Raw genomic sequence first — 427,895 nt, 5'->3', positions numbered from 1 at the left:
TTTGTTTCTGTTCTTTCCCATCCCGCGTCAAACGCACGATGTGCATTTGACGATGACACGCTTTTGTTAGCCGCTCTAAGAAAGAAACGCCATGGCGATCCTGATCACCGACGTCAAAGTCATCCTCACCGCGCCCGAAGGCATCAACCTGCTGGTGGTGAAGATCGAGACCAACCAGCCGGGCCTGTACGGCCTGGGCTGCGCCACCTTTGCCTACCGCCAGCTGGCGGTGCAATGCCTGCTGGAGCAGTATCTGAAGCCGCTGCTGCTGGGCCGCGACGCCACGGCCATCGAAGAGTTGTGGCAGCTGATGCACCAGAACGCTTACTGGCGCAACGGGCCTATCGAGAACAACGCCATCTCGGGCGTGGACATGGCGTTGTGGGACATCAAGGGCAAGATGGCCCAGATGCCGCTGTACCAGCTGTTCGGCGGCAAGTGCCGCGAGGGCGTGCCGATCTACCGCCATGCCGACGGCCGCGACCTGGCCGAGCTGTGCGACAACATCCAGAAGTACCGTGAGCAGGGCATCACCCACATCCGCTGCCAGAACGGTGGCTATGGCGGCGGTGGCTTCGGTGCGGCACCGGCCACGGCGCCGCAGGGCGCGCTGGACGGCATCTACCTGGACAGCAAGCAGTACATGCGCGACACGCTGAAGCTGTTCGAGGGCATACGCAGCCAGGTGGGCTTTGACGTGGCGCTGTGCCACGACGTGCACGAGCGCCTCAAGCCCAGCGAGGCCATCCAGTTCGCCTGCGCGCTGGAGCCTTTCGACCTGTTCTTTCTGGAAGATGCGATTGCGCTGGAGGAGGGCGAGTGGCTGCGCCAGCTGCGCGCCAAGACCACCACCCCGCTGGCGCAGGGCGAGCTTTTCAACCACCCGATGGAGTGGAAGTACCTGATCGTCGAGCGCTTGATCGACTACATCCGCGTGCACCTCAGCCAGATCGGCGGCATCACCGCCGGCCGCAAGCTGCAGATCTTTGCCGAGCAGTTTGGCGTGCGTACCGCCTGGCACGGCCCGGGCGATATGTCGCCTCTGGGCCATGCGGCGAATATCCATATCGACCTGGCGGCGCGCAATTTCGGGGTGCAGGAATGGTCGGGCACCGAGCCACCCAACTTCGTGATCCAGGAGCTCAAAGGCCCGCGCGATGCGCTGTTGGACGTGTTCCCCGGCCTGCCCGAATACCGCAACGGCTACGTCTACGCCAACGACAAGCCCGGTTTGGGCGTCGATATCGACGAGGCCGAGGCCCGCAAGTATCCCTGCGACAACGCCACCACGCTGTGGACCCAGACCCGGCTGCGCGACGGCACGCTGCAGACGCCATAAACATTTTGCTATTGAAAGCGTAGCTGTCTGCGCAGATATTACCTGCGCTGCAGCCTTAAAAGGCTTGTATTTTCAGGGGCTAAAATCGGGCCTGCCCATGGCCAAAATCGTCCTCTTCAACAAGCCTTTCAACGTGCTCACCCAGTTCCGCCCCGACGGCGACCGGCCGACGCTGGCGCAGTACATCCAGGACCCCAGCCTGCGCGTGGCCGGCCGGTTGGACCGCGATTCGGAAGGCCTGTTGCTGCTGACCGACGACGGCGCCTTGAATGCGCGCATCACCCAGCCCCGGCGCAAGCAGTTCAAAACCTACTGGGTGCAGGTGGACGGCCTGCCTACCGAGGCCGCGCTGCAGGCACTGCGCCAGGGCGTGCTGCTGAACGACGGTATGACGCTGCCGGCCAGCGCCCAGGCCATGGAGGCGCCCGCCGTCTGGGAGCGTACGCCGCCGGTGCGCTTTCGCGCGCAGCTGCCAACCTCCTGGCTGGAGATACGCATCTGCGAAGGGCGCAACCGCCAGGTGCGGCGCATGACGGCGGCGGTGGGCCTGCCCACCCTGCGCTTGATACGCGTGCAAATAGGCGACTACCAACTAGGGGATCTACCGCAGGGAGCCTGGCGACTTGCAGCTCCATAGGGCTGTAGCGCAAGTAATATCTGCGCAGGCAGCTATATTTTTGAGAGCGAAAGAGGTTCTTCTGTAAACCTGGCTTTACCCTGCCACCCTATACTGCAACGCAGCATTTTCTGCGTCTGAAAGGTGTTTGCATGAGCGCTTCTCCCATACCCTATCCCGAACAATGCACGCTGGTGCTGCAAGGCGGCGGCGCCCTGGGCGCCTACCAGGCGGGGGTGTATGAGGCCCTGCATACGCATGGTATTGCCCCGCATTGGGTCGCTGGTGTGTCTATCGGCGCCATTAACGCAGCCATCATTGCCGGCAACCCCCCGGAGCTGCGCGTGGCGCGCCTGCGCGAGTTCTGGGAGGGAGTGTCTGCCAACCTGCTGGCTCCCCCGCTGCCCAGCAATTTTGGTGTTGAGGCGCGCGAGTTTTTCAACGAGTCCAGCGCGGCCTGGGTGTCGCTGTTTGGTGTGCCAGGTTTCTTCAGCCCGCGCATGCCGCCCGCGCCCTTCCAGCCGCATGGCACGCCGGCGGCGCTGAGCTACTACGACACGTCTCCGTTGTACAAGACTCTGCAGCGCTTGGTGGACTTTGACCTTATCAATGCCAAGCAGGCCCGGGACAAGGTACGCCTCTCGGTGGGGGCGGTGCATGTCACCACCGGCAACTCCACGTATTTCGATTCTGTGGACAGTAAGTGCCACCGGGTCATCGGACCCGAGCACATCATGGCCAGCGGCGCTTTACCACCAGGTTTTGAACCGGTGGAGATCGGCGGCCATTTCTACTGGGACGGTGGGTTGGTGTCCAACACCCCTCTGCAGTATGTGATCGACCAGCCGGCGGACCATGACATGCTGGTGTTCCAGGTAGATCTGTTCAGTGCCAGGGGCCGGCTGCCGCGCAACCTGAGTGAGGTGGCCGAGCGCGGCAAGGACATCCAGTTTGCCAGCCGCACCCGCTTCAATACCGACCTGGTCGCAATGCAGCAAAAGATATCCAGTACGGCCGCAAACCTGGCTACCAAACTTCCACCAGAATTTGCCAGCGACCCGGACTTACAGCAATTGCTGAATGCCGGTACTGCCGCCGCTTTGACCATCGTGCACCTGATCCACCGCAGCAAGCACTACGAAACCCAATCCAAGGACTACGAGTTCTCGCGTGCCACGGTGCGTGAACACTGGGATGCCGGTCGCAAGGATGTGGAGCGCAGCCTGGCCGATCCGCGTTGGGCCGAGCGTTGCCGCTCGCAGGTCGGCATCACGGTGCTGGACTTGACCCGGCCCGACGAAGCTTAGGCGCCAAAGCCCTGTGCCAGCCGCCGGGTGATCTCCGCCGCCGGCAAGGCCAGGCACCCACTGGCGTTCTGCCCCGACCACAGTGGCGAAAAGTCGCCGCTGTCCAGGCGCTCCGCATGGGCGCGCAGCGGTGCCATGGCGGCCGTGGCCATGGGGAATGCGGGGGCTGCATCGTTCAGCGCGCCCAGCTCGCGTATCACCCGGTTGACGATGCCGCGCGCGGGCCGCCCGGTGAACAAATGGGTCAGCACCGTATGCCGTGCCGCAGGCGATTGCAGCACCGCGCGGTGTGCCTTGCTGGTGGTGGCTTCATCGCTCAGCAGGTAGGCCGTACCCACCAGCACCCCGGCCGCGCCCAGCGCCATGGCGGCGGCCACGCCCTGTGCATCGGCAATGCCGCCGGCAGCTATCACCGGCACCGAGACCGCGCGCACGATCTGCGGCAGCAGGGTGAAGCTGCCCATTTGCAATGACAGGTCGTGCGACAAGAAGTGGCCCCGGTGGCCGCCGGCCTCCAGCCCCTGGGCGATGATGGCGTCCACACCACGTGCCTGCAGCCACAGCGCCTCCTCCACCGTGGTGGCCGAGGCCAGTATCTTGCTGCCCCAGCTGCGCACCCGCTGCAGCAGCGCAGGCGTGGGCAGGCCGAAGTGGAAGCTCACCACCGGCGGGCGAAAGGCCTGCAGCACATCGGCCGCCGCATCGCTGAACGGCGCGCGTCCCGGGCCCGAGGCAATCTGCGCCATGTCCAGCCCCATCTCTGCGTAATAGGGTGCCAGCGCCGCATGCCAGCGTGCCGGCTGCCCGTCTTGCGGCGCGGGCAGTGTGTGGCAAAAGAAGTTGACGCAATAGGGCTTGCGGGTCTGCGCGTGGATGCGTTCCAGCTCGTCGCGCAAGGCATCCAGCCCCAGCAGCGCAGCAGGTAGTGAACCCAGGCCACCGGCCTCGCTCACCGCGACCGCCATGGCACTGCCTTGTACGCCGGCCATGGGGGCCTGGACCAGGGGCAGGGCGGTACCTAAGAGTTGGGTGAGTGACATGGCGTGTCCTGTCTGAAAAAAAATATGAAAAAACTATACAGAGCTTGTAAGAACCCTGGCGCTGCTGCGACTACTTCACAGCAAGCTTGCATACCGCACAGCGTGCTGAAGACACAACCCTTATTCACTTTTATTGACTGGAGATCACCATGACCGCTACCAACACCCGCTTCGCTTCCACCGCTGTTCTGGCCCTGGCTTTGGGTTCTGCCCTGGCCATGGCATCGGCCCCCGCATCGGCAGCCGACGACGCCAAGGAAAAGTGCTTCGGCGTGGCCATGGCCGGCAAGAACGACTGCGCTGCAGGCGCCGGCACCACCTGCGCAGGCACCTCCAAGATGGACTACCAGGCCAACTCCTGGAAGTTCGTGCCCGCCGGCACCTGCGAGACCATGAAGTCCACCACATCGCCCACGGGCATGGGCCAAAAAATGGCTTTCACTGCAAAGATGTAAGCACACCCCCAGGCTACACGCTGCGCGTTTCCGCCAACCCCCTTGCAGGGGGCGATACCAGCGGCCCGGCAAAGCCGGTTCCGCGGTATCCCTGGGGCACTGTTGCTCTCCATCCGGTGCGTAGTGCTGTTCGGCATTTCATCCAACTTCACGACCCAAGAAGCCATGTTTGATTCCGCATTTACGCTGCCTGCCCGCTCCGGCATAGGGCTCAAATCCACACATGTGGGCGAGATTTTGCAGACCTTGCCCGCGCTCGGTTTCTTCGAGGTGCATGCCGAAAACTATATGGTGGACGGCGGCCCTTTCCACCAGCACCTGGCCCGCGTTTGCGAGCACTACCCGCTGTCCATGCACGGAGTTGGCTTGTCCATAGGTGCCGAAGGCCCGCTGGACGCCTGCCATCTTGACGCTTTGGCGGCCCTGCTGGACCGCTACCAACCCGCATCCTTTTCTGAACATCTGGCCTGGTCCAGCCATGGCGGCGTGTTCCTGAACGACTTGCTGCCCATGCCCTATACGGGCCGCACCCTGCAGCGCGTGTGCGAGCATATCGACCAGGTGCAGACCCGTCTGCACCGGCGCATGCTGCTGGAGAACCCCGCCACCTATTTGCAGTTTGCCGAGTCCACCTGGGACGAACCGGCCTTCATCGCCGAGGTGCTGCGACGTACCGGTTGCGGCCTGCTGCTGGACGTAAACAATGTGTTTGTTAGCAGCGTCAACCACAACTTCGACGCCCATGCCTATGTGCGCGCATTGCCGCTGGACCAGGTGGGCGAGATCCATCTGGCCGGTTTTGCCGAACAATGTGACACCGCCGGCGACCCGCTGCTGATCGACCACCACGGCGCGCCGGTGGACGCGGCGGTCTGGCGGCTGTACGACTACACCCTGGGCTTGACCGGCCCGGTCGCCACGCTGATAGAGCGCGACAACGATTTGCCCGCCTTGCCTGTGCTGCTGGCCGAGGCCGGCATGGCCGAGCACCGGCTGCACACCATCCAGGTGACCGCATGAGCGCGCAAGCCCTATTCGCCCAGGCTCTGCTGCAGCCCGCACAGCCTTGCCCTGACGGCCTGCGCGTTTGGAATGGCTCCGACCCGGCGCTGCGTTTCGCGGTGTACCGCAACAACGTGCTGGTGTCGCTGGTCGAAGCGCTGGCCACCACTTTTCCCGTGGTGCAAGCCCTGGTGGGCGAGGAATTTTTCCGCGCCATGGCAGCGCTATTCGTGCGCGCCCATCCGCCGCAGTCGCGCATCCTGGCCTGGTATGGCGCGGACCTGGCCGATTTCATTGAGCACTTCGAGCCTGCTGGCAGCCTGCCCTATCTTGCCGATGTCGCGCGCTTGGAAATGGCCCGCGTGCGGGCCTACCACGCAGCCGATGTGGCCGCTGTGCCATCCGAGGCCCTGCAGGCTGCCCTGGCGCAGCCCGAGCGGTTGGCCAGCTTGCGGCTGGGCGTGCACCCGTCCCTGCAGGTACTGGCCTCGCGCTACGCGGTGTTCTCGCTTTGGGCCGCGCACCAGGGCCCGCTGGACTTGGCCAGCGTGGATCCGTGCCAGGCTGAGACCGTGCTGGTCTACCGCAATGGCATGCAGGTGGAGACCACGGCGGCCAGCCCGGCCAGCGGCCACTTCATCCGCGCTGTATTGCAAGGCGAAAGCCTGCTGGCCGCCGCCAGCGCCGACACCGATCTCAATCTACCGGCCACGCTGGCCCACCTGGTGCGCCAGCAGCTGATCACCCACCTCGATTTTGGAGACTGAACCATGGACACCGTACACACCCTATCGACCGCATCGCCCCCAGTTGCCGCACTGCGCAAGCTCATCGCCCTGTGCGCGCAGATACCGCACACGCTGATCGCCTTTCTGGCGCGCTTTTCCATCGCCGCGGTGTTCTGGAAGTCGGGCCAGACCAAGGTGCAGGGCCTGGCCGTCGACCTGGTGGGCGGCGAGTTCCACCTGGGCTGGCCGCATCTGTCGGACTCGGCGGTGGCCCTGTTCCGCGAGGAATACAAGCTGCCCCTGGTGCCGCCGGAGCTGGCCGCGCCCATGGCCGCCTGTGCTGAGCATTTCTTTCCACTGCTGATATTGCTGGGCCTGGGCACGCGCCTGTCGGCACTGGCTTTGCTGGGCATGACGCTGACCATCCAGCTTTTCGTCTACCCCGAGGCCTACCCCACCCACGGCACCTGGGCCGCCCTACTGCTGTACCTGGTGGCGCAAGGGCCAGGCAAGTTGTCGCTGGACCACGCCATCGCCCGCCGCTACGGTTAGTTAGGTTTGCTATGGTTTAAATAGCTGCTAGCGCAGGTAAATTCTGCGCTAGCGAGCCATTTGTTTAAATTTCTGCGGCGTGCTTGGTCTATGCCAACATGTAATAAATGCGGTTGCGCGATGGCCAACCTCTACGCAGCAGTGGCGTTCTCGGCAAGAATGGATGTGCTTTACTTTTCGTAACATGGACCGTGCTACACGGTCTCTGCCCGCACACCTCACTAGCGCCTGGAGCACCTATGCTTGCAATGTTTACCTCTCTTCGCGGCAAGATCGTCGCCATCACCGCCGCTGTACTGCTGGTGGGGCTGGTTGGCCTGTCGATCAACAACGTCTGGACCGCGCGCCAGTACGCGCTGGAGGCCTTGGACAGCCAGACCCGATCCTTGGCCAACTCGCACGCCGAAGGCGTGGCCGAATGGATCGCGCAGAACCACCGGGTGGTGGCGTCCATCGCGGCCGCGGTGCCCGAGGAAGACCCGCTCAAAGCCCTGGTACAGGCCAAGGTGGCGGGTGGTGTGGACTCGGCCTACATCGGCTATGCCGACAAGAAGGCCATCTTCTCCGAGGTGCGTACGCGGGCCCCGGACTACGACCCCACCGTACGCCCCTGGTACCAAAAGGCCTCGGCGGCAGACGGTCCGGTGGTCACCGACCCTTACATTGGCGCTGCCTCCAAGAAGTTGCTCATTACTTTTGCCGCCGCCGTGAAGGAGGGAGGCCAGGTCAAGGCCGTGACCGCCGCCGATGTGCTGATGGACACCGTGTCGCGCAACGTGGCTTCCATCCGCCCAACGCCCGGTAGTTACGGCTTTATCGTGTCCAAGGCCGGCAAAATCGTGGTGCACGAAGATGCCAACTTGCTGCTCAAGCCGGTGGCCGATATTGCACCTGACCTGGGCCAAGGCGGCTTTGCCGACCTGAAAGGTCTGACCGACATCAAGATCAATGGCGAGTCCCGCCTGGTCTATGCCGCACCCATCACCGGCACTGACTGGTCGCTGGTGGTGGCCCTGCAACGCGACGAGGCCACGGCCGGCATCCGCGCCATGGTCTGGTCATCGGTCGTCGGCGCCCTGGTGGTGGCGGTGGCAGTGCTGTTCATCATCGCAACGGTACTCAGCAAAACCCTGCGTCGTCTCACCGTGCTGCGCGATGCCATGCAAGAGGTGGGCTCGGGCGACGGCGACCTGACCCTGCGCGTGGCCACCAGTGGCAACGACGAGCTGGCCACCATTGCCTCCAGCTTCAATCAGTTCGTTGAGAAGATCCACGCCGTGATGCAGCAGGTACGCACCAGCGCCGATGGCGTGGCCATGGCCAGTGTGGAAATCTCGCAGGGCAATAACGACCTGAGCGCGCGCACCGAGAACCAGGCCAGCGCGCTGGAGCAGACCTCTGCCTCCATGGAAGAGCTGGGCGCCACCGTCAAACAAAACGCCGACAGCGCGCGCCAGGCCAACCAGCTGGCGATGACCGCGTCCTCGGTGGCCATCCAGGGCGGTGAGGTGGTGGGCCAGGTGGTCGAAACCATGAAGGGCATCAACGAGTCCTCGCGCAAGATCAGCGACATCATTGGTGTGATCGACGGCATAGCCTTCCAGACCAATATCCTGGCGCTGAACGCTGCCGTGGAAGCGGCCCGTGCGGGCGAGCAGGGCCGGGGCTTTGCCGTGGTGGCCAGCGAGGTGCGCAGCCTGGCCGGGCGTAGCGCCGATGCGGCCAAGGAAATCAAGCAACTCATTTCCACCAGTGTGCAGCGGGTGGAGCAGGGCACGGCCCTGGTGGACCAGGCCGGCGCCACCATGACCGAGGTGGTGGGCTCCATCCAACGCGTGACGCAGATCATGGGCGAGATCAGCGTCGCCAGTGCCGAGCAAAGCTCGGGCGTGTCGCAGATCGGAGAGGCCGTCACCCAGATGGACCAGGTGACCCAGCAGAACGCCGCGCTGGTGGAGCAGATGGCCGCAGCGGCCAGCAGCCTCAAGTCCCAGGCTGGTGATCTGGTGGACGTGGTGGGTGTGTTCAAGCTGGCATCGCATACAACCCAAACGTCCCACAAACCGCAGCGCAGTGCCTTGGCTCCGGTGGCCGCTCCGCACCGGACCAGCGTGGCGCCAGAGCCACGACCCGCAGCCAAGGCACCAGCCGCCAAACCTCTGGCCTCGGCGGCTAAGACCGCTGCGCCTGCACCTGCGCGGCCCGCGGCGGCCAAGCTGCCGGCGCCTTCGGCCCGCAAGCCCGTGCCGGCCAAACCCGCCAAGCCCGCGGGTGGAGAGGACGACTGGGAAACCTTTTAAGCACGCAGCCAGGCGCGCGCGCAGCAAGGGTGAAAGGGCCCGGCGCCGGTTAGCGTGCCGATTGGAATCGGCGCCTTTAGCGTCTTTAATGCGGGTGTTTTATGTCTGCGGCGCAGATATTCTCTGCGCAGGCAGCTATCAAAATAGAAGCAAGCGCGGCAATGTGCTTGCTTACCTCGTGTAGCCGCTAGGCGGTGGTGGCCTGTACCAGCTGGGCCAGTTTGGCCTTGGCCGCGCCGGATTCAATCGCGGTCCGTGCCAGCTGCAAGCCTGCTGCCAGCGAGTCGGCCACATTGGCGGCGTAGAGCGCGGCGCCGGCATTGAGGATCACGATGTCGCGCGGGGCACCATGGTCGTTGTTCAGCACGCCCATCAGCATGGCCTTGGATTGTTCGGGTGTGTCCACGCGCAGATTGCGGTGGCTGGTCATGGTCATGCCGAAGTCCTCAGGGTGGATTTCGTACTCGGTGATCTCGCCATTTTTTAGTTCGCCCACCAGGGTGGCCGCGCCCAGGCTGACTTCGTCCATGCCGTCCTTGCCGTAGACCACCAGCGCGTGCTCGGCGCCCAGGCGCTGTAGCGCCCGCACCTGGATGCCCACCAGGTCCTGGTGGAACACGCCCATCAGGATGTTGGGGGCTCCGGCGGGATTGGTCAGCGGGCCCAGGATGTTGAAGATGGTGCGCACGCCCAGCTCCTTGCGCACCGGTGCCACGTTCTTCATGGCCGGGTGGTGGTTGGGGGCGAACATAAAGCCTATGCCCACGTCGGCAATGCACTGCGCGATGGCCGGGGAGGCGAGGTTGATGTTTACGCCCAGGCTCTCCAGCACATCGGCGCTGCCGCTGCTGCTGCTGACGCTGCGCCCGCCGTGTTTGCTGACCTTGGCGCCGGCTGCTGCTGCTACGAACATGCTGCAGGTGGAGATGTTGAAGGTGTGGGCGCCATCGCCGCCGGTGCCCACGATGTCTACCATATGGGTGGTGTCGGCCACATGCACCTTGTTGGAGAACTCGCGCATCACCTGGGCGGCGGCGGTGATCTCGCCTATGGTTTCCTTCTTCACGCGCAGGCCGGTGATCAGCGCGGCCATCATCACCGGCGACATCTCGCCGTTCATGATCAGGCGCATCAGGTGCAGCATCTCGTCGTGGAAGATTTCGCGGTGTTCGATGGTGCGCTGCAGGGCTTCTTGGGGGGTGATCATGGGAGGCTCCGGTTCAATTGCTAGGGGTGCTGGACAAGGCCAGCTTCAGGCCAAAGCCGACAAACAGCGCACCGGCGCCGCGTTCCAGCCAGTGCATGCCGCGCCGCACCGCGCCCATGCGGCGGGCGGCCCAGGCGGCCAGCAAGGCATAGCCGAGGTTGATCGGCACCGCGTTCAGGTTGAACAGCAGGCCGAGCAGCACGAAGGACAGCGTGGGATGCGCGCTGCCCGGGGTGATGAACTGCGGTAGAAAGGCCAGAAAGAACAGCGCCACCTTGGGGTTCAGCGCATTGGTCCAGAAGCCTTGCAGAAATACTTTCTTTAAGCTTTTTGTGCCGCTGGCGCTGGTGGAATCTGCGGGAGCAGCTATCGAATCGGTAGCAATGGGCGGTTTCGGCGCGCGCAGCATCTGCACGCCAACCCACATCAGGTAGGCCGCGCCCACCCACTTCAGCACCGTGAAGGCGGTGGCCGAGGCGGTGATCAGCGCGCTGACGCCGACGGCGGCCGCGAAGATGTGGACGAAGCAGCCGGCGGTGATGCCAAAGGCCGCCACCACGCCGGCCCGCCAGCCGCCGCGCAGGCCGTTGCTGAGGATGTAGAACACGTCCGGGCCGGGTGTCAGGTTCAGCAGCCAGCCGGCGGCGATGAACAGCGGCAGGTGGACGATGCCCAGCGCGTCCAGGCTCATCGCGCCCCCTGGTCCAGGAAGTTCTTCAGCATCGCGTGGCCATGCTCGGTGAGGATGGACTCGGGGTGGAACTGCACGCCCTCGATGGCCAGCGTCTTGTGGCGCACGCCCATGATTTCGCCGTCATCGGTCCAGGCGGTGATTTCCAGTTCCGCCGGGCAGCTGCTGCGCTCGATGGACAGCGAGTGGTAGCGGTTGACGGTGAACTGCTCCGGCAGGCCTGCGAACACGCCTTGCTGGGTAGTGGTGATGACGCTGGTCTTGCCGTGCATCAGCTGCTGCGCCCGGATGATGGTTCCGCCAAAGGCTGCGCCAATCGCCTGGTGGCCCAGGCAGACGCCGAGGATGGGTAGCTTGCCGGCGAAGTGCTGGATCGCGGCGACGGAGATGCCGGCCTCTTTGGGCGAGCAGGGGCCGGGGGAGATCACCAGCCGGTCCGGTTTGCGCGCGGTGATTTCCTCGAGGGTGATTTCGTCGTTGCGCACCACCTCTACATCGGCGCCCAGTTCACCAAAGTACTGGACGATGTTGTAGGTGAAGCTGTCGTAGTTGTCGATCATCAGCAGTTTCATGCGGACTCTCCTGCGTGGATTTTGTCAAACGTGCGCTGCTCGTAGGCGATGGACGCGTCGATCATGGCGCGGTAAGTGGCTTCCAGAATCTCCGGCGGCGCACCCAGGCGGGCGGCCTGGGCTTTGACGCGGGCGACGATGAACTCGACCCGCTCCAGGTCGACGATCTGGTCGGCACGCTGCTTGATGCGCGCGGCCTGGGTCATGTAGTCGCTGCGCTCGGCCACCAAGGCCGTGATGCGTTCGTCCAGCGCGTCGATGTGCTGGCGCACTTCGGCCATGTTGTTGCAGTGCTGGGCTTTGATGGGCGTGCTCATTCCAGTCCTTCCTCTACCAATTCGCTGGCGCGCAGCAGGGCGCGGGCCTTGGCCTCGGTTTCTTTCCATTCCAGCTCGGGTACCGAGTCGGCCACGACGCCGGCTGCGGCCTGCACGAACAGGGTCTGGTTCTTGATGATGCCGGTGCGGATGGTGATGGCCACGTCCATGTCACCGGCGTAGCTGATGTAGCCGCAGGCGCCGCCGTACAGGCCGCGCTTGGTGGGCTCCAACTGGTCGATCAGCTCCATGGCATGCACCTTGGGCGCGCCGGTCAGCGTGCCGGCGGGGAAGGTGGCCTTGAGCACATCGATGGCACTCATGCCGTCGAGCAGCGTGCCTTCGACATTGCTGACGATGTGCATCACATGGCTGTAGCGCTCCACTGCAAAGGCCTCGGTGACCTTCACGCTGCCGATCTTGGCGATGCGGCCGATGTCGTTGCGTGCCAGGTCGATCAGCATCACGTGTTCGGCGCGTTCCTTGGGGTCGGCGATGAGTTCGGCTTCTGCCGCTTTGTCGGCCTCGGGCGAGGATCCGCGCGGGCGGGTGCCGGCCAGTGGGCGGATGGTGACTTTTTGTTCGCCACCGGGCATGGATTCCTGGCGCACCAGGATTTCCGGCGAGGCGGCGACTACGTGGAAGTCACCCATGTGGTAGAAAAACATATAGGGCGAGGGGTTCAGCGCCCGCAGTGCGCGGTACAGCGACAGCGGCGATTCGGTATAGCGCTTCTTGATGCGTTGGCCGATCTGCACCTGCATGAAGTCGCCGCCAGCGATCAGCTCCTTGGCGCGTTCGACGGCCGCAATGTAGTCGGCCTTGGCGAATTCGCGCTCGGTGGGGTGGCTTTGCGTGGGCTTGACGATGGGCGCGCTGACCGAATATTTGAGCTGTTCCTTGAGTTCGCGTAGACGCTTCTTGGCCGTGGCATAGGCCTCGGGCTGACTGGGGTCGGCATAGACGATCAGGTATAGCTTGCCCGACAGGTTGTCGATCACCGCCAGCTCTTCGCACTGCAGCAGCATGATGTCGGGGCAGCCCAGGGTGTCGGGTGGGCAAGTGGCTTCGAGTTTTTTCTCGATGTAGCGCACTGCGTCGTAGCCGAAGTAGCCAGCCAGGCCGCCGCAGAAGCGTGGCAGGCCGGGGCGCAGCGCGACCTTGAAGCGCTTCTGGTAGATTTCGATGAAGTCCAGCGGATTGCCCTTGTGGGTCTCTACCACCACGCCGTCACGCACGACTTCGGTTTGGGCTTCAGCACCAAAGCCGCTGGCGCGCAGGAAGCTGCGTGCCGGCAGGCCAATGAAGCTGTAGCGGCCAAAACGCTCGCCACCAACTACGGATTCCAGTAAAAAGCTGTAGGCGCCACCGTTACGTGTGTAGGCCAGTTTGAGGTAGAGAGAGAGCGGGGTTTCCAGGTCGGCGAAGGCTTCCAGCATCAAGGGGATGCGGTTGTACCCGTCCTGGGCTAGGCTTTTGAATTCAAGTTCGGTAATCACGAAATTCACCTTATGTGAAATGCCAAGCCGCTGGGGGCTGGGCGTCAGCACGGTGTGCTGGGTCTATCAGGCATTGCCTCTGGGCGAGGCGCGGGGCGCACGGCAGGGCCGTGCAGATCAGGTGCGCGCAGAAGTTGGCTTACGCCAAGACCAGGCTCCCTGGCCGAGGCAACCTGCAGTGATCGTGCATGGGATAGACATGGCTAAAGTGTAGCAAACCGTTGGCCACCGGTCGCCTAGGTGACCCGAGTTCAGGGTTTGTCAGGAGCCGCGCGGGCTGGGCTGGCCGTTGCAGGGGTGAGAATGCAGGTGTCGCGGCCCAGGCTGCTTACACAGGGTGATTGCATATGCATGCGAGGCGTTTCTTGGGCACGATTTTGCTGGGCTTGTGGGCGGCAGGGGCGGCCTACGGTGTGACCGTGGCCGGCGTGGCTTACCCGGATAGCGTGGAGCAGCGCGGCGTGGCGCTGCAACTGAATGGGGCGGGAGTGCGCTACAAGGCTGTTTTCAAGGTCTATAGCGCAGGCTTGTACCTGGGCAAGAAGGCCGGTACACCCGAGGACGTGCTCGCCATGCCGGGGCCCAAACGCGTCAGTATCACCATGCTGCGCGAGATCGATGCTAACGAGCTGGGCAAGCTGTTCACCCGTGGCGTGGAGGACAACACTAGCCGCAGCGAATTGTCCAAGCTGGTGCCCAGCTTGTTCCGCATGGGTCAGGTGTTTGCAGAGCAAAAGAAGCTGCTGCCGGGCGACAATTTTGTGCTGGAGTGGACGCCGGGCGAGGGTACGCTGTTGTTCGTCAAAGGTAAGCAACAGGGTGAGGTTTTTCCTGAGCCCGAGTTTTTCAATGCTTTGCTGCGTATCTGGCTGGGAAACAGCCCGGCGGACTGGAAGCTCAAGGACGCCCTGCTCGGCAAGCCAGGCTGATGTTTTTCAGGCTCTAATGGCTATCGACAAGCCTCCGAGCATGTTGTTACAGTCTTCTGCTTCGAAAAAATATTGAACAGGTATGTAGGGGTTCGCACTGTATTTTGGGCGATCATGTTAAAACTTGTAAAAAATCCAAATCCAGTTCTAATGGCACGCATTAAAGGGGAAAACTATGGCGACCGTACAGCAAGAGATTGACGAACGTACCAACCTGACCAGCAGCAACAAATTTGAGCTTTTGCTGTTCCGCCTCGGTGAAGCACCGCATTCGACCAATCGCGAGCTGTTTGGCATCAACGTGTTCAAGGTGCGTGAAATCATGGTGATGCCGACGATTACCGCCGTGGCGGGCTCGTCCAAGCACCTGCTGGGCATGACCAATATCCGGGGCCAGGTGATTCCGGTGATCGACTTGGCCGGTGCTGTGGGCTGCCTGCCCAAGAATGGCCTGAACATCCTGATGGTGACCGAATACGCCCGCTCGACCCAGGCGTTTGCAGTGGAAGAGGTGGACCAGATTGTGCGCCTGGACTGGGGCCAGGTGCTGTCGGCCGAGTCCAATACCGCGGGCGGCATGATCACCAGTATTGCCCGTCTCGACGGCGATATTGACAACACCCGTCTGGCCCAGGTGCTGGACGTGGAGCAGATTCTGCGCAACGTGATGCCTCCCAAAGAGCCGGATGTGGACCCCGCCAGCGTGGGGCCCAAGATCAATCTGCGCCCTGGCTCGGTGGTCATCGCCGCCGACGATTCTCCACTGGCGCGCACCTTGGTCGAGCAAGGTCTGACCGCTGTGGGCGTGCCCTACATCATGTGCAAGACCGGCAAGGAGGCCTGGGAGAAGGTCCAGGCTTTGTCCGAGGCGGCGCAGGCAGAAGGCAAGTCCATCCAGGACAAGATTGCTCTTGTGCTGACCGACCTGGAAATGCCCGAGATGGACGGCTTTACCTTGACCCGCAACATCAAAAAGGATTCGCGGCTCAAATCGATTCCGGTCATCATCCATTCGTCCCTGTCTGGCTCGGCCAACGAGGTGCATGTGAAGAGCGTGGGGGCAGACGCCTACGTCGGCAAGTTTGTGGCCGAGGAGCTGGCCGCGACCATCCGCAAAATTCTGGCCGCCGCGGGCTAAAGGCCCATGGGTTGGTGGCTGTCGCCAGCCATCACCCCAGGTAGCCCACCAGCTCCAAAATCAGCAAAACCGCATACGGAAAAGCCACTGTAGGCCGCAGCGCATGGCTGGCATATTCGGCCAGTAGCCCTGTGGTGCCGGGGCGGCTTGCCTGCCATTCGGTATGCAGCTGGCAGGCGTTGCTGGCCGGAGCCTCGCTCTGCACCAATTGCTCCACCCGCACCAGGCGGGCACCCAGGCGCGCCTGGGATGTGCGGTAGATGCTTTCCTGTATCCAGACCAGCAAGGCCAGGCCGGCCGTCAGTTCATACGGCAGCGCCAGCACATAGCCCGTGGCAAAAGCCACCAGGGCCGCCAGCTTCAGCAGCATGGCGCCTCGCTCGTATTGCTCATGGTTGTTCTGCAGCGTGCGCCATTCTTCGACCAGGGCGGAGTGGGGGGCAATAGGCATGGGTGGAGGTACCGGAGAGTTGCTTAGTCTTGCGGGGGCAGGGGGCGTGGTTCGCCATCTTCGGTAATGGCGACGTAGGTGAGCGAGGCTTCGGTGACCTTGGTGTAGCGGCCCTGGCGGTGCAGGCGCTCCGAATACACCTCGACCCGCACGGTGACCGAGGTGCGCCCGATGTGGGTGGCGGCCGCATACAGCGACAGGATGTCGCCCAGATGTACCGGCTGCTTGAATACGAATTCCTTCACGGCCACGGTTGCGACCCGTCCCTGCGCGACGCGCGCGGGGATGACCGATCCCGCCAGGTCTACTTGCGACATGACCCAGCCGCCAAAAATGTCGCCGCTGGCATTGCAGTTGTTCGGCATGGGAACTACTTTCAGTACCAGTTCCATATCGGAGGGTAAAGCCACATGCGTGTCGGAATGTGCGGACATCAGGGACAATCGGTTGGTAATAACACGTGAGATTCTCCCCGATGCGCCGCTCTGGCGAAATTGCCCCTCTTCCCGTCATGTCTGGCCATTCCGCTGCTGCGCCCACGCAGTCCGATTGGCATACCCTGCGTCGCCTGTTTCCCTATCTGTGGCAATACAAATGGCGCGTGGTGGCCGCGCTGAGCTTCATGGTTGCCGCCAAGGCCGCCAGCGTCAGCGTGCCCTTGTTGCTGAAAAAGCTTGTCGATGCCATGAGCCCCGCCGGGGGGCATGTGGCGGGGATGCCGACCCAGGCGCTGGTTCCCACCTTGGTACTGGCGGTGCCGGCTGCACTGCTGGTGGGCTATGGCTTGTTGCGCCTGTCTACCTCCTTGTTTACCGAGCTGCGCGAACTGGTGTTTGCCAAGGCCACGGCAGGCGCGGCGCGGCGCATTTCGCTGGAGGTGTTCCAGCACCTGCACGCTCTGAGCTTGCGCTTCCATCTGGAGCGCCAGACCGGCGGCATGACGCGCGACATCGAACGCGGGACGCGGGCGGTGAACTCGCTGATCTCATACTCGCTCTACAGCATCATTCCCACGCTGATCGAAGTCGGCTTTGTGCTGACCCTGCTGGCCGTGAAGTTCGATGTGTGGTTCGCCTGGATCACCTTGATTGCCCTGGTGGTGTACATCGCGTTTACCGTGACGGTGACCGAGTGGCGCACCCAGTTTCGCAAGACCATGAACGAGCTGGATTCGCATGCGCAAAGCCGCGCTATTGATTCGCTGCTGAACTTCGAGACCGTCAAGTACTTCAACAACGAAGCCTTTGAGGCCAAGCGCTACGACGAAAACCTGGAGCGCTACCGCCGCGCCTCGGTGAAGAGCCAGACCACGCTGAGCCTGCTCAATACCGGCCAGCAGCTCATCATCGCGGCCAGCCTGGTGGCCATGCTCTGGCGCGCAACCCAGGGCGTGGTGGACGGTCGCATGACGCTGGGCGACCTGGTGATGGTCAACGCCTTCATGATCCAGCTCTACATCCCGCTGGGCTTTCTGGGCGTGATCTACCGTGAGATCAAGCAAAGCCTGACCGACCTGGAAAAGATGTTCGCCCTGCTGGAGAAAGAGCGTGAAATTGCCGATCGCCCGGACGCTCAGCCGCTACAGCTGGACGCAAACGACGGCCATCCCGATGTGCGGTTTGAGCATGTGTTCTTTGCCTACGAGCCGGCGCGACCGATTCTGCAGGACGTGAGCCTGCATATTCCAGCGGGCAAGACGGTGGCGGTGGTTGGGCCCTCGGGCTCGGGCAAGTCCACCCTGGCACGCCTGTTGTTCCGCTTCTACGACGTGCAGCAAGGCGAGATCCTGATTGCCGGGCAGAACATCCAGAACGTGACCCAGGCCAGCGTGCGTCAGGCCATAGGCATCGTGCCGCAAGACACGGTGCTGTTCAACGACACGGTGGAATACAACATCGCCTACGGCCGCCCCGGCGCCAGCCGTGCCGAGGTGGAAGCGGCCGCCCAGGCCGCGCGCATCCATGGCTTCATCAGCGCGACGCCCAAGGGTTACGACACCATGGTGGGTGAACGTGGGCTGAAACTTTCGGGAGGCGAGAAGCAGCGCGTGGCCATTGCCCGCACCCTGCTGAAGAACCCGCCCATCCTGATCTTCGACGAAGCCACCTCGGCCTTGGATTCGGCCAACGAGCGTGCCATCCAGGCCGAGCTGCAAACCGCCGCACGCAACAAGACCACGCTGGTGATCGCCCACCGCCTGTCCACTGTTGTGGACGCGCACGAGATCCTGGTGATGGACGCGGGCCGCATCATCGAGCGTGGAACGCACAGCCAGCTGTTGCTGGCCAATGGCCGCTATGCAGCCATGTGGGCGCTGCAGCAAAGCGCTGAGTAGGGTTTGAGGAAATATGCCGCTAGCGCATATATTACCTGCGCTGGTAGCTATGAATTTAATAGTAAATGGTGGAGCCCACCAATTGGATAGACCGTTCTGACCATGCCATCACTACGTCCCAAACTGCTTGTCTTGAACTACATGGCCGATGTCCACCAGGCCATGATCACGCCATTCTTTGACCTGATTTACGCGCCCACGGCGGATTTGCGGGCCGCCCATGTAGCGGCCGATGGCCCGGCCATCCAGGTGGTGCTGACCATTGGCAGCGTAGGGCTGACGGCAGCCGAAATGGACGCCATGCCCGCGCTGCAACTGGTCTGCGCCCTGGGTGTGGGGTTTGAAAATATCGACCTGGCCCACGCCAGGGCGCGTGGCTTGGTGCTGGCCAACGGCGCCGGCACCAATGACGACTGCGTGGCCGACCACGCCATGGCCCTGCTGCTGGCCGTGGTGCGCAATGTACCCAAGCTGGACCAACAATGCCGCCAGGGCCTGTGGCGCGATGCCTTGCCGTTGCCGGCCAGCGTTTCATACCGCCGCCTGGGTATCGTCGGCCTGGGCGGCATTGGCCACAAGGTGGCCCAACGGGCGCTGGGCTTCGGCATGCAGATTGGCTACCACGGCCGCAAGCAGCAAGAGCAGGTACCGCACCGCTACTTTGCTGATCTGCTGTCTTTGGCTGCATGGGCCGACTTTCTGGTGGTGGCCACGCCCGGTGGGCCGGCGACGCGCCATCTGGTGAATGCCGAGGTGCTGGCTGCACTGGGGGCTGGAGGCTATCTGGTGAACGTGGCACGCGGTAGCGTGGTGGATACCGCTGCGCTGGCCGAAGCCTTGCGCAGCGGCCAGATCGCCGGTGCCGGCCTGGATGTGTACGAGAGCGAGCCCCTGCCGCCCGCAGAGCTGCTGGGCTTCGACAATCTGGTGCTGACGCCGCACCTGGGGGGCTGGTCGCCCCAGGCCATTGAGGCATCGGTGCAGCGCTTCATTGAGAACGCGACCCGGCACTTCGCGGGGCAGGCCGTGGTTTCCCCGATTTAGGATTGGCGTGTGGGTTTCGGGGCTGCGGCCATAATCTGGCCATGGAAACCAAATGGCTAGAAGATTTCATCAGCTTGGCTGAAACCCGCAGCTTCAGCCGCTCCGCCCAGTTGCGGCACGTGACCCAGCCGGCGTTCTCGCGCCGCATCCAGGCGCTGGAGGGCTGGGCCGGTACCGACCTGGTGGACCGCAGCTCGTACCCGACGCGGCTCACGCCCGCCGGCGAAACCCTTTACGCGCAATCGCTGGAGATGTTGCAGGCGCTGCAAAGTACACGCGCCATGCTGCGGGGCCACCATTCGGCCGGGCAGGACGTGATCGAGTTTGCCGTGCCGCATACCCTGGCGTTCACCTTCTTCCCGGCCTGGGTGTCTTTGCTGCGCGAAAAGTTTGGACCGATCAAAAGCCGTCTGATTGCCCTGAATGTGCACGACGCGGTGATGCGTCTGGTGGAAGGTAGCTGCGACCTGTTGATTGCCTACCACCACAGTTCCCAGCCCTTTCAGCTGGCCGCCGATCGCTATGAGATGGTGAGCCTGGGGCAGGAGGTGATTGCGCCCTACGTCAAGGCGGATTCCGAGGGCGCGCCGTTGTTCCAGCTGCCGGGTCGCCCAGGGCAACTGCTGCCCTACCTGGGCTACGCGCCGGGCGCCTATCTGGGCCAGACGGTGGACATGATTTTGAAGCAGTCGGCCACGCCCATCCACTTGGACCGGGTGTATGAGACCGACATGGCAGAGGGCCTGAAGGCCATGGCCCTGGAGGGCCACGGCATTGCGTTTTTGCCCTACAGTGCTGTCAAGAAAGAGTTGCGAACACGCAAACTGGTGAGTGCTGCGCCACCCGGTTTGACCGGGCTGGAGATGACCATGGATGTGCGGGCCTACCGCGAAAAGCCCAGTGGCCCCACGGCGGCCAAGGGTACCGCCCAGGCCTTGTGGACCTACCTGGCATCCCAAAAAACTGCGAAGTAAGCCGGCCGTTGGCGTTCATGCGTCGGTGGTCCAAATGCTGGAATCAGCGCACTCGGCGGACTATGAAAAGTTTGCATATGGCGGCGCGCAATCAGCATTGGTGTTTGGCGAAACAGACATTTACAGTTCGCCACCTTCATGAAGCCTGGAGACTTGCACACTGCGGATAGCCGCATTGCATGGAGGTTTTTGGGCGGTATGGCGCTTGGACGGGCGGTGTGCTTGTGCCGGGGGGCGGCGGATGTTAGCCCTGGACTTGCTGGCCATCCGCGCCATGGATCACCACGGCCCGTGCGGGGCATGAGCTTCCGCCGCGGGTCCGATGTACAGAAATAGGAAGACATATGAAACGCAAAATGCCTCCGGCAGTCACCATACTTTTAGCCATGCTGCTGGGCATCCTGATCGGCTACGTGGTGTTTCTCAACTTCCCCGACAAGAAGGCCGCCAGCGAGATTGCAGGCTACATCTCCATCATGTCGGACATCTTTCTGCGTCTGATCAAGATGCTGATTGCGCCGCTGGTGTTTTCTACGCTGGTGGTGGGCATCGCCCACATGGGCGATGCGTCGGCGGTAGGCCGGGTGTTCGGCAAGGCCCTGGGCTGGTTTGTGACCGCGTCGTTGATTTCGCTGGTGCTGGGATTGGTGATGGCCAATCTGCTGGAGCCCGGCAAAAACCTGGGTCTGCCCTTGCCCGACATTGGTGCGTCTGCCGGCTTGGCTACCTCCAAATTTACCCTCAAGGACTTTGTCAGCCATCTGGTGCCCAAGTCTTTTGCCGAAGCCATGGCGAATAACGAAATTCTGCAGATCGTGGTGTTCTCGATGTTCTTCGGCGTGGCCATGGCCGCATTGGGCGACAAGGCCAAGGTGCTGGTGACGGCCATCGACGAGCTTTCGCACGTCATGCTGAAGATTACCGGTTATGTGATGAAACTGGCGCCACTGGCCGTGCTGGCTGCGATGGCTGCTACAGTTTCTGTGAACGGGCTGGAGATTTTGCTGAAGTTCGCGGTCTTCATGGGCGACTTCTATCTGGGCCTGTTCCTGCTGTGGGGCGTGTTGATACTGGCAGGCTTTGCCTTTCTGGGGCCGCGCGTGTTCAAGCTGTTGGTGCTGATCAAGGAGGCGTTTTTGCTGTCGTTTGCTACCGCCAGTTCGGAAGCCGCCTACCCCAAGATTCTGGATGCGCTGGACCGTTTCGGCGTGAAGCGCAAGATTTCCAGCTTTGTGATGCCCATGGGATATTCGTTCAACCTGGACGGCTCCATGATGTACTGCACCTTTGCCACGCTATTCATTGCCCAGGCCTATGACATCCATCTGCCGCTGTCCACGCAGATCACCATGCTGCTGATTTTGATGATGACCTCCAAGGGCATGGCTGGCGTGCCACGTGCCTCCCTGGTGGTGATTGCGGCTACGCTGAACCAGTTCCATATTCCTGAGGCAGGTTTATTGCTGATTCTGGGCGTGGATACCTTCCTGGACATGGGGCGTTCGGCCACCAATGCGGTGGGCAATTCCATCGCCACTGCCGTCGTTGCAAAGTGGGAAAAAGAGTTGCTGCCAGAGGAGGCGGCTGAAATGAATGCCCGCGCCATGGATGCAGCGACCGTCCGGGTCGTCAGCCAGTAAAGGTGCACAGCATGCCGTTTAAGTGGACTCAATGCCTGCTGACCGGCGCAGTGGCAGTCCTGATGGCCAGCGCCGGCCATGCCCAGGCGCTGACCGGGACCTTGAAAAAGGCCTGGGATACCGGGGCTGTGACCATAGGCTACCGGGCTTCGTCGGTGCCTTTTTCCTATCTGTCAGTCCGGGGGGAGCCCATAGGCTACGCCATCGATATCTGCCGTGCCCTGGTGGCCTCCATGGAGGATGAGCTGGGCCGCGAGCTGGTACTGCGCTGGCAGCCGGTGACGGCCGAGTCGCGCATGCAGGCGGTGAGCTCGGGGCAGGTGGATTTGGAGTGCGGCTCCACCACCCATAACGTGGAGCGCGAAAAGCAGGTGGCGTTCTCTCCCGTCACCTTTGTGTCCGGCACCAAGTTGATGGTCCGCAAAGAGTCTGCGTTGCGTTCGTTCCGTGACCTGGTCGGTAAGCGCGTCGTGGTGTCCGAGGGCACCACGAATGAGAAAACCATGCGCGCCCTGTCGGACAAGTTCAAGCTTGGGCTGCAACTGGTGGTGGCGCGTGACCATGCTGAGTCGTTTGCCGAGCTCAAGGCGGGCAAGGTGGATGCGTTCGCTACCGATGATGTCCTGCTTTACGGCCTGCTGGCGCAGAACAAGGCCCAGGCCGAGTTTGCGGTGGTGGGCGAGTTTTTATCCTATGACCCCTACGGCATCATGTTCCGCAAGGACGACGCTGCGTTGGCGCAGCTGGTGGAGCAAAGTTTTCGCCGCCAGGCGGAAGAGGGAGATCTGGAGCGGCTGTATACCCGCTGGTTTCTGCGTCCTTTGCCATCTGGGCCCGGCATCAATCTACCCATGAGTCCTCAGTTGGCCACCATTTTCCAGTCCTTGGTGTCCAAACCGGAGTAAGTTATGCGGTAGTTGCATGATGGCAGGCACAGAGTCTGCATAGTGTGAAATGTGTATTTGTGCGCACATGATGTGCACCAAATGCGGGCGCAAGGGTTATCCCGCGGAGCGTAGTCCCTAAAATTTGCGTTGTGTAGTTCTTACTTTTATCCAGGAGTTTTTCATGAAGAAGCATTTGTTGGCTTTGGCTGTATCCGCTTTGGCAGTAGGCGGCGCTTTTGCGCAAGCCTCGGACACCATTGGCAAGGTCAAGGCATCGGGCGTGGTGACGATGGGTGTGCGTGATTCGTCTGGCGCGCTGTCCTACACCCTGGGTGATGGTAAGTTTGCCGGCTTCCACGTCGAAGTGTGCCAGCACATCATCGCCAATCTGGAAAAGGCAGCAGGCAAGAAGCTGGAAACCAAGTACCAGCTGGTGACTTCGCAAAACCGTATTCCACTGGTGCAAAACGGCACGGTGGATATTGAGTGCGGCTCCACCACCAACAACGCCACACGCCAAAAAGACGTGTCGTTTGCCAATACCGTGTATGTGGAAGAAGTGCGTATTGCCACCAAGGCCAATTCCGGCATTACCTCGATCGCCCAGTTGAATGGCAAGAGCGTAGCGACTACCACCGGAACAACTTCGGTTCAGCTGCTGCGCAAGCATGAGCGCGCCAATGGTGTGGACTTCAAGGAAGTTTTTGGCAAGGACCACGCCGACAGCTTCTTGCTGCTGGAATCCGGCCGTGCCGACGCGTTCGTGATGGACGGCCAGATTCTGGCCGGTAACATCGCCACCTCCAAGTCGCCTGCGGATTACAAGATTGTTGGCGAAGTGCTGAGCGTTGAGCCTATTGGCATCATGCTGCGCAAGGATGACCCTGCGTTCAAGAAGCTGGCAGACGACACGATTGCTGGCATGGTCAAGTCGGGCGAAATGGCAAAACTGTATGACAAGTGGTTCATGCAGCCCATTCCTCCGAAGAACACCAAGGTGGGGCTGCCTGCCAGCGATGCGACCAAGGCTGCCTGGGCAAATCTGAACGATAAGCCTGCCGAAGACTACGCAAAAAAATAAGTAAGTAGGTAAACCAAACCCCGCCCCCCTTTTTTATAGGGGCGGGGTTTTTGTTTGCCAAAGGGCTGCGCCATGGCCGCAACCCATCTGAGCGGCATATTTTTGGAGGAGAGCGTTATGGGTTTGGATTGGCAGATATTTCTCAACGATGACGGCAGTGGGCGTACCTATCTGCAGTGGATGATGGAGGCTTGGCGCTGGACCTTGGCCGTGGCCGGTTGTTCCTGGGTAGTGTCCATGGTGGTCGGGGCCTTGATGGGAACTCTGCGGACCTTGCCCAACAGTCCTTGGCTCGTGCGTTTCGCCAATCTGTGGGTGGAGCTGTTCCGCAATATTCCGCTGCTGGTGCAAATTTTTATTTGGTACTTTGTGGTGCCCAAGATTTTTCCTGCGATGCAAAAGGTACCGGGCTTTGCGCTGGTCGTTGTGTCGCTGGGCTTCTTTACCTCGGCGCGTATTGCCGAGCAGGTCCGTGCGGGCATCCAGGCTCTGCCCAAGGGGCAGCGCTATGCGGGCATGGCCATGGGTTTTTCTACTTTCCAGACCTATCGCTATGTGATTTTGCCGATGGCGTTTCGCATCATCTTCCCGCCGCTGACCAGCGAGTCCATGAACCTGTTGAAAAACTCGTCCGTGGCGTTTGCGGTATCGATTTCTGAGCTCACCATGTTTGCCATGCAAGCCCAGGAAGAAACCTCTCGCGGTATTGAGGTGTATCTGGGCGTGACCTTGTTGTATGCGGTTTCGGCCTTTGCCGTGAATCGCGTGATGGGTTTTGTTGAGAAAAAAATGGCGATCCCCGGCTTTATCGTAGCCGGCGGTACCGGAGGGGGACATTGATATGGGCGGACTAGACCTTTCGTTTTTCAGCTGGGAGATCATCAGCAAGTTCGTCCAGAAGGGGTTTCTCTTCAGTATTGAATTGACGGTGATTGCCACGATCGGCGGCATTTTGCTGGGCACGGTGCTGGCTTTGATGCGGCTGTCGGGCGCCAAGTTGCTGATGTGGCCGGCCACTGTCTACGTCAACGTGATGCGCTCCATCCCGCTGGTGATGGTGATTCTGTGGTTCTTCCTGCTGGTGCCTAGCAGCTTTTATTCGTATCTGCCCGACGGGGCTAACTACCGGTCGGAATATTCTGCCGCCATCACTTTCATTGCATTTGAAGCGGCCTACTTTAGCGAGATCATGCGCGCCGGTATCCAGTCCATCCCGCGTGGCCAGGTGCATGCCGGCCAGGCCTTGGGCATGACCTACGGGCAGAACATGAAGCTGGTGATACTGCCCCAGGCATTTCGCAACATGCTGCCGGTGCTGCTGACGCAGACCATCATCCTGTTCCAGGACACATCCTTGGTCTATGCCATTGGTGCCTACGATTTGCTTAAGGGCTTCACGACCGCCGGCAAGCTCTATGGACGCCCGGAAGAAGCCTACTTGCTGGCTGCGGTGGTGTATTTCCTGCTTTGCTTTGGCCTGTCCTATATCGTTAAAAAGCTGCAGCTCAAGATTGCGATCATTCGCTGATACAGATTCGTGGAGTAAAACATGATTGAAATTAAAAACGTTTCCAAATGGTATGGCCCGGTTCAGGTGCTGAACAACTGCAATGTCAGTATCAAAAAGGGCGATGTGGTGGTGGTGTGCGGTCCGTCAGGCTCGGGCAAATCGACGCTGATCAAAACCGTCAACGCGCTGGAGCCCTTCCAGAAGGGCGAGATTTTTGTGGACGGCATTGCGTTGCACGACCCCAAGACAGATTTGCCCAAGCTGCGCAGCCGCGTTGGCATGGTGTTCCAGCATTTCGAACTGTTCCCGCATCTGTCGGTAACCGAAAACCTGACCCTCGCGCAAATCAAGGTGTTGGGCCGCTCTGCCGACGACGCCAAGGTCCGTGGCCTGAAGATGCTGGACCGCGTGGGCCTGATGGCGCATAAGGACAAGTTCCCTGGTCAGCTCTCTGGCGGCCAGCAGCAGCGCGTGGCGATTGCCCGTGCGCTGAGCATGGACCCGATGGTCATGTTGTTTGATGAACCCACTTCTGCGCTTGACCCCGAAATGGTCGGCGAGGTGCTGGACGTGATGGTGACCTTGGCCAAGGAAGGCATGACCATGATGTGCGTAACCCATGAAATGGGCTTTGCACGCAAGGTCGCCAGCCGCGTGATCTTTATCGACGTGGGTGGCAAGATCCTGGAAGACTGCTCTAAAGACGAGTTCTTCAGCCATCCGGAAAACCGCCAGCCGCGCACCAAGGACTTTTTGAACAAGATCCTGGCGCACTAAGTCAGACCACCACACCTCCAGGGTACACAATGGCATTCCACCTCTCCCGCTCCCTCTCGATTGCCCGCCGTCTTACCCTGGGGTTTGTGAACATACTGGCTTTGCTGGTGGCCGTGGCCGCCACCAGCATGTATGCCATGCACCTCTTGGGAGCCCATGTGGACAGGATCGTCCACACCAATAACCGCAAGAGCGAGTTGGCCAACCAGCTGATGGGTTCGATCAGCAGTATGGCTATACAGAGCCGCTCGGTGGCCTTGTTCACCGAGCTGGACCCCAAGCAACTGGATGTCGAGTTCAAGGCCGCCCAGACTGCCGAAGCCACCTATCTGAAGACCGAGCAAGAGCTGAATGCGTTGCTGTCACAGCCAGGTGCGTCCGAGCAGGAGCGGGCTTTGATCGCCGATATTTCCCAGATCAGCAAAAAAGCTTTTCCAGAAGTCAGGGATGCGTTGAAGCAGGCCATGGATGGCGACAACGTGGCTGCAGTGATGACCTTGATGAAGCGGGTGCGCCCGGCCGAAGCCGATCTGCGGGCTAAGGTGTCCGAGCTGATCGAGCTGCAGCGTAAGCAGACCGAGGTTGCCGCCGCCGAGGTGCAGGATTTGGAGAAGCAGGCCTTCCTCGTGGAGGGCGTGCTGGTGGCGATTGCGCTGGTGGCCGGAGGTGTCATTACCTGGCACATCACAACGACTTTGACCGCTCCCATGAACCGCGCAGTGGTGCTGGCTGAACGCATTGCCACTGGTGACTTGTCGTCCCAGGTCGAGGTACGTATTTTTGACGAGACTGGCCGGGTGTTGCAGGCCATTTCCGCCATGCAGGAAAAACTCAAATCCCTGGTCGGTGGCATCCGCCTGGCGGCGGACTCCATTCAGGTGGCCAGCAGCGAGGTGGCTGCCGGCAACCAGGACCTAAGCCAGCGTACCGAGCAAACCGCATCCAATCTGCAGCAGACCGCGCATGCCATGGACAACCTGACCGGTATCGTTTCGCACAGCGCAGACGCTGCCCAGCAAGCTAACCAGCTGGCAATGTCGGCCGCGCAGGTGGCTGCGCGCGGCGGCGCGGTAGTGTCGGAAGTGGTGACCACCATGGACGACATCAACGGCAGCTCCAAGAAGATTGCAGACATCATCACCGTCATCGACGGCATAGCTTTCCAGACCAATATCCTGGCCTTGAACGCTGCAGTGGAAGCTGCACGTGCCGGCGAGCAGGGCCGTGGCTTTGCCGTGGTGGCCAGCGAGGTACGTAGCCTGGCCGGCCGGTCGGCCCAGGCCGCCAAGGAGATCAAGATCTTGATCGGCGCCAGCGTCGAGCGGGTCGAAAAAGGCACGCGTCTGGTCGCCGATGCGGGCGCCACCATGGGTGAAATCGTTAGCTCGGTGCAGCGTGTGACTGATACCCTCAGCGAAATCACGGCTGCGGCCACCGAGCAAAGCCGGGGCATTGGCCAGATCAACTCCGCCATTGCCGCGCTGGACCAGATGACGCAGCAGAACTCGGCCTTGGTTGAGCAAAGCGCTGCTGCCGCAGACACCATGAATGGCCATGCGGTGCAGCTGGCCGCAGCCGTCAGCACCTTCAAGCTGGAGCGCAATGGCAAGGTACCGGTCGCCGGTGGCTATGGCGGCAGCACCGGCCTCAGCCTGTCGGGGCCCAGCCAGGGCTGATACCGGCGGGGGCGGCTTCAGCGACAATCTGGGGCATGACCACCGCCTCCACCATTACCCTGACCCGGCCAGACGACTGGCATTTGCATGTGCGCGACGGCGCCGCGCTGCACACCGTTGTGCCGCACGCAGCCGCCCAGTTTGGCCGCGCCCTGATCATGCCGAACCTGCGCCCGCCGGTCACCAGTACCGCCCAGGCGCTGGCCTACAAAGAGCGCATTCTGGCCGCCGTGCCTGCAGGCGTAAGTTTCGAGCCCCTGATGTCGCTGTACCTGACGGACAGCCTGTCACCCGACGAGATTGCCCGCGCCAAAGACGCTGGTGTGGTCGCCGCCAAGCTGTACCCCGCTGGCGCCACCACCAATAGCGACGCCGGCGTGACCGACTTGCGCAAGATCTACAAGACGCTGGAAGCCATGCAGCGCGCCGGCATGCTGCTGCTGGTGCATGGCGAAGTGACCAACGCCGACATCGACCTGTTTGACCGCGAGGCCGTGTTCATCGACCGCCAAATGATCCCGCTGCGCCGCGACTTCCCCGAGCTGAAGATCGTCTTCGAGCACATCACGACCAAAGAGGCTGCGCAGTACGTGCAAGCTGCCGACCAGTTCACGGCTGCCACCATCACGGCCCACCACCTGCTGTACAACCGCAATGCCATCTTCATCGGTGGCATCCGCCCTCACTACTACTGCCTGCCGGTGCTGAAGCGCGAAACCCACCGTGTGGCATTGGTCGAGGCGGCTACCTGCGGCAGCCACAAGTTCTTCCTGGGAACGGACAGCGCACCACACGCCGCGCACCTGAAAGAGCATGCCAGCGGCTGCGCCGGCTGCTATACCTCCCATGCGGCGATGGAGCTGTATGCCGAAGCCTTCGACAACGCCGGTGCGCTGGACAAGTTGGAAGCCTTTGCCAGCTTCAACGGTCCGGACTTCTACAGCCTGCCGCGTAACCAGGGCACCATTACCTTGGTGAAGGAAAGCTGGACCCCGCCCGAGAGCTTCCCCTTCGGTGAAGCCCAGCTCAAGCCGCTGCGTTCGGGTGAAGCGCTGCCCTGGCGTCTGCTCTAAGTCGGCTTAAATTACCTTGCCTGGATTCAGAATGTTCTTCGGGTCCAGTGCGGCTTTGAGCGTGCGCATCAGGGCAATCTGCTCGGGCGAGCGCGCATGGGCTAGCCAGCGGCGCTTCATGGTACCAATGCCGTGCTCGGCCGACACCGTGCCGCCGTATTCGCGCACCAGGCCGTAGATGATTTCATCTGCTGCGTCCTTGGGCTGGGCGGCCACGCCGCTTTGGTAGGCCACGATGTGCACATTGCCGTCGCCGATGTGGCCGTAGAACACGGCCTCGCAGCCCGGTAGCTGGGCGCTGAGGGCGGCCTTGCAACGCACGGCGTATTCGTCCATGTTCACCACCGGCAGGCCGATGTCGTAAGCCAGGTGGCCGGGCCAGAGCTGGTGGAATTCGGCACAGGCGTCGCGCACGCCCCAGAAGGCTTTTTCATCGGCCAGCGACTGCGACACCACGGCGTTGGGAACGGTACCGTCTTCCAGCAACTGGGCCAGCCAGGCTTCGAAGTTGGGGCCGTCGCGCGCCGGATCGGTGCCCAGGGCCTCCACCAGCACATAAGCGCCGTAGCGGCGGCCATCGGCGGCGAAGGGGTTGCGCACGCCGCGCACTTTTTGCGTGGCCATATCCCAGTAGTCGGGCCACATCACCTCGAAGGCCGACAGCATCGGGCCCAGGCCGTTGCGCGCCGCGGTCAGCAGCTTCAGCACTGTGCCGTAGTCCTCGGCCGCACACAGCGCCACCATGGTGGAGGAGGGCTTGGGAAACAGGCGTAACACCACGCGCGTGATGATGCCCAGCGTGCCTTCGCTGCCGATGAAGATGTGCTTCAGGTCAAAACCCGCGTTGTTCTTGATCATTTTGTTCAGGCTGCTGACCACTGTGCCGTCGGCCAGCACTGCCTCCAGTCCCAGCACCATGTCGCGCGCCATGCCATAGCGGATGACGCGGTTGCCGCCGGCATTGGTGGACAGGTTGCCGCCAATCGCACACGAGCCGCGCGCGCCCAAGTCCAGCGGGCAGAAGAAGCCGGCTGCTGCTGCTGCCTGCTGCACCACCTCCAGCGGCGTGCCGGCCAGCACGGTCATGGTGGCCGAGGCGGAGTCAATTTCTTCAATCCCCACCAGGCGCTCCAGCGACAAGGCGATCTCGTCGTCCAGCGCGCGGGCGCCGCCGCACAGGCCGGTCAGGCCACCCTGGGGTACCACGGCAATACTGTGCGCGTGGCAGATGCGCAGGGCCGTGGCTACGCCTTCGGTATCGGCCGGGCGTACCATGGCCAACGGCGTGGTGGGCGGCAGGCCGCTGTAGTCATTGCGGTTACGGGCGGGCACCTCGTCGGCCAGAAAAACGGCGGAACCCAGCTGTTGGCGCAGGTCCTGAAGGGCAAGTTCGGCGGCGGTAGAGGAGGTCATAGGAGTGCAAAAAAACTGATGTATGTAAGGTTCTGGATACTGTACATTAATATTCAGGCGCAGAAAATAGCCGGTTACCACGGCAGCTGCATATAGTCCTCAGCAGGACATTGACCGATCCAGGAGACAAAAAATGAGCATTCAGCGCAGAACCCTCATTACCGCCGTTGGCGCCAGCGCCTTGTGCAGCAGCGCGCCGCTGTGGGCCCAGGGCGAGGCCATCAAAATCTTCAATGTGGTGGAGTTGTCCGGGGCTGGGGCCACGGCGGGCACCATGTTCAAGTCGGGCATAGAGCTGGCTGTGAAGGACATCAATGCCGCAGGCGGCATCCTGGGCCGCAAGATCGAGGTCACGAATATGGACACCCAGACCAACCCTGGCGTGGCCAAGGGCCTGGTGGTGCGGGCGATTGATGACGGCGCGTTTGCCATCTTCGGCCCGGTGTTCACCGGTTCTATCCTGGTCAGCCAGACCGAGACGCGGCGCGCTGAGGTGCCCAATTTCACTGCGGCCGCCGGAGCCCTGGTAACCCAGCAAGGCAGCCCCTACATCTTCCGCACCGGCCTGACGCAGACCAACTCCATGCCCAAGGCGGCGCGCTACATTGCGCAGAACCTGAAGGTGAAGAAGGTGGCGGTGATTTTTGTGAACAGCGACTTCGGCAAACCCGGCCGCGACGCCATCACCAGCGCGCTCAAAACCTACGGCGTGGACGTGGTGGCCGATGTTTCCACTGAAGCCGGCCAGGTGGACTTCTCTGCCGCCGTGGTGCGCACCAAGCAGGCCAATGCCGACGCGGTGTTCGTCTACCTGAACGAAGAAGAGTCGGCCCGCGCGGTGCGCGAGTTGCGTAAGCAGGGCTGGGACAAGCCCATCGTCGGTGATGTCACCCTGCTGGGCCAGAAGGTGATCGACTTGGCCGGTGACGCCGCCAATGGCGTGGTGGGCCATACCGAGATGTCGGCCGATGCGCCGATTGCCGGGATCAAGATGGTGCGCGACAAGTTCGTCAAGGCCTATAACTTCGTGCCCGACCACAACGGCATCAAAGGCTACCAGGGCGTCTACATGCTCAAGGCCGCGATCCAGAAGGTCGGCAAGTTCGACCGCGTGGCCGTGGCCAAACAGCTGCACGGCATGACCATCAAGGTGGCGGACGAGCCCGGCGTGCTGATGGACGTGACCTTTGACGACAAGGGCGACATCGACCGCGAAAGCTTCATCATCGAAATCAAGGGTGGTAAGCCCGTGGTGAAGGACGTCTTGCCGCCGCTGGGCAAGGGTTAAATCGGCCGCTAACGCAGGTATTTACTGCAGTAGCAGCTGCAGTTTTTGTAGCGTGGCCTGGAAGTCGGCGTCGGGCAGTGCTACCGGTCTGTCTTGCGTCAGCACAAAGGCCTGGCCCCAGTTGGGCCCGTTGCGGGTCTTGGGCACCAGGTGCATGTGGATGTGTTCGTTCAGGTCACCGTAAATGGCGTAGTTCACCTTGTCGCAGTGGCCTAGCTGGGTGATGGCGGCGGCCACCTGCGCCACCTCCTGCATGAAGCCGCCCAAAACCTGGGGCGCGAGCTCGAACAATTCCCGCGCATGCTGTTTCAGCAGCACGATGCAGCGGCCCCGGTGCGTCTGGTCGCGTAGCAGGAACACGCGTGAATGCTCCAGGTCGCGGATATGGACCATCAGGCTGTCTAGTTCCGCCAGGGTGGCGGTGCAGTAGCGGCAGGCGGGTGTGGTCATGTCAGGCTCCAAAGCGGTCATCTAAGTCTTTGTGGAAATCCAGGTCTACCAGGCTGCTGAATTCGGCGTAGCTGACCATGCCGCCTGCGCTGCCGCGTGGTGTGCCGGCACGCTGTAGCTCGGCCAGCGCATCGGACACGGCTTTCACTGCGGTGAATAGAGCTGTTACTGCGTAGAACACCACGGAGAAGCCCATGTCCTGCAGGTCCCGCGCGGTTAGCGCTGTGGTCTCATTGCCATCGACGATGGACACCACCTTGGGCCCCGGCACAGCCTTGGCAATCGCTTCTACCTCGGCGATCTTCTTGATGCCATCGACGAACACCAGGTCCACGCCTGCGGCCTGGTACAGATGGGCGCGGCGTATGGCTTCCTCCAGGCCCATGGCGGGCAGGGCGTCGGTGCGGCCGATCATCAGCAGCGGGTCGCTGCCCCGGGCTTCGATGGCGCACTGCAAGCGCAGCGCGTTTTCCTGCGCATCCATCAGGCGGATGCCGGCCATCTGGCCGCAGCGCTTGGGTGCCACCTGGTCTTCCAGATGGATGGCGGCCACGCCGGCCTGGATGTATTCGCGCACCGTACGCTGGATGTTGGACGGACCGCCGTAGCCAGTGTCGGCGTCGGCAATGATGGGGATGTCGACCACCCGCGCCATGTCGCGCGCGTGGCTGGTCATCTCGGTCTGGCTCAGCAGGCCGATGTCCGGCGTGCCGAGGCGGCTGGCGGTGGCGCCAAAGCCGGTCATGTAGACGGCGGGGAAGCCGGCCTTTTGCACCAGCCGGGCAGTGATGGCGTCGGGCGCGCCGGGCGCCATGACGATCTTGCCGCTCTGTAGCAACTGCTGAAGTCGGAGGGTGGGATGCATGGGGGCGCTTCTGGTGACGCGGTGGTTCAGGCGCTGGGGCGCAGCTTGGGCAATAGCGCACTGGCTTCCAACAGCGCGCTGGCACTGGCCAGGCGGAAGGCGTCCACTGTGCGGCCCACGTGCAGATTCAGCAATTGCTTCAATTGCTCGAAGTCGCCTGCGTCTACGCAGCGGATGATCTGCGCGTGCTCGTCCATGGACACGCTGCGGGCGTCTGAATACTGCTTGGACATATGCGTGCGCAGCGCCGCGATCTTGCCCGACACCAGGGCGTAGGAGTTCACCACATAGGGGTTGCCGCAGTGGGCAAACAGCGCTTCGTGGAAGGCCGAGTCGCAATGCCCATAAGTCACATCGTCGTCCGCGGCAATCGCGTCCTGCATCTGCTGGTAAATGCCTTGCAGCGTGGTCAACGTGGCCTCGCGACGCAGCGCGCGCGACAGCATGGCGCCGTGCAGCTCCAGCATGGCGCGGAAGTCGCAGATCGCCTGCACATCGGCCTCGTCTGGCTGGAATACAAAGCTGCCGCGCTTGGAGCGGATCACCACCAGGCCGGTGCTTTGCAGTAGCGTCAGAGCATCGCGCACCGGTGTACGGCTCACGCCAAATGACTCGGCCAGTGTTTCCTCCGAGATCATCTGGCCCAGTGCAAATTCACCGTCAATAATCGCCTGCCGCACACGCTGGGCCACGATTTCCGTGAGCGACTTGGGCATCTCGATGTCAAATTTTTGGGCCATGGTTCGGGTTCCTTCTGGCGTGCGGATGGCACAAGAATGCATTGTAGTTTTTATGAGGGACTAAGGTTCTGTATGCAAGATACAAACAGTGAAACGGAGGGGGTGGATTGGGCTCAGCCCTGGCTGCAGCCTCTGCGCGCGCTGGGCGAACCTGCTGGCCAAGCCTGGCAGCAGGGGGCGAGCGTGGCCGCTGCCTTGCACGCGGCCGGCCCGGCGCCGGTAGGCTTTGTGCCGCAAAGCGCCTTGCCGCCCGGCGAGGCCTATGAGGCCTTTATCTTCCGCACCCGCACCGTGCCCACGCGCGACAACCTGCACGATTTCTTCAACGGCTTATGCTGGCTGCATTTCCCGCAGACCAAGACCCGGCTGAACCAGCTGCAGGCGGCCGAGATTGCCGCGGCAGGCGTCAAGCCCTTGCGCGGCCCGGTGCGCGACGCGTTGACGGTGCTGGACGAGAACGGCGCCTTCCTCATCGCGCCGCCCGCGCTATGGGAGGCGCTGCGGACCCGCGATTGGCAGCGCTTGTTCGTCACCCTGCGTCCGCTGTGGGGTCAGGCCCAACTGCTGATGTTCGGCCATGCCCTCATGGAGAAGCTGGTTAAGCCTAGAAAACCCATGGTGGCGCACATATACTGCGCGCCGGTAGCTATACATTCAATAGCGGACGTGGACGCGCAGGTGGCGGCCCAACTGAGTGCCTCGGGTCTGGCCTGCAAGCCGTTCCTGCCCTTGCCAGTCCTGGGCGTGCCGGGTTGGTGGTCTGAAAACACCCAGTCGGAGTTTTATGACGATGCCCAGGTGTTCCGTCCTCCGCGCTGTGTGGCTTGAACTTCTTTCACGAAACCCCATCTAAACCCCAGTCATTCCACGGGAAAAACTATGAAACGCATTCTTCTGTTCATTCTTACCAATGTCTTGGTGGTCACGGTGCTGGGCATCGTGGCCAGCCTGCTGGGGGTGAACCGTTACCTGACGGCCAACGGCCTGAACCTGGGCTCCTTGCTCGGCTTCGCGCTGGTAATGGGCTTTGGCGGCGCCATCATTTCGCTGCTGATGAGCAAGCCCATGGCTAAGTGGAGCTCGGGCGTGCATGTGATCGAGCAGCCACAGAACGCCGACGAGGCCTGGATTGTGGACACTGTGCGCCGCCTGGCCGACAAGGCCCAGATTGGCATGCCCGAGGTCGGTATTTTTGAAGGCGCGCCGAATGCCTTCGCCACCGGCGCGTTCAAGAACTCGGCCCTGGTGGCCGTCTCCACCGGCCTGCTGCAAAGCATGACGCACGAAGAAATCGAAGCCGTGCTGGGCCACGAGATCGCCCACGTGGCGAATGGCGACATGGTCACCATGACCCTGATCCAGGGCGTGATGAACACCTTTGTGGTGTTCCTGAGCCGCGTCATCGGCTACGCGGTAGACAGCTTCCTGCGCAAGGGTGACGACCGCAACAGCGGCCCCGGCATTGGCTACTACATCAGCACCATCGTGCTGGACATCGTGCTCGGCTTTGCCGCCTCCATGGTGGTGGCCTGGTTCTCGCGCCACCGCGAATTCCGCGCCGATGCCGGTGCCGCCCAGCTGATGGGGCGCCGCCAGCCCATGATCAACGCCCTGGCGCGCCTGGGCGGCCTGCACACGGCAGAACTGCCCAAGAGCGTGGCCGCCTTCGGTATTGCCGGCAGCATAGGCCAGCTGTTTTCCACCCACCCGCCGATTGAGGCGCGTATCGCCGCTCTGCAAAACGCACAGGCATGACGCCTCTGCGCTTCCAGTGGGCGCGCATGGACGACCTGCGCGCCCGCGACTTCCACGCCGCCAAGCTGCTGCGTGATGCGGTGTTTGTGGTGGAGCAGAACTGCGTCTACCAGGACACCGATGCCTACGACCTGCAGTGCTGGCACCTGCTGGCCTGGGCGGGCGACGATCTGGCGGCTTATCTGCGCGTGACCGACCCTGGCAGCAAATACCCCGAACCTTCGCTGGGCCGGGTGCTTACCGCGCCGGCCTTTCGCGGCCAGGGCCTAGGCCAGCAGTTGCTGAGCGAGGCCTTGCGGCGCTGCGACCAGACCTGGCCTGGGCAAGCCAATCGCATCAGCGCCCAGCAGTACCTGCTGAAGTTCTACCAAAGCTTTGGATTTGAGGCTGTGGGCGAGATGTACCTGGAAGACGACATTCCGCACGTGGAAATGCTGCGCCCCGGCGTGCTGCAAAAATAATAGCTGACAGCGCAGGTAGTACCTGCGCCAGCGGCTCATTTCTTATAGATCGCTCTGCTCCGTCAGCAGCCGCACCCGCACACTCTTGCCCTTGATCTTGCCGGCGTTCAGCTTGCGCTCGGCCTCATGGGCGATGCGGCGGTCTACCGCCACGTAGGTGGAGTATTCGTTCACATTGATCTTGCCGATCTGTTCACGGGTGTAGCCGGCGTCACCGGTCAGCGCGCCCAGCACGTCGCCAGCGCGGATCTTTTCCTTGCGGCCGCCAGTGATCTGCAGCGTCATCATCGGCGGGCGCAGCGGTTCCTTGCTGGTGGGTGTCAGCTCGTCCAGCTTGTGCCACTCGGATTCGCGGCCCTGCAGCACTTCGATCTTGCCGACGAAGCCCATCTCGTTCATCGACGCCAGGTTCAGCGCCAAACCTTCCGCACCCGCGCGGCCGGTGCGGCCGATGCGGTGGATGTGCACCTCGGAGTCGGGTGTTACGTCCACGTTGATGACGGCAGCCAGGTCGGCGATGTCCAACCCGCGCGCGGCCACGTCGGTGGCCACCAGCACGCTGCAGCTGCGGTTGGCAAACTGCACCAGCACCTGGTCGCGCTCACGTTGCTCCAGCTCGCCGTACAGCGCCAGCGCGCTGAAGCCCTCGGCCTGCAGCGCGTCCACCAGTTCGCGGCACCGGGCCTTGGTGTTGCAGAAGGCCAGCGCACTCTCGGGGCGGAAGTGGTTTAGCAACTTGCCCACCGTAGTTAGGCGCTCGGACTTTTCCACCTGGTACCAGCGCTGCGAAATTTTGGTCGTGGCGTGCTGCGCCTGCACGGTGATGCTCTTGGGCGTGCGCATGAACTGCTGGCTCAGCTTCTCGATGCCCTCGGGGTAGGTGGCCGAGAACAGCAGGGTTTGGCGTTCTTTCGGGCACTGCTTGATGACGGTCACCATGTCTTCGAAGAAGCCCATGTCCAGCATGCGGTCGGCCTCGTCCAGCACCAGGGTGTTCAGTGCCGACAGGTCCAGATTGCCGCGCTCCAGGTGGTCCATGATGCGGCCCGGTGTGCCGACCACGATGTGGGCGCCGTGCTCCAGGCTGGCGTTCTGGCCGCGCAGGGCTACGCCGCCACACAGGGTGACGACCTTGATGTTCTCCTCGGCGCGCGCCAGGCGGCGGATTTCGGTGGTCACCTGGTCGGCCAGTTCGCGTGTGGGGCACAGCACCATGCTTTGGATGGCGAAGCGGCGTGGGTTCAGGTTGGCCAGCAGGGTCAGGGCAAAGGCGGCGGTCTTGCCGCTGCCAGTCATGGCCTGGGCGATCAAATCTTGCCCCAGCAAGGCCAGCGGCAGGCTGGCGGCCTGGATGGGCGTCATTTGCAAATAACCCAGTTGCTCCAGGTTGGCCAGCATGGCCGGTGCCAGGGGCAGGCTGCTGAAATCGGACGAGGAGGTGCCAGAAGTGGCGAGCGTGTGCGGTGTAGTCATGCCCCGATTATCGTTGGGGGGGCGGCCGGGGCGATTGGCGGCGCTTGGGCTTCGGGTATGCTCGTAATACTTATTTGGGCGTCGCCAAAATTCGTCCACAATGAGGCCCTCCCTCCGCCGTAAACCCTATGGATTTGCAATACCAACTCAAAGGTGGCAGCTACTACCTGTACGACATGTCCACGCCTCCCAGCGCGGTCACGGGTGAGCGTCGCTTTCGGTTGAAGACGGACACGGTGGCCATTGCCTTTGACGCCAGCACTGGCGAGCTGCACCAGCATGGCGACCCCACGCGCATCCAGTCCTGGGCCATGGGCGCGCGGCGCCGTCTGCGGGCGGCGGGGGCGCAAGACAGCGCCAACGACATCGTGGTGGTGTCCGGCCCGCTGCCGGTGGACGAGCTGAACAAATGCCTGGGCATACAGGGCTACTGCCGTTGGATGCTCAAGCGCCTGGCTACCTTGCCGCACGGCAAGTTCAATACCAAACCTTTCAAACCCGCCAGCAAGGCCAGCTCTACGGTTTAGCCACCTGGGTGTGGCGCCCGTTCGCCCTGAGCTTGTTGAAGGAGCCTGTCCTGGGCCTGCCGAAGGGCTTCGACAGGCTCAGTCCGAACGGGCGGTGGGTGAATCCTCGTCAGTTCTAAAAATCCACCAGGCTCAGGCCCACGCTCAGCACGGTGCGGCGGCGGTTGTAGTCGATCAGGCTGTCGCCGTAGCCGCTGAACAGCTGGGTGTGGAAGCGCAGGTCGCTCTTGTGGCTGTCGCTGCCGCCCAGGGCTTGCAGCCATTCCAGCCGCACCGAGCCGCGCGCGTCCTGCCGCATGGAGTGGCGCAGCGTTACGCCAAATGTGCTGTCTTTGCTGGCGTGCCACATGGCACTCAACTCGCCCCGGCCGATGTAGTCGCTGATGCCGGGGTTGTCGTCGTTGCCATTGCTTTCGTTGATGCGTTGCCAGATGCGGCCCTGCACATTCCACTGGCCGGCTTTTTCCAGTCCGGCCATCAGGTAGACGCGGTTCCAGCTGCGCGACAGCGGCAGGCTTTGGCCGTTGGACTGGTGCACCAGGCCTAGGCCGCTGTAGCGCAGTTTCCAGCCTTCCAGCAGGGAGCCGGGCAGCGCCATGGTGGTGGGGTAGACGTAGACCAGCTCGGGCTCGTGGTCGGTGCTGCGGAAGGGGCGCGACAGGTCGGCGCTGAACAGCTGCCAGTACGACTGCTGGGTGTAGCCAAACCATAGCGAGTCGCGCAGGCTGGGCTCGCCCTGGGTCAGCAGGCCCTGGGCCACCTTGGTCCGCACCGACAGCTGGATGCGCGTCTCGGTGCGCTTGTAGTCGATGGCGGTGGTGGCGGTGTGGCCGGCGGCGGGCGAACTGGGCAGGTCGTTTACGCTGTCGCTACCGATCACCGACAGGCTGATCGGCCGGTAACCGCGGATGCCAAAGGTGCCGCAGTCGCTGCCGGCCTCCAGCTCCCAGAAGCGCGAGGCTTCCGAATAGCGATTGTCTTCGCAGCCCTTGTCGGCGGCGATGGCCAGGGCCACGGCGACGGGTTGTGGTGGTAGCTCCGGCAGTGCGGCGGTGGACGTGGCCAGGGCAGGAGCGGGAGGTGCCACGGCCGCAGTCTGTTGCTCTGCCAGCTCGTCATAGCAAGCCAGCCGTGCCTCTTTGTCATTTACCAGGCGCGCGCAAGACAACCAGGGTGCCGACGGCACCGGGCCAGACGACGTAGCGCTGGCAGGAGCCACATTGGTGGTTGAGGCAATGGTGGGCACGGTGTTGGACGTCTGGGCCTGTGCGGCGGTGGTCCCTACGGCCAGCGCCAGCCCGGCGCAGAGGCGTGCCAGCGGGTTCATTCCCAGCCGCTTGATTTGCGCAGCACGAAGGCGAGCGGGGTGGCGTTGTCCTGCAGTGTGTTGGTCCATAGTCCCTTGATTTCTTTACCGCACGAGCCCTCGCTCACCTGGCCTGCCCAGGTGGCGCTGATGCGCGTGCCGTCGTCTGACTCTTCGAGGTTGAAGTTGCCCTGCTCGATTTCGCCCGCCACCTGGGCCAGCTTGCCTGCGCGGTTGATGCTGCCGACCAGGCTGTCGGGTTGCTCGGGGTCTTTTTCCAGGCGCAGGCTGGCAGGGCCGGGCTGGCCGGCGATTTGCACCTGCCATTGGCCGTAGAGCTGCAGCGGGCCCAGGTCCTGGGCAGCCGGGCAGGCCGTGGCCGCTGGATTTATAAGATTTTGGCCGCTGGCGCAGGTAACACCTGCGCAGGCAGCTATCAAAAGTAGAGCATTGCGAAACTTCATGGTTCTTGTGCTGCGCGGGCAGCGGCGCTGTCCTGCGACTTCTTGGCGAATTCGGCGCGCAGTGCACGCAGCTTTTCGCGCGGGTCTTCCTTGGCGGTATTGGCGTCCAGTGCCATTTCCTTGATGAATCGGCTGGGCTGGGCGGCCACCATCTCGCGGCCCTTTTTCTTCCTGCGCGTCCAGCTGACAGCCAGGCTGCGTTGCGCGCGGGTAATGCCCACGTACATCAGGCGGCGCTCTTCCTGCAGCTTCTGGGTGATGTCCTCGCTGACCACCTGTTGGCGGCCTTCGTCGTCGTCCAGCTTGAAGGGCAGCATGCCCTCGGTCACGCCGGCCATGATCACGTGCGGCCACTCCAGCCCCTTGGACGCGTGCAGGGTGGACAGGGTGACCACATCGGCTTCTTTCTCGCGCTGGCTGATGGTGGACAGCAGGGCGATGGTCTGCGCCACTTCCAGCAGGCTCTTGGTTTCGCGCTGGGTGGTGGTGCCCGCGTCTTCGTCGGTCTGGCCGCCGGCGCGCGCGGACATCCAGTCGCAAAACTCCAGCACATTGGTCCAGCGCGCGGCGGCGGCTTTTTCGCTGTCCTCGTTGTCGTACAGATGCTGCTCGTACTCGATGTCCTTCAGCCACTGCAACATGAAGGCCAGCGAGTCTTCGGCGCCTATGGTGCGCCGCGCCTGGTACTCCAGGTCGTTCACATAGCGGCCGAATTCGTGCAGGCCCTCCAGCCCACGTGCCGGCACCACGGCGCCCAGCGAGGCGGCGAACAGCGACTCGAACAGGCTCAGCTTGTACTGCGTAGCAAACTCACCCAACTTGGCCAGTGTGGTGTGGCCTATGCCGCGCTTGGGCGTGGTGATGCAGCGCAGAAAAGCCGGGTCGTCGTCGTTGTTGATCCACAGGCGGAACCAGGCGCACAGGTCCTTGATCTCAGCCCGGTCAAAAAATCCGGTGCCGCCCGACACCTTGTACGGAATACCCGCCTTGCGCAGCGCTTTTTCAAACGGCTTGGCCTGGTGGTTGGCGCGGTACAGGATGGCAAAGTGCTTGAAGTCCTGGAACTGCGGCCCCTGCGTCACCACCGTGCCCGCGCGCAGGCTCTGGATGCGGGCCACGGCGCGCTCGGCTTCGTGCTCTTCGTTGTCGGCGTCGATCACCCGCACCGGCTCGCCCTCGCCCAGTTCGCTGAACAGGGTCTTGGGGAACAGCTTGGGGTTGGGGCCGATCACGTTGTTGGCCGCACGCAGGATGGCGCTGGTGGAGCGGTAGTTCTGCTCCAGCTTGATCACCTTGAGCTGCGGAAAGTCCAGCGGCAGCTTGCGCAAATTGTCCAGCGTGGCGCCGCGCCAGCCGTAGATGGACTGGTCGTCGTCGCCCACGGCGGTGAAGCGCGCGTTCTCGCCCACCAGGTACTTCAGCACCTCGTACTGGGTGGCGTTGGTGTCCTGGTATTCATCCACCAGCACATGGCCCAGCACGGTCTGCCATTTGGCGCGCACTTCTTCAAAGTCGCGCAGCAGGCGCAGAGGCAGGCTGATCAGGTCGTCAAAGTCCACGCTCTGGTAGGCGGTCAGGCGCTCTTCGTACAGCGCCATCACGCGGGCGGTGATGGCCTCGTTGTCGTCCACTGCCTGGGCTGCGGCCTGCTCGGCGTTCAGGCCCATGTTCTTCCACTTGCTGATGGTCCACTGCCAGGTGCGTGCCGTGGCGACATCGGTGCTGCCGCCGGCGTCTTTCAGGATGCTGGTCACGTCGTCGGCGTCCAGGATGCTGAACTGCGGCTTCAGTCCGACGCGGAAGCCGTCCTCGCGCACCATGCGCACGCCCAGGGCGTGGAAGGTGCAGATCACCACGTCCTTCGCCTCGCGGCCAATCAGCGCCTTGGCCCGCTCGCGCATTTCCATCGCCGCCTTGTTGGTAAAGGTGATGGCGGCAATCTTCTTGGGCGCCATGCCGGACTGGATAAGCCGGCCAATCTTGTGCGTGATGACCCGCGTTTTGCCCGAGCCCGCGCCCGCCAGCACCAGGCAGGGTCCGTGCATGTAGTTCACTGCCTCCTGCTGGGCAGGGTTCATTCCGGCGGACATGGTGTGGGGGGATGCTTTAGACAAAGCTTTGGATGATAGCGGCTGAGGGGGATGGCGCAGCTGGGCGCGTAGAAAGCCCGTATTTGACAACCGTTAGTCGTCCGCTGGGCGCCGGTGGTCGGATTTTACACAACGTTAATAAATGGGAAATAATCCCACTTACAATGTGAAACATGTTAAATCCACCTCGTCCCACTCCTGTTTTGCATTCGGTGCAGCGGTCCCCAGGCGCGCCGGGCCGTCCCGCAGCCCGAGGCTTTACCTTGATCGAGCTGATGATCACAGTGGCCGTGGTGGCGATCCTCGCGGCGGTGGCCTTGCCCTCGTACCGGGACTACATCCTGCGCGGGCATCTGGTGACCATGGCGAACGACGTGCTGGCCACCCGCGCCAAGATGGAGCAGTTCTACCAAGACAACCGCACGTACGTGACGTCCACAGCCGCGCCTGCGCCATGCACCGCCACGGCGGTCACCTATACCAAGCCGACGCCGTATTCGCTGGTGTGTAGCGGCATTACATCTACGGCCTACACCGTCACCGCGACGGGTACCTCGGGCACGGCGACGGACGGCTTCAGCTACACCATCACCCAGACCGGCGTGCAGGGCAGCACCATGTCCACCGCCTGGGGTGGTGCCACCTATGCCTGCTGGATCCTGCGCAAGGGGGATACATGCTGACCCAGCGTCGATCCAGCGGCTTCACGCTGATCGAGCTGATGGTGACGCTGACCGTGGCCGCGTTGTTGCTGCTGGCGGTGGTGCCCTCGTTCAGCCAGTGGATCGCCAATGCCAAGGTGCGCAGCGTGGCGGAAGAAATCCAGAACGGCCTGCGCCAGGCCCAGGCCGAGGCCATCCGCCGCAACCGCCAGACCGTGTTCGCATTGACCAACGCCACGCCGGCATTGGCGGCCACCCCTGTGGCCAATGGCAAGAACTGGTACGTCCAGACCGTGGTGCTGACCGGCAGCGCAGAAACCAGCGCCGAGTTCGTACAAGGCAGCAATTACGGAACGCAGGCCGGTGTGGCCGTGACCGGCCCGGCAGCCGTCTGCTTCGGCTCCCTGGGCGGGCTGGTGACGCTGGCCTCCACCGCCACCGGGCTGAGCACCGCCTGCAGCTCCACGGCCACCAGCTACACCCTGGTCAGCTCCAGTGCGGTCACCGGCAACAACGCCTACCGGACCCTGAAAGTACTGCTCACTGCGGGTGGGCAGGTGCGCATGTGCGACCCCACACGCACCTTGTCTTCCACCGTGCCTGATGGCTGCCCCGCATCATGAAGCCGCCCCGCAAATTGCTGTCGCATCCCGCGCGCCCCGTACATACAGCGGGCCCGGCGCAGGTTGGCTTCGCCCTCATCGAGGTGCTGGTGTCCTTGCTGGTGTTTTCCTTGGGCGTGCTGGGCTTGGTGGCCATGCAGACCAAGGCGACTGGCTACGCCGTGGCCGCCGAGGACCGCACCCGTGCGGCCATGCTGGCCAATGAAATCATTGCCTGCATGTGGGCCGAGCAAAGCACCTCGCCGTCCACCCTCACGGCCTGGGCCGCGCGGGTAGCCGACCCTACGGTCTCGGGCCTGCCGAATGCAACGTCCAGCGTCAGCACGGACAGCAGCACGGGCATCACCACCGTCGCCATCAGTTGGAAGTCGCCGTCCAAGCTCAGTACCGAGACGAACAGCAAGTACTTTACCTACGTGGTCATACCGTGATGCGGGCCGGGCGACTTGCACGCCAGCGCGGCGTCACGCTGCTGGAGCTGATGGTGGCGCTGTTGATCGGCATGATCCTCTCGTTGGCCATGATGGTGGTGCTGACCACGGCCGAGGGGCGTAAGCGCACGCTCACCTCCACCAACGACATCAACCAGGCCGGCAACTACGCCGTCTATCTGCTTGACCAATGGGTGCGTAGCGCAGGCAGCGGCTTCACACAGGCAGCGGCCTACAACTACGGCTGCAAGCTGTATGCGAACCAGGCATCGCAAACCAATACACAGATATTGCCCACCTATAACGCGACCGCGTTGCCCGCACCATTTGCCAGCGTCACCGAGGCCACCGACAGCACCTTGGGCGTCTTCCGTCTGGCGCCGGTGGTGATACTGCCTGGCGCCACGACCCCAAGTGTCAGCGGCAAGACCTCGGATGTGCTGGTCGTCATGGGCGGCGCAGCCGGGCAGGGCGAAATCCCTACCGAGTTCTCTGGCTTCGCCTCGGCCGCGCAGCTGAACTTGACCAACACCGCCGCATTCTCCAACAGCGACCTGGTGCTGGTGGCCTCGGTGGAGCCCGATGCCAGCACATCAGGCATTACCAACTGTCTGCTGGACCAGGTGAGCGCCAGCGCGTTTTCCTCCACCGATGGGCGCGGTGGCGCGGCCTCGGCCATGCCGCTGGCGGGGGACTACCACGTGGCCGGCACCCGCTTGGCGGCACTGTCCGACAACAGCACCGCTATGCCGATGGGCAATGTGACGCTGGGCCGGCCCCCGCAGTTCCAGGTCCTAGGCGTAGGCGACAACAACACCTTGTATTCCTACGATTTGTTCAACACGGCGGCCGCCAGTACGCGCACCGTGCAAGCCCGGGCAGATGGCGTGTTTGAAATGCATGCCCTGTACGGCATAGACGCGGATTGCGACGGCAAGATCAGCAGCAGCGAGTGGTTCAAGCCCGTGACGACGGCAACCACCAGCAACCCCTATACGGTTGCCGCGTTGATGGCAGGCACCGTACAGGAAGTGCAGAACCGTCCGACCAGCGCAAGCGTACGCCTATCCAACTGCTCCAGCCTCACCACCGCCAACGACTATCTGCAGAAGATTCTGGCGATCCGCGTCGGCCTGATCCTGCGCACCAGCCTGCCAGAAAAAGACACTGTCACCACCGCCAGCAGCCTGACCCTATTCTCCGACCTGGGCAGCGGCGTGGCGTATACCCGCACGCTGACGGACGCAGAAAAGCTGTACCGCTACCGCACCGTTGAGACGACGATCCCGGTGCGCAACCCCATGATGTTGCCATGAGGCCCAGCATGCACAAATGCCGGCATACGCGCCCGCCGCACCAGGCCCAGCGCGGCATGGTGATGGTCATGACGCTGATCTGCCTGGTGCTGATGCTGGTGGCCTCGGTGGCCCTGATGCGATCGTCCACCAACAGCCTGTTGCTGGCCGGCAACTTTGCCTTCAAGCGCGACCTGCTGAACCAGGGCGAGCGTGGCATGGCCGCAGCCGTGGCCTTGCTCAACAGCGGCTCGTTGTCCACAGAATCCACGCGCATCGCCAACCAGCTGACGCTGAACTACTCAGCCTCCGCCCTGGCCTCGAATGCGCAAGGCATACCGTTGGTGCTGGTGAATGACAGCACCTTCACCTCGGCCGGAATGACCGACACCACGGCCATCAGCGACAGCACTGCGGGCGTCACCATCCGCACGGTGATAGACCGGCAGTGCGTGGCCGCCGGTGCCTACAGCTCTACCAGCTGCGTATCCAGCGCGACCAAGACCAACGCAGCCCAGGCGGGCACGATCTGGATCAAGCGCGCCAAGGCCCCCGGCAATGCCAGCTACCGCATCAGCGTGCGCGTGCGAGGTCCGCGCGGCACGGAAACCTACCACCAAATGATCGTGTCGCAGTGAGCGACATCGCCATACCCCGCCCTCGGCCGCAGGAGTTCGCCATGTTGATTTCTATCCTTCGCTCATATCTGGCCCGGGGGCTGACGGCCGCCTTGCTGGCCGTAGCCTGTGCCGCGTTGAGCTTGCCGGCATGCGCTATTGACCTGGCCGACTACCCCTTGTTCTCCACCGTCAAGGTGCCAGGTAATCTGGCCCTGGCCTTGTCGGTGGAGTGGCCCACGGCCACCACCCCAGCCTATTTGAGCACCACGGCCTATGCGACGGGCAGCACGTACATTGGCTACTTCGATTCCGAGAAGTGCTACAAGTACGTTTACAACTCCACCACGCCGTCCAGCAGCTACTTCTTGCCCATCAGTGCGGCCAGCAGCCATTCATGCGCCAGTGCCACCCAGCCCGCATGGAGTGGCAACTATATGAATTGGGCGTCCATGCAAACCTTGGACGAATTTCGCTGGATCATGACCGGAGGGTACCGAAGCACCGATACCAACACAGGCTCCACCACCGACACAATTCTGACCAAAACCTATGCAGTCAACAACGACACCAGCGTGGCCCCCGACAAAGCCACTACAACGGCGACCCTGACCGCGTCAGGCACACCATTTACTGGCTGGACCGTCGCGAAGTCCCGCATCCGCGGTTTGGGCAACAGCATGTGGATTACTGGCGGTGGTGAGCTGAGCAGTGCATCGACTTCAGGCTCCGGCACCACACTCTTGGTGGACTATTCCGGCCAGGGTAGCAGTGCCAGCAGCACCAGTGTTTACCAGCTCTATATCAACGTGGCCGTGTGCGTGTCGGCCGCATTGAAGGAAGATAACTGCGTGCTGTACGGCAGCACCTACAAGCCCGAGGGCTTGATGCAGACCTACGCCATGCAGCTGCGCTTCTCGGCCTTCAGCTACCTCAACCATAGCGGCGATAGCAGTGTGACCGGGCAGCAGCGAAACGGCGGGGTACTGCGCGCACGTATGAACTACATTGGCCCTTACCAGCCGGTGCCCGGCTCTGCAAATATCACCAACGCCGGTACCGTCACGATCGATGGCACTGCGCTCAACGGTGGCTATCCCGAGTGGAGCGCCACGACCGGCATCATGGCCACCAACCCGGACTACAACGACGCCTCAGATACGGTCAGCACCTTTGGTCTATCGTCTACCGCCGTAGTCCAAAGCGGAGTGATGAATTACCTGAACAAGTTTGGCAATTACTCGCATACCTATAAATCCAAAGACCCGGTTTCCGAGTTGTACAACACGGTGCTGCGCTACTACAAAGGTCTGGCGAACTGGGCGCCATACACATCCGCCACCTCTCAATCTAGTACCACCGCGACTACCACAGCGACTGCTTCGACCTATGCCACCTACGCAGATGGCTTTCCCGTCATCACCAAGTGGCGGGTGAGCGATAGCAGCAGCATGGGGGCCGACCCTATCCTCTATTCCTGCCAGAAAAACTTTATTTTGGGGATGGGCGACGTGAACACCCATCGCGATGCCAATCTGTATGGCAGTACTCTGCGCTCGGGCAGCACCCTCGATGCCACCCCCACCTATCCCACAGACGATACCTCCGTGAACGTGGCTACAGCCACCAATATGGTGGGCACGCTGGAGGGGAACTCGTCTTTGGGCAGTCTCTATTTCGATACGGGCACCAGCACCTGCAGCACGTCAACCTACCAATGGTGCGACACATACTACATCGCAGGCCTGGCCTACGACGCCCACACCGTGGATCTGCGGTCCGACTGGACCGGTACCCAAACCATCAATACCTATTGGCTGGATGTGATGGAAGACCAAACCTACCGGCATAAGAACCAGTACTGGCTGGCCGCCAAGTACGGGGGGTTCACCGTACCCAGCAGTTTTTCCCCTTACTCCAGTAGCAACAGTACCAGTACCTTGTCCGACAGTACCTGGTACACCAATTCGGACACCAACTCCGGTTTGACGACGATCACTAAATCCAAAGAATCGGGCAGTACCAGTGTGACGTTCTCGACAGACGCCACCTACGACTATCGTCCCGACAACTATTACTTCGGCAGTTCCCCTGCCACCATGAAGTCTGGCCTGACGGCGGCCTTCAACAAGATTTCCAGTGAACTGAGTGAGGCCAATAGCACCACCTACGCCATGGCCTCGCCCAACGTGGTGACCGGTAGCGCCAGCTATTCCGCCAGTTACGATCCTTCCAACTGGACGGGCAGCGTGATCGGCGCCACCGTGGCCTACGACACCAGCGGCAGCGCCACCATGACCGCGCAATGGAATGCCCGCGACCTGCTGGAGGCCACGACCAGCCCCGCCAGCACGCGCAAGATCATCACCTACTGCGACAGCGCCACCACGCCTGCCGGCATCGCTTTCACCGCCACGGCCATGGCCGCATGCCCCACCACCGGGCGGCTGTACTACCCCTCGTTTGCCAGCATCACCGGCACCACGTCCACCTCCAGCACGGCAGCGGCAGACTACCTGGCCTATTTGCGCGGCGACCGCACCAACGAACTCAGTGCCACCGTTACCGCCACCAACCGCATCTACCGCAAGCGCAGCTATCTGCTGGGCGACTTTGTGGGCTCCAAAACCACCGCCGTGGGCGCGCCCAGCATGCCCTATTACGAGATGTACAACCTGGGCTACACCGCCTTCAAGCAAAGCTACGCCAGCCGTAAAACCGTGGTGTTCGCAGGCTCGAACGACGGCATGCTGCACGCGTTTGACGGCACCATGCCCGGCACCACCAGCACGTCCAGCACCGCCAGCTGCAGTACCTGTGGGCAGGAGCTGTTTGGCTTCATCCCCAGCTTTGTGTACGGCACATCGTCCACCGCCGCCACCTCGGGCCTGGCGTCTTTTGGCAGCCCCACACGATCGCACTACTACCTGGTGGACGCCACGCCGTTGGACTTCGATGTGGACGTCAGCAAGGTCTGCAGTAGCGGCACCAGCACCACCACGGCGGTGTGCAGCAAGGTCAACAGCACGCCAGACTGGCGCACCCTGTTGATCGGCGGCCTGGGCAAAGGCGGCAAGGGCTACTACGCGATGGACATCACCAACCCCGGCACGCCCGAGATCACCAGCAGCGGCGTCACCACCAGCGCCACCTACGGCGACTGGACCAGCGAGGCCAACCTGGCCGCCCGCGTGCTGTGGGAGTTCCCCAAGACTAGCGACACCACCACCATTGCCCGCATGGGCTACAGCTTCGGCGCGCCCTCGGTCATGAAGACCGCCAAGTACGGCTGGGTGGTTGTTTTTACCTCTGGCTATAACAACAGCGACGGCAAAGGCTACTTCTTCTTCGTCAACCCACGCACCGGCGCCTTGCTGGAAACCGTGGTCACGCCCGAGGGCAGCACCACCACGCCGCTGAACATGGCGCACGCATCGGCCTACACCTATAACCAGACCGACTACACCGCCGACGCCATCTACGCCGGCGACCTGCAGGGCAATCTGTGGCGCGTGGACCTGACCGGCACCACCGCCGCCTATTCCATCGTCAAGATGGCCACCTTGTACAAGACCTCCGGCACGCCCCAGCCCGTGACCACCCGCCCCCTGATCGAGGTAGACCCCTCCACCAACAAGCGCTATGTGCTGGTAGGTACCGGCCGCCTGCTGGCCGATAGCGATATCAGCAGCACGGCCATCCAAAGCATCTATTCCATCTACGACGGTACCGTGGGCAACGGCGCCTTCCAGGCCGCCAGCGTCTACGCCACGCCGCTGACCCGCAGCAGCCTGGAGGCCAATACCAGCCTGCTCACCGGCATTGGCAGCGCGCCCACCTCTACCAGCGGCTGGTACTTCGACCTGTCGGCATCCACCACCAGCCCCTATGTGGCCGAGCGCGTCAACGTAACCCCCACGGCCTACAGCGGCTCGGCATTCTTTGGCGTGAACTTGCCCAATGGCAGCGTGTGCAGCCCTTCGGGCACGGGCTATGTGCTGGGCTTCAGCATCTCCACCGGCAAGAGCGTGCTGACCGACAGCGCGGGCACCTTGATCGCCAAGTCCAGCACCATGTCTGGCGTCATCACCGATTTGGTGGTGCAAAACGTGAACGGCAAGCTGCGTGTATTGGCCGGCGACAGCACCGGCACCACCGCCACCACGCCCGCCACCTTGACCACCGCCACAGGCGTCCGACGCTTGAACTGGCGCGAAGTCTCTGCGCAGTAGGTGTTTGCTATGGCGTGGGTGAAGAAGCGGTGCGTGCTGGTCGGCGCCATCCTGCTGTCCCTGTTGGGGCATCTGGCCGCATGGTGGGGCCTGCAGTCGGCCATACCCCCGGCACCGCCCGTGTCTGCGCTGCCGGCCACCCCTGTGCTGCAGGTGCAGCTGCTGGCATCTCCATCCGCCGTGGCTTCGATCACACAAGCTTCCAGCGCACGGGCACCGTCGGGTGCGGCTGCTGCGTATTCGTATCCAGCGCCTCCAGCGACCGCTGCGCAGGCCGAGCCAGACCCGTTCATTCCCGCCGAGTTGCTTGACCACCCCCTGGTCCCCCGGTCCGCACCCGACATGGCGCTGCTGGACGGCCTGAGCTTCACGGGCCTGCCTGTGCGTCTGCGCCTATACGTGGACGCCCTGGGCCGCGTGGTCGATGTGGTGGTACTGCAGGCCGACGCGGGCGACGAAGAGGCCGTGACCCACATGAAAGCCATGTTCCTGGCCACGGCCTACATCCCCGGCCAGCTGCAGGGGGCGGTCGTGCCGGCTCGGCAGGATATTGAGCTGAGCCTGGGCGACGCGTCTTAACGCCTCGTACCCCATCTCTCTGGTAGCCGGTGGGTTCAAGTAACCCGTGGGGCCAAACCACACGCTCAAGGCCTGCAGCGCCACCGACTCCTTCCGCGTTATATGGGACTACGGCGATGCGAGCACTTGACCTACAGCTCTTCTGGCGCCGTCTCCCTACACTGAATTGCTGGTCTTGGTGCCTGCTCAAGGGAGCGCCCTGGCACACCAGTTGAAGGAGTATGCGATGTCTCACGGAACGTATAGCGCGTGCATGCAAGCTTGCATTAGCTGCGCGACAGTTTGCAACCATTGCGCTGCGGCATGCCTGAAGGAATTCGACGTCCAGGCCATGACCAAGTGCATTGCGCTGGATACGGACTGCGCTCAGATCTGCACCGTAGCGGCCGCAATGATGGCGCGAGGCAGTGGCCATCTGCAGGAAATCTGCAAAGCGTGCGCCGTTATCTGCCAGTCGTGCGGTGACGAATGTGCGCAGCACGACATGGAGCACTGCCAGGCATGCGCGAAGGCCTGCCATCGCTGCGCTGAAGAGTGCCGCAACATAGCCGCAACGGCCTGAACCCGAACCCATGGAACCGAAATAGCCGTGAAATTCCGGCTGGATGCGGTGGCAAGCGCCGTCCTGGCTTATTGACTGCAGCGGCTTATGGAGAAAACATGCCCCTGGCGCAGGAAATTCCTGCGCAAGCAGCTATCAATTAAATAGCGTCAACGTGGTTTGGCAAAGCCGCCATCGGCCCAGGCCACGGCGCTGCTGCGGTTCAGCTTGAAGCTGGGCGCCACGCGCACTTCGGCCAGGGTGTCGCCGTTATCGTCTTCGGCGCGCAGGGTGGCGCTGGGGTTGTCTTCGTCGGGCGTGATGTCCAGGTAGACGGTGACGCGGCCTGCGTTGGCCGTGACGGTGATGCTCTGGTGCAGGCTGGCGTGCAGCTGCTGTTCATGCCGGCGCACGAACTCGTTGGCCGTCTTCACCAGGGTGCTGAAGGCGCTGCTGTCCAGCGGCTTGGGGTTCTTTTTGTCGCGGCCCATGGTCCAGGGGCCTACCAGTGCGGGCTCGGGCTCGCCGTCTTTCAGCATGGCCACGGCCCAGCCGTCGTCGTCTTCGTTCTTGATGACCTGGGCGGTCCAGCCGTCGCCGGTCCAGAGGCGGGGTTCTTGTATCTTGGGGGAGGCTTCGTTCAGTGGGGCGTTAGGCATGGGAAATTTTAAACGCCCGGTTTTTGCACCCTGGGCTGCCAGGCCAGCCCCAGCAGCGCCACGCCGCAAAAGCCCGCCCCCGCATAAAACGTGGCCGCCGCGCCCAGCCCGTCCCACAGCAGGCCGGCCAGCACGCTGGCCACCAGCATCGCCAGGCCGCTGACCAGGTTGAACAGGCCGTAGGCCGTGCCGCGCAGCGTGGCCGGCGCGGTGTCGGCCACCATGGTGGCCAGCAGGCCCTGGGTCATGCCCATGTGCACGCCCCACAGCGTTACGCCGGCCAGCACCACGCCCCAGTGGCTGCTGTGCGCCAGCACCAGGTCGGCGGCCACCAGCACCAGCAGGCCGATGGCCAGCAACTGCCTGTGCCCCACGCGGTCCGACAGCTTGCCAAACGGGTAGGCCGACGCGGCGTACACCAGGTTCATCGCCACCATCACCAGCGGCACCAGGGCCACAGGCATGCCGCCCTGCTGGGCGCGCAGCACCAGAAACGCCTCGCTGAAGCGCGCCAGCGTGAACACCGCGCCTATGGCCACCACCCACCAGTAGGCCGGGCTTAGCTGGTGCAGGTTCTCGCGGCTGATGGGGTTGCTGCGCTTGGCGCCGGGCTGGGGTGCGGGCTCCTGCAGGCCAAAGAACAGCAGGGCCACGGCCAGCGCACCCGGCACTACCGCCACCCAGAACACCGCGCGGAAGTCGTTGGCCCACAGCAGCATCAGCCCCACCGCCACCAGCGGCCCGGTGAAGGCGCCCACCGTGTCCAGCGACTGGCGCAGGCCAAACGCCGCGCCGCGCAGATGGGGCGGCGTGATGTCGGCCACCAGCGCGTCGCGTGGCGCACCGCGTATGCCCTTGCCCACCCGGTCCAGCAGGCGCGCCGTCAGCACCAGGCCTATGCCGGGGGCGATGGCAAACAGTGGCTTGGTCAGCGCGCCCAGGCCGTAGCCCAGCAGGGCCAGGCTCTTGCGCTTGCCCAGGTAGTCGCTCAGCGTGCCCGAAAACACCTTCACGATCAGCGCGGTGGATTCGGCCAGCCCTTCGATGATGCCCACCGTTAACGTGCTGGTGCCCAGCACCGTCACCATGAACAGCGGCAGCAGGCTGTGCACCATCTCTGAAGAAATATCCATCAGCATGCTGACGAAGCCCAGTACCCAGATGCCGCGCGGTATCTGGCCCAGCGTGCCGGGGGCGTGTGGTGCGGCCATGGGCTCAGCCCGCGCGCTGGGCTTGCGTGGCGGCGCGGCGCAGGTCGCGCGCCATGCCGGTGGCCAGCGCCAGGCGGCGCAGCAGCCAGGGCGTCAGGTCGTCCTGCTGCAGCGGGTCGGGCCGGGGCTGAAAGGGCTTGTCTATCAGCGCCTCGGGGCTTTCTTCGCCACTATCCACCTCGCCATCCAGGCCGGGTATGGCGGTGTCGGGCGCGTCCTTGGGCGGCGCGGTCAACGCGTCGCTGATCTGCTGTGCGGCTTTTTGCAAGGCCGGCGCGGCTACCGCCATGTCCAGCTGCGGGCGGCGCAGCAATAGCAGCGATTTGATGGCCGTCAGCTGCGCCAGCAGCCGGTAGCTGCGGCCCTGCACGGCCTCCAGTGGCTCCAGCGCCGGGCGCACCTGGCTGGGTTCGGCCAGGCTGCGCTGGGTGGCTTGTGTCAGGGCAGACAGGCTGTCATACGCCTCGCGCCGCGCCAGCCGCCAGGGCAGGTCAGACGCCTGTGCCGGCTCGCTCAGCGCCAGGGCCAGCTTGGCGTGCTGGCTCTGTGCCTGCAGGCTGCGCCGCACCAGGCCGGGCAGCTGGTTGCGTTCCCAGGCCGGCAGCACGTAGCTGAAGATCCAGGCCAGCGCTGCGCCCAGCAGCGTGTCGCCCACGCGCTCGGCCACTGCAAAGCTGGGCGCCACACCCACCAGCAGCATGTGCGCCTGCAGCAGCCCGGCCAGCGTGGCAAAGATGGTGGTGTACAGGTAGCGCCGCAGCGCAAACGCATGCGCCAGCCCCATGGACAGCGCGGTAATGGCCAGCAGCGTGCGTGCGCCCGGGTGCGTGGCCAGCACGCCCATCACCATCAGGCAGCCCAGCACCGTGCCTGCCACCCGCGCGTCACGCCGCTGCAGGGTCTGCGCCAGGTTGCCGCGCATCACCACCACGATGGTGGTCAATATCCAGTACTTGTGCGCCGCCCAGGGCAGGTGTTGTGACACCAGGTAGCCCACACCCACCGCCAGCGTGGCGCGCAGCGCATAACGCAGCGTGGGCGCGCGCCAGGTCAGCTGGCCCAGCAGCGGCGCCCAGGCCCAGCGCGTGGGGCTTACAAACAGCTGCCACTGCGTGCGCACCGCTGCCAGCTCGGGCGGCAGGTCGCCGCGCGCCAGGGCGGCTATGCGCACCGCCTCGTCGTTGATGTGGCTGATGCGGTCGGCCATGCTGTGCAGCAGGGCCACGGCGCGCCGCTCGGCCGGCAGCACCGCCTCGTCCATGAAGCTGTGGCGCGGCGGCAGCGACTTGACCAGGTCGCCGCGCAGCGGGGCGATGGGCGCCAGGGCCTGCAGGCGCTTGCCCAGCAGCAGCGACAGGCTCAGCTGCTCCAGCTGCAGCGCGGTGGTGTTCAGCACCTGCTGCAGCGCGGGCAGGCGCACGGCGCTGCTCTCTACCAGCAGCAGCATGTCCAGGTCCAGGTCGCAGGCCAGCTGGTGGTCGCGCGCCTCCAGCAGGCCCAGCAGCACCGCCGCCATGCGCATGCGCGCCGGGTTGGTGGGCGACTCCAGCACCACGTCGCGCGTGTTCTGCAGGTGGTCGGCAAAGGTGGCCTGCTGCTCCAGCATTTTGGCCAGCAGCGCCTGCGGGTCGGCACTGGGCGTGAAGCGCTGCGCCTGGGTGCGCAAAATCTGCGCAAAGCTGTGCATGCACTCGGCCAGCAGCTGCACGCGGTAGCGCCGGTTCAGCCAGTGCGTGGTGCACACGCCCCACACCAGGTACAGCCCCGCGCCCAGCGCAAACCAGCCGCCGTGCACCGCTATCTGGTCCAACTCGCCCACCGGCGGCGCAGCCATGGAAAACAGCATGGAGAACAGCAGCGAAAACGTCAGCGGCCCGCCGCGCTTGCCCCAGGCCATCACCATCACCGCCAGAAAGGTGCCCGCCACCAGCACCACGCCCAGCAGCAGCACGTCTTCACGCACCAGCTGCACCAGCATGAACAGCGGCGTGCCCAGCAGCGGCGCCGGCAGCATCTGCATGATCTTGCGCCGGCGCGGCGCGGGCACGTCCGGCAGGCTGGTGATCAGCACCCCCACCGCCGCGCTGGACGCACCCGCCAAGCCAGCCGATTCAAAGATCAGCAACATGATGGCGATCAGCCCCAGCGTCACGCTCAGCCCGTTGACCACGTAGTGGCTCAGCGCCACGCGCAAGAAGTTTTCGCCTCGGGAGAGGAGGCGGGTGGAGAAGTTGTTACGCGGGGGGCTAGACGGTGCAGCCATGGGCGGGGAGGGCAGTCATGGCGGGCAATTTAGCAGAGATGGGGGCGGGTCGGGCGCGGTGTGTGGGCTGGCAAACGTCCTCTACTTTGAGGATGCCGCTCCCCAGCGTGCGAGAGCCGGTGGGGCAACATGTAACAACGTTGCAATTAGAAACATAGAGAGGGCGCACCTGCGCCAATTGGTATGGTCGTTCTGTTCCCCTCACTCAGCTCTTGCGTGTCGCGCATGACTTCTGGCGAAAAGCGTTTAGCCGAGCGGCTGGAGCAAAAGCTGGCGGACGACTACCCCACCATAGACCTGTGCGTCCGCGCGCTGGAGCAACGCAGGCTGCCCTTCAACGTGCGCAAGCGGGCGGGCGACTTCAGACCCGGCGCGAACGCCATCCAGATCATGACCATGAAGGTCAGCAAGGGCCTGGAGTTTCCGTTGGTGGCGCTACCTGGTGTGGGGCATATGTCTGTGGCGGGGGAGGATGAGCAGGAGGCGGCGCGGGTGTTTTATGTGGCGGCCACGCGGGCGACGCAGAGGTTGGTGATTTGGGTGGGTGGGGATGGGGGCTTGGGGGTGCAGTTGAGAGTGTGAGGATTTGTACAAGTAGCGTGCGAGCAAATGTGTCCTAGGGTGGCCCCCCTAACTGTCAATTCTGACCACAAAGCAATGAAATCAATGATTTCGCCAAAGCATAAGAAGCACTAAATAAATGAAGCTTTCGGCGTGACGATTTACGGCAATTACTCTATTAGGGAGATCAATTTTTTCTCATGTCAACTACTCGCATTACATCCGTACACTTCAAGCGATATAAGGCCTTTGCGAATTTCAATATATCGCTTCAGGATTTCAACGTTCTTGTAGGCCCAAACAACGCGGGGAAATCGACAATTATTGGAGTGTTTCGCATACTTGCAGAGGGACTGCGCAGAGCACGTACTCGCAAAGCGGAACAAGTTCTGGCGAATGGTATTCGGAGATGGGGGCATCGTTTCAACATCGCAGATTTGCCAATATCTTCGGAAAATATATTTCACGACTATGATGAATCGGAGCCTGCAGAGGTTACGTTTAGGCTCTCAAACGGCAATAAATTGATTCTTCATTTCCCAGAACCAGGTTCATGTTTTCTCCTACCCGATTCATCGAGTGGAAAAGTTGATTCGCCAACCATCTTTAAACAAAAATTTGATATCAGTGTTGGCTTTGTGCCAATTCTCGGCCCTGTCGAGCAACATGAACTTCTATACCAAGAAGAGGCAGCACGGCGAGCATTAATGACCAGTGGCGCATCCCGAAATTTTCGAAATATTTGGCAACATTATCCCGAGGGGTTTGATCGTTTTAGAAGCCTGATCCAGAGCACATGGCCAGGCATGGATATCGAACGCCCTGAAATTCAGCAGGGAAACACTCCGCAGGCGAGAGTTTTGAAAATGTTTTGCCCTGAAGAACGTTTTCCACGAGAAATCTGTTGGGCAGGATACGGCTTTCAAGTTTGGTGTCAAATGCTTACGCACATTGTGAAATCGGTGGACGTTGATCTACTGGTCATTGATGAACCAGATATCTATTTACATGCTGATCTCCAAAGACAACTAGTCGCGTTGCTTCGTGACTTGGGGCCTGATATATTGATTGCCACGCACTCGACAGAAATAATCTCAGAGACCGAGCCAAGTAGTTTGCTGAGCATAAATAAGAAGAAGAGGTCCGCGTCTAGAGTGAAAGACGTTAGTCAGATAAAACGGGTCTTCTTTGCCTTGGGTTCAAATCTCAATCCAACACTTACTCAAATAACAAAAACACGCCGCGTGATATTTGTCGAAGGATTGGACTTCGATATATTGGCCCGCTTTGCGCGAACAATGTTATTTGATCGTTTAGCAAATCGAACTGATTTTGCATTGGTAAAGCTTGACGGATTCAATCCCAAAAGAATGGAAGACTTGGCAGCTGGCATTGAACTGACGGTGGGTTCAAAAATGAAAAGAGCCGTAGTGCTTGACAGAGACTATCGTACTAAAGAAGACGTTCAACAAATAGCAGGCGAACTAAAGAAGCACGCAACTCTCATCTACATACATAAATGCAAAGAAATTGAAAACTATCTTCTAAGTCCAAATGTATTGACTAGGGCGGTGAAATCACGACTCGCTGAACGGGTGCGTCGTGCGGGCGGTGAATTACCTCCGTGCCCCGACGTTGCATTGCTACTTGAAGAGATCACGGCAGAGTTAAAGAGTGAAGTGTTATCGCAAATCGTAGCGCGACAACTAGATATGGCGAGGAAAAATCATCCCAATTTGGATGCAGCTACAGTCACCCAAAAAGCATTTGAAGATTTCGAAGAAATTTGGAAAGATCCAAAATCACGGTTAACAATTGTTCCAGGCAAAGAGGTTTTGGCGCGTCTAAATACACGTTTGCAGGCAAGCATTTCAATTTCGGTCAGCGATGTCCAAGTGGCATCGCATTTTTTAGTTGCTGACATTCCTGAAGATCTTCGCAACTTGATCAATGCCCTCGAAGTATTCAGAAGCACCGCCATTGATGGCGATTGATCCTACTAAGGATGCGAGGGGGGCTTTGCTAAGCAACTACTACGAGCAACTTTTCCAGCGACGCACTTTCGCGGGCGAAGAACGGTTATTCGCTGTGGAACATACGACGGAGGCATACCTCGACAGCAAGCCAACCCGCAACGGCAAACCACTCATCCGCCCCGAGCGCCACGCCGCCTTCTGGTCCAGTAGTTTCCTGACCGACTTGTCCGCGCAAGCGTGGCGTGTGGTGCGCTGGTTTGCTCATTATTTGATAGCTGGTTGCGCATATTCCACGGAGGCTACAGGCACGGTTGGTATCAATACTGCGGCAAATATTTGTCCAACAAGGTTTGCACGGTATCCGCCTGAAGCACATCCCGGCGTCGTTTGAGAGCTTCTCGATCGGCCTGGTTGGCCATCCACCGTTTGAACGCGACAAACGTGGCGGGGTGCACGGTGTTCATGCGCGCCATGGTGCCGTTGGTGGCCACAATGACGGCAGAAAAGGCGGGGGAGTCCAGCAGCACATTGGCGCGGCGCGCCTGCACTACCCAGAAGTCTTCGTCTTCATCGCTCAGTTTGATGGGGTGCGGGTCGTCGCCTGCACGTTCGCGGCGGATGATGTCGACTTCAAAGCCGTCTTTGTTGACGGCGGTGTATTTTTGACCCTTGCGGATACGAAAGCTGCTGTCCACTTTTTTCAGCACGCCCAGCATGGAGCTGTCTACCTTGGCAAGCTGGGTCTGGAAGAGGATGCGCTTGCGGGTGTCCCACAGCAGGTCCATGTCGCGGGTGGCCAGCGCGTCCGAGTCCAGCCGCACCCCGGCAGTGGCCTCATAAGCGTAGAGCGCGTGGGTGCCCACCACCCGGAAGTGCGGGCTTAATTGGGTGCTGGCTAAACGACCCAGCAGCGCCACCACCAAAGGGTCCACCCGGCCCACGCGTAAGGCGCGGTTGAGGCGCTGGTGTTGTTCCAGGGCAGCTTTGAGGCCAGATACGCGCTCTGCGCTTTCTTGCTTGCGCTTGGTAAAGCGCTCATAAATGGCTTCAGTCTCGGTTGTGCGGGCTCCGAGGCTGGTTTCGGCTCCGGCAGGTGTGGTGCGCACCAGATATTTGGCTTCGGGGGTGGCAGGTGGCCCGGCATGCCAGTACATGCCGCCGCGCACGTGGGCAGCTTCCTCTTGGGCTTCTTCCAAAGCCTCGAAGGTGGAGACGGCATCAATGTATTGGCGTGCAATGGTGGCGCTGGTTTCTAGCATTTCGGTATGTTAGCGTTTTTCTATATTTCATACCGTAAACTATTTAAATTCATGCACTTATGGGTTTTTATTTGGTTTTTAATAGGTTGGGCTAGACCATTCGCTAGCGAGACATTTCAAGGGCTTTCGTCGCGCGCCAACTTTGCCAGCAGCTCCGCCATGCGCTTCTGCCGCGTTTCGGGGCGCTTGGCGCTGTGCAGTCGGTGGTAGATGGTGAACAGGCTCTGGCGTTTGAGCGTGGCGTAGAAGGCGTGGGCTGCGGGGTCTTGTTGCAGCGCCGCCAAAAAGTCCTCGGGCATCACCATGGTGGCGCTGCCGGCGTAGGCGGTGGCCCAGCGCCCGTCACTGCGCGCGGCTTCTACCTGCGCCAGGCCGGTGGGCTGCATATGCCCTTGTGCGATGAGCCGCTCGGCGTGCTGCACGTTTTTCTGCGACCAGCCTGAGCGCGCGCGGCGCGGCGTCAGGCGTTGCAGGAATGAGGTGTCGTCCAAGCCCTTGCGCAGCCCGTCGATCCAGCCCCATGTGATGGCGGCCACCACGCAGTCGTCCCACGTCACGCTGGGCTGGCCGGTGGCCTTTTTGAAGATGCGCACCCACAGCTCGGTCTCGCTGGCGTGGTTTGCCTGCAGCCAGGCGTGGAGCTGCTCGGGCGCCTCGAACGTGTAGTGTGCTGGTTTGCTCATGATTTGATAGCTGCTGGAGCATATTCCACCTGCGTCAGTGGCCTGTTTGGCATCTAGGTCACGGCGTCGGTGGCGCGCGGCGGCGGGCTAGCTACCCTGCTGCTGTGCAGCCGCTTTCTGCACTTCTTCCCATTGGTGTTTGGGAATATGGCCTGTCAGGCGTTCGAGCACCAGGTCCATGACTTCGTCAGTAATTTCATGTGCCAGAAAGGGGATGACGTCTGCCGTAAGGTCGCCGCCCAGTCCCACCAGGCGCTCTGCGGCGGCTACGCAGTGGCCGTAGTGGATGACGGGGTCCGCCTTGCCGTGGATGAAATGCAGCGTGGTCTTCTCGGGCGCGCTGCTGGGCAGCTGCGCATAGCGGCTGGATAGCACGATGATGCGGGCAGCCAACGCGGGTTCGACCTGCGCGGCTTCCAGCGCCATGGTGGCGCCCTGCGCAAAGCCAAAGAGGGCCGTGGCACCGGGCTCTACGCCACTCTGGGTTTGCCAGTAGCGCAGGTTGTGCACAAAGGCGGGCACGGCCTGTGCCACGTGTGCGGCGCGCTGCTCGTCATCGATGTCTTGCGTTGGGTACCACTGGCCACCCACTTCTGCGTCGGCAGGTTGGGACTCCGCCCCGTCGTAGGGGTACGGCGCCTGCACGCTGACGATGAAGGCATGGGGGAAATGCGCGGCCAGGCGCTGCCCCAGGGGCTCCATGTGCCGCGCACTGCCGCCCTCGCCGTGGTGCAGCACCATGAGTTGCTGGGCCGGCAGGGCGGGTTGCTGGATGACGATGGAGTCTGACACGAAGAGTCCTTTTAAAACATGCCGTGCATTTTCTGCGGGAATGGCGCTGCAGAGGGATGGGGGGCTTCTCCAGGTCTACGACTGACCCATGGCCTTATGCGCCGGCTCTGCCCAAGTGCTTGCCAAAGAACAGTGCAGCGCCCGGTCCCAGGCCGGCTGGGCCCACACGGGGAGTACTGAGCAGCCTTGCGTGGCCCATTGGCAGCCACAGGGTATGTGCTCGCCAGCAGCAGGCAGCGACCAACGCTGGCATTTACCCCGTCAGCAGGGCCTTGAGTCGCGCCAAGTCCACCGTCTCACGCTGGGTCATATCGACAAAGTACCGCAGTTGCCATGCCTGTGTGCGCTGCGCCTGGCGGCTGGTGGTGGTGTCCCACGGCGGGTACACGCGCAGAGCACGCTTGCCGCCTTGGTCGCTGCTGGCCACCACGCCCTGCGCTGCCAGCACGGCTGTGGTGAAGATGAATTGCCCAAAGTGCGGGCCGCTTCGGCTGCTGACCACAAACACGTCCACCGGGTCGCCCAGGTCAAACGGCTGTATGGGGCCGCCACCTATGCGCTTCCACAGGGTGACGAATTGGCCCACCTTGGTGGGCGTGGTTTTGGCCACGCGAAAGCAGCAGCGCAAGCCGTTGAGCCGCAGCGTGCAGGCCGCGTAGTCGGCGCTTTCTGCCTCGGGCTGCAGCTGTGTGAAGTGGTAGCCGCAGGGCCCATAGGCCAGGTCTTGCGCGGCCAGTAGGTCGGGGTGGGGGTTATGCATGTGGCCGGTACGGGGTGCGGGTGAGGTGTGAACGGCGGCGTGGGTTCCGATGGGCGATCAGCCGGTGCTGGTTTGGTGCCGGGGCGAAGTGGCGATGGGGCGATGGGGCGATTGTGCCAAGCGCGCATTGGTCGCTGCTGCTTTGGTGCCCATGCATTGCTCTGCGCAGCCAACACCTAGCGAGTGCCGGCACGGAGGTTGTCTGTAGGACGCGGTGCTTCTCTTTTTGTAGCTGCTGGCGCTTATTTTATCTGCGCCAGAGGCCATTTTGGCATGTAAGCCGCAGCGGCCCACATGCCAGCCTGGTCAACCCAGATGTTTGCCAAAGAAGTGCAGCGCCCGGTCCCAGGCCTGCTGGGCCCACACCGGGTCGTACTGCGTGGCCGGGATGCGGCCGGGGCCGACGGCTTCTTCGTTGGCAAACGCGTGGTGGGCCAGGTAGCGGTGGAACTCGAAGCTGACGTCTGCGGCCTTGAGCTTTTCTTCCAGCGCGGCCACGGTGTCGATCTTGAAGAACTCGTCTTGCGTGGCCCAGTGGCCTTGCAGGGGGATCTTGATTTTGCTGGCGTCTATGTATTCCAGCGGCGGGCAGCCGTACCAGACGACGGCGGCATCCAGCTCGGGGGCCTGGGCGGCCAGCAGGGTGAGTGCGCCGCCCATACAGAAGCCGGTGAGGCCCAGCTTGGGTGAGCGGGCCTTCATGAACTGCAGCGCCCCGCGGATGTCCTGGCTGGCGGCGTCGCCGAAGTCCAGGCCGGTCATCAGGTGGTGGGCTTCTTCCTGCTCCACAGTGGCTTTGCCACGGTACAGGTCGGGCACCAGGGCCTGGAAGCCGGCGGTGGCCAGGCGGTCGGCCACGCCCTTGATCTGGTCGTTCAGGCCCCACCATTCCTGGATGACCACAATGGCCGGGGCATTGCTGGCGGCTGGCTCGGCCAGGTAGCCCTGCACGGTTTTGCCGTCGGGGCGTGCGAAGTTGACTAGGGTTCCCATCGTTGCTCCTTGTTGGTTGAGAGGGTCAGCGCGGTATTGTGGTCAGAACGCGTGGCCTAGGGTGGTGTGGGGGGATTGGGTGTGGGCTGGATGGCGGTCGTGCCGGCGCACCGCACGGGCTTGCAAAGTGGCGCGCTAGTTTTTTGATAGCTGCTTGCGCAAGTGCTATCTGCGCTGGAGGCCGATTTTCTTCGAATATTTTGAGCGGGCTGCTGAGCCGTATGGTTGGGGGGCGTGCGCGTGCGACTGGCCCCATCGAGCCAGCTTTGCACCCGGCCGGTACAGGGCGCCGTAGCCCCGACAATGCAAGCCCCACCGCGCTACCCATCATGCCCATGCCACTCTCCTTGCCCCGCTCCTTCGCCACCTTGTGCTCCTGGGCTGCACTGTCCACCGCTCTGGCGGCCAAGCCTGTCGATTCGTACCCCCGGCTGTCCGACAACACCGCCGGTTCGCAGAGCCTGGAGGTGCGCAAGGTCTTGCATGGCGATGTGGATGGGGTGTTTGCCGTGCCGCGCACGCGGCAGGTGGTGGCTGCGGCGGGAGGGTATTTGTGGAAGTTCAGCGCCCAGGGCGAGCTGCTGGATTCGCTGCGCGAGCCTTCCAACCTGTACACCTCGGGTGTGGCGTTTACGCCGCTGTACTACATCGACTGGGTGTTCACCGGCGAGCGGCAGCGCAAGGCCTATGGCCCGCCGTTGAATGGCAATGCGCTGAGCCCTGCCGAGCTGTGGGCTACGCTGGACAAGGCCGACCTGGTGGAGTTTGGCGAAACCGACACCACGGCCTGGGCCTATATCTGGAAGGCGGGCAAGGCGCAGATCATGGACATCACCGCCCACCACAACCAGGTGGATGACTACTGCCACCCGCGTACCCACTCGGCCGAGGCGCTGCGCTGGAACGCCACCTGCCTGGACGGCTACCGCACCCGCCCCCAGGCCTGGAAAGAGGTGGAGCCCGAGCAGTTTGACGGCTACAGCGACAGCCCGCCCCCGCGCGCGACGGTGGTGGACTTTGACCGCCGCAAATACCACATGGAAGAGGGCCTGGGTGGCCAACTGTTTGGCGCCACCATTGGCCGGGCGCTGAAGGCCTGGGGCGTGCCCGGCGGGCTGCCCGAGCGCTATTGGTTTGGCGATGCGCACACGCAGCTGCACGTGGGCAGCGAGGTGATCCAGTTCAAAACCTTTGTGGCCCATGCGCGGGGCGATTACCGCTTCTCCGACATGCGCTGGTGGGACCCGGCGCCGGTGGTGCCCGGTGCCAGCCCCTGGTTCACCCAGCATATGCGGACCTATATGGAACGCTCGGGCGAAGAGGCGCTGCTGCCCTATTACGAAAAAGACATTGGCCTGTATGTGGTGCGCCCCAAGGGCACGGGCCAGCCCGCCGCAGCGCAAGGCCCGCTGCCCGAATGGCGGCCTGTGTTTGAAGGCCCAGATACGCGCAACGCGGCGGTGACCGGCATGGTGGAGTTTGCAGCCCAGCCGTCCGCACACTATTGGCTGCGCAGCCCGCCCCCGGCCAAGCGCTTGGGGGGCATGGGCCCCAAGGTGGACGTACGTGCGCTGTGGCCCACGTTGCGCCAGCTGCCCGCCGCGCTGCAAGTGCAGTGGAACACCGCGTACGACCAGGACGCCACCGTGCTGCGCGTGACACTGGATGCCGAGGAAACCGCCTCCGCCTTCCAGCAGCTGCGCAGCAACAAGGCCCAGGCCGTACCGCTGGAGCTGGTGGTGCGGGTGCCCGACTTGCGCGGCAGCATGGACGGCATGCAGGTGCAACTGCGCAGTGGCAGCACGCTGCTGCCCTTGACGCAGGCGCGCTTCAGCTATGTGCTGAAGCCACCGGTGGAAAAGGTGTCTGACCACGCCTTGCGCGGCGTGCTGCAGACTGCCACGGCCGCCGCCAAGCTGCCGGGTGCCGCGGGCCTGCCCGCCTTCCTGAAGCAGGCGCAGACCTTGGCGCAAGACAAGGAGCGTGCCGAAGCCCTGGCACCCAACGTCACAGCCGCCTACGCCGAGCTGATCAACGCCTACAACGGGCAGAAGGATTTCAAGGCCGCGGCCACGCTGGTCCGGCACTACCTGCAAGAGGTACACCCGCTCATAGGCCACTACAGCAAAGACCCTGGCCAACCCTACAACATCACCGTGATCGCCAGCCAGACGCTGGCCATCTACAGCCAGCTGGCGCCGCAAGACAAGGACCTGGTCCCCGCAGTGATGGCCACGCTGATCGGCCCCAACTTCAACCCGCAAAAGCAAACCAACGGCACGCTGATGTACAACCTGGCCTGCCACTACGCCGTGACCGGCGATAAAGCCCGCATGCTGGAAGCCCTGGCCGTAGCCCGCCGCCTGGGCAAGCGCCCAGAACAGTTCATGGCCGACTCAGACTTTGCGCCGTACCAGAAGGACGCGGAGTTTTTGCAGGCATTGGCGGCCGCACAGCCGTGATGCCTGGGTGGGGCAGGGGGGCATCCAGTCGCCTTTGAGTCCCGCGTATTTGCTGCAGTTTTTGTAGCTGCTGGCGCAGGTATTGCCTGCGCTAGATGCTGATTTTCCTGATTGGATACATGCCTCAGATGGCGACCCCGCACATCAAAGCCCCCGTTCGCCCTGAGCTTGTCGAAGGGCCTGCGAATGGAGCCCTTCGACACCTCAGGGCGAACGGTTGTGGTGGTGCGTCTGAGGTATGAACCAGGTGGTTTTCTCTAAACTTGGCTTGTCAGCGGCCGCGCTATAGCGTCCTTGGTCGTGAGGTTGCGTCGTGGGTGGCTACATCCAGTCCACGCCGTAGTGGTTGTACACCTTGCGTCCATACGCGTCCGAGTATTCCGGGGTTTCGTCGGAAGCGTAGTGGGGTGCACCTTCGAGCTGCGTTTTGTCCACAGGGACAACATAGCCCTCGCGCTGGGTGTCGTACTTGAGCATGCTCCACGGAAGCGGGAACCGGTCTGTGCCCATGCCCAGAAAGCCACCAAACTCCATGACGGCATAGCGCACCACGCCAGATTGTCGGTCGATCATCAGGTCGTCGATGGACCCCAGCTTGTCGCCATTGCCGTTGTAGACAGCACTGCCTTCAACCTTGTCCGAAGAAATAATTTGGCTATCAATCATCTTGAATCTCCTTCAGGTACAGCCAGCCAACAAGATGTTGGCGGGTCTGAAGAATGGTTATCCGCCGTTCGGCTTGAAGCGGCCAGCGGTGTGCAGGCTGAACCCGCGTAGGACCATGCGCCTTGCGCCCGGCGGCACCACTTTTGCGGAGGGGCCGGGCTTTACGCAAACAAGCGCTGCACGGCCGGGTCCAGGCTCAGGTCTTGGGGCGTCAGCTCGCCGGTGCTGCACTGCTGCAACCAGGCCAGCGCAATGCGGCACAGCAGGGTTTGCTTGTCTGCTTGCAGCGGGGTGCCGGTGGTGACGGAGACCACGGCGTCTATCTTTTCCAGACCCGATCCGCCCATCGCCGTACCCTAACTGTCCACGTGCACTGCATTGGCGGCGGCGATGGCCCTGAAGTCTGCGGACACCCGTGTGTCGCTGGCGGCGGTGTGCCAGAACGTGGTGGCCAGGGCGCGGGCCTGTTCCCATTCGGGCAGGGTGGCGGCGGTGGGCTGCAGCGGGCGGGCTGCAAAGTCGCGGGGCACCAGCTCGCCGCCCACGGGGGCGTACAGCATGGGCAGCATGTCGTAGGTGGGGGACAGCACCCAGTCGTCGTCTTGCAGCAGTAGCGAGATGTTGCCGTAGTGGCGGTCGGTGTTGGCGATGAGGGTGCCAAACGCCTCCAGCAGGCGTAGCGTGTGGGCGTCGGTGGCGGTAAGCAGATGGCGGGCGGCCATGCGGTTGGCGGTGGCGGCCCAGTTGTCCATGTCGCCGACGTACTGCGCGTCGTATACCTGCAGCGACACCATGCCGATGCGGCCTACTTGCCCCTGTGGCGTGCCAGGTGCCACGCGGTCAAACCGCTCTGACTCCAGAAACACGCGCCCCGCCTCCAGGAACACCTGGGAGCGCGCCGCAGGCAGGCCGGCAGCTTGCAGGGTTTGCAGCGCCAGGTGTTCGCACACCAGCAGGTCGCGCAGGCGTTGGTCCACCGGTGCGTCGCCAGCGGGCGAGAACTTCACCAACACCGGGCGTCCAGCGGTGATGGTGCAAAACTTGGGCTGCTCGCCCCCGGCGGACGAGCCGCCGTGCGTGCCTTGCATGGCCTGGTCGGCCAGGCGGGGGTAGTCGGCGGCGGAGTCCACCCGCGAGGCGCGCTGGGGCAGGGTGTGAAAGCGCTGGAATGCCGTTTCGCCCAGCACCAGGTTGCCGGGCAGGTCGTCGCCAAACAGGGTGAGGGCACGCAGCACGTCGTCGTCGCTCCACTGGCGCGGGTCGCTGCCGAGTTGCAGCTCGGGGTGGGCGTGGGCGAAGGTGCGGCCCATGAAGCCCTGGGGCCGCATATCGTCCAGAAACCAGGGCAGGCCGCCGTGCAGGGCGCTGACGCCATCGGCTTCGTCCACCCAAAAGGCTCCGCCCACCAGCGGCACCAGGCGCGCAAATGGCGAGGCCTGGCCCTGGGTGTCGATGCGCATGATGGGCACTTCGTGGCCCACACCAGGCACGGTGCGTGGCAGCACGTAACGCTGCGAGCGCGCGGCCCCCACTTTTTGCACCTGTCCCGACTGGATGAGCGGCGCCAGCGCGCGCGACACCGTGGGCTGGCTCACGCCCAGCAGGGCTTGCAGCTCGGCGCTGGTCAGCACGCCGCCTTGGCGGCGCAGGGCTTGCAGGGCGGTTTGGGTCAGGTTGGGGGATGCCGGCATGGATGGATTTGTGAATATATTATTTTTACATAAAACCCATTTAAATCAAATAATTAGAGTCTACTGTGAATAGATAAATTAAATTCAATGCGGGTTGTGCAGGCAGTGTGGCCGCACGCTGCGAATTTGCTGCGGTTTTGATAGCTGGTAGCGTAGGTATTTACTGCGCTACCAGCTATTTTTGCGTGGATTTTCTTTACGCAAACAAGCGCTGCACGGCCGGGTCCAGGCTCAGGTCTTGGGGCGCCAGCTCGCCGGTGCTGCACTGTTGCAGCCAGGCTAGCGCAATGCGGCACAGCAGGGTTTGTTTGTCTGCTTGCAGCGGGGTGCTGGTGGTGACGGAGACCACGGCGTCTATCAGCGATACGGCGTTGGGGTCGGTGGTGGTGCGCAGGGCTTGCAGGGTGCGGGTGTCGATATCGATCATGCCGCCCAGGGCGTCGACGCGCAGCGCGAATTCACGCTGTCTGCCGTCTTCCATCGGTATCTGCAGCACCAGCATCTGGCGCGTGGGGTCGGGCTCGCGCGAGGGGGGCGTGCCGTGGGCGCCGATGACGCCGTGCAGGTCCAGCACCTGGTAAACCTTGCCTTCAATTTGCGCGAAGCCCAGCATCGGTGGGCGGGCACTGCCGGCGCTCATCACGGCGGTGTCAGCCGCCGCGTTCAGGATGTAGCGCACGTCCAGGCCCAGCCAGTGACCGGCGATGCCAAAGGTGCCCATCTGCAGGTGGTGCTCGGCGGGAATGCGTGGCGTCTGGCGCACCACGGGCAGGTCGGCGTTGTCCTTGCCGCTGCGCGGGCAAAGGTGCCGCAGCGCCTGGCAGCGCAGGCCGTGCGTGTAGTGGTCCACAGTGCCGAACTCGCGGTAGCCGCGCCCGGGGGCGTCGCCCACGCCGTACAGCTGGCCTTGCATGTCGATCACCGGCTGGCCAGACATGGCCTCTTGCAGCGGTGCGTTGCTGGGCCGCTGCATGCTGTTCGGGCTGGTGTGCAGCAGTTGGCCGCTGGGGTCTACAAAAGCCAGCAGGTCTTGCGTGCCCATGCCTTCGGAGCAGTCTTGCAGTATGGATTGCATTTGCGCATGCGCATCCCAGACGATGGCGATGCCACCCAGCGCTGCCGCCTGGCGGGCCTGCGGGTTGTGAATGGCCGCGGCATAGACATAGGTGGGGCCATCGGCATAGAAGCGGCTGGGTGCAAAGGGGCTGACGGTGTAGTCCTGCTCGCCACCCAGGCGCAACGTGGTGGCTACCCAGGTCTCATCCAGCACCGTGCCCACGTGGTGGGACTGGCTGGGTTGGGACAAGGCCAGCACCTGGCCTTGGCGGTCAAACAGCACCAGGCAGGCATAGACGGTGTACAGCCCGTTGATCTGCTGCAGCACGGCGGTGGATTGGCCGCAGCCGATGGTGCCGGCCTGCAGCGTGGCCGCGAACTGCGGCGTCAGCGCCCACCAGCGGCAGTCGTTGGCGCGCTCGTACAGGTTGCGGTCCAAGATCTGCATGGCCAGGTCGGCGCGGTGCTGTACATCGCGCAGCATGGCGCGCATGACCACCTCGTGCAGATCGCGCAGGGCGCTGGCAAAAGCCTGGGCGGTCTTGTGGGCCGTGGCGCCGATTTCAGACAGCAGGGTTTTGGCGAACAAGGTGTCGCGGGCCTGCGACTCGGAGCCGTTGGCGGCCAGATGGTTCAGCTCCAGCAGCCCGTTCCAGACCGAGCGCTCCAGGGCCGACTGGATGGCGGCCGAGCGCTTGGGGATGTGGCTGAGCTCGCCAGCCAGAAAGTCCGGGTTGGCACAGACTTCGTCCATCAGCGCGAAGGTGCTGTCGTTGTCGTCCGCGTCAAAGGCGCCGTCCAGCGGGCGCATGGCCAGGCCGCGCCAGCCCGGGCCGGTATAGCCCTGGAAGCCCACGCTGTCGCGCACCACGGCCAGGTATTTGCGGCCCAGATGGCGCAGCATGAACGTGCCTGGGCTGGCGGCCTGGGGCAGTTGCCAGCCCTGTGGGAGTTGCAGGGCGTCGCTGGAATGCAGCACCTGGCCCTGGGGGCTGACCAGGGCCAGCACGGCGTCGTGGCCCTGCGGGTTGTCGCCCTGTACCTGGGCAAAGATGGCGGCGGCCTCGTCGGCCAGCTTGAACTGCAGGCACAGCACGCCCGACGGCCGGCCGGCCACGGCGACTGGTTGGGCGTAGAGCAGCGTGGGGGCTGTGCCCTCGCAAAAGCCGTGCACGGCATAGTGCTCGGTATAGGCGGCCTGGCTGCTGCGCACCTCCTGCAAAAAGGCTGCGTCTTGCGCACTGACTGGGGGGCTGTGTGTTGCTGCCGCAGGCAGGGAGGCCTGCAACTCCGACTGCGCGTCAAACAGAAAAATATTGCCGTACACCGTGTACTTGCTGGCATAGCTGCGCAGGCGGGCTTCCATGGCCGGGCGCTGGCTGGCATCGGCCTGCGCCAGGTAGTCGGCAATGGCCACGTCGGTGGCAAAGAAGCCGATGTCGGCCGTGCGCTCGAACAGGTTGCGCACCAGGATGTCGATGCTGACCTGGGCCTGCGCGCCCAGGTCGTCCAGCGCGGTCTTCAGCGCTTCGCTGGACAGGCCAAGCATCATCTCTTCGGACAGCGCGGCAAAGTCCTGCCGGGCACGGGCCAGATCGCCACCGGACGAGGCTTTGGCCGATAGTGGCGAGAGCGAGGACAGCAGCGACAGGCTGTCCCACGCAGCCTCTATGAGTCGTAATTCTTGGCGTTGTTGCTGAACGCTGGGCATGTGGCTCAGCAGTTGTTTGGGGTGTAGGAGTGGATGGGGCTGCTGCATGGTCACTGTTGGAAATAACGGGGCAGGCACAATTCTTTGTGTTTGTGTTCCTGCGTATCAAATGTAAGCAACTGTTATGCCCATGGGGCCAATGGTAGATCACTCAGGCGACACCCGACCACGCCCGACGACACCCGACGACACCCGACAATAGGGCCTCTGCCCACGCCATTCCCAAGACTCCCCATGCCCCACGCCACGCCCTTCGCGCACCATGCACCCCACGCGGTGTCCCGCCTGCGCTCTGCCCGTTTGGCGCGCAGCGCCAAGCCTTTTCTGGCGCGGGGCGGCTCCAAGGTAGAGCGCTGCACAGGTTGTCGGCTGGCACCCAGCCACTGCATGTGCGCGCTGCGTCCGGCGGTACCTACGCGGGCCGGGGTGTGCCTGTTGATGGCCGATATCGAGCCGCTCAAGCCCAGCAACACCGGCTGGCTGATCGCCGACGTGGTGGCCGACACCTGGGCCTTTGGCTGGGCCCGCACCGAGGTGGACCCGGCCCTGCTGACCCTGCTGGCCGACCCGCAGTGGCAGCCCTACCTGGTGTTCCCCGGTGAGTTCGTGGCCCCCGGGCGCGTGGTGACGGACCTGCTGCCGGTGGCTGACACTGCCCCTGCCCCTGCCCCGGCCAAGCGCCCGCTGTTCGTGCTGCTGGACGCCACCTGGCCCGAGGCGCGCAAGATGTTCCGCAAAAGCCCGTATCTGGACCGGTTGCCGGTGCTGAGCCTGCAGGCCGAACGCATCTCGCGCTACAAGCTGCGCCGGTCCCGCCGCGACGACCACTTTTGCACCTCCGAGGTAGCCGGCCTGTGCCTGGAACTGGCTGGCGAACTGCACGCCGCACAGACCCTGGAGGCCTATCTGGACGTCTTCACCCACCGCTATCTGCAAGCCAAGCAGCAGCAGCCCGTTGACGCGGACAACGCGGCGCACCAGCAGCTGCGGGGGCTGCGGTTGGTGTGAGTTTGCTATTTTTATGATAGCTGATGGCGCAGTATTTATATGCGCTAGGGGCTTGCTGGGTATGGATTTTGGATGCCCCTAAAGTCCCGCCTGTGCTCTGAATAGCCCTGCACACCGCAGGTTCACAGGGCGTCTATAAACTTTGCGGCTTTCCTCTTTTGGAGCCGTTCCATGTTGTTGATGACACGCCGCACTGCGGCCTTTGCTCTGTGTATGGCTGCCAACCTGGCGTTTGCCCAAGCCGCCCCTGCCCCTACCGTGCGCGTGCGCGGCACGGTGCAGAGCGTGGCGCCCGGCCTGCTGACGGTGAAAGACCGCAGCGGCGAGGTGGTTGACCTGGTGCTGCCCGAGAAGACGCCGGTGTCCGAGGTGTTCCCCATGGCCATGTCGGACATTAAGCCCGGCAGCTTCATCGGCACGGCGGCCATGCCGCAGGCCGACGGCACCGAGCGCGCCATCGCGGTGATGGTGTTCCCTGAATCGGCGCGCGGCGTGGGTGAAGGCCACCGGCCCTTCGACATGCTGCCGCAAAGCACCATGACCAACGCCACCGTGGCCGATGTGGTGGCCGCGCCCAAGGGCCGCACCATGCAGCTGAAATACAAGGACGGCGCCCGCGACATCGTGGTGCCGGAAGACGCGCCGGTGGTCAGCTTCAAGCCCGGCGACAGCAGCCTGCTGGTGCCCGGCGCCAGCGTGTCGTTGTCGGCCCAGGTGCTGAACGACAAGCCCACCGTCACGCGCATCAGCGCCGGGCGCAACGGCTTCCAACTGCCGTATTGATTTGCTCTTGATTCCGTAGCTGCTGGCATAGGTACTGCCTGCGTCAGAGGCATTTTTTATCTATACCCCGGATTTGCCCATGACCGATCTCTCCGCCTTCCCCATCACCCGCAAATGGCCCGCCCAGCACCCGGAGCGGCTGCAGTTGTATTCGCTGCCCACGCCCAACGGCGTGAAGGTGTCCATTGCGCTGGAGGAAATCGGCCTGCCGTACGAGGTGCACCTGGTGAGCTTCGAGAAGAACGACCAGATGTCGCCAGAATTTTTGTCGCTGAACCCGAACAACAAGATCCCCGCCATCCTGGACCCGAATGGGCCCGGCGGCCAGCCGCTGGCGCTGTTTGAGTCCGGCGCCATCCTGATTTACCTGGCCGACAAGACCGGCCAGCTGGTCCCGCAAGACGCGGCACGGCGCTACGAATGCATCCAATGGCTGATGTTCCAGATGGGCGGCATCGGCCCCATGTTTGGCCAGGTTGGCTTCTTCCACAAGTTCGCCGGCAAGGACTATGAAGACAAGCGCCCGCGCGACCGCTACCTGGCCGAGAGCAAGCGCCTGCTGGCCGTGCTGGACCAGCGGCTGCAGGGCCGCAGCTGGATCATGGGCGACGACTACAGCATTGCCGACATCGCCATCCTGCCCTGGGTGCGAAACCTGGTGGGCTTTTATGGCGCGGGCGACCTGGTGGGTTTCTCCGACTTTGCCAACGTGCAGCGCGTGCTGGCCGCCTTTGTGGACCGCCCCGCCGTGGTCAAGGGCTTGAACATTCCCCCGCGCGGTTAAGGCCGCCGTTTTTTTTGCTCCTGTTTGTATAGCTGCTGGCGCAGGTATTGCCTGCGCTGGAGGCTTTTCTTGCGGGTTCATAGCCCAGTCGCTTGCCGGCCCCGGCCGCCCGCGTTATGGTTGCCGCCATGTCCGATTTGCTGTTGCCTACCCCTGGTCCGCGTTCTGCCGTCGCCCGTGCCGGACGCGATGCCGCGCGGTTGTGGCGTAGCCCTTTGCTGCCGAATATCGAGTTGCTGACCGCCGAGTACTACGCCCAGAAATTCGCGCCACACTGGCACGAGGGCTTCTCCATCCCGGTGATACAGACCGGTGCCCAGAGCTACCGCTACCGTGGTGCACTGTGCGTGGCCGGCGTGGGTAGCATTGCGGCCATCAACCCCGGCGAGATCCATACCGGCGAGCGGGCCACCGCCAACGGCTGGACCTATCGAGCGTTCTACCCATCGCTTGACTGGATGCAAGGCCTGGCCAACGACGTGGCGGGGCGTCCGGTCGGCGTGCCCTGGCTGCCGGACGGTGCTATTCACGATGCCGGCTTGGCCGGCCTGCTCAGCCAAGCCCATCGGCTGCTGGACGCCGGCAGCGACGCGCTGGCCGCAGAGTCGGCGCTGACCAATGCCTTTGCCCTGATGCTGGTACGCCATGCGCGCAACCGGGTCTCGGTGCAGACCCTGCACGCCGATGCGCAACGGGTGGCGCGCATGAAGGCCAGACTGGTGGAAGACCTGGCCGAGGCCCTGCCTTTATCGGCGCTGGCTGCCGAGGTGGGTTTGTCGCCGTTCTACGCCAGCCGTCTGTTCTCGCGCACCGTCGGCATGCCGCCGCACGCATGGCGCAACCAGATGCGGCTGAACCGCGCCCAGGGCCTGCTGCGCCAGGGCCTGTCGGTTACCGAAGTGGCGGCGGCCCAGGGCTTTAGCGACCAAAGCCATTTCACCCGGCATTTCAAACGCGCCTTCGGCGTCGCGCCAGGACGCTGGCAGTACAGCTAGCGCAAGAACGTACAAGCGCCGCGCCGGCGTCCTGCCTAGGATGTTGTTCTGCCCAAACAACAGGAACCCTTATGGCTTTGACTTCCGCGCGCGCCAGCTGGCTGGCCGGTGCCCGCGACACCTTTCCCATGCTGGTCGGCGCCGCGCCGTTTGGCGTTATTTTTGGTGCGCTGGTGGCCAGCGCGCCGCTGGCGTCCTGGCAGGGGCAGTTGATGTCGCTCAGCGTGTTTGCCGGCTCCAGCCAGTTCATCGCGGTGGGGCTGATGGGCGGTGCGGCCGGAGCCCTGGTGGTCTGGCTGGCCACGGCCATCGTCAACCTGCGCCACCTGCTGTACGCAGCGGCGCTGCTGCCGTATGTGCGTCATCTGCCGGTGCGCTGGCGCTGGCTGCTGGGCTTTTTGCTGACCGACGAGAGCTTTGCGGTGGTGGAGCGCTATTACCGCCAGCATCCGCAGGCGCCCAACGGACATTGGTACTTTCTGGGCTCGGGCCTGGCCATGTATGCCAACTGGCAGGCCTGGACGCTGCTGGGCCTGGTGTTCGGCGCGGCGTTTCCGCAGTTGCAACGCCTGGGACTGGACTTTGCAATGGTGGTCACCTTCATCGCCATCGTGGTTCCGCAGCTGCGCCGCTGGCCGCATCTGCTGGCGGCTGGGGCGGCGGGCGGCGTGGCCTATCTGCTGAAAGACCTGCCGTTCAAGCTGGGCCTGCTGGTGGCGGTACTGGTAGGTGTAGCCGTGGGCCTGCTGCTGAGTCAGACGGGGGCTGAAGCCCCGGCCGAAGGGCGGGCCGCATGAGTGCCAGCCTTACCATACTCGGCATGGCGCTGATTACTTTGCTGATCAAGGCGCTGGTCTTTGTGTTGGGCGACCGGGTGGCCTTTTCGCCACGGCTGCGACAGGCCCTGGGCTTTGTGCCGGTGACGGTGCTTACCGCCATCGTCGTGCCTATGGTGCTGGCGCCGCACGGCCAGGGCCTGGAGCTGTACTGGCGTAACCCGCAGCTGGTGGCTGCCGGCTTTGCGACGGCGTTGTGCGTCTGGACGCAGCGCCCGCTGCTGACCATCATGGCCGGTTTGGCGTTGTTTTTTGCTTGGCAGTACGGCTTGAGCGCTTGAGTTCGTAGCTCGTTGCTCTTGAAAGATAACTCTCAATGCGGGTGTTTACTGCGTCAGTAACTGATGTGGCTTGGGTGGTGTAGGACATGTCCCACGTGGCTGCGGGCGTCTGGCTGCTGGGGGCCGGCGGCATGTGGGCGCACACTGGTCGCTGGCGAGTTCGAACGGGTCGAGGTCGTGCACACGCTCTTTATGACCAGGCAGTCCCATGCATATCCAGATCGGGTTCGACATCGAACTCTCCATCACCTCGCCCATGGCGTTCATTTACCTGCTGCACGTGCACCCCTCGCGCAGCGGCGATTTGTGGGCTCCGGAGCAGATCCAGGTGGGGCCTGGCCTGGTGCCGGAAGAGTATTTCGACGCCTTTGGCAATTTGTGCGGCCGGGTGAATGCGCCGGCTGGCATGGGCCAGGTGCGCTTCAGCAGCCGGGCCGTGGTGCGCGACCATGGCCTGCCCGACGAGATCAACCTGGGCGTCTGGCAGCACGACCCTACCGAGCTGCCCACCGCCACCCTGCAGTTCCTGCTGCCCAGCCGCTACTGCGAGGTGGACAGCGAGCTGCTGCAGTTCGCCTGGAACCAGTTTGGCCAGACGCCGCTGGGCTGGGCCCGGGTGCAGGCGATTTGCGACTTTGTGCACAACCACATCCGCTTTGACTACATGGCTGCCCGCGCCACCCGCACCGCGGTGGAGGGCTTCCGCGAAGGTACCGGCGTGTGCCGCGACTACACGCATCTGGCCATCACCCTGTGCCGCTGCATGAACATTCCGGCGCGCTACTGCACTGGCTACCTGGGCGATATCGGCATACCACCGGTGCCGTACCCGATGGACTTCAGCGCCTGGTTCGAGGTCTACCTGGGCGACCGCTGGTACACCTTCGACGCACGCCACAACACGCCGCGCATCGGCCGCGTGGTCATGGCGCGTGGCCGCGACGCTGGCGACGTGCCCATCACCATGGCTTTCGGCGAGAACACCCTGAGCCGTTTCGACGTGACCACCTATGAGGTGGATGAGTGGGGCAACCCGGTAGAGAACATACTGTAACCTGGCCTTTGGAACTTTGGTCTGCCGTGCGGACCAGAGTGAGACTAGGAGGCATATGCAACGTAGACATTGCTTGATAGCCAGCGCTAGATGGGCGCTTCTGGGGATGGGCGTGCTGGCCATGGACACAGCACGGGCGCAGCCCAGCTACACCGTGTCTGCCCAGGTGCTGCAGCAAACGCTGGCCCAGCGCTTTCCGCTGCGCTATCCGGTGCAGGGCCTACTGAACCTGGACGTGCAAACCCCGCGCCTGCGCCTGCTGCCCGCGCAGAACCGGCTGAGCGCCGCTATGCAGCTGGAGGCCGCCGGCCCGGTGTTGGGCCGCAGCTATAGCGGCAGCTTCGATGTGGACTTTGCGCTGCGCTACGAGGCCAGCGACCAGACCATACGCGCCTACCAGTTGCACTTTCAGAACCTGCAGTTTCCCGAGCTGCCGCCGGAGTTGCAGGTGATGCTCAGCAGCATGGGGCCGGCGCTGGCCAAGCAGTCCCTGCAGGAGGTGGTGCTGCATACCCTGCGCCCGCAAGATCTGGCCTTGGCCGACACCATGGGCCTGCAGCCGGGCAGCATTACCGTGACGGACAAGGGGCTGGTGATCGGCTTTGTGAACAAGCCGGCCTGATCTTTAAACTAGAGCCGGAGCGGCCAGGCGCTGCGCCAGCGCGGAGGGGCGCTGGCTTAAAAACCGGCGTAGCAGCTCGGGGTAGTTACCGCCCACGGCACCTATGACAGATGGTCGGGCGGCCAGGGCCTGGCGCCAGGCGCGCAGCTTGGGTGTAGCGGCAAAAAAGCCGAAGTCGCCCAGGCCGTCGAACACATCGAAGTAGCGGAATACCGGGCCGAAGACCGCATCCACCATCGAAAAGCGTTGGCCCGCAAAGTAGGGGCCGTCCTGTAAGGCAGCTTCCAGCTGTGCCGACTGGGTGCGCAGCTCGGCGGCCTTGCGCCCCAGTGCGGCGTCGTCGGGCGCGTTGTAGAAGCCGGCGATGGTGTTCAGCATGGCCGAGCCAAACTCCATCCAGGCGCGGTGGCGTGCGCGCTGCAGCGCGTCTTCGGGGTGCAGCCGGGGCGTGAGCGTGTCCTCCAGGTATTCGCAGATCACGGCCGACTCGAAGATGGCTTGGCCGTCCACCTGCAGCACCGGCGTCTTGCCCAGCGGCGAGATCTGCAAAAACCAGTCGGGCTTGTGGGCCAGGTCGATGTGGATGCGTTCAAAGGGCAGGTTCTTTTCTGCCAGCACGATGGCGGCGCGTTGCACATAGGGGCAGAGTGGGTGGCTGATAAGTGTGGGCATGGCGTGGGTCTGTTGCGTGGAGATGCCCAGACTGTAGGATTGCAGAAACACAATGAAAATAGGTAATTCTGCAAATCATGCATGCAAAAACGCAATACAAGCTGAGTGCTGCCGATGTGGAAACCGTGCTGGCCCTGGTGCGTGCCGGCACCCTGGCGGGGGCCGGTGAACGGCTGGCGCTGGATGCGTCCACCGTGTTCCGCAGCATCCAGCGCCTGGAGAAGGGCCTGGGCCAGCGCCTGTTTGCGCGCTCGCGCACCGGCTATTTGCCGTTGGAACTGGCGCAGGAGCTGGCCAGCCGTGGCGAGCAGATGGAGGCCCAGCTGGAGGCCGCCCGCTCGGCTGCACAGGCCTTGCCCGAGCAGGTCGCGGGCACGGTGCGCATCACCAGCACCGACACCATCTTGCATGCGCTGGTGGCGCCGGCTTTGCAGGCTTTGCACGCCCAGCACCCGCTGCTGGCCTATGAGCTGCATGCGGGCAATGAACTGGCCAGCCTGACGCGGCGTGACGCCGATATCGCGGTGCGCGCCACCCAGCGGCCGCCGCCGCACCTGGTGGGCAAGCACATAGGTCCGATCCGCGTGGCGCTGTTCGCAGGTTTGCAGAGCGGTATTGAACGGTTCGATGCAGAGACGGCCGCCCAGGCCCGTTGGGTGGCACCCGACGAAGGGCTGCCCGAGCACCCGTCTGTGGTTTGGCGCAAAAAGCATTACCCCAAGGTGGTGCCCGCGTACCGGGTCAACAGCATCCTGACCGTGGCCGAGCTGGTCGCCCAAGGCCTGGGTATAGGTGTGCTGCCGCTATTTCTGGCGCAGCGCCGCAATGACCTGCGCCAGCTAAGCGATCCGCTGGACGAAGCCCAGACTGAACTCTGGCTACTAACGCACACCGAGTCCCGCCACCTGCGGCGGGTGCATGCGGTGTACAGCCATTTGGCACAGCACCTGGCGCTGGTGTAGCGCTGCGGCGCTAAGGGCTCGGGTTTACTTCTTCATGGCATCGGTTGCCATGCCGTCCTTCATCATGGTGTCGTCTTTCTTCATCATGTCGTCCTTCTTCATGGTGTCCTTTTTCGCCATGGCGTGCTTCTTGGTCATGGGCTTCTTCATGTGATCTTTCTGCATCATGCTGTCCTGGGCCATGCCGTCCTTTTTCATCATGTCGTCTTTTTTCATGGTGTCTTCGGCCATGGCGCCGGCGGTGGCCATCAGCAGGCAGGCGGAGATCAGGGTGGCGGAGAATTTGTTCATGGTGGTTCCTGTTGTGGGCTAAGGCAGGCGCTGCAGCGGAGTGCGGCAGCTGTCTGTAAGCTTTAGTCCGGTGGGGGCCGCAAACCTTACACACCGGCAAGATTTATTTGTGCGCCAGGGCCGGGTGTAAGGATCTGGCACCTGGGCCGACCAAGAGGCAATGAACCTTGTGAACCTTGCACTCCGCAGCGACTCAGACCGCCACAAAGGACTTGCCATGCCACGTACCGCCCCCGCCCCATCCCGCCCCGCCATCCCCAAGACGCTGCTGCTGTTGATCGCCGGCGCGCTGCTGCTGGCCATCGTCTACCTGAGCCCGAACGCTGCGGCCGAAAAGGCGGTCAGCATTCCACCGCCCTCGGCCCAGGCGCTGGCGGGCGTGCCGCCGGCCAGCCAGGCCAGCGAGACCGTGGTGTTCGCCGGTGGTTGTTTCTGGGGTATCCAGGCGGTGTTCCAGCACACCAACGGCGTGCTGGAGGCGGTGTCCGGTTATGCCGGCGGCAAGCAGTCGGATGCGCACTACGAGACCGTCAGCGGTGGTGGCACCGGCCATGCGGAAGCGGTGCAGGTGCGCTTCGACCCCAAGCAGGTCAGCTACGCTCAGCTGCTGCAAATCTACTTCTCGGTGGCCCATGACCCCACGCAAATGAACCGGCAGTACCCCGACGTCGGCACGCAGTACCGCTCGGCGCTGTTCTACACCAGCCCCGCCCAGAAGGCCGTGGCCGAGCGCTACATCGCCGAGCTGGATGCCGCTAAGGTCTTCCCCAGCAAGATAGTGACCCAGCTCAGCCCGCTGCAGGGTTTTTACCCGGCAGAGAAGTACCACCAGAATTACGCCACCCTGCACCCCACGGCGTCCTATATCGCGCAGTTCGATCTGCCCAAGATTGCCAACCTGAAGAGCCTGCTGCCAGCGGTGTACCGCGAGCAGCCTGTGCTGGTGGCGAATTGACGCCTGCGCAGGCGCTCAGCCGGCCCGCCGCCGTGGCTTTTTGGCCGGGATCAGCTCGTGTGGCTGCAGCACGAACTGCGGGTTGCCCACCAGCCGCTCCACCGCCAGGTCGATGAAGGCGCGCACCCGTGCCGGTTGGGCCGTGCGGCTGCCGTAGTACACGTACAGGCCCAGATGGTCGGTCACGTGTTCGGTGAGTAAGGGCACTAGTTGCCCGGCGCGTACTAGCGGCGTGGCCGTTGTGCCCACCAGCTGGCCAATCGCGTGGCCGGCCAGCACGGCGCGGGCTTCCAGCTCCACATCGTTGCAGATCAGGGTCGAGGCGATGTTGCGGGCCACGATCTCTTCGCCCACCTTGAATTCCCAGGGCATGGGTTTGCCTGTGCTGGCATGGCGAAAGCCGCTGCAACGGTGCTGTGCCAGCGCGTCGATGCTGGTGGGCGCGCCATGCTGGGCGATGTAGGCGGGGGCTGCGCAGACCACCAACTGCAAGGACAGCAGCCGCCGAGAGATGCTGCCCTCGGGTGGCGAGCCGGCCCTGAAGCCGACGTCGACCCGGTCTTCCACCCAGTTGCTGAGGCGGTCGTCCATCTGCACATCGGGTTCGATCTGCGGATGGCGGCGGCAATATTCTTCCAGCACCGGCCACAGCACCTCCAGCATGATGGAGCGCGGCGCCACGATGCGCAGCGGCCCGGCGATCTCTTCGCGGCCCCGGCGCGCCCCGTGCAGCGCGCGCTGCAGGGTCGACAGGCCTGGCTGCGCGGCGTGGAGGAATTGTTCGCCTTCTTCCGTCAGGCTCAGGCTGCGGGTGGTGCGGTGGAACAGGCGCACGCCCAGGTGCTGCTCCAGCTGCACCAGCGCCTGGCTGGCGGCCTGCGGGCTGATGCCTTGCGCCGCGGCCGCCTTGCGCAGGCTGCCGAGTTCGGCGGCTTTGACGAAGGTGGCAACTGCGCGCAGTTCGTTGATAGCCATGGGTTTCTACATTGTCATGAATTTCTTGATTATGAAGCCAGCGATTGCTGGCTATTCAAATGCGGATGCAAAAACTACATTGCCTTACCGCAACATTGATTCAAGGACTTCAGCATGACAAGCAACACTTCTTTTCCCCGCATCTGGATGGTCACCGGCGCATCGCGTGGCATAGGCGCGCGCATCACCGAGGCCGCGCTGGCCCAGGGCGACGCCGTGGTCGCCACAGCCCGCGACGCGGCGGCGCTGCAGCAGCGCTTCGGCCACAGCGAGGCCTTGCTGGCCCTGCCGCTGGACGTGACCGACGAAGCCCAGGCCGCGCGCGCCGTGGCAGCCGCGCTGGACCGCTTTGGCCGCATCGACGTGCTGGTCAACAACGCTGGCTACGGCCTGCTGGGCGCGGTGGAAGAAGCCAGTGCCGACGAAGTGCGCCGCTTGTATGAGACCAATGTGTTCGGCCTGCTGAACGTGACCCGCGCCGTGCTGCCCGCCATGCGCGTACGCCGCCAGGGCCATGTCATCAACATCTCGTCGCTGGGCGGCTACCAGTCGGCGGCGGGCTTTGGCCTGTACTGCTCGACCAAGTTCGCGGTCGAAGGCCTGACCGAAGCCCTGCACGCCGAGCTGGCGCCGCTGGGCATCCACGTGACGGCGGTGCAACCGGGCTACTTCCGCACCGACTTTCTGGATGCCGCATCGCTGGCCGTGTCGCCGCGCATCCTGGACGACTACGCCGCCAGCGCCGGCCAGGTGCGCGTGGCCGCCACGCAGATCAACCACCAGCAGCCCGGCGACCCGCTGCGGTTGGCCCAGGCGCTGTTGGCCTTGGTGGCATCGCCGACGCCGCCGCTGCGCCTGCCACTGGGTACCGACACGCTGCAAACCATTGCCGACAAGCATGCGTTTGTAGAGCGCGAAACCGCGCAGTGGCGTGGATTGGCTGCGTCGACGGATTTCCCTAAACAGGTTGCAGCGGTGGTTGTCTGATTTGCTATAAAAATAGCAGCTGCTTGCGCTTGTTCTTCCTACGCTAGCGCTTGGTTTTGCGTGAAGTTTTGGCGGCCTGCGCATCTGATACCACCCCCCGCTGCGCATGCCATTCGGCCAGCGAAAAGTCGGGGTAGCCGCCAAAGCGTGGGTCGCCCTTGTGGCCTTCTACCCGTACCCACGAGGCCTTGGAGTCCAGCAGGCAGTGCACGTTCTCGGGCGGCGTCGGCAGCGGTGTGTCGATGGCGCCGGCATGCGGGTGCACCAGGTCGGGCCAGGCCGGGTCCCACAGCCAGAGCGCCGTGCCGCAGCGGCTACAGAAGTGGCGCTGGCCGCTGCTGTGGCGCACCGCGTCGCCCTGCTGGATGGTGGCTTGGTAGATTCTCAGATAGCGCTTGCCGGTGAAGCGCAGCGTGCGGTGGTCGGCGCCCAGGTTGATGGCGTAGCCGCCGGTGCCGGCGGTCTTGCGGCAGATGCTGCAGTAGCAGCGCATGAAGGGCACCGGCTCGTGGGATTCGACCGAAAACTTGACCTTGCCGCAGTGGCAGGAGCCTTCCAGATGCATGCTGTGTCCTAGGGTTTCAATTCGCCCAGCAAGGCGGGGATCAGCTCCACCACCGTGGGGTGGTTGTGCATGGTGTGCATGGCCTGCTGCAGTACCGGGTAGTGCGCCTCGGCGACCATCATGTTCATCGCTAGCCGCCGCCCAGGCTGGGGTCTGAAAGTCAGTGTATCGTTGGATATGTCTCCCTGCCGTCGGCCGGGTCTTGGCCTGCATGCCGGAGCTGGCGGTTGAAGTGGCGGCCTGCGCCTCCATGTATAGCTTTTGAAGAAGGAACGTCTGCCATGTCCGCCCCCTCCGCTGTCTTGAGCGTTCAGCCCCTCGGTTTTCCGTGGCCGACGATGGATCCGTTTCTGTTCTGCGTCTACCACGATGACGCTTATCCGCAGGCGAATGGCGAACTAGGCCCGGCTGCATCGCTGGCGGGTCGCGCTATCGGCCAGGACTTCAGCCGCAAGGACGGCTGGAGCATGTACCACGGTGAGTCCGTACCTGGCTTTCCGCCACACCCGCACCGCGGTTTCGAGACCGTGACCATTGTGCGCAAAGGTCTGGTGGACCACGCGGATTCGTTGGGTGCCAGTGCCCGTTATGGCGCGGGGGATGTCCAGTGGCTGACCACCGGTCGCGGCATCGTGCATGCCGAGATGTTTCCGCTGCTCGACCAGAGCCAGCCGAATCCGCTGGAGCTGTTCCAGATCTGGCTGAACCTGCCCGCGCGCAACAAAATGGTGGAGCCCCACTTCACCATGTTCTGGCAGCATGAAGTGCCGCGGCAGACCTTTTCCGATGCGCAAGGGTTGGCCACCGATGTGCGTGTCACCGCCGGCCAGTTGGGCGATGTGACGCCCCTGGCGCCGCCCCCAGGGTCCTTCGCTGCGCAGACGGATGCGGATGTAGCCATCTGGACCATCACCATGGCGCCCGGCGCGCGCTGGACGCTGCCCGCCGCCAGCGGCGCGCAGACCCAGCGCAGACTGTATTTCTTCAAGGGTGCATCGGTGCAACTGGCCGGCCAGGCCGTATCCGGCCAAACCGCCGTCACGCTGGATGCCTCGCAGCCAGTGAAGCTGGTCAACGGCCCCGAGCTGGCTGAATTTCTGCTGCTGCAAGGCCGACCGCTGGGCGAGCCGGTGGCGCAGTACGGCCCCTTCGTGATGAACACCCATGCCGAGATCGAGCAGGCCATGGCCGACTACCGCCGCACCCAGTTTGGCGGCTGGCCCTGGGGCGATGCGGAGCCGGTACATGGGCAGGACCCGGCGCGTTTCACCCAGATGCTGGGCGGCGAGAAGCAGTTGCCACCCACTGCCTAGCGACCGCCCCCGGGGGATGTGGCATGGAAATCGCTCTGTGTCCAGGCCACTAACCCAAGGAGCCCTATGCAGGCGAACGTCCCCCAGAAGACCATCTACAAAGTCATTGCTGCCGCATCTATCGGCAATTTTGTAGAGTGGTTTGATTTCGCGGTCTATGGCTTTTTGGCCACCGCCATTTCCCAGCAGTTTTTCCCGGGGGACGATCCGCAGGCCGGCTTGCTCAAGACCTTCGTGGTGTTCGCCGTGGCGTTTGCCTTCCGCCCCCTGGGCGGCGTGGTGTTCGGCATGCTGGGCGACCGCATAGGCCGCAAGCGTACGTTGGCCTTGACCATTTTGCTCATGGCCGCCGCCACCACGGCGATTGGCTTCCTGCCCAACTACGCGGCCATTGGCGTGGCCGCGCCTCTGGCCCTGACGCTGGCGCGTTGCGTGCAGGGCTTTTCCGCCGGCGGCGAATACGCCGGTGCCTGTGCCTATGTGATGGAGCACGCACCGCGCGGCCAGCGTGCCCGTTATGCCAGCTTCTTGCCGGTGTCCACCTTCTCGGCCTTCGCCAGCGCGGCGGTGGTGGCCTATGCCCTGGGTGTGTGGCTGGGGCCACAGGCCATGGCCGACTGGGGCTGGCGGCTGCCGTTCATCCTGTCCGCGCCGCTGGGCTTGATCGGCCTGTACCTGCGCACCAAGCTGGCGGAAACGCCGGCCTTCCAGGCGGTGGAGGAGGAAGACCATGGCGCGCAGCATGCCTCGCTGCGCGAGACCTTTGGCAGCCATGGCCTGCGCATTCTGTGGTTGAGCTTGTTTATCGCCGTCACAGCGCTGTCCTTCTACACCTTCACGACCTATTTCTCGACCTATGTGCAGGTGGTGGGCCAACTGAGCCGCAACCAGGCGCTGCTGGTGGGCGTATGTGGCTTGCTGGTGGCGATTGCGCTGTGCCCGCTGGCGGGGCGTTACAGCGACCATGTGGGGCGCAAGCGCACGATGTACACCGTGTGTGTGTTGGCGATTGTGTGTGCCTACCCTTCGTTCCAGCTGGCCAAGTCGGGCAGTGTGCCGCTGGCTCTGCTGGGCGCGGCTTTGCAGGCCTTGGCGGCCGTGCTGTCGGGCGTGGTGACGGCGGTGCTGCTGTCCGAGCTGTTCCCCACGCGCATCCGCTACACCGCCTCGGCCATCAGCTACAACCTGGCCTACACCGTGTTTGGCGGGACTGCGCCGCTGATGGCCACCTATCTGATCGAGCGCACCGGCAACCACCTGGCACCGGCCTTCTATCTGATGCTGATCGCCGTACTGGCGCTGCTGGGCGCCTCGCGCCTGCCCGAGACGGCGCAGGTAGATCTGGCCGACGTGCGCTCCTGAATCGATAGCTGCCAGCGTAGGTATTGATTGCGCTGGCGGCTGTTTTTGCGTGTGTAGAAACAGCTGGCTGCAGCCTGCGCGAAAATAGGCTGCACCTGTCCTATTTCCGCCCCTGGCGGCTTCCAGCATGAAAATCGAAAAAAACACCGCCGTCACCCTGCGCTACAAGGTAGCCGACGCCAAGGGCAAGCTCATCGAAGCACCCAAGAACCCCATGGTCTACCTGCACGGCGGCTACAACAACACCCTGCCCAAGATCGAAGAAGCCCTGGAAGGCCGCGTGGCCGGCTACCAGGTCACCTTGAACCTGCAACCGGAAGACGCCTTCGGTGTGCGCGACGAGTCGCTGGTGCGCAGCATCCCCAAGAGTGAATTCCCACCCGGCGTGAAGGTCGGCGGCCAGCTCAAGGGGCGCACCGACGACGGCCGCGAGCACATCTACAACGTGGTCAAGATCAAGGGCCCCGAGGTGCTGCTGGACGGCAACCACGCCCTGGCCGGCCAGGCCCTGCAGTTCACCGTGACGGTGGTCAGCGTGCGTGCCGCGTCGGACGAAGAGGTGGCGCACCAGCACGTACACGGCGAGCACGGCCACCATCATTGATTTCGCTCCCAGTTCAACCCGAGATGTCGTTACTTCGCCCTCGTCCAGCCCCAGAGGGGATGGGCGACATGCCGTGGCAAGCCACTGTCTGCGGCTTCGCGCCTAATCTCGGATTGAACTGGAAACGAAATAGCGCCTATCCCTGCCGCGGGGATAGGTGGATGCCTGCAATCATGCAGCGCACCGATCCCCCTGCCATCTCTATCGTCGGCACGGCCAGCGGCAGCAGGTGGGCCGACTTTTCGATAACCGCTTTCTGCGCGGTTGTCAGGCTGTTGCAGGCACGCTGCGATAGCGCCAGCACCCGGCCGTTGCGGCCTGAGAGTTCGATGGCATTGCCGGCAAATTCGGCAATCTGCGCTGCGCTCAGCACAATGACCTCGCGCCCCGACTCCTCCAGCCGCGTCCGCACCTGGGCTGCCCGCTGCGCATCCGGGATCATGTCCATGCCCACCAGCGCGAATTCCGTGGCCACGCACATCAGCACATTGGTGTGGTAAATCGGCTTGCCCGTCGCATCGGTGGTGTCGAACAGCATGGGCTCGAAGTTGAAATGGGTGCTGAAGCGCTCCAGCAGCACCGGGTCGGCCCGGTGCGAACGGGCGGTGTAGGCCACGCGGGCCAGGTGGTCGAACACCATGGCGCCCGTGCCTTCCAGGAATAGGTTGTCCTGCTCCAGGCCGGAATAGTCGATCACGTCCTGCACGCGGTACTGCGTTTTCAGCATCTCGATCACGTCGCTGCGTCGTTCGCGGCGGCGGCTGGGCGAGTACATGGCATAGATGGCGATGTGCCCGCCGGGGTGGGTGGAGAACCAGTTGTTGGGGAACACCGCGTCCGGTGTGTCGCGTTCGCCCGTGTCTTCGAACAGGTGCACGCGCACACCCGCTGCCTCCAGCTGGGCCACCGCGTCGGTGACTTCGCGGTAGGCAGCAGCGGCAATGCTGTGCGCGGCCTCCTGGGCGGCCGGGCTCTGGAAGGCGTTGTCGGCGGCGGTTTCGGGGTTGGGGGTGAAGCGGTGCGGCCGGACCATGACGACGGCGCTGGGCGCCTGGATGGAGGCCGCGCGGGAAGGGGTGGTAGGTGTGTGCATGGCGGTATTTTTCCGCCCGGGGGCGCCAAAATGAAGCATGCAACTTGGCAGGTCTTACGGTAAACCTTACATTTGGCCCATTAATATGGGCACTATGGCTAATTTATGATGGACGATACCGACCGCCAACTGATCGCGCTGCTGCGCGACGACGCCCGCATGCCGGTGGTGGCCATCGCCAAAAAGCTGCGCCTGGCGCGTGCCACGGTGCAAAACCGCATCGCCAAGCTGGAGGCCGATGGCACCATCGTCGGCTATTCGGTGCGGCTGCGGCCCGAGGTAGAGGCGCACCGCATCCGCGCCAGCATGGGCATCGCAGTGGACGGCCCGCATGGCGAGGAGGTGCGCCGCACCCTGCGCGGCCACCCCAACGTGGTGACCCTGCACACCACCAACGGCCGCTGGGACCTGATCGCCGAGCTGCGCGCCGACACGCTGGAGGCGTTTGACAAGGTGCTCAACACCATACGTACCATTCCCGGCATTTCCAACACTGAGACCAGCATCCTGCTGTCGACCCACAAGCTGTAAAACTGCCACGGCAGCCTTATATGATTCAGCCTTAGCCTTTATTTGGGAACCCCGCTCCATGTCTACCCCGATTGCCCCCCGCGACAAAGCCGAAATCCTGGCCCAGGCCCTGCCATACATACGCAAGTACCACGGCAAGACCATGGTCATCAAATACGGCGGCAACGCCATGACCGAGCCGGCGCTGCAAAAAGCCTTTGCCGAAGACGTGGTGCTGCTCAAGCTGGTGGGCATCAATCCGGTGGTGGTGCACGGCGGTGGCCCGCAGATCGAGTCGGCGCTGGGCCGCTTGGGCAAGAAGGGCCAGTTCATCCAGGGCATGCGCGTCACCGACGAAGAAACCATGGAAGTGGTCGAATGGGTGCTGGCCGGCCAGGTGCAGCAGGACATCGTGGGCCTGATCAACCAGGCCGGCGGCAAGGCCGTGGGCCTGACCGGCCGCGACGGCGCCATGATCCGTGCCAAGAAGCTGCGCATGGCCGACAACGCCGACCCCAGCATCGAGCATGACATCGGCCAGGTCGGCGATATCGAGAGCATCGACGCCAGCGTGGTCAAGTCGCTGCAAGACGACGCCTTCATCCCCGTGGTCAGCCCCATCGGTTTTGGTGTGGACAACGAAAGCTACAACATCAACGCTGACGTGGTGGCCGGCAAGCTGGCCATCCAACTGCAGGCTGAAAAGCTGCTGATGCTGAGCAACATCCCTGGCGTGCTGAACAAGGCCGGCGCGCTGCTGACCGACCTGACCGCTACCGACATCGACGGCCTGTTCGCTGACGGCACCCTGTCGGGCGGCATGTTGCCCAAGATTGCCGGCGCGCTGGACGCGGCCAAGAGCGGCGTGAAGGCCGTGCACATCATCGACGGCCGTGTGCCGCATGCGCTGTTGCTAGAGATCCTGGGCGACCAGGCCTTTGGCACCATGATTCGCTCCAACTAAAGCGCCCGCATGGCCGAAGACACCGAGCTGGTAGAGACCAGCGCACCGCGCAAGCGCCCCAAGCCGGGTGAGCGCAGGGTGCAGATTCTGCAGACCCTGGCCAGCATGCTGCAGCAGCCGGGTGCCGAGCGCATCACCACCGCAGCGCTGGCTGCTCGGCTGGAGGTGAGCGAAGCGGCGCTGTACCGGCATTTCGCCAGCAAGGCGCAGATGTTCGAGGGCCTGATTGAGTTCATCGAGCAGTCGGTGTTCTCGCTGGTCAACCAGATCATGGCGAACGACGACGGCAACGGCCTGCGCCAAGCCAGCCGCATTGTCTCGGTGCTGCTGCAGTTCGGCGAGAAGAACCCCGGCATGACCCGGGTGATGGTGGGCGACGCTCTGGTGTTCGAGAATGACCGTCTGCAGCAGCGCATGAACCTGTTCTTCGACAAGATAGAAGCTACCTTGCGCCAGTGCCTGCGCACGGCCAGCGCCGGCAGCGACACTCCCACGGTGGACGCCCAGGTGCGGGCATCGGTGCTGACCTCTTTTGCCGCCGGGCGGCTGCAGCGCTTTGCGCGGTCTGGGTTTACCAGGCTGCCGACCGAACACCTGGAAGGCAGTTTGCGGAGTTTGCTGGCGGCTGCGGGCTAGACCGCGATGGGCGCCTAGTTCAAGTATTTGGTGTAAATGGCATCGAAGGACTTGTCCTTCTTCATGGATGCCAGTGCCTTGTCAAATTCGGCGCTGATTTTCGCGTAGTCACGCTTCTTGTTGAAAGCCAGGTAACTGGGAATGGACTCAACGGCGGGGCTTAACTCCTTGATTTTGCCGATGGAGCCCGCCTGTTTTGCGGCATCCAGAAATACCGCCCGGTAACTGGGTGCAAAATCAATTCTCTTGGCGGCAAGCATGGCAACGAGGCTGTCAACGCTGCTGGTATAGGTGATGTTCTGCCAGGCTCCATTCTTGACTAGCTTATCGATATCCAGACCGTAGCTTGTGTCGCGAATGATGCCCGCTCTGAGGTGCGATAACTCGGCTAAATTGCCAGTAAATCGAATATCCGAATCTGCATGGATAAAAAGGACTTCGATTTGCGTGATGACCGGGTTCTCGGTGTAGGCAAGAAACGCCTCTCGCTCAGGCAGTCTGAAAACCGAGAATATGCCATCTACATTGCCCTCGCGTACTTCGGCCAAGCAACGTGCCCATGGCATTAACTGGATTTTTACGGAGTGGCCAGAGCGTCGGAAGGCCTCGGTCACCACGTCCACCAGAATACCCGTCGGCTTGCCGTCCACGATGTAGGCTGTGGGACGGCTGTCGGCTGCAACCAGAACCAGGTTTTCAGCATTGGCCACATTGAACGCCATGGTGACGGTGAACGCAGCCCATAACCAAAGTTTCAATGTATGCAACAACGGAACCCTCTTGTTGATTGCCATCTTGAGTTCCTCGGTGGTATGCGTTGTGGCATTTGCCAGGGCAGCAAATACTAAACGCTGATATTTATACCCCGACTTTGTAGCCGCAAAGGGGTTAAATTTCAGTGGCTAGTGTTACCTGCAGCTGTACTGCTGCACGTACACTGTGAATGGGTGGATACCAGCATGTGCGAAGAGATGCATGTGTTTGGCAAGACGCATGCGGACCCGGCTTTCAAGGTCACTCAGGTGCTTGGTGGCCTTTACGGGAAGAGGAGCGACAGGCGCATCTTTGATCCAACGCCCAACAGCTGGAGAGCTGATGACACTTGCCGACGTTTTTAAATGGAATTTTTTCAATAAGGCGCTGATTCGTAACAACGGCATCGCGCGCAGGATCATGTTGGCCGTGGTCTTGTTCAGCTCCGCCGTCACCGCAGTCATCACCGCGGTGGAGCTCTACCTGGACTATCGGGGGGACATACGCGGTATCCACGAGCGGGTGGAGTCGATCCGCAAGGTGTATTTGCCCTCCCTGGTGGAAAGCGTCTGGGTAGTGGAGCCTATCCAGATCCAGAACCATCTGAACGGCCTGATGAATCTGGGCGATATCGAGTACCTGGGTATTGTTTCCGATGGCAAGACCCAGTGGTCGGCTGGCAAGCGGTCCTCCAAACGTCAGATCGAAACCGTTTTTCCCCTGAACCATGACAGTCCTGGAGAAAGCGTATCCATTGGTGAGCTGCATGTGGTCGCCAGCGTGGACAACGTGGTGTCGCGGCTGTGGTCCAAATTCATGGTCATGTTGGTGAGCAATGCCATCAAAACCTTTTTGGTCACCGCCTTCGTTTTGCTGATCTTCCAGGCCTTGGTGGGCCAGCACCTAGAGCATATTGCCGGCTATCTGCGGCAGTTTTCAAAGAACGCATCCAGTGAGCAGCCCCTGCGGCTCAACCGCCGCGAGGAGGGGCGCTGGCGTCCCGATGCGCTGGACCACGTGGCGAACGCCGTCAACCACATGCGGGAAGAAATCATGCGTTCGGACGCCGAGCTCAAAGCCAGCAACGAACGGTTGGAGTCGATGGTGAAGAACTCGCCGCTGGCCATCTACACCAGCGATATCAACTACATCGTAAGCAGCTGGAACCCGGCTGCACAGAAGATGTTTGGCTGGAGTGCTGAGGAGGCCATTGGCCATAAGGTACGGTTCATTCCAAAAGACAAGGAGCAGGAGTACGACAGCATTGTTTCCAGGTTGCGGAACGGGGAATCGCTCAACCAGGTCGAGCTGGTCCGCCAACGCCGTGACGGCTCCGTCATCCACATCAGCTTGTCTACCGCGCCCTTGTTCACTGCGGACGGGCAACCCGATGCCCACATATTCCTTGTGGCCGACATTACCCAGCGCAAGCTGGCCGAGCAGCAAATCCAGTTCCAGGCTTTCCATGACGCGCTCACCGGTCTGCCCAACCGTCTGCTGCTGCAAGATCGTTTCGAGCAGGCCAAGGCCCGAGCGAGCCGGACAAACTGGCGCGTGATGCTGCTGTTTTTGGATCTGGACAACTTCAAAAGCATTAACGATACGCTGGGCCACGATAGCGGTGATGCCTTCCTCAAACAGATCGCCGTCCGCCTGAGCGCCTGCATGCGCGAAACCGACACCATCAGCCGGTTGGGCGGTGATGAGTTCCTCATTCTTTTGCCGGACCTGACCCAGGCGGAAGATGCGGCGCCGATTCTGACCAAGCTCATGGAGCAGATGCAGCTGCCCTTCTTTGCTGAAGGCCAGGAAATTTCGACTTCGGTGTCCATGGGGGTGACCATCTTTCCCGAAGATGGCACGAGTTTTGAGAGCCTGCTCAAGAAAGCCGACATGGCCATGTACAAAGCCAAGGGTGATGGGCGCAACACTTACCGTTATTTCGACGATGCGATGGACGTGGAGGCGATCGAGCACCAGTTCATCCGCAATGGCCTACGTCGCGCGCTGGAGCGCAATGAATTCGTTTTGCATTACCAGCCCCAGATTGACCTCGCCAGCGGCGCCATCATTGGAGTCGAGGCCCTGATCCGGTGGAACCACCCCCAGCTCGGCATGGTGTCGCCTGCGCGGTTCATACCGGTGTCCGAAGAGAGCGGACTGATCGTGCCCATCGGCGACTGGGTCCTGCGTGAAGCCTGCCTCCAGGCCATGGCTTGGCGGCGCGACGGACTGCCTGAACTGTGCATGGCGGTGAACCTCTCGGCCGTGCAGTTCAAACGCGGTAGCGTGGAACAGTCGGTGATCCATGCGCTGGAAGAAAGCCAACTGAACCCCGCGCTGCTGGAGCTTGAGCTGACCGAGTCGATCCTGATCCAGAACGTGGAGCGCGCGCTGGACTGCGTCAAGCGCTTGAAGCTGCTGGGTGTGAAGCTGTCCATCGACGATTTTGGTACCGGCTATTCCAGCCTGTCGTATTTGAAGCGTTTTGACATCGACAAGCTCAAGATCGACCAGTCCTTCGTGCGCGATCTGGGCTCTGACCCCGATGACGCCGCCATCGTGCGCGCCATCATCCAGATGGCCCGCAGCCTGAATTTGCACACCATCGCCGAAGGCGTTGAAACCGCCGACATGCTGCACCAGCTACGCGTCTTCGGTTGCGATGAGGCACAGGGCTACTATTTTGCGCGGCCAATGTCGGCGGATGCCGTTGCCAGTTACATCCGCCAGGCGATGACCGCTGCGCTGGGGGCGGCGATCTAGAGCCACACAAGGAATCGATACTCTTCTTATGCGCTTCTAGTTGTCAAAGTTTGCCAATTCTCATCCTCAGGAGAACCCACATGACTACCTTCCAAACGTTCAGAATCTTCACGGCATCCCCAGAGGCTGTATTCGCGGCATTTGCTGCGCCCGAGCGTTTGGCCAGGTGGTGGGGGCCGGACGGTTTTCACAACAGCTTTGACGTCTTCGAGTTCAAGCCCGGCGGTCAGTGGCGCTTCACCATGCACGGGCCGGACGGCTCTAGCTACCCCAACGAATCCACCTTCGGGCAGATTGAGCCGGCACGCAAGATCGTCGTGCAGCATCTGTCGCAGCCGCATTTTGTGCTCACCATCGGCCTGGAGCCCACGGCGGCGGGTACGCGGGTGACTTGGGAGCAGGCTTTCGAGAGCGCGGAAGTCGCGGCCGCTGTGCGTCACATCGTGGAGCCGGCCAACGAGCAGAACCTGGACCGCTGGCAGGCCGAACTGGCGACGGGAGCTTGATTTACATTTGCTATTAAAAAGGTAGCTTCTTGCGCAGGTTTTACCTGCGTCAGAGCCTGTTTTTATGCATGCTGTTCGGCATACTGTGGCTGGAGCCTACATCACCGCGCCGACCTGCCAGGGCACGAACTCGTTCTGCCCGTAGCCGTGGCGCTCGCTCTTGCTTTGCTCGCCCGAGGCGGTGGCCAGAACCAGCTCGAAGATGCGCTGGCCCATCTCCTGTACCGAGCTGCTGCCGTCGATGATCTCGCCGCAGTTGATGTCCATGTCCTCCTCTTGCCGCTGCCATAGCGCCGAGTTGGTGGCCAGCTTCAGCGAGGGCGAGGGGGCGCAGCCGTAGGCGCTGCCGCGGCCGGTGGTGAAGCAGATCACGTTGGCGCCGCCCGCGACCTGGCCAGTAGCGCTGACCGGGTCGTAGCCCGGCGTGTCCATGAAGACGAAGCCGTGGGCTGTCACCGGCTCGGCGTATTCATACACGCCCTCCAGGTTCGTTGTGCCTCCTTTGGCAACTGCGCCAAGTGACTTCTCCAGGATGGTCGTCAGGCCGCCGGCCTTGTTGCCGGGCGAGGGGTTGTTGTTCATCTCGCCGCCGTTGATCTCGGTGTAGTTCTCCCACCATTTGATGCGGCCGATCAGCTTCTCGGCGATCTCCGGTTTGACCGCACGGCGCGTCAGCAAATGCTCGGCGCCATAGACTTCGGGGGTTTCGCTGAGGATGGCGGTGCCGCCGTGGGCCACCAGCAGATCCACCGCTGCGCCCAGCGCCGGGTTGGCGCTGACACCCGAGTAGCCATCCGATCCACCGCATTGCAGGCCGATGGTGATGTGGGAGACGCTGCAGGGCTCGCGCTGCACATTGTTAGCGCTGGCGAGCATATTGCTCACCAAGGCAATGCCTTTTTCGACGGCATGGCGGGTGCCACCTGCGTCCTGGATGTTGTAGGTCTGCAGGGTGTCGCCTTCGCGCAGGCTGCTGCGGGCCAGCCAGGCGCTGGTCTGGTTGACTTCGCAGCCCAGGCCGATGACCACCACGGCGCCGAAGTTGGGGTGGGTGGCGTAGCCGGCCAGCGTGCGTTCCAGCAGTTGCAGGCCCAGGCCCTCACCATCCATGCCACAGCCGGTGCCGTGGGTCAACGCGACCACACCGTCGATGTTCGGGTAGCCAGCCAGCGCGGCGGGATTGGTCTGGCGCGAAAAATGGGCTGCGATGGCGCGGGCCACGGTGGCCGAGCAGTTCACGCTGCTGAGGATGCCGATGTAGTTGCGCGTGGCGACCCGGCCGTCGGCGCGTTTGATGCCCATGAACGTGGCCTCACGGCGTGGCGCGGCGGGTTTCACATCGGCGCCAAACGCGTAGTCGCGGGCAAAGTCGCCCTTGTCCGGGCCCATATTCAGGTTGTGGGTGTGCACATGTTCGCCCGGACCAATGGCGCGGGATGCAAAGCCGATGATCTGGTTGTAGCGCCGTACGGGCTCGCCAGCAGCAATCGCGTGGGTGGCGATCTTGTGGCCGGGGGGAATCATGCCTTTGACGGAAATGCCCTCGACGCTGGCGCCGCTGAGCAGCTGGGCGCGGGCGATGAGCACGTCATCGGCAGGGTGGAGGCGGATGAAAGGGGCGGAAGTGGTGGTCATGGTGGCGGTGCGGTTCAGGCGGGGTTGGCTTTTTGCCAGCTGGCGTTCAGCCGGTGGTGGGATTTGTCCATGTGGGCATGCATGGCGGCACGGGCGGCATCAGCGTCCTGGACCTGGATGGCGGCCAGGATGGCCTGGTGCTCCTTCAGCGCCATGCGCCAGGAACGCGGGCTTTCAAAGTAGCCGCCCAGCCGGGTGAACAGGTGGCCGCGCCGCGCGTCCCAGAAGCCGTGGATGGTTTCCACCAGCACGGCGTTGCCACTGGCCTGCACGATGGCGGAATGGAAGTCTCGGTCGCCGTCCAGCGGCGCCTTGCCTTGTGCGGCTTCGTCCTGCATGGTCTGCAGGGCCCGCTGCATGGCGGCGATGTGTTCGGGTAGGGCCAGGGTGGCGGCCAGAGCCGCGGTTTCACCCTCGATGACGCGGCGGGCGCGGATCAGCTCCAGCGGGCCCCATTCGGCGGCGGCCACGGCGGCGTCCGGGCTGCGTGGCCCGCGCTCCAGCACGTACACGCCAGAGCCAGTACGCACCTCCACCCAGCCTTCTACCTCCAGCGCAATCAGCGCCTCGCGCACCGAGGGCCGGCTCACACCGAGCTGCAGGGCCAGCTCGCGCTCCGCCGGCAGCCGCGTGCCCACCGGGAACTCGCCGGACAGCATGCCCTTGCGCATCTGCTCGGCGATCTGGCGGTACAGGCGTTGGGGTTCCAGGGGGTGTAGCGGCATGGATCAGAAAGGTTCAGGCAGGGTAGAGAATAGAGTTAAGGGTTAGCCTTAATTGGCCAAGTGGTAAGGCCAATTAATAATCGCATACATCATGCCAGGTGGCATCCGGCAAAACCCAGGGGCCTGTGCCGCGGCAGACCCCTGCGGCCCATAGGCCTGGTTGGGGCTTTGAATCGCTTTTTTTACACACAAAGGAAATCCATGAAACTCGTTCGTTATGGCAACCCCGGCAAGGAAAAGCCCGGCCTGATCGATGCCGAAGGCAAGCTGCGCGACCTCAGTGCGGTAGTCAAGGACATCGGCCCGGCACAGCTCGGCGACGCCGCGCTGGCCAAGATCGCCAAGCTGAATCCGGCCAAGCTGCCGTTGGTCAAGGGCAAGCCGCGCATGGGCAGCCCGGTGGCGAACGTGGGCAAGTTCATCGCCATTGGCCTGAACTACGCCGACCACGCGGCCGAGTCCGGTCTGCCGATCCCGGCCGAACCCGTGGTGTTCATGAAGGCCACTTCCTGCATCCAGGGCCCGAACGACCCGGTGATGCTGCCCAAGGGTTCGAAGAAGACCGACTGGGAAGTCGAACTGGGTGTGGTGATCGGCACGCAAGCCCGCTACGTGTCGCAAAAGGACGCGCTGAATTTCGTCGCCGGCTACTGCACCATCAACGATGTGAGCGAGCGCGAATACCAGATCGAGCGCGGCGGTACCTGGGACAAGGGCAAAGGCTGTGACACCTTCGGCCCGCTAGGCCCCTGGCTGGTGACGCGCGACGAAGTGCCGAACCCGCAAAAGCTCAGCATGTGGCTGGACGTGAACGGCAAGCGCGTGCAGACCGGCAACACCAAGACCATGATCTTCAGTGTGGCCAAGATCGTCAGCTACGTCAGCCAGTTCATGACCTTGATGCCGGGTGACGTGATCACCACCGGCACCCCGCCCGGCGTGGGCCTGGGCATGAAGCCGCCGGTGTTCCTGAAGAAGGGCGACACCATGGCCCTGGGCATTGAAGGCCTGGGCGAGCAGCACCAAGTAGTGGTGCCGTTCAAACTTTAGAACACCCCCAGGCTACGCACTGCCCCGGGATCGGCCCTTTGGGCCGATAACGCAAGTCGCCGCCAACCCCCTTGCAGGGGGCGATTCCAGCGGCCTGGCGAAGCCAGTTCCGCGGAATCTTTGGAAGGGGTGTCTGTACGCAGTTTGCAAGACTTTTAGGGCTGCAGCGCTGATGGAATAAGCGCGAGTAGCTACTGAATCTGTAGCGCCTGCTTATTGGCGCCGGCCGCGCAGCCACTCCAGCGCCAGCAGCAGGCTGGTGGTGAAGATGATCAGCAGCGTGGCCACGGCCGCAATGGTGGGGCTGATGTTCTCGCGGATGCCATTGAACATCTGGCGCGGCAGCGTGGACTGCGAAGGGCCGGCCAGGAACAGGGTCACCACCACTTCGTCGAAGGATGTCGCAAAGGCGAACAGTGCACCTGAAAATACGCCGGGAGCGATGATCGGCAAGGTCACGCGCCAGAAGGTCAGCCACGGCGAGGCGCCCAGCGACTGGCTGGCGCGTACCAGGTTCTGGTTGAAGCCCTGCAGCGTAGCCAGCACGGTGGTCAGCACAAACGGTGCACCAAGTGCGGCGTGCACCATGATCAAACCGGCGTACGAATCGGTCAGACCGACCTTGGCAAAGCTCAGGTACGAGGCCACGCCGACCACCACGATGGGCACCACCATCGGCGAGATCAGCACGCCCATCAGCAGCCCTTTGCCAGGAAAGTTTTCGCGCGCCAGGCCGACCGCTGCTAGCGTACCGAGGATGGTTGCCAATACCGTGGCGGCGGGTGCCACGATGAAACTGTTCTGCGCGGCACGCTTCCATTCGTCCGAACCAAACAGGTTCTGGTACCACTGCATGGACCAGCCGGGAATCGGGTACGACAAGAAGGAGCTGGACGAGAACGACAGGGGAATGATCACCACGATGGGCAGCAGCAGGAACACCAGCATGCCGACGCCGAACGCGCGCAGCGCCCACCAGCCGAGCTTGTCGAGCCAGGTGCTGTACGCGGGGAAGACGGGGAGGAACTTGCTCATATCAGGTCATGCTCAGTTCGGTTTTTAGCAAACGGCGGTACAGCGCGTACAGCACCAGCGTAGTGGCCAGCAGCACGGTGGACAGCGCGGCGGCCACACCCCAGTTCACATCCACGTTGATGTACTGGGCCACGTAATACGACAGCATCTGGTCGTCGGCACCACCGAGCAGCGCCGGGGTTACGTAATAGCCGATGGACAGGATGAACACCATCAGCGCACCGGCGCCGATGCCGGCATAGGTCTGTGGCACATACACGCGCCAGAAGGCGGCGATGGGTGTGCTGCCCAGCGACACGGCAGCGCGCTGGAAGGTTGAGGGCACGGACTTCATCACGCTGTACAACGGTAGGATCATGAAGGGCAGCAGCACGTGCACCATGGCAATGACCACGCCAGTACGGTTGAACAACAGGGCCAGCGGGTCGTTGATGAGGCCCAGGTTTTGCAGGCCGTGGTTGATCAGGCCTTCACGCTGCAGCAGCACGATCCAGGCGGCGATGCGCACCAGGATCGAGGTCCAGAAAGGCACCAGCACCAGAATCATCAGCAGATTGGCTTTGCGGGCCGGCAGGCTGCTCAGCCAGTAGGCTAGTGGGTAGGCCAGCAGCAGGCACCAGAGGGTGACGATGAAGCTGGTGGAGCAAGTGCGCCAAAGTATCTTGGTGAACACCGCACGCGATGGGTCTACAGCAACTATGTGGCCGGCTTCGCGCTGCAGGTCTAGCGCCGTCAGCAGGTAGTCGGGTGTCCAGCGCGAGCCGTTCTTGGCGATGGCGATCCAGTATTTACCTTCGTTCCAGCGCGGGTCGATTTCCAGAATACGGCTGCGGTATTCCTCGTCGGACAGGCCTGGCGGCAGGGGCATGGCGCGGAAGGTGTTCATCACCAGCGAGCGTGCGCCAGGGGTTTCGGTATTCAGCCGTCGGGCCAGGCCGCCGGCTTGGCCGCCACCGCCGGGCAGCTGGGACAGGTCCAGCGCCAGGGCGGTGAAGGCGCGGGGCGGGGCCGTCATGGCCTCGTCCCAGCCGTCCAGCGCACGCGCGGTGCGCGGCAGGGCAGACACGACCTCGGGGTTCTCTACCCCGCGCACCAGCAGCACCGCAATCGGCGCCAGCAGGATGACCAGCAGGTAGGCCAGCAAAGGCGTGGCCAAAGCAAAGGCCCAGAGCCGGGCGCGGCGCTTGGCCTTGGCCAGTTGGCGCATCAGCAGGTCGCGGTCCTCTATGCCGGGTGCATCTGCAGAGGTCAAGGTAGCGTCTCCCATGGTCATGACAGCCTGGCGGTGTTTACTGGGTGGCCCAGGCGGCGAAGCGCTTTTCCAGCTCTTCGCCCTGGTCGGCCCAGAACTTCACGTTGAACTGCAGCGAGTCCTTGGCGTTGGCGGGAGAGGTGGGCAGATTCGCCAGCACTTCCTTGCTCAGCTGTGGCAAGGCCTTGTTGTTCACCGGACCGTAGGCGATGTTGCGGGCGTATTCGGCCTGGGCGGCGGGGGCCGTGGCGTAGGCGATGAACTTCATGGCCGCGTCCTTGTTCGGCGTGCCCTTGGGGATGACCCAGTAGTCCAGGTCGTAGATGCCGCCGGTCCAGCCTATGCCCAGGTTCTTGCCTTCGCGGTTGGCGGCGTCGATGCGGCCGTTGTAGACCGTGCTCATGACCACATCGCCGGCGACCAGGAATTGGGGTGGTTGCGCACCGGCTTCCCACCACTGGATGTTGGGCTTGAGCTGGGTCAGCTTGGCGAAGGCGCGGTCGGCGCCGGCCTTGGTGGCCAGTACCTTGTAGACGTCGGCGGTGGCGACACCGTCGGCCATCAGCGCGAATTCCAGGTTGTAGCGCGCGCCCTTGCGCATGCCGCGCTTGCCGGCGACCTTCTTGACGTCCCAGAAATCGGCCCAGGTTTTGGGTGGGGTCTTGAGTTTGTCGGCGTTGTAGGCCATGACGGTGGACCAGACGAACACGCCGACGCCGCATTCGTGCACGGCGGCGGGCACGAAGTCGGACTTGTTGCCGACCTTGGCCCAGTCCATCTTCTCGAACAGGCCCTCATCACAGCCGCGGCTGACGTCGGGGGACTCCACTTCGACCACGTCCCAAGTGACCTTGCCGGCTTCGACCATGGCTTTGATCTTGGCTTGCTCGCCGTTGTATTCGACGGCAACGATCTTGGCGGCACCCGTTTTCTCATAGGGCTCGTAAAACGCCTTCTTTTGTGCGTTGGCGTTGGCACCGCCAAAGTTGATCACATTGAGTTGCGTCTGGGCCAGGGCGGGCAGGGTGGCGACAGCCGCCAGCAGGGACAGGTATTTCAGCTTCATCACGGAAAACTCCATTTAAAAAAGAGGCAAACAAGGAAAGTGAACAGACTTACAGGTACACACGCAGGTGTTCGGGGGGGACGTGCAGCCACAGGGTGTCGCCGCGCTCAGGTGGGCGGGCGACGGACAGGGGCAGCTTCACGGTGGCCAGGCCCTGGCCTTCGATGGCGCAGCGCAGGCGCAGGTGGTCACCGAAATACATGGTGTCGGCCAGTTGGGCCTTGAACACATTCAACTCGGGCAGCGCACTTTCCGTATGCACGGCGATGCGCTCTGGGCGCACGCTGGCGACGATGTTGGCGCCGACGTGGGCGGTGTTGACGTTCACGCCCAGGCAGCGGGTCACGGCACCGGGGATGTTCAGTTCGCACAGGCCGCCTTCGCTGCTGCCGCAGGTGCCTTTGAGCGGAGTGTTGTCGCCCACAAAGCCTGCTACAAAGCGGTTCGCCGGGGTCTCGTACAGTGACAGCACTGGGGCCAGTTGCTGCACCACGCCGTCGTTGAACACGGCGACTCGGTCACTCATGGTCAGGGCTTCGCTTTGGTCATGGGTCACGTAGACAAAGGTCACCCCCAGCTTCTTGTGCAGGTCTTTCAGCTCGATCTGCATGTGTTCGCGCAGCTGTTTGTCCAGTGCACCCAGCGGCTCGTCCATCAGCACCAGCTGGGGCTCAAACACCATGGCCCGGGCCAGTGCCACGCGCTGCTGCTGGCCACCGGAAAGCTGGGTGGGGTAGCGGTCCTGCTTGCCGCGCAGCTGCACCATGTCCAGCGCCCGGGCCACGCGCTCGGCGCGCTGGTCCTTGGGCACGTTGCGCACGCTCAAGGGGTAGGCCACGTTGTCGCCCACCGTCATGTGCGGGAACAGTGCGTAGTTCTGGAACACCATGCCGAAGTTGCGCTTGTGCGGTGGCGTGCGGGTGATGGATTTTTCGTTCAGGAAGATTTCGCCCGAGGTGGGTGATTCGAATCCGGCCAGCATCATCAGCGTGGTGGTCTTGCCGGAACCGGACGGGCCGAGCAGCGTCAGAAACTCGCCGCTCTGGATTTGCAGGTCCAGGTTCTGCACAACCAGCTGGCTGCCGTCGTAGGTTTTCTGGACGGCTGAAAACCGGACCAAAGGCTGGCTGGTGGTTTGCGCGTGGGTTGCCATGGATGTTGTTCGCCGCTTGTCGTTGCAATGCCGTTATTTTTGGGCGAAGCTTGATCTGGCACCATGTACACCCGCGCTGTGTGTGGCACGGTACGTGTAGGTCCGCAGACCGGTACACACAAACCCTACGCAAAATACACGTCGCTAGCGCTTCCAATACCGCCATGTTTAAGTTTGAATTTCGCCAAGGCACGCCGTTGGTGGCGCAGATCGTTGCGCGTATAGGAGAGATGGTCGATACGGGGCGGCTGCGGGCAGGCGCCAAGCTGCCATCCATACGCCAGTTCGCCCATCAAAACGGGGTCAGCATCTTTACCGTGGTGGAGGCGTATGACCGTTTGGTGGCTTCGGGCTATGTAGTGTCCCGGTTGAATGCGGGGTTTTTCGTCTGTGCTCGCACTGCTTCGGTGCACTCACCGGTCTCAGAGGCTCCGTCGGCCTTGTCCGCCGGTAGTTTTGACAACAGCTGGTATCTGCAGCGCATCTTTGAAAACCACCACCTGCCGCACAAGCCCGGTTGTGGCTGGTTGCCGCCAAGCTGGTTGTTTGAAGATGGCGTGCGCCGCGCCATGCGTTCGCTCACGGCTGCGGACCCCATGCCGCTGGGCGACTATGGTGACCCTCTGGGCTACCCGCCTTTACGGGCCTGGATCTGCGAGAGCATGCGCCAGCATGCCATCCACATCCAGCCGCAGCAGGTCTTACTGACCCAGGGCGCGAGCCAGGCCTTGGACCTGGCAGTGCGCTGGCTGGTGGGGCCGGGTGACGTGGTGCTGGTGGATGAGCCGGGCTACCCGAACCTCATCAACGCGCTGCGCTTTGTGGGTGTGCGCCCACACGGTGTACCCCGAACGCCTGATGGCTGGGATCTTGCCGCGCTGGAGGACCTGATTGTGCGGCTGCGGCCCAAGGTTTTCTTTACCCAGCCGCGCTTCCATAGCCCTACCGGGTCGGTGGCCACGCTGCAGCAGTTGCACAAGGTGTTGCGACTGGCCGAGAAGTACGACGTGCTGCTGGTGGAGAACGATATTTACTGCGACCTGGATACCGAGGCCCGCCCTTCGCTGGCCAGCCTGGATAACCTTTCACGCGTGGTGTACGTGGGCAGTTTTTCGAAGTCGATTGCCCCGAGCCTGCGTTGTGGCTACCTGCTGGCCCACGCCGACATCATGGGGGATTTTTCTCGTCTCAAGATGTTCTCCGGGTTGACCAGCTCGGAGCTGATCGAGCGCATCGTGCATGTGGCTTTGAGCGACTCGCACCGTCCACGCTATCTGCGCAGTCTGCGCACCCGTATGACCCAGGCCCACGAGCGCTGCGCCCAAAGGCTGCGGCAAATGGGTTTTGAGTTGTTCTGCGAACCCCGGGGCGGCCTGTTTTTATGGGCCTGGCATCCGCGTATCCAGAACGTGGTGGACTTGGCCGCGCGGGCCAGTGTGCACGGCATCATGCTGGCACCAGGACATTTGTTCAGCACGGTGGCTGCGACGCAGAACTGGATGCGCTTCAACGTGGCCCAGTGCGAGAGCGATGCCGATGCCTTTGTGTACCAGTGGCTGGAGAAAGAGTTGGCTGCCTGATTTCCGGCCATTGTCGGTACGGCAAGGCTTGCGCTGGGCTGTTGTGCTGCAGCTGAACTGAGGTAATGCATTGCCTTGCAGTCAAAGATGGGCGTGTTTTATAGCCAACCTAGGGTTAGTACTTGGGCTTATTGCATGGGCCTTCCCAAAAAATGCATTGCTAAAAGCATTGGCTTCGAATATCCTTAAATAGCACGATCGTTCGTTTTATTTTTGCGTAAGGAATGCCATGTCTGCCAAAGGAGACCCTGTGGATGCCACCCGCGCCCCTGCGGTAGAGGGCGTGCGGGATGGTCGCGCCCTGATCAAGGGCCGGCAGACCAAGGCATCCATCATCGAGGCGGCGCTGCGTCTGGCCAGCCATATCGGGCTGGAGGGCTTGAGCATCGGCGCCCTGGCCGAAGTCACGCGCATGAGCAAGTCCGGTGTGTTCGCGCATTTCGGTTCACGCGAAGAGTTGCAGATCTCGGTGATCCGCGAGTACCACCGCCAGTTCGAGGCCGAGGTGTTCTACCCCGCCATGCAGGCTCCGCGTGGCATGCCACGGGTGAAGGCGCTGTTCGCCAACTGGATGCAGCGCGTGTCCATCGAGCTGCAGTCGGGTTGCATCTTCATTAGCGGCGCGGTTGAGTTTGACGACCGGCCCGGCCCGGTGCGTGACGCCCTGGCCAGCTCGGTCCAGGCCTGGCTGTCGGCATTTTGTCGGGCGCTGGAGCAGGCCAAGGAAGAGGGCGATTTGCGCCCCGATGCGGACGAGCGTCAGGCCGCGTTCGAGATCCATGGCCTGATCCTGTCGCTGCACTACGAAGCCCGATTTTTGAAAACCCCCGGTGCCGTGGCCCGCGCCAACACCGGGTTTGACAACATCCTGGCGCGCTACGGTGTTACCGCGCCAGTCTCTACTTCCAACCCTTCCCGTATTTCCAAGGACTAACCATGCCCACTTACACGCCCCCCCTGCGCGACATGCAATTTGTGATGCACGAAGTGCTCAAGGTTACCGACGATCTGAAGCTGTGCCCGCAGCATGTGGACACCGATGCCGACACCATCAACGCCGTGCTGGAAGAAGGCGGCAAGTTCGCCGCCGAGGTCGCCTTCCCGCTGAACATTAGCGGCGATGCCGAAGGCTGCACACTGGACAAAACCACGCACGAAGTCACTGCCCCCAAGGGCTTCAAGCAAGCTTATGCGCAGTACGTCGAAGGCGGCTGGGCCGCGCTCAGTTGCGACCCGGCCTACGGCGGCCAGGGCCTGCCGTTTGTGGTGAACCAGTGCTTCTATGAAATGCTGAACTCGGCCAACCAGGCCTGGACCATGTACCCCGGCCTGTCACATGGCGCTTACGAAGCCCTGCTGGCCCACGGTACCGATGCGCAAAAGGCGCTGTATCTGCCCAAGCTGGTCAGCGGCCAATGGACCGGCTCCATGTGCCTGACCGAGCCGCATTGCGGTACCGACCTGGGCTTGCTGCGTACCAAGGCCGAGCCTCTGGCCGATGGTAGCTACGCCATCACCGGCAACAAGATTTTCATCAGCGCGGGTGAGCACGATCTGGCCGAGAACATCGTCCACCTGGTGCTGGCCCGCCTGCCCGATGCGCCCCAAGGCAGCAAGGGCATCAGCCTGTTTGCCGTGCCCAAGTTCCATGCCAACGCCGACGGTAATGGCAATGTGACCATGGGTGAGCGCAACGGCATCTATTGCGGCGGCCTGGAACACAAGATGGGCATCCACGGCAACTCCACTTGCCAGATGGTGCTGGACGGCGCCATCGGCACTATCGTGGGCCAGCCCAACAAGGGCTTGGCGGCGATGTTCGTGATGATGAACGCAGCCCGCCTGGGTGTGGGCAACCAGTCGCTGGGCTTGACCGAGGTGGCCTACCAGAACGCCCTGGCCTACGCCAAGGACCGCATCCAGATGCGCTCGCTGACCGGTAACAAGGCCAAGGACAAACCGGCCGACCCCATCATCGTGCACCCCGATGTGCGCAAGATGCTGCTCACCGCCAAGGCCTACGCCGAAGGCGGCCGCGCGCTGGGCATCTTCTGTGGTGTGCTGCTGGACAAGGAACACAGCCACCCCGACGAGAAGGTACGTGCCGACTCCGGCGACATGCTGGCTCTGTTGACGCCTATCGTCAAAGCCTTCCTGACCGACAACGGCCATATCTCCACCAACGCCTGCATGCAGGTGTTTGGCGGCCATGGCTTCATCAAGGAATGGGGCATGGAGCAGTATGTGCGCGACAACCGCATCAACATGATCTACGAAGGCACCAACACCATCCAGAGCCTGGATCTGCTGGGCCGCAAGATCCTGGGCAACAACGGCGCCACCCTGAAGAAGTTCGGCAAGCTGGTCGCCGCGCTGGTAGAAGAAGAGGGCGTGAACGAGAAGATGGGCGAGTTCATCACCCCCATCGCCATCCTGGGTGACCAGGTCACCAAGTTGACCACCGAGCTGGGCTTCAAGGGCTTCCAGAACGCCGATGAGGTGGGCGCGGCCGCCGTGGACTATCTGCGCGTGGTGGGCCATCTGGTATTTGGCTATTTCTGGGCCCGCATGGCGCAGGTGGCTTTGCGCGAGATCGCAGCTGGCAACACCGACCCGTTCTACCAGGCCAAGCTGCAGACCGCGCGCTTCTATTTCGCCAAGCTGTTCCCTGAAACCGCTACGCTGATGCGCACCATCCGCAGCGGCAGCAAGGCGCTGATGGACACCGACGCAGCTCTTGCTTAAAACCGCATCGGAGACATGCCATGAAAAAATTGATAGCACTCTGCGCAGGATTCGTCTGCGCTAGCGGCGTATTTGCCCAAATGACACCCGAAGGGCTGTGGCGTAATATCGACGACAAGACCGGTGAGCCCAAGGCAGAGATCCGCATCACCGCCAATAACGGCGTGCTCTCCGGTGTGGTGGAAAAAGCCTTGGTCACCAGCGGTGAGCCCAACTGCACGCAGTGCACGGACGATCGCAAAGACAAGCCCAAGGTCGGCATGGAAATCATCCGCGGCGCCAAGAAGGCCGAGGGCAAGGACCTGTGGGAAGACGGCAAGATCCTAGACCCCGACAACGGCAAGAACTACACCCTGCGCATGGTGCCGCTGGAAGATGGCAAGAAGCTGCAGGTGCGTGGCTACATCGGCCCGTTCTACCGCACCCAGATCTGGCTGCGCGTGCAATAAATCGAAAGAATGTGATGTCTAAATTTCCCATCAAAAAAGTCGCCGTGCTAGGCGCAGGCGTGATGGGTGCGCAGATTGCTGCGCACCTGGTCAACGTCAAAGTGCAGGTCGTGCTGTTCGACCTGAAGGCCAAAGAAGGCCCGGCCAACGGCATCACCGCCAAGGCCATCGCCAACCTGAAGAAGCTCAAGCCTGCACCTCTCGGCGTGGCCGAAGATGCGGACCTGATCCAGCAGGCCAACTACGACGACCACCTGGAGCAGTTGAAAGACTGCGACCTAGTCATTGAAGCCATCGCCGAGCGCATGGACTGGAAGCTCGATCTGTACAAGAAGATCGCGCCCTTTGTGGCCCCGCATGCGCTGGTGGCGTCCAACACCTCCGGCCTGTCGATCACCAAGCTCAGCGAAGCCTTGCCTGAAGAAATCAAGCCGCGCTTCTGCGGCATCCACTTCTTCAACCCGCCGCGCTACATGTACCTGGTGGAGCTGATCAACACGCCCACCACCCGGCCTGAAGCGCTGGACCAGCTCGAAGCCTTTGTCACCACCAGCCTGGGCAAGGGCGTGGTGCGCGCCAAGGACACGCCGAACTTCATCGCCAACCGCGTCGGCATTGCCGGCATGCTGGGCATCATCGGCGAGACCGCCAAGTTCGGCCTGACCTATGACGTGGTCGACGACCTGACCGGCAAGCGCCTGGGCCGGGCCAGCTCGGGCACCTTCCGCACCGCCGACGTGGTGGGCCTGGACACCATGGCCCATGTGGTCAAGACCTTGCAAGACAATTTGAGCCTGGAAACCGATCCGTTCTACGGCAGCTACGGCACGCCGCCGGTGCTGGCCAAGCTGCTGGAGATGGGCAACCTGGGTCAGAAGGCCAAGGCCGGTTTCTTCAAGAAAGTGGGCCGCGACATCCTGCGCTTCGACATGGCTTCGGGCAACTACGTGGCCGGTGGCGAGAAGGCCGACGAGGTCTACGGCCGCATGCTGAAAAAGCCCGCCGCCGAGCGCCTGGCCCTGCTGCGCAACAGCGAAGGACCGCAAGGCCAGTTCCTGTGGGCCGTTCTGCGCAACAGCTTCCACTACGCCGCCGTGCACCTGCAAACCATTGCCGAAACCGCGCGCGACGTGGATCTGGCGATGCGCTGGGGCTTCGGCATGCAGCAAGGCCCGTTCGAGCTCTGGCAGGAAGCCGGTTGGCTGACCGTGGCGAATTGGATCAAGGAAGACATCGCCGCCGGCAAGGCGCTGAGCAACGCGCCGCTGCCCGACTGGGTGTTCAACGGCCCGGTAGCGGAGGCCGGCGGCGTCCACACGGCCGAAGGCTCATGGAATCCATCCACTTCCAAATTTGTAGCGCGCCACGCACTGCCTGTCTACGCCCGGCAGCTATTTCCCGAAAAAATCTCCGGCCACACCCAGGGCCTGGGCTTGGGCGGCGGTTTCGAGACCGCTGGCAAGACCTTGCATGAAGACAAGGCGATCCGCCTCTGGACCTTGGATGGAGATGAGTGCCCCTCCGGTAGCGGAATCATCATCGCCAGCATCAAGACCAAGATGCACGCCATCAGCCCCGAAGTCTCAGAAGGCCTGGCCCGCGCGGTCGATCTGGCCGAGAAGGACTACGCCGGCGTGGTGATCTGGTCGGGCGACGAGCCCTTCAGCGCCGGTGCCGATCTGCAGGCCATGCTGCCCGGCTTCATGATGGGCGGCGCCGGTGCCATCAACAAGATGGAAAAAGCGTTGCAGCAAGTGATGCTGAAAATCCGTTACGCCAACGTGCCCGTCGTCTCGGCCGTGCGCGGCCTGGCGCTGGGCGGCGGCTGCGAGTTGGCCGTGCACTCGGCCCGCCGCGTGGTGGCGATGGAAAGCTATATCGGCTTGGTGGAAGTCGGCGTGGGCCTGGTGCCGGGTGCAGGCGGCCTGACCTATATCGCCCGCCGGGCTGCGGAGAATGCCGCGCTGTCGACGCACAAGGACTTGCTGCCCTTCCTGACCGAAGGCTTCACCGCCGCGGCCATGGCCAAGGTCGGCACCAGTGCGCTGGAAAGCCGCAAGCTCGGCTATTTGCTGGACAGCGACGTGATCGTGCCGAACAAGGACGAGCTGCTGTTTGTGGCGCTGAATGAGGCTAAGGCCATGGCCGCTGGCGGCTACCGCGCGCCGCACAAGCGCCAGTTCCTGGTGGCAGGCCGCAATGGCAAGGCCACCATCCAGGGACAGTTGGTCAATATGCGCGACGGCGGCTTCATCAGCCAGCACGACTTCCACATCGCCAGCCTGATCGCCGGTGTGGTGACCGGCGGCGACGTTGACAGCGGCACGCTGGTGACCGAGGAATACCTGATGAGCCTGGAACGCAAAGCCTTCTGCAGCCTGCTGGACAACGCAAAAACGCAGGAACGCATCATGGGCATGCTGAACACCGGCAAGCCCGTGCGCAACTAAGGAACGAATATGAGCAAGCAAATCCAAGACGCCTACATCGTCGCCGCCACCCGCACGCCGATCGGCCGTTCGCACAAAGGCTATCTGCGCAACACCCGGCCCGACGAACTGCTGGCCACCACGCTGCGCGCGGCCCTTGCCCAGGTGCCGGGCCTCGACCCGGCGACCATTGAAGACGTGATCTGCGGCTGCGCGATTCCCGAAGCCCAACAGGGCCTGAACGTGGCGCGCATCGGCGCGGTGCTGGCCGGCCTGCCGAATTCGGTGGGCGGCATCACCGTCAACCGCTTCTGCGCCTCCGGCATCAGCGCGGTGCAGATGGCGGCCGACCGCATCCGCGTCGGCGAAGCCGATGTGATGTTTGCCGCCGGCGTCGAGAGCATGAGCATGGTGCCAATGATGGGCAACGGGCCCAGCCTGTCGCCGAACATCTTCAGCAACACCGACGACGTGGACAACTACGGCATCGCCTACGGCATGGGCCTGACCGCCGAGAAGGTGGCGCAGCAGTGGAAGATCAGCCGCAGCGCGCAAGACGAGTTCGCCTACGCATCGCACATGAAGGCACTGGCGGCGATGAAGGCCGGCGCCTTTACCGACGAGATCACGCCGATCACCGTGGACGACCGCAGCGTCGATCTGGACAGCGCCAAGGTCACGGTGACCCAGCGTACCGTCAATCTGGACGAAGGCGTGCGCCCCGAAACCACGGTGGAAGGACTCGGCAAGCTGAAGACGGTGTTCTCGGCCCGCGGTTCGGTCACGGCCGGCAATAGCTCGCAGACCTCCGACGGCGCCGGCGCGTTGATCCTGGCCAGCGAATCGGCCATCAAGCGTTTCGGCCTGACGCCGCTGGCCCGTTTCGTCAGCTTTGCCAGCAAGGGCGTGCCGCCGCACATCATGGGCATAGGCCCGATCGAGGCGATTCCCGCTGCGCTGCGCTACGCCGGCCTGCAACACCAGGACATCGACTGGTTTGAGCTGAACGAAGCCTTCGCGGCCCAGTCGCTGGCCGTCATCAACACGCTGGGCCTGGACCCGTCCAAGGTGAACCCGATGGGCGGCGCGATTGCGCTCGGCCACCCGTTGGGCGCCACCGGTGCCATCCGCGCGGCGACCGTGATCCACGCACTGCGCCGCAACAACCTGAAGTACGGCATGGTGACCATGTGCGTAGGCATGGGCCAGGGCGCGGCCGGAATCTTCGAACGCGTTTAATAGGCTCACCCCCAGGCTAAGTGCTGCGCACTTTCCGCCAACCCCCCTCGCATCGGTTTGAAAAACCGATGCGACACGCAGGGGGCGAACTCTGTGGCTTGGCGGAGCCAGTTCCACGGGTTCTCTGGAAGGGGCGGCTACTGTGCGGGTTTAAGTCTTTTAGGCCGCTGGCGCTTATTCCAATTGCGCAAGCAGCTATTTAAATGATAGTGACATTGCGGTTGTTAACATCCGCATTTTTCTACCGAGTGACCCCATGACTGACATCCTGACCCACACCGAAGACGGCATCCTGACCATCACGCTGAATCGCGTGGCCAAGAAGAATTCGCTGACCTCGGTGATGTACGCCGCCATTGCCGATGCGCTGGAAGGCGCTGCGGCCGACGCCAGTGTGCGTGTGGCCGTCATCCAGGGCCACGAAACCATCTTCTCGGCCGGTAACGACATTGGTGATTTTTTGAATGCGCCAGCGCCTACGGCAGAGTCGCCGGTGATCCGCTTCCTGCGCGTTATCAGCACATTCCCCAAGCCGCTGGTGGCCGCTGTGTGCGGCGCAGCGGTGGGCGTGGGCACCACCATGCTGTTGCATTGCGACCTGGTCTATGCAGGGGATAACGCTGCGTTTTCGCTACCGTTCGTCAATCTGGGCCTGTGCCCCGAAGCCGGCTCCAGCTACCTGCTGCCGCGTCTCATGGGCCACCAGCGTGCCGCAGAGGCATTGCTGCTGGGCGACCCGTTCACTGCAGAGACGGCGCTGGAGGTGGGCTTGATCAACCGCATCGTGCCGCCCGCCGAGGTACATGCGCTGGCACATCGGCAGGCCTTGCGCCTGGCAGCCAAGCCGCTGGCGTCCTTGGTCACCAGCAAGCGCTTAATGAAGCAGGAATTGGCCGCACCGGTAGCCGAGCGCATGGCCGAGGAAATCGGCCTTTTCGGCAAGATGCTGCGTGAGCCGGCGGCCAAGGAGGCGTTGACGGCTTTCATGGAGAACCGCAAGCCTGATTTCAGCAACTGCTGAGCTGCGAATGTATAAGAAATACGACTCTGGCGCAGGCAATGCCTGTGCTGGTAGCTATAAATAAAATAGCATTTAGGGTTTGTTAAGCTTCCGTTGCCCGGTTGACGCGGGCTTTGATGTCGCCTGCGGTCCACCAAGGCCGTGCCGTATTGACTAGCAACGAGAGCCAACTATGCTGAACCAGGGTATGGGTCGTAGAGGTGTTTTGTCCAAGCTGTCGGGCGCAGCCCTGGCCGCCATCGCTCCAGCGCTGTACGCGCAAACCAAAGTAGTCGCCAAAGATGCCAGCAAGCCGCTGGCTCAGCGTCTGCGTATCGTTATTCCTGCCAACGAGGGTGGCGGTTGGGACCAGACCGGCCGGGCCATAGGCGCAGCGATGGTGGCGGCAGGCGCCTGCGAGCAGGTGGACTACGAGAACTTGGGTGGCAAGGGCGGCACCATCGGCTTGGCCACGTTTGTCCAGCGCTACAGCCAGGACCCGAATGCATTGATGGTGGGCGGTGCCGTGATGGTGGGCGCCGTAGCCCTGCAGCGGCCTGCGGTAACGTTGGCCCAGGTCCAGCCGCTGGCCCGCTTGACTGGCGACTACTTGGTGCTGGTGGTCAAGGCAGACTCTCCGATACGCTCGGTGACCGACCTGGTTGCCATGGTGAAGGCCGACCCCAAGCAGGTACCGTTTACCGGCGGGTCCGCTGGCGGCATCGACCATATTTTTGCCGGTTTGTTTGCGCGGGCCGCCGGGGCGCCGGTGGTCGATATGGTGTACCTGCCGTTCACCAGTGGAGTGCAGTCGGCCGAGGCTGTGTTGTCGGGTAAGGCGGTGGCTGGCGTGTCGGGGTATAGCGAGTTCGCCGACCTGCTGGCCAGCGGCAAGCTGCGGGCGATCGGCGTGTCGGCGCGCAAGCCGATGTTTGGCATTCCCGCTATCCGCGACCAAAAGGTGGATGCCGTCATGTCCAACTGGCGTGGCCTGTTCGTGGGCAGCGGCGTGCTGCCAGCACGGGTGGCGGAGTTGCTGGCGGGGGTTAAAAATGCGACTGCACATGCAAGCTGGCAGAAAGCACTGAAGCAGAACCGCTGGGAGTCCAGCTGGCTGGATGGGGCCGATCTGCGCAGCTTCATAGAGATCGACCAGACTACCGCCTCGGCCATCATCTACATGCTGAAGCTCAAGGCCTGAGCATGGCGGGCGCTGACGCTACAGCGTGAGCTCGGCGAGCGAGTCCAGCAGGCCGTCACAGTCCACTGCCTCTACCGGCTCGCCGTGGTTGTAGCCGTAGCGCACCAGCAGCACCGGGCAGCCGGCGGCGCGCGCGGCCTGCGCATCGTTTTGCGAGTCACCCAGCATCAGCGTGTGCTGGGGCAGCGTGCCCAGGGCTTCGCAGGTTTTTTGCAGGGGCAGCGGGTCGGGCTTTTTGCGCTCAAACGCATCGCCGCCAAATACGTGGCTGAAGAAGCCGTCCAGGCCCTTGGCCTGCAGCAGGGGCAGGGCGAAAGCGGTGGGCTTGTTGGTCAGGCAGGCCAGCTTCCAGCCCCTGCCTTGCAGGGCCCGCAAGCCCTCCAGGACACCGGGGTAAACCTGCGAAAACTGCCCGTTGATGGCCAGGTAATGGTGTTGGTAGCGTGTCCAGGCCTGCGCGTAGAGTGCTTCTATATTGATAGCTTCGGGTGTAGGCGGTGTCTGCGCTAGGGCATGATTGAGTACGGAGTGCAACAGATGTTCCGTACCCTTGCCTACCATGGTTTCTATGGTCTGCGGCGTGATGGCGGGCAGGTCCAGATCGGCCAGCATGCCGTTCAGGGCCGCAGCGAAGTCAGCCAGGGTGTCCACCATGGTGCCGTCCAGGTCCACGATGGCTGCCTGTATCAAAGTTTGCTTTGACTGGATGGCGTTTAGAAGCATGTCATGGGGTCCGAAAAATACAGCGATTTTCGACCATTCAACGCCTCAAAGTTCCGCCTTTCGGCTAGGGCTGGACGGTATACGGCAGCAACCGGGCCTGTGATGCCGACAGCAGCGCCGTCATGGCGGCGGCTGCGGCGTCTGGTTCGTGGGCCAGGATGTGGCGATGTACGTCGGCGTGCAGTGCCAGGTCTTCGCTGGGACGGGTGGCATGGCGCAGCAGCATTTCGGACGACACCCGCAGCGCGGTTTTGATGCCGTTGCCGATGGTAATGAACATGCCGTTGCGCGACACCTCAATGATGGTCATGTGGAAGGCCAGGTCGGCCTCGGCTGCGGCGCGCACCTCGTTGCTGGTGTAGGCCTCGGCCAGCTCGCGGTAGCGGCGGTCCAGCAACTGCATGTCGGCGGCATTGCCTGCGCGGGCGGCGAGAAAGCAGGCGCGCGGCTCGAAGCACAGCCGCATCTCGTAGATGTCTTCGATGATCTTGCTGTCGAACTGGGCGTGCAGGCGCCAGGCCAGCACGTCGCGGTCCAGCAGGTTCCAGTCGGCAAAGGGCAGCACGCGGGTGCCGATCTTGGGCGACACGTCGATCAGCCGCTTGCTGGACAGCTGCTTGATGGCTTCGCGCACGGTGGTGCGGCTGACGCCGTAGGCACTGCACAGCTCGCTTTCCACCGGCAGTGCGTCGCCCGGTAAGAACTCTCCGCCGACGACGCGCATGCCAATGATTTTTGCGACCTGTGCGGTCATCGTGCCCACCAGTGGTTCACGTTCGAACATGCGTTTTCCTTGTGCGGCAAGGGGCACGGGGGCCCCTGCCTCTTTAAATACGACCGATGGCGGTGGTGACGATCACGTTCCACGAGCCGGGTTGCAGCTCCGCCAGAATGGTTTCACCGTCTACCTGTACGTTCGGATTATTCTCCGGCACCACGGTGTTCGGCGCATCCTTGGTGTTGGTGGCCTTCATATTGCTGTGGTGCAGGGCCAGCGCATGGTCCAGCGTGCGCGACGTGCCCAGACCGCGCAGCTCGACGCGCAGCTGCATGGTTTCGGTCAGATGGCGGTTCAGCGCGAACACGGTGGTGGTGCCGGTGCTCTCGTCGTCCACCACGCAGGCGCAGAGGTAGGGGATTTCCGGGTGGCTCTTGGCTTCGTAGCTGGGCGACTCGATCACCGGGCGCAGCACCTTGCCATGCGCAAAGCGGGTGGCCTGGGCGAAGGGGTAGAAGATGGTCTGGCGCCAGGCCGGGCCACCGGGCTCGGTCATGATGGGGCCGATCACGTTCACCAGCTGCGCCAGGCAGGCCGCTTTTACGCGGTCGGCGTTGTTCATCATCACGATCAGCGCGCCGCCGACCACCAGGGCGTCTTCGGTGTTGTAGATTTCTTCCAGCAGGCGCGGGGCTTGCGGCCAGCCGGGCTTGCGCAGGTCGTTGATGGAGCGGGCCTTGTACCAGACGTTCCACTCGTCGAAGGACAGCATGATGCGCTTGGTTGAATGCTTGCGCGCCGCCACGCCATCGGCCACGGCGACGATCTCCTTGATCGATACGTCCATTTGCTCGATGCAACCAAAGAACTCGGGCGTGGAGTCGCCGCGGTTTTCGAAATAGGTGTGCAGCGAGATGAAGTCCACGTCGTCGAAGCAGTGCTCGAGCACCGTGTCTTCCCAGCTGCCGTAGGTCGGCATATTGTGTTGCGACGAACCGCAGGCGGCGAGCTGGATGGTCGGGTCGACCAGGCGCATCAGCTTGGCGGTTTCATGGGCGATGCGGCCATATTCGTCGGCGGTTTTGGAGCAGATCTGCCAGGGGCCGTCCATCTCGTTGCCTAGGCACCAGAACTTGATGTCGTGCGGGGCCTCTACGCCGTGCGACTTGCGCAGCTCCGACAAGGCCGTGCCACCGGGGTGGTTGCAGTATTCGAGGAACTCGCGGGCTTCGTCCGGGCCGCGCGTGCCCAGGTTGACGGCCCACATCGGTTCGATGTCGGTGGCCTTGCACCACTCCATGAATTCATTGGTGCCGAACTGGTTGGTCTCGGTGGAAGCCCAGGCCAGGTCCAGCCGTACCGGGCGGTCGGCGGCGGGGCCTACGCCGTCTTCCCAGTTGTAGCCTGAGACAAAGTTGCCGCCGGGGTAGCGCACGATGGTGGGGCCAAGCTCGCGGGTCAGCTCCATCACGTCGCCGCGGAAGCCGCGTTCGTCGGCCGTGGGGTGGCCGGGTTCGTAAATGCCGGTGTAGACCGCGCGGCCGAGGTGTTCGACGAAGGAGCCGAAGATGCGTCGGTCGAGATCGGAGACGACGAAGTCGCGGTCTACGACCAGGCGGGTGGAGATCATGGTGTGCTTCCTGTAAAAAAGTGGGTGGGCTGGGGCGGTGCGCCCCAGCAAAATGGTGGTGTGAACTAGCGAACGCCTGCCAGCAGCTTGTTGACGCGTTCTTCGGCCGACTTCTGCACTGTATCGATCGGCTTTTTGGCGACCATCATGTTGACCATCTCTTCGCCAACGATGGACTCGATCGCGCGCTGGCGTGGCACGCTGTTGGGCAGGGATACGCCGATGGAGCTGATCTCCAGGATGTTGTTGCGGAACGGCAGCTTCTTGAAGTCATCGCGCTCGGCAGCGGTTTTGTTGGCTGGCAAGTGGCCGGTGCGGGCCCACTCGTAGTCGCGGTCCCACAGGAACTTCATGAAGGTCAGCGCAGCCTTGCGGGTCTTGTCGTCCTTGGCGCCGCCCTTGAGCATTACCCAGCTATGGCCATCGGCAAATGCGGCTTTCTTGGCGTAGAGCTTGGCAAATGGCACGACCGAGTAGCCGCCTTTGAGGGGCGAGTCGGCTTTTTCTGCGGCAGCGACAAAGTCGCCAATCGTCCAGGTGCCGACGATGTGCACGCCCACGTCGCCGTTCACAAAGGCCTGGTTGCCGGCGCTGTAGTCCAGATTCGGCTTGATCAGGCCTTCGCTGTACAGCGTGTTGGCCAGTTCCAGTGCGTTGCGCACGGCTTTGGAATGCATGTCGATCTGCTTGCCGCTGGTCGGGAACAGGCTGGCGTTTTGCTGGGCTACCAGGGTCACCAGGCTGCGGAAGTTGCCGGCCACATCGGCGGCCGGCCAGCTCAGATAGGGCTTGCCGGTGGCTTCCTTGAACTTGCGCGCCTGGGTCAGCAGCTCTTCGGGGCTTTGCGGCAGGATCACCGTGCCGTCGGCCTTGGCTAAGCCGGCCTTCTTCATCAGATTGCCGTTGATGTGCCACAGCCAGGACCAGGTGTCGAAGGGCAGGGCGTAGGCCTTGCCGCCGATGATGGCGCCGGTCTTGGCCTGCTCGCTGAACTGGTCGGTGCTGATGCCGACCGACTTGAAGCCATCGTCCAGCGGCTCCACCAGTTTGCGCGCCACGTAGTCGCCCAGCACCGACTCATGCATCACGCTGATGGTCGGCACGTCTTTGGAGACGATGCGGGCGCTCAGCTGGTCGTAGAACGGCTGCCATTCGGCGATCTGCGGCTTGACCACAATGCCCTGTTTGTTGGTGGCGTTGAATTCATTCACCAGCGTGGTGATGATGCCGCACTCGCCCTGGGCCTTGCTGGCATCCGTCGCCTTGCCGTAGTCGGCCTCGCAGGCGCCGAAGAAGCGGGCCAGGGTGATTTCCGTTTCCTCCTGGGCGGCGCAGAGCGCGGCGCTGCTGGCCAGAGTGACCGCCAGCAGGCGGATGGTGAGCTTTCTGAAATGCATGCTTGTCTCCTTTTTATCCAGGCCCCACCGCAGCGGCTGGCCGTTTTCCATGTGCAGCGGATCGGCGCTGCCCCGTTTGGGGTGTGTCAGCGCACGGCGGTGCCAGCGACTGCGGTGACGATGTATTTCTGGAAGAACAGGTACAGGATGAACAGCGGCAACCCGGCAAACACTGCCTGCGACATCAGGTAGCCAATGCCTTCGCTTTGGGCAAAGTTCGATTGCGTCGAGGCCAGGCCCAGGGTGATGGTGTACATCTCGGACTTGGATGCCGACACCAGTGGCCACAGGTAGTCGTTCCACGAGTTCAGGAAGGTGAAGATGCCCAGCGTGGCCTGCGCCGGTACCGATAGCGGCAGGATGATGCGCCAGAAGATCTTCAGACGTGAGGCGTTGTCCAGCAGCGCGGCCTCTTCCAGCTCCATCGGTATGCCCTTGAAATACTGGGCCATCAGGTACACGCCAAACGGTGCTGCCAGCCGCGGCAGGATCAGCGCGCTGTAGGTGTTGTGCAGCTCCAGGTCGGCAAACATGCGGTGCAGCGGCACGATGATGGCCTGCTCGGGCACAGCCAGCCCGGCCAGCACGAAGGCAAACAATATGCGCCTGCCCGGAAACGTTGTGCGGGCAAAGCCATAGCCGGCCAGCGAGGCGATCACCAGCGTCAAGAAGGTTTGGCCCAGCGAAACGATGGCGCTGTTCATCAGCCAGCGGAATACCGACGAGGTGCCCAAAATATCGCTGTAGTTCTTCAAGGTGAACGGCGGTGCAAACAGCACATCGGTGCGCGCCGCCAGCACGTCATTGGGTTTGAACGACAGCATCAGAACCCATAGCAAGGGTGCAACCCACAGGCAGGCCAGCGCGATCGCCGCACCCAGCACCAGCCGGTCGCCCCAGCCTTTTCCAACCATATTTGACATTGCGGGGATCCTTTAACCTAGATGCCGTGGTTGGACACGTCCGAGTGTGCCGCTGGGGACGTGGCTGGATAGGCGCGACAACGCAGCGGGCTCATGCCCGCTAGGCGGAGCAACGAAGCCAGACGCGGCGCCAGTGGTGCAATCGGAGGTGTAGCGTGGTCCACCCAAGAGGTGCACAACTAGAGAGTCACAAAATTCAATAGCCATAGGGTGTTCCATGTGATAACGAGCGGTCAACTGCGGCATCTAGGTTTAAGCGTTGCGGCGGTTCAGCCAGGCTTGCAGGCTGACGCCGAGCAGCATCAGCATGAACAGCACCTGGGCGGCGGCGGCCGAGTAGCCCAGCGCCCACTGCCGGAAGCCGGTCTCATAAATGAACTGGACGATGGGGCGCGAGGTGTTGTTCGGCCCGCCGGCCGTCATCAGATAGGACTGGCCGAACAGCTGGAACTGCTGGATGACTTCGATCACCGCCACCAGCGCCACCGTGCGCTTGATCGACGGCAGGGTGATGGACACAAAGGTGCGCCAGCGGCCGGCGTTGTCCAGCGCCGCGGCTTCGTACATCTCTTGCGGTATCTGCTGCAGTGCGGCCAGGAACAGCATCATGGGCAGGCCAATAATCCACCACACGGTGACCAGTGCCACCGACGGCAGGGCCAGGCTCTCGCTGACCAAGGGGGCAATCGGTGCCAGGCCCATGCCCTGCATCAGGTTCGACAGCAGGCCCCGGTCGGGCATCAGCACCAGCCGCCAGACCAGGGTGACGATGGTCACCGACAGCACCGATGATCCAAAAAAGATAGCGCGTAACGCAGCGCCGGTACGCCCAGGGCGGTTTAAAGCCAAGGCAAGCGCCAGGCCTAGTGCGACGAATACCGGCGTCGTCATGCCCACAAAGTAAAAGGTGTTGCGCACCGCGCCCATGAAGATGTCGTCGTGCAGCAGGTCGGCGTAGTTCTTCAGGCCGATGAAGTCGCTGGTGTCGGCCAGCATGTCCACATCGCGCAGGCTCAGCCACCAGCCGGTGGCCAGCGGCAGTACCAGCAGCAGGACGTAGACCACCAGAAAGGGCAGCACGAACAAGGCGTTGCCCCAGTGCTTGGGTTGTTTGCGGGGTTTTTGCATGGCAGGCCTTATAGCGGCGCGTGGTGGGCCAGGCCCGCCGCGTCGAATACATGCAGGCGCGCGCTGTTGATGCGCAGCGCCACGGCCTCGCCGGGAGCGGCCGCACTGTCGCGATGGGCTTCGGCCACCACGCTGCTGCCATCGGCCAGGCCTACGTGCACCAGCGTGCGGTCACCCAGGCGCTCCACGATGTCGATGCGGCCGGGCAACTCCCCCTGTGGGTCCACGGTGATGGATTCGGCGCGGATGCCCAGGGTCAGCGGACCGGTGTGCGGCACGTCGGCATCCATCAGCGTGGTGCGCAGCACACTGCCGTGGGCCAGTTGCAGGCACAGCCGGCCGTCTTGCGGGGTCATGCGCTCGGTGTTTAAGAAGTTCATCGCCGGCTGGCCAATGAAGCCCGCCACAAAGCGCGTGGCTGGGCGGCGGTAGATGTCCATGGGCGCGCCGATCTGTTCGATCTGGCCTTTGTTCATCACCACGATGCGGGTCGCCAGCGTCATGGCTTCGACCTGGTCGTGGGTGACGAACACCATGGTCGATTGCAGCCGTTGATGCAGCCGCGCCAGCTCGACCCGGGTGCGGGTGCGCAGGGCGGCGTCCAGATTCGACAGGGGTTCGTCAAACAAAAACGCGCTGGGGTTCTTCACGATGGAGCGGCCAATCGCCACGCGCTGGCGCTGCCCGCCCGACAGCTGGCCGGGCTTGCGTTGCAGCAGCGGCTCCAGTTCCAGCATGCGGGCGGCGTCGGTGATGCGGGTGCCGATCTCGGCCTCGGCCAGGCCGATGTTGCGCATGCCGAAGGCCATGTTGTCGTACACGCTCATGTGCGGGTACAGCGCGTAGTGCTGGAACACCATGGCCACGCCGCGCTGGCCGGGAGGCAGGTCGGTCACGTCCTTGCCTGCAATGGTGATGCTGCCGCTGGTGACAGGCTCCAGGCCGGCCATCATGCGCAGCAGTGTCGATTTGCCGCAGCCCGAGGGGCCGAGGAAGACCAGGAACTCGCCTTGCGCGATGTCCAGGCTCAGATCGTTCATCACCGCTACGTTGCCGTAGTGCTTGCTGACCCGGTTCAGTTGAATGCCTGCCACGTCTTGTCTCCAATATGTCTTTGGTATTATGAAAGACAATCATAGAGGCGGCAAAGTTGGACTGTCAACCGCATTCGATGTTGCATCGCAGCATGGCTGCCGGCTTCGTGTGATTTTGTTTGCTATAAATTAAATAGCTTCTTCCGCAGGTACTACCTGCGTTGTAGCCGTATTTCGTCTATGCCACCAGTGGCGGTGGGTCAGCCCGCTTTGCGCAGGGTCAAGTTGATGCGCTGCGCGCCCAGCAGCGGGTGTTCTGCTTGCGCCACGGGCAGCACGCCGTGGTAGCGCAGGCGGTCGGCGCCGCCCCAGACCACTACGTCGCCGTGCACCAGCGGTACGCGCAGGGTCTTGCCGACGCGGTCAAAGCCGCCCAGCAGAAAGGTGGCCGGTATACCCAGTGATACCGAGACGATGGGCGCGCTGTAGTCGCGCTCGTCCTTGTCCTGGTGCAGCGACAGGCGCGCGCCCGGCAGGTAGCGGTTGACCAGGCAGGCGTCCGGCACAAAGCCGGCGAAGCCCGCGCGCGCCGCGGCTTCTTGTGCCAGTTGCAGCAGCACCTCGGGCAGGGGCGGCCAGGGTTGGCCGGTATCGGGGTCGCGCGGGCTGTAGCGGTAGCCGTGGCGGTCGCTGGTCCAGCCCAGCGCAACCGACATGGGCTGGCCGCCCGGCGTGACCATGTGGCGGAAGGGTGCGGTGTGCTGGATCTGCTCCAGCGCTGCCAGCAGGCGGGGCACATAGGGCAGAGCCAGTCCCTGCAGCAGCTTGGCCTGCGGGGCCAGCACCAGCTCGGCTGGCGTGCCGCCAAAAAGATCGGCTTGCATGGGGAGGGCTTAGTTGCGACAGGCCAGCGCGCTGGCTGCGGGGCTGTCACCCATGCTGGACAGCAAGGTGGGCGCCAGCGACTTCAGTAGCTGGGCCGAGAGTGCGCTGGTGAAGCGGTAGTTGGCCGCATAGGGCTCGTGCACATAAGCCGTCATGGTGCCAAAGAAGCGGTCGCCCAGCAGAAACACAAAGGTGGCCGAGCGGTTCACCGCGCGCGAGGACACCAGCCGCCCGCCGGGCCCATAGGTTTCAAAGCGGTGGTCGCCGGTGCCGGTTTTGCCGCCGATGTCGATGCTGCTGCCATTGGCCAGCTTGAAGCCGTCGCGCAGCCGGCTGGCGGTGCCGCCGTTCACCACGTCCAGCAGCGAGCGGCGCACCACCTCGGTCAGCTCCTCGGGCAGCAGCCGCTCGGCGACGGGTGGGGCGCTTTCAAAGCGGGTGGCATAGGGTGTGCCGCTGGCGAAATCCAGGCTGTGCAGCTTGCGCAACGGCAGGCGCATACCCTTGTTGACGATGATGCCCATCAGTTCGGCCAGGGCTGCCGGGCGGTCGCCCGAAGCGCCCAGGGCGGTGGCCAGCGACGGGGTCAGCGACTCAAAAGGGTAGCCCAACCGGCGCCAGTCCTGGGCAATTTCCTGAAAGGCCTCCAGCTCCAGCATCTGGCGTATGCGCTTATCCTGCGCCACCTTGCGGTTGCTTTTGAACAGCCAGCTGTAGACATCCTGGCGCACGCTGCTGCTGGCCTGCAGGGTCTGCGCCAGCGTGGCGGCGGGTTGCTGGTGCATATAGCTGACCACCCATAGCTCCAGCGGGTGGATGCCGGCGATGTAGCCCCGGTCGGCCAGCGAAAATTTGTCCACCGCGTACTTGGCGTACAGCTCCTGCAGCTGGGCATCGGACAAGGCCATGCCGGGCAGGCGTTGGCGCAGGAAGGCCGTGAACTGCGCCAGATCCGCATCGGGCTGCAGGCTGCGGAACACCGTGGCCAGCCGTGCCGGCACCGGGCGCATGGTTTGCAGCAGCAGGTCCTGGGCGGCGTCGGGCGCCAGCCCCTGGTATTTGCGGTAGAAGCGGGCCATGAACTGGCGGCCCTCCTTGTCGGCAAAGCGGGCCAGAATTTCCTGCCGCGCCGGCGAGTCTACGGCTGGCAGCGCGGCGCTGCTGGCACCCGAGCGCTGGAACTGGTAGTACTGCACCACGTCACGCATCAGCCGCACAAACACCAGGTTCACCGAGTGCTGGAAGCTCTCGCGCACCGTCATCACCTTGTAGTTTTCTTCGGGCTCGAAGTTCTCAAAGCTTTGCACGCCGCCGCCGGTGACGAAGCTCTCGCCCGGGTTGCCGGAGTAGCTGCGCTCCATGGCGGCCTCCAGCATGGGGTGCAGGCTTTTGTCCTGCGCCTGGACGATGTAGGCGCGGGCCCAGCGGCTCAGAGTGTCGGCGTCGTCGCCCTTGGCGGCGGCCAGCTCCTGTGGGCCCATATCTGCATAGCGCTGGTGCAGCTCGGTGATGATTTCCAGGTAGGTGATCAGCGTGCGCAGTTTGGCGGTGGAGCCCAGGTTGAGCCGTGCGCCTTCGTTGATGTCAAAGGGCTGGTCGAAGTTGTCGGTCTGCACGCGCAGCAGGTTGGCGCCGTCGCGCTGCTCAAACAGCGTGAAGCTGAACACCAGCTTGCTCGGGTCGTCGCCGGGGCTGAGCATATTGTGGCCATACAGGCCGGCAGCCTTGGCGCTGGCGGGCTCGCTCAACTGGCGCAGCACGGTGCTGACCTCGCGCTGCACCTCGCCGTTCAAGGTGGCGCTGGCCGCCATATCAAAGCGGTCCAGGTCGTACAGGTGTTTCACCTGCAACAGGCTGGACAGGTGGCTGCGCAATGCGGTCACCGCCTTGCGTGAAACAAAGGACACCGGTGGTTCAGCGCCGGTGTCTTGCTGCAGCTTGAGCTGGATGGGCAAGGCCGCGTCCCGCAGCGCGGGCGAGATGATGCCGGCGCTGGCCAGCACGCGCAAATGGCTATCGGCCAGCTGCTGCAGCGCGGCCCGGCCCTCGCGCAGATAGTATGAGGGCCGGCGCTGCGCAATCATCAGCGACATTGCCTGTTTGAAGGCCTCGGCCCGGCTTTGCAGCGCGGTACCCGTTTCAGCCGCGTTGTCTTGCAGCAGCTGGTTGGCCTCATTGAAATCGCGCCCGTACCAGGCCCACAGGCCGTCGCCCATGCCGTTGACTTCGCCGTAGCCGGGCTTGGCGGCCAGCGGCACGGTGTTCAGGTAGTCGACCACGGTTTGCTGGCGGAAGGCCAGGGTGTTTTCGCCGTCCAGATAGGTCTTGATGGAGGCGCTGGCCATTTGCCGCAGCTTCTCGCGTGGCGAGGCGGTGCGGCCCTCGGGCGAGTGGCGGTATTTGTCGATCTGCGTGACCAGCGTGCTGGCGCCGGGGGCTTCGTGCGACTTGTCCACCGCGTGCACGACCTGGTCGGTCAGGGCCTTGCTGAAGCGCCCCCAGTTGATGGCGGGGTTGTGCTTGGGCTGGCTGTCGTCCAGCAGGTCGCGGTCTTCGATGAACAGCAAGGTGTTCACCAGCAGCGAGGGCACGGAGCGGAAGTCCGCATAGCCGCGCTCAGGGAAGCGTTCGGCATACAGCGTTTGGGCATTGCAGTCGCGCAGGTTCAGCCCGGCTTGGTTCTTTTCTGCGTAGGGCAGCGGCAGCCCGTTGTCGGCCAGTTCGGCCATGCGTGGCGAGATACGCGCTTGCTGGGTGACGGTATAGCCGTGTGCGCTCAGGGACTGGGTGAAGGACGGAATCTGGCTATAGCCCAGGCGTTCGTCGTAGGGCCCGCTGTGTGGAAAGCGGATGGAGTCTTCGGGGCTGGGCCCCGGTTCCGGCGCAAAGCGCAACTCTTGCCCCAGCCGTGACAGATAGCGCGCCTGCAGCCGGGAGGTGTTCAGCTCATCCGCGACCAGCCAAGCCAATAGCGCCATCAATCCCAGCAGGATGGCCAGTAAGAGCAGTTTCCACCATGAACGGAGCAACAATTTTTAGACGTGGGAAATGCAACTTGGAAGCCCTATGGTAGAGGCAAATTCGGCCGCATCCCGCGTCTTTTTCATGCTGTTTATGCAGGTAGAAACCCGTCTACCGACAGGTAGCGTTCACCGGTGTCGTAATTGAAGCCCAGCACGCGTGCGCCTGCGCCCAGTTCGGGCAGCTTTTGCGCGATCGCCGCCAGCGTGGCTCCGCTGGAAATGCCCACCAGCATGCCTTCTTCGCGCGCGCTGCGACGGGCCATTTCGCGGGCTGGCTCGGCGTCTACCTGGATGGTGCCGTCCAGCAGGGCTACGTCCAGGTTTTTGGGGATGAAGCCCGCGCCTATGCCCTGGATGGGGTGGGGGGCAGGGGCGCCGCCGGAGATCACGGGCGAGGCCGTGGGCTCCACCGCAAACACCTTCAGGTTGGGCCATTTTTCCTTCAGGACACGGGCGCAGCCGCTGATGTGGCCGCCAGTGCCCACGCCGGTGATGAGGGCATCCAGCCCTTCGGGGAAGTCGGCCAGGATTTCCTGCGCCGTGGTGCGTACATGCACGTCGATGTTGGCGGGATTTTCAAACTGCTGCGGCATCCAGCTGCCGGGCGTAGCGGCGACCAGCTCCTGGGCGCGGGCGATGGCGCCCTTCATGCCTTTTTCGCGCGGCGTCAGGTCAAAGCTGGCGCCGTAGGCCAGCATCAGGCGGCGGCGTTCAACCGACATGCTGTCAGGCATCACCAGCACCAGCTTGTAGCCCTTGACCGCAGCCACCATGGCCAGGCCCACGCCGGTGTTGCCGGATGTGGGTTCGATGATGGTGCCGCCGGGTCGCAGCACGCCGGATTTCTCCGCGTCTTCCACCATGCTGAGCGCAATGCGGTCCTTGATCGAGCCGCCGGGGTTGCTGCGCTCGGACTTGATCCACACATTGGCAGCCGGGCCAAACAGGCGCTGGATGCGTACGTGCGGGGTGTTGCCAATGGTGTGCAGGATGGTGTCGGCGCGCATGGAATGTCTTTCGATAACGTGAAAGTTGAAGCTGCAGAAAAAGAAATGCATTGTGGCACTGCGATAATGCACCCCGTGAAGCCCGCCAGACCGCCGCTGGTGCAATCTGGGAAACCAGGCACTGGAGGAACGTCCGGACTGCATAGGGCAGCGTAGCAGCTAACGGCTGTCCACCGTGAGGTGAGGATTAGAGCAACAGAGACGAGTCAAGTCAGGTCAGCCTAGCAAGGGTGGTCTGTGCGATGCCAGCGCAAGCTGGCAAAGGGCGGCGTAAGCCGACCGGTCCCGGCGCAAGCCGGGAAAGCACAGCACCCAAGTCGGGCAAAGCCCGACTTGGGTGAAACGGGCAATCTCTACGCGCAGCAATACCAAGTAGGCCAACGTTGACGGGGCCCCCGGAGTTGGCGGGTAGGTAGCATTGAGCCGGTGGGGCGACCCCCGGCCCAGATTAATGGCGGTCACGCCGAGGGCAACCTCGGTGCACAGAATCCGGCTTATCGGTGGGCTTCACACTTTTATATGAAAAATAGGCCGTTGGCGCTTATTTCACCAGCGCGAGAAGCTATTGATTCAATAGCGTATGCGCTCTAGCGCAGGGGGCTGGGCTTGAATCGCCCTGCTGCTTAAAAATACGTGCGCCACAGCGGATAATTCGGCCATGCACATCCCATTTACCAAAATGCAGGGCGCGGGCAACGACTTTGTGGTGCTCGATGAAACCCAGGGGCGCCTGGGGCTGAGCGCCGCCCAGTACCGCTTCCTGGCCGACCGCCACTTTGGCGTCGGCGCCGATCAAATTCTGTCCGTGCGCCGCGCCAGCGCACCGGGCATCGATTTCGAATACGCCATCCACAACGCCGACGGCGGCGAGGTGGAGCACTGCGGCAATGGCGCGCGCTGCTTTATGCGCTTCGTCCACAGCCGCGGACTCACCACGCAAAGCAGCGTGCGCGTGCAAACCATGGAGCGCGTGCTGCAACTGAACATGCAGGATGACGGCCGCGTCACCGTGGACATGGGCCTGCCGGTGTTCGATCTGCCGCAGATTCCGTTTGACCCGCAAGGCCTGCAGCCCGTGGCCGTGAATGATTGGCAAATATGGCCGCTGGCGCAGGTGGAATCTGCGCAGGGTGCTACATTTAGCGTAGCGGTTGTGTCCATGGGCAACCCGCATGCCGTGCACCTGGTGGACGACGCCGAGGCCACGCCGGTCGCCAGTCTGGGCCCGCTGGTGCAGGCCCAGTCCTGCTTCCCGAATGGCGTGAACGTCGGCTTCCTGCAGGTGGTCAGTCGCAGCCAGGTGCGTCTGCGTGTCTATGAGCGCGGCGCCGGCGAAACCCTGGCCTGCGGCACCGGCGCCTGCGCGGCGGTGGTAGCGGGCATACGCCTGGGCTTGCTGGACGCGCGGGTGGACGTGGACACCCATGGCGGCCGCCTGACCATCGAATGGGCCGGCATGGGCCAGCCAGTGCGGATGACTGGCCCGGCCACTACGGTTTTTGACGGCTCGATCACGATTCCAGACTAATTGATTGCACCCCCTATGAACACCACCAATCCGATCACCGAAGACGACATCGCCAACTTCCTGGCCAACACGCCCGAGTTTTTCGAGCGCCATTCCCAGGTGCTGGCCTCGGTGCAGCTGTCCAGCCCGCACGGCAACCGCGCCGTTAGCCTGCAGGAGCGCCAGGCCGAGATGCTGCGCGAGAAGATCAAGGGCCTGGAGCACCGCATCATGGACATGGTGCGCCACGGCAACGAGAACGTCATCATTGCCGACAAGCTGCAGCGCTGGGCGCGCAGCCTGTTGCTGACGCGTTCGCCCGCCGATCTGCCCGAACGCATCGCGCGCGAGATCGAGGTCCAGTTTTCCGTGCCGCAGGCAGCCATCAAGGTCTGGGGCGTGGCCGATGAATACGCGCACGCCGCCTGGGCGCGCGGTGTCAGCGATGACGCGAAGATTTTTGCCTCCTCGCTGACCGCGCCGTTCTGCGGCGTGAACTCGGGTTTCGAGGCGGTCAGCTGGCTGGCCGAGCCGTCGGCTGCCATGTCGCTGGCGCTGATGCCGCTGCGTACCGGCGTGTTGAACAGCCCTAGCCCGGCTTTTGGCATGCTGGTGCTGGCCTCGCCCGACGCCCACCGTTTCGAGTCGGCCATGGGCACCGACTTCCTGGAGCGCATCGCCGAACTGGCTGGCGCCGCTTTGTCGCGCTTGCGCGCTTAATCAATATGGCAGAGGCCAGCGTACCGCCGCCATTGGTCGTGCAGTACCTGGACCATGTGCGCTTTGAAAAGCGTCTGGCCGAGCGTACCGTGGCGCTGTACACGCTGGACCTGCAGAGGCTGGCGCAGGAGGCTGACAAGGCCGGCGTGGCGTTGACTGCCGTGGCCCACCACCACATTCGCCGCTGGGTGGCGCAAATGCACAGCCAGGGCCGCACCGGGCGTGGCATCGCGCTCATTCTGTCGGGCTGGCGCGGTTTCTATACCTGGCTGGGCCGCCAAGGCCTGGTGGCCAGCAACCCGGTGCAGGACGTGCGCGCACCTAAAGCCGCCAAGCCCCTGCCTAAAGCCCTCGGCTTGAATGAGGCCGTGGGTCTGGCCGACTTTGAAAACGAGGCCGACGATCCCTGGCTTGAGGCGCGCGACGCCGCCATGGTCGAGCTGCTGTACGGCGGCGGCCTGCGCGTGGGCGAGTTGACCGGACTGGACGCCAAGCCCAGCCCACAGGCGCGTGGCTGGATCGACCTGGATGCCGGCGAAGCCCATGTGCTGGGCAAGGGCAGCAAGCGGCGCAGCGTGCCGATTGGCCGAAAGGCCGTCGAAGCACTGGAGCACTGGCTGGCCCTGCGTGCCGAAGGGCAGGGCGCACAGTTCTCGCCGGCTTTGTTTCTGGGCCGCTATGGCACGCGGCTGACCGCCCAGTCGGTCTGGCAGCGCTTGCGCCGACGCAGCCAATTGGCCGGCACCGCCACCCCGGTGCATCCGCACATGCTGCGCCATTCGTTCGCCAGCCACGTGCTGCAAAGCAGCGGCGACCTGCGCGCGGTGCAGGAGCTGCTGGGCCACGCCAATATCAGCACCACCCAGGTCTACACCCGGCTGGACTTCCAGCATCTGGCCAAGGTGTATGACGCTGCCCATCCCCGGGCCAAGCTGCCGCCGGGCAAGTAGTCGGGAGGTCTGGGCAAATAGGCCCGACAATCCCGTCCATGAAAGTTATTCGTTTACGTGAAGGCAAGGAACGCTCGCTGCAGCGCCGCCACCCCTGGATTTTTGACTCCGCCATCGCCAAAGGCGGCGGTGACGCGGGCGAAACCGTGCGCGTGGAGTCGCATGAGGGCAAGTTTCTGGGCTGGGCGGCGTTCAGCCCCACGTCCAAGATCCGCGCCCGGGTCTGGAGCTTTGACGAAACCCAGCGTATTGATGCTGCGTTTTTTGTAGCTGCTGTCGCAGCTGCTATCAGCGCCAGAGCCCGATTTGATGTCAATAGTGACGGCGTACGTCTGATCCATGGCGAGTCCGACGGCCTGCCGGGCCTGATCGTTGACCGCTATGGCGACACCCTGGTGGCGCAGTTCCTGTTTGCCGGTGTGGAGCGCTGGAAGGCCGTGCTGGTCGACGCGATCCTGGCCGCCACCGGCCTGACCAAGCTGTACGAACGTTCCGACACCAATACCCGTTCGCTGGAAGGCCTGGAGCCCACCACCGGCTGGCTGCGTGGCGACAGCGCCACCGGCCTGACCATCCAGGAGCACCAGTGGCGCCTCGGCCTGGACATCGCTGAGGGCCACAAGACCGGCTTCTATCTGGACCAGCGCGACAGCCGCAAGAAAATGGCCGATTACGCCCAGCGCCTGCAGCTCCAGCGCGTGCTGAACTGCTATTGCTATACAGGGGGCTTTACCGTGGCGGCCCTGGCCGGCATGCGGGCCGGCGGCAGCCAGGGGCATGTCACGTCCATCGACTCGTCCGGCCCGGCGCTGGAGCAGGCAGCGGCGAATGTGGCGCTGAACGGCTTTGCGGCGGACCGCGTCACCTTTATGGATGCCGACGTGAACGCCTCGCTGCGCCAGTTTGCGGCCCAGGGCCAGACTTTCGACTGCATCGTACTGGACCCGCCCAAGTTCGCCCCCACGGCAGTCCACGCCGACCGCGCGGCCCGCGCTTATAAAGATATCAACCGGCTGGCCTTCAAGATCCTGGAGCCGGGCGGCGTGCTGTTTACCTATTCGTGTTCGGGCGGCATCAACGCCGACCTGTTCCACAAGATCGTGGCCTCGGCCGGCATTGACGCGGGTGTCGACGGCTATATCAGCGAGCGCCTGGGCGGCGCCCCCGACCACCCCATGACCATCAATTTCCCCGAAGGCGAGTACCTCAAAGGCCTTGTAATTCTGAGGAAATAGCCCCATCTAAAGCCCGCCTGAATTGGCCGCTACACTCCCCACCTGTTAATTTCCACGAAATCGCGGGAGCGGCGCTGTTCCCAGTGACAAATTAGCAATGAAAGAACCCATGGCACTCATTCCCGTCACCATCCTGACCGGCTTTCTGGGCTCGGGCAAGACCACGCTGCTCAAGCGCGTGCTGACCGAGGCCCACGGCCAGAAAATCGCCGTCGTCGAGAACGAATTCGGTGAAGAGAACATCGACAACGAGATCCTGGTCTCCGAGCCGGGTGAGCAAATCATCCAGCTGAACAACGGCTGCATCTGCTGCTCGATCCGCGAAGACCTGCGCGCCACCCTGAGCCTACTGGCCGCCAAAAAGCGCAAGGGCCTGCTGGATTTTGAACGCGTGGTCATCGAAACCACCGGCCTGGCCGATCCTGGCCCGGTAGCCCAGACCTTTTTCATGGACGACGAGATCGCCGAAAGCTATCTGCTGGACTCGATCCTGACCCTGGTGGACGCGAAACACGCCGCGACCCAGCTGAATGACCGCCAGGAAGCCCGCCGCCAGGTGGGTTTTGCCGACCAGATTTTCATCAGCAAGACTGACTTGGTGGAGCCCGCCGAGGTCGATGCGCTGATGCACCGCCTCAAGCACATGAACCCGCGGGCGCCGCAAAAGGCCGTGCACTTCGGCGAAGTGCCCTTGAGCGAGGTGTTTGACCTGCGCGGCTTCAACCTGAATGCGAAACTGGACATCGACCCCGACTTCCTCAAGGAAGACGACCACGACCACCATGACCATGCCGAGGGCGAGCACTGCGACCACCCCTCGCACCAGCATGACCATGGTCACGGCCATGAGGGGCACCACCATCACCATGACGACGACGTGAAAAGCTTTGTGTTCAAAGCCGATCGCCCGTTTGATCCGGCCAAGCTGGAAGATTTTCTCGGCGCTGTTGTTAATATTTACGGCCCGCGCATGTTGCGCTACAAAGGCGTCTTGAATATGCAAGGCACCGAGCGTAAAGTCATTTTCCAGGGCGTGCACCAGTTGATGGGCAGCGACCTGGGCCCAGCTTGGGCCGAAGATGAGAAGCGCAGCAGCAAAATGGTGTTTATTGGCATTGATCTGCCGAAAGACATCTTTTTGCAAGGCATGGAGCAGTGTTTGGTGTAAGGTCAATGTTGGTGAAAGGGCCCCGCTGCAGCGGGTGAATACATGATGGCTTCGTTCTTGCATGGAAATACGGCTGGCGGCTTCAAGTCTGCGGGTCAGTGCATGCGTGCGAAGCTGTATGCTCGCTTCACCACGTACCCACCCACAAAATCTAAGAAGTCAGCGGCGGTAGCAATTGCCCCGCGCCAACCGTGAGTACCCCCCCAAAGTGACAACCGCACCCAAGCCGGCGACCCCGGAAGCTACGACCGAAACGACCCAGACCGGGCCGCGGTACATGGCCATCCCAGCAAAAAGTACCCGCCCGTCCTCGCGGTTGGCCCAGCTGACCGTGCCTTCCATGGCGCCCACCGTGGCCTCCACGGCCGCCAAGTCCAGCTATATGCAGAACGCGCCAGAGCCCATGATTGCGCCGCCACCGCACGTTGCCGCCAAGAAGGACCCCAAGCTGGCCAACAACTGGAAGACAACGCCGGCCGACAAATTGACCGATGCCGAAGTCATGGCCATGCCTGACAGCGAGTACATGAACGAAAAGCAGACGGCTTTCTTCCGTCTCAAGCTGGTGGCGCTGAAGCAGGATATGCTGAACAACGCCGGTGAAACCACCGAACATTTGCGTGAAGACACGGTGGTCGTGCCCGATCCAGCCGACCGCGCCACGATCGAGGAAGAGCATGCCCTGGAGTTGCGTACCCGTGACCGTGAGCGCAAGCTGCTCAAGAAGATCGAGCAGTCCATCAACCGCATCGATGCGGGCGACTATGGCTACTGCGACGAAACCGGGGAGCCTATCGGCGTCGGTCGCTTGCTGGCGCGTCCTACCGCCACGCTGTCGCTGGAAGCCCAGCAGCGTCGCGAGCTCAAGCAGAAGATGTTCGGCGATTGAGCATATTGCTGTTTCACTCTGATTCCCCGGTCGTACCAGGTTAGCCATGCCCCCTAACGAACCTTCTGGTTTGCTGTCCAAGGTCGTCAAGTTCGTTCGTAACCCGACGACGAACTGGTCCGACCTTGACCAGCCGGAGACGGACAAGGAAAGCCAGTACAGCAAGCAGATGCTCAAGGAAATGATTGAGCGCAAGCGCCGCAATGACTTTGTGCGGCGCCGTGAGTTTGACCAGCTGCGTAAGTTGCGCCAGAACGAAGCCCAGCCGCAGGCGGCGGATGCGGCGGAGCGGCCTTCTTTCTTTCAGAGCAGCATGCAGTCCATCCAGTCCAAGCTGGATGACCGCGCGGGTACGATCAAGAAGATCGATGAGATTGAAGAGCAGATGTCGCGCCAATGGTGGAAAGCCAAGGATGCAACGGGCGGCAAGTCTGCCGTGCCCCTGTCGTCTCGGGCGGGGCTGCTGCCAGCCGAGTCTGTGCCGGCAGCGGGTACTGCCACTTCTTTTGCTCCGACGGTGCCATCTCCCTTGTCCCCCACGGTGGCCTCCACGGCGTTTGCACCGACCGAGGTTGCTCCGCTGCGGGAAAATACGCCATCGAGCGAGCCCATGGTGGATATGTTGGCGGCGCTGGATACCCAGATCAATTTTTCCGCTGACGCACAGGGTGCTGGCGGGTTGGACGACGTGGATTTTGTGCATATCCCCGAGCTGGACGAGGCGGCGATCCGTTTCGCCAACGGAGATGTGGATGCGGTAGAGGCCCTCATCCAGGCTTTGCTGCGGGCCGAGCATGGCGCGGACGGCAATTCCGAACTCTGGGCCACCTTGTTTGACTTTTACCGCGCGACCGATCGGGCTGATCGGTTTGACGTTGCGGGCATTGATTACGCGACCCGGTTTGGCCGCTCTGCGCCCAACTGGTTTTCCATTCCAGAGCAGGCGGGGCGCTGGGGAACTGCCAGTACACCGGCGGCGCAGGCGGACAATGATTTCAACTGGACCAGCCCCAGTGTGCTGGGTGCTACCACGGTGGCGAATCTGCGGCTCGCGCTGCAGCGCGGTGCGCCGTCCAGGTTGCAGATCGATTGGTCCCATTTGGTTTCTATCGATGGAGCGGCGCTGGAGGGGCTGAATGCCCTGCTGGACGGTTGGACGCACCAGGCCGTGCGCCTGAGTTTTTTGCGTATCGATCGCCTGGAAGCCGTGGTGCAGAGCCAAGCCCGAACGGGGGATGCGGGCGTCAACCAGGCCTGGTGGCGTTTGCGGCTGGATTTGCTGCGTATTTTGCGCAACCACGATGCATTTGACATGGTTGCGCTGGAGTACTGCATCACCTACGAGGTGTCCCCGCCCTCATGGCAGGATGTGCAATGTTCCTGCGTGGTCTTGTCCGCGCCCGATGAGGAGGCAGTACCCGGTGCGCCGTTATCCCGTCAACCAGCTGACTCCATGTTCAAACATACCGATATGGGGGTATCCGACTCCATCCAGGGTATGCAGCACACGGGCTTAAGCGGCGTGGTGGAGGGCGATGCAGCAGATATATTGGCCAGGGTAGACGTTTGGGCGGATGGCGCCGCCACTGTGGTCGTGCCTTGTGACTACCTGGTTCGCATTGATTTTTCGGCGGCCGGTTCTGTACTGAACTGGGCTGCGCTTCACCATGCTGCAGGGCGCAGCGTGCGTTTTACCGGCCTGCACAGACTGGCTGCGATTTTCTTCAACATTGTCGGCATCAATGAACATGCCAAGGTGATTCCGCGCAGGAATTGAGCCTTGGCTGCCGGCACAGTCGGGCCGGCTGCATGGATGGCGCTCACCTCTTATTTGGATCCTATGGAGCAGTTTCACGGTACCACCATCCTCAGTGTGCGGCGCAAAACCCCGACCGGTATGCAGGTTGCGATTGGCGGGGATGGCCAGGTCACGCTGGGCAATATCGTGGTCAAGGGTACGGCGCGCAAGGTGCGTAAATTGCACCATGACCGGGTGCTGGCTGGTTTTGCCGGTGCTACGGCAGATGCATTCACGCTGTTTGAACGGTTTGAGGGCAAGCTGGAAAAGCACCAGGGCCACTTGGTGCGTGCGGCCATCGAGCTGACCAAGGATTGGCGTACCGACCGCGTGCTGCGCCGCCTGGAGGCCATGCTGGCGGTGGCAGATAGTACGGCTTCGCTGATCATCACGGGCAATGGCGATGTGCTGGAGCCGGAAAATGGCATTGTGGCTATCGGGTCGGGCGGTGCCTTTGCACAGTCTGCCGCCAAGGCCTTGCTGGACAACACCGATTTGTCTGCCCAGGAGATAGTCAAAAAGTCGCTGGAAATCGCCGGCGAACTGTGCATCTACACCAATATGCACCACACCATTGAAGTCCTTTGAGTTTGCGCGTCAGCCGCAGCCATTGCCCAGAAAATAGAGTAAGCACCATGTCCTCGATGACACCCCAAGAAATCGTTTCTGAACTCGACCGCCATATCGTTGGCCAGCACCAGGCCAAGCGTGCGGTTGCGATCGCACTGCGCAATCGTTGGCGCCGCCAGCAGGTGCCAGAGGCCCTGCGCTTTGAGATCACGCCCAAGAACATTCTCATGATTGGCCCCACCGGTGTGGGTAAAACCGAAATCGCCCGTCGTTTGGCTCGCCTGGCGGATGCGCCTTTCATCAAGGTCGAAGCCACCAAGTTCACTGAGGTGGGTTATGTGGGCAAGGATGTGGATGCCATCATCCGTGACCTGGCCGATATTGCCGTCAAACAAACCCGCGAAACTGAAATGCGTAAGGTGCGCACCCGCGCTGAGGATGCTGCCGAAGAGCGTATTTTGGATATTCTGATTCCCCCTGCCCGCAGTGCTGCCAGCGGAGCGGATTTCGGTTTTACGCCGACCACGCCTGCCGTGGCGGACAGTGCTGCGCGCCAGGCGTTCCGCAAGAAGCTGCGCGAGCACCAGCTGGACGACAAGGAAATCGAGCTGGAGCTTGCGGATGCCAAGGCTCAGCTGGAGATCATGGGGCCGCCAGGCATGGAGGAAATGACCGAGCAGCTGCGCGGCATGTTCAGTCAGATTGGGCAACCCAAGCGCAAGACCCGCAAGCTGCGTATTGACGAGGCCATGAAGCTCCTGGTCGAGGAAGAGGCCGCCAAGCTGGTGAATGAAGAAGATATCAGAACCCAGGCCATCCATAATGCAGAGCAAAACGGCATAGTCTTTATCGATGAAATCGACAAGGTGACATCTCGTTCCGAAGGTTCTGGAGCCGAGGTTTCGCGCCAGGGTGTGCAGCGTGATTTGCTACCCTTGGTTGAAGGTACCACGGTATCGACCAAATATGGCACGGTGAAAACCGACCACATCCTGTTCATCGCCTCGGGGGCTTTTCATTTGAGCAAACCCAGCGACCTGATCCCCGAGCTGCAAGGCCGCTTCCCGATACGGGTGGAGCTGCAGTCCTTGTCTGTGCAGGACTTCGAGGCCATCCTCACCCAAACCCATGCATCTTTGGTCAAGCAGTACCAGGCTTTGCTGGCGACGGAGAGTGTGACTCTGGAGTTCACGTCTGAGGGGATCACCCGGCTGGCCCACATTGCGTTTGACGTGAACGAGCGTACAGAGAACATTGGTGCGCGGCGGCTGTCCACGGTGTTGGAGCGCCTGCTGGATGAGGTTAGCTTTGCGGCTGCCGAGTTGACTGGACAGACGGTTGTTGTGGACGCTGCATATGTGGACGTGCGCCTGCAAGAGCTGAGCAAAAACGAAGATTTATCCCGCTATATCCTCTGAGCACCGAAGTCTGGCCCCCTGCCGGACTTTTTTGTTACCGCCTGTCGTGTCGCCCATCTGAGTTGGCACATTCAGAATGTGCGCTAAGTGCTTAATTTAGAACGTATTTTGCACTTCCCTACTTGCAAGGCAGCGTCTAAGTCCTTGATTTGATTACAAAAAATACCAGTTGCGGAATGGGCGCAGCCTTTTTTTCCTGCTACAGTGCAAAAAAGTGCAATTAAGTGGTGAAAAGTGCCTTCGCACGCTCCATCGGATTGCAACTCTCAAGCAAGGTGGGCAGTAGTTGTGTTTCAAGGGGCTTCGTCTCTCAGTCTGGATGCCAAGGGGCGTTTATCGGTGCCGACCCGGCACCGGGACGTGCTGAGCGCGACTGCGGGCGGTCAGCTGACCATCACCAAGCACCCGCACGGCTGCTTGATGCTGTTCCCCCGCCCGGAGTGGGAGAAGTTCCGCGAACGTATTGCCGAGCTACCTATGTCGGCCCAGTGGTGGAAGCGCATCTTCCTGGGTAACGCTATGGATGTGGATATGGACGCCACCGGCCGGGTGCTGGTGTCGCCTGAGTTGCGTGAAGCGGCGGGTATTGCCAAAGACACCATGCTGCTGGGCATGGGGCGGCATTTTGAACTCTGGGACAAGGCCACCTACGATGCCCAGGAGGCCAAGGCCATGCAGGGTGAGATGCCCGAGGTTTTTCAGGATTTTTCTTTCTAAGGCCCTACGGTGGATACGTTGTGGAAACATACCACCGTCTTGTTGGATGAAGCGATTGACGCGCTTCTCGACAAGCCGGATTCCCCTTCCCACAGCGCCGATGGCGCTGTGGCTACTTACGTCGATGCTACTTTCGGTCGGGGTGGCCATTCGCGTCTGTTGTTATCCAAAATGGCGGAAGGCGATCGCTTGATCGCCTTTGACCACGATCCCGAGGCGATTGCCGAAGCCGCCACCATTGCCGACCCGCGCTTTTCCATCCGCCACCAGGGCTTTCGCCATCTGTCTGAGCTGCCCGACGCCAGTGTGGCCGGCGTGTTGATGGACCTGGGCATCAGCTCGCCCCAAATTGACAACCCGGCCCGGGGGTTCAGTTTCCGCTCCGATGGCCCGCTGGATATGCGCATGGACCCCACGCGCGGTGAAAGTGTGGCCGAATGGCTGGCAACAGCCGAAGTTCAACAGATCGCAGAGGTGGTACGTGACTACGGTGAAGAACGGTTTGCTGGCCCCATTGCAAAGGCGATTGTCGCGCGCCGACAAGAGCGCGGCCCGATCACCACTACCTCCGAACTGGCCGACCTCGTGGCTGGCGCGGTCAAGACCCGCGAAGCGGGGCAAAACCCGGCAACGCGCACATTTCAGGCTTTTCGGATTTTCATCAATGCCGAGCTGGAAGAGTTGCAGCTTGCGCTGAACGCCAGCCTGCGCGTGCTGCAGCCCGGTGGGCGGCTGGTGGTGATCAGCTTCCATTCGCTGGAAGACCGTATTGTTAAGCAATTCATCGCCAAACATGCCCGTGAGGTGGTGGACCGCCGCGCACCCGACTGGATGTTGGGCGGCTCTAGCCCTATGCCGTTGGAGTCCTTGGGCCGCGTCAAGCCCAGCGCTCAAGAGGTGGCCGGCAATAAGCGTTCGCGTAGCGCGGTGATGCGCGTGGCACGCAGGACGGCGGCGCCATGACCCGGCTGAACTTGGTGTTGCTGCTCGCCGTACTGGCCAGCGCCTTGTATCTGGTGCGCATCCAGTACGAGTCACGCAGCCTGTTTGTTGAGGTGGACCGTGCGGTCGCCTTATCGCAAAAGCTGGAAATTGAAAACGAACGCTTGCAGGTGGAAAAGCGCGCCCAGGCCACGCCTTTGCGGGTGGAGAAGCTGGCCAAAGAACAGTTGCAGATGCGCACCAGCTCACCCGCCATCACCCAGTACGTGACGGTGGCTCCCTTGGCATCCGCCGCGGGAGGGACGCCATGAGCCGCAGCGTTCGCTATACCTCCAGCCCTTTGCTGGCCAGTAAAACACCGGTATGGCGTAGCAAGCTGGTGGTGGCCGCGATTGCCGTTGGCTTTCTGGGGCTGACGGCGCGTGCTGCCTATATCCAGGTGATTGGCAATGCCTTCTACCAGCACCAGGGCGAGGTGCGCTTTGCCCGTACCCTGGAACTGCCGGCCAATCGGGGCCGCATTCTAGATCGCAACGGCTTGATCCTGGCCTCCAGCGTGATTGCGCCCAGCGTCTGGGCGATCCCGGAGGACGTGGACCACGATCCGGCCAAACTCAAGCAATTGGCCAAGCTGCTGGAAATGCCGCTGGCTGACCTGAACAAGAAGCTGGACGAAGACAAGAGCTTTGTCTGGATCAAGCGCCAGGTGGATGAGCCGATTACCCAACAGATCACAGCCCTGGGTATCAAGGGTATTTATCTGCGCAAAGAATACAAGCGCCAGTACCCTGAGGGCGAGGCGATTGCCCACGTGGTTGGTTTTACCAACGTGGAAGACAACGGCCAGGATGGCATCGAACTGGCTTTCAACAAGGAATTGGGCGGTAAGCCCGGTTCGCGCCGCGTCATCAAGGACCGCATGGGGCGCGTGGTGGAAGACATCGGCGACCAGGTGCCGCCGGTCGATGGCCGCGAGATCCAGCTCAGCATCGACAGCAAGGTGCAGTTCTTCGCCTACCAGAAGCTGCGCGATGCCGTGATCGCCAACAAGGCCAAGGCCGGCAGCGTGGTGGTGTTGGACACCATCACCGGTGAAGTGCTGGCACTAGCCAACTATCCCAGCTATTCGCCGGACAACCGCAAGAACCTGACTGGTGAACAGCTGCGCAACCGCGCCCTGACCGATACCTTCGAGCCCGGCTCCACCATGAAGCCCATCACCGTGGCGACAGCCCTGGAGTTGGGCCGCATCACGCCGCAAACGCCGATCGACACCTCGCCGGGGCGTTACACCGTAACCGGCTCCACCATCACCGACACGCACAACTATGGTTTGCTGACGGTGGAGGGCGTGATCCAGAAGTCCAGCAACGTGGGCGCCACCAAGATATCGCAGCGCATGAGTCCGCACGAAATGTGGGACTCGTTTACCGCGGTGGGCTTCGGCCAGAAGCCGCAGCTGACCTTCCCGGGTGCCGTGACCGGGCGTTTGCGTCCCTGGAAGTCATGGCGCCCTATCGAGCAGGCCACCATGTCCTACGGCTACGGCCTCTCGGCCTCGCTGTTCCAGATGGCGCATTCCTATACGGCTTTTGCCCACGACGGAAAAATCATTCCAGCCACCATGCTCAAGTCGGATGAACCGGCTGTGGGCGTGCAGGTGTTCTCGGCGCAGAACGCGGCCGCTGTGCGCAAGATGCTGCAACTGGCCGCCGGCCCGGGGGGCACAGGCCCTTTGGCACAGACCGTGGGTTATTCGGTGGGCGGCAAGTCCGGCACGGCGCACAAGCAGGTTGGCAAGGGCTATGCCAGCAACAAATACCGCGCCTGGTTTACCGGCATGGCACCCATTGAAAAGCCGCGCATCATCGTTGCCGTGATGGTGGACGAACCCAGCGCGGGCTCGTACTACGGCGGCATCGTGGCCGCGCCGGTGTTCAGCGAAGTGGTGCAGCAAACCTTGCGCATGATGGGCGTGCAGCCCGATCTGGACGTCAAGGCCCAGGTGGTGTCCAAGGCCGTGGAGGAGTCGTTCTGATGCTGGAACTACACACGCCTGCCGAAGCGGTAGCCTGGCTGCAAAGCCGGGTAACGGGTGCGCTGCGCGTTGATAGCCGCGCCATCCAGCGCGGTGATGGTTTCATCGCCTGGCCGGGGGCTGCCACCGATGGCCGTAATTTCGTCCAGGCCGCACTGGCCCAGGGCGCAAGTGCCTGCCTGGTCGAGCACGAAGGCAGTGCTGCCTTCGGCTTCACCAGCGACGCGGTGGCCAGCTATGCCGGCTTGAAGGCCAGCACCGGGCCGATTGCTGCCGCGTATTTCAAGCACCCCAGCCAGCAGCTCGATGTATTGGCGGTGACCGGCACCAACGGCAAAACCTCTACCACCTGGTGGCTAGCCCAGGCGCTATCAAAAGTGCAGCGCTATGCGCAGGCGCCTTGCGCGGTAGTGGGCACTTTGGGTGTGGGAATTCCGCCCGATGTGCTGGCCACCGGCCTGACCACGCCCGATCCGGTTTTGTTGCAAAACGCCTTCCGCGGCTTTGTGGACCTGGGCCTGGGCGCTTGCGCCATCGAAGCTTCCAGCATCGGCGTCGTAGAGCGTCGGCTGGACGGCACGAAGATCCGCGTGGCGGTCTTCACCAATTTCACCCAGGACCATCTGGACTACCACGGCAGTACCGAAGCGTATTGGCAGGCCAAGGAAGCCTTGTTCCGTTGGCCCGGCCTGCAAGCGGCCGTGGTGAATGTGGACGATCCACAGGGCTCTGTGCTGGCTGCCTCCCTGAGCGGGCTGGACGTGTGGACCCTATCGTGTGCCCACAGCGCCCGTCTGCAGGCGCGCGATATCCGCTACGAGGCCGCAGGTCTGAGTTTTGAGGTGGTGGAAGGCGCGCAGTCCTGCCGCCTGCAATCTTCCGTGATTGGCCAGTACAACGTGGCCAATCTGCTGGGCGTGATCGGCACCATGCGGGCGCTGGGCGTGCCGCTGGACGAAGCAGTGCGTGCCTGCGATGGACTGCTGCCGGTGCCTGGCCGCATGGACTGCCTGAACCCGCCCGGCCAGCCCCTGGTGGCGATTGACTATGCCCACACGCCCGATGCCCTGGACAAGGCGTTGCTGGCGCTACGGCCCTTGGCCGAGGCGCGTGGCGGCAAGCTGTGGTGCGTGTTTGGCTGCGGTGGCGACCGCGACAACTCCAAGCGCCCGCTAATGGCTGCAGTGGCCGAGAAGAATGCGGACTTTGTACTGGTGACCAGCGACAACCCGCGCAGCGAGCGCCCCGAGGCCATCATCAGCCAGATTTTGCTGGGCCTGAGCCACAACGCCTGCGTGCGGGTCCAGTCAGACCGTGCCGAGGCCATCGCCGAAGCCATTGCCCAGGCCGCGCCGAAGGACGTTGTCCTGTTGGCAGGCAAGGGCCACGAGGCTACCCAGGAAGTGGCCGGGGTCAAGCATCCTTTTTCCGACAAAACACATGCAGAAGCAGCACTGTCCCAGCGTGCCCAGGGAGGCCAGGTATGAGCGCCATGATGACGCTGCAGCAGGCGGCTGCCTGGATTCCCGGCGCACGCATCAGCGGCGATGCGACGGTGGCTATCCACCGTGTGCACTCCGATACCCGCAGCCTGCAGTCCGGTGATCTCTTCGTGGCGCTGAAGGGCGACAACTTCGACGCCAATCTGCTGCTGGAGCGTGCCCGTGTGCAGGGTGCCGCAGCCGCAATCTGCCACCACGGCCATGCGCTGCCTGGCCTGCCGTGCATCGAAGTGGATGACAGTCTGGCGGCGCTGGGGGCCTTGGCGACCGGCTGGCGCGCCCAATACAGTTTGCCGCTGATCGCGGTGACCGGCAGCAATGGCAAGACCACGGTGACGCAAATGCTGGCGTCCATACTGCGGGCCGCGCAGCCGGACGCCATGTTGGCCACCCAGGGCAATTACAACAACGCCATCGGCGTGCCGCTGACCCTGTTGCGTCTGCGCGCCCACCACCGCCTGGCGGTGGTTGAGTTGGGTATGAACCACCCCGGCGAAATTGCCGCTCTGGCCGCCATGGCACAGCCCACGGTAGCCCTGGTGAACAACGCCCAGCGCGAGCACCTGGAGTTCATGGCCACGGTAGAGGCTGTCGCCCAGGAAAACGGCAGCGTGCTGGCCGCACTGCCTGCGGATGGCGTCGCCGTCTTCCCGGCAGACGATGACTACACGCCGGTATGGCGGGGCCTGGCGGGCGTACACCGCTGCCTGCAGTTTTCACTGGCCGATGCCGACGTGTATGCCGAAACCCCAGTCTGGGCCGATGGCGCCTGGCAGGTCCGAGCCCACACCCCGGCGGGAACGCTGTCCTACCGCTTGCGTATTGCCGGCTTGCACAACGTCAAGAATTCATTGGCCGCCGCCGCGTGCGCCTTGGCGGCCGGCGTGCCGTTGACAGCCGTGGTCCAGGGTTTGTCTGTGTTCGAGCCCGTCAAGGGCCGCTCGCGTGCGCTGGCCGTGCCCATGGGCGGGCGCAGCCTGACCGTGGTGGACGACACCTATAACGCCAACCCTGATTCCGTCAAAGCGGCCGTACAGGTGCTGGCCGCGCTGCCCGGGCCGCGCATGCTGGTGCTGGGCGATATGGGTGAGGTGGGTGACCAGGGGCCGCAGTTCCACGCCGAGGCAGGCACCCAGGCCCAGGACAGCGGCATCGACAGCCTGCTGACGCTGGGAAGCTTGTCGGCCCACGCCAGTGCGCAGTTTGCCGGTGCCGTGCATTTCGAAGACATCGACACGCTGCTGGCCGCCGTGCAGCAGCAATTACCCCACATGGCCAGCGTGCTGGTCAAAGGCTCGCGCTTCATGCAGATGGAGCGCGTGGTCGCTTTCATTGCAGCCCAGGCTGAACCACAAGAACAACATCCAAAGGAACCGTCCCGTGCTGCTTAGTCTTGCCCAGTGGCTGCAAACCCTGGCGCCCGAGTTCGGGTTTTTTCGCGTTTTCCAGTACCTCACCTTCCGTGCGGTGATGGCGGCCATGACGGCCTTGTTGATCGGCATTGCTGCCGGTCCGGCAGTGATCCGCCGCCTGACCGCGCTGAAGATCGGCCAGCCCATCCGCGGCTATGGCATGGAAAGCCACCTGGTCAAACAGGGCACGCCCACCATGGGCGGCGTGCTGATCCTGCTGTCCATTGCCATCTCCACCCTGCTGTGGGTGGATCTGTCGAACCGTTTTGTCTGGATCGTGCTGCTGGTGACCCTGGGCTTTGGTGGCATAGGGTGGGTGGACGACTGGCGCAAGGTGGTCAACAAAGACCCAGAAGGCATGCGTTCACGTGAGAAATACATGTGGCAGTCGCTGATCGGCCTGGTGGCCGCTTTGTATTTGGTGTTCAGCATTTCTGAAAACTCCAATTTGCGGGTGCTGGAGCTGTTCCTGAGCTGGGTGCAGTCTGGCTTTGATTTGAACCTGCCGCCCAAGGCCGGCTTGATGCTGCCCTTCTTCAAAGAGGTGAGCTACCCCCTGGGCGTGCTGGGCTTTGTGGTGCTGACCTATCTGGTGATCGTGGGCTCCAGCAATGCGGTGAACCTGACCGACGGCTTGGACGGCCTAGCCATCATGCCGGTGGTGCTGGTGGGCTCGGCGCTGGGCGTGTTTGCCTATGTGACGGGCAGCTCGGTGTTTTCACGTTATCTGTTTCTGCCGCACATCACGGGTGCGGGCGAGCTGCTGGTGTTCTGTACCGCCATGGCCGGCGCAGGCCTGGCCTTTCTGTGGTTCAACGCCTATCCGGCCCAGGTGTTCATGGGCGATGTGGGGGCGCTGGCCCTGGGTGGCGCTTTAGGCACCATTGCCGTCATCGTGCGCCAGGAAGTGGTGCTGTCCATCATGGGCGGCATCTTCGTGGTCGAGGCCTTGTCCGTGATGCTGCAGGTCAGCTGGTTCAAGTTCACCAAGAAAAAATACGGTACCGGTCGGCGCATCCTGAAGATGGCGCCACTGCACCACCATTTCGAGAAAAGCGGCTGGAAGGAAACGCAGGTCGTCGTGCGTTTCTGGATCATCACCATGTTGCTATGCCTGGTGGGCTTGTCCACCCTGAAGCTGCGTTAAGCCCATGCGCCACCTGCAAGACCTTCCTGTCGTGATCCTGGGCCTGGGTGCGTCCGGCCTGGCCATGGCGCGCTGGTGCGCCCGCCACGGCGCGCAGGTCACGGTGGCGGACACGCGCGAGGCGCCGCCGCAGCTGGCCACTTTGCAGCAGGAAGTACCTGGCGCCGTGTTTATCGGTGGCCCGTTTACGGCGGCACTGGCGAACGGCATGCAGGCGATCTACCGCTCGCCGGGCCTGGCTCCCGAGGTGTTGGCCCCGGTGCTGGACGAGGCGCAGCGCGCCGGCCTGCGTGTGGGCGGCGAGCTGGACCTGTTTGCCCAGGCGCTGGCCGATTTGCGCCAGACCGCCGCCGCGCCAGAGAGCGAAGTCCAGCCCGAGCCCGAGGAAGAAGCGGCTCCCGTAGAGCTGTCGGATGAAGGCGAGGCCCCGGTGATTGCGGCCCCGGCTGAAGTCCTGGGTTACCAACCCGCCGTGTTGGCTATTACCGGCACCAATGGCAAGACCACGGTGACCTCGCTGACCGGCCAACTGGTGGCGCGTGCGGGCAAGACCGTGGCCGTGGCCGGCAATATCGGCCCCACGCTGCTGGACACCCTGGCCGGCCATATGGATGCCGCTACCTTGCCCGAGGTCTGGGTGCTGGAGCTGTCCAGTTTCCAACTGGATGCGGCAAGGGGCTTCGAGCCCACGGCGGCGGCGGTATTGAACCTGACGCAGGATCACCTGGACTGGCACGGCAGCATGCAGGCCTATGCCGCAGCCAAGGCCCGTATCTTCGGCCAACATGGCCTGATGCTGCTGAACCGCGAAGACCCGGGCGTGATGGCCATGTTGCCCGCGCCCATCAAGTTGCGCTTGCAGAAACCGCAGCTGCGTCGTCACATCACCTTTGGTGCAGATATGCCGCAGCGGCCCGGCGACTTTGGTATCGAAATCGTCAACGGCATGGCCTGGCTGGTGCGCGCGCTGGAGGCAGACGAGACCAAGCGCAAACGTAGCGAAGCTGCCGACGACTTGTACATCCAGCGCCTGATGCCGGCCGATGCCCTGCGCATCCGCGGTCGGCACAACGCGGTGAACGCATTGGCCGCCCTGGCACTGGCCAGTGCCGCTGGTTGCGCGCTGGCGCCCATGCTGTACGGCCTGCGCGAATACCAGGGCGAGCCGCACCGCGTGGAGTCGGTGAACACGGTGCGCGAAGTCGAGTATTTCGACGACAGCAAGGGCACCAATGTCGGGGCCACCGTGGCGGCCCTGGTCGGCCTGGGCGCCGATCGTCGCATTGTTTTGATTCTGGGCGGCGAGGGCAAGGGCCAGGACTTCACGCCGCTGGCAGCGCCCGTCGCCCGCTATGCGCGTGCTGTGGTGCTGATCGGCCGCGACGCGCCGCTGATCCGCAGTGCGCTGGAAGGTGCTGGCGTGGCATTGGTGGATGCAGCCAGCATGGCAGATGCCGTGCAACTGGCGGCGCAGCGCGCCCACCCGGGCGACGCGGTGCTGATGTCACCCGCCTGCGCCAGTTTTGACATGTTCAAGAACTACGAACACCGGGCCCAGGTGTTCGTTGAGGCCGTGCAGGCGCTGGCCAATGGCGACATCGGGGACGCGGCATGAGCGGCCTGTCCCTGCGCTTCAGCGACTGGTTCAAGGGCCTGCCCAAGGCAGCGGCCGATGCCCTGCCTGTGCGTTTGGGTGCCAGTGGCTTTTCGCGCACGCCCAGCCAGCCAGCACGCGTGCATGGCTTTGACCAGGCCCTGGTATGGGTCACCGTGGCGCTGCTGGCCTGGGGGCTGGTGATGGTGTATTCCGCCTCCATCGCCATGCCGGACAACCCGCGCTTCGCCAAGTACGACCACAACTTCTTTTTGGTGCGCCACGCGGCCTTTCTGTGTGTGGCCTTTGTGGCTGCCTTGATCTCCTTCCAGGTGCCGATGCGCACCTGGGAGCGCTGGGCACCCTGGCTATTCATCGTTTCGCTGCTGCTGTTGGTGGCGGTGCTGATTCCCGGGGTGGGTCGGGTGGTGTACGGCGCGCGGCGCTGGCTGCCCCTGGGCATCATGAATTTTCAGCCGTCGGAGATGGCCAAGTTCGCCATCGTGGTGTACGCGGCCGACTACATGGTGCGCAAGATGGACGTGAAGGAAAACTTCTTGCGCGCCGTGCTGCCGATGGGCGCGGCCGTGGCCGTGATTGGCGTGCTGCTGCTGGCCGAGCCGGACATGGGCGCCTTCATGGTGATCGCCGTGATCGCCATGGGCATTCTGTTTCTGGGCGGCGTGAATGCACGCATGTTCTTTCTGATCGCCACCATCCTGGTCACCGCGTTTGGCCTGATGATCGCCTTCAGCGAGTGGCGGCGCGAGCGCATCTTTGCCTACCTCGACCCGTGGAGCGAGAAGCATGCCTTGGGCAAGGGCTACCAGCTGTCGCACTCGCTGATCGCCTTTGGGCGCGGCGAGATTTTTGGCGTGGGCCTGGGTGGCAGCGTAGAGAAGCTGAGCTGGTTGCCCGAGGCGCACACCGACTTTTTGCTGGCCGTGATCGGCGAAGAATTTGGCTTGGTTGGCGTGATTTGCGTGATCGGCCTGTTCTTCTGGTTGATACGCCGCATCATGCACATAGGCCGCCAATCCATCGCCCTGGACCGTCTGTTCGCCGGCTTGGTTGCGCAGGGTGTGGGTCTGTGGATGGGCTTCCAGACCTTCATCAATATGGGCGTGAACCTGGGCGCCTTGCCGACCAAGGGCCTGACTCTGCCGCTGATGAGCTTCGGCGGTTCGGCTATTTTGTGGAATTTGATTGCGCTGGCCGTGGTGCTGCGCGTGGATTTTGAAAACAGGCAACTGATGCACGGAGTGCGCGTATGACCCAGAAGTGCGCACTGGTGATGGCCGGCGGAACCGGGGGGCATATCTTCCCCGGCCTGGCTGTGGCCGAGGCCCTGCGCGAACGCGGCTGGCGCGTGCATTGGCTGGGCGTGCCTGGCAGCATGGAGCAGCAGCTGGTGCCGCCGCGTGGCTTTGCCTTTGAATCGGTGGAGTTTGGCGGTGTGCGTGGCAAGGGCCTGGGCACGCTGCTGCGCCTGCCGTTGCGCCTGAGCAAGGCCTGCTGGCAAAGCCTGCAGGTGCTGCGCCGGGTGCGCCCGGACGTGGTACTGGGCCTGGGGGGCTACATCACCTTCCCTGGCGGCGTGATGGCTGCGCTGATGGGCAAACCTTTGGTGCTGCACGAGCAAAACTCTGTGGCCGGTACGGCCAATAAGCTGCTGGCGCGGCTGGCCAAGCGGGTGTTCACTGCCTTCCCGGATGTGCTGCCGCGTGGCCGCTGGGTGGGCAATCCGCTGCGTACAGCCTTCCTGCACCAGGCCGATCCGGCCAGCCGGTTCGCGCAGCGCAGCGGGCCTTTGCGCCTGCTGGTGGTGGGCGGCAGCCTGGGGGCCAAGGCCTTGAACGACGCCGTTCCCCAGGCACTGGCCATGATTCCCGCTGTGCAGCGCCCCAGTGTGCTGCACCAGAGCGGCGCCAAGCAGATAGACGCCTTGCGCGCCAGCTACGCCGCAGCCGGCGTGGAGGCCGAGTTGACGCCTTTTATCGACGACACGGCCCAAGCCTATGCGGATGCGGATCTGGTGATTTGCCGTGCTGGTGCCAGCACGGTGACCGAGCTGGCCGCTGTGGGCGCGGCAGCGCTGTTCGTGCCGTTCCCGGCGGCCGTGGACGACCACCAGACAGTGAACGCCCGGTTCCTGGTGCAGGCCGGCGCAGGCTGGCTGCTGCCGCAGCGCGAACTGACGCCCCAGGGATTGGCAGAAATGCTACAGAAATTAGAGCGATCCACGCTGGTGGAATCTGCGCAAAAGGCAAAAATGATGCAAAAAATAGGGGCTACCGAAGCCGTAGTCGCCGCCTGTGAGGAGCTCGCCGCATGAAACACGCTGTAAGACATTTGCACTTTGTCGGCATTGGCGGCTCGGGCATGTCGGCGATTGCCGAGGTGCTGCACAAGCTGGGCTATGTGGTGTCGGGCTCGGACCAGTCCGACAGCGCCACGCTGCGCCGTCTGGGCGGCCTGGGCATCCACACCTTTATCGGCCACGACCCGGCGAACGTGTCAGGGGCGGATGCCATCGTCACCTCCACGGCGGTCAAGGCCGACAACCCCGAGGTGTTGGCGGCGCGCGAGAACCATGTGCCCATCGTGCCGCGCGCCCTGATGCTTGCCGAGCTGATGCGCCTCAAGCAAGGCATTGCCATCGCCGGCACGCACGGCAAGACCACCACTACCAGCCTGGTGTCCAGTGTGCTGATGGAAGCCGGTCTGGACCCGACCTTTGTGATCGGCGGCCGGCTGAACAGCGCGGGTGCCAACGCCAAGCTGGGCAATGGCGACTACATCGTGGTCGAGGCCGACGAGTCCGACGCGTCCTTTCTGCACCTGCTGCCGGTGATGGCCGTGGTGACGAATATCGACGCCGACCACATGGAAACCTATGGCCATGACCTGGGCCGCCTGAAGCAGGCCTTTGTGGACTTTCTGCACCGCATGCCGTTCTACGGCACGGCCATTCTGTGCACCGATGACCCCGGCGTGCGCTCCATCCTGGAGGATGTGACCTGCCCCATTACCAGCTACGGCTTCGACGAGGGCGCCCAGGTGCGCGCCATCGATGTGCGCGCCGTGGGCGGGCAAATGCACTTCACGGTGGAGCGGCGCAACGGCGTCACCTTGCCCGATCTGCCAGTGGTTTTGAATCTGGCCGGCCGGCACAACGTGCTGAATGCGCTGTCGGCAATCGCCGTGGCGGTGGAGCTGAATATTCCGGACGAAGCCGTGCAGCGTGCCCTGGCCAGCTTCCAGGGCGTGGGCCGGCGCTTCCAGCCTTATGGCGATCTGCCAGCGCAGGGTGGCGGGCAGTTCAGCGTGGTGGACGACTACGGCCACCACCCGGTGGAAATGGCGGCCACCCTGGCTGCAGCGCGCGGCGCCTTCCCCGGGCGGCGTCTGGTGCTGGCCTTCCAGCCGCACCGTTACAGCCGCACCCGCGACTGCTTCGAGGACTTCGTCAAGGTGATTGGCGAGGCTGACGTGGTGCTGTTGTCTGAAATCTATGCCGCAGGCGAGGCGCCCATCGTGGCGGCAGACGGCCGTGCGCTGGCACGCGCGCTGCGCGTGGCGGGCAAGGTGGAGCCGGTGTTTGTGGACGACATCGCCACCATGCCGCAGGCCATTTACGACAACGCCCGCGATGGTGACGTGGTGCTGTGCATGGGGGCGGGCTCCATCGGCACCGTGCCGGCCAAGGTGGTCGAAATGCTATCGAAAAAAGAGCATGCAGTGGAGGCAGCGTCTGCGCTATGACCGCAAATAACTTAAACCTCGGAAAAGTCGCCGTGCTGATGGGCGGCGCATCGGCGGAGCGCGAGGTCTCGCTAATGTCGGGCACCGGCGTGCTGGTCGCACTGCGCAGCCAGGGCGTGGACGCCCATGCCTTCGACACCGGCGAGCGTGATCTGTCGGAACTTAAACGGGATGGCTTTGCACGTTGCTTCATCGCCTTGCATGGCCGCTTCGGTGAAGACGGCACGGTCCAGGGCGCGCTGGAGTTGTTGAGCATTCCTTACACCGGCTCTGGCGTGATGGCCTCCAGCATCGGTATCGACAAGGTCATGACTAAGCGCATCTGGCGCGCCGAAGGCCTGCCTACCCCTGGTTGGTTTGTGGTGGACAGCGCCGAGGCTGCGCGCACCGCCTTCGCCCAGCTGGGCGCACCCATGATCGTCAAGCCTGCGCGCGAAGGCTCCACCATCGGCCTGACCAAGGTCATGAGCCTGGAGCAGTGCGATGCTGCTTATGCCTTGGCTGCACAGCTGGACCCCAGCGTGCTGTGCGAACAATTCGTCAGCGGTGACGAGGTGACCGTACCCGTGCTGGGCAGCGGCGCACAGGCCGAGGTGCTGCCGGTGATACGCATCGTGGCGCCCGAAGGCAATTACGACTACCAGAACAAATACTTTACCGACGTGACCCAGTACCTGGTGCCCTGCGGCCTGCCCGACGGCGAAGAGGCCGCCATCCAGGCCATGGTGCGCCAGGCTTATCTGACGCTGGGCTGCCGCGGCTGGGCCCGTGCTGACGTGATGATTGACGCCAAGACGCGCAAGCCCTATCTGCTGGAAATCAACACCTCGCCCGGCATGACCGGCCATTCCCTGGTACCCATGTCGGCGCGCGCGGCAGGCCTGTCGTATGAGGCGCTGTGCCTGCGCCTGCTGCAGTCGGCGGCCCTGGATTACGGAAGCTAGGCCACCTGAGTATGCAAAAGCTGCCCACCCCCATGGACGTGAAACTCATGAACGCCACCGCCTCGGTGCTGTTCCTGGGCGCGCTCGTCCTGGGCGTGGCCGGCCTGGTGAAATGGGCCGCGCGCCAGCCCATGTTTGCCATCCAGTCGATCTCGGTGGTGGGCGACGTGGCGCACAACAACGAAGTCACGTTGCGCGCCAACCTGGGCGGCAAGATCAAGGGCACGTTCTTCACCGTGGACCTGGCTGCGACCCGTGCCGCCTTCGAGGCCGTGCCCTGGGTGCGCCGGGCCGTTGTGCGCCGTGAGTTTCCCAATCGTTTGAAGGTGGTGCTGCAGGAGCACCAGGTGGCGGCTTATTGGGGGGATGAGGATTCGTCCCGCCTGCTGAACAACTTCGGCGAAGTCTTCGAGGCCAACGTGGACGAGGTGGAGCGCGATGACCTGCCTCACCTCAACGGTCCCGACGGGCAGTCCAGCCAGGTGCTGGGCATGTACCACACGCTGGAGCCCATGTTTACCCCGTTGGATGTGTCGCTGGACGAGTTGGAGCTGACCAACCGGGGCGGCTGGCGCGCCCAACTGGATTCCGGCGGTGTGATCGAGCTGGGTCGCGGCACCAGCGACGAGATCACGCAGCGCCTGCAGCGTTTTCTGGGCACGGTGACCCAGGTGGCGCGCCAATACGGACGTGGAGCGAATGCGGTGGAGCAAGCAGATTTGCGTTACGGCGAGGGTTATGCGCTGCGCTTGCGTGGCGTGACGACAGTGGCTGCACCCGCAGTGCGCAAAGCGCTGCCGGTGGACCACTGAATCCATTTCCCACAGCGCCCTGGCGGCCCGCAAGCCGGCCAGGGTGCTTTGGAAAATAGACTGATACAGGACGAACTATGGCAAAAGAGTACAAAGACTTGGTCGTCGGCGTAGACATTGGCACGGCCAAGGTGATGGTCGTGGTGGCGGAAGTCATGCCCGGTGGCGAGCTGAAGCTGGCCGGCTTTGGCGTGGCCCCGAGCAACGGGCTGAAGCGCGGCGTGGTGGTGAATATCGACGCCACGGTGCAAAGCATCCAGCTGGCACTGAAAGAGGCCGAACTAATGGCCGATTGCAAGATCTCGCACGTTTATACCGGCATCACCGGCAGCCATATCCGCGGCATCAATTCCAGCGGCATGGTGGCGGTGAAAGACCGCGAAGTCACGGCCGCCGACGTGGCCCGGGTGGTGGAAACCGCCAAGGCGATCAACATCAGTACCGACCAGCGCCTGCTGCTGGTCGAGCCGCAGGAGTTCGTGATCGACGGCCAGGACGTGAAAGAGCCCATCGGCATGAGCGGCATCCGCCTGGAGGCCAAGGTGCATATCGTGACCGGTGCCCAGAGCGCGGCAGAGAACATCATCAAATGCGTGCGCCGCTGCGGTCTGGATGTGGACCAGCTGATGCTGAACCCCTTGGCCAGCAGCCTGTCGGTACTGACCGAAGACGAACGCGAGCTCGGTGTGGCATTGGTGGACATTGGCGCGGGCACGACTGATGTGGCTATCTTCACCAACGGCGCGATCCGTCACACGGCGGTGATTCCGATCGCCGGCGACCTGATCACCAGCGACATCGCCATGGCCTTGCGCACGCCGACCAAGGACGCGGAAGACATCAAGGTCGAAAGCGGCTACGCCAAGCAACTGTTGGCCGACCCGGAAGCCCAGGTGGAAGTGCCTGGCTTGGGCGACCGTGGCCCGCGCATGCTGAGCCGCCAGGCACTGGCTGGTGTGATCGAGCCGCGTGTCGAAGAAATTTATTCGTTGGTGGCCCAGGTCATCCGTGAATCAGGTTTTGAAGAAGTGCTGTCCAGCGGCATCGTCTTGACAGGCGGTAGCGTGGTCATGCCCGGCATGGTCGAGCTGGGTGAAGACATCTTTTTGAAACCGGTGCGCCGTGGCGTGCCCAAGTACCGCGGTGCCTTGTCCGATATGGTGGCCCAGCCGCGTGCGGCCACCGTCATGGGCTTGCTGGAAGAGGCGCGTATCGGCCGTCTGCGCGGCTTCAAGGTAGCGCAGAAAAACGGCTCGATGAAGACTGCGGTGGGCCGCGTCAAAGACTGGTTCGTGGGGAATTTCTGACCATGCAAACCAAGATCTGGCTGGCGCGGGGAAGTCCCCCTTTAAACGGGCGATGGCGAAGTTGCCATCCGCCCTGGAGGTGAAATGCCTCTTAGAAAAACAACAAACACATTCATACACGCAACTGCATTTAATTGGAATATCAGGAGAAACACATGCCTATCGAAATGATTGAAGTCGAAGAATTTAACCTGGGCACCCAGATCAAAGTGATCGGTGTCGGCGGCGGCGGCGGCAATGCTGTCGAGCACATGATTGGTTGCTCGGTGCAAGGCGTGGAGTTCATCAGCGCCAACACCGACGCGCAGGCCTTGGGCCGCAGCGTGGCGCACAAGACCATCCAGCTGGGCCAGAGCGGCCTGGGCGCTGGGAGTAAGCCCGACAAGGGGCGTGAAGCAGCCGAAATGGCGGTGGACGATATCCGCGCTGCGATCGATGGTGCACACATGCTGTTCATCACTGCCGGCATGGGCGGCGGTACCGGCACCGGCGCAGCACCCGTGATCGCGCGCGTGGCCAAGGAAATGGGCATTCTGACCGTGGGCGTGATCACCAAGCCTTTCGACTTTGAAGGCCCGAAGCGCATGGCCAATGCTGACAACGGCCTGGCCGAGCTGGAAGCCAATGTGGACTCGCTGATCGTGGTACTGAACGAGAAGCTGCTGGAAGTGCTGGGCGACGACGTCACCCAGGACGAGGCCTTTGCCCATGCCAACGACGTGTTGAAGAACGCGGTGGGCGGTATTGCCGAAATCATCAATGTGCCCGGCCACGTGAACGTCGACTTTGAAGACGTGCGCACCGTCATGGGCGAGCCTGGCAAGGCCATGATGGGTACCGCCGTATCCGACGGCCCGGACCGTGCCCGTATCGCTGCCGAGCAGGCTGTGGCCTGCCCGCTGCTGGAAGGCATCGACCTGTCGGGCGCCAAGGGCGTGCTGGTGTTGATCACCGCCGCCAAGGGCTCGCTGAAACTGAGCGAATCCAAGCTGGCCATGAATACCATCCGCGCCTACGCTTCGCCTGACGCGCATGTGATTTACGGTACGGCTTATGACGACAGCCTGGGCGAGAAGATCCGCGTGACTGTGGTGGCCACCGGCTTGAGCAAGCGCCGCGCAGCGGCCCCGCTGCAGGTGGTGGTGCAACGCACAGGTACCGACAACGTCGGCTTCACCTTGCCTGCGACCAGCATGGGTGCTGGCGCCGCTGCCGTGGGTGGCATTGCCCAACCTGATTACGAAGCCCTGCGTGGCCCAGCTGTGTGGCGTACGCCCAACCGTACCCAGGCCAGCGCCCGCGTGGATGCCTTGTCTTCGGGCGGCATGGACGACTACGAGATCCCAGCGTTTCTACGCAAGCAAGCCGACTGATGAAGCCCTCTTGGGTGGGCCAGGCCTGCCCGGGAGGCGCTGCAAAAGCAGTTCGGGGATGAATTTCGCCAATCTCCGCCATCAACCATGCTGATCGTGGATGGCGGGGCGGGCAACTAAAATCGCAGCATGCTCAAGCAAAGAACTCTCAAGTCCCTGACCAGTGCCGTCGGTGTGGGCGTGCATACCGGTCAGCGGGTCGAGCTGACCTTGCGGCCGGCACCGCCGGATACTGGCATTGTGTTTCGGCGCATCGACCTGGCTGTGCCTGTCGAGATCCCCATGACGGTGACGGCCGTGACCGATACCCGTATGGCCACTACCGTGTCCGTCGGTTCGGCCAAGGTGTCTACTGTCGAGCATCTGATGTCGGCTTGCTCCGGCCTGGGTATCGACAATATGTATGTGGATATCACTGCCGAAGAAGTGCCTATCCTGGACGGTTCGGCGGCGGCTTTTGTGTATCTGCTGCAAACGGCGGGCATCGAGCTGCAAAACGCGCCACGCCGCTTCCTGCGCGTGACCCAGCCAGTGGAAGTGCGCGAAGGCACGGGCAGCGCCGAGAAATGGGCGCGGCTGGAGCCCTACTACGGCTACAAGCTCAGCTTCGACATCATCTTTGACCACCCGGCGGTGGATTCCACTGGCCAGCATGTGGAGTTCGACCTAGGTTCTGGCTCCTATACCCGCGACATCGCCCGCGCCCGTACCTTTGGCTTCACCCGCGATGCCGAGATGCTGCGTGCCAACGGCCTGGGCCTGGGCGGCGGCATGGACAACGCCATTCTGATGGATGACTACAAGGTGCTAAATGCCGGCGGCCTGCGCTATGACGACGAGTTCGTGAAGCACAAGGTGCTGGATGCCATGGGCGACCTGTACATGCTGGGCAAGCCGCTGCTGGCCAGCTATACCGCCATGAAGTCCGGCCATGCCTTGAATAACAAATTGGTTCGTGAACTAATGTTGCGCCCGGATGCCTGGGAGATCGTGACCTTCGAAGACGCCGCCAAGGCGCCTAGCGGCTTCGCCCAGCTCGCGCGGGCCTGGTAGCCCTCAGCCATGCTGCTGTTTCGTTGGGCCGTGCTGTTCCTGTTGCTGGGGGCCGGTGTGTGCTTTGCGTTCTATGTCGGCACGGGGCAGCAGCGCTTTCGACTCTGGGGGCTGCGCATCTTGAAGTGGACCGTGCTGGCGGCACTGGGGTTTTTCGGTGTTCTGATACTCGAACGTATTGCATAGCGCCGTCGCTGGAGGTGGTCCGGTATTCGCTGCGCTAATGCCCAGCAAAGTTTTTGACATTCCGGTAGTTGCCTGGATTACCCTCTTAGGCTGGAACGAAAGTTGCGTTATCGTAACCTTTTGATACACAAGGGGTGCCCTGTGCTTGCTATGAAAATGTTGTCCATCCGCGCCAGGCTGTACTTCAGCATGGCATTTTCATTGGCTGTGCTTCTCTTGGTCGGCGTGGTCGGCACCTGGGCACTGAACGACACCCGTTCCACCATGGATGCCATGGTGGACGACCAGGTGCAGGTGCTGGTGGACGTGGGCGAGCTGCGCTTCTCGCTGGCACAGGTGCGGCGTATTGAAAAAGACGCCATCGTCAACGCCAATAACGCGGTTGAGGTGGCCACTCTGCGAACCTCCTGGGGGCAGTCCCTGGCCTCGCTGCGCAAGCAGATGGGCCAGCTGTTGCAAGGCAAATACGCGGCCACCGGCCCAGTGCAGACACTCAGCAAGGCGCCGGCCCTGCTCAAGGAATACGAAGATGCGATCACCCCGGTGCTGGGGCAGATCGAGGCTGCTCAGATCGATGGATCGGTGGCAGCCGCTTATGCCGGGCGTGTGGCTCCGCAAATGGATACGGTAGACAAGTTATTGGGTGAATTGTCGGTCAACTCGCACGCCCAGATGCGTGCGGCGGTGCACGACATCGATACACGCACCAATATGCTGCTGCGTTTGCAGATTGGCATCGTAGTGCTGGCGTTGTTGGTTTTGGTGCCTGTGACAGTCATAACGGTACGCTCCATTACCGGTTCGCTGTCCCGTGCTCAGGAGTTGGCCAACCGTATCGCCCAGGGTGATTTGTCGGACGAGGTCAGTGCGACACGCCAGGACGAGGTAGGCCAATTGGTGCAGGCCATGGGCTTGATGCAGGACGCGTTGCGCGGCCTGGTCCGTCAGGTGATGGAGGCCGGCGAGCGTATTGCCTTGGCTAGCGGCGAAATGGCGTCCGGCAACCAGGACTTGAGCAACCGCACCGAACAAACCGCAGCCAGCCTGGAAGAGGCCTCCGCCTCCATGGAGCAGCTGCATGAAACCACCCAGAAGAACAGCGACTCGTCTGCCCACGCCAATCGCCTGGCTGCGAGTGCTGCCGAGGTGGCCGAGCGCGGCGGCGCTGCGGTGTCCAAGGTGGTGCGCACTATGGACGACATCAATGCCAGCTCCAAGAAAATCGCTGACATCATTGGTGTGATCGATGGCATCGCTTTCCAGACCAATATCCTGGCGCTGAATGCCGCCGTGGAAGCCGCGCGGGCGGGCGAGCAGGGCCGTGGTTTTGCCGTGGTGGCCAGCGAAGTGCGCAGTTTGGCCCAGCGCTCGGCCCAGGCCGCGGGAGAGATCAAATCCCTGATCGGCGCCTCGGTGGTCAGCGTCAATAGCGGTGCCCAGCAGGTGCGCGATGCAGGGCAGACCATGGGTGAAATCGTGGGTAGCGTGCGCGGCGTGGCAGACATCATTCGGGAGATCGCCACTTCGGCCGCTGAGCAGGGCCGTGGCATCGGCGAGATGGGTGCCACGGTGCAGCATCTGGACACCATGACGCAGCAAAACGCCGCGCTGGTGGAAGAGTCTGCTGCCGCTTCGGAATCGCTGCGTGAGCAGTGCGCGCATCTGAACAGCGCGGTGCGCCGCTTCAAGCTCAACGACGAACCGGCCAGTTCACACCTCGCCATTGGCCACAGCTGATCTAGTGCGTGCGCCCGTCGCGGTACATGCCGCTGGTCTTGCGCGCCAGCGGTGTGGCCTGGGCCAGCCGGGCCATGGCGTGGCCTACGTGGGCGTGGGTGATGGCCATGCCCAGCGCATCGGCGGCGTCCTTGCCCGGCAGCACGGGAAGCTTCAGCAGGCGCTTGACCATTTCCTGCACCTGCGATTTGTCAGCCCGGCCGTGGCCGACCACGGCTTTCTTCATCTGCAGCGCGGTGTACTCGGATACCGGCAGGTTGCTGTGGCCTAGTGCCGCCAGGCTGGCGCCACGCGCCTGGCCCAGCAGCAGGGTGGACTGCGGGTTCACGTTGACGAAGATGATTTCCACCGAGGCTGCGTCCGGCTGGTAGCGCGCACAGACCTCGCAGATGCCGTCGAACAAGATCTTGATGCGCGCCGGCAGCTGGCCCAGGTCCAGGTGCGTGGTCTTGATGGTGCCGCTGGCCACATAGCCGAGATTGGAGCCATCCACGTCGATGATGCCGAAGCCGGTGGTCTGCAGGCCGGGGTCTATGCCAAGAAGTCGCATGCTATTTAATTCGTAGCGGGTAGTGCAGGTGGGGTCTGCGTAGAAGGCTTATCGACTCAATCAAGTGTGCATGTTCGGGGAGTCTGGATGGACGCGTATCCGGGTGTGGACAACTAGCCTCGGATCGTATTTCGTCTGCGCATGCAGTGTATATAAACAAAGCCAAGGTGGGGTGCGAGGAGGGTACTCATTCAATGGCCTTGCCCATGTCTTCCACCACCTTCTTGGCATCGCCAAACACCATCATGGTCTTGTCCATGTAGAACAGCTCATTGTCCAGCCCCGCGTAGCCGGCGGCCATACTGCGCTTGTTGACGATGATGGTCTTGGCCTTGTAGGCCTCCAGGATGGGCATGCCGTAGATCGGGCTGCCCTTCACATGCGCGGCCGGGTTCACCACGTCGTTGGCACCCAGGATGATGGCCACGTCGACCTGGCCGAACTCGCCGTTGATGTCTTCCATCTCAAACACCTGGTCGTAAGGGACCTCGGCCTCGGCCAGCAACACGTTCATGTGGCCTGGCATACGGCCGGCCACTGGGTGGATGGCGTATTTGACGTTGACGCCCTTCGCTGTGAGCTTTTGCGCCAACTCTTTGACTGCGTGCTGGGCCCGTGCCACGGCCAGGCCGTAGCCGGGCACGATGACCACGGTTTCGGCATTGCCCAGCACAAAGGCCGCATCGTCGGCGCTACCGCTCTTCACCGCGCGCTGCACAGCCGCGCCGGACGCTGCAGCCGCCGCATCGCCACCAAAGCCACCGCCGATCACATTGAAGAACGAGCGGTTCATGGCCTTGCACATGATGTAGCTCAGGATGGCGCCACTGGAGCCCACCAGGCTGCCGGCAATGATCAGCATGCTGTTGTTCAGGCTGAAGCCGATGCCGGCCGCGGCCCAGCCGGAGTAGCTGTTCAGCATCGATACCACCACCGGCATGTCGGCGCCACCGATAGGGATGATCAGCAGCACACCCATCACGAAGGCCAGTGCCAGCATGGCGAAGAAGGCCGGCCAGCTCTCGGTGGCCGCAAACACCAGGCCCAGAGCTATGGTGGCCAGGCCCAGCACCAGGTTCAGCTTGTGCTGGCCGGGGAACACCACCGGCGCGCCCTTGAACAGGCGGAACTTGTAGGTACCCGAGAGCTTGCCGAAGGCGATCACCGAGCCGCTGAAGGTCACCGCACCGATGGCCGCGCCCAGGAACAGCTCGAGTCGGTTGCCCACCGGGATCGGCAAGCCCTTGGCCACGATGCCAAAGGCATAGGGCTCGGCCACGGCCGCCACGGCGATGAACACCGCGGCCAGGCCGATCATGCTGTGGAAGAAGGCTACCAGCTCGGGCATCTTGGTCATCTCCACCGTCTTGGCGCGCCAGGCGCCGTAGGCGGCGCCGGCCAGCAGGCCGACCAGCACATACAGCATGCCGCCCAGGTTGCCCTGCGCCAGCTTGACGATCAGTGCCGCCGTGGTCAGCACGGCAATCGCCATGCCGACCATGCCGAACAGATTGCCGCGGATGGAGGTGGTGGGATGGCTCAGGCCCTTGAGCGCCTGGATGAAGCAGACACTGGCCACCAGGTACAGCAGCGTGACGAGATTCATGCTCATTTGGCTGCTCCTGGCTCAGCCGCAGGTGCCTTCTTGTCTTTCTTCTTGAACATCTCCAGCATGCGCCGGGTCACCATGAAGCCGCCGAACACATTGACCGCCGCCAGGGCCACGGCCAGCACGCCCATGGTCTTGCCCAAGGTGGTTTCGGTCAGTGCAGCCGCCAGCATGGCGCCGACGATGACGATGGCCGAGATGGCGTTGGTCACCGCCATCAGCGGCGTGTGCAGGGCCGGGGTGACGGTCCAGACCACGTGGTAGCCCACGTAGATGGCCAGCACGAAGATGATCAGGTTGGTGATCGTCGGGGAAAAAATGTCCATGTCTTGCTCCTTGTTCTTGTCTTTGTGGCTTGTCGTTGTTATTTGCGGGTTACCGCGCCGGCCTGGGTCACCAGGCAAGCCGCGACGATGTCGTCGGCCATGTCGACGTTCAGCGTGCCTTCCTTGGTCAGCACCAGCTTGAGGAAGTCGAGCAGGTTGCGCGCGTACAGGGCCGAGGCGTCGGCCGCCACCAGGGCTGGCAGGTTGGTTTCGCCGATCAGGGTCACGCCGTGTTTGACCACGGTCTTGTCGGCTTCGGACAGCGGGCAGTTGCCGCCACCGTTGGCGCCTTTGCCGGCGGCGATGTCGACGATCACCGAGCCGGGCTTCATGCTTTTGACCATGTCCTCGGTGATCAGCGTGGGCGCGGCGCGGCCGGGGATCAGCGCGGTGGAGATCACCACGTCGGCCAGGGCCACACGCTTGGCGACTTCGATCTGCTGGCGCGCCAGCCAGCTGGGCGGCATGGGCTTGGCGTAGCCGCCGACGCCGACGGCGGCTTCTTTCTCTTCCGGCGTGTCGTAGGACACTTCGATGAACTTGCCGCCCAGGGATTCGACCTGTTCCTTGACGCTGGGGCGCACGTCGCTGGCTTCGATGACGGCGCCGAGGCGCTTGGCGGTGGCGATGGCCTGCAGGCCGGCCACGCCGACGCCGAGGATCACCACGCGGGCGGCCTTGACGGTGCCGGCGGCGGTCATCAGCATGGGGAAGAAGCGCTGGTATGTGTCGGCGGCCATCATGACGGCCTTGTAGCCGGCGATGTTGGCCTGGCTGGATAGCACGTCCATGCTCTGGGCCCGGCTGCTGCGGGGGGCGGCTTCCAGCGCGAAGCTGGTCAGGCCGGCGGCGGCCAGGCGCTCCAGGCCAGGGGCGTCAAAGGGGTTGAGCATGCCGACCAGGGTGGTGCCGGGGCGCATCAGCGCGGCTTCGGCGTCCGAGGGGCTGCGTACCTTGAGCACCAGATCGCAGTCGAAGGCGCCGGCGGCGTCTACGATCTCGGCCCCAGCGGCTGCATAGGCGGCATCGGTCACGCTGGCGGCGATGCCAGCACCGCTTTGTACGCGTACCGTATGGCCAAGCGCTGCGAGCTTCTTGGCGGTTTCGGGGGTCAGGGCAACTCGGGTTTCTCCGGTCGCCGTCTCTTGCGGCACGCCTATCAGCATTCATGTCTCCTTGAAGAATTTGAAAACCATGGCGTATGGATTCGCCACGAAGTCAATCGAAGTTCAGCAACACTTTCATCGCCTGCGAGCGGTCGGCCGCGAGGGCGAACGCACGGGCGGAGTCGCGGTACGACAGCGTGGCCGAGATCAGCGGCTTCACATCCACCAGGCCCTTGTTCAAAAACTCCACTGCCATGGCGAATTCCTCGTGGAAGCGGAAGGCGCCGCGCAGGTCGAATTCCTTGGCCACAATGACGTTCATCGGCAGGTTCATGTCTCCGCCCAGGCCCACCTGCAGGATGATGCCGCGCGGGCGCAGCGTATCCAGGGCGCCGCGCAGCGCGCGTTCGTTGCCGCTGGCTTCGAACAGCACGTCAAACGTACCCTTGTCGGCGGTGAAATGCTTCAGGCCGTCCGGTTCTTCGGCTATGTTGATGATTTCGTCGGCGCCCACTTTCTGCGCCTTGCCCAGGGGATGGTGGCTCATGTCGGTGGCCACGATGTGGGCGGCGCCGGCGCGGCGTGCGGCGATGATGATCAGCGCGCCGATCGGACCACAGCCAGTGACCAGCACCTTCTTGCCCAGCAGCGGGCCGGCGCGGCGCACAGCGTGTAGCGCCACGGACAGCGGTTCGGCCATGGCGCCTTCGCCGTCGCTCACGCGGTCGGCCAGCTTGTGCGCCTGGTGGGTCTCGACCACGATCTCTTGGCGGAACGCGCCCTGCACGTGCGGATTGCGCATGGCGCTGCCGTAGTAGCGCATGTCCAGGCAATGGTTTTGAAGGCCTTCCTGGCAGTAGCGGCATAGGCCGCAGGGGCGGCTCGGACTTACAGCGATGCGTTCGCCGACGGAAAAGCCGACCACGCCTTCACCCACGGCGTCGATGACGCCGGCGACCTCATGGCCGAGCACCATAGGCTCCTGGATACGGATAGTGCCAAAACCGCCGTGGTTGTAGTAATGCAGGTCCGAGCCGCAGATGCCGCCGCAGCGCACGCGCACGCGCAGCTGGCCGGGGCCGAGTTCGGCGGTGGGAAAAGTTTCGACGCGCAGGTCGCCTGGTGCGTGGATGACGAGTGCTTCCATAGGAGTTTCTTTCAGAGCGTCGCGGTCACGCCGCCATCCACGTACAGGATGTGGCCATTGACAAAGTCGGAGGCCGCGCTGCTGAGGAAGACCGCCGCGCCGCAGAGGTCTTCCACATCGCCCCAGCGGCGCGAAGGTGTGCGGTTGACCAGCCACTGGGTGAACTCGGCGTTCTTCACCAACGCATCGGTGAGTTCGGTCTTGAAGTAGCCCGGGCCGAGGCCGTTGACCTGGATGCCGTGCTGCCCCCAGTCGATGGCCATGCCCTTGGTCAGCATCTTCACCGCGCCTTTGCTGGCGGTGTAGGGCGCGATGCCGGGGCGGCCCATTTCGCTCTGTACCGAGCAGATGTTGACGATCTTGCCGCGCCCGCGTGGAATCATGCACCGGGCCACGGCCTGTCCGACCAGGAAGACGCTGTCTACATTGGTCTTCATCAGTTCGTGCCACTGCGCTTCCTCGAACTGATCAAGCGGGCCGCGGCGCTGCATGCCGGCGTTGTTGACCAAGATGTCGATGGGTGCGATATCACGCTCGATCTGGGCCACCGCCTTTGCTACGGCCGCACCGTCGGTCACATCGAAAGCTGCTGTATGGACAGTCGCGCCCTCGGCACGCAGCGTAGCGGCCGCGGCCTCCAGCTTCTCGGTGCTGCGCGCGTTGAGCACAACGGCGGCGCCCGCCTGTGCCAGGCCGCGCGCCAGCGCGAATCCGATGCCCGCACTGGAACCGGTGATGAGGGCGGTGCGCCCGGTCAGGTCGAATTTTTGAATGAATGTATTCACGGATAAGCCCGGTCGGAGTGTGAAGAAGCCATGGATAGGCCCGCTTGCGCGGTCGGCAGCAGCCAGTTCGAGACCGCCTCCATCTGCTTCGGCAAAGGTAGCATGGATGCAATCCGGAAGACGCCGGGCTCGCCGACCGGCGGCTCCAGCGCCATAAACTGGCTGGCAACCAGTTGAGGATGGAAAAAATGGCCCTGGCGTGCGCCGAGTCGCCGCGTCGCTTCTTCCATGTCGAGCTCCATGAAGACGATGCGTAAACCCGGCACCGCGGCGCGCAGGCGTTCTCGGTAGCTGCGTTTGAGCGCGGAGCAGGTGAGCACGGCGGGGCCGCTCGAGGCCGCCAGACGCGTCCCTAGCAGGTCGAGCCAGGGCAGGCGGTCGGCGTCGTCGAGCGCGATGCCGCGCCGCATTTTGTCCACGTTCGTAGCCGGGTGGTAGTCGTCGCCTTCGATCAGCTGGCCACCGAGCCCTTGCGCCAACTGGGCGGCCAGTGTGGACTTGCCGCAGCCGGCAACCCCCATCACCAGCAACCGGCAGGTCGGTCCGTCCGCCAAATGCGCGGCCACGTCAGCTCCGCACATGCGGCCTTACCGCGTTCACCGGTGTCAGCGGCGCACCGGCCTGAGGGCCGTAGCCGAGCGATGCGATCAGGTTGTCGATGGCCAATGCGGCCATGGCGCGCCGGGTGCGCACCGAGGCGCTCCCGATATGGGCTGTGAGCACCGTGTTGGGTGCGGCCAGCAAGTCGGCGTGCACCTTGGGTTCGCCTTCGAAAACGTCCAGGCCGGCTGCCGCGATGGTGCCCGCGCGCAGGGCCGCCGCCAGTGCCGCGTCGTCGACGATGCCGCCGCGCGCGATATTGGTGAGTGTGGCCGTGGGCTTCATCAGTGCAATTTCGGCTGCGCCGATGGTGTGGTGGGCAGCTGGCGAATAAGGCAGCACCAGCACCAGGTGGTCGGCCTCCTTGAGTAGCGTCTGCTTGTCTACATACTGTGCGCCGGCTTCGGCCTCCTGCGCCGCGTCGAGTTTCGAGCGGTTGTGGTAGATCACCCGCATGCCGAAGCCGAGTGCGCCACGGCGTGCGATGCCGCGGCCGATGCGGCCCATGCCCAGGATGCCGAGCGTCGCGCCCTGGATGTCGCCGCCGACGAAGTGGTCGTGGATGCCGGTCTTGGTCCATGCGCCGGTACGCACGAAGCGGTCGGATTCGGCGATGCGGCGGGCCGTGGCCATCATCAGCCCGAAGCCATAGTCGGCGGTGGTCTCGGTCAGCACGTCGGGCGTGTTGGTAACGACCACGCCGTGCGCGGTGCAGGCCGCCACGTCGATGTTGTTGTAGCCGACGCCGACGTTGCACACCGCCTTGAGGTCGGGACAGGCGTCGAGCAGGGCTGCGTCGATGCGTTCGCTGCCGGTGCTCATCACGCCGGATTTTCCCTGTAGGCGTTCGATGAGTTCAGTCGGGCTCCAGATAGTGTCGGAAGGGTTGTCGGTGACATCGAAATACTGGCGCAGGCGGTCGGCGATGTCTGGGAAGGTGGCACGGGTGGCCAGGACGGAAGGTCGCATGGTGTTTTGGGGTCAGTTGTTGCAGCGTGCTTCGAGTGCATCGATGAAGCTGCGGTCCCAGCGGCCTTCACGCATGGCTGCCATGGTTTTCTCTTCGGCCACCAGCACCGCACGAGCCTTCTCGATGATCTGTTCGGCACCTTGGGGAGGGATCGCCAGCAAGCCATCCTGGTCGCCGACCAGGATGTCGCCGGGGTTGACCACCATGCCGCCTACACTGATCGGCACGTTGATCTCGCCAGGGCCGTCTTTGTACGGGCCACGGTGGGTCACGCCACGCGCGTACACCGGGAAGTCGCGCTCGCGGATCTCGGCCACATCGCGGATCGCACCGTCGATGACCACGCCCGACAGTCCGATCCTGGCTGCATAGAAGGACAAGATGCCGCCGACGACGGCGTTGTTCAGGTCTCCGCCGGCGTCAACCACCAGCACGTCGCCAGGGCGGCAGAACTCCAGGGCGCGCAGGTAGGTCAGGTTGTCGCCGCCGCGCGAACGCGCCGTGACCGCCGTGCCGGCCATGGTTTCCTTGCCGGGACGGTGGTAGGGGCTCAGACCCGAGGTGCCGATATTGCGGTGCATGCTGTCGCTGAGCGCAGCCAGTGGGAGTGAGCGCAGGGTTTCGAGGATTTTGGTATCCGCTTGGTCGGCAGACGCATTCTTGCGCAGGGCTTTGTATTCCATGGGTGGGCTTTCGGAGCGGGTTTCAACTGGAAAGATTCAATGCAAGGCGGCCACGGCACGCCCGATGCGGGCGCAACCTTCTTCGATGACTTCGATGCTGGTGGCGATCGACATGCGGAAATACGGTGCTACGCCATAGGACGAGCCCGGGATCATTGCCACGCCTTCTGCGTCGAGCAGGTACAGGGCCACGTCCACATCGCTGTCGATCTGTTTGCCGCCCGGAGTGGTGCGGCCGATGAGACCGCTGCAATTGACGAACAGGTAGAAGGCACCGCCCGGCGTGCGGCAGCCCAGGCCCGGGATGGCGTTGATCAGCGCCAGCGCGCGGTCCCGGCGCTGGCGGTAGGTCTCGACGAAATCTTTGAGGAAACCGTGGTCACCCTGCAGCGCCGCCAGCGCCGCGGCCTGGCTGATGGTGCAGGCATTGCTGGTGGACTGGGACTGCAGCGTTTCCATCGCACCGATCAGGTCCGCCGGGCCGGCCGCGTAGCCGATGCGCCAGCCGGTCATGGCATAGGTCTTCGACACGCCGTTGATGACCACGCTGCGCTCGTGCAGTTGCGGCTCTATGGCCACGATGTGCGGGAGGGCCTCGCCGTCGAAACGGATGTGTTCATAGATGTCGTCGGTCATGAGAAGCACCTGGGGATGGCGCAACAGCACATCGGCCAGGGCACGCAAGTCCGCCGCGCTATAGGCTGCGCCCGTCGGGTTGGTGGGTGAATTGAGCAGCAGCCAGCGCGTGTTGGGTGTGATGGCGGCTTCCAGTGCGGCAGCGGTCAAGCGAAAGCCATCGGCCTCATCGCAGGCCACTACCACCGGCGTGCCGTCGCAGGCCAGGACCATGTCCGGATAGGACACCCAGTACGGCGCGGGAATGATGACCTCATCGCCGGGCTCCAGCGTGGCCGATAAGGCGTTGAAGATCGCGTGCTTGGCACCGCAGGTCACGACCACGTTGCCAGGCTTGTAGCCCAGGCCGTTTTCGCGCAGCAGCTTGTCGCAGATGGCTTGGCGCAGGGCCGGCGTACCCGCCGACATGGTGTAGCGCGTCTCGCCGCGCTCGATGGCCGCGCAGGCCGCCTGGCGGATGTGCGCCGGCGTGTCGAAGTCGGGCTCACCGACCACCAGGTTGACGATGTCGCGGCCCTGGCGGCGCAGCTCGTTGGCGCGGTCTGCTGCTGCACTGCTGGGCGATGGTTTGATACGGCGCACTCGCGCGGCAATGCGGGAGTCGGAGGGGGAACGGGACACGGCTTTTCCTTTGGGCTGTGAGATCGGCGTAGCCATGGCGATGGCTGGATGGACAGGCCTGAACGTTACGCGCAGTCGTTTTGGAAAGCCAAGACAAGTTCGCTCTGGCGATATAGGTAGAGCTTATGACCGGCGTTGCCCATAGTTTTCCCGCCAGAGCCCACCGGGTTAGCACTCTGGCCGCCACGGGTGGGTCGATGCTAGGCTCGCCTTTTGCTTGCTCTCCTCTGAATGAACCTGCGTCGACTCAAATATTTCGTCAAGATCGTGGACATCGGCAGCCTCACACAGGCCGCCCAGGTCTTGTTCATCGCCCAGCCGGCGCTGAGCCAGCAACTCGCCACGCTTGAGGCCGAGGTCGGCCAGCAACTGCTGGTGCGAACCCAGCGCGGCGTCACCCCCACCGAGGCTGGCAAGGCCCTGTACCGCCATGCACAGATCATCCTTCGCCAATGTGATCAGGCGATGAGCGATATGGCCGCCGCCGGCCAGGGGCTTTCGGGCCAGGTGTCGGTGGGCATGGCGCCTGGTACCGCCGCCGCCACGCTGGCCTTGCCGCTGCTGCGCCGGGTGCGCGCGCGCCACCCGGGCATCCTGCTCTACCTGAACGAGAGCTACGGTACGACGCTGAGCGAACTCATCATGAACGGCCGCATGGACCTGGCCGTGCTCTACGGCGACAAGGCCATCCACGGCCTGAAGTTCCTGCCCCTGGTGAAAGAAGCGCTGTACCTGGTCGGCCCTTCCACCGAGCCCCAGCCCGGCGAGAACATCCGCCTCGAAGACCTGCGCGAGGTGCAGCTGCTGATGCCGCGGCCCTACAACATCGTGCGCAAGCTGGTGAACGAGGCCTTCATGCGCGCCGGCATGACGCCGCGCGTGGTGGCCGAGGTGGAGTCGGCCATCACCTTGACTGCGGCCATTGCCGATGGCCTGGGCTCGACCATCCTGCCGGCCTCCATGGCGCGTGGCTTCGTGGCGTCGGGCATGGCCTGGCAGAGCCGCATCGTCGAGCCGGTCATCGAGGCGCCGCTGGCCTTGTGCCAGTCGGACCACTTGCCCCTGTCGGAACCGGCGCAGGCGGTGCGCGAGATCTTGCTCGAGCTGGTGAGTGATCTCCATGTCGATACGGACCCGGGCTTCCCGTCCGAGAAAGCCATGGCGCTGGCGTCCGCGTCCTGATCGCGCCAAGCAGGCGCGCCAAGCGTCATAAGACGTCCTTATCCCGGCAAAGCCAAACGGTCTTGGCGTCGCGGCCCATCTCTGGGTAACTTAACGGCATTCGAACACGCTGATGCACAGCGCGTGAACGCCGCCCGCGAGGGCAGGAAACCCGAGATGAACCTACAGGAAATCAAGGCACTGATCGATGCGATGGCCGCGTCGGACCTCAGCGAGATGGCGCTGACCCGCGACGGTACGCAGCTGCGTCTGGTGCGCAGGAAAACGGCGTCCGGTGCCCCCGCGCCGCAGCAGACGCCAGACCCGCAGGCGGCAACACCCGTGTCAACACCTGCACCAGTACGTGCCCGGCGCCAGAGTCCACAGCCAGCCGTTGCAGCCACGCCAGCGCCTAGTGCCATCACCACGCCCTTGTATGGCGTCGTGCACTGGCGTCCATCGCCTGATGCGCCGCCCTTCGTCGCGCCGGGGCAGGCCATCCAGGCGGGCCAGGTGGTGTGCGTGGTCGAAGCCATGAAAGTCTTCAACGAAATCCGCACTGACGTCGATGCCACGGTGCTGGCGCTGCTGGTCGAGTCGGGTGCCGAGGTCGAAGCCGGTCAACCGCTGTTGAGTCTGGGTTGAGCATGTTCGACACCGTTTTGATCGCCAACCGGGGGGAGATCGCCTTGCGCATCCAGCGCGCTTGCCGCAGCCTGGGGTTGCGCACTGTGGCAGTCTATTCCGAGGCCGACCGCGATGCGGTCTACGTCACCCAGGCCGACCAGGCCCTGTGCATAGGCCCAGCCTCACCCGCGCAGAGCTACCTGAACCAGGCCGCGCTGCTGTATGCCGCCAAGCTCAGCGGCGCGCAGGCCATCCATCCGGGCTACGGCTTCCTGTCCGAGAACGCCGGTTTCGCCGCGCGTGTGGAAGCGGCCGGCCTGAGCTTCATCGGTCCGCCGTCGTCATGCATCCGCACCATGGGCGACAAGGTGGCCGCCAAGCGCGCGATGCGGGCGGCCGGCGTGCCCTGCGTGCCCGGGCCCGACGGCTCGCTGCCCGACGACAACGCGGCCATCCTGGAGATCGCACGCGAGATCGGCTACCCGGTGATGGTCAAGGCCGCTGGCGGTGGCGGCGGGCGCGGCATGCGCATCGTGCAAGCCGAGGCCGAGCTGCTGGACGCCATGGCGCTGACCCGCGAGGAAGCCCGCCGGGCCTTCGGCAACCCCGAGGTCTACATCGAGAAATTCCTGGGCCATCCGCGCCACGTGGAAATCCAGGTGCTGTGTGATCGCCATGGCCATGCTCTGTGGCTCGGCAGCCGCGACTGCTCGCTGCAGCGGCGCCACCAGAAGGTGCTGGAGGAAGCCCCGGCACCAGGCATTGACCGCATTCTGCTGGCCAAGGTGGGCGCGCGCTGCGCCGATGCCTGCCGGCAGATCGGCTACGTGGGCGTGGGCACATTCGAGTTTTTGTTCGAAGACGGCGAGTTCTTCTTCATCGAGATGAACACCCGGCTACAGGTCGAGCACACGGTCACCGAGATGACCACCGGCATCGACATCGTGCAGCAGCAGATCCGCATGGCGCGCGGCGAACAACTGGCGCTGACGCAAGACCAGGTCGGCTGTTTCGGCCACGCGCTGGAATGCCGCATTAACGCCGAGAACCCCGAAACCTTCGCCCCGGCACCGGGCCGCATCACCGCCTGGCAGCCCCCGGGCGGCTTTGGCGTGCGCGTGGATTCCCACGTGAGCGCGGGCTACCGCGTGCCGCCCTATTACGACTCAATGATCGCCAAGCTGATCGTGCACGGTAGCTCGCGCGCCGACGCCCTGGCCCGCATGCGCCTGGCGCTGGCCGAGATGCATGTCGAGGGCATAGCCACCAATCTGCCGCTGCACCGCGAGATCATCGAAGACCCCGGCTTCCAGCAAGGCGGCGTCGACATCCACCACCTTGAACGCTGGCTGCAGCGGCGCTCATCCGAACGAGCCACCGAGCGTGCAACCGAAAAAGAGCGTCCATGAACCGCGCCAAGACCAAGACCCACTCTCCGAACCTGACTCTGCTCGGCACCACGGCGCTGCTGTTCGAGGCGCCCGGCCCGCTGGCCCTGGCGCCGCAGCAGCGCATCTGGGCCATGGCAGGCCGGCTGCAGGCCCTACCCGAAGTGCGCGAAGCCGTGCCCGGCATGAACAACCTGATGCTGACCTTCGCCCGGCCGCCGCGCACACTGGCCGCGCTGCAGGCGCTCGAGGCCAGCGTGCTGCAGGCCTGGGAGGAAACCGAACCCTTGCCGCTGCAGGGGCGCATCATCGAGCTGCCCGTGGTCTATGGCGGCGCGGGCGGTCCGCACCTGGCCGACGTGGTGGCGCACACTGGGCTCAGCATCGACGAAGTGGTGGCGCTGCACTGCGCGCCACTCTATCCGGTGTATGCGCTGGGCAGCCATCCCGGCTACTGCTACCTGGGCGGCATGGACGAGCGCATCGCCACGCCGCGCCGCGCCGTGCCCATCGTGAACCTGCCCGGCGGCTCGGTGTCGATCGGCGGGGTGCAGACCGGCGTGTCGGCCTCGGCCGGCCCGAGCGGCTGGAACACCATCGGCAGCACCACCATGGACTTCTTCCACCCGGAGCAGGACCCACCGGCCGTGCTGCAGCCGGGCGACTGCGTGCGCTTCCGTGTTCAGGATATCGTTCGATGATTGAAATACTTTCCTCCACCGCACTCGCCACCGTGCAGGACGCGGGCCGCCTGGGCAGTCTGCGCTTCGGCGTTGGCGGCGCAGGCGCGATGGACCAGCTGGCACTGGCCGTCGGCAACCTGCTGCTGGGCAATCCTGCAGGTGCTGCCGCGCTGGAAATTCCCGTCTATCCGTTCCAGGTTCGCTTCACCGAGGATTGCGCCTTTGCGCTCACCGGCGCCGATTGTCAGGCGCGGCTAGACCAACGCGCGCTCGCACCCTGGTGGGGCCACCAGGCGCGCCAAGGGCAGGTGCTGACGCTGGGCCTGCCGCTGGTGGGCTCGGGCAGCCGGGCCTACCTGGCGCTGGCCGGCGGCATCGACGTGCCCGAAGTCCTGGCCTCGCGCAGCACCCAGCTGCGCGGCGCCTTCGGTGGCTTGAATGGCCGCTCCGTGCGGCAAGGCGACGTGCTGCGTGCGGCCAGACCGGGGGGGGAACCTGCGGTGGACTTCGGCGTCGTGCCCCCGGCCATCACCCTGCCGCTGACGCGCGATGGCCTGCCCGCCGTGCGGGTGCTGCCCGCGGCGGAATACGCCTGCTTCAAGGAAGATTCGCGCGCCGCCTTCTGGGCCGGTGCATGGAAGATCACCGCGCAAAGCGACCGCTACGGCTACCGCATGCAGGGCACGCCGCTGGTGCCGATCGAGACGATGGAGATCCGCTCGCACGGCATCGTGCCCGGCGTGATCCAGGTGCCTTCGGGCGGCCAGCCCATCGTGCAGATGCGCGACGCCCAACCTTCGGGCGGTTACCCCAAGTTCGGTACCGTGATCGAGGCCGACCTCTGGCGGCTCGGTCAGGCCGCGATTGGCAGCCGCATGCGTTTCGTCGAGGTCGACTACGAGGCGGCCGTGGTCGCCCTCGACGAAGTGCAGGCCTGGCTGGACGAGGTCGGCCGGATGATCGATCTGCAGCGCTGGGCGCTGCAAAGGAATTGACAATGCAGACCCAAGACATACGCCAACTGGCCGCATGGCTGGCCGAAACCGACATCGACTTCCTGGAGCTGCGTGGCCCGGACGTGCAGATCGAGATCCACCGGGATGGCAGCGCCAACGCGGCCATCGTGCAGCCGATGCCACCCGAGCCAATACCTGCTCACAGGACGGCCCACACGCCGGTCCGCGCCACATCTGTCGGCGTGCTGCTGGACCGCATTCCCAGCCGCGCCACGCCACTGTGGTTGCCCGGCAGCGCTGTCCAGGCCGGCAGCCTGCTCGGCCTGCTGCAGGTCGGGCCGCTGCTGCTGCCGGTGCACGCCCCCTGCGACGGCTGGCCGGGCGAATGGCAGGTGCCACCGGGCAGCACTGTCGGTTATGGCACAACGCTTTTGGATATCGACACCGAGTCTGTGGCCGACGCAATTTAAGGAGAAGTTTGCAATGGACATCGACTTGAACGCGGACCTCGGCGAAGGCTTCGGCCCTTGGCGCATGGGCGACGACGAAGCTTTGCTGAAGATCATCTCCTCGGCCAATATCGCCTGCGGCTTTCACGCGGGCGACCCGGTCATCATGGAGCGCACGGTACGACTGGCTGCGACCCGCGGCATCGACATCGACATCGGCGCGCATGTTGGCTTCCCCGATCTCATGGGTTTCGGGCGCCGGCAGATGCAGATCGACCCGACCGAGCTGGCCAGCCATGTGATCTACCAACTGGGTGCACTGGCCGGCATCACCCAGGCCTGCGGCCGGCGCATGACACACATGAGTTTCCATGGCGCGCTCGGCAACATGGCTGCAGCCGATCCGGCGCTGGCGATGGTGCTGGTCGAAGCCGTGGCCCGCTTCGATGCGGGACTGATCATCAGCTCGTCGGCCAGCGTGGCCATCGAACGCGCGGGCGACCACCACGGGCTGCGCGTGGCCAGCAGCTTCCTGGCAGACCGCGCCTGCGACGACAACGGCCTGCTGGTGCCACGCAAGCTGCCCGATTCGGTGATCCACAACAGCGAAAAAGTGCTTGAGCGGGTGACGCAACTGCTGGAAGAAGGTACGGTCACCAGCTACAGCGGACGCAAGATCCCCATGCGGGCCAGCTCCATCCTGCTGCATGGCGACACCCCTGGCTCGGTGGCCCTGGCCGAGGCCGTGCGGGCCAAGATCGAAGCCACTGGCGGGCGCATTGTGCCGATCTCGCGGCAGTCGCCATGAAGACCCGCACTCCACCCCATAGGGCACCAATGTGGCGTTTTTCTGCCTGGCCGTGCACTGTAGCGGAGCAACATAAGGGCAGCTTATCGCCTCACAGTCAATCCGTCTTGGCGCGATCGACACCGCGTCGATAAAGTCAGTCCATTCGTGGTCACGCCGCCTGCACGACGCAGGTATCCAGGCCTCGGCCCCCCACAAGAAAGAAACCCGACATGCCTTTTTCTGACTACAAAACTGCCTTCGTGACCGGAGCCTCCTCGGGCATCGGCGCGGCCACCGTCGAACGCCTTTGCGCCGAAGGCCTGCAGGTCCACGCGCTGGCGCGCAGCGCCGGCAAGCTGGCCGAACTCGCCGCGCGCACCGGCTGCATTCCACACGCCATCGACGTCAGCGACCTGGCCAGCGTGACGCGCCTGGCCCAGGAAATCGAATTCGACGTGGTTGTCAACAATGCCGGCGTGGACCGGCCAGGCTCGATCCTGAAGGCCGACGCGGAAGGCATCGACTTGCTCATCGATGTGAACCTGCGTGCTGTGCTGCACATCTGCCGGCTGACCTTGCCTGGCATGGTGGCGCGCGACCGCGGCCACATCATCAACATCAGCTCCATTGCCGGGGCCTACAACTTCGGCGGTAACAGCACCTACCACGCAACCAAGGCCGCGGTCAGCATGTTGTCGCGCCAGTTGCGCATCGATGCTTTTGGCAAACGCGTGCGTGTCACCGAAATCTGCCCCGGCCGCGTGGCCACCGACATCTTTGCCCATGTGCACGGCGACAGCGCCGAGATACACGAACGCTTTGTTGAAGGCTTCGAGCTACCGCAGGCCGAAGACATCGCCAACGCCATCGCCTTCGCCATTGCTGCACCGATTGCCGTCAACGTCGGCCACATGGAAATCACCCCGACGCTACAGGTGCCCGGCGGGCTGTCGACGACACGCCCCGAACGCCCGCAAGTCTGAGGCCGCAGCTGCACCACCAGCCTGGTAGAAGCCACGCATGAAAAACTTCGATCTGATGGCCATATTGCTGAACGCTGAGTTCAGTGCCATGCTCCTCAAAGGCGTGCGGATGACTCTGCAAATCGCCGCGGGCTCCTGGCTTCTGGCGATGGCCTTGGCGGTGGTGCTGCTGGTCGTGCGCCTGATGCCCGTTCGCGTCACGGAGCGTGCCGTGGAGGCCTATGTGTCCTACCACCGCAACGTGCCCACGCTGGTGCAGCTGATGCTGTGGTACTTCGGCATCTCCAGCCTCTTGCCCGACGAACTGCAGAGCTGGCTGTCGGAACACAACGGCGAGGCTTTGTTCGCCATCGTCGCGCTCGGCCTGTGCCAGGCTGCTTACTTCAGCGAAGACCTGCGCTCCGGACTTCGTTCCATACCCGACGGGCAGACCGAGGCCGCTCGCGCCCTGGGGCACAGCTATCTCAGCGCGATGCGCTACGTGATCCTGCCGCAAGCGGTGCGCAATGCAGTCCCGGCCCTGGTGAATCACAGCGTCTCTTTGTTCAAGAACAGCAGCCTGGCCATGGCCATCGGTGTGGCCGAGTTGACCCACGCAGTGAAGGAAATTGAAAGCCAGAGCTTTCGCACCTTTGAGGCCTACCTCGTCGCCACGGTGGTCTACCTGGGCTTCTCGCTGCTGATCATGGCCGCCGGAGCCTGGTTGTCCAAGCGCTACAGCATTGCCGGGGCGAGGTAAGCATGATCGATCTGTTCAACATCTTGCGCGACAACTGGCTGCTGCTGCTGGTTGGCCAGTACCCGAACGGCCCCATGGGCGGCATCGTCTGCACGCTGGTGCTGTCGGTACTGGGCATTGTGCTGGCCTTCCCGCTGAGCGTGCTGCTGGCGCTGGCCCGGCTCTCGCCCTGGCGCGTGCTGCGCTGGCCCACCACCGGCCTGATCTATGTGGTGCGCGGCGTGCCGCTATTGATGGTCATCCTGTGGGTGTATTTCCTGGTGCCGCTGCTGATCGGTCGCAACGTCTCCGGCTTCACCACCATGCTGTGCACGCTGGTGATCTACGAAGGCGCCTATCTGTCGGAAGTGGTGCGCGCCGGCATCCAGGCGCTGCCGCGCGGCCAGTTGGAAGCTGCCCGGGCCCTGGGCAATAGCTACCTCGGCGCGATGTGGAGCGTCATCCTGCCGCAGGCGCTCTACAACATGCTGCCCAGCCTGCTGAGCCAGTTCGTGTCGGCGATCAAAGAGACCACGCTGGGTTATGTGATCAACGTGCAGGAGCTGACATTCGCGGCCAACCAGATCAACAACCAGCTGCTGACCAAGCCCTTCCACGTGTTCTTCATCCTGGCGGTGACTTACTACGTGGTCTGCTACAGCCTTACCCAGTTGGCGCACTGGTTGGAGCGGCGCGTGGCGCGCAAGCGCCGGGGCCTGCTGGGCACCGCACCTGCCGCGTTGCAGCCCGCGGGCGCAACGGTTGAATCCTGAACTTTCCGTCCAAAGAGACCACCATGATCTGTTTCAACGAAATCAACAAATGGTACGGCAGCTACCATGCTCTGATCGACATCAATGCCGAGGTCAAGAAGGGTGAGGTGGTGGTGGTGTGCGGCCCCTCGGGGTCGGGCAAGTCCACGCTGATCCGCACAGTCAACCGGCTGGAAGAAATCAAGTCGGGTCAGCTGCTTTTTGATGGCAGCGACATCCACGCGCCGATGAGCAGCCAGGCGTTGAACCGCCTGCGTAGCCGAATCGGCTTCGTCTTCCAGAGCTTCAATCTGTTCCCGCATCTATCGGTGCTGGAGAACATCATGATGTCGCCTATGCGGGTGCGCGGCGTGGGCCGCAGCGACGCCAAGGCCAAGGCGCAGCAACTGCTGGACCGTGTGGGCTTGTCGAGCAAGGCCGGCGCCTACCCTGCGCAGCTGTCGGGCGGCCAGCAGCAGCGTGTGGCGATCGCACGGGCGCTGGCCATGGAGCCGCCGGCAATGCTGTTCGATGAGCCTACCAGCGCTCTCGACCCGGAAATGGTGGGTGAGGTGCTGTCGGTGATGCGCAGCCTGGCCAACGACGGCATGACCATGATGTGCGTGACCCACGAGATGAACTTCGCCCGCGAAGTGGCCGATCAGATCTGGTTCATGGATGCCGGCCGCATTCTGGAGACTGCAACGCCGAAGGAGTTTTTCAGCAGCCCGCAGCACCCGCGTGCCAAGCGTTTTCTGTCCGACCTGCGGGCGCACTAGCCACCTCGGTTTTCGAGTTTCCTCCACGTTTTTCTATTCCAGGAGTTCACCATGTTCCATACCTATCGTCTCCCCCGCATGACGGCGATCGCCGCTCTGCTTGCTCTCAGCTTTGCCGCCCAGGCCGACCAGTGGCAGGACATGGTCCAGCGCAAGGAGCTCAAGTGCGGCACCTTCGCCGATGTGCCTCCTTTTGCTGCCCCCGATCCCAAGACCCGCGAGATGGTGGGCTTCGATGTCGATATGTGCAATGCCATCGCCAAGCAGTTGGGTCTCACGGCCAAGATCACGCCCTTGTCGGTTGAGGCCCGCGTGCCCGAGGTCAAGATGGGCCGGGTCGACCTGACCGTGGCCAACCTGGCCTACACCAAGAGCCGCGGTGAGCAGATCCAGTTCAGCGACCCCTACTACATCGCCAAGGAAATGCTGGCGGTGAAGGCGTCCGACCCGGGTACCACCAAGGCTGACTTCAAGGGCAAGCGGCTGAGCTCCACCAAGGGTTCGACCTCGGAGCTGTCGATCAAGATGAACGGCTCCGACCCCGTCACCTTCCAGGACACTGGCTCCGCCTACATGGCCGTGCAGCAGAACAAGTCGGTGGGCGTTGTCGCCAACACCATGACCATCACCAAGCTGGTCAATCAGTCCAAGACCACCGGCGTCGAGCTGAAGATGATCAAGGACCCGATGGTGTTCCAGCCTATCGGCGTCGGCATGAAGAAGGACGAACCCGTGCTGCTGGCCAAGGTCAATGCTGCGCTGCTGGCCATGGACAAGGCCGGCGAGATCGACCAGATCTGGGCCAAGTGGATCGGCCCGAACACCGAGTTCAAGCTGGTGCGTGAAGAAAAAGTGACGCCGCTGGCCGACCTGAAATTTGAACTATTGCCTTGAGTGAAAGTCTGTCGCCACCCATGGCGCATCCTGGCGAACCAAGGCAGCTACACCCGGAAATACCATCGGACCGAGTGGAAGAAGATGGGGGCGGCAAAGCATAGTGCATCCACCCGGTCCAGCAGGCCGCTGGCGCCGGTGATGGACTGGCCCTCGCTGCCCCAGTTGGTGATGCCGCGGTCGCGCTTCAACGCCTTCATCACCAGGTGGCCCAGCGAGCCGGCCACGCAGGCAATCAGCGCCATGGCCAGGGCCTGGCCGGGTTTGAACGGGGTGATGCCGGCCAGCAGCCCACCCAGCAGGCCGCCTGCGGCCACGCCTATGCCCCAGCTGGTCCAGTTGAAGCTTTGGCTGATGTGGGGCGCGCGTGGCGCGCGCTTGAGCTTGCGGGTGGCCAGGTGCTGTACCAGCATGCAGGTCTGCACCACCAGCACCAGGAAGAACACCATGAAGGCACCCTTGTCCTGGTAGCCCGGGAAGTCCAGCCGCACCAGCGCCGGCACGTGGCTGGTGCCGTAGACGCAGACCATGATGCCCCACTGCATCTTGGCATTGCGTTCCAGAAAACGGTGCGGGTCGTCGGCCAGGGCTCCCACGATGGGCAGGGCCAGAAAGACGTAGACCGGCACGAACACCGTGAACAGGTCGAAGTGCTTGCCGCCCACCAGCCAGAACTGCACCGGCAACACCACAAAGAAGGCCAGGATCAGACTGCGGTGGTCGCCCCGGTGGGTGGGCGACAGGGTGATGAATTCGCGCAGCGCGAAGAAGGCCACCAGGGCGAACAGCGTAATCGCCACCCAGCCGCCCACGGCCCAGCACAGCCAGAACACACCGGCCATGAACCAGGTGTTCTTCAGCACCCGGCGCACATTGTCCAGCTCGGCTCCGAAGGCCGCACCAAACGCGTTGTCGTCGCGCTCGCGCAGCGACAACAGCAGCAGCGCGCCGCTGGCCAGCAAGAGCACGCCAAACACCAGGACGAACATCGCCCCCACCTGTTGCGTACCGCTGAGGCTGCGCAGGAACTGGTTCATATCTCTCTCAGCGCGATGACGTTGGCGCGTGCCCGGTCCAGAAAGGCGTGGCGGTCTTCATCGGGCGCCAGCTGCATCGGCGTGCCGAAGGTGACCGAGCACAGCACCGGCACCGGAATCACCTCGCCCTTGGGCATGACACGCTGCACGTTGTGTATCCAGGTCGGCACCAGCACCACCTGCGGGAATTTCTGCGCCAGCTTGTACAGCCCGGCCTTGAAGGCCTGGGGCTCGGGGGCATGGCCGCGTGTGCCCTCGGGGAATAGGATGATGGAGTCGCCGCTCTCCAGTGCCTCGACCAAGGGCTCCAGCGGATCTTGCTCCACACCGCTGGCATCCTTGGTGCGGCTGCGGTCTACGTAAACGGCATTGAATACGGCCGTGGTCAGCCACAGCTTGAAGCGCGAGGCGGTCCAATAGTCCTTGGCGGCAATGGGGCGGGTGATGCTGCGCAGCTCGGAGGGCAGGGCGGCCCAGATCAGCACCAGGTCGGCATGGCTTTGGTGGTTGGCAAAATAAATGCGCTGCTCAGCCTTGGGCGGGCAGCCGTACCAGCGGGCTTGGGCGCCTGTCAGCACCCGCACCAGGCCTAGTAAAACAAACCCCATGATCTTTGCAAGCATGGCGGCGATCATAAACGCCGGGCTATTCCGCTTATTTTTTACTGAACGAAAATGGCCTCTGGCGCATATTTTGTCTGCGCAGGGCGCTATCAATTTTGATTTTCGAGGAGAAGTCTTTACGCAGTCCCAGGGAAATCCCTAGTGTTCATTTTTCATTAATTAATGAAAAATTAATGAATCAGCGGGGCGCGGTGCCCGGTTGAGCCAACCCTTTGCCGTACCAATCCGCCTAAAGTCGGGGGCGGCAAATCCAGGAGACATAGATGTTGAAGCTTTCCAAATTGGCGCTCGCCATGGTTGCAGTGGTGTCCGCAGGTGCTATCCAGGCCGGCGAGGTCGAAGTACTGCACTACTGGACCTCCGGTGGCGAAGCCAAGTCGGTGGCTGAGCTGAAGAAGATCATGCAGGCCAAGGGCCATGTGTGGAAGGACTTCGCTGTGGCTGGCGGCGGTGGCGACAATGCCGCCACCGTGCTGAAGAGCCGCGTGGTCTCGGGCAACCCCCCTGCCGCAGCCCAGATCAAGGGCCCAGCGATCCAGGAATGGGCTGCCGAAGGTGTATTGGCCAACCTGGACGCTACCGCCAAGGCCGAAAAATGGGACAGCCTGCTGCCCAAGGCCGTGGCCGATGGCATGAAGTACAAGGGCAATTACGTTGCAGCTCCGGTCAACGTGCACCGCGTGAACTGGGTCTGGGCCAACCCCGAAGTGCTGAAGAAGGCTGGCGTCACCGGCATGCCCAAGACCTACGCTGAATTCTTCGCTGCCGCCGACAAGATCAAGGCTGCCGGCTTCATCGCCGTGGCCCACGGTGGCCAAAACTGGCAAGACTTCACCACCTTTGAAACCGTGGTGCTGGGTGTGGGCGGTGCCAAGTTCTACAGCGACGCACTGGTCAAGCTGGACAACAAGGCGTTGACCAGCGACACCATGAAGAAGTCGCTGGAAACCTTCCGCAAGATCAAGGGCTACACCGACGCAGCCTCCGCAGGCCGCGACTGGAACCTGACCACCGCTCTGGTGATGCAAGGCAAGGCCGGCTTCCAGTTCATGGGTGACTGGGCCAAGGGCGAGTTCCTGGCTGCTGGCAAGGTGCCAGGCAAGGACTTCCTGTGCGCAGCTGCTCCCGGCACCGCTACCTCCTACACCTACAACGTGGACTCGTTTGCCATGTTCAAGCTGAAGGACAAGGACGCGCAAAAGGCCCAGGGCGACCTGGCTGCCGCCATCATGGGCACCGAGTTCCAGGAAATCTTCAACCTGAACAAGGGTTCCATCCCGGTTCGTCTGAACATGAAGATGGACAAGTTTGACGACTGCGCCAAGCTGTCCGCCAAGGACTTCGTGGACACCGCCAAGACCGGCAGCCTGGTGCCTTCGATTGCCCACGGCATGGCTGTGAGCCCTGCAGCTGAAGGCGCCATCAAGGACGCGGTCAGCCAGTTCTGGAACGATGACAAGATCAGCATCGACGCTGCTGTGAAGAACATCGCTTCCGCCGCTGCTACCAAGTAACACCCCCAGGCTTGCCCGCTGCGCGTGGCCGCCACCCCCCTTGCAGGGGGCGAACCCTAGGGCCCGGCAAAGCCGGTTCCCTGGAATAGGTCCGGCACATCCTTGGGCATTCTTCCCCCATCCGCCACGGCGGAGTGGGGCCTTATTTTTTGAGAGCCACTCCCATGAAACCGAATTTTGAGCAGGCACTGCCCAAGCTGGTGATTGCGCCCGGCTTCGTGCTGGGCTTTGCCTTCATCTACGGGCTGATGATCTGGAACGGGGTTTTGTCCCTGACCGCATCGCGCATGCTGCCCAACTACGACGAGTTCGTCGGCCTGGCCCAATACGCCAAATTGTGGGAGATGGACCGCTGGTGGCTGGCCCTGAAGAACCTGGGCATCTTCAGCGTTTTGTATGTCGGCGGCGCGATGCTGATCGGCATGGCGCTGGCCATCGTGCTGGACCAGAAGGTCCGAGCCGAAGGCCTGCTGCGCACCATCTACCTGTACCCCATGGCGCTGTCCTTCATCGTCACCGGTACCGCCTGGAAGTGGATGCTGAACCCCAGCCTCGGCCTGGAAAAACTGATGCATGACATCGGCTGGACAAGCTTCAGCTTCGACTGGCTGGTGCAGAGCGACACCGCCATTTACTGCGTGGTGATTGCCGGCATCTGGCAGTCTGCCGGCTTTGCGATGGCCTTGTTCCTGGCCGGCCTGCGCGGCATCGACGACAGCATCATCAAGGCCGCGCAGATTGACGGCGCCAGCCTGCCGCGCATCTACTGGCGCATCATCTTGCCCATCCTGCGCCCGGTGGTGTTCTCCACCATCATGGTCTTGTCGCACCTGTCGATCAAGAGCTTCGACCTGGTGATGGCCTTGACCGGCGGCGGCCCCGGCTATGCCACCGATGTACCCGCCACCTTCATGTATGTGATGAGCTTTACCCGCGGCCAGATCGGCCTGGGTGCTGCCAGCGCGACCATGATGCTGGCGACTGTTGCCGCGATCGTGGTGCCCTATTTGTACAGTGAACTGCGGAGCAAGCCCCATGATCGCTAAGAACTTTTCCCGTGTCTTGATTTACGGCGTGCTGCTGCTGGCAGCCTTCTTCTTCCTGGCACCCATGTATGTGATGCTGGCGACCTCGTTCAAGGACGCTGAGGAAATCCGCAGCGGCAACCTGCTGAGCCTACCGCACGCGCTGAACTTCGAGGCCTGGCAACTGGCCTGGTCCACCGCCTGTACCGGCACCGACTGCCGTGGCCTGCAGCCCTTCTTCTGGAACTCGGTGCTGATCGTGTTCCCGGCGGTGATCATCTCCACGCTGTGGGGCGCCATCAACGGCTATGTGCTGAGCCTGTGGAAGTTCAAGGGCAGCGAGCTGCTGTTTGGCTTCATGCTGTTTGGCGTGTTCATGCCCTTCCAGGTGGTGCTGCTGCCGATGAGCCAGATCCTGGGTTGGCTGGGCATCTCCAGCTCGGTCTACGGTCTGATCCTGGTGCACTGCCTGGCCGGTCTGGCGGGCACCACGCTGTTCTTCCGCAACTACTACGCGTCCATTCCGAAAGAGCTGGTGAATGCGGCGCGGATTGACGGTGCCGGTTTCTGGCGCATTTTCTTCCGCATCATCGTGCCGCTGTCCACGCCCATCGTGATGGTCACGCTGATTTGGCAGTTCACGAATATCTGGAACGACTTTCTGTTCGGCGTGGCCTTCAGCGGCGCCGACAGCAAGCCCATCACCGTGGGCCTGAACAACATGGTCAACACCACCAGCAGCGTGAAAAACTACAACGTGGACATGGCGGCTGCCGTGATCGCGGGCCTGCCCACCATCCTGATCTACGTGTTGGCAGGCAAATTCTTCGTTAAAGGACTCACAGCCGGCGCTGTGAAGGGTTGATCCTAGAAAAAGCAGTTGACCGCTTGCGTATTTCAAAGAGCGACTTATGTGTCTTACCCCTTTCCAGCGCCTAGTCCAGCTGTCGTTGCGTTGCGACGCTACACACCCGATGGCACTACTGGAGCCGCGCCTGAGTGCGTTGCTCCACCTGGCGGGCATGAGCCCGCTGCGTTGTCTCGCCTTCTCAGTCACGTCCCCAGCAGCACCCTCGGGCGTGTCCAACTACTTTCTCTAGGATAAAAGTTATGGCATCCGCACTCCACATCCAAGGTATACGTAAAACTTTCGGCAACGGCGACAAGATGGTCGAGGTGCTCAAGCGCATCGACATCGACGTCGCGCCGGGTGAATTCCTGATCCTGGTCGGCCCGTCCGGCTGCGGCAAGTCCACCCTGCTGAACATCATCGCCGGCCTCGAAGAGCCGACCGAAGGCGCGATTCGTATCGGCGACCGCAATGTGGTCGGCGTGCCGCCGGCCCAGCGCGACATCGCCATGGTGTTCCAGAGTTATGCGCTGTACCCCACCATGAGCGTGGCCGAGAACATCGGCTTCGCGCTGGAAATGCGCAAGGTGCCCAAGGCCGAGCGTGAAAAGCGCATCAACGAAGTGGCTGCTATGCTGCAGATCACCCACCTGCTGGACCGCCGCCCTGCGCAGCTGTCCGGTGGCCAGCGCCAGCGTGTGGCCATGGGCCGCGCCCTGGCACGCCAGCCGCAGCTGTTCCTGTTCGACGAACCGCTGTCCAACCTGGACGCCAAGCTGCGCGTCGAAATGCGTGCCGAAATCAAGCGCCTGCACCAGGTGTCGGGCATTACCAGCGTCTACGTGACCCACGACCAGATCGAGGCCATGACACTGGGCAGCCGCATCGCGGTGATGAAGGACGGCGTGCTGCAGCAACTGGGCACCCCAGACGACATCTACAGCCGCCCAGCCAATACCTATGTGGCCGGCTTCATCGGCTCGCCGACTATGAATTTGATAGCTGGCAGCGCAGGCAATGCGGGCGCTGGCGGCCAATTTTCCTTCAAGGGCGGCAGCCTGCCCCTGGCCTGCCCGGCGGTGGGCAAGGACGCGTTGCTGGGCCTGCGCCCCGAGCACATCGAGCTGGTGGACAACGCCGCCTGGCGCGGCGAAGTCAGCGTGGTGGAACCCACCGGCGCCGACACCTATGTGGTGGTGAAGACCGAGGCCGGCAACGTTACCGTGCGCACCTCGCCGCAGGCGCGCTTCCAGCCGGGCGAGCAGGTCGGCCTGCAGGTCTCGGCCGCCCAGGTCAGCTGGTTCGACGAGAAGACCGGCGTGCGCCTCTAAGCACTGCGCTTCTTTTTTGCGCATCTTCGTGGCCACCGCCGGTGGCCTGCGTACGCCCCTTGAGGCAGACCCTTCGTCAGACCGACTTGCTATGAAATTGCGTAACCAGGTACTTTCTATTGCTTTGGCGGGCGCGGTGTGGGTTTGCTCAGCGCCGCTGCACCACCCGCCTGCACTATCGATTCAATAGCTGCTGGCGCAGCTACCATCTGCGCTAGAGCCTGATTTGGCTTAAACGGTTTTCAGGGAAAACGCCTCCTCCAAAATACAAGAATCTGGAGGCTCTGCCAGTCGGTTCGCCCGCAGGCAGCGAGACAGGAGACAAGCGATGGGGCAACGAGACTGGCAACAAGACTATGCCGACCCGGCCATGGACGGTGCGGCGCCCGCCTGGGACTGCGGCGTCGCCTTGGACGCCTGGCGCATGCCGGAGCAGCGCTCGGTCACCAGCACCCTGGTGCGCTTGTGCATGGACGGAGCCGAGCAGCACGGCATAGGCCCGCAGGAGTTCCAGCGCCTGACCGGCATCGCCGCCTGGGAGCTGGAGTCGCCCCAGGCCCGCATCTGCGCCGCCAAACACCTGGCCGCCATGCGCTTGGTGCAGTACATGCCCGTGCCCAGCGACTACTGGCAGTTCGACATCCAGGCCTGCCTGCAGCCCTTTCCCACGCTGTACGCGGTGGTGGCGAATGCGCCGAATCTGGCGGCCGGGCTGGGGGCCTACTTCCACCACCGCAGCCTGATCGGCAATGTGGACGTGATCCGCTGCCTGCGCCAGGGCACGCAGTTTGAATTTGACTACCAGCTGGACGACCAGGGCGGCAACGCCTTCAGCGCCTTTGGCAACTTCTTTCTGCTGCACGGCATCGTGCGCCACTATGACCCGGAGGGCGGCCGCGCCTGCGTGCTGGAGCTGACCGGCGAGGCCTTCGCCCCGGTCGCCCAACTGCGCGCCGCCATGGGCTGCGAGGTGCGTTTCGGCCAGGCGCGCAACCGCCTGCTGCTGCAGGCCCCGGCCTGCGACCAACCCTATGCGCAGCACAACCCGAACCTGTATGCCTTCTTCCTCGGCCAGGCGCGGGCCGAGCAGGCCCGGCTGGAGCCGGCGCAGACTTTTGCCCTGGGCTTGCAGCGCTTTCTGGCGCAGGCGATTGCAGCCGGCGACGCCATCGGCAGTGGCAGCCAGCTGCTGGCCCAGGCCTGTGCGCATTTCAATACTTCACGCTGGGGGCTGAACCGGCGGCTGCAGCTGGAGGCCACGCATTTCCAGGAGGTGCTGGGCAGCGTGCGTGCGGCTCAGGCCCGGCGTATGCTGCTGCAGGCGCAGAGCCCGATCTCCGAGATCAGCGACCTACTGGGTTTCTCGTCGCTGAGCGCGTTCTCGCGGTTTTTTTCGGGCGCGTTTGGCGTGTCGCCATCGCAGTTTCGCAAGCAGGCGGCGGATGCCACCGTCCATTAGCTTCATCTTGTTTCACTTTTCTTTGCAATCCTGCACCTCTGGGTAAAGTGCTGCTCCCGCAGGTCAAGCCCGTGTGAAGTCCCCTGGCTAAAGTGCTTTTTCCCCCTTTCAAAGCGGGGAAGCACTACACCATAAGGAGACAAAACCGTGCACCTCAAACGCCCCCTCGTCATTGCCCTTGTTACCGCCGGACTACTCTACGGCTGCGGCGGCGACGATGCCCCCACCGTAGACCAACAAGCCGCTGCGCTGCTGGCCAAGATGACGCTAGACGAAAAAATCCAGCTGGTCCACGGCGAGGGTTATGGCGTGCCGGACGCTCTCGGCGGCGCAGGCGTGGTGAAAGGTATTCCCCGCCTGGGCATACCCAATCTGACCAATGCCGACTCGGCCGGCGGGGTCAACGTGGTGGGCTCGAACGCTACGCCATACCCGGCCCCCATCGCCCTTGCCGCCAGCTGGGACCCAACGCTGGCCCACAGCTACGGCAGCGCCATCGCCACCGAACTGCGGGCCCTGGGCTTTGCCGAAGGCCTGGGCGGCGGTGTGAATTTGGCACGTGAGCCGCGCAATGGCCGCACATTTGAGTACATGGGCGAAGACCCGGTGCTGGCGGGCAACATGATTACGCAGCGCACGTTGGGCACGCAGTCGCAAAAAGTGATTGCCACCATCAAGCACTTCGCAGGCAACGAGCAGGAAACCAACCGTTTCACTTCCAATTCGGTGATTGACGAACGCACCTTGCGCGAGCTGTACCTGCTGCCCTTCGAGATGGGTGTCAAAGATGGCGCGCCCGGTAACGTGATGTGCGCATACAACTTGCTCAACGGCGTCAAAGCCTGCGAAAGCGCGTATCTGCTGACTGATGTGCTCAAGACCGAGTGGGGCTTCAAAGGCATCGTCCAGTCCGACTGGTTCTTTGCGGTGACCGATACCGTGCGTGCCGCCAACGCCGGGCTGGACGAAGAAGAAGCTGGCAGTGCCGACGACTACACCCCTACCTCCTTTGGCAGTTTCGCTTTGCCTGCCACGAGCTTCAACCAGAAGCTCAAGGCCGCCGTCCAAGCCGGTACCGTGCCGCTGGCCCGCCTGGACGATATGGTTCTGCGCAAGCTGCGCACCCTGTACGCCAGCGGTGTAATGGCATCGCCCCCCAAGGCCGGCGGTACCGTTGACCAGGCCGCAGGCAATGCCGTGGCCCAGAAGGTCGCCGAACAGTCCATGGTGCTGCTGAAGAACGCAGTCGCCAGCGGCGACACGGCCAATGTGCTGCCGCTGAGTACCACGGCGGCGCAAACCATTGTGGTCATTGGCGGCCATGCGGATGCGGGCGTGATCTCGGGCGGCGGCTCCGGCGCGGTGCCCGCCCGCGATGGCAATGCCGTCACTTGCCTGGTGCCCAACACCAGCACGTTCGGCTCGTGTGCCGTCTGGTACAAGTCCGCACCGCTGGCCGCCATCCGGGCCATGGCTCCCAACGCCACAGTCACCTACCTGGACGGCAGCGACCCCGCCGCTGCGGCCAGCGCAGCCGCAGCGGCTGACGTGGCCATCGTTTTTGCTACCCAGTGGCAAACTGAAGGAGCGGACCTACCGAACCTGAGCCTGCCCAACAACGCCGCCGACCCGGCCAACCAGGCCTATGACCAGAACGCCCTGATCACCGCCGTGGCCGCCGCCGCCAAGCGCAGCGTGGTGGTGCTGGAGACCGGCACCGCCGTCACCATGCCCTGGCTGGCGAATGTGAACGCGGTGGTCGAGGCCTGGTACCCCGGCGTGCAGGGCGGCCCGGCGATTGCCAACGTGTTGTTCGGCGCCGTCAACCCCTCGGGCAAGCTGCCGCTGACCTTCCCGCAAAGCGAAAGCGACCTGCTGCAGGCGGCCATCTCGGCGACCGACCTGACGGTGAACTACAGCGAGGGCCTGAAGATGGGTTACCGCTGGTACGACGCGCAGAACATCACGCCGCTGTTCCCCTTCGGCCATGGCCTGTCGTACACCAGCTTCAGCTACAGCGGCATCAGCACCCGCGCCAACAGCGATGGCTCGGTGACGGTAGGCTTCACGCTGAAGAACACCGGCGCGCGTGCCGGCGCCGAGGTGGCCCAGGTGTACGCCGGCCTGCCGGCAACGGCCGGCGAGCCGCCCAAACGCCTGGTGGCCTGGGAAAAGGTGCAACTGGCGGCCGGCGAGAGCAAGGCCGTCAGCATCACCGTGAAGCCCGAGCGCCTGAGCATCTGGAACGCCACCACCCACCGCTGGCAAACGCCTAGTGGCAGCTATAGCTTCGTGGTGGGTAGTTCCTCACGCGACAGCGCACAGTCCGCAGTGTTGGTGCGCAACTGATCTTCTGTTGCTATGGTTTGAATAGCTGCTAGCGTAGGTATTACCTGCGCGGAGGGCTATTTCATAAGTCCTCAAGAGCCGGCCTCTGGTCGGCTCAGCTGTTTCCAGATGTGACGCGGGGTTCAGGGAAAACACCCGCAGTGCCGGGTGTTAATTAATGAACAATGAATGAGTTCGGCGCTGCACGGCATGCCCGGATCTACCGGGCGCTGCCTGCGCTGTGCCCACACCATAACGAGACAGGAGACACAAGCATGAAGAAGACTCTCATTGGGCTGGCGGTCACCGCTGCCTTTGCCGTTCCGGCCATGGCGCAACAAAGCGTGGAGGTGCTGCACTGGTGGACCTCGGGTGGCGAGGCTGCGGCGCTGGGCGTGCTCAAGGGCAATCTGGAAAAGCAGGGCATCAAGTGGAACGACATGCCGGTTGCCGGCGGCGGCGGCGAGCAGGCCATGACGGCGGTGCGGGCCCGTGTCACCGCCGGCAATCCGCCCACCGCCGTGCAGATGCTGGGCTTCGATATCCAGGACTGGGCCAAGCAAGGCGTGCTGGCCGACCTGAACGACGTGGCCGCCAAAGAAGGCTGGGACAAGACCGTGCCCGCCGCGCTGCAACGCTTCTCCAAATTCAATGGCAAGTGGGTGGCCGCACCGGTGAACGTGCACTCCACCAACTGGGTCTGGGCCAACAAGGAAGTGCTGGCCAAGGCCGGCATCACCGCCGACCCCAAGACCTGGGACGAATTCATTGCCGACGGCGAAAAGCTGCAGAAGGCCGGCTTCATCGCCCTGGCCCACGGTGGCCAGCCTTGGCAAGAGGCCACCATGTTCGACGGCGTGGTCATCTCCACCGGCGGCGTGGACTTCTACCGCAAGGCCTTCATCGACCTGGACCCCAAATCGCTGAATTCGCCGACCATGCTGAAGGCCTTTGACCGCATGGCGCAGCTGCGCAAGCTGGTCGACAAAGACTTCTCCGGCCGCGACTGGAACGTGGCTGCCGGCATGGTGATCAGCGGCAAGGCCGGTTTCCAGATCATGGGCGACTGGGCCAAGGGCGAATTCATCGGCGCGAAGAAGGTGCCGGGCAAAGACTTCTCCTGCTTCCGCGTACCCGGCACGCAGGGCGTGGTGTCGTTCAACTCTGACCAGTTTGCGATGTTCAAGGTCGGCGCCGACAAGGTGGCGGCCCAGACCAAGCTGGCCTCGGCCATCATGGACCCGGGCTTTCAGTCGGCCTTCAACGTGGTCAAGGGCTCGGTGCCCGCGCGTACCGATGTGTCCGACAAGGACTTTGACGACTGCGGCAAGAAGGGCATGAAAGACTTCGCCGAAGCCAATACCAAGAACACCTTGGTCGGCTCCATGGCCCACGGCCACGCCGTGCCGGCTTCCATCAAGAACGCCTTCTACGACGTGATCACGCGCCACTTCAACGGCCAGATCGACTCGAAAAAAGCCGTTGTTGAATTGGCTGCGGCTGCCAAGTCCTAAGCGCTGACAGGGCGGGTTTTCGCCCTGTGCTTGTGCGGGCCGACGCGCTAGCGTCGGCCTTTCCATTTCCTTCGTAAGGTTCGGAATGAAAGCTGGTTTTTTACCCAAGCTGCTGATCACGCCCAGTGCCCTGCTGGTGCTGGTCTGCGTCTATGGCTACATCATGTTCACGGTGTATCTGTCGTTCACCGCCTCAACGCTGATGCCGCAGTACGACTGGGTGGGCACGGCCAATTACGTCCGCCTGATGGGGTTGGAGAACTGGTCTGTCGCCTTGTCCAACCTGTGGGTGTTCGCGTCTTTGTACATCGTGATCGCCATGGCATTGGGGCTGACGCTGGCGATTCTGATCGACCAGAAGGTGCGTGCCGAAAGCGGCCTGCGCTCGGTGTTTTTGTACCCGATGGCGCTGTCCTTCATCGTCACCGGCACCGCCTGGAAATGGCTGCTCGATCCCGGCGTCGGCCTGGAGCACACCATGCAGACCCTGGGCTGGAGCAACTTCACTTTCGGCTGGATCAAGGATTCGGAGATGGCGATCTACTGCGTGGTGATTGCCGCCGTCTGGCAGACCACCGGCTTTGTGATGGCCATGTTTCTGGCCGGTTTGCGCGGGGTCGATTCTGAGCAGATCAACGCTGCCCGCCTGGACGGCGCCAAGAGCTGGCAGATCTACCAGCGCATCATCATTCCGCAGCTCGGACCTGTGTTCATCTCGGCCTTTGTGATCCTGGCACACATGGCCATCAAGTCCTACGACCTGGTAATCGCGCTGACCAATGGCGGCCCCGGCCGCTCGACCTGGCTGCCCTCGGTATTCATGTACCAGTACACCTTTACCCGCAACGAAATGGCCGTCGGTGCGGCTAGCTCGGTGCTGATGCTGATCGCCATCGGCGTGGTCGTGCTGCCGTACTTGTACGGCGAAATGCGGAAGGTCAAAAATGGATAAAACCTTGTCGCGCTTTCTGCGCATTGCGCTGTATGCGGTGCTGGTGGGTACGGCGCTGCTGTTCATCCTGCCGGTGTATGTGATGGTGGTGAATTCGCTGAAACCACTGGATGAAATCCGCAGCGGCAATCTGATGTCCTTGCCGCTGGACTGGACCCTGGCCCCCTGGCGCAGCGCCTGGAGCACGGCGCAGATCGGCGTGCAGGCCACGGGTTTGAAGCCGTATTTCATCAACTCGTTTCTGCTGGTGATTCCGGCAGTGGTGATTTCGACGCTGATCGGCGCGTTGAACGGCTACATCCTGACCCAGTTCAAAATGCGCTTTGCCCATGCCCTGTTTGCGGCCATGCTGTTCTCGGTGTTCATCCCGTTCCAGATCGTGCTGATCCCGATGGCCAAGACCCTGGGCTTTCTGGGCCTCGCGGGCACGGTGAAGGGCCTGATCTTCGTCAACGTGGTCTACGGCATAGGCTTCACCACGCTGTTCTTCCGCAACTACTACGCGGCCTTTCCGGCCGAGCTGATCCGTTCGGCGCGCATGGACGGCGCCAACTTCTTTGGCGTGCTGTGGCGCATCCTGCTGCCGAACAGCGCGCCCATCATCGTGGTGACAGTGATCTGGCAGTTCACCAATATCTGGAACGAGTTCTTGTTCGGCGCCTCGTTCAGCGACTACACCTCGTTCCCGCTGACGGTGGCCTTGAACAATCTGGTGAGCAGCTCCACCGGGGTGAAGGAATACAACGTGCACTTCGCCGGCGCCTTCATCGCTGCGATTCCCACGCTCATCGTCTACCTGGTGTCGGGTAAATATTTCGTCCGCGGCCTGATGGCCGGGTCTGTCAAGGGTTAATCACATGGCTTCGTTAGATCTCGTTCACATCAAAAAGAGTTTCGACAGCGTTCAGATTCTCCATGACATCAATATCTCGCTGGCCGATGGCGAGTTCCTGGTGCTGGTCGGCCCCAGCGGCTGCGGCAAGAGCACGCTGATGAATGTCATCGCCGGCCTCGAAGACCCGACCGCCGGCAGCCTGCGCCTGGACGGCCAGGACATCACCCAGGTGGCGCCGGCCGAACGGAATATCTCCATGGTGTTCCAGTCGTATGCGCTGTACCCGAACATGACGGTGGCGAAGAACATCGAGTTCCCGTTGGAGATGCGCAAGGTGGCGAAGAGCGTGCGCGTCGAGCGGGTCGCCAGCGTGGCCAAGCTGCTGCAGATCGAACACCTGCTGGAGCGCAAGCCACGCCAGCTCTCCGGCGGCCAACGCCAGCGCGTGGCCATAGGCCGGGCCCTGGCGCGCGAGCCCAAGCTGTATCTGTTCGATGAGCCCTTGTCGAACCTGGATGCCCAGCTGCGGCTGGACATGCGTACCGAAATCAAGAAGTTGCACCAGCGGCTGAAAGCCACCATCGTCTACGTGACGCACGACCAGATCGAGGCCATGACCCTGGCCACGCGCATTGCGGTGATGAAAGGCGGCGTGGTCCAGCAGCTGGGCACGCCGCACGAGGTCTACAACCGCCCGGCGAATACCTTTGTCGCCAGCTTCATGGGCTCGCCGCGCATGAACCTGGCTAAGGCCCGCGTGATTGAAGACGGCACCGGCCTGGCGCTGGAAATGCAGCAGGGCGACCGGCCCGCAGTGCGTATTTCCTTGCCATCAGTGCCGGCCGGTCTTAATGCCTACCGTGGCAAGGAAGTGATTGCCGGCATCCGCGCCGAGGCGATTGACCTGGTGCGCGATGGGGCGACCCAGAACGCCATGCACCGCCTGGTACAGGCCCGGGTCGAAGTGATCGAGCCCACCGGCGCCGACACCCTGGTGGTGCTGAACCTGGGTGGACATGAGTTCACCGCCCGGGTCGAGCCCGACGCGCCGCTGACACCGGGCCAGGAGACGCAGTTCATGGTGGATCTGGCCAAGCTGGTCTGCTTCGATGTGCAGACCGAGCAGCTGATTGCGTGAAGAAATTGCGAACTAAATAGGCTGCCAGCGCGGGTAGTACCTGCGCTAGCAGCTATCAATTCAGTAGTATTTCAGCTTCCGTACCCCATCTGGCTGCGGCCCAGCGGCGTCAAATCGGCTGGCGTAAAGCGGCCTTCAAAATCCACCTCGTAGTCTTCGGGCGCAAAGTCCGGCGACGATTTGCCTGCCTCGAAAGCCGGCCGTTGCTTGGCCAGGAATGCCTGGTTCTTGGCGCAGTCGGGCGCCGCGCCGATGTAGATCACGTTGCTGTAGCCCTGGCCCAGGTGCTTGTCTTCCACGCCGTGGATGACGTCGGGGTGCCACCACACGGTGTCGCCAGCTTCCACCTTGGGGATGGGGCCGTAGGCGCGCAGCAGCAGTGCGTGGTGTTCGGGCGAGGCGACCAGGGCGCGGCCGGCGCGGGCGCCGCAGAGCTGATCTTCAGCGATGTCGTCCTGCAGCGCGCGCAGCAGCATCCAGGCCATGGCGTTGGCGATGGGCACCAGGTTCAGCGTGCCGTCGCCCGGGCCTTGCGGCGTCAGCGCAGTCCAGCCCTGGAAGGTGCGGAACATGCTGCACACGGCGGGCGAGGGGATCTCGTGGGTTTCGGTGCGGTAGGCCGCGGCAAACGGGTCGTACTGGCTAATGTCGCCACCAAACACGTGGCGGAAGACGTTCTGGTAGCCGGGGTCGATCCAGCGCTCGATGGAGCCGCCGTCCATGTGGGGTGACAAGCCCAGCGAGGCATCGCCCGGTTCGCGCTGGCGTACGCGGTCGGAGTAGGTGCATTCCTGGTCCGGGTTGAACACCGGTTGGCCGTCATGCAGGTTGTTCCACAGCCGGTTCAGCCAGCGCCGGGTCTGGGCCAGCTCGACCGACTGGCGTGCATCCATTTGCGGCTTGGACCAGTAGATGCCGTAGATCTGCGGCTTGGAGCTGGCCAGGGCGCTGAAGTACTTGTCGATGCCGCGCTTGCTGACCTGTTTGTCCAGGTAGTGGTTGTCGCTGATGTAGCTGGCCAGGTCTGCGTTCCATTGGGCCACGCGGGCCGGATCGAACACGCCGCGTATCACCACGCAACCGCGCTGCTTGATGCGGGCGATCTGCGCCGCGTCCAGCGTGTCGAGCTGGCTGAACTGCACCTCGGGTACGGGCTGCAGGCCCTGGGCGCGCTCGCGCTCTATCGCTTCCACCTGGGCTTCGATGTTGCGCGTCAGCGCTTCGAAGCGTTCTTTCAGGTCGGGAATCTGGGCGCGCAGCTGGCGCTTGGCGGCAATGATCTGGCTTTGGAAGTCGAGGTTGGGGTCAGCTTGTTGCATGGAATAGCTCCAGAGGTGGCGGGGTGAAAAGTTGCTGGCGGGGCGCCAGATCGGGCTGGGCAAAGCGTGCCAGCATGCGGCTGCCCAGCGCGTGGCCGGCGCGGTGCATGTCTTCAAAACAGGCCCAGAACGGTTGGCGTATGTACTGCGGCAGCGGGCTGCTGTAGCGCAGGACCAGCTCCATTTGCTGGCTGGCGCCCGGGCCGACCTGCAGGCCGCTGTCGGCCAGGGCGCTGAGCAAGGGCAGGATGGGCGCCTCGCGTGTCAGCACCAGGCCGTCGAATGCGCTGGCGTGGGCGCGGGTCCATTGGTAGATGGCATCCGGCGGATCGTCCAGGCTGATGGCCTCAATGCAAGCGCCGGCTACGCCCAGGCGCACGCAGGCCTGTGCGAAACCATCGGCCAGATGCTGGTGGAAACTGGCGTCTGCCGCCGGCAGCAGGATGCCCAGGCGCTTGCGGCCCTGCGCCACCAAGGTTTCCACCGCCATGTCGGCAAAGCGCTCGTTGGCAAAGTCCACGCTGTCGTGCGCCGGCAGTTGGGTACGGCCATAGCTGATGAAAGGGAAGTCCATGCGCTGCAGCCAGCGCACACGCGCATCCTGCGGCGCGGTATAGGACAGCACCAGGCCGTCGGCCAGGCCGCGCTCGATCACGTACTGCACGCTGTCCAGCGCGTCGTGGCCAGCCAGCTGCGGCAGCACGATCAGGTGGTAGTCGGTGTCTTGCAGCGCGTCGCCCAGGCCCAGCAGAAAATCCTTGAAGCCCAGCTGGGTGGCGTCCTGCCGGTCCTGGATGAAGGCCAGGGTATGGGTCTTGCCGGTTTTCAGCCGCACCGCTGCGCGGTCCCGTACATAGTGCAGTTCGCGGGCGGCCTGCAGCACCTTGTCGCGGGTTTCGGGCAGCACGCTGGGCAGGCCGGCCAGGGCGCGCGACACCGTGGCCGACGACAGGCCTGTGGCCTTGGCCAAGGTGGTAATACTGGCTTTTCTGGCTTGCATCTTGTCTCCTGGTGCAAATTATGTAAACGTGTACATGGCTTGTCAAGCTTTGACTTGGCTAAATGTAAACGTTATCATTTTGATTTTAAAAAATACAGGAGACCTTATGCGTTGGGCATTTATCGGAGCTAGCACGATTGCTGGCGAGTGGATGGTGGCCGCCGTACGTTCGGTCGGCGACGAGGTGGTGGTCGTGGTCTCCGGCGACCTGGCGCGGGCCCGGGCTTTTGCCAACAGCCACGGCATCGCCCACGCCACCGACGACGAAGCCGCGCTGGCCAGCCTGGGCGTGGACGCGGTCTACATCTCCAGCACCAACGAAAAGCACGAGGCCTCGGTGCTGCACGCCGCCAGCCTGGGGCTGCACGTGCTGTGCGAGAAGCCGCTGGCAACCTCGCTGGGCGCAGCCCAGCGCATGGCGCAGGCCTGCGCCCAAGCCGGCGTGGTGATGGGCACCAACCACCATCTGCGCCACAACAGCGCGCACCGCCAGATGCGCGAGAAGATCCAGCAGGGCGCGCTGGGCCGGCTGGTGTCGGCGCGCGTTAACCATTCGGTGTACCTGCCGGCGCATCTACAGGGCTGGCGCTTGAAGGACAAGGGCGCGGGCGGCGGCGTGGTGCTGGACATCGCGGTGCACAACGCCGACTCGCTGGCCTTTCTGCTGGGCGAGTACCCGACCGAGGTGGTCGCCATGACCAGCAACAGCGGCATGGCCGAGGGCCTGGAAGACAACGCCATGTCGGTCTGGCGCTTCCCCAGTGGGCTGACGGCTTTCACCCACCAGGGCTTCAATACGCCATTCGCCGATGTAGGGCTGGAAGTCCACGGCACCCAGGGTTCGCTGAAAGGCGTGGGCATACTGCACCAGGGGCCGGACGGCCGGCTCGACTTCAAGAACGCCCAGGGCGAGCAGGCCTTGCCGCTGGACCAGGTCGACCTGTACAGCCGTGGCGTGCAGAACTTCCATCGTGCCATCCAGGGCCTGCCCCACGATATGGCCGACGGCCAGGCCGGCGTGCGCTCGCTGGCCGTGGCGCTGGCGGTGCTGGAGAGTGCGCAGACCGGCCGCAGCGTGGCCGTGCAATACCCAGGAGCCGCAGCATGATCCACCACTGCGTTTTCATCCGCTTTCGGCCCGAGATCAGCGCCGTCGCCAAGCAGGCGCTATGGGCCGAGCTGCAGGCGCTGGTGGGTGAAATACCTGGTCTGCACGAGGTGCGGGCGGGCGTGAATGCCCGCTATGAAGACCTGGACCACGGTTTTGCCGACGGCTTCATCGCGGTGTTCGAAGACCGGCAGGCGCTGGCGGCCTACCAGGCCCATCCGGCCCACCAGGCCACCGGCGCCAAACTGGTCCAGGCTGCGCTGGGCGGTTTGCAGGGCCTGATGGTGTTTGACCTGGATACTTGATTGCTGCGTATTTGATAGCTGCTAGCGCACGTTCTATCAGCGCTGGGGGCTGTTTCTCTATAAATTCAAGAGCATGCCCATGGCGGTCTAGGCCGCACCGGCGTCGCCTTGCGGCAGGGGCCGCGTTCCCCAGTCTAGGCTTTCCCACGGCACCGGGCGACCAAACCAATAGCCTTGCGCGTGGCTGCAGCCCATGTGCCGCAGGCGTTGTGCCTGGGCCTCGGTTTCCACGCCTTCGGCCACGACGGTGACGTCAAAGCCCTCGGCCATGTGCAGCACGGCGGCCACGATGGCCGCGTCCTGGCTGGAGTTGCACAGGTTGCGTACAAAGCTTCGGTCGATCTTCAGGCAGTCGAATGGCAGCAGGCCCAGGTAGGCCAGCGAGGAGTAGCCGGTGCCGAAATCGTCGATGGCGATCTTCACGCCCTGGGCGCGGATTTCGCGCAGCCGCTCTTCGGTCTGGCCGTCTTGTTCGATCAGCACCGATTCGGTCAGCTCCAGCGTCAGGTGGTGTGGCGGCAGGCCGCTGTCGCGCAAGGCCTGTTGCAATGTGGCGCTGAAGTCGGACTGGATCAGCTGGCGCGCCGATACGTTCACGTGCAGCTCGAAGTTGGCTGGCAATTGCGTCAGGTGTTGGGCGATGTCGCGGGTGGCTGTGCGCAGCACCCAGTCTCCCAGCGCCAGGATCAGGTCGGAGGTCTCGGCGATCGGGATAAAGATGCCGGGGGGCACCATACCGCGTGTCGGGCTCTGCCAGCGCACCAAGGCTTCGACGCCGCTGACGCTACCCGTGGCCATATGGATCACGGGTTGGTAGTGCACCAGAAACTGGCCGCGCTCCAGTGCCTGGCGCAGCTCATTGGCCAGCCGCGCCTGCTCCAGCGATTGCTCCATCATGCCGGGCTCGAACACCACGCAGGCGCCGCGGCTGCGGCGCTTGACCTCGCCCAGCGCCACGCTCGCATTGCGCAGCCATTCGGGCAGGTCAGCCGCCAGCAAGCGCCCCTGGACCACGCCCACCGAGGCGGTGACTCTGACCTCGTCGCCGCCCGAGGCGAACGGGGTGGTGAACAAATGTCCTATCTGTGCGCCCATCTCGGCCGCGGAGTGAACGGTGCCCCAGTGCAGCAAGGCGAACTCGTCGCCGCCCACGCGCGCCAGCAGCACTGGGGCGGGGAAGCGGGTCCGCATGCGCTCGGCGATGGCTTGCAGCAAGTGGTCGCCAGTGGCATGCCCCACGTTGTCGTTGATTGCCCGGAAACCATCCAGCCCGACCAGGCACAGCACCGCAGGCCGGGCATCGCTCCAGTCCACTTCTTCCAGCAAGCCCTGGCGCGTCAGCAGCTGCGTCAGGTGGTCGTAGCGCAACTGCTTGCGCATATCGTTGAAGGAGTGTTGCAGGCGCTGGGCCATGGCATTGAAGGCCTGCACCAAGGTGTCGGTTTCCTGGACCGCGCTGCCTTTGTCGATCTTGGTTTCCCATTGGCCTAGCGCGAGCTGGTTGGCTGCCTGCGCGGTGCGGTGGATGGGGCGGGTAATCCAGTTGATCGCCCATAGTCCGAGCAGGAAGCCCAGGGTGGCGAAGCCCGCAATCCCTACCAGGCTGCGCTGGCTCGAAGCGCGGATGTCGCCCAGCAGATCGGACTCCGGCACCAGGGTCACGATGCGCCAGTTCAGCCCGCGGATGTCCGAATACGGCGCCACCCGGCAGATGTACAGCTGGCCGTTGACCGTTAGCTGAAAGCCTGTGGCGCTTCCCGTGGGGGCTTGCGCAACGGCCGGTGCGGCGGCGCGCAGCACCGGGTTGTCGGCCTCCTGGAGACGCATGCGTTCGCCGCGGGGTGTGCCGTTGTTGCCATCCGCCAGCACCGAGCCGGGTTCTGAATGCGCCACCAGGCGCCCCCCAACATCGGTAATGGCGATGATGCCGGTGCCGCGCAGAGGCTCTTCGTGTAGAAAATGGTTCAGACCGTCCAACTTGACATCGGCTTCCATGACGCCGATCAGCTTCGTGCCGACCTTGACGGGGCTTGCCGCCGAGATGGTGATTTCGGCCCGCTCGTCGTAGTTGGCATAGATGTCGGACCAGCCGGCCTTGCCGGACTGGGCAAACGGCGCGTACCAGGGACGCACGCGGGGATCGTATTTGTCGTAGGACGCGATGACTTCGCTGTCCGGGTGGTCGCCTTTGTAAATGAGCAGCTTGTTCTGGGTCGAGGCGTCTTTGAGCATCAGCGCGAAATTGGCTCCGGCGCCTTCGCGGCGCATGCCGGCGAGCTCACCCGCCTCGCTGCCAAAGTCCAACACGCTCATCTGCGTCTGGTCCATGTAGCGGTCTTGGTATACGCCGCGCAAATGGCGGTAGATGGGGCCCATGTCATTGGGGGTGTAGAGCCCGTGGCGGCTGATCGCGTCGGCAATATCGGCTTGGATGCGAAACGGCTCGTCCAAAAAGCTGGCCAGCCGATTGCTTGCGGCCACCATCAGGGCATCCAGTATGCGGGTGCTGGTCTTGTCGATTAGCCTGGCGGTGTTTTCTTGTTGCGTCAGCGCCTGCAGGGCCACGGTCACCACCAGGATCAGCGCAAACGGCACGGTGATCGCGACTCTGAGGGATGGGCGAAAAATACGCATGTACAAATCTAGGGGAACGGGCTTGCGTCGATAGGTTTGCTGTGGCCGTCGGTTGCAGGTCGGGATGTGTGGGGCCACCGTCCGCCGACGGTTCCGTCAAAATTCAGTATCCCACACGCAGGTCGCTCATGAGGTCATAAATTGCGCTGCCGGGCCGCCTGAGAACCTATTCCAGGTCCTATGTCGGAGCTGGCTCAGCCAGCGGCAGGCTTAGGCGTACGCACAACCCCCGGGGTAGTACGTTCAAGGCCTGTGCCGAGCCGCCATGGCGCAGGGCGATTTCTGCCACGATGGACAAGCCCAGGCCGCAGCCACCGGGTATCTCACTGGCACGCCAGAAACGCTCGAATACGCGGGGCAGGTCGGCTTCTGCCAGCTCCGGCAGGCCAGGGCCGTTGTCCTCCACTTCCACCACCGCCTGGTTGTGCAACTGTTGCACCCGCAAGGTGACGGTGGCGCCACGGCCTGCATAGTGCAGTGCGTTGTCTATCAGGTTGCTCAGGGCTTCGCGTAGCAACAGTTTCTCGCCTTGGGTGAGCAGTTTGTCGTCCCCTTCAAATCCCAGGTCGATACCGGCCGCGATGGCGCGTGGCGTCCATTCGCGGGCCACCTCGCGCGCCAGGGCGGCAACGTCCAGTGGCCGCTGCTGGATGTCGGCCTCGGTCCGGGCCAGCGACAGCAGCTGGTGTACCAGGTGGGCGCTGCGCAAGGCGCCGGCGTGCACCTTGGTCAGGCGGTCCTGCAGGGCTTGCGGGTCACGCTCGGTCAGAGCCAGCTCGGTCTGGCTGATCAGGCCGGCCAGCGGCGTGCGCAACTGGTGGGCGGCGTCGTTGATGAAGCGCTTTTCCTGGCCCAGGCTGCGGCGTACGGCGGCCAGCATATGGTTCACGGCCTCGGCCAGGGAGTGGACCTCTTGCGGCGCCTGGGTGAGTTCGATCGGCGACAGGGTGGTGAAGCTGCGCTGGGTGCGGTCGCCCAGCAGAGCCTCCAGTCGATTCAGGGGCTGCAGGCCGCGGCCCACGCCGATGTACACCACGATGCCCAGCAGCGCCCCCAGCAGCAGCAGGGGGAGCAGCATATCGGCTACCAGCTCACGCGCGATGCGCTGCTGCACGGCCAGGCTTTTGGCCACTTGCACACGCAGGCGCTGCGGGGCGTCGGCGTCGCCGTAGTTGACTTCCAGCAGGGCTACCCGCACCGGCTTTTTGTCCAAAAGAGCTTCGTAGATCAGCGGTTCGCCTGGCTCCACATGCACGTCCAGCAGCGGGTCGGGCAGTTGGCTGTTGCCCAGCACGAACTGGCCCGGCGGTGAGGACACCATATAGCTGACCCGGTCGTTCGGGTCCTGTTCAATTATGTCGCGCGCGGCCCGCGGGAAGTCCACCAGCAGGCCCGAGCCCATAGGTTTGACCTGGCGCGCCAGCGAGCGCACCGATTGGGTGAGCGACTGGTCTATACCTTTTTCGGCGTAGTTCAGCGCAATGCGGTAGGCCAGCAGCCCGCCCACCAGCCAGAGCACCAGCTGGGGCAGCAGCAGCCACAGTAGGAGCTGGCGTTTCAGCGATAGACCAGGGGCTTTGTCTTTTTGCAGACCTGGGGGTAAACCCAGCAGGCTCATGGTGCCGTGGTTTCCAGCATGTAGCCCAGGCCGCGTACGTTGCGTATGTTCAGGCCCGAATCGGCCAGCTTGCGGCGCAGGCGGTGCACGTATACCTCCAGCGCGTTGGACCCGGTGTTGGTGCCGTCGTTGGGGTCGGACTGCCACACGGCCAGCACCTCCTCGCGGCCCACCACCTGGCCGGCATTGGCGACCAGCAGCGATAGCAGGGACCATTCGCGCTGGGTCAGCTCCAGCGGTTCGTCGTCCAGCCAGGCCAGAGGCTGGGTGGCGTCCAGGCGCAGGCGCCCGGTGGGCATTTCCAGCGAGCCACCGAATGCCGGCAGGCGAGAGCGCCGCAGCATGGCGCCCAGGCGGGCTTCCAACTCGGCCATGCTGAAGGGTTTGGTCAGGTAGTCGTCGGCGCCGGCGTTCAGGCCCTCCACCCGGTCTTCCACACCGTCGCGCGCGGTCAGTATCAGCACTGGCAGGGCCAGTTGGCGTTGCCGTATCCAGCGCAGCAGGTGCATGCCGTCCATCACCGGCAGCCCCAGGTCCAACACGACGCCGTCAAAGCGTGTGCTTTCCAGCAGGGTTTGTCCGAGAGCGCCGTTGGCGGCCGTGGCCACCTGGTGGCCAGCCTGCCCCAATTGGGCGGCCAGGCCGTCACGCAGCAAATCGTCGTCTTCCACAATCAATAAATGGGCCATGTCCCGAGCATAAATGAATGTGGATGGAATTCCCCCCAGGCTTGCCCGTGGCAACGGTCGGCCACGCCTGCGGGCTGGCACGTTTACCATCGACCGCAAGGAGCGAAGTCATGAAATTTGAAGCGGTGTTGTTTGACTGTGATGGTGTGCTGGTGGATTCCGAGCCACTGACCAATGGCGTTCTGCGTGACATGCTGGCGGCCCAGGGCTGGGAGATGACGGCGGCGGAGTGCATGCGCTTCTTTGTCGGCAAGGCGGTAATGGACGAGGCCGCCGCCATCGAGGCCCGCACCGGGCGGCCTGTGACCGAGGACTGGATGGCAGAGTTCCGCGCCCGGCGCAACCAGGCTTTGCAAGACCAGCTGGAGGCGGTGCCCCATATCCATACAGCGGTGCGTGCCATCCACACAGGCTACGCCGGCCGTATCGCCTGTGCGTCCGGGGCGGATCGTATCAAGGTGGAGTTGCAGCTGCGCAAGGTGGGTTTGATTGAATACTTCGAGGGCCGCGTCTTCAGCGGCCATGAAATGCCCCGTTCCAAGCCATGGCCCGATGTCTACCTGGCGGCGGCCGCAGCCCTGCAAGCCAGGCCCGCGCACTGTGCGGTGGTGGAAGACACGGTGACCGGTGTGCGTGCCGGGGTGGCGGCTGGGGCCACGGTGTTCGGCTACGCGCCAGACACCTCTGGCCATGTGGATGCCCAGGCCTTGCGTGAGGCGGGCGCCTCGGTCACTTTTACAGGCATGGACCAGCTGGCGGAGCTGCTGGTTTGAGGCGCAAAAACAGCCAGGCCCGGCGCGCCTGAGCGGGCCGGGCCTGGATAGAGCTTGCGCTGACCTTACTGGTCTACGCTGATCTGGAAGGCATTGAAGTTGGGTACCGACTGCACCGACACCCCCATGCCGCGCAGGTTCAGGCTGGTGCGCTCACGTACCGTCACGCTGGCATTGGCCGCGCTGGTGGCCGTGGTGGCGGCGCGGAAGTTGTAGCCATCGCGCGGGTTGTTCTGCACGATGGTTTGCTGGAAGGTGTCGGTGCCACTGGCGCTGACCAGCAGGGTCCGCGTGACGCTGCTGGTGGCGCTATCGACGGCGGTGACGGTGTAGCCCACGTCGGAGGACAAGGTGTTCGCCACCAGGGTGTTGCTGGCGCGCGCCGACCAGCCGGCAGGGCCTACGGAGTTCACGGCCGGCAGGCTCAGAGTGCGCTTGTGCGTCCAGGTCGATACGCTGCCGTCGCCGGCGATTTGCACCAGCATCAGGTCACCATTGCCGGCACGGTAGGCGAACGCACGATCGGTCCATGTATCGTTCGCCGCCGTGCTGGCCAGGTCGAACCCGCCTGCGCTATTGCTGCTGAAGTGTATGGACGGGCTGGCGTTGCTGGTGCAGGTGGCGCTGCTATTGGCGCCGTCGCAGGCCAGGACCGAGCTGAATACACCGCTGCTGTCGACGGTGGCAGTGAAAGTGTCAGTGGCGTAGGCTGTTCCCCCGCTGTTGAGTTCAAAACCCAGGCCGTTCCAGTTGCCGGCCAGGTCGGACACGGCAATGGTCTGCTTGGGGATGGCGAAGCGCAGGCGGTAAACGCCATTGTTCAGCACCCTGGCCATCAGCACGCCGGCCTGGGACACGACCACGTCGCTGACGCCGTCGGCCGCCAGATAGCGGCAGCTGGCACCATTGGCGCTGAGCACGGTCGAGCTGCCGACCAGATTGGTCATGGTCTGGCTGGTGGCGTCAAAACTGCCGCTGGCAATCTGGTCGCTGATACTGCCATTCATGGTTGGGCTGAAGACCCAGTAGTCGCCGCTGCGCAATGCCGAGCAGTTGCTATCTGCAGCCTTCAGCAGTAGGGCGGCAGGCAGGCTGGCAATGTTGTTGCTGGCGTTTGTCGTGGGGCTGGCAGACGGCGAGGCCGCGGCCACGGTGGTGGTCAGTGTGTCCAGGGTGGTGCCGCTGGCGGCGAGCTGGGTCTTCAGCGCGTCCAGTACCTGGTCGTAGGCATTGCCGCTGGTGCTGGAGGTCGCTGCCACTAAGGTGCCGGTCAGCAGATCCGTCAGGCTGGAGACATCCAGGCCGGCGTTGCTCAGCGTGGTCAGTACCGCGGTCTGGGCGGCGCTGACGCTGCTGGTTGTCACTGTGCTGGCGTTGGCGCTGAAGTTGGTGAAGAAGGTGGCGGGGTCAGTGCCGGCCAGGCTGGCGACCAGCAGTTGCGTCAGCGGCGTGATATTGGCCGCCTGGCTGGTGCTGGTGCCGGGCGCGACAACCGAGTACAGCACCGTGTTGCCATCGCTGCTGGTGGCTTTGATTGCGCAGGGTAGCGTTACGCCCGTGAGGCTGGCGGTATAGCTGCCAGTGGTGGAGGTGGTCGCGGTGCCGGAGCCGGCAGCACAGCTGATGGAAACCGTGGCGCCAGCCATGGCGGCGCCGGTGGCGGCGGTGCCGCTGAAGGTTGTTGTGGTCGCTGCAGCCGTGGTAGGGCTGCTGCCACCGTCGCCACAGGCGGCCAGGCCCAGCAGCGCTGAGGAGGCCAGGGCCAGACCGAGTTGCTTGCGAGAAAGATGCATCGTGTGTCCTTTTTAGATAGATATCCGGGCGCGCTATGCCCTCTTGGAACGGGCGGTTGCAGTCGCCCGATGGAGCTATTCCCAGGGGGATGGCTCACATGTAACCAAGTGTGTATCAGCGGGCGCGAACGCGCTATCACCCGAACGGGTGAGTGGCCCTTAAAAAGATGGATCTAGAACCCGGCCGCCAAGATGGCTTGCGCGGGAAGCGCGGGGTACTCGGTCGCCAGAAAATAGGCGGGGCTGGACAGCAGAAGGGCGACCAGTTCCGACTGGCGTTTGGTGCCGGTTTTGAGAAAAATGTTCTTGAGCTGGCTCTTCACCGTGTTGATGGAGGTGCCGCGGTCCTCCACCACATCGTCCAGCGCCTTGCCGCTGCACAGGGCGACGGCCAGTTCCGCCTCGGCGTTGGAGAGCGTGAACAGCCGCCGTACCAGGTCCAGCGTGGCGCGGGGCGTGGCCTCGGGGTTGAAGGCAAACATCAGTGCCGCACCGCGCACGGTGGAGGGTTCCGGCAGCGGTAGCGGGGTAATCATGAGCATCAGCGGCTGGTGGCCGCTGCGGGGCATCAATACCACGCCATTCATTTCATTGCGGTGGTCCAGGCGCGTGCGTACGGCCTGGGCAATTTCCCAGTTGAGCTTGCGGTTGGTGGCCCGGTCGTTGGTTTGCAGGTGTCCCTGGTCTATACGTATGTCCGGCAGCGTCGCCAGCATCGTGGTCGCGCTGCGGTTGTGGTGCACCACCAGGCCGTCTTCCGCCAGCAAAAAGGTGGGCATGGCCAGCACGTCCAGGCCTGCGATCAGGAAGTTCTGACCCAGCTGCAGCTCGGTGAAGCGCTGGCGCATCTGGATGGCGCGCTGCAGATGCGGTATCAGCAGGTTGAGTTCCTCCATTTCCGCACGGACGAAAGGCGGGTGCGATGGCGCTTTTTGCACAAATAGCAGGGTGGACCAGGGACCCTCTTGCAACACAATCGCCCCAGCAGCATAGGCCATGCCTTGCGGGATCACCCACTCTTTGTAGAAGCGGCTTTCCGGAATGCGTTCGGGGTGGGGTACATCCAGGTTGCTGGCGTAGAAGTGGGCCACGGGCGAGCGCATGATGTGTTGCGCCAGCATGTCTTCGTCCGCATATTCCAGGACGTAGCTTTCTATCTCCGACTGGGAGATACCGCAAAGCCATATGCCCCGAATTTCCTGCGTTTCTGCATGCCGCACCATCAGCGATACGCCCTTGAGCTGGAAAAGCTCCCGCAGCGCTTCGATGAAGGACTGGAAGCCCTCGGATGTCATGACGCCGTCATACAGGCGGCCCAGCAAATCGTTAAGTAGTGCAAGCGAGCGTGCAGTCATCTGGCTTCCATAGGCAAAGACGCTGGGAATTGTAATGAGTCTGTTACGAATCAGATATGTTTTCGTACATGCTGCGGGCCAGGGCCAGGGCCAGGGCCAGGGCTGGGGCTGGGGCTGGGGCTGGGGATGGGGATGGGGATGGGGATGGGGATGGGGATGGGGATGGGGATGGGGATGGGGATGTCTAAATAGTTCCTATCAATCGATTTTGTTTTACTAATTGTCATTTTTGTCGTGTGACCCGTAAGATTGCTCCTGTTCGCATTACCAACCTACAGGAGCCCACGATGACCACGCCCGCCCAACGCCCCGAAATCAAGACCCTCGCCAACCTCGAAGCCGCCTTTGCTGGCGAATCCATGGCCCATATCAAGTACCGCTACTTCGCCAAGCTGTCGCGCGAAGCCGGTGACGAGGCTACGGCCCGCGCCTTTGAAGCCACGGCCGACCAGGAAGTGATGCACGCCTTCGGCCACCTGGACTTGCTTTACCCCAAGGCCAGCATGACGCCCGCCAAGGCGTTGCAGATCGCCATCGACGGTGAAACCTATGAGTACAGCGAGATGTACCCCGGCTTCCGCGCGACCGCCGAAGCCGAGGGCAACGCCGCTGCCGTGGCCGAGATGGACGAGCAGATCGAAGAGTCCAAGGTCCATGCCGCCCAGTTCAAGGCCGTGCTGGAAAAAGCCCAGAAACGCTTTGCCGCCCTGGCCAAGGTGGAAGAGCGCCACGCCAACCACTACAAGGCGCAGCTGGCCACGCTGGCGGCATAATTGCTGCATTTTTAATAGCTGCTAGCGCTGGATATATCTGCGCTAGAGGCACTTTTATATATAAAACAAGGACCCCACCATGAAAACCTATATCTGTATCGTTTGCGGCTTCATCTATGACGAGGCCACCGGCCGCCCCGAAGACGGCATTGCCGCCGGCACTCTGTGGGCCGATGTGCCTGCCAGCTGGGAATGCCCGGAATGCGGCGTGGCCAAGGCCGACTTTGAAGCGGTAGAGATTTAAGAATCCAGCTTCCGCAAGCGAAAATGGCTGCTGGTGGTGCTTACCCCTGCAGCCATTTTTTATTCCCCCGCTCTGCGCCGTGTGTTTCGCCGGCAGTCGCGGCAGCAAGCCTTTTCCATATCCAAGCCCTATGTCCCATCCCGTTTTGATCATTGGCGCCGGCCTGGCCGGCTGGCAAACCGCGCGCGAGTTCCGCAAGCTCGACACCACCACGCCCATCACCCTGGTGACCGCCAATGCCGGTGATTTCTATGCCAAGCCCACTCTGTCCAATGCCTTCGGCCAGAAGCGCGGCCCGGCGCAGCTGGTGACTACGCCTGCCGCCACCATCGCGCAGACGCTGAACGTCACGCTGCTGCCGCACACCCAGGTCACGGCCATCGACACCGCCACCCAGACGCTGCACACCAGCGCCGGCCCCTTGCCCTACCGCGACCTGGTGTTGGCCACCGGCGCCCAGCCCATCCGCGTGCCGCTGCAGGGCGATGCAGCCGATGGTGTGCTGTCGGTCAACTCGCTGGACGACTTTGCGGTCTTCCACCAGCGCCTGACCGCCTTGGGCGAGGGCGCGCGTGTGGCGATCATGGGCGCCGGTCTGATCGGCTGCGAATTTGCCAACGACCTGGCCGGCGCGGGCTACCGGGTGACGGTGATCGACCCGTCCGACCGGCCCCTGGCCGCCTTGCTGCCGCCCACGGCCAGCACGCAGCTGCAGGCAGCCCTATCCGAGCTGGCCGTGCAATGGCAGCTAGGCGCCACGGTACAGAGCGTGAATACGGCTACCGATGGACTCAGCCTGGGCCTGTCGAACGGCCAGACGCTCAGCGCGGACATCGTGCTCAGCGCCGTCGGCCTGCGCGCCGACACGGCGCTGGCCCAGGCCAGCGGCATTGCGGTGGAGCGCGGCATTCTGGTGGACAAGCAGCTGTGCACCAGCGCCGCCCATGTCTGGGCCCTGGGCGACGCCGCCCAGTACGCCAGCGCCGCCAGCCCTGGCGCGCCCACCGGCCGCACCTTGCCTTATGTGATGCCTATCATGGCGGCCGCCAAGGCACTGGCCGCCAACCTCCATGGCACCGACACCGCGCTGGCATTCCAGGCCATGCCTGTCGCCATCAAAACCCCGGCCCTGCCCATCGTGGCGCATCCGCCCGCACCCGGCCAGCTGGGCCAGTGGGTGGAGCAGGTACTGGGCGAATGGTGGTTCGCCTCGGCCGAGGCGGCGGACACGCACCACGGCTTTGTGCTTACCGGCAGCCACACCAGCAAGCGCATGGCGTTGGTGAAGCAGATGGTGGCATGATGCGCGGGCTTGCCGACTGGGCCCTTTGGTTCGGCGTTGCGGCCACTACCGCATTCGCGCAGACAGAGCCTGCGCTCAATGCCGCTTTGCGGGAACAAGTGCTGATGGTGCGCAAGCCGGGTCTTTTGGGCACGGAGCTGCAAACTACCATCTACCGACCACCTGGTGCCGGCCCGTTCCCCGTGGTGCTTATTAACCATGGCAAGTCGCCAGGGAACCCGCACTTTCAGCCGCGCCAGCGTTACGAGCGGCAGGCGCGCGAATTTCTGCAGCGGGGCTATATGGTGCTGGTGCCTATGCGCCAGGGTTTTGCGCAATCGACGGGCTCCTATATCGGCAGTGGCTGCAATGTGGAGGGCAACGGTCTGGCACAGGCGGAAGACGTGCGTGCGGTGCTCGAATACCTGAAAACCCAACCCGATGCGGACCTGGGCCGCATACTTGTGGTGGGGCAGTCGCATGGCGGCTTGACGACGCTGGCGTTTGGCACCTTTCACTATCCGGGCGTCAGGGGGCTGGTCAATTTTGCCGGGGGGTTGCGGTAAGACGGTTGCCCAGGGTGGCAGAACGCGCTGTCCCGCGCGTTCGAAAGCTACGCTTCTGAAACGGATGTACCTTCGCTGTGGTTCTATGGCGACAACGACTCGTTTTGGCAGCCCTGGCATTACAAAGACATGTACCAGCATTACCGCGACGGCGGCGGCAAAGCCCGCCTCGTCGCGTTTGGTACTTTTGGAAGTGACTCGCATGCCATGTTTGGCTCTGCTGCGGGCTTGCCGATCTGGGTGCCAGAGGTGGATGCTTTCCTGGCCGAGTTGGGTCTGCCCCACAGCCAGCTGTTCAAGCTGGCGCTGATTCAGCATGAAAACCCGCCCCCCACCGGCACCGGATTTGCCCGCCTGGAGGACGAAAAAGCCTTGCCTGGCGGCAAAGAGACCCGCCAGCGTGGCTATCTGCAGTATCTGGCGGCCGAGCCGCCTAAAGCTTTTGCGTTGTCGACCACGGGGGCTGCCTGGGCCTGGTCAAGTGCGCGTTCCAATGCCATGGCGGCGGCGCTGGAGCGCTGCAATGCGCTTGCCAAAGACAAGAGCTGCCAGCTGTATGCGGTGGACGACACCGTCGTATGGAAAGTGCCTGCAGGCGACTGATAGCTGTCAACCCATCGGTCCATGGCGTGACGGTGGGATACTCGCCCTCCAGAATATCTGGAGACACCATGGACATTGTGAGAAACATCCCGCGCTGGCTGTGCGCGCTGGGGCTGGCGGCGCTGGCCGTGCCCGCGTTTGCCATCGACGTGACCGCCGGACCGCCCGCGCAGCCGGTGGCCGACAAGCAGCTCAGCATAGGCGCCCGTACCTTGCAACTGCCCGACGGCAACTGGACCTACGTAGCCCAGGCCCAGTGGAGCGTGAAGCGCGGCCCGCCGCCACGGCTGGCGGTGTTTGCCGCCTATGCGCTGGATGTGCAGGCCGGCCACATGCGTGCCGGTGTGGTGCTGGAGATGCCGGCCCGTAGCGTGGCCGGTGCCGACTGGGATGCCGAGACCTGCAAGCTGCGCAACCCCTTGTTCAGCGACAGCTTTGGCAGCAACTGGAAGGAGTCGGAATGCCTGCAGGTGTTCCAGCGGGCCGGCCATTTGCTGGGCACGCAGGGTGAGTTCTACATCCAGGCACAGCAATGGCTGCAGGCGCAGTCCATCTCGCCGCCCGGCGCGGCCTACGAAGTGGTCTACACCAAGTACGGCCGCAATGACTACGGCCGGGTGCGGGTGTTCGTGCCCGCCCAGGCCGTGGAGAACGACGAAGAAATGATCGCCTGGGCCAAGCAGCTGCCCGACCTGCTGCGCGGCTTCATGGAGAAGCGCAGCACCGAGGTCAAGCTGCCGCCCATTCCGGCGCGTGCCGTGGTGGCGGAGCCTACCCAGGCGATTGCCCCGGTGCCAGCCGCGTCTGCCGATGACAGCCGGGTCGTCGTGCCCTACCGTGCATCCGGCTATGCCAAGCTGGACGATCTGGACGCCTTGCCCTACAACGCCGAGCACGTGCGCAAGGCCTACCGCGACTGGCTGGGCCAACCCCTGCCGCGCGCGTTCGTCTTGTCCAGCCAGAAAGTGATTTACAGCGTGGGCCGCGACCCCGACGATGCCTCCGAGCCGCACGACCCGGCCGAGCGCGCCCTGGCCCGCTGCCGCCGTGCCAGCCAGACGCCGTGCCAGCTGTACGCCGTGGACAACGTGGTGGTCTGGGTGCCACCCGCCAAGCCTGCGACACCCGCGAAAGCCCCCTGAACCTCGACCCGGTCTGTCCGCATACACAATAGGTTTTTCAGACAAGAGGGGACGTGGATGCGGATTGCCTTGTACCAGCCGGATGGGCCGCTGGAGTTTTGGATAAATGGTTTGCACGCCGTGTGGCCGCAGGCCGAAGTGGCACTGTGGCAGCCCGGCTGCCCGCCGGCAGATTACGCCCTGGCGTGGGCGCCGCCGCAGGCTTTTTTTGACGAGCAGCCGGGGCTGAAAGCCGTGTTCAACCTGGGCGCCGGTGTGGACGCGCTGATGCGCCTGCGCATTCCGCCGCAGACCCTGGTGGTGCGGCTGGACGATGCCGGCATGGCCGCGCAGATGGTGGAGTTCGTGTGCCACGCGCTGCTGCGCCTGTTCCGCGACATGGATGGCTACCAGGCCGATGCCCGCGCCGGCCGCTGGGCCCGGCGCGACCCGGCACGGCGCAGCGATTTCCCGGTGGGCATCATGGGCCTGGGCGTGCTGGGCACGCGCGTGGCCCAGGCGGTGCGCAGCTTTGGCTTTCCGGTGCAGGGCTGGAGCCGCCAGCCCAAGGCGGTGGGCGGTGTGCAATGCTTTGCCGGCAGCGCGCAGCTGGACGCGTTTCTGGCCGCCAGCCGGGTGCTGGTATGCCTGCTGCCGCTCACGCAGGATACCGAGAACATCCTCAACCGGCACACCCTGTCGCAGCTGAAGCCCGGCGGCTATCTGATCAACGTGGCGCGCGGCGCCCACCTGGTGGATGCCGACCTGCTGGCCCTGCTGGACAGCGGCCATCTGGCCGGCGCCACGCTGGATGTGTTCCGCACCGAGCCGCTGCCGTCCCAACACCCGTTCTGGACGCGCCCCCAGATCCACATCACCCCGCACATCTCGGCCCGCACCTTGATGGAAGACAGCCTGGCCCAGATCATCACCAAGCTGCAGGCCCTGCAGCAGGGGCAGGCTGTGGCCGGTGTGGTGGAACGTGAAAGAGGTTATTGAAGCCGCCATGTTCCGCGTGTACGACATGTGGAATATGGCCACAACGCCACAATAGAGTCCTGGAATCGGCCACGCCTGGTCCATGCTCGTCACTAGAACTTACGGCGCGGCCTACCACCAACCGACTACTTACAAGCAATGAACAAAGAGCAGTCTCGCCTCTACCTATTGATGGCCTTGTTGGTAGGTCTTCTGTGTGTGGGCGCGTTCAAGTCGTATGACTTGGGGCGTAGCGCATTTGCGGCTGGCAATTACAAGTCGGCCCGCCTGTGGTATCGGATTGCTGCGAACATGGGCAACGTGAATGCCCAGAATAATCTGGCGGGCATGTATGCCGAGGGCCGTGGCGGCAAGCAAGACGACTCGGCTGCCGTAATCTGGTTCCAGAAGGCTGCCGATCAAGGGGTGGTGGCTGCGCAGTTCAATTTGTCCAACTTCTACGAAGAGGGGCGTGGCGTGCCACGTGATTCACACAAAGCAGTGGCCTTGCTGGAGGCGGCCGCCTCTGCGGGAGACACGGTTGCTGCTTTCAATTTGGGAAGTATTTATGCTTCGGGGAGAGATGACTTTCCAAAGAGTGTGCCGCGTGCAATCTCCTGGTACGAGAAGGCTGCAGGCAATGGTTATGCATCAGCCCAGTACAACCTGGGAAGCATTTACGCGCAGGGAGTCGATGTACCGAAAGATGTCGCGCGTGCCAAGTCTTTATATCTCCAAGCTGCGCAGCAAGGCCATGCCAAGGCCCAGATGGATCTGGGCACCATTTACGCGTATGGATTGGCGGGGGAGCGTGATCTTGTCCAGGGCCTGCAATGGTTAGGCAAGGCAGCGGCGCAGCCCGTGACAGCTGACGAAGCCCTGCAGCGCATGAAGATTGTGTGTAGCGTGCAATCTGATCTGCGCGTCGTTTCGGCGTGCGCTAAAACCTGAAGCCAACTTATGCCCTTACCCTCCCGCGTCAAACTCGTCGATGTCGGCCCACGTGATGGGCTGCAGAATGAAAAGCAGCCGGTGCCGGCGGCTGTCAAGATCGAACTGGTGCAGCGCCTGCAGCAGGCCGGTCTGACCGAGATCGAAGTCACCAGCTTTGTCAGCCCCAAGTGGGTGCCGCAGATGGCCGACAACGCCGAGGTCATGGCCGGCATCGTGCGCCAGCCCGGTGTGCGCTACAGTGTGCTGGTGCCCAATCTGCGTGGCCTGGAGGCGGCCCTGCCGACCCGGCCGGACGAGGTGGTGGTGTTTGCCGCCGCCAGCGAGGCCTTCAGCCAGCGCAACATCAACTGCAGCATCGCGGAGAGCATAGAGCGCTTCCGCCCGGTGGTGCAGGCGGCGCTGGCGCAGAACGTGGCGGTGCGCGGCGCCATCTCTTGTGCGGTAGGCTGCCCTTACGAGGGCGAGGTGGCGCCCGAGCGCGTGACCATGGTGGCGCGGCTGATGCGCGAGATCGGCGTGCAGCACGTGGGTGTGGCCGACACGATTGGCGTGGGCACGCCGCTGAAGGTGCAGCGAGCGCTGGAGGCAGCCTTGCAGCATTTCGCGTTGGACGCTGTGTCTGGCCACTTCCACGACACCTACGGCCAGGCGCTGGCGAATACGCTGGCCGCGCTGCAGCTGGGTGTGTGGCAGTTTGACGCGTCGGTGGCTGGCCTGGGCGGCTGCCCCTATGCCAAGGGCGCCACCGGCAACGTGGCTACCGAGGACGTGGTCTATATGTTGCATGGCATGGGCATTGATACCGGTATTGACCTGGATGGCTTGGTCGATGCGGGTGTTTACATCAGTGATTTTTTGGGCCGCAAATCGCAGTCGCGCGCGGCCACGGCTTTATGGAATAAAAGGACGGCGTGATGTGTGGAGCTGAACTCAAACCCCTGCCCGAGGGCGTGCAACGGGTGGCCGCCGCGCTGCAGGCCCAGGGCCACTTGCATATGCCGCGCATGCTGGAGGACGCGGCGCGTACCGCCCAGCAGGCGGCGGATGCGCTGGGCATTGCCCTGGGGCAGATCGCCAAGAGCATCATCTTCCGCCGCCTGTCGGACGACGCGGCGGTGCTGGTCGTCACCTCGGGCGACCGCCGTGTGGACGAGGCCAAGGTGGTGGCCCTCGTGGGGGCAGTGGGCCGGGCCGATGCGGCATTTGTGAAGTCGCGCACGGGCTTCAGCATCGGCGGTGTAGCGCCGCTGGGCCATGCCACGCCCCCTGTGACGCTGATAGACCAGGACCTGTTCCGCTTCGCCGAGATCTGGGCCGCTGCCGGCCACCCGCACGCGGTGTTCGCGCTGACCCCTGCCGACCTGCGCCAGCTGACCGGCGCGCCGGTGGCCGATGTGGCCCTGGCCGGGGAGGCGGCATGATTGCTTCTAATTTAATAGCTACTCGCGCAGGTAATACCTGCGCTGCGGACCTATTGGACGTAAAGTCACCCTGCGTGTCGATTTGCAAGATGGACAGCCGTACTGAACTGTGCAGCGGCTGCCTGCGCACGCTGGAGGAGATTTCCGGCTGGGGCTTCATGGATGCGGCGGAGCGGCGCGCGGTCTGGGCCCGGCTGGCGCAGCGCGCCGAGGCTGCTTTGTAAAGTCTGCCGGACCCGGTCAAAGTAGGCGTACGGGGTTGGGGCTGCGCTCGTATGATGCGCGTCTTCAACACACTGCTACGGGCTCGCCATGTATCTCCGCCGGTTGTTCCACGTGTTCGGTATCTTGTGCCTGCTGCTGCTTGGACAGGCAGTCTATGCACAAGCTAGCAAGCTGGTGATAGAGGAAGACCGGCAAACCTGGCGCTTTCTGGCGGATGACACCAGTGTGCTGGAGCAGCGCCTGGTGTACCGGGTGCTGTCGCCCGAGGGCGCGCAAAGTATCAGCAGCGTTCCACTGAGTTACCAGGACGGTTGGCAGGCCCTGGAGCTGGTGGAGGCATACACCCTCAAGCCTGATGGTCGGCGCCTGCCGGTGTCACCAGATGCCATTCAGAAGCAAAGTGGCGCTTTGGGAGGCAGCACAGGCATGACCTGGCCCGAGTTGCGGGTCTGGCAGCTGAAATTCCCCGATGTGCAAGTGGGCGACCGCGTTGTGCTGCACCACAAGCAGACGCAGCTGAAGCCCCTGTTACCTGGCTGGCGCAGCTTCAGCTGGTTTGCCAACTACAACGTCAACACGGAAAAGCTGCTGGTCGAAGTGCAGGCCCCCAAGGACCTGGCCTTGGCGGTAGAGACGCAAGGCGTTGAAGTCAGCCGCAGCGAGGTGGATGGTTTGCAAATCCAGCGCTTTACCGGTCAGGTAGCCGCCAGGGCCTACGATCCGGGCACCAGCAATGCGTCTACCACCGTGGCGCGGGTGCTGGTGTCTTCCTTGGTGAGCAATGAGGCGCTGGCGGATCGCTTTGCCCGGGTGGTGCAGCCCAAGCTGGCACCCCATTCCGCACTGCGCGACATCGCCGAGCGCGAGACGAAAGGGCTGACCGAGCCCGCGGAGAAGGCCAAGGCACTGTACGACTGGGTGCGCAAGAACATCCGTTACAACGCCGTCTACCTGGGGGCCGGTGGCTGGGAGCCCAACGACATGGCGCATATTCTGGATACCCGCTACGGCGACTGCAAAGACCATATGCTGTTGTTGATCGGCCTGCTGAAGGCGGTGGGCGTGGAGGCCGTTCCCGCATTGATCAATACGGGGGGCGACTACACGCTGAACTCGGTCGCGGCGGGTTTCAACCATGTCATTGTGTACGTGCCTGCGCAGGATCTTTATCTAGACCCCACGGGCACCTCGGTGCCTTTCGGCTCCTTGCCCAGGGGCGTGTACGGCAAACCGGTGCTGCTGGCGCGCGTACAGGGCAGCAGCGTGGGGCAGACACCGGTTTTGACCCCCGAGCGCAACCGGATGGAAAGCCGCAGCGACTTTCAGATCAGTGCGGAGGGCGCGCTCCAGGGCTCTGTGCATATTGCCGCAAGCGGGCAGGCCGCACTATGGTTGCAAGACCGTTTGGCGCAGATACCTGCGGGCAAGGAGGGTGAGGCGGTGCGAGGCTGGCTGGAGGCGGCAAAGATCACCGGCACCGGCACGCTGCGATACCCGCCATTGGACCGGGACCGCGCCGAGCAGACATTGGAGCTGGACATTTTGATTCCGCACTACGTGTCGAACCCGGAAGCGGGCAGTCTGCGCGCCAACCCGAGCATCCCGAATCTGCAGGTGTATATCCTGGACAACCTGGGGAATTTCAGCACGGAGCAGCGGCGCTTTGCCATGCCTTGTCAGCCCAAGTGGGTGCGCGAAGAATTCAAGCTGCAGTTTGATCCCTTGTTTACCTTGCAGCATCCACCCAAGGATCTGGCCTTCGAGGGAGAGGGACTGCGCTTTAACGCCCACTACAGTTTGGACAAGCAGGTGCTGCAAGGCGACCGCGAGTTTGTGGATCGCAATCCGTCCATGGTGTGCGATGTTGCTCTGTATGCCCAGCGCAAGCCCTCCATGCAGGCGATTGCGAAAAACCTGCGTCAACAGCTGATCTACCAGCAATAGGCCCCCACTGGCGGTCTCGGGATGCGATGAAGCACATTACCTTTTATTTCGATGTCGTCTCTCCCTATGCGTACCTGGCGTTTCACAAGCTGCCACGGGCGCTGCAGGGCCTGAGCTATTCCGTCGCCTACCAGCCGGTGTTTCTGGGCGGGTTGCTGCAGTACCACGGCGTGCGCGGCCCGGCCGAGGTGCCGGCCAAGCGTGACTGGCTGTACCGCCATGTGCAGTGGCTGGCGCATGCCGAGGGCATTGCGCTGGACCTGCCGGTGGTGCACCCATTCAACCCGCTGCCGCTGCTGCGCCTGGCTCTGGCCTGCGACCCGCAGGGGCTGCCTAGCCGCCATCTGACCGAGGCTGTGTTCCAGCACGTGTGGTGCGGTGGTGCGGATGCGGCCGATCCAGTCCGGTTTGCCGCATTGCAGCAGCAATGGCCGCTGCTGCGCGACCCGATGGGGGGCGAGGTCAAGACTGCATTGAAACAGGCCACCGATGCGGCACTGCAAAAAGGGGTGTTTGGTGTACCCACTTTTGAAGTGGATGACAAGCTGTTCTGGGGCATGGACGCCTTGCCCATGCTGCGCGCTTACTGTGCGGGGGACGCCTGGTTCGACGGCCCCGCGTGGGAGGCTGCCAGCCGCGTGGCGCAGGCGGCTGGCAAAGGTTAACGCAGTTGCTTAGTGGCCAGATGCGCCGGATGCGCCCAGGCCGGTTTCCGAGCGTACTTGCTGCGCCTTGAACGCGTCGCGCTCCTTGTCTGCTTGCGGGCTGCGGTCCAGTATCGAGAACAGCCAGATACCGATGAAGCCGATGGTCATGGAGAACAGTGCCGGCGATGTGTAGGGGAACAGCGCCGAGCCCTTGGCGTGGCCCAAGGTGGCTTCCCAGACCGATGGCGACACCACGGTCAGGCCCACCGATGAGATCAGACCCATGAAACCACCGATCACCGCGCCACGCGTGGTGCAGTCTTTCCAGAGCACCGACATGAAGAGCACCGGGAAGTTGGCCGAGGCCGCAATGGCGAATGCCAGCGAGACCATGAAGGCGATGTTCTGCTTCTCGAAGGCGATGCCCAGGGCCACTGCCACGATGCCCAGGGCGACGGTGGTGATACGCGATACCTTCAGCTCGGAGGCGCTGTCGGCTTTGCCCTTTTTGAATACCGTGGCGTACAAGTCGTGCGACACGGCGGAGGCACCTGACAGCGTCAGGCCCGCGACCACGGCCAGGATGGTGGCAAACGCCACGGCCGAGATGAAGCCGAAGAAGATGTTGCCGCCCACCGCCTTGGCGACCAGCACCGCAGCCATGTTGGAGGACCCGCCACCGCCTTTGATGACGCCTTTGATGGTGTCGGCGAACTCGGGGTTGGTCAGCACCAGGGTGATCGCGCCAAAGCCGATGATGAAGATCAGCAGGTAGAAGTAGCCGATCCAGGTGGTGGCCCATAGCACGGATTTACGGGCTTCCTTGGCGTTGGGCACGGTGAAGAAGCGCATCAGGATGTGCGGCAGGCCGGCAGTACCGAACATCAGCGCCATGCCGAAGGAGATGGCCGAGATCGGGTCTTTCACGAAGCCACCCGGGCCCATGATGGCCAGGCCGATCTTGGCGGCCTCCTCAGGCATCTTGCCGTCGTTGGCGGCAATCTGTGTTTTCACCTCTACTGCTTTGGCAAACAGCGCTTCGGGGCTGAAGCCGAATTGCGCCAGCACGGCCACGGCCATGAAGGTCACGCCGGCCAGCAGCATGCAGGCCTTGATGATCTGCACCCAGGTGGTGGCCGTCATGCCGCCGAACAGCACGTAAACCATCATCAGCGCGCCGACGATTACCACCGCCAGCCAATAGTCCAGACCGAATAGCAGCTTGATCAGTGCGCCAGCACCCACCATTTGCGCGATCAGGTAGAACGCCACCACCACCAGCGTGCCGGAGGCGGCAAACATGCGGATCGGCGTTTGCTGGAAGCGGTAGGCCGCCACGTCGGCAAAGGTGAATTTGCCCAGGTTACGCAGGCGCTCGGCCATCAGGAAGGTGATGACCGGCCAGCCCACCAGAAAGCCGATGGAGTAGATCAGTCCGTCATAGCCTGATGCCATCACGGCGGCAGAAATACCGAGGAAGGAAGCGGCCGACATATAGTCACCCGCAATCGCCAAGCCGTTCTGGAAGCCAGTGATGCCGCCGCCGGCGGTATAGAAATCAGAGGCGGATTTGGTCTTGGCGGCAGCCCATTTGGTGATGAACAACGTGCCCACCACAAAGATGCCAAACATGGTAATGGCCACCCAGTTGGTGGGTTGTTTGTCCACCTGACCCAGGTCTGCGCCAGCTGCCAGTACCGCAGCGGTTGCTGCCATGAGCGCCAAGGCGCAGAAGGTTTTGAGCAGGGATTTCATTGGGCTGCATCCTTCAGGATTTCGGCGGTCAGGCGGTCGTATTCGCTGTTGGCTCGGCGCACGTACAAGCCAGTGATAAGAATGGTGAAGACAATCACGCCCAGCCCGATGGGAATGCCCAGGGTGGTGACGCCGTTGCCTATCGGCTGTGCGAGGAAAGGCTTGTCGAAAGCAATCAGGGCGATGTAGCCGTAGTACACCAACATCATTAGTGCAGTGAGTGTCCAGCCGAAGCTGCCGCGCTTGCGCCGCAGTTCGTGGTACTTGGGATTGGCCTCGATACGGGCCACGACGGGGTCTGTCATGCTGGTCTCCAGTGGTTCTTTGTGGCCCGCACCAGGGTGAGGGGATATATGTCAGCGCTGCGGAGTGTGGGCAGAGGGGCTGACCGGGAACTGACTTTTTCGGCTGCGCAGCTTCGCTCAGGGTTTATCCTCGGATGTGTGCTTTTGTAAGGAAATGGTCAGGTGGTATTCGAAAAATGCTTCGAGACCACCCTTGGAGGAGGTCCGCACAACAAAGGAGACAAGCTATGGCAACAATCGCGGGAGCAACACCCAGGCCCATGACAGGTGAAGAGAAGAAGGTCATCTTCGCCTCGTCGCTAGGTACCGTGTTCGAGTGGTACGACTTTTATCTATACGGTTCTTTGGCGGCCATCATCGCCAAGCAATTCTTCGGTGGGCTGGACCCCACCTCTGGCTACATCTTTGCGCTGCTGGCGTTTGCCGCGGGCTTTCTAGTGCGGCCTTTCGGGGCGATTGTGTTCGGCCGTCTGGGCGACATGATCGGACGCAAATACACCTTCCTAGTCACCATTTTGATCATGGGCTTGTCCACCTTCATTGTGGGGCTGCTGCCCAGCTATGCATCCATCGGCATTGCCGCTCCCATCGTGTTGGTAGCCTTGCGCATGCTGCAGGGCCTGGCGCTGGGCGGTGAGTATGGAGGTGCTGCAACTTATGTAGCCGAGCATGCGCCGCACGGTAAACGCGGTGCCTATACCTCGTGGATCCAGACCACGGCGACCTTGGGTCTGTTTCTGTCGTTGATTGTGATCCTGGGCTGCCGGGAAGCCCTGGGTGCGGACTTTGATACCTGGGGCTGGCGCGTGCCCTTCCTGGTTTCCATTTTGCTGCTGGGTGTGTCGGTGTGGATCCGATTGAGCATGAATGAATCACCCGCCTTCCAGAAGATGAAGTCCGAGGGCAAGACCTCCAAGGCGCCGTTGACCGAATCCTTTGGCCAGTGGAAGAACCTGAGGATCGTGATCCTCGCCCTGGTTGGCCTGACTGCTGGCCAGGCCGTGGTCTGGTACACCGGGCAGTTCTATGCGTTGTTCTTCCTGACGACCATCGCCAAGGTGGATGCGACCACGGCCAACCTGTTCATCGCCGTGGCTCTGCTGATTGGCACGCCGTTCTTCATCTTCTTCGGTGCGTTGTCGGACAAAGTGGGCCGTAAACCCATCATCATGGGTGGCTGCCTGTTGGCTGCGGTGACGTATTTCTCGGTGTTCCCGGCCCTGCTGCAGTACGCCAACCCCGCGCTGGTGGCCGCACAGAAGTCAGTTCCGGTGGTGATTACAGCCGACCCGGCGCAGTGCTCCTTCCAGGGCAGTCCGATCGCTCGCGATATCGACTTCACCAGTTCCTGTGACATCGCCAAACGCACTTTGACGCAAAACTACATTCCCTATACGAATGTGAATGGCGCGCCAGGCAGCACGGCCAACATCAAGTTGGGTGACAAGGAAATCGCGTCAGTCACCGGTGCGTTGAACGAGAAGCGCGACGCCTTCTCAGCCGACAGCAAGAAGGAAATTGATACTTTCCGCAAGACCGTGGTGGATGCCGCCAAGGCCGCTGGGTTGACCGTCAAGGCCGACAACGCCGCGATGAACAAACCAATGATGCTGCTGATCCTGGTCTACCTGGTGATCCTGGTGACCATGGTGTATGGCCCGATCGCGGCCATGCTGGTGGAGATGTTCCCCACCCGCATCCGCTACACCTCGATGAGCCTGCCCTACCACATCGGCAATGGCTGGTTTGGCGGCCTGCTGCCGACCACGGCTTTCGCCATGGTGGCGGCCACCGGCGATATCTTCTATGGTCTGTGGTACCCCGTGGTGGTCGCAGCCGGCACCTTTGTGATCGGCATGCTGTTCGTCAAGGAAACCAAGGATGTGGATATTTACGCCAACGATTGAGACTGCGTAGCCAGCTCTGGCCGGTGCGGCTCTGTTGCTGCACCGGCCATGATTTTGAAGTAAAGGCGCTCGTAGCCGCTTTGCATTGGGGGCTTGCCTGACAGCGGTGCGTAGCCCAGGCCAAAGGCCGCATCGATGTGCTTCCAGTCCTCTGCACGTAGCAGGCGGGCGGCAGCCGGGAAGATCACGCTCTCCTCATGCTGCATATGCGCCTGGTAATAAGCGATGTACTCGTAGGCGGCTTCATTGAAAGCGGCACTGCGTGGCTCTCCCATTATTTCCCAGGCGATCAGGGTGTGCTGCAGTGAGCGCACCAGGGCGTCACCGCGAACGTGTTCTTTCTCCAGCTTTTCTACGTCCGGGAAGAGTTGCGGCGCCACGCGCAGCAGTTGCGGAAACAGAAAGTCCGACTCCTTTGGGTGGTGCAGTTTTTCCGGTAGCTCATCGATATAGAACAGCATGGCACGCAGCAGGTCGAAAAAGCGCTCGGGCTCGTCCTGCGGACCGCGGTCGAGCAGGCGCTTCATGGCACGCAGAACGCATGCCAGTTCCGCATGTTCGTTGCGCAGCATCTGCAGGCTGGGAGGCAGCCGGTATTCACCCATCTCTTGTGGCACGCGAGACTCCGTCTCAGGTGGCATCGGCGATGTGCATGACGACCCTGCCTTCGATATTGCCGCTGCGCATGCGGTCGAATACAGCGTTGATATTGTCCAGCTTGTCCTCGGAGTAAATGGTCCGGACCTTGCCGTCGCCGGCAAAGGCGAGTGCTTCCTGCAGGTCCATGCGGGTGCCGACGATGGAGCCGCGCACGGTCTTGGCGTTGAGCACCATGTCGAAAATAGGCAGGGCAAAATCTCCCGGAGGCAGGCCCACCAGGGACATGGTGCCGCGCTTGTGCAGCATGCCCAGACCCTGTGCAAAAGCGGAGCGGGACACGGCCGTGACCAGCACGCCGTGTGCGCCGCGCAGTGCGCGCTGCACCTCTTGCACTGGGTCCTGCTGTGCTGCATGGATCACCATGTCGGCGCCCAGACGCTCGGCAAGCTGCAGCTTGGCTGTGTCGATGTCCACCGCAATCACATGGAAGCCCATGGCTTTGGCGTATTGCACCGCCAGATGCCCCAGCCCGCCTATGCCGGAGATGGCGACCCAGTCGCCAGGCTTGCAATCCAGTACCTTGAGACCCTTGTAAACGGTGACTCCTGCGCACAGCACTGGTGCGATTTCTGCGAACCCTACATTGGCTGGCAGATGGCCCACGTAGCCTGGGTCGGCCAATACGTATTCGGCATAGCCGCCGTTAACCGTATAGCCGGTCATTTGCTGGCTGTCGCACAGAGTTTCCCAGCCGGTGATGCAGTGCTCGCAATGGCCGCAGGCGGTATGCAGCCACGGTACGCCCACGCGGTCGCCTTCCCGGATGTTCTTGACGCCCGCGCCCACGGCGGCGACAAAGCCCACGCCTTCGTGGCCGGGAATGAAGGGCAGGCTGGGTTTCACCGGCCAGTCACCCTCGGCGGCATGTAAATCGGTATGGCATACACCAGACGCGACGACCTTGACCAGCACCTGGCCGGCGGGCACCTCGGGAATGGCGACTTCTTCGATCTGCAGAGGCTGTCCAAAGGCATGGACTACGGCAGCTTTCATGGTGCGCATGGCGGGCTCCTGTTGCGGCAAGGGACGCCAGCCGGCGCTAGTCCGGTGGCATATGACCCACTTTAGGCCGGTCAGGCGAGCAGCGCTTTGCGCTGGATCAAGGTTTAGACCATGAAAAGACCTTGAGCAGGTTCTCAGAGCTGCGATGCGGTCGTCTGGCCTACAACCACGCCGTGCAAAAAAGCCTGCAGTACGGGGTCTGCTTGCAGCTGTTCCGCGAGCGTCGCAGCTTGCGCCACGTCGCGCGCGGCGCCCAATCGGCTTTGCAGTTGCAGGGCTCGTGCGTGCCATTGCTGCGCCCGTTTAGCTTGCAGCACGCTGCGCAATGCTTCGATGCCATAGCGCAGTCGCTTGGCCAGAATGCGCAGACGGTGCTGGCCGTCCAGCGTGGATGGGGCTTGTTGGGCTTGTTCCAGTTTCTTGTGCAGGCGCTGCATGCGCTTGCGGGCCCAGTCGGACAGGGGTGGGGCAGGTTTTGCCGTGGGCTCCACTGGATGGGAGGGGCTTTCCAACCACTCCACCATAACTAGCAGGCAGGCGCCCGTGCGCGGGTCTTCCAGCTGTTTTCGTGCGGCTTGGCGCTGCACATGGGCGGCTTGTTCCAGGTCCGACATCAGTTTGAGCCAGCCGGGTGTGCGCCGTGCGTGGCCCTGGGTGTATGTGGTGTGCAATGGCGGCAAGCTGCTGGTGCGGGCCACGTCCAGATCGCGCAGTCGCCCCAGGGTGGCCACCAGGGGCTGCAATGCTGCCCATGAGGGTACGGCTTCGGTTGGGAACTGTTTTTTGCACAACCGCCAGAAGCTGTTGAAGCGGCGCCAAGCGATCCGTGCCTGATGGACCAGCTCTGGATCATCGCTGCGGCGCAGCGCGTCCAGGTTGGCCATCCACTGGCCCAGCATTTCGCGTAGCAGTTGGCGAGCGGCTTCGCCAACGGGCTGGTTTTTTGACAGTGCCAGGGGCTTAGCACGTAGCGGGGCGTCGTGCGCGTTCTGGGCGAGCTGGTAGCCGCGTGCGGCTTTGCTGGTTTGTGACGGCAATACCGCTACCGTATGGGCAATTTTCCTTGCCAGGTCGAACAGCGCTTGTGGCGGGCCGGCAAGCAGCTCCAGCTCCAGTTCGCAAATGGGAGCTTGCTGGTCCCTGACTATGGTTTTGCCACGGTCCAGGGCTACTTCGACCACGCTGCCGTCGCGCTGGCGTACGGTCCACAGCGTGCGCTCGAAGGTCGTGGCGAAGCAGGGCTGCAGCGCAGCGAAAAGGCTGTCGTTCGGGTCCAGCTCGGGCCAGGGCGTGTTGTTCAGTGCGGCGCGTACCAGGTTTTCATCTGGCACGGGCGTTTCCCATTCGCCGCGCTGGCTCAGGGCGGAGGCGCTGTTGCCGGCAGTTTTCAGCGTTTGCAGCCATTGTGGCGTGCCGCTGCCATCTACTTTGCGAATACGCAGGGCAATGCGCTGTTGGCGCAGGCGCTGGTCGGGTGTGTCGTAGTAGACGTTGTGCAGCTGCAGTATCTGGGGTTTGCGTCGTGCCAGAGGTGGAGTGCGGGCCAGGCGCTGCGCCAGGTTTTCCGGGTCGGCGCAGGGCAGAGCGAGTTTGAGTTCGATTTCCATGGGATGCTGTGGCGGCTGTGTGGGAGCTGTATTTTGCGACTACGCCATTGCCGCCATGCGTGACGCCGGTCAGCTAAACGACTTCACCAGCGAATCCAGCAAGACCTTGGGTGAGTGGTCGTGGCGCGTGACGGGCGGCACAGCGCGTTGCACTTTCAGCAGTTGGTACACCGCCATCTGTGCCGCGCGCACCGAATACTCCACGGTAAACACCACGTCGTCGGGAATTTCGACAAACTGGCTCACAAAAGCCAGATTGTGCGAGCAAACTGGCACGGGTAAGGGGCGGTCGGACTTGGCACGAGGCATGAACATGCTGGTGATGTAGGGCATGCGGCAGGGCACGCAGTTGGCTCCGGTCAAAACCTCTGGGTCGAAGTTCAGATGGCCGCGCAACTCTTGCAGTATCTCTGCACCGCTGCACTCGCTCATGGGTTTGGCGACAAAGTCGCCGATGCGGTCGGGCTGCAGTGCGTAGCCCCAGAATACCTGCTGGCCCGCTGGCTGGTTGCGAAAGTGCGGCTGGTGGTAGAGCACGATAGACATCTGCCAACGTGAGTCCTTGAAGGTCACGAGCCCTCCCGTGCCAGCGGTATTGCCTGAAAAAGCCTCCATGCGGTCAAAGAAGGCGGGTTGTGTGCAGGTCACTGTAAACGAGGCCCAGTAGGATTCGCTGATATTGCTGTTGAAAGCCGCCGGGTTGCCAAACTCGGGCCGGCCGCGGGCAATTTTTTCCCACAATGTCCAACCATGGCTATCCGCCTTGGTGAGCCTGGGGGCTGACGCATCCATGGAGCCTGTGCTGGAGGCATCGGTCATTGATGCATTCTGGAAAAACACCAGATCATCGGGCCCGACGGCCAGCTGCTGCACGCCTTGGGTATTGCGCAGTGTCATGCCTTGCACGTGGACCTTGCCCGCTGCATCGTGCAGGTCGAAGTCGGTGACGGTCGTGCCATGCTCGAAGCGCACACCTTGTTTGCGCAGCCAGGCCACCAGCGGCTGCACGATGGAGTCGTTCTGGTTGTAGACGGTGCGCTTTACGCCGGCCAGCGATGCCATGCGCGGGAACTCGTTCATAAAGCGGTGCAGATAGCGCTTGAGTTCAACGGCGCTATGCCAGGGTTGGAAGGCGAACGTGGTTTGCCACATCCACCAGAAATTGGTTTGAAAGAAGGGCGGCGAAAGCCAATCGGTGATGCGGCTTGTGCCGAGGGTCTCCTCGGAGGTTTCGGCCAGTCGTAGCAGCTCAATGCGGTCTGCGTTGCTGAAGCCCATGGAAGACACATCTTGCTTGAAGCGGTTGTGGTCTACCAAACGCGCCCGCGAGTGGGCAGGGTGCGCCTGATTGAAGCGCACGGTTTCGCTGTAGATCGATTCGCCCGGGTGATCGAGTGACGGTATCGTCTTCAATAAATCCCACAGGCATTCATAGTGGTCGGTGGTGAGCATGCGGCCGCCGCGCAGCGAGTAGCCCGACTCGGGCCTGAGTGCGGCATCCAGGCTACCGCCCAGCAGCGGGGTGCTCTCGAAGATGGTGATGCGGGAACCAGGGACTTTCGCATCGCGGACCATGAACGCGGCCCCGGCGAGAGAGCCGATACCGCCGCCGACAAAATATGCTTGCATACGCATGCTTCCTCTTTTGACAAGGAACCATGCTAGCCAGGCTGGGCGCCAGATCCATTGAGAAAGGTCAAGCAATACGATTGCCAATCATCTGCGTATTGGCAACTGAGGGTAAGCCGCTGTTTCTACTGGCTGGCCAGGTCGAATATTTTCGCCATGGGCACCCATTTTTCGCCCACTGGCGTCCAGGGTGTGGGGGCCTGGTAGGTCCACATCAGCTCTTCCCAGCGCACGATGGCTGGGTTGGTCAGAGATGCCTGCGCCATGCGCTCTGCGTTGTAGACCGCTGGGTCCACCTCCATCACCATGAAGAGGCGGGTACCCAGGCGGTAAATCTCCATGCCCAGCACGCCCTGGGTGCGCAAGTGTGCGTGGGCTTCTGGCCAGATTTTTACGTGGGCACGTTCGTACTCGGCAATACGCTCGGCATCGTCCACCAGGTCCAGTGCCAGGGCGTAGCGCATGCTTACAGCTTGTGCGTCAGCAATGCGTACTGGCCGTCGGGCTCGGAGGAGACGACCTGGAACTGTGCAACGGTTCCCACCAGATCGCTGGCCTGGTTTTGCAGGCTACTGGCCGCTGCCGCCATCTGCTCTACCAGGGCCGCGTTTTGCTGCGTAACCTGGTCCATCTCGCGGATGGCTTCGCCGATTTGCGACACACCCTGGCTTTGCTGCGCGCTGGAGGCGCTGATTTCGGCCATGATGCCCGTGACTCTTTGGATGGCTGTCAAAACCTGCTCCATGGTGGCGCCGGCCTTGTCTGCCTGCTGGCTGCCTACTGCCACGCGCTCTACGCTGGAGCCGATCAGGCTTTTAATTTCCTTGGCGGCCTGGGCGGAGCGCCCGGCCAGCGAGCGCACTTCGGATGCCACCACGGCAAAGCCCCGGCCTTGCTCGCCGGCCCGCGCGGCTTCCACTGCCGCGTTCAGCGCCAGGATATTGGTCTGAAAGGCGATGCCATCGATCACGCCGATGATGTCCTCGATCTTGCGTGAGGCCGTGTTGATGCCGCGCATGGTCTCTACCACTTGGCCTACCACGGCACCGCCTTCCGAGGCGACAGTGGAGGCTTGCTGTGCCAGGCGATTGGCTTCGCGTGCGCCTTCGGCGTTTTGCTTGACGATGGAGTCCAGCTCTTCCATGGACGCCGAGGTTTCTTCGAGGGCGCTGGCTTGCCGCTCGGTGCGGGTACTCAGGTCCTGGTTGCCTTTGGCTATTTCTGCACTGGCCATAGCGACCGATTCTGCTCCATTGCGCACGCTGACCACCACCTGCGTCAGGCTGGCCTGCATACCGTCCATGGCCGCCATCAGGCTGCGGGTATCTGTCGCCTGGACGGGGATGGCCTGGGTCAGGTCCCCGGCACCAATACGCACCGCCACTGAAGTGGCTTCCTTGGGTTCACCGCCCAGTTGTGACGACAGCAGGCGGACGATGCCAACTGATAGCACCAGGGCAATGACGATGCTGGCCACGCACACCGACAAGGATTGGATCAGGGCGGCCTGGTAGGCGTCACTGGAGCTTTTGAATGCGGTTGCGTTTTCCTGTTGCTGGTGCAGCATGCCCGCGTCCAGCGATTGCTGCCAGGCGTCTATCGCATTCCCTACGAGATCAAGTGTCTTGATGGCTTCGGAGTCCTTGTGTTCCTGCACGCTGGCATATAGGCTGGCAAGCAGTGGCGCCGACTTCTGAAAGGCCGCGTCCACCGTCTTCCAGGAGGCATCAATGTCCGCGCCCTGGCTGGAAGCATTCAGTCGCTGACGGATGGCTTGGTAGTGGTCCAGCTCGTTCTTGTAGGCTTTGATTTCCTCGGCAATCTCGGCGTCGCTGTTGAGCAAGATGATTTTGCGCACCGACAGGCTGATTTTTGCCACCGATTTGTAGAGGTCATATGCGATGGCAATCTGCACATTGTTGTGCTTTTCCATGGTTTCCAGATTCGCCTGCATTCTGCGCATCATCGTTGCATTCAGTGCGCTGGAGAGCAGGTACACCAGCAGCATCAGGCCAAATCCGGCGAACAGGATGTGGGAGATTTTCGCATTCGACACTTTCATGGCACAGGCTCCTTTGACCGCAGGTATCAGGACAGTGCTCTGTCCAGATGTGTGTAGCCGCCATCCACGAAAATCCATTGTCCGGTGGTGTGGGATGAGGCGTCGGACAGCAGGAAGACGGTCATGCGCGCAAGTTCCTCGGATGTGGTCATGCGGTGGCCCAGCGGAATTTTGGCCGTGATGGACGCCAGCTTTTCGGCTGCATTGTCAAAGCTGCTGATCCAGCGCTCGTATAGCGGCGTCATTACCTCGGCCGGAATGACCGCATTCACCCGTACGCCGTCGTTTAGCAAAGCGGCCGCCCATTCGCGCGTCAGCGATAGCTGCGCACCTTTCGACGCACAGTAGCCGCTGGTATTGCCCTGGCCGGTAATGGCAGTTTTGGACGACACGTTCACGATGGCGCCTTTGGATGCCTTTAGGTGCGGCACACAGTAGTGGGCCATCACGTAGTAATGGATCAGGTTGCGTTCCAGCGAGCCCACAAAGGCGTCTCGCCCGGCGTCCAGTCCGATGTTGTCGTTGATGCCTGCGTTGTTCACCAGTCCATCTAGTTGACCAAAGCGCTCCAGGGTTTGCGCGACCGCGTTCTTGCAGGCTGCGTCGTCGGATAGCTCTACCTGGAAGAATGCATGCGTGTGACCCTGCAGCTGCGCTGCAAAGTCGGCCGGCATGGGGCTTTTGCCGAAGATCACCGGAATGGCGCCTTCCTGTGCCAGCGTGAGTGATATGGCTGCGCCTATGCCGCTGGCGCCACCGGTCACGATGACTACCTTGTTTTTCAGATGCAAATCCATGTGCGTTCTTTATCCAGTTGTCGTTGGGCCGCTGCCGTGGTCCCTTGCTTGTGGGCTTTGGCTGCGGCAGGCATTGCGCTGCATCAGGCCGTGGTGCGGGCCTTGGGCTTGAATTGGTACTCTTGTAACGAGGCTGCCTTCATCTCGATGGAGAAGCCTGGCGCCTGGGGTGGCATATAGGCTGCGTTCTGGATCACGCAGGGCTCCAGGAAGTGCTCGTGCAGATGGTCTACATACTCGATGACACGTCCTTCGCGGGTGCCGGCGATACACAGGTAGTCGATCATGGACAGGTGCTGCACGTATTCACACAGGCCTACGCCACCTGCGTGTGGGCACACTGGCAAGTTGTACTTGGCCGCCATCAACATCACGGCCAGGATTTCGTTCACACCGCCCAGGCGGCAGGAGTCGATCTGTACCACGTCGATGGCGCCGCGCATGATGAGCTGCTTGAAGATGACGCGGTTCTGGCACATCTCGCCGGTGGCGACCTTGACCGGGTGCACGCCTTCGCGGATCACGCGGTGGCCTTCGATGTCGTCTGGGCTGGTCGGCTCTTCAATGAACCAGGGTTTGGCAAATGCCAGTTCGCGTACCCATTCCACGGCCTGATTGACTTCCCAGACCTGGTTGGCGTCAATCATCAGGTGGCGGTCTGGTCCCAGCGCTTCGCGGGCAATACGCAGGCGGCGAATGTCGTCGGCCTTGTCGCGGCCTACTTTCAGCTTGATGTGGTTGAAGCCTGCGTCGGTGGCCTCTTTGCACAGGCGGCGCAGCTTGTCATCGTCATAGCCCAGCCAGCCGGCCGAGGTGGTGTAGCAGGGGTAACCTTCACGCTCCAGCGTGGCCCAGCGTTCTTCCTTGCCCTCAGCTTGTTTCTTCAACAGCGTCAGCGCTTCTTCGGGTGTGATGCAGTCGGTGATGTAGCGGAAGTCGATCAGTTTGACCAACTCCTCGGGACTCATGCGCGAGACCAGTTTCCATACCGGCACGCCTTCTTGCTTGGCCCACAGGTCCCAGACCGCGTTGACCACGGCACCGGTGGCCAGGTGGATGGCGCCCTTGTCCGGGCCAATCCAGCGCAGCTGGCTGTCGGAGGTGATGTAGCGCCAGAAGCGGCCCATGTCCTCGGCGACCCAGTCCATGTCCAGGCCCACCACCAGATGCCGCATGGCCTCAATGGCGGCGCAGCAGATTTCGTTACCACGGCCAATGGTGAAGGTCAGGCCGTGGCCTTCCAGGCCGGGTTGGTCGGTTTCCAGAATCACATAGGCCGCGGAATAGTCCGGGTCCGGATTCATGGCATCGGAGCCATCCAGGTGTTGCGAGGTGGGGAAGCGCACGTCCAGGACGCGCAGATTGGTGACTTTGCTCATGTCAGGCTTGTACGGTGACTTGTGTTTGGGTGCCCAGGCCATCAATGCCCAGGTGGATGGATTGCCCAGCGCGTAGATACACGGGAGGCTTCTGCCCCATGCCTACGCCGGGTGGGGTGCCCGTGGAAATCACGTCGCCGGGCTGCAGACTCATGAAGCGACTCAGGTAGGCAATCAAAAACTGCACGCCGTAGACCATGGTCGATGTGCTGCCGTTCTGGTAGCGCTTGCCGTCCACTTCCAGCCACATCTTCAGGGCCTGTGGGTCAGGTACTTCATCTGCTGTGACCAACCAGGGGCCGATGGGGCCGAAGGTGTCGCAACCTTTGCCTTTGTCCCAGGTGCCGCTGCGGTCCAGTTGGTATTCGCGCTCGGACACGTCGTTGACCACGCAATAGCCGGCCACGTGCGACAGGGCATCCGCTGCGCTGATGTAGCGACCGCCTTGGCCTATGACGACGCCCAGCTCGACTTCCCAATCTGTCTTGACCGAGCCGCGCGGAATCTCCACCTGGTCATTCGGTCCGACGATGGCGCTGGTCCATTTGTTGAATACCACGGGTTCCGGTGGTACTTGCATGCCGCTTTCGGCTGCATGGTCTGAGTAGTTCAGGCCAATGCATATGAACTTGCCTACGCTGCCCACGCAGGGGCCCAGGCGTAGGTCTTTTTGGGGCATACCCGCTACCAAGGGCAGGCTGTCCAGGTTCACGCCACGTAGACGCGCCAGGCTTTCGGGCAGCAAGGCTGCATCTGCGACATCGGCGATCACGCCCGACAGATCGCGCACACGGCCTTGGCTGTCCAATACGCCAGGCTTTTCCTGGCCTGGCAATCCGTAGCGTAAAAGTTTCACTGTGCTTCCTTTGCAGTCAAAAAAATGGGCAAGGGATGCCCCCGCATCCGCTTGCCCACAGACGAATCAATCGTAAAGAACGGCCGCGATCTTGGCGTCTTTCATATTGCTCTTGTCGTAGTAGTAGAAGCCGGTGTCGATGATCTTCGGCAGCTTCTCGCCCTTGAGCGCCTTCACGGCTGCTTCCACCGTCTTGTAGCCAATACCCACCGGGTTTTGCGTGATGGCGCCAGCGATGGTGCCGTCGTTGATCATGTCTTTCTGGGCCTTGCCCGAGTCAAAGCCGATGATGATCACGCCGGTTTTCTTGGCCTCTTTCAGGCCCTTGCCGGCACCGATGGCCGAACCTTCGTTGGTGCCGAAGATGCCCTTCAGCTGGGGATGGGCTTGCAGCAATGTCTTGGCGATTTCAGCCGACTTGAGGTGGTCGCCACCGCCGTACTGGATGTCCACTACTTTGATCTTGGGGTACTTGGCCTTGATCTGGTCCACAAAACCGTCGCGTCGGCCGGTGCCGGTGGTGCTGGTCTGGTCGTGGCCAATCACGGCGACTTCGCCTTCGCCGCCAATCTTTTCGGCCATCTTGTCGGCCGCCAGCGCCGCAGCGGCTTTGCTGTCGGTCTGTGCCGTGGTCAGCGCGATGTCGCTGTCGACTCCCGAGTCAAATGCGATCACCGGAATCTTGGCAGCCTGGGCCTTTTTCAGCAATGGAATGGCGGCCTTACTGTCCAGTGCGGCAAAACCAATGGCTGCTGGCTTCTTGGCCAGTGCGGCAGACAGCATGTCGATTTGCTTGTCCACCTGTTGCTCTGTTTCCGGGCCTTCGAAGGTGACCTTCACCTTGTAATCCTTGCCGGCCTGGTCTGCGCCCTGTTTGACTGCTTGCCAGAACTGGTGCTGGAAGCCCTTGGAGATCAGGGGGATGTAGATTTCCTGGGCCGATGCGAAGCTGCTGAAGCCAGCCAATGCCAAGCCAGCGGTCAATGCGAGCAGTTTTCTCTTTGCGTTCATGGTTTGTCTCCTGATGGAACGGTGTGGTTGTAAAAATGAATGAAGCGAAACGAAACGGTGTCCAGTACAAGCCGGGCGTAAGGTCGGTGGTGGGTGTCGGGCAATCTCCTTATTTCTTGTTGCGCCGCAGGTTATCGGTGTAGACGGCCAAAATGATGATCAGTCCAGTCAGCACCATCTGCCATTCCTGGGCGACCGACATGATGCGCAAGCCATTGATGAGCACGCTCATGATGAAGGCGCCGATGATGGTGCCCAGAATCGTGCCCACACCACCGCTGAGCGAGGTGCCGCCAATTACAACGGCAGCAATTGCATCCAGTTCATAGCCTTGGCCCAGCGCGGGTTGCGCCGAGTTGAGGCGGGATGCAATCAGCAGGCCGGCAATCCCGCAGATACCGCCACTGAACGTGTAGATGATGACCTTCCAGCGGTCCACATTCACGCCGGACAAACGTACGGCTTCTTCGTTGCTGCCCAGGGCAAAGGTGTAGCGGCCCAGGGCGGTCTTGTTCAGTATCACGGCGCACACGATTGCCACCAGAAACATGATCAACACGCCATTCGGAATCGGCAGGCTGGGGATCAGGTCGCCGATCAGCGAGCCCAGCGCGATCTGGTCAAAACCCTCCACATCATTGAAGTAGATGGGGCGGGTGTGGGTGATGATCAGCGACACGCCTTTGAGCAGCATCATCATGCCCAGCGTGGCAATAAAAGGAGGCACTTTGAGCTTGGTGATGGCCAGACCTGAAATACAGCCTGATAAGGCGCCCATGGCCAGAGCGCACAGAATGCCCAGCGGTAGGGGCATGCCCAGGTTGACCAGAAATATGCCGGCCATCACGGCGCAAAAGGTCATCAGCACGCCGACCGACAGGTCGATGCCCGAGGTAATGATGATGAACGTGCTGGCGATGGCCAGCACCCCAATGACCGTGGTGGACTGCAGAATCCCGATGATGTTGTCCTGCGTCATGAAGGCATCGGGTTTGAGGGCCGTGAAGATGGCCAGCAGTGCAATCAGGCTGGCAAACGCCAGCAGCTTTTGTTTGGCTTGTCCGCCCGTGAGGCGTGCCAACCAGGATGCAGAGGAAGTGGGTTCAGACATGGATGGACCTGGTTTTTATGAATCGGTGGTTGGTCAGTGCAATACGGCTTGGGCGCTGGCATCCGTCTCGCGTCTTGTGGCCAGTGCCATCAGGCTTTCCTGGGTGGCCTCGTCACCGCGTACTTCGCCGGTAATGCGGCCCTCGCACATCACCAGCACACGGTGGCTCAGTAGCAGCACCTCGGGTAGCTCGCTGGAGATCACCACAATCGCGCGGCCCTGGGCTGCCAGCTCGTTGAGCAGCTTGTAAATTTCGCTTTTGGCGCCTACATCGATGCCGCGCGTGGGTTCGTCAAAAATCAGTATTTCGCAGTCTTGCACCAGCCATTTGGCGATCACCACCTTCTGTTGGTTGCCGCCCGATAGCAGCTTGGCGGTTTGTGTGATGGACGGGGTTTTGATGCGCAGCTTCTCGACCATCTGCTGTGAAATGCTGCGGATGGCCGACTGGTTGAGAAATACGCCCCATTTCAGCCAGCGGCGCAGGCTGGGCAGGGTGATGTTGGCGGCTACGTCCATGCCGGTGGCCAAGCCAAAGTGCTTGCGGTCTTCGGACAAATAGCCAATGCCGGCCTGTACCCCGTCTTCCGGCGAGTTCAGGCGGATGGCTTGGCCGCGCACCCGCACCTCGCCCGAATCGATGGGGTCTGCGCCAAACACCGCGCGGGCGACCTCGGTGCGCCCGGCACCCATGAGGCCGGCGAAGCCGACGATTTCTCCGCGGCGCACGTTGAAGCTCACATCGCGTATTACCCGGCCACGGTTCAGGCCGCGCACATCCAGCAGCACCTCGTTGGCGCTGGTATCGGGGATGCTTTTTTCGGCTTGCTCGAGGTTGCGGCCGACCATCATGGCGATCACCTGCGACATGGGGGTGGCCGCGGGCACAGTGTTGATATATGTGCCGTCGCGCATCACGGTGATGCGGTCGGCGATGCGCTGGATCTCGTCCATCTTGTGCGAGATATAGACAATGCCCACGCCCTCGCTTTTGAGCTGGCGGATGATGCGGAACAGCTCGTCAATCTCCGCATTGTTCAGTGCGGCGGTGGGCTCGTCCATGATCAGCACGCGCGATTTATGGGATAGCGCCTTGGCAATCTCCACCATTTGCTGTTTGGCCACCGTCAGCTCGCCAATCGGTGTGGTCGGTGCCAGCGCCAGGTTCATACGGCTGAACAGCGCTTGCGTATCCTGGTTGAGCTTGTTCTCGTCCAGGAAAAGTCCGGCAGCCTTGCGCGGTTCGCGGCCCAGGTAGATGTTTTGTGCGGCGGTCAGGTGGCCCATCAGGTGCAGCTCCTGGTGGATGATGCCAATCGCCAGAGATTGCGCGTGTGCCGGGCTCTGTATGTCTACCGGCTTGCCGTCCAGCAGCATTTCACCGCTGTCCTTGCTGTAAACGCCGGCCAGAATTTTCATCAGCGTGGATTTGCCCGCGCCGTTTTCTCCCATCAGGGCATGCACTTCACCCGCCAGCAGGTCGAAGCGCACATTGTCCAGTGCCTTGACCCCCGGGAAGGATTTGCTGAGATTGTTGACGGAAACCAGAGGTGTCACGGTATGCCTTGCTGCGTGGCCGAGGGTGTAGACACCCGATTTAAATGGTTACGCCGCCATCTACCAGCAGGGTTTGCCCTGTGACGAAGCGCGATTCATCGCTGGCCAGGTAGACCACCGTGGGCGTGATGTCGTCCACGCTGGCCAAGCGCCCCATGGGCTGGCGGGCTACAAAGTCTTTTTCGGCCTGTACCGGGTCGGCTGCGCTGGCGATCCGACCGCGCAGCGACGGCGTGTCCACCGTGCCGGGGCAGAGTGCATTGGCGCGCAAACCGGCTTTCACATAGTCGGCTGCCAGTGATTTGGTGAGGCCGATCACTGCCGCCTTGGTGGTGCCATAGGCGCAGCGGTTGGCAAAGCCCTTGATGCTGGACGCCATGGAAGCCATGTTGATGATGGACACGCTGCCCTGTGTGGCTTCGGCCTTGGCCAGCATGGCAGGCAGAAAGGCGCGCGTCATGCGGAACATGCTCTTCACATTCAGGTCGAAGCTCAGGTCCCAGTCGGCTTCGGTGCATTCCAGCATGCTGCCATTGGCCACCATACCGGCGCAGTTGAACAGGGCGTCCAGCGGCGGTGTGCGGGCGGCCAGCGCGGTCACGGCGGCATCGCTGCGTACGTCCAGCAGTTCTATCTGGATGCTGCTGTGTTCGGCTGCCAGGCTGTCCAGCAGGGCCTGGTTGATGTCCGTGGCAATCACGCGGGCGCCCTCGGCCGCACACGCCAGAGCACTGGCACGCCCTATGCCTTGCGCTGCTGCGGTAATCAGCACGGTTTTGCCTTGCAGTCTGCCTTGACCCATTTTTCGCTCCATTTTATTTAATTCAAATATGAACAAACAATTCATATATGAAGAATAATGATAGGCATGTTACGCCTCGGCAGCCCTGGTAGTTTCCCTAGGGCTTGTGGCGTCTGCTATAAAAACCGTCAGCCCATGTAAAGATCACCCCATGTCCGCCACAGCAAGCAAACCCCGCGGCCGCCGTCCCAAAGTCGAAGAAGTCCCAGATGCAGGCCCGGGCGCCGACGAGCGCTACCGCGCGCCCGCACTGGACAAGGGCCTGGATATTCTGGAGTTGCTGGCTACCCAGCCGCATGGTCTCACGCGCGCTGAAATCGTGAAAGAAATGGACCGCAGTGCCAGTGAGATTTACCGCATGCTGGAGCGGCTGGTCGTGCGCCAGTACGTGATGCGCACGCCCTCGGGCGACCGTTACGCCCTGAGCCTGAAACTGTTTGCCCTGGCGAACATGCACCCGCCGCTAAGCCGTCTGATCAACCAGGCCTTGCCCATCATGGACGACTTCACCCGCCGCGCCGAGCAGTCTTGCCACATGGGGGTGTACGACCGGGGCAATGTGCTCATCAGCGCGCAAATCAACAGTCCCAGCGGCTGGAGCTTTGCCGTGCAGCGCGGCGCGCGCGTGGGCCTGCTGGACACGGCTTCCGGCCATTTGCTGCTGGCCTACGCGGACGAGGGACGTTTCAAGGCCATGCTGGCCGAGCATACTCCGTTGGATGGAGAGGTGCCCATCTCTGCGGACAACCTGGCGCAGACCTTGGCTGCCATCCGCGAACGGGGCTATCTGGAGCGCGAAAGCGCCCAGTCCTTCGGCGTGGTGGATATTTCTTTCCCTATCCTGGGGCCTGACCACACCGCGCTGGCCACGCTGACATGTCCGTACATCCGCCGAATCGACCGCCACGTAGGCCCTGGTCTGGATGATGTGCGCGAATATTTGCGCGAGGCCGCCCAGGCCTTGTCGTTCACCCAGGGCATGGTGCGTTAGTGGGTTTTTTAAGGCAATAACCCCTGGTCTCGCTGCGTGTCGGGCGCTCCCTACAATGGTCCGCCTTACCCATCCGAGCACCCACTTATGACCCAGGGAACCATCCGCATTCGCGGTGCGCGCCAGCACAATCTGAAGAACATCGACCTGGACATCCGCACCGGTGAACTCACGGTGGTCACGGGGCCCAGCGGGTCAGGCAAGTCCAGCCTGGTGTTCGATACCTTGTTCGCCGAGGGGCAGCGCCGCTATGTAGAGACCTTCTCGGCCTATGCGCGCCAGTTCCTGGACCGTATGGACAAGCCGGCCGTGGACAAGGTCGAGGGCGTGCCCCCGGCGATCGCCATCGACCAGACCAACCCGGTGCGTTCCAGCCGCTCCACCGTCGGCACGATGACTGAGCTGAACGACCATTTGAAGCTGTTGTTCGCCCGCGCTGGCAACCTGTTCGACCGCGTCACCGCGCTGCCGGTGCGGCATGACACGTCGGAGAGCATTTACGCCGAGCTGTGCGAGCGCGCGGCGGCGGCACAAGACCCCCGGTTGGTACTCACTTTCCCGGTGGAGCTGCCCGGCAATACAACGGCCGAAGAAGTTGCCCAATGGCTGTCGGCCAGCGGTTTCACCCGCGTGCAGGCCGAGCGTGAAGTGGCGGTGGAGGCGCCTGCCACGCCCGCCAAACCCAGCAAGAAGGCCGTGGCCCCGGCCACCCGCAAGGTGCTGGACGTGGTGGCCGACCGTTTTCGCATTGCTGGTGCCGAAAAGTCCCGTGCGCTGGAAGCGATTGAGGTGGCCATCAAGCGTGGCGGCGGCCGGCTGAATGTGTATGTGCTGCCGGCCGAGGAGGGCGCTGAACCTCAGCTGTGGAAGTTCTCCACCGGCCTGCACTGCGCCGAGAGCGATGTGCGCTACACCGACCCGATTCCGTCGATGTTCTCCTTCAACTCGCCGGTGGGCGCCTGCGAGACCTGCAAGGGCTTTGGCCGCGTGATCGGCGTGGATTACGGCCTGGTGATCCCGAACGACAAGCTGACCCTGCGCTCCGGCGCCATCAAGCCCATGCAGACCCCCGCCTGGCAGGAATGCCAGGACGACCTGATGCGCCACGCCGAGGCGGCCGGCATCCCGCGCGACACGCCGTATTACAAGCTCACGCCCGAGCACCAGCACTGGGTGATCAACGGGTCACCCAACTGGAACGGCAAGTGGAACCAGCACTGGTTCGGCGTGAAGCGCTTCTTCGAATACCTGGAAACCAAGTCCTACAAAATGCACATCCGGGTGCTGCTGTCCAAGTACCGCAGCTACACCACCTGCTCTGCCTGCGCGGGCGCCCGGCTGAAGACCGAGAGCCTGCTGTGGCGCCTGGGCAGTGTGGAGGATGCGAATGCGGTGTTAGACCCCGCCAAGCGCCATCTGCCCCAGGGCGTGTCCTGGAGCCGCGCCCAGCTGGAGGCCTTGCCCGGCCTGTGCCTGCACGACCTGATGCTGCTACCGATAGACCGGCTGCGCCGCTTCTTCGACCTGCAGGCCGAGCGCATCCTGGGAATGCATACCGAGCGCAGCAGCCAAAGTGGTGACGAGCAGGCGCTGAAGCTGTTGCTCGATGAAATCACCACCCGCCTCAAATACCTCTGCGACGTAGGCATCGGCTACCTGACGCTGGACCGGCAAAGCCGTACCCTCAGCGGCGGCGAGGTACAGCGCATCAACCTGACCACGGCGCTGGGTACCTCGCTGGTGAACACCTTGTTCGTGCTGGACGAGCCCAGCATCGGTCTGCACCCGCGCGACATGCACCGCATCATCGAGGCCATGCAGCGCCTGCGCGATGCCGGCAACACCCTGGTGGTGGTCGAGCACGACCCGGCGGTGATGCTGGCGGCCGACCGCATGATAGATATGGGCCCGGGCCCCGGCGCGCGCGGTGGGCAAATCGTCTTCGACGGTACGACAGACGACCTGCGCCACGCCAACACCTTGACCGGCGCCTACCTGGGTGGCCGCAAGACCATAGGCATGGGCTTCAAGAAGCTGGTGACCGACGCCACGCCGCGCCTGGTGCTGGAAGGCGCGCGGCAAAACAATCTGCAGAACGTGTCGGTCGAATTCCCGCTGCAGCGCCTGGTGTGTATCACCGGCGTCAGCGGCTCGGGCAAGTCCACGCTGATCCAGGACGTGCTGGCCCCGGCGCTGATGCGCCACTTTGGCAAGGCCACCGAAACCCCGGGCCTGCACGACCGCCTGCTGGGCGCCGACTACCTCAGCGAAGTGGTGTTTGTGGACCAGTCGCCCATCGGCAAGACCGCGCGCTCCAACCCCGCCAGCTATGTGGGTGCCTGGGATGCCATCCGCGAGATTTTTGCCAACGCCGCGCTGTCGCGCCAGCGCGGCTACACCGCCAGCAAGTTCAGCTTCAACAGCGGCGACGGGCGTTGCCCTACCTGCGGCGGCTCGGGCTTCGAGCATGTGGAAATGCAGTTCCTCAGCGACGTGTACCTGCGCTGCCCGGACTGCGATGGCAAGCGCTACCGGCCTGAGATTCTGGAGGTGACGATAGAGCGCCGCGCCGTGGCCGATGCCCGCCTGGTCCAGCTGAACGTGGCCGACGTCCTGGACCTGACAGTGGCCGAGGCTGCTATTATTTTTGAAGGTGACCGCGACGTCATACGTGCGCTGCAGCCGATTGTGGATGTAGGCCTGGAATACGTGAAGCTGGGCCAGCCAGTGCCCACATTGAGCGGTGGCGAGGCCCAGCGCCTGAAGCTGGCCGGCTTTTTGGCCGAGGCGGCGAAAAGCAATGGCCGGCAGCCGGTCGCCAAGAAGGGCACGCTGTTCCTGTTCGACGAGCCGACCACCGGCCTGCACTTTGACGACATCGCCAAGCTGATGCGCGCGCTGCGCAAGCTGCTGGACGCCGGGCATTCCATGGTGGTGATCGAGCACAACCTGGACGTGATCCGCGCCAGCGACTGGCTGATCGATATGGGGCCGGAGGGCGGTTACGGCGGCGGCCTGGTGGTCGCCCAGGGCATGCCCGAAGAAGTGCGCCTGCACGCCACCTCCCATACCGGTGCCGCGCTGCGCGAGTACGAGTCGACGCTGGGCACCGGTGCCCAGGTGGTGAAAGAAAAGACGCCGGCCTGGCTGGCGAAGCAGGCGGCGCGCGTAGTGCCGCCGAATGCGATCCAGATCGTCAACGCCAAGGAGCACAACCTGAAGTCGCTGAGCGTGGACATTCCGCGCGGCCAGTTCAATGTGGTCACCGGCGTCAGCGGCTCCGGCAAGTCCACGCTGGCCTTCGACATCTTGTTCAACGAAGGCCAGCGCCGCTACCTGGAGTCGCTGAACGCCTATGCGCGCAGCATCGTGCAACCCGCGGGCCGGCCCGAGGTGGACGCGGTCTACGGCATTCCGCCGACCGTGGCCATCGAGCAGCGCCTCAGCCGTGGCGGTCGCAAGTCCACCGTGGGCACAACCACCGAGGTCTGGCACTTCCTGCGCCTGCTCTACGTGAAGCTGGGCATACAGCATTGCGTGAAAGACGGTGCGGCGGTACAGCCGCAAACGCCGGACAGCATCGCCGCCCAGCTGCTGAAAACCTTCCGGGGCCAGCACATCGGCCTGCTGGCGCCGCTGGTCATCAACCGCAAGGGCGTCTACACCGAGCTGGCCGATTGGGCACGGCCGCGCGGCTACAGCCACCTGCGGGTGGACGGCGACTTTCTGCCGACCACGGGCTTCCCGCGCATCGACCGCTTCAAGGAGCACACGGTAGAGTTGCCGGTGCTGAGCCTGGACGTCGGCCCCGGCAACGAGGCCCGGCTGCGCGAAGGCCTGGCCACCGCGCTGGAACATGGCAAGGGCGTGGTCCATGTGCTGGTCGGCATCGACGGCCTGAAGGAAGCCATGGCCGACGGCCTGCCAACCGCCCATATCGGCAAAGTAATGGTGTTCTCCAGCAAGCGCGCCTGCCCGGTGTGCAGCACCAGCTACGTCGAGCTGGACCCGCGTTTGTTCAGCTACAACAGCAAGCACGGCTGGTGCCCCGACTGCGTGGGCACGGGCGTGAAGCTGACCAAGGACCAGCGTGCCGTGTTCGACGACTCGGTGCGCGCCGACGACCAGGGCGGCCGCGAGCAGACCTTTGCCGAGCCCGAAGTCGAAGACCTGCACGACGTGGCCTGCCCGACCTGCCAGGGCACGCGTCTGAACGCCACGGCCCGGGCCGTGCGCTTTGCCAACGTCGGCATCACCGACCTGGCGCGCCTCAGCGTGACCGACATCCGCCAGTGGGTGCAGTCGCTGCAGGTTGCCGGTGAAATGAGCCAGCGCGAAACCGACATCGCCCGCGACCTGGTGCCCGAGATCCAGAGCCGCCTAGAGTTTCTGGAAGAAGTGGGCCTGGGCTATCTGACGCTGGACCGTGGTGCCCCCACCCTCAGCGGCGGCGAGGCCCAGCGCATCCGCCTGGCGGCCCAGCTGGGCAGCAATCTGCAAGGCGTCTGCTACATCCTCGACGAGCCGACCATCGGCCTGCATGCGCGCGACAACCACATCCTGCTGAACGCGCTGCACAGCCTGAGCAGCAAGGGCAACACCCTGGTGGTGGTGGAACACGACGAAGACACCATCCGCCGCGCCGACCACATCATCGACATCGGCCCCAGCGCCGGCAAGCGTGGTGGTCGGCTGGTGGCGCAGGGCAAGGTGGCCGATATTTCCGATGCCAGCGAATCCGTGACCGGCCGCTACCTGCTGCACGCCATGCGCCATCCCTTGAAGGCGCGGCGCGTGGTGGAGGCGTTCGACCCGGCTGCCGTGGCGGTACCGGTGGCCGATCTGCCCTACGAAGTACCCACGGCCAAGACCAAGGCCGCAGCTAAGAAGAAGGCTGCAGCAGACGCCGCCACCGAGGCCGTGGCCATCGCCGAGCCGCTGCAGTGGCTGACCGTCAGCGGCGCCACCATGCACAACCTGCAGAACGTCAGCGTGCAGATTCCGCTCAAGCGCCTGGTGGCTGTCACCGGCGTCAGCGGCTCGGGCAAATCGACGCTGGCGCGCGACGTGCTGCTGGCCAATGTGCAGACCGCCGTGGTCCAGCGCAGTACCAAGGCCGGGCGCGACAGCTGGGCCGCCGGCCAGCGCCCCGCCTGGCTGGGTTGTGCGGATGTGGCCGGCTTTGCCGCCATCGACCGCGTGCTGGAAGTGGACCAGACGCCCATCGGCAAAACCCCGCGCAGTTGCCCGGCCACCTACATCGGCTTCTGGGACACCATCCGCAAGCTGTTCGCCGACACGCTGGAAGCCCGCGCTCGTGGCTACGGCCCAGCGCGCTTCTCGTTCAACACCGGCGACGGCCGCTGCCCGAGCTGCGAAGGCCAGGGCCTGCGCACCATCGCCATGAGCTTCATGCCGGATGTGAAGGTGAAGTGCGAAACCTGCCATGGTGCGCGCTTCAACCCCGAGACCCTGACCGTCACCTGGCGCGGCAAGAGCATTGGCGACGTGCTGCAGATGGAGGTGGACGAAGCTGTCGACTTCTTCGCGGTGATGCCCGTCATCGCCTATCCGCTGCAGCTGCTGAAGGACGTGGGCCTGGGCTACCTGACCATAGGCCAGCCATCGCCGACCTTGAGCGGCGGAGAAGCCCAGCGCATCAAGCTGGTGACCGAGCTGGCCAAGGTACGCGACGACATCACCCGCCGCGGCCAGAAGGCTCCGCACACCCTGTACGTGCTGGACGAACCCACCGTGGGCCTGCACATGGCCGATGTGGAAAAGCTGATACGCGTGCTGCACCGCCTGGTCGATGGCGGCCACAGCGTGGTGGTCATCGAGCATGACCTGGACGTGATCGCCGAGTCCGACTGGATCATCGACCTGGGCCCGGACGGCGGCAACGCCGGCGGCCGCATCGTGGCGGCTGCGCCGCCGGAAAAGGTCGTCAAGCTGGGCACGGCGACGGGCGTGGCCTTGAAGCCGGTGCTGGCGCGTTAAATTTTTACTATAAAAAATGTAGCTTATGACGTAGTTCTTACCTGCGCTCGCGGACTATTTCTCACGTGAATATAGATATGACGGCGACTCAACCCCCTAGAATCCCGCAGGTGAAAAAATAATTTAGAGGAGTGTGTTCATGATCCGAACCATCCAGATCGACGGCTTCAAATCCATTGCGTCTGAGCCTGTGGAACTGGGACGAGTTAATTGCTTTATTGGTGCTAACGGCGTTGGTAAGAGCAATATTCTTGAGGCGGTTGGCGTGCTTGGTGCAGCGGCTAGCGGCAAGGTGGACGATGAGTCCTTGATGCGTCGAGGGGTTCGTGCTGGTATGCCTCGTCTGTTTAAAACCTCGTTTGAAGCGGGTAACACCCCTCCGCAAATCGTGCTAAGCGCTGTCGAAGATGATGGGGCCAAGTTTCGGGTGTCACTGCTCAATCCGCTGGACAATCCTAATCCCGCATGGTCTTTCAAGACCGAGTCTTTGTCGGACGGTACGAACGTTATTGTGTCGCGTGGCGTGCGCAGCACGGGAACTAATCTGGCGGAAAGCGCAGGTCTTGCCGCGTTAAAAGTGGTTGAACTTGCCTCCGAAAATCCCGCAGCCCGGCTCATTGGTGTGCTTCAAAATTACGCTATTTACTGCCCCAATACGCCCACCTTGCGTGGCATTACGTCCGATGTCCAGTCGCGCGATCCTTTGGGTCTTTCGGGTGGGCGATTGGCAGAAGCTTTTGCAGACTTCCGAAAAAGCATGTCCGATAGCTCTGGAGACGTGCTCGATAGCGTGCTGGAGCTATTGGACTGGGTGGCGGATATTGATACCACGGACTCTGCTGGGTCGTTGTTGTCACCTGCGGTGCCTCGTTCTAAGCACGTGTTGCGATTCACAGATCGGTTCATGAAAAAGAGTCGCAATACATTGACGGCTTATGACGCGAGTGAAGGTGCTTTGTATGTTTTGTTTACCGCTTTGCTATGCCTGTCTCCGGCGGCGCCTAGGCTGCTTGCAATTGATAATTTGGACCAGGCACTCAACCCCCGTCTTGTCACCCGATTGACCGCCAAGTTGTCGTACTGGTTGACTCAATCAGGCGCTGATAGACAACTTTTGTTTACGGCGCATAACCCGGCTGTGCTGGATGGGCTCGATTTGAGCGACGATGAAGTGCGCTTGTTCGCTGTCGAACGTAATAGTGAGGGCAAGACGCGCATCAACCGGATCATCATTACCGACCGTTTGCGTTCTCTTAACGTGGATTTTCCCTTGTCGCGCTTATGGCTGATGGGGAATCTGGGGGCCGTGCCGAATGTCTGATTTGCGGATCGCGCTGATCGCCGAGGGGGCGACTGATCTGGTCATTATTGAGGCGGCACTGAAGGCTGTTTTGGAGCAGCCATTTCTTCTGCAACTATTGCAGCCAGAAGCAACCAAGCCCGAGGTCGGTACTGGATGGGGCGGTGTTTTCAAGTGGTGTAGCTCCTTCCGATCTGGAGGGCATGTAACTTTGATGGCGGACCCCAAATTGGAGTTGTTTGATTTGGTCGTGCTTCACCTTGATGCCGATGTTGCTCACAAACAGTACGCCGATTACGGCCCTGAGTTTGCAAGGGCTGCCGCAGGTTCGTTAGTTCTGCCTTGTGCTCGTCCATGCCCTCCGGCTGCTGATACCGTTGCGCAACTTCGCATAGTGGCGCTTAACTGGCTTGGTATTCCGGCGCCGGGGCCGCAAGCTGTTTTGTGCATTCCTTCCAAGGCCAGTGAGGCTTGGCTGGCCGCAGCATGTTTACCGGAGAACCATCCGCTTCATGCCGGCATCGAATGCAATCTGGAGATGGAGCAGGCATTGTCCATACTTCCAAAAGCCACGCGTATTCGCAAAAAACGAAGTGAATACCTTGCCTATAGCCAAGTTATTACCCAGGAATGGCCGCGAGTGCGTCTGTTGTGCGGACAGGCTGATTTGTTTCACCAGGATGTCTGTGCTGCTGTGGCTTGAATTCCGTGATGAACGCAGCGTCTAAAGCGCCCTATTTTGCTGCCGCCGGTTATGTCTTAAATCGGATCACGGTATGAAGTGGTTGATGGCATGACCCCCACCGTCATTCTCCTGGTCCTCTGCGCCGCGCTCTGCCATGCCAGCTGGAACGCGATGCTGAAAAGCAGCCCCGGTGCCGACCGCAAGGCGGTGCTGACGCTGATGATGGTGGGCGCCGGCCTGGGCGGGCTGCCGCTGGCGCTGCTGCGGCCGTTTCCGCTGCCGGCCAGCTGGGTCTACGTGGCGCTGGGCGTGGCCTTGCATGTGGGCTACAACGTGTTTCTGGTGCGGGCCTACAAGGTGGGCGACTTCGGCCAGTCCTACCCGATCGCGCGCGGCTCGTCGCCCATGCTGGTGTCCATCGGTGCGGCTTTGTTTGTGGGCGAGAACATGGGTCTGTGGGTCTGGCTGGGCGTGGTGTTGATCTCGGTGGGCATCTTCAGCCTGGCGGAGCTGCGCCGGGGCATGGCGCTGGCCGGGCCGCTGACGGCGGTGACCACCGGCGCCTTTATCGCCGCCTACACCGTGGTCGATGGGCTGGGCGCGCGGGCGGCTGGCGATGCGCTGGCCTATGCGGGCTGGCTGTTTGTGCTGGACAGCTTGGCCATGCTGCTGCTGTACTGGTGGCAGCACCGCGCCTGGCCGCGCGATCTGGGGGCGCGCGCCGTCTGGACCGGGTTGGGTGGTGGGGCGATGTCGCTGGCGTCCTACGGCATTGTGATCTGGGCCGTGGCGCGTGCGCCCATGGGCACGGTGTCGGCGCTGCGCGAAACCTCGGTGCTGTTCGCCGCGCTCATTGGCGCGCTGTTCCTGGGCGAGCCGCTGACCCTGCGGCGTGGCCTAGCCTGTGTGTTGATCACCGCCGGGGCGATGGTGCTGGGCTTTTACCACTGAGTCTGATTTGCTATTTAAAACATAGCTGCTTGCGCAGGTACTATCTGCGCTGGCGACATGTTTCTTATAAATCGACGGCGGGTACCGGCAACTGGCCCGATGCCTTGATTTCGCGTAGCGCCAGGCTGGAATGGATCAGGCTGATGCCGGGCAGGCTGCGCAGCACGGTTTCCACGAAGTCGCTGTAGGCGTCCAGGCTGGGGGCCACTACCTGCAGCAGGTAGTCGGCCTGGCCGGTCACCTTGTGGCAGGACAATACCTCGGGCCGCTGGGCGATGGTGTCTTCAAACTGCTGGATGGCGCTGCCGGTCACCACGCCGAAGGTGATTTGCACAAACGCCAGGATGTCCAGGCCCAGCTTGCGCCGGTCCAGCCGGGCTTCGTAGCCGGTGATGAAACCGGCATCCTCCAGCCGCTTCAGCCTGCGCCAGCAGGGCGTGGTGCTCAGGGCCAGCTGCTCGGCCAGCTGCGGGGTGGACAAGTTGCCGTCTTTTTGCAGTAGCCGCAAAATAGTGCGATCTGTGCTGTCTAGCGTGGCTATGGGTAATTTTGTACTCATGATGTGGCGTAAAAAGCTTGTTTCTATGCGCATGCTAGCCTGAAGCGGGGGCATAAAGCAAAGCTATTCCAGCGCTGGAGCGGCATACTTTCGGGCATTCACTTCTGCTTGGAAAGAGCTTTCGCATGATCACCGTCTACAACCACCAGCACGCCCTGCACCAGGGCAAGGTCGAGATGTACCGCGGCCAGTTGGTGCCGTGTTTCGAAGTGCCTGCGCGCGCCGACTACGTGCTGCAAGAGCTGCAGCGGCGTGGCCAGGGCGATGTGCGTGCGCCGCAGGACCATGGCCTGGAGCTCTTGCAGCGGGTGCACAGCCCGCGCTATCTGGACTTTCTGGCGAGCGCCTGGAGCGAGTGGGTGGCGCTGGACCCGGCGAACGCCGAGCGCGATGCGCTGCCGTCGGTATGGCCGGTGCGCAGTTTTCGCTCCGACATACTGCCCGCCAACTTTGCTGCGCGCATGGGCTTGTTCTCGTACGACGCTGGCACGCCGTTGACAGCAGGCACCTGGGCAGCCGCCTATGCGGGTGCGCAGTGCGCGGTGACGGCGGCGCAACTGGTCAGCACCGGTGCACGTTCGGCTTTTGCCTTGACCCGCCCGCCGGGCCACCATGCGGGGGCTGACTTTTTTGGTGGCTACTGCTTTTTGAACAATGCGGCGGTAGCGGCCCAGGCCTTGCGCGACGCAGGGGCCGAGCGGGTGGCGGTGCTGGACATCGACTACCACCACGGCAACGGTACTCAGGCCATCTTCTACGAGCGCGCCGACGTGTTTTTTGCCAGTGTGCATGGCGACCCGCACACCGAATACCCGTTCTTCCTGGGCTATGGCGACGAGACCGGTGCGGGTGCAGGGGCTGGCTACAACCTGAACCTGCCGCTGCCGCGCGGCACAGACTTTGCGCGCTGGTGCGCAGCCCTGAGCCAGGCCCTGCAGGCGATAGCCCGCAGCGGTGCCCAGGCGCTGGTGGTGTCGCTAGGGTTGGATACCTTTGAGGGCGATCCAATCTCGGGCTTCCATTTGCGCAGCGAAGACTATCTGCGCGTAGGCACCGACCTGGCTGCCGTCGGCCTGCCCACGGTGTTTGTGTTCGAGGGCGGTTATGCGGTGGATGAGGTGGGGGTGAACGCGGTGAATGTGCTGGACGGCTTTGCCCAGCACAGCGCCTGATGCAGTGCTGCGCTTGCTCCTGAATACATAGCGGCTAGCGCTGGTGTTATCTGCGTTGTAGGCCATTTTTCTTGTAAGCCTGCGCGGGTTTGCTTGGTGCCCACGCGAGGCACAGAGTGCGGAAATTCAGATACTTTAAGGTGGGTGATAAGGGTTTTTACTAGCCTTGTTCCGCAACAAAGTACAACAAGTCTCCTTTTGGGTATCGCTGGCGGCATGGGCTAACTCCTACGATCACGGCACCGATCCAGTGCAATCAATGCGCTAGCGGGATTAGTCCAAAAACCTCAGGAGACACTCCATGAAAATGAAAATTTGCGCAGCCGCCGTTGTCGCGATGCTGGGATCCGTCGGCGCATACGCTGCAACCGAACTGGTGATTGCGACCGTGAACAACGGCCACATGATCACCATGCAAAAGCTCACCAAGAACTTCGAAGCCGCCAATCCAGACATCAAGGTGAAGTGGGTTACTCTGGAAGAGGGGGTGCTGCGCCAGCGCGTCACCACCGACATCGCCACCAAGGGCGGACAGTTTGACGTGATGACCATCGGCATGTACGAAGCACCTATCTGGTCCAAGAAGGGCTGGTTGGCACCGATCGTTACCGATGCGGCCTATGACGTGGACGACATGCTGCCCGCCATCCGTAACGGCCTGACGCTGGACGGCAAGCTGTATGCCGCGCCGTTCTACGGCGAAAGCTCGATGACCATGTACCGGGCGGATCTGGTCAAGGCCGCCGGCCTGACCATGCCTGCCAATCCTACCTGGACCGAGATGGCCAATATCGTCTCCAAGATCCACGATCCAGCCAAGGGCGTGTACGGCCTGTGCCTTCGCGGCAAGCCGGGCTGGGGCGACAACATGGCTTTCTTGAGCACCATGGTCAACACCTATGGCGGCCAGTGGTTCGACATGTCGTGGAAGCCGCAGATTGACACCAAGCCTTGGCATGACGCGATCAGCCAGTACGTGGACCTGATGAAGAAGTACGGCCCTCCCGGTGCTTCCGCCAACAGCTTCAACGAAAACCTGGCTTTGATGAACGAAGGCAAGTGCGGCGTGTGGATCGACGCGACGATCGCCGCTTCTTTCGTCAGCGACCCCAAGCAATCCAAGGTGGCTGACAAGATGGCATTCACCCAGGCCCCCACCGCCGTGACCGCCAAGGGCGCCAACTGGCTGTGGTCCTGGAACCTGGCGATCCCTGCTTCTTCCAAGAAGACGGACGCTGCGCAGAAGTTCATTACTTGGGCAACTTCCAAGGACTACGTGAACCTGGTGGCCAAGGAAGAAGGCTGGAACGCCGTGCCTACCGGCACTCGCAAATCCACCTACGCCAATCCTGAGTTCCAAAAGGTGGCCAAGTTTGCGACCGAAGAGCTGAAGGCCATCAACAGCGCCAACCCCAACGACAGCACCTTGCCCAAGTCGCCGTACGTGGGCGTGCAATACGCTGCGATTCCTGAGTTCCAGGCCATCGGTATTGCTGTCGGCCAGCAAATGAGCTCTGCCTTGTCTGGCAAGGTCACGGTAGACGCCGCACTGAAGACGTCGCAAACCGCTGCTGAACGTGAAATGACCAAGGGCGGCTACTACAAGAAGTAGGCTCCATCGCCCCCCGCCCCAGCCCTCTTCCGCGCGCGGAAGAGGGCGCTTGCGCCACTGCGCCTGAGGGATGGGGATTTCATGGCCTATTTCCGCTTTTGAAAGCAACACCATGAACCGATTTATTCCCCGTGCGTTGATGGCGCCCAGCATCGTCACGCTGTTTTTGTGGATGATTGTTCCACTGGTGATGACGCTGTATTTCTCCGTCATCCACTACAACCTGATGCAGCCCGGCGAGACCGGTTTTGTGGGGCTGGAGAACTTTTCCTACTTCATCACCGATCCCGACTTCTGGCCCTCGGTGATGCATACCCTGCAGTTGCTGAGCTCCGTGATTGTCATCACCGTGGTTTTGGGCGTAGGTCTGGCCTTGCTGGTGAACGAGCCGTTTCCTGGCCAGGGCATTGTGCGAGTGCTGCTGATCTCGCCCTTCTTCGTTATGCCCACGGTGAATGCCTTGCTGTGGAAGCACATGATGATGAACCCGATTTACGGTGTGCTGGCCCACGTGTGGCAGTTCTTTGGTGGCACGCCGATTGACTGGATGACCGACTTCCCGTTGCTGTCGGTGATCATCATGCTGTCCTGGCAATGGCTGCCATTTGCCTGCCTGATTTTCATCACCTCGCTGCAGTCACTGGACCGCGAGCAAATGGACGCTGCGGGCATGGACGGTGCCAACGCCTTTGACAAGTTTTACTACCTGGTGCTACCCCATATGGGGCGCTCGATTGCAGTGGTGATCATGATCGAGATGATTTTCCTGCTGAGTGTGTTCGCTGAAATTTTCACCACCACCGGTGGCGGCCCGGGCAATGAAAGTACCAACCTGGCTTTCCTGATTTTCAAACAGGCACTGATGAACTTCGATGTGGGTGTAGCCTCGGCAGGCGCACTGTTTGCGGTGATTCTGGCCAACATCGCATCCGTATTTCTGGTGCGCCTGGTAGGCAAGAACCTGGACTGAACGGGAGCACGACCATGATGAAAACCAAACCCTTTCCCATCGTCCGCACCGTGTGTGCCTGGGGCGTGGCGCTGTTCCTGTTCTTCCCGTTGTTCTGGCTTACGCTGACGGCGTTCAAGACCGAAGGCCAGGCGATTGCGTCGCAGCTGTTCTTCTCGCCCACACTTGCCAGCTTTGTCGAAGTCCAGGTGCGCAGCGACTACCTGCTGTTCGCCAAGAACTCGCTGATCACCAGCCTGGGCTCCACCATTCTGGGTATTCTGATTGCCGTGCCGGCGGCCTACTCGATGGCCTTCTTCCCGACCAGGAAGACCCGCGACATTCTGCTGTGGATGCTGTCCACCAAGATGATGCCCGCCGTGGGAGCGTTGGTGCCGGTGTATGTGATGGCACAGACCGTGGGCATGCTGGATTCGCTGACCGCGCTGGTCATCGTGTTCACGCTGTCGAACCTGCCCATCATGGTGTGGATGCTGTACAGCGCGTTCAAGGAAGTGCCCAAGGACATCCTGGAGGCCGTGCGCCTGGACGGCGCCACGGTGTGGGAAGAGTTCCGTTGGGTGATCCTGCCTCTGTGCATGGGAGGCATCGCCTCCACCGGTCTGCTGTGCCTGGTGCTGTCATGGAACGAGGCCTTCTGGGCTTTGAATCTGACTTCTGCCAATGCGGGCACGCTGGCTTCGCTGATCGCCTCTTACTCCAGCCCTGAGGGCTTGTTCTGGGCCAAGTTGTCCGCAGCGTCTCTGATGGCCATCGCACCCATCATCGTGTTCGGCTGGTTCAGCCAGAAGCAACTCGTCCAAGGTTTGACCTTCGGCGCCGTCAAGTAAAGGAACCACCATGTCATTTTTACAACTCCGAGGCGTTGAAAAATTCTTCGCCGACCACCGCGCCATCAAGGGTATTGATCTCGATATCAACAAGAACGAGTTCATTGTTTTCGTCGGCCCCTCCGGTTGCGGCAAGTCCACCCTGCTGCGCATGATTGCCGGGCTGGAAAGCATAGACGGCGGCTCGCTGCATGTGGACGGCCGTGACATCACCCACCTGCCATCGTCACAGCGTGATCTGGCCATGGTGTTCCAAAGCTATGCGCTGTACCCGCACATGACGGTGTACGACAACATGTCGTTCGCGCTGAAGCTCGCCAAGGTGCCGGCTGCCGAAATCAAACAGAAAGTGGAGAGCGCGGCCGAGAAGCTGAACCTCACGCCGTATTTGAAGCGCACACCCAAGGAGTTGTCCGGTGGCCAGCGCCAGCGCGTCGCGATTGGCCGCGCCATCGTGCGTGCACCCAAGATCTTCTTGTTCGACGAACCCCTGTCCAACCTGGATGCGGCCCTGCGTGGCCAGACCCGGGTCGAGATCCACAAGCTGCACCGCGCGCTCGGCGTGACCACCATCTACGTGACCCACGACCAGGTCGAGGCCATGACCCTGGCCGACCGTGTGGTGGTGCTGCGCGACGGCGCTATCGAACAGGTAGGTGCCCCGCTGGAGCTGTACGACAAGCCGGCCAACCAGTTTGTGGCGCAGTTCATCGGCATGCCTTCGATGAACATCGTTAAAGCCGCGCAGCTGTCGCAGTTTGGCGCGCTGGCCGGGCAGGCCGCGGGCCGGGTACCGGTAGACGGCCTGATTGGCGTGCGGCCCGAGGGTGTGCGGGTGCTGCCCGTGGGGAGCGCCGGTGTACCGGGCAAGGTGGAACTGATCGAAGCCCTGGGTGCCGACACGTTGATCCACGTGGACGTCATGGGCACGCCCATGATCTCGCGCCAGGCCGAGCGCACCAGCTTGCACATTGGCGACCCCGTGTCCCTGGAGTTCGACCTGAACACCTTGCATTGCTTCGACAAGGCCGGCCGCATGGTCGCTCTGGCATGACAGGTTCCCCCCCGATGCGCCTGCGGCGCTTCCCCCTCAAGGGGGCGAACCCAGTGGCCCGGCAAAGCCGGTTCCACGGGTTCCCTGGAAACGGTTGCGTCCACCGTATTCACGGCAAGACGCATGGCGTGGTTTGGACAACTGAATTGGAAATGTGATGTCTTCTACCGAAAACTATGTGATGCTGCACCTGGGCGTGGGCTCGTTCCACCGCGCCCACCAGGCTTTGTATATGCACCGCCTGCGGGCCTCCGGTGACACGCGCTGGTCGCTGGCCGGTGGCAATACCCGCCCCGACATGCTGGAGACCATGGCCGCGTTGGCAGCCCAGGGTGGAGCCTATACGCTGGAGACCGTGACCCCGGCCGACGAACGCAGCTACGAGCGCATCGAGTCGATTCGGCGCATCCTGCCCTACGAGCCCAGCCTGGCGGGCCTGATCGACGTAGGGGCCACGGCCAGCACCCGCATCATTTCCTTTACCGTCACCGAGGCGGGTTACTACCTGGATGCGCATGACGCGCTGGACCTCAGCGTGGCCGACCTGGCTGCCGATCTGCAGCGCGCCAAAGTGGGCCAACCCGGTGGCAGCATTTATGCCGCGCTGACCGCCATCTTGCGCGAGCGCATGCGCCGTGGCAGCGGTGCCGTGACCCTGCTGAACTGCGACAACCTGCGCCATAACGGCGACCGGGTGCGCAAGGGCTTGCTGTCTTTCATCCAACTGGTGGGCGACAGCGCTTTGCACGCCTGGGTACAGGCCAACACCACCTGCCCGAATGCCATGGTGGACCGCATCACGCCGCGCCCGGCGCCCGAGCTGCGCCCGCGCGTGTTTGCCGCCACTGGTTGGGACGATGCCGCGCCCATCATGGGCGAATCGTTCATCCAGTGGGTGATTGAAGAAAATTTCGCCAACGGACGCCCCGCTTGGGAAACGGTGGGCGTGCAGATGGTGGCGTCCGTGGCGCCGTTTGAAGAGGCCAAGATCCGCCTGCTGAACGCCACCCACAGCTGCATTGCCTGGGCGGGTACGCTGGCCGGCTACCAGTACATCCATGAAGGTACGCATGACCCGCGTATCCGCAAGATGGCCTATGACTACGTGACCACCGACGTCATGCCCTGTCTGGACACCCCAGCACACCCCAGCCCGCTGGACCTGGCGGCCTACCGCGATACCGTGCTGGACCGTTTTGGCAACGCCGCCATTCTGGACACCAACCAGCGCGTGGCGGCCGACGGTTTCTCCAAGATTCCCGGCTTCATCGCCCCCACCGTGCGCGAGTGCCTGGTGCGTGGCGCCACGATCGACGCCGTGGCCGTGCTACCGGCGCTGTTCTTGGCCTTTTTGCAGCGCTGGCACCGTGGCGAGCTGTCTTATGTTTACCAGGACCAGGCCATGGACCCGGCCGTGGCGCACGCCATGTGCGAGGCGGCTGACCCGGTCCTCGCACTGGCGGGTAACGTCCCCTTCTGGGGCGAGCTGGCCGGTGATCCGCGCCTGGTCGCTGCCCTGCATAACGCCGCGACCCAAGTCAAGCAATTCACCAAGGACGAAAAATGAGCACCCTCCAACGTCTGGCTGGACAACATGCTTTGCTGACCGGCACCGCCGGCGGTATTGGCCTGGCTGCGACCACCGCCTTTTTGCGCGAAGGCGCGCATTGCACCGCCGTCGATCTGGCTGCCACGCCCTCGGTCGCCCTGCAAGCCCTGCAGGCGCAGTACCCCGATCAATTTCAGTACCTGAGCGCCGACGTGTCGCGCCAGGAAAGCATAGACGCCATGGTGGCCGCTGCCCGGGCCAAGTTTGGCACCATCACCACGCTGCTGAACAACGCTGCCGTGTTCAGCCTGGGTGATATTTTGCAGATCACCGAGAAGCAATACGAGGTGATCTTCAATGTGAACGTCAAAGGCATGTTCTTCGTAATGCAGGCGGTGCTCAAGCAGATGGTGGCCGATGGCTGCAAGGGCAGCGTCACCAACCTCGCATCGCAGGCCGGCCGCCGCGGCGAGGCGCTGGTCGCCCACTACTGCGCCAGCAAGGCCGCGGTCATTAGCTACACCCAGTCGGCTGCACTGGCCATGGCACCGCACGGCATCCGCGTCAACGGCATCTCGCCGGGCGTGATCGACACCCCGATGTGGAAAGACGTGGACGCCCAGTTCGCCAAGGCCGAAGGCCTGCAGATCGGCGAGAAGAAGAAGGCCGTGGGCCTGGCTGTGCCGTTGGGCTACATGGGCGCACCCGAAGACGTGGCCCGGGCCGCGGTTTTCCTCGCCAGCCCCGAGGCTTCTTACATTACCGCCCAGACCTTGAATGTGGACGGTGGTAATGTGATGAGCTAAGTCAAAGGAGATAAGCATGGTCAGCCTGCGCCAACGCGCCCGCGAACCGGAGCTGGAGCATGACATGGGCCGCGACCCGACCCTGGGTTACGAGCCGCATGAAAGCCACAGCAGCCTGCGCTATCTGGAGCACGGCATACCCACGCCGCTGGTGCGTTGGCACCAGCACGAGGAATGCGAGCTGCACCTGATCGTGCAGACCCGGGGCAAGCTGTTCGTGGGCGACTACATCGGTCACTTCGAGCCCGGCAACCTGGTGCTGACCGGGCCGCGCCTGCCGCACAACTGGATTTCGGGCGACGACCCCGATAAGGTGGTGCATCTGCGCGACATGGTGCTGCAGTTCTCCGAAGCACCACTGCGCCAGATCGGCAGCGAGGTGGGTGAGCTGCAAGCCGTGTTACCCCTGCTGGAGCGGGCCCGCCACGGCATCGAGTTCTTCGATATGAGCGAGATGGCGCGCGATGCCCTGGTCCGCATCAAGCACAGCCATGGCCTGGCCCGGTTTGGCGAGTTTCTGATGCTGCTGGACAAGCTGGCCCGCTGCACCGACTACCGGCTGCTGTCCACGGTGCAGATGCAGAGCTTTGACGACGATGCCTCGCTGGCGCAGATCAGCGGCATCGTCAGCTTCCTGACCGAACACAGCGCCGAGCAGTTCACCATGGCCGAGGTGTCGGCCCGCGTCAATATGACGGAGAGCCAGTTCTCGCGCTATTTCCGCCGCGCTACCGGCAATACTTTCACCGACTTCGTGAACCGCCTGCGCATCAACCGCGCCTGCCAGCTGTTGATGGAGACAGACCGCTACATCAACAATGTGTGCTACGACGTGGGCTTCAATAATGTCGCCAATTTCAACCGCCGTTTCATGCAGATCAAGGGTATGACGCCGAAGGAATTTCGCCGCCAGGCCGAAGCCCGATTTGGTGGTAAAAACCCCTAGTGCTATATAAAACATAGCTGCTTGCGCAGGAAGAATATGCGGTAGAGTTAGTTTGTCCTTAGAACTAAGGCGGTGCGCCAAGCCCCAGGCAGCCAGGTCACCCAATTCCTACTTTCCCCGTACTTTCTATCCATAAGGCAATGCCATGTACCTTGGACTCGATTTAGGCACCTCTGAACTCAAAGCTTTGCTGCTGGCCGACGACCACCGCGTGGTCGCAGTAGCCCATGCGCAGCTCACCATACAGCAGCCCAAGCCCCTGTGGTCGGAGCAGGACCCGCACAGCTGGTGGCTGGCGCTGGAGTCGGTGATGGACCAACTGGCCGCTGGCCACCGGGCCGACTTGTCCGCCGTGCGGGCCATCGGCCTGTCCGGCCAGATGCATGGCGCCGTGCTGCTGGATGCGCAGGACAAGGTGCTGCGCCCGGCGATTTTGTGGAACGACGGCCGTAGCGGGGCCGCCTGCGAGGCCTTGACCCGGGCCGTGCCCGACGTCGGCCAGATCACCGGCAACCTGGCCATGCCCGGTTTCACCGCCCCCAAGTTGTGGTGGCTGCGTGAACACGAGCCCGAGATCTACCGCCAGACCGCCCGCGTGTTGCTGCCCAAGGACTATCTGCGCCTGCTGCTGACCGGCGAGGCCGTGACCGATTGCTCCGACGCCTCGGGCACGCTGTGGCTGGACGTGGGCGCGCGGCGTTGGTCGCCCAAGCTGCTGGACGCCTGTGGCCTGTCCGAGTCGCATATGCCCCGCGTGGTCGAGGGTAGCGAGGTGTCTGCCGGTTTGTCTGCGGCCCTGGCCCAACGCTGGGGCCTGCGCGCCGGCCTGCCAGTGGCGGGGGGCGGCGGCGACAACGCGGCCAGCGCGGTCGGCATGGGCGTGGTGTCGCCGGGGCAGGGCTTTGTCTCGCTGGGCACCTCGGGGGTGGTGTTCCTCGCGACCGACAGTTTCCGCCCGAACCCGGCGCAGGCCGTGCACGCCTTTTGCCACGCGCTGCCAAACCGCTGGCACCAGATGTCGGTGATGCTGTCGGCCGCCAGCGCCGTGACCTGGGCCACCAAATTGCTCAAGTTCGAGAACGAAGCCGCGCTGCTGGCCGCGGCCGCCCAGCTGTCGCCCGAGGCCCGGGCCCAGGCGCCGCTGTTCTTGCCCTATCTGTCGGGCGAGCGCTCGCCACACAACAACCCGAACGCCCAGGGCGTACTGTTCGGTTTGACGCACAGCGTTGATGCCTCGGCACTCGCCTACGCCGTGGTCGAGGGCGTGAACTTTGGCCTGTGTGACGGCTGGCGCACGCTGGCCACCGACCAGCCGGTGCATGCCCTTTCTGTGGTGGGTGGTGGCGCCCGCAGCGCCTGGTGGTCGCAAGAGCTGGCGAATACCCTGGGTGTCTCTCTGGTCACGCAGGAAGGCGGCGCTACTGGCGGCGCCCTGGGCGCAGCGCGCCTGGCCTGGCTGGCGGATGGCGGCACTGAGTCCGATGTTTGCCCCAGCCCGCCCGTCGCCCAGCGCTTCGAGCCCGTGGCGCAGACCGAGGCGGCAGTGGCCCGCTACGCCCGTTTCCGGGGGCTGTACCAAACCCTGCGCAGCAGCTTCCCAGCTTGACAAAAGTTTATATGTGTTTTAGGCCTCTAGCGCAGGTATCACCTTCGCAGGTAGCTATTGAATAGATAGCAATTGCCCACATGCCCCAAGCTTCGCATTCGCGTGCCCCCACTGCCGAATGGCAGGTGTTGCACATCCATCCCGGGGCACCGGCCAAGCCGGCGCTAGGTGCGTCCTGCAATGGCTGTGGTGTGTGCTGCCTGTCAGCCCCTTGCCCTTTGGGCATTCTGCTGTCGGGGCGGCGTAAAGGTGCCTGCGCGGCCTTGCGTTGGGACGATGCGCAGGCGCGCTATCTGTGCGGCGCTATCAGCCAGCCCGCCGATGTGCTGGGTCCACGCATGCACTGGGCGGCACCCTGGCTAGGCCGCTGGGCTCGGCGCTGGATCGCCGCCGGCGTGGGCTGCGATTCCACCTTACAAGTGGAGCGTCAAGACTGACGGCGCTGCTTGAACACGAGGTGCCGTGCCGACAGATAGTTGGACACCAAGCCCGCACAGCTGCCCAGTGCGACGCCCAGCGCCGCCTGGCCTGGTATCTGGATCCAGTGCAGGGTCGCCACATAGGCCGCGTAGTTCAGCACTGCGCCCCCCAGCATCGACACCATGTAGCGCAGGTACTGCTGCCACACGGAAGCTGATGCATCGGCCTGGAAGGTAAAGCGCCGGTTCAGCCACCAGGTGGCCGTGGCCGCCGCGATAAACGACAACACCCGCGCCGCGTACCAGCCCATGGCCCAGGCCAGCGCATACAGTACGGCCAGGTCTACCCCCAGGCCAATGACGCCCACCACGCAAAAGCGCAGAAAGGGGGGCAGGGCGCGCACGGGCTTAACCCGCGGTCTGCAGCGCCAGCCCAGCGTGTTCGCGCAGGGGGTGGAAGTGGATCTTGGGGAAGCGCTCCTGCGCCAGCCGCACGTCGTAGGGCGAGGTGCACAAATAGGCCAGCGTATCGGCCGCGTCGTGGGCCATGCGCATGGGGTAGGCATCGGTGAAGCTGCGCAGTTCGGCCGGGGTGTCGGCGGTGATCCAGCGGGCGCCGGTGTATTGGCAGCTTTCCAGGCGCACGTCGGCGTCGTATTCGGCCTTCAGGCGGTGTTGCACCACTTCAAATTGCAACTGGCCCACGGCGCCCAGCAGCATGGGGCCGCCGACGTCGGGGCGGAACACCTGGATCGCTCCCTCTTCGCCCAGCTGGGCCAGGCCCTGCTGCAGCTGCTTGGTGCGCAGCGGGTTTTTCAAAATCACCGTCATGAACAGCTCAGGTGCGAAGAAGGGCAGGCCGGTGAACTGCAGGCTGGCGCCGTCGGTGATGGTGTCACCCAGCTGCACGCCGCCGTGCGTGGTGAAGCCGATGATGTCGCCCGCATAGGCCTCGTCCACGGCTTCGCGGCGTTGGCTCAGGAAGGTCACCACGCTGGTCGGGCGCAGCTCTTTGGCGGTGCGCTGCACCTTGAGCTTCATGCCGGGCGTGTATTTGCCGGATGCCATGCGTACGAAGGCAATGCGGTCGCGGTGGGCCGGGTCCATATTCGCCTGCACCTTGAAGACCACGCCGGCAAAGGCCTTGTCTTCGGGCTGGATTTCCTTGACCACCGGCTGGCGGTTCACCAGTGTGGTGCTGGTGCGCGACTGGGGCGACGGCGCCAGGTCCACCAGTGCGTCCAGCACTTCCATCACCCCAAAGTTGTTCACCCCGGAGCCAAAGAATACCGGGGTTTGCTTGCCGGCCAGGAAGGCCTCCAGGTCCCAGGCGGGGGAGGCGCCGGCGGCCAGTTCCATGCTTTGCTCGGCGGTTACGAATTCAGCGCCAAAGCGCTTGATCAGCTCGTCGCGGTTGTCCAAGGCGATGGTTTCAAACTCCTGCGGCAGGCGTTCCTTGCCGGAGTCGAACACCGTCATGGTCTGCGTGCGCATATTCATGATGCCGCCGAAGGACTTGCCCTGGCCGACGGGCCAGGTCATGGGCACGCAGGGCATGCCGAGTTCGCGCTCGATCTCGTCCAGGATGTCCAGCGGCTCGCGCACTTCGCGGTCCATCTTGTTGACGAAGGTGATGATGGGCGTGTCGCGCTGGCGGCAGACCTCGATCAGGCGGCGGGTTTGTGCTTCCACACCATTGGCCGCGTCGATCACCATCAGGGCCGAGTCCACCGCCGTCAGCACGCGGTAGGTGTCTTCCGAAAAGTCCTTATGGCCGGGGGTGTCCAGCAGGTTGATCACGTGGTCGCGGTACAGCATCTGCATCACCGACGACGCTACCGAAATACCGCGTTGCTTTTCGATTTCCATCCAGTCAGACGTGGCGTGGCGGGTGGCCTTGCGCGCCTTCACCGACCCGGCAATCTGGATCGCGCCCGAGAACAGCAGCAGCTTTTCGGTCAGCGTGGTTTTACCCGCGTCCGGGTGGGAAATGATCGCGAACGTGCGGCGGCGGCGGGTTTCAGAAGCGTAAGACAAGGTGTTTTCCAGAGCAGGTCAGGGGCGCTGCCGGTGGGGCAGGCAACCTTAGATTTTAACCAGGGCGGCCGAAAACCTGGCACATACAGGCGCGCAGGCTGCGGGCGTGGCCAAACCGCACTGTTGTGTAGCTGTATGGATCGCAGTCAAGCTGGCATATTGCTTGCATCTCATCTTGGATACAAGTTGGGATGCGTAAAAATGGTGCAAACCGAAACTCTGGAAAGTGGTGCGGCGCTTGGCGGCATGGTCAGCGCAGAATCTGGCGCCTGGGCGGGGGCTGCGGCGGCCTGGCTATCACGCCCCGGCCAGGCCGTGGCAGGGGCACCCGGCGGGCCGCTCGCCGGCTGGCAATTTGCAGTCAAAGACAACCTGGACGTGCAGGGCCTGCCCACCACGGCGGCCTGTCCGGCCTTTGCCTATACGGCCACGGCCCACGCCGCCGTGGTGCACAAGCTGCTCAAGGCTGGTGCGTCGCTGCTGGGCAAGACCAATCTGGACCAGTTCGCCTGCGGCCTGAATGGCACGCGCTCACCCTATGGTCCGGTGCCGAATGCGTTTAACCCCGCCTATGTGTCGGGTGGCTCCAGTTCCGGCTCGGCCTATGTGGTGGCCACCGGCCAGGTGGATTTCGCGCTGGGCACGGACACCGCCGGCTCGGGCCGCGTGCCAGCCGGGCTGAACAATATTGTGGGCATCAAGCCGTCCAAAGGACTCATCAGCACCCGTGGCCTGGTGCCGGCCGCGCAGAGCGTGGACTGCGTGTCCATTTTTGCCCGTACCGTCGGCACGGCTGTGCGTGTGCTGGATGCCGCCATGGGTTACGACGCGCTGGACCCGTATTCGCGCGACCTGGTTTTGGCCCGCGCAGCCTTTCCGGAGCGGTTCCGGTTTGGCGTGCCGTCGCAGTTGGAATTCTTTGGCGACGCTATGGCCGAGGCGGCGTTCCAGCAGGGCATACAGCGCCTGGTGGAGATGGGCGGCACGCCCGTGTCGATTGATTACGCGCCGCTGGCTGCTGCTGCGGCGTTGCTGTATGACAGCGCCCTGGTGGCCGAGCGCTATGCCGCCGTGCGCAGCTTTTTTGATGCCCATGCCGACCAGGTGATTGAGCCGGTGCGCAGCATTCTGGCGGCAGGGCAGGGCTATAGCGCCGCCGACGTGTTTGATGCGCAGGTGCGACTGCGCGCCTACGGGCAGCAGGCCGCGGCGATGTGGGTGGGTAGGGACAGCATCGACCTGCTGCTGGTGCCCACCGCGCCCACCCATTACACGATTGCCCAGATGCAGGCCGACCCGGTGGTGCTGAACCGCAACCTGGGGGCCTATACCAATTTCGTCAATCTGCTGGACTACGCGGCGATCTCGGTGCCCAGCAGCATCCGGCCTGATGGCTTGCCGTTTGGCATCACGCTGATCGGCCCTTGCGGCAGCGATTGGCAGTTGGCCGAGCTGGGCCAGCGTTACCACCACGCGACCGGCCTGCTGCAAGGCGCGCTGGATCTGCCTTTGCCGGCACCACAACCTGTGCCGGGCTTGCTCCCTGCAGCCGTGGTGCGCGTGGCCGTGGTCGGCGCCCACCTGTCCGGCATGCCACTGAACAGCCAGTTGACCGAACGCTACGCCACTTTGGTCGCTTGCACCACTACGGCACCGGACTACCAGCTGTACGCCTTGCCCGGCACCGTGCCGCCCAAGCCGGGTCTGCTGCGCATTGCCCCCGGCGCAGGCACGCAGATTGCGGTGGAGGTGTGGGAAATGCCGCTGGCGCACTACGGCTCGTTCGTCGCGCTGATTCCCTCGCCGCTGGGCATCGGCAGCCTGACCCTGGCCGATGGCAGCACGGTGCAGGGCTTTGTCTGCGAGCCGCAGGCTTTGCAGGGGGCGACGGATATCTCGCACTTCGGCGGCTGGCGTGCCTACATCGCCAGCGGCAGCCTTGCCGGATGATTTTTCAGCGAAAGGCGCGGTGATGACAGAGCAGCAAATCGAAACCTATGTCGACGCAGCCGCCGCCGCGCTGGGCCTGGAGCTGGGCGATGCGCGCCCCGGTGTGCTGCGCTACTACGCCCTGGCGGCGGGCATGGCCGAGCTGGTACAGGCCGTGCCCTTGGCGCCGCAGGACGAGTCGCCCATGGCCTTCATCCCCGTTTCGCCAGTTGTGCCCGGAGACGCACCATGACGGCCACTGCCGCCTGGTGGCAGCAGGACGCGGCCCGCATGGCCCAGGCCGTGGCTGCGCGCGAAGTGAGCGCGACGCAGCTGGTACAGGACTGCCTGGCCCGAATCGCGGCAACCGACGCTCGCGTCAACGCCTTCACCGACTTGGTGCAGACCCGTGCTGTGCAGCGAGCCGCACAGATAGACGCTGGCCTGGCCGACGGCAGCCAGGCCGCATTGCCCCTGCTGGGCGTGCCGTTCGCGGTCAAAAACCTGTTCGACATCGCCGGCCTGCGCACCCTGGCGGGCTCCAAGATCGAGCGCGACAGCGCGCCAGCCACGGCAGATGGCCTGCTGGTGCAGCGTATGGAGGCGGCCGGGGCCATCCTGGTGGGTGCGTTGAACATGGACGAATACGCCTACGGCTTTACCACCGAGAACAGCCACGAAGGCGCCTGCCACAACCCGCACGACCTGGGCCGTACGGCGGGGGGCTCGTCGGGTGGATGTGCCGCCGCCGTGGCGGCTGGCCAGGTGCCGCTGACCCTGGGCTCGGACACCAATGGCTCGATCCGCGTGCCGTCCTCGCTGTGCGGCATCTTCGGCCTCAAGCCGACTTTCGGTCGGCTGCCACGCACCGGCAGCTTCCCCTTCGTCACCAGCCTGGACCACCTGGGCCCGTTCGCGCGTAGCGTGCGCGATCTGGCGCTGGCCTATGACGCGATGCAGGGACCCGAAGTAAAAGGCCCGCACGTGGACGCAGGATGTGCGCAACGTGCTACAGAATTTGTAGTGGATGAGCTGGACTTGGGAATCAAGGGCCTGCGCATCGGCGTGCTGGGCGGCTATTTCTTTGATAACGCCTTGCCGGAAGCCCGTGCCGCTGTGGCCACGGTGGCGCAGGCGCTGGGCGCGACGGATACGGTGGAATTGCCCTGGGTAGAGGCCGGTCGTGCCGCCGCGTTTCTGATCACCAACTCCGAAGGCGCGTCCTTGCATCTGGACAATCTGCGTTTGCGCGCGGGCGACTTCGAGCCCCTGTCGCGCGATCGCTTCCTTGCCGGGGCTCTGCTGCCCGCCGCCTGGGTGGCGCGGGCCCAGCGCGTGCGGCGCCGCTACGCCCAGGCTGCTGCGGAGGTGCTCGGCCAGTACGACCTGCTGCTGGCACCGGCCACACCCTGCGCGGCGACACCGCTGGGGGCCGAGCGGCTGGACCTGAATGGCCGCGAGCTGCCGCTGCGCCCGAACATGGGCGTGTTGACGCAACCCATCTCCTGCATCGGCCTGCCCGTGTGCGCGGTACCGGTCTGGGGCGCGCACCCGGCCTTGCCGATTGGCGTGCAGCTGATTGCCGCCCCCTGGCGCGAAGACCTGGTGCTGCGCGCCGCCGCCGTGCTGGAGGCCGCAGGCGTATGCCGTGCGCCGCTCGCATCGTTGTAAGGAACCACCATGACCTATGCCATCAACCTTCCCAGCGTACTGGCCGAAGTACAGGCCGTGTTTGCGCGCTACGAGGACGCGCTGGTCCACAACAAAGTCGAGGTGCTGGACGAGTTGTTCTGGGACAGCCCGCACACCCTGCGTTATGGCGCGACCGAGAACCTGTATGGCTACGCGGCCATCCAGACGTTTCGCGCCGGCCGCGTGGCCCAGGGGCTGGAGCGCAGCCTGCTGAAGGTCGTCATCACCACCTACGGGCAGGACTTCGCCACCGCGAATGTGGAATTCCAGCGCCAGGGCAGCAGCAAGACCGGACGCCAGAGCCAGACCTGGCTGCGCACGCCCGCGGGTTGGCGTGTGGTGGCTGCCCACGTCAGCCTGCTGTGATGTCGGCGGTGCGCGTATGAACACCAGAGTCCAACACGTGGAGGTGCACCGGGTGCTGTGCAGCGGCCCCGGGGATCTGTCGGGCGTGCAGGCCTTGATCGCCAGCGGGGTCTTGCATCCTGTGGACATCGTGGCCGTGATGGGTAAGACCGAGGGCAACGGCTGTGTGAATGACTTCACCCGTGACTTCGCCTCTACCAGCTGGTGCTACTTTCTCAGTCCGCATCTGGCTTGCACGCCCGCCGAAGTGGGGCAGCGCGTGGCCCTGGTCATGTCGGGCGGCACCGAAGGGGTGCTGTCGCCGCACTGGACGGTTTTCTCGCGCCGCTGGGTGGATGCGGTGCCAGCCCAAGGCAAGCGCCTGGTGGTGGGGGTGGCGCATACGCGCGACTTCCTGCCCGAGGAGATAGGGCGCGCCGCCCAGATCGCGTGCACGGCTGCTGCGGTGCGCCAGGCCATGCAGGACGCCGGCATAGACGATGCGGCCGACGTGCATTTTGTGCAGATCAAATGCCCGCTGCTGACCGCCGCCAAGGTACGTGCAGCCCAGCAGCGCGGCGCCCAGACAGTTACGCAGGACAGTTATGAATCCATGGGCTATTCGCGTGGTGCCTCGGCTCTGGGCGTGGCCGTGGCCTTGGGTGAAGTGCCGCCGCAGACCGGCGTGGCCGCGGCGGTGTTGGCCGACGGGTCGTTGTATTCGGCCCGCGCCTCCGCCTCGGCCGGCATCGAGCTGGAGGGTAATGTGGTGATTGTCTTGGGCGAGGCCGAGGGGGCTGCGTCGCCCTACCGTATTGCGCACACCGTGATGCGCGATGCGGTGGATGCCGCCAGCGTACGCCAACTGCTGCGCAGCGCTTTCGGCATGGAGGGGGACGGTACATCGGCCCTGCCAGGCCTGGTCAATCTGCTGGCCAAGGCCGAGGCCAGCCCGGATGGCCTGGTGCGCGGCCTGCGCCACACCATGTTGAACGACTCCGACATTAACGCCACGCGCCATGCCCGTGCCGCCGTGGGTGCGGTGCTGGCATCGCTAGTGGGAAGCACCGCGTTGTATGTGTCCGGCGGGGCCGAGCACCAGGGGCCTGCGGGCGGTGGGCCGGTGGCGGCCATCGTGCGGGTGGGTGGGGCTTGAGCGTGGCTGGATGCGCAGGCATGCATTTTGCGTCCCATCTTGTATCCAAGATGGAATATCTTCTCGTGCACTATTTTGGTAACCACTCTTCTGGAGAAACGTATGAGCTCTGACAGCCTGAACCGCCGCAAGTCCCTCCAAACGCTGGCCGCCTTGACGGCTGCGGGCACCCTGGGTAGCTGGGCGCCGCGCGCCCTGGCGCAAAAGCCGCTCACCGTGGGCGTGATCTACGTCGGTCCGCGTGACGACTATGGCTACAACCAGGCCCATGCGCAGACCGCTGCCGAGATCAAGAAGCTACCCGGCGTGAAGGTGGTGGAAGAAGAAAACGTGCCCGAGACCTCGGCCGTGCAAAAGACCATGACCGGCATGATTGCCCAGGATGGCGCGAGCCTGCTGTTTCCCACCTCGTTCGGCTACTTCGACCCGCACATCCTGGCGCTGGCGCCCAAGTACCCCGATGTGCGCTTCTCACACTGCGGCGGCATGTGGACCGAGGGCAAGCACCCTAAGAACGTGGGCAGCTTCTTCGGTTACATCGACGAATGCCAGTTCCTCAACGGCGTGATCGCCGGCCATATGAGCAAGAGCAGCAAGATCGCCTTCGTGGCGGCCAAGCCGATTCCGCAGGTGCTGCGCAACATCAATGCCTTCACCCTGGGCGCGCGATCCGTTAAGCCCGGCATCACCTGCAGCGTGATCTTCACCGGTGACTGGTCCATGGCGGTGAAAGAGGCCGAGGCCACCAACAGCCTGGCCGACCAGGGCTGCGATGTGTTCACCATGCATGTGGACGGCCCCAAGGTGGTGGTGGAGACCGCCGCCAAGCGCGGCAAGATGGTCTGCGGCTACCACGCCAGCCAGGCCAAGTTGGCACCGAATGCCTACCTGACCGGCGCCGAGTGGAACTGGTTCACCGCCTACAAGACCATCATCGACGCCGCCCAGGCCGGCAAACCGCACCCCAACTTCCTGCGTGGCGGCCTGAAAGAGGGCTACGTGAAGATGTCGCCCTACGGCAGCATGGTTACCGACGCGGCGAAGAAGCAGGCCGATGGCATCAAGGCACAGATGGTGGCCGACACCTTCGACATCTTCAAAGGCCCGCTGAAAGACAACAAGGGCGCCACGGTGATCGCCGCCGGCAAGGTACTCAAGCAGACCGACCCGGTTTTGGAAGGAATGAATTACCTAGTGGAAGGCGTACAGGGTTCCTTCTAAACAACGCCCACAGGAGCTCGCATGCACTCCACTGCCAAAGACATCCTGCTGCCGGTCACGGCCATCCTGCTGGCGCTGCTGCTGTTCGGCGTCTTCGTCTGGTTCGCCGGCGTCAGTCCGCTGGACATGTGGCTGACGCTGTTCAAGGGAGCGTTCGGTGACTGGTTCTCCTGGCAGAACACGCTGCAGCGTTCGGCGCCGCTGATGCTGACCGCGCTGTGCGTGGCTTTGCCGGCGCGCGCTGGCTTGGTCATCATCGGTGGCGAGGGGGCTTTGGTGCTGGGCGGTCTGGCCTGTGCGGCGGTGGGCACCATGCTGCCGCTGCCGGCGAATCTGCTGGGCACGGTGATCGCCTGCGCCGCCGGTGCATTGGCCGGGGCGCTGTGGATCATGCTGGCGGGCTGGCTGCGCCAGGCGCGTGGCATCAACGAGACCATCAGCAGCCTGCTGCTGGCCTATGTGGCGATCGGCATCTTCAAGCACCTGGTCGAGGGCGCGCTGCGCGACCCGGCCAGCCTGAACAAGCCCGCCACGCATAGCCTGCCCGAGGGCCTGCTGATCACCGGCATTGCCGGATCGGATGTGCACTGGGGGCTGGTACTCGGTGTGCTGGCCTGCGTAGCACTCGGGCTGTGGCTGCGCTGGACGGCATCCGGCTTTTCGATCCGCGTGGTGGGTGGCAACCCGCGTGCCGCGCAGCTGGTCGGCCTGCCCGCCACGCAATTGATTCTGACGGCCTGCGCCCTCGGCGGGGCCAGCGCCGGCCTGGCCGGTGCGGTGGAAGTCGCCGCGGTACACACCAACGCGAATGCCTCGCTGATCGCCGGCTACGGCTATGCCGGCATCCTGGTGTCCTTCATCGCCCGGCACAACCCGGTCGCCATCGTGCCGGTGGCGATTCTGTTCGGTGGTTTTGGCGCGGCCGGCAGTCTGCTGCAGCGCCGGCTCGGCTTGCCCGATGCGTCCGTGATGGTGCTGCAGGGCATTGCTTTCGTGCTGATCCTGGCCAGTGAGGCGCTGCGCGATGTGGACTGGAAGCTGCTGTTTTCCAAGATGCGTAGACCGGCTATTGCTGGTGTGGAGGCCACATGACTGCAGACCAATGGGTGGCTTTGGTGGCCGGAATTGTCGGCGGCGCTTTGCGCGTCGGCACGCCGTTTCTATTCGTCAGCCTCGGCGAGTGTTTGACCGAAAAGTCCGGCCGCATCAACCTGGGTCTGGAAGGCGTCTTGGTGCTGTCGGCGATGAGCGCCTTTGGTGGTGCCTATCTCACCGGCTCACCCTGGTTGGGTGTGCTGGCTGGGGCTTGCGCCGGGGCCTTGCTGGCGACCTTGCACGGCGTGCTGTGCTCGTTGCCGCGGGTGAATGATGTGGCCACCGGCATTGCGCTGATGCTGCTCGGCACCGGCCTGGCTTTCTACCTGGGCAAGCCGCTGATCCAGCCGCAGGCGCCGCAGATTCCGGCCATTCCACTCGGTGGCTGGAGCGGCTCCAGCGTAGTGCAGTCGGCACTGCAGATCAATGCGCTGCTGCCCATCGGCATCGCGCTGGCGGTGGGCCTGTGGTGGGCGTTTGCGCGCACCCGTTGGGGGCTGCTGGTGCGGCTGGCGGGCGACTCGGCGAATGCCACGCGGGCGCTGGGATATTCCGTCTCCGGCATCCGCATTGCGGCGACTGCTGCGGGCGGTTTCATGGCCGGTTTGGGTGGCGCGTCGCTGACCTTGTTCTACCCCGGCAGTTGGAACGAAGGTATCTCCAGCGGCCAGGGCCTGATCGCGGTGGCGCTGGTGATTTTTGCGCGCTGGAGCCCGCTGCGCTGCGTGGGTGCCGCGATGCTGTTCGGCGGTGCCGGCGCCATCGGCCCGGCGATGCAGTCGGTGGGCATAGGCTGGGGCTACCACCTGTTTAACACCGTGCCCTATGTGCTGACGCTGGTGATCCTCGTCTTCACCTGCAAGCCCGGCAGCGTGGCCGTCGGCAGCCCGGGCGAGCTATCTTCTACAAGGTAAATACCATGGCCTATGTTGCTGCCAACCCCTACGCCTGGCCCTACAACGGCCTGCTGCGTCCTGATAACACCGCGCTGATCGTTATCGACATGCAGACCGACTTCTGCGGCGTTGGCGGCTACGTGGATGTGATGGGCTATGACATCAGCCTGACCCGCGCGCCGATTGCGCCGATTGCCCATGTGCTGGCACGGCTGCGCCCGCTGGGGTACCACATCATCCACACCCGCGAAGGGCATAGGCCCGACCTGTCGGACCTGCCGGCCAACAAGCGCTGGCGCTCGCGGCAGATTGGTGCCAACGGCGTTGGCATTGGTGACGTCGGCCCCTGCGGGCGCATCCTGGTGCGTGGCGAGCCCGGCTGGGAAATCATCCCCGAGCTGGTGCCGTTCCCGGGCGAGGTCATCATCGACAAGCCCGGTAAGGGCTCGTTCTACGCCACCGACCTGGACATGGTGCTGCGCCAGCGCGGCGTGCAGAACATCATCCTGGCCGGCATCACCACCGATGTCTGCGTGCACACCACCATGCGCGACGCCAACGACCGCGGCTACGAATGCCTGCTGCTGTCCGACTGCACGGCCGCCACCGACCCGGCCAACCACCAGGCGGCGCTGAACATGGTGACCATGCAGGGCGGTGTGTTTGGCGCGCACGCGCCGTCGGCAGCCCTGCTCGACGTTGTCTAACCCGAGGAAGCCCATGGCAACAGACTCCACCCCGATTGGCGCGCTTCCCGCAGGCACCGGCGCTTTGGCGCTGGAGACCTACCACCTGACCAAGCGCTTCGGCAGCTTTACCGCGATGGATAGCGTGTCGATGCGCGTCGAGCCCGGCACGGTGCACGCCTTGCTGGGCGAGAACGGCGCGGGCAAGAGCACGCTGGTGAAATGCGTGGCCGGCTTCCAGCGCGCGGAGGAGGGCAGCATCATGCTCGACGGCCGCGAGCAGGCCATCAGCAACCCTATCGTCGCCCGCAGCCTGGGTATCGGCATGGTCTACCAGCATTTCACGCTCGCACCCGGCATGACGGTGGCCGAAAACCTGCTTCTGGCCGGCGGTACCTTGCCGGCGGTGATTGACTGGACCGCCAAGCGCGCCGAGCTGAAAGCCTTTCTGGCCACCACGCCGTTCAGCCTGGACCTGGATGCGCGCCCGGCCGAGCTGGCGGCCGGCGAGAAGCAGAAGCTGGAGCTGCTGAAGCAGCTGTACCTGAAGCCGCGCCTGCTGATCCTGGACGAGCCGACCTCGGTGCTGACACCGCAGGAGGCCGACGAGGTGCTGGGCCATGTGCGCGCCTTCGCCCAGAGCGGCCAGTGCAGCGTGCTCATCATCACCCACAAGTTCCGCGAGGTGCTGGCCTATGCCGATGGCGTGACCGTGTTGCGCCGTGGCAAGGCGGTGCACCACGGCCGCGTGGCCGATGCTGCACCACAAGAGTTAACGCGCACCCTGGCCCAGGCGATGATGGGTGAAAGTTCAGAGTCAAATAGTGCTCTGGCGCAGGAATTACCTGCGCAGCGTGCTACACAAAGTGCAGCAAATGACGGGCCTATCGCTTTGCAGGTAGACGACCTGAAAGCCCAGGGCGACCGTGGCACCCTGGCGCTGCATGGCCTGAGCCTGGCGGTGCGCAAGGGCGAGGTGCTGGGCGTGGCCGGGGTCTCTGGCAACGGCCAGCGCGAGCTGGTGGAGGCGCTGGTCGGCCAGCGCCCCCGCCTGGGCGGCCGGGTGCAGGTGATGGGCGAAGACTACGCGGCCCGGCGCTCTGACAACCACCGCCTGAAGGTACGCAGCCTGCCCGAAGAGCCGCTGCGGAATGCCTGCGTCGGCGATCTGTCGGTGGCCGAGAACATGGCGCTGCGCGACTTTGACCAGCCGCCGCTGAACGTCAGCGGCCTGCTGCGCTTCTCCACCTGGCGCAGCCGGGCACGCGACTGGATCAAGGAATACGGCGTGAAGACGCAGGGCGAGGGTGCTCCCATCCGTAGCCTGTCGGGCGGCAATGTGCAGCGCGCGGTGCTGGCGCGCGAGCTAGCCGGCGACATCAATGTGCTGATCGCGGCGAACCCGGTGTTCGGCCTGGACTTCGCGGCCGTGGCCGAGATCCATAGCCGCATCCTCGGCGTGCGCGACCGCGGCGGCGCGGTGCTGCTGATCAGCGAAGACCTGGATGAGCTACTGGAGCTGGCCGACCGCATCGTGGTGATGAGCGAAGGCCGCATCGTGTTTGAAACCCCCGCCGCTACCGCCGAGCGCCATATCCTAGGCGCGCACATGGGTGGGGGCCACGACGACCACAAGGAGGCCGCATGAGCCTGAACATCTCCGCGCTGCCGTTCGATTACCCGCTGGATATCGCCCGTGCCGCCCTGGTCATCATCGACATGCAGCGCGACTTCATCGAGCCCGGGGGCTTTGGCGAAACCCTGGGCAACAACGTGGCCCTGCTGGAAGCTATCGTGCCGGCCAGCCAGGCCATGCTGGCGGCCTGGCGCCAGGCCGGCGGCCTGGTGGTGCACACCCGCGAGGCGCACAAGCCGGATCTGTCCGACTGCCCGCCGGCCAAGTTGAACAGGGGGAGCCCGGCGCTGCGCATCGGCGATGTGGGGAATATGGGGCGTATCCTGATTGCCGGTGAGCCGGGGAACCAGATCATTGCAGCGTTGGCGCCGGTGGACGGCGAGATCGTCATCGACAAGCCCGGCAAGGGCGCGTTCTATGCCACCGGCTTGCACGAGATGCTGCAACAGCACGGCATCCGGCAGCTGTTGTTCATGGGCGTGACCACCGAGGTCTGCGTGCAGACCAGTATGCGCGAAGCCAACGACCGGGGCTATGACGGCCTGCTGCTGGAGGACTGCACCGAGAGCTACTTTCCGCAGTTCAAGGCGGCCACGCTGGAGATGGTGCGCGCCCAGGGCGGCATCGTCGGCTGGACAGCACCCAGTACCGCGGTGCTGCGGGCATTGGCCGCGCTGTGAGCGGCTTATGTCGTGGCTTATGTGGCGCCTGCTAAAGTTTGCCCTGTGCACTCCTTGACTCCAACCCCCACTTCCTCCGCTTTCCCCGCAGAACCCGCTGTACACCGCTCGCGCGCCGAAGAGGTGTATGCCCAGCTGAAACGCGACGTGGCCGAATTCAAGCTGGTACCTGGCGACCGCTTTACCGAGAACGAAATCAGCGAACGCCTGGGCGTGTCGCGCACCCCCGTGCGCCAGGCGCTGACCCGGCTGCAGCAAGAGGGCTATGTGGAGGTGCTATTCCGCAGCGGCTGGCGCGTGCTGCCGTTCGACTTCGACCAGTTCGAGCAGCTGTACGACCTGCGCATGGTGCTGGAGACCACCGCCGCACACCGTCTGTGCGAGGGCAGCGCCGGGGCTGCGGCACCGCATATCCAGATCGACCACCAATTGCTGGACGTGCTGTTTGACATCTGGCTGGTGCCGGTGGCGCAGCGCAGCAGCGACAGCTTGCAGGTCGCGCAGTGGGACGAGGAATTCCATTCCGCGCTGGTGCGCGCGGCCGGCAATACCGAGATGGCCCGGGTGCACCGGGATGTGACCGAGCGCATACGCATCATCCGCAGGCTGGACTTCACCAAGCAGGCGCGCATCACCGCCACCTACGAAGAACACGCCAAGATTCTGAAGGCCATACGCAGCCACCGTGGCGACCAGGCAGCGATGCTGCTGCGCGCCCACATCCAGGCCAGCCAGGCCGAGGTGCGCAAGATCACGCTGCACCAGGTGCACGTGGCCCGCCAGGTGGGGCAGAGCCCCAGTTAAGCTGCCGGCAAGCGCAGCTCGCGGCGCAGTATCTTGCCTACGTTGGACTTGGGCAATGCATCGCGGAAGGCGATGGACTTGGGTTGCTTGTAGCCGGTCAGGTGCTTGTGGCAGTAGGTCAGCACGTCGGCCTCGGTCAATGCCGGGTCACTTCTGACGACAAACACCTTGATGGCCTCGCCTTGTCGTTCGTCGGGGATGCCGATGGCTGCACATTCCACCACGCCGGGGCAGAGCGAGATCACGTTCTCCAGCTCGTTGGGGAATACGTTGAAGCCGCTGACCAGAATCATGTCCTTCTTGCGGTCCACGATGCGTACATAGCCGCGTGCGTCCAGCATGCCGATGTCGCCGGTGCGCAGATAGCCGTCGGCGGTGAAGGCTCGGGCGTTTTCCTCGGGCTGGTGGTAGTAGCCCACGGTCACGTTGGGCCCCCGGATGCAGATCTCTCCCGCCGCGCCGATGGGGAGCGTGTTGCCGTCGTCGTCCTGGATGGCGATGTCCACGCTGGACAGGGGCAGGCCTATGCTGCCGCTGAAGGTTTTGCTCAGTACCGGGTTGTTGGTGCCGACGGCACAGGTTTCGCTCATGCCCCAGCCTTCAATCATGGGGCAGCCGGTGATCTCCATCCAGCGTTGCGCCGTGCCTTCCGAGGCCGCCATGCCACCAGCCTGGGACACGAACAGGCTGGAGAAATCCACGGTCTTGAAATCGGGGTGCAGCAGCAGGGCATTGAACAGTGTGTTGACGGCCGGCAGCAGATGGAATGGCCGCTTCTTCAGCACCTGGATGAAGCCGCCGATGTCGCGTGGGTTGGGCACCAGGGTCATGTGCGAGCCCAGGCGCATGCTCATGAAGCACAGCGTCAGCGCGAAGATGTGGTACAGCGGCAGCGCCATGATGCAGTTGACCTTGTGGGTCTCGCCCACCTGTTTCAAGGCCGGCGTGAACCAGGCTTCGGTTTGCAGCATGGCGGCCACGATGTTGCCGTGCGTCAGGATGGCGCCCTTGGACAGCCCGGTGGTGCCGCCGGTGTACTGCAGAAAGGCGGTGGAATCCAGGGTGCAGTTGGCCGGTTTGAAAGGCCGCTTGCGCCCATCCGCCAGGGCCTTGTTGAACGTGGTGACCCGCAGCGTGGCGCTGCTGGACAGGCTGTAGGCCGGCACCAGCTTTTTCACATGGCGCACCATGAAGTTGACCAGGCTGCCATAGGCCAGGCCCAGCAGGTCGCCCATGCGGGTCAGCACCACGTGTTTAATGGCGGTGCGGCCCACCACTTCTTCCAGCGTGCGGGCGAAGTTCTCCAGGATCACAATGGTGGTGGCGCCCGAGTCCTTCAGCTGGTGCTCCAGCTCGCGCGGGGTGTACAGCGGGTTCACGTTGACGCAGACATAGCCGGCGCGCAGCACGGCCACCATGGCGACCGAAAACTGCGGGATGTTCGGCAGCATGATGGCTACCCGGGTGCCGGGCTCCAGCCCCTGGGCTTGCAGCCAGGCGGCCATGGCGGTGGACAGCGCGTCCAGCTCGCCGTAGCGCATCCAGCGCTCCATGCAGACGGAGTAGGGCTTGTCGGCGTTCTGCTTGAAGGAGGTGTTCAGCACCTGCGCCAGCGAGGTGAACTGGTGCACGTCGATGTCATGCGCCACGCCGTCGGGGTAACTCTTCAACCAGCACTTTTCCATGCATTGCTCCTTGGGGAGATCATTCTGGAGTGCCTGGTCCATAGGTGTTACCGGGCTTGTCCTAGTGCGAGGTGGGGCCGCGTCGCCTGGGCGACATGGGCCTCGCGATAGCTTAGGGCTTGGCGGCTACGGGTTTGCCGCCGGCCTTGGGGGCGGACGGGGCCACGGCCTGTGCAGGCGCAGGTGCGGCGCCAATTACTTTGTCCTTGGGCAGGGGCGGCACAAAGTCCACCACGGTCTGCTTGCCGTTTTTCACCTGCACCATGAAGCTCATGCGGTCCAGGTCGCCCTTGTTGTCGAACTCGGTGTACATCAGCACGCCGGGGTAGCGGTCGGTGTTGATCTTCAGGCCCTTCATGGCGGCGGCGACGGCCTTGCGGTCCAGCACGCCGGCTTTCTCGATCGCGGCCTTCATCACATAGACGCCGGAGTAGCCCTTCATTCCGTTGTGGTCGGATACGTACTTGTACTCGCGCTCGAATTTGGCGTTGAACGCCCGCACGGTGGGGATGGGCGCATCCACCGCCAGCCCCACGTGGGCGATGGCGCCGTTGGCCGCTTCGCCGGCGAGTTCAATCACCTTTTGGCCGGTCAGTGTGGTTTCACCGATGACGGGCTTAGTCCAGCCCTGCTTTTGCAGCTCGCGCAATGCGCGGGCAGATTCTTCTTCATTGGTGTAGACGAACAATGCGTCGGCATTGGATTGCTTGGCGGCGATCACGGCGGCAGAGAAGTCCAGCTGGCCGGACTCGGTGGAGATTTCGGCCACGATGTTGGTGGGCGAGCCCGCCAGCGACTTCTTCAGCATGTCCAGCCCGCCCTTGCCAAAGTCGTTGTTCACATACAGCACGGCCAGGTTTTTGCTGGTCTTGGTGATGTAGGTGGCGACCTTGGGCATGGCCGTGGCTTGTGTGAAGCTGGTGCGGAAGATATACGGGTTGCCCTGCTGGGTGATGCCGGCGGCCTCGCCGCCCGTCCAGTTGGGCACCTCGGCTCGGCGGCTCTCAGCCATGCTGACCATGATGGAGCCGGAAAACACCGGCCCGAAGATGGCGAACACATTGTTGTCTATGGCTTTTTGCGTCAGTCCCTTGGCGACGCCCGGGTTGCTCTGGGTGTCAGCTGTGCTGCTTTCAATCTTTTTGCCCAGAATGCCGCCATTGGCGTTGATTTCCTTGACCGCTAGCTCCACCCCGTTCTTGAAGTTGGTGCCCGCTGTGGCGCCCGCGCCCGACAGCTCTACGATGTTGGCAATCTTGATGGTCTGCTGGGCCCGCGATGAGCCTGTTGCCAACAGAGCTGCGAGTGCCAGCGAAGCGGTGGCGCAGCGGCGTGAAACGCCGGCAATAGAGGATGGAGTTTGCATAGACAGAGGTTTCCTTGGTGCAAGAAAAATGCAGCGTATTGCAACATTTTGTGTCCAAGTCGGCAAGCCATTGCGCGCTAGATCTGCGCAGAATACGTATGGAAAGTGCTTCTGGTGCACGGGCTGCCTGCACTGGCAGCTCTGCTTTTGATAGCAATTGGCGCGCGGAGACAATAGGCCCATGGAAACCCACCAAGATACCGATCCGCAAGACCAGCGCCTGACCGACCTGGAGATCAAGCTCAGCTATACCGAGCACCTGCTGGAGCAGTTGGACCAAGTGGTGGTGCGGCAACAGCAGCAGATCGACCTGCTGGTGCGCGAGATCGCCCGCCTGCAGCAGCCGTCTACCGACGGTGGTCTGGGTGCGCCGCGCAGCCTGCGCGACGAGTTGCCGCCGCATTACTGAAGCCTGCGGCTAATTTTTAAAGAAATCGGGCGCCAGCGCAGGTATTACCTGTGCTGACAGCTACTGAAGTTGTAGCAAGCCGAGGTTTACGCCTTCCAACGCAGCACCATCGGATCGAGGCGCTTGGCGGTCTCGATCAGGCCCTTGCGCACTTCGGGGTGCATGGCCGGAAAGGGGTGGCGCGGCGCTTCGCAGTCGATGATGCCACCGGCCTTCATCAGGGCCTTGGCGGTCAGGATGCCGCCCTGGCGGTTTTCGTAGTTGATCAGCGGCAGCCAGCGGGTGTATTCGGCCACGGCATCTTCGCGGCGGCCGGCAGCATAGGCGTCCACGATGCGGCGGATGCCGTCTGGGTAGGCGCCGCCGGTCATGGCGCCCGTGGCACCGGCATCCAGGTCGGGCAGCAGGGTGATGGCTTCCTCGCCGTCCCACGGGCCTTCAATCGCATCGCCGCCCACGCGGATCAGCTCGCGCAGCTTGGAGGCTGCACCGGGCGTTTCGATCTTGAAGTAGGCCACGTTCTTGATCTCCTTGGCCATGCGCGCCAGCAGTGCCACCGACAGGGGTGTGCCGCTGACCGGTGCATCCTGGATCATGATGGGGATGTCGATCGCGTCGGACAGGCTGGCGTAGAACTCGTAAATGCGCTCCTCAGACACGCGGATGGTGGCTCCGTGGTAGGGCGGCATGACCATCACCATGGCGGCGCCGGCGTCCTGGGCGCGGCGGCTGCGCTCGGCGCACACACGGGTGCCGAAGTGGGTGGTGGTGACGATCACCGGCACGCGGCCGGCCACGTGCTTGAGGATGGTGGTGGTCAAAATTTCGCGCTCTTCGTCCGACAGCACGAACTGCTCGGAGAAGTTGGCCAGGATGCACAGGCCGGTGGAGCCCGCGTCGATCATGAAGTCCACGCAGCGCAGCTGGCTGGGCAGGTCCAGCTGGCCGTCTTCGGTGAAGGTGGTGGGAACCACCGGGAATACGCCACGGTAGCGTGCTGTGGATGCGGTGAATGTTTGGGTCATGGTCTCGCTCGGGTAGTTGTGGGCCCGAATGTAGTGCGCGGCCTGGGGGCTGTCGATAGAATTCTTTCCATAATGTGATCGCTTTTACGACTACCCCCAGGCACCTCCTCTCATGGCCACCACCACCCACTCCGTACTCAACCGCCTGCGCCTGAAACAGCTGGGCCTGGTGATCGCCCTGGACCAGCACCGCTCGCTGCGCAAGGCCGCCAGCAGCCTGTCGATGACGCAGTCCGCCGCCAGCAAGGCGCTGGTGGAAATTGAGAGCGTGATGGGTGGCAGCTTGTTCGACCGCTCGCGCTCCGGCATCGCGCCCAACGAGCTGGGCCGTTGCGTGGTGCGCTACGCCTGGCTCTTACGCTCCGATGTGGATGCCATGGTGCAGGAGGTGGCCAATCTGCGCCGGGGCCGCGGCGGGCGCCTGCAGGTGGGTGTGATCATGGGCGCCGTGCCCGACCTGCTGGCCAACGCCATCCGCCAGCTGCGCCAGGAGGAGCCGGATGTATCGATAGAGATCGTGGAAGACACCAGTGCGCGCCTGCTGCACATGCTGGACCAGGGCCAGCTGGAGGTGGTGCTGGGCCGCGTGGCAGTCAGCCCACGGCCGGACATGTACCGCTATGAGCCGCTACGTGACGAGCCGCTGTGCGTGGTGGCCGGCCTGGCGCACCCGCTGGCACGCATGCGTAGCGTGGGCCTGAAAGACCTGGCGCCCTACAACTGGATCGTCTATCCCAGCCGCATGCCGCTGCGCTCGCTGCTGGAGCGCGAAATGGGCGATGCCGGCCAGGCCCTGCCGGCGAACCTGATCGAGACCGCCTCCACCTTCACCACCGTGGTGCTGCTGCGCAACAGCTCGGACCTGGTGGCCCTGCTGCCGCGCGATGTGTGCGAGTTCTTCAAGGCGCACAAGCTGCTGAAGATATTGCCCATCACGCTCACCTCGCGCACCCAGCCTTTCGGCATCGTCACGCGTGCCAGCGGCACGCTGTCAGGCGTGGCGCAGCGCTTTACCGAGATGCTGCGTCCGGTGGCCTGATGCATCCAGGCCGTTGGCAAGCTCAGTGCAGGGCCAGGCGGTGCTGTGCCTGATGGGCCGGGTGCGGGCCGCCGTTTTCCAGCCGGAAGAAGCGTACCGACTCCAGCAGCTCGAAAGACTGCCGTTTCAGGCTGCTGGCGGCGGACGCCATTTCTTCGACCAGGGCCGCGTTCTCTTGCGTGAAAGAGTCCATGTGCCGGATCGCATCGCTGATCTGTGACACCCCGGAGGACTGGTCCGCACTGGCCGCGCTGATCTCCTTCATCAGGGTTTCGAATTGGTGTACCGAGTGGGTGATGGCCTCCATGGTGGCCCCGACGCGGTGGATCAGGTTCGAACCGATATTGACCCGCTCCACGCTGGTGTTCACCAGGTGCTTGATGTCCTTGGCTGCCGCCGCACTTTTGCTGGCAAGGTTGCGGACCTCGCTGGCGACGACCGCAAAGCCACGGCCCTGTTCGCCCGCGCGCGCGGCCTCCACTGCCGCGTTCAGGGCCAGGATATTGGTCTGGAACGCGATCGCGTCGATCAGGCCGGTGATGTCGGAGATTTTTTGCGAGGACTCGTTGATGCCCTGCATGGTCTCGATCATGTGGCTGACGGCCATGGCCCCCTCTTTGGCGTGCGTGGACGCGGTGAGCGCCAGCTGGTTGGCCTGTAGCGAGTTTTCCGCGTTCTGCCGCACGGCGCCGGACAGCTCTTCCATCGATGCGGTAGTTTGCTCCACGGTACTGGCCAGGTTTTCCGTGCGGTCGGACAGGCTCATATTGCCCTGCGCGATTTCATTGGAGGAGTGGGCCACCCCGTCGGCACCCTGCATGACCGTGGTGACGACCTGGACCAGGTTCTGCTGCATGTTTTCCAGCGACAGCAGAATTTTGCCGATCTCGTCCTGGGCCGTGACCCGGATGGGCGTGCTCAGGTCGCCTGCACCTATGCTGTCGGCCGCGGTCACGGCGGCGTGCAGCCCTCTGGATATGCCGCCCGACAAGGCCAGACAGGTAGCGACCGCCACGCACAGCGTTACCACCAGAAAGCCCGCGCCGGTCAGGTAGAGCTGCCGAAAGGCCGCGTCCACCTGCTGCTGTGAGTCCTTGGCAGCGTCGGATTGTTGCTGCACCAGCACCTGGGTGGCGGCCAGCAGCTGGTCGGTCAGCGGCAGAAATTTCTCTTGCAGAATTTCCCGCGAACCGCCGACGTCACCCTCGGAGCGCAGGCCGTTCATTTCATTGCGCACCGCGGTCCACGCGGTGAACAGGGTGTCGAATGTCTTCAGCGTGCCAGAGGCTGCGCTTGGCGTGGCCGACGCCAGCAGCGCCTGGTGGCTCTGCGCGATCTTGGCGTCCGACGCCTGGATGGCTTCGCCAAACAGCTTGCCCAGGCCGCTGCCGTCCGAGAAGCCGATGGCAATGGTGCGTACCGCGTTCTGGCGGATATGGCCGTCCAGTGCGTTGGCGGTCTGCATGGTGTCGTTTTGCTGCAGCATGTCGGCGGAGGCCAGCGAAGCGGTTTGCAGCTTCAGGAAGGCGGCGACCGCAAACAGCACAAAGATGCCCATCACAACCGAAAAACTCATCCCCAATCTTTGCGAGATGCTTAAATTTTTCATGGAGCTCTTTCAGAGGAAGAATCACGTTGGCGTGCGCGCTCCCATGCGCCCAGGGGTAAGCCCGCACTGCTGCTCGACAGCCGGCGTAGGGGGGCTAGGAGGGAAGGGTGGGGGGCAGCCGTGGCGGGTCTGCCCCCGGGGGCTTACTTGCCCCAGATCGTCTTGTACTGCGTGCGGTAGCCGTTGTCCGGATCAAAGATGTTGTTGGGTCCGCCATCCTTGCCCACGTTGTCCGGCGTCACCAGGTGCACCTTGGCAGAGTAGCCAGACCAGGGGGCCTTGGCGAATGCACGGTTCAACTCGTCCACCAGTTGCCAGCCTTGCATGTTCAGTGGTTCGGGTACGGTACCGGCCTGGTAGCGCTTGGAGCGAATGCGCTGGTAGGCGGCTTCCGATCCGTCGCCCGCGGACACGGCCTTGGGTTCGCCATCGCCCTTCTTGCCGGCCGCGCGCAACGTGGGGCCCATGAAGTCGAAGTACAGGTCGTTGATGGCCAGCGAGTGCGTCCACTTGTCGCCAAAGCGCTGCAGCAGCGAGGTGGTCAGCTGGGGCATGCGGGTGGAGCTTTCCGAGATCGGGCTGTCTTCAAAGCTCAGCACGGTGCAGCCGCCACACTTCTTGATGATGGCCTCCATGGCGCGGGCCTTGAACATGGCGATCTCGTACTGCGAGTCGGTAAAGATCACCACACCGGCCTTGCCGTTGGAGTCCGCCACCGCCCACGAGGCGGCGGTTTCCGACACGTCGGCAGGCAGGGTGGTCACGTTGGCGAACAGGCCGGCGGTCGGGTTCGGGCCGGGTTGCTCGCCAGAGTGCCAGCCCACCAGTGGAATACCGGCTTTGGCGGCGGCGGCGAAGGCCACTTTTTGTTCCGAGGTGTCAAAGCCGCCGACAACGATGCCGTCCGGTTTCAGCGCCAGCGCCTGGTTCAGCGCGGCGGTGCGTCCGCTGACCGAGCCTTGCCCGTCGATCACCCGCATATTCCAGCCAATCGCCTTGCCGGCTTCCTGCACACCTTGCCAGGTGCCGAGGTGGCCGCCGTTCTTCAAGTCACCTGCCACGTACACCACGGTCTTGCCTGCAGCCGCCTTGGGGCCGGCGGTGGGGCCGTCCCATTTGTCGACGGGCACAGTCGCGGCGGTTACGCGCTTTTTTGCCGCGTCCAGAAAATCATCGGCCAGGGCGTGGCCGGCCAGACCGAAGGCCGCGGTGGCCAGCACGATGGCGCGCAGAGGGAATGTCAGTGTCTTCATATTTGTCTCCTGTTGGTTTAGTGGGAATTGACACGGGTGGTTGCGCTGTCGGGTGACGGCGCGGCTGGGGCAACCGCCATATGCAGCTCAGCAATACGGCGTTTGATGGATTGGCCACGCTTGCGTTGTGCGTAGCCTGCGATACCGATGGAGACCAGCAAGGTCAGTCCGTTGAACAGGGGCTCGACGAAGAAGGCGCCGCCAAACTGCTGGATGCCCGAGATGCCGACGGCCAGAATCGCCACGCCCACCAGACTGCCCCAGACGTTGACGCGTCCGGGCCGGATGGTGGTGGAGCCGAGGAAGGCACCGACCAGGGCCGGTAGCAAGAATTCCAGCCCCACGCCGGCCTGGCCGATCTGCAGCCGCGAGGCCAGCACCACACCGGCAAAGGCCGACAAGGTGCCCGAGGCGACGAAGGCGCCCATCACGCATTTCTCCAGCGCAATGCCGTTCAGCACGGCGGCCTTGGGGTTCGAGCCAATCACATACAGCGCCCGGCCAATCGGGGTGTGCTCACTCACCAGCCACAGCACCACCGCAATCGCCAGCACATAGAAGGCGGTGATGGGCAGGCCCAGGAAGTCCGAACCGGCAATGTTCAAGAAGCCATCGGGCAGCTCGCCCAGCACCTGGCGGCCGCCGCTGTGCCACAGCGCCACGGCGTACAGCACGGTGCCGGTGCCCAGTGTGGCGATGAAGGAGTCGATCTGCGCCTGCTCCACCAGAATGCCGTTTAGCAGGCCGAACAGCGCGCCGCACAGCAGCACCACCAGCACCGCGGCCGGCCAGGGCAGGCCGAACTTGGTCTGCAGGCTGATCGCCAGGATGTGCCACAGCACGATGCCGTAGCCCACGGTCAGATCGATCTTGCCGGTCATCATCGGGATGGTGGCGGCCAGCGCCAGGATGGCGATCACCGATTTGTCGCTGAGGATGGAGCGCAGGTTGAACAGCGTGGGAAAGCTGTCCGGCAGCAGGATGGAAAATAGCAGGATCAGGCCGAGCGCCAGGGCCGGCAGGCCGTATACCGGGATCAACTGGCCGATGCCGGCCAGCAAGCCTTTGTGCTGGCTGTCGAAGGATGGGTCCGGCTCTAGCGCCGTGGCTTTGATGGAACTGCTCATGGTGTGGTTGTCTCCGTTAATTGGCTTGTTGTTGTGTTTTGCTGGCCCGATGCGGCGACCAGCAGCCCGGCCACGCTGAGCGCATCGCCGGTGAGTTCGGTGGCGACCTGGCCGTCGCGGAAGACCAGGGCGCGGGTGCAGACGTTGGCCACCTCTTCGAAGTCGGTGGACACCACCAGCACGCAGACGCCGGCATTGGCCTGCTCGCGCAGGATGTCGTAGATCTGGCGCTTGGCGCCCACGTCCACGCCGGCGGTGGGTTCCTCCAAAATCAATAGCGGCAACCGCAGGTTGATCCAGCGCGCCAGCACTACTTTTTGCTGGTTGCCGCCGCTGAGGTTCTGCACATCGGCCTGCGGCGCGGGCGGGTTCACGTCAAACTGCTTGATCAGTGCGCGGGCCTGTTTTTCCTCGGTGGTGCGGCGCAAGCGGGCCAGCAGCGAGCCCAGCACCAGGGCCGGGTTGGGGAACAGGTTCTCCTGCACGCTCAAGTTGGCGCCCAGGTTCTCCTCCAGCCGGTCAGCCGCCACCAGGCCCACGCCCAGCGCGATCGCGTGCGCCGGGTTGCGCGGCGCGATGGCCTTGCCGCCCAGCAGCATGCGGCCTTGCGACACCTCGGCCAGGCCGAACAGCGCGCGGCTGATCGCCTCGTGGCCGGCACCGCGCAGGCCGATCAGGCCCAGCACCTCGCCCTTGCGCGCATCCAGGCTTACCGGGCCCGCATTGGCCGAATACACCTGGTCCAGCTGCAGCACCACCTCGCGGCTGCGCGCATCGGCCTTGGCCAGGGTGCCGGAAAATTTGCGGCCCACGATCAGCTCCACCAGCTCGGTATCGGTGGTCTGGGCCGTGGTGCGGGTGCCGACCAGCTTGCCGTCGCGCATCACCGCGGCGCGGTCCGAGATGTCCATGATCTCGTCCAGCCGGTGCGATACGTAGATCATCGCCACGCCCTGGCTTTTCAGCTGGCGCAGCAGTTCGAACATGCGCTGCACATCGGCCATCGGCAGGCTGGCCGTGGGCTCGTCCAGTACCAGCACCTTGGCCTGGGTGTCCAGTGCCCGGCCGATGGCCAGCAGCGACTTTTCGGCACGGGTCAGCGTGAAGACGCGGCGTCGCGGGTCGATATCGCAACCCACATGGCCCAGCACGCGGGCGGCGTTGCGCTCGGCCTGCTTCCAGTCGATGAAGCCGCGGCGCTTGGGGAAGCCCATGCCCAGGGCTACGTTCTCGGCCACCGTCATCCACTCCACCAGGCCCAGGTCCTGGTGGATGAAGGCGATGCCCTGCTGGTCCTTGGGGCGGGCACGCCAGGTGGATTCGGCTTCGCCCTGCAGGCTGATGCTGCCTACGTCCTGCGCATAGACGCCGGCCAGGATCTTGATCAGCGTGGACTTGCCGGCTCCGTTCTCGCCCAGCAGTGCCAGGATTTCGCCCTGGAACAGGTCGATGGACACGCCATCCACCGCCTGGGTGCCGCCGAAGCGTTTGCCCAGGTTCTGGATGCTGACAACCGGCGCGTTCACAGCACCACCACCCGCGACACGTCGGGCTCGCGCTGGGTGGCGATGAAGCGGTCGAACTGCAGCGTCTCCATGTTGAAGTAGCCGAGCTTGTCGTTGTCCTGGCTCACGAATGCCAGGGGCTTGGTGGGGTGGTAGCTGAGCGCAATCGCACGGGCTTCCATGGGGATGTGGGCCAGCTCCTTCAGCGTCACCGGATCGACCACGCTGAGGGAGCGCTCGCCGTAGTTGGTCACCACGATGCGGCCATCGCGGTACAGATACAGGCGGGTGGCGTCGTCGCGGCTTGGCGCAGTGCGCGTCACCTGCATGGTCGCGGTGTCGATGGCGGCCAGCGTGTTGCTCCAGCGGCAGGTGACGTAGAGAGTTTTCTCGTCTTCACTCAACGCATAACCCTCGGGCTTATCGCCGGGTGCGCAGGCCTGCGGGGCGAAGGTCGCGTCATAGGGTTTGATCTTGGTCACGGTGTGCGACAGCAGGTTCATGGCGTAGGCGGTCTGGCCGTCGCGCGTCAGCGCGAACAGGTGGGACTTGATGCCGCCCGTGGGCACGGCGCGGCGTGGCGCGGTGTCGGTGGCCGGGTGGTCCAGCACCACCAGCTGGGCGCGGTCTTCGCTCAAGGCGTAAAGCCGGTCCTGGTCGTCGATCTGCATGCCGTGCAAGCGGTTGAACGGCGCGATGTCGATGGTGCGCGCCAGGCGCTTTTCGGCGATGTCGATCTGGAAGATGCTGGTGCCGCCTTGGCCCAGGTGGCCCGATGTCTCCACGCCGTAGTGGCCGATGTAGGCGTAGCGCTGCGCCGCGTCCACCACAAATTCATGCGGAAACTCGGGTAGCTGCACGCTGTGCAAGCGTGTGCCGCTATCAATATCGTAGTAGCTGAAGCAGTGGCTGCACTTTTCCACCAGCAGCAGGATTTCTTTGGACATGGGTTCAGTTCCCTTGGGTATGGAGGGTGATGCGGTACAGCGATGTGCTGGCCGCGATGAAGAGCTGGTTGCGCAAGGGGCCGCCAAAGCACAGGTTGCCGACTTTTTCCGGCACCGGGATCTTGCCCAGCAATGTGCCGTCGGGGTGGTAGACCTGCACGCTGTCCTCGCTGCTGGTGTAGATCCAGCCCTGCATGTCCAGGCGGAAGCCGTCCGAAAGACCAGGGCTGACTTCGGCGAAGACACGCGGGTTGTGCAAGCTGTTGTCGGCCGCCACGTCGAACACGGCGATGTGGTGGTGGCCCTGGCCGGCGGGCGCCAGTGCGGCAGATGTGTCCGACACATACAGCAGTGATTCATCGGGTGAGAAGGCCAGGCCGTTGGGTTCCTGCACCCAGTCACTGGCAGCGGTCAGTACACCGGTGGCCGGATTGAAGCAGAACACGTGGTTGGCTGCCTGCTCCGGCACCGCCTTGTGGCCTTCGCGGTCGCTCAGGATGCCGTAGGGCGGGTCGCTGAACCAGATGCTGCCATCGCTTTTGACCACGATGTCGTTCGGTGAATTCAGTCGCTTGCCCAGGTAGCGGTCGACCACCACTGCGTCGGCGGTGGTGGCGTCGATCCGGCCGTTGCGCAGCGGTGTGCGCACGATGGCGCGCTGGCCGTGCGAGCAGTGCAGCAGGTCGCCGTTCAGGTCACGGGTGTGGCCGTTGGTGAACTCTACGGCATCACGCCACACGCTCATGCCATCGGCGGCAGACCAGCGCAGCATGCGGTTGTTGGGGATGTCGCTCCACAGCACACAGTTGTCTTCATGTAGCCACACCGGGCCTTCGCTCCAGGTGGCGCCGGTGCACAGGCGCTCCAGTTGGGCATCCTGCAGAACCGCTTTCAATCGAGGATCAAAAATGGTGCTCATATCCCAGCCCGTGGAGTCTGTGGAGCCGAGCCACGCCCGGGAATGAAAGAAAGGGAACGCATATTCAATAGTGTTCGTTGATATTGCGGAAGGGGCCGAACTTGGCACGCTGGTAAGCCTGCGGCGGCTGGCCGGCAAAGTTCTCGGGAATCGCAAAGCCTTGGGGGCGTAGCGCCGCATCAGGATAGAGCTTGACCCGGTTCGGGTTCTGCCCGCGCGGCGTGGCGTCGTCGTTCACAAAGGCGGCAATGTCCAGTGCCTCGGCAGGGGTGAGCTGTGGCTTATCGGCGCTGGCGCCAAACGGCATGGACGCATGGATGTAGCGTGCCAGCAGCGGCACGGCAAACATATGGCCGGCGTTGTCGTAGGTGTCGCTGCCCGCCAGCGGTGGGAACAGGTAGCCCGCACCGTTGGCGAAGTCCGGCTTGCGCTGGCCGGTGGCGTCCACGCCATGGCAGGCCTGGCATTTGGCGACAAACAGTTTTTGGCCCCGCACCGGATCGGCGGCACGGGCGATGGCTTTCATTGGCAGCAGACCCGCGCCGTCCATGGCCGCACCGGTTTGCGTATCTTGTGCCAGCCAACGCAGGTAGGCCATGATGGATTGGAACTCCGGCGTATCCACCTGGATGGGCACGGCGCCCGCACCAAACATGCCGAGTGCACGCTGCTCCAGCGAAATCACCTTGCCAGACTTGATGTCGAACTTGGGGTAGTCATTGACCGCGTTGACCAGGGGTAGGGTGAACTTCTTGCTGCCGGGCAGGCCGGAGGGGCCGGCTTGGTGGCAGTTGACGCAGTTCAGGCTGTTCCAGTTCATGCGTTTGCTGGCATCGGGGGCCAGCTTGCCCACACGCATCGAGGTGTTGCGCAGGATATCGATGCCGTCGCGGATCTGGTCGCCTTCGGGGCCCGCTGGAATGCGCGCCTCGCTGGGTTCGCGCCAGGGTTGCTGTGGCCGTGCGGCATAGCGTGCCAGCAGAGCCTGGGCCTCGGCGGTAGGCAAGGTGTCACCCACCTTGTAGGGGGCCACGTCGAAGGCCTGGGCCAGGCCCGAGGCACACAGCAGCAGAGAGAGCAAAGCACGGCGCATGGGTTTATTCGACGATGTTGAACTGGTCGAGGAACTCGGTGTTCAGCGTCAGGCCAAGGCCCGGCGTGTCGTCGTCGAGTTGCACAAAGCCGTTCTCGGCTACCGGTTCGCCCTTGAAGATGTAGTAGAACAGTTCGTTGCCCACTTCCACGTCGAACATGGGGAAGTACTCGCTCATCGGGCTGGCGATGGTGCTCATGGTCAGGTGGTAGTTGTGCATCTGGCCGGCGTGCGGAATCACCGGCACGCTGTAGGCCTCGCACAGCGCGTTGATCTTGTGCGCGGCGGTGATGCCGCCGACGCGGTTGGTGTCGTACTGCACCACGCTCACGGCCTTGCGTTCCAGCAGCTGCTTGAAGCCGTAGAGGCTGAATTCATGCTCGCCACCGCTGATGGGCACGATGTTCATGGCGTTCAGTTCAGCATAGCCATCGATGTCGTCGGCGATCACCGGTTCTTCCAGCCAGCGCGGCTCGAACTTGGCCAGCTTGGGCAGCATGCGCTTGGCGTATTCCAGGTTCCAGCCCATGTAGCACTCAAGCATCAGGTCGTTGTCGTAGCCAATGACTTCGCGCACGGCTTCGACCGACTTCAAATTCTCGGCAACGCCCTTTTGCAGATGCGCGGGGCCGTAGCCAAAACGCATCTTGAAGGCGGTGAAACCCTGGTCCTTGAACTTCTGCGCTTCCTTCTGCATTTCATCCAGGTCGGTGCGGTACAGCTTGCTGTAGTAGCAAGGGATTTTTTCCTTGGTGCGGCCGCCCAGCAGCTTGAACACCGGCTTGTTCACCGACTTGCCGAGGATGTCCCAGATCGCCAGGTCAATCGCCGATATCGCTGCCATCGTCACGCCCTTGCGACCCCAGGCGTGGGTGGCGCGGTACATGCGCTGCCACAGGTATTCGTAATCCCAGGGGTCCTGGCCCAGCACCAGCGGCGTGAGGTATTCGTCGATGATGGCTTTGGCAATCTTCGGCGCCAGCGCCACATTGCCCAGGCCGACGATGCCGTCGTCGGTTTCGATCTCCACCACCGTCCAGGAGTGGAAGCGGAAGGTGCTCATGCTTTCGGTCTTGGAATACACCAGGTCCATGGCGTTGGAGCAGAAATTGCCTTGGGGTGGAACGGTCTTGCCCTTCCATTCGAAAACACGGGCGCGGACGGATTTGATTTTCATGCAGAGTCTCCTGTTTCAGTGGTTGTGCGTGGCCAGGCCCATGCGGGCGGCAATGCGGAAGGCGTTGTAGGTGGCGTTGACGTCGGCTTTGCCCTGGCCGGCGATGTCATAGGCCGTGCCGTGGGCCGGCGTGGTGATGGGCACGGGCAGGCCGCCCTGCACGGTCACGCCCTTGCTGAAGCCCATCAGCTTGATGGCGATCTGGCCTTGGTCGTGGTACATGGTGACGATGGCTTGGTACTCACCATCGCGGGCTTTGAGGAAGATGGTGTCGGCCGGGAACGGCCCCCCCACCGCAATACCTTCTTCGGCCAGTTCGCGCACTGCGGGCTGGATGGTGTCGATCTCTTCACGTCCGCAGGTGCCGCCGTCGCCGCCGTGCGGGTTGAATGCGGCCACGGCCACCTTGGGTTGGGTAAAGCCTGCGGCCTGCAGCGAGCGGTAGATCAGCCGCGTGGCATCCTTGATGCGGTCCTTGTTGAGGTAGCTGGCGGCGTCTTTCAGCGGGATGTGCGAAGACACGCGCGAGGTCCACAAATCGCCCAGCGTGTTGAACTCGCAGAAGTAGTTGCTCACACCCAGGTATTCGGCGAAATGGTGGAGTTCATCTTCATGCTTCAGGCCGCCTTGCTTCATGGCGAACTTGTTCAGCGGGCCGAAGCAGATGGCGTCCACCTCGCGGCGCTTGGCTGCATCCATGCAGGCATTCAGCACGGTCAGCACCGATGCGCCGCCGGCTGCCTGGGCCTGGCTGCGCTGCACTTGCGCGGCGGCGACGGTGTCCATCGTCAGCCAGGCGGCTTGTGTGGTGTCAGCCCGGTTGCGGACCTCGGCGAAGCTGTTCACCGGCTGGGTGGCGATCTGCAGGCCGGCGATCTTTTGCCCATCGGCCCAGAGCCAGGCATCGCCGACCAGCACAATGTTGGCATGGCTGGGGGCGTCGGTCTGGCCCAGCAGCCGGGCGATCAACTCAGGGCCGATGCCGGCGGGGTCGCCCAGGGTCAGGGCGACGACGGGTTTCTGTTCCATGGCGAAGGTGCTTTCTTGGTGGTGTTTCCGAGCGGAGACAACCAAGCTAAGCCCGCATGGCGGGCTGCACCTGAATTTGTCTCCGAATACTTTCTTATGGCTGCATCTTAGAAAGTCGATTGATTCCCGTATATTGAAAGTATTTGATGAATCAATTCCTTGGGGTTATCAATTGACAGCCACGACCGACACCACCAGCCAGTTGCTGAACCGCTTGCGCATGCGCCAGATCGCCTTGCTGCTGGCGATTGGCGAGCATCGCACCTTGCACGCCGCATCGCAGCAGATGGGCATGACCCAGCCGGCGGCCACCAAGATGCTGCACGAGCTGGAAGATGCCCTGGGCCAGCGCCTGTTCGATCGCGTGGGCCGTGGCCTGACCCTGAACGCGGCTGGCCTGGCGGTGATGGACACTTTCCGCGGCATGCGCGGCACCATGGAGGCCCTGAACCGCGAGCTGCAGGAGCTGCGCCTGGGCGGCGCGGGCAAGTTGTTCATCGGCTGCATCATGGCCGCGTCGCCCGGCCTGCTGACCGACACGCTGATACGCCTGCGCGAGGAGTACCCGCTGCTGTCGATAGAGATTGCCGTGGAGACCAGCGACCGCCTGGTGGAGCAGCTGCGCGAGGGCGCGCTGGATGTGGTGATTGGCCGTATGCTGGGCCCGGCCACGCAGAACCATGTGTTTCGCCCCCTGGGCGAGGAGCCGCTTTCGGTGGTGGTGGCGACCGACCATCCATTGGCCGAGCGCAGCAGCGTGTCGTTTGACGACATGCTGCAATACCCGTGGATCTTGCAGCCGCACGGCAGCCCCATGCGCGAGGTGCTGGAGCAGGAGTTCCGCGACCACCACACCAGCTTCCACCGGGGGCTGATCGAGACATCGTCCATCCTGACCACCACCAATCTGATTTTCAAGACCCAGATGATTGCGGTGATTCCCGAGTCCAGCGCCAGCCGCTACCAGACCCATGGCCTGTTGAAGATACTGCCCTACACCATCGCCCACAAGCTGGCCGCCTACGGCAGCATTGTGCGCAGCGACCGGCCTGTCAGCGCGGCGGCGGCGCGTTTTCTGGAGTTATTGCACTCTTAAGCGTTTTAGGCCGCCAGCGCAGGTAATACCTGCGCCAGCAGCTATTAAAACTGTAGTGTTAGCCCAGCGTGACCAGGCGGTCGCCAGGGGCTTGTGCATCGGCCGTGAGCTCGTCTAGCGTCTTCAGCTGGGCGTACAGCGGCGTGAAGTCGGGCGCCGTCAGGTCAAACAGCTGCTGGAAGCTGTCGATGACGAAGTAGGTCTGCTGGTAGCTGTCGATCTTGTAGCGGGTGCGCATGCAGCGCAGCACGTCCAGCAGCAGGCGCTGCGGCTCGGGGCTGCGCACGCTGTGCTGCAGTTCGCCCGATGAGCTAAGGATGCCTGCGCCGTAGGCCCGCAAGCCATCTGCCTGGCGCACCAGGCCGAACTCGATGGTGTACCAGTACAGGCGCGACAGTTGCTCGCAAGCGCCCAGACCATGGGCCTTCAGCCCGCCCGCGCCATAGGCCTGCATGTGCTCGGCAAACACTGGGTTGAACAGCAGGGGCACGTGGCCAAACATATCGTGAAACACATCCGGCTCGACGATATAGTCCATCTCCTCGGGTGTGCGTATCCAGTCCGTCACCGGGAACTTGCGGTTGGCCAGCAGGGTGAAGAACGGCACCTCGGGGATCAGCCCGGGCACGGCCACTACCTCCCAGCCGGTGGCAGGACGCAGCCGCTCGTTGATTTCCTCGAAGCGTGGAATCCGGTCTTTCACGCCCAGCAAGGGCAGGGCGGCGATGAATTCATCGCAGGCCAGGCCGGGCACCAGGGCCGACTGGCGCTCGAACAGCTGTCGGTAGGTGTCGTGGTCCTGCGCGGTATAGGCCGCGTAGTTCTGCGGGCAGGTGTAGTCGGCTAGCACCAGGCCGTCGCGGTCATAGTCGCCCCGTGGTGGACGGCTGCCTTCGCCGTAGATGACTGGCGCGGGCGGGGTGTTCAGTGCAGCCATTTGTCGGTCGTTGCCTTGTACTCGCCGGTGGCCTGGGCCAGGTGCAGCCATTGGTCCACAAAAGCCTTCATGGCCACGTCGCCACGCGGCAGCAGATAGGCCATTTCGCCGTACTGCAGCGGCTTGTCGGGGTTGACGGCACACAGGCCGGGTTTGAGTTTTTGCTGCACCAGGGCTTCGGCGGCTTCGGTGACGAACACGTCGGCGCGGCCCTGCTGCACCTCGTCAAAAATGGTCAGGTTTTCGGGATGGATGGTTAGCGTGGCCTGTTTGTAGTTGGCTTTGGCAAACTTCTCGTTGCTGCCGCCGGGGTTGGCCACGGCACGCACGCCGGGCTTGTCGATGTCGGCCAGGGTTTGGAACTTGCCCACGTCGGCGCAGCGCACGATGGGCGTCTTGCCGTTCACCATGTAGGCGGTGCTGAAGAAGGCTTTCTTTTGCCGTTCGGTGGTGACCGAGATGCCGCCTACGCCGATATCGCATTTACCAGCCACCAGGTCGGGCAAGAGATTGGCCCAGCTGGTTTTGACGAACTCGACCTTGGCACCCAGGGCCTTGGCCAGCGACTGGGCCAGGTCGGCGTCTATGCCCTCGAACACGCCATCGGCCCGCAGAAAGCTGAACGGCTTGTAGTCGCCCGGCGTGCAGGCGCGCAATACGCCGGTTTGCATCACGGTGTCCAGCGTGGAGGCGGTCTGCGCCTGTGCGCCCAGGGCACTGCCCAGGGTCAGTGCGAACAGAGTGGCGGTGCGGCGTAACGAAAGCTTCATGGTGTTCCTGTGGTGGAGTGGGGGAAGGGCGAGAACTGCGATTCACTGTAGTCCCGCGTGGACACAATTTTTATGCGAATGCAGAAACATTTGCGACATTGGCGCAGCTAAGCTGCAAAATAATCCATATGGAAGCATTGGACAAGATAGATCGCCTCATTTTGCGCAGCCTGCAAGCCGATGGTCGGGCCACTTACGAGCAGCTGGCTGAGGCCGTGAGCCTGTCGCCCAGCGCCGTGCTGCGCCGGGTCAAGCGGCTGGAGGACTCGGGCGTGATCGACCGCTACGTGGCGCTGGTCAAGCCCGAAGCCGTGGGCCTGGGCCTGACCGCCTATCTGAACGTGCGGCTGGAAAAGCACACTGAGATCCACAAGCGCAACCCCATGGACGTGTTTCGCGCGAGCGTGCAGACCTGGCCCGAGGTGGTGGAGTGCGCGTCGCTCACCGGCGAGATGGACTACCTGCTGCGCGTGGTGGTAGCCGATATGCAGGCGTACTCGCGTTTCATCATGGACACCCTGCTCAAGCACCCCAGCGTGGAAGACTGCAAGACCAGCTTTGTGCTGGACCATGTGAAAGTGACTACCGCGCTGCCGGTTTGAGAGTGTGTTTTCAGAGCCCGGCCGGCGGAACTATTCGGCATATTCCGGGGGAATTGCCCTTGGGATGCGCGGAGGCGGACAGGAGGTCTTGGGGTTTTAGGTACAAACCCTTATATTTCAGCCATGGTTGAACCTACGCATGCTTTGAAGACGACCCCAGCCGGGCGGGAGTCTCTGCTGTCCGATTTTGGGCGGACAAAGCCTGCCGATGGCAGCAGCTCGGTGCTGGTGCCCATACGCTCCCTGGGCGAGGGCCACCGTGCACGCATTGCCGCCCACTTGCTGGCGCTGGATGCACATGACCGGTTTTTGCGCTTTGGCTATCCGGCGCAGGACCACAACATCCAGGCCTATGTGGACGGCCTGAACTTCGAGCGCGACGACATCTTCGGCATCTACAACCGCCGCCTGGAGTTGATCGCCATGGCCCACCTGGCCTACACGGTGAACCCCGAGTTCAAGGCCTGTGCGGAGTTTGGCGTGTCGGTGCGTAGCAAGGCCCGTGGCCGTGGCTACGGTGCGCGTCTGTTCGAGCGCGCCACCATCCATGCGCGCAACCAGGGTGTGGAGTTGTTGTTCATCCACGCACTGAGCCAGAACACCGCGATGCTGAAGATTGCCCGCAATGCGGGCGCCGTGGTGGAGCGCGACGGCACGGAAACCGAGGCCTTTTTGCGCTTGCCGCCGGCTACGCTGGACAGCCGCATCGCCGAAATCGTGGAAGAGCAGTTCGCCCAGACCGATTACCGCTTGAAGATCCAGGCCAAGCATTTCTGGGATTTTCTGGAAAGTCTGCAGACGATGCGCCAAGGGGGCGTGAAGGGCAAAAAAACTCGCTGATGCGAGGTATTTGCCCGGTTTTACCCTTTGTTCACAGCAATCCGCTATCCTAGCGGCTTCTTAACAACCGCACGTCCTGCGCCCAAGGCTGTGTCAGACCCGTATCCCGCGCGCTCGTCCTTCTCCGCTCCTGAACGCGAAGACAAGCGCGGCTTCTTGCAAAAGTTGGCCGAATTCATCCATCCCGGCCCCGATTCGCGCGACGAATTGCTAGAAACCCTCTCCGACGCCGAAGAAAACCACATCATCGGTGCCGAGTCCCATGCCATGCTGGAGGGCGTGATCCGCATGGCCGACATGAGTGCCGGCGACGTCATGGTGGCCGCCACGCGCATGGACTTGCTGAACATCGCAGATCCGTTCGACGAACTGCTGCACGTGGTCATCGAGACCGCCCACTCCCGTTTTCCGGTGTACGAGGGCGAAAAAGAAAACATCATCGGCATCCTGATGGCCAAGGACCTGCTCAAGCTGCAGCGGGCGCCCGAGCTGAACATCCGCGCCCTGCTGCGCCCGGCGGTGTTTGTGCCGGAAACCAAGGGCCTGAACGACCTGCTGCGTGACTTTCGCGGCAACCGCAACCACCTGGCCATCGTGGTCGATGAATTTGGCCGCATTGCGGGCCTGATCACCATTGAAGATGTGCTGGAGCAGATCGTCGGCGAGATCGAGGACGAGTTCGATATCGCCGAGGACGAAGGCGACATCTTCGGTCTGGCCGACCGTACTTACCGCGTCAGCGGTGACACCTCCATCGACCGCGTCAACGAAGCCTTTGGCGTGAAGTTGGCCGGTAGCGACCCGAATGACGCGTTCGACACCATCGGCGGCCTGATCGCCCATGAAATGGGCCATGTGCCCAAGCGCGGCGAACACCACGCCATGGCGGGCCTGAACTTTCTGGTGCTGCACGCCAAAGGCGGTGCGGTGCGCTGGTTCAAGGTCTCCCCGGTGGCCGACGGCGACAACACCGGCTGATGCGCCGCCTGTGGTTGCGACCCGGCGCCAGTGTGGCGCTGGTGCTTTGCGTGCTGGCGGGATTGGCACAGGCGGTGTCCATCGCCACGCCCTGGAACGGCCAGCCACTGTGGTGGCTGCAAATCCTTTCTCTTTCTGTATTGGTCTGGCTGCTGCAAGGCAGTGCCACGCCCCGACAGGCCGGGCTGCGCGGCTGGCTGTTCGCCTGGGCCTGGCTGTCGGGCACCTTCTGGTGGCTGTTTATTTCCATGCACACCTACGGCGGCCTGCCAGCGGTGCTGGCCATGTTGGCGGTCGGTGGACTGGCGGCCGCCCTGGCCTTGCTGTATGGCTTGGTTTCTGCGGTTTTTAGGGCGCTTGCGCCCGTAAATTCTGCACTGAGTGCTATCGTTTTTGCATCATTCTGGCTGCTGGCCGAGCTGGCGCGTGGGCAATGGTTGACCGGCTTCCCTTGGGGGGCTGGCGGCTATGCGCAGCTGGATGGCCTGGCTGTGTTCGCCCGTTATGTGGGCGTGTACGGCGTGGGCTGGGTGGCGGCGTTGGTGGCGGCCTGGCTGGTGGCGCGACATTGGCGGGGTCTGGGGGGCGTGCTGCTGCTGGCTCTGGGTGCCGGTTCTTTAAGCTTGCCGCCGAGCGACCCGCAGGCCACGTTGTCGGTGAGCCTGCTGCAGGGCAATATCCCGCAGGACGAGAAGTTCCAAGCCGGCACCGGCATTCCCATCGCGCTGCAGTGGTATGCGCAGCAGCTGGGCCAGGCGCAGACCCCCTTGGTGGTGGCGCCGGAAACCGCTGTGCCCATGCTGCCGCAGGAACTGCCAGCGGGTTACTGGCAGTCTCTGCTGCAGCGCTTTGCCATGGGCGAGCAGACCGCCCTGGTCGGCTTGCCCTTGGGCAATGCTCGCGATGGCTACTTGAATGCTGTGGTCGGCTTGCAGCCCGGCCAGCCGCAGATGTACACCTATGCCAAGCACCACCTGGTACCTTTTGGTGAGTTTATCCCGCCGCTGTTCAAGTGGTTCACGCAAATGATGGACATCCCGCTGGGTGACTTCAACCGGGGGGCGGTGGGCCAGGCATCCTGGCCGGTGGCCGGCCAGCGCTTGGCGCCGAACATCTGCTACGAGGATTTGTTTGGCGAAGAGCTGGGCGCGCGTTTTATCGACCCGGCGCAGGCGCCGACCATCTTTGTCAACGTCAGCAATATCGGCTGGTTTGGCGATTCGCTGGCCATGGACCAGCACTTGAGCATCTCACGCATGCGCACGCTCGAATTCGAGCGGCCCATGCTGCGCGCCACCAATACCGGCGCCACTGCCATCATCGACCACCAGGGCCATGTGCTGCAGGCGCTGCCGCGCTTGACCCGTGACGTGCTGGTGGGCGAAGTGCAGGGCCGGGGGCTGAACGCTACCAGCGGCTGGCGCATCACGCCCTATGCCTGGTGGGTCTCGCGCTGCGGGCTGTGGCCGCTGTGGCTGCTGGGCGTGTTGACCTGGTTTGCGGCTTGGAAATGGGGCCGGCGCGCACCTAGGGAAAAACCCGGCGTATGACGTTTGTGTGACGGGTTATGCCTACAAGGCATGGCTCTTGCGTAGTGTTTTGTGGGAGCACCGATACCATCGGGCACCTCTGATTTGAGGCGTGTTTCCACAAGCAAAATTACCAGGAGCCATTTGTATGCGAGCCCATTTCCGGATCGAAAAATTCATTGCAGGTACCGCCATCGCCGCCATGTCCGCGCTGGCTACTTTGGCCCACGCCCAGACAGCCAAGCCCAACGTGGTGATTCTGGCTACCGGCGGCACGATTGCGGGCGCGGGTGCATCGGCATTGAACAGCGCTACCTATGCCGCTGCCAAGGTCGGGGTCGAAAAGCTGATCGCCGGCCTGCCCGAGTTGGCCAATGTGGCCAATGTGCGTGGCGAGCAGGTGTTCCAGGTGGCGTCTGAAAGCCTGACCAACGACAACCTGCTGACTCTGGCCAAGCGTGTTTCGGCCCTGGCCAAGCAGGCTGACGTGGACGGCATCGTCATCACCCACGGCACCGACACCGTGGAAGAAACCGCCTACTTCCTGACCCTGGTGGAGCACACCAACAAGCCCATCGTGATGGTCGCCTCCATGCGCCCTGGTACGGCCCTGTCGGCCGACGGCGCGCTGAACCTGTATGACGCAGTAGCCGTGGCCGGCAGCAAGGACGCCATGGGCAAGGGCGTGCTGCTGACCATGAACGACACCATCGACAGCGGCCGTGACGTGAGCAAGAACGTCAACGTCAAGACCAATGCTTTCTCCAGCCAATGGGGCCCGCTGGGCATGATCGTGGAAGGCAAGAACTACTGGTTCCGCGCCCCGGTCAAGCGCCACACCATGAACTCCGAATTCGACATCGACACCATCACTTCGCTGCCCCAGGTGGAAATCGCCATGGGCTATGAAGGTGTGGCGCCCACCGCGATCGAAGCCCTGGGCAAGAGCGGCATCAAGGCGCTGGTCCACGGTGGTCCGGGCAATGGTTCGGTGGCCGACCGCATCGTGCCCTACCTGCAAAAAGTGCGTGCCGATGGCGCCATCGTGATCCGCAGCTCGCGCGTGCCGGACGGTTTCGTCATCCGCAATGCCGAGCAGCCTGACGACAAGTACGACTGGGTGGTCGCCAACGACCTGCGCCCGCAAAAAGCCCGCATCCTGGCCATGGTGGCCCTGACCAAGACCTCGGACACCAAGGAACTGCAGCGCATATTCTGGGAGTATTGAACACCCCCAGGCTGCGCGCACTTCGTGTCGCTTCGCCAACCCCCTTGCAGGGGGCGATGCCTGCAGCCCGGCGTAGCCGGTTCTGCGGCATCCTTGGGATGGGGCAGGGGCGTCTTTAAACGCTTGCTCTGAAAATAATAGCTGTTACCGCACGATCTATGTGCGTTAGCGGCTATTTTTTTGGTTCAAGTGGCACTTGCTTGGAGGGGGAGGGGCGGCCTTCGCGCCAGGCTTTGGCGCGTGCCTTGGAGGCCCGTGCGGTGGCCCGCCGTTCGCGCTGGTGTTTGCGGTGCTGCAGGACCAGCGCCCACGCCACGACGGCAAGCAGCATCACGACGCCGCCGACCAGGTACGCTATAAACCACGCAAAATTGCTACCTGTCTGCTCCATTCGTCCTCCTGTTCTGCAACTTGTATGTAAATGTAAGTGATGTGTGGGCTCTCGGCCCTCCGACTTGGCAGAGTCGGTTTGCGGGCCAAGGTTCGCGGCCCCGTAAAATCAAAGATTAGTCCGCCTCCGGCGGCCTCTTCTTTTGCAGACCTCCATGAAGACATTCCAGCAAATCATTCTGACCCTGCAGTCCTATTGGGCTGACAAAGGCTGCGCCCTCCTGCAACCGTATGACATGGAAGTGGGCGCGGGCACCTCGCACACCGCTACCTTTTTGCGCGCCATCGGCCCCGAGCCGTGGAAGGCCGCCTATGTGCAGCCCAGCCGCCGCCCCAAGGACGGCCGCTATGGGGAAAACCCGAATCGTTTGCAACATTACTACCAATACCAGGTGGTGCTCAAGCCCGCACCGGCAAATATCCTGGAGCTCTACCTGGGTTCTCTGGAAGCGCTCGGCTTCGATTTGAAGAAGAACGATATCCGCTTCGTCGAAGACGATTGGGAAAACCCCACGCTGGGCGCCTGGGGCCTGGGCTGGGAAGTCTGGCTCAACGGCATGGAAGTCACCCAGTTCACCTACTTCCAGCAGGTCGGCGGCATAGACTGCAAGCCCGCCACCGGCGAGATCACCTACGGCCTGGAGCGCCTGGCCATGTACCTGCAAGGCGTGGACAACGTCTACAACCTGGTCTGGACCGAAGGCCTGAATGGCGAGAAACTGACGTATGGCGATGTGTACAAGCAGAACGAGGTCGAGCAATCCACCTACAACTTCGAGCACAGCGACACCGACTTCCTGTTCACCGCCTTCACCGCGCATGAAAAGCAGGCCAAGCATCTGGTAGCCGAACAACTGGCCCTGCCCGCCTATGAACAGGTATTGAAAGCCGCACACAGCTTCAACCTGCTGGACGCACGCGGTGCCATCAGCGTGACCGAACGTGCCGCCTACATGGGCCGCATCCGCAACCTGGCCCGCAGCGTGGCGCAAAGCTACCTGGACAGCCGTGCCCGCCTGGGCTTCCCGATGGCGCCCAAGGAGTGGGCCGCCGAAGTCCTGGCCCAGATTGAAAAGAAAGCCGCCTGATATGACCGTGAAGAATCTATTGGTGGAGCTGTTTGTTGAAGAGCTGCCCCCTAAGGCCCTGAAGAAGCTGGGCGACGCTTTTGCCGGCGTGCTACTGGAGCAGCTGCAGGCCCAGGGCCTGGCCAGCGCCGAATCGCAAGTCACCGCGTTCGCTTCGCCACGCCGCCTGGCCGCGCACATCACCGCCGTGGCCGCATTCGCTGCCGACAAGGCTGTGTCCGCCAAGCTGATGCCGGTGGCTGTGGGCCTGGGTGCCGATGGCCAAGCCACGCCTGCGCTGCTCAAAAAGCTGCAAGCCCTGGGCGCCGACGCATCCGCCGTCGCCAGCCTGAAGCGCGCCATGGACGGCAAGGCCGAGGCCTTGTTCCTGGAGCGCACCGTGGCCGGTGCCAAGCTGCAGGAAGGCCTGCAAAAAGCCTTGCTGGAAGCCATTGCCAAGCTGCCCATCCCCAAGGTCATGACCTACCAGTTGTCCAGCGGCTGCGCGCTGCCCGGCTGGAGCAGCGTCAGCTTTGTGCGCCCTGCGCACGGCCTGGTGGCGTTGCACGGTGCCGACGTGGTGCCGGTGGAGGCCCTGGGCCTGCAGTCCGGCAACACCACCCACGGCCACCGCTTTGAAGCCGCTGTGGACCCTGTGGTGTTGAAAGACGCCGACAGCTACGCCGCCACGCTGGCCAAGGACGGCGCCGTCATCGCCAGCTTTGCGGATCGCCGTGCCGACATCGTGCGTCAGCTAAATGCGGCTGCAGCGCAGATCGGTGGTGGGGTGCGTGCTATCGAAGATGAAGCATTGTTGGACGAAGTCACCGCCCTGGTCGAGCGCCCCAATGTGCTGGTCTGCAGCTTCGAGGAAGAATTCCTCGGCGTGCCGCAGGAATGCCTGATCCTGACCATGAAGGCCAACCAGAAGTACTTCCCGCTGCTCGACGCAGCCGGCAAGCTGACCAACAAGTTCCTGGTGGTCAGCAACATCAGCCCGGCCGACGCCAGTGAAGTGATCGGCGGCAACGAGCGCGTGGTCCGCCCGCGTCTGGCCGATGCCAAGTTCTTCTTCGACCAGGACCGCAAGAAGACGCTGCTGTCGCGCGTCGAAGGCCTGGGCAAGGTGGTCTACCACAACCAACTGGGTTCGCAGGGCGAGCGCGTAGAGCGCGTGCGCGCCATTGCCAAGGCAATTGCACAGCAGTTGGGCGGCGACGCGCTGGCGGCCCAGGCCGACCAGGCTGCGCAACTGGCCAAGACCGACCTGGTGACTGACATGGTGGGCGAGTTCCCCGAGCTGCAAGGCACCATGGGCCGCTACTACGCACTCAACGACGGCCTGAGCGCCGACGTGGCCGACGCGATCGAAGACCATTACAAACCCCGATTCGCTGGCGACAGCCTGCCGCGCAACCCCGTGGGTATTGCCGTGGCCCTGGCCGACAAGCTGGAAACGCTGGTGGGCATGTTCGGCATCGGCAACCTGCCGACTGGCGACAAAGACCCGTTCGCGCTGCGCCGCCACGCGCTGGGTGTGATTCGCATGCTGACCGAGCAAAACCTGTCGCTGGACGTAACTGCTCTGGTGACGGGTGCCTTTGACGTGCTGGGCGACAAGCTGACTGCGGGGCGCGATGCCTCGGTGCAGGCCTTATTGACCTTTATGTTTGACCGCCTGGGCGGTAGCCTGCGTGAAGAAGGCTATAGCGCCCAGGAAGTGGACGCCGTGCTGGCCCTGCGTCCGCAGCGCCTGGCCGAAGTGCCTAAGCGCCTGGCCGCCGTGCGCGCCTTTGCCGCGCTGCCCGAAGCCGCAGCCCTGGCAGCAGCTAACAAACGCATCGGCAACATCCTGAAAAAGGCCGCCGCGGTGGTGGACCCCCATGTCAGCCCCGTGTTGCTCAAGGAAGCCGCCGAAGTCGCTTTGTTCGAAGCCATGCAGCAGGTGGCTCCTGTGGCCCTCGCGCAGTTCGAGGCCGGCGATTACACCGCGTCCTTGCAGTCCCTGGCGGCCTTGCGCGCGCCGGTGGATGCGTTCTTCGACGGCGTCATGGTGAATGCCGAAGAGATCGACGTGCGCCTGAACCGCCTGGGCCTGCTGCAAAGCCTGCACGACGCCATGAACCGCGTGGCGGACCTTTCCAAGCTGGCCGCGTAAACCTGAAGCCCATGCCCGGAGCCCACGCCATGAAACTCGCCATCCTGGACCGCGACGGCACCATCAATGCCGACAGCAGCGATTTCGTCAAGTCGCCGGAAGAGTGGCTGCCGCTGCCGGGTGCGCTGGAGGCGATTGCCAAGCTCAACCATGCGGGTTGGCATGTGGTGGTGGCGACCAACCAGTCCGGCCTGGGCCGGGGGCTGTTCGACATGGCTGCGCTGAACGCCATGCATGCCAAGATGAACAAGCTGCTGGCGGCCGTGGGCGGCAAGGTGGACGCGGTGTTTTTCTGCCCGCATGCGCCGGATGAGGGCTGTAGCTGCCGCAAGCCCGCGCCAGGCCTGTTCGAGCAGATTGGCGATCGCTACGGCATCGAGCTGCAGGGGCTGCCGACCGTGGGCGACAGCCTGCGCGACCTGCAAGCCGGCATCGCGGCGGGCTGTGAGCCGCACCTGGTGCTGACCGGCAAGGCCGCCTGCTACCGTGGCCAGGCCAGCCTGCCGCCCGAATATCCGGTGGGCACCTGGGTGCACCAGGACTTGCTGGCCTTCGCCAACTTCGTCATCGGCCGCGAGCAACCCGCCAAGACCTGATTTCCGTTTGCTATAGTTTGTATAGCTGTATGCGCAGATGAAACCTGCGCCAACTGCCTAAAAGATACCCATGCCTTTCATCCGATCCGTGCTGCATATGCTGTTTTTGGCGGTGACCGTCGTCCCTTGGGCCCTGGCGGTGCTGTTGATGGCGCCGTTTGCCGGTGCGACCCGCATCTACTGGGCCTGCGCACGCTGGCTGAAGCTCTCGGTGGACAGCGGCACGGCGATCCTGGGCATCCAGAATCGCATCACCGGCATGGAGAACCTGCCCACCGATCCCAAGGCGTCGGTGGTGCTGCTGGTCAAGCACCAGTCCACCTGGGAGACCCTGGTGATGCCGGCCATCATGCCGCGCCCGCTGGCCTTTGTGTTCAAGAAAGAGCTGCTGTGGATACCGTTTTTTGGCTGGGCCATGGCCTGCATGGACATGATCCACATTGACCGCAGCCAGGGCAGCCAGGCTTTCAAGAAGATGGTGGCGTCCGGCAAGCGCCTGGCGGGACAGGGCACCTGGATCATCCTGTTCCCCGAAGGCACGCGTATTCCGCGCGGCCAGGTCGGCGAATACAAGACCGGTGGCACCCGCCTGGCCATCCAGTGTGGTGTGCCGGTGGTACCGATTGCCGTAACCGCCGCTAAATGCTGGCCGCGCAAGGCCTTTATCAAGACCCCGGGCATTGTGGACATTTCCATAGGCAAGCCCATTCCGAGCGTGGGCCGGCGCCCGGACGAGCTGATGGCCGAGGTGCAGGCCTGGATCGAAGCCGAGATGCGCCGCCTGGACCCGGACGCCTACCGCTAAGAACCTGTTGACGACCCCAAAGAGTTCGTTAACACGTTCTTAGCCCGACGGGGCGGTTTTCTATCCTCCATTTGGAGGGCATATTGGCAAGGCGTGCGGGTGGTCGCGTCTAGAATTTGCGCTCGCTGGTGGCTTCCTTCCACCGTCTGCTGTGCAGGCAAGGGCCTGCGCCTCGCCCCCTCTCTATTCCCAACCACACCGACTTATGAAAAAGCTTTCTGTGATCGCCATGGCGCTGCTGTTGGCGGCGTGCAATACCGTTCCCAAATCTGGCGACGCCAGTAGCAAGGCCGCGGAAACGGCGGCAGCAGCCAATGCGGCCGCGGCTGCAGAAGCGGCAGTGGAAGCCGCCGCGCCCAAGGTGGTCTCGGTGTCTGATGTCGAGCTCAAGAGCCTGGCGGTGCAGATGCAAACCCGTCTGGACAACATCAACCCGCTGGGTCCGCGCGACCGCTATGTGTTGCGCCTGGCCCGCTTGACAGCCAAGCTACAGAACGAAGACGGTCTGAGCCTGAACTTCAAGCCCTACCGCAACCCCGTACCGGACGCCACGCCCTCACCCGACGGCTCGATCCGTGTCTACAACGGGCTGATGGATACTTTGAACGATCCCGAGCTGCTGGCCATGTTGGGCCGCGAAATCAGCTTTGTGAAGAGCGGCGCGGCCATGTTGCGCCTGCGCACGGCCTACCAGGCGTTTGACGGTGCGAAGAGCGTCACCACCTTCAGCAACGCTTTGGACAATCTGTCCGACGCCGACTTGCAGGCGATTGGCGAGCAAGTGGAGAAGAACCCGTTCACTTCCAGTGCCGACCTGGATGCCGACGACTACAGCCTGGCTTTTCTGAAGAAGAACCATATCGACCCTAAGGCCCTGGAGCACGCGCTCCGCAAGCTCGCGGTCAAGGGCCAGCGCGACAAGGCGACCGCTTTGCTGTACCCCGACGCCAAGGGCCGCGCGGACCGCGTACGCGATCTGCTGGCGGTCAAGAAATAAGATTCAGCGCTTACTGCGCACATGAAAAAGGCAGCCTGGGCTGCCTTTTTTGTTGCTGCTGACAGCTCTAAAAACTGTCCCAGTCGCCTTCTGCTCCGGCGGACTGAGGGGCCTTGGGTCGGGCCAGCGCGGCGGTTTTCAGCGTGGGTGCGGGCCTTTGCGAAATGGCCGGGCGTGCCCCGCCTTGGGGTGGGCGTGGGGTCTGGACGATGCGAGGGGCGGCGGCGTTGCTTTGCGGGGGGAGCTTGAAGACCTCTACCGCACCGACCAGCTCGTCGGCCTGGGTACGTAGGCTGCTGGCGGCGGCGGCCATTTCCTCTACCAGCGCGGCGTTTTGCTGCGTGGCCTGGTCCATTTGCGTGACCGCTTCACCCACCTGCGAGACCCCCGAGCTCTGCTCTGAGCTGGCCGAGCTGATTTCACCCATGATGTCCGTCACGCGGCGGATGGAGCTGACTACCTCTGTCATGGTGACGCCGGCCTGGTCCACCAGGCTGGAGCCTTGCTCCACCCGCTGCACGCTGGCGCCTATCAGGTCCTTGATTTCCTTCGCGGCCTGGGCTGAACGTCCGGCCAGGCTGCGCACCTCGCTGGCCACCACGGCAAAGCCCCGGCCCTGTTCGCCGGCGCGCGCGGCTTCCACCGCGGCATTCAGCGCCAGGATATTGGTCTGGAAGGCAATGCCGTCGATCACACCGATGATGTCGCTGATCTTGCGGGACGAGTCGTTGATGCCCTTCATGGTCTCCACCACCTGGGCCACCACCTCGCCTCCTTTGACGGCCACGGTGCTGGCGCTTTGGGCCAACTGGTTGGCTTGGCGGGCGTTGTCGGCGTTTTGTTGCACGGTGGAGCTGAGCTCTTCCATCGAGGCTGCGGTCTGTTCCAGCGCGCTGGCCTGCTGCTCGGTACGGGCGCTCAGGTCGCTATTGCCCTGGGCGATCTGGGCGCTGGCGGCTGCCACACCCTCCGCATTGCTGCGCACGCGGCCTACTGTGCCGGTCAAGGCGTCCTGCATGCGTTTGACCAGGGCCATGGTGCTGGAGCTGTCGTTGTGACGCAGCACAATCGTGTGGCTCAGGTCGCCATCTGCGACGCGTTGCACCGCATCGTTGACTTGCGCCGGTTCGGCCCCGAGTGTGCGGGTCAGGTTGTGGGTAATGGCCCAGGTCAGCAGGCTACCTATGCCTGTGGCTGCAATCGCCAGGCCGACCATCACCATGGCATAGAAGGAGGCGCTGCCGCCTGCTGCATGGGCCAGGTCGCTGCCCACCTTGCTCTGGTACTCGGTTACGTCGTCCACGGCTTTGAAGAGCTGGTTTTGTTTGTCGCGGATGTCGCCGGTGAGCAGCGCAATGGCTTCATCGGCCTTGTTTTGCTTGGCCAGCTCGATGACACGGTCCACGCCTTGGTTGTAGGGGGCTTGTGTTTCGTTCAGCGTCTTCAGGTAGCTGCGTGCCTCGGCGCTTTTGACGGTGCGGTCCAGTACCGTCAGCAGCTGGTTGTTTTGGGCGCGTGCATCGGTAATACGTTTCAACTCCGCATTGCTGGCGGTCGCATCGGGTTTGATCACGATGTTGCGTACCGAGCGAGCCACGGTGTTCAAGTTGTCCTTGATATCGGAGAACTGGTTGATTTTCACCATGCGGTTGTTCGCAATTTCGTCCAGGCTGTTGGCCATTTGGCGCATTTGGATGGCGCCCACCAGTGCAATGGCGATGCCGATCAGGGTGGCCGAGCCAAAGCCCAGCATGAGGCGGGTGCCAATTTTGAGATCGTTGAGCTTCACGGTGCGCCTTTCAGTGTGGTCGGGCGGGGCCAGGTTTGCGCGGGGGGCTGCAAGGTGTATACCTTTGCGGCAAGGGCTGGCAATGGTTTTTAGTCCTTCGCGCCTGGGTGGTCAAGAGCCGGCATGGTTGGTACCAGCGTCCACGGTAAACTTTATCGCTATGCGCAGCCTTCTGCAGTTCACCCTGGATCTCTTTGCCCCTGCGCCGGCGCCTGAGCCTGCCCCGCGCTTGCGGTCCAAGAAAAAAGTGCCTCTGGCGCATGTACCTCCTGCGCAAGTAGCTCCTGAATTAATAGCAAATGTATTGCCAGGCGCCATGGAGGATGGGGACTTGGCGACGCCATCGTTTCGCCATCCGCGTGCCACGCGAGAGGCGCTGCTGGGTAACACCCTGGTGGCCTACGAGTTCCAGCGCGCCAAGCGGCGCAGCATCGTTTTTGTGGTTGGGCCACTGGGCCTGGCGGTGCGTGCGCCGCGCTGGGTGCCGCTGGCCGAGGTGGATGCCGCTGTGCGCGACAAGGCCGGCTGGATTGTGCAAAAGCTGGAGCAGGCGCGCGAGCGGCAGGCCGAGCAACAGGCCTCGCGCATCGTCTGGCGCCATGGTACGGAATTGCCTTATCTGGGGCAGACCCTGGTGCTGGTGCTGGACCCGCAGCGGCGTGGTAGCGCCTTGCTGGGTAACCAGCTTTGTCTGGGTCTGCCCTTGCAGGCTAGCGCGCTGCAAATTCGTGCGGCAGCCCACAAGTGGATGCTGGCCCAGGCGCGTAGTTTTTTTGTCCAACGCCTGCAGCATTACGCGCCGCAGTTGGGTGTGCAATGGAGTCGCCTTGCACTGTCTAACGCGGCGACGCGCTGGGGAAGTGCCAGCAGCAGCGGCTCCATCCGCCTGAACTGGCGCCTGATGCACCACACGCCCGCGGTGGTGGACTATGTGGTGGTGCACGAATTAAGCCACCTGCGGTACATGGACCACAGCCCGCGCTTCTGGGGCACCGTGGGCTCGGTCATGCCGGACTATCCGGCGTTGCGCGCCCAACTCAAGCAGGTGCAGATTCCCAAGTGGGAAGATGGTTGAACACCCCCAGGCTTGCCCACTGCCCCGGGATCGACCCAAGGGGTCGATAACGCAAGTGGCCGCCAACCCCCTTGCAGGGGGCAACACCTGCGGCCTGGCGGAGCCAGTTCCGCGGTGTTTCTGGACTAAGCCCGACGCGTTTGTGCGTGCGGTCAGGCGCTGATCGGTAGCTCTTCGCTTTCGCCGGGCACCAGGCCGTGCGGATAGGCCAGAGGTGTGGGGCTGAAGCGGTAGATGCCGTCTGCGCCGCGCCGGCGTTGCAGATAGCCGTCTACCCACAGCTTGTGTAAATGCGCAATCGCCTCGCCCATGGCGAAGGTGGTCTGGTGCAGGTCCAGCTGGCGTTTGAACAGCACCGGCAGGATGTCGGCGGCGCAGCAGCTGTGTTGTTCCCGCGCGAAAGCCATGACGCGGGCGAGGTGCTCGCGGTGGTGGTCATGCAGCTGCTGGATGCGGGTGTGCAGGCCCTGGAACGGGCGGCCATGCGAGGGCAGGGTCAGGGTGTCGGGTGGCAGCGTGGCGAATTTGTCTATCGAGTCCAGGAACTGCTGCAGCGGGTTCGACTCGGGCTCTATGTCGAACACGCTGACATTGGTGGAGATGCGAGGCAGCATCATGTCGCCGCCTATCAAAACTTTGGTCTCAGCGCAGTACAGCGCGATGTGCTCGGGCGCGTGGCCGTAGCCACTGATGCAGCGCCAGTCGCGCCCGCCTATGTGCAGCGTCTGACCGTCCTGCATGCGCACGAAGCTGGGCGGCAGCTCGGGCACCATGGCGCTGTAGTAGCCGCTGCGGGCGCTGATCTTGGCCATGGATTCCGGGTCGGTCAGGCCGTGCTTCTGGAAGAAGCTGGCAGCCGCCGCGCCGCCATTGCCACTGGTGGTGTGCGTGTGGTGGCAGGCAACGAAATAGTCGGTGGCGCTGATCCACAGCGGTGCGTTCCAGCGCGCGCACAGCCAGTAGGCCAGGCCAATATGGTCCGGGTGCATATGCGTCACGATGACGCGCAAGATGGGCAGGCCTTCGAGCTGGCTGGCAAAGATGCTTTCCCACTGCGCGCGCGATTCATCGCGGCTGATGCAGCAGTCCACTACCGACCATCCAGCCTGCCCATCGATCTCGTCGCGCAGCAGCCAGAGGTTGATATGGTCCAGAGCGAAGGGCAGTGCCATGCGTATCCAGCGTACGCCCGGTGCGACTGGAATGCTGTCGCCGGTGGCCGGCATGGTGTCGCTCAAAGGGTAGTGGAGTTGCTGTTCGAGGAGGTTCATGGGGCGCGTTTTCAGACCATAATTGACGTTCACGTCAACGTCATTCTAGACGGCCCCCTCATTTGCGACACCATGGCGACCATTACCTACACCATCAGCGATCTGGCCCAGGAATTCGACCTGACGACCCGCGCCATGCGCTTCTATGAAGACATGGGCCTGTTGCAACCTGAGCGTACCGGCCCGGGCGGCCGCACCCGCGTCTACAGCACCCGTGACCGTGCTCGGCTCAAGCTGACCCTGCGTGCCAAGCGCCTGGGCCTGAGCCTGACGGAGGCCAAGGACATCATCGACATGTACGACAGCCCGCGCGACACAGCGCCGCAGCTGCGCAAGTTTCTGGCTGTGCTGGCTACGCACCGCCAGCAGCTGGAAGACCAATTGGCCGAGCTGCAGGCCAATTTGCAAGAGGTCAAGGCGCATGAGGTGGATGCGCAGGCCTTGCTGGCTAAAAGCGAGAAGCGCGGCAAGTCACGCTAGCTTTCCCGGGGTTGTGCGGCGCTGCGTAGCGGCTTATGCTTTACGTTGACGTCAACGTCAAATGGCCACGAGCCAGCATGGCGTACATAAACAGGAGACACCGCATGCAACTTCCCGGACTCGACTTTCAACTCGGCGCGGATATTGATGCGCTACGCGATGCCGTACGCAGCTTCGCCCAGGACCAGATCGCCCCGCGCGCCGCCGATATCGACGCCCACGACCAGTTCCCCATGGACCTGTGGCGCAAGATGGGCGACCTGGGCGTGCTGGGCATTACCGCACCGGAGGCCTATGGAGGTGCCGACATGGGTTATCTGGCGCACATGGTGGCGATGGAGGAGGTCAGCCGCGCCAGCGCCTCGGTTGGCCTGAGCTATGGCGCGCACAGCAACCTGTGTGTGAACCAGATCAAGCGCAACGGCACGGACGCGCAGCGCGAAAAATACCTGCCCAAGCTGATCAGCGGCGAGCATGTAGGCGCGCTGGCCATGAGCGAGACCGGGGCGGGTAGTGACGTGCTGTCCATGCAGCTCAAGGCCGAGGCCCAAGGCGACCACTATCTGCTGAACGGCCACAAGATGTGGATCACCAACGGACCGGACGCCGACGTGTTGGTGGTTTATGCGCGCACCGCACCGGGGCCGCGCGGTGTTACCGCCTTCCTGGTCGAGAAGAGCATGCCTGGTTTTTCAGTGGCGCAAAAGCTCAACAAGCTGGGCATGCGCGGCAGCCATACCGGCGAGCTGGTATTCAACAACGTGGTGGTGCCGGCCAGCCACATCCTGGGTGGCCTGAACCAGGGCAGCAAGGTGCTGATGAGTGGCCTGGACTACGAGCGCGCCGTGCTGGCCGCAGGGCCCATAGGCATCATGCAGGCGGTGCTGGACAACGTGCTGCCCTATGTGCACGAACGTAAGCAGTTCGGCCAGAGCATCGGCGAGTTTCAGCTCATCCAGGCCAAGATGGCCGATATGTACACCACCTTGCAGGCGGCCCGGGCCTTCGCCTATACCGTGGGCAAGAACCTGGACGCGCTGGGCCCGGAGCATGTGCGCCAGGTGCGCAAGGACTGTGCGTCCGTCATCCTGTGGTGTGCCGAGAAAGCCACCTGGATGGCCGGCGAGGGCGTGCAGATCTTTGGTGGCAACGGCTACACGCTGGATTACCCGCTGGGCCGTTTGTGGCGCGATGCCAAGCTTTACGAGATTGGCGCCGGCACCAGCGAGATCCGCCGCATGCTGATCGGCCGCGAGTTGTTTGCCGAAACCCGCTAGCGCGGTAGTGGCAACAGCACCACGGGTGGCGGTGGAGGTGGTGGCAGCACGCAGGCGGACAGGCTGGACAGCAGGCACAGGGCTGTGACGGCACGCAGGCCCATGTGGCCTACGGAATTGCGGACGTGGGGTGTGCTCATGTTTTGGGTCCTGTTGCGCTGCTGTTGGCCGTGTTCTGCGTGGTTTCCACCCACCCGCCGCCCAGCACCTTGTAGAAGGTGATCAGATTGGTCAGCCGTGACAGCTGGGTGCTGATCAGGTTTTGCTGCGCGGTGTAGAGCGAACGCTGCGCGTCCAGCACGCCCAGGTAGCTGTCCACGCCGCGCTTGAAGCGGGCGTCCGACAGCTGCAGGCTGTCCGCCGTGGCGTCCACCAGCGACTGCTGCGCTTCCAGCTGACGGCCCAGCGTGCTGCGTTGGGCCAGCGCATCGGACACCTCCTGGAAGGCGGTTTGTATGGCCTTTTCATACTGGGCTACGTTGATGTCGCGGCTGACGGTGGCGACGTCCAGGTTGGCCTGGTTCGCGCCGGCATCAAAGATCGGCAGCGAGATCTGCGGCACGAAGCTCCAGCTGCCCGACCCACCCTTGAAAAGGCCCGATAGGCTGGAACTGGAGCTGCCCGCCGACGCCGTCAAACTGATGCTGGGGTAGAAGGCGGCGCGCGCCGCACCGATATTGGCGTTGGCAGCTTTCAGCGTGCGTTCGGCCTGCAGAATGTCCGGCCGGCGCTGCAGCAGGTCTGATGGTAGGCCGGGCGCGATGCTGGCCAGCGGGCTGGATGCAGCACTGTTGCCATCGGGCAGGGTTTGCGGTAGCAACTCGGCCGGCACATCGGCGCCTACCAGCAGCACCAGGGCATTGCGGTCCTGGGCCACCTGGGCGGTGTAGCGCTCCACGTCCACACGGGCAGAGTCCACGCTGGTTTGCGCCTGCCGCAGCGTCAGGGCCGATGCCACGCCCAGCTCGTAGCTGCGCTGGTTCAGGCGGTACGAGTCGTTCTGGCTGGCCAGGGTGTCGCGGGCCAGCTTCAGCCGGTCTTGGTCGGCTGCCAGCGTCAGGTAGCTGGTGGCCACTTCGGCAATCAGGCTGATCTGGCTGCTGCGCCGCGCATCGGCGGTGGCCAGGAACTGCTCCAGCGCCTGCGCATTCAAGCTACGCACGCGGCCGAACAGGTCCAGTTCGTAGGCGCTGAAGCCCAGCGTGGCGCTGTACTGGTGCGACACCGCGGCCTGACCGGTGGAGGACAGATCGGCTGGTGTGCGGCTGCCCGAGCCGCTGCCGCTAGCATTCACGGTGGGGAACAGGGCTGCGTTCTGCACACCGTACTGCGCGCGGGCCTTTTCAATGTTGAGCACGGCGACACGCAGATCGCGGTTATTGGCCAGGCTCAGCTCGATCACGCGGCGCAGCGCCGGGTCGGTGAACACATCGCGCCAGCCCAGGTCGGCCACGGCGCTGCTGGTGCTGCCGCCGGTGTCGCCCGCGAAGGCCGCCGGTACCGGGGCTGCGGGCTGCTGGTAGGTGGGCATCAGGCTGCAGCCCGAGAGCAGGGCGGCCAGTGCCAGTGGAGTCAATAAAAAACGGGACATATCAAACACCTTCGGTAACGGTAGTGGCATGCGGCACTGGTGTTGCCGGCTTGGCTTTGAACAGCCCAACCACCAAAACAAAGAACAGCGGCACAAAGAAGATGGCCAGGATGGTGCCGGACAGCATGCCGCCGATCACAGCCGTGCCCAGGGCATGTTGTGCGCCTGAACCGGCTCCGCTACCCAGCACCAGGGGCAACACGCCCAGAATGAAGGCCAGCGAGGTCATCAAGATGGGGCGCAAACGCATGTGTGCGGCTTGCAAGGCCGACTCCATCAGGCTCTTGCCTTGCTCGTGCAGTTCTTTGGCGAACTCCACGATCAGAATGGCGTTCTTCGATGCCAAGCCGATGGTGGTCAGCAGACCGACCTGGAAGTACACGTCGTTCATTTTCCAGGTCAGGATGGCGCCCAGCAGCGTGCCAAATACGCCCAGCGGCACCACCAGCAACACCGAGAACGGAATGGCCCAGCTCTCGTACAGTGCGGCCAGACACAGGAACACGATCAGGATGGACAGCGCGTACAGCATGCCGGTCTGGCCGCTGGATGCTTTTTCCTGCCGCGACAGCCCGGTCCATTCATAGCCTATGCCGGGTGGCAGCTGCGCCACCGCTTGCTCGACGATGGCCAGGGCCTCACCGCTGGAAGCGGCGCCTGGCATGGCCATGCCCATGATTTCCACCGAGGGAACGCCGTTGTAGCGCTCCAGGCGCGGCGACCCGGAGGTCCAGCTGGCCGTGGAAAACGCGGTGAACGGCACCATCGTGCCGGCGCTGTTGCGCACCTGCCATTTGTCGATGTCTTCGGGGCGCATGCGGTAGGGTGCGTCGGCTTGCAGCATCACCTTCTTCACGCGGCCCTTGTCGATGAAGTCATTCACATAGCTGCTGCCCCAGGCCGCAGAAAAGGTGTTGTTTACGTCGCTCATGCTCAGACCCAGCGCGCCGACCTTGTGTGGATCGATGTCGAGCCGGAATTCGGGGGTGTCTTCCATGCCATTCGGGCGCACCGCGACCAGTCGCTTGTCCTGGGACAGAATGCCCAGCAATTGGTTGCGGGCTTGCATCAGGGCTGCGTGGCCAAGGTTGGCCCGGTCTTGCAGCATCAGGTCAAAGCCAGTGGCGTTGCCGAGCTCCGATACCGCCGGCGGTGCGAAGGCGAAAACCTTGGCATCGCGGATGGTGGCAAAAAATGCACCCGCCTTGGCGGCGACGCCGTTGACGCTCAGTGCTTCACTGGCGCGCTCGTCCCAGGACTTGAGCCGCACGAAAACCAGGCCCGAGTTTTGCCCGCTGCCGGCGAAGCTGAAGCCCGCTACGGTGAACAGGCCCTGGACCGCCTCCTTTTGGTCTTCCAGGAAGTGGTGTTCCACCTGTTTCATCACTTCCAGCGTGCGCGATTGCGGGGCGCTGGGTGGCAGCTGGACCAGGCCGAACAAGGTGCCTTGGTCTTCGTCAGGCAAGAAACCTACCGGCAGTTTGAGGAAGCCAAATACCACCAGGCCCACGATTACCGCATAGGCGAGCATGTAGCGCCAGCCCTTGCTGATCATGTGGCGCACCACGCCTTGGTAGCGGCGGTTGCTGCGGTCGAAGTTGCGGTTGAACCAGCCAAAGAATCCCGTGGTGGTCAGCGCATGGCCTTTCTCTACTGGCTTGAGCAGCGTGGCACACAGCGCGGGGGTGAGCACCATCGCGGTGAGCACCGAGAGTGTCATGGCCGACACGATGGTAATGGAGAACTGGCGGTAGATCACGCCGGTGGAGCCGCTGAAAAACGCCATGGGCACAAACACGGCTGCCAGCACCAGGGCAATGCCCACCAGCGCGCCAGTAATTTGCCCCATGGATTTGCGCGTGGCTTCTTTGGGCGATAGGCCTTCTTCGGTCATCACCCGCTCCACGTTTTCCACCACCACGATGGCGTCATCGACCAGCAGGCCGATGGCCAGCACCATGGCGAACATGGTCAGTGTGTTGATGCTGTAGCCGAAGGCGGCCAGCACGCCGAAGGTGCCTAGCAGCACCACTGGTACGGCAATAGTGGGGATCAGCGTGGCACGAAAGTTCTGCAGGAACAGGTACATGACCAGAAACACCAGGGCCACGGCTTCCACCAGCGTACGCACCACTTCTTCAATGGAGATCCGCACAAAGGGCGTGGTGTCGTATGGCTTCTGGACCTTCATGCCTTGGGGGAAAAACTTTTCCAGCTCCGTCAGCCGCGCGTCGATGCCACGCACCGTGTCCAGCGCATTCGCGCCCGTGGCCAGCTTCAGGGCCAGGCCCGCGGCGGGTTTGCCGTTGTAGCGGGCCGTGACGTTGTAGCTTTCACCACCCAACTCGATACGGGCGACATCGCGCAGCCGCACCTGGGAGCCATCCGACTGCGTGCGCAGCAGGATGTCACCAAATTCATCGACGGTCTTGAGCCGTGTTTGGGCCGTGATGGTGGCGTTCAGCTGTTGGTCGCTCGTGGCTGGCAGGCCACCCAATTGGCCTGCGGATACCTGGGCGTTCTGCGCCTGGATAGCGGTTTTGACGTCCAGCGGCGTCAGGCTGAAGCTGTTCAGCTTGTTGGGGTCCAGCCAGACACGCATGGCGTATTGCGCGCCAAACAGGGTGGTGTCGCCCACGCCCTCGACGCGGCTCAGCGGCTCTTGCACATTGGCGCCCACGTAGTCCGACAGGTCGGCGCCATCCATGCTGCCGTCTTCCGACGTGAAGGCCAGGATGTTCAGAAAGTTGCTGGCCGACTTGGTCACTTGCACGCCCTGCTGCTGCACTTCTTGCGGCAGCAACGGCGTGGCCAGGGCCAGCTTGTTCTGTACCTGCACCTGTGCGGTGTCGGGGTTGGTGCCGTTCTCAAACGTCAGCGTAATGGTGACCGAGCCGGAGGATTCGCTGGTCGAGGCCATATAGCTCAGCCGGTCCAGGCCCTTCATCTTCTGTTCGATGACCTGGGTGACGGTGTCCTCCAGTGTCTTGGCCGATGCACCGGGGTAGTTGGCGGTAATCGCGACAGCCGGCGGTGCGATGCTGGGGTACTGCGCGATGGGTAGGGTGTTGATCGACAAGATGCCTGCCAGCATCACGATGATGGCAAGCACCCAGGCGAAGATGGGGCGGTCAATAAAAAAACGTGCCATGGTGGTCTCTGCTGCTATCAGTTCGAAGCCAATTTGGCGGTGGTGGATGCCGTAGCTGGCGCGCTTGCTGCCTGCTTGGCGACCCAGGGCACGCTCTTGACGGACACACCGGAGGTGACATGCAACTGGCCGTCTACGACCAGTTGGTCACCGGCCTTCAGGCCGCTGCGCACCAGCCATTGGTCGCCAATGGTGCGGTCGGTTTCCAGCACGCGGCGTTGCAGCTTTTGGTCCGAGCCCACCACGTAGGCAATGGGTTTTCCGGTGCTGTCACGCGAAACGGCGGGCTGGGGCACCAGCACGCCTTGGTCCAAAGTGCCTTCTTCCAGCACGGCGCGCACATACATGCCGGGCAGCAGCTCGGCGCGCGGGTTGGGGAACACGGCGCGCAGCGTGATGGAGCCGGTGTTCTGGTCCACCGTCACGTCGGAGAACTGCAGCTTGCCTTCGATGGGGTAGCTGCTGCCGTCTTCCAGCACCAGCTTGACCTTGGCGGCGTTGGCGCCGCTTTTTTGCAGATCGCCCCGGGCCATGGCTTGCTTCAGGCGCAACAGGGAAGCGCTGGGCTGGGTTACGTCCACATAGATCGGGTCCAGCTGCTGTACTGTGGCCAGTGCGGTGGCTTGGCTGGCGGTCACCAGGGCGCCGGCGGTCACGCTGGAGCGGCCGATACGGCCAGAGATGGGGGAGTCCACCCGCGCATAAGCCAGGTTGATGCGGCTGGTTTCCACATTCGCCTTGGCGGCGGCCACATCGGCCTCGCCTTGGGCCAGCGTGGCGGCGGCGTCGTCGTAGTCTTGTTGGCTCACTGCCTTGATGGCCACCAGTTCCTTGTAGCGCGCGGCCTTGAGGCGGGTGGTTTGCAGATTGGCCTGGGCCTTGGCCAGGGCAGCCACATTGCTGTCGTAGCTGGCCTTGTAGGTGGCGGGGTCGATCTGGTAGAGCGCCTCGCCGGCTTTTACGTCGCTGCCTTCACGGAACTTGCGCTCTTTCACGATGCCGTTCACCTGGGGCCGTACCTCGGCGATCTGGTAGGGCACGGTGCGCCCTGGCAGTTCGGTGGTCAGGGCCAGCTTTTGGGTTTGTACGGTGATGGTGCCGACTTCGGGAGTGGCCAGCGAGGGCGGTGGGCCGCCCATGGGAGGCTTTCCGCAGGCGCTGAGCAGCACGGTGCCGGCCAGGGCCACGGCATGGGGGACATAGGTGAAGCGCATGGGAAAACTCCTTGGGATTGCAGGTTTTTAATAAAACGGTACTGTACCGTATCGTTTTAATCTTATGTGGGTACAATCAAAATGTCAAAACATGTAAGTAAAGCCCCCGTAAAAAAATAGGGGCATATGGAGACATCTTTCCCATGCGAGTTCTGAGTCCTGCTAAACGCGAAGAAATATTGGCCCTGGCGTCCCAAGTGTTTGCCGAGGTGGGCTATGAGCGGGCCTCCATGGCCGAGATATCGGCCCGGGTGGGCGGCTCCAAGGCCACGCTGTACCGCTATTTCCCGTCCAAGAAAGACCTGTTCCTGGAGGTGGCGAACAATTCCTCGCGCCAGCATTTCGGGGACTCCATCTTGGCGCGCGCGCACAGCCAGGAGGAGGTCGCGCAGCGCTTGTGCGAGGTCGGCCAGGTGGTGCTGCCTTTTTTGCTGTCGTCTGACACGATTGCCCGTGAACGCATGGTGATCGCCGAGTCGGGGCAGTCGGATATCGGGCTGCACTTTTACGCCAATGGCCCTGGCAAGGGGCTGGATGTGATCTCCGAGTTCCTGCAGTACGCCATAGACGATGGCTGGCTGCGGCCGATGGATACACGGGTGGCAGCCGCCCATTTGCTGGCCTTGTGGCCCGCAGAGATCGAACCCCAGCGCCTGTTCGGCGTGCCGGTGGATGGCTCGCCTGAGTTCGCGCAGCAGGCAGTGGCACGCGCGGTAGACGTCTTTATGCGGGCCTACGCTGCCTGAGGTTGCTTCTAATTTGATAGCTGCTTGCGCAGGTATCTTCTGCGCTAGAGGCATTTTTCTTATAAATCTATGAGGTAGCTGGTTCATGCCCGGTTCACCGGTTTGTCATCTGCCGTTCATGCTGCGCAAACTGATAATGACGCATGTTTCGTAAACGTCTTACCGTGGCCCTGGGTGTGCTGGCTGTGGCCGCGCTGTTGCAGGGCGGAGTGTCTTTGTGGGCGCTGCAGGCCGCGAGTGACAAGGTCTACCGTGGCCGGGTCGCCAGCGACGTACTGGCGGGTTTTCTGGAGCTCTATGGCACCAAGCAGCGTCTGCGCGCCTGGCTGTCGCAGTCTTTGCTGGGCGCGCCGGTAGATCCGCAGCTGCGCGAAAAGCTGCAGAACGACATGGCTGCCACCCTGGCCAGCCTGGACGCCATGGCCGTGCTGGCTGCTGAGCTGGACGGCGACCGCGACGCCCTGCAGGCCGAACACCACCAGCGTCAGGAGGATTTGGTCGTACTGCACCAAAGCCTGGACGAGCTGCGCACCGCCATGGCCAGCGTGCAACCCCAGCCGCTGAATGCCAACCCAGTGGCGGTGTGGTCCGAGATCACCCGTGTGTTTGATGTGTCCCAGGGGCGCGATTTGCGCTCGCTGCTGGCGCGCAATATCGAACGTGAAAAGGCCGCCGTGGCGCGCGACCGCGCGGCGGCCGACAGCTCGCTGGCCCTGGTGCGTACCCTGGCCCTGGGCGCCGCTACCTCGCTGGCCCTGGCGGCCGCGCTGCTGGCCCTGTACTTTGCGCGGGCGCTGCGCCAGCCGCTGGAAGAGCTGAGCAACGGTGTGGAAGCGCTGCAGCGCGGCGAATTGCAGCACCGCATTCCCGACCACCGGCACGACGAGTTTTCGCGCTTTGCCCAGCGCGTTAATACCATGGCCGCCGAGATCGCCCACCACCGCGAGCGCGAGGTGCAGGCCCGCCAGCGGTTGGAGGATTTGGTGCAGGCGCGTACGGCAGAGCTGGAGGAGGCGCTGCAAACCTTGCGGCAACTCGAGGCCCGGCGCCGCCAGATGTTTGCCGACATCAGCCACGAGCTGCGTACGCCCACCACGGTCATCCGCGGCGAGGCCGATATTGCCTTGCGCGGGCAGGACAAGCCGGCAGAGTATTACCAAGGTGCCATGCAGCGGATCGTGAGCTCGGCCAAGCAACTCGGCGGTGTGATCGATGACCTGCTGACCATGGCGCGCAACGACATTGACACGCTGGCTCTGCATCGCACGCCGCTGGACGTGGCCGGGCCCTTGCAGGACGCCGTGGAGCAGGCCCGAGCCCTGGGCCGTGAACACCGCGTGCAGGTGGAGTACGCCTCGCCGGACGAGTCTTCCAGCTGGCGCCTGCTGGGCGATGCACAGCGCCTGCGCCAGCTGTTCACCCTGTTGCTGCACAACGCCGTGCGCTATTCGCATGCTGCGGGCCGGGTGCAGGTGCGGGCTAGCACCGTGGTAGACGCAAACGGCGCAGCCCAGTGGCAACTGCACGTAACCGACCATGGCATAGGCATCAGCGCCGATGACCTGCCCCGCGTGTTCGAGCGCAACTTTCGCGGTGAAAATGCCCGCCTGCACCGCGCCGATGGCAGCGGCCTGGGCCTGGGCTTGCCGATTGCGGCCATGCTGGCACATGCGCACGGCGGCCATATCGATATCGACAGCCAGCCAGGCCAGGGCACCACGGTAAGCTTGTGGCTGCCACTGTTGGCAGAACAAGCCTATGAACATACTGATCGTTGAAGACGACGCCCGCGTCGCTGATTTTCTGGACCGCGGCCTGCGCGCCGAGGGCTACCGCGTACAACTGGCGCGCAACGGCACCGACGGCTTGGCCCAGGCACGCGTGCTGGCCCAGCAGTCGCGCGACGAAGACACGCCAGCCGTGATGCTGCTGGACGTGATGCTGCCCGGCATGGGGGGGCTGGAGGTCTGCCAAACCCTGCGCGCCGCTGGCGTGGCCCTGCCCATACTGATGCTTACCGCTCTGGGCTCGCTGGATGACCGCGTCTCCGGCCTGCGCCTGGGGGCTGACGACTACCTGGTCAAACCCTTTGCGTTTGAAGAGCTGTTGGCCCGCATCGAGGCGCTGATGCGCCGATCGCGCGACGTGGCTCCCGCCAATGCGTCCCGCCTGGTGGTGGGCGACCTAGTGCTGGACCACGACGCCATGCGCGTCACCCGGGGGAATCAGCCCGTGACCTTGACGGCCCGCGAGCTGGCCGTGCTGGAGCTGCTGATGTCGGCCCCGGGCCGTTTGTTCAGCCGCGAACGCATTCTGTCCGCGGTTTGGGGCTCGCACGAGGACCCGCTGACCAATGTGGTGGACGTCTACATCCGCCGCCTGCGCAGCAAGATCGACGACGGCCAGGCCCAGCCACTGATCCACACCCAGCGTGGCCTGGGCTACCGGCTGGAGGCTTTGCCTTAAAACGGATTCATCTTCTGTTCATCTTGGCGTTAACCACGGTTCACGCAGCAAGCGACTTAGGGTTCATGCCCGCGCCAGACACTGGTTGCACTGCAGCAGATGGATTCCGCTGCAGGATTTTCCCCCCGCTGCTGTAGCGAGGGCCAACCTTTGAAAGAGTGCAAATATGTCTACCGTTTCCAACCGTCTGATTCCTGTTGTGGCCCTGGCCTCGCTGCTGGCTGCTGGCGCCGCCAGTGCCCAGACCTGCCAGACCATCAGTGAAAAAGAAGTGGCCAGCCTGTTCGACCGCTGGAACGATTCGCTGAAAACGTTGGACCCGGCCAAGGTTACGGCCAACTACGCACCCGATGGCGTACTGCTGCCCACGGTGACCAACGAGCCGCGCAGCACGCCGGCCGACATCCAGGACTACTTCGTCAAGTTCTTGAAGAGCCAGCCGCAAGGGGCGATCGACAAGCGCTTCATCAAGATAGGCTGCAATGTGGCGCAGGACGTGGGCACCTACACCTTTACCTTCAAGGACGGTGGCAAGGTACATGCCCGCTACACCTATGTGTACGAGTACACCAACGGCCAGTGGCTGATCGCCAACCACCATTCGTCCGCAATGCCTGAAAAGAAGGGTTGATAAGCAGGGCCGGCGACCCCGGGGCAGACGGGCGCGCCGGCCGTCCGGCCGCCCCTGTGCCTGGGCTGTAACCAACACACGGCAAAATGCGGGTATGACCAAGACTACCCCTGATATCCCCGACATCTTCGCCAACAACCGTGCCTGGGCCGAGCAAATGGAGCGTCAGCGCCCCGGATTTTTCACGGGACTGAAGGCCCAGCAAAAGCCCAAGTACATGTGGATCGGCTGCTCCGACAGCCGCGTACCGGCGAACGAAATCATGGGCCTGGCACCGGGCGAGGTGTTCGTGCACCGCAACGTGGCCAATGTGGTCGTGCATTCCGATCTGAACGCCTTGTCCACCGTGCAGTTCGCGGTGGACGTGATCAAGGTGGAGCACATCACCGTGGTGGGACATTACGGTTGCTCTGGCGTTGCGGCGGCGTTGTCCGGCCTGCGCGTGGGCCTGGCCGACAACTGGTTGCGCCACATCCAGGACGTGCGCGACCGCCATCGCGGCCTGCTGGACACGATTCCCGAGCCACACCGCCATGACGCGCTGGTAGAACTCAATGCCATCGAGCAGGTGGTGAATGTATGCCAGTCCACCGTTATGCTGGACGCCTGGGGCCGTGGGCAAAAAGTGGTGGTGCACGGATGGGTGTATGGCATCCACGACGGCCTGCTGCAAAACCTGCACATCAGCGTGGGTGGTGTGGACGAGCTGGAGGCCGCCTACCGCGCTGCCGTGGACCACGTTTTCCTGACGGAGCGCAAGTAATACCTGCACTTGTAGCTATTTAATCGATAGCAATCCATGTTTCCGCAACGGCTGGACTCGCCACTCGCTCACCGTATCGCCAAGGCCATCATGGATGGCTTCAACCGGCACTACCGCCTGTTCCGCACCGAGTCGGCGCGGGCCAAGCACCGGTTTGAAACGGCCGACTGGCGTGCCCAGCAGCGGGGCCAGCGCGAGCGCATCGAGTTCTACGACCTGCGCGTGCGCGAATGCAGCACCCGGCTGGAGCGCGAGTTCCAGGCGGGCGAGCAGGGCCAGGAAGTGTGGCCGCAGGTCAAGCTGCATTACATAGGCCTGCTGGTAGACCACCACCAGCCCGAGCTGGCCGAGACCTTCTTCAATTCGGTCACCACCAAGATACTGCACCGCAGCTACTTCCATAACGGCTTCATCTTCGTACGCCCTGCGGTCAGCACCGAATACATCGAAAACGACCCGGCGGAAAAGCGCCCCACCTGGCGTGCCTACTACCCGTCGCGTGACACCATGGGCGAGGTGCTGCAGCGCATGGTGCAGGACTTTGAGCTGCGCCGCCCGTTCGACGACCTGGCACGCGACACCGGCCATGTGCTGGCGGCGCTGCTGCAGCACCTGGGCGAGTTCACGCTGCGCGCCAACTTCCAGTTCCAGGTGCTGTCGGGCCTGTTCTTCCGCAACAAGGGTGCATATGTGTGCGGCAAGGTGATCAACGGCTTCAACGCGCTGCCGTTTGCCTTGCCCATTCTGCACAATGCGCAGGGCAAACTGGTGATAGATGCCGCGCTGTTCGGTGAGGACGACATGCTGCGCCTGTTCAGCTTCGCACGCGCCTACTTCATGGTGGAGATGGAAATCCCCAGCGCCTATGTGCAGTTCTTGCGCAGCATGATGCCGCGCAAGCCGCGCAATGAAATCTACAACGCGCTGGGCCTGGCCAAGCAGGGCAAGACCCTGTTCTACCGCGACCTGCTGCAGCACCAGCGCCACTCCAGCGACCAGTTCCGCATCGCGCCCGGCATCAAGGGCATGGTGATGCTGGTGTTCGATTTGCCCTCGTTCCCCTATGTGTTCAAGCTCATCAAGGACTACTACCCGCCGCAGAAGGACACCAGCCGCGAGCAGATCCAGGCCAAGTACCAGTTGGTGAAGCACCATGATCGCGTGGGCCGCATGGCCGACACGCTGGAATACAGCGGAGTGGCCTTTCCGCGCGACCGCTTCTCGGACGATCTGATCGCAGAAATCGAGAAGTTCGCCCCCAGCCAGATGGAGATCAGAGACCGGGATGGCGACGGCCAGCTGGAGGTCATCCTCAAGCACGTCTACATCGAGCGCCGCATGATCCCGCTGAACATCTATCTGCAGGAGGCGTTTGACCAAGGGCCGAACGACCCACGTGCGCGTGCGCAGATCGAGCGCGTGGTGATTGAGTATGGCAACGCCATCAAGGACCTGGTGGCCGCCAACATTTTTCCGGGCGATATGTTGTGGAAAAATTTTGGCGTGACGCGCCACGGCAAGGTGGTGTTCTACGACTACGATGAGATCGAATACCTGACCGACTGCAACTTCCGTAAAGTGCCCGAGCCGCGCAACGAGGAAGACGAGATGAGCGGTGAGGTCTGGTACAGCGTGGGCCCCAAGGATGTGTTCCCCGAGACCTTTGCCCCGTTTCTGCTGGGCAACCCCGCTGTGCGTGAAGTCTTCATGAAGCACCACGCGGACCTGCTGGACGCCGGCTTCTGGCAGTCCCACAAGGAGCGCATCCAGGCCGGCCATGTGCACGACGTGTTTCCGTATGAACAGGACAAGCGGTTTTGTTTGCCCTCGGTGCCTCCGGCGCCCAGTTCTACTACCTAAAAGGGCGCGTGGCTAAACTCTCGGTCATGCATACCCTTACTGCCTGTTTGATCGCCTTGTCCTGCCTGGCTGTTACTGGTCGCGCGGTATCTGCAACTTCGGCCACTGCTAAACATGCGCCGCCTTCGTCTGTACCAGCTGCCTGTGATGCCCCAGCTTTGGATTCCGTCGACTATGCTCGTTCTCTAAATGCGGTACGGCGTTTGCCCGAGCTGGTGCTCTGGTCTCGTAGCCACAGCTTTCCGGTTGCTTATGGCGAGTCTATGGACCACCAAGTCCGTCTGCAAGGCCGTTGCTATTGGAGCGTCTCGGTTTTCGCCAACCGTCCCGAGCGCCTGGAGCTGTGGAACGTGTTCTACGTGGAGACCCTGGCCAAGGGTAGGAGTAGCAAGCACATGCTGGTTCAAGACCCGTTATCTGGCGAAGCAGTGTCGCTGCAGCAGTGGCGCGCTCAACTAGACCGACCTTAACTTTGTCGTACACTCCGCGCTGCCCGGGGTGTGCAGTTAGCTGCGCTGAGATGGAATCCAAACCCGCGAACTTGATCTGGTTCATACCAGCGTAAGAAGAGCTTGACGACAGCGTTCTATCCGTAATTTTCGGGTGCGCTCCGTCTACACGCCCCCTCTGCCACGATGCGGGGCATCTCCTTGGGAGTTTGCGCGGTCTGGCTGCGCTTTCGGGTCCCACTTCCAAAGGAGAACCCACCATGAACGCGCCCGATAAATTCGTCCAGCTACTTAACTACGCCTGCGACCCCCTGCCAGCCTCCACCAAGCGTTACATCCAGGGCAGCCGCCCCGACCTGCGTGTACCGGTACGTGAGATTCTGCAAAGCAACGGCGAAACGGTGGCGGTGTACGACACCTCCGGCCCCTATACCGACCCGCAGGCCCAGATCGATGTGCGTGCCGGCCTGCAAGCTCTGCGCGCGGGCTGGATCGAGTCGCGCCTTGATACCGAAACCTATGCCGCACGCATCCGCAAGGCGTTGGACGATGGCCGCCAGAGTGAGGAACATGACGCCCTGCAGCTGCTGCGCGCCCAGGCCGCCGGCCTGCAGCGCACGCCGCGCCGCGCCAAGGCTGGAGCCAACGTGTCGCAAATGCATTACGCGCGCAAAGGCATCATCACCCCCGAGATGGAATTCGTCGCCCTGCGTGAGAACCAGAAGCTCGAATGGATGGAGCAGTACGCGGCGAACGCCGAGCGCGACCAGCGCCTGGCTGGCAACAGCTTCGGCGCCAGCATCCCCAAGGTGGTGACGCCCGAGTTCGTACGTTCCGAAGTGGCCCGTGGCCGCGCGGTGATTCCGCTGAACATCAACCACCCCGAAGTCGAGCCCATGGCCATAGGCCGCAACTTCCTGGTGAAGATCAACGCCAATATCGGCAACTCGGCCGTCACCTCCAGCATCGAGGAAGAAGTCGAAAAGCTGGTCTGGGCGATCCGCTGGGGCGCTGACACGGTGATGGACCTGTCCACCGGCAAGAACATTCACACCACGCGTGACTGGATCATCCGCAACTCGCCTGTGCCCATTGGCACCGTGCCGATCTACCAGGCACTGGAAAAGGTGGGCGGCATTGCCGAAGACCTGACCTGGGAAATCTTCCGCGACACCTTGATCGAGCAGGCCGAACAGGGCGTGGACTACTTCACCGTGCACGCCGGCGTGCGCCTGCCCTTCATCCACCTCACGGCCAACCGCATGACCGGCATCGTCTCGCGCGGCGGCTCCATCATGGCCAAGTGGTGCATCGCCCACCACAAAGAGAATTTCATTTACACCCACTTCGATGAGATGACCGAGATACTGAAGGCCTACGACGTCAGCTACTCGCTGGGTGACGGCCTGCGCCCTGGATCTGGTGCCGATGCCAACGACGAAGCCCAGTTTGCCGAGCTGCGCACCCTGGGCGAGTTGACGCAGAAGGCCTGGGAGCAAGACGTGCAGGTGATGATCGAAGGCCCGGGCCACGTGCCCATGCACATGGTACAGGCCAATATGACCGAGCAGCTTAAGCACTGCCACGAAGCGCCGTTCTACACCCTGGGCCCGCTGACCACCGATATCGCGCCCGGCTATGACCACATCACCAGCGGCATCGGCGCGGCCATGATCGGCTGGTTCGGCACCGCCATGTTGTGCTACGTCACGCCCAAGGAGCATCTGGGCCTGCCCGACCGCGACGACGTGAAGACCGGCATCATCACCTACAAGATCGCCGCCCACGCCGCCGACGTGGCCAAGGGCCACCCCGGTGCGCGCTACCGCGACGACGCGTTGTCCAAGGCGCGCTTCGAGTTCCGCTGGATGGACCAGTTCAACCTGTCGCTGGACCCGGAAACCGCCAAGAAATTCCACGACGAAACCCTGCCCAAGGACTCTGCCAAGGTGGCGCATTTCTGCTCGATGTGCGGCCCGAAATTCTGCTCGATGAAGATCACCCAGGAGGTGCGCGAATACGCCAAGAACCTGGGCGTGAGCGAGGAAGAGGCCGCGCTGCAAGGCATGCAGGACAAGTCGGAAGAGTTCAAGAATGGTGGCGGGGAGATCTACGTTCCCGTGAATGGTGTGATTCCCATCCAGCAGGCCTAGGCAAGAGTAGAGTGGGGCGCTAACTTGTACGCCAAGGAGCGCCACCATGACCCTTACCGCAATGGACCCCATCGTCATCCTGGGCGCGGCCCGTACGCCCATGGGCGCATTCCAGGGCAGCCTGGCGCCGCTGGCCGCGCATGACCTGGGGGGCGCCGCCATTCAGGCGGCGGTGGCCCGCGCCGGCGTGGATCCTGCGCGCATCGACCAGGTCGTTTTCGGCAACTGTCTGATGGCCGGGCAGGGCCAGGCGCCTGCCCGGCAGGCGGGCTTCAAGGGCGGGCTGCCGCAAAGCGCGGGGGCTGTCACCTTGTCCAAGATGTGCGGCTCCGGCCTGTTCGCGGCCATGCTGGCGCACGACATGCTGCGTGCGCGCAGCCTGGACCTGGTGGTGGCCGGTGGCATGGAGAGCATGAGCAACGCGCCCCACCTGCTGCCCCAGGGACGTAGCGGCATCCGCATAGGCCATGGCCGGGTGCTGGACCACATGATGCTCGACGGGCTGGAAGATGCCTACGAGCCGGGCCGCTCCATGGGCAGCTTTGGCGAGGACTGCGCGGCCCATTACGGCTTCAGCCGCGCGGCGCAGGATGCGTTCGCCACCACCAGCGTGCAGCGTGCCCAGGTCTCCATTGCGTCCGGTGCGTTTGCGGACGAGATCACGCCAGTGGCGGTGCGTGGTGTGGAGGTTCAAGTGGACGAGGCGCCAGGCCGCATCCGCCTGGACAAGATTCCCACGCTGAGGCCCGCATTCAAGCCCGACGGTAGCATCACCGCGGCCAGCAGCAGCTCCGTCAGCGACGGCGCCGCCGCCCTGGTGCTGGCCCGCGCCTCGACTGCCGCCCAATGGCCCACGCCGCCGCTGGCGCGCATCGTCGGCCACGCCAGCCACGCACAAGCGTCGGCCTGGTTCAGCACGGCCCCGGTGGGCGCGGTACAGAAGCTGCTGGACAAGATAGGCTGGCGCGTGGCGGATGTGGACCTGTGGGAGGTGAACGAAGCCTTTGCCGTGGTGCCCATGGCGCTGATGGCCGAGCTGGGCATGGAGCACGGCCGCGTCAACCTGCACGGCGGCGCCTGCGCGCTGGGCCACCCGATCGGTGCCAGCGGCGCGCGCATCCTGGTCACGCTGCTGTACGCGCTGCGCCAGCACGGCCTGCGCCGAGGCGTGGCTACCCTGTGCATAGGCGGTGGTGAGGCGGTAGCCATGGCGATTGAGTTGCTATGAAAGCAGAGGCTGCGGCGGCCAAGTTTGAATTTTTGATGAAAAGTGGCTCTGGCGCAGATAAAAGTTGCGCCATATGCTATCAAAACAATAGCAATCGCCAAGCCCCATAATCGAACGCCTGCCGTTTAGCTCCCAACCAGGGTGGTTTCGGCGTCTCAAAGGCATCTGTGAAAAAAACATTCCAACTGAATATCGAAGGCAAGCACCGTGACCGCGTGCTGGACGCCACCAAGCACGAAATCCGCAAATACATGCAGCGCCAACTGCGCAAGCCCTTGCCTGCCGGCGTGGACTACTGGGACTGGGACTGCAAATTTGGCAGCAGCGCGGACACCGCCGTCGTGGCGCATTACGCCGCCATCACCAAGCTGATAGACGAAATTGCCGCCAGCGGCGCCGCCTCGTTCTACATCGAGCTGGTGGCCAAGAACGGCGTGCGCGCCGCCAAGCCTGCACGCCAAGACGATAGCGACGACGCGGAAGACTGAAACCCGCTACGCCTTAGCTGAACATGCTGAACTACCTGGACTTCGATTACAGCGAAGACACGCAAGGCTACGGCAGCTTCGAGGCCATGGCCTCCACCCAGCCGGCGCAGGTGGCCGCCGTGCGCCAGGAGATGGCCCAGGTGCTGGACTGGGCTTTTACGGCCTTCCCCGGCCTGCGCGCCCCGTTGGACGAGGGTGGTGAGTGGGATTTTCATGTGCACGGCCAGCAGGAATGGGCCGCTTCCGAAGCGCTGGACTACGACGAGCAGACCCACCAGTTCAGCGCCCGGCTGGCGCCTGCCGGGCCACCGCGTTGCACGGTGACCCTGTCGCTGACCGGCAGCGCGCAGTTTTGCGATGCCTTTCGGCAGCGCTTTTTACCGGACTGATCAGGCCGCCAGGCGGCCCAGGCGCTTGCAGATTTCCAGCGTGGCTGCGCTCTGGTTCATGGCGTAGAAGTGCAGGCTGGGGGCGCCACCGGCCACCAGGCGTTCGCACAGCTCGGTCACCACATCCAGGCCAAAGGACTTGATGCTGGCGGTATCGTCGCCAAAGCCCTGCAGACGCAGGCGTATCCAGCGCGGGATCTCCGCACCGCAGGCATCGCTGAAGCGCATCAGCTGGTTGGAGCTGGAGATCGGCATGATGCCGGGCACCACAGGCACCGTCACACCCAGCTTGCGCGCGTCTTCCAGCAGGCGGAAGTAGGCGTCGGCGTTGTAGAAATACTGCGTTATGGCCGAGTTGGCGCCCGCATGCACCTTGATGGCGAAGGCGTTCAGGTCGGCGTCGGCCGACTTGGCTTGCGGGTGGATTTCGGGGTAGCAGGCCACCTCGATCTGGAAGGCGTCGCCGGTCTCGGCGCGGATGAAGGCCACCAGGTCGCTGGCGTACTGGAATTCACCGCCCGCACCGTAGCCGCTGGGCAGGTCGCCGCGCAAGGCCACCAGACGTTTCACGCCCATGGCTTGCAGCGTGGCCAACTGGGCCCGCACGGTGGCTTTGGTCGCGCCCACGCAGGAGAAATGGCTGGCCGCCGGCACGCCTTCGGCCAGGATCTCGGCCACGGTGGCAAACGTACCCTCCTGGGTCGAGCCGCCGGCGCCAAAGGTGACCGAGCAGAACTCGGGTTTCAGCGCGTACAGCGCCTGGCGCACGATGCGCAGCTTGGCCGCGCCTTCGTCCGTTTTGGGCGGGAAGAATTCGAGACTGATAGGGAAATTGGATGCGAGGCTCATGGGGCTCTCTTTGCAAAAATGAAGAATTCACGGTTGCCATCGCCACCGGCGACGGCGCTGTCAAACCAGTCCAGCACGTCCAGGTCGAGCTCGGCGCAGCAATCGCGCAGGCGCGCTTCCACCACGGCGTACATGGATTCGTCGCGCACGATGCCACCCTTGCCGACCTGGCCGGGCTGCAGCTCGAACTGCGGCTTGACCAGCATCAGCAAATGGCTGTCGGGCTTGAGTAGTGGCACCAGGGCTGGCAGTATCAGCGTCAGCGAGATGAAGGACACATCGCCCGTGACCAGGTCGAACTCGGGCTCGGTATCCAGCCCGTCCAGGCCGGCCTTGCGGCGGTGCTTGGTGGGCGCCGCAACTTCGGGTTCGGCGTCCAGGGCGCGGGCATTCACCTTGCCGGTGGCCTGTGCCATATGGGCTTCCACCTCGGCGTCGTCCGCATCGTCGCTGTCGTCGTAGTCGGTGACTTCGCCGTTGCCGTTCATCCAGCTGTAGGGCGAGACGGGCTCGGGGTCGGTCACGGCTGCGGGTTCCCAATGCTCGGACAAGACATGCTCGCAAGCGTCCTGCAGGGACTCGGGCGTGAGCGAGCGGGCGTTCAGCCCCTCCACACACAGCACCCGCTTGTCCTCGCGCAGCTTCTGGTGCAGCTGGCCATGGCCTACGTCCACCCCGGTGACTTGCGCCGCGCCGGCTTGCAGCAGGCAGTCGGTAAAGCCGCCGGTGGACTGGCCCACGTCGAACACTTTCAGGCCGCTGGCGTCCAGGCCGACATGCTTCAGCGCGGCTTCGAGCTTGAGCCCGCCGCGCGAGACATAGCGTGCCTCTGCAGCGTCCAGCAGTTCCAGCTGGGCGTCTTCTGGGATGTCGTCCTTGTTCTTGGCGACATCACGCCATTTGATGCCGTCAAACCAGCGCATGCCTCCGGCGATCAGGCGCACGGCCTGCGAGCGGGATGCGGCCATGCCGCGTTCTACGAGTAATTGGTCAGCGCGCATGGGGCTCCGTAAGGGGGTAAGAACTCCCCCGGGGAGCGGGGGAGCGGACGCTTTAGTAGCGGTAGGTTTCGGCTTTGTACGGGCCGTTCTTGCTGACGCCGATATAGGCGGCCTGCTCGTCGGTCAGTTCGGTCAGCATGGCGCCGACCTTCTTCAGGTGCAGGCGGGCGACCTTCTCGTCCAGGTGCTTGGGCAGTACGTACACCTTGCCGGGCTGGTAGGCGTCCTTCTTGGTGAACAGTTCGATCTGGGCGATGGTCTGATTCGCGAAACTGGCCGACATCACGAAGCTTGGGTGGCCGGTGCCGCAGCCCAGGTTCACCAGGCGGCCCTTGGCCAGCAGGATGATCTTCTTGCCGTCAGGGAACTGGATATGGTCCACCTGGGGTTTGATTTCTTCCCACTTGTACTGCTCCAGTGCGGCAACTTCGATTTCGTTGTCGAAGTGGCCGATGTTGCAGACGATGGCCTGGTCCTTCATCTTCAGCATGTGGGCGTGGGTGATGACGCTCTTGTTGCCGGTGGTGGTGACGAAGATGTCGGCGTGTTCGCAGGCGTAGTCCATGGTCACCACGCGGTAGCCTTCCATGGCGGCCTGCAGCGCGTTGATCGGGTCGATCTCGGTCACCCAGACCTGGGCCGACAGCGCGCGCAGCGCCTGGGCTGAGCCCTTGCCCACGTCGCCGTAGCCGGCCACGCAAGCCACCTTGCCAGCGATCATCACGTCGGTGGCGCGCTTGATGCCGTCCACCAGGGATTCGCGGCAGCCGTAGAGATTGTCAAACTTGCTCTTGGTCACCGAGTCGTTCACGTTGATGGCGCGGAACAGCAGCGTGCCCTTGGCCGACATTTCGTTCAGGCGGTGCACGCCGGTGGTGGTTTCTTCGGTCACGCCGATGATCTCAGCCGACTTGCGGGTGTACCAGGTGGGGTCCACGGCCAGCTTGGCCTTGATGGCGGCGAACAGCAGGGTTTCTTCTTCGCTGGTGGGGTTGCCGACCACGCTGATGTCCTTCTCGGCGCGTTGGCCTAGGTGCATCAGCAGCGTGGCGTCGCCGCCGTCGTCCAGAATCATGTTCGGGCCTTCACCGGGCGTGCCCTTGGCGCCGAAGTCGAAGATGCTGTGGGTGTAGTCCCAGTAGTCTTTCAGCGACTCGCCCTTGATGGCGAAGACCGGCGTGCCGGCGGCGGCAATCGCAGCAGCGGCGTGGTCTTGGGTCGAGAAGATGTTGCACGAAGCCCAACGCACTTGGGCGCCCAGGGCTTGCAGGGTTTCGATCAGCACGGCGGTCTGGATCGTCATGTGCAAGGAACCGGTGATGCGCGCGCCCTTCAGCGGCTGGGCTGCGGCGAACTCTTCGCGGATGGCCATCAGGCCGGGCATTTCAGTTTCAGCGATGCGGATTTCGCGCTGGCCCCAGGCGGCAAGGCTCAGGTCGGCAATGGCTTGGTCGGCGGTAGAAATTGGTTTGAGAACTGCGTTCATGGTGGGCTCCAAAACAGGTTGGTACATGTTGGTAGGGCCACTGCGCAGACGTTGAACCGGGACTCACCCGAATTTCAGCCTAGCAGGCAGTGGGTGAGCGCGGTTATCACTAAATGGATGGATTCCGAGCCTCACACCGGAGCCTGGGGTGGCCAGGCCGGGGGTTGCAGCGCTCCTCGGAATCCGGCCATTATAAGGAGAAGCCGCTGCGCCACGCATGAAAGTCGTGTAACCGGACGCGTACGGCCTTTATTTCTTCCGCTTGCTGGTGCGCACCGACCGCGCCTGCGGGGCGCTGAGGCGCTGGCTTTCCTGGTCCAGCCACAGCAGGGTTTCGGCATGTGACAAAAATCTGCGCAGGTACTCGGGCGACAGCTCGCGCATCGTGGCCAGGGAGCGCAGCACCAGCATGTGGGAGTTCAAGGGCCCCGCGTTTTCCGGGCCCCGCTTGAGCGACTGCTCCACCTGGTCCACCACCGCAAACTTGGACCAGACTTCCCGGAAGCCTTGCACGCTCTTCAGCTCGGGCCGGCCGCCCCAGCCAGTGGGCGGCCCGCTCACCTCGGTATGGGGCTGCGTGGCGGTGCGGATGTAGGCGTTCAGCGCAGCTAGCGGAGAGGTGGGCGGGGGAGGGGATTCGGAGCCGCTTGCCAGTGGCCTACGCCCGCCACGTTCGGTATAGGCCGTCAGCCCTGCTTGCAGCTTGCCCTCCACGATGCGCCGCACGGGCTCGGGCGCAGACTCCACACGGTTTTGCAGGGCTTCCAGGTAGCGAAAGCGCACGGGGTCCCAGTGCTGCGCACCTGCGCTGCGTAAGGACGCCAACGCCGCCGCTGCATCGAAAGCCTCTGGCGGCATCATGGTGCCGGCGGCTTCTCGGCTGTTGAGCGGGGCACTGGTGCCATTTCCACCCGGCGGTTTTGCGCACGGCCTTTATCGTCGTCGTTCGACGCCACGGGTTGCTCGGCACCAAACGCGGCCGCAAACACCCGTGATGAGGGCATGCCGGATTCGATCAGCGCGCGCGACACCGTGAGTGCCCGCTGGGCCGACAGCTCCAGGTTGTCGGTGAAATGCTGGTTGCGGTCGATGATGGGCTGGTTGTCGGTAAAGCCGCTGACCATCAGCATGTCGTCCCGCGCACCCAGGTAGACCTGCAGCGGTGGCACCAGGCTCTTCAGCAATTGCCGCCCTTCGGGACGCAACTGGTCCGAGTTCACCGGGAACAGCACGTTGCCACTGATGCCGATGCGGCCGTTGTTCAAGGTCACGCGGCCTGTGGCCAAGGGCACGGCCAGGGCCTTTTCCAGGGCCATGCGGCGCTGCTCTTCGCTCTGGCGCTTGGCCACCTCGGCTTGCAGATTAGTCACCAGGTCCATCTGCACCACCAGCACGCCGACCAGCACCAGCACAAAGGCTCCCAGCAAGCCCGACATCAGGTCGCCAAACACCGCCCAGACGGGCGCGGTCTGTTCGACTCCGTCGTCCCAGTCTTCCGCGCCGGTCATCCCGCAACCCCTTCCGCCAGGGCGGGCTGCGCGCTGCGCAGGCGGCGCATGTCTTCCACCACCGTCTGCTGCGCGGCGATGCTGAGGTCAATCACCTCGCGCGCCTGGGCCACGTAGTAGGCCAGTTGTTCGTCGCTACGCGTTGCCGACTGCTGGATGGCGCCCTCCACACGCTGCAGGCTGTCCGCCAGTTTTTCATTCGACGCGCTGAACAGCTGCACACCATGGCCAAAGGCTTCGCCCAAGCTGGCCAATTCCACGGCACTGCCGGTGACCTGCGCCGCCACCTGTGCGGTCTGGCTGGTGTGCGCCTCCACCGTTTGGGCAAACTGGCCGCCCGCAGAGTCCAGCACGCTGGCAGCGGATGCCACCAGCGACTCGATGGCGGTGCGCTGGTCGCCAGCAGCCTGGTTCAGTGTCTGTAGCAGCGTGTCGAGTTGCGCCACCAGCTGGGTGCGTTCTGCAAAAGCCTGGTTGTCGCGTTCGCTGAATCCGGCCATTTGCTGGCGCAGCTGGGCAATCACTTCCGCTGCAGCTTGGGGCGCCTCGGCCGCCGTGGCCATCAGCCGGGCCATGGGCTCTTCAAGGGCCGTACCCAAGTTCGCCAAATGGGTTACTACGGCGGTCTGCAATTGCGCCAGCCGGTCCACTGCGGCCTGGCCACGGGTGGATTCTTCGGCGCGCAGGGCTGCCAGCTCGGTGCGCCAGAGGCTGGCCAATTGGTCCAGGCGCTCGCCCTGTTGCTGCGTCCAGCGGCCTTCTGCCTCGGTATGGCTGGCCAGTAAAGCTTCAGACCGGTCCACCAGATCCGCCACCTGTGCCAGGGTTGTTTCGGCGCGTTGGCTGGTGTGTACCACTATTTCGCCGGCGGTCTTCTCCAGCGTTTGGCATACCGCCTGTTGCTGGGCCAGCGCCTGCTCGCCCATGGCGCGCCATTCGCCCTGCAGCGTGTGGGTGGTGGACTGCAATGCCTGTGTCCAGCCCTGCAGGTGCAGCTGATCGGCCGCCGTTTGCTCCTCGCGGGACTGGGCTGCCGCCGCTTGCACCGAAGCCAGCAGCGTGTTGGAGCGTTGTTCGAAAGTGTCGGCAAAGCCTTGCAGCGCGGTGTGCGAGAGCTTGGCCAATTGCGCCAGGCGCTCGCTCTGGTCCTGTGTCCAGCGGGCTTCTGCGGCGGTATGCGCGGCCAACAAAGCTTCAGACCGTGCTACCAAATCGGCCACCTGCGTCAGGGTCGTTTCGGCGCGTTGGCTGGTGTGCTCCACCATCGCGCCAGCGGTCTTCTCCAGCGTTTGGCACACGGCCTGTTGCTGGGCCAGCGCCTGTTCGCCCATGGCGCGCCATTCGCTCTGCAGTGTATGGGTGGTGGACTGCAATGCCTGCGTCCAGCCCTGCAGATGCAGCTGGTCCGCCACCGCCTGCTGCTCGCGGGACTGGACTGCAGCCGCCTGCACAGAGCCCAGCAGCGTGCTGGAGCGCTGTTCAAACGTCTCTGCAAAACCCTGCAGCGCCGCATCGAATCGCGCCGCCTGGGCTTCGCTGCTGCGCACATGGTTGTGTTGCGCGGCGGCCCAACCCTCGGATGTGCGCACGGCCGCAGCGTCCCAGCTCTGGGCCAGGCCATGCAGCTGGCTTTGCGTGGCGTCAAAGACGCGTTGGTGCAGCCGCGTGGATTCCTGCGCCATCTCGGCCATCGCCGCCTGGACCACCGGTTGGATGCTGTCGCCTGCCGCGCGTGCCGCAGCGGTCAGGCTGGCCTGCAGCGATGCGCTGACGGAGCGGGCTAATTCGCCATAGGCCCCCGACACCTCGCGGTGGAACTGCGCCTGCTGGCCCTGCAACTGCTCGCTCAACTGCTGGCTGCGGCGCTCCATGCCGTCCATCATGGCCTGCAGGCGCGCGGCTACCTCGGGTAGCGCATGGGCCTGGATTTGCACGGCCTTGAAAGCGTCATGGCGCTGTTGCGCCATGGAGAAGGGCCGTAAGGTGGTAGCAATGCGTGCATCCAGCAGACGCACCACGTCCAGCCGCTCGCGCCGGGCCATGGCCGACAGCAGCCCCAAGACGGCCGACGCCGCCACCCCGGCGACCGAGGTGCCAAACGACAGGCCCAGGCCCTTGATGGGCGCAGCCAAGGCGGAGCGGATGGCATGCAGATCGGTGGAGCCCTCCAGCGCAAACACCGCGCCCTTGAAGGTCACCACCATGCCCAGGAAGGTGCCCAGCATGCCCAGCATCACCAGCAAGCCCACCAGATAAGGTGTCAACGCCAGGCCAGGCAGGGCGCTGCGCTCGCCCTCGACACGCATGCGCACGGGGTTGCGCAATAGTGCTGGCACCCGCTCCAGCCAGGTGGGCAAGTCAGCGGGCGGCTGCGCCAGCTCGGCCAGCGCGGTTGCCAGCGATGCCGTGTCGGCCCTGAAGCGTCGCAGCTCCAGCGCCCCCAGCAAGTACACCCCGGCGATCACCGCGGTGACGGCCAGCGCCAACGCGCTCGTGCCCACAAACCCATAGCCCACCCAGGCTACGCCCAGCAGACCGATGGCGAAGACGGTGGCGAAAACAAACCTATTCATACTGCGTTCTCAACTTTTTCAATATTCCTGCGCGGCGCCACCGTGGGCGCACGCTCAAGCGCGGTTTCCCGCTGGAATGCCTCTACCAGGCCCATGACGGGCTCCAGGCGCAGGTCCAGCTCGGCCAACATGACGGCCTGCTGTTCCTTGTCAAACCGGTCCAGCCATCCGCCGGGTTGGCGCCACAGGGCGGGCGCCAGGCCGACGGATGGCTGCGACGGGTCCGTGCGCAATTGTTCAAACCGGTGCTTCAGCAGTGTTGGGATGGTGGCCAGCAACTTCTGCTCGCGTACTGTCAGCATTTGTTCCCATACGGCGTCCAGCGCGGCCAGTTGCCGCAAGGTGGGCGACACCGTTGCAATCGCCTCGCGCACATTTACGCGCAGGGGCGGCAGCATCAAATCCATCTGGCGCTGCAGGTCCAGATGGCGCTGGCGAAATACCGCGTAGTCGGCCACCGCTTCTTCGGGCGCGGCTGGTACCGGCAGAGGCAAGGGCTCGGGATTGCGGCCCCGCCGCCGGCTGGCACCCGCATCGGCCACCGTCACCGGCTTGGTGGTGATGGCGTGGACCAGGACCTGGCGTACCTGCTGCACCTGTGCGGCGACATCCACGCTGCGGCCTACCTGGACGGGCTTGCTGGCGGGCTGGGCGGCCGCACGCGTGGTCTGGATGGCTTGCAGCGCGCCGCGCAGCGTCACGGCGTCGAACACGCCCAGCAGCACGCTCAGTTGCTCGGCAGAGTCCACGCTGGCGCCCGCCTTGCCGACGGAGGCCGGGTCACCAAGCAGGCGAACAAGTTTGGAACTGCTGAAGTTCGTGCGCAAAAAAGATTCCTTTGCACCCAGGAGGTAGCGGCAATGGGGCTCAATGTGGCTGTATGGGGGCACCTGCCCATTCCCATAGCGATGGGCCAGTGGGCGTGGGCACGGCGGACTCGCCGCAGCCCCATGGTGAAAACACCTTGCGCGTAGCGCTTGTAGCCCGGGCATGCATTCGGCAGCAGCGTGCTGTTTCCAAATGGCCTTGGCTGGGCGCGGATTGTACCGGGTGCACTTTGAGCGCTTCCCCGGTCCGGTATGTGCTGGCAGCTCCACCGCGCGAGCTGAGCAGAAAAATATTAAAGAAAATGCACTCTGGCGCAGGTAATACCTGCGCAGGTAGCTATTTTTTTAGTAGCGAACCAGAATTCACCTAGAACGGGCTTAGATGGATGCCATCGACATGGCGTCGTCGTCATGCCGGCGGCGGTTGCTGTCGGTCTCGTTGAAGATGATCTCGTGCACTACGCGGATGCTGGCCTGGACGATGGCTTGCGCGTTGACCTCGAAATGCGCACGCAGTGCGGCACGCGAGTCGCTGCGGCCAAAGCCGTCCGTGCCCAGCGTCACATACCGGCGGCCCTCGGGCACAAAGGCGCGCACCATCTCGGGCAGGGCCCGCACATAGTCGGTGGCGGCGACGATGGGGCCGCTGCTGGTCGCCAGCTTGCGGCCAAACCAGCTATCCACCATGGGCTTGGCGCCTTGGCGCCAGAGCCGCTCCTGGGCCTGGCCTTCGCGGGCCAGCTCGATGTAGCTGGTGACGCTCCACACATCGGCTGCCACGCCGTGCTCGCGCTCCAGCAGCTCGGCGGCCTTCAGCACTTCGCCCATGATGGCGCCGCTGCCGAACAACTGCACCCTGCGCGGCAGAGGCTTGCCCTGGCGCAGCAGGTACATGCCGCGCAGCACATCGGCATGCGCTTGGGCGGGCAGGCTGGGATTCTCGACGTTTTCGTTCGTCACAGTGACGTAATAGAACTCGTCCACCTGGGCTTCCAGCATCTGGCGCGCACCGTGGTCGATGATGACGGCCAGCTCGCCCGCAAAAGCCGGGTCGTAGGCGCGGCAGTTGGGGATGGTGGACGCCACCAGATGGCTGCTGCCGTCCTGATGCTGCAGGCCCTCGCCGCCCAGCGTGGTGCGGCCCGAGGTGGCGCCAACCAGAAAGCCCCGGGCCCGCTGGTCCGCAGCGGCCCAGATCAGGTCACCCACGCGCTGGAAGCCGAACATGCTGTAGTAAATGAAGAACGGTAGCATGGCCAGCCCGTGCGTGGAGTAGCTGGTGGCGGCCGCAGTCCAGGAAGACAGGGCGCCCGCCTCGCTGATGCCTTCTTCCAGGATTTGCCCGGACACTTCTTCCTTGTAGAACAGCATGGAATCCGCATCTTCGGGCTGGTACAGCTGGCCGAAGGGCGCATAAATGCCGACCTGGCGAAACAGATTGGCCATGCCGAAGGTGCGCGCCTCGTCGGCCACGATGGGCACTACGCGCGGGCCCAGCGTCGTGTCCTTCAGCAGCGCGCCGAGCTGGCGCACAAAGGCCATGGTGGTGCTCATGGCCTTGCCGTCGGCATGCAGGGCAAAGGCGGCGGTGCTCTCCAGCGCGGGCACGGCCACGGGCGGCGCGGTTCTTTCGCGCTGTGGCAGGTAGCCGCCCAGGGTCTGGCGCCTGGCCTGTAGGTAGCGCATCTCGGGGCTGTCGGCTGCCGGTTTGAAGAACGCGGCCTGGGTGACTTCGGCGTCCGTCAGCGGCAGCTGGAAGCGTTCGCGAAACGCCATTAGGTCGTCGCGGTCCAGCTTCTTCTGCTGGTGCGTGGTCATGCGCCCCTGGCCCACGGAGCCCATGCCATAGCCCTTCATGGTTTTCGCCAGCACCACGGTGGGCTGGCCTTGGTGTTGTGCGGCCTTGGCGAAGGCGGCGTGGATCTTCACCGGGTCGTGGCCGCCACGGCGCAGCTGGTCAATCTGCTCGTCGGTCAGGTGGGCTACCAGCGCCTGCAGCGCCGGTGTTTTGTTGAAGAAGGTGCGGCGGTTGAAGGCGCCGTCGTTGGCACTGAGGGTCTGGAATTCGCCGTCTACCGTCTGCGCAAAAGCCTGGGTGATGGCATGGCCGTGGTCATGGGCCAGCAGCGCATCCCATTCCGAGCCCCAGAGGCACTTCACCACGTTCCAGCCCGCGCCGGCAAACAGGGATTCCAGCTCGTCCACGATGCGGCCGTTGCCGCGCACCGGCCCGTCCAGGCGCTGCAGATTGCAGTTGATGACGAAGACGCAGTTGTCCAGCTTCTCGCGCGCGGCCAGGGTCAGCGCGGCGATCGACTCGGGCTCGTCCATCTCGCCATCGCCAAAAAAGCCCCAGACCTTGCGGCCAGCGGTTTCCAGCAAATTGCGGTGCGCCAGATAGCGCATGAAGCGCGCCTGGTAGATGGCGTTGATCGGCCCTATGCCCATGGAGCCGGTGGGGAACTGCCAGAAGTCCGGCATCAGGTAGGGGTGCGGGTAGGAGCTCAGGCCCTGCAGGCCTTGGCCCTCGGCTACCAGCTCTTGCCGGTAGTGCTGCAGCGCGCTCTCGGGCAAGCGCCCCTCCAGGTAGGCGCGCGCATACACGCCGGGCGCCGAGTGCGGCTGGAAGTACACCAGGTCACCGCCGTGGCTGGGCGTGCGTGCATGGAAGAAATGCTGAAAGCCCACCTCGAACAGATCGGCTGCCGATGCGTAGCTGGCGATATGGCCGCCCAGCTCACCATGGGCTGCGTTGGCACGCACCACCATGGCCAGGGCATTCCAGCGCAGGATGGCAGACAGGCGGCGCTCCAGGGCCAGGTCGCCCGGGTACGGCGCCTGTTCGTCCACGCCTATGGTGTTCAGATAGGGCGTGACGGGCTCGGGGCGCCAGGCCAGCTTGCGGCTGCGGGCGTGGGCCAGCAGCGCGTCCAGCAGCTCCACGACCCGTGCCCGGCCCGCCTGCGGACCCCAGGCCTGGAGCAGGCCGTCCAGCGCGTCGCACCACTCGCGCAGTTCCTCGGGGTCATGTGCGTCGTTCGGGTCCTGCTGTTCCATGGTGCGCGCCCTCAGGTGTTAGCCGTTGCGGAACAGGAAGCTGTAGGCGTTCAAGGCCGGCACGCCGCCGAGGTGGGCGTACAGCACTTTGGAGCCTTCGGGGAATTCGCCCTTGCGCACCATGTCGATCATGCCGTGCATGGATTTGCCCTCGTACACCGGGTCGGTCAGCATGCCTTCCTGGCGTGCGCACAGGCGGATGGCTTCGAGCGTACCGGCGCTGGGCAGGCCGTATTCAGGGCCGCCGTAACGGGTGTCCAGCACCACATCCTTGCTTTCGATGGGGCGTCCCAGGTCCACGATTTCGGCGGTGTGGCGCGCGATGCGCAGGATTTGCGCATGGGTTTTTTCAGGCTTGGCCGAGGCGTCGATGCCAATCACTTTGTCGGCCCGGCCATCGGCGGCAAAGCCCACCACCATGCCGGCTTGCGTGCTGCCCGTTACCGAGCAGACCACGATGTAGTCGAACTTGAAGCCGAGTTCGGCTTCTTGCTGGCGCACTTCTTCGGCAAAGCCCACAAAGCCCAGGCCACCCAGTGGATGTTCGGAGCAACCTGCCGGAATCGGAAATGGCTTGCCGCCAGATTTGCGCACGTCTTCCATGGCCTGCTCCCAGCTGGGGCGGATGCCGATGTCGAAACCGGCGGCGTCCAGCCGCACGTCGGCACCCATGATGCGCGACATCTCGATATTGCCCACGCGGTCGTACACCGCGTCGGAATAGTTCACCCAGTTCTCCTGCACCAGCACGCACTTCATGCCCAGGTGGGCGGCGACGGCGGCGACCTGGCGGGTCTGGTTGGACTGGATGCCACCGATGGACACCAGGGTGTCGTAGCCGCCCGCGATGGCCTCGGAGATCAGGTATTCCAGCTTACGCGTCTTGTTGCCACCGAAGGCCAGGCCGCTGTTGCAGTCCTCGCGCTTGGCGTACAGATCCACCTTGCCGCCCAGGTGTGCGCTGAGCCGCTTCAGCGGGGTGATGGGCGAGGGGCCAAAGGTCAGGGCGTGGCGCGGGAATTTCTGCAGGTTCATGGTGGTAGCTCGCAAAGTTAAAGACGGTGGACGCGCAACGCGGGTGCCTTGCAACGCATAGCCAAATTCTAGGGAGCACCTTGCTTAACAGGGTTGCAAACATTCTTCCTTATTTATCTTTAAAACCTTGATTCTTTGATATGGTTGTATTTTTATGTCTTGATAAGCAATATGTGCACAACAAAAGTAAAAACCAAGACGGCATCCGCCGACAACGCCGACAACGCTGACCACGCCATAGACCGTACCGACAAAGCCATATTGCGCGCCCTGCAGCGCGATGCGTCCATGACCAACGTGGCGCTGGCCGCCAAGGTGAATCTGAGCCCGCCGGCCTGCCTGCGGCGGGTGGATAGGCTGAAGCAGCTGGGTTTTATTTCGGGCATCGTCGCGCTGCTGAACCCCAAGGCGCTGGACGCCAGCATGCTGGTGCTGATAGGCGTGGTGCTGGACCGGTCCACGCCGGAGTCATTCGCCCTGTTCGAGAAAGCGGCAGCCAAGGTGTCGGGCTGCATGGAGTGCCATGTGGTGACCGGCGAGTTTGACTATTTCATGCTGCTGCGCACGCGCGACAACGACAGCTTCAACAACCTGCACGCCACGCAGCTGCTGCACCTGCCGGGCGTGCGGCAGATTCGTTCGTTCATGGTGCTCAAGCAGGTGCTGTCCACCACGCAGTTCCCCATCTAGAGGCTGATTTACCAGCCGGTGTAGGGCCGCCCATCGTGGTGCAGATAGCGCCCACGGTCGGCCGGCGTCACCGCCGCCAGGGTGCGGCGCATGGCGGCCACGCTGGCCTCTACCGTCAGGCTGGCGCCGGGGCCGCCCATATCGGTTTGCACCCAGCCCGGGCACAGCGCCAGCAGGGTGGCGCGCGGATAGTCATGCTGGGCGGCGGCCACCGCCATGTTCAGTGCGGCCTTGCTGACGCGGTAGGTCCAGCTGGCGCTGGAGGCCACGCTGCTGATCTGCCCCATACCGCTGGTGATGAAGGCGAATACGCCTCCCCCTTTTTCCACCAAGGGCGCTACCTGGGGAATGGCCTGCATGGCGCCCAGCACATTGGTGTGCATCACGCGGTCAAAGTCCTGCTGGGTGGGCGGCGAGGTGGCGCCACCTTGTGAAAACAGGCCCGCCACGTACAGGGCCAGATGGATTTTTTCGCCGTCCAGCTGCCAGGCCAGGCCGCTGATGCTGGTTGGGTCGGCCACGTCCAGGCGCAAGGCCTCGGCCCCCACGGCCTTGAGGCGGGCCAGGCCGGCTGCGTCTCGGGCGGTGGCGATGACGCGATCGCCGGCTTCGGCGTACTGGCGCGCAAACTCCAGGCCGATGCCGCGCGACGCGCCCAGGATGAGTATGTTGGCCATGCGCAATCTCCTATATGGAAAATCCTATGCTAGCGCACATAGCACCTGCGCCAGTAGCTCCTATATGTGTAGCAAATAAAAAAGCCCCGGCATGCCGGGGCTTTTGTCGCTATGGGTGTACAGCGCGGTCAGGTCACCATGCCCAGCACCCGTGGCAGCCACAGGGTGAGGCTAGGCCAGAAGGTCACCACCAGCAGGAAGGCGATCATGGTCTTGAGCCACGGCCATACGGCCAGGGTCAGCTCACTGATACCCATCTTGGTAATGCCCGAGGCCACATACAGGTTCAAGCCCACGGGCGGGTGGCACAGGCCCACTTCCATGTTGACGGCCATCAGAATACCGAAGTGCACCGGGTGGATGCCCATCTTGACAGCCACGGGGAACAGGATGGGCGCCATGATCAGCACGATCGCGGCGGGGTCCATAAAGTTGCCGGCGGCCAGCAGAATCACGTTCACCAGCAGCAGGAATGCCACCAAGCCAAAGCCCTGGGCGCTCATCCACGCGGCCATGGCCTGTGGAATTTGCTCGGACGTCATCAGGAACGAGAACAGCACCGCGTTGGTAATGATGTACAGCAGCATGGAGCTCATGGCTGCGGCACTGCGCAACGACTTGGGTACGTCGCTCAGCTTCAGGTCTTTGTAGACAAACACCGAGATGAAGAACGCATACACCGCCGCCATGGCGGCCGCCTCGGTGGGGGTGAACTTGCCGCTGTAGATGCCGCCAATCACCACCACGATCAGCAGCAGACCCCACATGCTGTCGCGGAAGGCCTTGTAGCGTTCCTTCCAGGTGGCCTTGGGCATGCGCGGGTAGTCCAGCTTCTTGGCGCGCCACCAGGTGGTGACACCCAGCAGAAACGACAGGCACAGGCCGGGCACGATACCCGCCAGGAACAACTGGCCCACCGAGGCCGAGCTGACGGCCTCGCCATTCGGGCCCACGCCGTTCATGCCGGCGGTAGCGATGGAGTAGATCACCAGGTTGATGGACGGCGGGAACAGGATGCCCAAGGCGCCCGAGGTGGCGATCACGCCGGCCCCGAATTGCTTGGGGTAGCCCTGCTTGACCATCGCGGGCAGCATGATGGAGCCGACAGCAACCACAGTCGCCACAGACGAGCCGGAGATGGCGGCGAACAGCGCACAGGCCAGCACGCCGGCCAGGCCCATGCCGCCGTACCAGTGGCCGATCATGGAGGTGCAGAAATTGATCATCCGCTTGGCCACCCCCCCGTGCGTCAGGAAGTTGCCCGCCAGAATGAAGAACGGGATCGCCATGATCTCGAACTTCTCGATGCCGGTGAACAGCTTCAAGGCGACCGAGGCTACGGGCACATCGGTCAGCGTGAACAGAAAGGTCAGTACGGTCAGGCCCAGCGCGATCGAAATCGGCATGCCTGTGATCATCAAGAGGACCAGCAGAGAAAAAATGATGAGGGTATTCATGAGCAGTCTCCGGCGGCTTAGTGGGCTTCTTCGTCAACACCAGCCACGGTATGTGCCGCATGGGGCACCTCACCGGTCTGCCAGAACTGCCAGGCTACCTGCAGAAAGCGGAAGCACATCAGCGACGAGCCCAGCGGCACGCAGGAATAGGCAATCCAGGTGGGAAGCTCCAGGTCGGGCGAGGTGGGGCCTTCGGGCACATCACCCAGGTCCAGGCCCAGCATGTGAAACAACGCGTAGTGAAAGCCGTTTTCCCACACAAAATTCGCACCCAGCGTGGCTACCACGCCGGTAAACAACGCACCTGCCAGCAGGCCGAACAGCACCAGCCACTTGGCCTTTTCGGGGGGCAGCTGGCGCACCAGCACGTCCACGCCCACATGGGTGCCGTTGCGCACGCCATAGGCCGCGCCAAACTTGGCCATCCACACGAACATGTAGATGCACAGCTCTTGCGCCCAGCTCACGTCGATGCGCACGGCGTAGTCCTGGATATAGGGCACACCGCTCAGAAAGCGGTGCACCACCGCCATAAAAATCACCAGCGTCGCAGCCCCGATGAGGAAGGTGATAAGCCATTCCTCCAGGTGGTTGAGTATTCGGTTGAACATGGAATCTCCAAAGCGCGCCCTTGCCATGGCGAGCATGGCAAGGGCGCGCAGTTGTTATAGGAATTACTTGGGAGCGACGAAGCCTGCTGCCTTGTACGCGGCTTCAATCGTGGTCTTGCCCACGCGCGCTTCCATTTCCTTGTGCACGGGCATCAAGGCCTTTTTCCATTCGGTGATTTCAGCAGCGGTTGGGGTGTAGATGGTGGTCTTGCCGCTGGCCTTGATTTTTTCCAGAGCCTGCACGTTTTCGGTGGCGGCGATGGCGTTGGCGTAGGTGGTGGCATCCTTCACAGCGCCTTCCAGCGTGGTGCGGATGTCGGCTGGCAGGCCGTCCCAGAACTTCTTGTTCACGATCACCGCATAGGCCAGGTGGCCGTGGTTGGAGATGGTGATGTTCTTTTGCACTTCATAGATCTTCTGGGTGTAGAAGTTGGAAGGCACGCCTTCCGTTCCATCCACCACGCCGGATTGCAGCGCCTGGTACAGCTCGCTGAAGGCCATCACCTGGGGAATGGCGCCCAGTGCGCGCATTTGAGCGTCCAGCACCTTGGAGCTCTGGATGCGCATCTTCATGCCCTTGAAGTCGGCCACGGTATGCAGTGGCTTGTTGGCGCTCATGATGTGGAAGCCGTTGTCCCAGTACGCCAGGCCATGGATGCCCTTGGGTTCCAGCTTGCTGAACAGTTCAGCGCCCAGCGGGCCTTCGGTGATGCCACGGAAAGAAGCTTCGTCCTTGAACAGGAAAGGCAGGTCAAACACCTCGAATTCCTTGGCGCCCAAGGGGCCGAACTTGGCCAGCGAAGGCGCCAGCATCTGCACCGAACCGAGCTGCAGCGCTTCGAGTTCTTCCTTGTCCTTGTACAGCTGGCTGTTGGGGTACAGCTCAACCTTGACCTTGCCGTTGGTGCGTTGCTCGGCCAGTTCCTTGAAACGTTGAGCGCCCTTGCCCTTGGGGGTGTCGGGGGCCACCACGTGGCTGAATTTGATGACGATGGGGGCTTGTGCAAAAGCCACGGCGCCGGTGCACACAGTAGCGGCCGCGACGGCCAGTTGCACCAGGGTGCGGCGAGCAAAATTTGTCATGGGATGTCTCCGAATGGAAAGAGGATGGCGCGGAGTGTCTGCTGCGGCCTCGTGCCGGGCTAGTGTGGACTTCCACATTTATAGCGCCCAGCCCTTTAAATCCAAGGGTTTACCCTGAATTTCGACGCCGCAAAAGCACTTGTATTCTGCCGCCGGCGCTAGACTTCCAACATGCTGGCTAACCCCGACACCCATGCCCCGCGCAGCCACGACAGCGCGTTGCAAAGCCGCGTGCGCCGCTGGCTGTGGGCGCTGCCGCTGCTGGCCTCGTTCGCCTTCGTCGCCGGCGATCTGGCCTGGACCTGGCGGGCCGACCGCGACGACCAGGCCGAACGCCGTGCCACCATGATCGCCGACGCGCTGAGCACCGAGGCGCAGTTGCGCGCCCGCATGGACGTGGAGGCCACCTACCTGGAGGATCTGGCGAAACAATTGCCGCACTTGCCGCGCAACACCGCCGGGCTGGCCACCAACGCCGACGTGTCCAACGGCCTGCGCAGCCTGTGGCAAAGCGTGACCTGGCTGGACGCCAACAACCGGATCGTCGCCAATGTTCCCGAGCAGCAACCGATTAGTCACGGCGCGCTGCGCGAGCTGTTGGAGAGCCCCGGCATGTCGGCTCACCTGGTGCAGGCCGCGGGCGCGGACCGGCTGGTGGTGCGCTATTCGGCTGCTCTGCTGCTGCGCCGTGGCACACCGTGGTGGGTCTCGCGCAAATACGATGTGCAGCTGCTGGACACCTCCGACCAGACGATTGCCTCGGTGGATGAAGTGCCGTTGCACCTGGACCCGCAGGCCCATGAAAGCTACAAGGTGCAAGTCGGGCGCAACATGCCCGGCACCTACCTGGAGCTCACCTTGCGCGAGATACCCCGGCCGTTCTGGCGCACTCTGCCGGTGGTGCTGGTGGTGGGTTTCCTGGCATTGATGCTGGTGGCCACTGTGCTGCTGCGTCGCCAGGTGCGCCAGATCTCGCGTGCCGAGGGTGCCTGGCGCACCGAAGCCGCCTGGCGCCAGGCCATGGAAGATTCAGCCCTGGTGGGTCTGCGCGCACGCGATGCCGAGGGGCGCATCCTCTACGTCAACCGCACCCTCTGCGATATGGTGGGCTTGCCCGCGCACAAGCTGGTCGGCCTGACGCCGCCCATGCCCTACTGGCCGCCTGAGTCCATCGACGAAGTCATGCTGCGCAACCGCCGCAACCTGGCGGGCAATGCCCCGCGCGACGGCTATGAAGCCGTGTGGCGCCACCAGGACGGGCATATGTTGAACGTGATGGTGTTCGAGTCGCCGCTGATCGACGCCGATGGCACGCAGATCGGCTGGATGGGCTCCATCATCGACATCACCGCACGCAAGCACCTGGAAGAACGTGAGCGCCACCAGGCCGAGGCCATGGCCCACCAGGCCCGCCTGACCACACTGGGCGAGGTCGCCTCGGCCCTGGCGCACCAGTTGAACCAGCCGCTGACTGCCATCATCGGCTACAACGCCGGCCTACAGCGTATGCTGCACCAGGAAGGCTATGCCAACCAGCCGGTGCTGAAGGCGCTGAGGAACCAGGGCGAACAGGCCGCCGAGGCCGGGCGCATCGTGCAGCGCATACGCGAGTTCCTGACCCGCCGTGCGCCTCAGCGCGAACCCAGTGACCTGGCCGCCGTGGCACGCCGCGCGGTGGAGCTGCTGCAGCGCGATCTGAAGCGCCAGCACATCGAGATCCAGTGGGCGCTGGCCAGTAATTTGCCGCCGGTGTACGCCGACCCCATACTGATCGAACAGGTGCTGATCAACCTGGTGCGCAATGCCGCTGACGCCTTGTCCGGCCACCGCCGTGAAGGCCAGATCCGCATCACCGCCGCGCCGGCAGGCGAGCGTTTTGTGCGCCTGGACGTGGAGGACGACGGCCCCGGACTGGACGGCCGCAGCATCGAGCGACTGACCGCACCCTTCTATTCGACCAAGCTGGAAGGCATGGGCATGGGCCTGGCGATTTGCCGCTCGGTGATCGAGATCCACCACGGCAGCATGGACGCCGGCCCCAGCCTGCTGGGCGGTGCCCGCCTGTCCTTCACTCTGCCCCTGTTCGAGGCCCACGACGTCTATACCCAAGACGAGGAAATCAACGCATGACATACCCCAACCACCCCGTCGCAGTGCACCTGGTGGACGACGAGGCGCCGGTGCGCGACGCGCTGGAGTTTTTGTTCAGCTCGCATGGCTTCAGCGTCTGCAGCTATGCCAACGGCCCGACCTTTTTGGCTGCGCTGGACGGCCCCACGCCGGTACGGGGCTGCATCCTGCTGGACGTGCGTATGGAGCCGTTGTCGGGGCTACAGGTGTACGACGAGCTGGCGGCACGCGGCAACACCCTGCCGGTGATTTTTCTGACTGGCCACGGCGACATTCCCATGGCCGTGGAGGCGCTGAAAAAAGGTGCTTTCGATTTTGTGGAAAAACCGTTTGGCGACGCCGCCCTGGTGGAGCGGGTGCGCGATGCACTGGCGGTGGAAGCTGCCCAGCAGCAGCGCCTGGCCGAGGGCGATGCGCGCGGCGCCAAGCTGGCTGGCCTGACACAGCGCGAGCGCGAGGTCATGCACCGCGTGGCCGCCGGCAAGCTGAACAAGGTCATCGCCGATGAAATGCATATCTCGGTGCGAACGGTGGAGGTCTACCGCGCCCGCGTCTATGCCAAGCTGGCTGTGCGCTCTTCTGCCGAGCTGGCGACGCTGCTGGCCAAGGCCTGAGCATTCGCGGCGCCCACTTCAGCGGTGTGCGCTTGCCGACTGCTCTGCAGACCGGATGAAATTCACAACCCGCTCAACAAGTGCCTGGACCAAGGGGAGCTGCGGCATGGAATAGGTTTGCAAATTGGCTGCCCTGTCCACGGTGACCATTTTGAGGATGTGGTTCATGCCCTCTACCAGGCAAAGAGTGGCGTCTGGACGCGCGGCAGCAAGCCTATGCGCGTCTGCAACGCCCACCTGCAGGTCTGTGCTGCCTTGGACAATGAGCGCAGGGCAGCAGGTCTTGGCGAATTCGTTGGCTGGATCGAGCGGGAACCAGGACGCCAGGTAATTCATGATGCTGGGGCGGTAGAACTGTGCGAGCTCGGCGGGGACGTTGGGGGTGGTATCTCCCTCGCACAGGCATGCCGCAATGTGTTGGGACGCCTCTTGCAGTGCAGGCGGCACACCCGCCGCCGCCAGTTGGCGCGCGATGATTTTGGGAGCCGCTTCGCCGGCACCCGCGACCAGGATGAGGCCCGCTACCTGAGCGCTTTGCGCGACCATGGTCGCGACGAGGGCGCCTTCGCTGTGGCCCAACAGAAAAACCGCGGATATGCGTTCGAGAGACGCCAGAACTGCACGCCAGGCCAGAGCGTCATCGACATAGCGGGTGAAGCGTAAATCTTGTTCCCGCGTTGCGTTCACCTGGCTGGAGCCAACGCCACGTTTATCGACCCGCAGCGAAGCGATGCCTTGCGCCGCCAGAGCATGCGCCAACAGTTTCAGGCTGTCATTGGGCAGGCCCGGCAAGTTGCCATCCCGATTTACGGGGCCAGAGCCGGCCAACAGAAGAACTGCCGGTATTGCTGAAGCACCAAGGGGCAGCGTGAGGGTGCCACATAGGCCATCCGTGCTGATCTCGCTTTCGGTCCAGGTCGGTGCGAATTCAGGAGAAAGCATGGCGAGTCCCGGTACCCCGCCGGAGCGGCGTGGCGAGTGGATGGTTGGTGCTATTGAATTCGTAGCTGTTGGCGCAGGTATTTCCTGCGCCAGAGCCACTTTTTATTTAAATTTCTCAGCGGCGTACCACTGCATCGCCAGGCGCAAAGTCGGCCGCCTTCAGCGGGCTGCGGCTGGTGATATAGCCACGCAGCACGTCGGCGTCGACAAAGCCGCTGTCAACATAGTTCTTGTGGGCAATCAGCTTGGGGTAGCCGTCGCCGCCCACGGCCTGGAAGTTGTTGACGGCCATGCGGTAGGTTTTGGCGGGGTCCACGTTCCTGCCCTGGATGCGTGCGCTGGTGACGACGCCACCGGTCATGACCAGCTCGATGCCGGCAAATTGCGGGAATGCGCCGGAGCCGACGGACATTTTGGCGGTGGCGTTCAGGTAGTCCATGACCTCGGCACCGGTGAAATCCACCGTGGCGATGGTGTTGCCAAAGGGCTGGACCTTGAGCACGTCCTTGTAGGTCAAAGTACCAGCGGGCAGCGAGTCGCGTACGCCACCGGCATTCACCACGGCGAAGTCGGCCTTGGTTTTTTCCATCATCGACAGGCCGACCAGCACGCCCATGGCGGCGGGTTTGGCGCGGATCACGCTGCGGTCGCCTTCGATGCGGGCATCGCTGCTGCCGACTTCCATGCCTAGTTTTTCCTGGCCGATGTTTTGGTAGGGCGTGAGCATGGCCAGCATGGCCGGGTCTTCGGCGATTTCGCTGGTGTAGTAGGCCTTGGCGGTTTTGCCGTCGGCCAGCTTCACGGTCTTCTTGAGGTTGATGGGAATCAGCGCGTAGTGCACCAGCTTGAATTCACCGTTGCGGTATTCAAAGTCGGCGCGGCCCACGTACTTACCCCACTCGTGGGCCTGCACGATCCAGGTGCCGTTCTGGCGGTCCGGGGCGCAGGGCGTGCCGGGCACATAGGCTTCGTCGCGTACGTTTTCGGCCTTCATGCAGACCGGGTTTTGTGAGTGGCCGCCGACCACCAGGTCGATGCCCTTGACGGCGCGGGCCATCTCCACATCGCCCTCGGCCTGGCTGCCATGCTGGCCGTCCACGTAGTGGCCCATATGGGTGGCGGCGATGACCACGTCGGCCTTGGCACGCAGTTCGGGCACGACATTGCTGGCTTCTTTGATGACGCTACGGAACTCCACGCCCTTGACGTTGTCGGGGTGCACCATCTTGTAGGTGTCTTCGGTGGTCAGGCCCATCACGCCCACCCGCAAGCCACCTACGTTGAAAATCTTGTAGGGCGCGAACATGCGCTGGCCGTTGTCGTAGATATTCGCCGACAGCATGGGGAAGGTGGCCAGGTCGCGCTGCATTTTCAGTACGGCGCGGGGCTTGTCGAACTCGTGGTTGCCTACCGCCATGGCGTCAAAGCGCAGCAGGTTCATGCCGCGGAAGTCGGGCACGGCGTCCTGCAGGTCGGACTCGGGCACACCGGTGTTGATGTCGCCACCGCTGAGCAGCAGCACCTGGCCACCAGCCGCAGCCACCTCGGCACGCACCTGGTCGACTACGGTCTTCTGGGCCGACATACCGTACTCGCCATCACTGTTCTTCCAGAAACGGCCATGGTGGTCGTTGGTGTGCAGCACGGTCAGGTGGTAGGTCTTGTCCTTCTCCGGGCCAGAGGGGCCCATGGACGAGCAGCCGGCCAGAGCGGCAACGAGCAGGACAAGAGCGAAGCGGCGGGTAGGCATTTTCATAGGAACTCCAGGAATGGAAATGCAAAAAGCAAGACGGGGGCCAGGGCGCTACTTCTTTCCGCGTAGCTCTTGCATGCGTTCGTCGAAGTACTTTTGAACGGTGTAGCGGTCGGACAGCACGACTTCGCGGCGTGGGTGCAGGAACAGCGGCAGCGACACGCGTGACTTGAAGCGGCCTTCGCCCGTGGGGTTGAGTACGCGGTGTGTGGTGGACGGGTAGTAGTGGCCGCTGGCTTCTTGCAGCATGTCGCCGATGTTGACGATTAGCAGGCCGAAGTCGCAGGGCACGTCGAACCAGGCGCCGTCCTTGCCCAGCACCTGCAGGCCGGGCTCGGTAGCAGCGGGCAGGATGGTCAGCAGGTTGATGTCGCCATGCGCGGCGGCGCGCACGCTGCCGGGCTCTTCGTCACCGCGCAACGGCGGATAGTGCAGCACGCGCAGCAGGGTTTGGTCGCAGCCCTCGATCATCTTCGGCAGCGGCTCGGTATAACGGGCACGCACCTCGGGTGGCGAGTTGTCTTCCACCCATTTCAGCAGCTCGGCGGCCAGGGCGCTGCCGGCTTTGTAGTAGCGCTGCGCTGCGTCCGACACCTCGGCCGGATAGCGGCCCCAGGGGTAGATATGGTAGAACTCCTTGAGGTCGCGCTTGTCGTTGCCCTTGGCGGTTTCCGACACCGCGGGCGAGAAGTAGCCGTCAAACCTGACTGGGTCTTGCGTGTACTTGTGTTTGGCTTCGGAGCCAAAAAACGCCAGCCATTCGGCGTAAATGCCTTCCACCAGATTTTGGTCCAGCGGATGGTTGGCCAGCACACCAAAGCCGGTGTTGTGCAGGCTTTGGCAAAAGTCTTGCGCCGCGGTGGCGCTGCGGTAATCGACAACCGGGAGCTGCATGACAGGTTCCTTCTCGGGAGGGGCGTTTTAGCGGGGTAGCCAGTCGGACATCAGGGTGTCTTCAAACACGGTGTTGCACGACTCGGCCTGCACCTGCATGCAGACCTGGGTGGCCGGTTTGTCGGCCCAGCCGGCTTGCGGGTGGAAGATGTCCTTGCGCTTCATCATGGTCTGGCCGTTGGCGATGCCTTCGGTGGCAACACGGATGGCGCCGCTTTCCAGGGTGAAGAACTCGGGGTTCACCAGGTAGATGAAGGCCAGCACATCGTGGCCGAAGCATCCGTGGATCTTGGCCACATGCGGGTAGATGCCGCTGTAGAAGTCGGCATAGAAGCTCACCGCGTGGTGCAGTACATCGGTGGCAATGTGCTGGTGCTTGTCGGCAATCTTCTTGATCAGTGCCAGTGGCACGATCACGCGGTGGGTCACGTCCAGGCCGACCATGGTCAGCTTCCAGCCGGCGGTGAAGACGTGGTCGGCCGCGTGCGGGTCGTTCCATACATTGGCTTCGGCCACGGGGGAGACGTTGCCGGGCTCGGTCACTGTACCGGCCATCAGGATGACTTCCTTGAGCAGCTTGGGCAACTGGGGTTCGAGCTTCAGTGCCAGGCTCAGATTGCCCAGCGGGCCTACGGCCACCAGCGTGATTTCACCGGGGTGGGCGCGGGCCATGTCCACGATGAATTGGGCTGACGAGCGTGGGTCCAGCTGGTTGGTGGTGGCGACGCGCGATGCCAGGTTGCCCAGGCCGTCCGCGCCGTGGATGAAGGCCGGTGGCGCCTCGCCGGGCTTGACCCAGGGCGTGGCTACACCTTTGGTCACGGGAATCGTCTTGCCGGCGATGGCCGTCAGGTACAGGGCGTTGATGGCGGCCTGTTCCACGGTGACATTGCCGAAGGTGGTGGTGATGCCGACTACGTCGATAGCCGGGTGGGCCAGCGCGAAGTACAGGGCCATGGCGTCGTCTACGCCGGGGTCGGTATCAAAAATGACTTTGTATTGGGTGCTCATGGTGTTCTTTCGTTCTTTGAATAGGGTGAAAAGGGCTTAGGCCGGGAAGCCGCAGAAGGCGCGTAGCGCAGCTTCTGCACCAGCCGGCGCGCCGCTGGCGACCAGGGCCTGCACCTCAGCGTGGCTGGGGATGCTCGACTGTGCGCCGGCCCGGGTGCAGGCCAGTGCGCCGGCAGCGCTGCCGTATTGCAGGGCCTGCGCCAAGGAATGGCCTTGCGACAGCGCGGCGGTCAGGGCGCCGCAAAAGCTGTCGCCAGCGGCGGTGGTGTCCACCGGCGTGACCGGGAAGGCGGCCTGCAGCAGGATTTCGCCGTCCAGCCGGGCGCAGCAGCCGCGGTGGCCCAGGGTGACCACTACGCAGCGCACGTCCAGCCGCGCCAGGCATTCGGCCACGCTGCCTTCATGCTGGGCTACGCTGGCGAGTTCGCCTTCGTTGACCACCAGCACGTCCACGGCGGCCAGCAGGGCCGGGGGCAGCACTTGCGCGGGCGCGGCGTTCAGCACCACCTGCACGCCCTGGGCGCGCGCGGCTTGGGCGTAGGCGGTGACGGTGTCGAGTGGGGTTTCCAGCTGCAGCAGCAGGTGGCTGAAGCCTTGCAGCGGGGGCAGGTGTTCGGCCTGCAGGGCGAGGTTGGCGCCAGGGGCAACGGTGATGGCGTTTTCGGCGTCGTCGGACACGCAGATGAAGGCGGTGCCGGTGGGCTTTTCAGAGCGCACGATGTGTGGGACCACGGCGGCCTCGGCCAATGAGGTCTCCAGCGGCTGGGCAAAGGCGTCGTCACCCAGCGCCAGCAGCATATGCGTGGTGGCGCCGCCTGCCCGGGCGCAGGCGATGGCCTGGTTCGCGCCCTTGCCGCCGGGAAAGGTCTGGAACGCATGGCCCAGCACGGTTTCACCGGGGGCTGGGATGTGCGGTGCCCGCACGACAAAATCAAGATTGGCAGAGCCAGCGACAAAAATCATGGATGGTTCTAAACAGAGGTTGCGGCATGTGGGGAGGGTGGGCGCTGCATCAGGCAGGCGCCGCCCCGTGCGAGCAACATGCTACGCGAATTTACGTGCACCCAGGGGTACCCTCACCCGGGTTTGCTGATAGCGGGTATACCGATTTCCGCACGGTGTGCATCAAATCGGCCGCAGCCGCAAATGAATCCAGCACCGGCAGCTATGTTTTATATAGCAAATCGCTGAGCGATCGTGGTGGTGTTAGCCGCCGGAGTCCAGCGTGAAGGTGGCGTGTTTGTCCTGGCCCAGGTGTTCCACCATTTGCTCCAGCGCGGGCTTGAGACCGGCCTTCAGGGTGTGGGGCGGGTTGATCAGGAACATGCCGCTGGCGGGCAGGCCAGGGCGCTTGACTTCACCGGTGGCATCGGTGGTGAGCTTGCTGAACTTGACGGTCAGCGTGGCGTGCAGCCAGCTCTTGCCGGCCTTGGTGGCCAGGGTTTTGAGTTTGCGGGGCAGGTCGTGTGCCTCAGGCCGCGGGATGATGGGGTACCAGACGGCATAGGTGCCGGTGGCAAACAGCTTCAGGCAGTTGGCCACCATGGTCGACACCAGCGCGTAGTCGCTCTTGATTTCATAGCTGGGATCGCACAGCAGGAAAGCGCGGCGGCTGGGTGGGGGTAGGAATTTGCGGATACCTTCAAAGCCGTCTTCGCGGAACACGGCGACCTGGCGGCCGGCTTCCAGCTGGGCGATGTTGGCCGACAGAGTTTTGCTGTCTGTGGGGTGTAGCTCAAATAGCTTCAGCCGATCGTGGTCACGTAACAGTTGTTGCATGATGAACGGAGAGCCGGGGTAGACCTTTTTGGCGCCGCTTTTGTTGAAGCTGGCCACCATGTCCAGGTAGTCCTGCAGCAGGGGGGCGGGCTGCCATGGCGCTTCGCCGGGGGCGGGGGGCGCCAGCAGCTTGAGAATGCCGTCTGCCGCCTCACCGCTGGTTTCGGCGTAGTCGCCGTCGAGCCGGTATAGGCCGGCACCCGCATGGGTGTCCAGCACGGCCAAGGCCGGGTCTTTTTCGGTCAAATATTTAAGGGCGGCAATCAACACCGTGTGCTTGAGCACGTCGGCGTGGTTGCCCGCATGGAAGGCGTGGCGGTAACTAAACATGCCCCAATGGTAACGAGGCGGGCGCCTGCCGTGTGGTGCCGGCCACTAAACTATGGTCCCCCGACCGCCATATGTCCGATTTAGCCTACCCGCCAGTTCTCCACAAAGTGCACCACACCGATGCGCTGGCTAACGGCACGCGTCTGGGGGAGTTCGAACTGATCCGGTTGCTGGGCGTGGGCGGCTTTGGCATGGTCTACCAGGCCTACGACCATTCACTGCAGCGTTCGGTCGCCATCAAGGAATACATCCCCACGGCGCTGGCTGGGCGTACCGGTGGGCCGTCGGTGGTGATTCGGTCTTCGCTGGACGGCAACAGTTACCAGGCGGGTTTGCAGTCTTTTGTGGCCGAAGCCCGGCTGTTGGCGCAGTTTGACCACCCGTCCCTGGTCAAGGTGCTGCGTTTCTGGGAGGCGAACAACACCGCCTATATGGTGATGCCGCTGTACCACGGCCTGACGCTCAAGCAGGCGCGCAGCCAGATGCGCCGCCCGCCGTCCGAGGCCTGGTTGCGCCAGGTGCTGTGGTCGGTGCTGGAAGCGCTGAAGCTGTTGCACGCGCACCAGACCCTGCACCGGGACGTGTCGCCCGACAATATTTTTCTGCAGGATGTGGGTCCACCGGTCTTGCTGGACCTGGGCGCGGCCCGGCGCGCCATTGGCGACCTGAGCCGCAAGCACACGGCGGTGCTGAAGGTGAATTACGCGCCCATTGAGCAATACGCCGATGCGCGCGACATGGTGCAGGGCGCCTGGAGCGACCTGTATTCACTGGCGGCGGTAGTGCACGGCTATTTGGCTAACGATTTACCCCTGCCTGCTACCTTCCGCGTGTTGCGTGACCGTATGCCCAGCATGCGCGAATTGGCGCAATCGGCACACAGCCTGTACGGCTGTAATTACTCACCGGCGTTCGTTGACACGTTGGACCGCAGTCTGGCCATACGCCCCGAGGACCGGCCCCAGTCGGTGGAAGCTTTCTCCGAAGCGCTGGATTTGCAGGTGCCGTCCGATATGGCCCGCTTTGACTGGCGGGCTGCCATGGGCGAGGGCTGGCAGCTGTCCCGCGATGAGCAGGCGGCGCGCGCCAAGCCCCAGCCCGCTGATCTGGCCGAGCAACCCACCCAATTTGTCTACCGTCCTGCGGCGCCTGTGGTGGTGGATGTTGCCGCCGTCGCGCCTGTGCTGTTGGCTGGAACGGAGCCGCGGACGACGCTGTGGCGTAAGACCGTGGGGTGGGGTGGGGCTGCCGTGTTGGCGGTCGGGGCGGCTGCGGGTGTGTACTGGAGCGGTTTTTTGCCCGCTGCCCAAACCCCTGCCGTGGCGGCCATGCCTGCGGTCGCACTGAGTGCCAAACCGGCTGTTGTGACCGAGCCCGCGGCTGCTGTGGCGGCGCAGGCGGCATCCCAGGATCAAGCAGCCTCCAGTCCGAAGTCTGTGGCGAGCGCGGCCCAAGCCACGAGGCCAGTTGTGCGCAAGCCGCGCGTAGCTGCCCCCCCTGCAAGCGGCGCCTCGGCTGCTGCAACTGCACCGCAGACGCGGCCCCGGGAGGCGCGGATTTCGACCACGATCGTGGAGCTGTGCCCGGAAAGCAACTTCATTGCCCGTCCCATGTGCCTGTACCGCGAGTGCCAAAAGCCGGAATTTGCCGAGTTGCCGGTGTGCGTGGAGAACACGCAACGGCTGAATCGCAACCAGCGCAAACACTCTTAAATAACCAATTTGACGGCTGGGCTTGCAACTTTGTATAATTCAAGGCTGCCCAGCGGTTTGCTAGCCCCGCGGTGCAGTTTAAAAACCACCTAAGAGATCTCCACCAGAGAGACGCCGACCGTGGAAAAGGGCTGCTAGGACGCCAACCCCTCAGGTTGGCCAAACCATTCTTTTAAAGAGAAAACTCATGACCAAGACCTTCAGCGCGAAACCCGCTGACGTGGTGCACGAGTGGTTTGTGATTGACGCGACCGATAAGGTCCTCGGACGAGTAGCCAGCGAAGTTGCTCTCCGTTTGCGCGGCAAACACAAGGCCATTTACACGCCTCACGTCGATACCGGTGACTTCATCGTCATCATCAACGCAGCCCAGCTGCGTGTGACCGGTGCCAAATCGAACGACAAGATTTACTACAGCCACTCCGGCTACCCAGGTGGCATTTCTGCCATCTCGTTCCGCGACATGCAAGCCAAGCACCCAGGCCGCGCTTTGGAAAAAGCCGTCAAGGGCATGCTGCCCAAGGGCCCGCTCGGCTACGCCATGATCAAGAAGCTCAAGGTGTACGGTGGTGCTGAGCATCCACACACCGCCCAACAGCCTAAAGTGCTGGACATCTAAGGAGTATCCAGATGATTGGTGATTGGAACAATGGCACCGGCCGTCGCAAATCCAGCGTCGCCCGTGTGTTTATCAAGAAGGGCTCCGGCCAAATCAAGGTCAACGGTAAAGACATCACCGAGTTCTTCGGTCGTGCTACCTCGATCATGATCTGCAAGCAGCCTCTGGTGCTGACCAACCACGCCGAAACTTTCGACGTGATGGTCAACGTGCACGGTGGTGGTGAATCCGGCCAAGCCGGCGCAACCCGCCACGGCATTACCCGCGCCCTGATCGATTACGACGCAACGCTCAAGCCTGAGCTGAGCAAAGCCGGCTTCGTGACGCGTGATGCGCGTGAAGTCGAACGTAAGAAGGTCGGTCTGCACTCTGCACGCCGCCGCAAGCAGTTCTCGAAGCGTTAAGCTTTTCGCTCTGTGCGACGCAAAAACCGCCAAGCCTTCGGGCTTTGGCGGTTTTTGTTTTTGAAAAGACCGCACTGCCGATACCGGCAAATTGTTTGCCCCGCAACTTAAGTCGGGAATTGCAGTAGCATCACCTAGATTCTTTACGGAGTACCCCATGAGCGCCCTAGCCGAAAACATCCAGACCGAAATGCCCACCCCTATCGTCTTCACCGACAGCGCTGCCGCCAAAGTGGCCGACCTGATCGCCGAAGAGGGCAATCCGGATCTCAAGCTGCGGGTGTTCGTGCAGGGGGGCGGCTGCTCCGGCTTCCAATACGGTTTCACTTTTGACGAGATCACCAACGAAGACGACACCACCATGACCAAGAACGGTGTGTCTCTGCTGATCGACGCCATGAGCTACCAGTACCTGCTGGGCGCAGAGATCGACTACAAGGAAGACCTGCAAGGCGCCCAGTTCGTCATCAAGAACCCTAACGCTTCCAGCACCTGCGGCTGCGGCTCCAGCTTCTCGGCCTGATTGGCCACCCCGTCTTGAAAAGGCCGCCTGTAGGCGGCTTTTTCTTTGCTACAACCGGTTTGGACAAGGAGCGGTTACCGCATGCAAGATGAATCGACGCGCCAGCGGTTGCTCTGGCTGGTGGCTATTGGGTTTTTCATGCAGACCCTGGACGCCACCATCGTCAATACCGCCCTACCGGCCATGGCCGCCAGTCTGGGCGAAAGCCCTTTGCGCATGCAGTCGGTGGTGGTGGCCTATTCACTGACCATGGCCATGTTGATCCCGGCCTCGGGCTGGATGGCCGACCGCTTCGGCACACGCCGTCTGTTTGTTGCAGCGATTGCTCTTTTCACGCTGGGCTCCTTGTTTTGCGCGATGTCGCACAGCCTGACGCAATTGGTGGCCTCCCGTGTGTTGCAAGGGGTTGGTGGGGCTTTATTGCTGCCTGTGGGGCGCTTGGCGGTGCTGCGGGCGTTTCCACGCGAGCAGTTTTTGAAAGCCATGAGCTTCGTTGCGCTGCCGGGCTTGATTGGCCCGCTGATCGGCCCGACTCTGGGCGGCTGGCTGGTGGAGTACACCACCTGGCACTGGATCTTTCTGATCAATTTGCCGGTAGGTGTGCTGGGCGGCATGGCCACCCTGGCCTGGATGCCCGAAGGCGTGCGGGTGGAGTACAAGCGTTTCGACCTGAGCGGCTATGCACTGCTGTCGTTTGGCATGGTGGCCTTGTCCTTGGCGTTGGACGGTTTGTCCGAGCTGGGTCTACGCCAGGCCACCGTGCTGGTGTTGCTGATGTTCGGCCTGGCCAGCCTGGTGGCCTATTGGCTGCACGCGGTGCGGGAACCCGAGCCCCTGTTTTCACCCAGGTTGTTCGCCATTCCTTCGCTGGCCATTGGTCTGCTGGGCAATCTGTTTGCGCGCATAGGCAGTAGTTGCATGCCGTTCTTAATCCCATTGCTGCTGCAGGTCAGCATGGGCTACAGCCCGGCACAGGCCGGCATGATGATGCTGCCGGTGGCGGCAGCCGGCATGGTGACCAAGACCTTGGCCACGCGCCTGATCACCTGGCTGGGTTACCGCAAGGTGCTGGTGCTGAATACGGCACTGGTGGGGCTGACCATGGCCAGCTTTGCTTTTGTGACTCCGGAGCAGCCTTTGTGGCTGCGCCTGGTGCAGCTGGCTTTATTTGGGGCGGTCAACTCCATGCAGTTCACGGCCATGAATACGGTGACTTTGAAGGACCTGGATGGTCCATTGGCCAGCAGCGGCAATAGCCTGCTGTCCATGGTGCAGATGCTGGCCATGGGGATGGGGGTGGCAGCCGCAGGGGCGGTGCTGGCGGGTTACACCGGCTATTTCCAGGCTGTGGGTGCTACGCAGACCTTGCAGGCTTTCCACGCTACGTTTGCCACCATGGGGCTGATGACCTTGGCATCGGCCTGGATCTTCTGGCAGCTGGCGCCCGACGAGAAGGTGGCGGCCCCAGCAGGGGCAGCTGACCTGGAGTAGGGCTCAGGCCGGGTAGATCGCGCCCAGCACCCGGTTGCCGCGTGCGCCGGTGACGCTGGCAAGGTTGCCCGGTGCGCGCAGCAGCGTCTGGCGCGCCAGCCAGGCGAAGGCTGAGGCTTCCACCTGTAGAGGCGGCAGCCCGTGGGCGGCCGAGGATTGCACCTGCATGGTGGGCAGTGCTGCCTGGATGCGCCGCATCAGCTGGCCGTTCAAGGCGCCGCCGCCGCATACGATCAACTGGTTGCTATTTTTTCCATAGCTACTTGCGCAGGTAGCATTTGCGCTGGCGGTCAATTCGGTCAATGTAGCTTGTACGTCTACCGGGCTCAGCCCGGCAAATCCCTGGAGCTTGGTGGCCAGCCAACCGGGGTTGAACAGGTCGCGGCCCGTGCTCTTGGGCGGTGCCTTGGTCAGAAAGGGCTCGTCCAGTAAGGCGGCCAGCAAGTCCGGCTGCACGCTGCCGCTGGCAGCCCAGGCGCCGTCGGCATCGAAGGGCTGGCCGGTATGTTGTTGGCACCAGTAGTCCATCAGCGCATTGCCGGGTCCGCAGTCAAAGCCCAGGATGTGATCGCCGTCCAGCACGCTGAGGTTGGAGATGCCACCGATGTTCAGCACCGCCACCGCTTCCTGTGCACGGCCGAACACCTGGTGGTGGAAGGCCGGCACCAAGGGGGCGCCCTGGCCGCCGGCGGCGATGTCGCGACTGCGGAAGTCCGCCACGACGGTGATGCCTGTGCGCTCGGCCAGCAGGGCTGGGTTGTTCAGTTGCAGGGTGTAGCCGGTGCCATCAAATTCCTGCGGGCGGTGGCGTACGGTCTGGCCGTGAGCGCCAATGGCCTGGATGGACGCTGCAGCGGCTTGGCCGCGGTCCAGCAACAGCTGGACAACCTTGGCATAGAGTTCGGCCAAGGCATTGGCGGCCAGGGCTGCCCGGTGCAGCTCGTTGTCCCCTGGTGAATTCAAGGTTAGTAGCCCGGCCCGGTGCGCATCGACAAAGGGCAGGCTGGCGTGCTGCAGCACCTGCATGCGGCCACCCGCAAAGTCAGCAAGTACACCGTCCACGCCGTCCAGCGAGGTGCCGGACATCAGGCCGATGTAGAGCTCGGACATTTTAGTCAGCGCTGGCCTGTTGCACGGCAGAGGCTGCGGACAGCTGCTGGCGCATGGTGGCGGCGAGTTTGTCAAACATTGGCTTGGCCGCGGCGGACAGCGGTTGGCTTTCGCTTTGGCGGGCCACCGTCATCGGGTCTTGGTGGACGCCATCGACACGGAACTCGAAGTGCAGATGCGGGCCGGTGGCCCAGCCGGTGGCACCAATCGCGCCGATATGCTCGCCCTGGCTGATCTTTTGGCCCGCGCGCACATTGATCTGGCTCAGGTGGGCGTACAGGGTTTCGTTGTGGTTGTTGTGGCGGACGATGATCACGTTACCGTAACCATTTTGCACACCCGCGAACTCCACCACCCCGTCACCCACGGTGCGCACCGGCGTACCAGTGGTACCCGCGTAGTCCACACCGAGGTGGGCTTTCCACAGCTTCAGAATGGGGTGGAAGCGCATGGAGAAGCCGCTGGTGATGCGGGAGAACTCTACCGGTGCAGTCAGGAAGGCACGGCGCAGGCTTTGGCCGTCCAGCGAGTAGTAGCTGCCCTTTTGACCGGGTTCGGCAAACCACATGGCCTGGTAGGTCTTGCCATTGCTGAAAAATTCAGCACTCAAGACGCGGCCAGTGCGCAGCACCTGGCCGTCGGCTTCAACGGTTTCATAGACCACCGAGAAATGGTCGCCCTTGCGCAGCGCGCGGCGGAAGTCGATGTCGCCCGAGAAGATTTCGGCGACCTGGGTGGCGACGGCGTCGGGAATGCCGGCTTCGTCGGTGGCGGCAAACAGCGAGCTGCGAATCGTGCCGCCGGCCAGCCGGCTGGTGGTGTCCAGCTGGGCATCTTCCATGCGGGAGCGGAAGCCCTGGGCGGTCTTTTCGACCACCAGGCGCTGGATGGCGCCGTCGTTGCCCGGGCTCCACAGCGCGCTGAGAGACAGCAGGGCTTGTTTGTCGGTTGCCTCGGCTTTCACGATACGACCGGCGCGACCGAAGATGGCCTTATTGGCCAGTGCATCGCTGCGCAGAAAGGCGACCGCGTCCGCATCGGCGATGCCCAGACGCTGCAGCAGTGAAGCGGCAGTGTCGCTGGAGCGGGTGGTTTCCGTGCGGAACAGATTGAAGCTGTGCAGATCGAGTGCCGCAGCCTGCTCTTGCAAGGGCAGGGGTTGCACCAATTCCGTGATTTGCCGTACCGGCAGGTCAGCGGCGTCTGGGCCCAGGGAGGCGACGGCAAATGCGCCGCTGCCACCGCCTAAGAGTACGGCCGCCACCAGCGCGGTGATGCGCTTGGGGTGGCGTTGTACCAAAGACAAAAGCCTATCGCTGACGGTGTTGAGACCGTTGTTCAAAAGATTGAATTCCCAAAAAGAGGTTTGCTGCAGAGACGTGGAAGGCCCTGGAAGTTCAGTCAGGTCATGCGCAATGGCCGGTAGCAGGAAGCACAAAGCGGGCCTGCGAGCCGTGTATTGCGCCAGACCTGGGGTTTTGGGCGGCCTATCAGGCAACGCACCACTAAAATCAGGGGCTGCAGCGAATCCGCGAGTATAGCGGTGCCCACCCTGGGCGACAATGGATAAAGACCTGAAAAACCCTTATGAATCAAGCAGTAAGTCCCGTATCGGGCAGTAATTTCCCTGTAACCGACCGTGTTCGGGAGGCTATGGCCGTGTCATTGCGCGGCTGTGACGAGCTGATTCCGCAGGAAGACTGGCTGAAGAAGCTGGCGCGCTCCGAGGCCACCGGCACGCCGCTGCGCATCAAGCTGGGCCTGGACCCAACGGCGCCCGACATCCATATCGGCCACACCGTAGTGCTGAACAAGATGCGCCAGCTGCAGGACCTGGGCCACACGGTGATCTTTCTGATTGGCGACTTCACTTCGCTGATCGGCGACCCCAGCGGGCGCAACAGCACCCGGCCACCGCTGACCCCCGAGCAAATCAAGATCAACGCCGAAACCTATTACAAGCAGGCCAGCCTGGTGCTGGACCCGGCCAAGACCGAGATCCGCTACAACAGCGAATGGAGCGAGCCCCTGGGCGCGCGCGGCATGATCCAACTGGCCTCGCACTACACCGTGGCCCGCATGATGGAGCGCAACGACTTCCACGACCGCTTCCACGGTGGCCAGTCCATCGCGGTGCATGAGTTCCTGTACCCGCTGATGCAGGGCTATGACTCGGTGGCGCTCAAGTCCGACCTGGAACTCGGCGGAACCGACCAGAAGTTCAACCTGCTGATGGGCCGGCACCTGCAGGCCGAATACGGCCAGGAGCCGCAGTGCATCCTGACCATGCCGTTGCTGGAAGGCCTGGACGGCGTGGAGAAGATGTCCAAGTCCAAGAACAACTACATCGGCATCAGCGAAGAGCCCAACACCATGTTCGCCAAGGTGTTGAGCATCTCCGACGTGCTGATGTGGCGCTGGTACACCTTGCTGTCGTTCAAGAGCGAGGCCGAGATTGCTGCGCTCAAGGCGGAAGTGGAGGCCGGCCGTAACCCCAAGGACGCCAAGGTGGCGCTGGCCAAGGAAATCACCGCGCGCTTCCACAGCGCTGCCGCAGCCGATGCGGCCGAGCAAGACTTCAACAACCGCAGCAAGGGCGGCGTGCCGGACGACATCACCGAGCTGAGCCTGCCTCTGGGTGAAGGCGGTGCGGCCGTGGGTATTGCCGCGCTGCTGAAGCTGGCCAACCTGGCCGCTAGCAGCGGCGAGGGCAACCGCCTGATCGACGGCGGCGGCGTGCGCGTGGATTCCAGCGTGGTCAACGACAAGGGCTTGAAACTGGGTGCCGGCACCTATGTGCTGCAGGTGGGAAAACGCAAGTTTGCCCGCGTGACGCTGGGCTAATGCAAGCGTGAGGTCAAGGCGCTGGCGAGGCTAGCGGCTTGCCCTTTTCCACCACGTAGACGCCGACCAGTTGCACCGGGTTGGCGGTGTCGTTCTCGGCGGCGTGCACCACGCCTGCGGGAATGACAAAGGATTCACCCGCCTTGATACGGCGCGGCGGCTGGCCGTCCACCAGCAAAACAGTTTCGCCGGACATCACATAGCTGATTTCATCGCCGGGGTGGGTGTGGCGGGCCGCCTTGCCGCCGGGGGCAATTTCTACACGTGCGACCACCGCCTCGCGCCCCGGTACTGAAACGTCTTCCTTGCCCACGATGGTGCGTGTCAAGCCACTGGTTTGCGCCTGGGCGGCAGCTGCCAGGCCCAGCAGGCCGCCGACGAGGATGTAAATACCGTAGTTGCGCAAACGCATGGTGTGTCCTTTGAAAAATCGTGGCCTATCGTAGTGGTGTGGTCCAGGCCCATGCTCGGTGACAACCCTGAGCCTACTGACCGACAATCCCCGCATGAAAGCTGTTTTACAAAGAGTGCGGGAAGCCCGCGTGGTCATCGCGGACGAGGTGGTGGGCCAGATTGGTCCAGGCCTGCTGGTGCTGGTGTGCGCCGAGCGCGGCGATGTGCCAGCCCAGGCCGACAAGCTGCTGGCCAAGATTTTGAAGCTGCGCATCTTCAGCGATGCGGCGGGCAAGATGAACCTGAGCCTGCAGGACGTGGCGGGCGGGCTGCTGGTGGTCAGCCAGTTCACGCTGGCGGCCGATGCTTCGGCGGGCAACCGGCCCAGCTTTATCAGCGCAGCGCTACCCGAGGACGGGCGCCGGCTGTACGACTACTTTGTGGCCCAGGCCCGGCGGCTGCATGCGCCGGTACAGACCGGGCAGTTTGGCGCCGACATGTTGGTGCACCTGGTCAACGACGGGCCGGTGACGATTCCGCTGCAGTTTTAATCCGCCAGCTTAGTCGGCGTAAGGGTCGGCGATGCCCAGTTCCACCAGGATCTCGGTCTCGTAAGCTTCCATCTCGTTGGCGTCTTCTTCGCTGGTTTCGTGGTCCCAGCCCTGGGCGTGCAGGGTGCCGTGCACCAGCAGATGGGCGTAATGGTCTTTTAGCGACTTGCCGTTTTCTGCGGCTTCGCGGGCGACCACCGGGGCGCACAGCACCAGGTCGGCGGTAACCACCGGCTCCTGTGTGTAGTCGAAGGTCAGCACATTTGTGGCGTAGTCCTTCTTGCGGTATTCGCGGTTCAGGGCCTGGCCTTCTTCGGCATCGACGATGCGCACGGTGATTTCGGCGTCCAGCGCCAGTGCGTGGCGTATCCAGCGGGCCACGCTGTGGCGGGGCAGGGCGGCACGGTGCAGGGCCAGCTCTTCCTTGTTGGCCAGCTCACCAAACTGCAGCGAGAGTTGTAAGTTGTTCAGCATGTTTTTGGCTGCTAGCGCAGGTATCTTCTGCGCTAGCAGCTATCTAATTAATAGCGTAATGGATGGCGTTAAACGGTTTTGCGGGTACGCACGGCCAGGTCCGATTTGCCGCGCGTGTCGTAGGCATCGACGATGCGTGCCACCAGCGGGTGCCGCACTACGTCGGCGCTGGTGAAGCGGGTGATGGCAATGCCCTTGGTACGGCGCAGCACCTGCTCGGCGTCGATCAGGCCGCTGAGCTGGGTTTTCGGCAGGTCGATCTGGCTGACGTCGCCAGTCACCACGGCCTTGGCGCCAAAGCCGATGCGGGTCAGAAACATCTTCATCTGCTCGGGCGTGGTGTTCTGCGCCTCGTCCAGGATCACAAAGGCGTTGTTCAGCGTGCGCCCGCGCATGAAGGCCAGCGGCGCCACTTCCAGCGCGTTGCGCTCAAAGGCCTTTTGCACTTTCTCCGGCCCCATCAGTTCGTACAGCGCGTCGTACAACGGGCGCAGATAGGGGTCGATTTTCTGGTTCAGGTCGCCGGGCAGAAAGCCCAGGCGCTCGCCGGCTTCCACCGCGGGGCGGGTCAGCACAATGCGCTGCACCGCGCTGCGCTCCAGCGCGTCCACCGCGCAGGCCACGGCCAGGTAGGTCTTGCCGGTGCCGGCCGGGCCGATGCCGAAAGTGATGTCGTGCTGGGCGATGTTGTCCAGGTAGGTGGTCTGGTTCGGGGTGCGGGCGCGCAGGTCGGCGCGGCGGGTTTGCAGGCTGTGGCCATCGGCGCCCAGGTCGGCATCGCTGGCCAGCATCAGTTGCACGGTGTCAGGCTTGATCGGGCGGCCGGCCTGTTCGTACAGGGCCTGCAGCAGCTCCAGCGCCTGGTTGGCGGTGGCTTTGGGTCCGTCGATCTTGAATTGTTCGTGCCGGTGGGCGATCTTGATCTGCAGCGCATCTTCGATGGTGCGCAGATGCGCGTCCATGGGGCCGCAGAGGTTGTCGAGCCGGGTGTTGTTGGGGGGCGCGAAGGTGTGGCGAACAATCATGGCTGTATTGTCGCCTGTACGCTGTGTTCAGGCGCTTGTCCTACGCGCAGGTGCGGGGGCGGCTTGTTAGGATGCGCTGCACACCATGGCCCAAGATTCACCGCCCCATATCGACAGCATCTCCCCTGCAGACAAGCCCGATGCGCTGACCGCCAGGCTGCTGGGCCGGTGGGCGGCGGCCGATCTGGCCGTGCCGGCGCAGTGGCGGGCCGCGACTTCGGCCTTGCAGGCACAGCCGCCGTCTGCGCACTGGGACCTGCAAAGTGTGGAGCGCTTGGACCATGTGGGTGCGCAATTGCTGTGGAACCACTGGGGCCGCCAGTGGCCAGCGCAGATAGCCTTGCTGCCCGAGCAGCGCAGCCTGCTGGAGCGTGTCGCCAAATTCTCGTGTGAAGCGCCCCCCAGCCACGACGCGACCTGGGCGCAGTGTTTCGACGCGCTGGGCGCCTGGGTGCTGGCGGGCCTGGCGCAGGGGCTGGACTTGTTGCGCATGCTGGGGCAATTGGCGTTGGATCTGCTGCGCCTGGCACGCCGCCCGCAGGCCGGGCCGTGGCGGGATGTTTCGGGCCATCTGTACCAAATGGGCACCATGGCCCTGCCCATCACCGCGCTGGTGGGCTTCTTGATTGGCGTGGTGCTGGCCTACCTGACATCGCAGCAGCTGCGCCAGTTCGGGGCCGAGGCTTTTATCGTCAACATCCTGGGCATGTCGGTGGTGCGTGAGCTGGGGCCGATGTTGGCCGCCATCCTGATCGCCGGGCGCTCCGGCTCGGCCATCACCGCGCAGATCGGCGTGATGCGCGTGACCGAAGAGCTGGATGCCATGCGTGTCATGGGTATCCCCCTGAGCTACCGGTTGGTGATGCCACGCGCCATGGCGCTGGCCATCGCCATGCCGCTGATCACCGTATGGACTTCGGTCACCGCGCTAGCGGGGGGCATGCTGGCGGCGGACCTTTCGCTGGGCATCACGCCCGCATTTTTTTTGCAGGCCTTGCCCGATGCCGTTGGCGTGGCCAACCTGGGGCTGGCGGTGTTCAAGTCGGCCGTGTTCGGCCTGTTGATTGCGCTGGTGGGCTGCCACTGCGGCCTACGCGTCAAACCCAATACCCAAAGTCTGGGGCAGGGCACGACGGCTTCAGTAGTGGCCTCGATCACCGTGGTGATCCTGGTCGATGCCTTGTTCGCCATCGTCTTCAAGAACGTAGGTGTTTAGTATGGAACACCCCCAGGCTACGCGCATTGCATGTCGCTTCGCCAACCCCCTTGCAGGGGGCGACACTAGTGGCCCGGCAAAGCCGGTTCCACGGTGTCTCTGGACGAGACACGCTGGTTTTTATTCGCCTTTGATCACGTTGAGCCGTTGTGCACGTTATGGATAAGTCCGAACTGATCGTCGATATCCAGGGCCTGCAGACCGCGTTTGGCAGCGGCAAGAAGCGGGTTGTCATTCACCAGGACCTGGCGCTGACCGTGCGGCGCGGCGAGATTTTGTCCCTGGTGGGTGGCTCGGGTACGGGCAAGACGGTGCTGCTGCGCCAGATGCTGGGGCTGGAGCAGCCCGCCCAGGGCCAGGTCACGGTGCTGAGCCAGCCCGCAGCCGAGCTGGGCCGGGCGGGTGCGGCCAGCCGGGTGGGCATGCTGTTCCAGCAGGGGGCGCTGTTTTCGGCCTTTACTGTGTTGGAAAACATTGGCTTTCCGTTGCGCGAACTCAAAACCCTGCCCGAGGCCTTGGTGCGTGACGCGGCCCTGGTCAAGCTGCAAATGGTCGGCCTGAACCCGGCCGATGCCGACAAGATGCCCGCCGACCTGTCCGGCGGCATGGTCAAACGCGTGGCCCTGGCCCGTGCGCTGGTGATGGACCCGCCGTTGTTGTTGCTGGACGAACCCACCGCCGGGCTGGACCCGAATGGTGCGGACGAATTTGTGGCCCTGCTGCGCGCCCTGCACCAGGGCCTGGGCCTGACGGTGGTGATGGTTACCCACGACCTGGACACTCTGTTTGCGCTCAGCACCCGGGTGGCCGTGCTGGCTGAAAAGAGGGTGCTGGTGACGGGCACGCCCGCCGAAGTGGTGGCCTTCCCGCACCCGTTCATCGAACACTTTTTTCTGGGCGAACGCGGGCGGCGGGCTTTGGCGCCGCTACCCCTTTCACCCATTCCTTCAGGAGAGAGTCCCCATGGAAAATAAATCCCATGCGCTGGCTGCGGGCGCGTTTGTGCTGGCTGTCACCGCGCTGTTGGTGGCGCTGGCGGTGTGGCTCACGCGCGATGCGGGCAGCAGCCATCCGTATGAACTTTCGACGCGCGACCCTGTGACGGGCCTGCAGCCCCAGGCCGCCGTGCGCTACAAGGGTGTAGCCGTGGGCAAGGTGACCCATATCGGTTTCGACCCCGACGTGGTGGGCAATGTGCTGATACGTATCGCGGTGGACGACACCACGCCGCTATCACCCACCGCCTTTGCCAGCCTGAGCTACCAGGGCATCACCGGCCTGGCCTTTGTGCAGATCGACGACGCGGGCCAGGCCCAGACCCCGATTCCGCCCGGCCGCAGCGGTGTACCACGCTTGCCGCTGGAGACCTCGCAACTGGGCAAGCTGACCCAGCAGGTGCCACACATCCTGGAGCAGGTGGACCAGGCCACGCTGCGCCTGAACCAGTTGCTCAGCGATGAGAACCAAAAACTGTTCACCGGCGTGCTGACCAATGCCGACCACGCCACCACCAGTCTGGCCCAGCTCAGCGCCCGGCTGGAGCAAACCGTCACCCAGCGGCTGGACCCAGCGCTGGCGCGCATCCCGGCGATTGCCGACGACACCCACCAGGCGATGCGCGCGCTGCAGACCGCCGCCAACACGGCTGACAGCAGCTTTGTCGCCATCGGGCAGACGGCTGCGAGGCTGAATGAAAAAGGCGGCGTGATGGACCGACTGGCCGAAGGTTCGGGCGCGCTGTCGCACGCGGCGGACGCCTTGGGCAATGCCACCTTGCCGCGCATCAACCGGGTGGCCGATGACGCTTCCCGTGCGGCGCGGCAGCTGGGCCGTACTGTCAACGGCATCAGCGAGCAGCCGCAGTCGCTGATCTTTGGCGGCGGCGCGGTCGTACCCGGCCCGGGCGAGCCCGGCTTTGTGGCCCCTGCCGCACAACCATGAAAACGGCTTACAAAGGATTTGCTATGAAAATAAGAGCTTCTGGCGCAGGTGGAATGTGCGCAAAGTGCCTATTTGGCTTGGTAATGGGCTCGGTGGTTTGGGCCCTGGCTGCCTGCTCGGCCTTGCCCGACAAGCCCGTGCGTGCCACGCAGTATGACTTCGGCCCAAGCACCACCACGGCCAACAGCCCGTTGGCCACGACCAGCTTGCCACCCCTGGCGTTTGCCGAGGTAGAGGCACCTGGGTTGATTGACGGTGGCACGGCCATTCTGTACCGGTTGGGCTATGCGGACGCGCAACAACTGCGCCCTTACACCCAGGCCCGCTGGAGCGTGCCGCCCGCGCAGCTGGTGGGCCAGCGGCTGCGTGATGTGCTGGGGCAGCGCCGTGCCGTGCTGGCCGCCAGCGACAGTGCTGCACTGGCACGAACCACTGGGCCGGCGCCGCGCTTGTTGCGTTTGGAGTTGCAGGAATTTACCCAGCTGTTCCAGTCGCCCACAGCCAGTACCGGCCTGGTACGGCTGCGCGCCACGCTGGTGGAGAGTACACCGCTGGGTGACAGCTTGCTGGCCCAGCGCACGTTCAGCTTGCAGCGCCCGGCCCCCAGCGCCGACGCACCCGGCGGGGTGCGGGCGCTGGCAGCGGCCACCGATGCCCTGGCGCAGGAGCTGGATGCCTGGCTGGAGACGGTGGGGCGTTGAGCCCCAGCCGAAGTGACTCAGGCCGCGATGGCCTGCAGGTCCGCTTTCATAGGCGCGGCTTTGCTGGTGCCGAAGGCGATCTCGCCAGACAACTGGCCACCTTCTTCCACCACCAGCTTGCCGTAGCGCACGGTGCCGGTGACTTTGCCGGTGGAGTAGATCACCAGCTTGTCGCGTACTGTCAGCACGCCGTCGAAGCTGCCATGGATTTCGGCAATATCGATGTCGGCAGCGCCCTTGAAGGCGCCGTCGGCGGTGATCTGCATCAGTCGCGAGTCCATGGTGGCTTCGACGATGCCTTCCACCACCAGGGTGTCGCAGTCGGTGATCTCCACACCCTTGAGCTTGATGTTCGGGCCCACGGTCAGGGTACTGCCGCCGGTCTTGGTGGCGGAATTGGTGCTGGTGGAGGTTGCGGGTGTAGAGGCTTGCATAGTGCTTACTTCGCTGGGGAGGGGGGTGGAGCTGGCTGACGATGTGCTGGTGGTGTTCAGTGGTTTGCCCAGGGGGGCTTGCTGTGCATGCGAGGGGCTGGGGCGCAGGCCCAAAACGGCCGGTTCACGCTTGCCAAAAAACGGAGCTTGCAGAGCCATGGTGGATTCCTCCCAAAAGAGACCAATGGTAGGAGCCGATCCCGTTACATGCCGGGCGAGGATGCAAGAGCTGTAAGAACGTGTGTGTGGCGCATTGGCGGTGCTCGTCGGGGACAATCGCGCTTTCACCATTCGGAAACCCCATGATCGGACGACTCCAAGGCCTGCTGGCCGCCAAGAACCCACCCCAGGTGCTGATCGACTGCCACGGTGTGGGCTATGACGTGGATGTGCCCATGAGCACCTTCTACAACCTGCCGGGCCTGGGCGAGCAGGTCACGCTGTTGACGCATTTCGTGGTGCGTGAAGACGCGCAAATTCTGTATGGCTTTGCCACACCGGGCGAGCGCGATGCGTTTCGCCAGCTGATCAAGATCAGCGGCGTCGGGCCGCGCACGGCCTTGAGCATTTTGTCCGGCATGGGGGTGGACGACCTGGCCCAGGCCATCACATTGCAAGAAGTGGGGCGGCTCAAGAAGGTGCCCGGCATCGGCCCCAAAACCGCCGAGCGCCTGCTGCTGGAGCTCAAGGGCAAGCTGGGCCCCGATATCGGAGTGCGCACCGGTGTGACCAGCGATGCGCAGGCCGACATCCTGCAGGCCCTGGTGGCCCTGGGCTATAGCGACAAGGAAGCGGCGCTGGCGCTGAAGGCCTTGCCGGCCGGCGTGGGCGTCAGCGAAGGCATCAAGCTGGCGCTGAAAGCGCTGGCCAAGTAGGGCCAAGAGCCTGTTTACGACCTATTTGGGGCCGCGTTGGGGAGCAATCCGGATGAGTTGCTTGTCGGCGCCCGCAGCATGGGCTCCCTGCCCATGCAAGGGTGATGGCGGGCAAATCGCCCGATTTCTCCCCAACCCGCAGGGCAGTTGCCTTCTCGGGCAGTCTGGGGCGTTGCGACTCTTGCCCATAGCGGGGCTATGGGTGGCGAGCCGCGCCTACCAGCCCCTCCCGAAAAGGCAGCTGCGCGGCCCCAAATAGGTCGTAAATAGGCTCTTACATGCCTTCCCGGACCACGCGCCCGTTCAGGGGCTGTACCGGGCGGTTGTTGCGCGGGTAGAGCTGGGCGAACAGGCGCAGCTGCTCGGGGCTGATTTGTATCGGCTGCTTCAACACCATCCACAGCACGTTTTCCGAGCAGGGTGGCGTGGTCAGCGAGCCTATGAACTGGTAGTAGCGCTGGTCTTGCGGCAACAGCTCGTTCAGGTCCAGCAGGCCGGCGGGCATGCGCACGCGGTCGCCCACGTCCAGCGGCATATAGGTCCAGACCTTGTTCACCATGGTGTTGGGCTGGCCTGGGTCCATCAGCACGGCGACGATGGCAATCTGCCCGTCGATGTTGCGGTGGATCAGATGGGCCGCCATGGTGTAGGCCCGGTCGTTGATGCGCTCTTCGCTGGGGTGGTGGAACTGGATGTTGGTCAGCTTGTAGGTGGAGCCGCGCACGGTGAGGGTGTTGTCACCCACCACGTCTACTTGTATGGTGCGGCCGGTGTTGACCACCATGGCGCTACTGGGCTGGTAGTGGAACTGCAGCGGTTCGGCCGGGCCCTGCAAGGTGTTGCCGTCCTGGATGTGGATGGGCGACTGGCGCGTGCCGGTGGCGCACTGGCCGTATTCGGGCCGCAGCCGCGACCAGGCTTGTGGGCCGAATTCACCGTCGTAGGTCCAGCGGGTTTCGTCGCTGCGCGCCATGCCCAGGTTGTCACGGGACACCGTGGTGCGCGGTGGCAGGCCGGCCACTTGGGCCATGGCGGCTGCGCGGCTGTCCACCGGGTTGGGGATGGCGCCATGGGCACGGGCGTAGGCGGCCGCTATGTCGGGCGGTGCCGAGGGCGTGCCGCGTGCGCCGGATTTTTTGGGCTCGGCCTCGATGGTCAGCGTGATCTTTGGCGGGGTCTTGGCGGTCTTGCCTTTTTTGCCTTTGGCTTGCTGGTTGCTGGCGTTGGCTTGCTCGACCAGTTCGCGTACCTGGTCGCCCATGGATTCCTTGCTGACGGTTTCCTTGGTCTTGCTGGTTTCGGCTGCCTTGCCTCCTTCTTGCGATGCCGGCTTGGCGGGCAGGGTGATCTTGCCGATGGAGGGGATTTTTTCCGCCGGCGCATCGGCCGCCCAGCCGCTGGCGCTGGCACACAGCAGCAGCCCCAGGGCACTGTGGCGAACGCCTTGCCAGCCAACAGACCAGTGTGCAGAAGGGGTGGAAGCAGAGGGTGTGGACGTCATGGGCAATAGGGCTCAAAAGAAACAAGCACACGGTGTAACAGCTACCGCATTGCTATGTAAAGTGTTGCAGGGTCCACTATAGCCACAAGCAAGCCGTCTCCTCACTCAAAGCGGCGGCCCGTTTGCATACAGTCGGGCGCCAGGCGCTATAGTGGTCGCTCTGTTTTCAACCCTCTTCTGACCTGCCTGCCGTGTCCATCCAGACTGATGATTTCGCGCCGACGCCGCCCAAGCGCGTTGTCTCCGCCGTGCCCTCTTCGCCCCAGGAAGAGGCGATAGAACGCGCGCTGCGCCCCAAGCTGTTCGACGAATATGTGGGCCAGACCAAGGCGCGCGAGCAGCTGGAGATATTCATCGGCGCGGCCAAAAAACGCAGCGAGGCGCTGGACCACGTGCTGCTGTTCGGCCCGCCCGGCCTGGGCAAGACCACGCTGAGCCACATCATTGCCCACGAGCTGGGCGTGAATATGCGCCAGACCAGCGGCCCGGTGCTGGAAAAGCCCAAGGACCTGGCTGCGCTGCTGACCAACCTGGAAAAGAACGACGTCCTGTTTATCGATGAAATCCACCGCCTCAGCCCGGTGGTGGAAGAAATCCTGTACCCCGCGCTGGAGGACTACCAGATCGACATCATGATCGGCGAAGGCCCGGCGGCGCGCAGCATCAAGCTGGACCTGCAACCTTTCACCCTGGTCGGCGCCACCACCCGCGCCGGCATGCTGACCAACCCGCTGCGCGACCGCTTCGGCATCGTGGCGCGGCTGGAGTTCTATACGCCGGACGAGCTGGCGCGCATTGTGAAGCGCAGCGCCGGTCTGCTGAATGCGCCGATGGAGGCCGACGGTGGCTTTGAGATCGCACGCCGCTCGCGCGGCACACCGCGTATCGCCAACCGCCTGCTGCGCCGGGTGCGCGACTACGCCGATGTGAAGGGTAACGGCACCATCACGCTAGACATCGCCAACCGCGCGCTGGCCATGCTAGATGTGGACCCGCAAGGCTTCGACCTGATGGACCGCAAGCTGCTGGAGGCGGTGATCCACCGCTTTGATGGCGGCCCGGTGGGGCTGGACAACATCGCCGCCAGCATCGGCGAGGAGCGCGACACCATTGAAGATGTGATCGAGCCCTATCTGATACAGCAGGGCTTTCTGCAGCGCACGCCGCGTGGCCGCATCGCCACGCTGGCCGCCTACCGCCACCTGGGTGTGAACCCGCCGCAGGCCGAGGGCGGGCTGTTTGCCGCGGAGTAAGAAAAAACTTCGGGCTTGCTATTTAATTGGTAGCTGCCTGTGCAGGTGCTATCTGCGCAAACAGTTGATTTGGCTGTAAACGTGACGGCGCTGCCGGCCTACTTCGCGCCACGCAGGTTGCGCCATTGCGCCCGCACAAACCAGGCGCATACCACGGCCAGTGCCAGGAAGAACCCCTGCTGGCCCCAGTTCAGCGCCGGAAATTTCAGCAGGCCTATGAGCACAAACAGGATGCTGATGGCGCACAGCAGGCCCGACAGCAGCAGCCAGACCAGTGCCAGTGCGCGTTCCACGCCGGTTTTTACGGTGCCCAGCGCGGTTTGCGTTTGCTGCCAGGCATCGGCCGCGTCTTCCAACGGGCCTCGTTGCTGTTGGTCCAGCGCTTCGGCAATCGAGTGGTTTTGTACCAGTGCCGCAAAGTCGCCCTGGCGGGGCCGCGCAGCACGCTTGCGCCACCAAAAAAACACAAACAGCAACACAATGGCTGCAACGAAGAGGCCGGCGTACAGTAATTGCTCCTGCCACGAGTATTCGCTTGAGTGCATCAAGTAATGAAGCATGGTCTGTTCCTCAAGCGCTGGTTTCGTCCAGTGCGGTGTCGGCTTCCAGGTGCTGGGTGTCGGCCCAGCCGACCAGGTTCAAGCCTTGCGGCGTCCACAGCAGGCGGTTGATGGCGGCGTTGCCCAGGTCCCAGGTACGCGGTGCTTGCAGGCCCTGGCCGGTGGCGGCGCGGTACAGCACATCCATCACGCCGCCATGGGCCACCAGGGTGATCAGCTCGCCGGGGTGGCGCGCTGCCAGCAGGTCTACGCAGGCCAGTATCCGGTCGCGGAATCGGATCAATGATTCGCCACCTTCAGGGGGGCTGAAGTCGGGGTCGCGCTTGCGCCAGCGCAGTGCCAGTTCGGGTTGGGTGGCCTCAATCTCCGCGAAGGTGTGACCCTGGAAGGCGCCAAAGTCACGTTCCCGCAAGCCTGGCGCCTTGGCGATGTCCACGCCCAGTGCGTTGGCGACAGCTTGCGCCGTTTCATAAGCCCGCAGTAGGTCGCTGGCATAGATGGCGGTGATGGGTTCTTCGACCAGGGCCTGGGCGGCCCGCTGTGCTTGCCAGCGGCCCGTGGCGTTCAGCGGGATGTCCAGGTGGCCCTGGATGCGGGTGTCTACGTTCCAGGCGGTTTCACCATGGCGGATGGCGATGATGCGGGTGGCGTTCATAGGTGTTCTTAGTGTTGCGGTGGCTGTATGCTGACCGTGCGCAGGCCCGCTGGCGGGTTGGGGAAGCCTTGCAGGGCGGCCTGGAACATGGCCGGCAGCACGTCTTCAATGCGGCCGCCAAAACCTTCGTGCACGGCCCGGCTTTCAAAGACTACCTGGCCGCCGTCCACGGCGCGCAAGACTAGCTTGAGCTGGTGCTGGTAGCGGGTGGGTTCGGGCATCCAGAGCTGTGGGCGCCCCGGCCAGCCCCAGCGGCCCGGGCCATACCAGAGGGGACCTGGGCCCCAGCGCCCGGTATCCGGGTAGATGACCAGGGTCTGGATGCCTAGCTCCACGTTGAAGCGCGGCGTCGGGCCCGGTACCAGGCCCACCTGGGCCAGGGCGGGTGTCGCGATGGCTTCGAGTGCGTTCTGCGTTGCGGCGTCGGCCTGTTGTGAGGGCAGGCGGTCAAAGCGGATGGTGGTGCCGGGGGCGACCGCACCCAGGGTGGAGAAGCTTTGCACATCGCTGTCCACGCGCCACATGGAGGCACAGCCGGACAGCCACACGCAGCTTGCGAGCAGCAGGGTGGACCAGCGTGCCATGGCTATATCTCCTAGAGCTGTACGACCTGCAGGCCGGGTAGGCCGGCGGGCGGGAAGCTGGGTGCGTCAAATGCCTGGTCGCCGTCCTCCGAGGCCACGCCCGTGGGGCGCAGGCCCTTGAAGTCGTAACGGCTGCCGTCCATCAGATGCGAGGGCACGACGTTTTGCAGCGCGCTGAACATGCTTTCGATGCGGCCGGGGAACTTCTTTTCCCATTCCTGCAGCATCTGCGAGATCTGCTTGCGCTGCAGGTTTTCCTGGCTGCCACACAGGGTGCAGGGGATGATGGGGAATTGCTTGTGGGCGGCCCAGCGCACCAGGTCTTTTTCGGTCACGTAGGCCAGCGGGCGGATGACGATGTGCTTGCCGTCGTCGCTGACCAGCTTGGGCGGCATGCCCTTGAGCTTGCCGCCGAAGAACATGTTCAAAAAGAAGGTCTGCAGCATGTCGTCACGGTGGTGGCCCAGCGCGATCTTGGTGGCGCCCAGCTCGTCGGCCACGCGGTACAGGATGCCGCGGCGCAACCGGCTGCACAGGCCGCAGGTGGTTTTGCCCTCGGGGATCACGCGCTTGACGATGCTGTAGGTGTCCTGGTTCTCGATGTGGAAGGGCACGCCCAGCGCGGTCAGGTAGCGGGGCAGCACGTCCTCAGGGAAGCCGGGCTGCTTCTGGTCCAGGTTGACGGCGATGATGTCGAACTGGATGGGCGCGCGGGCCTTCAGTTTGAGCAGGATGTCCAGCATGGCGTAGCTGTCCTTGCCGCCGCTCACGCAGACCATGACCTTGTCGCCCTCTTCGACCATGTTGTAGTCGACGATGGCTTTGCCCATTTCGCGGCACAGGCGTTTTTCGAGCTTGTGCGTTTCGCGCTCGATCTTGAAGTCAGTGGCGGTGGGGGTGACGGGGGCGGCCTCGTCGGCGGTCCATACGGCGCTCATAAAGGGGGCAATCTTGGCTGGGAAAACCCCGATTATCCCGTGCCGCGCCTTTATGCGATCAAAACGGGGCTTTCTTACGCCGTGTTTTGCCGCGATGGGCGAATTATTTGGCGTGGGTGGCCGGGGCCTCCATGATGCGCCGCACCGTGCCGTTGGCGCGCAGTTGCTCGAACGCCGCCTGGGTTTTGCTGACCAGAGCCTCGGGAGTGGAGTTGCTGTAGGCCATGTACAGGCCGGTGGTCATTTCATCCAGGGTCAGCACTTTTTCCAGTTTTGCGCAGTCGAAATGGGCGCTGCGGCACAGGGGGGCGGTTTCCCCCTCGGTCAGTGGCACCATATCGACCTGGCGGCTCAGGAGCTTGGCGAAGTTCTCACCTGCCTGTGCCGAGACCACCAGGCGTGAAAAGCCCTGGCGTTGCAGGTATTGCTGGCGTACATCGTCGCGTATCACGCCAATCACATGGTTGCGCGCGCCGTCCAGTTGGCTGGCAGTCACATCGGCGCGCTCGCGCAGCTTGTACAGGTGGTAGCGCATCTGCATGAATTCGCCTACCCACTGGAATTGCTTTTCCCGGGCGGGCGTGCGCGCAATCAGGAAGATCAGCACATTGGGTTCATTCAGTGCCATGTCATAGGCACGGGCCCACGGATACAGGTTGACCCGGTAGTCGGCTATGCCGGCCTGCTGCAGGGTTTTTTCCAGCACCTCGGTGGCGATGCCCGCGACCTTGCCGCCCGCCATGAAGGTATAGGGCGGTGCATCTTCGGTGACCGCGCGCACCGCTTGGGCTCCGGCGTGTAGTGAAACCAGGGTGGTGGCACAAGCCAGTAGGCGGAGGAGTACTTTTTTCATGGTCTGGTGGGTGTTGCCTGAAAAGAATAGCTGTCGCTGGCCTAGGCCAGCGGCCTTCCATGTGCGACGACACGGTTGCGGCCGTTGCTTTTGGCTTGGTACAGCGCCTGGTCGGCTTGCTCAAACAAGGCGCTGAAGTTGTCGGTATGTTCGGTGTCCAGTTGGGCCAGGCCGATGCTGACTGTGACATGCGCGGCCGCCTCGGAGTCCCGGTGTGGAATCGCCAGTGCGGACACGGCATCCAGCAGGCGGCTTGCCAGTTGGGTGGCGACTTCTGCGGTGGTGCCCGGCAGCAGCACAGCAAACTCCTCGCCACCGATGCGGGCTACCAGGTCGCCGGCCCGGGCGTTGCATTTTTGAATGGCGTGGGCCACGGCGCGCAGGCAGGCGTCGCCGGCAGGGTGGCCGTAGGCGTCGTTGTAGCGTTTGAACGCGTCGATATCACACACCAGGAGCGACAGCGGAAGCCCTGAGCGCAGGGCGCGGCGAAACTCGATCTCCTTGGCCTCGTCAAAGTGGCGGCGGTTGGCCAGGCCGGTCAGTGGGTCGGTCCGGGCCAGGCTGTCCAGCAGGGCATTGGCATTCTCCAGCCGTGCGTTGGTGGATTCCAGGGCGCTGGTGCGCTCGCGCACCATGTCGGCCAGGTGGTCGCGGTGGCTGGCCAGCTCATGTTCATAGCGCTGCTGCTGCTGCAGGTAGCTGGAGAGGTTGCTCTGCAACTGGTTGACCCCTGTCTCCAGTAGCGTGAGCTCGTCTTGGCGGGCGGGATCTCGGTCCAGCCGCAGCTTGTGGTCTAGGTTGTCTGGCGTCAATTGACCCAGGTGCCGTGCGATGCGGCGCACATGCACGGTGACCAGTTTGCTGAACAGCAACATGATCAAGCTGGCCAGTAATAGTGATTGTGTAACCTGGGTCACCAGAATGGCCAGCACCTCGGTGCGTAAACGTGCCCACAGAATCCTTTCGTCGCCATAGAGCGCGAATTCGCCTACGGTTTCCTTGCTGCCAGCGAATGCCTCGTAGTCAAGTTTGACGCGCAACATGGGCGCGCGGGTAGATGCTTTCCAGCCGCTGTGCGTTCGGCGGAATATTTCCGGGGGGCGGTTGACCGACTGCAGCGCGACTTCGATCTGGCCTACCGATTCCACATTGGCCACGCTGTCGATGTTGGTCTGTAGCGATTCGCGGTCCATTTCCCAAATGGATTTGGACAGTGTGCGTTGGTAGACCTGGGCGATCAGTTCCAGCTCTGCGGACATGGTTGCGACATTGTTTTGCCAGGCCGACCAGGTACGCAGCGCGGCCACCGCCACCGTGAACAGCAAACAAAAGCCCAAGGTCGCCATCACCATACGGCTGCCCAGCGCACTGGTGCCGCGGCTAATCTCGGTGTTGAGGATGGGCGGGCTTACAGCCATTTTTTCTGTAGCGCGTCGTAAATACCGTTTTTCTTGATAATTTCCAGGCCCTTGCGGAAGCGCTCCACCAGGGCGTCTGAGGTTTTTGGTCCAAAAGCCATGTAGTTGCCGCCGCCGCTGAGCTCAGGGATGCGCAATGATTTCTGCAGCACCGTGGTCGGGTCGTCTCCGGCCTGGCGGGCGATGTAGTACGCGCTCAGTTCGTTCATGACCCACAGGTCGATCCGGCCCAGCTTGAGCTTTTCATAATTCAGTTCATATTTGCTGCTGGACTGCAGGTTGTGCCCAACGACAAAACCTTGGGATGCCAAAAACTGCTCGCCCACGTCCTGGTTCACAGTGCCGATTTGCAGGTTTTTCGCGCTGCCCAGGTCTGCCAGCTGGATGTTGCGGCTTTTCAGCGAGAACAGATAGAAATCGGTAGGGGTGATCTGACCAACCCACTTGAACAGCTTTTCGCGGTCTTTGGAACGGTTGATCGAGTAGATCAGCACGTTCTCGCTGTTCTGGGTGGTTTCATAGGCCCGGGCCCAGGGCACAGACTGGAACTGGCCTTCGATATTGATTTCTTTGAGCACCGCTTGCACCACCTCGGTTCCCAGTCCGGTGATCTTGCCTTTGTCGGTGTAGTTGTAAGGCGGGTACTCTTCCGTGAGGATCTTGATGGTTTCGCCGGCATGCGCCGGCAGCAAGCAGGCCAGCAGCGCCATCTGCAGGGCTGTGCGTCGCGCCAATGCGGTGGTGCCGGGCAAATTCATGTGGCCTTCCTTGGAGTAAGTAGGTATGCCAAAGCTTATCAAATAACAGTTGGTTGCTATCGATTTTAAATGCTCAAGGGCTTACCACTGCCCGGTCTCGATCCGGATAGCGACTTCGCAGTCCTCAAAGATTTCCAGCTTGGCTATCCGCACGCGCACACCTAGCACGCCGGGCAGCTGCATCAGCCGTTGTGCCAGCTTGCCGATCAGGCTCTCCAGCAGGTTCACGTGTTCGGCGGTGCAGTCGTCGATGATGATCTGGCGCACCTTGCGGTAGTCGAGTACGTGGTTGATGTCGTCGTCGCTGGGCTCCAGTGGCTGCGGGCCGAGGTTGAGTTCGGCATCCACCTGGATCGGCTGGGGAGTGGTCAGCTCCGACTCCAGAATGCCCAGGTTGGCATCGAAGCGCAGCCCGGTGAGTTGCAGGGTTTGGTTTCCGGAGGTGTGGTGCATGGCTTTGAAAAGAGTTACATGAGCGAAAAATCGCGTTCGAACTGCATCAGGTGCTGGCCGCCATCTACCAGCAGGGTGGTGCCGGTGATGGACGCGTTCTCCAGCGCAAACTTGACAGTGGCCGCCACATCGGCGGCTGTGCTGGAGCGGCCCAGCGGGGATACCTTGTGCAGGGCGGCAAATTGCTCATCGCTCAGCATATGGCTTTTCAACGTCAGGCCGGGTGCCACGCCCACCACCCGCAGTTGGGGCGCTAGCGCCTGGGCCAGCATGGTGTTGGCGACTTCCAGCGCGGCCTTGGACAGGGTGTAGCTCAAGAAGTCCGGGTTCAGGTTCCACAGTTTCTGGTCCAGCAAATTCACCACCGCGCCGGTGCTGCAGCCACGTGCCACGACATGCTTGTGCAGTGCCTGGGCCAGCAGAATCGGCGCGCCGGTATTGCTGCGCAGGTGCAACTCCATGGCGGCAAAGCTGAAGTCGGCGGCACTGTCGTGTTCGAAGGTACTGGCGCTGTTGACCACCGCGTCTACCGTTCCGAATTGCGCCAGCACGGTCGGCAGCAGGGCGCGTACCTGGGCTTCATCGGCCAGGTCTGCCTGGAATGCGGCATGTTTTAGGCCGCTGGCGCTTGTAATACCTGCGCAGTCAGCTACTGTTTTAATAGCGTCCTGTTCCGAGCGACGGTAGTGCACTGCCACCTGCCAACCCCCTTGGGCCAGGGTCAGGGCGATCTCGCGCCCCAGCCGTTTGCCGGCCCCGGTTACCAAAACGGTACGAGCTTGTCGAGGGTGCGGAGATACAGGCAACATTCAGCGGACAATCCGAGGGTGGAAAAAACAGCCCCCAGTTTAACGAGCGCATTGCAGACGCATATCCAGCAATTGATCCAGTCCTCCGGCGGCTGGATCGGTTTTGACCATTTCATGGCGCTGGCCCTGTACCAACCCGGCCTGGGTTATTACGCCAATGACCGCCTGAAGTTCGGCGCCATGCCCGAGGCTGACCAAGGTGCAGATGGCAGCGACTTCGTCACCGCCCCTGAGATATCGCCCTTGTTCGGCCAGACCCTGGCCGTGCAGGTCGCACAGGCGCTAGACGCCACGCAGACCTGCGAGGTCTGGGAGTTCGGTGCCGGCTCGGGTGCCTTGGCCGAGCAATTGCTGCAGGCCCTGGGTGACAAGCTGCAGCGCTACTGCATCGTGGATCTGTCTGGCAGCCTGCGCGCGCGCCAGCAACTGCGCCTGCAGCCTTTTGCCGACAAGGTGCAGTGGGTTACCGAGCTGCCCGCTAGCTTGCAGGCCGTGGTGGTTGGCAACGAGGTGCTGGACGCCATGCCGGTGCAATTATTGGTACGCAAAAGCGGCCAGTGGTTTGAACGCGGTGTGGTGTGGACTGGTGACGCCTTCGCCTGGGACGACCGCCCCACCAGCTTACGCCCGCCGACCGAGATCGATGGTCCGCACGACTACCTGACCGAAATCCATCCGCAGGGCGAGTCCTTCATCCGTACCCTGGCCGACCGCCTGACCCAGGGTGCCGCCTTCTTTTTGGACTACGGTTTCCCTGAAGCCGAGTATTACCACCCGCAGCGCAGCACAGGCACGGTGATGTGCCATTACGCCCACCGCGCCGACCCCGATCCGCTGACCTATGTGGGGCTGAAGGACATTACCGCCCATGTCAATTTCACTGGCATTGCCCTGGCCGGACAAGAGGCCGAGCCCAGCCTGAATGTGCTGGGCTATACCAGCCAGGCGCGGTTTTTGATGAATTGCGGGTTGCTCCAAAAAATGGAGCACGCTACGCATGCAGAACGTGCGAATGCATTGAAATTGATCTCCGAGCACGAGATGGGCGAGCTGTTCAAGGTGATTGCCTTTGGTGCTGGCACACCTTGGGAGCCGCTGGGTTTTGCCCAGGGTGATCGCAGCCATACGCTTTGATGTATGGCGCGCTGGCTGCTGGTTATCTTTCTCGCCCTGTTACTAATTGACTGGTTTTCCCCGTTGTTGCGCAAGTTAGGCTTTGGCAGACTGCCCGGTGATTTGCGTTTCAGACTATTTGGCCGCGAGTGGTTTATTCCATTAACCACCACTCTGGTTTTGAGCTTTCTCGCTAGCCTTGTTTCCAAACTCATTTAAGAGAATAAATCCCATGAAAGCATGTATCGATATTGGCGGCACCAAGGTCGCTGTCAGCCTGGCTGTTGGCAACGACGATTTGCCCAATTTGCAGGCGCGGCGTACCGAACCCACCGCCAAGACCGGCAATAACGATGCTCTGGCCGTGCAGATCATCCGCATGGTGGACGAGGCCTGTGCCGAGATCGGTGCCAACCCGGCAGACGTGCAGGTAGCAGGCGTGTCGTCCTGCGGTCCGTTCCTGATCCGCGACGGCCTGATTGAATTGACCGCGCCGAACATCTGCGGCGGCATGGCCGGCCCGGCACGTGGCTTGCCCAATGACTGGGATACGGCGCTGTTGGAAGCGCCCCTGGGTCACCGTTTCGCCCGGGTGCGTATCGAGAACGACTGCATTGCCGCACTGGAGGCCGAGCGTCGCTGGGGTGCCTTGGTGGGCGTGGACCACTGTGCTTATGTGACCTGGAGTACCGGTATTGGTATGGGTCTGTGCGTGGATGGCCATATCCTGCGCGGCAAGAATGGAAATGCCGGCCATGCCGGCCATATGTTTGTTTCGGATAACCTGGACGCTTTATGCGGCTGCGGGAATATCGGCGATGTAGAGGGTTTGGTTGCCGGCAATGCGATTGCCCGCCGATTTGGCCTGGATGCGGCCACATTATTCCAGGCGGCCCGCGCCGGAGATGCAGATGCGTTGACCAAGGTGGATGATCTATGCCGGGTATTGGGGCGCTCTTTGTATAACCTGGTGATCACGCTGGATTTACAGCGCATTAGCTTGGGCGGCAGTGTTTTTTGGCACAACCGCGAATTTCTGCTGCCACGCCTGCAATCCCATATTGATGGAAAATTGCCTTCATTAACCACGGGGGTGACCTTGGTGCCCGCTGGTTTGGCCGACAAAGTGGGTGACTACGCCGCCGTCGCATTGGCCTGATCGGTGTGCATATTGGCCTTGGATACTGGTATTTCTGCCTATATCCATGCCAATGTCCATGTGGAGACCAAGGGGTTCGATGATTCTGTGGCGAAGTTTTTTCTAACGTGCGGGTTATCTTTAAATTGGCTTTACACAAACCCGTATTTGTGGGTTTATAATTAAGCGTCAATAATTCATTTTCGAAGTATTCGGAATACAAAGATGCCTACCTACAAAGAACTTTTGCAACAGCGTGAACTCCTTGAGCAGCAAATCAATGCTGCACGCGCCACGGAAAATGCCGCCGCCATTGAAAAAGTCAAAACGCTGGTCGCTGATTTCGGTTTGACCGCGGAAGATATTTTTGCTGCTGGTAAGCCCCGCGTTAAAAGCGGAGCCAAGGTTGCTCCTAAATACCGCAATACAGCTACCGGTGATACCTGGACTGGCCGTGGCAAACCGCCAAAGTGGATCCAAGGCCAAGACCGCGACCAGTTTCTGATTGCTGGCTAATTTAATGCCGTTTTTTACCGTGGCTTAGTTGCGGTAATCATTTTTATCAAAAAGCCCAGTCTTCGGACTGGGCTTTTTGCATTGGGGGGCTGAAACTATAGTCCGGCATCAATCGCATGGATTCTTTGCATCAATAAACATCTGAACTTCGGGTAGGCTGTCATTCTTTGTGCCCAGGGCTGTATTTGAGAATGGAGTCTACGGGTGGGTGCATTTATTCAGTGTTGTTTTAAGAGGGATTCCATGCGCAAGCTTTATATCGGCAATAAAAACTATTCGTCTTGGTCCATGCGTCCGTGGGTGCTGTTGAGGCAGGCCGGCATCCCGTTTGAGGAAATCAAGGTCCGATTTGATTCATTTGCGGCGGAGTCGCAGTTCAAGGCGACCATGGCCAAGGTGAATCCGGTGGGCAAGGTGCCGGTGTTGGTCGAGGGCGATCTGGCCGTCTGGGATACCTTGGCGATTGCCGAAACCTTAGCCGAACAGTTCCCTGAAAAAGCCTTGTGGCCGCAAAGCCCCCAGGACCGCGCCCGTGCCCGCAGCGTATGTGCCGAGATGCATTCGGGCTTTACCGCTCTGCGCAGCCACTGCCCCATGAACATCGAGGCTTCTTTGCCCGAGGTCGGGCAATTGATCTGGCGTGACCAGGCCGGTGTGCGCGCCGATGTGGAGCGCTTGGTCTCCATGTGGAGCGCTTTGCTGGAGGCGCATGGCGGCCCCATGTTGTTTGGCACGTTCAGCATTGCGGACGCGTATTTCGCCCCGGTGTGTATGCGTCTGGTGACCTATGCCCTGCCCGTGCCGCCGGTGATTCAGGCCTATATCGAGCATGTGAGTGCCTTGCCAGGCGTGCAGGCCTGGGTGGCCGATGCGCGGGCCGAGCAGGACTTTCTGGACTTCGAAGAGCCCTACCGGGTGGCCCGCTAGCGCGCGGGCGTGACGCCGGCTGCTGCGCTGCACTCTGGATAAACTCCAACAATGGATATTTTTCTTGTCGGCGGTGCGGTACGCGACGCCTTGTTGGGGCGCCAAGGTGGAGACCGGGACTGGGTGGTGGTGGGGGCGAGTCCCGAAGCCCTGTTGGCCCAGGGCTATCTCGCGGTGGGCAAGGACTTCCCGGTGTTCCTGCACCCCCGCACCCATGAGGAATACGCCTTGGCCCGCACCGAGCGCAAGACCGCACCCGGCTACCGGGGTTTTGCCGTGCATGCGGCGCCTGACGTCACCCTGGAGCAGGACTTGGCGCGGCGCGACCTTACTATTAATTCAATAGCTGCTCCCGCAGGAAATATAAGCGCTAGCGGCAGTTTTGATCTAAATCCCCAGGCCTTGGTGGACCCCTATGGTGGCCAGCGCGACCTGCGCGACAAGGTGCTGCGCCATGTCACAGATGCCTTCCGTGAAGATCCCGTGCGCATACTGCGTGTGGCCCGTTTTGCGGCCCGCTTTGCCGATTTCCATGTGGCCCCAGAGACCCAGGCCTTGATGTGCGAAATGGTGGCGGCCGGCGAGGTGGATGCTTTGGTGCCCGAGCGTGTCTGGCAAGAGCTGGCGCGCGGCTTGATGGAGGAGCGGCCTTCCCGCATGTTCGAGGTACTGCGCGACTGCGGTGCCCTGGCACGCCTGCTGCCTGAAGTGCACGCCCTGTGGGGTGTCCCTCAGCGTGCGGACTACCACCCGGAAGTGGATACCGGTGTCCACGTGATGATGGTGCTGGATATGGCGGCCCGCCTGCAAGCGCCTTTGCCTGTGCGCTTTGCCTGCCTGGTCCATGATCTGGGCAAGGCGACTACACCGCCCGATATTTTACCTCGTCATATCGGACATGAGGCCCGCAGCGCCCAATTGCTCAAGGGCCTATGCCAACGTTTACGCGTGCCGACCGATTGCCGGGATCTGGGTGATTTAGTGGCGCGTGAGCATGGCAATATCCACCGTGGCCAGGAGTTTGGCGCCGCGGCGCTGCTGCGCTTGCTGGAGCGTTGCGATGCTTTGCGCAAGCCACAGCGCTTCATGGACGCTTTATGGGCCTGTGAATGCGATGCCCGCGGGCGCCTGGGGCTGGAAGAGCAGGCCTATGCCCAGCGCGGCTACTGGCTGGAGGTGCTGCAGGCTGCCCAATCGGTTGCCACGGACGCCATTGCCCGCGAGGCTCAGGCGCGCGGCATCGAAGGCAAAGCCATAGGGGAATTGGTGCATGCCGCCCGCGTGCTGGCTTTGCGGGCCGTGGCCAAGGCGGATTGAGAACAGGGTCTACGGCAGTACGGGCGGTCCGTCGCTGTCGCCAATTTCCAACTCGGGCATGCACAATTTTTGCAGCGTATCCAAGGGGGCGTTGCGCATGCGCGCCAGTGTCATTTCCGCCAGCGTGACGCCGGTGGCTTCGGGGGTGGGCTGCATGACTGCTGTCACACGGGCGCGCACTACCGAATCTGGGCCTACGCCGTCATAGACAATGATGGACAAGTCACGTCCCAGCATCAGCCCGGAGTGCATGGCTGCATGGACAGCGCCAATGCCCGCCAGGTTGTTGTCTACCAACACGGCGGTAGGGCGGTTCGGCAGGGCCAGCAGGTTCTGCATCGCGGCATAGCCTGAGCGGCGGTCCAAGGCCACGCGCTGCACTGCATCGGCGGCGATTGTGACGTTTTCTGCTTTCAAGGCACCGCAAAATCCATTAAATCGCTGGTCTGCAAAGTTGTATTCGGGATACGCACCGATATAACCTATACGCCGGTGGCCCAAACTCAACAGGCGTTCTGCGGCCATGCGCGCACCGGCCAGATTGTCAAAGTCGAACCAGGCGTAGGGCTCGGTCAAGGTGCTGCTGCGGCCGTAGGCCACGAACGGAACATTGCGGCTTTGCAGCAGCTGCAGGCGGCGATCCGCCACCCGTGTGCGTGGTACTACAAATACCCCGATATGCCGGCCGGTGATGGCGCGCTCATACGCCGCCAACTCATCGTCTGCCGAGGCTGACACGATCAGCAGGTCCATGCTTGCCTGGGCAAAACGGCTGCCCATCGACGAGGCAACCTGCAAAAACTGTTGGTCACCCAGGTCGCCGGTGGTGATGGGGAACACGATGCCTACTGCATCGGCCCGACCCAGGGCCAGACCTCTGGCGCGCGCGTCAGGCCGGTAATGCAGGCGCGCGGCGGCCTCCATGACCTCGCGGCGCGTTGTTGCCGCCACCTCGGGGTAGCCGTTCAGCGCGCGACTGACCGTGGTCAGCGACAAGCCGAGTTCTTCGGCAATCCGTTTCAGTGACATCTCTTTGCAATAGCGTGTAAGTGTGGGGCGTAGGGGTGGCGCGGCAATGGTAGCCCATCGATGGACGGAGGAATGTGTGCACCAATGCTGACGCATGTCTACTCTGGCATCGTTTATGTCGCAATTTTGCAACATAAAGACGATTCGGGTGTCGTGCGATTAGTTCCATGAATGAACTAATTTTTTTGCTAATTTTTTGTATTTGTGAACCTTGTGTAAACCACGCGGGATGCTCGTCTTAAAAGTACGGTTTTCATTGGGAAAAACAAGAAAAGCAAAGGGGGGTTGTGGACGGAGGTTGCGGGCTTTAAAAGTCCTACAAATAAAGCTTCGAAATCGCTGTTTTGGTAACCAATTTGTAACTTCTTCGAGGGTAATTGCTTATCACTGAGAAAACGGAGCCCACAAAGAATGCAGCCAGGTTTGCGGTCCTCTTCAGAGTCTTGGGGGAAATGAAGGCCCCCGTAGAGAGCGCAAAACCTGCACAAAACTTAAATTACTACAGGAGATTCCTTTGAGCCAGTCCATGAAATTTGCCTTCCGGGCAACCGCTGTCGCCGCCATCGCGATGGTTTCCGCTTCCGCTTTCGCAGCTGCTGACTTCGATGCCAACATCGAGTTGGATAGCAAGGTTGAAAACTTGGCACGTGGTGCATCCCAGTCCGGCCGTGTGGAATTGAACGCCAGCAAGAAGATGGGTTCTAAATACTTCATCGCCGGTCGTGCTACCTATTTGGCCCATCCAGACGGCACTGCTGGTGTGGATGACATGTGGGCGCAAATGGGTAGCGATGTGGCTGACGTCAAGTTGGGCCGCTTCGAAGCCGCTAACCTGTTCCAAACCCCTGGCGACGTGCTGGTCGAATACGCGGGTAATGCTCCTTACCAAGCTAACGTGCTGCGCGGCCGTCAAGGTGGCGTGAACGTGGTGCCTAACGATAGCAATCTTGCTGCCTATGGCGCTGGCGTGTTCCACGCAGCCGGCACCGTGCAACTGGGCGGCGGTCTGTCGCTGGAAGTCAGCGGCGTGTCCAGCAAGGGCACGGGCCAAGCCAACGGTATCCGTCCAGTGTTGAGCTACGCGAATGGTCCTCTGCATGTGGCAGCTGGCCTGGAAGGCATCCAGTACCACACCGGCCTGGCCAAGCGCACCACCGGCTTTGGCTTGACGGGTGACTACAACTTCGGCGATGTCGTGCTGACCGCCAACTTCGCCTCTGCCAAGAACGACCAAGACTTCAAGCAAAACACCTTTGCTGTGATGGTCGGTTTCGGTGGTCTGACCCTGGCGACTGTGCAAGGCAACACCAAGACGGCTGGTGAAGACTACAAGGTCTCGACCTTCTGGGCTGCATACGCCATTCCATTCTTTGACGTGAAGGGCGCGACGATCACTCCCGCAGTGTCCTTCTCCAAAGGCAGCGGCTCCAACACCACCAGGGATTCGTCCGGTTTCGCTCTGCGCGTGCACTACGACTTCTAATCCATGCAGCAGTAGCTGCATCGAGCCAATACTCTCTTTCGCGGGTTAGAGAGTGGCAAACCACTTCATGCCCACAACGGTCTTTCTGCCTGTTGTGGGCTTTTTTGTTTCTTGGATTTGGAGCTTGTCGTATGCCGACCTGAGGGCTTTTCAGGGCCTCCCCGGGTAAACCCAGTATTCTTTTCAAAGCGCTTTGAATTTATACTGCACTGGCTTTCACCGGCGACCCAAAAGCCTGCGAACGGGGCCTAGCAGCTCCAGACTTGTGCAGGTGGACCTCGAATAAACCAGGAGACTACATGACAGCAATTACAAAAACTGCGGCCGCTGTGCTGCTCAGCATCGGTGCTTTGGGCGCGCATGCCGCCGGAGTCACGCTCACCATTTCCTGCGGCTCTGTGGGGCAGGATTACGAGTTCTGCAAGAAGGCCGGCGATGAGTGGGCCAGCAAAACGGGCAATACGGTGAAGCATCTGAGCATTCCTCAGTCCACCAGCGACATCCTGGGTTTGTTCCGCCAAATGTTCGCCGCCAAATCGACCGAGGTGGATGTGATCAACGTGGACGTTGTGTGGCCTGGTCTTCTGAAAGACCATTTGCTGGATCTGACGTCGTACACCAATGGTGCTGAAAAGGCCCATTTCCCGGCCATCGTGGCCAACAACACCGTGGGCGGCAAGTTGCTGGCCATGCCGTGGTTTACCGATGCGGGCGTTCTTTATTACCGCAAAGACTTGCTGTCCAAGTACGGCGAAAAGGCTCCCACCACCTGGGCCGAGTTGACTGCCTCCGCCCAGAAAGTCATGGACGGAGAGCGCAAGGCGGGCAATGCGGACATGCAAGGTTTTGTTTTCCAAGCCAAGGCTTATGAAGGTTTGACCTGTGATGCGGTCGAATGGGTGTCCAGCTTCGGTGGTGGCAATATTGTGGACAGCACCGGCAAGATCACCATCAACAATCCTGCTGCAGCCAAGGCCTTGAACACGGCAGCCGGCTGGATCGGCACCATTGCACCCAAGGGTGTATTGAACTATGCGGAAGAAGACGCGCGCGGCGTGTTCCAAAAAGGCAATGCGGTGTACATGCGTAACTGGCCGTATGCCTGGTCGCTCAGCCAGGGGGCAGACAGCCCGGTCAAGGGCAAGGTCGGAGTTGTTGCTCTACCCAAGGGTGATGGAGGAAAGACGGCTGCAACCCTGGGTGGTTGGCAGCTGGCGGTGAGCAAATACTCCAAGAATCCCAAAGAAGCGGCTGATTTTGTGATGTACCTGACCAGTGAGGCTGTGCAGAAGGATCGTGCCATCCGTGGTTCTTACAACCCCACCATTGCCTCGTTGTACAAGGACAAGGAAGTGTTGGCCGCCAACCCGTTCTTCGGCGACCTGTATGACACTTTTGTTGGGGCCGTTCCTCGTCCGGCCACGGTCACGGGTGCCAAGTACAACGAAGTCTCCGCAGCGTTCTGGAATGCCACGCACGAAGTGCTGTCGGGCAAATCCACGGGTGAAGACAGTGTGAAAAAGCTCGAGGGCAAGCTGGATTCGATTCGCCGCGGTCCTAAGTGGTAAGCCTTTACTGTTGAGCCCAGGGGCTGCCAGGCTAAACAGCGTGGCAGCCCGTTCAGCACATCGATCCCAGGAGTCGCCATGCGCAAAAAAACATCCGAACTTACCCGCGAGCGCACACGCAGTGCCTGGATATTTCTGGCGCCAACCTTGCTGGTGCTATTGCTGGTGGCGGGCTGGCCGCTGGGCCGCACGATCTGGTTCAGCTTCACAGATGCTACGCTGGAGAACATTGGCGAGTCCTCTTACAACATGGTGGGTTTGCAGAACTATTTCGGTAAATACGGCGTGTTTAATCTGGAAGCGGTAGAGGGTTTCTGGAACACCGACTGGGGTATGGCCATTCGCAATACCTTCAAGTTCTCGATAGTTTCGGTGGTTATTGAAACCATACTGGGCATCATCTTTGCGCTGGTGCTGAACGCGAATTTCAAGGGCCGCTCCTTTGTGCGAGCGGCCGTGCTAGTGCCTTGGGCCATACCTACCATTGTGTCGGCCAAGATGTGGGCCTGGATCATGCACGACCAGTTTGGTGTCATGAATGCCATGCTCAAGGGGGCGGGCATCATCGATCACAACATCGCCTGGACCGCTGATCCCGACTACGCGCTGTGGTCGGTCATGCTGGTCGACGTGTGGAAGACCACACCCTTCATGGCCCTGCTGACCTTGGCGGCGCTGCAGATGCTGCCAACCGATTGTTATGAAGCCGCCCATGTGGACGGTATCCACCCGATACGGGTGTTCTTCAAGGTCACCCTGCCGCTGATCTGGCCGGCTCTGATGGTCGCTGTAATCTTCCGTTTGCTGGATGCGTTGCGGGTGTTCGACATCATCTATGTGATGACCTCCAACAGTGTGGACACCATCAGCATGTCGGGCTTTGTGCGGCGTGAAATCGTGGATAACAACTATGTGGGCTATGGCTCGGCCGCTTCCACTGTGTTGTTTCTCATCATTGCGGTGTGCACTCTGCTGTACCTCAAGCTGTCCCGGGTAGACCTGGGTGGCAAGAAATAAGGAGATCCAGCATGAACCACACTTTTCAAAAAATACTGGGCTCCATCGGCCTGTACGCCCTGGTGGCGATCATCTCGCTGTTTTGCCTGTTCCCGTTTTATTACGCCATCGTCACTTCATTGAAGTCGGGTACCGAGCTGTTCAGCAGTTCGCTATGGCCTGCCGCACCTTCGCTGAAGAACTACATCGCCATGTTTACGGTGGCAGAGCACCCCTTTGGGCGCCACATCCTGAACTCGGTGGCGGTATCGACCATGGTGGTCATCGCCTCGTTGTTCCTGGGCGTGACGGCGGCTTACGCGCTGGGCCGCATCCAGTTCCGCGGTCGCGGCCTGCTGCTATTGACCGTGCTGGCCGTGTCCATGTTCCCGCAGGTGGCGGTGCTGTCGGGCATGTTCGAACTGATGCAGGCTTTCGGTCTATACAACCACTGGTGGGGCCTGACCCTGCCGTACATGGTGTTCACGCTGCCGTTCACCGTGTGGGTGCTGACCACCTTTGTGCGCGACCTGCCCAAGGAGCTGGAGGAGGCCGCCATCATGGACGGCTGCACCCCTTGGGGCATCATCGTCAAGGTGTTCTTGCCGGTGATGTGGCCGGCTCTGGTGACCACCGGGCTGTTGGCTTTCATTGCCGCCTGGAACGAGTTCATGTTCGCCCTGACATTCGTCCTGAACAACAACGACCGCACCGTGCCGGTATCCATTTCCCTCATCAGCGGTGCCGACAAATATGAAATTCCGTGGGGCAAGATCATGGCGGCCTCGGTGCTGGTGACCTTGCCGTTGATTGCCCTGGTGCTGATATTCCAGCGCAAGATTGTGGGTGGTTTGACCTCTGGCGCAGTGAAAGGCTGAGCATGGCGCAGGCAAATGGGTGGTGGCGTGGCGGGGTGATCTACCAGATCTACCCGCGTAGTTTTCAAGATAGCAATGGCGACGGTATTGGCGACCTGACCGGCGTGGTGCAACGCCTGCCCTACTTGGCCGAGCTGGGTGTGGATGCAATCTGGCTGTCGCCGTTTTTCCAAAGTCCGATGAAGGACTTTGGCTACGACATTTCGGACTACCGCCAGGTGGATGGCATTTTCGGCACGCTGGCCGACTTCGATGCCGTGGTGGCCAAGGCCCATGCTTTGGGCATCAAGGTGCTGATCGACCAGGTGCTCAGCCACTGCTCCGACCAGCACCCCTGGTTTGTGGAGTCGCGCTCCAGCCGCGACAACCCGCGCGCCGACTGGTTCGTCTGGGCCGACCCCAAGGAAGACGGCACACCGCCGAACAACTGGCTGTCCATCTTTGGCGGCAGCGCCTGGCAGTGGGACACCCGCCGCTGCCAGTACTACATGCACAACTTCCTCACCAGCCAGCCTGACTTGAACTTCCACAACCCGGAAGTGCAGCAAGCGTCTCTTGACAATATGCAGTTCTGGCTGGACCGGGGCGTGGATGGTTTCCGCCTGGACGCTGTCAACTTCTGCGTGCACGACGCGCAGCTGCGCGACAACCCGGCACGCGGCATGCCTACGGACGATCCCTCCGTGAACAAGGTCAACCCCTATGGCTGGCAGCGCCATTTGTATGACAAGAGCCAGCCGGAGAACCTGGATTTTCTGCGCCGCATCCGCAAGCTGCTGGACCAGTACCCGAATCTGATGACCGTGGGTGAAATCGGCGATGACGATGCTGCCGCCCGTATTGCGGAATACACCAGCGGTGGCGACAAGCTGCACACCGCCTATGCGTTTGACCTGCTGGGCCCGCGCTGCGATGCCCGCTTTGTGCACTCCGTGTTGCGTAACCTGGAGGCCGTCAACCAAGACGGCTGGGCGTGTTGGGCACTGTCCAACCACGACTGCGTGCGTGTGGCCAGCCGGTGGAAGCAACCGGGCGACAACCATGCTTGGCAACGCCTGGTGTTTGCCATGCAGCTCAGCCTGCGTGGCTCGCCCTGTATCTACCAGGGCGACGAGCTGGGTCTGACGGAGGCGACCCTGGCCGTGGAAGATTTGCAGGACCCGTATGGCATTGCCATGTGGCCCGAATTCGTGGGGCGCGATGGTTGCCGTACGCCCATGGCCTGGGACGTTAATGCAGCCCATGCCGGCTTCAGCACGGCAGCCAAAACCTGGCTGCCGATGTGGCCCGAGCACCTGCCGCTGGCGGCGCGCAGCCAGATGGCGGACCCGGATTCGCTGTTCCATTTCTACAAGGCCATGCTGGCCTGGCGCCGTGGTTTTGAGGTGCTGCGCACCGGCAGCATCGAGCTGCTGGCGGAGCACGATGCCGTGCTGGCTTTTGTGCGTCGCAGTGGTGATGCTGCATTGCTGTGTGCTTTCAATATGGGGACAAATGCCGTGCGCTATGCCTTGCCCGCAGGCCTGCAAGTACGCAAGGTGGAGACGCCGTCTGGCTTGCCATCCGGCCGCCAGGACGGCCAAGACTTGGTGTTGCCACCGTATGGCGTGCTGTTCGCGACGCTTTAATTCAGAAATAAGTAGGAGACAACCATGTCAGAAATCCGCTTCCGTGACGTGCACAAGCGCTACAGCAGCAGCGTGCCAGACACCATCCGCAAAGTAGACCTGGATATTGAGCGCGGCGAGTTCGTGGTGTTTGTTGGCCCTTCGGGTTGTGGCAAATCCACATTGCTGCGCATGGTCGCCGGCTTGGAGGACATTACCAGCGGCGAGCTCAGCATCAAGGGCCAGCGCATGAACGAAACCCCGCCCTCGCGCCGCGGTGTGGCCATGGTGTTCCAAAGCTATGCGCTGTATCCGCACATGAGCGTGTACGACAACATGGCTTTCGGCCTGAAGCAGGCCAAGACCGACACCGCTACGGTGGAGCAGCGGGTGCGCAAGGCCTCCAAGATCCTGCAGCTGGACCCGCTGCTCAAGCGACTACCCAAAGAGTTGTCCGGCGGCCAGCGCCAGCGGGTGGCGATTGGCCGGGCCATCGTGCGCGAGCCGGATGTGTTCTTGTTCGATGAGCCGTTGTCGAACCTGGACGCTTCGCTGCGCGTGCAGACCCGGCTGGAGATCGCCAAGCTGCACAAGGACATCGGCACCGCCAGCATGATCTACGTAACCCACGACCAGGTCGAGGCCATGACTTTGGCCGACAAGATCGTGCTGCTGAACGCCGGCGAGGCGGTGCAGCGTGATGGCAGCGTGGCCCAATGCGGCGCGCCGCTGGAGCTGTACCACCGACCAGTCAACAAGTTCGTGGCCGGCTTCATCGGCAGCCCGAAGATGAACTTTGTGGAAGCCCGCTTGAGCCACGCCTCCGGCGCCGAGGCGGTTGCCAAGGTGGCCGAGGTGGATGTGCATGCTGTGGTGGATGCATCGCGCGTGGCTGCGAACAGTGCCGTGACCTTGGGCGTGCGCCCCGAGCATGTGCAGATCGTGCCGCAAGGTGGCGCCAACGTGGTGGCCGGCCTGGTGGCATTCCTGGAGCAGCTGGGCGAAGCCAGCTATATCTATGTGCGGCTGGCCGGTGGCGAGCTGGTCACGGTGCGTGAAAACGGCCAGACCCGCTGCAGCGTGGGCAACCACGTGCACCTGTACTTTCCGCCGCACTGCATGCATTTGTTCGACGCGGAGGGCGTGGCCGCCAAGCGTACGGCCGACCCGGAAATCCTGGGTCAGCCCATGGTCGCCGGTGTGTCCATTTCGCGTGCGGGTGCCAGCGCCTGAGCACCAACAGGCCCGCAGGTTTCATATAAAAATAGCTGCTAGCGCAGGTAATTCCTGCGCTAGCAGCTATTTTATTTGTAGCGACTGGTTTTAGACTTCCAGGTTATCGATCAGCCGGGTGCTGCCCAGCCGCGCGGCGGCCAGTACCACCAGGGGTTCGTCGGCTACGGGGCGTTGCAGGTCGCTGCGTCGGCGCGCCACCACATAGTCGGGCAGCCAGCCGCGCTGGCGTAGCGTGTCCATGGCCTGGGCTTCCAGGCCGGCGATGTCTGTGCCGCCCTGGCGTAGGGCTGTAGCCAGGGTGCGCAGTACGCCAGATAGTTGCACCGCCTCGGCGCGTTCGTCTGGGCTCAGGTAGCTGTTGCGGGAGGACAGGGCCAGACCGTCCGCAGCGCGGCAGGTGCCGCCGCCCAGCACCTCCACCGGCAGTGCAAACTGCTGCACCATGCGGCGTATCACTAGCAACTGCTGGTAGTCTTTCTGGCCGAATACGGCCGTGCGCCGGCCCTGGGCCTCGGAAAAAACGCACTGGAACAGCTTCATCACCACGGTGCATACGCCAATAAAAAAGCCGGGGCGGAAGTGACCTTCGAGCAGGTCGGCAATTTCAGCCGGCGGGTGGACCTTGAAGCTTTGCGGCTCGGGGTAGAGTTCTTTCTCGTTCGGCGCAAACAGCACATCACAGCCCGCAGCCTGCAGCTGGGCGCAGTCTTTGTCCCAGGTGCGCGGGTAGCTGTCGAAGTCTTCGTGCGGCAGGAACTGCAGTCGGTTCACGAAGATGCTGGCCACGGTCACATCGCCCAGGGGCTTGGCCTGGCGCACCAGGGCCAGGTGGCCTTCGTGCAGATTGCCCATGGTTGGCACAAAGGCCGGGTGCTGGAAGCCGCCCAGGTGGGCGCGCAGTTCTTCAATGGTGTGGGCGATGAACATCGGCAAGAATCAAAAATGGAGCTTATGGCTGGCGGATAGGCGGGCTGGGTGCCCGTCCGGTCCGCCCGGCCTGCGCCTTATAGCTATTACCAGGCGTGCTGGCTGTTGTCTGGAAAACTGCCGTCTTTCACGGCGCGTACATAGGCTTCCATCGCGCCGCGCACGCTGGTGTTGTCCAGCATGAAGTTGCGTACAAAGCGCGGCATCTTACCTAAATTGATACCCAGCATGTCGTGCAGCACCAGCACCTGGCCGGCCGTGTCCTTGCCCGCACCGATGCCGATGGTGGCGCAGTGCTTGAGTTCGGTGGTCAGCTCGGCCGCCAGTGCGGCAGGCACCATCTCCAGTACCACCATGGCGGCGCCGGCATCTTGCAGCGCATGGGCGTGCAGGCGCAGCGTGCTGGCCGCCGCGTCGGACCGGCCCTGTACGCGGTAGCCGCCCAAGGCGTGCACGGTTTGAGGCGTCAGGCCCAGATGGGCGCAGACGGGTATGCCACGCTCGACCAGAAACTGCACGGTGTCGCTGGTCCAGCCACCGCCTTCTAGCTTGACCATGTGCGCGCCAGCCTGCATCAGCACCGCCGCACTGCGCAGGGCTTGCTCACGGCTTTCGTGGTAGCTGCCAAACGGCAGGTCGGCAATCACCCAGGCGGTGGCCTGGGTACGTTGCAGGCCGCGCACCACGCTTTCGGTGTGGTAACGCATGGTCTCCAGGCTGACGCCCACGGTGTTGTGCAGGCCCTGGCAGACCATGCCCAGTGAGTCGCCGACCAGCAGGCATTCCACGCCGGCGGCATCGGCCACGGCGGCGAAGGTGGCGTCATAGGCCGTCAGCATGGTGATCTTTTCGCCACGGTCGTGCATTTCCGCCAGGCGGGGCAGGCTGATGGGCTTGCGCTGCGCCAGCGGGCTGGCCGGGGGCAGGGTGCCGTAGGGAGAGGCAGCGGCGACGGTGGAGGTGTTCATGGCAAGTCCTTGATGGGTTCGACCGTATTCGGGTCGAGGGGGCCGATATTACCCAGGCGGGCCTTCAACGACTGGGGCTGGCCTGTCAGGATGGCGGCGTAGTTGGTGGTGTTGGACAAGACCTTTTTCACATAGTCGCGGGTCTCGGTGAACGGCACATTCTCGGCCCATATGGCGGCTTCCAGCACCGGGCCATTGCGCCAGCTGCGGGGCCGGCCCGGTCCGGCGTTGTAGGCTGCCGCGGCCAGGGCCATGGAGCCGGTGAAGTCGTCCAGCACCAGCTTCAGGTAGCCGGTGCCGATGGTGATATTGGTGTCGCGGTCGTTCAGCTGGTCGGCGGTGAAGCCGGCCAGGCCGATCTTCTTGGCGGTCCAGCGGGCGGTGGCTGGCATCACTTGCATCAGGCCGGAGGCGCCTACGCCGGAACGCGCATCCATTACGAAGCGCGACTCCTGGCGTATCAGGCCGTAGACAAAAGCGGGGTCCAGGTTGATCTCTCGGCTGCGCCGCACCACGGTATCGCGGAAGGGCATGGGGAAGCGTTGGTCAAAATCCATCACGCCCCGGGTGCGGTCACTGGTGTTGATGCAGCGGTCCCATACTTCGCGCTGGCAAGCCAGCTCGGCGGCAGCCAGCAGCTCGCGGTCGTTCATGCCGCCGGGGCTGTGCAGATTGGTTGTGTAGTTCCATTCGCGATTGCCTTCGCTGCGCAGGCCCAACTGGATCGCTGCCAGGCTGCGTTGCAGGCCGAGGTTGGCGCGGGCCGTGTCACGTTCCTCTGCCGTGGTGCTGGCCGGGCGCGGCGGTACGCTGATTTTCTGGCCCAACTCTTCCAACGCTAGCTGTTCGTAGAAGCCGCGTACGCCAGCAATGCTTTGCAACAGGCGCTTGGGCTCTTCGCGGTCCAGGTCGGATTTGGCCAACGCCTGCAGTGCGCGTGCGCGCCAGTACACCCAGGTGGCGTCCTGTTGCCCGTCGTCGCCCATGGCTTCGGTGGCGTTCAGCACATCTTTCCAGCGGCCCATGCGCAGAGCGCTGCGGGCCTTCCAGGCCAGCATGTCATCGGTCAGGTCACTGTCTTTGCTGACCTTGGCGAAGTAGTCCGGCGCGGCCAGTGACAGGCGCATGGCGGCCTGCTTGCCGATCACACCCCAGGTCCAGTTGCGTTCCTCGGCATTGAGCTGCGAACCCCATTTGGCGTCCAGTACCGTGGCGGCCGCATCGGCATCGTTGATCGCCATCTTGATCACGGCCAGCATGATGATTTCGCGCCGCGTGCGTGACAGGGCGGTGACCTTGCTGGTCAGAAACTTGGCGGGGCTGTCGTTCAGGCTGTTCAGCAGGGGCAGCGATTCGGGTGCGACGATTTCCACAGCTTTAGCGGCCATGCGCGGGCGGTTGGCCTCTACCGCCAGCCGTGCCTTGCGCCAGATGTCCAGATCCTTGAATTTCTTGGCGGCGTAGAGCTGGCCTGCGGCCTGGGTGCAGCCGTCGTCCGCGTCGCGCTGGGCGTACCAGTTGCGGCGTACTTCGTCCGCCAGGGCGGGCGGTGAATCGGCGCCTTGCTTGATCTGCTCGATCAGCAGGGCGTAGCAGCGCACCTCTCGGTCGTCCACCATGCGGTAGCGCGCGTGTTCGTCTTCAAACGTGGTCCAGTCTCGGCGTTGGCCCAGCAGCAGCAGCCAGTCGTTGCGCAGGCGGTCTTCCTGGTAGCTGGCCGGGAAGCGGCTGCTGAAGCTCTGCATGTCCAGGGGGGTCATTTCGTCCAGGCGCAGCCGCTGGTCCCAGTAGGCGGCCCAGGGCTCCAGGATATGGCCATGCACCTGGGGCAGCAGGGCAGCTACGCGCTTGCGGTCACCACGTTTGAAGGCTTGGTTGATGTCCACCATGGCGCTGTCGGCGACAGGATCGGACTTGGGTTGGCTACAGGCCGAGCCTGCGAATACGATACCGAGGGCGAGCGTGAACGATGTCAAAATGGCTGGAACTTGCATGTGGGGATTATGGACAACTCAATGAACGACAAGGCACTGGACAAAAAAGCCCTGCGCGAGGCGCTGGTGGCACAACGCCTGGAGATGCCCGACCGCTTGGAGCGTGCCGATTTGCTGCAAAGGGTGATGCGTATCTGGCTGGTGGGCCGGCCCGACACCGTGATTGGCGCCTACTGGCCCATCAAGGGCGAGTTCGATCCCTTGCCCGCCTTGCACCGCTGGAAGGAAGACGGTGAACTGCTGGATGGTCCGCAACTCAAGCGCATTGGTCTACCCGTGGTCAACAAGCAGCACAAGACCATGACTTTCCATGCCTGGTACCCGGGCTGCCCCATGGAAGAAGATGCCTACGGCATTCTCAAGCCCCAGGCCACTGAGCTGGTGTTCCCCTCGCTGTTGTTTGTGCCCTGCGTTGGCTATGCCGCCGGGGGCTACCGCCTGGGCTATGGTGGTGGTTTCTATGACCGCATGCTGGCCAGCCTGGACCCCAAGCCTTTCACGGTAGGTTTGGGCTTTACCCAGGGGTATTTGGATGAATTCGAGCCCGAGCCGCACGACGTGCCGCTTGATGCGATCCTGAACGATAACGGCGTCGTCTGGCCAGCTGGTTGAACACCCCCCAGGCTTGCCCACTGTCCCGACATCGGCTTGAAAAGCCGAAGGCGCATGTAGCCGCCAACCCCCCTTGCATCGGTTTGTAAAACCGATGCAACATGCAGGGGGGGCACAACCAGCGGCCTGGCCAAGCCAGTTCCGCGGTTGTTCTGGAACGGGCTTCGCTGTGCTCGCCCTACTGCGAGAAGAAAACCGCGTTTTTCTAGTTACGCCGGCTTGTAGGCAATAACGTCGATTTCCACCTTGGCGTCCACCATCAAACGGGCTTCGGTGGTGGAGCGGGCGGGTTTCTTTTCTCCAAAGTAGCCCATGTACACGCGGTTGAAGGCGCCGAAATCGCGTGCGTCTTCCAGCCACACCGTGGTTTTGCACACATCGGCTAGCGTGCAGTCAGCCAAGGCTAGTACTTGCGTTAGGTTCTTCATCACCTGGCGGGTCTGCGCTTCAATGCCACCGGCCACGATTTCGCCTTTTTCATCAGCGGGCACCTGGCCGGATACATAGATGAAGTCACCTGCGCGCACAGCGGGCGAGAAGGGGCGGGGTTGCTGGTCGGACGCGACGGGTGGGTTGCCTAAATGGATCAGCGGCATGCGGGGGGCTCCTGTGGGCGGGTTGGTTCAGGCCCCATTCTGGCACGCAGCACGGTTTTTGCACCTCTTTGGTGAAAGTATTTTTCATTAAACAAGGGTGTTCACCTATTTTTTGGTGATTTTCCTTGGCATATTCTTTGCGTTGTGAAAATTACTTTCAATCCAAAGGATTCGCGATGAAGCCCTCCACCCCCGCCTTGCTCCGCCGTACGGTTCTGCTGCTGTCCATGGGCGCGGCTTTATTGCCTTGGACCGTGCACGCACAGGCACCCAAGTCTGCCCTCAATCTGGCCATGGTGGCCGAGCCGCAAACCCTGGACCCGATGGCCAGCAGCGCCGACCTGGTCGGCACCATCATGCAGCACGTCTACGAGCCGCTGTTCACTTTTGATGCTAAATGGAATGTGGTGCCTATGCTGGCTGAAGCCATGCCCAAGGTATCGGCCGATGGCAAGCAATACACCATCACGCTGCGCGCCGGCGTGCAACTGCACAACGGCCGGGCGTTGACTGCAGACGACGTGGTGGCCAGCCTGAAGCGCTGGATGGAAGTTTCGCCGCGCGGCAAAGCGTTGGCCAAAGAAGTCGATGACCTGTCTGCCAAAGGCCCGCTGACCATTACCATCAGCCTGAAAAATCCGTACGCACCGCTGCTGCCGCAGCTGGCTTTGCCATCCGGCATGGCGGCCATCATGGCCAAGGAGTCGATTGCCCAGCCCTTGAAGGAATTTGTCGGTACCGGCCCTTACAAGTTCAAAGAGCGCCACCCGGATCAATACGTGCTGTTGACGCGTTTTGACGGCTATAGCGCACGCAAAGAAGCACCGAACGGCTACGGCGGCAAAAAGACTGCGGTGGTCGAAGAGCTGCGATTCATTCCGGTGCCGAATGCCAACACCCGCGTGGAAGGTTCGCTGTCTGGCCAGTTCCAGTTTGCCGATCTGTTGCCCATCGAAGCCCTGCCGCGCCTGGAAAAAGCTACCGACAAGGTGATACCCATCATGACCCCGTCTTTTGGCTTCCCTTACCTGGTGTTCAACACCAAAGAAGGTGTGATGGCCCCGCTGGCCGTGCGTCAGGCCGTGCAAGTGGCGCTGGGCGAGGGCGAGATGCTGGCTGCCGGTTTCGGTGACACGCGCTTTTTTACCGCCGAAGGCAACCATTTCCCCAAAGGCACACCGTTCTATTCGGCTGCCGGTGTGGACCACTACAACGAACGCAATCCCGCCAAGGCCAAGGCGGCCGCCGCTGCTGCCGGCTACAAGGGCGACCCCATCCGCATCCTGACCAGCCGCCAGTACGACTTCCACTACAACATGGCCTTGATCATGGCCGAGCAGCTGAAGAAGGCCGGCTTCAAGGTGGACTTGAATGTGGTGGACTGGGCCACCCTGGTGCAGCGCCGCAACGACTCCAAGCTGTGGGACATCTATGTGACCCATTCCGGCCAGTTCCCCGAGCCCATGCTGTCGCCGCCGCAACTCGGCGATGGCGCGCCCGGCTGGTGGTCCACGCCCGCCAAGCAGGCCGCGCTGTCGGCGCTGAACCAGGAAACCAACCCCGCCAAGCGCGCCGCGCTGTGGGGCAAGGTGCAGCAGGTGGTGTACGACGAAGTGCCTTACATCAACGTGGGCAAGTTCAACAGCCTGTCGGCCAAGTCGCCAGCGCTGGAGGGCTACACACCCGCTACTTGGCCGTTCTTCTGGAACACCGGCCTGAAGAAGTAAACCGGGGCGGCCTGCTGCCGTTCTGATTCCGCCCCCCGTCCCGTCCCTTCCACCCATTCACAGGAAATGCCATGCCATCTCGTGTTACTGACCAGGAATTGCACTATGACCACACAGCTGCCAGCCGCAGACACTTTCTCAAAGCCTCGGCCGTCGTTTCTGGCCTGGGAGCTTTGGGTTTGACCGCGCTGAGCGCGCAAGCCGCTAGCTCTGGCCCGGTGTACGCCTATGTGGGTACCTACACCGATGGCGGCAAGCCCTGGCGCGGAGGCCGTGGCCTGGGCGTACACCAGTTCGCGCTGGACAGTGCAACCGGTGCTCTCATGCCCATCGCCGGTGCACCGGCGGCGGTATTGAATACCGGCGACGCGGGCAGCAAGCTGCGCAACCCGGCTTCGCTGGCACGCCATCCGTCGCTGCGCATGCTGTATGCCGGCAACGAGTTCTCTGCGGTGGCCGGTGCGGACAGCGGCGGCTCGGTATCGGCCTACCGCATCGAGGCCAATGGCGCGCTGTCGTTCGTCGCCGAGATCGCTTGCGGCGGCAAGGACCCGGCGCACATCAGCGTCCACCCGGACGGCCGCTTCTTGTTCACCGCCAACTACTCGAGTGGCGATGTCAGCGTGATCGCGCTGCGCGCCGATGGCGGCTTTGATACCGACAAGCCAGTGGCTGTCTACAAGGATGTGGATGCCTGCGGCGGCACGCAGTGCAAGCCCGGCGCCGATGTGGTGCCCAAGGCCGCACTGTCCCATGAGGGCTTTGCCACCAGCGACCACGATGGCCCGCATGCCCACATGGTGCACAGCGACCCGGGCGGCAACTTTGTGCTGGTGGCCGATCTGGGCCTGGACCGTGTGATCTCGTACAAGTTCGACCGCGGCACCGGCGTACTGAGCCAGCCCAGCAGCGTGGCGGTGTCGGAAAGCTCGGGCGCGCGGCACTTCTGCTTCCACCCGAATGGCAAGTGGCTGTATCTGGTGAACGAAGAGGCATCGACGATTGCCTTCATGCGCTACCACAGTGGCACGGGTGTGCTGACCCTGGTCAGCGAAACCTCGGCCTTGCCGCCGGGCTTCAAAGGTACCAGCTATGCGTCCGGCATCCGCATGCTGCCCGATGGCCAGCACTTTGTGTCCTTGAACCGCTTGCACGACTCGATTTCGCTGTTCAAGATCAATGCTGCTGGCGAGCCTAAGCTGGTGCGTGAAGAGTGGACGCGTGGCAACTACCCGCGCAGCTGTACCCTCGACCCGAGCGGCAAGTTCTTGTACGTGTGCCACAACAAGCAAGGCGACAACGTGACCATCTTCCGAGTAACCAAGGGCGACATTCAATTCACCGGCCAGTACGTGGCGGTGGGCAGTGCATCCTCGATAGAGTTCTCTGCGTAGGTTTTTTGAAAATATCCGCAGCGGGCTTTCGCTGCTGCGGCTGGTTTGCTTGAGGAGAGATTCTGTGTATCGCTATATTGCCTCCCGCATCGCGGGCATGCTGGTGGTGATGGCGCTGGTAGCGGTACTGGTGTTCATCCTCACGCGGGCCGCGTCCGGCGACCCGATCTCGGTGCTGCTGGGCGACCAGGCCACGGCCGAAGACATTGTCCGCGTGCAGCGCGAATACGGGCTGGACCAGCCCCTGGTCGTGCAGTTCGGCTACTGGCTGAAAGAACTGGCGCATGGCAACCTGGGCCAGTCCATCTTCTTGCAGCGCCCTGTGACCCAGGCGCTGTGGGAGCGGGCCGAGCCCACCACCTTGTTGGCACTTCTGGCGGTGGCCATTGCCGCGCTGATCGGCGTACCCAGCGGCATCGTTTCTGCTGTGTACCGCGGCAAGTGGATCGATCAGGTGGTGACCGGGCTGGCCATGCTCGGCGCCAGCATTCCCAGCTTCTGGCTGGGCCTGGTGCTGATGCAGATTTTTGCCGTGGCGCTGGGCTGGTTTCCGGTGTCCGGCTATGGCGATCCGGGCGCGACGCTGGGCGAGCGTCTGCACTATCTGGTGCTGCCGGCCACCGTGCTCGGCGTATTGAACTCGGCGCTGATCATCCGCTTCACCCGCGCGTCCATGCTCGACGTGCTGGAAGAAGACTATGTGCGCACCGCCCGCGCCAAGGGTCTGACCGAGAAGGTCGTCATCCTCAAGCATGCGCTGCGCAATGCCCTGGTGCCCATCGTCACCGTGCTCGGTCTGACCACGGCCCTGATGATCGGCGGCGCGGTGGTGACCGAGACCGTGTTCGGCCTGCCCGGCGTCGGCAACCTGGTGGTGAACGCCGTGCTGCGCCGCGACTATCCGGTCATCCAGGGCGCTCTGCTGGTGATCGCCGTGATCTACGTGGTCATCAATTTCCTGGTCGATCTGCTCTACATGCTGGTCGATCCACGCGTGAAGTATTGAGCTTGTTCCGTTATGAAAATCCCCCACGTTCTGCAAAAACTATTCCGCCGCCGCATCGTGCTGGCGGCCGCCATCTGCTTGCTGCTGGTCGTCATCGTGGCCATTTTTGCCAGCGTGCTGACGCCGTTTGACCCGAACGACACCGCGGTCAGCCAACGCCTGTCCAAGCCGACGATGGAGCACATCCTGGGTACCGACGAGCTCGGCCGCGACCTGTTCGCCCGTATCGCATTTGGCGGGCGGTATTCGCTCACCATCGCCGCACTGACTGCGGGAGGTGCTATCGCTTTTGGTACTTTGTTCGGTCTGCTGGCCGGCTTCTTCCGCAAGCTGGATGCGCCGGTGATGCGCGTCGTGGACGCGATGATGTCCTTCCCCGACATCCTGCTGGCAATCGCGCTGGTGGCGATCCTCGGCCCGTCGATGCTGAACGTGGTGCTGGCCCTGGTGCTGGTCTACACGCCGCGTGTGGCGCGGGTGGTGCGGGCATCGACCCTGGTGGTGCGCGAGCTGCTGTTTGTCGAGGCTGCGCGCGCGCTGGGCGTGTCCACCGGGCGCATTCTGTGGCGCCACATCCTGCCGAACCTGATGTCGCCGATCCTGGTGCAGACTTCGTTCATCTTCGCCTACGCCATCCTGGCCGAAGCCGCCTTGTCCTTCCTGGGTGTCGGCGTACCGCCCGAGATTCCGACCTGGGGCACGATGGTCGCAGGCAGCCAGCAGTACGCGCAGCAGGCGCTGTGGATCGTGCTGTTCCCTGGCCTGGCCATCATCCTGACGGCGCTGTCGCTGCAGTTGTTGGGCGACGGCGTGCGCGACCTGCTGGACCCCCGGCTAAAGAAGTCCCTATAAAACTATGTCTATCCCCACGACCCCCCCGACTCCCAGCCACACACGGCTGGATGTACGCCATCTCAGCACTTTCTTTGATACCGACGAAGGCCTGATCCGCTCGGTGGCCGACGTCAGCTTCCAGATCCATCCGGGTCGCACCACCGCGCTGGTAGGCGAGTCTGGTTCGGGCAAGTCCGTCACCAGCCTGACCCTGATGCGCCTGCTGTCACGCACTGCCAGCACCCAGGTCAGCGGCGAGGCGCTGTTCACCCAGCGCGACGGCCGCACGGTGGACTTGCTGCAGCTGCCCGAGTCGCAGATGCGCGCCATCCGCGGCAACGAGATTGCGATGATCTTCCAGGAGCCGATGACCAGCCTGAACCCGGTGTTCACCGTCGGCGAGCAGATAGCAGAATCGGCCCGCCTGCACCTGGGCCTGGACGCCGCCGCCGCCATGGCCCACGCCCAGCGCATGCTGGAATTGGTGGAGATCCCGGCCGCCGCCCAGCGCGTCAAGGAGTACCCGCACCAGCTCTCAGGCGGCATGCGCCAGCGTGTGATGATCGCCCTGGCCATGGCTTGCAACCCGACCCTGCTGATCGCCGACGAGCCCACCACCGCACTGGACGTGACCATCCAGGCGCAGATCCTGGCGCTGATGCGGCGCCTGCAGGCCGAGACCGGCATGGGCATTCTGTTCATCACCCACAACCTCGGCGTGGTGGCCCACCATGCCGACGAGGTGGCGGTGATGTACGCCGGGCGCATCGTCGAGGCCGCGCCAGTGGTCGAGCTGTTCGCCCAGCCGCGCCATCCCTACACCCAGGGCCTGCTGGCCTGCCTGCCCGCGCAGCAGCGCAAGCGCGCGCTGAACGCAGATGGTAAACGCCGCCTGTACGCGATCCGCGGCCAGGTCTCCAGCCCCTTATCACCGCCACCCGGCTGCGCATTCGCACCGCGCTGCGATCTGGCGCTGCCGTTGTGCCAGCAGGCCATGCCGGTGCTGAATGCCGAAGGCCCGGGCCGCTGGGCCCGCTGTGTGCTGCCGATAGAGCAGCGCAACGTGATGCAGCACAAGGAGGCCGCATGAGCGAAGCCCTGATCGAGGTGCGCGGCCTGCACAAGTATTTCGGCGCCAGCACGCGTCCGGTGCGCGCGGTGGACGACGTGTCCTTCGCCATCCAGCGCGGCGAAACCCTGGGCCTGGTGGGCGAGTCGGGTTCCGGCAAAAGCACCATAGGCCGGACCCTGCTGCGCCTGGTGGAAAGCACGCAAGGCCAGGTGCTGTACCGCGGCGAAGACCTGGGCAAGGCGTCCGACAGCCGCATGCGCGCGCTGCGTAGCAAGCTGCAGATGATCTTCCAGGACCCGTATGCCAGCCTGAACCCGAAGATGCGCATCCGCGACATTCTGGGTGAAGCGCTGCAGGTGCATGGCCTGCATGCCGGCAAGCAGGCCCGCGCCGCGCGCATCGCCGAGCTGCTGGAAACCGTGGGCCTGCGGCCCGAGCATGCGGCGCGTTATCCGCACGAGTTTTCGGGTGGCCAGCGCCAGCGCATAGGCGTAGCCCGTGCCTTGGCGGTGGAGCCGGAATTCATCGTCGCCGACGAGCCGCTGTCGGCACTGGACGTGTCCATTCAGGCCCAGGTGGTGAACCTGCTGTGTGATCTGCGCGACAAGCTGTCGCTGACCATGCTGTTCATCTCGCACGATCTGGACGTGGTCGAATACCTGTGCGACCGCGTGGTGGTTCTGTACCTGGGCCGGGTGATGGAGGTGGCGCCTACAGCCGATCTGTTCAGCCAGCCGCTGCACCCATACACCCAGGCGCTGCTGGCCGCATCGCCCAAGCCCGACCCGCGGCACAAGAGCGTGCACGTGCCGCTGCAGGGCGACATCCCCAGCCCGATCGACCCGCCGTCTGGCTGCGTCTTCCGTACCCGCTGCCCGCACGCGATGGCGCTGTGCGCCGAGCAGCGCCCTGAACTCAAAGACCTGGGGCAGGGCCGTTTCAAGGCCTGCCTGCGCGATGATCTACCCCTGGTGAACATGGAATGAATATGACTCTGCAAGATATCCTCGACCCCCAGCTCGACGCCTCGTTCAAAGGCTTTCCGCAGAACACGGCTCCGCTGCGCCGCTCTGCCGTAGCAGCGCAAGGCTGGAACGTGCTGGACGGCGACCTGCCGCTGCCGCTGGCCATCGTCAAGCGCGATGCCGTCACGCACAACCTGTCGTGGATGCAGCGCTTTGCCACCGAGCGCGGTGTCGGCATGGCGCCGCATGGCAAGACCACCATGTCGCCGCAGCTGTTCCAGCGCCAGCTGGATGCGGGTGCCTGGGGCCTGACCTTTGCCACCGTCGGCCAGGTGCGCGCCGGCGCCACCACCGGCGCGCGCCGCTGCCTGATCGCCAACCAGGTGCTGACGGCCTCCGACCTGCAAGGCATCCAGACTCTGCAACAGGAATTCACCGGCCTGCGCATCGCCTTCTTGGTGGATTCGCTGGCCCAGCTGGCATTGATTGAAGCCTGGTTCAACGCCCACCCGCAAGCCACCCCGTTCGAAGTGATGATCGAGATCGGCGTGCCCGGTGGCCGCACCGGTTGCCGTACCCATGCGGATGCGCTGGCCCTGGCCGAGCGCCTGCACCAGAGCAGCGCCACGCGGCTGGTCGGCATCGAGTGCTACGAAGGCGGCGGCGCCAGCGGCAAGACCGAGCCCGACAGCGCCTACGCGGATGCGTTGATGCAGCGCGTCGCCGCCATCGCCCTGGTCTGTGACGCGGCAGGCTGGTTTGCCGACGACGAGGTGCTGATCACGGCCGGCGGCTCGGCCATCTTTGACCTGGTGGCCGAGCAGCTGAAACCCGCGCTGTCGCGCCCGGTGCGCGGTCTGCTGCGCTCGGGCTGCTATGTGACGCACGACCACGGTTTCTACAAGCGCATGGTGAACGCGGTAAACCAGCGCCTGGGCTGCGAAGACGGCTTGCATCCGGCGATTGAGGTTTGGGCCAGCGTGCAGTCCTGCCCCGAGCCTGGCCTGGCGATCCTGGCTGTGGGGCGGCGCGACCTGTCCTATGACCTCGATCTGCCCACACCGATAGCCTACAGCCCGCGCGGTGGCCGCAGCATCCGCACGGCACCTGCCGACTGGACCGTCAGCGCCCTGAACGACCAGCATGCCTATTTGCGCTGGACGGATGCCGGCAGCGCACTGCTGCAGGTCGGCGACCGCGTGGCGCTGGGGATTTCGCATCCTTGCACCACCTTCGACAAATGGCGCTGGATGCCGGTGGTCGATGCCGACTATGGCGTCTGTGATGCGCTGGTGACCTGTTTCTGAAAGCCTGCATGTCCTCTGGCGTACTCCAAAAAATCGCGGCCCTGATGGTCAGCGCACCGGCCGGCCGGCGCAAGGTGCTGGCCCTGGTGCTGCAAGACCCCGAGCGTGTGCTCGATGAAAGTTTTGAAGCCCTGGCCCAGCGCTCCGGCAGCTCGGTGCCCACCATCATGCGCACCTGCCGTGACCTCGGTTATCCGGGCCTGCGTGAATTCAAGCTGGCGCTGGCGCAGGAGATGGCGGTTGGCGGCTCGCCGCTGCACCGCAAGGTGCGGTTGGAGGACGATGCGGCCCAGGTGATCACCAAGGTCATCAAGGGTGCGGCCTCGGCCATCAACAGCGTGCCGGCCCAGCTGAGCGTGGAGGCGGTGGAAGCCGCGGCCCGCGCCATGGCGGCGGCCACGCGGGTGGATTGCTACAGCGTCGGCGCCACATCGAGCTTCATGGCCTCCGACATGCAGGCGCGGCTGTTCCGCCTGGGGCTGGTGGCGAATGCCTATCTGGACATGCATCTGCAGCTGGTGTCTGCCGCCACGCAGATGCCCGGTGGCGTGGTGTTTGCCATCTCGCACGTGGGGCGCATGCCTTCGTTGATAGAAGCGGTGGACGTGGCGCGCAGCCAGGGCGCCACGGTGATTGCGCTGACCCAGCAAGACAGCCTGCTGGCCCAGCATGCCGACATCGTGCTCGGCATCCATGTGCCCGAAGACCCGGTGATGCATGTCGGCACCGAGGCCTACTTAGTGCACCTGACGGTGATTGAAATATTGACCGTGCTGGTGGCCCAGCGCCTGGGCGACCAGGCGGTGAAGCGCCTTGGTGGTGTGCATGAAATCCTCAGCACCCGCGGCGTGGATATGCGGCACCACCCGCAGCTCAGCTGGGGCGTAGACCCTGCCGAGCCCGGAGACGGCGCATGACGCAAGCCGCTGTGCTGCTGGAGCAGGGCCGCATCATCGACGGCACAGGCGCGCCTGCCTGGTTGGGCGACGTGCTGCTGCAGGGCGACCGCATCGCCGCCATGGGCCCCAAGCTCGCCATAGATCTTCCCGGGCTGCAGCGCATAGATTGCCGCTACCGCGTGATCGCGCCCGGCTTCATCGACGTGCACACCCACGACGACAACCTGGTGCTGCAATCGCCCGGCATGTGGCCCAAGTTGTCGCAGGGCATCACCACGGTGGTGACCGGCAACTGCGGTATTTCGCTCGCGCCCTACCAGGTGCAGCAGCCGCTGCCGCCGCTGAATCTGCTGGGCCATGACGCGTTCAAATACCCGGCTTTTGAGGCCTATACCGCGGCGGTCGACCAGGCCCAGCCGGCGGTGAATGTGGCTTCGCTGATCGGCCACACCACCTTGCGCTTTGCCTGCATGGCCGACATGGACCAGCCGGCCAGCGCGGAGGAGCTGGAGCGCATGTGCGCGCTGCTGGCCGAGTGCATGGCCCAGGGCGCCACCGGCCTCTCAAGCGGCCTGTTCTACGAGCCAGCATTTGCTGCGCCCATGGAAGAGGTGGTGCGCCTGGCCCAGGTGGTGGCGCAGTTCGACGGCGTCTACGCCACCCATTTGCGCAGCGAGATGGCGGCCATCATCGAGGCCTTGCACGAGGCCGGCGACACAGCCCACATCGCCGGCGTGCCGCTGATCATCTCGCACCACAAATGCGCGGGCCCGGCCAACTGGGGCCGCACCTTGCAGACCCTGCCGCTAATCGAGAAGCTGGCCGAACGGCAGAGAGTGGCCATGGACGTCTACCCCTACCTGGCCGGCTCCACCGTGCTGCGCGAGGACCTGGTGGACGGCGTGATCGACGTGCTGCTCAGCTGGTCGACCCCGCACCCCGAGATGGTGGGCCGCCTGCTGGCCGATATCGCGGCCGAGTGGGGCGTAGACCAGCAAACCGCCTGCCAGCGCCTGCAGCCCGGCGGCGCCTGCTACTTCCAGATGCACGAGGACGACGTGAAGCGCGTGCTGGCCCATCCCCTGAGCATGATCGGCTCCGACGGCCTGCCGCACGACCAGCATCCGCATCCGCGGCTCTGGGGAGCCTTTCCGCGCGTGCTGGGCCGTTACTGCCGCGAGCAGGAGCTGTTCACGCTGGAGCAGGCGGTCTACAAGATGACGGGGCTGTCGGCGCGCAACTTCCGCCTGCAGCAGCGCGGCCAGCTGCAACCCGGCTGGTTTGCCGATGTGGTGGTGTTCGACCCGGCACGGGTGCAGGACATGGCCAGCTACGCGAGCCCGCTGGAGCGCTCCATCGGCATCGAACAGGTCTTCGTCAACGGCCGGTTGGCCTGTGAAGCAGCAAGCGACGGCGTGCTGCAGCGCGCCGGGCGCATGCTCACGCGTCAGTCGAAGTGATCTACCGTATCCGGGTCCGGCCCATCGCCTATGGCTTTGCGGGTCGCCAGGGCCTGTAGCTGCAGCCAAGCGCAGAAGGCCTTGATCTCGGGCCGGTCTGCGCTGCGCGGGCCGACCACCATCCAGTAGGCCACGGGCGAGTCCAGCCGCATATGCGGCAGTATTTCCACCAGATCGCCACTGGCCAGGCTGTCGGCAATCAGTGGCATGCGCGCCAGCGCGATGCCTTGCCCGGTGAGCGCGGCTTGGGCGATCTGGTGGGCGTAGTTGAAGAACATCCAGCGTTTGGGTTCTATATGCTCCAGCTGGTGCACCTCGAACCAGCGCCGCCAAGACAGCCATTCCAGGTGGTTCGCACGGTGTGCGTCACCAGCCTCGATCAGTGCGAAATGCGCCAGATCTTCGCCGCGCACCAAGGGCTGGCCGGTTTTCAGTAGCCAGGGGCTGGCCACGGCGGTCAGCTGTTCGCCAAACATGCGTACCGCGCCTGGCGGCACCATGTCGGCCTTGGCGTAGCGCAGTGCCAGGTCCACATCGGCGGTTTCCAGGTCGATCAGGTTGTCGGTGGCGTCGATGCGGATGTCGATGTCCGGGAATTCGCTCTGGAAGGCCTCCAGCCGGGTGATCAGCCACATGGATGCGAACGAGGCCCAGGTGCTGACGGCCACGCTTTTGCGCCCCGCGCTGCGGCGGATCATGCGCACCGTGCTGTCCAGCTGCTCCAGCGCGTGCGTTACGCTACGCATCAATTGGGAGCCCGCGCCAGTCAGCTCGACAGCCCGGGTGTGGCGCAGGAACAGCGGTACGCCGACTTCTTCTTCCAGCGCCTGGATCTGCCGGCTGACGGCCGATTGGGTCAGCGCCAGCTCCTCGGAGGCGGCGCGGAAGTTCAGGTGCCGGGCCACGGCGGTGAAGGCGCGTAGCTGGCCCACGCTGATGGGGCGGGTACGTAAATGGGTTTGGGGTTGGAGCATGGGGGGAGTGTGCCATTCATGCGGTTTGGGAATCAATAACCCGGTCCGATTTCATTGGACCCCGTGAACGACAAGAACGATGATTCATTCCCAAAACGACATTATCTGGAGTACACCATGTCTACCACCCTTGCATTGCAATCCACTCTTTCTGCGGCCGCTCTGACGGAATGCTGGAAGCTGGATGCGGGGCACGCTACCACGTTGCAACCGCGTCAGCCTGGCGTGTTTCGTGTGGCGCAGGGGAAGATTTGGGCCACCATGGACGGCCCGCACACCGGCCACACCATGGTGCTAGGTGACCACATCCTCCATGCCGGCGATAGCCTGACGCTTCAAGCGGGCCAGAGCCTGGTGGTTGAATCCTGGTACCTGGGTGCCCAGGCTAGTCAGGCGGAGGCTGCCTACTTCAGCTGGGAGCCACAGACCGAGGCGGTCTGGGACGGCCGTCAGGAAGCCGCCAGTGCCGGTGCCCAGTGGCGCGGTGGCGTGGTCCAGCCGGGCCGCGACCTGGCATTGGCCCTGCGTTCCGCCGCCGCGGCTGTCGGACGTCTGGCCATGGGCCTGGTCGGCCTGGGCGACACCCTGGTGGCCGGGCGTGGCCGCACGGCCTGAGCTGGTTTGCTATTAAATATGTAGCTACTGGCGTAGGTTATATCTGCGCCAGCGGCCGATTTTTATAAATCTGCCAAAAGGGTGCTGCCGTGGTGCAGCGCCCTTTTTTATTTGGCGTAGGCCTTGCGCGAGCCGTCTTCAAACACCTCGTCGTCGTGCAAGAGCTTGCCGTCGTCGTCCCAGTCGCGTTCGCGGCTGATGCGGCCACGGCTGTCGTAGATGGCTTCGCCCACCAGCTTGCCTTGGGCGTTGAAGGACTGGTGGGTGCCTACAGGGGTCTGGTTGTAGCGGTCGGTCTGGATGTAGCGCCCGGTGCGGGATGGCTTGCCGCTGTCATAGAAGTCGGTTTCGTCCACGTAATTAGTGTTGCCGTCGCGGCTATACAGCATGCGGCTTTTGGGCTGGCCATTCAGGTAGAAGCTGGCGTCGCTCACCGCGCGGCGCTCGGCCCATTTCTGCTCGCGCACCAGGCTGCCTCTTTCAGAGAATTCGCGCTCCAGGGTCTTGCTGGAGGTTTTGCCGTCCAGCTGCCACAGGGTTTCGCGGCGCAGCACACCGTCTTCGGCAAAGCGGCGCTCGGAGCGGGTGCCGTCCTTGGTTTCTTCCACGCGCTCCGGCTTGCCGCTGGGGTACAGGTCCTCCAGCCGCTGGCGCTGGCCGTTGACATAGCTGGCGCGCATCTGCAGCACGCCGGTATCGTTGAACATCTCTACCTGGGCGGGTTTGCCGCCGAAGCCGCAGAGCTTGGCGTCGTCCACCAGCGGCGTCAGCAGCGGTTTGTCGCCGCAGCGCAGGGCGCGCAGCTGGCCGCGCGGCGTCAGTTCGGCATAGGCCAGTTCGCCCTGGTTACCGGTGCCGTAGTAGGTGGCGCGCATCAGAGTGCCCGTCGGGTGGTTGCGGCGCACTAGGCCGACTTCGCTGCCGTTGTCGTAGGTGGACTCGCGCAGCACCGTGCCGTCGGGGGCGAATTCGCGTACCAGGCCGTGGTTGTTGCCGCGCTCGTTGACATGGCGCTCGCGCAGCAGTTTGCCGTTTTGGTAGAAGCGGTCCAGGCCCATGGAGCGGCCGTTCTGCAGCTCTTCTTCGCGGGTCAGCTGGCCGGTGTCGCGGTCCTTGCAGCGCATGATGCCGGTCTTGCCGGCGGTGGTGCTGCCGTTGTCGGGGTTGACGGATTGGCCGTTGAGTTCGCAGTCCTGTACGGCGTGGGCCGCGCCGGCACACAGTAGGGCGGCGCAAGCTGCGGTGAAAGAACGTAAATGCATTTTGCTATTGAATATGTAGCTGCTGGCGCAGGTTTTACCTGCGTCAACGGGGTTTTTAATCCTTGGTGTCGAAGCGGAAGCTGGAGGCGGTGACGCCGCCGTACATGGCGTCTTCGTGGTAGACGCAGGTGGCCGGGTCATTGAAGGCGGCGCCCACGGCCACCATCAGCGGGATCAGATGCTCTTCGCGCGGGTGCGCCAGGCGGGCCGAGGGCGCGCTGGCCCAGGCCAGCAGGCGGGCTTCGCGCTCGGCCGGGGCGGCGGCCACGGTGTCCTGCAGCCAGTCGTCAAAGGCTTTGGACGGCGCCCGGGCCGCCGGGCCGAACATGCGCAGGTTGTGGTAGCTCAGGCCGCTGCCGACGATGAGCACGCCCTCGTCGCGCAGCGGCGCCAGGGCCCGGCCCAGCGCCAGGTGGACGGCAGGGTCCAGCCCGGTTTTCAGCGACAGCTGCAGCACCGGCACATCGGCTTGGGGGTACATCACCACCAGGGGCGAAAACGTGCCGTGGTCAAAGCCGCGATGCGGGTCGAGACGCGCGGGCAGGCCGGCGGCGGCGATGAGCTCCACTACGCGCTGGGCCACTTCCGGCGCGCCGGGCGCGGGGTAGACCACCTTGTAGGTATGGGGCGGGAAGCCGCCGTAGTCGTACAGCATGGGCGGCTGGGGGTGGGCCATGGCGGTGAAGGCGCTTTCCTCCCAGTGGGCCGAAATGCACAGCACAGCCTTGGGGGTGACGCCGATCTGGCGCGGCATGTCGGCCAGCGATTCGGCCAGGATGCGCATCATGGGGCGCATCTCTTCCATGTAGGGCCAGGGGCCGCCGCCATGGGAGATGAAATAGGTGGGCAGGGTGGTGGTCATGGGGCGGGAGCTTTCTGTGGGCGAAAGGCGTTTTATAGCGCAGCTGCTCACCAATTGCAGGAAAGCCCCACGGAGGGGGCTTTCAGATTTGTGGTTGCTACTTTATTGATAGCTTCTGGCGTAGGTACTACCTGCGTTGGCGGCCTCTTTGGCTTGCATCAGCCCGCCGGTGGCTCGGCCAGTACCCGCAGCGCCGGCAGGCTGGGGAACATCGTGTACAGCGTGCCGCGTGTGGTGACGAACGGTGTGAAGCCGGTCAGTGGCTTGTTGACGCTGCCGCCCATGGGAATGTCGTACTGGCCGCCGTCGCCTTCGTGGTTGCCGATCAGCGGGTCCTTGGCTGTGCCCTGGATGCCGGTGCCAAACGGATTTTTGTTGCCCCACTCGGACACCAGGTGCTCGAACTGGTCCTCCAGGCTGGCGCAGAAGAACAGGCCTAGCAGGCCACGGTCGCTGTCGGCCCCACCACCTGCCGGGCCGTATGGAATGCCACGGCGCAGCAGTGGACGTCGGCGGAACGGCACGACCGGATCGGCTCGCGGGTTCATACGCCTGATGTGCGCACCGAAGGGGCAGCCCAGGCCCTGCTTGTCGGCCGAGAAGTCGAAGTCGTTCAACTCGGCGTTTGTCTGCGGCGTGTGGTCTGGTCCGGGCTGGCTGGGTGAGCTTTCGTCCAGTACCCGGCCGTCGTGCCAGCGGCCCAGCAGCTTGGCGCGCACATAGTCGGCCGAGGGGGCATCGCCGGCTGCCTTGTCCACGAAGGACTCGAACGCCGCCGTGTCCTGCGCCATCTTGCGGAACACCGAGAAGCTGCCGTTGGCAAAGAACTGGCGCACCGGCTCGTCCTCGGTACTGAGCAGCCAGCGGTTATAGCCCTCGTCGTTTTCATGGCCCAGCAGGAACTCGCCGGGGGCGTGGAATTGGGGCGGAATCTTCAGCTCGGCATAGTGGGCGGCATGCGGGTGCAGGCCGTTGACCAGTGGGTTGGTGATGCCGTCCAGATAGCCGAAGTGGATGCGGCGCTTTTTGCGGTCGTGGTTCAGGTGGCCACCCTGGAAGGCCGCCGTCCAGCCCTCGGGCGCAAACGCGTCGCCGGCCAACTGCTGCAGTGTGGTCTGCGCCTGGTCCAGCTCGGCCTGGGTGTCGGCATGCAGGGTGAGGAAGATGTGCGCCGTGTTCGGCCGAAAGCTGGTATCCCACAGCTCGGCGGCGCTGGGGCCGGTGTCGGCCAGGCGGTGTGCTGCGCGCTGGTAGGCACCCTCGGCAAAGGCCGGCGCGCGGTCCTGGAAGGCGCGCAGATACACCGAGGGCAGTTGCAGCTGCTGCAAGCCTTTGAAGGTGAAGCCTATGCCGACCGGACAGCGCTGCGCCGCCTTCAGCCGCGCGGCGGCGGCGCGCGAGGCGGTGGCCGCGACGACCCAGCCACCGTCCAGCAGCGCGCGCAGAAACTGCCGTGCCGTATCGACCTGGGTGATGCTGTGCACAAAGTAGCGGCTATGGTGAAAGTCGTAGCCGTTGACCACGATGTTCTGGATGTGGGCTTTCTCAAGCCGGGCGGTGTGCGGCATTTAGCGGACCTCCGGGCTGGCGTTGATGTCGGCCACGGTGCGCATCGGGTAGGCGCTGTAGAAATAACGCCCGGCGGGCTGCTTGTTGTGCAGGCGTATCGCGTCGATGAATTCCTTGGGGAATTCCGCCACTGGGAGCGGCGGCGCGTTGTCGATGTGTTCGAACAGCAGGTCGAACAGCGGGCCGATCTGCAGCGCGAAGTGTTCGATGTAGGCGTCGAAGTCGCCGTCGAAGATGGTGTGCAGCACCAGCTTGCTGTCGTTCTCTAGAAACTCGAAAAATGCGAAGTGCACATGGCGTGCCTGCTGCAGCCGCAGCTCGATGCGCGGTGCGCCGTAGACGATGATCTGCTTCAGCGCCTCGGCGTGTACGGCCAGCGGCTTCTTGATTTCCATCACCACGTTGAGCGACTGCTGGATGACCCGTTTGTCCACAGTGAACTGCAGCGGGAAGCTGCTGCAGTTGAAGCCCCAGTGTTTTTGCAGCCGGTTCGGCTCGCCGGTGGTCGGGTCCAGCGTCTGCGCCAGGCCGGGTAGCAGCAGCACCTGCTGCACCACCTGGGCTACCAGTGGCATCGCGATGTACTTGCCCAGGCATTGGTGCAGGTGGTCGCCGGGATCGCCGCCGAAGATCAGCGGATCGTCCTTAGTGGCCGTGGCGCGGAACTCGTGCGGATGGGGCTGGCCGTTGTTGCGTGTGGCTGCGCCCACCGCCAGGATGACGAGGGAGCCGGCCGGGATGCGCACGCCGTTCACATCGCCAAATGGGTTGTCCTTCAGCACGCGGCGCGGCAAAAACGGCGCGGGTGGCTGCAGGCGCAGCGCTTCCAAAATCAGCGCGCTGAGCGCACCCGCATCGGCTGGATTTTGCGCTGCGCGCAACGCGGCGGCTTGGGCCAGCGGCATTTGGCCGAGCGTGAAGAACTGGCTGATGGCGATGCTGACGCTGGCCTGCACATTGCCGATGATGCCGGCGATGGAGCCCACCACGATGGCTGCCAGCTCGGTGCCCGAGTACTGTGCCGCCGTGCGCGCCAGCCGTGGCAGCACGGGCTCAAAATCCTTCAGCAGCAGGGCGCCCTGGGGCGGGAAGGCAAAGGTCTGCAGGTCCTTTAGCTCCTGCTGCAGGGACGCGACTTCATCCTGCTCTTTTTTGCCGATGGCTTTCTGGTACTGGTCGATCAGCTGGCCGACGCGTACCAGCAGCATGCCCATCGCGCCCGAGGCCTGGGGCACGGCGAAAGGGTTGGCGACGAAGTGGCGGGCAAACATCTGGTAGCTCATGCCGTTGTAGGCCAGGCGCATGGTCTGCTCCAGCAGGCCTATGTCGGACTGGGCAAAGCCGAACAGGAAGCCGACAAAGCGCAGCGCGGCCTGTTCGCTCAGATAGGCCAGGTCGAACTCCCGGGTTTTCAGCGGCAGTACGGCGGCGGCCTGGTAGGCCAGCGCCGATAGCGCGGCGATGGTGCGGCCGTCGTACTTGAAGGCGCTCATCGCAAACTGGCGCTGGGCCTTGTGCTCGTCGGTTGCGGGTGTGGGCTGGTCCTTGTCCAGGCCCAGCATGAAGGTACCGCTGCCCAGGGCCAGGTAGGGCGAGTTGCTGAAGCATTCGGTGTTGGTCAGCGCCTGTTCGATGTGCGTGCGTTGCGACAGCAGGTAGACCTGCTGGTGGTAGACCGAGTCGCCAGCGTCGCTGGCGTGGATCTTGGTGTCGGCGCAACTGGTGAACTGCAGCACGCGCGGGGTTTGTAGTAATTCCTGGTACAGCGCGGCACGCTGTTGATCGTCATTGAGCCAGGAGAAAAGCAGGCGGTTTTGTTGGAAAGCCGAGATCTGCACGTCGTCAAAGGCGGCGAGTAGTGGGGTCATGGGGGCTCCGTGGGTGACTGGTTGCCCATTCACCAACTGCGAGCTTCAGGCGGTGGCGAGGGGGTCGTATTCGGCTGGCAACAGAGGCTCCAGTAAAGCCCCGGCAACCTGCACGTCGCGAGTGTAGAAACCTTCCGATACGGCGTCATACTCACTTTTGAGTACGATTTTTGCCTCTGATGAGCGGCCTTGTGCTACCTGTAGTTGCGACAGGCTGGTGGCACAGCGCAGGGCTGCGGCCCGATGTTGGCGATTACGGGCAAAGTCCAGCGCGCCTTGCAGCCATTGTTCAGCTTCCTGTTGTCGGTCTTGTCCGTGCAAGGCGGCAGATTGCAGCAGCAACTCGCCCGTGAGCCGGCGGATTTCGGCCTCGTGGTAATGCTCCTGGTACTGGCAGACGATCTCGAACGCCTGGTACAGCAGGGCCAGGCCTTCATCGGGTTTGCCAGCCAGTGCCAAGCCTTCGGCCTGCATCGCAAGGTACAGCGGACGGGTGACGACGGCGCCGGTGGAGACCCACATGCGGTAGGCCTGCTGCATTTCTGCCACGCCAGCCTCGGGTTCGCCCAGCTCGGCCAGCAGGCGTCCATGCAGTAGGGTGGAATACGCGAGCCAGACGGCAAATCCGCCTTCCTGGCAGATGCTTTTGGCCTGCTTGGCGCAGTGCATGGCTTCGGTGATCTCGCCCCGGAACAGGTGTATGGACGCACAAAAAGCAAATGCTTCGCCCATGCTGAATTTGTGGCCGAGTTGTTCGGCCAGGGCCACAGCCTGCCTTGCCCGCTCCAGGGCCTGGTCGGCCAGGCCGAGTTCCCACACGGCCCAGGCGGAATAGCACAGGCTCATGATGCCGGGGTCTTGTACCACGCTGGGGTGGTGCTGCAGCTGTCGGTAGTCGGTGAGGCAGGCGTCCAGGTGCGCGAGGGAGGCCACAAAATCACCCTTGTGGAACAAGATGTTGCCTGCCGCCCATTGCACCTGGATTTTGCGCATGGGGTCGGCAGCCTCGCCGATCAGATTGGCAGCCTGTTGGGCGATCTCATGCGCGCGGTCAAAGTCGGCGCGCATGAAGTGGTAGCCCTCCAGCCCGAGCAGGGTTTTCATTTGCGCGGTTTCGTCGCCTACGCGCTGGCAAAGTTCAGCCGCACGCTCATAGGCGTGCCCTACCTGGTCGGCGCCGTAGCCGTGGGTGGCGATGAGCTGGCCGGCTAGTAGCAGCTGCAGCCGCAGTTCGGCGCGGTCACGCTCGGATACCGGCGGCAGCCGCAGTAAAACGGCCAGACCGCTGCGCAGGTGGTTGATGGCTTCCAGATGGGCGGAGCGGGTGGCGGCTCTGCGGGCGGCCCGTTCCCAGTATTCCAGTGCCTGTGCATCGTTGCCTGACTGCGCGAAGTGGTGGGCCAACAACTCGGGCTGGCTTTGCGCCAGGTCCTGGAATTGCTCGCGTACAACGTTGGCGATGGTGCGGTGAAGGCGTTTGCGGTCGCGCTCCCAGAGGGATTCATAGGCCGCATCGCGCACCAGCGCATGCTTGAAGTAATAGTGGGTGCCCGCAGCGTCGGTGGTTTCAATCACCAACCCGGAGCGCACCAGCGCTGCAAGGCGTGCGGGCAGATCATGCAGCCCGATGGGTGAGGTTTCGTGTGCCACGATGGCCTGCAGCAGCGGCAGGGAGAACTCGCGTCCTATGGTGGCACCCACCTGCGCAACTTGTTTGGCGGTGGCCAGGCGGTCCAGCCGCGCCATCAGCAGGTCATGGATGGTGGCTGGCACGGTGAAGCGCGCCGCCATGGCCGCATCGTGGCTGTGGGCTTGCACCCCCAGGTCCATTACCATGCGGGCCGATTCTTCGATGAACAGGGGGACACCATCGGCCTTGGCCGCCAAGAGCTGCACCATTTCGCCCGGCACGGCGGAGGGGCCGCAGGCGCCCAGAATCATGGCCCGGGTGGATTCGGGCGACAAGCCCTTCAGTGGGACCTCGTGCACCGCAAAGCCGGTGTCCTGTACCGGGGACTGCTCGGTGCGCAGGGTGAGCAGTACCATCAGGGGGCGCTGCTTCGCCTCGGCCATGGCGCGATGCAGAAATTCACGTGTCGAAGGGTCAACCCATTGCAGGTCTTCCATCAGCAGGCAAACCGGGCCACGCTGTGTGGCATGCAGCAGCCAGGCCACCAGCACGTCCAGCGTGCGTTCGCGTTGCTTTTCTTTGGTATAGGACAGGGCTGCCAGTCTGCCGTCCATCGGAATCGACAGCAGGGCTGCGACCAGCGCCTGGGCATCGGTCTGTAACAGGTCTTCGGGCAGCTGTGCCTGGATCTTGTGGAGCTTGCTGTCGGGTGACTCTTCATCCACGATGCGCAACTGGCGGCGCAGAAAATCGATCAAGGGATGGAATGTGCTGTGCACATGGTCCGGCGTGCAGCGGCATTCCAGCACCGCCAGTTTGCGGGCCTGCAGGGAACGACGGAACTCACTGGCCAGACGTGATTTGCCGATACCTGCCTCGCCTGACACCAGCACTGCGCGCACACCTTGGGTGCAGACTTCATTCCAGTGCTGTTCCAGCGCGCCGATTTCGGCATTACGGCCTACAAATGGGGTGCGCCGAGGCGCGGACTCCTGCGCAAGCTGGCTGCCATTGGGTACTTCGCTGACCACGCGGTAGGCCGCGGTGGCGGGGGCGAATCCTTTGAGCGGCGGCAGGCTTGTGAGCCGCTCGAAGATGAATTTTTCTTTGACGATTTGCCGCGTGGAATCGCTGGCAACCATGGTGTTGGGTTGGGCGATGGACTGAAGCCGTGCGGCCAGGTGCAAGGAAACGCCAAAAGGTTGACCGGACCGCACCACCACATTGCCGGTCACTACGCCAAGTCGTACCTGTACTCCCAACTGGGTGACGGTTTGGATGATTTCCAGCCCGGCGCGTAGTGCGCGTGCCACCGAATCTTCGTAGGCCAAAGGCACGCCAAAGTAGCACATGATGCCGTCATCGCCTTGGGGGGTGTCCGAAATGCCGCCCCAGCGCGACACCACGCCAGCGCACACCGTGTGGTAGGTGTCCAGCACTTCGCTGTAACGTTCGGCCCCCCAGGTGTCCAGCAGGTGGGTAGAGCCCACCAGATCGCAGGACACGGCCGTAACCTGGCGCAGGTTGTCGTCCAGGCCTGCGCGTTCCATGGAGGGGTGTAGAACCAATGCAGCATCGCCGTACAGCGCACAGGTCCACGGAAGGGCTTCTGTGGACGTCTGCTGGTGGTGACGGTTATGCCGTGCATGCTGCACGGCGGCCCCAAGCGTACTGCCCTGGGCCAAGGCCTGGTAGAACGCCCGCATGCCGTCGATATGCAGCGGTGCGTCGTCTACATCCTGGTGTATGAGTACGTTGGCACCATACCGCAGCATGCCAATGTGACTGCTGGCATGGTCGGATATCCAAAGTTGCGCGGCGTTGCTGGTGTCCTGGTGGTCGGGTATTGCGTGAAGGTGGTCGTCAGTGCCTATGCTGTGCACCACGTCGCTGTCGTGCACGAGCTTGAGCAAGCTGGTGGGTTCAACGGTTTGGGTGTGCACCAGGGTGGCTTCCAGGCCCTCGATAAAGAGAATGCTTTCGGCCAGCGTTGCGCAGTACGCCTCTTGTGCTGGCGAGCAGTGTGGCTTTCGTAGCAGCAGGACGCGCAGAGACTCCCTGCGTGGCGCTGCGCGGCCTGGGCGTTTGGGGGGGGCGCCTGACAGCACGCGGCGGGTAATCTGGAATTTTTCACCTAAAAACTGGCTGCCATCAAAAGCCATTTCCCATGGAATGGCTAATAGGCTTTCATCTAGTTGCAGATAGATGGCCCGTGATGCACTGTGTTGCAAGACGTTGCGGATTTTTGTCGGGAAGAGTTGTTCAAATAGCAATGCTCCCCGTGTGAATGGATGGGCTATTGGTGCCCGCAAGGCTTGTATCTGCTCATCGCTGATGGAACAACTGGCGATATGCCCCATGGCTTGTGCATCTGACAGCGCCATGGACAGTTGTGTACCGTCCACCACAACCGTCAGGGTAAGGGTGGGGGCAGCGTCTGGTACTTGCACGGGTATTCCTGCCGGGGGTATCAGGAGATATATCCGGCCCGCTCTGGCAGTACCAGAGTAACGTCGGAGGTGGGGTAGGCCACGCAAGGCAGGATGTAGCCATCACGCTTTTCTTCCGCACTCAGGCCAGGCCAAGCGATGCGGTACTGGACGCCGCCGCTGGCCAAGTGGCAGATGCAGGTTCTGCAGGTGCCATTGCGGCAGGAATTTGCCATCAGCAAGCCAGCATGTTCGGCCGCGACCAGCAGGGGCAGATCTGGCGGTGCATCGAAACCACTTTCTGCGGGTAGCAATAGGGCATTGAAACAAACGGTATCTTGCTGCATGGTGTGACCAAGTTTAGTCGTAGCTTTCCGTCAAAAGCCTGCTTGGCAGGCTTTTGCGGCGACAATCCCTGTCCCCCGAAATGTTTTCGCTCTCTGGGCTATAGGCCCATTTCTTTCTTTTCGTTCTCTTCCCATGACCAGTTCATACATTTTCGATGTGCGTCCCGCAGTTTTGCGCGAAGCCCAGGACATCGCCAATCTCCACGTTATTGCGACGGCCGCCGCCTACCGGGGTCTGGTGCCTGATGAGCATCTCAACACCATGCCCAGTGCCAAGCGCTTGAATCTGTGGCGTGAGGCCATCGAATACGGAGATCCGCAGGTGCAAGTGGCCCTGGACGGTGAGACCATCGTGGGTTTTGTAGGCTTTGACCGTTCGCGCGACAAGGGCACCAAGAACACCGTGGGTGAAGTCTGGTCCATCTATGTTGCTCCCAGCCACTGGGGCAAGGGTGTGGGCCTGGCTTTGTGGGATGCGGCCCGTGAAGCCTTGGTGGACGAGGGGTGCACCACCGTCACCATCTGGATTCCGTTGCGTAACGAACGAGCTTTGCGCTTTTTTGACTTGGCGGGCTTCAAGCGGGAACTCAATACCGCCAAGACCGTACCCATGGGCGACATCAAAATCGAGGAAATTCGTCTCAAACGCGCCTTGGATTGATGCTGCGCCATGTGATGCGCCTTGTGCCAGCAGCAGAGGGGCGCAGCACATGGTTCACCACCGTGCTGGTAGGGCTTGCAAAAGCGTGATCTGGCGCTTGTCTACCCGCACATAGCCACCGGTTTCCAGGTCTTTCAGGATGCGGCTCACCATTTCTCGGCTGCAGCCGGCCCGGCTGGCAATTTCCTGGTGCGTGATGCGTTCGGCAATCAGCAGGGTCCCGTCTACTTGTGGTGTCGCCAGGCCCTGCAGGCATTGCACCAGGCGCCCATATACGTCCACAAAAGCCAGATTGCGCGCACTATTGGTGGCCATGCGGGCTCTGCGTATCACCTTGGATAGCAGGTCCAGTGCGAATTCGGGGCGTGTAGCAATGAAGCTCAACAAGGTTTTTCGCGTCAGCAGTGCGCAGGCAGTGGCCTCCATGGTCACCACGCTGGCCGACCGGGCGCCACCATCCAGGGCCATTTCACCGAAGTAGTCGCCTGGGCCTATCACGTCAAACGTGATTTCCTTGTCGTTGTCGTCGGTACAAAAGACTTTGACCCGCCCATCCACCACGACAAACAAGGTGTCGCCGGTGTCGGCCTCATGGATCAGGATGGTCCCTTTTCGATAGCGCCGGACTTCGCCCAGAGGCACCAACTCCCGCACCAACTCCGGCATGGAGTTGTCGTTGCAGAAAGTCTCAGTCAGGGTATCAATTGCGGGTTTCATGGATAGACGGCTGCGTACTGCGTACGCGCCAGTCTATGCCATAGCTATGGTCAGAGTCACATTCGGATACACACTTGTGTATCAAAGTGTATCAAAATTTTCTGGAGTTAATGCTGCAATGCTGTCATGTGGCGCGCCATAGGCGGCAGGATGGATACGGTTTCCACCAGTTGCCGGATGGTATCGCAGCGGGTTTTTACCCGAATGCTACGCAATTGGCTGCGAACGGTAGATATCTGCACACCATGGCGTTCGGCGATTTGCGTGGGGCGCATGCCGCTGCAAACCGAGGCCAGCACATTGCTTTCGGCGCTGGTGAGCCCGCGCTCGCGTGCAAACAGTGCGATGGTGGAGCTGTCGCACAGCTGTTGCTTGGCAAATACCAGCAAGGCAAACGGGCCTGCACCGGGCGCAGTCAGCGGGACCACTGCTACGCTGGTCGTGCAGTCTTCGCCACCCAGGCTGATCAGCGCGCGTACGCCGGATTGGGCACGCAGCAGGGCGTGTTCCAGTTGGGCTTCGTCGGAGTTGAGCAAGGTAGTCAAGCGACCATCGGTAATGCACAGGCCGCTGCGTGCACTACCGGCGCCTTGCAGGCTGCTATAGGCAAGCCGGTTGGAAAAGCGGATTTGCCGCGTCACCATGTGGACCAGCGCCAGGCCATAGTCCATTTGTTCCAGTACGCATTGCATCAATACCAGTGCGTCGGGTGACGAGGCCGCTGCGCTGGACAGGGGCTCATCTACATAGCTGAGAGTGTCGGTGACGGAATCAGAAAAATCGGTGTGCAGCATGGCGTTATCCCTCAAACCTGTTGTTCCCGCGAAATGCAGGTTGGTGTAGCGTGTTGCAGCGCACAACAGGATTGGGTAGAAGGATAGGCAATCGGCTTGTTTTTAGGTGGGTACTTTGCCCGCCAAATTTTGTGATGCATGCACCAAAACTTGGTGCATGCATTCAGCTTTGGGCTGCCAACTCTCTGAGTAGTTTTGCGTAGCCGGCCAGCCAGCGGACGGCGGCGGAGCGCTGGGCGGGCGTGGTGCTGTTGTGCAAGGCGGCGATGTTCTGGCAGTCTTGCTGGCGCAAAGCTTCTGTGTACGTGCGGTCCGAGGGGGTGTTCGGATGCAGGCTGCGTGCCATCAGGTCATGGATGGCGCTACGTGCATCAGGGGTGCGGGCCGATTGGCGCAGTGTTTGCAGCATATCAGTCTGGCGGCGCAGGCGCTCGGCGTGCGTGCGCTGCGGGTCGAACAACGACTGCTCCGATTGCTGGCGCAGCAATGCTTTCTGTGCTGCATCTATGCGTCCATAGATGGTTTCGGCGCGTTCCAGTACGGTATCGAGGCGCTTGGCCCGCAGCTCGGCCGGCTCCAGTGCCAGCCATTCCTTGCGGTAGTCGGTGTTTTTGTCGGCAAACTTATGCTCCAAATGTTGGAGCTGCGCCGGGCTCAGGCTTTGGGCCAGTGTGGTTGCCGGGCCCTCGGTGCTGAATACCAGAGCTTCTACAAAGCTGCGCAGCTGCTGGCCTGTCGCGCAGACCTGCTCGGGCGTGGTGTCTTGTGCGGCTTGGTTCTGGAGTTGTTGCAGCCAGTCGGCGTAGATGGGCAGTTGCTGCTGTCGCTGGATGTGCTGCAGTGCACGCAAGTCTTCGCGCACTTGCTGCGCCTGGGCCTTGTCCAGATCCACATAGCCGTTCAGCCACCAGACGCCCAGGTGTTCGCCCTGGTTGTAGGCCAGCTTCAGGCTGGTGCAGGCGGACAGCAGAAAGCTGGCCAACAACAGGCTGATAATCCCAATCCATTTACCTTTGAAGAAGTAAGACATGGCAGAAATCGACGTAGTCATCATGGCCGCGGGCAAAGGCACCCGCATGAAAAGCAAGCTGCCCAAAGTGTTGCACTCTTTGGCCGGGCGTGCGTTGCTGGCCCATGTTGTCCACACCGCCAGCAATCTGCAGCCCCGCAATGTGGTGGTCATTACCGGTCATGGCGCTACAGAAGTTGAAGCGGCCAGCGCAGGATACACAAGCGTTGGCGATACTTTCCCTATAAATTTTGCACGCCAGGAGCCGCAGCTGGGCACGGGCCACGCGGTGCAGCAGGCACTGCCCCAGCTGGCCGATGACGGCGTGGTGGTGATTCTGTCGGGCGACGTGCCCCTGACTCAGGCCGACACCCTGCGCCAGCTGATCGCCGTGGGCGCTGGGAGCAAGCTGGCCCTGCTGACGCTGGAGCAGCCCGACCCCAGCGGCTATGGCCGCATTGTGCGCAACGGAGATGCGGTGCAGGCCATCGTCGAGCACAAGGACGCCACGGACGAACAGCGCGCCATCCGCGAGATCTACAGCGGCATCATGGCGGTGCCCGCAAAGCATCTGCGCACCTGGCTGGGCCGTTTGGACAACCGCAACGCCCAGTCCGAGTACTACCTGACCGACATCGTCAAGATGGCCGTGGCCGATGGCGTGCCGGTGGTGGCCCACAAGATCAACGACGAGCTGCAGGTCGCAGGCGTCAACAGCCCCGTGCAGCTGGCCGAACTGGAGCGCGCTTACCAGCGGCAGCAGGCGCTATCACTCATGGAGCAAGGCGTGCGCCTGGCCGACCCTGCGCGGCTGGATGTGCGCGGCAGCCTACAGTGCGGGCAGGACGTGTCGATTGACGTGAATTGCGTGTTTGAAGGCCAGGTCAGCCTGGGCGACGGTGTACGCATAGGCGCCAACTGCGTGATCGCCAACGCGCAGATCGCCGCCGGCGCGGTGATCCACCCATTTACCCACATCGATGGCGAAAAGCTGGGCGTTTCGGTGGGGCCGGGTTCCTTGATCGGCCCGTTCGCCCGTTTGCGTCCGGGTGCCCAGCTGGGTGCCGAGGTGCATATCGGCAACTTTGTGGAGGTGAAGAACTCCACCCTGGCCAACGGTGCCAAGGCCAACCATCTGGCCTACCTGGGCGACGCCACAGTGGGCGAGCGCGTCAACTACGGCGCCGGCAGCATCACCGCCAACTACGACGGCGCCAACAAGCACCGCACAGTGATCGGCGACGACGTGCATGTGGGCAGCAACTGCGTGCTGGTGGCGCCCATCACCATCGGTGCGGGCGGTACGGTGGGCGGCGGCTCCACGTTGACCAAGGACGCCGCGCCTGGTGCGCTCAGCGTGGCGCGTGCGCGCCAGGTGGCGATTGCCAACTGGAGTCGTCCGAAAAAGGCCAAACCTTGAGCGGAGCCGAAGCCACCATCGCCGATCTGCAGGCCCGCCTGCAGCGCAGCGAAGCGCACAACGCCGCGCTGCAGGCCGAGCTGGAGCGTTTTGCCTACACCGTGTCGCACGACCTGCGGGCACCGCTGCGCCATATCACCGCCTATGCGCCGCTGGTGCGCGAGATGCTGGCCGAGGGCGAAGACCCCGCGCAATGCCTGGATACGCTGGAGCAGGCGGCACGCAACATGGCCCGCATGCTGGACGCCGTGCTAGAACTGTCCCGCCTCTCGCGCGTGGCTTTGCAGCCGGTTGTGTTGCCCTTGGCCGCGCTAGTGGCTGAAGCCCAGAATGCGCTGGCACCAGCGGCGGCGGGCCGCCAGGTGGAATGGCAACTGCCTGACAACTGGCCCGAGGTGCATGGCGACCCCGCACTCATACGCCAGTTGTGGCAGCAGCTTTTGTCGAACGCACTGAAGTTCACCCGGCCGCGGGCCCAGGCACAGATTGCGCTGGGCTGGGAGCCGCAAGTCGGCGGGGTGGTGTTTTGGGTGCGCGACAACGGCGTGGGTTTCAATCCTGCGGCCAGCGGCTCCATGTTTGACCTGTTCCAGCGGCTGCACACCACGTCGGAGTTCGAGGGCGCTGGCGTGGGCCTGGCCCTGGCGCGCCAGATCGTATTGCGCCACGGCGGCAGCATCCAGGCTGAAGGCGCGCTGGATGGCGGCTGTACCCTGCGTTTCACCTTGCCTGTGTAGGGCGCGATAATGTTTGGCAGGTCGCTTCGACCCATCCCCTATTTTTCCAACTGAGAACCGACCATGAAAAAAACCATCCTCGCGGTAACTTTGCTTGCTGCAGCTGCTTTGGCGCAGGCGGAAATTAGCCCTGCCAAGCAAGAGTTGATCAACAAGGTGCTACAGCTGCAGCAACCTACGCTGGACCAGATGTCGCGCCAATTGGCCGAAGGGGATGCCTTGCGTTTGATGCAGAACGCCATGTCGGTGATCCAGTTCAAGGCACCGCCTGAAAAGCGCGAAGCCCTGGCCAAGGACGTGCAAGGTGATGTGAAGAAATATGTGGACGATGTACGCCCCATGCTGCGTGACCGCCTGACCAAGCTCGCACCCAGCGCCATTGGCCCGCTGCTGGATGCACGCTTCAGTGAAGACGAGCTGCGCCAACTGATTGCCGTGATTGACTCGCCGGTGTTGCGCAAGTTCTCTCAACTGGGCCCCGACCTGCAGAAGGCGGTGTTCGAAAAGATTTCTGCCGACAGCAAGCCCCAGATAGAAACCAAGCTGCGCGCACTGGATGCCACCATCGTCAAGCGTCTGAACGCCGCGGGCGCCATGGGCACGCCTCCCGCACCTGCTGCCAGTAAATAAGAGTTGGCCATAAAAATAGCCGCTAGCGCAGGAGCTACCTGCGCTAGCGGCTATTTATTTGATAGCACCTCAGGCCAGCGCCATTTCTTTTTTGTTCTCCCGCGCCACCGAGCCGGCATAGGCCAAGCCTGCCGCAACGCTGGAGAATCGGTCGCCCGCCACCAAGCGAGAGTGGGGGAACAAGGCCTGCATGGCCTGCTGCAGCGGTGCCAGGGCGGATGAGCCACCCGTGAGATAGACCACGTCGGGCTGGGCCAGGCCGGCCATATCCACGCAGGCTTGGGCCGTTTGCACCACGCGTGCCAGCTGGGCCTGCAGCGCCTGGGCCAGGCCTTCGGGGGTAAGCAAGGCCGTCAAACCACGCTCTATGCAATCCAGGTCCATGGTCGCCTCCGCCCCGGACAGCGAGCAGGCAATCTTGCTGGCTTCCACATTGGCCAGGATGTGGTGGCCCACGCGTTCCTGCAGCACATGCACGAGCCGCTGGTATAGCGCGCGGTCCGTGTAGTCGTCGCGCAGGTCGGTGGCCTGGGCCAGGCTTTTGCGTGAATACGACTGGTGGATCAGGTGCCAGGTGGACAGGTCAAAAAAGATGCCGGACGGCACTTCGCGCCCGCTGGGTCCGGTATGGCCCAGGCCCAGCAGGGGCATGGCGTGGCGCAGATTCAGCAACTGGTCGAAGTCGGTGCCGCCGATGTGCACGCCGGTGGTGGCCAGGATGTCGTTGGCACGGTCGGCATGCAGCTGGCGGCCTGGGCCGACGCGCACCACGGTGAAGTCCGAGGTGCCGCCGCCAATGTCCACCACCAGCACCGTGGTTTCGGTGCTGACGCGGCGCTCAAAGTCGAATGCCGCGGCGATGGGCTCCAGCTGGAACTGCACGTCTTCAAAGCCCGCCGCACGTGCGGCCTGCTCCAGCGTGGCCTGGGCCAGGGCGTCGCGCTGGGCGTCGTCGTCCACAAAATGCACCGGGCGGCCCAGCATGGCGTGCTGCACGGCGTGGCCCAGGTGGGCTTCGGAGCGCTTTTTTAGTTCCTTGAAGAACAGTACCAGGATCTCGGTGTAGCTGATGAGCTGGCCGTTGACCACGGTTTTCTCTTCCATCAGCCGGCTGCCCAGCAGGCTTTTGATGGAGCGCATCAGCCGCCCCTCGGTACCCGCCAGATAGGCCTGCATGGCGGCGCTGCCATAGCTGGTGTGCTGGTCTTCGTAGGAGAAGAACAGCGCTGTGGGCAGCGTGGGCTTACCCGCGTCCAGCGGGATGGTTTCCAGGCTGCCGTCGGCGCGCACCAGGGCCGCTACGGTGTTGGAGGTACCAAAGTCGATTCCCAGCATCATCCCTGTGCCGCTCCCTGAACAGACGGTAGAACAGACTGCAGAAAGCGGCTGATGTCCGCCACCTCCTGGGGGTGCACGCTGTGCGGCATCGGGTAGGTATGCCATTGCACTGGATGGCCTAGCGCGGTCAGCGCCTGGCGCGAGCCTTCGGCGCGGGCCAGGGGCACCACCGGGTCGGCCGTGCCGTGGGCCATGTAGATGGGGGTGTTGAAGTTGGCTGGGTGGCGCTCGGTAGCCAGGGTGTCGGCCAGCGGCAGGTAGCCCGACAAGGCCATGATGCCCGCCAGTCGCGCCGGATGGCGCAGCCCGGTGTGCAAGGCCATGGCGCAGCCCTGGGAGAAGCCCGCCAGCACGATGTGCTTGGCAGCAATGCCACGGGCGACCTCGTGGGCGATCAGGGCCTCGATGGCGCGGGCCGAGGCGTGGATGCCGGCCGCGTCTTCCTGGCGCACCAGGTCCACATTCTTGATGTCGTACCAGGCGGGCATCACGTAACCATTGTTGATGCTCACCGGCATGACCGGGGCGTGCGGAAACACGAAGCGTATGGGCGCGCAGCCGCGCAGGTCCAGCTCGGGCACGATGGCCGCAAAGTCGTCCCCGCTGGCACCCAGGCCGTGCATCCAGATCACTGCGGCGGTGGGCTGGGGTGCGCTTTCAATTTCAATGCGTTGCAACAGGGCATTAAACGAGGCATTAACGGGAGAAGTCATGGGAGTCCATACGGGTAAACCGCGGGTTTGCGGCGTCAGAAGGGGGTCGATTCTAAAGAGCTAGGCCAAAAGACGCCTGCAAGACGGGCAAAATCGCCCGGTGCCTTATCTCCGCATCCTTCTTCTGTTGTCTTTTTGCGCCAATCTGGGCCCGGCCTGGGCGCAGCCGGCAGCTAATCTGCCCGCCACCAGCAAGGACATGCAGATCGTGCAGCGCATAGACGACGTGCTGGTCGGTGTAGACGCGGTGTCGCTGCAGATCGTGGACCGCAGCCATGTCAGCGGCACCTATTTCCTGATCAATCTGCGCCAGCCCAGTCCGGTCGCCGGCAACGCCGACTTTGTGGTGGACTGCCAGGGGCCGCTGCACATTGCCACGCTGGAATCGACCCTGCCGTCGGGCTCCCTGAAGACCGAGATCCCGCCATTGCAGCGGCGCAGCGGGCCGTTGGACATGGCGCAGCTGGCGTTTGTGCCCGTGCACATGCTGGATGGCACTTGGCTGGTGGCCGAATTTGCCTGTCGTAGTACCAGCCAGCCGGGCCGGGCGCGGCAGATCGCACGCCAACTCCTGGAGCAGGGCGGGCCGCCCGACACGCGCACCCTGTACTGCGATCTGCGGGCCGACGGCAGCACCCAGGTGCGGCGCGGTGTGGAGCTGCGCTTCAGCGAGCAAGAGGACGCCGTGGCCGTGAACCGGCAGTGGCTCAGCTCGGGCTTTGTGGACGACAAAGAGGTGGTGTTTGGCAGCGGCGCCCAGTGGATCGTGGACCGCCAGGCCAGTCGCGCCCGGCTGGTGGCGCCGGGCGGTGAGCTGCTGTACGCCGGCCAGTGCGATAGCCGACCGCCTGTGCCTTGAGGGTTTAGCTCAGCAGGGCCTGCGCGAATTCGCGCGCGTTGAAGGTTTCCAGGTCTTCCAGCTTTTCGCCCACGCCGATGAAATACACCGGAATCGGCCGCTCCTGGGCGATGGCGGCCAGTACGCCGCCCTTGGCCGTGCCGTCCAGCTTGGTGACGATCAGGCCGGTGAGCTGGATGGCGTCGTCAAAAATCTTCACCTGGCTGACGGCGTTCTGGCCGGTGTTGCCGTCTATCACCAGCAGCACCTCGTGCGGGGCGGTGGGGTCGGCCTTTTGCACCACGCGGCGGATTTTCTTCAGCTCTTCCATCAGATGCAGCTGGGTTGGCAGGCGGCCGGCGGTGTCCACCAGCACCACGTCGCGACCCCGCGCCTTGCCGGCACTGACCGAGTCAAAGGCCACGGCGGCTGGGTCGCCACCGTCTTGGCTGATGATTTCCACCGTATTGCGGTCGGCCCATACGCCCAGCTGCTCGCGCGCGGCGGCGCGGAAGGTGTCTGCGGCCGCTAGCAAAACACTAGCGCCTGATGCAGACAGATGGCGCGTCAGCTTGCCAATCGACGTGGTTTTTCCGGCACCGTTGACGCCGGTGACCATGACCACGGTGGGCGTGTGCTGGCCGATCACCAGGGCTTTTTCCAGCGGTGCCAGCAGGGTGGTGATGGATTCCACCAGCAGGGCCTTCACGGCCTGTGGCTCGGTGGCCTTGGCGGCCTTGACGCGCTGCTTCAGGTCCGCCAGCAGGTGCTGGGTGGCTTTGACGCCGGTGTCGGCCATCAGCAGCGCGTCTTCCAGTTCCTCGTACAGCGCATCGTCGATCTGCGTGCCGGTAAAGACGGTGGTGATGCTGGAGCCGGTCTTGCGCAGGCCTGTCTTCAGCTTGTCCAGCCAGCCTGCGCGGGGGGCGGCGGGCTCTGCGACGGCGGCTGGTGCCGGTGTTTCCACGGGCGCGGGTTTGGCGGTAAACGGGTTGCGTAGCCAGCTGGCCGCAGGGGCTTCGGCGGCCGGGCTAGGGGGCGCCACGGGGGCGGCGGTATCGGGGGCGGGAGGTTTTTTCTTGAAAAAGCTGAACATTTGGTGCGTTCTTAGAATCAGCCATTCTATGAAACGTCCTTTACTCCTGTTGTGCTGCGGCCTGAGTGCCCTGGCCCACGCCCAAACTGCAGCGCCCGTGGTCACGCGGTGCGACCTGCCGAATGGCATGGCGGTCATCGTCCAACCCGACCACCGCGCCCCCACGGCCGTGCACATGCTATGGGTGCGTGCCGGCTCCATCGACGAGGTGGACGGCACTTCGGGTGTGGCCCACATCCTGGAGCACATGATGTTCAAGGGCACGCCCAGCCTGCCGCCGGGCGAGTTTTCGCGCCGCGTGGCGGCCCTGGGCGGGCGTGAAAACGCGTTTACCGCCAAGGACCACACCGGCTTTTACCAGCAGATCCCCGCCACCAAACTGGAAGCGGTGATGCAGCTGGAGGCCGACCGCTTTGCCCACAACCAGTGGTCGGACGATGAATTCAAGCGTGAGCTGGAGGTGGTGAAGGAAGAGCGCCGCATGCGCACCGAGGAGTCGCCAAGGGCGCTACTGAACGAGGCCTTGAATGCCACCGTCTTCATGGCCTCGCCCTACCGCCGCCCGGTGGTGGGCTGGATGAGCGACCTGGACGCCATGACGCCCGACGACGCCCGGGCCTTCTACCAGCGCTGGTACACCCCGGCGAATGCCGCCGTGGTGGTAGCCGGTGACGTGGATGTGGCCCAAGTCTGCCATCTGGCCAGCAAGTACTACGGCAGCATCCCGGCGCGTGCCGTGCCGCCGCGCAAGCCCCGGCTGGAGCCGCTGCAGGTCGGCATCAAGCGCATGGATTTCAAGGCTCCGGCCGAGCAAGCCTATGTGACCCTGGCTTACAAGATGCCCAGCCTGGCCGACGATAACGACGACGCCCTGGCGCTGACCGTGCTGGCCGCCGTGCTGGATGGCTATAGCGGTGCCCGGCTGGACCGCGCGCTGACGCAGGAGCACGGCCAGCCGGGCGGCCCGGTGGCCGACAGCGCTGGCGCCTATAGCGGGCTGGTTGGGCGTGGCCCGCAGTTGTTCATCCTGGAAGGCGTACCGGCCAGTGGCCACACCGCCGAGCAGGTCGAAGCCGCATTGCGTGCCCAGGTCGCCCTGGTGGCGCAGCAGGGCGTGACCGAGGCCGAGCTGAACCGTGTCAAGACCCAATGGGTGTCCAGCGAGGTCTACAAGCTGGACTCGGTGATGAACCAGGCGCGCGAGCTGGGCAGCCACTGGGTGCAGGGTCTGCCGCTGGACATCAACCGGCACTTGATCGAACGTCTGCGCGCCATCACCGGTGCCCAGGTGCAGGCCGTGGCCGCCCGCTATTTTGGCGACGACCTGCTGACCGTGGCGGCACTGCGGCCCCAGCCGCTGGACCCCAACCGTAAAAAGTCCCGTGCCCTGCCCACCGGAGATCTGCGCTGATGAAAACTATTAAAAAGATAGCTGCTGGCGCAGCATTTATCTGCGCTGGAGGCTTTTTTTGTCTGCAAACCGCGCAGGCCGCCATCCCCATAGAGCACTGGACGCAAGGCGGCACCCAGGTCTACCTGGTGCCCAGCCCAGGCATCCCCATGCTGGATGTGCAGATCGATTTCGACGCCGGCAGCCGCCGTGACCCCGCAGCCCAGGCCGGTCTGGCCCGCCTGACGGCCGCCACGGCGGGGCGCGGCATACGGGCCAGTGCTGGCGGGCCTGCGCTGGATGAAAACGCTCTGGGTGAGGCCTGGGCCGACCTGGGCGCATCCTTCAGCAGCAGCGCCAGCGCCGACCGCATGGGCTTTTCGTTGCGCACCCTGACCTACCCGGACCTGCTGGACAAGGCCGTGGTCCTGGCCGCCCGCCAGCTGGCCGAGCCGGCCTTTCCGGAGGCGCTATGGGAACGCGAGCGCCCGCGCATCCTGGCTTCGCTGAAAGAGGCGAACACCCGGCCGGCGACGATTTCCGGCCGCGCTTTTGCCGCCGCCGTGTACGGCGACCACCCCTATGGCCGCGAGCTGACGCCCGAGACCCTGGCCCGTATTGGCGTGGCCGATATGCGCAAGCTGTACGCTAGCAGCATCCTGCCCTGCTATGCCACGGTCAGCCTGGTGGGGGCGGTGGACCGGGCTCAGGCGGAGCAACTGGTGTCGCGTCTGCTGCAGCGCCTGCCCCAGGCGCAGACTTGTGCCGAGCTACCGGCCGTACCGGAGGTGGCACCCCTGCACCAGGCCAGCGAGCAGCACATCGCCTTTGCTGCGGCCCAGGCCCAGGTGCTGCTGGGCCAGCCCGGCTATGCGCGCGCCGACCCAGACTTCTTCCCGTTGCTGGTGGGCAACCACATCCTGGGCGGTGGGGGCTTTGGCTCGCGCCTGACCACCGAGGTGCGGGAGAAGCGCGGCCTGAGCTATAGCGTCTACAGCGCTTTTGCGCCCGGACGGCATGCCGGCGCCTTCAGCATCGGCCTGCAGACCCGGCCTGACCAGGCTGTGCAGGCGCTGCAGGTGGCCAAGGATGTGCTGGCCCGCTTCGTGGCCGAGGGCCCGACCGCAGCCGAGCTGCAGGCCGCCAAGGACAATCTGGAGGGCGGATTCGCCCTGCGCCTGGACAGCAACCGCAAATTGCTGGACAACGTGGCTAACATCGCCTGGAACCATCTGCCGCTGGACTATCTGGACCACTGGACCGAACAGATTGAACGTGTGACCCAAGCCGATATCAAGGCCGCGTTCGCCCGCGTACTGCAACCCGAAAAAATGGCCACCGTGGTGGTTGGAGAAAGCCCATGAGCACCCTGCAGCGCCCGGCCAAAGCCCCGGCCAAGAAGACCAAACCCCGCCCCTCGGACCCGCACCCGGTCGGCGGCAAGCCCGGCGAGGTGCGCATCATCGGCGGCCAGTGGAAACGCACCCGCCTGGCGGTGGCATCCAAGCCCGGCCTGCGCCCCACACCGGACCGGGTGCGCGAGACCCTGTTCAACTGGCTAGGCCAGGACCTGGGGGGCTGGCGCTGCGTGGACGCGTTTGCCGGCACTGGCGCGCTGGGCTTCGAGGCCGCGTCGCGCGGTGCGGCCAGCGTCCATTTCTACGAGCAGGACCCGGCGCTGGTAGTACAGCTCAAGGCCACCCAGATCAAGCTGCAGGCCAGTGCCACCCAGATCCAGCGTGGCGACGGCGTGGCGGCTCTGCGCCAACTGGCCCCGGCCAGCGTGGACCTGGTGCTGCTGGACCCGCCGTTCGAGTCCGACTTGTATGCCGGTGCCCTGGCGGCAGCGGCGCGGGCAGTACAGGCCCAGGGCTTTGTGTACCTGGAGGCCCCCGCCAAGTGGACCGACGAGTTGCTGCAACCGCATGGCTTGCGCACCCACCGCTACCTCAAGGCGGGCGCGGTCCACGCCCATTTGCTGCAGCTGCTGGCGGCCGGAGAGCCGTCATGAATCCGCCTATCGTTGCCGTCTACCCAGGCACCTTCGACCCCATGACCCTGGGTCACGAGGATGTGGTGCGGCGCGCCACCCAGCTGTTTGGCAGCGTCATCGTGGCCGTGGCGGCTGGCCATCACAAGAAGACCTTGTTCAGCCTGGAACAGCGCATGGAGATGGCGCGCGAAACGGTCAAGGTCTACCCCCAGGTCCAGGTGGAGAGTTTTTCCGGCCTGCTGCGCGACTTCGTGGTGGCGCGTGGCGGCAAGGCCATGGTGCGCGGCCTGCGCGCGGTGACCGACTTTGACTACGAATTCCAGCTGGCCGGCATGAACCGTACCCTGATGCCGGACGTGGAAACCGTGTTCCTGACCCCCAGCGACGGCTTTCAGTTCGTCTCCAGCACCTTTGTGCGCGAGATTGCTTTGCTGGGCGGCGAGGTGCATAAATTCGTCTCGCCGTTCGTGCTGCAACAGCTGGATGCGAAGGTGCGCAGCCAAGCGGCGTCTTAAGTTTTACCGGGCGGATAGACCGGCTTTTCGAGAGTTCAGGTGGGCTTGCAGGGCGCCTTTATTCCTAAAATGTTGCATTGCTTACAAATGGAGATTGCAGTGAAACTATCCAGCCGCCTTATGACCCTGGCTGCCTCCGCCTTGCTGGGCTTGGCAATATTGGGCGCGTTCGCCCTGTACTCACTGAAAGACGCCATGCTGAGCGACCGCAGGGCGCAGATCGTGAACATGCTGCTGATGGCCGAGAACATGGTCAAGCACTACCAGGAGCTGGAGCAGACGGGCAAGCTCAGCCACGATCAGGCACAGGATGCGGCCAAGTCAGCGCTGACTTTTCTGAACAACGATGGCAAAAGCTACTACTGGGTGCGTGATCCCAGCGGTCTGCTGTATGCCCATCCCAATGCCAAGATCGTGGGTACCATACCGTCCTCGCAGGCCAAGACCTTGGATGGCCGCCCTGACGGGGAAGCTTATGCCGAGGCTATGCAGCGCGAGCACGTGGGTTTTGTGTCGCTGCTGGTGAAACGGCCCGGCAGCGATGAACTGGTGCCTAAGCTGAACGGGGTCGTCGCGTTTCCTGCCTGGAACTGGTGGATAGGCACCGGTTTCTACAGTGACGACATCAATGCCGCCTTTTGGCGTTCCGCGTGGCAGATGCTGGCCATTTTTGTGATCACCATGGGGGTGATTGCTCTGCTGGCCTGGCGCTTGACGCGCAGCATTTTGTCGTCGCTAGGCGGAGAGCCGGCCTACGCCGCCACGGTAACCGAGCGCATTGCCAAGGGGGATCTGGTGGGCAAGGTTGAATTGCGTGCGGGTGACCAGCACAGCCTGCTGTGGGCGATTGCCCGTATGAAGGACAACCTGGCACAGACCGTGACCGAGATTCGCAGGGGCACCCATGAAATCGACGTGGGTAGCCGTGAGATTGCATCGGGCAACAACGACTTGTCGCAGCGCACCGAGCAGCAGGCGGCGGCTCTGGAGCAGACGGCTGCCAGTGTCGAGCAACTGACGGCCACGGTGCAGCACAACGCCGCCAATGCAGTCGAGGCGCGCGCGCTGGCTATGAATGCAGCCCAGGTGGCGGAATACGGCAGCGCCAACTTCGCCCGCATGGTGGAGAACATGCATGGCATCAGCGCCAGCTCCAAAAAGATCACCGACATCATTAGCGTGATCGACGGCATTGCCTTTCAGACCAATATCCTGGCACTGAACGCCGCAGTGGAGGCGGCGCGCGCGGGCGAACAGGGGCGCGGCTTTGCGGTGGTGGCGTCCGAGGTGCGTGGGCTGGCCCAACGCAGTGCGGTGGCGGCCAAGGAGATCAAAGCCTTGATCGATGATTCCACCCACCGTGTCGAGGGCGGCACGGTTCTGGTGGATGACGCCGGGCGGACCATGGGCGAGATCGTGGCTGCCGTGAAGCGGGTGGCCAGCATCATTGACGAGATTTCGGTGGCCTCTACCGAGCAGAGCGACGGCATCGCCCAGATCAGTACGGCCGTGCACGAGATGGACCAGGTCACGCAGCAGAACTCAGCCTTGGTGGAAGAGGCCGCCACGGCTGCCATGTCGCTGGAGAGCCAGGCGCGGCGCTTGTCCGAAGCCGTGTCTACGTTCCAAGTGGAGTCAACGGCGCTGGCGTGATCACCAGGCGGTTCAGCCAGTCCAGCAGCAGGCGGTTTACTGTGGCAGGTTGCTCCAGCGTCAGCATATGGCCGCACCGGGGAAGTAGATGCAGCTCCGCGGCCGGTACCAGGGCGGCGATTTCGCGGGACAGTTCGGGTGGCGTCATCAGGTCGTCGGCTCCGCACAGCACCAGCGTCGGGCAGCGGACTTGGCGCATGTGCAGGCGAGCGTCGGGGCGTTCCATCAGGGCCTGGTTCTGCCGTATCCACTGTGTCGTGTCGGCGCGCAAGACCAGCTCTTTGTAGCGCGCCGCCAGCACTTTGTTGCCGGCTTGTTCACGGGAGAAGGCCATGGTGCCGCTGGCGCGCACGAACTCTGCCACCCGCCCGTCTTTGAACATCTGGATGGCGTTTCCCCGCTGCCGCCGGTGGGCCTCGGTTTCCGGTCGCGCGCTGGTACCCAGCAGGGCCAGCCCCAGGATGCGTTCGGGTGCCTGGCGCGCGGCCTCCATGGCCACCATTCCGCCCATGGAGGCGCCGCACAGCAGTAGTTGGCCGCTATGTTCTTGCAGCAACGCCTGGGCCATGGCTTCGATCCGGGCGTGGCGGGTATGTACATCGGTCACCAGGGTACGCCAGTGCGGGGGCAGCGCGGCCAACTGGTC

The 427,895-nt window shown here is 63.3% G+C and carries 396 protein-coding genes, 1 other RNA gene and 1 riboswitch (1 of these 398 only partly in view); of the genes, 235 read left to right on the top strand and 162 right to left on the bottom strand.

The features are described from left to right. Positions 1–91 precede the first annotated feature (91 nt). The 3 genes from AC07O2_RS02780 to AC07O2_RS02770 all read left to right on the top strand — a co-directional run bounded on the left by AC07O2_RS02780 (position 92) and on the right by AC07O2_RS02770 (position 3,262). Positions 92–1,339 carry an enolase C-terminal domain-like protein gene (locus tag AC07O2_RS02780; protein WP_495074210.1) on the top strand — a complete coding sequence of 416 codons (1,248 nt, stop codon included), beginning with the start codon at positions 92–94 and terminating at the stop codon, positions 1,337–1,339. Between the two features lie 97 nt (positions 1,340–1,436). Continuing rightward, positions 1,437–1,976: a pseudouridine synthase gene (locus tag AC07O2_RS02775; protein WP_495074209.1), complete on the top strand. Its 540-nt coding sequence runs from the start codon at positions 1,437–1,439 to the stop codon at positions 1,974–1,976. A 131-nt stretch (positions 1,977–2,107) separates the two neighbouring features. Beyond that, a complete protein-coding gene (locus tag AC07O2_RS02770) occupies positions 2,108–3,262 on the top strand; it encodes a patatin-like phospholipase family protein (protein ID WP_495074208.1) in 1,155 nt (384 codons plus the stop codon). Here AC07O2_RS02770 and AC07O2_RS02765 read toward each other — a convergent pair. Further along, positions 3,259–4,302, bottom strand: coding sequence for an NAD(P)H-dependent flavin oxidoreductase (locus tag AC07O2_RS02765; protein WP_495074207.1), 1,044 nt, complete (start codon positions 4,300–4,302; stop codon positions 3,259–3,261). The genes AC07O2_RS02770 and AC07O2_RS02765 overlap by 4 nt on opposite strands. Positions 4,303–4,451: 149 nt before the next feature. Between AC07O2_RS02765 and AC07O2_RS02760 the strand changes: the two genes are divergently transcribed. From AC07O2_RS02760 to AC07O2_RS02740, 5 genes are all read left to right on the top strand, one after another. Then, positions 4,452–4,757 carry a BufA1 family periplasmic bufferin-type metallophore gene (locus AC07O2_RS02760; RefSeq protein WP_495074206.1) on the top strand — a complete coding sequence of 102 codons (306 nt, stop codon included), beginning with the start codon at positions 4,452–4,454 and terminating at the stop codon, positions 4,755–4,757. 165 nt (positions 4,758–4,922) lie between these two features. After that, positions 4,923–5,777: an MNIO family bufferin maturase gene (gene bufB, locus AC07O2_RS02755; RefSeq protein ID WP_495074205.1), complete on the top strand. Its 855-nt coding sequence runs from the start codon at positions 4,923–4,925 to the stop codon at positions 5,775–5,777. Further along, positions 5,774–6,526 (top strand): HvfC/BufC N-terminal domain-containing protein, encoded by a 753-nt coding sequence (locus tag AC07O2_RS02750; protein WP_495074204.1) that lies wholly within the window; start codon positions 5,774–5,776, stop codon positions 6,524–6,526. Before bufB ends, AC07O2_RS02750 begins: the two co-directional genes overlap by 4 nt. Positions 6,527–6,529: 3 nt before the next feature. Then, positions 6,530–7,039 carry a DoxX family protein gene (locus AC07O2_RS02745; RefSeq protein WP_495074203.1) on the top strand — a complete coding sequence of 170 codons (510 nt, stop codon included), beginning with the start codon at positions 6,530–6,532 and terminating at the stop codon, positions 7,037–7,039. 248 nt (positions 7,040–7,287) lie between these two features. Continuing rightward, positions 7,288–9,339, top strand: coding sequence for a methyl-accepting chemotaxis protein (locus tag AC07O2_RS02740; protein ID WP_495074202.1), 2,052 nt, complete (start codon positions 7,288–7,290; stop codon positions 9,337–9,339). Between the two features lie 187 nt (positions 9,340–9,526). Here the strand turns inward: AC07O2_RS02740 and trpD are convergent, their stop codons facing one another. Genes trpD through trpE form a run of 5 tightly spaced genes read right to left on the bottom strand, consistent with a single transcriptional unit; the run spans position 9,527 to position 13,625 of the window. Continuing rightward, on the bottom strand, positions 9,527–10,546 hold the full coding sequence (gene trpD, locus AC07O2_RS02735) for an anthranilate phosphoribosyltransferase (RefSeq protein WP_495074201.1): 1,020 nt from the start codon (positions 10,544–10,546) through the stop codon (positions 9,527–9,529). 13 nt (positions 10,547–10,559) lie between these two features. Next, a complete protein-coding gene (locus tag AC07O2_RS02730; protein ID WP_495074200.1) occupies positions 10,560–11,237 on the bottom strand; it encodes a LysE family translocator in 678 nt (225 codons plus the stop codon). Then, positions 11,234–11,809 carry an anthranilate synthase component II gene (locus AC07O2_RS02725; protein WP_495074199.1) on the bottom strand — a complete coding sequence of 192 codons (576 nt, stop codon included), beginning with the start codon at positions 11,807–11,809 and terminating at the stop codon, positions 11,234–11,236. Before AC07O2_RS02725 ends, AC07O2_RS02730 begins: the two co-directional genes overlap by 4 nt. Further along, complete coding sequence (locus AC07O2_RS02720; RefSeq protein WP_495074198.1) at positions 11,806–12,126, bottom strand: chorismate mutase; 321 nt, start codon at positions 12,124–12,126, stop codon at positions 11,806–11,808. Before AC07O2_RS02720 ends, AC07O2_RS02725 begins: the two co-directional genes overlap by 4 nt. Then, positions 12,123–13,625, bottom strand: a complete 1,503-nt coding sequence (gene trpE, locus AC07O2_RS02715; RefSeq protein WP_495074197.1) for an anthranilate synthase component I — start codon at positions 13,623–13,625, stop codon at positions 12,123–12,125. Before trpE ends, AC07O2_RS02720 begins: the two co-directional genes overlap by 4 nt. Before the next feature lie 347 nt (positions 13,626–13,972). Here trpE and AC07O2_RS02710 point away from each other — a divergent pair, with 347 nt between their 5' ends. Further along, entirely contained in the window at positions 13,973–14,554 is a 582-nt protein-coding gene (locus tag AC07O2_RS02710) for a chalcone isomerase family protein (RefSeq protein ID WP_495074196.1), read from the top strand. A 175-nt stretch (positions 14,555–14,729) separates the two neighbouring features. Further along, entirely contained in the window at positions 14,730–15,692 is a 963-nt protein-coding gene (locus AC07O2_RS02705) for a chemotaxis protein (protein ID WP_495074195.1), read from the top strand. 31 nt (positions 15,693–15,723) lie between these two features. On the opposite strand, the gene AC07O2_RS02700 is transcribed toward AC07O2_RS02705, so the two are convergent. Further along, positions 15,724–16,143, bottom strand: a complete 420-nt coding sequence (locus tag AC07O2_RS02700; RefSeq protein WP_495074194.1) for a hypothetical protein — start codon at positions 16,141–16,143, stop codon at positions 15,724–15,726. Positions 16,144–16,166: 23 nt separating this feature from the next. Continuing rightward, positions 16,167–16,577, bottom strand: coding sequence for an acyl-CoA thioesterase (locus tag AC07O2_RS02695; RefSeq protein ID WP_495074193.1), 411 nt, complete (start codon positions 16,575–16,577; stop codon positions 16,167–16,169). 41 nt (positions 16,578–16,618) lie between these two features. Here AC07O2_RS02695 and AC07O2_RS02690 point away from each other — a divergent pair, with 41 nt between their 5' ends. The 11 genes from AC07O2_RS02690 (at position 16,619) to pyrC (ending at position 29,140) form a co-directional block, all read left to right on the top strand. After that, positions 16,619–18,478 carry an ABCB family ABC transporter ATP-binding protein/permease gene (locus AC07O2_RS02690; protein ID WP_495074226.1) on the top strand — a complete coding sequence of 620 codons (1,860 nt, stop codon included), beginning with the start codon at positions 16,619–16,621 and terminating at the stop codon, positions 18,476–18,478. 102 nt (positions 18,479–18,580) lie between these two features. Further along, on the top strand, positions 18,581–19,522 hold the full coding sequence (locus AC07O2_RS02685; protein ID WP_495074192.1) for a 2-hydroxyacid dehydrogenase: 942 nt from the start codon (positions 18,581–18,583) through the stop codon (positions 19,520–19,522). A gap of 41 nt (positions 19,523–19,563) precedes the next feature. Then, entirely contained in the window at positions 19,564–20,496 is a 933-nt protein-coding gene (locus AC07O2_RS02680) for a LysR substrate-binding domain-containing protein (protein ID WP_495074191.1), read from the top strand. A 344-nt stretch (positions 20,497–20,840) separates the two neighbouring features. Further along, positions 20,841–22,136, top strand: a complete 1,296-nt coding sequence (locus tag AC07O2_RS02675; RefSeq protein ID WP_495074190.1) for a dicarboxylate/amino acid:cation symporter — start codon at positions 20,841–20,843, stop codon at positions 22,134–22,136. Positions 22,137–22,147: 11 nt separating this feature from the next. Then, positions 22,148–23,041, top strand: coding sequence for an amino acid ABC transporter substrate-binding protein (locus AC07O2_RS02670; RefSeq protein WP_495074189.1), 894 nt, complete (start codon positions 22,148–22,150; stop codon positions 23,039–23,041). Between the two features lie 163 nt (positions 23,042–23,204). Continuing rightward, the gene (locus tag AC07O2_RS02665; RefSeq protein ID WP_495074188.1) at positions 23,205–24,104 is read left to right on the top strand and encodes an amino acid ABC transporter substrate-binding protein; all 900 of its coding nucleotides are present in this window, start codon (positions 23,205–23,207) and stop codon (positions 24,102–24,104) included. 117 nt (positions 24,105–24,221) lie between these two features. Then, the gene (locus AC07O2_RS02660; RefSeq protein ID WP_495074187.1) at positions 24,222–24,944 is read left to right on the top strand and encodes an amino acid ABC transporter permease; all 723 of its coding nucleotides are present in this window, start codon (positions 24,222–24,224) and stop codon (positions 24,942–24,944) included. A gap of 1 nt (position 24,945) precedes the next feature. Next, a complete protein-coding gene (locus AC07O2_RS02655; protein ID WP_495074186.1) occupies positions 24,946–25,632 on the top strand; it encodes an amino acid ABC transporter permease in 687 nt (228 codons plus the stop codon). Between the two features lie 21 nt (positions 25,633–25,653). Further along, positions 25,654–26,391, top strand: coding sequence for an amino acid ABC transporter ATP-binding protein (locus tag AC07O2_RS02650; protein WP_495074185.1), 738 nt, complete (start codon positions 25,654–25,656; stop codon positions 26,389–26,391). Positions 26,392–26,420: 29 nt separating this feature from the next. Next, positions 26,421–28,067 carry a methyl-accepting chemotaxis protein gene (locus AC07O2_RS02645; protein WP_495074184.1) on the top strand — a complete coding sequence of 549 codons (1,647 nt, stop codon included), beginning with the start codon at positions 26,421–26,423 and terminating at the stop codon, positions 28,065–28,067. 35 nt (positions 28,068–28,102) lie between these two features. After that, entirely contained in the window at positions 28,103–29,140 is a 1,038-nt protein-coding gene (gene pyrC, locus AC07O2_RS02640; protein WP_495074183.1) for a dihydroorotase, read from the top strand. A 6-nt stretch (positions 29,141–29,146) separates the two neighbouring features. Here pyrC and AC07O2_RS02635 read toward each other — a convergent pair whose 3' ends face one another. Then, positions 29,147–30,553 carry an FAD-binding oxidoreductase gene (locus tag AC07O2_RS02635; protein WP_495074182.1) on the bottom strand — a complete coding sequence of 469 codons (1,407 nt, stop codon included), beginning with the start codon at positions 30,551–30,553 and terminating at the stop codon, positions 29,147–29,149. 133 nt (positions 30,554–30,686) lie between these two features. Here AC07O2_RS02635 and AC07O2_RS02630 point away from each other — a divergent pair, with 133 nt between their 5' ends. Beyond that, complete coding sequence (locus tag AC07O2_RS02630; RefSeq protein WP_495074181.1) at positions 30,687–31,841, top strand: ABC transporter substrate-binding protein; 1,155 nt, start codon at positions 30,687–30,689, stop codon at positions 31,839–31,841. A 21-nt stretch (positions 31,842–31,862) separates the two neighbouring features. Here the strand turns inward: AC07O2_RS02630 and AC07O2_RS02625 are convergent, their stop codons facing one another. From AC07O2_RS02625 to AC07O2_RS02615, 3 genes are read right to left on the bottom strand one after another with little or no spacing between them, the layout of a single operon-like run. Further along, positions 31,863–32,291 carry an HIT family protein gene (locus tag AC07O2_RS02625; protein ID WP_495074180.1) on the bottom strand — a complete coding sequence of 143 codons (429 nt, stop codon included), beginning with the start codon at positions 32,289–32,291 and terminating at the stop codon, positions 31,863–31,865. A 1-nt stretch (position 32,292) separates the two neighbouring features. Continuing rightward, positions 32,293–33,156, bottom strand: coding sequence for an isocitrate lyase/PEP mutase family protein (locus AC07O2_RS02620; RefSeq protein WP_495074179.1), 864 nt, complete (start codon positions 33,154–33,156; stop codon positions 32,293–32,295). Positions 33,157–33,182: 26 nt separating this feature from the next. Further along, positions 33,183–33,896 carry a GntR family transcriptional regulator gene (locus tag AC07O2_RS02615; RefSeq protein ID WP_495074178.1) on the bottom strand — a complete coding sequence of 238 codons (714 nt, stop codon included), beginning with the start codon at positions 33,894–33,896 and terminating at the stop codon, positions 33,183–33,185. Between the two features lie 72 nt (positions 33,897–33,968). On the opposite strand from AC07O2_RS02615, the gene AC07O2_RS02610 reads away from it, so the two are divergent. The 3 genes from AC07O2_RS02610 to AC07O2_RS02600 are packed head-to-tail and all read left to right on the top strand — an operon-like array spanning position 33,969 to position 36,112. Beyond that, positions 33,969–34,724 carry a DUF3025 domain-containing protein gene (locus tag AC07O2_RS02610; RefSeq protein ID WP_495074177.1) on the top strand — a complete coding sequence of 252 codons (756 nt, stop codon included), beginning with the start codon at positions 33,969–33,971 and terminating at the stop codon, positions 34,722–34,724. A gap of 51 nt (positions 34,725–34,775) precedes the next feature. Further along, on the top strand, positions 34,776–35,651 hold the full coding sequence (gene htpX, locus AC07O2_RS02605) for a protease HtpX (RefSeq protein ID WP_495074176.1): 876 nt from the start codon (positions 34,776–34,778) through the stop codon (positions 35,649–35,651). Next, positions 35,648–36,112, top strand: a complete 465-nt coding sequence (locus AC07O2_RS02600) for a GNAT family N-acetyltransferase (RefSeq protein ID WP_495074175.1) — start codon at positions 35,648–35,650, stop codon at positions 36,110–36,112. Before htpX ends, AC07O2_RS02600 begins: the two co-directional genes overlap by 4 nt. A 42-nt stretch (positions 36,113–36,154) precedes the next feature. Here the strand turns inward: AC07O2_RS02600 and dbpA are convergent, their stop codons facing one another. Next, positions 36,155–37,585: an ATP-dependent RNA helicase DbpA gene (gene dbpA, locus AC07O2_RS02595; protein WP_495074174.1), complete on the bottom strand. Its 1,431-nt coding sequence runs from the start codon at positions 37,583–37,585 to the stop codon at positions 36,155–36,157. Between the two features lie 128 nt (positions 37,586–37,713). Here dbpA and AC07O2_RS02590 point away from each other — a divergent pair, with 128 nt between their 5' ends. Beyond that, complete coding sequence (locus tag AC07O2_RS02590) at positions 37,714–38,112, top strand: hypothetical protein (protein ID WP_495074173.1); 399 nt, start codon at positions 37,714–37,716, stop codon at positions 38,110–38,112. A 115-nt stretch (positions 38,113–38,227) separates the two neighbouring features. Here the strand turns inward: AC07O2_RS02590 and AC07O2_RS02585 are convergent, their stop codons facing one another. The 3 genes from AC07O2_RS02585 to AC07O2_RS02575 are packed head-to-tail and all read right to left on the bottom strand — an operon-like array spanning position 38,228 to position 41,972. Further along, on the bottom strand, positions 38,228–39,439 hold the full coding sequence (locus AC07O2_RS02585; RefSeq protein ID WP_495074172.1) for a phospholipase A: 1,212 nt from the start codon (positions 39,437–39,439) through the stop codon (positions 38,228–38,230). Further along, positions 39,436–39,882 carry a hypothetical protein gene (locus AC07O2_RS02580; protein WP_495074171.1) on the bottom strand — a complete coding sequence of 149 codons (447 nt, stop codon included), beginning with the start codon at positions 39,880–39,882 and terminating at the stop codon, positions 39,436–39,438. Before AC07O2_RS02580 ends, AC07O2_RS02585 begins: the two co-directional genes overlap by 4 nt. Beyond that, entirely contained in the window at positions 39,879–41,972 is a 2,094-nt protein-coding gene (locus AC07O2_RS02575; RefSeq protein ID WP_495074170.1) for an ATP-dependent helicase, read from the bottom strand. Before AC07O2_RS02575 ends, AC07O2_RS02580 begins: the two co-directional genes overlap by 4 nt. Positions 41,973–42,184: 212 nt before the next feature. Between AC07O2_RS02575 and AC07O2_RS02570 the strand changes: the two genes are divergently transcribed. The 8 genes from AC07O2_RS02570 to AC07O2_RS02535 all read left to right on the top strand — a co-directional run bounded on the left by AC07O2_RS02570 (position 42,185) and on the right by AC07O2_RS02535 (position 50,973). After that, entirely contained in the window at positions 42,185–42,655 is a 471-nt protein-coding gene (locus tag AC07O2_RS02570) for a type IV pilin protein (protein ID WP_495074169.1), read from the top strand. Then, the gene (locus AC07O2_RS02565) at positions 42,649–43,257 is read left to right on the top strand and encodes a pilus assembly FimT family protein (protein ID WP_495074168.1); all 609 of its coding nucleotides are present in this window, start codon (positions 42,649–42,651) and stop codon (positions 43,255–43,257) included. Before AC07O2_RS02570 ends, AC07O2_RS02565 begins: the two co-directional genes overlap by 7 nt. Next, positions 43,254–43,688, top strand: coding sequence for a type IV pilus modification protein PilV (pilV, locus tag AC07O2_RS02560; RefSeq protein WP_495074167.1), 435 nt, complete (start codon positions 43,254–43,256; stop codon positions 43,686–43,688). Before AC07O2_RS02565 ends, pilV begins: the two co-directional genes overlap by 4 nt. Next, entirely contained in the window at positions 43,688–45,004 is a 1,317-nt protein-coding gene (locus tag AC07O2_RS02555) for a PilW family protein (RefSeq protein ID WP_495074166.1), read from the top strand. Before pilV ends, AC07O2_RS02555 begins: the two co-directional genes overlap by 1 nt. Further along, positions 45,001–45,621, top strand: coding sequence for a pilus assembly PilX family protein (locus AC07O2_RS02550; protein WP_495074165.1), 621 nt, complete (start codon positions 45,001–45,003; stop codon positions 45,619–45,621). The genes AC07O2_RS02555 and AC07O2_RS02550 overlap by 4 nt, the downstream gene beginning before the upstream one ends. Before the next feature lie 41 nt (positions 45,622–45,662). Beyond that, positions 45,663–49,832 (top strand): pilus assembly protein, encoded by a 4,170-nt coding sequence (locus tag AC07O2_RS02545; RefSeq protein ID WP_495074164.1) that lies wholly within the window; start codon positions 45,663–45,665, stop codon positions 49,830–49,832. A gap of 9 nt (positions 49,833–49,841) precedes the next feature. Next, a complete protein-coding gene (locus AC07O2_RS02540) occupies positions 49,842–50,411 on the top strand; it encodes a hypothetical protein (RefSeq protein WP_495074163.1) in 570 nt (189 codons plus the stop codon). Between the two features lie 226 nt (positions 50,412–50,637). Beyond that, positions 50,638–50,973 (top strand): four-helix bundle copper-binding protein, encoded by a 336-nt coding sequence (locus AC07O2_RS02535; RefSeq protein WP_495074162.1) that lies wholly within the window; start codon positions 50,638–50,640, stop codon positions 50,971–50,973. Between the two features lie 149 nt (positions 50,974–51,122). Here the strand turns inward: AC07O2_RS02535 and AC07O2_RS02530 are convergent, their stop codons facing one another. Genes AC07O2_RS02530 through AC07O2_RS02520 form a run of 3 tightly spaced genes read right to left on the bottom strand, consistent with a single transcriptional unit; the run spans position 51,123 to position 55,085 of the window. Further along, complete coding sequence (locus tag AC07O2_RS02530; RefSeq protein ID WP_495074161.1) at positions 51,123–51,611, bottom strand: hypothetical protein; 489 nt, start codon at positions 51,609–51,611, stop codon at positions 51,123–51,125. 8 nt (positions 51,612–51,619) lie between these two features. Further along, complete coding sequence (locus AC07O2_RS02525; RefSeq protein WP_495074160.1) at positions 51,620–52,822, bottom strand: MFS transporter; 1,203 nt, start codon at positions 52,820–52,822, stop codon at positions 51,620–51,622. A gap of 4 nt (positions 52,823–52,826) precedes the next feature. Further along, positions 52,827–55,085, bottom strand: a complete 2,259-nt coding sequence (locus AC07O2_RS02520) for an FUSC family protein (RefSeq protein ID WP_495074159.1) — start codon at positions 55,083–55,085, stop codon at positions 52,827–52,829. 183 nt (positions 55,086–55,268) lie between these two features. On the opposite strand from AC07O2_RS02520, the gene AC07O2_RS02515 reads away from it, so the two are divergent. Next, positions 55,269–55,667 carry a 3'-5' exonuclease gene (locus AC07O2_RS02515; RefSeq protein WP_495074158.1) on the top strand — a complete coding sequence of 133 codons (399 nt, stop codon included), beginning with the start codon at positions 55,269–55,271 and terminating at the stop codon, positions 55,665–55,667. 179 nt (positions 55,668–55,846) lie between these two features. After that, positions 55,847–57,640: an ATP-dependent nuclease gene (locus AC07O2_RS02510; RefSeq protein WP_495074157.1), complete on the top strand. Its 1,794-nt coding sequence runs from the start codon at positions 55,847–55,849 to the stop codon at positions 57,638–57,640. Between the two features lie 299 nt (positions 57,641–57,939). Here AC07O2_RS02510 and AC07O2_RS02505 read toward each other — a convergent pair whose 3' ends face one another. The 5 genes from AC07O2_RS02505 to AC07O2_RS02485 all read right to left on the bottom strand — a co-directional run bounded on the left by AC07O2_RS02505 (position 57,940) and on the right by AC07O2_RS02485 (position 62,109). Next, the gene (locus AC07O2_RS02505) at positions 57,940–58,881 is read right to left on the bottom strand and encodes a GSU2403 family nucleotidyltransferase fold protein (RefSeq protein ID WP_495074156.1); all 942 of its coding nucleotides are present in this window, start codon (positions 58,879–58,881) and stop codon (positions 57,940–57,942) included. Positions 58,882–58,997: 116 nt separating this feature from the next. Next, positions 58,998–59,564 carry a YdeI/OmpD-associated family protein gene (locus AC07O2_RS02500; RefSeq protein WP_495074155.1) on the bottom strand — a complete coding sequence of 189 codons (567 nt, stop codon included), beginning with the start codon at positions 59,562–59,564 and terminating at the stop codon, positions 58,998–59,000. A gap of 87 nt (positions 59,565–59,651) precedes the next feature. Beyond that, positions 59,652–60,356: an esterase gene (ypfH, locus tag AC07O2_RS02495; RefSeq protein WP_495074154.1), complete on the bottom strand. Its 705-nt coding sequence runs from the start codon at positions 60,354–60,356 to the stop codon at positions 59,652–59,654. Between the two features lie 253 nt (positions 60,357–60,609). Further along, positions 60,610–61,116, bottom strand: a complete 507-nt coding sequence (locus AC07O2_RS02490; protein WP_495074153.1) for a MepB family protein — start codon at positions 61,114–61,116, stop codon at positions 60,610–60,612. A 306-nt stretch (positions 61,117–61,422) separates the two neighbouring features. Beyond that, positions 61,423–62,109 carry a dienelactone hydrolase family protein gene (locus AC07O2_RS02485; protein WP_495074152.1) on the bottom strand — a complete coding sequence of 229 codons (687 nt, stop codon included), beginning with the start codon at positions 62,107–62,109 and terminating at the stop codon, positions 61,423–61,425. 335 nt (positions 62,110–62,444) lie between these two features. Between AC07O2_RS02485 and AC07O2_RS02480 the strand changes: the two genes are divergently transcribed. After that, on the top strand, positions 62,445–64,571 hold the full coding sequence (locus AC07O2_RS02480; protein ID WP_495074151.1) for a TPR end-of-group domain-containing protein: 2,127 nt from the start codon (positions 62,445–62,447) through the stop codon (positions 64,569–64,571). Between the two features lie 321 nt (positions 64,572–64,892). Here the strand turns inward: AC07O2_RS02480 and AC07O2_RS02475 are convergent, their stop codons facing one another. The 4 genes from AC07O2_RS02475 to AC07O2_RS02460 form a co-directional block, all read right to left on the bottom strand. Then, positions 64,893–65,237 (bottom strand): PRC-barrel domain-containing protein, encoded by a 345-nt coding sequence (locus AC07O2_RS02475; protein ID WP_495074150.1) that lies wholly within the window; start codon positions 65,235–65,237, stop codon positions 64,893–64,895. A gap of 161 nt (positions 65,238–65,398) precedes the next feature. Next, complete coding sequence (locus tag AC07O2_RS02470) at positions 65,399–65,584, bottom strand: hypothetical protein (RefSeq protein WP_495074149.1); 186 nt, start codon at positions 65,582–65,584, stop codon at positions 65,399–65,401. 9 nt (positions 65,585–65,593) lie between these two features. Next, a complete protein-coding gene (gene yjjJ, locus AC07O2_RS02465; RefSeq protein WP_495074148.1) occupies positions 65,594–66,928 on the bottom strand; it encodes a type II toxin-antitoxin system HipA family toxin YjjJ in 1,335 nt (444 codons plus the stop codon). Positions 66,929–67,124: 196 nt separating this feature from the next. Beyond that, positions 67,125–69,695, bottom strand: a complete 2,571-nt coding sequence (locus tag AC07O2_RS02460) for a chemotaxis protein CheW (RefSeq protein ID WP_495074147.1) — start codon at positions 69,693–69,695, stop codon at positions 67,125–67,127. A gap of 234 nt (positions 69,696–69,929) precedes the next feature. On the opposite strand from AC07O2_RS02460, the gene AC07O2_RS02455 reads away from it, so the two are divergent. The 8 genes from AC07O2_RS02455 to AC07O2_RS02420 all read left to right on the top strand — a co-directional run bounded on the left by AC07O2_RS02455 (position 69,930) and on the right by AC07O2_RS02420 (position 76,058). After that, positions 69,930–70,703, top strand: coding sequence for a tRNA-uridine aminocarboxypropyltransferase (locus AC07O2_RS02455; RefSeq protein ID WP_495074146.1), 774 nt, complete (start codon positions 69,930–69,932; stop codon positions 70,701–70,703). A gap of 171 nt (positions 70,704–70,874) precedes the next feature. Further along, positions 70,875–71,486, top strand: a complete 612-nt coding sequence (locus AC07O2_RS02450) for a hypothetical protein (RefSeq protein ID WP_495074145.1) — start codon at positions 70,875–70,877, stop codon at positions 71,484–71,486. 79 nt (positions 71,487–71,565) lie between these two features. Beyond that, a complete protein-coding gene (locus tag AC07O2_RS02445; RefSeq protein WP_495074144.1) occupies positions 71,566–72,270 on the top strand; it encodes a glutathione S-transferase N-terminal domain-containing protein in 705 nt (234 codons plus the stop codon). Between the two features lie 128 nt (positions 72,271–72,398). Continuing rightward, on the top strand, positions 72,399–73,265 hold the full coding sequence (locus tag AC07O2_RS02440) for a helix-turn-helix domain-containing protein (RefSeq protein ID WP_495074143.1): 867 nt from the start codon (positions 72,399–72,401) through the stop codon (positions 73,263–73,265). 71 nt (positions 73,266–73,336) lie between these two features. Continuing rightward, positions 73,337–74,062 carry an AzlC family ABC transporter permease gene (locus AC07O2_RS02435; protein ID WP_495074142.1) on the top strand — a complete coding sequence of 242 codons (726 nt, stop codon included), beginning with the start codon at positions 73,337–73,339 and terminating at the stop codon, positions 74,060–74,062. After that, positions 74,059–74,382, top strand: coding sequence for an AzlD domain-containing protein (locus AC07O2_RS02430; protein WP_495074141.1), 324 nt, complete (start codon positions 74,059–74,061; stop codon positions 74,380–74,382). The genes AC07O2_RS02435 and AC07O2_RS02430 overlap by 4 nt, the downstream gene beginning before the upstream one ends. Positions 74,383–74,590: 208 nt before the next feature. Beyond that, entirely contained in the window at positions 74,591–75,436 is an 846-nt protein-coding gene (locus tag AC07O2_RS02425; RefSeq protein WP_495074140.1) for a transglutaminase-like domain-containing protein, read from the top strand. A 121-nt stretch (positions 75,437–75,557) separates the two neighbouring features. Continuing rightward, positions 75,558–76,058 carry a DUF1439 domain-containing protein gene (locus AC07O2_RS02420; protein WP_495074139.1) on the top strand — a complete coding sequence of 167 codons (501 nt, stop codon included), beginning with the start codon at positions 75,558–75,560 and terminating at the stop codon, positions 76,056–76,058. A 3-nt stretch (positions 76,059–76,061) separates the two neighbouring features. Here AC07O2_RS02420 and AC07O2_RS02415 read toward each other — a convergent pair whose 3' ends face one another. Next, complete coding sequence (locus tag AC07O2_RS02415; protein ID WP_495074138.1) at positions 76,062–76,730, bottom strand: glutathione S-transferase family protein; 669 nt, start codon at positions 76,728–76,730, stop codon at positions 76,062–76,064. Between the two features lie 77 nt (positions 76,731–76,807). Between AC07O2_RS02415 and AC07O2_RS02410 the strand changes: the two genes are divergently transcribed. Then, a complete protein-coding gene (locus tag AC07O2_RS02410; protein ID WP_495074137.1) occupies positions 76,808–77,692 on the top strand; it encodes a LysR family transcriptional regulator in 885 nt (294 codons plus the stop codon). 24 nt (positions 77,693–77,716) lie between these two features. On the opposite strand, the gene AC07O2_RS02405 is transcribed toward AC07O2_RS02410, so the two are convergent. Further along, positions 77,717–77,983, bottom strand: coding sequence for a hypothetical protein (locus tag AC07O2_RS02405; RefSeq protein WP_495074136.1), 267 nt, complete (start codon positions 77,981–77,983; stop codon positions 77,717–77,719). 217 nt (positions 77,984–78,200) lie between these two features. On the opposite strand from AC07O2_RS02405, the gene msrA reads away from it, so the two are divergent. Next, complete coding sequence (gene msrA / locus AC07O2_RS02400; protein ID WP_495074135.1) at positions 78,201–78,938, top strand: peptide-methionine (S)-S-oxide reductase MsrA; 738 nt, start codon at positions 78,201–78,203, stop codon at positions 78,936–78,938. A 15-nt stretch (positions 78,939–78,953) separates the two neighbouring features. On the opposite strand, the gene AC07O2_RS02395 is transcribed toward msrA, so the two are convergent. Next, entirely contained in the window at positions 78,954–79,913 is a 960-nt protein-coding gene (locus AC07O2_RS02395) for a LysR family transcriptional regulator (RefSeq protein ID WP_495074134.1), read from the bottom strand. Between the two features lie 114 nt (positions 79,914–80,027). On the opposite strand from AC07O2_RS02395, the gene AC07O2_RS02390 reads away from it, so the two are divergent. Beyond that, complete coding sequence (locus tag AC07O2_RS02390; RefSeq protein ID WP_495074133.1) at positions 80,028–80,900, top strand: oxidoreductase; 873 nt, start codon at positions 80,028–80,030, stop codon at positions 80,898–80,900. A 43-nt stretch (positions 80,901–80,943) separates the two neighbouring features. On the opposite strand, the gene AC07O2_RS02385 is transcribed toward AC07O2_RS02390, so the two are convergent. Continuing rightward, a complete protein-coding gene (locus tag AC07O2_RS02385) occupies positions 80,944–81,465 on the bottom strand; it encodes a GFA family protein (RefSeq protein WP_495074132.1) in 522 nt (173 codons plus the stop codon). Positions 81,466–81,746: 281 nt separating this feature from the next. On the opposite strand from AC07O2_RS02385, the gene AC07O2_RS02380 reads away from it, so the two are divergent. From AC07O2_RS02380 to AC07O2_RS02370, 3 genes are all read left to right on the top strand, one after another. After that, entirely contained in the window at positions 81,747–82,778 is a 1,032-nt protein-coding gene (locus tag AC07O2_RS02380; protein WP_495074131.1) for a pirin family protein, read from the top strand. Between the two features lie 66 nt (positions 82,779–82,844). Further along, positions 82,845–84,140 (top strand): MFS transporter, encoded by a 1,296-nt coding sequence (locus AC07O2_RS02375; RefSeq protein ID WP_495074130.1) that lies wholly within the window; start codon positions 82,845–82,847, stop codon positions 84,138–84,140. A 127-nt stretch (positions 84,141–84,267) separates the two neighbouring features. Next, positions 84,268–84,744, top strand: a complete 477-nt coding sequence (locus AC07O2_RS02370) for an FKBP-type peptidyl-prolyl cis-trans isomerase (protein WP_495074129.1) — start codon at positions 84,268–84,270, stop codon at positions 84,742–84,744. 136 nt (positions 84,745–84,880) lie between these two features. Here AC07O2_RS02370 and ctlX read toward each other — a convergent pair whose 3' ends face one another. Beyond that, positions 84,881–85,837: a citrulline utilization hydrolase CtlX gene (gene ctlX, locus AC07O2_RS02365; protein WP_495074128.1), complete on the bottom strand. Its 957-nt coding sequence runs from the start codon at positions 85,835–85,837 to the stop codon at positions 84,881–84,883. A gap of 108 nt (positions 85,838–85,945) precedes the next feature. On the opposite strand from ctlX, the gene AC07O2_RS02360 reads away from it, so the two are divergent. From AC07O2_RS02360 to slmA, 3 genes are read left to right on the top strand one after another with little or no spacing between them, the layout of a single operon-like run. Next, a complete protein-coding gene (locus AC07O2_RS02360) occupies positions 85,946–86,368 on the top strand; it encodes an Lrp/AsnC family transcriptional regulator (protein WP_495074127.1) in 423 nt (140 codons plus the stop codon). A gap of 58 nt (positions 86,369–86,426) precedes the next feature. After that, the gene (gene argB, locus AC07O2_RS02355) at positions 86,427–87,311 is read left to right on the top strand and encodes an acetylglutamate kinase (RefSeq protein WP_495074126.1); all 885 of its coding nucleotides are present in this window, start codon (positions 86,427–86,429) and stop codon (positions 87,309–87,311) included. Between the two features lie 9 nt (positions 87,312–87,320). Continuing rightward, entirely contained in the window at positions 87,321–87,947 is a 627-nt protein-coding gene (slmA, locus tag AC07O2_RS02350; RefSeq protein WP_495074125.1) for a nucleoid occlusion factor SlmA, read from the top strand. Positions 87,948–87,961: 14 nt separating this feature from the next. Here the strand turns inward: slmA and AC07O2_RS02345 are convergent, their stop codons facing one another. Then, positions 87,962–88,741, bottom strand: coding sequence for a substrate-binding periplasmic protein (locus tag AC07O2_RS02345; protein WP_495074124.1), 780 nt, complete (start codon positions 88,739–88,741; stop codon positions 87,962–87,964). Positions 88,742–89,042: 301 nt separating this feature from the next. Between AC07O2_RS02345 and AC07O2_RS02340 the strand changes: the two genes are divergently transcribed. After that, positions 89,043–91,466 carry a bifunctional diguanylate cyclase/phosphodiesterase gene (locus AC07O2_RS02340; RefSeq protein WP_495074123.1) on the top strand — a complete coding sequence of 808 codons (2,424 nt, stop codon included), beginning with the start codon at positions 89,043–89,045 and terminating at the stop codon, positions 91,464–91,466. An 80-nt stretch (positions 91,467–91,546) separates the two neighbouring features. Then, positions 91,547–91,972 carry an SRPBCC family protein gene (locus AC07O2_RS02335; protein WP_495074122.1) on the top strand — a complete coding sequence of 142 codons (426 nt, stop codon included), beginning with the start codon at positions 91,547–91,549 and terminating at the stop codon, positions 91,970–91,972. Between the two features lie 96 nt (positions 91,973–92,068). Here AC07O2_RS02335 and AC07O2_RS02330 read toward each other — a convergent pair whose 3' ends face one another. Together AC07O2_RS02330 and AC07O2_RS02325 are read right to left on the bottom strand one after the other, a co-directional pair. Then, a complete protein-coding gene (locus AC07O2_RS02330) occupies positions 92,069–93,607 on the bottom strand; it encodes a UxaA family hydrolase (protein WP_495074121.1) in 1,539 nt (512 codons plus the stop codon). A gap of 14 nt (positions 93,608–93,621) precedes the next feature. Beyond that, positions 93,622–94,332: a FadR/GntR family transcriptional regulator gene (locus AC07O2_RS02325; protein WP_495074120.1), complete on the bottom strand. Its 711-nt coding sequence runs from the start codon at positions 94,330–94,332 to the stop codon at positions 93,622–93,624. Between the two features lie 201 nt (positions 94,333–94,533). Between AC07O2_RS02325 and AC07O2_RS02320 the strand changes: the two genes are divergently transcribed. Further along, a complete protein-coding gene (locus AC07O2_RS02320; protein ID WP_495074119.1) occupies positions 94,534–95,382 on the top strand; it encodes a fumarylacetoacetate hydrolase family protein in 849 nt (282 codons plus the stop codon). 213 nt (positions 95,383–95,595) lie between these two features. Here AC07O2_RS02320 and AC07O2_RS02315 read toward each other — a convergent pair whose 3' ends face one another. Genes AC07O2_RS02315 through AC07O2_RS02300 form a run of 4 tightly spaced genes read right to left on the bottom strand, consistent with a single transcriptional unit; the run spans position 95,596 to position 99,888 of the window. Continuing rightward, a complete protein-coding gene (locus tag AC07O2_RS02315; protein ID WP_495074118.1) occupies positions 95,596–96,417 on the bottom strand; it encodes an ABC transporter permease in 822 nt (273 codons plus the stop codon). Between the two features lies 1 nt (position 96,418). Further along, positions 96,419–97,684: an ABC transporter permease gene (locus AC07O2_RS02310; RefSeq protein ID WP_495074117.1), complete on the bottom strand. Its 1,266-nt coding sequence runs from the start codon at positions 97,682–97,684 to the stop codon at positions 96,419–96,421. 22 nt (positions 97,685–97,706) lie between these two features. Further along, positions 97,707–98,735 (bottom strand): ABC transporter substrate-binding protein, encoded by a 1,029-nt coding sequence (locus AC07O2_RS02305; protein ID WP_495074225.1) that lies wholly within the window; start codon positions 98,733–98,735, stop codon positions 97,707–97,709. 49 nt (positions 98,736–98,784) lie between these two features. Continuing rightward, a complete protein-coding gene (locus AC07O2_RS02300; protein ID WP_495074116.1) occupies positions 98,785–99,888 on the bottom strand; it encodes an ABC transporter ATP-binding protein in 1,104 nt (367 codons plus the stop codon). A gap of 164 nt (positions 99,889–100,052) precedes the next feature. Here AC07O2_RS02300 and AC07O2_RS02295 point away from each other — a divergent pair, with 164 nt between their 5' ends. The 8 genes from AC07O2_RS02295 (at position 100,053) to AC07O2_RS02260 (ending at position 110,531) form a co-directional block, all read left to right on the top strand. Next, complete coding sequence (locus tag AC07O2_RS02295) at positions 100,053–101,468, top strand: aminotransferase-like domain-containing protein (protein ID WP_495074115.1); 1,416 nt, start codon at positions 100,053–100,055, stop codon at positions 101,466–101,468. A gap of 229 nt (positions 101,469–101,697) precedes the next feature. Beyond that, positions 101,698–102,402, top strand: a complete 705-nt coding sequence (locus AC07O2_RS02290; RefSeq protein WP_495074114.1) for a TetR/AcrR family transcriptional regulator — start codon at positions 101,698–101,700, stop codon at positions 102,400–102,402. A gap of 2 nt (positions 102,403–102,404) precedes the next feature. After that, positions 102,405–104,213, top strand: a complete 1,809-nt coding sequence (locus AC07O2_RS02285) for an acyl-CoA dehydrogenase C-terminal domain-containing protein (protein ID WP_495074113.1) — start codon at positions 102,405–102,407, stop codon at positions 104,211–104,213. A 20-nt stretch (positions 104,214–104,233) separates the two neighbouring features. Then, positions 104,234–104,662 carry a DUF2147 domain-containing protein gene (locus AC07O2_RS02280; protein WP_495074112.1) on the top strand — a complete coding sequence of 143 codons (429 nt, stop codon included), beginning with the start codon at positions 104,234–104,236 and terminating at the stop codon, positions 104,660–104,662. A 14-nt stretch (positions 104,663–104,676) separates the two neighbouring features. Beyond that, the gene (locus AC07O2_RS02275) at positions 104,677–107,112 is read left to right on the top strand and encodes a 3-hydroxyacyl-CoA dehydrogenase/enoyl-CoA hydratase family protein (RefSeq protein WP_495074111.1); all 2,436 of its coding nucleotides are present in this window, start codon (positions 104,677–104,679) and stop codon (positions 107,110–107,112) included. 9 nt (positions 107,113–107,121) lie between these two features. Next, the gene (locus tag AC07O2_RS02270; RefSeq protein ID WP_310376440.1) at positions 107,122–108,330 is read left to right on the top strand and encodes an acetyl-CoA C-acyltransferase; all 1,209 of its coding nucleotides are present in this window, start codon (positions 107,122–107,124) and stop codon (positions 108,328–108,330) included. Positions 108,331–108,586: 256 nt separating this feature from the next. Continuing rightward, on the top strand, positions 108,587–109,351 hold the full coding sequence (locus tag AC07O2_RS02265) for an enoyl-CoA hydratase (protein ID WP_495074110.1): 765 nt from the start codon (positions 108,587–108,589) through the stop codon (positions 109,349–109,351). A gap of 172 nt (positions 109,352–109,523) precedes the next feature. Beyond that, a complete protein-coding gene (locus AC07O2_RS02260) occupies positions 109,524–110,531 on the top strand; it encodes a Bug family tripartite tricarboxylate transporter substrate binding protein (protein WP_495074109.1) in 1,008 nt (335 codons plus the stop codon). 18 nt (positions 110,532–110,549) lie between these two features. Here AC07O2_RS02260 and AC07O2_RS02255 read toward each other — a convergent pair whose 3' ends face one another. The 10 genes from AC07O2_RS02255 to cysK form a co-directional block, all read right to left on the bottom strand. Further along, positions 110,550–111,254 (bottom strand): phosphoglycolate phosphatase, encoded by a 705-nt coding sequence (locus AC07O2_RS02255; RefSeq protein WP_495074108.1) that lies wholly within the window; start codon positions 111,252–111,254, stop codon positions 110,550–110,552. Positions 111,255–111,318: 64 nt separating this feature from the next. Beyond that, positions 111,319–112,038, bottom strand: coding sequence for a FadR/GntR family transcriptional regulator (locus AC07O2_RS02250; protein ID WP_495074107.1), 720 nt, complete (start codon positions 112,036–112,038; stop codon positions 111,319–111,321). Positions 112,039–112,081: 43 nt separating this feature from the next. Next, on the bottom strand, positions 112,082–113,602 hold the full coding sequence (gene arfA / locus AC07O2_RS02245; RefSeq protein WP_495074106.1) for an arabinosylfuranosidase ArfA: 1,521 nt from the start codon (positions 113,600–113,602) through the stop codon (positions 112,082–112,084). A gap of 65 nt (positions 113,603–113,667) precedes the next feature. Continuing rightward, positions 113,668–114,999, bottom strand: a complete 1,332-nt coding sequence (locus tag AC07O2_RS02240) for an extracellular solute-binding protein (RefSeq protein WP_495074105.1) — start codon at positions 114,997–114,999, stop codon at positions 113,668–113,670. Positions 115,000–115,085: 86 nt separating this feature from the next. Continuing rightward, positions 115,086–115,922: a carbohydrate ABC transporter permease gene (locus AC07O2_RS02235; RefSeq protein WP_495074104.1), complete on the bottom strand. Its 837-nt coding sequence runs from the start codon at positions 115,920–115,922 to the stop codon at positions 115,086–115,088. Positions 115,923–116,174: 252 nt separating this feature from the next. Further along, complete coding sequence (locus AC07O2_RS02230; RefSeq protein WP_495074103.1) at positions 116,175–117,050, bottom strand: carbohydrate ABC transporter permease; 876 nt, start codon at positions 117,048–117,050, stop codon at positions 116,175–116,177. An 8-nt stretch (positions 117,051–117,058) separates the two neighbouring features. Further along, complete coding sequence (locus AC07O2_RS02225) at positions 117,059–118,144, bottom strand: ABC transporter ATP-binding protein (protein WP_495074102.1); 1,086 nt, start codon at positions 118,142–118,144, stop codon at positions 117,059–117,061. Between the two features lie 200 nt (positions 118,145–118,344). Beyond that, entirely contained in the window at positions 118,345–118,968 is a 624-nt protein-coding gene (gene alkB / locus AC07O2_RS02220) for a DNA oxidative demethylase AlkB (RefSeq protein WP_495074101.1), read from the bottom strand. A gap of 9 nt (positions 118,969–118,977) precedes the next feature. Then, the gene (locus tag AC07O2_RS02215; RefSeq protein ID WP_495074224.1) at positions 118,978–121,947 is read right to left on the bottom strand and encodes a transglycosylase domain-containing protein; all 2,970 of its coding nucleotides are present in this window, start codon (positions 121,945–121,947) and stop codon (positions 118,978–118,980) included. A gap of 134 nt (positions 121,948–122,081) precedes the next feature. Then, positions 122,082–122,999, bottom strand: coding sequence for a cysteine synthase A (gene cysK, locus AC07O2_RS02210; RefSeq protein ID WP_495074100.1), 918 nt, complete (start codon positions 122,997–122,999; stop codon positions 122,082–122,084). A gap of 77 nt (positions 123,000–123,076) precedes the next feature. On the opposite strand from cysK, the gene rnpB reads away from it, so the two are divergent. The 28 genes from rnpB (at position 123,077) to AC07O2_RS02070 (ending at position 153,783) form a co-directional block, all read left to right on the top strand. Continuing rightward, an RNA gene (gene rnpB / locus AC07O2_RS02205) (RNase P RNA component class A) lies at positions 123,077–123,512 on the top strand. Positions 123,513–123,657: 145 nt separating this feature from the next. Further along, complete coding sequence (gene dapF / locus AC07O2_RS02200) at positions 123,658–124,527, top strand: diaminopimelate epimerase (protein WP_495074099.1); 870 nt, start codon at positions 123,658–123,660, stop codon at positions 124,525–124,527. Between the two features lie 15 nt (positions 124,528–124,542). After that, positions 124,543–125,226 (top strand): DUF484 family protein, encoded by a 684-nt coding sequence (locus AC07O2_RS02195; RefSeq protein ID WP_495074098.1) that lies wholly within the window; start codon positions 124,543–124,545, stop codon positions 125,224–125,226. Positions 125,227–125,231: 5 nt separating this feature from the next. Continuing rightward, positions 125,232–126,176: a tyrosine-type recombinase/integrase gene (locus tag AC07O2_RS02190; RefSeq protein ID WP_495074097.1), complete on the top strand. Its 945-nt coding sequence runs from the start codon at positions 125,232–125,234 to the stop codon at positions 126,174–126,176. A 38-nt stretch (positions 126,177–126,214) separates the two neighbouring features. Next, positions 126,215–127,411: a class I SAM-dependent rRNA methyltransferase gene (locus AC07O2_RS02185; RefSeq protein WP_495074096.1), complete on the top strand. Its 1,197-nt coding sequence runs from the start codon at positions 126,215–126,217 to the stop codon at positions 127,409–127,411. Between the two features lie 109 nt (positions 127,412–127,520). Next, positions 127,521–128,579 (top strand): CobW family GTP-binding protein, encoded by a 1,059-nt coding sequence (locus AC07O2_RS02180; RefSeq protein ID WP_495074095.1) that lies wholly within the window; start codon positions 127,521–127,523, stop codon positions 128,577–128,579. Positions 128,580–128,856: 277 nt separating this feature from the next. Continuing rightward, positions 128,857–129,468, top strand: coding sequence for an RNA polymerase-binding protein DksA (gene dksA / locus AC07O2_RS02175; protein ID WP_495074094.1), 612 nt, complete (start codon positions 128,857–128,859; stop codon positions 129,466–129,468). Positions 129,469–129,514: 46 nt separating this feature from the next. After that, positions 129,515–131,245, top strand: coding sequence for an STAS domain-containing protein (locus tag AC07O2_RS02170; protein WP_495074093.1), 1,731 nt, complete (start codon positions 129,515–129,517; stop codon positions 131,243–131,245). Between the two features lie 63 nt (positions 131,246–131,308). Beyond that, on the top strand, positions 131,309–131,854 hold the full coding sequence (gene hslV, locus AC07O2_RS02165) for an ATP-dependent protease subunit HslV (protein ID WP_490591112.1): 546 nt from the start codon (positions 131,309–131,311) through the stop codon (positions 131,852–131,854). Positions 131,855–131,901: 47 nt separating this feature from the next. After that, positions 131,902–133,254 (top strand): ATP-dependent protease ATPase subunit HslU, encoded by a 1,353-nt coding sequence (hslU, locus tag AC07O2_RS02160; RefSeq protein WP_495074092.1) that lies wholly within the window; start codon positions 131,902–131,904, stop codon positions 133,252–133,254. Between the two features lie 288 nt (positions 133,255–133,542). After that, positions 133,543–133,971: a division/cell wall cluster transcriptional repressor MraZ gene (mraZ, locus tag AC07O2_RS02155; protein ID WP_495074091.1), complete on the top strand. Its 429-nt coding sequence runs from the start codon at positions 133,543–133,545 to the stop codon at positions 133,969–133,971. Positions 133,972–133,980: 9 nt separating this feature from the next. Next, complete coding sequence (gene rsmH / locus AC07O2_RS02150) at positions 133,981–134,934, top strand: 16S rRNA (cytosine(1402)-N(4))-methyltransferase RsmH (protein ID WP_495074090.1); 954 nt, start codon at positions 133,981–133,983, stop codon at positions 134,932–134,934. Continuing rightward, entirely contained in the window at positions 134,931–135,224 is a 294-nt protein-coding gene (gene ftsL, locus AC07O2_RS02145) for a cell division protein FtsL (protein WP_495074089.1), read from the top strand. The genes rsmH and ftsL overlap by 4 nt, the downstream gene beginning before the upstream one ends. Then, positions 135,221–136,951, top strand: coding sequence for a peptidoglycan D,D-transpeptidase FtsI family protein (locus AC07O2_RS02140; protein WP_495074088.1), 1,731 nt, complete (start codon positions 135,221–135,223; stop codon positions 136,949–136,951). Before ftsL ends, AC07O2_RS02140 begins: the two co-directional genes overlap by 4 nt. Beyond that, positions 136,951–138,438 carry a UDP-N-acetylmuramoyl-L-alanyl-D-glutamate--2,6-diaminopimelate ligase gene (locus tag AC07O2_RS02135; RefSeq protein ID WP_495074087.1) on the top strand — a complete coding sequence of 496 codons (1,488 nt, stop codon included), beginning with the start codon at positions 136,951–136,953 and terminating at the stop codon, positions 138,436–138,438. Before AC07O2_RS02140 ends, AC07O2_RS02135 begins: the two co-directional genes overlap by 1 nt. A gap of 5 nt (positions 138,439–138,443) precedes the next feature. Then, positions 138,444–139,844 carry a UDP-N-acetylmuramoyl-tripeptide--D-alanyl-D-alanine ligase gene (locus AC07O2_RS02130; protein WP_495074223.1) on the top strand — a complete coding sequence of 467 codons (1,401 nt, stop codon included), beginning with the start codon at positions 138,444–138,446 and terminating at the stop codon, positions 139,842–139,844. Next, entirely contained in the window at positions 139,834–141,012 is a 1,179-nt protein-coding gene (mraY, locus tag AC07O2_RS02125) for a phospho-N-acetylmuramoyl-pentapeptide-transferase (protein WP_495074086.1), read from the top strand. Before AC07O2_RS02130 ends, mraY begins: the two co-directional genes overlap by 11 nt. A 4-nt stretch (positions 141,013–141,016) precedes the next feature. Continuing rightward, a complete protein-coding gene (murD, locus tag AC07O2_RS02120) occupies positions 141,017–142,627 on the top strand; it encodes a UDP-N-acetylmuramoyl-L-alanine--D-glutamate ligase (protein WP_495074085.1) in 1,611 nt (536 codons plus the stop codon). Further along, on the top strand, positions 142,624–143,880 hold the full coding sequence (ftsW, locus tag AC07O2_RS02115) for a putative lipid II flippase FtsW (RefSeq protein WP_495074084.1): 1,257 nt from the start codon (positions 142,624–142,626) through the stop codon (positions 143,878–143,880). Before murD ends, ftsW begins: the two co-directional genes overlap by 4 nt. Further along, complete coding sequence (gene murG, locus AC07O2_RS02110; protein WP_495074083.1) at positions 143,877–144,941, top strand: undecaprenyldiphospho-muramoylpentapeptide beta-N-acetylglucosaminyltransferase; 1,065 nt, start codon at positions 143,877–143,879, stop codon at positions 144,939–144,941. The genes ftsW and murG overlap by 4 nt, the downstream gene beginning before the upstream one ends. Further along, positions 144,938–146,371 (top strand): UDP-N-acetylmuramate--L-alanine ligase, encoded by a 1,434-nt coding sequence (gene murC, locus AC07O2_RS02105; protein ID WP_495074082.1) that lies wholly within the window; start codon positions 144,938–144,940, stop codon positions 146,369–146,371. The genes murG and murC overlap by 4 nt, the downstream gene beginning before the upstream one ends. Beyond that, positions 146,368–147,315: a D-alanine--D-alanine ligase gene (locus tag AC07O2_RS02100; protein ID WP_495074081.1), complete on the top strand. Its 948-nt coding sequence runs from the start codon at positions 146,368–146,370 to the stop codon at positions 147,313–147,315. The genes murC and AC07O2_RS02100 overlap by 4 nt, the downstream gene beginning before the upstream one ends. An 11-nt stretch (positions 147,316–147,326) precedes the next feature. Then, positions 147,327–148,127: a cell division protein FtsQ/DivIB gene (locus tag AC07O2_RS02095; RefSeq protein WP_495074080.1), complete on the top strand. Its 801-nt coding sequence runs from the start codon at positions 147,327–147,329 to the stop codon at positions 148,125–148,127. Between the two features lie 77 nt (positions 148,128–148,204). Then, on the top strand, positions 148,205–149,434 hold the full coding sequence (ftsA, locus tag AC07O2_RS02090) for a cell division protein FtsA (protein WP_490591098.1): 1,230 nt from the start codon (positions 148,205–148,207) through the stop codon (positions 149,432–149,434). 155 nt (positions 149,435–149,589) lie between these two features. Beyond that, positions 149,590–150,807: a cell division protein FtsZ gene (gene ftsZ / locus AC07O2_RS02085; RefSeq protein WP_490591097.1), complete on the top strand. Its 1,218-nt coding sequence runs from the start codon at positions 149,590–149,592 to the stop codon at positions 150,805–150,807. 129 nt (positions 150,808–150,936) lie between these two features. Then, positions 150,937–151,860: a UDP-3-O-acyl-N-acetylglucosamine deacetylase gene (gene lpxC, locus AC07O2_RS02080; protein WP_495074079.1), complete on the top strand. Its 924-nt coding sequence runs from the start codon at positions 150,937–150,939 to the stop codon at positions 151,858–151,860. 9 nt (positions 151,861–151,869) lie between these two features. After that, on the top strand, positions 151,870–152,046 hold the full coding sequence (locus AC07O2_RS02075) for a hypothetical protein (RefSeq protein ID WP_495074078.1): 177 nt from the start codon (positions 151,870–151,872) through the stop codon (positions 152,044–152,046). Positions 152,047–152,196: 150 nt separating this feature from the next. Continuing rightward, positions 152,197–153,783 (top strand): methyl-accepting chemotaxis protein, encoded by a 1,587-nt coding sequence (locus AC07O2_RS02070; protein WP_495074222.1) that lies wholly within the window; start codon positions 152,197–152,199, stop codon positions 153,781–153,783. A 1-nt stretch (position 153,784) separates the two neighbouring features. Here AC07O2_RS02070 and ruvC read toward each other — a convergent pair whose 3' ends face one another. From ruvC to AC07O2_RS02020, 10 genes are all read right to left on the bottom strand, one after another. After that, positions 153,785–154,333, bottom strand: coding sequence for a crossover junction endodeoxyribonuclease RuvC (gene ruvC, locus AC07O2_RS02065; RefSeq protein WP_092757703.1), 549 nt, complete (start codon positions 154,331–154,333; stop codon positions 153,785–153,787). Positions 154,334–154,520: 187 nt separating this feature from the next. Further along, positions 154,521–155,945 (bottom strand): NAD(P)(+) transhydrogenase (Re/Si-specific) subunit beta, encoded by a 1,425-nt coding sequence (locus AC07O2_RS02060; protein WP_495074077.1) that lies wholly within the window; start codon positions 155,943–155,945, stop codon positions 154,521–154,523. Next, on the bottom strand, positions 155,942–156,268 hold the full coding sequence (locus AC07O2_RS02055) for an NAD(P) transhydrogenase subunit alpha part 2 (RefSeq protein ID WP_495074076.1): 327 nt from the start codon (positions 156,266–156,268) through the stop codon (positions 155,942–155,944). Before AC07O2_RS02055 ends, AC07O2_RS02060 begins: the two co-directional genes overlap by 4 nt. A 38-nt stretch (positions 156,269–156,306) precedes the next feature. After that, positions 156,307–157,434, bottom strand: a complete 1,128-nt coding sequence (locus AC07O2_RS02050) for a Re/Si-specific NAD(P)(+) transhydrogenase subunit alpha (protein WP_495074075.1) — start codon at positions 157,432–157,434, stop codon at positions 156,307–156,309. Between the two features lie 52 nt (positions 157,435–157,486). Next, positions 157,487–158,521: an L-idonate 5-dehydrogenase gene (locus tag AC07O2_RS02045; protein WP_495074074.1), complete on the bottom strand. Its 1,035-nt coding sequence runs from the start codon at positions 158,519–158,521 to the stop codon at positions 157,487–157,489. An 11-nt stretch (positions 158,522–158,532) separates the two neighbouring features. Then, the gene (locus tag AC07O2_RS02040; protein WP_116608811.1) at positions 158,533–159,306 is read right to left on the bottom strand and encodes a glucose 1-dehydrogenase; all 774 of its coding nucleotides are present in this window, start codon (positions 159,304–159,306) and stop codon (positions 158,533–158,535) included. Further along, positions 159,303–159,872, bottom strand: coding sequence for a gluconokinase (locus AC07O2_RS02035; RefSeq protein WP_495074073.1), 570 nt, complete (start codon positions 159,870–159,872; stop codon positions 159,303–159,305). The genes AC07O2_RS02040 and AC07O2_RS02035 overlap by 4 nt, the downstream gene beginning before the upstream one ends. Before the next feature lies 1 nt (position 159,873). Next, positions 159,874–160,875, bottom strand: a complete 1,002-nt coding sequence (locus AC07O2_RS02030) for a 2-hydroxyacid dehydrogenase (protein WP_495074072.1) — start codon at positions 160,873–160,875, stop codon at positions 159,874–159,876. Positions 160,876–160,887: 12 nt separating this feature from the next. Further along, complete coding sequence (locus AC07O2_RS02025; protein ID WP_495074071.1) at positions 160,888–161,559, bottom strand: RraA family protein; 672 nt, start codon at positions 161,557–161,559, stop codon at positions 160,888–160,890. A gap of 36 nt (positions 161,560–161,595) precedes the next feature. Further along, positions 161,596–162,816, bottom strand: coding sequence for an aspartate transaminase (locus tag AC07O2_RS02020; RefSeq protein ID WP_495074070.1), 1,221 nt, complete (start codon positions 162,814–162,816; stop codon positions 161,596–161,598). Between the two features lie 231 nt (positions 162,817–163,047). On the opposite strand from AC07O2_RS02020, the gene nac reads away from it, so the two are divergent. The 12 genes from nac to AC07O2_RS01960 all read left to right on the top strand — a co-directional run bounded on the left by nac (position 163,048) and on the right by AC07O2_RS01960 (position 172,996). Continuing rightward, complete coding sequence (nac, locus tag AC07O2_RS02015; protein ID WP_495074069.1) at positions 163,048–163,998, top strand: nitrogen assimilation transcriptional regulator NAC; 951 nt, start codon at positions 163,048–163,050, stop codon at positions 163,996–163,998. Positions 163,999–164,154: 156 nt separating this feature from the next. Next, the gene (gene accB / locus AC07O2_RS02010; protein ID WP_495074068.1) at positions 164,155–164,622 is read left to right on the top strand and encodes an acetyl-CoA carboxylase biotin carboxyl carrier protein; all 468 of its coding nucleotides are present in this window, start codon (positions 164,155–164,157) and stop codon (positions 164,620–164,622) included. 2 nt (positions 164,623–164,624) lie between these two features. Further along, positions 164,625–166,013, top strand: a complete 1,389-nt coding sequence (accC, locus tag AC07O2_RS02005) for an acetyl-CoA carboxylase biotin carboxylase subunit (protein ID WP_495074067.1) — start codon at positions 164,625–164,627, stop codon at positions 166,011–166,013. Then, complete coding sequence (gene pxpB, locus AC07O2_RS02000; protein WP_495074066.1) at positions 166,010–166,693, top strand: 5-oxoprolinase subunit PxpB; 684 nt, start codon at positions 166,010–166,012, stop codon at positions 166,691–166,693. Before accC ends, pxpB begins: the two co-directional genes overlap by 4 nt. Continuing rightward, complete coding sequence (locus AC07O2_RS01995; RefSeq protein WP_495074065.1) at positions 166,690–167,670, top strand: 5-oxoprolinase subunit C family protein; 981 nt, start codon at positions 166,690–166,692, stop codon at positions 167,668–167,670. Before pxpB ends, AC07O2_RS01995 begins: the two co-directional genes overlap by 4 nt. 2 nt (positions 167,671–167,672) lie before the next feature. Next, complete coding sequence (locus tag AC07O2_RS01990) at positions 167,673–168,101, top strand: acetyl-CoA carboxylase (protein WP_495074064.1); 429 nt, start codon at positions 167,673–167,675, stop codon at positions 168,099–168,101. A 13-nt stretch (positions 168,102–168,114) separates the two neighbouring features. After that, positions 168,115–168,888, top strand: coding sequence for a LamB/YcsF family protein (locus tag AC07O2_RS01985; RefSeq protein WP_495074063.1), 774 nt, complete (start codon positions 168,115–168,117; stop codon positions 168,886–168,888). Positions 168,889–169,100: 212 nt separating this feature from the next. Next, positions 169,101–169,853 carry an SDR family oxidoreductase gene (locus AC07O2_RS01980; protein ID WP_495074062.1) on the top strand — a complete coding sequence of 251 codons (753 nt, stop codon included), beginning with the start codon at positions 169,101–169,103 and terminating at the stop codon, positions 169,851–169,853. Between the two features lie 37 nt (positions 169,854–169,890). Then, entirely contained in the window at positions 169,891–170,592 is a 702-nt protein-coding gene (locus AC07O2_RS01975) for an amino acid ABC transporter permease (protein WP_495074061.1), read from the top strand. 2 nt (positions 170,593–170,594) lie between these two features. Further along, on the top strand, positions 170,595–171,344 hold the full coding sequence (locus tag AC07O2_RS01970) for an amino acid ABC transporter permease (RefSeq protein ID WP_495074060.1): 750 nt from the start codon (positions 170,595–170,597) through the stop codon (positions 171,342–171,344). A 23-nt stretch (positions 171,345–171,367) separates the two neighbouring features. Then, a complete protein-coding gene (locus AC07O2_RS01965) occupies positions 171,368–172,102 on the top strand; it encodes an amino acid ABC transporter ATP-binding protein (RefSeq protein ID WP_495074059.1) in 735 nt (244 codons plus the stop codon). 51 nt (positions 172,103–172,153) lie between these two features. Further along, positions 172,154–172,996, top strand: coding sequence for an ABC transporter substrate-binding protein (locus AC07O2_RS01960; protein WP_495074058.1), 843 nt, complete (start codon positions 172,154–172,156; stop codon positions 172,994–172,996). A gap of 47 nt (positions 172,997–173,043) precedes the next feature. Here AC07O2_RS01960 and AC07O2_RS01955 read toward each other — a convergent pair whose 3' ends face one another. Both AC07O2_RS01955 and AC07O2_RS01950 read right to left on the bottom strand, forming a co-directional pair. After that, complete coding sequence (locus AC07O2_RS01955; RefSeq protein WP_495074057.1) at positions 173,044–174,033, bottom strand: phosphatidate cytidylyltransferase; 990 nt, start codon at positions 174,031–174,033, stop codon at positions 173,044–173,046. Beyond that, positions 174,030–174,656: a lysophospholipid acyltransferase family protein gene (locus AC07O2_RS01950; RefSeq protein WP_495074056.1), complete on the bottom strand. Its 627-nt coding sequence runs from the start codon at positions 174,654–174,656 to the stop codon at positions 174,030–174,032. Before AC07O2_RS01950 ends, AC07O2_RS01955 begins: the two co-directional genes overlap by 4 nt. A 263-nt stretch (positions 174,657–174,919) precedes the next feature. Here AC07O2_RS01950 and AC07O2_RS01945 point away from each other — a divergent pair, with 263 nt between their 5' ends. The 10 genes from AC07O2_RS01945 to AC07O2_RS01900 all read left to right on the top strand — a co-directional run bounded on the left by AC07O2_RS01945 (position 174,920) and on the right by AC07O2_RS01900 (position 187,602). Beyond that, complete coding sequence (locus AC07O2_RS01945; RefSeq protein ID WP_495074055.1) at positions 174,920–176,170, top strand: ABC transporter substrate-binding protein; 1,251 nt, start codon at positions 174,920–174,922, stop codon at positions 176,168–176,170. Positions 176,171–176,334: 164 nt separating this feature from the next. Beyond that, a complete protein-coding gene (locus AC07O2_RS01940) occupies positions 176,335–177,216 on the top strand; it encodes a carbohydrate ABC transporter permease (protein WP_495074054.1) in 882 nt (293 codons plus the stop codon). Beyond that, positions 177,206–178,060: a carbohydrate ABC transporter permease gene (locus AC07O2_RS01935; protein WP_495074053.1), complete on the top strand. Its 855-nt coding sequence runs from the start codon at positions 177,206–177,208 to the stop codon at positions 178,058–178,060. The genes AC07O2_RS01940 and AC07O2_RS01935 overlap by 11 nt, the downstream gene beginning before the upstream one ends. A gap of 245 nt (positions 178,061–178,305) precedes the next feature. Continuing rightward, the gene (locus AC07O2_RS01930) at positions 178,306–179,376 is read left to right on the top strand and encodes an ABC transporter ATP-binding protein (protein WP_495074052.1); all 1,071 of its coding nucleotides are present in this window, start codon (positions 178,306–178,308) and stop codon (positions 179,374–179,376) included. A 328-nt stretch (positions 179,377–179,704) separates the two neighbouring features. Beyond that, positions 179,705–180,835, top strand: a complete 1,131-nt coding sequence (locus AC07O2_RS01925; protein WP_495074051.1) for a helix-turn-helix transcriptional regulator — start codon at positions 179,705–179,707, stop codon at positions 180,833–180,835. 147 nt (positions 180,836–180,982) lie between these two features. After that, the gene (locus tag AC07O2_RS01920) at positions 180,983–183,184 is read left to right on the top strand and encodes a beta-glucosidase (RefSeq protein WP_495074050.1); all 2,202 of its coding nucleotides are present in this window, start codon (positions 180,983–180,985) and stop codon (positions 183,182–183,184) included. 254 nt (positions 183,185–183,438) lie between these two features. Next, positions 183,439–184,677, top strand: a complete 1,239-nt coding sequence (locus tag AC07O2_RS01915; RefSeq protein ID WP_116608833.1) for an ABC transporter substrate-binding protein — start codon at positions 183,439–183,441, stop codon at positions 184,675–184,677. 85 nt (positions 184,678–184,762) lie between these two features. After that, entirely contained in the window at positions 184,763–185,629 is an 867-nt protein-coding gene (locus tag AC07O2_RS01910) for a carbohydrate ABC transporter permease (protein WP_495074049.1), read from the top strand. Continuing rightward, positions 185,622–186,482 carry a carbohydrate ABC transporter permease gene (locus tag AC07O2_RS01905; RefSeq protein WP_495074048.1) on the top strand — a complete coding sequence of 287 codons (861 nt, stop codon included), beginning with the start codon at positions 185,622–185,624 and terminating at the stop codon, positions 186,480–186,482. The genes AC07O2_RS01910 and AC07O2_RS01905 overlap by 8 nt, the downstream gene beginning before the upstream one ends. Positions 186,483–186,486: 4 nt before the next feature. Further along, the gene (locus tag AC07O2_RS01900) at positions 186,487–187,602 is read left to right on the top strand and encodes an ABC transporter ATP-binding protein (RefSeq protein WP_495074047.1); all 1,116 of its coding nucleotides are present in this window, start codon (positions 186,487–186,489) and stop codon (positions 187,600–187,602) included. Between the two features lie 71 nt (positions 187,603–187,673). Here AC07O2_RS01900 and AC07O2_RS01895 read toward each other — a convergent pair whose 3' ends face one another. After that, a complete protein-coding gene (locus AC07O2_RS01895; protein WP_495074046.1) occupies positions 187,674–188,921 on the bottom strand; it encodes a YbiU family protein in 1,248 nt (415 codons plus the stop codon). After that, entirely contained in the window at positions 188,908–189,921 is a 1,014-nt protein-coding gene (locus tag AC07O2_RS01890) for a LacI family DNA-binding transcriptional regulator (RefSeq protein ID WP_495074045.1), read from the bottom strand. Before AC07O2_RS01890 ends, AC07O2_RS01895 begins: the two co-directional genes overlap by 14 nt. Positions 189,922–190,027: 106 nt before the next feature. Here AC07O2_RS01890 and AC07O2_RS01885 point away from each other — a divergent pair, with 106 nt between their 5' ends. Beyond that, positions 190,028–191,029 carry a Gfo/Idh/MocA family protein gene (locus AC07O2_RS01885; RefSeq protein ID WP_495074044.1) on the top strand — a complete coding sequence of 334 codons (1,002 nt, stop codon included), beginning with the start codon at positions 190,028–190,030 and terminating at the stop codon, positions 191,027–191,029. Then, on the top strand, positions 191,026–191,334 hold the full coding sequence (locus AC07O2_RS01880; RefSeq protein WP_495074043.1) for a Dabb family protein: 309 nt from the start codon (positions 191,026–191,028) through the stop codon (positions 191,332–191,334). Before AC07O2_RS01885 ends, AC07O2_RS01880 begins: the two co-directional genes overlap by 4 nt. An 87-nt stretch (positions 191,335–191,421) precedes the next feature. On the opposite strand, the gene AC07O2_RS01875 is transcribed toward AC07O2_RS01880, so the two are convergent. From AC07O2_RS01875 to AC07O2_RS01865, 3 genes are all read right to left on the bottom strand, one after another. Then, positions 191,422–193,968: a bifunctional diguanylate cyclase/phosphodiesterase gene (locus tag AC07O2_RS01875; protein WP_495074042.1), complete on the bottom strand. Its 2,547-nt coding sequence runs from the start codon at positions 193,966–193,968 to the stop codon at positions 191,422–191,424. A 178-nt stretch (positions 193,969–194,146) separates the two neighbouring features. After that, positions 194,147–195,586, bottom strand: a complete 1,440-nt coding sequence (locus AC07O2_RS01870; RefSeq protein ID WP_495074041.1) for a sensor histidine kinase — start codon at positions 195,584–195,586, stop codon at positions 194,147–194,149. Beyond that, positions 195,583–196,275: a response regulator gene (locus AC07O2_RS01865; protein ID WP_495074040.1), complete on the bottom strand. Its 693-nt coding sequence runs from the start codon at positions 196,273–196,275 to the stop codon at positions 195,583–195,585. Before AC07O2_RS01865 ends, AC07O2_RS01870 begins: the two co-directional genes overlap by 4 nt. A 110-nt stretch (positions 196,276–196,385) precedes the next feature. Between AC07O2_RS01865 and AC07O2_RS01860 the strand changes: the two genes are divergently transcribed. After that, positions 196,386–197,048: an HAD family hydrolase gene (locus AC07O2_RS01860; protein WP_495074039.1), complete on the top strand. Its 663-nt coding sequence runs from the start codon at positions 196,386–196,388 to the stop codon at positions 197,046–197,048. A 65-nt stretch (positions 197,049–197,113) separates the two neighbouring features. Here the strand turns inward: AC07O2_RS01860 and AC07O2_RS01855 are convergent, their stop codons facing one another. Together AC07O2_RS01855 and AC07O2_RS01850 are read right to left on the bottom strand one after the other, a co-directional pair. Beyond that, entirely contained in the window at positions 197,114–198,841 is a 1,728-nt protein-coding gene (locus AC07O2_RS01855) for a hypothetical protein (RefSeq protein ID WP_495074038.1), read from the bottom strand. A 173-nt stretch (positions 198,842–199,014) separates the two neighbouring features. After that, positions 199,015–200,196 carry a helix-turn-helix transcriptional regulator gene (locus tag AC07O2_RS01850; RefSeq protein WP_495074037.1) on the bottom strand — a complete coding sequence of 394 codons (1,182 nt, stop codon included), beginning with the start codon at positions 200,194–200,196 and terminating at the stop codon, positions 199,015–199,017. A 287-nt stretch (positions 200,197–200,483) separates the two neighbouring features. Between AC07O2_RS01850 and AC07O2_RS01845 the strand changes: the two genes are divergently transcribed. From AC07O2_RS01845 to AC07O2_RS01785, 13 genes are all read left to right on the top strand, one after another. After that, complete coding sequence (locus AC07O2_RS01845) at positions 200,484–200,969, top strand: rubrerythrin family protein (RefSeq protein WP_495074036.1); 486 nt, start codon at positions 200,484–200,486, stop codon at positions 200,967–200,969. 79 nt (positions 200,970–201,048) lie between these two features. Next, positions 201,049–201,213, top strand: coding sequence for a rubredoxin (locus AC07O2_RS01840; RefSeq protein WP_495074035.1), 165 nt, complete (start codon positions 201,049–201,051; stop codon positions 201,211–201,213). Between the two features lie 130 nt (positions 201,214–201,343). Beyond that, positions 201,344–202,516 carry an FAD-dependent oxidoreductase gene (locus AC07O2_RS01835; RefSeq protein ID WP_495074034.1) on the top strand — a complete coding sequence of 391 codons (1,173 nt, stop codon included), beginning with the start codon at positions 201,344–201,346 and terminating at the stop codon, positions 202,514–202,516. Continuing rightward, positions 202,513–203,061, top strand: coding sequence for a dienelactone hydrolase family protein (locus AC07O2_RS01830; RefSeq protein WP_495074033.1), 549 nt, complete (start codon positions 202,513–202,515; stop codon positions 203,059–203,061). The genes AC07O2_RS01835 and AC07O2_RS01830 overlap by 4 nt, the downstream gene beginning before the upstream one ends. A gap of 129 nt (positions 203,062–203,190) precedes the next feature. Further along, positions 203,191–203,664 carry a hypothetical protein gene (locus tag AC07O2_RS01825; protein ID WP_495074032.1) on the top strand — a complete coding sequence of 158 codons (474 nt, stop codon included), beginning with the start codon at positions 203,191–203,193 and terminating at the stop codon, positions 203,662–203,664. Positions 203,665–203,732: 68 nt separating this feature from the next. Then, positions 203,733–204,806 carry a hypothetical protein gene (locus AC07O2_RS01820; protein ID WP_495074031.1) on the top strand — a complete coding sequence of 358 codons (1,074 nt, stop codon included), beginning with the start codon at positions 203,733–203,735 and terminating at the stop codon, positions 204,804–204,806. A 57-nt stretch (positions 204,807–204,863) separates the two neighbouring features. Next, the gene (locus AC07O2_RS01815) at positions 204,864–205,784 is read left to right on the top strand and encodes a 2-hydroxyacid dehydrogenase (protein WP_495074030.1); all 921 of its coding nucleotides are present in this window, start codon (positions 204,864–204,866) and stop codon (positions 205,782–205,784) included. Positions 205,785–205,922: 138 nt separating this feature from the next. Next, the gene (locus AC07O2_RS01810) at positions 205,923–206,714 is read left to right on the top strand and encodes a tetratricopeptide repeat protein (RefSeq protein ID WP_495074029.1); all 792 of its coding nucleotides are present in this window, start codon (positions 205,923–205,925) and stop codon (positions 206,712–206,714) included. A gap of 9 nt (positions 206,715–206,723) precedes the next feature. Then, the gene (locus AC07O2_RS01805; protein WP_495074028.1) at positions 206,724–207,632 is read left to right on the top strand and encodes a hydroxymethylglutaryl-CoA lyase; all 909 of its coding nucleotides are present in this window, start codon (positions 206,724–206,726) and stop codon (positions 207,630–207,632) included. Then, the gene (locus AC07O2_RS01800) at positions 207,632–208,138 is read left to right on the top strand and encodes a YbaK/EbsC family protein (RefSeq protein ID WP_495074027.1); all 507 of its coding nucleotides are present in this window, start codon (positions 207,632–207,634) and stop codon (positions 208,136–208,138) included. Before AC07O2_RS01805 ends, AC07O2_RS01800 begins: the two co-directional genes overlap by 1 nt. A gap of 89 nt (positions 208,139–208,227) precedes the next feature. Continuing rightward, the gene (locus tag AC07O2_RS01795) at positions 208,228–208,362 is read left to right on the top strand and encodes a DUF1289 domain-containing protein (protein ID WP_495074026.1); all 135 of its coding nucleotides are present in this window, start codon (positions 208,228–208,230) and stop codon (positions 208,360–208,362) included. A gap of 88 nt (positions 208,363–208,450) precedes the next feature. Then, positions 208,451–210,307, top strand: coding sequence for a DUF3857 domain-containing transglutaminase family protein (locus AC07O2_RS01790; RefSeq protein ID WP_495074025.1), 1,857 nt, complete (start codon positions 208,451–208,453; stop codon positions 210,305–210,307). A 26-nt stretch (positions 210,308–210,333) separates the two neighbouring features. After that, entirely contained in the window at positions 210,334–210,972 is a 639-nt protein-coding gene (locus AC07O2_RS01785; protein WP_495074024.1) for a 2-hydroxychromene-2-carboxylate isomerase, read from the top strand. 9 nt (positions 210,973–210,981) lie between these two features. Here AC07O2_RS01785 and AC07O2_RS01780 read toward each other — a convergent pair whose 3' ends face one another. Both AC07O2_RS01780 and AC07O2_RS01775 read right to left on the bottom strand, forming a co-directional pair. Beyond that, positions 210,982–212,709: a cation acetate symporter gene (locus AC07O2_RS01780; protein ID WP_495074023.1), complete on the bottom strand. Its 1,728-nt coding sequence runs from the start codon at positions 212,707–212,709 to the stop codon at positions 210,982–210,984. Next, positions 212,706–213,014: a DUF485 domain-containing protein gene (locus AC07O2_RS01775; RefSeq protein WP_495074022.1), complete on the bottom strand. Its 309-nt coding sequence runs from the start codon at positions 213,012–213,014 to the stop codon at positions 212,706–212,708. The genes AC07O2_RS01780 and AC07O2_RS01775 overlap by 4 nt, the downstream gene beginning before the upstream one ends. A gap of 227 nt (positions 213,015–213,241) precedes the next feature. Here AC07O2_RS01775 and AC07O2_RS01770 point away from each other — a divergent pair, with 227 nt between their 5' ends. Next, entirely contained in the window at positions 213,242–214,921 is a 1,680-nt protein-coding gene (locus AC07O2_RS01770; protein ID WP_495074021.1) for an MFS transporter, read from the top strand. Here AC07O2_RS01770 and AC07O2_RS01765 read toward each other — a convergent pair. The 13 genes from AC07O2_RS01765 to AC07O2_RS01705 all read right to left on the bottom strand — a co-directional run bounded on the left by AC07O2_RS01765 (position 214,906) and on the right by AC07O2_RS01705 (position 229,394). Continuing rightward, a complete protein-coding gene (locus AC07O2_RS01765; RefSeq protein ID WP_495074020.1) occupies positions 214,906–215,538 on the bottom strand; it encodes a hemerythrin domain-containing protein in 633 nt (210 codons plus the stop codon). The genes AC07O2_RS01770 and AC07O2_RS01765 overlap by 16 nt on opposite strands. A gap of 13 nt (positions 215,539–215,551) precedes the next feature. Next, positions 215,552–216,583: a zinc-dependent alcohol dehydrogenase gene (locus tag AC07O2_RS01760; RefSeq protein WP_495074019.1), complete on the bottom strand. Its 1,032-nt coding sequence runs from the start codon at positions 216,581–216,583 to the stop codon at positions 215,552–215,554. Between the two features lie 134 nt (positions 216,584–216,717). Then, a complete protein-coding gene (locus tag AC07O2_RS01755; protein ID WP_495074018.1) occupies positions 216,718–218,190 on the bottom strand; it encodes a CYTH and CHAD domain-containing protein in 1,473 nt (490 codons plus the stop codon). Between the two features lie 69 nt (positions 218,191–218,259). Next, complete coding sequence (locus AC07O2_RS01750; RefSeq protein WP_495074017.1) at positions 218,260–219,819, bottom strand: oleate hydratase; 1,560 nt, start codon at positions 219,817–219,819, stop codon at positions 218,260–218,262. Positions 219,820–219,944: 125 nt separating this feature from the next. Beyond that, positions 219,945–220,283 carry an L-rhamnose mutarotase gene (locus AC07O2_RS01745; protein ID WP_495074016.1) on the bottom strand — a complete coding sequence of 113 codons (339 nt, stop codon included), beginning with the start codon at positions 220,281–220,283 and terminating at the stop codon, positions 219,945–219,947. A gap of 2 nt (positions 220,284–220,285) precedes the next feature. Next, positions 220,286–221,881, bottom strand: coding sequence for a methyl-accepting chemotaxis protein (locus AC07O2_RS01740; protein ID WP_495074015.1), 1,596 nt, complete (start codon positions 221,879–221,881; stop codon positions 220,286–220,288). A 26-nt stretch (positions 221,882–221,907) separates the two neighbouring features. Beyond that, positions 221,908–222,678 (bottom strand): SDR family oxidoreductase, encoded by a 771-nt coding sequence (locus tag AC07O2_RS01735; RefSeq protein ID WP_495074014.1) that lies wholly within the window; start codon positions 222,676–222,678, stop codon positions 221,908–221,910. Positions 222,679–222,761: 83 nt separating this feature from the next. After that, on the bottom strand, positions 222,762–224,057 hold the full coding sequence (locus AC07O2_RS01730) for an L-fuconate dehydratase (protein ID WP_495074013.1): 1,296 nt from the start codon (positions 224,055–224,057) through the stop codon (positions 222,762–222,764). Position 224,058: 1 nt separating this feature from the next. Continuing rightward, positions 224,059–224,913 carry a fumarylacetoacetate hydrolase family protein gene (locus AC07O2_RS01725; RefSeq protein ID WP_495074012.1) on the bottom strand — a complete coding sequence of 285 codons (855 nt, stop codon included), beginning with the start codon at positions 224,911–224,913 and terminating at the stop codon, positions 224,059–224,061. A 66-nt stretch (positions 224,914–224,979) separates the two neighbouring features. Next, positions 224,980–225,924 carry an ABC transporter substrate-binding protein gene (locus AC07O2_RS01720; RefSeq protein WP_495074011.1) on the bottom strand — a complete coding sequence of 315 codons (945 nt, stop codon included), beginning with the start codon at positions 225,922–225,924 and terminating at the stop codon, positions 224,980–224,982. Between the two features lie 109 nt (positions 225,925–226,033). Continuing rightward, positions 226,034–227,035, bottom strand: a complete 1,002-nt coding sequence (locus tag AC07O2_RS01715) for an ABC transporter permease (RefSeq protein WP_495074010.1) — start codon at positions 227,033–227,035, stop codon at positions 226,034–226,036. Between the two features lie 33 nt (positions 227,036–227,068). After that, positions 227,069–228,592 (bottom strand): sugar ABC transporter ATP-binding protein, encoded by a 1,524-nt coding sequence (locus tag AC07O2_RS01710; protein ID WP_495074009.1) that lies wholly within the window; start codon positions 228,590–228,592, stop codon positions 227,069–227,071. A 40-nt stretch (positions 228,593–228,632) separates the two neighbouring features. Further along, positions 228,633–229,394, bottom strand: coding sequence for an SDR family oxidoreductase (locus tag AC07O2_RS01705; RefSeq protein WP_495074008.1), 762 nt, complete (start codon positions 229,392–229,394; stop codon positions 228,633–228,635). 151 nt (positions 229,395–229,545) lie between these two features. Here AC07O2_RS01705 and AC07O2_RS01700 point away from each other — a divergent pair, with 151 nt between their 5' ends. The 5 genes from AC07O2_RS01700 (at position 229,546) to AC07O2_RS01680 (ending at position 239,321) form a co-directional block, all read left to right on the top strand. Continuing rightward, positions 229,546–230,385: an IclR family transcriptional regulator gene (locus AC07O2_RS01700; RefSeq protein ID WP_495074007.1), complete on the top strand. Its 840-nt coding sequence runs from the start codon at positions 229,546–229,548 to the stop codon at positions 230,383–230,385. Between the two features lie 87 nt (positions 230,386–230,472). Continuing rightward, positions 230,473–236,385 carry an excinuclease ABC subunit UvrA gene (uvrA, locus tag AC07O2_RS01695; RefSeq protein WP_495074006.1) on the top strand — a complete coding sequence of 1,971 codons (5,913 nt, stop codon included), beginning with the start codon at positions 230,473–230,475 and terminating at the stop codon, positions 236,383–236,385. Between the two features lie 139 nt (positions 236,386–236,524). Beyond that, entirely contained in the window at positions 236,525–237,706 is a 1,182-nt protein-coding gene (locus tag AC07O2_RS01690) for an AAA family ATPase (RefSeq protein ID WP_495074005.1), read from the top strand. Further along, complete coding sequence (locus tag AC07O2_RS01685; RefSeq protein WP_495074004.1) at positions 237,699–238,388, top strand: hypothetical protein; 690 nt, start codon at positions 237,699–237,701, stop codon at positions 238,386–238,388. The genes AC07O2_RS01690 and AC07O2_RS01685 overlap by 8 nt, the downstream gene beginning before the upstream one ends. A gap of 90 nt (positions 238,389–238,478) precedes the next feature. Next, complete coding sequence (locus AC07O2_RS01680) at positions 238,479–239,321, top strand: DMT family transporter (RefSeq protein ID WP_495074003.1); 843 nt, start codon at positions 238,479–238,481, stop codon at positions 239,319–239,321. A 64-nt stretch (positions 239,322–239,385) separates the two neighbouring features. On the opposite strand, the gene AC07O2_RS01675 is transcribed toward AC07O2_RS01680, so the two are convergent. Continuing rightward, positions 239,386–239,880: an Lrp/AsnC family transcriptional regulator gene (locus AC07O2_RS01675; RefSeq protein WP_495074002.1), complete on the bottom strand. Its 495-nt coding sequence runs from the start codon at positions 239,878–239,880 to the stop codon at positions 239,386–239,388. A gap of 125 nt (positions 239,881–240,005) precedes the next feature. Between AC07O2_RS01675 and AC07O2_RS01670 the strand changes: the two genes are divergently transcribed. The 10 genes from AC07O2_RS01670 to AC07O2_RS01625 all read left to right on the top strand — a co-directional run bounded on the left by AC07O2_RS01670 (position 240,006) and on the right by AC07O2_RS01625 (position 250,862). Then, positions 240,006–241,052, top strand: coding sequence for a histone deacetylase family protein (locus AC07O2_RS01670; protein WP_495074001.1), 1,047 nt, complete (start codon positions 240,006–240,008; stop codon positions 241,050–241,052). Between the two features lie 301 nt (positions 241,053–241,353). Then, the gene (locus AC07O2_RS01665; protein WP_495074000.1) at positions 241,354–242,664 is read left to right on the top strand and encodes an ABC transporter substrate-binding protein; all 1,311 of its coding nucleotides are present in this window, start codon (positions 241,354–241,356) and stop codon (positions 242,662–242,664) included. A gap of 112 nt (positions 242,665–242,776) precedes the next feature. Then, entirely contained in the window at positions 242,777–243,634 is an 858-nt protein-coding gene (locus AC07O2_RS01660; protein WP_495073999.1) for a carbohydrate ABC transporter permease, read from the top strand. A 17-nt stretch (positions 243,635–243,651) separates the two neighbouring features. Beyond that, entirely contained in the window at positions 243,652–244,464 is an 813-nt protein-coding gene (locus AC07O2_RS01655; protein ID WP_495074221.1) for a carbohydrate ABC transporter permease, read from the top strand. Positions 244,465–244,474: 10 nt separating this feature from the next. Further along, positions 244,475–245,518 carry an ABC transporter ATP-binding protein gene (locus AC07O2_RS01650; RefSeq protein WP_495073998.1) on the top strand — a complete coding sequence of 348 codons (1,044 nt, stop codon included), beginning with the start codon at positions 244,475–244,477 and terminating at the stop codon, positions 245,516–245,518. 157 nt (positions 245,519–245,675) lie between these two features. Further along, positions 245,676–247,085 (top strand): D-arabinitol 4-dehydrogenase, encoded by a 1,410-nt coding sequence (gene dalD / locus AC07O2_RS01645; protein ID WP_495073997.1) that lies wholly within the window; start codon positions 245,676–245,678, stop codon positions 247,083–247,085. After that, positions 247,082–247,873 carry an L-iditol 2-dehydrogenase gene (locus AC07O2_RS01640; RefSeq protein ID WP_495073996.1) on the top strand — a complete coding sequence of 264 codons (792 nt, stop codon included), beginning with the start codon at positions 247,082–247,084 and terminating at the stop codon, positions 247,871–247,873. The genes dalD and AC07O2_RS01640 overlap by 4 nt, the downstream gene beginning before the upstream one ends. Positions 247,874–247,889: 16 nt before the next feature. After that, complete coding sequence (locus AC07O2_RS01635) at positions 247,890–248,819, top strand: AraC family transcriptional regulator (RefSeq protein WP_495073995.1); 930 nt, start codon at positions 247,890–247,892, stop codon at positions 248,817–248,819. Between the two features lie 145 nt (positions 248,820–248,964). Continuing rightward, positions 248,965–250,425, top strand: a complete 1,461-nt coding sequence (xylB, locus tag AC07O2_RS01630) for a xylulokinase (protein ID WP_495073994.1) — start codon at positions 248,965–248,967, stop codon at positions 250,423–250,425. Between the two features lie 80 nt (positions 250,426–250,505). Further along, on the top strand, positions 250,506–250,862 hold the full coding sequence (locus AC07O2_RS01625; protein WP_495073993.1) for a hypothetical protein: 357 nt from the start codon (positions 250,506–250,508) through the stop codon (positions 250,860–250,862). Here the strand turns inward: AC07O2_RS01625 and AC07O2_RS01620 are convergent. Beyond that, positions 250,853–251,248, bottom strand: a complete 396-nt coding sequence (locus tag AC07O2_RS01620) for a GtrA family protein (protein ID WP_495073992.1) — start codon at positions 251,246–251,248, stop codon at positions 250,853–250,855. The genes AC07O2_RS01625 and AC07O2_RS01620 overlap by 10 nt on opposite strands. A 4-nt stretch (positions 251,249–251,252) precedes the next feature. Then, on the bottom strand, positions 251,253–252,881 hold the full coding sequence (locus AC07O2_RS01615; protein WP_495073991.1) for a peptide chain release factor 3: 1,629 nt from the start codon (positions 252,879–252,881) through the stop codon (positions 251,253–251,255). Positions 252,882–253,082: 201 nt separating this feature from the next. Here AC07O2_RS01615 and atzF point away from each other — a divergent pair, with 201 nt between their 5' ends. The 12 genes from atzF to AC07O2_RS01555 all read left to right on the top strand — a co-directional run bounded on the left by atzF (position 253,083) and on the right by AC07O2_RS01555 (position 265,021). Beyond that, on the top strand, positions 253,083–254,831 hold the full coding sequence (atzF, locus tag AC07O2_RS01610) for an allophanate hydrolase (RefSeq protein ID WP_495073990.1): 1,749 nt from the start codon (positions 253,083–253,085) through the stop codon (positions 254,829–254,831). A 22-nt stretch (positions 254,832–254,853) separates the two neighbouring features. Next, positions 254,854–255,063, top strand: coding sequence for a DUF4089 domain-containing protein (locus tag AC07O2_RS01605; protein WP_495073989.1), 210 nt, complete (start codon positions 254,854–254,856; stop codon positions 255,061–255,063). Further along, positions 255,060–256,481, top strand: coding sequence for an AtzE family amidohydrolase (locus AC07O2_RS01600; RefSeq protein ID WP_495073988.1), 1,422 nt, complete (start codon positions 255,060–255,062; stop codon positions 256,479–256,481). Before AC07O2_RS01605 ends, AC07O2_RS01600 begins: the two co-directional genes overlap by 4 nt. 9 nt (positions 256,482–256,490) lie before the next feature. Further along, positions 256,491–256,868, top strand: coding sequence for an oxalurate catabolism protein HpxZ (hpxZ, locus tag AC07O2_RS01595; protein WP_495073987.1), 378 nt, complete (start codon positions 256,491–256,493; stop codon positions 256,866–256,868). Positions 256,869–256,884: 16 nt separating this feature from the next. Beyond that, positions 256,885–258,003, top strand: coding sequence for a cyanuric acid amidohydrolase (gene atzD / locus AC07O2_RS01590; protein WP_495073986.1), 1,119 nt, complete (start codon positions 256,885–256,887; stop codon positions 258,001–258,003). A gap of 102 nt (positions 258,004–258,105) precedes the next feature. Beyond that, positions 258,106–259,224: a BMP family ABC transporter substrate-binding protein gene (locus tag AC07O2_RS01585; protein ID WP_495073985.1), complete on the top strand. Its 1,119-nt coding sequence runs from the start codon at positions 258,106–258,108 to the stop codon at positions 259,222–259,224. 21 nt (positions 259,225–259,245) lie between these two features. After that, on the top strand, positions 259,246–260,316 hold the full coding sequence (locus AC07O2_RS01580; protein ID WP_495073984.1) for an ABC transporter permease: 1,071 nt from the start codon (positions 259,246–259,248) through the stop codon (positions 260,314–260,316). Continuing rightward, positions 260,313–261,233, top strand: a complete 921-nt coding sequence (locus AC07O2_RS01575) for an ABC transporter permease (RefSeq protein WP_495073983.1) — start codon at positions 260,313–260,315, stop codon at positions 261,231–261,233. The genes AC07O2_RS01580 and AC07O2_RS01575 overlap by 4 nt, the downstream gene beginning before the upstream one ends. Before the next feature lie 5 nt (positions 261,234–261,238). After that, positions 261,239–261,922 (top strand): biuret amidohydrolase, encoded by a 684-nt coding sequence (gene biuH / locus AC07O2_RS01570; RefSeq protein WP_495073982.1) that lies wholly within the window; start codon positions 261,239–261,241, stop codon positions 261,920–261,922. 13 nt (positions 261,923–261,935) lie between these two features. Beyond that, positions 261,936–263,549 carry an ABC transporter ATP-binding protein gene (locus AC07O2_RS01565; RefSeq protein ID WP_495073981.1) on the top strand — a complete coding sequence of 538 codons (1,614 nt, stop codon included), beginning with the start codon at positions 261,936–261,938 and terminating at the stop codon, positions 263,547–263,549. Then, positions 263,546–264,217, top strand: coding sequence for a cysteine hydrolase family protein (locus AC07O2_RS01560; protein WP_495073980.1), 672 nt, complete (start codon positions 263,546–263,548; stop codon positions 264,215–264,217). Before AC07O2_RS01565 ends, AC07O2_RS01560 begins: the two co-directional genes overlap by 4 nt. A 54-nt stretch (positions 264,218–264,271) precedes the next feature. After that, on the top strand, positions 264,272–265,021 hold the full coding sequence (locus tag AC07O2_RS01555) for a GntR family transcriptional regulator (protein ID WP_495074220.1): 750 nt from the start codon (positions 264,272–264,274) through the stop codon (positions 265,019–265,021). On the opposite strand, the gene AC07O2_RS01550 is transcribed toward AC07O2_RS01555, so the two are convergent. Beyond that, positions 265,018–266,706 (bottom strand): AMP-binding protein, encoded by a 1,689-nt coding sequence (locus tag AC07O2_RS01550; RefSeq protein ID WP_495073979.1) that lies wholly within the window; start codon positions 266,704–266,706, stop codon positions 265,018–265,020. The genes AC07O2_RS01555 and AC07O2_RS01550 overlap by 4 nt on opposite strands. Positions 266,707–266,818: 112 nt before the next feature. Beyond that, positions 266,819–268,072, bottom strand: a complete 1,254-nt coding sequence (locus AC07O2_RS01545; RefSeq protein WP_495073978.1) for an ABC transporter substrate-binding protein — start codon at positions 268,070–268,072, stop codon at positions 266,819–266,821. A gap of 181 nt (positions 268,073–268,253) precedes the next feature. On the opposite strand from AC07O2_RS01545, the gene AC07O2_RS01540 reads away from it, so the two are divergent. Further along, a complete protein-coding gene (locus tag AC07O2_RS01540; RefSeq protein WP_495073977.1) occupies positions 268,254–268,481 on the top strand; it encodes a SlyX family protein in 228 nt (75 codons plus the stop codon). A gap of 86 nt (positions 268,482–268,567) precedes the next feature. Here the strand turns inward: AC07O2_RS01540 and AC07O2_RS01535 are convergent, their stop codons facing one another. Next, positions 268,568–269,506, bottom strand: a complete 939-nt coding sequence (locus AC07O2_RS01535; protein WP_495073976.1) for a dihydrodipicolinate synthase family protein — start codon at positions 269,504–269,506, stop codon at positions 268,568–268,570. A gap of 112 nt (positions 269,507–269,618) precedes the next feature. Between AC07O2_RS01535 and AC07O2_RS01530 the strand changes: the two genes are divergently transcribed. Beyond that, positions 269,619–270,545, top strand: a complete 927-nt coding sequence (locus AC07O2_RS01530; RefSeq protein ID WP_495073975.1) for a LysR family transcriptional regulator — start codon at positions 269,619–269,621, stop codon at positions 270,543–270,545. 22 nt (positions 270,546–270,567) lie between these two features. Here AC07O2_RS01530 and AC07O2_RS01525 read toward each other — a convergent pair whose 3' ends face one another. The 9 genes from AC07O2_RS01525 to AC07O2_RS01485 all read right to left on the bottom strand — a co-directional run bounded on the left by AC07O2_RS01525 (position 270,568) and on the right by AC07O2_RS01485 (position 281,204). Continuing rightward, positions 270,568–272,121 carry a methyl-accepting chemotaxis protein gene (locus AC07O2_RS01525; protein WP_495073974.1) on the bottom strand — a complete coding sequence of 518 codons (1,554 nt, stop codon included), beginning with the start codon at positions 272,119–272,121 and terminating at the stop codon, positions 270,568–270,570. Between the two features lie 176 nt (positions 272,122–272,297). Next, positions 272,298–273,407, bottom strand: coding sequence for an ABC transporter substrate-binding protein (locus AC07O2_RS01520; RefSeq protein ID WP_495073973.1), 1,110 nt, complete (start codon positions 273,405–273,407; stop codon positions 272,298–272,300). A gap of 17 nt (positions 273,408–273,424) precedes the next feature. Continuing rightward, complete coding sequence (locus AC07O2_RS01515; protein WP_116608885.1) at positions 273,425–274,534, bottom strand: ABC transporter permease; 1,110 nt, start codon at positions 274,532–274,534, stop codon at positions 273,425–273,427. After that, positions 274,531–276,060: a sugar ABC transporter ATP-binding protein gene (locus tag AC07O2_RS01510; protein WP_495073972.1), complete on the bottom strand. Its 1,530-nt coding sequence runs from the start codon at positions 276,058–276,060 to the stop codon at positions 274,531–274,533. The genes AC07O2_RS01515 and AC07O2_RS01510 overlap by 4 nt, the downstream gene beginning before the upstream one ends. Next, on the bottom strand, positions 276,057–276,986 hold the full coding sequence (locus AC07O2_RS01505; RefSeq protein WP_495073971.1) for a YncE family protein: 930 nt from the start codon (positions 276,984–276,986) through the stop codon (positions 276,057–276,059). The genes AC07O2_RS01510 and AC07O2_RS01505 overlap by 4 nt, the downstream gene beginning before the upstream one ends. A gap of 4 nt (positions 276,987–276,990) precedes the next feature. Then, a complete protein-coding gene (locus AC07O2_RS01500; protein WP_495073970.1) occupies positions 276,991–277,905 on the bottom strand; it encodes an SMP-30/gluconolactonase/LRE family protein in 915 nt (304 codons plus the stop codon). Positions 277,906–277,969: 64 nt separating this feature from the next. Then, on the bottom strand, positions 277,970–278,998 hold the full coding sequence (locus AC07O2_RS01495) for a c-type cytochrome (protein WP_495073969.1): 1,029 nt from the start codon (positions 278,996–278,998) through the stop codon (positions 277,970–277,972). A 4-nt stretch (positions 278,999–279,002) separates the two neighbouring features. Further along, entirely contained in the window at positions 279,003–280,175 is a 1,173-nt protein-coding gene (locus AC07O2_RS01490) for an L-rhamnonate dehydratase (protein WP_495073968.1), read from the bottom strand. A 15-nt stretch (positions 280,176–280,190) separates the two neighbouring features. Beyond that, positions 280,191–281,204, bottom strand: a complete 1,014-nt coding sequence (locus AC07O2_RS01485; RefSeq protein WP_495073967.1) for a 4-hydroxythreonine-4-phosphate dehydrogenase PdxA — start codon at positions 281,202–281,204, stop codon at positions 280,191–280,193. 220 nt (positions 281,205–281,424) lie between these two features. On the opposite strand from AC07O2_RS01485, the gene AC07O2_RS01480 reads away from it, so the two are divergent. Beyond that, on the top strand, positions 281,425–282,300 hold the full coding sequence (locus AC07O2_RS01480; RefSeq protein WP_495074219.1) for a LysR family transcriptional regulator: 876 nt from the start codon (positions 281,425–281,427) through the stop codon (positions 282,298–282,300). A gap of 58 nt (positions 282,301–282,358) precedes the next feature. Here the strand turns inward: AC07O2_RS01480 and phhA are convergent, their stop codons facing one another. Next, complete coding sequence (gene phhA, locus AC07O2_RS01475; protein WP_495073966.1) at positions 282,359–283,237, bottom strand: phenylalanine 4-monooxygenase; 879 nt, start codon at positions 283,235–283,237, stop codon at positions 282,359–282,361. Continuing rightward, positions 283,225–284,007 carry a transporter substrate-binding domain-containing protein gene (locus tag AC07O2_RS01470; protein ID WP_495073965.1) on the bottom strand — a complete coding sequence of 261 codons (783 nt, stop codon included), beginning with the start codon at positions 284,005–284,007 and terminating at the stop codon, positions 283,225–283,227. The genes phhA and AC07O2_RS01470 overlap by 13 nt, the downstream gene beginning before the upstream one ends. A gap of 128 nt (positions 284,008–284,135) precedes the next feature. Here AC07O2_RS01470 and AC07O2_RS01465 point away from each other — a divergent pair, with 128 nt between their 5' ends. The 5 genes from AC07O2_RS01465 to AC07O2_RS01445 all read left to right on the top strand — a co-directional run bounded on the left by AC07O2_RS01465 (position 284,136) and on the right by AC07O2_RS01445 (position 289,184). Then, entirely contained in the window at positions 284,136–284,609 is a 474-nt protein-coding gene (locus AC07O2_RS01465) for an Lrp/AsnC family transcriptional regulator (protein ID WP_490591031.1), read from the top strand. Between the two features lie 123 nt (positions 284,610–284,732). Continuing rightward, the gene (locus AC07O2_RS01460; protein WP_495073964.1) at positions 284,733–285,449 is read left to right on the top strand and encodes a GNAT family N-acetyltransferase; all 717 of its coding nucleotides are present in this window, start codon (positions 284,733–284,735) and stop codon (positions 285,447–285,449) included. Positions 285,450–285,539: 90 nt separating this feature from the next. Continuing rightward, a complete protein-coding gene (locus AC07O2_RS01455) occupies positions 285,540–286,427 on the top strand; it encodes a CorC family transporter (protein WP_495073963.1) in 888 nt (295 codons plus the stop codon). After that, positions 286,427–287,977, top strand: a complete 1,551-nt coding sequence (gene lnt, locus AC07O2_RS01450) for an apolipoprotein N-acyltransferase (RefSeq protein WP_495073962.1) — start codon at positions 286,427–286,429, stop codon at positions 287,975–287,977. The genes AC07O2_RS01455 and lnt overlap by 1 nt, the downstream gene beginning before the upstream one ends. Positions 287,978–288,158: 181 nt before the next feature. Next, positions 288,159–289,184 (top strand): type II asparaginase, encoded by a 1,026-nt coding sequence (locus AC07O2_RS01445; RefSeq protein WP_495074218.1) that lies wholly within the window; start codon positions 288,159–288,161, stop codon positions 289,182–289,184. Positions 289,185–289,356: 172 nt separating this feature from the next. Here AC07O2_RS01445 and AC07O2_RS01440 read toward each other — a convergent pair whose 3' ends face one another. Continuing rightward, complete coding sequence (locus AC07O2_RS01440) at positions 289,357–289,575, bottom strand: hypothetical protein (RefSeq protein ID WP_495073961.1); 219 nt, start codon at positions 289,573–289,575, stop codon at positions 289,357–289,359. 154 nt (positions 289,576–289,729) lie between these two features. Here AC07O2_RS01440 and glyQ point away from each other — a divergent pair, with 154 nt between their 5' ends. The 5 genes from glyQ to AC07O2_RS01415 all read left to right on the top strand — a co-directional run bounded on the left by glyQ (position 289,730) and on the right by AC07O2_RS01415 (position 295,197). Next, positions 289,730–290,662 carry a glycine--tRNA ligase subunit alpha gene (glyQ, locus tag AC07O2_RS01435; protein ID WP_495073960.1) on the top strand — a complete coding sequence of 311 codons (933 nt, stop codon included), beginning with the start codon at positions 289,730–289,732 and terminating at the stop codon, positions 290,660–290,662. Between the two features lies 1 nt (position 290,663). Then, positions 290,664–292,799 (top strand): glycine--tRNA ligase subunit beta, encoded by a 2,136-nt coding sequence (glyS, locus tag AC07O2_RS01430; protein WP_495073959.1) that lies wholly within the window; start codon positions 290,664–290,666, stop codon positions 292,797–292,799. A 29-nt stretch (positions 292,800–292,828) separates the two neighbouring features. Further along, entirely contained in the window at positions 292,829–293,395 is a 567-nt protein-coding gene (gene gmhB / locus AC07O2_RS01425) for a D-glycero-beta-D-manno-heptose 1,7-bisphosphate 7-phosphatase (protein WP_495073958.1), read from the top strand. A gap of 70 nt (positions 293,396–293,465) precedes the next feature. Further along, the gene (locus AC07O2_RS01420) at positions 293,466–294,200 is read left to right on the top strand and encodes a lysophospholipid acyltransferase family protein (protein ID WP_495073957.1); all 735 of its coding nucleotides are present in this window, start codon (positions 293,466–293,468) and stop codon (positions 294,198–294,200) included. Positions 294,201–294,405: 205 nt separating this feature from the next. Continuing rightward, positions 294,406–295,197, top strand: coding sequence for a M48 family metalloprotease (locus AC07O2_RS01415; RefSeq protein ID WP_495073956.1), 792 nt, complete (start codon positions 294,406–294,408; stop codon positions 295,195–295,197). 67 nt (positions 295,198–295,264) lie between these two features. Here AC07O2_RS01415 and AC07O2_RS01410 read toward each other — a convergent pair whose 3' ends face one another. Further along, entirely contained in the window at positions 295,265–296,986 is a 1,722-nt protein-coding gene (locus AC07O2_RS01410) for a methyl-accepting chemotaxis protein (RefSeq protein WP_495073955.1), read from the bottom strand. A gap of 331 nt (positions 296,987–297,317) precedes the next feature. Here AC07O2_RS01410 and AC07O2_RS01405 point away from each other — a divergent pair, with 331 nt between their 5' ends. Then, positions 297,318–298,061 carry a M48 family metallopeptidase gene (locus tag AC07O2_RS01405; protein WP_495073954.1) on the top strand — a complete coding sequence of 248 codons (744 nt, stop codon included), beginning with the start codon at positions 297,318–297,320 and terminating at the stop codon, positions 298,059–298,061. Between the two features lie 152 nt (positions 298,062–298,213). Here AC07O2_RS01405 and AC07O2_RS01400 read toward each other — a convergent pair whose 3' ends face one another. Next, positions 298,214–299,332 (bottom strand): MBL fold metallo-hydrolase, encoded by a 1,119-nt coding sequence (locus AC07O2_RS01400; RefSeq protein WP_495073953.1) that lies wholly within the window; start codon positions 299,330–299,332, stop codon positions 298,214–298,216. A 72-nt stretch (positions 299,333–299,404) separates the two neighbouring features. Between AC07O2_RS01400 and AC07O2_RS01395 the strand changes: the two genes are divergently transcribed. Both AC07O2_RS01395 and AC07O2_RS01390 read left to right on the top strand, forming a co-directional pair. Continuing rightward, positions 299,405–299,812, top strand: coding sequence for a MerR family transcriptional regulator (locus tag AC07O2_RS01395; RefSeq protein ID WP_495073952.1), 408 nt, complete (start codon positions 299,405–299,407; stop codon positions 299,810–299,812). Between the two features lie 104 nt (positions 299,813–299,916). Further along, positions 299,917–301,089 (top strand): isovaleryl-CoA dehydrogenase, encoded by a 1,173-nt coding sequence (locus tag AC07O2_RS01390; RefSeq protein ID WP_495073951.1) that lies wholly within the window; start codon positions 299,917–299,919, stop codon positions 301,087–301,089. On the opposite strand, the gene AC07O2_RS01385 is transcribed toward AC07O2_RS01390, so the two are convergent. The 4 genes from AC07O2_RS01385 to AC07O2_RS01370 are packed head-to-tail and all read right to left on the bottom strand — an operon-like array spanning position 301,086 to position 307,045. Continuing rightward, positions 301,086–301,229 (bottom strand): hypothetical protein, encoded by a 144-nt coding sequence (locus AC07O2_RS01385; protein ID WP_495073950.1) that lies wholly within the window; start codon positions 301,227–301,229, stop codon positions 301,086–301,088. The genes AC07O2_RS01390 and AC07O2_RS01385 overlap by 4 nt on opposite strands. Continuing rightward, positions 301,226–302,680 (bottom strand): AdeC/AdeK/OprM family multidrug efflux complex outer membrane factor, encoded by a 1,455-nt coding sequence (adeC, locus tag AC07O2_RS01380; protein ID WP_495073949.1) that lies wholly within the window; start codon positions 302,678–302,680, stop codon positions 301,226–301,228. The genes AC07O2_RS01385 and adeC overlap by 4 nt, the downstream gene beginning before the upstream one ends. A 1-nt stretch (position 302,681) precedes the next feature. Continuing rightward, on the bottom strand, positions 302,682–305,831 hold the full coding sequence (locus AC07O2_RS01375) for an efflux RND transporter permease subunit (RefSeq protein WP_495073948.1): 3,150 nt from the start codon (positions 305,829–305,831) through the stop codon (positions 302,682–302,684). A gap of 17 nt (positions 305,832–305,848) precedes the next feature. Beyond that, a complete protein-coding gene (locus tag AC07O2_RS01370) occupies positions 305,849–307,045 on the bottom strand; it encodes an efflux RND transporter periplasmic adaptor subunit (RefSeq protein WP_495073947.1) in 1,197 nt (398 codons plus the stop codon). A gap of 143 nt (positions 307,046–307,188) precedes the next feature. Between AC07O2_RS01370 and AC07O2_RS01365 the strand changes: the two genes are divergently transcribed. From AC07O2_RS01365 to AC07O2_RS01315, 11 genes are all read left to right on the top strand, one after another. Further along, a complete protein-coding gene (locus tag AC07O2_RS01365; RefSeq protein ID WP_495073946.1) occupies positions 307,189–307,791 on the top strand; it encodes a TetR/AcrR family transcriptional regulator in 603 nt (200 codons plus the stop codon). A gap of 143 nt (positions 307,792–307,934) precedes the next feature. Further along, on the top strand, positions 307,935–309,569 hold the full coding sequence (locus AC07O2_RS01360) for a sensor histidine kinase (RefSeq protein WP_495073945.1): 1,635 nt from the start codon (positions 307,935–307,937) through the stop codon (positions 309,567–309,569). Then, positions 309,550–310,257: a response regulator transcription factor gene (locus AC07O2_RS01355; protein WP_495073944.1), complete on the top strand. Its 708-nt coding sequence runs from the start codon at positions 309,550–309,552 to the stop codon at positions 310,255–310,257. Before AC07O2_RS01360 ends, AC07O2_RS01355 begins: the two co-directional genes overlap by 20 nt. Before the next feature lie 166 nt (positions 310,258–310,423). Then, on the top strand, positions 310,424–310,888 hold the full coding sequence (locus tag AC07O2_RS01350) for an SgcJ/EcaC family oxidoreductase (RefSeq protein ID WP_495073943.1): 465 nt from the start codon (positions 310,424–310,426) through the stop codon (positions 310,886–310,888). Positions 310,889–310,982: 94 nt separating this feature from the next. Beyond that, the gene (gene can / locus AC07O2_RS01345) at positions 310,983–311,651 is read left to right on the top strand and encodes a carbonate dehydratase (RefSeq protein WP_495073942.1); all 669 of its coding nucleotides are present in this window, start codon (positions 310,983–310,985) and stop codon (positions 311,649–311,651) included. Between the two features lie 36 nt (positions 311,652–311,687). Continuing rightward, positions 311,688–313,511 carry a bifunctional isocitrate dehydrogenase kinase/phosphatase gene (aceK, locus tag AC07O2_RS01340; protein WP_495073941.1) on the top strand — a complete coding sequence of 608 codons (1,824 nt, stop codon included), beginning with the start codon at positions 311,688–311,690 and terminating at the stop codon, positions 313,509–313,511. Between the two features lie 263 nt (positions 313,512–313,774). Beyond that, positions 313,775–313,981, top strand: coding sequence for a hypothetical protein (locus AC07O2_RS01335; RefSeq protein ID WP_495073940.1), 207 nt, complete (start codon positions 313,775–313,777; stop codon positions 313,979–313,981). Between the two features lie 239 nt (positions 313,982–314,220). Beyond that, a complete protein-coding gene (thiC, locus tag AC07O2_RS01330) occupies positions 314,221–316,113 on the top strand; it encodes a phosphomethylpyrimidine synthase ThiC (protein WP_495073939.1) in 1,893 nt (630 codons plus the stop codon). A 46-nt stretch (positions 316,114–316,159) separates the two neighbouring features. Continuing rightward, positions 316,160–317,341, top strand: coding sequence for an acetyl-CoA C-acyltransferase (locus AC07O2_RS01325; protein WP_495073938.1), 1,182 nt, complete (start codon positions 316,160–316,162; stop codon positions 317,339–317,341). Between the two features lie 167 nt (positions 317,342–317,508). Continuing rightward, positions 317,509–317,829, top strand: coding sequence for a DUF6172 family protein (locus AC07O2_RS01320; RefSeq protein WP_495073937.1), 321 nt, complete (start codon positions 317,509–317,511; stop codon positions 317,827–317,829). A 23-nt stretch (positions 317,830–317,852) separates the two neighbouring features. After that, on the top strand, positions 317,853–318,218 hold the full coding sequence (locus AC07O2_RS01315; RefSeq protein WP_495073936.1) for a hypothetical protein: 366 nt from the start codon (positions 317,853–317,855) through the stop codon (positions 318,216–318,218). On the opposite strand, the gene metF is transcribed toward AC07O2_RS01315, so the two are convergent. From metF to AC07O2_RS01270, 9 genes are all read right to left on the bottom strand, one after another. Further along, complete coding sequence (gene metF / locus AC07O2_RS01310) at positions 318,219–319,067, bottom strand: methylenetetrahydrofolate reductase [NAD(P)H] (protein ID WP_495073935.1); 849 nt, start codon at positions 319,065–319,067, stop codon at positions 318,219–318,221. It abuts the gene before it with no gap. Continuing rightward, a complete protein-coding gene (locus tag AC07O2_RS01305) occupies positions 319,064–320,068 on the bottom strand; it encodes a TlyA family RNA methyltransferase (RefSeq protein ID WP_495073934.1) in 1,005 nt (334 codons plus the stop codon). Before AC07O2_RS01305 ends, metF begins: the two co-directional genes overlap by 4 nt. A gap of 52 nt (positions 320,069–320,120) precedes the next feature. Next, positions 320,121–321,554, bottom strand: coding sequence for an adenosylhomocysteinase (gene ahcY, locus AC07O2_RS01300; protein WP_495073933.1), 1,434 nt, complete (start codon positions 321,552–321,554; stop codon positions 320,121–320,123). Between the two features lie 88 nt (positions 321,555–321,642). Next, positions 321,643–321,738, bottom strand: a riboswitch (S-adenosyl-L-homocysteine riboswitch). 65 nt (positions 321,739–321,803) lie between these two features. Further along, complete coding sequence (locus tag AC07O2_RS01295; protein ID WP_495073932.1) at positions 321,804–322,415, bottom strand: DUF2894 domain-containing protein; 612 nt, start codon at positions 322,413–322,415, stop codon at positions 321,804–321,806. Then, entirely contained in the window at positions 322,412–323,062 is a 651-nt protein-coding gene (locus AC07O2_RS01290) for an OmpA family protein (protein WP_495073931.1), read from the bottom strand. Before AC07O2_RS01290 ends, AC07O2_RS01295 begins: the two co-directional genes overlap by 4 nt. Beyond that, a complete protein-coding gene (locus AC07O2_RS01285; protein WP_495073930.1) occupies positions 323,059–325,635 on the bottom strand; it encodes a DUF802 domain-containing protein in 2,577 nt (858 codons plus the stop codon). The genes AC07O2_RS01290 and AC07O2_RS01285 overlap by 4 nt, the downstream gene beginning before the upstream one ends. Next, positions 325,632–326,462: a DUF3348 family protein gene (locus AC07O2_RS01280; RefSeq protein ID WP_495073929.1), complete on the bottom strand. Its 831-nt coding sequence runs from the start codon at positions 326,460–326,462 to the stop codon at positions 325,632–325,634. Before AC07O2_RS01280 ends, AC07O2_RS01285 begins: the two co-directional genes overlap by 4 nt. 378 nt (positions 326,463–326,840) lie before the next feature. Further along, positions 326,841–329,519, bottom strand: a complete 2,679-nt coding sequence (gene mdeB / locus AC07O2_RS01275; RefSeq protein WP_495073928.1) for an alpha-ketoglutarate dehydrogenase — start codon at positions 329,517–329,519, stop codon at positions 326,841–326,843. Positions 329,520–329,537: 18 nt separating this feature from the next. Further along, positions 329,538–330,554, bottom strand: coding sequence for a 1-aminocyclopropane-1-carboxylate deaminase (locus AC07O2_RS01270; RefSeq protein WP_495073927.1), 1,017 nt, complete (start codon positions 330,552–330,554; stop codon positions 329,538–329,540). Between the two features lie 171 nt (positions 330,555–330,725). Between AC07O2_RS01270 and AC07O2_RS01265 the strand changes: the two genes are divergently transcribed. Continuing rightward, positions 330,726–331,244 (top strand): Lrp/AsnC family transcriptional regulator, encoded by a 519-nt coding sequence (locus tag AC07O2_RS01265; RefSeq protein ID WP_495073926.1) that lies wholly within the window; start codon positions 330,726–330,728, stop codon positions 331,242–331,244. Positions 331,245–331,252: 8 nt separating this feature from the next. Here AC07O2_RS01265 and AC07O2_RS01260 read toward each other — a convergent pair whose 3' ends face one another. The 4 genes from AC07O2_RS01260 to AC07O2_RS01245 all read right to left on the bottom strand — a co-directional run bounded on the left by AC07O2_RS01260 (position 331,253) and on the right by AC07O2_RS01245 (position 335,072). After that, positions 331,253–331,921 carry an SDR family oxidoreductase gene (locus AC07O2_RS01260; protein ID WP_495073925.1) on the bottom strand — a complete coding sequence of 223 codons (669 nt, stop codon included), beginning with the start codon at positions 331,919–331,921 and terminating at the stop codon, positions 331,253–331,255. A gap of 128 nt (positions 331,922–332,049) precedes the next feature. Then, positions 332,050–333,378: a TRAP transporter large permease gene (locus tag AC07O2_RS01255; RefSeq protein ID WP_495073924.1), complete on the bottom strand. Its 1,329-nt coding sequence runs from the start codon at positions 333,376–333,378 to the stop codon at positions 332,050–332,052. Positions 333,379–333,395: 17 nt separating this feature from the next. Continuing rightward, positions 333,396–333,989 carry a TRAP transporter small permease gene (locus tag AC07O2_RS01250; RefSeq protein ID WP_495073923.1) on the bottom strand — a complete coding sequence of 198 codons (594 nt, stop codon included), beginning with the start codon at positions 333,987–333,989 and terminating at the stop codon, positions 333,396–333,398. A 63-nt stretch (positions 333,990–334,052) separates the two neighbouring features. After that, the gene (locus AC07O2_RS01245; RefSeq protein ID WP_495073922.1) at positions 334,053–335,072 is read right to left on the bottom strand and encodes a TRAP transporter substrate-binding protein; all 1,020 of its coding nucleotides are present in this window, start codon (positions 335,070–335,072) and stop codon (positions 334,053–334,055) included. Between the two features lie 171 nt (positions 335,073–335,243). Here AC07O2_RS01245 and AC07O2_RS01240 point away from each other — a divergent pair, with 171 nt between their 5' ends. Together AC07O2_RS01240 and AC07O2_RS01235 are read left to right on the top strand one after the other, a co-directional pair. Then, a complete protein-coding gene (locus AC07O2_RS01240; protein ID WP_495073921.1) occupies positions 335,244–337,202 on the top strand; it encodes a sensor histidine kinase in 1,959 nt (652 codons plus the stop codon). Next, on the top strand, positions 337,199–337,816 hold the full coding sequence (locus tag AC07O2_RS01235) for a response regulator transcription factor (protein WP_495073920.1): 618 nt from the start codon (positions 337,199–337,201) through the stop codon (positions 337,814–337,816). Before AC07O2_RS01240 ends, AC07O2_RS01235 begins: the two co-directional genes overlap by 4 nt. A gap of 18 nt (positions 337,817–337,834) precedes the next feature. Here AC07O2_RS01235 and AC07O2_RS01230 read toward each other — a convergent pair whose 3' ends face one another. The 6 genes from AC07O2_RS01230 to AC07O2_RS01205 form a co-directional block, all read right to left on the bottom strand. Beyond that, positions 337,835–338,608 carry an alpha/beta hydrolase gene (locus AC07O2_RS01230; protein ID WP_495073919.1) on the bottom strand — a complete coding sequence of 258 codons (774 nt, stop codon included), beginning with the start codon at positions 338,606–338,608 and terminating at the stop codon, positions 337,835–337,837. 265 nt (positions 338,609–338,873) lie between these two features. After that, complete coding sequence (gene ushA, locus AC07O2_RS01225; protein ID WP_495073918.1) at positions 338,874–340,514, bottom strand: bifunctional UDP-sugar hydrolase/5'-nucleotidase UshA; 1,641 nt, start codon at positions 340,512–340,514, stop codon at positions 338,874–338,876. Positions 340,515–340,562: 48 nt separating this feature from the next. After that, the gene (locus tag AC07O2_RS01220; protein WP_495073917.1) at positions 340,563–341,405 is read right to left on the bottom strand and encodes an isopenicillin N synthase family dioxygenase; all 843 of its coding nucleotides are present in this window, start codon (positions 341,403–341,405) and stop codon (positions 340,563–340,565) included. 27 nt (positions 341,406–341,432) lie between these two features. After that, positions 341,433–342,416, bottom strand: coding sequence for a nucleoside hydrolase (locus AC07O2_RS01215; RefSeq protein WP_495073916.1), 984 nt, complete (start codon positions 342,414–342,416; stop codon positions 341,433–341,435). 36 nt (positions 342,417–342,452) lie between these two features. After that, positions 342,453–343,379 (bottom strand): ribokinase, encoded by a 927-nt coding sequence (locus AC07O2_RS01210; RefSeq protein ID WP_495073915.1) that lies wholly within the window; start codon positions 343,377–343,379, stop codon positions 342,453–342,455. A gap of 243 nt (positions 343,380–343,622) precedes the next feature. Continuing rightward, entirely contained in the window at positions 343,623–344,525 is a 903-nt protein-coding gene (locus AC07O2_RS01205) for a 23S rRNA (adenine(2030)-N(6))-methyltransferase RlmJ (protein ID WP_495073914.1), read from the bottom strand. Between the two features lie 71 nt (positions 344,526–344,596). Here AC07O2_RS01205 and AC07O2_RS01200 point away from each other — a divergent pair, with 71 nt between their 5' ends. The 5 genes from AC07O2_RS01200 (at position 344,597) to mdtD (ending at position 349,274) form a co-directional block, all read left to right on the top strand. Further along, positions 344,597–346,237: a serine/threonine protein kinase gene (locus AC07O2_RS01200; protein ID WP_495073913.1), complete on the top strand. Its 1,641-nt coding sequence runs from the start codon at positions 344,597–344,599 to the stop codon at positions 346,235–346,237. A 187-nt stretch (positions 346,238–346,424) separates the two neighbouring features. Next, a complete protein-coding gene (gene rplM, locus AC07O2_RS01195; RefSeq protein ID WP_490590971.1) occupies positions 346,425–346,856 on the top strand; it encodes a 50S ribosomal protein L13 in 432 nt (143 codons plus the stop codon). Between the two features lie 11 nt (positions 346,857–346,867). Then, positions 346,868–347,260, top strand: coding sequence for a 30S ribosomal protein S9 (rpsI, locus tag AC07O2_RS01190; RefSeq protein WP_490590970.1), 393 nt, complete (start codon positions 346,868–346,870; stop codon positions 347,258–347,260). A 157-nt stretch (positions 347,261–347,417) separates the two neighbouring features. Then, positions 347,418–347,783 (top strand): iron-sulfur cluster insertion protein ErpA, encoded by a 366-nt coding sequence (erpA, locus tag AC07O2_RS01185; protein WP_495073912.1) that lies wholly within the window; start codon positions 347,418–347,420, stop codon positions 347,781–347,783. Positions 347,784–347,864: 81 nt separating this feature from the next. Then, a complete protein-coding gene (gene mdtD / locus AC07O2_RS01180) occupies positions 347,865–349,274 on the top strand; it encodes a multidrug transporter subunit MdtD (RefSeq protein ID WP_495073911.1) in 1,410 nt (469 codons plus the stop codon). Between the two features lie 3 nt (positions 349,275–349,277). Here mdtD and AC07O2_RS01175 read toward each other — a convergent pair whose 3' ends face one another. Both AC07O2_RS01175 and AC07O2_RS01170 read right to left on the bottom strand, forming a co-directional pair. Continuing rightward, complete coding sequence (locus tag AC07O2_RS01175; protein ID WP_495073910.1) at positions 349,278–350,384, bottom strand: anhydro-N-acetylmuramic acid kinase; 1,107 nt, start codon at positions 350,382–350,384, stop codon at positions 349,278–349,280. 1 nt (position 350,385) lies between these two features. Beyond that, positions 350,386–351,726: a M23 family metallopeptidase gene (locus AC07O2_RS01170; RefSeq protein ID WP_495073909.1), complete on the bottom strand. Its 1,341-nt coding sequence runs from the start codon at positions 351,724–351,726 to the stop codon at positions 350,386–350,388. A gap of 245 nt (positions 351,727–351,971) precedes the next feature. Between AC07O2_RS01170 and tyrS the strand changes: the two genes are divergently transcribed. After that, positions 351,972–353,228: a tyrosine--tRNA ligase gene (gene tyrS, locus AC07O2_RS01165; RefSeq protein ID WP_495073908.1), complete on the top strand. Its 1,257-nt coding sequence runs from the start codon at positions 351,972–351,974 to the stop codon at positions 353,226–353,228. Positions 353,229–353,241: 13 nt separating this feature from the next. On the opposite strand, the gene AC07O2_RS01160 is transcribed toward tyrS, so the two are convergent. Further along, positions 353,242–353,640: a cupin domain-containing protein gene (locus tag AC07O2_RS01160; RefSeq protein WP_495073907.1), complete on the bottom strand. Its 399-nt coding sequence runs from the start codon at positions 353,638–353,640 to the stop codon at positions 353,242–353,244. Positions 353,641–353,734: 94 nt separating this feature from the next. Here AC07O2_RS01160 and dtd point away from each other — a divergent pair, with 94 nt between their 5' ends. Further along, a complete protein-coding gene (gene dtd / locus AC07O2_RS01155) occupies positions 353,735–354,172 on the top strand; it encodes a D-aminoacyl-tRNA deacylase (protein WP_495073906.1) in 438 nt (145 codons plus the stop codon). A 9-nt stretch (positions 354,173–354,181) separates the two neighbouring features. On the opposite strand, the gene ybeY is transcribed toward dtd, so the two are convergent. Further along, positions 354,182–354,646 (bottom strand): rRNA maturation RNase YbeY, encoded by a 465-nt coding sequence (gene ybeY / locus AC07O2_RS01150; protein ID WP_495073905.1) that lies wholly within the window; start codon positions 354,644–354,646, stop codon positions 354,182–354,184. A gap of 68 nt (positions 354,647–354,714) precedes the next feature. Further along, complete coding sequence (locus AC07O2_RS01145; RefSeq protein ID WP_495073904.1) at positions 354,715–355,671, bottom strand: PhoH family protein; 957 nt, start codon at positions 355,669–355,671, stop codon at positions 354,715–354,717. 85 nt (positions 355,672–355,756) lie between these two features. Between AC07O2_RS01145 and AC07O2_RS01140 the strand changes: the two genes are divergently transcribed. From AC07O2_RS01140 to AC07O2_RS01125, 4 genes are all read left to right on the top strand, one after another. Continuing rightward, complete coding sequence (locus tag AC07O2_RS01140; RefSeq protein ID WP_495073903.1) at positions 355,757–356,887, top strand: MlaE family ABC transporter permease; 1,131 nt, start codon at positions 355,757–355,759, stop codon at positions 356,885–356,887. Between the two features lie 158 nt (positions 356,888–357,045). Then, complete coding sequence (locus AC07O2_RS01135; RefSeq protein ID WP_495073902.1) at positions 357,046–357,861, top strand: ABC transporter ATP-binding protein; 816 nt, start codon at positions 357,046–357,048, stop codon at positions 357,859–357,861. Next, a complete protein-coding gene (locus AC07O2_RS01130) occupies positions 357,851–358,828 on the top strand; it encodes an MlaD family protein (protein ID WP_495073901.1) in 978 nt (325 codons plus the stop codon). Before AC07O2_RS01135 ends, AC07O2_RS01130 begins: the two co-directional genes overlap by 11 nt. Positions 358,829–358,911: 83 nt before the next feature. Next, positions 358,912–359,529: an ABC-type transport auxiliary lipoprotein family protein gene (locus tag AC07O2_RS01125; protein WP_495073900.1), complete on the top strand. Its 618-nt coding sequence runs from the start codon at positions 358,912–358,914 to the stop codon at positions 359,527–359,529. A gap of 17 nt (positions 359,530–359,546) precedes the next feature. Here the strand turns inward: AC07O2_RS01125 and AC07O2_RS01120 are convergent, their stop codons facing one another. After that, positions 359,547–360,122, bottom strand: a complete 576-nt coding sequence (locus AC07O2_RS01120) for a bactofilin family protein (RefSeq protein WP_495073899.1) — start codon at positions 360,120–360,122, stop codon at positions 359,547–359,549. Positions 360,123–360,265: 143 nt separating this feature from the next. Here AC07O2_RS01120 and ruvA point away from each other — a divergent pair, with 143 nt between their 5' ends. Then, complete coding sequence (gene ruvA / locus AC07O2_RS01115) at positions 360,266–360,838, top strand: Holliday junction branch migration protein RuvA (RefSeq protein WP_490590956.1); 573 nt, start codon at positions 360,266–360,268, stop codon at positions 360,836–360,838. 274 nt (positions 360,839–361,112) lie between these two features. On the opposite strand, the gene AC07O2_RS01110 is transcribed toward ruvA, so the two are convergent. After that, a complete protein-coding gene (locus AC07O2_RS01110; protein WP_495073898.1) occupies positions 361,113–362,339 on the bottom strand; it encodes a carbonic anhydrase in 1,227 nt (408 codons plus the stop codon). 191 nt (positions 362,340–362,530) lie between these two features. Here AC07O2_RS01110 and ruvB point away from each other — a divergent pair, with 191 nt between their 5' ends. Next, positions 362,531–363,592: a Holliday junction branch migration DNA helicase RuvB gene (ruvB, locus tag AC07O2_RS01105; RefSeq protein ID WP_495073897.1), complete on the top strand. Its 1,062-nt coding sequence runs from the start codon at positions 362,531–362,533 to the stop codon at positions 363,590–363,592. A 98-nt stretch (positions 363,593–363,690) separates the two neighbouring features. On the opposite strand, the gene AC07O2_RS01100 is transcribed toward ruvB, so the two are convergent. The 9 genes from AC07O2_RS01100 to AC07O2_RS01060 all read right to left on the bottom strand — a co-directional run bounded on the left by AC07O2_RS01100 (position 363,691) and on the right by AC07O2_RS01060 (position 370,620). Continuing rightward, the gene (locus AC07O2_RS01100) at positions 363,691–364,152 is read right to left on the bottom strand and encodes a hypothetical protein (RefSeq protein ID WP_495073896.1); all 462 of its coding nucleotides are present in this window, start codon (positions 364,150–364,152) and stop codon (positions 363,691–363,693) included. Between the two features lie 10 nt (positions 364,153–364,162). After that, complete coding sequence (locus AC07O2_RS01095; RefSeq protein WP_495073895.1) at positions 364,163–364,807, bottom strand: histidine phosphatase family protein; 645 nt, start codon at positions 364,805–364,807, stop codon at positions 364,163–364,165. Between the two features lie 8 nt (positions 364,808–364,815). Continuing rightward, positions 364,816–365,391 (bottom strand): DUF4136 domain-containing protein, encoded by a 576-nt coding sequence (locus AC07O2_RS01090; protein WP_495073894.1) that lies wholly within the window; start codon positions 365,389–365,391, stop codon positions 364,816–364,818. Positions 365,392–365,402: 11 nt separating this feature from the next. Beyond that, positions 365,403–366,329 (bottom strand): tRNA 2-thiocytidine(32) synthetase TtcA, encoded by a 927-nt coding sequence (gene ttcA, locus AC07O2_RS01085; protein ID WP_495073893.1) that lies wholly within the window; start codon positions 366,327–366,329, stop codon positions 365,403–365,405. Between the two features lie 103 nt (positions 366,330–366,432). Further along, a complete protein-coding gene (locus AC07O2_RS01080; protein WP_495073892.1) occupies positions 366,433–367,182 on the bottom strand; it encodes a substrate-binding periplasmic protein in 750 nt (249 codons plus the stop codon). 41 nt (positions 367,183–367,223) lie between these two features. Next, positions 367,224–368,600: a GGDEF domain-containing protein gene (locus tag AC07O2_RS01075; RefSeq protein WP_495073891.1), complete on the bottom strand. Its 1,377-nt coding sequence runs from the start codon at positions 368,598–368,600 to the stop codon at positions 367,224–367,226. Next, entirely contained in the window at positions 368,591–369,358 is a 768-nt protein-coding gene (locus tag AC07O2_RS01070) for a substrate-binding periplasmic protein (RefSeq protein ID WP_495073890.1), read from the bottom strand. The genes AC07O2_RS01075 and AC07O2_RS01070 overlap by 10 nt, the downstream gene beginning before the upstream one ends. 81 nt (positions 369,359–369,439) lie before the next feature. Next, a complete protein-coding gene (locus tag AC07O2_RS01065) occupies positions 369,440–369,811 on the bottom strand; it encodes a dihydroneopterin aldolase (RefSeq protein ID WP_495073889.1) in 372 nt (123 codons plus the stop codon). Positions 369,812–369,825: 14 nt separating this feature from the next. Next, positions 369,826–370,620, bottom strand: a complete 795-nt coding sequence (locus tag AC07O2_RS01060; protein ID WP_495073888.1) for an SDR family oxidoreductase — start codon at positions 370,618–370,620, stop codon at positions 369,826–369,828. Positions 370,621–370,671: 51 nt separating this feature from the next. Here AC07O2_RS01060 and AC07O2_RS01055 point away from each other — a divergent pair, with 51 nt between their 5' ends. The 6 genes from AC07O2_RS01055 (at position 370,672) to AC07O2_RS01030 (ending at position 375,631) form a co-directional block, all read left to right on the top strand. Further along, on the top strand, positions 370,672–371,754 hold the full coding sequence (locus AC07O2_RS01055) for a class I SAM-dependent methyltransferase (RefSeq protein WP_495073887.1): 1,083 nt from the start codon (positions 370,672–370,674) through the stop codon (positions 371,752–371,754). Positions 371,755–371,757: 3 nt separating this feature from the next. Further along, positions 371,758–371,952: a DUF2905 domain-containing protein gene (locus AC07O2_RS01050; protein WP_495073886.1), complete on the top strand. Its 195-nt coding sequence runs from the start codon at positions 371,758–371,760 to the stop codon at positions 371,950–371,952. A gap of 13 nt (positions 371,953–371,965) precedes the next feature. Continuing rightward, the gene (locus AC07O2_RS01045) at positions 371,966–372,892 is read left to right on the top strand and encodes an ROK family protein (RefSeq protein WP_495073885.1); all 927 of its coding nucleotides are present in this window, start codon (positions 371,966–371,968) and stop codon (positions 372,890–372,892) included. Positions 372,893–373,096: 204 nt separating this feature from the next. Beyond that, positions 373,097–373,387, top strand: a complete 291-nt coding sequence (locus tag AC07O2_RS01040; RefSeq protein WP_495073884.1) for an H-NS histone family protein — start codon at positions 373,097–373,099, stop codon at positions 373,385–373,387. Positions 373,388–373,630: 243 nt separating this feature from the next. Beyond that, positions 373,631–374,314 (top strand): glutathione S-transferase family protein, encoded by a 684-nt coding sequence (locus AC07O2_RS01035; RefSeq protein ID WP_495073883.1) that lies wholly within the window; start codon positions 373,631–373,633, stop codon positions 374,312–374,314. Positions 374,315–374,365: 51 nt separating this feature from the next. Further along, a complete protein-coding gene (locus AC07O2_RS01030) occupies positions 374,366–375,631 on the top strand; it encodes a multifunctional CCA addition/repair protein (RefSeq protein WP_495073882.1) in 1,266 nt (421 codons plus the stop codon). Between the two features lie 9 nt (positions 375,632–375,640). Here AC07O2_RS01030 and AC07O2_RS01025 read toward each other — a convergent pair whose 3' ends face one another. Further along, positions 375,641–376,660 (bottom strand): substrate-binding domain-containing protein, encoded by a 1,020-nt coding sequence (locus AC07O2_RS01025; RefSeq protein ID WP_495073881.1) that lies wholly within the window; start codon positions 376,658–376,660, stop codon positions 375,641–375,643. Positions 376,661–377,174: 514 nt separating this feature from the next. Between AC07O2_RS01025 and AC07O2_RS01020 the strand changes: the two genes are divergently transcribed. From AC07O2_RS01020 to AC07O2_RS00995, 6 genes are all read left to right on the top strand, one after another. Next, positions 377,175–378,143 carry a hypothetical protein gene (locus AC07O2_RS01020; protein ID WP_495073880.1) on the top strand — a complete coding sequence of 323 codons (969 nt, stop codon included), beginning with the start codon at positions 377,175–377,177 and terminating at the stop codon, positions 378,141–378,143. A 299-nt stretch (positions 378,144–378,442) separates the two neighbouring features. Further along, a complete protein-coding gene (locus tag AC07O2_RS01015; RefSeq protein ID WP_495073879.1) occupies positions 378,443–379,711 on the top strand; it encodes an ABC transporter substrate-binding protein in 1,269 nt (422 codons plus the stop codon). 78 nt (positions 379,712–379,789) lie between these two features. After that, positions 379,790–380,728, top strand: a complete 939-nt coding sequence (locus tag AC07O2_RS01010; protein ID WP_495073878.1) for a carbohydrate ABC transporter permease — start codon at positions 379,790–379,792, stop codon at positions 380,726–380,728. An 11-nt stretch (positions 380,729–380,739) separates the two neighbouring features. Then, positions 380,740–381,585 carry a carbohydrate ABC transporter permease gene (locus tag AC07O2_RS01005; RefSeq protein ID WP_495073877.1) on the top strand — a complete coding sequence of 282 codons (846 nt, stop codon included), beginning with the start codon at positions 380,740–380,742 and terminating at the stop codon, positions 381,583–381,585. Between the two features lie 2 nt (positions 381,586–381,587). Continuing rightward, positions 381,588–383,213 carry an alpha-glucosidase gene (locus AC07O2_RS01000; RefSeq protein WP_495073876.1) on the top strand — a complete coding sequence of 542 codons (1,626 nt, stop codon included), beginning with the start codon at positions 381,588–381,590 and terminating at the stop codon, positions 383,211–383,213. Positions 383,214–383,237: 24 nt separating this feature from the next. Then, entirely contained in the window at positions 383,238–384,425 is a 1,188-nt protein-coding gene (locus AC07O2_RS00995; RefSeq protein ID WP_495073875.1) for an ABC transporter ATP-binding protein, read from the top strand. Between the two features lie 90 nt (positions 384,426–384,515). On the opposite strand, the gene panC is transcribed toward AC07O2_RS00995, so the two are convergent. From panC to AC07O2_RS00980, 3 genes are all read right to left on the bottom strand, one after another. After that, entirely contained in the window at positions 384,516–385,355 is an 840-nt protein-coding gene (gene panC / locus AC07O2_RS00990; RefSeq protein WP_495073874.1) for a pantoate--beta-alanine ligase, read from the bottom strand. Between the two features lie 86 nt (positions 385,356–385,441). Continuing rightward, positions 385,442–386,323 (bottom strand): 3-methyl-2-oxobutanoate hydroxymethyltransferase, encoded by an 882-nt coding sequence (panB, locus tag AC07O2_RS00985; RefSeq protein WP_495073873.1) that lies wholly within the window; start codon positions 386,321–386,323, stop codon positions 385,442–385,444. Then, a complete protein-coding gene (locus tag AC07O2_RS00980) occupies positions 386,320–388,317 on the bottom strand; it encodes a lytic transglycosylase domain-containing protein (protein ID WP_495073872.1) in 1,998 nt (665 codons plus the stop codon). The genes panB and AC07O2_RS00980 overlap by 4 nt, the downstream gene beginning before the upstream one ends. 36 nt (positions 388,318–388,353) lie before the next feature. Here AC07O2_RS00980 and AC07O2_RS00975 point away from each other — a divergent pair, with 36 nt between their 5' ends. Continuing rightward, positions 388,354–388,929: a 5-formyltetrahydrofolate cyclo-ligase gene (locus AC07O2_RS00975; protein WP_495074217.1), complete on the top strand. Its 576-nt coding sequence runs from the start codon at positions 388,354–388,356 to the stop codon at positions 388,927–388,929. 209 nt (positions 388,930–389,138) lie between these two features. Here the strand turns inward: AC07O2_RS00975 and AC07O2_RS00970 are convergent, their stop codons facing one another. Then, on the bottom strand, positions 389,139–389,525 hold the full coding sequence (locus AC07O2_RS00970; RefSeq protein ID WP_495073871.1) for a RidA family protein: 387 nt from the start codon (positions 389,523–389,525) through the stop codon (positions 389,139–389,141). 176 nt (positions 389,526–389,701) lie between these two features. Between AC07O2_RS00970 and AC07O2_RS00965 the strand changes: the two genes are divergently transcribed. The 9 genes from AC07O2_RS00965 to AC07O2_RS00925 all read left to right on the top strand — a co-directional run bounded on the left by AC07O2_RS00965 (position 389,702) and on the right by AC07O2_RS00925 (position 400,189). After that, positions 389,702–391,252: an ABC transporter substrate-binding protein gene (locus AC07O2_RS00965; RefSeq protein WP_495073870.1), complete on the top strand. Its 1,551-nt coding sequence runs from the start codon at positions 389,702–389,704 to the stop codon at positions 391,250–391,252. Positions 391,253–391,323: 71 nt separating this feature from the next. Then, complete coding sequence (locus AC07O2_RS00960) at positions 391,324–392,646, top strand: lactonase family protein (protein WP_495073869.1); 1,323 nt, start codon at positions 391,324–391,326, stop codon at positions 392,644–392,646. A 64-nt stretch (positions 392,647–392,710) separates the two neighbouring features. Further along, a complete protein-coding gene (locus tag AC07O2_RS00955; protein ID WP_495073868.1) occupies positions 392,711–393,652 on the top strand; it encodes an ABC transporter permease in 942 nt (313 codons plus the stop codon). Between the two features lie 12 nt (positions 393,653–393,664). After that, positions 393,665–394,504 (top strand): ABC transporter permease, encoded by an 840-nt coding sequence (locus tag AC07O2_RS00950; RefSeq protein ID WP_495073867.1) that lies wholly within the window; start codon positions 393,665–393,667, stop codon positions 394,502–394,504. Positions 394,505–394,508: 4 nt separating this feature from the next. Next, a complete protein-coding gene (locus AC07O2_RS00945) occupies positions 394,509–395,576 on the top strand; it encodes an ABC transporter ATP-binding protein (RefSeq protein WP_495073866.1) in 1,068 nt (355 codons plus the stop codon). After that, positions 395,573–396,544, top strand: a complete 972-nt coding sequence (locus AC07O2_RS00940; protein WP_495073865.1) for an ABC transporter ATP-binding protein — start codon at positions 395,573–395,575, stop codon at positions 396,542–396,544. The genes AC07O2_RS00945 and AC07O2_RS00940 overlap by 4 nt, the downstream gene beginning before the upstream one ends. 2 nt (positions 396,545–396,546) lie before the next feature. Then, on the top strand, positions 396,547–397,830 hold the full coding sequence (locus tag AC07O2_RS00935; RefSeq protein ID WP_495073864.1) for an amino acid deaminase: 1,284 nt from the start codon (positions 396,547–396,549) through the stop codon (positions 397,828–397,830). An 8-nt stretch (positions 397,831–397,838) separates the two neighbouring features. After that, on the top strand, positions 397,839–398,747 hold the full coding sequence (locus AC07O2_RS00930) for a MurR/RpiR family transcriptional regulator (protein WP_495073863.1): 909 nt from the start codon (positions 397,839–397,841) through the stop codon (positions 398,745–398,747). Beyond that, entirely contained in the window at positions 398,744–400,189 is a 1,446-nt protein-coding gene (locus tag AC07O2_RS00925) for an N-acyl-D-amino-acid deacylase family protein (RefSeq protein ID WP_495073862.1), read from the top strand. Before AC07O2_RS00930 ends, AC07O2_RS00925 begins: the two co-directional genes overlap by 4 nt. Here AC07O2_RS00925 and AC07O2_RS00920 read toward each other — a convergent pair. Then, positions 400,177–401,163 (bottom strand): LysR substrate-binding domain-containing protein, encoded by a 987-nt coding sequence (locus AC07O2_RS00920; protein WP_495073861.1) that lies wholly within the window; start codon positions 401,161–401,163, stop codon positions 400,177–400,179. The two genes, AC07O2_RS00925 and AC07O2_RS00920, sit on opposite strands and share 13 nt — an antisense overlap. A gap of 117 nt (positions 401,164–401,280) precedes the next feature. Between AC07O2_RS00920 and AC07O2_RS00915 the strand changes: the two genes are divergently transcribed. Then, positions 401,281–401,778, top strand: coding sequence for a DUF2917 domain-containing protein (locus tag AC07O2_RS00915; RefSeq protein WP_495073860.1), 498 nt, complete (start codon positions 401,281–401,283; stop codon positions 401,776–401,778). A 107-nt stretch (positions 401,779–401,885) separates the two neighbouring features. On the opposite strand, the gene AC07O2_RS00910 is transcribed toward AC07O2_RS00915, so the two are convergent. The 6 genes from AC07O2_RS00910 to AC07O2_RS00885 all read right to left on the bottom strand — a co-directional run bounded on the left by AC07O2_RS00910 (position 401,886) and on the right by AC07O2_RS00885 (position 411,745). After that, positions 401,886–403,040 carry a toxin-antitoxin system YwqK family antitoxin gene (locus AC07O2_RS00910; RefSeq protein ID WP_495073859.1) on the bottom strand — a complete coding sequence of 385 codons (1,155 nt, stop codon included), beginning with the start codon at positions 403,038–403,040 and terminating at the stop codon, positions 401,886–401,888. Positions 403,041–403,095: 55 nt separating this feature from the next. Next, positions 403,096–403,902, bottom strand: a complete 807-nt coding sequence (locus AC07O2_RS00905; protein WP_495073858.1) for a DODA-type extradiol aromatic ring-opening family dioxygenase — start codon at positions 403,900–403,902, stop codon at positions 403,096–403,098. Positions 403,903–404,060: 158 nt separating this feature from the next. After that, complete coding sequence (locus AC07O2_RS00900) at positions 404,061–405,470, bottom strand: hypothetical protein (RefSeq protein WP_495073857.1); 1,410 nt, start codon at positions 405,468–405,470, stop codon at positions 404,061–404,063. Further along, positions 405,471–407,339: a cytochrome P450 gene (locus tag AC07O2_RS00895; protein ID WP_495073856.1), complete on the bottom strand. Its 1,869-nt coding sequence runs from the start codon at positions 407,337–407,339 to the stop codon at positions 405,471–405,473. Positions 407,340–407,384: 45 nt separating this feature from the next. Next, positions 407,385–411,419, bottom strand: a complete 4,035-nt coding sequence (locus AC07O2_RS00890; RefSeq protein ID WP_495073855.1) for an ATP-binding protein — start codon at positions 411,417–411,419, stop codon at positions 407,385–407,387. Positions 411,420–411,439: 20 nt separating this feature from the next. Next, positions 411,440–411,745, bottom strand: coding sequence for a 2Fe-2S iron-sulfur cluster-binding protein (locus AC07O2_RS00885; protein WP_495073854.1), 306 nt, complete (start codon positions 411,743–411,745; stop codon positions 411,440–411,442). A gap of 133 nt (positions 411,746–411,878) precedes the next feature. On the opposite strand from AC07O2_RS00885, the gene AC07O2_RS00880 reads away from it, so the two are divergent. Continuing rightward, on the top strand, positions 411,879–412,406 hold the full coding sequence (locus AC07O2_RS00880; RefSeq protein ID WP_495073853.1) for a GNAT family N-acetyltransferase: 528 nt from the start codon (positions 411,879–411,881) through the stop codon (positions 412,404–412,406). A 54-nt stretch (positions 412,407–412,460) separates the two neighbouring features. Here the strand turns inward: AC07O2_RS00880 and AC07O2_RS00875 are convergent, their stop codons facing one another. The 3 genes from AC07O2_RS00875 to AC07O2_RS00865 all read right to left on the bottom strand — a co-directional run bounded on the left by AC07O2_RS00875 (position 412,461) and on the right by AC07O2_RS00865 (position 414,947). Then, a complete protein-coding gene (locus AC07O2_RS00875) occupies positions 412,461–413,123 on the bottom strand; it encodes a Crp/Fnr family transcriptional regulator (RefSeq protein WP_495073852.1) in 663 nt (220 codons plus the stop codon). A gap of 107 nt (positions 413,124–413,230) precedes the next feature. Further along, positions 413,231–413,917, bottom strand: a complete 687-nt coding sequence (locus AC07O2_RS00870; protein WP_495073851.1) for a helix-turn-helix transcriptional regulator — start codon at positions 413,915–413,917, stop codon at positions 413,231–413,233. Between the two features lie 163 nt (positions 413,918–414,080). Further along, a complete protein-coding gene (locus AC07O2_RS00865) occupies positions 414,081–414,947 on the bottom strand; it encodes a DUF6279 family lipoprotein (protein ID WP_495073850.1) in 867 nt (288 codons plus the stop codon). On the opposite strand from AC07O2_RS00865, the gene glmU reads away from it, so the two are divergent. The 3 genes from glmU (at position 414,946) to AC07O2_RS00850 (ending at position 417,713) form a co-directional block, all read left to right on the top strand. After that, positions 414,946–416,346 carry a bifunctional UDP-N-acetylglucosamine diphosphorylase/glucosamine-1-phosphate N-acetyltransferase GlmU gene (glmU, locus tag AC07O2_RS00860; protein WP_495073849.1) on the top strand — a complete coding sequence of 467 codons (1,401 nt, stop codon included), beginning with the start codon at positions 414,946–414,948 and terminating at the stop codon, positions 416,344–416,346. The genes AC07O2_RS00865 and glmU overlap by 2 nt on opposite strands. Next, positions 416,343–417,083 carry a sensor histidine kinase gene (locus AC07O2_RS00855; RefSeq protein ID WP_495073848.1) on the top strand — a complete coding sequence of 247 codons (741 nt, stop codon included), beginning with the start codon at positions 416,343–416,345 and terminating at the stop codon, positions 417,081–417,083. The genes glmU and AC07O2_RS00855 overlap by 4 nt, the downstream gene beginning before the upstream one ends. A gap of 63 nt (positions 417,084–417,146) precedes the next feature. Then, positions 417,147–417,713, top strand: coding sequence for a DUF2059 domain-containing protein (locus tag AC07O2_RS00850; RefSeq protein ID WP_495073847.1), 567 nt, complete (start codon positions 417,147–417,149; stop codon positions 417,711–417,713). A gap of 69 nt (positions 417,714–417,782) precedes the next feature. Here the strand turns inward: AC07O2_RS00850 and AC07O2_RS00845 are convergent, their stop codons facing one another. Both AC07O2_RS00845 and AC07O2_RS00840 read right to left on the bottom strand, forming a co-directional pair. Then, positions 417,783–419,051 (bottom strand): Hsp70 family protein, encoded by a 1,269-nt coding sequence (locus tag AC07O2_RS00845; protein WP_495073846.1) that lies wholly within the window; start codon positions 419,049–419,051, stop codon positions 417,783–417,785. Continuing rightward, the gene (locus AC07O2_RS00840) at positions 419,048–419,764 is read right to left on the bottom strand and encodes an alpha/beta hydrolase (RefSeq protein ID WP_495073845.1); all 717 of its coding nucleotides are present in this window, start codon (positions 419,762–419,764) and stop codon (positions 419,048–419,050) included. The genes AC07O2_RS00845 and AC07O2_RS00840 overlap by 4 nt, the downstream gene beginning before the upstream one ends. Before the next feature lie 100 nt (positions 419,765–419,864). Between AC07O2_RS00840 and AC07O2_RS00835 the strand changes: the two genes are divergently transcribed. Next, positions 419,865–420,623: a hypothetical protein gene (locus tag AC07O2_RS00835; protein WP_495073844.1), complete on the top strand. Its 759-nt coding sequence runs from the start codon at positions 419,865–419,867 to the stop codon at positions 420,621–420,623. A 4-nt stretch (positions 420,624–420,627) separates the two neighbouring features. On the opposite strand, the gene ftsY is transcribed toward AC07O2_RS00835, so the two are convergent. Then, positions 420,628–421,698 carry a signal recognition particle-docking protein FtsY gene (ftsY, locus tag AC07O2_RS00830; protein WP_495073843.1) on the bottom strand — a complete coding sequence of 357 codons (1,071 nt, stop codon included), beginning with the start codon at positions 421,696–421,698 and terminating at the stop codon, positions 420,628–420,630. Positions 421,699–421,726: 28 nt separating this feature from the next. On the opposite strand from ftsY, the gene AC07O2_RS00825 reads away from it, so the two are divergent. From AC07O2_RS00825 to AC07O2_RS00805, 5 genes are all read left to right on the top strand, one after another. Then, on the top strand, positions 421,727–423,109 hold the full coding sequence (locus tag AC07O2_RS00825; RefSeq protein ID WP_495073842.1) for a M16 family metallopeptidase: 1,383 nt from the start codon (positions 421,727–421,729) through the stop codon (positions 423,107–423,109). After that, the gene (locus AC07O2_RS00820) at positions 423,109–424,452 is read left to right on the top strand and encodes a M16 family metallopeptidase (protein WP_495073841.1); all 1,344 of its coding nucleotides are present in this window, start codon (positions 423,109–423,111) and stop codon (positions 424,450–424,452) included. Before AC07O2_RS00825 ends, AC07O2_RS00820 begins: the two co-directional genes overlap by 1 nt. Then, positions 424,449–425,099, top strand: a complete 651-nt coding sequence (rsmD, locus tag AC07O2_RS00815; RefSeq protein WP_495073840.1) for a 16S rRNA (guanine(966)-N(2))-methyltransferase RsmD — start codon at positions 424,449–424,451, stop codon at positions 425,097–425,099. Before AC07O2_RS00820 ends, rsmD begins: the two co-directional genes overlap by 4 nt. Next, entirely contained in the window at positions 425,096–425,596 is a 501-nt protein-coding gene (gene coaD / locus AC07O2_RS00810) for a pantetheine-phosphate adenylyltransferase (RefSeq protein ID WP_495073839.1), read from the top strand. The genes rsmD and coaD overlap by 4 nt, the downstream gene beginning before the upstream one ends. A 99-nt stretch (positions 425,597–425,695) precedes the next feature. Then, complete coding sequence (locus tag AC07O2_RS00805; protein ID WP_495073838.1) at positions 425,696–427,249, top strand: methyl-accepting chemotaxis protein; 1,554 nt, start codon at positions 425,696–425,698, stop codon at positions 427,247–427,249. Here AC07O2_RS00805 and AC07O2_RS00800 read toward each other — a convergent pair. Further along, a protein-coding gene (locus AC07O2_RS00800) for an alpha/beta fold hydrolase (protein ID WP_495073837.1) crosses the window boundary here: on the bottom strand, positions 427,215–427,895 show its 3' portion. 54 nt of this gene lie beyond the right edge of the window; only the last 681 of its 735 coding nucleotides appear in the window; the start codon falls outside the window, past its right edge; it ends in the stop codon at positions 427,215–427,217. The genes AC07O2_RS00805 and AC07O2_RS00800 overlap by 35 nt on opposite strands.

It is taken from the genome of Rhodoferax sp. GW821-FHT10B06, assembly GCF_059415605.1.
The sequence above is the reverse complement of the archived record's forward strand: the minus strand, read 5'-3'. Positions and strand labels throughout refer to the sequence as shown.

What these genes read in the sequence shown, in the direction of transcription:
- AC07O2_RS02230 (WP_495074103.1), bottom strand. Translation starts at nt 117,050, where the DNA reads ATGCAAAAACCCCGCAAACAACCCAAGCACTGGGGCAACGCCTTGTTC.
- AC07O2_RS02345 (WP_495074124.1), bottom strand. Translation starts at nt 88,741, where the DNA reads ATGGCAATCAACAAGAGGGTTCCGTTGTTGCATACATTGAAACTTTGG.
- AC07O2_RS02440 (WP_495074143.1), top strand. Translation starts at nt 72,399, where the DNA reads ATGTCCGATTTGCTGTTGCCTACCCCTGGTCCGCGTTCTGCCGTCGCC.
- AC07O2_RS01930 (WP_495074052.1), top strand. Translation starts at nt 178,306, where the DNA reads ATGGCATCCGCACTCCACATCCAAGGTATACGTAAAACTTTCGGCAAC.
- AC07O2_RS02530 (WP_495074161.1), bottom strand. Translation starts at nt 51,611, where the DNA reads ATGCCTAACGCCCCACTGAACGAAGCCTCCCCCAAGATACAAGAACCC.
- AC07O2_RS01385 (WP_495073950.1), bottom strand. Translation starts at nt 301,229, where the DNA reads ATGAGCACACCCCACGTCCGCAATTCCGTAGGCCACATGGGCCTGCGT.
- AC07O2_RS02430 (WP_495074141.1), top strand. Translation starts at nt 74,059, where the DNA reads ATGAGTGCCAGCCTTACCATACTCGGCATGGCGCTGATTACTTTGCTG.
- AC07O2_RS02655 (WP_495074186.1), top strand. Translation starts at nt 24,946, where the DNA reads ATGGGCGGACTAGACCTTTCGTTTTTCAGCTGGGAGATCATCAGCAAG.
- AC07O2_RS01885 (WP_495074044.1), top strand. Translation starts at nt 190,028, where the DNA reads ATGCGTTGGGCATTTATCGGAGCTAGCACGATTGCTGGCGAGTGGATG.
- AC07O2_RS01915 (WP_116608833.1), top strand. Translation starts at nt 183,439, where the DNA reads ATGAAGAAGACTCTCATTGGGCTGGCGGTCACCGCTGCCTTTGCCGTT.
- AC07O2_RS01365 (WP_495073946.1), top strand. Translation starts at nt 307,189, where the DNA reads ATGCGAGTTCTGAGTCCTGCTAAACGCGAAGAAATATTGGCCCTGGCG.
- AC07O2_RS02340 (WP_495074123.1), top strand. Translation starts at nt 89,043, where the DNA reads ATGACACTTGCCGACGTTTTTAAATGGAATTTTTTCAATAAGGCGCTG.
- glyQ (WP_495073960.1), top strand. Translation starts at nt 289,730, where the DNA reads ATGAAGACATTCCAGCAAATCATTCTGACCCTGCAGTCCTATTGGGCT.
- can (WP_495073942.1), top strand. Translation starts at nt 310,983, where the DNA reads ATGACCAAGACTACCCCTGATATCCCCGACATCTTCGCCAACAACCGT.
- AC07O2_RS01660 (WP_495073999.1), top strand. Translation starts at nt 242,777, where the DNA reads ATGAACCGATTTATTCCCCGTGCGTTGATGGCGCCCAGCATCGTCACG.
- AC07O2_RS01980 (WP_495074062.1), top strand. Translation starts at nt 169,101, where the DNA reads ATGCCTTTTTCTGACTACAAAACTGCCTTCGTGACCGGAGCCTCCTCG.
- AC07O2_RS01325 (WP_495073938.1), top strand. Translation starts at nt 316,160, where the DNA reads ATGACCCTTACCGCAATGGACCCCATCGTCATCCTGGGCGCGGCCCGT.
- AC07O2_RS02370 (WP_495074129.1), top strand. Translation starts at nt 84,268, where the DNA reads ATGAAAATCGAAAAAAACACCGCCGTCACCCTGCGCTACAAGGTAGCC.
- AC07O2_RS01675 (WP_495074002.1), bottom strand. Translation starts at nt 239,880, where the DNA reads ATGAGTACAAAATTACCCATAGCCACGCTAGACAGCACAGATCGCACT.
- AC07O2_RS01010 (WP_495073878.1), top strand. Translation starts at nt 379,790, where the DNA reads ATGCGCAAAAAAACATCCGAACTTACCCGCGAGCGCACACGCAGTGCC.
- AC07O2_RS02030 (WP_495074072.1), bottom strand. Translation starts at nt 160,875, where the DNA reads ATGCGACCTTCCGTCCTGGCCACCCGTGCCACCTTCCCAGACATCGCC.
- AC07O2_RS00950 (WP_495073867.1), top strand. Translation starts at nt 393,665, where the DNA reads ATGAAAATCCCCCACGTTCTGCAAAAACTATTCCGCCGCCGCATCGTG.
- AC07O2_RS02480 (WP_495074151.1), top strand. Translation starts at nt 62,445, where the DNA reads ATGCCACTCTCCTTGCCCCGCTCCTTCGCCACCTTGTGCTCCTGGGCT.
- AC07O2_RS01895 (WP_495074046.1), bottom strand. Translation starts at nt 188,921, where the DNA reads ATGCAACAAGCTGACCCCAACCTCGACTTCCAAAGCCAGATCATTGCC.
- AC07O2_RS02650 (WP_495074185.1), top strand. Translation starts at nt 25,654, where the DNA reads ATGATTGAAATTAAAAACGTTTCCAAATGGTATGGCCCGGTTCAGGTG.
- AC07O2_RS02455 (WP_495074146.1), top strand. Translation starts at nt 69,930, where the DNA reads ATGCCCCACGCCACGCCCTTCGCGCACCATGCACCCCACGCGGTGTCC.
- AC07O2_RS01770 (WP_495074021.1), top strand. Translation starts at nt 213,242, where the DNA reads ATGGCAACAATCGCGGGAGCAACACCCAGGCCCATGACAGGTGAAGAG.
- AC07O2_RS02475 (WP_495074150.1), bottom strand. Translation starts at nt 65,237, where the DNA reads ATGATTGATAGCCAAATTATTTCTTCGGACAAGGTTGAAGGCAGTGCT.
- AC07O2_RS02695 (WP_495074193.1), bottom strand. Translation starts at nt 16,577, where the DNA reads ATGTCCGCACATTCCGACACGCATGTGGCTTTACCCTCCGATATGGAA.
- AC07O2_RS01255 (WP_495073924.1), bottom strand. Translation starts at nt 333,378, where the DNA reads ATGAATACCCTCATCATTTTTTCTCTGCTGGTCCTCTTGATGATCACA.
- dksA (WP_495074094.1), top strand. Translation starts at nt 128,857, where the DNA reads ATGGCCATCCCAGCAAAAAGTACCCGCCCGTCCTCGCGGTTGGCCCAG.
- AC07O2_RS02505 (WP_495074156.1), bottom strand. Translation starts at nt 58,881, where the DNA reads ATGCTAGAAACCAGCGCCACCATTGCACGCCAATACATTGATGCCGTC.
- AC07O2_RS01460 (WP_495073964.1), top strand. Translation starts at nt 284,733, where the DNA reads ATGGTTGAACCTACGCATGCTTTGAAGACGACCCCAGCCGGGCGGGAG.
- AC07O2_RS00960 (WP_495073869.1), top strand. Translation starts at nt 391,324, where the DNA reads ATGCCATCTCGTGTTACTGACCAGGAATTGCACTATGACCACACAGCT.
- AC07O2_RS02235 (WP_495074104.1), bottom strand. Translation starts at nt 115,922, where the DNA reads ATGTCAAATATGGTTGGAAAAGGCTGGGGCGACCGGCTGGTGCTGGGT.
- AC07O2_RS01665 (WP_495074000.1), top strand. Translation starts at nt 241,354, where the DNA reads ATGAAAATGAAAATTTGCGCAGCCGCCGTTGTCGCGATGCTGGGATCC.
- AC07O2_RS02135 (WP_495074087.1), top strand. Translation starts at nt 136,951, where the DNA reads ATGCTGGAACTACACACGCCTGCCGAAGCGGTAGCCTGGCTGCAAAGC.
- AC07O2_RS01120 (WP_495073899.1), bottom strand. Translation starts at nt 360,122, where the DNA reads ATGGCTCTGCAAGCTCCGTTTTTTGGCAAGCGTGAACCGGCCGTTTTG.
- AC07O2_RS01600 (WP_495073988.1), top strand. Translation starts at nt 255,060, where the DNA reads ATGACGGCCACTGCCGCCTGGTGGCAGCAGGACGCGGCCCGCATGGCC.
- AC07O2_RS02745 (WP_495074203.1), top strand. Translation starts at nt 6,530, where the DNA reads ATGGACACCGTACACACCCTATCGACCGCATCGCCCCCAGTTGCCGCA.
- AC07O2_RS01350 (WP_495073943.1), top strand. Translation starts at nt 310,424, where the DNA reads ATGTCTACCGTTTCCAACCGTCTGATTCCTGTTGTGGCCCTGGCCTCG.
- AC07O2_RS00900 (WP_495073857.1), bottom strand. Translation starts at nt 405,470, where the DNA reads ATGCCGCACACCGCCCGGCTTGAGAAAGCCCACATCCAGAACATCGTG.
- AC07O2_RS01750 (WP_495074017.1), bottom strand. Translation starts at nt 219,819, where the DNA reads ATGCAAGCATATTTTGTCGGCGGCGGTATCGGCTCTCTCGCCGGGGCC.
- uvrA (WP_495074006.1), top strand. Translation starts at nt 230,473, where the DNA reads ATGACCCAGGGAACCATCCGCATTCGCGGTGCGCGCCAGCACAATCTG.
- AC07O2_RS01500 (WP_495073970.1), bottom strand. Translation starts at nt 277,905, where the DNA reads ATGAGCACCATTTTTGATCCTCGATTGAAAGCGGTTCTGCAGGATGCC.
- AC07O2_RS01210 (WP_495073915.1), bottom strand. Translation starts at nt 343,379, where the DNA reads ATGATTTTTGTCGCTGGCTCTGCCAATCTTGATTTTGTCGTGCGGGCA.
- AC07O2_RS00820 (WP_495073841.1), top strand. Translation starts at nt 423,109, where the DNA reads ATGAAAACTATTAAAAAGATAGCTGCTGGCGCAGCATTTATCTGCGCT.
- AC07O2_RS00920 (WP_495073861.1), bottom strand. Translation starts at nt 401,163, where the DNA reads ATGCTCCAACCCCAAACCCATTTACGTACCCGCCCCATCAGCGTGGGC.
- AC07O2_RS02670 (WP_495074189.1), top strand. Translation starts at nt 22,148, where the DNA reads ATGCCGTTTAAGTGGACTCAATGCCTGCTGACCGGCGCAGTGGCAGTC.
- thiC (WP_495073939.1), top strand. Translation starts at nt 314,221, where the DNA reads ATGAACGCGCCCGATAAATTCGTCCAGCTACTTAACTACGCCTGCGAC.
- AC07O2_RS01830 (WP_495074033.1), top strand. Translation starts at nt 202,513, where the DNA reads ATGATGCGCGGGCTTGCCGACTGGGCCCTTTGGTTCGGCGTTGCGGCC.
- AC07O2_RS02100 (WP_495074081.1), top strand. Translation starts at nt 146,368, where the DNA reads ATGACCGCAAATAACTTAAACCTCGGAAAAGTCGCCGTGCTGATGGGC.
- AC07O2_RS01025 (WP_495073881.1), bottom strand. Translation starts at nt 376,660, where the DNA reads ATGTCACTGAAACGGATTGCCGAAGAACTCGGCTTGTCGCTGACCACG.
- AC07O2_RS02395 (WP_495074134.1), bottom strand. Translation starts at nt 79,913, where the DNA reads ATGGCTATCAACGAACTGCGCGCAGTTGCCACCTTCGTCAAAGCCGCC.
- AC07O2_RS01215 (WP_495073916.1), bottom strand. Translation starts at nt 342,416, where the DNA reads ATGAGCACCCAATACAAAGTCATTTTTGATACCGACCCCGGCGTAGAC.
- biuH (WP_495073982.1), top strand. Translation starts at nt 261,239, where the DNA reads ATGGCCTATGTTGCTGCCAACCCCTACGCCTGGCCCTACAACGGCCTG.
- aceK (WP_495073941.1), top strand. Translation starts at nt 311,688, where the DNA reads ATGTTTCCGCAACGGCTGGACTCGCCACTCGCTCACCGTATCGCCAAG.
- htpX (WP_495074176.1), top strand. Translation starts at nt 34,776, where the DNA reads ATGAAACGCATTCTTCTGTTCATTCTTACCAATGTCTTGGTGGTCACG.
- AC07O2_RS02610 (WP_495074177.1), top strand. Translation starts at nt 33,969, where the DNA reads ATGCAAGATACAAACAGTGAAACGGAGGGGGTGGATTGGGCTCAGCCC.
- atzF (WP_495073990.1), top strand. Translation starts at nt 253,083, where the DNA reads ATGGTGCAAACCGAAACTCTGGAAAGTGGTGCGGCGCTTGGCGGCATG.
- AC07O2_RS01480 (WP_495074219.1), top strand. Translation starts at nt 281,425, where the DNA reads ATGCGCCAGATCGCCTTGCTGCTGGCGATTGGCGAGCATCGCACCTTG.
- AC07O2_RS01045 (WP_495073885.1), top strand. Translation starts at nt 371,966, where the DNA reads ATGAAAGCATGTATCGATATTGGCGGCACCAAGGTCGCTGTCAGCCTG.
- AC07O2_RS01970 (WP_495074060.1), top strand. Translation starts at nt 170,595, where the DNA reads ATGATCGATCTGTTCAACATCTTGCGCGACAACTGGCTGCTGCTGCTG.
- AC07O2_RS01785 (WP_495074024.1), top strand. Translation starts at nt 210,334, where the DNA reads ATGAAGCACATTACCTTTTATTTCGATGTCGTCTCTCCCTATGCGTAC.
- AC07O2_RS01220 (WP_495073917.1), bottom strand. Translation starts at nt 341,405, where the DNA reads ATGCAGCTCCCGGTTGTCGATTACCGCAGCGCCACCGCGGCGCAAGAC.
- phhA (WP_495073966.1), bottom strand. Translation starts at nt 283,237, where the DNA reads ATGGCTGCACTGAACACCCCGCCCGCGCCAGTCATCTACGGCGAAGGC.
- AC07O2_RS02255 (WP_495074108.1), bottom strand. Translation starts at nt 111,254, where the DNA reads ATGCTTCTAAACGCCATCCAGTCAAAGCAAACTTTGATACAGGCAGCC.
- coaD (WP_495073839.1), top strand. Translation starts at nt 425,096, where the DNA reads ATGAATCCGCCTATCGTTGCCGTCTACCCAGGCACCTTCGACCCCATG.
- AC07O2_RS02435 (WP_495074142.1), top strand. Translation starts at nt 73,337, where the DNA reads ATGGCTTTGACTTCCGCGCGCGCCAGCTGGCTGGCCGGTGCCCGCGAC.
- AC07O2_RS01575 (WP_495073983.1), top strand. Translation starts at nt 260,313, where the DNA reads ATGACTGCAGACCAATGGGTGGCTTTGGTGGCCGGAATTGTCGGCGGC.
- ybeY (WP_495073905.1), bottom strand. Translation starts at nt 354,646, where the DNA reads ATGCTGAACAACTTACAACTCTCGCTGCAGTTTGGTGAGCTGGCCAAC.
- AC07O2_RS01290 (WP_495073931.1), bottom strand. Translation starts at nt 323,062, where the DNA reads ATGACCGGCGCGGAAGACTGGGACGACGGAGTCGAACAGACCGCGCCC.
- AC07O2_RS01925 (WP_495074051.1), top strand. Translation starts at nt 179,705, where the DNA reads ATGGGGCAACGAGACTGGCAACAAGACTATGCCGACCCGGCCATGGAC.
- AC07O2_RS02600 (WP_495074175.1), top strand. Translation starts at nt 35,648, where the DNA reads ATGACGCCTCTGCGCTTCCAGTGGGCGCGCATGGACGACCTGCGCGCC.
- ftsZ (WP_490591097.1), top strand. Translation starts at nt 149,590, where the DNA reads ATGCCTATCGAAATGATTGAAGTCGAAGAATTTAACCTGGGCACCCAG.
- cysK (WP_495074100.1), bottom strand. Translation starts at nt 122,999, where the DNA reads ATGCGCGCCGACACCATCCTGCACACCATTGGCAACACCCCGCACGTA.
- AC07O2_RS01400 (WP_495073953.1), bottom strand. Translation starts at nt 299,332, where the DNA reads ATGAACCTCCTCGAACAGCAACTCCACTACCCTTTGAGCGACACCATG.
- AC07O2_RS01745 (WP_495074016.1), bottom strand. Translation starts at nt 220,283, where the DNA reads ATGCGCTACGCCCTGGCACTGGACCTGGTGGACGATGCCGAGCGTATT.
- AC07O2_RS00850 (WP_495073847.1), top strand. Translation starts at nt 417,147, where the DNA reads ATGAAAAAAACCATCCTCGCGGTAACTTTGCTTGCTGCAGCTGCTTTG.
- AC07O2_RS02700 (WP_495074194.1), bottom strand. Translation starts at nt 16,143, where the DNA reads ATGCCTATTGCCCCCCACTCCGCCCTGGTCGAAGAATGGCGCACGCTG.
- AC07O2_RS01315 (WP_495073936.1), top strand. Translation starts at nt 317,853, where the DNA reads ATGCTGAACTACCTGGACTTCGATTACAGCGAAGACACGCAAGGCTAC.
- AC07O2_RS02500 (WP_495074155.1), bottom strand. Translation starts at nt 59,564, where the DNA reads ATGAGCAAACCAGCACACTACACGTTCGAGGCGCCCGAGCAGCTCCAC.
- AC07O2_RS01905 (WP_495074048.1), top strand. Translation starts at nt 185,622, where the DNA reads ATGGATAAAACCTTGTCGCGCTTTCTGCGCATTGCGCTGTATGCGGTG.
- AC07O2_RS01840 (WP_495074035.1), top strand. Translation starts at nt 201,049, where the DNA reads ATGAAAACCTATATCTGTATCGTTTGCGGCTTCATCTATGACGAGGCC.
- AC07O2_RS01535 (WP_495073976.1), bottom strand. Translation starts at nt 269,506, where the DNA reads ATGACCCAAACATTCACCGCATCCACAGCACGCTACCGTGGCGTATTC.
- AC07O2_RS01810 (WP_495074029.1), top strand. Translation starts at nt 205,923, where the DNA reads ATGAACAAAGAGCAGTCTCGCCTCTACCTATTGATGGCCTTGTTGGTA.
- AC07O2_RS01685 (WP_495074004.1), top strand. Translation starts at nt 237,699, where the DNA reads ATGTCTGATTTGCGGATCGCGCTGATCGCCGAGGGGGCGACTGATCTG.
- AC07O2_RS01205 (WP_495073914.1), bottom strand. Translation starts at nt 344,525, where the DNA reads ATGTTTAGTTACCGCCACGCCTTCCATGCGGGCAACCACGCCGACGTG.
- AC07O2_RS01035 (WP_495073883.1), top strand. Translation starts at nt 373,631, where the DNA reads ATGCGCAAGCTTTATATCGGCAATAAAAACTATTCGTCTTGGTCCATG.
- AC07O2_RS02540 (WP_495074163.1), top strand. Translation starts at nt 49,842, where the DNA reads ATGGCGTGGGTGAAGAAGCGGTGCGTGCTGGTCGGCGCCATCCTGCTG.
- AC07O2_RS01395 (WP_495073952.1), top strand. Translation starts at nt 299,405, where the DNA reads ATGGCGACCATTACCTACACCATCAGCGATCTGGCCCAGGAATTCGAC.
- AC07O2_RS01960 (WP_495074058.1), top strand. Translation starts at nt 172,154, where the DNA reads ATGTTCCATACCTATCGTCTCCCCCGCATGACGGCGATCGCCGCTCTG.
- ahcY (WP_495073933.1), bottom strand. Translation starts at nt 321,554, where the DNA reads ATGAACGCAGTTCTCAAACCAATTTCTACCGCCGACCAAGCCATTGCC.
- AC07O2_RS02680 (WP_495074191.1), top strand. Translation starts at nt 19,564, where the DNA reads ATGGAAACCAAATGGCTAGAAGATTTCATCAGCTTGGCTGAAACCCGC.
- AC07O2_RS01605 (WP_495073989.1), top strand. Translation starts at nt 254,854, where the DNA reads ATGACAGAGCAGCAAATCGAAACCTATGTCGACGCAGCCGCCGCCGCG.
- AC07O2_RS00865 (WP_495073850.1), bottom strand. Translation starts at nt 414,947, where the DNA reads ATGTCTTACTTCTTCAAAGGTAAATGGATTGGGATTATCAGCCTGTTG.
- AC07O2_RS01790 (WP_495074025.1), top strand. Translation starts at nt 208,451, where the DNA reads ATGTATCTCCGCCGGTTGTTCCACGTGTTCGGTATCTTGTGCCTGCTG.
- AC07O2_RS02295 (WP_495074115.1), top strand. Translation starts at nt 100,053, where the DNA reads ATGTTTAAGTTTGAATTTCGCCAAGGCACGCCGTTGGTGGCGCAGATC.
- dapF (WP_495074099.1), top strand. Translation starts at nt 123,658, where the DNA reads ATGCACATCCCATTTACCAAAATGCAGGGCGCGGGCAACGACTTTGTG.
- AC07O2_RS02775 (WP_495074209.1), top strand. Translation starts at nt 1,437, where the DNA reads ATGGCCAAAATCGTCCTCTTCAACAAGCCTTTCAACGTGCTCACCCAG.
- AC07O2_RS01800 (WP_495074027.1), top strand. Translation starts at nt 207,632, where the DNA reads ATGTGTGGAGCTGAACTCAAACCCCTGCCCGAGGGCGTGCAACGGGTG.
- AC07O2_RS01370 (WP_495073947.1), bottom strand. Translation starts at nt 307,045, where the DNA reads ATGCGCTTCACCTATGTCCCCCATGCCGTGGCCCTGGCCGGCACCGTG.
- AC07O2_RS01995 (WP_495074065.1), top strand. Translation starts at nt 166,690, where the DNA reads ATGATTGAAATACTTTCCTCCACCGCACTCGCCACCGTGCAGGACGCG.
- AC07O2_RS02470 (WP_495074149.1), bottom strand. Translation starts at nt 65,584, where the DNA reads ATGGGCGGATCGGGTCTGGAAAAGATAGACGCCGTGGTCTCCGTCACC.
- AC07O2_RS01015 (WP_495073879.1), top strand. Translation starts at nt 378,443, where the DNA reads ATGACAGCAATTACAAAAACTGCGGCCGCTGTGCTGCTCAGCATCGGT.
- AC07O2_RS02765 (WP_495074207.1), bottom strand. Translation starts at nt 4,302, where the DNA reads ATGTCACTCACCCAACTCTTAGGTACCGCCCTGCCCCTGGTCCAGGCC.
- mdeB (WP_495073928.1), bottom strand. Translation starts at nt 329,519, where the DNA reads ATGGAACAGCAGGACCCGAACGACGCACATGACCCCGAGGAACTGCGC.
- AC07O2_RS02635 (WP_495074182.1), bottom strand. Translation starts at nt 30,553, where the DNA reads ATGACCTCCTCTACCGCCGCCGAACTTGCCCTTCAGGACCTGCGCCAA.
- rplM (WP_490590971.1), top strand. Translation starts at nt 346,425, where the DNA reads ATGACCAAGACCTTCAGCGCGAAACCCGCTGACGTGGTGCACGAGTGG.
- AC07O2_RS01715 (WP_495074010.1), bottom strand. Translation starts at nt 227,035, where the DNA reads ATGTCTGAACCCACTTCCTCTGCATCCTGGTTGGCACGCCTCACGGGC.
- AC07O2_RS01775 (WP_495074022.1), bottom strand. Translation starts at nt 213,014, where the DNA reads ATGACAGACCCCGTCGTGGCCCGTATCGAGGCCAATCCCAAGTACCAC.
- AC07O2_RS01740 (WP_495074015.1), bottom strand. Translation starts at nt 221,881, where the DNA reads ATGAAAGTGTCGAATGCGAAAATCTCCCACATCCTGTTCGCCGGATTT.
- AC07O2_RS02665 (WP_495074188.1), top strand. Translation starts at nt 23,205, where the DNA reads ATGAAGAAGCATTTGTTGGCTTTGGCTGTATCCGCTTTGGCAGTAGGC.
- AC07O2_RS01700 (WP_495074007.1), top strand. Translation starts at nt 229,546, where the DNA reads ATGTCCGCCACAGCAAGCAAACCCCGCGGCCGCCGTCCCAAAGTCGAA.
- AC07O2_RS01465 (WP_490591031.1), top strand. Translation starts at nt 284,136, where the DNA reads ATGGAAGCATTGGACAAGATAGATCGCCTCATTTTGCGCAGCCTGCAA.
- trpD (WP_495074201.1), bottom strand. Translation starts at nt 10,546, where the DNA reads ATGATCACCCCCCAAGAAGCCCTGCAGCGCACCATCGAACACCGCGAA.
- AC07O2_RS01235 (WP_495073920.1), top strand. Translation starts at nt 337,199, where the DNA reads ATGACATACCCCAACCACCCCGTCGCAGTGCACCTGGTGGACGACGAG.
- AC07O2_RS02420 (WP_495074139.1), top strand. Translation starts at nt 75,558, where the DNA reads ATGGACACAGCACGGGCGCAGCCCAGCTACACCGTGTCTGCCCAGGTG.
- AC07O2_RS02385 (WP_495074132.1), bottom strand. Translation starts at nt 81,465, where the DNA reads ATGCATCTGGAAGGCTCCTGCCACTGCGGCAAGGTCAAGTTTTCGGTC.
- AC07O2_RS01975 (WP_495074061.1), top strand. Translation starts at nt 169,891, where the DNA reads ATGAAAAACTTCGATCTGATGGCCATATTGCTGAACGCTGAGTTCAGT.
- AC07O2_RS01420 (WP_495073957.1), top strand. Translation starts at nt 293,466, where the DNA reads ATGCCTTTCATCCGATCCGTGCTGCATATGCTGTTTTTGGCGGTGACC.
- AC07O2_RS01525 (WP_495073974.1), bottom strand. Translation starts at nt 272,121, where the DNA reads ATGAGTTTTTCGGTTGTGATGGGCATCTTTGTGCTGTTTGCGGTCGCC.
- AC07O2_RS01780 (WP_495074023.1), bottom strand. Translation starts at nt 212,709, where the DNA reads ATGAAATCCCTGCTCAAAACCTTCTGCGCCTTGGCGCTCATGGCAGCA.
- AC07O2_RS01355 (WP_495073944.1), top strand. Translation starts at nt 309,550, where the DNA reads ATGAACATACTGATCGTTGAAGACGACGCCCGCGTCGCTGATTTTCTG.
- AC07O2_RS02075 (WP_495074078.1), top strand. Translation starts at nt 151,870, where the DNA reads ATGCTGCTGTTTCGTTGGGCCGTGCTGTTCCTGTTGCTGGGGGCCGGT.
- atzD (WP_495073986.1), top strand. Translation starts at nt 256,885, where the DNA reads ATGAACACCAGAGTCCAACACGTGGAGGTGCACCGGGTGCTGTGCAGC.
- hslV (WP_490591112.1), top strand. Translation starts at nt 131,309, where the DNA reads ATGGAGCAGTTTCACGGTACCACCATCCTCAGTGTGCGGCGCAAAACC.
- AC07O2_RS02055 (WP_495074076.1), bottom strand. Translation starts at nt 156,268, where the DNA reads ATGGACATTTTTTCCCCGACGATCACCAACCTGATCATCTTCGTGCTG.
- pilV (WP_495074167.1), top strand. Translation starts at nt 43,254, where the DNA reads ATGAAGCCGCCCCGCAAATTGCTGTCGCATCCCGCGCGCCCCGTACAT.
- rpsI (WP_490590970.1), top strand. Translation starts at nt 346,868, where the DNA reads ATGATTGGTGATTGGAACAATGGCACCGGCCGTCGCAAATCCAGCGTC.
- AC07O2_RS02315 (WP_495074118.1), bottom strand. Translation starts at nt 96,417, where the DNA reads ATGAGCAAGTTCCTCCCCGTCTTCCCCGCGTACAGCACCTGGCTCGAC.
- AC07O2_RS01910 (WP_495074049.1), top strand. Translation starts at nt 184,763, where the DNA reads ATGAAAGCTGGTTTTTTACCCAAGCTGCTGATCACGCCCAGTGCCCTG.
- AC07O2_RS01520 (WP_495073973.1), bottom strand. Translation starts at nt 273,407, where the DNA reads ATGAAGACACTGACATTCCCTCTGCGCGCCATCGTGCTGGCCACCGCG.
- AC07O2_RS02405 (WP_495074136.1), bottom strand. Translation starts at nt 77,983, where the DNA reads ATGAACAAATTCTCCGCCACCCTGATCTCCGCCTGCCTGCTGATGGCC.
- ftsY (WP_495073843.1), bottom strand. Translation starts at nt 421,698, where the DNA reads ATGTTCAGCTTTTTCAAGAAAAAACCTCCCGCCCCCGATACCGCCGCC.
- adeC (WP_495073949.1), bottom strand. Translation starts at nt 302,680, where the DNA reads ATGTCCCGTTTTTTATTGACTCCACTGGCACTGGCCGCCCTGCTCTCG.
- AC07O2_RS02025 (WP_495074071.1), bottom strand. Translation starts at nt 161,559, where the DNA reads ATGGAATACAAAGCCCTGCGCAAGAATGCGTCTGCCGACCAAGCGGAT.
- AC07O2_RS00915 (WP_495073860.1), top strand. Translation starts at nt 401,281, where the DNA reads ATGTCTACCACCCTTGCATTGCAATCCACTCTTTCTGCGGCCGCTCTG.
- yjjJ (WP_495074148.1), bottom strand. Translation starts at nt 66,928, where the DNA reads ATGCCGGCATCCCCCAACCTGACCCAAACCGCCCTGCAAGCCCTGCGC.
- arfA (WP_495074106.1), bottom strand. Translation starts at nt 113,602, where the DNA reads ATGATCTCCACCCGCCTGGTCGTAGACCGCGACTTCGTCGTCTCCGAT.
- AC07O2_RS01940 (WP_495074054.1), top strand. Translation starts at nt 176,335, where the DNA reads ATGAAACCGAATTTTGAGCAGGCACTGCCCAAGCTGGTGATTGCGCCC.
- AC07O2_RS02380 (WP_495074131.1), top strand. Translation starts at nt 81,747, where the DNA reads ATGTCCGCCCCCTCCGCTGTCTTGAGCGTTCAGCCCCTCGGTTTTCCG.
- AC07O2_RS01550 (WP_495073979.1), bottom strand. Translation starts at nt 266,706, where the DNA reads ATGGAAAAGTGCTGGTTGAAGAGTTACCCCGACGGCGTGGCGCATGAC.
- AC07O2_RS01000 (WP_495073876.1), top strand. Translation starts at nt 381,588, where the DNA reads ATGGCGCAGGCAAATGGGTGGTGGCGTGGCGGGGTGATCTACCAGATC.
- AC07O2_RS01030 (WP_495073882.1), top strand. Translation starts at nt 374,366, where the DNA reads ATGGATATTTTTCTTGTCGGCGGTGCGGTACGCGACGCCTTGTTGGGG.
- AC07O2_RS01690 (WP_495074005.1), top strand. Translation starts at nt 236,525, where the DNA reads ATGATCCGAACCATCCAGATCGACGGCTTCAAATCCATTGCGTCTGAG.
- AC07O2_RS02290 (WP_495074114.1), top strand. Translation starts at nt 101,698, where the DNA reads ATGTCTGCCAAAGGAGACCCTGTGGATGCCACCCGCGCCCCTGCGGTA.
- AC07O2_RS01140 (WP_495073903.1), top strand. Translation starts at nt 355,757, where the DNA reads ATGGCCCAAGATTCACCGCCCCATATCGACAGCATCTCCCCTGCAGAC.
- AC07O2_RS00870 (WP_495073851.1), bottom strand. Translation starts at nt 413,917, where the DNA reads ATGCTGCACACCGATTTTTCTGATTCCGTCACCGACACTCTCAGCTAT.
- alkB (WP_495074101.1), bottom strand. Translation starts at nt 118,968, where the DNA reads ATGCAAGCCGATCTTTTTGGCGGCACGCCAGCCGAGCTGGTGCTGGCC.
- hpxZ (WP_495073987.1), top strand. Translation starts at nt 256,491, where the DNA reads ATGACCTATGCCATCAACCTTCCCAGCGTACTGGCCGAAGTACAGGCC.
- AC07O2_RS01635 (WP_495073995.1), top strand. Translation starts at nt 247,890, where the DNA reads ATGGTCAGCCTGCGCCAACGCGCCCGCGAACCGGAGCTGGAGCATGAC.
- AC07O2_RS02130 (WP_495074223.1), top strand. Translation starts at nt 138,444, where the DNA reads ATGATGACGCTGCAGCAGGCGGCTGCCTGGATTCCCGGCGCACGCATC.
- AC07O2_RS01735 (WP_495074014.1), bottom strand. Translation starts at nt 222,678, where the DNA reads ATGGATTTGCATCTGAAAAACAAGGTAGTCATCGTGACCGGTGGCGCC.
- ftsL (WP_495074089.1), top strand. Translation starts at nt 134,931, where the DNA reads ATGACCCGGCTGAACTTGGTGTTGCTGCTCGCCGTACTGGCCAGCGCC.
- ttcA (WP_495073893.1), bottom strand. Translation starts at nt 366,329, where the DNA reads ATGAGCGCCGTATGGACCGCCGACGAGGCCGCCCCCGTCACCCCCACC.
- AC07O2_RS01470 (WP_495073965.1), bottom strand. Translation starts at nt 284,007, where the DNA reads ATGAAGCTTTCGTTACGCCGCACCGCCACTCTGTTCGCACTGACCCTG.
- AC07O2_RS01305 (WP_495073934.1), bottom strand. Translation starts at nt 320,068, where the DNA reads ATGCGCGCTGACCAATTACTCGTAGAACGCGGCATGGCCGCATCCCGC.
- AC07O2_RS01100 (WP_495073896.1), bottom strand. Translation starts at nt 364,152, where the DNA reads ATGCTTCATTACTTGATGCACTCAAGCGAATACTCGTGGCAGGAGCAA.
- AC07O2_RS01860 (WP_495074039.1), top strand. Translation starts at nt 196,386, where the DNA reads ATGAAATTTGAAGCGGTGTTGTTTGACTGTGATGGTGTGCTGGTGGAT.
- AC07O2_RS01890 (WP_495074045.1), bottom strand. Translation starts at nt 189,921, where the DNA reads ATGCAAGCCAGAAAAGCCAGTATTACCACCTTGGCCAAGGCCACAGGC.
- ruvC (WP_092757703.1), bottom strand. Translation starts at nt 154,333, where the DNA reads ATGCGACTTCTTGGCATAGACCCCGGCCTGCAGACCACCGGCTTCGGC.
- AC07O2_RS01060 (WP_495073888.1), bottom strand. Translation starts at nt 370,620, where the DNA reads ATGTTGCCTGTATCTCCGCACCCTCGACAAGCTCGTACCGTTTTGGTA.
- AC07O2_RS00995 (WP_495073875.1), top strand. Translation starts at nt 383,238, where the DNA reads ATGTCAGAAATCCGCTTCCGTGACGTGCACAAGCGCTACAGCAGCAGC.
- AC07O2_RS01795 (WP_495074026.1), top strand. Translation starts at nt 208,228, where the DNA reads ATGGACAGCCGTACTGAACTGTGCAGCGGCTGCCTGCGCACGCTGGAG.
- AC07O2_RS01835 (WP_495074034.1), top strand. Translation starts at nt 201,344, where the DNA reads ATGTCCCATCCCGTTTTGATCATTGGCGCCGGCCTGGCCGGCTGGCAA.
- AC07O2_RS00965 (WP_495073870.1), top strand. Translation starts at nt 389,702, where the DNA reads ATGAAGCCCTCCACCCCCGCCTTGCTCCGCCGTACGGTTCTGCTGCTG.
- glmU (WP_495073849.1), top strand. Translation starts at nt 414,946, where the DNA reads ATGGCAGAAATCGACGTAGTCATCATGGCCGCGGGCAAAGGCACCCGC.
- AC07O2_RS01805 (WP_495074028.1), top strand. Translation starts at nt 206,724, where the DNA reads ATGCCCTTACCCTCCCGCGTCAAACTCGTCGATGTCGGCCCACGTGAT.
- AC07O2_RS01360 (WP_495073945.1), top strand. Translation starts at nt 307,935, where the DNA reads ATGTTTCGTAAACGTCTTACCGTGGCCCTGGGTGTGCTGGCTGTGGCC.
- dtd (WP_495073906.1), top strand. Translation starts at nt 353,735, where the DNA reads ATGAAAGCTGTTTTACAAAGAGTGCGGGAAGCCCGCGTGGTCATCGCG.
- AC07O2_RS01585 (WP_495073985.1), top strand. Translation starts at nt 258,106, where the DNA reads ATGAGCTCTGACAGCCTGAACCGCCGCAAGTCCCTCCAAACGCTGGCC.
- hslU (WP_495074092.1), top strand. Translation starts at nt 131,902, where the DNA reads ATGTCCTCGATGACACCCCAAGAAATCGTTTCTGAACTCGACCGCCAT.
- AC07O2_RS01565 (WP_495073981.1), top strand. Translation starts at nt 261,936, where the DNA reads ATGGCAACAGACTCCACCCCGATTGGCGCGCTTCCCGCAGGCACCGGC.
- AC07O2_RS01760 (WP_495074019.1), bottom strand. Translation starts at nt 216,583, where the DNA reads ATGCGCACCATGAAAGCTGCCGTAGTCCATGCCTTTGGACAGCCTCTG.
- dbpA (WP_495074174.1), bottom strand. Translation starts at nt 37,585, where the DNA reads ATGACTACACCGCACACGCTCGCCACTTCTGGCACCTCCTCGTCCGAT.
- AC07O2_RS00980 (WP_495073872.1), bottom strand. Translation starts at nt 388,317, where the DNA reads ATGCAAGTTCCAGCCATTTTGACATCGTTCACGCTCGCCCTCGGTATC.
- AC07O2_RS02625 (WP_495074180.1), bottom strand. Translation starts at nt 32,291, where the DNA reads ATGACCACACCCGCCTGCCGCTACTGCACCGCCACCCTGGCGGAACTA.
- AC07O2_RS02390 (WP_495074133.1), top strand. Translation starts at nt 80,028, where the DNA reads ATGACAAGCAACACTTCTTTTCCCCGCATCTGGATGGTCACCGGCGCA.
- AC07O2_RS01135 (WP_495073902.1), top strand. Translation starts at nt 357,046, where the DNA reads ATGGATAAGTCCGAACTGATCGTCGATATCCAGGGCCTGCAGACCGCG.
- AC07O2_RS00875 (WP_495073852.1), bottom strand. Translation starts at nt 413,123, where the DNA reads ATGAAACCCGCAATTGATACCCTGACTGAGACTTTCTGCAACGACAAC.
- AC07O2_RS01955 (WP_495074057.1), bottom strand. Translation starts at nt 174,033, where the DNA reads ATGAACCAGTTCCTGCGCAGCCTCAGCGGTACGCAACAGGTGGGGGCG.
- AC07O2_RS02490 (WP_495074153.1), bottom strand. Translation starts at nt 61,116, where the DNA reads ATGCATAACCCCCACCCCGACCTACTGGCCGCGCAAGACCTGGCCTAT.
- AC07O2_RS01850 (WP_495074037.1), bottom strand. Translation starts at nt 200,196, where the DNA reads ATGACTGCACGCTCGCTTGCACTACTTAACGATTTGCTGGGCCGCCTG.
- AC07O2_RS02415 (WP_495074138.1), bottom strand. Translation starts at nt 76,730, where the DNA reads ATGCCCACACTTATCAGCCACCCACTCTGCCCCTATGTGCAACGCGCC.
- AC07O2_RS02300 (WP_495074116.1), bottom strand. Translation starts at nt 99,888, where the DNA reads ATGGCAACCCACGCGCAAACCACCAGCCAGCCTTTGGTCCGGTTTTCA.
- AC07O2_RS02180 (WP_495074095.1), top strand. Translation starts at nt 127,521, where the DNA reads ATGGCACTCATTCCCGTCACCATCCTGACCGGCTTTCTGGGCTCGGGC.
- AC07O2_RS00825 (WP_495073842.1), top strand. Translation starts at nt 421,727, where the DNA reads ATGAAACGTCCTTTACTCCTGTTGTGCTGCGGCCTGAGTGCCCTGGCC.
- AC07O2_RS01245 (WP_495073922.1), bottom strand. Translation starts at nt 335,072, where the DNA reads ATGACAAATTTTGCTCGCCGCACCCTGGTGCAACTGGCCGTCGCGGCC.
- AC07O2_RS01640 (WP_495073996.1), top strand. Translation starts at nt 247,082, where the DNA reads ATGAGCACCCTCCAACGTCTGGCTGGACAACATGCTTTGCTGACCGGC.
- AC07O2_RS01825 (WP_495074032.1), top strand. Translation starts at nt 203,191, where the DNA reads ATGTACCAGCATTACCGCGACGGCGGCGGCAAAGCCCGCCTCGTCGCG.
- AC07O2_RS01040 (WP_495073884.1), top strand. Translation starts at nt 373,097, where the DNA reads ATGCCTACCTACAAAGAACTTTTGCAACAGCGTGAACTCCTTGAGCAG.
- AC07O2_RS01270 (WP_495073927.1), bottom strand. Translation starts at nt 330,554, where the DNA reads ATGAACCTGCAGAAATTCCCGCGCCACGCCCTGACCTTTGGCCCCTCG.
- AC07O2_RS01260 (WP_495073925.1), bottom strand. Translation starts at nt 331,921, where the DNA reads ATGGCCAACATACTCATCCTGGGCGCGTCGCGCGGCATCGGCCTGGAG.
- AC07O2_RS02305 (WP_495074225.1), bottom strand. Translation starts at nt 98,735, where the DNA reads ATGAAGCTGAAATACCTGTCCCTGCTGGCGGCTGTCGCCACCCTGCCC.
- AC07O2_RS01440 (WP_495073961.1), bottom strand. Translation starts at nt 289,575, where the DNA reads ATGGAGCAGACAGGTAGCAATTTTGCGTGGTTTATAGCGTACCTGGTC.
- lnt (WP_495073962.1), top strand. Translation starts at nt 286,427, where the DNA reads ATGCGCCGCCTGTGGTTGCGACCCGGCGCCAGTGTGGCGCTGGTGCTT.
- AC07O2_RS01875 (WP_495074042.1), bottom strand. Translation starts at nt 193,968, where the DNA reads ATGCGTATTTTTCGCCCATCCCTCAGAGTCGCGATCACCGTGCCGTTT.
- AC07O2_RS01815 (WP_495074030.1), top strand. Translation starts at nt 204,864, where the DNA reads ATGCGGATTGCCTTGTACCAGCCGGATGGGCCGCTGGAGTTTTGGATA.
- AC07O2_RS01985 (WP_495074063.1), top strand. Translation starts at nt 168,115, where the DNA reads ATGGACATCGACTTGAACGCGGACCTCGGCGAAGGCTTCGGCCCTTGG.
- rsmD (WP_495073840.1), top strand. Translation starts at nt 424,449, where the DNA reads ATGAGCACCCTGCAGCGCCCGGCCAAAGCCCCGGCCAAGAAGACCAAA.
- AC07O2_RS01285 (WP_495073930.1), bottom strand. Translation starts at nt 325,635, where the DNA reads ATGAATAGGTTTGTTTTCGCCACCGTCTTCGCCATCGGTCTGCTGGGC.
- murC (WP_495074082.1), top strand. Translation starts at nt 144,938, where the DNA reads ATGAAACACGCTGTAAGACATTTGCACTTTGTCGGCATTGGCGGCTCG.
- murG (WP_495074083.1), top strand. Translation starts at nt 143,877, where the DNA reads ATGACCCAGAAGTGCGCACTGGTGATGGCCGGCGGAACCGGGGGGCAT.
- AC07O2_RS02615 (WP_495074178.1), bottom strand. Translation starts at nt 33,896, where the DNA reads ATGGCCCAAAAATTTGACATCGAGATGCCCAAGTCGCTCACGGAAATC.
- AC07O2_RS01755 (WP_495074018.1), bottom strand. Translation starts at nt 218,190, where the DNA reads ATGGAAATCGAACTCAAACTCGCTCTGCCCTGCGCCGACCCGGAAAAC.
- AC07O2_RS01845 (WP_495074036.1), top strand. Translation starts at nt 200,484, where the DNA reads ATGACCACGCCCGCCCAACGCCCCGAAATCAAGACCCTCGCCAACCTC.
- AC07O2_RS02730 (WP_495074200.1), bottom strand. Translation starts at nt 11,237, where the DNA reads ATGAGCCTGGACGCGCTGGGCATCGTCCACCTGCCGCTGTTCATCGCC.
- AC07O2_RS02360 (WP_495074127.1), top strand. Translation starts at nt 85,946, where the DNA reads ATGGACGATACCGACCGCCAACTGATCGCGCTGCTGCGCGACGACGCC.
- AC07O2_RS02780 (WP_495074210.1), top strand. Translation starts at nt 92, where the DNA reads ATGGCGATCCTGATCACCGACGTCAAAGTCATCCTCACCGCGCCCGAA.
- msrA (WP_495074135.1), top strand. Translation starts at nt 78,201, where the DNA reads ATGCCACGTACCGCCCCCGCCCCATCCCGCCCCGCCATCCCCAAGACG.
- AC07O2_RS02690 (WP_495074226.1), top strand. Translation starts at nt 16,619, where the DNA reads ATGCGCCGCTCTGGCGAAATTGCCCCTCTTCCCGTCATGTCTGGCCAT.
- AC07O2_RS00885 (WP_495073854.1), bottom strand. Translation starts at nt 411,745, where the DNA reads ATGCAGCAAGATACCGTTTGTTTCAATGCCCTATTGCTACCCGCAGAA.
- AC07O2_RS02710 (WP_495074196.1), top strand. Translation starts at nt 13,973, where the DNA reads ATGCATGCGAGGCGTTTCTTGGGCACGATTTTGCTGGGCTTGTGGGCG.
- panB (WP_495073873.1), bottom strand. Translation starts at nt 386,323, where the DNA reads ATGAACACCTCCACCGTCGCCGCTGCCTCTCCCTACGGCACCCTGCCC.
- AC07O2_RS01870 (WP_495074041.1), bottom strand. Translation starts at nt 195,586, where the DNA reads ATGAGCCTGCTGGGTTTACCCCCAGGTCTGCAAAAAGACAAAGCCCCT.
- AC07O2_RS02630 (WP_495074181.1), top strand. Translation starts at nt 30,687, where the DNA reads ATGAGCATTCAGCGCAGAACCCTCATTACCGCCGTTGGCGCCAGCGCC.
- AC07O2_RS01705 (WP_495074008.1), bottom strand. Translation starts at nt 229,394, where the DNA reads ATGGGTCAAGGCAGACTGCAAGGCAAAACCGTGCTGATTACCGCAGCA.
- AC07O2_RS02660 (WP_495074187.1), top strand. Translation starts at nt 24,222, where the DNA reads ATGGGTTTGGATTGGCAGATATTTCTCAACGATGACGGCAGTGGGCGT.
- AC07O2_RS02240 (WP_495074105.1), bottom strand. Translation starts at nt 114,999, where the DNA reads ATGCATTTCAGAAAGCTCACCATCCGCCTGCTGGCGGTCACTCTGGCC.
- AC07O2_RS01445 (WP_495074218.1), top strand. Translation starts at nt 288,159, where the DNA reads ATGTCCGCGCTGGCTACTTTGGCCCACGCCCAGACAGCCAAGCCCAAC.
- pxpB (WP_495074066.1), top strand. Translation starts at nt 166,010, where the DNA reads ATGAACCGCGCCAAGACCAAGACCCACTCTCCGAACCTGACTCTGCTC.
- AC07O2_RS02070 (WP_495074222.1), top strand. Translation starts at nt 152,197, where the DNA reads ATGAAAATGTTGTCCATCCGCGCCAGGCTGTACTTCAGCATGGCATTT.
- AC07O2_RS01515 (WP_116608885.1), bottom strand. Translation starts at nt 274,534, where the DNA reads ATGAGCAGTTCCATCAAAGCCACGGCGCTAGAGCCGGACCCATCCTTC.
- AC07O2_RS02195 (WP_495074098.1), top strand. Translation starts at nt 124,543, where the DNA reads ATGAACACCACCAATCCGATCACCGAAGACGACATCGCCAACTTCCTG.
- AC07O2_RS01625 (WP_495073993.1), top strand. Translation starts at nt 250,506, where the DNA reads ATGCCCCAAGCTTCGCATTCGCGTGCCCCCACTGCCGAATGGCAGGTG.
- AC07O2_RS01650 (WP_495073998.1), top strand. Translation starts at nt 244,475, where the DNA reads ATGTCATTTTTACAACTCCGAGGCGTTGAAAAATTCTTCGCCGACCAC.
- AC07O2_RS01145 (WP_495073904.1), bottom strand. Translation starts at nt 355,671, where the DNA reads ATGATTGTTCGCCACACCTTCGCGCCCCCCAACAACACCCGGCTCGAC.
- AC07O2_RS00935 (WP_495073864.1), top strand. Translation starts at nt 396,547, where the DNA reads ATGACTCTGCAAGATATCCTCGACCCCCAGCTCGACGCCTCGTTCAAA.
- AC07O2_RS00910 (WP_495073859.1), bottom strand. Translation starts at nt 403,040, where the DNA reads ATGCATTTACGTTCTTTCACCGCAGCTTGCGCCGCCCTACTGTGTGCC.
- AC07O2_RS02275 (WP_495074111.1), top strand. Translation starts at nt 104,677, where the DNA reads ATGTCTAAATTTCCCATCAAAAAAGTCGCCGTGCTAGGCGCAGGCGTG.
- ruvA (WP_490590956.1), top strand. Translation starts at nt 360,266, where the DNA reads ATGATCGGACGACTCCAAGGCCTGCTGGCCGCCAAGAACCCACCCCAG.
- AC07O2_RS01495 (WP_495073969.1), bottom strand. Translation starts at nt 278,998, where the DNA reads ATGCGCCGTGCTTTGCTCTCTCTGCTGCTGTGTGCCTCGGGCCTGGCC.
- AC07O2_RS01075 (WP_495073891.1), bottom strand. Translation starts at nt 368,600, where the DNA reads ATGGCTGTAAGCCCGCCCATCCTCAACACCGAGATTAGCCGCGGCACC.
- AC07O2_RS01125 (WP_495073900.1), top strand. Translation starts at nt 358,912, where the DNA reads ATGGGCTCGGTGGTTTGGGCCCTGGCTGCCTGCTCGGCCTTGCCCGAC.
- AC07O2_RS01080 (WP_495073892.1), bottom strand. Translation starts at nt 367,182, where the DNA reads ATGAAAAAAGTACTCCTCCGCCTACTGGCTTGTGCCACCACCCTGGTT.
- AC07O2_RS02425 (WP_495074140.1), top strand. Translation starts at nt 74,591, where the DNA reads ATGCATATCCAGATCGGGTTCGACATCGAACTCTCCATCACCTCGCCC.
- AC07O2_RS01070 (WP_495073890.1), bottom strand. Translation starts at nt 369,358, where the DNA reads ATGAATTTGCCCGGCACCACCGCATTGGCGCGACGCACAGCCCTGCAG.
- AC07O2_RS00945 (WP_495073866.1), top strand. Translation starts at nt 394,509, where the DNA reads ATGTCTATCCCCACGACCCCCCCGACTCCCAGCCACACACGGCTGGAT.
- AC07O2_RS02325 (WP_495074120.1), bottom strand. Translation starts at nt 94,332, where the DNA reads ATGCCGCTACACCCCCTGGAACCCCAACGCCTGTACCGCCAGATCGCC.
- AC07O2_RS01050 (WP_495073886.1), top strand. Translation starts at nt 371,758, where the DNA reads ATGGCGCGCTGGCTGCTGGTTATCTTTCTCGCCCTGTTACTAATTGAC.
- xylB (WP_495073994.1), top strand. Translation starts at nt 248,965, where the DNA reads ATGTACCTTGGACTCGATTTAGGCACCTCTGAACTCAAAGCTTTGCTG.
- AC07O2_RS02270 (WP_310376440.1), top strand. Translation starts at nt 107,122, where the DNA reads ATGAGCAAGCAAATCCAAGACGCCTACATCGTCGCCGCCACCCGCACG.
- AC07O2_RS01485 (WP_495073967.1), bottom strand. Translation starts at nt 281,204, where the DNA reads ATGGAACAGAAACCCGTCGTCGCCCTGACCCTGGGCGACCCCGCCGGC.
- slmA (WP_495074125.1), top strand. Translation starts at nt 87,321, where the DNA reads ATGGCCGAAGACACCGAGCTGGTAGAGACCAGCGCACCGCGCAAGCGC.
- accB (WP_495074068.1), top strand. Translation starts at nt 164,155, where the DNA reads ATGAACCTACAGGAAATCAAGGCACTGATCGATGCGATGGCCGCGTCG.
- AC07O2_RS02510 (WP_495074157.1), top strand. Translation starts at nt 55,847, where the DNA reads ATGTCAACTACTCGCATTACATCCGTACACTTCAAGCGATATAAGGCC.
- AC07O2_RS01945 (WP_495074055.1), top strand. Translation starts at nt 174,920, where the DNA reads ATGTTGAAGCTTTCCAAATTGGCGCTCGCCATGGTTGCAGTGGTGTCC.
- pyrC (WP_495074183.1), top strand. Translation starts at nt 28,103, where the DNA reads ATGACCACCGCCTCCACCATTACCCTGACCCGGCCAGACGACTGGCAT.
- ushA (WP_495073918.1), bottom strand. Translation starts at nt 340,514, where the DNA reads ATGAAAATGCCTACCCGCCGCTTCGCTCTTGTCCTGCTCGTTGCCGCT.
- AC07O2_RS02750 (WP_495074204.1), top strand. Translation starts at nt 5,774, where the DNA reads ATGAGCGCGCAAGCCCTATTCGCCCAGGCTCTGCTGCAGCCCGCACAG.
- AC07O2_RS00845 (WP_495073846.1), bottom strand. Translation starts at nt 419,051, where the DNA reads ATGATGCTGGGAATCGACTTTGGTACCTCCAACACCGTAGCGGCCCTG.
- AC07O2_RS01560 (WP_495073980.1), top strand. Translation starts at nt 263,546, where the DNA reads ATGAGCCTGAACATCTCCGCGCTGCCGTTCGATTACCCGCTGGATATC.
- AC07O2_RS02515 (WP_495074158.1), top strand. Translation starts at nt 55,269, where the DNA reads ATGGTCGTTCTGTTCCCCTCACTCAGCTCTTGCGTGTCGCGCATGACT.
- AC07O2_RS01335 (WP_495073940.1), top strand. Translation starts at nt 313,775, where the DNA reads ATGGACCACCAAGTCCGTCTGCAAGGCCGTTGCTATTGGAGCGTCTCG.
- AC07O2_RS02450 (WP_495074145.1), top strand. Translation starts at nt 70,875, where the DNA reads ATGTTGTTGATGACACGCCGCACTGCGGCCTTTGCTCTGTGTATGGCT.
- AC07O2_RS02545 (WP_495074164.1), top strand. Translation starts at nt 45,663, where the DNA reads ATGTTGATTTCTATCCTTCGCTCATATCTGGCCCGGGGGCTGACGGCC.
- AC07O2_RS02410 (WP_495074137.1), top strand. Translation starts at nt 76,808, where the DNA reads ATGCATGCAAAAACGCAATACAAGCTGAGTGCTGCCGATGTGGAAACC.
- AC07O2_RS02170 (WP_495074093.1), top strand. Translation starts at nt 129,515, where the DNA reads ATGCCCCCTAACGAACCTTCTGGTTTGCTGTCCAAGGTCGTCAAGTTC.
- AC07O2_RS00970 (WP_495073871.1), bottom strand. Translation starts at nt 389,525, where the DNA reads ATGCCGCTGATCCATTTAGGCAACCCACCCGTCGCGTCCGACCAGCAA.
- gmhB (WP_495073958.1), top strand. Translation starts at nt 292,829, where the DNA reads ATGAAACTCGCCATCCTGGACCGCGACGGCACCATCAATGCCGACAGC.
- AC07O2_RS02645 (WP_495074184.1), top strand. Translation starts at nt 26,421, where the DNA reads ATGGCATTCCACCTCTCCCGCTCCCTCTCGATTGCCCGCCGTCTTACC.
- AC07O2_RS02555 (WP_495074166.1), top strand. Translation starts at nt 43,688, where the DNA reads ATGCGGGCCGGGCGACTTGCACGCCAGCGCGGCGTCACGCTGCTGGAG.
- AC07O2_RS00840 (WP_495073845.1), bottom strand. Translation starts at nt 419,764, where the DNA reads ATGACTTCTCCCGTTAATGCCTCGTTTAATGCCCTGTTGCAACGCATT.
- AC07O2_RS00905 (WP_495073858.1), bottom strand. Translation starts at nt 403,902, where the DNA reads ATGACCACCACCCTGCCCACCTATTTCATCTCCCATGGCGGCGGCCCC.
- AC07O2_RS00880 (WP_495073853.1), top strand. Translation starts at nt 411,879, where the DNA reads ATGACCAGTTCATACATTTTCGATGTGCGTCCCGCAGTTTTGCGCGAA.
- AC07O2_RS01090 (WP_495073894.1), bottom strand. Translation starts at nt 365,391, where the DNA reads ATGGCACGCTGGTCCACCCTGCTGCTCGCAAGCTGCGTGTGGCTGTCC.
- AC07O2_RS02550 (WP_495074165.1), top strand. Translation starts at nt 45,001, where the DNA reads ATGAGGCCCAGCATGCACAAATGCCGGCATACGCGCCCGCCGCACCAG.
- AC07O2_RS02310 (WP_495074117.1), bottom strand. Translation starts at nt 97,684, where the DNA reads ATGGGAGACGCTACCTTGACCTCTGCAGATGCACCCGGCATAGAGGAC.
- AC07O2_RS01265 (WP_495073926.1), top strand. Translation starts at nt 330,726, where the DNA reads ATGTGCACAACAAAAGTAAAAACCAAGACGGCATCCGCCGACAACGCC.
- AC07O2_RS02740 (WP_495074202.1), top strand. Translation starts at nt 7,288, where the DNA reads ATGTTTACCTCTCTTCGCGGCAAGATCGTCGCCATCACCGCCGCTGTA.
- AC07O2_RS00930 (WP_495073863.1), top strand. Translation starts at nt 397,839, where the DNA reads ATGTCCTCTGGCGTACTCCAAAAAATCGCGGCCCTGATGGTCAGCGCA.
- AC07O2_RS01130 (WP_495073901.1), top strand. Translation starts at nt 357,851, where the DNA reads ATGGAAAATAAATCCCATGCGCTGGCTGCGGGCGCGTTTGTGCTGGCT.
- AC07O2_RS02445 (WP_495074144.1), top strand. Translation starts at nt 71,566, where the DNA reads ATGACCGATCTCTCCGCCTTCCCCATCACCCGCAAATGGCCCGCCCAG.
- erpA (WP_495073912.1), top strand. Translation starts at nt 347,418, where the DNA reads ATGAGCGCCCTAGCCGAAAACATCCAGACCGAAATGCCCACCCCTATC.
- AC07O2_RS02190 (WP_495074097.1), top strand. Translation starts at nt 125,232, where the DNA reads ATGGCAGAGGCCAGCGTACCGCCGCCATTGGTCGTGCAGTACCTGGAC.
- AC07O2_RS02485 (WP_495074152.1), bottom strand. Translation starts at nt 62,109, where the DNA reads ATGGGAACCCTAGTCAACTTCGCACGCCCCGACGGCAAAACCGTGCAG.
- AC07O2_RS01505 (WP_495073971.1), bottom strand. Translation starts at nt 276,986, where the DNA reads ATGTCCAAAGAAATCCTGCTGCTGGTGGAAAAGTGCAGCCACTGCTTC.
- AC07O2_RS02335 (WP_495074122.1), top strand. Translation starts at nt 91,547, where the DNA reads ATGACTACCTTCCAAACGTTCAGAATCTTCACGGCATCCCCAGAGGCT.
- ftsW (WP_495074084.1), top strand. Translation starts at nt 142,624, where the DNA reads ATGAGCGGCCTGTCCCTGCGCTTCAGCGACTGGTTCAAGGGCCTGCCC.
- AC07O2_RS01545 (WP_495073978.1), bottom strand. Translation starts at nt 268,072, where the DNA reads ATGCAAACTCCATCCTCTATTGCCGGCGTTTCACGCCGCTGCGCCACC.
- AC07O2_RS02675 (WP_495074190.1), top strand. Translation starts at nt 20,841, where the DNA reads ATGAAACGCAAAATGCCTCCGGCAGTCACCATACTTTTAGCCATGCTG.
- AC07O2_RS02590 (WP_495074173.1), top strand. Translation starts at nt 37,714, where the DNA reads ATGGATTTGCAATACCAACTCAAAGGTGGCAGCTACTACCTGTACGAC.
- murD (WP_495074085.1), top strand. Translation starts at nt 141,017, where the DNA reads ATGCGCCACCTGCAAGACCTTCCTGTCGTGATCCTGGGCCTGGGTGCG.
- AC07O2_RS01095 (WP_495073895.1), bottom strand. Translation starts at nt 364,807, where the DNA reads ATGAACGCCACCCGCATCATCGCCATCCGCCATGGTGAAACCGCCTGG.
- AC07O2_RS01200 (WP_495073913.1), top strand. Translation starts at nt 344,597, where the DNA reads ATGTCCGATTTAGCCTACCCGCCAGTTCTCCACAAAGTGCACCACACC.
- dalD (WP_495073997.1), top strand. Translation starts at nt 245,676, where the DNA reads ATGTCTTCTACCGAAAACTATGTGATGCTGCACCTGGGCGTGGGCTCG.
- AC07O2_RS01005 (WP_495073877.1), top strand. Translation starts at nt 380,740, where the DNA reads ATGAACCACACTTTTCAAAAAATACTGGGCTCCATCGGCCTGTACGCC.
- AC07O2_RS01950 (WP_495074056.1), bottom strand. Translation starts at nt 174,656, where the DNA reads ATGCTTGCAAAGATCATGGGGTTTGTTTTACTAGGCCTGGTGCGGGTG.
- AC07O2_RS01240 (WP_495073921.1), top strand. Translation starts at nt 335,244, where the DNA reads ATGCTGGCTAACCCCGACACCCATGCCCCGCGCAGCCACGACAGCGCG.
- AC07O2_RS02520 (WP_495074159.1), bottom strand. Translation starts at nt 55,085, where the DNA reads ATGGCTGCACCGTCTAGCCCCCCGCGTAACAACTTCTCCACCCGCCTC.
- AC07O2_RS01390 (WP_495073951.1), top strand. Translation starts at nt 299,917, where the DNA reads ATGCAACTTCCCGGACTCGACTTTCAACTCGGCGCGGATATTGATGCG.
- AC07O2_RS02095 (WP_495074080.1), top strand. Translation starts at nt 147,327, where the DNA reads ATGCAAAAGCTGCCCACCCCCATGGACGTGAAACTCATGAACGCCACC.
- AC07O2_RS01530 (WP_495073975.1), top strand. Translation starts at nt 269,619, where the DNA reads ATGGCCACCACCACCCACTCCGTACTCAACCGCCTGCGCCTGAAACAG.
- ftsA (WP_490591098.1), top strand. Translation starts at nt 148,205, where the DNA reads ATGGCAAAAGAGTACAAAGACTTGGTCGTCGGCGTAGACATTGGCACG.
- AC07O2_RS02285 (WP_495074113.1), top strand. Translation starts at nt 102,405, where the DNA reads ATGCCCACTTACACGCCCCCCCTGCGCGACATGCAATTTGTGATGCAC.
- AC07O2_RS02770 (WP_495074208.1), top strand. Translation starts at nt 2,108, where the DNA reads ATGAGCGCTTCTCCCATACCCTATCCCGAACAATGCACGCTGGTGCTG.
- AC07O2_RS01110 (WP_495073898.1), bottom strand. Translation starts at nt 362,339, where the DNA reads ATGACGTCCACACCCTCTGCTTCCACCCCTTCTGCACACTGGTCTGTT.
- AC07O2_RS02185 (WP_495074096.1), top strand. Translation starts at nt 126,215, where the DNA reads ATGAAAGTTATTCGTTTACGTGAAGGCAAGGAACGCTCGCTGCAGCGC.
- AC07O2_RS02685 (WP_495074192.1), top strand. Translation starts at nt 18,581, where the DNA reads ATGCCATCACTACGTCCCAAACTGCTTGTCTTGAACTACATGGCCGAT.
- AC07O2_RS02060 (WP_495074077.1), bottom strand. Translation starts at nt 155,945, where the DNA reads ATGAGCATGAATCTCGTCACGCTGCTGTACCTGGTGGCCAGTGTCTGC.
- AC07O2_RS02045 (WP_495074074.1), bottom strand. Translation starts at nt 158,521, where the DNA reads ATGGAAGCACTCGTCATCCACGCACCAGGCGACCTGCGCGTCGAAACT.
- AC07O2_RS02330 (WP_495074121.1), bottom strand. Translation starts at nt 93,607, where the DNA reads ATGACCACCACTTCCGCCCCTTTCATCCGCCTCCACCCTGCCGATGAC.
- AC07O2_RS02565 (WP_495074168.1), top strand. Translation starts at nt 42,649, where the DNA reads ATGCTGACCCAGCGTCGATCCAGCGGCTTCACGCTGATCGAGCTGATG.
- AC07O2_RS01730 (WP_495074013.1), bottom strand. Translation starts at nt 224,057, where the DNA reads ATGAGCAAAGTCACCAATCTGCGCGTCCTGGACGTGCGCTTCCCCACC.
- bufB (WP_495074205.1), top strand. Translation starts at nt 4,923, where the DNA reads ATGTTTGATTCCGCATTTACGCTGCCTGCCCGCTCCGGCATAGGGCTC.
- glyS (WP_495073959.1), top strand. Translation starts at nt 290,664, where the DNA reads ATGACCGTGAAGAATCTATTGGTGGAGCTGTTTGTTGAAGAGCTGCCC.
- AC07O2_RS02320 (WP_495074119.1), top strand. Translation starts at nt 94,534, where the DNA reads ATGAAACTCGTTCGTTATGGCAACCCCGGCAAGGAAAAGCCCGGCCTG.
- AC07O2_RS01865 (WP_495074040.1), bottom strand. Translation starts at nt 196,275, where the DNA reads ATGGCCCATTTATTGATTGTGGAAGACGACGATTTGCTGCGTGACGGC.
- AC07O2_RS01580 (WP_495073984.1), top strand. Translation starts at nt 259,246, where the DNA reads ATGCACTCCACTGCCAAAGACATCCTGCTGCCGGTCACGGCCATCCTG.
- AC07O2_RS01540 (WP_495073977.1), top strand. Translation starts at nt 268,254, where the DNA reads ATGGAAACCCACCAAGATACCGATCCGCAAGACCAGCGCCTGACCGAC.
- AC07O2_RS01855 (WP_495074038.1), bottom strand. Translation starts at nt 198,841, where the DNA reads ATGCATCTTTCTCGCAAGCAACTCGGTCTGGCCCTGGCCTCCTCAGCG.
- AC07O2_RS01250 (WP_495073923.1), bottom strand. Translation starts at nt 333,989, where the DNA reads ATGTTCAACCGAATACTCAACCACCTGGAGGAATGGCTTATCACCTTC.
- nac (WP_495074069.1), top strand. Translation starts at nt 163,048, where the DNA reads ATGAACCTGCGTCGACTCAAATATTTCGTCAAGATCGTGGACATCGGC.
- AC07O2_RS01175 (WP_495073910.1), bottom strand. Translation starts at nt 350,384, where the DNA reads ATGTCCGAGCTCTACATCGGCCTGATGTCCGGCACCTCGCTGGACGGC.
- AC07O2_RS02725 (WP_495074199.1), bottom strand. Translation starts at nt 11,809, where the DNA reads ATGAAACTGCTGATGATCGACAACTACGACAGCTTCACCTACAACATC.
- argB (WP_495074126.1), top strand. Translation starts at nt 86,427, where the DNA reads ATGTCTACCCCGATTGCCCCCCGCGACAAAGCCGAAATCCTGGCCCAG.
- AC07O2_RS02280 (WP_495074112.1), top strand. Translation starts at nt 104,234, where the DNA reads ATGAAAAAATTGATAGCACTCTGCGCAGGATTCGTCTGCGCTAGCGGC.
- panC (WP_495073874.1), bottom strand. Translation starts at nt 385,355, where the DNA reads ATGTTCATCGCCCACACCATTGAAGAACTGCGCGCCCACCTGGGCGGC.
- AC07O2_RS02720 (WP_495074198.1), bottom strand. Translation starts at nt 12,126, where the DNA reads ATGAGCACGCCCATCAAAGCCCAGCACTGCAACAACATGGCCGAAGTG.
- AC07O2_RS01965 (WP_495074059.1), top strand. Translation starts at nt 171,368, where the DNA reads ATGATCTGTTTCAACGAAATCAACAAATGGTACGGCAGCTACCATGCT.
- AC07O2_RS01415 (WP_495073956.1), top strand. Translation starts at nt 294,406, where the DNA reads ATGAAAAAGCTTTCTGTGATCGCCATGGCGCTGCTGTTGGCGGCGTGC.
- AC07O2_RS02050 (WP_495074075.1), bottom strand. Translation starts at nt 157,434, where the DNA reads ATGCTGATAGGCGTGCCGCAAGAGACGGCGACCGGAGAAACCCGAGTT.
- AC07O2_RS02260 (WP_495074109.1), top strand. Translation starts at nt 109,524, where the DNA reads ATGCTGAACCAGGGTATGGGTCGTAGAGGTGTTTTGTCCAAGCTGTCG.
- AC07O2_RS02215 (WP_495074224.1), bottom strand. Translation starts at nt 121,947, where the DNA reads ATGGCGCTATTGGCTTGGCTGGTCGCGGATGAGCTGAACACCTCCCGG.
- AC07O2_RS02250 (WP_495074107.1), bottom strand. Translation starts at nt 112,038, where the DNA reads ATGTTCGAACGTGAACCACTGGTGGGCACGATGACCGCACAGGTCGCA.
- AC07O2_RS02525 (WP_495074160.1), bottom strand. Translation starts at nt 52,822, where the DNA reads ATGGCCGCACCACACGCCCCCGGCACGCTGGGCCAGATACCGCGCGGC.
- ctlX (WP_495074128.1), bottom strand. Translation starts at nt 85,837, where the DNA reads ATGCACACACCTACCACCCCTTCCCGCGCGGCCTCCATCCAGGCGCCC.
- tyrS (WP_495073908.1), top strand. Translation starts at nt 351,972, where the DNA reads ATGAATCAAGCAGTAAGTCCCGTATCGGGCAGTAATTTCCCTGTAACC.
- AC07O2_RS01655 (WP_495074221.1), top strand. Translation starts at nt 243,652, where the DNA reads ATGAAAACCAAACCCTTTCCCATCGTCCGCACCGTGTGTGCCTGGGGC.
- AC07O2_RS01160 (WP_495073907.1), bottom strand. Translation starts at nt 353,640, where the DNA reads ATGCGTTTGCGCAACTACGGTATTTACATCCTCGTCGGCGGCCTGCTG.
- accC (WP_495074067.1), top strand. Translation starts at nt 164,625, where the DNA reads ATGTTCGACACCGTTTTGATCGCCAACCGGGGGGAGATCGCCTTGCGC.
- AC07O2_RS01375 (WP_495073948.1), bottom strand. Translation starts at nt 305,831, where the DNA reads ATGGCACGTTTTTTTATTGACCGCCCCATCTTCGCCTGGGTGCTTGCC.
- AC07O2_RS02760 (WP_495074206.1), top strand. Translation starts at nt 4,452, where the DNA reads ATGACCGCTACCAACACCCGCTTCGCTTCCACCGCTGTTCTGGCCCTG.
- AC07O2_RS01670 (WP_495074001.1), top strand. Translation starts at nt 240,006, where the DNA reads ATGATCACCGTCTACAACCACCAGCACGCCCTGCACCAGGGCAAGGTC.
- mdtD (WP_495073911.1), top strand. Translation starts at nt 347,865, where the DNA reads ATGCAAGATGAATCGACGCGCCAGCGGTTGCTCTGGCTGGTGGCTATT.
- AC07O2_RS00940 (WP_495073865.1), top strand. Translation starts at nt 395,573, where the DNA reads ATGAGCGAAGCCCTGATCGAGGTGCGCGGCCTGCACAAGTATTTCGGC.
- AC07O2_RS01880 (WP_495074043.1), top strand. Translation starts at nt 191,026, where the DNA reads ATGATCCACCACTGCGTTTTCATCCGCTTTCGGCCCGAGATCAGCGCC.
- lpxC (WP_495074079.1), top strand. Translation starts at nt 150,937, where the DNA reads ATGCTCAAGCAAAGAACTCTCAAGTCCCTGACCAGTGCCGTCGGTGTG.
- AC07O2_RS01720 (WP_495074011.1), bottom strand. Translation starts at nt 225,924, where the DNA reads ATGAACGCAAAGAGAAAACTGCTCGCATTGACCGCTGGCTTGGCATTG.
- AC07O2_RS01820 (WP_495074031.1), top strand. Translation starts at nt 203,733, where the DNA reads ATGGACATTGTGAGAAACATCCCGCGCTGGCTGTGCGCGCTGGGGCTG.
- AC07O2_RS02705 (WP_495074195.1), top strand. Translation starts at nt 14,730, where the DNA reads ATGGCGACCGTACAGCAAGAGATTGACGAACGTACCAACCTGACCAGC.
- AC07O2_RS01680 (WP_495074003.1), top strand. Translation starts at nt 238,479, where the DNA reads ATGACCCCCACCGTCATTCTCCTGGTCCTCTGCGCCGCGCTCTGCCAT.
- AC07O2_RS02580 (WP_495074171.1), bottom strand. Translation starts at nt 39,882, where the DNA reads ATGAAGTTTCGCAATGCTCTACTTTTGATAGCTGCCTGCGCAGGTGTT.
- AC07O2_RS02375 (WP_495074130.1), top strand. Translation starts at nt 82,845, where the DNA reads ATGCAGGCGAACGTCCCCCAGAAGACCATCTACAAAGTCATTGCTGCC.
- AC07O2_RS01900 (WP_495074047.1), top strand. Translation starts at nt 186,487, where the DNA reads ATGGCTTCGTTAGATCTCGTTCACATCAAAAAGAGTTTCGACAGCGTT.
- AC07O2_RS00925 (WP_495073862.1), top strand. Translation starts at nt 398,744, where the DNA reads ATGACGCAAGCCGCTGTGCTGCTGGAGCAGGGCCGCATCATCGACGGC.
- AC07O2_RS02140 (WP_495074088.1), top strand. Translation starts at nt 135,221, where the DNA reads ATGAGCCGCAGCGTTCGCTATACCTCCAGCCCTTTGCTGGCCAGTAAA.
- metF (WP_495073935.1), bottom strand. Translation starts at nt 319,067, where the DNA reads ATGAGCCTCGCATCCAATTTCCCTATCAGTCTCGAATTCTTCCCGCCC.
- AC07O2_RS02460 (WP_495074147.1), bottom strand. Translation starts at nt 69,695, where the DNA reads ATGCCCAGCGTTCAGCAACAACGCCAAGAATTACGACTCATAGAGGCT.
- AC07O2_RS02575 (WP_495074170.1), bottom strand. Translation starts at nt 41,972, where the DNA reads ATGTCCGCCGGAATGAACCCTGCCCAGCAGGAGGCAGTGAACTACATG.
- AC07O2_RS01490 (WP_495073968.1), bottom strand. Translation starts at nt 280,175, where the DNA reads ATGAAAATCAAATCCGTCCGCGCCCGTGTTTTCGAATGGAAGGGCAAG.
- AC07O2_RS00895 (WP_495073856.1), bottom strand. Translation starts at nt 407,339, where the DNA reads ATGACCCCACTACTCGCCGCCTTTGACGACGTGCAGATCTCGGCTTTC.
- AC07O2_RS02585 (WP_495074172.1), bottom strand. Translation starts at nt 39,439, where the DNA reads ATGAACCCGCTGGCACGCCTCTGCGCCGGGCTGGCGCTGGCCGTAGGG.
- AC07O2_RS02535 (WP_495074162.1), top strand. Translation starts at nt 50,638, where the DNA reads ATGTCTCACGGAACGTATAGCGCGTGCATGCAAGCTTGCATTAGCTGC.
- AC07O2_RS01065 (WP_495073889.1), bottom strand. Translation starts at nt 369,811, where the DNA reads ATGCACCACACCTCCGGAAACCAAACCCTGCAACTCACCGGGCTGCGC.
- AC07O2_RS02265 (WP_495074110.1), top strand. Translation starts at nt 108,587, where the DNA reads ATGACTGACATCCTGACCCACACCGAAGACGGCATCCTGACCATCACG.
- AC07O2_RS02620 (WP_495074179.1), bottom strand. Translation starts at nt 33,156, where the DNA reads ATGCATCCCACCCTCCGACTTCAGCAGTTGCTACAGAGCGGCAAGATC.
- AC07O2_RS01295 (WP_495073932.1), bottom strand. Translation starts at nt 322,415, where the DNA reads ATGATGCCGCCAGAGGCTTTCGATGCAGCGGCGGCGTTGGCGTCCTTA.
- AC07O2_RS01935 (WP_495074053.1), top strand. Translation starts at nt 177,206, where the DNA reads ATGATCGCTAAGAACTTTTCCCGTGTCTTGATTTACGGCGTGCTGCTG.
- AC07O2_RS01990 (WP_495074064.1), top strand. Translation starts at nt 167,673, where the DNA reads ATGCAGACCCAAGACATACGCCAACTGGCCGCATGGCTGGCCGAAACC.